Origin of the sequence: Staphylococcus sp. MZ3 (assembly GCF_018622755.1) — a bacterium.
In the GTDB taxonomy this organism is placed as follows: Bacteria; Bacillota; Bacilli; order Staphylococcales; family Staphylococcaceae; genus Staphylococcus; species Staphylococcus aureus.
This window is the reverse complement of record NZ_CP076026.1, coordinates 519,043-980,415: the sequence shown is the minus strand read 5'-3', so window position 1 is coordinate 980,415 and position 461,373 is coordinate 519,043. Positions and strand designations below refer to the sequence as shown.

Sequence of the window (461,373 nt, the reverse complement as noted above, 5' to 3'; positions counted from 1 at the left end):
AAATATATTTCCCCATCTAATCCCCTCCTCTAACAAATTCCGATTTCTAAATTTCCATTCCCTTCAAAATTTTCTGAAATCTTAACTAATATTATATATACAATATTTACTATATATCAATATTTTTTTGCTTTAAACTAATGAAGAATGATTGATTTTAGAATTTCAATAAAGCTGAAGAAATTAAAAAATCATTCCTCAATGTCTGATTTTAATGTAAACTATGCGTAAGAGTTTTCTATAAGTGGGAGTGATCAAATGTTGAAAAAATGGCTTGGAATGGCACTAATAACGCCAATATTAACGTTTATTATATGGCTTTTTAATAGCCATACTATCATTACATATTTAAATATATTGTTTTATGTTTCATTAATTATTTTTATTAGCATATTTTTGATTTTACTTGTACAAGAAGGCATTTTTGATGCGACAAGTTATGGTTTTAGAAGATTAAAGTATCAAATGTCATCTTCGAAAAAGAAGAAGTCTATCTCTGATGATCCATTTTTCAACCCACAAGAGGTAAAAAAAGAGCATTACTTTGTTTCTACATGGATAATCCCCTTATTATTAATAAATATTTTATATTTTATTATGACGATTGTGCTGTCGCTCATCTTAGTATAAAGAAACTGAAAAAATCTTCAGTAACTAAAACAACGTTACTGAAGATTTTTATAGTTATGCTTCAAATTTCTTGAATACTAATACTGCGTTATGTCCACCGAATCCTAAGCTATTACTCATTGCATAAGTAATATCAAGGTCTTGCGCTTCATTTGGAACAATATCCAAATCACATTCTGGATCTGGTGTTACCGCATGAATTGTCGGTGCGACTTTAGAGTCTTTAATTGAAAGCGCTGAGAAGATTGCTTCAATTCCACCTGTTGCACCAAGTAAGTGACCAGTCATTGATTTTGTTGAGCTAACTTTTAAGTGTTTAGCTGCTTCACCAAATGTATTTTTAATAGCTTTAACTTCATTTAAGTCACCAACAGGAGTACTTGTACCATGGGCATTTAAGTATTGTACATCTTTAGGTTCAATACCAGCATCATCCATAGCTGCTTGCATTGCTCTAGAACCGCCTTCACCTTCTGGAGCTGGCGCTGTAATATGATAAGCATCACCTGTAGTACCATAGCCAACTATCTCAGCATAAATATTGGCACCTCGAGCTTGTGCTGATTCTAAAGATTCGATTACTAAAATACCAGCACCTTCACCCATAACAAAACCGTCTCTACCTTCTTGGAATGGACGACATGCTGTTTCAATGTCATCATTTGTAGAAAGCGCTCGACTTGCACTGAAACCAGCAATTGCCATATGAGTAATTGGTGCTTCTGTACCACCAGTAATCATTGCATCTGCATCACCGCGTTGCACAATTTTAAATGCTTCTCCGATTGAATTTGTACCTGTTGCACATGCTGTAACTGTTGCACCATTTGGTCCTTTTGCACCTAAGTCAATTGATACTTGCCCAGTTGCCATATCAGGAATTAACATTGGTACGAAAAATGGACTCACACGTCTTGGGCCTTTATCCATTAATTGTTTATGTGCAATTTCAAATGTTTCCATACCACCGATACCAGAACCAATCCATACACCGATTCGATCTGCAGTATTTTCATTGATATCTAATTGCGCATCTTTAACAGCCTCTCTAGCTGCTACAATTGCATATTGAGTAAATCTATCCATACGACGCGCTTCTTTTTTGTCGATATGATCTTCAATATTAAAGTTTTTAAGTTCTCCTGCTAAGTGAACGCTATAAGGTTCAGTATCAATACGTGTAATTTTATCGATACCATTTACGCCTTTTAGAGCATTCTCCCATGTTGTTTTGACATCATTACCGATTGGAGAAAGGGCTCCCATACCTGTAATAACTACTCTTTTATTTTGACTCATTCGTTATCCTCCTATTTTCCCCATTTTATTGTCATTGCGCCCCAAGTTAGGCCGCCACCGAATCCGACAAGAACAATTGTATCATCATCTTTGAGTTTACCATTTTTTAATTCTTGATCGATACTTAAAGGTATTGACGCAGCTGAAGTATTTCCATATTTATTTACAGAAACACTCATTTTATCTTTTGAAATACCTAAGCGTTCTCTAGCTGATTCCATAATTCTAATATTAGCTTGATGAGGAATAAATAAATCTATATCATCTGATGTTAAATTCGCTTTTTCAACTACACGTGTTGATGCATCACCCATAATTCTAACAGCAAATTTAAATACTTCTCGACCATTCATTTTCAGTTTACCAGTATCTTTATCTAAATATAAATGTTTACCACCAGTGCCATCAGAACCCATTTCATAACTTATAATACCTCTGCCTTCTGAAACTTCACCGATGATAACCGCACCTGCACCATCTCCAAATAGAACTGCAGTAGAACGGTCAGTTAAATCTGTTATTTTAGATAATTTATCTGCACCGACAACTAAAATATTATGATAATCTCCAGATTGAACATATTGTTTAGCTGTAATCATTGAATACATAAATCCAGAACATGCTGCAAGTTGATCCATAGAGGCAACTTTGCCCGTCCCTAAACGTTCTTGCAACATATTTGCGACAGTTGGAAATGGCATATCTCCAGTTGCTGTGGCAACAATTATCATATCTATATCTTCAGGCTGAATACCAGCGTCAGCGATTGCTTTTACACTTGCTTCATATGCTAAATCTGAAGTATCTTGATCGTCATCTGCCCAATGTCTTTCTTTAATTCCAGTCATCTTAGAAATCCATTCATCAGATGTATCTAAAAATTGCTCAAAATAGGCATTGTCAATAATCTTTTCTGGTGCATATGCACCAAAACCTTTAATACCCACGTTCATAGTTGAACACCTTCTTAATAAAATTTTTAATACCAGGTATTAATTTAACATAGATTACTTTTTAAACTCAAGTCAGAGGTAGGAATATTGACTAGTTAATAAAATTTTAATGCTTTATTATCGTCAAATTTCAGTATGAAATTGGTTTTAATGCGCTTAAATTTGAATAGCCATTCAGATAAAATCATTTATTTAAACTGTATAATATGGTCAAAATATATGAGATGTTACTATACAAATTTCTAACTTTCACTTAAAATAAAATATATATAATTAAAGTGGAGGTAGAATGACATGAAACACCTCGTAACATTCTTTTGGGCATTATTATTAATGCAAATGGTTAACTTTGTACTTAATAGCCTAGTAGGTGGAGACAGCTTAAATGTAGTGAATCCAATTATCATGGCAGTATTGTTCACGATTTTCACAGCAATTTTTGCTGCAGTAATTAAACCGCCGAAAGATTCATCACAATAACTATTTAGTATAAAATGAAATATGTCTTTCTTATTATTGAAGCTGCCCAGATAAAGGCGGCTTTTATTTTTGGCCATTAATGTTTTGTATTTTGAATATTTTAAAGCTCAATAACCTCTAACCCATCACTTTTAAATTTAGAAAAAGCCTTAATACAAAGATGTCATTTACGAGTAATCTTTGTATCAAGGCAATTATATTATAATCATCACTGTAAAATTAAATGCTTCATGTTGAATTTGATAATTTTAAGTGTTTATTTAGTTTTTACATTAATATCAATTTGTTTAATTGAATTTGAATCAAACAAGTTTGCTGTGTAGCTATCTTTCTTAAGATCCACTTCTTTTTTACTACCATCTTTCCAAGTAATCGTGTAAACGGCAGATTTTGCATTTCGAATCTTCTCAGGTGTTACACCACGTTCATCATATAATAAAGCTTTAACTTTATTTCCTAAATCTAAATATGATAATTGGCTATCTTTTGGTAAATTTAAGTAAGATTGATTGAAAGCCATAATGCCATCTACTGCAATTGTATATGGAACATTTTGCATTTCTTTAGCTTTTTGAGTTGCCGGTAGTTTGTCCTTTTCTGCTGCAGATACCTCATTACTTGTCACAGTAGCGCCAGTCGTTGCGATCATGCCCAGTGCCAAAGTTACAGTTATAAATGATTTTAATTTCATATAATCTCTCTCCTTTGTGAGTTAAAGTATCTTACAAAATCAATATAACACAAATCTAAAAGTTTCAAAAATTATAAGTATGTAAATTGTTTACTTGTTTTTAAAAATAAATTTTAATTAATGTAAAAGCTATAATTGTTAATACTTTCTATTTTTTCAAATAAATTCACATTACAATAACTAAGTTTACATTTCTTAAATTTAATTACTTCTTTGCATTATAGCGAACGCCGTACCTAATATATAAATTAAATCTCTTGTTTCTTTGTACTTTTAATTGAACAATTTTATATTGATGAGATATTTAGCATTAAATTTTTCTTCCTATAAGGTTAATACTTGTTTGATCAATTTTATGTTGATTTACTTCTTTTAAAAATTCATTCAAGTAGAACCCATTCTTCAAATTTAAAGAATGATCTAACGCATAAACTGTTAATTCATATTGATGATCTTTATCAGGTGGTGTTGGTCCTACATAGTGATTTTCTATTTCTGAAAAATCTTCAGCCAACAACCCACTAGTAAAGCTATTTTTACCTTGTACATAGTCACCCTTTGTTCTTGATAAATCTGCTTTTATAGAAATTGAATCACCAGTGATACTTACATTAGCAACGCTCCAATGAATCCATGCAAAGCCACACACAGGAATTGCATCATAGTCAATTAAAGACCAAGCAAGATATTTAGTCCCTTCCGGTAATTCAATTACTTCAAATGGAAATGACTTAATTGGATTCCCGTTAATAGAATCACTGACATCTGCACCTGCTGCGTATTCATATGGTATATTGTTCCCTTTAAATTCAGTTTTTATTTTCATGTTGCTCTCTCCTTGTAAAATAAAATATTATTATTAAATATATAAAAATTAATAACGAAATAAATAATATTAAGTATTGAATAGTTCCTATTGTATATAAGTAACCACCCATAAGTAAAAATGCGATATTAAAAATAAAATATAACGTTTCTGCATAATTAAGCATCACTCTTAAGTTACTACTGCTAGAAAGTTTATTTATAGTTTGTGGACGAGTTAACCCTGAAGAAATACCTAAAAATATCATAGAAATAGTAACTGCTATGAAACTTTGATATGTATATATTATTAAAAATATTACTAAACAAATTTCTGACACAAACATATAATTCAAGTATTTAGTTAAATAACGTGAAGATACAAAACCCATAACTGTGTAACAAGTTAATACTGAAATAAATTGTAAATTATTCAGTTTTAAATCATTATATATATTAATTGGAATAAATCCTATAAAAAATCCTAATATTAACGCTCTTAAAAAAGAATAATGCAATATCCAAAACTTCTCTTCTGGTAGAAATTTCTTTATCTTTCCCTTTGTTTCTCCTATTAAATTTAATTCCCTATTTTCAACTAATGTGCATCGAATAATTATAATTGTTAGAATTGAAAATATACCAGTCATTATTATAGGCCATTTAATATTTATTCCATAAAGATAACTACCTATAATCCCTGAAATTAATAATGATAGGAACATATAGCTATTTGACTTATTTTGTACGTATTTCTCATTTGTTATATTTCTTTTAATTATTGCGGTATCAACACCCGCCATCATTGAGTAACTTAACCCTAATAATATTTGTGCCACTACTAAAATTAAATATTGATTTTGATATAATAACAACAATAAACCGATGATTTTGAATATTTCACTAACAACTAATTTATTAGAATCTTTTAAGTTACAAATTTTAAAACACTTCTCTTTGTATAGAGAGAATAAAAATGCTGCAATGCCATAAGACGCCATTAATATTTCTAATTGTATTATGGAATAACCTTGAATCAAAAAGTAAATTAATAAAAACGGTAAATAAAAGTATGCTCGTGAAAAAATTCGGTATAAATAAATCCCAAGTATTAACTTATTCATAAATAATACCTGTACCTAGTCTTTCTTTTATTTCTTCAAACTTTATATCTCCTTCTCTTAATAATTCAATTTTATTATCTGTCACTTTAATAATCGTACTAGATGTTTTATAGTTAGTTTTATTTTGACTTCTTAGCATATATCTTACATTTTCGCCCATGTGCTTAATTGCTTCATTTTCAGTTATTAAAATATCATCGGCAGTTCCAGATATATTTGCTGAAGTAATTGCTATAGGTGAATTAATATATGAAATAAATCTTCTCATCGTTTTATTTTGTACACATCCTATAGCTATACTATCTGAATTATTGAGCATATAATTATAGCTTGTTTTATTTTTTAAAATAATATTTAATGGTCCAGGCCAAAATATTTCAACTAGTTTATCAACTATTTCCGTATTTTGATTATCTCCATACAATTTCCAATCCTCTGGCTTATCAATAAATAATGATAATGGCTTATCTTTCGATCGCTTTTTATATTCAAATATTTTATCGATACAAAGATCGTTGTTAGGTAAACTACATAAATTATAATTAGTATCAGTAGGAACAATCACTGGAAAACCATCTTGTAATTGTAAATAAAGTTTTTCAAAACTTTTTACAGAATCATTTAAAATTTCCATCTTTACTCCTCCTTTTTATTATCTGAAGTAAATCCATTGTATCTTCAGGTGCTACTTCAGGTGAAAACTTGTTCACAAGTTTATAGAAAGAAATATTTTCATCAATTTCTTCAGTGTTAACTATTGATTTAAATTTATTGTGCAAGATTTTCTTACTAGAAATATTACTTATTGGAAACTGAACAACTTGTGAATTTTTCAATCCTAAATCACTAGGAACTAAATATTGATACATATTTATATTTTTTTTAGTACCATCTTGATGAATTCCTGATTCATGTTTAAATATATTTTCACCAATTATAGGTTTGTTTTCTGATATTTGAAAATCGAGAATTTTAGAAATATTAATACTAGTTTTATATACGTCGGGTAAAGTGAATTCCGTACTTTCTATTTGTTTTTTTGTCAAAATAGTAATTATTTCCTCAATAGGAGCATTACCCGCTCTCTCACCAATTCCCAAAAATGTAGTTTCTATTTGCTTTGCACCATTTAAAATTGCAGCTAATGTATTTGCAGTAGCCAACCCTAGATCGTTATGACAATGAGCAGAAAAAATTATGTTAGAATATTTTTTTACAAAGTAATTAAAAATATCTCCGTATTCTAATGGTGTCGAACATCCTACAGTGTCCGCAAATGTAACTGTTCTAACTTGATATTTTGAAATAATTTCCATGTATTCTTTCAATTTTTCTCTAGAAGTCCTTGTTGCATCTTCAAAACAAATATCTACTCCTTTTTTATCTTTCTTTAATATATCCAAGCAGTCTTTGATTTTCTGAATATAATATTTATTTGAAAAATTAAGCTTTTCTTTTATATGCAAGTCAGATATTGGCAATAGTATTTTTACCACTAAATTATGAATTTTCAATTTGACTATTTTTTTTATTTCTTTTTCATTAAGCCTAGTCAATACTACTAATTCTTTTTCAGGACTTAAAATGTCTCTGAATTGATGAATATTAAATTCATCCTCGATAGTTGTACACATGCCTACTTCAACAGAATTTATATTTAACTTGTTAATTTGTTTCAATACTTCTTTTTTTATAATTAGACTTTTTCGAACATTACTTTGTTGCATACCATCCCTTATTGTATTATCTTGAATTCGAATCATATTACTTCACCCCCTCGATAACCTCTGATATAATATTAATATTATTTTTATGCAATAAAAATTAAATATTATCTAATGAATTATTAACTTTTTTGAAAGAGGTAAGTTCATGAATTTAGATTGGTACTATACATTTGTCATTTTAGCGAAGACGTTAAACTATCGATTAGCTAGTGAAGAAATTAATCTCACTATACCTTCTATACATAAGCAAATTAAAAATTTAGAACAGCATCTCAATGTGAAACTATTTGAAACTTATAAAAATCAAATTATCTTGACTGAAGATGGTCATACATTTCTTCCAATTGCGCAAAGTTTTATTGAACAATATGAAAGTGGCATCAAACATATCCAACTTAAAAAAACGATGTTTCAATCGAAATTAAATGTTGTCGTGTCTTCATATATCGCGACATTCATTATGCCCAAATTTTTAAAATCTTTCTTTAACGAGCATCCTTTTATCGATGTTTCTCTTCATGTCAAAAATGAAAATATTGAAAAAGATATTAATAATCATACGTATGACATCGGGATTAGCAGAAATCAACCTAAACTAAGAAAAGTTCATTCTGAAAAAGTATGCGAAGGTAAAATTGTATTGATTGCTCCCAATAAAGAGAATAATCATCTTCTAACTGAGGCATCTTTATTTGAAAAATACAAAATAATAAGTGATAACCATCCAGAATATTGGTCATCACTTAAAAATAATATTTTAAATATTTATGAAAAAGCACAATTTCTATCTATCAATGATGTGCATACTTCAATTAAATTAATCGAAATGAATCAAGGTATATCATTCCTGCCTCTTTATATAACAACAAATAGTGATTACAATATTTCGGTTATTAACACGAAAATTTTACAAGCACCTATTTCATTTACATATATATACAGCAAAAAAGAAAGCCCAGAAATATTGGTGTTTATTAAATCATTTAAAAAGTATATTGCCAATGAACAATTATAATAAATTTCAAATCTAAAAAACCAAGAATGCGATTAATCATCACATTCTTGGTTCAATTTTATTCATGAATTTTTTCAACATTAAACGTTAAGTTATTGTCTGAATTTAAATTAACTTTAATCGTTGTACCTTCTGGGAATCCCTCTTTAATCATCATACGTGCTAATGGTGTTTCAATTTGGCGTTGTACAAAACGTTTTAATGGTCTTGCACCGTATTGAGGTTCATAAGCTTCTTGACCTAGCCAAGCTTTAGCATCATCAGAAACTTCAATTGAGATTCGTTGTTCTAATAATCTTATATTTAATTGCGTTAAGATTTTATCTACAATCATACTCATGTCATCAATAGATAATGGTTTAAATAATACGATATCATCCATACGATTCAAAATTTCTGGTTTGAAATATGCATTTAAACTTGTCATAACAGCTTTTTCTGTTGATTCTGTAATTTCACCAGTCTCTTTTACGTTTTCTAATAAAACTTGAGATCCAATATTACTTGTCATAATAATAATAGTATTTTTAAAATCAACGCTACGTCCTTTAGAATCAGTTAAACGGCCTTCATCTAAAATTTGCAATAATACATTAAAGACGTCAGTATGCGCTTTTTCAACCTCATCTAATAAAATAACTGAGTATGGATTACGACGAACCGCTTCAGTTAATTGACCCCCTTCATCATGTCCAATATATCCTGGAGGTGCCCCTATCAATCTTGATACTGCATGTTTTTCCATATATTCACTCATATCAATACGAATCATATGTTTTTCAGAATCAAATAATGATGCAGCTAATGATTTAGCTAATTCAGTTTTACCTACTCCAGTTGGACCTAGGAATAAGAAACTACCAATAGGTCTGTTTGGATCTTTAATACCTGCTCTTGCTCTAACTACTGCATCTGAAACCAGGTCAACCGCTTTATCTTGACCTACAACACGTTTATGCAAGATGTCACTTAAGTGAAGTAATTTTTCACGTTCTGTTTCAACTAATTTTGAAACTGGTATGCCTGTCCATTGGCTGACAATATCGCCAATTTCTTCGTCTGTTACAACTTCACGAATCATTCGATCTGTATCTTCACCTTGCTCATCTTGGAAATTATCCTCTAATTCTCTAAGTTCTTTTTCCAATTGAGGAATTGTTCCATATTGTAGTTCAGCAGCTTTTTCTAAATTGTTATTTGTTTGTGCATCTTCCAACGCTTGTCTACTTTCATCTAGTTGCGCACGTTTTTCTTGTAAATTTGCTATTTTTTCTTTTTCTGATTCTACACGAGATTGAAGTGCTGCTTGTTTCTCTTTTTCATTGGCAAGCTCTTCTTGTAGTTCTTGTAATCTCTGTTTGCTCGCATTGTCAGATTCATTTTTAAGTGCGCTTTCTTCAATTTCTAATTGCATGACACGTCTATTAACTTGATCCAATTCAGTTGGATTTGATCCCATTTCCGTACGAATTGTTGCACATGCTTGGTCAACTAAATCAATCGCTTTATCTGGTAAAAAACGATCAGTGATGTAACGATCAGACAATTCAGCGGCAGCAACTAAGGCTCTATCTTGAATACGCACACCATGATACACTTCATATCGTTCTTTTAAACCACGTAAAATTGAAATTGTATCTTCAACATCAGGCTCACTAACTGCTACTTTTTGGAAACGACGCTCTAATGCCGAATCTTTTTCAATATATTCTCGATATTCATTTAAAGTTGTTGCACCAATACAATGTAACTCTCCTCGTGCTAACATTGGTTTTAGCATGTTGCCTGCATCCATGGCACCATCTGTTTTACCAGCACCTACAAGCATATGGATTTCATCAATAAATAATATAATTCTACCATCAGACTCTTTAACTTCTTTTAGGACTGCTTTTAATCTCTCTTCAAATTCACCACGATATTTAGCGCCCGCTACTAATGCGCTTAAATCTAACTCAAAAACAGTTTTATCTAATAATGATTCTGGCACATCTTTCTTAACTATACGTTGCGCTAATCCTTCAACAATTGCAGTTTTACCAACACCTGGTTCACCAATGAGCACAGGGTTGTTTTTAGTTTTACGACTTAAAATACGAATCGTATTTCGAATTTCTTCATCTCTTCCTATAACAGGATCCATTTTACCTTGTCTAACTTCTTCTACTAAGTCGCGGCCATATTTAGCTAATGCTTCGTAATTAACTTCTGGATTTTGTGATGTCACGTGATTTCCCCCTCTTACTTTTTTAATAATTTCTTTGATAACTTCTACTTTATTATTTATATAATGTTTTGTTGTTTGATCAATGTCCATTGCCGAACGTAAAATATGCTCCATTGAAATATATTCATCTTCATATTCTTTCATGTATGATTCAGCCTTAGTTATCAATTGGTTTGCTTGTTGGCTAATATATTGACCATATTGTATATTGTCACCTTCTACAGATGCATACGTGTTTAGTTTGTCTTCATAAGCTTTGTTTAATTGATCTACCTCAATATTTGCTCGTTCTAAAATACTTTTATATAAGCTTTCACTTTCATTTAAGGCAGCGCTTAAAATTGCCTCAATTTCTATATTTTGTAATTTATGTTGCTGACTCAGTTCAACTGCTTGTTGTAAAGCACTTTGAACAGCATATGTCATTTTATTTATATCCATATAATTTCACCTCTAATTTGTAGAGTTGGTCAAGTTGCACTTTTGACTTTGACTTTCTTTAACCTTAATTATATTATAGTCCCAATATAATCATTTATCAACTCTTTTACACTTAAATTTCCTAATATTTGTAAATATTTTTTTGAATAAAAAAATCTAGCTAATGTTACGTTACACATTAACTAGACTTATTAAACATATGTTATTTCTTTTTAAGTGCTTTTAATATTTCATCTTTTAAAGCTAGGACTCCTTTGTACTCTAAATGTACACCGTCTGGTGCAAAATATTCACTATGTCCTTGTGATCGCTTATACCAATCAATTAATGTGACATTGGACTTTCGTTTCGCCGCGTCAGCTAATAATCGATTTACATTTGCCTCATAAATTCTTGGAACACGTGTATTAACTAAATAAATCTTGGCTTTTCCAAATTGATTAAGTAAATCGTCGAGCTGTTTGACAGTAAAGTCGCCATTTGTACCTAATTCTAATACGACTTGATCAGATGATTTTTTATATTGTGAATAATTCGCTTTAACTAAAGGTAAGGTTTGATACAATTGACGCCCTACTTTTCCATCAATTCTAGACTTAGGAACTGATGACTTAAATGACTCACCGATATCAACCATTACTGAATCACCGATTAAAAGAGGTTTAATATTATTATATACGTCGGAAGATTCCTTTTTCTTCTCACTTACTAAGCCATCAATGTGTATGTTATCAATTGGTGCTATCCGCATTAAATAATTATCTTCAATTGTGGTATCAAAGCTATTCGCTTTTTCTCCAATAATGTCTTTACCATATTTATTGAATGCACCTACTAAAATCAACATAAATGGAATTAACAAGGTTACTACAATTGCCATTCTTATAAATTGTGGTATATAAGAAGGTCGCCAATTTAAAGCTTTAATACCTTCTTTTCTAAATGGAGTTTCTATAAAGCGATATGATAGCTCTGCAAATATAATTGTTAAACTTATATCTATAAAGTACACATATACAGGTATCTGTCCGTCTACATAGTAACTATGTACGAAACTAATTACTGCAAAATGCCATAAATATAAACTATAAGACCTTTTCCCGATAAATACTAACACTGGATTTGAAAATATCTTCGCTATCCATGTAGATGGATGAACGACACTAGCAATAATAAATAACGTTAATATGGATATTAAATAGAAACCACCATCATATATCCAATTCGTCTCATCATTAATAATGAAAAATAATAATATAAGTACTATAAATGATAAACTACCTATGCTATCAATAACATATTTTACAACTTTAGGTGGATCATTTTTCAATTTAAACGGTGGCCATAAAAAAGCTAAAATAACACCCAGTAACAATGTCTGTAATCTAGTATCTGTACCAAAATACACTCGTGAATGATCCCCATTAATACTGTAGATAAACATCATTAACCCTAAAGAAATTATTGATACTCCCCAAAAAATAAATCCTATTTTGTATCGCTTTTTAATTGTTAACAATAATGTAACCAAAATAACTGGGAAAAATATGTAAAACTGTTCTTCAATTGCTAAAGACCATAAATGCTTTAATGGCATAAATGAAAATTGCTCAAAATAATTAACATCTTTTGCTATATACCACCAGTTTGATACATAAAATATCGCAGCAATAATATCATGTTTAACCCTAATGATATTATCTGATTTTAATAATAAGGTTGCTGTCCCTACAACCATTAATAAAACTATGACTGCTGGTAATAAACGTTTTAAACGACGTATCCAAAAGCTTTTCAATTTAATGATACCTGTGTCATCATACTCTTTGAGTAATAAGCTTGTAATTAAATAACCAGAGATCACAAAAAATGTATCCACACCTAAAAAGCCACCTGTCAACCATTGCTTGTTTAAGTGGTAAATAATAATTCCTAGAACAGCGATTGCCCTCAAACCATCGAGCCCTGGCATATATCTCATTTTCTTATACTTTGTAAAACCCTTTGTTTTGTTCATTTTTGCATTCTTCCCTTTTAAAACTGTTCTTCTTAGATGCTTAATTAAATTTAGTTATGCTGTTTAAAAGAATATTGAAATGCATATGTATATTATTGAATTACGACATCATCAAAATCATATTGACTAAAATACTGTTAAATTAAAAAAATTACCAATGATGATTCTTACTTCGAAATCCAATTTGTAATGCAACTCGGCAACTTAAAAACTATGAAGTATTATGTATTGTAATATAACTGTAATATAAATTCAATTTATTATAAAAATTTTCAAGAAAATATTCAACTAGAAAATGAATTGTACACTCTTGGAAGTGCAAGTCACTGTCTTAATTCATATTTTTTGAAACAAGTTAGATATAAATTTTCAAAATGAAATCAGAACCTAGAACATAAATAAGGCTCCCTTCAAAATTTTCATTTTTCAATGTCTACTTTGAAGGGAGCTTATTCACAATGAATTATACTCTACAATGTTATATTGACTGCGGGGACCCAACACAGAGAATTTCTAAAAGAAATTCTACAGGCAATGCACGTTTATGTTAGCTCACACCAAGTGCAATCTTAGCGTAACGTGACATCATATCTTTTGTCCAAGGTGGACTCCATACGATATTCACTTCAGTATCCTGAATTTCAGGAATCTCTGCTAATACTGTTTTAACTTGATCAATAATTTGAGGTCCCATTGGACATCCCATTGATGTTAAAGTCATATCAACTGTACATACGCCTTCATCATCAACATTCACTTTGTATACTAAACCTAAATTAACGATATCAATTCCTAATTCAGGGTCAATTACCATTTCTAATGCACCTAAGATACTATCTTTCAATGCCTCTTCCATCCATATCACCTCTTTAATGTCATATTATTCATAATATATCAAATATCCGACAAAACGCCAATAAAATGCTATGATGTATCTATATGAACTAAGCAACTTATGAGGAGAGAGATATGCAACCACATTTAATATGTCTAGACTTAGACGGAACATTATTAAACGATAACAAAGAAATTTCATCATATACTAAACAAGTATTAAATGAATTACAACAACGTGGACACCAAATTATGATTGCGACTGGCAGACCTTATCGTGCAAGTCAAATGTATTATCATGAATTAAATTTAACGACACCAATTGTTAATTTTAATGGCGCTTACGTACATCACCCTAAAGATAAAAACTTCAAAACTTGCCATGAAATTTTAGATTTAGGCATCGCACAAAACATTATTCAAGGATTACAACAATATCAAGTATCGAATATTATAGCAGAAGTGAAAGATTATGTTTTCATTAACAATCATGATCCAAGATTATTTGAAGGTTTTTCAATGGGTAATCCAAGAATTCAAACTGGTAATTTACTTGTCCACTTGAAAGAATCCCCTACCTCAATTTTAATTGAAGCCGAAGAAAGTAAAATACCTGAAATCAAAAATATGCTTACTCATTTTTATGCCGATCATATTGAGCATCGACGCTGGGGCGCACCATTCCCTGTCATTGAAATTGTAAAACTTGGTATTAATAAAGCAAGAGGCATTGAGCAAGTTAGACAATTTTTAAATATTGACCGAAATAATATTATTGCATTCGGTGATGAAGATAATGATATTGAAATGATTGAGTACGCGCGTCACGGTGTTGCTATGGAAAATGGTTTGCAAGAACTTAAAGATGTAGCGAACAATATTACATTCAACAATAATGAAGATGGCATTGGTCGATATTTGAATGATTTCTTTAATTTAAATATTAGATATTACTGTTAATTTATAACTAATCATTTTATAATATTTTAAAACAATAGGAGGTAAGTTACGATGCCCAAAATAGTCGTAGTCGGAGCAGTCGCTGGCGGTGCAACATGTGCCAGCCAAATTCGACGTTTAGATAAAGAAAGTGACATTATTATTTTTGAAAAAGATCGTGATATGAGCTTTGCTAATTGTGCATTGCCTTATGTCATTGGCGAAGTTGTTGAAGATAGAAAATATGCTTTAGCGTATACACCTGAAAAATTTTATGATAGAAAGCAAATCACAGTAAAAACTTATCATGAAGTTATTGCAATCAATGATGAAAGACAAACTGTAACTGTATTAAATAGAAAGACCAACGAACAATTTGAAGAATCTTACGATAAACTCATTTTAAGCCCTGGTGCAAGTGCAAATAGCCTTGGCTTTGAGAGTGATATTACATTTACACTTAGAAATTTAGAAGACACTGATGCTATCGATCAATTCATCAAAGCAAATCAAGTTGATAAAGTATTGGTTGTAGGTGCAGGGTATGTTTCATTAGAAGTTCTTGAAAATCTTTATGAACGTGGTTTACACCCTACTTTAATTCATCGATCTGATAAGATAAATAAATTAATGGATGCCGACATGAATCAACCTATACTTGATGAATTAGATAAGCGGGAGATTCCATACCGTTTAAATGAGGAAATTAATGCTATCAATGGAAATGAAATTACATTTAAATCAGGAAAAGTTGAACATTACGATATGATTATTGAAGGTGTCGGTACTCACCCCAATTCAAAATTTATCGAAAGTTCAAATATCAAACTTGATCGAAAAGGTTTCATACCGGTAAACGATAAATTTGAAACAAATGTTCCAAACATTTATGCAATAGGCGATATTGCAACATCACATTATCGACATGTCGATCTACCGGCTAGTGTTCCTTTAGCTTGGGGCGCTCACCGTGCAGCAAGTATTGTTGCCGAACAAATTGCTGGAAATGACACTATTGAATTCAAAGGCTTCTTAGGCAACAATATTGTGAAGTTCTTTGATTATACATTTGCGAGTGTCGGCGTTAAACCAAACGAACTAAAGCAATTTGACTATAAAATGGTAGAAGTCACTCAAGGTGCACACGCGAATTATTACCCAGGAAATTCCCCTTTACACTTAAGAGTATATTATGACACTTCAAACCGTCAGATTTTAAGAGCAGCTGCAGTAGGAAAAGAAGGTGCAGATAAACGTATTGATGTACTATCGATGGCAATGATGAACCAGCTAACTGTAGATGAGTTAACTGAGTTTGAAGTGGCTTATGCACCACCATATAGCCACCCTAAAGATTTAATCAATATGATTGGTTACAAAGCTAAATAAATGAATCATGCGATTCAATCTAATCTTAATTGTCTAGGTTAGAATTATGTTGGACTGGTACTACTATCCAGTCCATTTTTTATGTTTAACATTTTTAGAATCAAAAAAGACATAAGGTCTTGGACTAATAATTGTCCATGCCTTATGTCATATACTATATGTCTTATCAATTAGCCAATACCGAATAATTTTGATATAGGCCCTAACGGTAGAATGACACCTAATACCATTGTGATGATAATTAATGCAATTGTTATCCAAAACATTGTGTGACTTTGTTCATGTCTCTTTCTTTTAGCAATCGACACTTCCATCAATCCAACTACTGCAACACCACACAGCATTTTCAATGTAAGCAACATATGATTTGCCCCGCCATTCATAAATGACTGAATTAATATCCAAAATCCTGAAATTAACGTCAACAGCATAAATAAGCGTAAAATCATGTGCAACGGTTTGAAAAATGGTGATCCGCCTTGATTTTTTGAAATGTTTAAGTATGTAGCGATAAATAAAATAATCGCTAATACCCAACTTAATATATGTAAATGTAACATACTGATTCCCCCCACTTTAATAATTTATATTATTAAATTAAAGCTTCTTGGGATTAATACCCACTTGCTTGTAATTTAATCATGATTTGATTATACACGAATATATATTCTACCACACTTCTATATTTGAGAGGAAGAACATGACATTTTATTACTTATTAGAATATTGTGCATCTGCTGTAAAATAATCAACTACTTCTTAATATCAATATTTCACTTTCATCTCAAAATGGTAACATTATAAACAATTATCTTTAACACCTTTTTAGAAAAGCAAGAAAAAACTAACCAATCTATATAAAGACTGGTTAGCTTTTTAAATGATAATTATTTAGCGATATAAGTTGTCAGCGTTCCAATATTATCAATAGTCACTTTAACTTCATCACCTGGTTGTAAGAATTTAGGTGGTTGCATACCTGCACCAACGCCTGCTGGTGTACCAGTTGCAATAATATCTCCCGGATGTAGTGCAACATATTTTGAAATTTCTTCTATTAATTCATCAATTTTAAGAATCATTTCGCCAGTGTTACCATCTTGTCTAATTTCATTGTTAACTTTTGTAACAATATTTACATTTTCAGGTAATGGTAGTTCATCTTTAGTAACGATATAAGGACCCATTGGGCAACCGCCAGTTAAACTTTTTGATAAAAATGCTTGATCTTGTTCACTTTGTGCTTTGCGATCAGTGATATCGTTAATAATTGTATAGCCGTAAACATAATCTAAAGCTAATGCTTTTGGAATCTTTTCACCAGACTTACCAATAACAATACCTAATTCACCTTCATAATCTAATTGATCAGTAATATCTTTATGATTTGGAATTGTTGCATTATCTCCTGTTAAAGATGACGCTGCTTTTGTAAATACATATAATCTTTCTACTTCATGATTTAATTCGTTCGCATGATCTTTGTAATTTCTACCAAAAGCAATCACATTATTCGGAGGTGTTACTGGTGGTAAGAATTCAATGTCATTAAATGAAATTTTATAGTCTTCAGCTTTGCCGCTATCTTCTGCTGCTACAACTGCTTTACGTACTTGTTCTTGAAAATCTAAAGTATGATTTTGTTGTAAACCAGCTAACAATGTTTTAGGATGGAAATCTCCTTCTGCAAAGTCAGCAAATACTTGTGTTAAATCCCATACAGCATCTTCGCGTTTTACTTTAACGCCATATGAAGTTTTGTCATTATACTTGAATGATAAGAATTTCATTCATTCTCAACTCCTCATCTTTATCTTAATTCACATTATAACTTTTTTCGTTATCAAATAACAAATAAATAAGTAAGACAATTTTGAAAATGAGTTGTGTTCATTCTGCTACAAGGACTTTGCACTTAATCGAAATTATTTTTTATTCTTTTGAAAATCAAAATACTACAGTTGCAATGTACCAAATTTGAAGAAGTATAAATAACCTTTAACTTCTTTATTAAGTATCGTTTGAAGCGTATTTTGATAATATTTCATCTGTATCTTATATTTATTTTTTAATTGTGTACCAATTTCTTCATCTGTCATCCCACGGCGACGATTAAATGCATCGGTTTTATAGTCTACAAAATAATGCACACCATCTTTAACAAAGATTAAGTCAATCATACCTTGAATAATTGAGACGTCTTCGTCTCCTTGTGGCAATTGGTCAACTAATGCTTGGTTAACTACAAACGGTAATTCACGATAAACTTGCTCTGCTTCAGCAATAATCGAATATAACTCACTATTGATAAATGTCATTATTTCATCCATACGGATATCTTTTTTCGCATCTGCTTCGATAATATGTTTATCGATTAATCCATCGATATACTGATGTAACTCAACTTCAGATATGCGTTCTTTTTTGAATGGTAAATGTTGCATCACTGTATGCATTAACGTACCAATTTCATTCGCTTTTCGTTTACCTTGTTCACTTAGAAATTTAGGTCGTTCATACGTTGAAAAACCGATACGATATTGTCTTACTCGTTCGTAACTTGTGCCACTTTCTTCTGTTTCATATTGCCTTTTCAATTCAGAAACAGATTGTTTTGATGGCTTTTTAGTATCATTTACATATGGATATTGATAATCAAGTTGGTGTTTAATTTGTGCTTTAACATCCTCATTACCATTTTGCATAGTTTCTAATTGATTAACCGAACGATATTCATTATTATCTAAAATGGTTTCTGTAGACACATCTTCAAAGTATATAATTGAAATATTTACATTCGGACGACTACTATCTTCAACTTGTGCTATATCTTTTTCAAATTTTAAATCATCTGGAATTGACGCAGATTGATGTTTAGATAAAATACTATAAATAAGATGGAACGGATTTGGTGAAGTTAATCGTTCATTGACAGCAATGTGCTCACCAGAAATAGACAATTGCTCTAGTTCTAGTAACGATTTATCATTTTTCACTCTACCAATTAAATAAAGTTGTTCTTTCGCTCTTGTTAATGCTACATAGACTAATCGCATTTCTTCTGACACAAGTTCTTTTTCGGCAACAGCTTTATATGCAACCGAAGCTAAAGATGGAAATGCCATTTCTTTATCCACATCAAAATAATCCATTCCGAGACCAAATTGCTGATTTAAAATAACTGGTTGTTTCAAATCACGTTTATTAAAATCTTTTGACAATCCAGAATAAATGACAAATGGAAACTCTAGACCTTTACTACTATGAATTGTCATCATTCTAACAACATTATCGTTTGGACCAACTACATTTTCCTCACCAAAATCTTTGCCTCTTTCAATCAATTCATCGATAAAACGAATAAATTGATATAAACCTCTAAAACTTGAATTCTCAAACTCGATAGCTTTATTAAATAAACCATAAAGGTTTGCACGTCGTCCACGTCCACCAATAAGTCCACTAAAGTATTGAATAACATAATGATCATTATAAAATTTATCAATTAACTGATACACCGGATGATCTTTACTATATTGTTGGTAACTTTGAATATCTGATAAAAACATTTTTAATTTATCAACTAAAATAGCATCTGCTGCTTCGTCATTAATGTAATTTACAATCGATTGATAGAAGTAGTCATCATTTGGACTCAATATTCTAATTTGAGCTAATTCGTCTTCTTTGAACTGATATATAACGGAGCGCATTAACCCAACTAAATAAATATCTTGTAATGGATTATCTATCGCTCTTAAAAATGATAATACTAAGCGGACTTCTGTTTGTTCAAAGTAACCTTCACGACTATTCACATGGAATGGAATATCTTCATTTTTAAAGGCTTGTTGTAAATTGCGAGCTTGTCCAAAGCTGCGTTCTAGAATAACGATATCCTTGTATGTCGCACTTCTATAGCTTCCTGTTTTCATATCATAAACTTTTTGATGTTCTAAGATATCTTTAACTTGTTCTACTATAAAATGCGCTTCTTGTTCACTACCAGTTAAATCACTATGTTCTTGATCCGCTTCAACAAGCACTTTTAAGTTTACTGGATGGTCCGATTCATCATATGGTGCACCATAATACAACTGTGCCGCTTCATCATATTTTACTTCACCTACTTGTTCATCCATCATATGTTTGAATATATAGTTAGTCGTTGACAGTACTTCTTTTCGAGAACGGAAGTTTTGCGACAAATCAATTCGACGTCCAGTGCCATCTCCATCTATAGTAAAGCGTTGATACTTTTCAATAAATAAACTTGGATCAGCTTGTCTAAATTTATAAATGGATTGCTTAACATCTCCAACCATAAATAAATTACCATTATGTTCATCACCCGTTTTGATGCAAGATAGTATTTTCTCTTGAACCCGGTTCGTATCTTGATACTCATCGACCAATATTTCTTGAAAGTGTTGACGGTATGATTCGGCAATTTCTGATGGCGAACCATCCTCATTAGTTAAAATTTGTAGTGCAAAATGTTCATAATCAGAAAAATCCAAAATATTTTTGCTACGCTTTTTTCGATTGAATTCTGACATAACATCTTTCACAATACGCGCAAGGTACTTTACTCGTGGCGCCAATTGTTGCATATCAGCTTTCAAATCATCAGCTTCTCTTGAAAAGTAATCACTCTTCACTTTATCAATTAATGATTTATATTTTTTATACTGAAGTTTAGCATCTTCTAAGGCATCGATCATCATTTCATTTGCTTCTTTAATTTTCGCTGTTACATTAGGCAAACGCGCGCCAAATTCGTGACCAGTTAAATAAGGTATATCAATAAAGCCACCTTCTAAAACACGCCCCATTAAACGTCGTTCATCTTCTATAACAGCTAAATGTTTATCGACGCTATCCATCATACTAAACAAATCATACGCCTTATTTAAAGCATCATAGGCAGCTGTGATAAATACTTTAGATAAGTCTGTTAGTAGTTGAATAAGTTGCGCTTGTTGTGCTTCTTCTTCGTATGGTGTCACCAATTGATCCAACCAATTTGTAGGATTTGGATTTGCAACGCTAAAGAAATACAATTGTTTAATAATCATTCGAAACTGATCATCACTTCTATCTGAAGACAATTGCTCTGTTAATTCAATAAAAGCAGGATCAAGGATATCGTAATGTTGTTCTATGACCTCATCTATCGTTTGTTCTAATAATAAAATATTTTCAGCTTCACTGCTTGTTCTAAAGTTCGGGTCAATATTTAATACATCATAATGCTGTTGAATTAATTTCAAACAAAAACTATGAAGTGTAGATATTTGTGCTTGATGAATTTTGATGCGTTGGTTTTTCAAGTGTGCATTTGCAGGATCAGCAATCGATGCCTCTTGAATACGTTGGTCTACACGATGCTTCATTTCACGTGCGCTTAAGTTTGTAAACGTTACGACTAAAAGTCGATCGACATCAATGCCATCACGTAAAATCTTTTGGATAATACGCTCAACTAGTACAGCTGTTTTACCTGAACCTGCCGCGGCTGCAACAAGTACATCTTGTCCAGTTGCGTAAATACTTTGCCATTGCGCGTCAGTCCAAATCACGCCTTGTGGTTTCTCTGGAATTGTCATCTATTGCTCACCCCCAAATTCATCATCAATGTTAATATTTTGAATTGCTTCAATTGGATTTATTGTTTCATCTACAGTTCGATATCGCTTACTATCAATCATGCCATCTACATGACATACCGATTGATAACTACAAAAAGCACATGGCAATTTTTGTTTGTACTTTAATGGTGCAACTTCAGTATGTCCATCCATAATATTTGAAGCTGTTTCTATAAAATTCTCTTTGTTATGTTGTATGAATTTATAAATCGTTGCTTCATCTGCAACTTGGCTGCCTCGTTTACTCAAAGAACCATCTTTATTCAAACCAACTGGTACAATATCTGAAGTGAATTTAGGTTCTAAACGAATATCCAATGCATCAATAACAGTTTGGTCTGCATTCACTAAACCACTCAGCTTAAACTTTTTAATTAAATCTTGTTCTAGTTTATCTTCATCAATATCAGCCCATGATTTAAATTTGATTCTAGGTTCATGTACATGGAAGTATAATAATCCACCTGGTTTCACAATATCTGTTAATCCAAGACGTTGTTTATTTTGTAAAACGATATCCATGTATGTCATCATTTGCATTTGCATACCATAATATACTTTCGTTAAATCAAGTGTCGCACTACCTTCAGAGGATTTATAGTCAATGATATTAACAAAACTTGTATCATTCTTTGTATACGTATCGATACGGTCAATTTGCCCTCTAATATTAATTGGAATACCTTGAGTTGTCGTTAATGTTTGTGCAATTAATTCGTCATTTGTTCTTGGTTTCCTTCTAAAACTTGTCTCAAAATGTTTTGGCATAAACTTTGAATACGTGCCTTGATATTTTAATGCGCTTAGTGTTGTTTCTACAATAGCGCCAATGCGTCTTGATAAATAACGATAGTAAGCTGAAGAATTTAATAAATTAAACTGAACTTTAGGTAAAATTTCTTCCAATGCTTCATTCGTTAATTGTCTTATTTTTTTCAGGTCTAATTGTTTAAAATCGCCATTAATACGTTCAGATATATATTTTAAAACAGAATGGAAAATATCACCTAAATCAAAGTTTTGAAGTTCATACTTCGTTCGTTCATTTAGTTTCAGACCATGTGAGGCATAGTGTTTAAATGGGCATTGTTGATAACCTTCAAAACGAGATACACTGGCATTGATTTCCTTACCATATAAATCTTTAGACAACGTTTCACCTAATTTTACAGTTTCATTGTCAAACGTTAATGCTGACATTAAATAATCTAAACCTTGATTTAAATGATCGCTATCTCTAATTACTTGATAAGCATCTAACCAACTATCAGCCACAATTTCATCATCTAACCAAGCACGCAATGCTTCAAATAATGTAATTTTGGTTTGCTTAGCATGTTGCATTAGTGACAATGGGTTAACTTCATGGTATTGAGGAATGTTAGTAATTTCCAATTGGTTAAACAATGATTGAATTTGATTTAAAAATGGGCTGATCTCCTTATCATCACCACTTGATCCCATTAGACTGTAAGAAAATGTAACATCTTGTCGCGCTCTTGTCATAGCAATATAGCAAACAAATGCTTCATCCATCTGTAAAATATCTGATGTTGGACTTAACTCGACATTAGCCTGCTGTTCAAAGTATTTCTTTTCTTCATCTGTAATCAAGCTTGACGCAGTTACTGGTTGTGGCATCGTACCATCATTCATACCTACTAAGAAAACATGTTGCTTATTATCGACTTTAGCCAAATCCATCGTACCAATACTTACTTGGTCCAATGTTTGCGGAATCATAACAAATTCTAATTGTTCTAAACCAATATCAAATACTTCTAAGAAACGTTCCATCGACATTGGTTCATCTCCAAATACTAGAACTAAGTCATCAAGGATTTGAATTAAGCCATTCCATATTTGATCAATTTCCTCCGCCTTTTCATGATTACCATTTAAATCAAGTTCATCTCGCTCTGTCATCAATTGATTTGGCAGTTCGAAATATTCCATACTTTCATAAAAAGCAGTTGCAAAGTCTTTTACAGTTTCCGCTTGTGACATTTGCTTTTCAAAATGTAAAATTTTATCAATGACATCTTTCTTTAACTTAACGACTTGTTCAAATGTGTTACGTTCATCTTCGGTCAGTTTATGCGCTTTACGCCCCATTTTGCTAAAATGTTCGACATTAAATAGCTCATCATCTAACCAACGTTTACCGTATATACCACGTTCAAGTACAAAATTTTCAAGTAAATCAACTAAGTATGCACTTTTTAGATATGATGCCGTTAACACATCAGTCTTCAATAAGCGTAGCATTGGATTCACTTGCCAATTAGATTGAATAACTTCAATCAATGAACGAATCATTTCCATGACCGGATGATGTGTCATCGAACGCTTTGTATCAATATTATAAGGAATATTATAAAGCGGTAATATGGAATCAAATAAATAAGCATAAGATTCATCACGATATAAAATAGCAATATCTTGATATCGTAATTGCTTATCACGAATATCAACGATGATACGTCGCGCAATTTCATTTATTTCCTCTCTCATAGTCGCAGATTCTAAAATATTGATATGACCTTGACATGCCACTCGATTGATTTGAAGTACATCAAATTCTTGTTCAAGATGCTTTAAATCTTGATTATTGAAGCGATATAATTGGTTGAAATATTGACGTTCAATAGAAATATTGAGTTCATTTGCTATTTCTTCAATATGTCGTAACACTTCCGATGGTTTTCTAAATAAACTAAATTGATCGTGGTTACCATCTGTCGTCAATATAATTGTGACACTCTTCGCATATTTAATTAATCCTTTGATTATTAAATACTCAATCGTTGAAAAGTTGTGAAAACCATCAATATATATATCAGCACGTTTTAGCCACTCTGATTTCGGCATACAATCAATAAAATATTGTAATGAATCCTCACCAGTAATAAACTCGTTTTGAATGCGTTGTTCGAACTCACGGTATATTAAAGCAATATCCTCTAACTTATTTTTAGTTCGAGTTTGCATATTTTTATCAGCAATAAAGTGTTCTAAATGTTCAGGCGTTACTGCATATTTTTTAAAATCTTGAATTTGTTCTGTTAATTTTTCACTAAACCCATAATATTTTGCTTGTGATTGATAAAGTTTTAAATACTTTTGTTGTTCTTGAACAATGTTATAAATCATCATTTCCGTTGCAGCTTTAGATAACTTTTGTTCGCTATAACTACCAACTTCTTGGAAAATACGATGACTTAATCGTTCAAAATGCAACACTTCTGTTCTTAAACTACCATTTAATTCCGGATCATTGACAAAGGCTTGTTCTAATTGAAATGTACTTTGAGTTGGCGCAATTAAAATGATTGGATCTCCAAGCGGATCTGCTTTCATTTTTTGTTTTATTTCGGTCAACATTTTCGTAGACTTACCTGTTCCCGCTCTACCTAAATAAGCATGTAATGTCATGACAAACCCTCACTTCCTTTGACACATATTTTAACACAAAGTGATTGTGATTGATTTATTATAAGTTCATTTCGAACTTAGCTTTTATTGTGGTACTAACAAAATAAAACATCGTTTATCAGTATTAAAACCGACAAACGATGTTGTATTTGTTTCATATTAATTTTTAGTATTTTCAGGATTGAAATTATGTTTAAATTCACTAAATGGCCAGAATCTAAATGAAACTTTACCAACAATTTGGTCTTCATCAATGAGGCCAAACGCACGGCTATCTTTACTTACTTCACGATTATCTCCAAGAACTAAATATTTACCTTTTGGAATGACATTTGATTTAGGATTCGCATTCGGTAAATCTTTAACTTGGAAAGTCCCAGTAATGTAATCACCTTGTTTATGTTTTAAATTATAGTTTAAATATGGTTCATCTTGTTTTTTACCATTGACATATAATGTATCATTTTTATATTCTACTTTATCACCAGGAACACCGATGACACGTTTAACATAGTCATCATTTTTGTTTGCATGGAAGACAACTACATTACCTTTTTCCAAACCACCTGTTTTATATCCAATAATGTTTACAGCTACTCGCTCGCCATCTTTCAAAGTTGGATCCATTGATTCACCTTTAATTGTATATGGTGTAACAATAAATTTACCTACTATAAATAAAATGACAAAAGCGACTGCAATTGAAATAATCCATTCCAATAATTCTTTTTTCAATTTTGACACCTCTTTTTAAGATTTGAACTGAATCGTCCATTTTGAAAAAGGATAATATCTCAAACTTATATTACCAATAATATCCTTTTTATCAATTAAACCAAATTGTCTAGAATCATGCTGATTGTTATCATGATCATTTAGCACAACAAAATTGTTAGGCGGTATAATATCTCCATCTAATTCTTTAAAATTGCGCAAACTAAAATCTTTAATTTTTCTGTTCTTGGCATAAGATGCGTCAACCGGTCGGTCATCACGGTATAATTGTCCCTGACGAAACGCCATTGATTGACCAGGTTTGGCAATAATTCGACTAGTATATATCTCGTTACCACGCCTATATGTAATGATATCACCATTATTCAATTGATTAAATGTAACTTTAATTTTATTTACAATAACACGATCCCCTTTGTTCAGGGTTGGTGACATATCATTATTCGGAATGACATGACCAACTATTACAAAAGTTTGTACGAACAGTACAATGATAATAGCAAGTATCAATGAAATCAAATATTTTACAACTTTTTTCACGATGTCACTCCTTTTTCGACCCCATAAAATGCTGTTCTAACTTTTTTCCAACAATCCAAAATACAACCAACACAACTAACATTAATATCCCTCTTAAAGGATGCGTTAAAATTGTAGTAATTTCCTTTCCTAAATAACCTAAAATAATTGTTGAAACTAACTTTGATGATGCCAAAACAATGAAATAATATTTAGGTCTAATATGAGATAGACTCGCTACAAAATTTATTAATGTATTTGGCGTAAAAGGAAAACAAAGTAAAATAAACAATGGGATTAATCCTTGGCGATCAATAAAACTAATCAAGCGTTGAACAGCAGTACGTTGTTTAATTCGCTGCATCCTCTCAGTGTTCACCAATCGTTTACAGATCAAATAGACTGTAAATGTTCCAGAAATTAATCCAAGCCAACTAATCAATATACCTAAAATAGGTCCATAAGCTTGAATGTTAATTAAAATATAGAGTGCTAAAGGAAATACTGGAATTATCGCTCTAATATATAACAATATAAATCCAGGTAAATAACCAAACTGTCGAAATATCTCAAACCATTCTTCTACTTGATGAAACGACAAATCATCAATCCCTTTCTTTGGTTGAAGATAATTATTCTTACATTATAAAGTTAATTACTAAGTAAAGAAACATTAACATGTAATCATGCTAATAAATCAGTCTCTAGTAGTATAACAATATTATTGTATGACAGATGTTATTTTTTCTTTAATTTTCTCTTAACATCTTGTCACATTAGCTAGTAACCTAGTTCTTGCATATAAATAAAAACGAGGTTGTCATTACATTTTTACATTTGTAATGACAACCTCGAAAATATGCTTTAAATAGTTAACGTCTAGTTCTATCTTTTCAAACTTCACTAATCATTGAAGTAATGTATTTTATAAACGCTCTTCTAATTCTTTTTTCAAGTCTTCAAAACCAGGTTTACCTAATAATGCGAACATGTTTTGTTTATATGCTTCTACACCAGGTTGGTTAAATGGATTTACACCTAATTGGTATCCACTCATTGCACAAGCAAGTTCGAAGAAGTATACGACATAACCGAAAGTTTCTTCATCTAATTGTGGAATGTTCACTACCATGTTAGGAACACCACCATCAGTATGCGCTAATAATGTACCTTCGAATGCTTTTGTGTTAACTTCGTCGATTGTTTTACCAGCCAAATAATTTAATCCGTCTAGATCATCACTATCTTTTTCAATAGTAATATCATATTTAGGATGATTTACTTTTACCACTGTTTCGAATAAGAAACGACGGCCTTCTTGTACATATTGACCTAAAGAATGTAAATCAGTTGTGTAGTTGGCACTTGAAGGATAGATACCTTTGAAGTCTTTACCTTCTGATTCACCAAATAATTGTTTCCACCATTCATTAAAGTATTGCATAGATGGTTCATAGTTAATCAACATTTCTGTTGTATAACCTTTTGCATATAAAATGTTTCGAATTGTCGCATATTGGTATGCAATGTTGTCTTCTAATTTATCTGAAGATAATTCTTCACGTGCTTTTGCAGCACCAATCATCATAGCTTCGATGTTAATTCCAGCTGTTGCAATTGGTAATAATCCTACTGCTGTTAAAACAGAATATCTTCCACCTACATCATCAGGTACGATAAACGTTTCATATCCTTCGTTTGTAGCCAACTGTTTTAAAGCACCTTTTTCTTTATCCGTTGTTGCAAATATACGTTTTTGTGCTTCTTCTTTACCGTATCTTTCTTCAACTAATTGTTTGAACAATCTAAATGCAACTGCTGGTTCTGTAGTTGTACCAGATTTAGAAATAACGTTTACAGAGAAATCTTTGTCTGCTAAATAATCAACTAACTCTTTCGTATATGTTGATGATAAGTGATTACCAACAAATACAATTTCAGGGTATTCATTGCTGTTTCTAAATGATGACGTTAACATTTCGATTGCTGCACGTGCACCTAAGTAAGAACCACCAATACCGATGACTACTAAAACATCAGAATTTTCTTTAATGCGTTTTGATGCTTCAACAATTCTTGAAAATTCTTCTTTGTCGTAATCAACTGGTAAATCAACCCAGCCTAAGAAGTCACTACCTGCACCAGTACCTTCATGAATTGTTTTGTGAATTGATTTAACAATTTCTTGTTGTTGTTTTAATTCGTGTTCACCGAAAAATTCTAACGTTTTACTAAAATCTAATTGAATATGAGTCATCTATAAAAGCCTCCTGTTTCATTTAATATCTTAATTTTACTAAGTTTACGTTTGCGATTCAATTCACAAGTTTGTACTTAATCAATAAAATTGATATTTATGTGACGTTTCACACCTATTTTTCAACAAACATTTCAAACTGGCGTCAAACACTCAAACATTTTTTATACAATTTGCATGCTTTTTAAAATACTTTTAAACATTGATAAATAAGCATTTATACTTACAACTCTAACTATCTCTATCGCATTTTATGAATAAATATGTAAAATAATGGTTTTATTTTCATTAAAAGTTTGCTATCATGTGTTCATACGAAATATTCAGATAACTACAATGAGGTGAATTTTATGAAAGAGAAAATTGTTTTAGCATATTCAGGAGGACTAGATACAAGTGTGGCCGTTCAATGGCTTATCGACAAAGGATACGACGTTGTAGCTTGTTGCCTAGATGTTGGTGAAGGTAAAGATTTAGACATCGTTTATAAAAAAGCTTTAGATATGGGAGCAGTTGAATGTCATATTATTGATGCAACAAAAGAATTTAGTGATGAGTATGTAAGTTATGCAATCAAAGGAAATTTAATGTATGAAAATGCATATCCATTAGTTTCAGCTTTATCAAGACCATTAATCGCTAAAAAATTAGTAGAGATTGCTGAGAAAACAAATTCAGTAGGTATTGCACATGGTTGTACTGGTAAAGGGAATGACCAAGTACGTTTCGAAGTTGCCATTAAAGCATTAAACCCATCATTGAAAGCATTCGCACCTGTACGTGAGTGGGCATGGAGTCGTGAAGAAGAAATCGATTATGCAATTAAACATAATATCCCTGTATCAATCAACCTTGATTCACCTTATTCTATCGATCAAAATCTATGGGGCAGAGCGAATGAATGTGGTATTTTAGAAGATCCTTATGCTGCGCCACCAGAGGATGCGTTCGATCTAACAAATGCTTTAGAAGAAACACCAGATGCTGCTGATGAAATCATTTTAACGTTTGATAAAGGCATCCCAGTTCAAATTGATGGCAAAACATATGAATTAGACGATTTAATTTTAACGTTGAATGCATTAGCTGGTAAGCATGGTATCGGAAGAATTGACCATGTAGAAAATAGACTTGTAGGTATCAAATCAAGAGAAATTTATGAGGCACCTGCTGCAGAAGTTATTTTAAAAGCGCATAAAGCATTAGAAACGATTACGTTAACGAAAGATGTCGCACACTTTAAACCAATCATCGAGAAGCAATTTGCTGAACAACTATACAATGGACTTTGGTTCTCACCTTTAACTGATAGCTTAAAATTATTTATTGATAGTACTCAGCAATACGTAAGTGGTGATGTCAGAATTAAATTATTCAAAGGTAATGCCATCGTAAATGGTAGAAAATCACCTTACACATTATATGATGAAAAATTAGCAACTTATACAAAAGAAGATGCATTTAATCAAGACGCTGCTGTTGGCTTTATCGATATCTATGGTTTACCTACTCAAGTAAATTCGATGCTACATGGAGGCTATAGCAATGAGCAATAAAGCTTGGGGCGGTAGATTTGAAGTACAACCTGAAGAGTGGGTTGACGACTTTAACGCATCCATTACTTTTGATCAAACGCTCATAGATCAAGATATCGAAGGCAGCATTGCGCATGCAACTATGCTTGCGAATCAAGGCATTATTAGTCAACAAGACAGCGAACAAATTATACAAGGACTAAAATCTATTCAACATGATTATCATCAAGATCAAATTCAATTTAGTGCATCATTAGAAGATATTCATTTAAATATTGAACATGAATTAATTAAACGTATCGGTGATGCTGGTGGTAAGTTGCATACTGGACGCAGTAGAAACGATCAAGTTGCAACAGACATGCACTTGTACACTAAGAAACAAGTGCAAGATATCATCGCATTAATTAAGTCGTTACAAAGTGTAATTGTAGACATCGCTTCCAATAATGTTGATACAATTATGCCTGGTTATACTCATTTACAGCGTGCACAGCCAATTTCATTTGCACATCATATTATGACTTATTTTTGGATGTTACAACGAGACCAACAACGATTTGAAGATAGTTTAAAACGAATCGATATTAATCCTTTAGGTGCAGCAGCCTTAAGTGGTACCACATACCCTATCGATAGACACGAGACAACAGCATTGTTGAACTTTGGCAGTCTCTATGAGAATAGCCTAGATGCTGTTAGTGACAGAGACTATATTATTGAAACATTGCATAATATTTCTTTAACGATGGTTCACTTATCACGCTTTGCAGAGGAAATTATTTTCTGGTCCATAGACGAAGCTAAATTCATTACATTATCAGATGCATTTTCAACTGGCTCATCTATTATGCCACAAAAGAAAAATCCTGATATGGCAGAATTAATTAGAGGTAAAGTTGGTCGAACGACTGGTCATTTAATGAGCATGCTTATGACTTTAAAAGGATTACCTCTAGCATATAACAAAGATATGCAGGAAGATAAAGAAGGTTTATTCGATGCTGTCCATACAATTAAAGGTTCTTTACGTATTTTCGAAGGTATGATTCAAACGATGACAATTAATAAAGAACGACTCAATCAAACTGTTAAAGAAGATTTTTCAAATGCAACGGAACTAGCAGATTATTTAGTAACTAAAAATATTCCATTTAGAACTGCACATGAAATTGTAGGAAAAATCGTCTTAGAATGTATACAACAAGGTCATTATTTATTAGATGTTCCTTTAGCAACATATCAACAACATCATTCTAGTATCGATGCCGATATTTACGATTATTTGCAGCCTGAAAATTGCTTGAAACGACGTCAAAGTTACGGGTCAACGGGGCAATCATCGGTCAAACAACAACTTGATGTTGCTAAACAATTACTATCACAATAAATACGTTAATCTACCTACCCACAATGTCTATTAAAATTACATTGTGGGTATTTTAATGCTCTCTTCGTCTTGTTGAACATCACATTTTTAAGATTCCTAAAATGTTTGATAATTCTTTTAAATTTATATTACAAAAATGTTATAAATTGTAAAAGAAATGTGTAAAGCGTTTTCACAAGCAGGTTTTTGTAGTATTTTAAAATTGTTAGACTACAAATAAAGAGATGAAAGGATAAAGACTATGACTAACTCTTCGAAAAGCTTCACTAAATTTATGGCTGCTTCTGCTGTTTTTACTATGGGATTTTTATCAGTACCTACTGCTGGCGCTGAACAAACAAATCAAATTGCAAATAAACCTCAGGCTATTCAATGGCATACAAATTTAACGAATGAGCGATTCACTACTATCGCACATCGTGGCGCAAGTGGCTATGCACCCGAGCATACGTTTCAAGCATATGATAAGAGTCATAATGAGTTAAAAGCATCTTATATCGAAATTGATTTACAACGTACCAAAGATGGCCATTTAGTTGCTATGCATGATGAAACTGTTAACCGTACAACAAATGGACACGGTAAAGTTGAGGATTATACCCTTGATGAATTAAAACAGTTAGATGCAGGAAGTTGGTTTAATAAAAAATATCCAAAATACGCAAGAGCAAGTTATAAAAATGCTAAAGTACCCACTTTAGATGAAATTTTAGAACGTTATGGCCCGAATGCAAACTATTATATTGAAACAAAGTCACCTGATGTATACCCAGGAATGGAAGAACAATTATTAGCTTCATTGAAAAAGCATCACCTTTTAAATAACAATAAATTAAAAAATGGACATGTAATGATTCAATCATTTTCTGACGAAAGTTTAAAGAAAATTCATCGTCAAAATAAGCATGTGCCATTAGTAAAATTAGTTGATAAAGGTGAACTACAACAATTTAACGACCAACGCTTAAAAGAGATACGCTCTTATGCGATTGGATTAGGTCCTGATTATACAGATTTAACTGAACAAAATACCCATCATTTAAAAGACTTAGGATTTATAGTACATCCTTATACAGTGAATGAAAAAGCTGATATGTTACGATTAAATAAATATGGCGTTGATGGTGTCTTTACAAATTTCGCTGATAAATATAAAGAAGTCATTAAGTAGTATTGTTAAACTAGAAAACATAAATACAAAAATATAGCTATTACTATAAAAAACAGCAGTAAGATATTTCCAAATTGAAATTATCCTACTGCTGTCTTTTTGATCAACTATATATAGTTGAGCGTTTAATTAGAAATTCTCAGTGTTGGGGCCTCGCCAACTTACATTGTCTGTAGAAATTGAGGAGCTAATTTCTCTGTGTCGGGGCTCCACCCCAACTTGCACACTATTGTAAGCTGACTTTCCGCCAATTTCTCTGTGTTGGGGCCCCGACTATTTTTGAAATAAGCTTGTTACAAGTGTATTTTTATTCAGTCAACTACTGCTAAAATAAAATTAACGAGCTTAGGGCTTTGTTTTCTGTCCCAAGCTCGTTAAATCACATATGATAATTAATTATGCCCAACCACGATATCTAGCTGCTTCTGCTGTACGTTTAATACCTATGATATATGCTGCAAGTCTCATATCTATTTTTCGGTTTTGAGACAATTCGTAAATCGTATCAAATGCCGCTTCTAATTTTTCACGTAGCTTTTCATTAACTTCTTCTTCAGACCAATAATAACCTTGATTATTTTGTACCCATTCGAAGTAAGAAACCGTTACACCACCAGCACTTGCTAATACGTCTGGAACTAATAATATACCACGTTCAGTTAAAATACGTGTTGCTTCTGGTGTTGTAGGTCCATTAGCAGCTTCAACAACGATACTAGCTTTAATATCATGTGCATTGTCTTCTGTAATTTGGTTTGAAATTGCCGCTGGTACTAAAATGTCACAATCTAATTCAAACAATTCTTTATTTGAGATTGTTTCTTCAAATAAATTTGTTACCGTACCAAAACTATCACGACGGTCTAATAAATAATCTATATCTAAGCCATTTGGATCGTGCAATGCACCGTAAGCATCAGAGATACCTACAATTTTTGCACCTAAATCATATAAGAATTTAGCTAAGAAACTTCCGGCATTACCGAAACCTTGAATAACAACCTTGGCACCTTCAATTTGCATATTACGACGTTTTGCAGCTTGTTCAATTGCAATAACTACACCTAGTGCAGTAGATCTGTCGCGTCCATGAGAACCACCCAATACAATTGGTTTACCTGTGATGAAACCTGGTGAATTAAATTTATCCAATGCACTATATTCATCCATCATCCAAGCCATAATTTGTGAGTTTGTAAATACATCTGGTGCTGGAATATCTTTGTTCGGACCTACGAATTGTGAAATTGCTCTTACATATCCGCGTGATAAACGTTCAACTTCATGAATGCTCATTTGACGTGGATCACAAACGATACCACCCTTACCACCACCGTATGGTAAGTTTACAATGCCACATTTCAAAGTCATCCACATTGATAATGCTTTTACTTCTTCTTCATCAACATCTGGGTGGAAACGCACGCCCCCTTTTGTTGGTCCAACAGCATCATTATGTTGCGCACGGTAACCTGTGAATGTTTTAACAGTGCCATCATCCATTCGTACAGGGATACGCACTTGTAACATTCTTAAAGGTTCTTTAATTAAATCGTACATTCCTTCGTCAAATCCCAATTTATGCAATGCTTCTTTAATAATTCCTTGAGTAGAAGTTACTAAATTATTGTTCTCAGTCATGATCCTTTTCGCCTCTTCTTTACCTAATGATTTCGCTTTCAAACATATTGTAACATAACGTATTCCTTTTTAAAGCCCTTACAAACTGATTGTTACAACTTTTTGACATTATTGAAATACATGTCTTATTTTTTCAAGTGCAAGGTCCAATTCTTCTTTAGTAATAATTAATGGTGGTGCAAAACGAATGACAGTATCATGCGTTTCTTTACATAATAAACCTTCTTCTTTCAAAGCTTCACAATATGGTCTAGCACTTTCATTAAGTTCCACACCTATAAACAAACCACGTCCACGGACTTCTTTAATTGATGGATGATCAATTTGCTTTAATTGTTCTTTAAAATAATCTCCTAATTCTAAAGAGCGCCCTGGTAAATCCTCATCAACGATAACATCTAATGCAGCAATTGATGCAGCACAAGCAAGTGGATTACCACCAAATGTTGAACCATGTGAGCCAGGTGTAAAGACATCTAATACTTCTTTATCTGCTAATACAACAGAAATTGGGAAGACACCACCACCTAGTGCTTTACCTAAAATATAGACATCAGGTTTTACATTATCCCAATCCGTAGCAAATAATTTACCCGAACGACCTAATCCTGCTTGGATTTCGTCAGCAATAAATAAGACATTATGTTCATCACATAATTCTCTAATTGCTTTCAAATATCCTTCTGGCGGTATATTTATACCCGCTTCACCTTGAATTGGTTCTACTAAAACTGCTGCAGTATTTTCATTAATTGCAGCTTTCAATGCATCTACATCTCCAAAATCAACTTTTCTAAATCCATCTAATAACGGACCATAACCACGTTGGTATTCTGCTTCTGAAGATAATGAAACTGGCGCCATTGTTCGACCATGGAAGTTACCATTAAATGCAATGATTTCTGCTTTATTTGGCTCAATTCCTTTAACATCGTATGCCCAGCGTCTTGCTGCTTTCAAAGCTGTTTCTACTGCTTCAGCACCTGTATTCATTGGTAAAGCTTTATCTTTACCTGCCAGTTTACAAATTTTTTCGTACCATTCACCTAAGTTATCACTATGAAAAGCACGTGAAACTAGAGTCACTTTATCAGCTTGATCTTTTAATGCTTGAATAATTTTCGGATGTCTATGACCTTGGTTAACAGCGGAATATGCAGATAACATATCCATATATTTATTGCCTTCAGGATCTTTAACCCATACCCCTTCAGCTTCTGAAATGACAATTGGCAATGGTAAATAATTATGTGCTCCGTAATGATTTGTTAACTCAATAATTTTTTCAGATTTAGTCATCATATCTCCCCTTTTCATCATTTATAACTATTATACATGAAACATTATCCAAATAATTACATTAGTTTTCAAAGCAGATACTTTTCCACCAAAAAAGATGAAATAATCACTAAGTTTCATTAAATTTGTCTATTTTGAAAACCCTTACATTTATAATGACATAATTACTTAAATGATTACAAGCAAAAGAATTGATAATTTTACACTTAATCAAAAGTATATTTTACTAAGAATATTTTTATTTATAAATATTGAAAACCACTAACAAATTGCATACACAATATCATTAGTGGTAACAGTTAAACACTTATTTATCTTTACGTGGTAATGGATAGAATCCTTCATTAAATTGATGCCATAAATTAGGAGTTAAGTGATGATTATCTTCTCTCTCTGGATCAAAGTAATTAATAATTTCATCTTCCCGTCCATCTTTAATTTTTTCAACAAATTGATAATCCAGTAGTAGCTCTCTACCAATGGCTACTAAGTCAACACCAACATTTTCAACTGCATCTAAAGCTTCGTCAGCTGTGAAAATTGAACCAATACCGATAAGTGGCATACGACCATTTATCCATTTGTGAATTAAAGGCAGTCTTTCTTGTCCAGCGTATTTACCTTCACGTGTCGTTGCATGCGTATCCATCATTGAAACATGAATATAGTCGATTGGCATATGGCTAATTTTATTAACGAGTTCCTCTGTAATTTCCATTGTGATTCCTGGAGACTCCGCTTCCTCTGGAGATAATCTGTATCCAACTATAAAGTCTTTATTGCCATACGCTGCTTTCGCTTTAAGCACTTCTTCAATCACAGCGACCGGGAATTTATATTGATTTGCCCATACATCATTTCTTCTATTATAGTATGGTGATACAAATTGATGAATTAAGTAATGATTCGCGCCATGTATTTCAACACCATCAAACCCTGCTTCAATTGCACGTCGTGTTGCTTCACCAAAATCCTTGATTGCTTGTTCAATCTCTTCATTCGTCATTTCTCTAGCACTATGTTCTTGTTTCTGACCGAAACTTTTTAAAGAAATTGGACTTGGTGCTACGACGTCTCCATCAGGTATTAATTCAGGCAATGCTTGTGCACCACCATGATGTATTTGTACGAGTGCTTTGGCACCGTTTTTCTTCATTGCTGTAGCTAATCGTTTTAGTCCTTCAATATCACTGTCATGCGCGATTGACGGCTGTCCTGGAAATGCTTTTCCGACATCACTCACATTACTCGCAGCATTAATTGTAATACCAACATCTTGTGAACGCTTTTCAATATAAGGAAGTTCTACATCTGAAATAGTACCATCATCATTTGAAGAAATATGTGTTAAAGGGGCTAACACATATCGATTTCTCAACTCTACTCCATTTGGTAATTCTACTTTATCAAACAATGGTTCGTATTTACTTTTCATTACTTAATTCCTCCTTAAAATTATTGAGTTGACTATAACATGTAATTTTTTCATTCTCCAATTATCTGTTTATATAGTTGCAATTCGTTTAATACTTTAAGTTGTAGTTCTCATTTCTAAAATAAATAAAAAAACAAATCCACATACAATATTGCAAATCAATGATTCTATCTATCAAAGATAATGGATATGTCACCTTAAACCATTTGTACGTGTAAATAGAATCAATCATATTACGTTATCGTAGACAAAAAGAGATTAGTATCTAATAAAATTTAATAGATACTAATCTCTTTTATAGTCTAAGAAACTTTCATTTCAGACCCTTTGTATGATTTTCGGTACGATTTATCTGTTCCTTTAGTCGTTTCGAATTGCTCGCTTTGACTGTTTTATCCAGATTGGTAAGCGTTCTTTAAGTGTTTGAAACCCATATTTTTCTGTTTCTCTGATTTCATCTAATACTGATTGTTTTTCCTTCTTACGCTCATAATTTTTGAAGTAATCATTATCCTTTAATGATAGATTAAGCTTTCCTTCATCATCTATAGACAAAATTTTAGCTTTAACAATTTGGCCTTCTGATAGAAATTTCTTCAAATTATGAACGTAGTCATCCATAATTTCTGATATATGAATCAGTCCTTCAGTATGATTAGGGGTCTCAACAAACGCACCGTATGGTTGAATACCAGTTACACGCACCTTGATATGTTGGCCAATTTTGTAGTTATTCAACTTAATAACCCCTTATTTCGTTTACTTAACACTATTATCATAGCACAAATCGAAATGGTGGACTAATTAAAACATCAAATCATACGAATATTATTTTATAAATGAATAAGAATTCTACAAACTTGGATTTACAAATAAAATTAGCAACAAATTCCTATCTAAATCAATATGATATCCAGCTACTTTGTTTTCAATTTATTAACTATTTGAATACCAATTCTCTGTATAAACATAAAAAGCAACCTCAACTATTATCTTTAAAATACACATCTATTTAAAAACTGTGCTTTCTTGATAAATATATTGAGATTGCTCATCATGTTATTTTATTTGTTTTCGTTGGAATATATACTAATCCATTCATAAATTAGCTTTATCCGAGTTTAAAATGTTGGTAGTTAATTATGTTTAGATATTATTCTTCAACATCAATAGATTCAATTACAACATCATGAAGTGGTTTGTCTTGTGGTCCCACTTTTGTATTTGCAATATCTTCTAATGTAGTTTCACCATCAATGATTTGACCGAATACTGTATGTTTTTGATCTAACCATGGTGTACCACCCTTCTCGCCATATGCATCAACGATTGGTTGTGGCCAACCACCATCTGCAAGTTGACTTAACATATTTTGAGGTACTTCTTTCATTTGAACAATGAAAAATTGTGAACCATTAGTATTAGGTCCTGAGTTAGCCATTGATAATGCGCCATATAAGTTAAATGCATTTAATGAAAATTCATCTTCAAAAGCACCGCCATAAATACTTTCGCCACCCATACCAGTAGCTGTTGGATCGCCACCTTGAATCATGAAGTCATTAATGACACGGTGGAATGTTATTCCATCATAATAACCATTTTTTGCATGTGTCACAAAATTTTCAACTGTTTTTGGTGCAATATTTGGAAATAATTTGAATGTAATGTCACCTTTATTTGTGTGCATAACCACTTTAATTTCACCTTGTTGTACTTCTTTGTTTAACTGTGGATAGTTAGCCATTTATATTCTCCATTCATGTTATGATACATATATATTAACATACTTTTAAGGGAGGAAAATAGCATGAAGCTATATCGATTTTCACACAAAACAGGTAGCTATGGTGTCACGATTGTTGAAGAAAATGGAGACGATGTCCTTGTTAAAGTTGAACAAGTTATCAAACACCCGAAACAAGGTGATTTACATAACCCTACTGAAACTGAAGGTGTATTTTTCCATGAACGCAAAGCATTAAGCCATTTTGAAAAACGCTATACGAAACGTTCACAATTACGCGACTTCAATGTTGATGTATTGCGCTATGAAGATTCACTTCAACAAGCAATTACAGATTTAGAAACTAAACTTAAAGCTCAGCAAACAAAACATGCTGAAATGTCTTTAGCTAGTTTAGCACGCTTAAAAGAAGATTATTCACTTCAATACAAAGAAAATTTTAAATAAAAAATGACGTGTTTCTTCTTATTTAAATACTTCTGAAAATAAAGCACAACAAGGAGTGTGTACGTTTTTCAGAACTATATCATTCATGTATAATGAATAACATAAATATTTTTTAAAGGAGGACAACATAGTGAGTTTGTTACATATTGCGGTGATATTACCGTTAATATTCGCACTCATTATTCCTATCCTGTATAGATTTTTTAAACGTATACATTTAGGATGGTTCGTATTACCTGTCCCTATCGTCATATTTATTTATATGCTTACATTAATTAAAACGACGATGTCAGGTAATACTGTAATGAAAACCTTAAATTGGATGCCTCATTTTGGTATGAACTTTGATTTATATCTTGATGGCTTAGGTTTACTCTTTAGTTTGCTTATTTCAGGAATCGGCAGTTTAGTAGTATTATATTCAATCGGCTACTTAAGTAAGTCAGAACAACTAGGGAATTTTTATTGTTATTTATTACTATTTATGGGTGCAATGTTAGGTGTCGTACTTTCAGATAATGTTATTATTCTATATTTATTCTGGGAGCTAACGTCATTTTCTAGTTTTTTACTTATTTCATTCTGGCGCGAACGACAAGCATCTATATATGGTGCTCAAAAATCGCTCATAATCACAGTATTTGGTGGTCTATCATTATTAGGTGGTATCATCTTACTCGCTATACCAACACAATCATTTAGCATTCAGTACATGATTCAACATGCTTCTGAAATTCAAAATAGCCCATTCTTCATTTTTGCGATGATTTTAATCATGATTGGTGCTTTTACAAAATCTGCTCAGTTTCCATTTTATATTTGGCTACCAGATGCAATGGAAGCACCTACACCAGTCAGTGCTTATCTTCATTCAGCAACAATGGTTAAAGCAGGGTTATATTTAATCGCTCGAATGACACCAATCTTCGCAGCATCGCAAGGTTGGGTATGGACTGTCACACTCGTTGGTTTAATTACGTTATTCTGGGCTTCGCTAAACGCAACAAAACAACAAGACTTGAAAGGTATACTGGCATTTTCAACAGTATCCCAATTAGGTATGATTATGGCGATGCTTGGAATCGGTGCCATTAGTTATCACTATCAAGGCGATGATAGCAAAATATATGCTGCTGCATTTACGGCTGCAATATTCCATTTAATCAACCATGCAACATTTAAAGGTGCCCTATTTATGATTACAGGCGCAGTGGATCATTCTACTGGTACACGTGATGTTAAGAAATTAGGTGGCTTACTAACAATTATGCCTATTTCATTTACAATCACTGTTATTACAGCATTAAGTATGGCTGGTGTACCACCGTTCAATGGTTTCTTATCAAAAGAATCATTTTTAGAAACAACATTTACAGCAAGCCAAGCAAATTTATTCAGTGTTGATACATTAGGCTACCTATTCCCAATCATTGGTATAGTGGGCAGTGTCTTTACATTTGTATATTCAATTAAATTTATAATGCATATATTTTTCGGACAATATAAACCTGAACAATTACCTAAAAAAGCACACGAAGTATCAATATTAATGCTTTTATCACCAGCTATTTTAGCTACATTAGTAATTGTATTTGGTTTATTCCCTGGCATTTTAACTAATTCGATTATTGAACCAGCTACATCTTTGATTAATCATACGGTAATTGATGATGTTGAATTCCATATGTTCCATGGATTAACGCCTGCCTTTTTATCAACATTAGTGATTTATATTTTAGGTATCTTACTAATTGTGACATTTAGTTATTGGGTGAAATTGTTGCAACGACAACCTGGTAAACTAACATTCAATTATTGGTACAACAGAAGTGCAAATGTTATTCCAAACTACTCTGAAAAGATGACGAATAGCTATGTTACCGATTATTCACGTAATAATTTAGTTATCATTTTTGGTGCATTAATTTTATTAACATTTGTCACTTTATTCTCAGTACCTTTCAACATTAATTTTAAAGACGTTAGTCCGATTAGAATTTTCGAAGTTTGTATCGTAATTTTATTATTAAGTGCTGCCTTTTTAATTCTTTTCGCTAAATCAAGATTATTTAGCATCATTATGTTAAGTGCAGTTGGATATGCTGTGTCTGTATTGTTTATATTCTTTAAAGCACCCGACTTAGCATTGACACAGTTTGTCGTTGAATCTATTTCAACAGCATTGTTCTTATTATGCTTCTACCACTTACCAAATTTAAATCGTTATAATGAAAAGCGCTCATTCCAGCTTACTAATGCTTTAATTGCTGGTGGTGTTGGTTTGTCCGTCATTATTATCGGTTTAATTGCATACGGAAATAGACATTTTGAATCGATATCTAAGTTTTATCAAGAGCACGTTTATGATTTAGCTCACGGTAAAAACATGGTAAACGTCATACTTGTTGATTTCCGTGGTATGGATACTTTATTCGAGTCATCTGTGCTTGGTATCGCAGGATTAGCTGTATATACAATGATTAAATTACGTAAAAAGCGTCAAACGCAAGGTAACGAGGTGAAAAATCATGAATAGACAACAAAATGATCTAATTTTGCAATTTGCTGCAGTTATTATCTTTTTCATGGTAATGGTCTTTGGTTTTTCACTTTTCTTAGCAGGACATTATACACCTGGTGGCGGTTTCGTCGGCGGATTATTATTCGCAAGTTCACTTGTTATCATTACGATTGCATTTGATATAGAAACAATGCGTAAAATTTTCCCATTAGATTTTAAAATCTTGATAGGTATCGGATTAGTTTTTTGTATTGCGACGCCTATCGCAAGTTGGTTTTTAGGCAAAAATTTCTTTACGCATGTCACATTTGATATACCGTTATTTATATTAGAACCTGTTCATATGACAACAGCAGTATTCTTTGATTTCGGTGTTTTATGTGCAGTAGTTGGTACTGTCATGACAATTATTATTTCGATTGGAGAGAACGAATAGTGGAAATTATTATGATTTTTGTTAGTGGTATTCTCACAGCAATAAGTGTCTATCTCGTTTTGTCTAAAAGTCTGATACGAATTGTTATGGGAACTACACTATTAACACATGCAGCAAACTTATTTTTAATAACTATGGGCGGACTTAAACATGGTACTGTTCCAATTTATGAAGCGAACGTAAAAAGCTATGTTGATCCTATCCCGCAAGCACTTATTTTAACAGCAATCGTTATCGCCTTTGCGACAACAGCCTTTTTCTTAGTATTAGCATTTAGAACATATAAAGAATTAGGCACAGATAACGTTGAGTGTATGAAAGGAGTTCCAGAAGATGATTGAAAGTAATATGCTTGTGTTAACGCTAGTTATTCCAGTAATTACAGCCATATTACTTGTCTTTATTGGAAAGCGTCCTATTATAAAGCGTTATGTCGCACTAGGCGGTACATTATTAACCTTGGTCGCGGCAATTATCAATTTAGCAAATGTTGTTAAACATGGACCAATACGCGTAGAGCTAGGTTCATGGAAAGCACCATACAGTATTGTCTTTGTATTAGACATATTCAGTGCCCTACTAATAATTACTAGTATTATTATTACAGCTATTGTGATTTTATATTCATACCAAACAATTGGTATTGAACGTGAAAGATATTATTATTATTTTTCAGTACTATTTATGTTAATAGGTATCATTGGTGCATTCACAACTGGTGACATTTTCAACCTATTCGTATTTTTCGAAGTATTTTTAATGTCATCTTATTTCTTATTAGTAATTGGTTCTACAAAAATTCAACTACAAGAAACAATCAAATATGTTCTTGTTAACGTTGTATCGTCATCCTTCTTCGTAATGGGTGTAGCGATTTTATATTCAGTAGTAGGAACATTGAATCTAGCAGATATAAGCAATAAATTAGCTAACCTTTCAGCGCATGACAGTGGCTTAGTCAATATCGTTTTCATACTATTTATCTTTGTTTTTGCTACAAAAGCTGGCGTATTCCCAATGTTTGTTTGGTTACCTAGTGCATACTATGCACCACCAATTCCAATCATTGCATTCTTTGGTGCTTTGTTAACAAAAGTTGGTGTTTATGCAATCGCTAGAACATTAAGCCTATTCTTTAGTGATAATGTAAGCTTTTCACATTATGTCATTTTATTCTTAGCACTATTAACGATCATCTTTGGTTGTGTCGGTGCTGTTGCATATGCCAACATTAAAAAAATCATCCTATACAATGTCATGATTGCTGTAGGTGTGATCTTAGTCGGCGTTGCAATGATGACAGAGTCAGGTATGATTGGGGCTATTTACTATACATTGCACGACATGTTAGTAAAACTTGCATTATTCTTGCTTATCGGAATTATGATTAAAATTACAGGCACTGCTGATTTAAGACAATTTGGTGGCTTAATTAAACGATATCCTGTACTTGGTTGGTCATTCTTTATCGCAGCATTAAGTTTAGCTGGCATTCCCCCACTCAGTGGCTTTTATGGAAAATTTTTCATTGTCCAATCAACATTTGAAAGAGGATTTTATTTAAGTGGTGTCATCGTCTTATTATCAAGTTTAGTCGTATTATATTCTGTCATTCGCATATTCCTACAAGGCTTTTTCGGTCAACCAAAAGGATATGATCTTAATAACAAAGTCGACGTCAAATATTTAACTACGATTGCAATCGTTGCAGTTGTGATAACTGTTTTATATGGATTGTCAGCAGATTACTTATATCCAATGGTAAAAGCTGGTGCAGAAACATTCTACAATCCATCAACCTACGTTAAAGCTGTATTAGGAGGTAAATAACATGGCTGTACAATTAGTATTAAACTTTATTATCGCAGTGTTTTGGTTGTTTGTAACAAATAGTTACACAACAAATAACTTTGTGTTAGGTTTCATCTTTGGCCTAGTTCTTGTTTACCTCTTACACAGAGTGTTACCAGGTAGATTTTATGTCATCACGCTATATCGTATTATTAAATTAGTTATTATTTTCTTAATCGAACTGATTAAAGCTAATTTTGATGTTTTGAAAATTATTATTAAACCTTCGATTAAAAACGAACCAGGATTCTTTGTTTATCACACAGATTTAAAAAAAGATTGGCAAATTGTCTTGCTGTCTAATTTAATTACATTAACACCTGGTACTGTAGTGCTTGGTGTAAGTGACGATCGTACAAAAATTTATATTCATGCCATAGATTTTTCAACTAAAGAGCAAGAAGTAGAAAGTATTAAAACATCATTAGAGAAAATTGTAAGAGAGGTGGGCGAAATATAATGAATCATAATGTTATTATCGTTATTGCATTAATCATAGTTGTCATTTCTATGTTAGCTATGCTCATTCGCGTTGTGCTAGGCCCATCACTTGCCGATCGTGTTGTCGCATTAGATGCGATTGGTCTTCAATTAATGGCAGTTATAGCATTATTCAGTATTTTATTAAATATTAAATACATGATTGTCGTTATTATGATGATTGGTATATTAGCTTTTTTAGGTACTGCAGTATTCTCTAAATTTATGGACAAAGGTAAGGTGATTGAACATGATCAAAATCATACTGATTAGTCTTGCACTTATCTTTGTTATCATCGGTGCTTTAATTAGCGCCCTAGCAGCTATAGGATTATTGAGACTTGAAGATGTATATTCACGTGCACATGCTGCCGGAAAAGCATCAACATTAGGTGCAATGTCATTACTATTTGGTACGTTTTTATATTTTATTGCTACTCAAGGTTTTGTAAATATGCAATTAATCGTTGCGATTATCTTTGTATTAATTACAGGTCCTCTTTCAAGTCATATGATTATGAAAGCAGCATATAATATTAAAACGCCTTACACTAAAAAGACAAAAGTTGATGAAATTTCAGAAGACTTAAAAGACACAAAATTGTAGATTATATAACAAAATCATGAATATAAATCAACAACAAACAGCAGTAAGATGATTCCAAATTAGGAATGATTTTACTGCTGTTTTCTTTTGACATTGTTACCTCTTTTTCAATGATTTTTTTCTTTGACTACAGCTTCGCCCTATCTACGTATATCTCTTTAATTTAATTGCCTTTCATGTCGTTATGTATTATGATAATAATAATTATAAATCGTAACGATTACGCTTTAAAAAAAGAGAGGTTTTATTATGCATTGGACAATTATTGGCGGTGGCATACAGGGAACTGCAATCGCACAAAAACTATTATCAAGCGGATTAACAACAGACCGATTAACAATCATTGACCCACACGAAACTTTTTGCCAAAGGTTTAACTCATATACAAATCGAATAGAAATGCCTTATTTAAGATCACCGATTGTACATCACGTACATCCACAACCGTTCCATCTAAAACAATTCGCTAAACAGCACCAATATACAAATGCTTTTTATGGTCCTTATCAACGACCTGAATTGACAATGTTTATGGATCATATTGCACATGCTTCTAAACAATATCAATTAGAGGATTGCTTGGTTCAAGGTTTAGTTCAAACTTTAGATAAACAAGAAGACAAATGGCATATCAAGTTAGAAGATGGACAAATTATCACTACAGATTGCGTCGTTATTGCAATAGGCAGTACAAATATTCCGTTTATGCCTGACATTTTAAAAGACAAACAGAATGTAAATCATATCTTCGAGAAAGAACATGATCAAGTAGTATACGATAAGACCGATCATATCGTTGGTAGTGGCATTACTGCTGCACATCTTGCACTTAAATTGTTAAATCATGATAACGATAAAAAGATTCATTTATGGCTAAATAAAGATATTGAAATACATGACTTTGATGCTGATCCTGGTTGGTTAGGTCCGAAAAATATGTCTACATTTTTAAGTACTAAAAGCATGCCTGAAAGAAATGCCATTGTACAACGTGAACGTCATAAAGGATCAATGCCTCACGAACTGTACTTACGCCTTAAAAAACATATTAAAAATGGTCGTATAAATGTGCATAAAACACCTATCACTCAAATTAGTGATGGTTTAATTAACACTGAAAATAATTCTGTTCCATATCAACAGATTATGGTTGCAACTGGTTTTGAACAAGATTTTATGTCACAACCACTTATTAAGCAATTAATACAAAATTATGATGCACCTATCAACGAATGTAATTACCCTGTTATTTCCGAAAAATTAGAATGGATACCAAATCTATTTGTCGCAGGATGCTTTGCAGACTTAGAATTAGGACCATTTGGTAGAAATGTTATGGGTGGCCGTAAAGCTGCCGAACGCATTGAACAAGCATTTCTAAAACTACAACAATATAGCGCATAAAAAAACTGCTAGCCGTAGTTATGAATATCTCATAACATTTCAGCTAGCAGTTCTTTTATTCCCTTTTATTTTAAAGGTTTAATAGCAACTGTACCACGCATAACTGTAATTAATTGTTCTTTGTCATTCTTAATTTTTATATCCCATACATGTGTCGACTTACCTCGATGAATAATTTCAGCTGTCGCAGTAACACGACCATCTTTAGCAGAATGAATATGGTTAGCATTCATCTCTAAACCTAATGGAATAAATTTGGTTGTATCAATTAGATTAGCAGATCCTAATGAACATGCTGTTTCACCTAAAGCAATCGAAGCCCCACCATGTAAATATCCAAATGGTTGTTTTACTTTATCAGTAACAGGCATAGAAATAACAACTAAACCATCTTCCTGGTGATCTATTGACATCTCAAATGTCTCTAATAAATGAGTCATATTTTCACCTCTTTATGCTTATAGTACCATAGCAGCAATAGTACCGAAAATCATTAAAGGAATATTATAAAACAAGAAGTTTGGTACACATGTATCACGTATATGATCATGTTGGCCATCAACATTTAATCCCGCAGTTGGTCCTAATGTTGAATCACTTGCAGGTGAACCTGAGTCACCTAATGCACTCGCTGTTCCAATCAATGCGATTAATGCCATTGTATCTAGTCCAATTGACGCTCCAAAAGGAATGAATAATGATGCGATAATAGGAATTGTTGCAAATGATGATCCAATACCTAAAGTGACAATTAAACCTATCACATACATCATGATAATGCTAAATAATTTATTATCACCAGTAATACTTGTTAAAGTTTTAACTAATTCATCTATATCACCAGTAGCATTCATTACACCAGCAAATCCATTTGCTGTTAAAATAACTACACCAATATAAGCCATAATTTTAATACCTTCAACAAACTTAGCATCTAATTCATACCAATTATATGCACGTGAAATAAAGAATACGAGTACCCCTGCCAGTGCACCAAAAATCATTGAATCTGTAAATGTTTGTACTAAAAATGTAGCTAGTATTGCTACAATTGTTACTATTAAGATATATGGTTTTAACTCTGTAACATTGTCACTATCTGAAATTTTACGTGTTTCATATTCACGTGGTTTACGATATACATATAAACCGATAAGTAAGCCAACAATATACCCCATTGAAGGAATAAGCATTGCTTTCCAAATCATATTAAACTCAATTGGGTGATTCGCCTTTGCAAAGCCACTTTGAATAATTTGCTGGAAAATTTGACCGAATCCATATGGTAATAACACATACGGGAAACATAAACCAAAACCGATAATCAAACCGATTAAACGTCTATCTATTTTTAAGTCATTAAATAGACTTAACAATGGTGGGATGACAATTGGAATGAATGCAATATGTACAGGAATTAAGTTTTGACTCATGATACTCATAGCTAATAATGCAATGATTATTGTCACTTTTACTTTAACTCTTGACCATCGACTATTTTCAGCGTGAATTGCATTTATAATTTTTCCTACTAAATAGTCTGTGATACCACTGTATGAAATTAATGCTGCAAATCCACCTAATAAGGCATAGCTTAATGCTACCTCAGCACCATCGACTATATTTTTTCCGAATACATTAATTACTTTTTCAATGCTCATACCTGATACTACGCCACCAACTAGCGCGCTGATAAATAAGCTTATAACTACGTTTAATCGACATAAACATAGCACAATCATTAAAATTACTGCTATTACTACTGCATTTATCATATGACAACCATCCTTTATCACTCTATCGAACTAAAGCGTTTATAGACTACATAGTATCAGTAGCTTTAACACCTGTCAATAGCAAACTATACCAATAATCTTTATTTTTTAGTTAATTGTCTTTCTTAAAATAATTTTAGCTTTCATTAAATTAAACAATTTTACAAGCTTTGAACACCAATCAAAATCCTAAGTTCTAAAATGTAATATTAGTAGTCGTTGACTGAATGAACATATGCTTATAATATTTTTTTGCAATGCTAGTCAAGTTGATTTATGCTCACAAGGATATGCGATTTATATTTTCTTACAACAATGAAAATGCCTGATACAATGCGATCCTTTATACTTTCAAGAGTTAAATTAGAAATGTATATCAAGACACAAGTTGTATCAGGCAAATAATTAAATTATTGTTGTTTTAACCATTGTACTATCGTCGGAATCATAAATCCTGTTGGCCCTTTTGGACCATTATATGAAGCTTTATTAGTCGTTGCTGGACCTGCAATATCGAAATGAATGTGAGGTGTTTGACCACTAAAATGTGTTACAAAACTTGCCGCAAATAGCGCTTTACCTTGTCCATTCGTATGGTTAACTAAATCAGCGATATCACTGTGTTTAATACTTGCTCGTTCGGTTGCAGTAATCGGTAATTCAAATACCATTTCATCGACTTTAGCACTTATTTGTAATATGTCGTTTAATATCAATTTACTATTCGATTCAAATGCAGCAGCTTTATCATCGCCTAGTGCAACAATTGCTGCACCCGTTAATGTAGCAAAGTCCATAATCACACTAGGCTGATATTGATTTGCATAATACACAGCATCTGCAAGGACTAATCTACCTTCAGCGTCTGTATTCATTACTTCTACAGTTTCACCACTTAATGCTGTAAATACATCATCTGGCTTCATTGATGCTTCATTTATCATATTTTCAGCACACGCAAGCACTCCGACAATATTTACAGGCAGTTGTAAACGACTAGCCGCTTCAATGATACCAACGACATTCGCAGCGCCACACATGTCAAACTTCATTGTAGCCATGCCATTCTTCGTTTTAATACTATAACCACCAGAATCATACGTTATACCTTTACCAACTAAGGCAATTGGTGCTTCATCTTTGTCTTTGCCATTATATGTGATGGTTACTAATCTCGGTTTATGCTTACTACCTTTACCTACTGCTTGTAAAAGTCCGAATCCTTCAGAAACTAAAGTATCATAATCTTTAACATCTACTTTGACCTTTGTATTTTTAAAATGATTAACAATATCTTCTGCAAATGTTTGTGGTGTTAATACATTCGGTGGCATATTACTAAAGTCTCTTGCCAAATTAATGGATTGGCCAATACTGATACCCTCATGAATGAAATCTAATTCAATTAATGATTCACTAATAAGGTTTAAATTCGTCTTAAACGGTGCCTTCTTACTTGATTTATAATGATCGAATTCATATGTTGCACGCTCACTTTGAATACCGCATGCCATTAATACATCTGATAACTGATCATATTTTGAAATAAATGAATCCATAAGTAAATAAGTATCTTCAATGTGTTCTGACTTTATGTATTGGAAAAGATGTCCCCATATTTTCAACATATCTTGATAACTACGTGCTTTTAAGTTTCCTAAACCAACTGTAATTAAACGATATGTTTGATCTTGTACATCAAATGTAGTTGTATAAATCTTCCCAACTTTACTACCAATAATATGTTGATGTTTTAGTCTTTCAAGTGATTCTGTAATATCGATATGATTAAAACTAATGCGCTCTAACTGATTTAAATGTTCTGGTATACCAATAATCAATGTATTTATTTCGTTGCTTAGTGTGTTATTTAATTTAAAATTCATAATGTACCTCCTTAGATTTGATATGTTACTCACTTCAAATTGTACAACAATAAAGCCCTTCAGTGACACTGAAGGACTTTATAAATGAATAATTTAATTTTATGTGTTTAGCTGAAACTTTATTTAAAGCCTAGAATTTACCTTTTTTGAATGCTAAACCGATACCACCGATTTTGAATACCGCACGTGTATCAATCACTTTTTTCATGAATGCTGCTTTTTTACCAGCGATAGGTTTACCAAATACCATACCTACACCGTCATGTGAACCTAAAGAACAAACAGTTCCACGATCAACGTATTCGAATTCTTCAGTTGATTCACCGTTTAAGATGCGTTTAATGTTTTTAGCAACACTTTCACCTTGTTGCATTGCAATTTGTGCTGTAGTTGGTAATGGACGTTCTTCTCCAGCTGGGATAAACGCTGAACAGTCACCAATAACAAAAATGTTGTCGTAACCATTGATTGTTAAATCTTGCTTTGTAACGATACGTCCACGTTTAACGCCTTCAAATGATTCTTCCATTAATTTACTACCACGTACACCAGCTGCCCATACTGAAGTACCTGCATTTAATTGTTGTTTTTCACCATCTACTTCAACTACAAAACCTTTTTCGTTACAAGCAACGATTGGTGTAGCAATTTTAAATTCAACACCGCGGTCTTCTAAGTAGCTAACTGCGTGGTTAACTAATTCTTCTGAGAACATTGGTAACATTTTAGGTGCTGCTTCAACACAAGTGATTTTAACTTTATTTTGATCCACACCATATTTGCTACATAATTCAGGAATTCTGTCTGTTAATTCACCTAAGAATTCAACACCAGTGAATCCAGCACCACCAACTAAGATAGATAAATCGTTATCATCTTTTTCTTTTGATGCTGCATAGTTAGCAAATTTGTCTTCGATATGACGTGATAATTCACGTGCTGTGATAACATTTTCAATTTGGAAAGCATGATCTTTCATACCTTCGATGCCGAATGTTTCACTAACGAAACCTAATGCTACTACTAAAATATCAAAGTCATAAATACCTTGATTTGTTTCTACCTTTTTAGCATCACGGTCAATTTTTGTTACTTCTGCTTGAACAAAGTTCACTTTGTCTTTCTTCAAGACACTTTCCACAGGATATAATACATCTTCATAGTTTAGTGTACCTGCTGATGCTTCATGTAACCATGTTGCTTCATAGTGATATTCATTTTTATTAATAAGCGTAATTTCTGCTTCTTCTGTTGATATCGCTTTTTGCAATTTAGTTACAGTTTGTAAACCTGCATAACCAGCACCAAGTACAAGTACTTTTTTACGATCTTGAGCCATTTAATTTCACCTAAGCTTTCATATTTTTTTAACCAAATGCTGATAATTACTAGTAACAACTGGTCATTACTACTTTTACCACAATGTATACTAGTTTATCATCATTTTGTTATTTAAGTCTTTTAAATTATGTAAAAACCTGTGATGTTCACAAAAAAGACATTTTTAATCCAATACTAATTCTATAGCTTTTATGTTATATTTTCAAGCAAGATTCAGTCAGATTGTGAAAAAATTAATTAATTTTTTCGTAGCCTGATTTCGATTAAAAATGTATCCGTTATCACGATCATTTAAAATACTATTTATAGTGAGATTCTTAATTTTCAATAAGCTTTTTAATAAAACAAAATATCTTTACGTAAAAATAGGACATAATCAAATATGTCCCTAATCATAATTGATATCAATTTGTATCCCAAAAATTGGGTTAACCATTAAAAAGTTATTTTATTAGCAATTTTCAGGATTACCTGCAACTTTTGCAGTTCTAAATGAACTACCACAGCCACATGAAGCAATTGCATTAGGATTGTCGATTTGGAAACCGCCACCCATTAATGATTGCTTAAAATCAATAGTCGTACCATTTAATACGGGTGCATCTTCTTTGTCTACTAATACTTTTAATCCAAAGTATTCTAAGACTTCATCATTTTCACCAGGCGCTTCTTCTGCACCCATACCGTATGTTAAACCAGTGCACCCGCCACCATTCACTTTAATTTTTAAATAGCCATCTGGCATTTCATTTGCTTTAAGCATATCTTTTACTTCGTAGGCAGCTGCTTCTGTTAATATAACTGTTGGCATGATAACTCCTCCTTAAAAAATCCATGTTTCTTTTATATGTGCATATATATTTTGTAATAATTCTTCCGGCGAATCACCTTCAACAATATCACCATTTACTAAAGCATACAACCCGGCTGAACATATACCACAATGTGTCAGGCAACCATACTCTAACACATCGACATCTGGGTCATTTTCCAGTTGATTAAAAACATAATCTCCACCTTTTGCCATGTTAGAGAGACAAAATTCTACGATCGGATTCATACTTCACCTTCTTATTTCATTTGTTACAATATTATAGCATTTTAAAACTGGTATTTTAACATGATGTGCTCAATTACCAACAACTGATGTTTCTTATCCCAGTTATGTAATAGTGCCTTAGTTAGTACAAATATTTATTTGTAGTCATTTTCAAAAAAATATATAATAAGCATATAAATACATATTTACTTTTTTAGGGGTTATTGATGAATCAAAGACACTTGCATTTTATAACTGTTCATTAACAAATATATCTATGCACTTTGATCTTTTCAAAATTAAAGTAAATATTAACATATAAAAGGGGTACTTCATTATGAAAAACTTAGTTTTGTTAGGCGGCGGATATGGTAATATGCGTATCATGTCACGCATTTTAACTACTTCTTTACCACAAGATTATACAGTCACATTAGTTGATCGTATGCCATTTCATGGATTGAAACCAGAATTCTATGCTTTAGCTGCGGGCACGAAATCAGATAAAGATGTTCGCATGAAATTCCCTAATCATCCACAAGTGAATACAGTTTATGGTGAAATTAACGACATAGATTTAGATGCTCAAATTGTCTCAGTCGGTAATTCTAAAATTGATTATGATGAGCTAATCATTGGTTTAGGATGTGAAGATAAGTATCATAACGTTCCAGGAGCCGAAGAATATACACATAGTATTCAAACACTCTCAAAGGCTCGGGATACTTTCCATAGTATTAGTGAACTACCAGAAGGTGCTAAAGTTGGTATCGTTGGTGCTGGATTAAGTGGCATAGAACTTGCCAGCGAATTAAGAGAAAGTAGATCAGACTTGGAAATATATCTTTATGACCGTGGGCCGCGAATTTTAAGAAATTTTCCAGAAAAATTAAGTAAGTATGTTGCGAAATGGTTCGCCAAAAATAATGTTACCGTTGTTCCAAATTCAAATATTAATAAAGTTGAACCTGGTAAAATATATAACTGTGATGAACCTAAAGATATTGATTTAGTTGTATGGACAGCAGGAATTCAACCTGTTGAAGTTGTTCGTAACTTGCCGATTGATATAAATAGTAATGGACGCGTGATAGTTAACCAGTATCATCAAGTACCAACATATCGTAACGTCTATGTAGTTGGTGATTGTGCTGATTTACCACATGCGCCAAGTGCTCAGTTAGCCGAAGTTCAAGGTGATCAAATTGCCGATGTGCTTAAAAAGCAATGGCTAAATGAACCATTACCTGACAAAATGCCGGAACTAAAGGTACAAGGTATCGTTGGGTCATTAGGAGATAAACAAGGTTTTGCATATATCATGGACCGCACTGTAACAGGACGACTCGCTTCTATTTTAAAATCCGGCGTACTTTGGTTATATAAATATCATAATGGTTAAAATTAAAAAGCAATGTCAGTTCACACTATTACTGACATTGCTTTTTGTTATGTGTATATTATTCATTCACAAGCTTTTGGTCTATAAATCGAGTGATTTGCTTTGTTTGTATATAACCATCTGCTACATATTCATCGTTCATTGTAATTAATGGATAAAATAGTTCATCTTGTTCTATTCTTTCAATAAATTGTAAATCATGATCTGTTAAGTTGTCATTATCTTTTGTAATATCTATATACGTATATTTAAATGATATATTTGGGTATTTTCTTTTTAATAGCGGCTGTAGCCAGTCATAAATATCTTTCGATGTTGGCGCATTAACGCAACTTGCACATATAACATCTGCCCCATATACTACCACACTCACGTGCTCCATATATTTATCCCCCATTGGTTTGATAGATTTTTATTACACTATCTATTATAATATACTAATAAAGATTATCAAATTCATCTCTCGAAAGGAGACTTGCCTGATGCCTACTGAAGATACAACGATGTTTGATCAAGTAGCAGAAGTTATTGAACGTCTTCGTCCATTTTTATTACGTGATGGTGGCGACTGCTCATTGATTGACGTGGAAGACGGTATTGTTAAATTACAATTACATGGTGCATGTGGTACATGCCCAAGTTCTACAATCACTCTTAAAGCTGGTATTGAGCGTGCATTACACGAAGAAGTGCCTGGTGTAATAGAAGTAGAACAAGTATTCTAATATAAAGATATTAAGTTAACAGAACATATTATGAATAACAACAAAGACAGGAATACTGAATTATTTATAATCAGTTATTACCTGTCTTTTTTCGCTGTCAAATTGGACTGATGGGAAAGTTATTTTATACTATTTATCTGATTAATTATTTTATTATTGCCACATATCCAAGCGTATATTTCTATTCTATTCTATGAAATTTAAAATATAAAAATAGCACATACGCTCAATCAAAATCGTTGAGTTATGTGCTATTTGTATTTTAATTTTTAGGTTTATCTACTTCAGGTTGTGGTTCACCTTTCATATGTTTCGCAATTTGCTCATCCATATAAACCCAACCTTTCCAACCGATGTGTACGGCATCACTGATAACATATTTTTCATAATCTTTATCAGTCATATCGTAAATTTTACCACCATTATCTACAACAGTAGAATGGATTTTTTTATAAACTGCTTGACGACGTTCTTTATCGATACCAATGTGGTCATACCATACACCGTTTGATGGAATACTTACATATTGAACATCTGCACCAGCAGCACGCATTGTTTTTACAAGTAATTCTAAATCTTGGAATTCTGGAGAATTAACATTGAATTCGTAGTCACGTCTAACTTTACGCTTACTTTCTTGAATTAATTTCCAGTATTGATCTCTAATACCAAATTTATTCGATGTAGTATCAGCTTTACCAATTTCAACTGCTTTTTGTTTCATCTCATCCCAAGAAGCATCTGGTTTTGTAGCAGGTTTAACATGTTCTAATGGAGATTTATCCATTGCAAACAATGATTTAATCGCTTCTATTTTAATCAATTGATTCTCTTTAAAACCAGAAATATAACTATCTTTAGTTTCTTTAGGGTTTTTAGCATAAGATTTCAAGTATTCTTTATTGTGTACATGTGGAAACTGTAATAAACGTTGTGCATAACGACGTTTTAATTCAGTAGACATGTTTTTCTGCTGGAACATTTGATTAATTTGAGTTTGAGACATACGAGCATCAAAGTTTTGATTCGTTAAACCATGGTTTGTAAACCATTGTGGTGAAATAATAAATGTTAATTTCTTACCTTTTAATTTATCATACTGTGATGCAAGTTCAACTGCGTTAATTAAGTCTGTAGAACCACCAGCACCTAATAAGAATGCTTTTTTGTTGGCGTTATGCTTATTTAATGCAATTGCAGGATTAAATGGGTCATCTTTACCTAATTCACTAGAGCCGTATATAGGATAATACTTGTTTGATTCGTATAACTTATCTTGAATGAGTGTGCCTTTTAGTACTTGATCTGTCAATGAAGTTCTATTATCTTCTACAGTCTTTTCATTTACTAATCCTGTAAACCAACTAGCAGGTAATAATAGAAAGACAATGAATACCGCTCCACTAATTAAAATGGGTAAAAAAGGTTTTAATTTCATCGTAACTCTTCTAATGCTTCAACGATTTTATTTGGTGTTGCCCACTCATCTCTATCAAAGTCCATAATAGATACTTCGATATCAAGTTTATTTTGAATCTCTAATAATAATCCAACTGTTTGGAAAGAATCAATAATACCTTCTTCAAAAATTTCTACGTCTGGATTTTCTTTTACAATATCATTTTCTGCTACTTCTGCTAATAAATTTAATACTTGTTCTCTAAATTCCATAATTAAATTCTCCTTTATTATATAAGTTTACCTGAGAAGATTAAAAAGCCAAATGTTACAAAGTGGAATGTAATCACAATGCTAAGTGCTGTTGTGAAACCATTTTGCCAACGTGGCGGATGTTTCTTACGCCAACGTTCATAATAGCCATAACCTATAAACAATGCTGCATGGTATAAACCATAAACAATGTAATACACTTCGATACCATGCCAAATTCCCATTATGAAGAAGTTGATTAAGAATGCCACGTTAGACATTGCAAATTGACTCTTCAATAATTTTTTACGAGACATGTAGAATAAAGATCTCATGTAAATACAATCTCTGAACCAGAATGATAATGTCATATGCCATCTATTCCAGAAATCTTTAATATTTTTCGCTTTGAAAGGTTTATCGAAGTTTGGTGGTGTTTTAATACCGAATAAATAACTAAATGCTATCGCAAATAAACTATAACCTGCAAAGTCAAAGAATAAATATAAGCTGTATGCGTACATATATAACCACAAATTGACAAAGCCATGTAAGTCTAATTGTAACGGCATGATTGCATATGTGTTAATAAAGTAAGCAACAATATATTTATACAAGAAACCAAGCATAATCATGTGAATTGCTTTTAATACTAATTCACGATATTCATTGCCTGTTGGTACTTTTTTATCGTCTTTAACGAAACGTTTGTAACGATCGATTGGTCCAGATGAAATCGTTGGGAAGAATGAAATAAATTGAATTAATTTCCATACTTTAATTTCTTTGATAGAACCATCACGAATTTCCATAATTAACTGCACACTTTTGAATGTAACATAAGAAATTCCTAAGAAACCAACAAATTCAATTAATTTACTTTCATGGAAGTGAATCTGATGTCCACCTAACCATGTACTTTGTAACACTTTCACAAGTGCTAATGGCAATATTGATAAAACCATTACAGTTACAAATTTTGAAAATGAATTATTTTTTGGTTTTGAATGATAATAAAACATTATCAATAAAACTTGCCATACGACGTAAATAATAAAACTAATTAATTGAACACTTAAATACTTTTGGTCAAACAGATTATGTTTATCAGAAGAAAAGATTAACACAATCATAAATGCTGTAACTACGCCATTATAAATGTAACTTCGCTTACCTAAAAATCCAAGTATAATGACTGGTAATAATGCAATTAAAGCAATTAAGAAGAATGTAAAATCACCATATGGAATCATCCGTTAATTACCTCTGCAATTTTCTTTCTGTCAATTTTACCATTTGAAGTCAATGGCAATTGTTCCATCCATTCAAACTTTCTAGGAATCATATACTCTGGTAAGCGTGATTTCAAGTCATTTTTAATATTTTTAGTCATTTCTGCATTGTCCGTAACTTCAGTCGTTGGCACAATTGCACCAATTAAATGAATAACTTTATCATTTTTATATACAGGTACAACAATCGCTTCTTTTACGAACTCAGACTGGCGTAATTGTGTTTCAATTTCTTCTAATTCCATTCTGTAGCCATTCAATTTGATTTGGAAATCAATACGACCTTGAATGAACCATTGACCATTTTCAAACTTCGCTTTATCACCAGTGTGATAAGTACGAATACCGTCATCGAAATTAAATACTTCAGCAGTTTTTTGGTCATTTTTTAAGTATCCTAAACTTACACTTTGACCTTCGATAACAAGTTCACCTTCATCTGTAGTAGATAATCTTGCGCCTGGTCTTTCAACGCCAACAGGTAATGTCGGATATTGATCTAAGATTTCTTGTGTAATTTGAATACTTGTAACTGCTACCGTAGCTTCAGTTGGACCATATGTGTTGTAAATCGTCGCACTTGGGAAACGGCTTACTAACGCTTTTGCTGCTCTGTGAGGTAGGATTTCGCCACAGAAGAAGAATTCGTTAAGACTACCATACTGTTCTTCATTAAGCGTTGGTAATAATAAACACATTTCCATAAATGATGGTGTTGATACCCAAATGTTAATCGGTGTTGCTGTTAGCATTTCATTTAATAATTTAGGTTTATTAATCATGTTTTTATCTACAAGATTTAATGTACCGCCTGATGCTAAACATGGATAAATAGCCATTACAGATAAATCAAATGAAAATGGCGCTTGGTTAAGCCATTGTTGTTCATTTCCTGATTTATTAAGTTCTAACATCCACTCAGTAAATTGAACTAAACTTGCATATTCAATTTGAACTCCTTTAGGTTCCCCAGTAGAACCAGATGTAAAGATTGTGTATACTGTGTCGTTATCTTTAATCTGACTATCAAAAATTACTGGGTCTTGAGATGTTTTAATATCTTCTATTGTAAATACTTCGCCTTCTAAACTTTCAAATGATTCATCAGTCGTATTAAATACAAACTCTGGTTGAACCTTGTTAATAATCATTTTAATACGGTCTTCAGGAATTGAAGTGTCTACAGGTACATATCCACATCCTGCTTTGATGGCACCAATCATCCCAACAATCATATATGGTGACATGTGACCGAATAAAATCATCGGTTTCTTACTACCTTGTAATCGATGTGCTAATTTACTAGACTCATCCATTAACTGTTGATAAGTTAATTCATCAGTTGTGTGTCTAACAGCAATGCTTTGTGGATTTGCATCCGCAAACGCTTGCAGCTTGTTAATAATATCTGTCATATTAAGTCTCCCTCATTAGAACTCATTATAAATGAAGTTATTGTGTGTGTCGCCACTGCCATAAATTAAATATAAAGTAATAAATATTGCCAAATACAATAGTGTTAATAAATATGGTTTGAATGCTTCAACATATTTATTAGGTGGCTGTTTACTTTTAGATTTCATATTGCACCTCTTAAAGTTCTTAGTAAAAACGCCTTTATAAAGACCGTTCAATATAAAATACGTTTTAAAATTTGTTTTTTACAATTCATTATATCGATATTCATAATGAAATTCAATTTTAATTTTATAGATTCAACATAGTAATTGGTTGTCATCACTCAATTATTGTAAATGATACACTTTGTTGAGAACATCATTCATTTTAAAGGTTATTTAAACAATAAACAATTACAGTCTATATAACAATTTTGTTATATACGTCAAAATCAAATAAACTCATCACATTAATATGACGAGTTTATAATGTTATTGAATTATCATCAGCGCAAATATATACATTCGCAAGTCAAGCATAACATATTTAACAATTGCTTTGCTTGTTTTACCAATGATTAAAAACCATACTTATTTTCAATTTACTGGAGTATGTGGTACCTGATTTGTCATAACCGCTTCTATATTATTAATACATAATTGAATCATATTGTCCCGTGTTGTTACTGATGCGCTACCAATGTGTGGTGTAATCAGAACATTATCACGTCCCATTAATGGATGTGTATGATCAATCGGTTCATTTGCTAATACATCTAAACCACATGCTAAAATTTCTTTATTGTCTAGTGCATCGATTAATGCTGTTTCATCTACAATTTGTCCTCTACCGATATTAATAAAAATTGCATCATTTTTCATTTGTTCAAATGCTTCAGCATTAAATTTATGATGTGTTTCTTTTGTAAGTGGCGCTGTACAGATGATAAAATCACTTTCTGCTAACAACGTTTCAAAAGAAACATATGTTGCATTAAAGTCCGCCTCTGCATCTTTATGTCTTGATCGATTATGATAAAGAATATTAGTATTAAACCCTTGCAACCTTCTTGCAAAAGCTTTACCAATATCTCCCATACCATATATTCCAATAGTTGAATTGAAGACATCTTTACCTGACAATAAATAAGGACCCCAGCTTTGCCATGCATCTGCTTCTACATATTTTTCAGCTTCTACAATACGGCGTGCTATAGCAAGCATTAATGTAAATCCTAATTCTGCAGTTGTTTCAGTAAGTACATTTGGTGTATTCGTGACAACCACGTTATTCGCTGTTGCACTTTCAACATCGATGTTGTCATATCCTACAGCCATATTCGCAATTACTTTTAAATTTGGTGATTGTGCTAAAATTTCTGCATCGATCTGTTCACTTAATGTAATAAAACAAGCATCTGCGTCACGAAGTGCTGTCACAAATTGATCTTTAGGCATAGGCACTAATGATTTTTGCCACATAACAACGTCACCAAGTTTACTTAATTGTTGATAAAATTTATCTGGAATTTTCCTCGAAACAACTATTTTTACCAAATCAATTCACCTACTTTATAAAATGACTATATCTATTTTTCTAATTCAGCTATTGCTTCATTTAAATCTTTAAAAGAATACGTTGGTGGCACATTTTTATTTTGCACATCTTCTAACGTAGATACACCTGTTTGTACATGAATCGTATCCATACCTACGTTAATACCAGACATAATATCGGTATCGTACAAATCGCCTACCATAGCAACTTCGGATTTATCTAATCCTAAAATTTCTAATGCTTTAACCATAATAATCGGTTCTGGTTTACCAATAAATTGTGGCGATACACCTGTCGATACACTTACAACACTTGTAATAGCACCATTACCAGGTAATAAGCCACGCTCTTTAGGAATTGATACATCAGGATTTGTAGAAATAAATGTTGCACCATTTCTTACACCTAACGTTGCAATCGCTAGCTTTTCATATGTAACTTGTTCGTCAAGTCCAATAACTACATAATCAACATGCTCGTCATTTTTAATGACAAGTCCCGCTTCGGTTAACGCAGTATTTAAACCACTCCCACCTAACATATATACTGATGCTCCTGGTGATTGTTCTGAAATATAATCAGCAGTGGCTAACGCTGACGTTACAACCTCTTCTGGTTTCGCATCAATGTGCATTTCACGTAATTTTTCAATTACTTGCTCAGGTGTTTTTGTTGAATTATTAGTTACGTATAAATGAGGAATGCCTTTTACATTTAAATAATCGATGAATTGTTTTGCTCCATCAATCTCATCTGTTCCCATATACATTGTGCCATCTAAATCGATTAAATACGCTTTATACTTTTTCATTATTGATTTTCTCCTTTACCAAAAGCTGTTACTGGTACATTTTCTTGATGTAAAAATGTCGTTACTTCTGTAATAAATTGTTTGTAATAAGGTAATGCGTCATCAAACATTGGCATGATAACCTTAGTATCTAAGGCTGTGTAATCATATGTAAATTGTTTACGAATATCGACAGTTTTATTAATCTCCTGCTGTGTTTCTTTAGTAATAACATTTTCTAGTTCTAATATATCAATCACATCTTTATAATTACCAGGATCCCTTAAAATAAATGCATCGATAATCATATTCCCTATATCTACCGATGATTCTATCAACATTTGAGCAATGCGTTCAAATGCATAATGATTGTGCTTGCTCTCATGATAATCATCAGTTAATGCTTGTAAATAGTCTAATTTCTGAGTTAGTTTATCTTTGTCTACAAAATACATTCCTTGTCACCTCTCGCTTATATATTATCATAATTTTGCAGTATACTTCATTTGTCGTTATACTAACTTTACTACTTTTAAAAGGAGTCGCTACAAAATGATTGATATGTATTTATATGATGACAACGAAGAGAGTCAAGTTCAGTTTGTTGGTTTTGTTGGCGAGCATAGTCGATATGATTTGATGTTAGTCCATACAAATAGACATTATGGTAAGACACTCGTACTTAATATGCAAACAAATAAATTCGGTATTATCGGTACTGATGATTTAAAAGAAGAAGGCTATATCGCTCATATTTTAGGTGTAAATGCTGAAGAAGGCGATGAAATTACTGAGTATTTAAATGAAGTCATTCATTAAAGATAAAAACCCCTAACTAGATTACAGGTCCATGCTTGAATTGCATGATTCCCATTTTCAATCTAGCTAAGGGTTTTATTAATGTTCAGTATCTTGAATGGTTGGCTTAATCTTCACATCTTGAAGTTTATTGTCGTCATCTATCACATCAGACGGATGAACTTCTTCGATTAACTTTTTAACCTCTTGTTTAGACAAATGTCTTAATACAAAGTAAGGACAACCAAAGTTACAATATTCAAATATGTAATCTTGAATATTTGAAAAACGTTTACTCATCTCTGCTTTTTTATTAGAATCTTTGTAAAAACCTTTTAATCGTAATTGATCGTAACCATAGTCACCAACAATGTAATCATATTTATCTAAAATATCTGAATACCTAGCAATAAATTGTTCTTCATTAAAACATTCGCGATAATTTTCTATTAATTCAAAGTAATGTTGATCTACTTTTATCAAATTCTTCACCTATCTATGACAATGAAAGGCTCAGTTTATACTTTTAGTGTTTCATAAAAATAATGATTACTTCTATGACACGTTCGTTTTGTACAAACTAAGCCTTTATGCCTTATTAATTGTTAAATATTAACTATTTAACTGTGCCTCACCTTGGCGTTGCTTTTCTTTAGCAGCTTCATTTACTTGCTCATCCGCATGATAAGAACTACGTACTAAAGGTCCAGCTTGGCAATGTTTAAACCCTTTATCCATTGCCACTTTTCTTAATTTACCAAACTCTAAAGGCGTGTAATATTTTTGAACCTTTAAATGTTTACGTGAAGGTTGTAAATATTGACCAATCGTTAAAATATCTACATCATTCGCACGTAAATCATCCATCGTTTCATAAATTTCTTCTATAGTTTCACCTAATCCAACCATAATACTTGATTTAGTTGGGATATCCGGTTGTAATTCTTTTGAACGACGTAAAAACTCTAATGTTCTGTCGTAAGTCGCACGCGCACGAACTCTCGGTGTTAAGCGACGAACAGTTTCAATATTATGGTTTAAAATGTCAGGTCTTGACGCCATTAATGTTTCTAACGCATCATAGTCCCCGCCCATATCTGATGGTAAAATTTCAATCGTTGTAAATGGATTTCTTTCTCTAACTTTACGTACTGTCTCAGCATAAACATTTGAACCAGCATCTCTTAAATCATCACGCGCAACAGCAGTGATAACAACGTGTTTCAAATTCATTAATTCAACTGATTCAGCTACACGTTCAGGCTCATTTAAATCAAGTTCATTAGGTAAACCTGTCTTAACCGCACAAAAACGACAAGCTCTTGTACATACGGCACCTAAAATCATAAATGTCGCTGTACGACGTGCACCCCAACATTCATGTATATTAGGACATTTAGCTTCTTCACATACAGTATTAAGATTTTTTTCCCTCATCATCTTCTTAAGTCCTGTATAGTTTTCGTTGGTATTTAATTTTATTTTCAACCAATCCGGTTTACGTAATATTTCCTCGTTTTTTGTCGCCATAACAACACATACCCTCCTGTTAAGTGTATCTTTAAACATTATATCGAAATTCATGACAAATGAAAATCTAATAATCTTACTTTTTAATATTCCAATAATTTTTCTTTAAATATATCTCTTAAAAACTCTGGCATTAAATACTCTTTTGGTAATTCTTTCAATGTTGGGAAATAACGACCGAACGTATACATATCTATCGTACCTAGTACATATTCTTTGTCGTCTTCGATTTCTTCTCCATTCAGATAGTAACGCCCTGTAGAATGAATGTACCCTAAATTATAAAGAATATATCCTCCAAATATATTCCCTCTGAAACCCAAACCTTGTGCATGTTCATACATATATTCTTGTTTATTACTTTTAGCTATAATCTCTTTTAATTTCATACCAGAAAGTCTAACCCTTACCATATTAATCGGATGCGGTAACATTTGATGAATGTCATATTCTGTCACTTCATCTTTTACAATATCTTTAACGAGTAAGCCAGCATTGATGATGGCACATTGTGCATGTGTATACTCACAAACACTTTGAGCTAATAAGTATGCAGCTTCAGTTATGTGATTCATACTACGCTTAAGCACTACTGGATGTTGAATTACTGAATTGGACATTAACATTTTTCCTTCTTCTTCAAATGAAGTTTCAACTTCAGGTAATGTTTCTAAAGGAATAATCTTTGCAGTTTTATGTACTACTTTATGTGCCTCAAAAGTTAAATTAACCTCTCCAAGATAATTACCATACTTTCCAGCTGCCGCCATCAGTACACCATTATTGATTTCACCATGTTCAAAATAATGATGCGTATGACTACCAAAAATGACATCAATTTCAGGCAATTCTTGGCATAATGTTTCATCGAAGAAAATGCCACAATGACTTAGCACGATTAATACATCAAATTTACCTCGTTGAAGTTCAATTTCTTCTTTTATAGATTCAAGTGGATCGGTAACAATCCAATTTAGTGCACGATAAAATGGGGTAAAAGGTGCTGTCGCTGCAACGAATAGTATTTTCACACCGTCTATATCCTTAATATAAGAAGAAACGATATTATTTGGTAAATGACCTGATTCATCTATAACATTGCTACATGTCACAATAAATTTTGCTTCGTCGTAAAGGTGATTTAAAGCTTCGTGTGAAATGGTCATCCCTTCATTATTACCGATTGTTGCAACATCACATTTTGCTTCATTTAGTAATGCCACATTCTTTTTACCTAAAGTTGCTTCAGTTATAGGTGCGGATAAATCTACATGATCACCTAGATCAACATATAAAGAAGGATGATTAAGTCGTGGCCGTTGTTCTGCCATATATGCTTTAATGCGTTCGTATTCATGTAAATGACTATGAATATCGTTCGTATGATAAATTGTAAGCCTCAAATTGACGTCCTCCTTTTAAAGTTGTATTAAATCAACGCACGAATAATTAAATATATACCCATTAACAACATTACTGTTCTCAATAATGTCACTACCGTATCTGACTTAATTGATTGATTCACTTTGACACCGATTTTCGCACCAACATAACTAGATATAATTAAAATGATTGCATAACCCCAAGCTACGTGACCTTGAGCAATGTGCCCTATAGAACTCATGACACTTGAAAAGAAAATCATCATCATACTTGTTCCAACAGCTACATGAGGTGGAAATCTAAATACAATAAGCATTAGTGGCGTCATAAGTGCGCCACCTCCAATACCAAATAAACCTGTCAAAATACCAATTAAAAATGTAGTAACAAAAGCGAATAAAGGCGGTACACTATAATGATATGTTTTACCTTTAGCATCTACATAAGTCTTTTCATACTTGGGTTTATCGAAAATTTTAAACGGTTTAATCTTATTTCTTACCATTAATAAAATGGCTACGAAAATTAAAAAGATACCAAAATATAAATTAAATGACTCAAATGTTAAATATCTACTAATGAAGGACCCAAGCAATGAACCTGGTAATAGTCCAAATAAAAAGACGGAACCATTTTTAATATCAACTTGTTTTGTTTTTAGATATCCAAGTGATGAAGAAAGTCCTGTCACAATTAGAATGACTGAAGACGTCCCTATCGCTACTTGTGTTGTAATATTATGTAGTAATCCATGTTCAACACCGAGGTAAACCATTGTTGGAACGATAATAATACCGCCTCCAATGCCTACGATTGACCCTATAATCGCTGACAAACCTCCGATTAAAACTAATAATGTAATTGTTAATAACATAGTCGTCGCCTCTTAAAATAATTTTAATTGTTGTGGTGCTAACCCTTCATATTCTATATTCAATAATCGCTGATATGTTTTGGCATTATTTGCTGCATGACCACCAGAATTATTGTTAAATATGACGTAAACTTTCTTAGCTTTTTGTGCTAATATTTGTGCCTTTTGTGCCAAGTCTATTAATTCTTGTTCATTATAATCATATAAATAGCGCACATCTCGCCATTCTTGATCTGACATATCTTTCTTAGTCCAACCGTAATGATTACGTCCATGATAACGTACAAACGCAATTTCATTTGTGATTCGATTGACTAAAGGTACACTGCCATCTTTCACTTGTGGTTCATCAACTACTGCATGAATGATTTGATGTTCTGTTAAAAATGCCAATGTTTGTTCTTTAAATGCATCACTAAACCATGATTGATGCCTAAATTCTACACATATTGGAAATGCTTGTAATTGCTGTCTTACATACAAAATATATTTGATATTTTGTGCATTGCAGTCAAACCATGGCGGAAATTGAACCAATACCATTGCTAATTTTTTCTGTGTATGTAAGGGCTCTAACATATTCTTAAATTGATCAAATAGTTCTTGCCTTGTATCTGCAAATGTTTTGTAGTCTGCATGCAATGTGAGTGCTTGATGAATTTTGACCACAAATTCAAATGTATCAGGCGTTTCTTTTATCCATTTCAATATATTTCTTTCCGGTTGTATCGCATAGTATGTCGCATCTAATTCGACAACCGGAAAATGTCCAGCATATGTTTTAAGTTTATCGGTTTGGCGTTCTAAATCTTCATATAATGAATAGTGATCACCCCAACCTGTTAATCCGATGTTTATCATATATATCACCAATGTCATCATACCATATAACTTTTATCATAATCATTTCAGCGAACTTTAATTTGATGATTTCGCTTGATTATAATCATTTCAGCGAACCTTCGTTTGATTATAATCATTTCAGTGAACTTTCGTTTGATGATTTCGTTTAACTATAATCATTTCGGTGACCTTTAGGTTGATGATTTCGTTTGATTAGATTGGTAAAATAGAAACGCAATCCACAAAAATGGCAAGCACTAAAATAATGTTTGGGGGTGCTTGTGCTTTTGTGGATTGCGGTCGATTATTTATATTGCATGATTTGATTAATTTGATTGATTATATTGGACATGATGGTGTTGGCGGGATGCGTTGTTGCTAGTCGCGGGCTTTGTCCACTCCACATATGTGTTAACTCTTTGTCGCCGATGTTTGCTGCGGCTTTTCTTATGCTACTTGTTAGCTCATTTTGTATTGGATAATCTGGGATCTCGCCTTCGTATTGGGACATTTCTTCGATAAACCTATTGTTGATACCGCGTGCAAGCTTTCCACTAAACGCTTTTGTAATGACTGTATCTGTTTCTTTACTATTTATAATTGCATCTCGCAGTAGTTCTGATGCATTACTGTCTTGTGATGTTAAAAATGCGGTGCCCATTTGTACCCCTTCTGCACCTAAGACAATACTTGCCAAAACTCCTCTACCGTCCATAATTCCACCAGCGGCAATGACCGGAATTGAAACGACATCTACAATTTGTGGCACTAAAGATATTGTTCCAACCATAGGTAATTGATTTTTAGGTTTTAAAAATGAACCACGATGTCCACCTGCTTCACTACCTTGAGCAACGATAGCATCCATACCCGCTTTTTCATTCGCAATAGCTTCATCAACACTTGTTGCCGTACCTATTAGCTTAATGTTTGATTCTTTCAATCTTTTTATAATAGATTCATTTGGAATTCCAAAAGTAAAACAACATACAGGCACTTGCTTTTTAATTATCGTATCAATATGACATTTAAATTGTTGTTCTTCGGTAATTTTTACAACCGGCTCTTCTAAATGTAATGCGCGTCGATAAGGTTTTAACCATGCATTCATATTTTCAATTTGACTACTGGTATATGATTGTTGACTTGGTACAAAGACATTTACACCAAAAGAGTTTGACGTTAATTGGCGTACATAATCTATTTCGTCTTCTAATTGCTGCGTATTAAAGTAACCTGCGCCTATTGTGCCTAATCCACCACTGTTACTTACTGATGCAACTAATTTCGGTGTCGTACTTCCTGCCATACCTGCTTGTATAATTGGATATTCAATACTTAACATTTGAGTAAGTCGATTCTTATTCCACATAGCTGTTCGCTCCTTATATAGATACGTTGCGATTTTTCCGTTGTTGAAATTGAATTTGCTGTTGAGAAAGTTTTTCTTTTTCCTTTTTATCCATCTCATCTTCAATTTCCATACCTAATAATTCTTCAATTAAGTCTTCATGTGACACTATCGCTTCGGTACCACCAAATTCGTCCAACACAATTGCTAAATGTTTTCTAGAAATAGTCATCTTACGTAATACCCATTCAGCTTTATTGTGTTCATTCACAAATAATGGCTTAGCTGAATAGTTTGTAATTTGATCTTCTTTTTTATTACTCCAAGCCAACAGATATTTAGAATGAAACACCCCAATAATGTTATCAATATCTCCCTCGTACACTGGATATCTAGTGTATGGCTTATTCATAACCGTTTCATAAACTTCTTCGTATGTCGCATTTGAAGCAAATGCCGTCACATTAATTCTAGGTGTTGTATCTACATCTTTTACTTTTAAATTTTCAAAATTAATGACACCTTCCAACCTACTCGTCTCAATTTCATTTAAAGCACCTTCATGTCCAGCAATTGCTAACATTGTTTTAAATTCTTCTTTTGAAAATTGATGTTCTTGAGGTTGACCCTTAGATAAACTTCGATTAATACTGTCCGTCAACTTATTTAAAAGTAATGTGATAGGGCGAAACACAATGACACAAATATTAATAATTGGATATACAAACCTTGTTATTTTATCTGGAAATGTTGCAGCGACAGACTTGGGAATCACTTCGGAAATCAAAATGATAACAACTGTTAAAACAGCTGATGCAATACCAACGCTAATCCCCCAACGTAAAGCCATAATTGTAACAAGTGTTGGTAATAAAATATTCGCGACATTATTCCCAATTAGAATCGTTGTAATAAACTCACTTGGTTTTTCAAGTAACTTTACAATGCCTTTTGCTTTTTTATCACCTTTGTCAGCTTCAGTTTTAAATTTTGTTTTATTGGCAGCCGTTAATGCCGTCTCACTTCCTGAAAAGAAAAACGAAATAAATATCAATATAATTATGGCAATGATCACGCGTGTAGTCTCCTTATTGTCATATCTTATTTTTATTGTAGTTACTTAATTCCCGACGTTCTCGTTTAATAAACCAGTTAAAATTCATTATATATAATAGTCTTAATAATGATAATTAATATGCATTTTTAGTTATGGTTACTTTAATGCATTCATTAGTAAAATGATGCTATAGTTCGAGCTGTTTGTTATTAATAAATTTACATAATGAAAAATTTTAACAAATTCAGTTTATGACATAGTTATAATGATTTGAAACCATTATAATGATAACAATAAGTTTCTCATAAATTTATTCTAATTATCTTTTAAATAACTTTAGACAAGTACTTGTTTATATCCAAATATAGAAAGAAGGATTAACATGTATTTTGTTTTAGCAATATTTACAATAATCAGTGCCAGTGTAAGTTTAGGTTATTCAATTCAAGCATGTGCATCTAGCCATAATATAAATGCATATTATGCACTTAGTCGAAGCTTACCTTTATTTTTATTAGCTATTTTTTCTTTAGTCATTCATAGTGCTATATTTTTGATAACTATATTCATTGCAATGATCTAAGTTCAATTTTTAGATGTTATTGTTGGCTATAAAAGTGAAGATGTCTTTAAAACTTATGGTCCATTAGCAACATCTGTAGTGAACTTAATATTATTAATAGTTTTCTTATTTTAACTCACTTATACAACGAATCTTAATCGAACTAATATCGAATTATCTAAAGAATATTTGATGTAGCTTTCAATTAATTTAATAAAGACCAGCACTCTAATGCCACAATCATGTTGTATTTGTGTTGTCGCTTTATCCACCATCAATGATTATTTTTTACACCAATCAAAAAATCGGACTGATATAAATAAGTACAAAGCTTATCTATCAATCCGATTTAGTTATAAAACAAAAAAAGCCACAGTAATGTGGCTTTTTGTTATATTCAGTATCAAAATGGTATCAATAGCCATTTTCGGAAGTTAAGAATGGCTTAACAACGCGGTTTAAAGCTATCCAATACTACCTTCCATTTCGATTGAAAAAACTAATTTTTAAGGTCTTATTTTTATAGAAACGTTGATTTAATGCGATTTAAAATGAAGTTTTTTCTCTCGAAATTTTGAGGTTATTATTTTTTGGTATCAAAAATGGTATCATTTGTAGTTATTTTAGCTTCGCATATTAAAATAACCACACTCCTAAATTAATAGGTGGTGTAGTTTGATCATTTATAATATAACATAAAAAAACAACCACCCAGTAACTAGTATGGGTGGTTTAAATATGCAGTCAGCTTCTTACTGCTATAAAATATAAGTTTTGTATAAAACATCCACGGATTTTTATTTTATTTATTACTCATTTTTCTCGTTTATAATGCGCTTGACATAATTCCCAATACCAACACCATAATTTATTTGATGCTCTCTATCAAGATGAGACACTTTGCTAGAATGTATACCAACTAATTCTCCATTTGAATTAAATATACCTGATCCAGAATTTCCCGGAACTGTAAATCCATAGTATCTTAATCCTCTTGATAAAGTTGTTAACTCAATTTCACTTCTGTGCATTTGGTTAACTTTATGATCGAATGGATAGCCTATTAATTCGAGTTTGTCTCCATCTTTTAAATCATTAGATGTCCCTATTTTTGCTGGCGATATTTTATCGCCTAATGAAACACCGTTTTGATCTGGTTTTAATCTGATTAATGCTAAATCAACACCTGCACCAAATGGTTCTTGTAATATTTCTTTGACTTCATACTCTCCATATGGTGTTTCAGTATTACCGTTATCATCTGTATTTATAGAAGGTCTAAAAGATACTTTAGATGGATCTCCATTAGCAAATTTAGCGATATGTCTATTTGTTAGAACTGTATTTTTTCCAATTAACACACCAGTTGCACTTGTTTGTCCTTTTACAAAAACATTACCTATAGTATTATATGGATACTTTTGTCTATCTTTTTCATCAACTTTACTAAAAAGCTCTTTTGGTAAATTAAATGCATTGACACCATAGTACTTATTCCATTTCTCTTCATGTTTTTTTATTTCTTCTGCTGAAACTTCTGCTTTTGCATGGTTTTTTTGCATCAGTTCGTCTTGAATAACAAATGCACTAGCTCCTACAGTAAATAGAGATAAAGACAATAAAACTTTAGAAATAATTTTACTATTATTCATTATTAATCATCCTAACATTTGTGTTTTTTAATGTATTCGAATACATTAAAAATTATATAACGTTTCTATTGCAAAACAAATTATTTTTATTAACTTTTAATTAACTAAACATTAAATGCGTTTGTTAATTCCACTCAATAGTTCCCCAATATTTTTCATTTTTAATCTTTTGTTCCTTGTCAGTGATTCTACATACTGCACAAAAAAAATCGTTAGTACTAGAGCCCTCACGTTGATATTTGAATCTAATCCACCAGTAGCCATCTTTTTTAATTACTTGATCGAATTTTACCCAATCATCTTTTGTGTATAGCCATGAATCTTCTTCAACGACTGTGCCGGTTAATCCGGGTGTTTTTCTGACTCTTATAGCTTTTTCTGGATTAGGATAAAATACGCCTTTCCAATTCCATGTGATTTTGTCAGCGCTTGGCTTACTACTTGGCGCATCAATTTGTCTGCCGTTAATGGCTTCAGCAATCCGCTTCGTGAAGCTGTCTAAATTATTTTTAATGTAGTTTAAATCTTTCATTGATGTGATAAAACCTAATTCGATTAAACGATAATTAAGATTAAGTTCAGCGGACACGTTAGCGTTCAATAAATCCCCTCTAGGTGTCACACCTCTTATTTTTCCTACTGTTTTATCTAATGCGCTACTTAATGCCTTGTCAATGTCATCAGCTGGGAAACGGTCGCTAATGATTACATGCCCGCCACTTGCTTGTGGACTAGCAGAATCTAAATGAAACTCTATGATTGCATCCGGTTTGACTTCGTTTTTAATCCAGTACATGCCATAATCTTTATAGTTTCCAACACGTTGACCGTATAACGTATCTTGATATAAATCTTGATTCATTGAGTTGCCACCGTATAACAATACTGTGTTACCTACTGACTCAAGATGCTTTTTCACTCTAGGGATAATATTTTTACGGTTGAAATCTCTTTCGTTTTCTCCGTTCGCAACGGCACCTGGGTCGTTAGAGTATGCGCCAATACCATGACCAGCTACAAGCATGATTTTTTTACCTTTTGATAACTTATCTTGTTTAACTGGCGTTACTGCGCTTCTTATTTTATTAGCGGTCGTTTCTTTTGCGTAGAATGGACGAATGAACCACATAGGGAAGTCGTAGCCGTGTGTGCGTCTTGTAGTAACTTCTGGTGGACTCCAGTAAGCACCGCCTAGCCAGTTCTGCTCTAAAATAGTTATAGAATCTAACGTAGCGCTTATTACGATACCTACGTGACCATAACCACCGCCATAGTTACGGTTAAAAATAACGACGTCGCCAGGCAATGCTTGAAACGACACAGTATTTTCATAAACGGTTGCCTCGTTAGTGAAATCATTCCATGTAGGAATGTCAGCAGCGCCCACACCTTTCAACCTGTGATTAAATAAATATAGCCAATATTGGTTAGCAGTATCGAAGCATTGACATCCAAACGCATTGTCTGGATTCCACGCCTTACCTTCTAAACTTTTAAGATAACTAATAGCTTGACTGTATGTTCTAACCGACGGCATTATTATCATCTCCGTTCACTTTAGGTGCGCCACCAGTTGACTGAATGCCAGCTTTTACTTCATAGATTTTTTGTTGTCCCTTCTTAGATGCGTGAGTAAAGTTGTTGTTTTTCCACCACGTCCAAGTTGAAACAATCCCAGTAACGACTGTGCTTATAAACACTTCGTCAACTGGGATTGGAGAAATATGTTTGATTGCTAAAAACTGATTGATCCATGCGACTATTAATAAAATTGTTCTTACGATTGTACCGATATCCATTTGTTTGCTCCTTTTATCCAAAATAAAAAACGACTAAAAAATTAGTCGTTTAAAATTATTCAATGGTCAATGTCGGAGATCCTGAATAAACATCACTTATAGTGACATACAACGTCCCTGAAGGATTACTAAAGTTGATATTTTTACTTGCAACTCCGCTATTGACTCCTGATATTCCTAATTCACTTGACCCTAAATTAGTTTGCGAAATCCTCATTATACCGCTACGTACATTTTCTATTGTCACCTGATAACTTTTATTAGGTTCAACTCCATTTATTGTCCATTTTGCTGTTGAATCTTCTATGCTATCCGGATATTTATTTTTAGGTAAGGGTTTTATTACAAAAGATGAAGGCTTTTTCCATACTTGGATATTTCCAGCATATACTTTTGTATATTCTTCGCCTTCGTAAATAAGCTTCTTTACATTTTTAAAATTACCTTCCATAAAAATCACCCCTTAATTAAATAAAGTGTATTAGGGTCTTTTTGATACAAATAATTATATTCTGTTTCACTGCCTGTCCAAATATTCAGTGACGGCTGCGAAGAACCGATAGGTTGATAAAGTTTATCTGCTTCCTCTTTTGTAAAAGCATTTGATGATAAAAGATAACGTTCATCATGACTGTGATTTATGTCTGATTTTTTTGATAAAGCATTTTCTAATCCTTCAATCTGTTTGATTGTATGACTATGATTTTTATCTGCATACAAACTGTTTAATGATTGCTTGAATCTCTCAAAATCTTCTGTACTAACTTTTGAGCCAATCTGTTGCAATACACTTTCTGAAATAGAGTTGTTTTGTATTGCTTCTGCTAATTCTCTTAATGTATTCATAGATTCAGGTGCGCTATCAACTAGTTCAGCAATTTTTGAATCCGTATACGTTTTAGAGTCGTTGAGAGTTGTATCTTTGATTTTTTCAACTTCTTGCAATTTATTTTCTAACCCTTCAACATTTGCGATATTGATTTTGTCCAATAACTCAGGTTCTGCTTTGATATCTGTATCTTTACCATCAATTTGCCACATTTTAGTGTCAGGATTGATTGATACTACAGTACCGTTTTTACCGGGTGTGCCTTGTTCTCCCTTTTTACCTGTATCACCTTTCGCACCAGGTTGTCCCGGTTCGCCTTTATCACCTTTCGCACCTTTAAATCTACTTTCATTCTTTTCGATGTAAGAAATGACATCTTTATCTATTTTCTCTTTAAAGTCTTTGCTCAATAAATCTGTCGCGTTATCTTTTAAAATTCTCGTAATAGCATCATCTACCAATTTAACATCGATTTCTTTTGCTACAGCAGATTCAATGCCACTATCAACGATATTGAAAGAAAAGTTCGCGACATGTATTTTTTCTTCTTCTTTCTCTAAAAACAGCTTACAACGAACATAACCAGCGTGTTTGATAACCTTTTTAGGTATCTTGTAGGTAATGAACCCTTTTACAACATCGTCGATAATAAGGGGCTCATTTTTGAATATAGAGCCATCTTCCATAAACAAATGCAATCTAGGTGTTAAGCCATGTGATTTTAGATCGATACGACCTTGTTTGTCATTGATACCTATTCTTATAGATGCTGTATTTTCATCTTCAGTGTAAAATCGACAGCCAATGTCACCTAAGTCAACACCATCATTTTTTATTCTCGTTTCAACATCTTTTATTTTGTACATTTATACACCTCTTTATTTATATTTATCTCTTATAAAGTAGATACCTTTTAAGCCGATTTGTTTATATAGCTTAGCGATTGTACTAGCTTGATGTTTGCACCACTCTATAGCAGTAGCGTATTGGTGCGTAGCTGGATTCTTAGGATTCCATCTGATTCTGTACAGTGTATTCTGCCCTTTGTTGATGTAATCCTTTCTTACGAAGCTAGCACCGCCCATGATTGCTTTTGCTGGAGTTGTCCAACCTTTATTCTTAGCAAATTTCATTGCATAATCAGGGTCGTTGTCGAATGCACCAATACCGAAGTAATTATATGCACCGTATCTACCACTAGCGAAGTTACTTGTTCCATATCCACTTTCTAAGAAAGCATGCGCGATTAAATAAATTTCATTAATATTGTGTTTTTTACAAGCTTCTGCGAACGCTTTACCTTGATTATTCAATGTTCCCTTACCTTTAAGTATCTTATTAAGTGCGCTAACTGAAACACCTTGATACTTGCCTAAATTAAGCATTTGGTAGCATTGTGTGTTACTTTCCCATATTCGTTTAACATTCATTGCCGAGCTCGTTTGAGCTCGTGTAGCGTTAGCCCAACCCCAAGCATTAGATTTTTTCGGGTTACCTCTTGCCATTTGTTTATCCAGTGCTTGTTTGAATGTATAAGGACTCGTTTCTGTTATGATCTGCGGTTGTTTAGATGCCGAACCATTGTTGGCTGTTGGTGACGAGTCTCTTACATTAGCTATATCAGCGTTTTTATTATCTACCATAACTTTTATTCTAGATTTTGTTACTGTTGGCTTAGTTATAGAATTTAATAATTTTTCTCTGTTTTTAAATATATTAAGTAATACCTTTTCTAATGCTTCATATTTATCTTTAGGAGGAACACCGTTGTCAATCATATTCCAATTAACATGTTCCAACATTGAACGCCAAATGCTGTCGTCTACTTTTAAATTTTCAATACTTAGAGGTATCTCATATTTGGCCATCATATCTACAGCTACAACCATTGCGTGAATCTCATTAAATATAAATTCATTTTTACTCGCACTATAATCTTCACATACGTCTATAACTATATAATCAGGTTCATTAGGAACTTCAAATACAGCTCTTCTAGGTGCCCAAATATTATGTCTGTCAACATAAAAGTGGGGATATTCTACATCCTGTTTGTATTTCTTCCTACTGTTATATAAACTTTCTACCGAGCTCATCGTTTGTGCGTTTCTAATCATTATTCCTTTAGGTTTTTCGAGTCGTCGATTACCTTCTACTATAAAGTGATAAATATATTCTGGATAATTAACCTCTTGGCTAGAAATAGTGTACTTTATAGTTGTTACATCTTTCCAAATTGGAACTTTTTTATTATTTTTTTCGTTATCATCACTATCATCTTCTGGTTTAGGTGCCGGTGTAGTTTTGTCTGGATGATATGGTGGTCTAACAAAATATTTAACCCCTCCACCTGGTCCATCATGATAAGAGTGTTTAATTTTATAAGGTGGACTTCCTGTTGCGTTATTTGTATACCAGTTTTGATCTACGCCATACCAATAGTCTTTTGTGCATGGTCCCACTACAATGTTTACATGTCCTGCCCAACCACCAGTCCAAACACCCCAGTCGCCTGGTTGTGGTACAAAGTCTTTTGTATTTCTAATTATCTTGAAATCTCTACCTCTATAATTAGATTTCTGAGCCATAGCATCAGCATTTCCCCATGTTCTAAATCCCCAATATTTATCGAGTAAATAATTAGGTAAATCCCAGCATTGTGCTCCCATTCCAGAACCAGGTACATCAATAGCTATTTTGTTTTTAGCGATATATAACGCCCATTCAACTACTTCACTAGCTGTGGGCTTTCTATTTTTCGGATTAGGTAATCCCATGTATGCACCTCATTTCAATCAAAATAAAAAGCCAGTGCCGAAGCACTGACTCTTAACTGTTATTTACATTTACCAAACCAGAAGCACGCCCAGAAGCTATATCCTAAAATCCCTTTAAGCATGGTAATCACCTCCTTTAAATACCAAAAATAGTTCTTAGTAAAGCTATGACAATCGTACTGAAGATAGTCCCTATCAAACCTAGAATCCACATTTTTATGTCTCTAATATTCTTGGCATTCTTTTCTTTATTCTTTTCATCTTCTACCTTGTCGCGCTTTAATTCTTCAAAATTTCTATCTAATTTGTCATAAATCTTTTCTTGCGCTCTAAGACTATCTTCTATTCTGTCGAATTTTTCAAACATAGTCTTATCATTTTCTTCTAATCGCGTTAAACGCCAATCTTGTTCATGTCGTTTGGTAAATCCAAACATTATGCCACCCACTTTATTCAAATTAAAAAGCCTCAAGCATTACACCTGTGACTTTTCATCTTTTGCCTCTGGATATTTTTCACCAGTGATCAATGCATATTCTTCTTTGTCGATTACACCCATGTCTACGTACCACTTAATTTGCTCATTTTTATAGCAACCCCACACATAAAAAGTTTTAATGTCCTTGAAAGTTGGATAAATCATCTTAATTTTCTCCATTTAAACGTCCTCCTCTGTATTTGTTTTACCAGCTTTTAGTTCAGTCAACTGTTGTGTTAACATAGCGTTTTGTTGCTTTAATTCCATCGCCAAAATGTTTACTTGCGTCACCTGCATTTGCATACTTGCAACCATTCCGCGAAGTTCTTCATCACTCAAATCTGATTCACTTTGTTGGTTTGATGCATTCGGTACGTCTTCTTTTTCGAAATTGCTATTGTATTTAATTTCGCCGTTAGTGAAAACGAACTTTCTAGGTTCGAACTCTTCTTTGAATTTGATAGGCACATTGTTATCGTCTACATCTAAACTATTGCGTAAACCGCCAGTATTAACGTATCCGATAACTTCGTTTTTATCATTTACTGTGATTTTCATTATTTCCACCCCATAATTTTAGTTATAGTAACTTTGTTGGCATTCGCTCCAGAACCTGATGTTTTACCTAAATCAAAGTAGACATCGTTATCTATTCTTAAAGTAGTGCTACTTGTTTTGGATAGTAAGCACTCATAAATACCGCCACCGTTGCCGTCTGAGTCAACTACATTGGCTTTACTCAATTGAATCGCGTTAGGTAATGCGGTTAGTCCGAATCCCTCAATAACGCCACCTGGATAAGTTCCACTTACCAACAAAATAGAATAGTTTGTGTACGGTTCGGTTAGATTGATTGTTGTACCTACACCATTTGCTCCACCGTCGAACAATACCGTTGACTTATGTTCATTAGGAACTGTCCACTGTTGCTCAAGTCTGCCGTTTGTGATTGATCGTGTGTAAATCTTTTTAGAGTTATAAGGCGTGAAGTTAAATAGCTTGTTTGTATCGTCTTTAACGAATACAGATAAATAACCCTCATAACTTTCAACGCCACTTGGTAAATCCGGCACTCTTGTTGCATAGTAATTACCTGCAGTTAGATAACCCAAATCGCCTTGTGCATTATTCAAGTTAACTTGTATTGATTGACCATTCGCCTCTGTCATCTTATGTTGTTGCCAGCTCGTTGTTCCGAATTTATCATCTACATACTGCTTAGCTTGATTTAAAGCGTTGTTAGACGTTTCTTCAACAAATTGCTTAGTTAAGTTTCCATCATTCTTTTTATAAAACGGGTACCATGTGCCGTAGATTTTGTATTTTGTGTACTCATCGTTTGAATCGTCTGGGTACCATGTTGCACGAGCAGTATTATTATCAACAACATAAACAACTAACACACCAGATTTGCTTGATGTATAAGTTGATTCATCGAACGAAGAACCGTCATCAACACCATCTTGTCCAGACTTCTCTAACGTGCCTATATCCGTCTTTTCTGGCGCATCTGTTGCATTAGTAATATGAATAATCCTAGATGTGTTAACTGCGCTTAAAACGCTATCTATGGACTGCTCATACGATTCAATTGCTTTACCGTAATCATCTGTAAGTTTAGACTTTTGCCAATTTGTTGTTGAATTACCTTTAACAAGGTCAGCGCCATTGATTTGTTGTTCAACTTCGTTAACACGTTCAAAAATCGCTTGCTCTTTTTCAACTATTTTATCGAATTCAGCTGTAACAGCTTGTGTTGCACTAGTTTGCGTCGCAGTAATAGCTTGTATAGCTTCGTTTTGCTTGATTTCGATTTGTTGAATGCCTTTTGTCGCACTATCATTCACTTTTGCTATTAACGTTTGTGTATCAGCCATATTTTGCTTTAATTGGTTAAAGTCTTTACCGACAGCTTCGATAGTATCTTGAATAGATTTGATATAAACAAGCTTTGTTATACCATCAAACCCACTAACTAAATCATTTTCAATATTGAAGCTAAATTGACGTTCAACAACAACATTATTACTCCCGTTTTGTGTAAAGAATGCCTGAGCATGCACCTTGCCTGAATGTTTTAAAAATTCATTCGGTATCACATACTGCAAACGCCCATTAATTGCGTCTACTATCGTTAATTCGTCTGAAATATAAGCGCCTCTATCTACGTTATAATCATCGGTTTTTAACACGATAGATGTTTTAACATGTTCAGAACTTATAGATAACGGTCTGTTATTCTTAGTTACTGCAAAATTTAAAACACCAGTTCCTCTATCTGATTCATAGAAACTGATGTTTGTGTCAATAACCGGATTATATTGTGATGTTGTTTGTAACTCGATTAAGTTATCATCTTTCGAAAAATTATCTACTACCATTATTCAACCACCTTTCCTTCGAATAAACTCCATTTACCAACGCCACCAGTACCAAAGTTTCTAACTAAAAATTGATGTGCAGACGGGAAGTTATTACGTCTTAATACTTGTGTTGTGTTACCTGGTGTATTCGATTTTACTTCTAATATCCAACCTGCAATACCTTTAAAGTCTTTAGGAAAATCAGTAAATCGTTTTGATTCTTCAGTAGTGATATAGAAATCTAAACCAACGATTTTTAAATCTGATAATTTTGTAATACTCTTAGGGATATGTTCCCAATAACCGGCGTTTTGCGGACAGAAATTCCATGCTCCGTTGTTTTTCTTATTGAAAATGTCAATGACACGTTCGAATTTAAGCATATTTCTACCTGTACTGTTTCTGGTAAGTACTTGTCTTAGAGCACCATTATAGTGTCCAGGCAGTACATCAAAGAACCAACCTGCATCTCTAAACGCTCTCGGTAACGGGAAATCTAACGCATTTTGTGTGTCTTGCGTATAGATATAGTAATGACCAACTTCCGTAATATCACTTAGATATGCTGGGTTCTGTATTGGTAACGGTTTAACACGTCCGCCTGAATCAGTCATTGATACTTGAGGTGCGATGTTTTTCAAGAATTGGTTTACACCTCTTTGACCGATAGAATAAATTGAATGATGTCTGTTGTTACCAGGTCCAATAGTTACCCCGATTAAAAGTGCTTTACGTCCTGTTTCTAGATCGTAATACATATCTAGACCCTCAGCCTCTTGGAAATCTCCTTTAAAGTTGTTATTCACACCGCCTATATCGATACGACGTTTAAATAACAATTCTTTCGTTTTGATATCGAAGCCTTGTAAGTAATTAGGGTTAGCTGGATTTGAATCGCCAGTGTACCAATATAAGATACCTGCATCATAAGCAATACCTTGCATAGGTTGCGTACCTGATGTGTATTGCATAGGGATATCCATTTGGTACAGTACTTTGTCTATACCTTTATCAATATCGTCAGCACTTCTTACTTCAACAAAATTTAATGCGTTCTTAGCTTGTTGTTCAGAAGTTTTATATTCACGTCTAAAAACCATTAAGTTTTCTATAGGATTATAAATTGCTGACGTATATCTATCGTTAAATACATTTGGCATAACGTCTTGCATTTCGTTGCCATACGTCATTTCTCCGCTTCTGTATTTAAAGCGTACAAACTTGTTATTGTTGTTAGCGTCTAACACTGCTGAATAAATCCACAACTCATTGCCGATATATCTATAGGCGTTGTGTGTGCCGTGTCCGCCATTTTTAACTAGCAGTCTATCAATAAATTGTCCGTTAGGCTTCAATCTAGATAACATGTAATGATTGCCTGGACGCGCTTGTGTCATGTAAATAATTTTTGTTCTAGGGTCTACCCAAAATGATTGCATTACTGCGTTAGTATATGGCGATAAATCTGTGATGAATTCCGGTTCTTGCTCTTTTGGTTCAAATCGGTATTCTGTCGCTTGATATTCTTTATAGTGTTCATCTACAGCTTTCTCAACCTTTTTAGTGAAAGCATCTAGTGTTGAATAATCATGATACAAACGATCTTGCAATGTCTTATGATCATAACCAGTATTATCAACACGCGCGTCTTTTACTTCGTTGATACCGTCGCCGTTATGACCTAGTACCATGTTGCTAAATCGACCGTTTAAATATGTTAAAAAGTCAGAGACGCTACTTGTAACATTTAAATGTTCATACTTTATTTGCTCTCCATTATGTGCAAATACCTCTTTATTTCTATGATATTCAAGAGAGAAATTAAAATCAGTCAGCATGTCTGAAATAAGCTTGAAATTATACTCATTTTCATCTACATATCTGTAATCGAAAACTCTACTTAAGTCTGTAATTAATTTGTTATCCATGTCTTCCTCCTTTTCTATCCGTAAAACTGGTAATAATTTTTAATAAGTTCGTACATAATAACTTCATGACCCCTCTCGTTCGGATGCAATCCGTCTGGCATACTTGATTTTCTGAACGCTGGATTATATGGCTTAAAATAATCTGTATGATAGGCATCATATACTGGTACATCCAATTCACTACAAGCCAATATCTGAGCGTTGACATAATCCTCTAACGTTAACCCTAATTTGTTTTTATCAGTATCTTTACGACGTATCGTTGTGCCACTCATAGGACATTGTCTAGTAGCTGTCATTACAAGTATTTTTGAAGTTGGATTATTTTTCCGAATAACTTCAATTGCAGAACAAAAGGCACCGTAAAACGTTTTTGTATCCGTTTTATCAGTGCCTATCGGTACACCTGCCCAATAACCATGTAACCAGTCATCATCTGTACCTTGTAATATGATTAGGTCGCCTCTAATTTGTTCTGCTTGTCTATAAATACTATTTTCAACGTTGTTTGTATCTGTAACAGTTGCCATAGTTGCGCCACCTTTTGCAAGGTTGGTCGTTTTCGCTTTTAATTTCTTGCCTAACATTTCTGTGAAATTAGTTTTTGCATGCGACCCTCTAGCTACAGAATCGCCAATCGTTCCAATTGTTTTTACATCTTTAATGTTTGATTTATCTATAAAATCATGAACGATAGTGCCGTCAGATGTAGTCACAGTTTTAGAGCTTACCTTCTGTTGTTTATCTTCAATCAAATCAGTTCTACTCATCAAATCGAGTGTTGATTTAGCTATTGACGCTACTTTAGACTTCAAGTTTTCTGCCGCTTTACTAGGATTAGAAAGGTTAACATCATTTAATCCAGAAACATAGTTAGCTGCAGTATTAACTTTTTTCATATATCGTTGTTCTCGATTAAACTCACCAAGCGTTACATCTTGCTTAACAATTACATTGTTTATACCCCTAATCGTTTTAACTTGTACTATACGGACTAAATCATTCAAACCTAGTTTGGTAGATTTTATTTGTACTATGTCTCCGGGTTGTGGGTCTGCTTCTGGATATGATTCTCTTAACACCAAAAAGTCCAAAGACAAAGATTGTTTTAACGACTTTTTCAATCTCGATTGTAATTCTTTATCCATAGTTTCTTGGTCAGTCACTTTACCATCTTTAAATGGTTCTGCGTGGATGTCGCCGTATATTTCAGCTAATGCACTTCTAGCTTCCATTACGAGCCCAGCGTGTTCGAATGTTTCTTCTCCTGAATAATTACCATATCCTCTAATGAAGGTGGCGAAATCACTTGCATCTTCCTCGAGTTTTATAGCGTTGGCGTTGACTTCGTCAGAAATAAAATAAGACGCTTTTTGATTTGCAAAAGGCGTCAATACAAACTTATATCTGTCTTTCTTTTTGTCATATGTGATCTTATATTCTAATCCAAAATGTTCCAAACCTTTTTTTAACATTTCTAACCTTGTGTCGCCTTCACCGCCGTTTTCAAACTTTGAAGATTTAACTTTGCCCTCGACTTCAAAAAGCATTCCAGTACCTTGAAACACAATGTTAAAATATCTTTCTACTGTAAAAGATCCTGTTACATTAACATAAATTCTATCAATCATTAACTTGTCTATGGGAATCTCTCTAGCAGTACATTCAACCAGTTGTCTGTCGCCTTCTGATTTCCTATCAATGACAGTTATTACATATTCTTTCTTGTCGTTTTCACCTTCGACATGACTAACAATCCATCTTTTCCCTATAGCGTTAATAACTTCATAAGTATATTTATTTTCTAGAATATCAAAAGTTAATACACCATCAGCATTAACTTTTTTCACTAAAGTTGTTTCTACTGGTACAGGTGCGCCATTACCTTTAGGTGGTCTTACAATTATTGTCATTCTGACACCTACTTATAATAAAATTTCAAATCAAACTGAACTTTTTGAACTGTTTGATTAAACTCAAATTTATTAGCTCCGTATTTAAATTTTGGTTGGGCTATGTTCGTTTCAGTGCTTATTTCGACACCGTTTTTATAAACTCGAAAGCTATCATAAACAATTTTGTCTCCAGCTTTTAGTTTAATCCCCTCAATTTTCATTATTTCAGCATGCGTTAAATTCCATACAAACGATTCTGTATCTTCGCCTAAAATAATTGTTATCTTTTTATACATGTTGAATTGGTCGTTAGGAGCACTACCATGATAGTAAACTGTACCTTTGCTCAAATTTTCAAATGTATACTTTCTTTTGTCTCCGCCTGCATGCCAATCAATATTAAAATCAAACGACCACAATCCAACCTTTTTGTTTTCTTCTAACTCTAGGCTTGTTCCAATACTTTCGCCGTATGGTAATTCTGTAGTTTCGAATTTTAGTTCAAAAGAAACTTTATTATCTTTTTGTTTAGGGTTTATAACTCCGTTAAAAATAACTTTATACTGTTTACCATTTACATAAATTTGTTGATCGTGTCTTGAATATTCATAATCCGGGAAGTTGTTTTTATCTAATTTCACGTAATCATCAGAAGTTGGTTGAGTAAACCTGTAATTCAACTCTTCTTTTCTTCTTATTTCTCGTAAATACATAGGTTCTATGTCTGTCGTTAACCTATACAACATATCTCGCATATAAGCAATGTCTGAACGATTTTTAACTTTACAAAAACAAGGAACAACTATATCTCTACTGATATAATTGCTCCCCATTAATATACGACCGTTCATATTTTCTTTGTCTTGATACTTTGTGTTGATTTGCATGCTATCAATTACTATATCGTTAACGATAAACCCGTATTCACTTAATTTGATTACAGTACCATCTTTTTTTGTTAATTCTATGTCCATTTGTAACCTCCTTTATAAGTAATACTCAGAATTGCGTTTAGCATTTCTGCCGTTAACAATACTAGTAAGCGCATCGTTATTGACATCGAATTCAACTTTAACAGTTTTCATGTTCGGTGATGTTTCAATAGAATGTGTGTGTTGTACTTGCGCATTTATATTTCCACCTAAATTACTTAAGTTTCCTGTAATACTAGAAATGTCAGGTGCGTTTAATGTAGGTTGAAATGCATCAACTACTTTATCTGCAACATTAGAAACATTACGGATAACTTTACTTGAATGATTATCTATACCTTTAACGAAACCTAGCATTGAATACACACCAACATCCATGAATTCACGTGAAGGTGAGTGAATACCCAAAGCACTTTTAGCTGCATCTAAAGCTTTCTTAGCAACATTTTTAGCCGCATCTACTAATTGGCCAGCCATTTGTCCAATACCTCTAATTAAACCACGGATCATATCAGCACCTGCAGACACAAAATCTCCTATAAAGCTTTTTATTTTATTTACTGCATTTGTCATACCTTGACTAACTTTGTTTACAACATTAACGAATCCTTGAATAACTCTATTAACAAAGTTAATTAGCGTACTTGTTATAGTAGATACCCATTGCATACCTTTAGTCACGATGAAGTTCCAAGCTTGAGACATTTTGTCTGATATAGTTGATACAACTTGTGTGAATATGCTTACAACTTTATTCCAAATTGTCGTTAATATACCAGATAAGAAACTCCAAATCGTATTCCATATATTAGAAATAAAACTCCATGCCGCTTGTAACGCAGTAGATATAGTTGTAGTGATAGCGTTCCAAACCTTAGTTGCCACAGTAACTATAGTGTTCCACAACGTTTGTAAGAACGTCCAAATAGCGTTCCAAATTGTCATTGCGATAGTCATAATTGTGGTAAATACTGTAGTTATTACAGTGACTAACAAATTCCAAATCGTAGTAGCGATTGTAATTATCGTGTTCCAGATTGTACTTAAGAATGTCCAAATAGCTGTCCATATCGTCATAACTATTGTCATTATCGTCGTGAAAACAGTTGTGATGATTGTAACTAAAAGGTTCCATACCGTTGTTGCAATAGCGATAATTCCATTCCATAACCCTTGTAAATAAGCGGCTATTTGATTCCAAACAATCATTATAAAATTGTATACATTAGTTACTGCTGTAGTGATAGCTTTTAAAATAGCATTCCATACAACCGAAGCTACAGTTTTCAACACATTCCAAACTGTAACCATAAACGTTTTTATCGCATTCCAAGCATTTATAATAAAGTTTCTGAATCCTTCATTTTTATTCCACAATAAAACGAATATAGCTATTAATGCAGCGATTACACCGATAACTATTGTTATTGGACCACCTAAAATACCAAACACAGTTACTAGTCCTGTGATAGCATTTCTAATTAATCCAATCTTACCGAATAACAATTGGAATATAACTGATATAATTTTTAATGGTCCTTTTAATAACATGAACGCACCTTTTAAAATTGTTAATCCCGCTCTTAATAAACCGAACTTACTTACTAACGCAATGATTCTACCTATTAATCCGCCACCCATAAAGTTAGATACAGCAAGAATAATCGGTATTAAAAATCTAAATGCACCAACTAAAGTTATAATGACACCAACTAATTGTGCTGTAGCTGGATGCGCCTCAAACAAGTTAGCTATCCAACCAGTTATTGCTACTGCAACGCGTAATACTGCACTAGCTATAGGAGCCATCGCTGTTGCGAATGCAACTAATCCTCTTGCAATGTTCCCAATTAATTGCATTATTAGTGGTCCATTAGTTTGTATATAACTGACAAAGTCTTTAAACCCTTGAGATTGTCCTACTTGTTCAGACCATTCCCTAAACTTAGCTGTCATTTGTTCAAGAGATTGGAAAATGACAGTTGATGATCCACTGAATGCATTCATCAAATTGTTAATTCCAACGAAAACATTTTTAAAAATATTACCAATGATAGGTAAGTTTGTTTTTGTGTATTCAATAAAACGAGTTATCGAATTTTCTCCAGCTGCACTATTAGCCCAGTTAGAGAAAGATTGACCTAATCTATCCAACCAATCAGCCGACCATTGAAACAGTGGTGCTAATTGTGTGAATACATTGACTAATCCATCACCGAAACCGCCTGCAGCACTTAATAGCTTGTTAAATACCGAAACACCAGTTGTATTCATCATGTTGAAGAACCTTGATGCTACACCGCTATTTTGAGCCCATTTAAACACACTTTGAGACGCCTCTTCCATTCCTCTTGAAATACCACTAAAAAAAGGTTGTAAGCTCTGCATTGCTGTTTTAACAGTATTTAAACCGTTTGCAAGAGTTGTGAATATAGCGGATTGATTTTGCTTTATAATATCAGTCCATGCTGACTTTACGCCATCTAAAGCTTTTTTGTATTCGTTTGTTGCTGAGCTAGCTTGTAAAGTGCCGTCACTAAGCATCTTTATAGCGCTGATAGCCATTGCGCCAAATGCTACAAAGCCAGCGCCGGCTATTGCTACCGCACCACCTAAAGCAAGTACACCGCCAGTTAACACTTTGATAGCGTTTAATAGCGCAAATACTACAGGTACTACGCTCGCTATTACAGGTATTAAGATACTAAAAGATGAAGTTAGTAATCCACCAACCATATTAGAACCTACAGTACCGAACACACGGAACATATTAGCTAAATTCCCCATCTGTCTTTGGAAATTGTCGTTTGCTTTTATTATGTAGGCATAAGCTTTCTTTAAACCATTAGTATCGACATCTACCTTTGTTGTTTTTTTGTTCGGCAATGCGTCTAATGATTTTTTAAACGCATAAATAGTTGGTATAGAAAGCCCTGTATCTACATCTAGTCGAGATCTAGTTTTGTTTGGAATACTTTTAAGCTCTTCTTTAGTGCGTTTTATTTTAGAGTTAGCAACACCATTGTCCACGTCTATAATAGCTTTGGCTTTAGACCTATTTAATGCTTCAAGACTAGCTTTAGATACTTTTAACACTCGATTGAATTTACTGTTATCTGCATTGACGTCAATACTGATACGCTTCTTTTCTAGTTCGGATAACTTAACTTCTGCTTCAGCGATATCTTTAGTTAACTTTTGTTTTTGTAGTTTAACCTCAGGGCTAGCTTCTTTGGAGTTAAGTTTGTCTAGTTCAAAATTTGATTCTAATATCTTTTGTTGTAAGTCTTGTATACTAGCATCTAATTTAGCTTTTACATTTTTGTTGCTAAAGGCATCTAAAGACTTTTTAGCAACCTTGATAGTTTTTTGTAATTTTTTATCGTTAGCGTTTAATTCAACATCTTTAGTTTGATCTGCTACTTGTTTAAATCTTTGCACAGACTTAACCGCACTATCAATTTGCCTTTTGAATTTGGCTACACTAGCTTCAATAGTCGCTTTAATTTTATATTCCGTCACATTAACACCTCTCTTTCTATTGCTTATTAAATTCTGCTATAACTTTAAAGAATTCATTATTTTGTGGTTCGTATTCATCACGTTCGCTGCTAAATCTTATATCTTTACCTTCGTTAAGCCGTTGGATATTTTCTTCATAAGGCAATACGTCGTTTGCATTGTTAAAAACATATTCCTCTTTAGGTTTATTTTCTGTCCCAACATTTTTAGTAGCTGCAGCATCACGAATAGCAAACGCAAGTTTGTAACGTTCGAATTCTTGGGTTAGCATTTCATACTCTTTCGCATACATTCGATAGTTATATTCTGTTAATGTCATTTGCTCAATAACGTTCAAATCTGTAATACCAAGTGTTGACATACAAGTTATAACGATTCTGTCGTAAGTTATTACGCTTCCGCTGGTTTCTCTTCCGCTTCCACTACTTCGACTAGGTTTCGGGTCATAGGTCGCTTTCCCAACTCCGTTAAAATATCCGAACCGAATTCTTCTAGTCCGATATTTTCTGCGATTTCATCTAATGCTTCATCAATGTTATTAATAGTAATTGCTTGTTTTTTTAAGTGAGATGTAGCTGCGATTAAAACTTCGCCAATCACAACCGGATTTCCACTTTCTAAACCTACAGGCAACATTGATACACCTTGACCGATAGAAGCTTGTTCAACTTTTAAACCTAATCGGTTATCGATTTCTCTTAAAAATTTAAAACCAAAACTTAATTCTAATGACTTTCCGTTAATTTCTACATTCATAACTTAAAATCTCCATTCATGATTAATTTAAACAAAATAAATAGGGCTTAACGCCCTATTTTTATACCTCTCCTGGTGTAACCGTTGATGAATCTACCTTAGGTTGTGGAATTGCTGTTAAATCTTCGCCAGTTAACGCATCTGCTTTTGTAGTGTCATGGAATCTGTATCCAGTCGCCTTAAGTTTCTTTGTTACAGCCTCAGGTAGTGTTGCAAATCCACGTTGGAAACGACCATTCACTCCATATTCATATTCATATTCATCAATACCGTTAGCTTCTGCTTTTAATTCAAATTTATTGTGGAAACCTTGGAAATATTTCGCTTTAAATTTAGTAGCATCTCCATTTTTGCCTGGTATTCTACTTTCAACTTCCCAAGCCTCATACAATACGCGATCTACAACTGCATCTTCAATTTCATCTGCAAAATCGTCACCATAAAACATTTTAGCAGTACCAGACATTGTTGATTCAACTGAACCACCAGTGTTATAAGACCCATCCATCGTATCCTCTGTATCTGTATCAGCTTCATGTGATAAGCCGTATTCAGTTAAAAAAAGCATTTTAGTAGCATCTACTTTTTCGCCAGCTTTTCTAAACAAAATAATACGGTCATTACTATTTTTCATATTCGCCATTCAATATTCCTCCGTTTTTTAAAATGTTTTGTAAGATATCGTTATTGATGTGTGTAGCAATTCTTGATTAGTAGTATCATCGACTAACTGTGCGATGTTAGTATCATCTTCTTCAAAGTCATAATCGTTTGTTTTAACGCTAGGTGTTAAATCATCGATACACCTTTTAACAAGTCCGTCATGATGTCCTAAATCATCGCTTACACTCCAAATATCAATAACTAAATTCGTATCGCCAGAATAACTATCAAACGTGTACTTACTTCTATTTGACTCCGGCATTTTTATTACAAAAAAAGGATACGGAATCTCTTGTTGCATCTCTTTACGAGAAATAACAGGGAATCCATATCCTTGTAGCATTTCATACGCTTTATTATAAAGTTGTAAGTTCGGTGTCATGCTTTTATCTCCTATTCAAACAACGCTTTCAATTCTTCTACAGTTGATTTTCTTATTACCTCATATACTGGCCACATAAAAGGTTCTGCCTCCATGTATCGAGTACCAAACTCTAAGAAACCACTATAAGCTGCATGCGATGTGATAGTGTATTGCAAATCGCCAGTTTTTTTATATCTGATATTGCGTGATAAATTACCAGTCCAATAACCCTTATTCATTACTTCTCTAGCTTTCAATTTAGCTCGTACTACATATTCTTTGGCGTTTTCCTGTAAAATATCATCAACATCATCATCAATGTTGGTTTTCATATCGTGAAATTGGTTTAACAGTGCGTCTAATCCATCTATATTCATCAATTGACCTCTTCGATATAATATGACGTTTCGTGTCTGTATATCCTTGTATCAACTATCTTGTAGCGAATGCCATTAACCAACACGTGGCTAACAGGGTAAGATATTGATTCTTTTATCCTCAGAACACTTACATCGTTTTTTACATCACCAAATTCAAGTTGCTTTCTTGCTCTAGAAATGGGGTTAATATTGCATGGTATCGCATCATAAGTGATTAGTGTGTTTTCTTTTTTGCTAGTTTTAGGATTGTAAGTTGCTACTTGTTCTAATTGAAAAATAACTCTATCTTCATATCTCAAAAGAACACAGCCCTTCCTTTTTTAGTTCTCGTTCTAGCATTAAAGTAATTATCAATAATAGCTTCATACTCCTTGAAATCGTTCAATTCATACGCATTGCTACGTCCGTCAATCGCTTCTGATGTCATACCTTCAGCACCAATCCTGTTGTAGCGTTTAACTGCAACTTCTTTAATCATGTAACTAAACCTTTCCGGTATTTGTTCAACTTCAATAGGTAACATTGATAACAACTGGCTTTCACAACTTTTTATAATTTCCTCTAATTGTTCATCTTGCTTTTCATCTTTAAGGCCAATACGTTTTTTTACATCAGCTAGCGTAGTCATATAACCACCTACTCTAGCGACTCAAAAGTGTTGATAATTTCAGCTTTTGTTTGTTTTTCATCAACTTGTAAGCCAGCAACACTTGCTATTTCGACAAGTTCTTTTTTGGTTAATTTGTCATTTACAATGTAAATCATTTGTTCGTTGCGTTTATTTTCAACACTAGCTAAAGCTTTGATACGTTCATCTGTAGGATCATAACCTTTGCGAGGGTAGACATGCCCTTTCATATAGACATGTCTGTTATCTTCTAAATCTGTAAAATCTACTTTAACAATTCTAATGATTTCGGGCATGTTACCACTCCTAATTATTTATTAAACTTCTCCTGGATTTGAAGATGGTTTTGCATCAGCAGGAACTAACTTAGCAAACGCTTTATCATCAGCGATATGCAATGCTACATGCATAGTTGCACGTAATGCCACCATGTCTTGTTCAAACAAGTTTACAGGTGTTCCATCTTCATTTTTGACTGTAGATAATTGTGCAGTTTCATCGATTTTGTATTCAATTAATTGAGGGATACCGTAAATCAACTTATCGAAATCACCAGTGATTAACTCACCACGTTTTAAGTTGCTTGATTTAAGGTTAACCACAGGTAGACCATCTAACGTATCACTGTTACGGTCATAAATACGTTCTTTCGTTTCAGGATCTACAATTTTACGTAACAAGCTTCTGTTTTGTGTTTTTGAGATAAACGCATTTGCTTCTAATTCGTCATCTTCAAGTAATGCCTCTAAATCAATAATGTTATCTTGTGTGAAGTCACCTTTAATAACCTTATTAGTTTTTTCAATTGATTGTGCAATTGATTTACCGAATGGATTGTTACCTTGATTCAAAATACCCGCTTCATCAAACTTTTTATAGAATGCTTCAGCAATCATAGGCTTCATTTCTTCAAAGAATTGTGAATAAGTGTAATTCAAAAACTCTTTTGTTACAGGTAAGATAACCCCTAATTTAAACGCTCTCATAGTAGCATTAACCCATGTAGCTTTAGATGTTTCGATTTTTTGACCTTCACCTACCCAGTAAGCACCTGGTTTATCAGCCCAAAAAGTAAACTTCTTCTCAGTACCTTCCATTGGTTCGTACTTACCTAATTGCATAATTTTAGAGTTTTCCATAACCTCTTGTAAGATGGGCGTTGTGAATTCATTCATCAACGTGCCATCTTTCTTTTCGTGCATCATTACATTATCAGGGTTAAATACTTGCGGTTTAACATTGTTACTCGCAAAATGTTGCAAATTTAATTTTAATTTTTGTGTTTGTTCCATTTAAATGCCTCCGTTAATTTTTAATAATTCTTTTTTGTCTAGCTATTTCAGCTAAGTTTTGCGGTTTATTTTTAGTCGAGTGATTAAATGAATCTCCACCAGTCAATGGCGATTGTCTAGCGTTAATCTTAACCGCTTCATTAACCGCTTTTTTTACTGCATTAGAAAAAGCTTCAACATTCAATTTAGTTTGTTCAGCAGTATCTGTTACAACTAAATTAACAACCTCATCTGATGAATCAACTTCCGCTTCGCTTAACATTTTCCTTGCTTCTGAACGCATTTCATTTAATTGTTTTTCTGAGCGTAATTGCTCCAGCTCTTTTTCCATTTGCTCGCGTTCATATTCAGCGATTTGATCTTTGTTCATTTTTGCTAATCGTTTAGCTTCATCAACAGCTTCTTGTTTCTCTTTTTCTTTCTGCTTCATACGACGACTTAATTCTTCTTTAAGACGCTTGTTATATTCTTCTTGTAGTCTTTTTTCGATTTCTTCTTCTGAATTAGTCTTTTTGTCTTGTTTGTCTTTGCCTTCATCATCGTTGTTATCTTTTGATTTTCCATTATCTCCATCTGATTCTTCAGCAAAAAACTGTAATTTGAGTTTTAACTTCTCTTGGATATCCATAGTTTTTACACCTCATTTATTTACTCTTGATTAGTTTTAAGCCATACATGGTTCGGGCTGTTACACTTGCATCTTTTATTGTCATAAGCATGGTTTGGACATAAAAAATAGCCAACACAATTAAGTGCTAGCTATTAAAAGAGAGGTTCATTATATTTCGATTTTTCTTTATCGGCTAATACTGCCGACCTTACACTGTCTAAGTTTGCATCAATAATAACTGTTTCGTTTCCCTTTTGTAACTCTTTACGTATACCTTTTAATTCTCTTGCTATGTCTCTAAGGTATTTGTCAGTATTACTCATATTAGTATCCTCCAAACATTTAATTTACTGTCATACAAAACTAACTTGCCTTTAAAAAACTTTACTTTTAAATCAATCACCGCTTTTCACTTTCCCTCCGAAGTATTTTGTTTTTCGTTTCTTGCTTGGTTTTTTCGGCCACATAGATTTAGGTAGTAAAGCGCAATCTGAACGACAATTGATATGCATAGGATAGAAATTAACACCAATTTTAGCGTCTTTAACTTTGAATATTTCTCCATTAAGCCCTTTGCATACTTTAGTTGTTCTATTATCGATTTTTGCAATATACATATAATATCCTTCCGGTGAAATTTCTTTCATGCTGTCAATGCTTGATTGTGCGTGAACACGTGCCGATTCCGTATAAAGCAATGATTTAATTGCTGCGGTCTTTTGTCGTGCTGTTCCTTCGAATTTATTTAAGTGCTTGCGCATATCTTTAACGTATTCATTTGGATGTCGACCTCTAATAACTACATTAGCAATTATTTCTTCTACTTCTTGTTTCATTGCTTCGGTATTAGTCCATAATCGCTCTGACCAAACGACACCATGAAATTGTGTATCAACGATTGTATCTATAACTTCTTTAGCTACTTGTACACCTTCACCTAAAATACCCGCTTGATCACTGAACACACGATAAGCTGTTGATTCGAAATATTCCCTCATCGATAATTCTGTTTGAGCTGTTGCATAAGCAATTAAGAATTCTATTTGAATCTTTAATATCTGTTCTCTAGATACATACATCTTAGTGTTATACTTCTTTAATTCTTCATTTGCTCTATCGCTAAAGTCCTTGTTTTCGACCAATCTTTTTGCTTCTTCTTGAAACGCTTTTACATCGAACTCATCAATAATCTTTTGTGCTTCTTGTAATGTAACGCCTGCAAAATCTCCGTACTTAACAATAAACGCATTGATCTCTTTTTCAATGCGCTTAATCATCATATTCAATATACGTTCTATTTCTTCAGCTTTAGTTTTATCACGCTTCAACTCATTCTCGATTGCTTTGCGTCCGCGTTCTTCCCAATATTCTTGAGTGTTTTTGTTAGGCAATTACAATCATTCCTTTTTATCAACAGTATCTTTTGTATCATCATCTTGTTCGTCATCATTGATGTCTCTAGGGTCTTTATAAATACCTTTTTGAGCTTTTTTAATAGATTCTTTCTCATCTTCTTCTATTTTCTTGACTTCCAATTCAGGGTCTTGGAAGAACGAGAATAGAGACATTAAAGTTGTTTGACTAATCTTCCCGCCAGAATCAATATAAGCTTTTAATTCTTCGATTAATGATTTAGGTAAGTTTCTGTTGTATACGTATCTAACAGTATTGAAATCTTTGTTAGCGTCAATCGACCGTGTATTTTTAAGTATTGTCTCTAACAACTTAGCACGACGTCTTAACCCTTTAGTGAACAATCCTTCTTTAGTTTTAGTACGTTGTTCTAATCCGAATAATTTGTATTTCATTGCCTCGCCCGATTGAGTGCCACTAAAGTTATCATCTTTCATGTTAGGCGTGTTGGTAAACATGTGTATATCACTGTTCAAACGGTCTTTATAAGCTTCGGTACCTTGTACATCGTATTGTTTATAAATATAACCGCCGTCAACTGAACCTTCTGTTTCGATACCTGTATCCCTATTCTCATAAACGGTTGGCTCTAAAAATAACACGTTAGCTTCCTTTTGTTTTCTAACTTCTACAGGATCTAAATTTAAATTACCTTTAATAAGTAACATAGCGTCATTTAAATCACTCATATAGTTAGCAGTATCTGATTCAGCATTATCATACAAATCAATTAAAGTGATTACTTTCTCATAATCCCCTTTTCTTCTTTCGTTGTTGCTAAATTCTGTAATAGGCATACGTTCGAAAGAGTGTGATTCAAAACCGTTTTCACGTGGTGTGAGCTTCAATCCATTTGTTCTACTGGTAAGATATCTATAAACACCGTGAGAAGTAAATAAATCAACTGTAAACACTTCATCTTCGTCAGTCTTGTCTATTGGTTTAGTTCTTAAATATTTAACTCCTGCGATACTATTACGTTCAATTGTATTGTCGTATATGACAAAAGTACTCATTGCATCACTCTTGTATAAACGCGTTTCATCATCTTGGTTTCTAATCATTAACTCATAAGCTTTGCCATAAATTGACAAATCTAATCCTAAAGATCTATTGTGTGACTCAACATCATTTAAATCATTGAACGCCTCAATAGCTTCTAATACATCTTTATCATCATCTTGACATTGAATCGGATTACCTAAGAAATAACCGTTAATAAAATCGCTAATATAAGATGCGTAATCATGCGCTACACGGTTATCTGCCATGTACTCTTCTTTGCGTCGTGTTAACTCAACCAGATTCTTAGTTTTACCTTCGTAATAATCACTTAACACTTTTAATCTAGGTCGTTGGTAATCCATGTGATGTTCAATGTATTTACTTACTTCATTAATGTTTTGTAATAAATCAGACTCTGTCCCGTCATATGTGTAAACAACATTAGCTTCATCGTTAAACAAGTAATTTCTGTTTTCTCGTAAATCAGTATCCGTTTCAAATTCGTTTGCCTTTAACATTTGTTCCCTCCTATAATCCTAGAGATTTAATTACTTTTGTTTTGCTTTCTATATTCTTTTTACGTTTTTTACGTACGATATGATATTTCTCAAGACTATAACGCAATGCATCGATAATATGGTTATTAGCATCTATAGGCTTGTTCAACCACTTACCATCATTATCTTGGTCAAATGTATAAGTGTTGAACTCTTCAATAGCGTGTTCACATGATGGGTGTATAATAACTTCAAAGCCTTGAATGAATTGAATGCCTGGTAAAATAGTATTAGCGCCTTTCAACGCTTTTCTTATACCTTTAATCCCTTTAGATTTCAATTCACTGATCACTCTATCTCCACCAGCCCCATAATCAGCTGCAATATCTACATCACCTAATCCTTTTTTAATAAGCATTTGTTTTATATCATCAGTTAACATCGCTTTTTTATAGTGTTCATCATAGATGAATAACTTTTTGTTTTTTAAATCTACAACCGTACTAACAACTGTTGTAGGGTCTTGACTAAATCCAAAATCCATTCCGTGAGTTATTTCTTGCGTTCTTTTAAACTCCTCAAACCAATCAAAGTCTTCCACTTTAAAATTATCGAATACAAGCCCCTCTGCAACACCCCAATCTCCATCACAAACGATTCTTGCACGTCTAGGATTCTTTATATACAAATCTTCATATCGTTCAATATCGACTTTATCTAGCCATTCATTAACTCTATAAGTTGTTGTATCTGAAAAAGTATTGTTTAATTTTGTTTCTTCATCAAAAAATGTAGGCTTCAACCAATGTCTTTCCGACCACGGGTTAAAAGTGACTGTGATTTGCTTGAAAAATTCCGGACTATCGTAGCTACCACGTATTGACTCAACAACAGTGCTAAACTTAGCGAATGTTTCTATTTGATAAGCCTCTTCAAACCAAGCCCAACACAAAATGCCTGTATCAACAGTAATCGATGTTATTTTCAATGGGTCGTCTAAACCTCTAAACAGTATTTTTTGTCCAGTAGGTTTATACGTTATTTCCGGCAAACTTTCGTTGAATTTAAATAAGTGAGCAACGCCTAATTGGTTAGTTGCCCACTTTAAATCTGTATACGTTGATTGTTTGTTAGTGTTGCTAAATCTTCTGACTACAAGTATATTTGCCCAATCATATTTCATTATTCGATAAATGAGATTAATAGCGGTAGTTTTACTTTTCTTGCTACCCCTTGAACCTTTAATAACACGGTAAAAGTTTTTGTTGTGCCAAAACTTATTGTAGCCACCACCGATTTTATTTTTTAGATCAAGTATTTCATACATGACTAATCATCTTCCGGAATATTATCAACAAACATCGGTATTTTGTGGTCGACTTCTTGTTTGTCTGTAAATAATTTGTGATGTCTACCTAACATCTCTAAGGCTTTGTTTTGGTCACTTATTTTAGGTGACTTAGTAACAAGTTGTATGTGTTCATCGTATACTAATTGCATTTTGCCAGTATCCGGATTCTCTTTATAGTCTCCAGTTTTTGTTACGACAGCTTCAACTTCCGTGTGTTCTCCTCTAGCTGTTCTAGTTAGCCTATACAACACTTCTTTACCTGACATAATATTCTCGTCAAAGAGTTTTGTTTCAACCTCCTTGATATAATTCTGAATTTCAACATTCTTCAACATACGCTGTCCTTGTGAGTACGCCGTCTTTTCGCTATATCCGGCATGCACAGCTGACTTAGTAGCATTGCCATAACATTCAGTACCAGGTATTGTATATACTTCTGCAAACAAACGTTGCTTTTTAGTTAATTTGTTCATTTCATTTACCACCAACTCTCGCGCTATACGCTTTTTAAAATTAAAAAAGGGATTGGCTATAATCAGCCAACCCACATAGATCCTTTATTCCTAATTGCGATAAGGGAAACGCAGTAAGATAGTCAATATCCTACACTATCATAATATCTCGTTATAGGTGTCAAAAACTGTCATTTTACTGTCAAATTTAGTATTCTCCTAATTCTTCGGCTAGTTTAGACACTATTTTCTTCTTGATTCTATGCGCTGTACTTTCAGAGATGTGTATGTCATAACAAACCGCAATCAAAGTCTTTTTATTAAAATAATACTCTTGAATGAATTCGCGTTCTTTCCTACTTGATGTGTTGATTATACGTTCAATCGCACTCTTAAACTCAAGAATTTTACCTCTTCGTATACTACAAAGATAATTAGTTACTGCCATTTCTGTTTTTGATGTATTAGATGGTACAAACTCCCCGCCTATATTTGTATCTGTTGGAATCCACGGTGTCATTATTTCACTTCTTAAATCTTCAAGTTGTTTATGATAATTAGGATAATCGCACAACTCGTCTTCTAATTTCCGAACTGTTGATAATTTTAATCCGTATTTCTTTTTAGTCATGAATACCCTCCGTACAAATATGTTTAATCTTCAAAATGTCTCAATCTACTTCTTAATATCTCTATCTCCCGCTCTTTAACTTTCACATCGCCTTTTAACTGTTCAGCTTGCAACATCACACCAAACAATAAGATGACTAGTAATATAATTGCTATGACTAACCACATCATCTACTCTGACACCTCCGCCCTCATCAAATCTGACTGATCACTCAACTTTGCGAAGTCACTCGGCGCCTCTACATCATCATTAGCCGTCATCATAATATATACTTGCTCCGTTACATACTTACCTAACTCATACATTGCTAGTAAGAATAATAGTCTTAGTATTTGTTTAATCATCATTGTCATCTCCAGTATCAATTAAACTAGGCATCATTCTTAACATAGCCCTTAATTCATGTTCATTCATATTAGCCATCATAGGACTGTAAAATTCACTGTCTTTATCATTAATTTCTTTAATGAAATCATCTTCAATCTTAGCTTTTTCTTCAGGTGTTTTATTTTTATATTTTTTGATTATTTCAGTGTACTTTTTCGGGAATTTCATTTTAGGAATATTAATCATCGTCTGCCTCCTCAACATTGATCCCAACTATATAACCTTTGTTCAATACAAGTTCTCTGCCATAATCTTTTTCTATCGTTAAATAGTCATCATCATTTCTAAAATTGTCCAAAACAAATACTATTTCGTTAAATAATTCATCTTCATGTAATATCAAACTACTACCGTCATGTAATAAAATTCTCAGCTGATTCATTTCCCACGCTCCTCAATAAGTGTGATTGATTCAATCGTATCTGTTTTAATATACGTTGGCTATTTGATTATATTACTTACGTAAATAAAACCATTAAAATTTACCGTTCTTTCAACATATTTTTCAAAAGGTTCAGCTGTTTTTACAAAATAAACTCCACCTGAAATAGTTTTAATTTTAACATCCGTCATTTCCCACACTCCCTTATATTTTCAAACAACTGACCCACTTTAATAACTGCATCTCTTTTAACTTGTGCCTCGTACTTCTCTTTCGCTTCTTCTTTACTCTCTGCTTCAACAACTGTAAACCTTTGATTGCTCTTAGCTCGAGTTATGTGCGTATGCTTACGTCCTGTTGAATCTTTAAATGTTGTGACTAAGTATTGCGTCACTTCCCCAAAACTTCCTTGACTCTATCTAAGATGTCTTTACACGTATCCTTTTCCTGCGTCTGCTGTTCCATCTTGTCTTTCGTGGTTCCTTTTCATTTTCTTTTTGTATGCGTCAATGAGTTGGTCGATAGAATATAAGTTGTAAGCTATGTCTATCACTATTACAATTGCCAATTGGTCGGGATAAAATTCTTTGAATATTATCTGTGGTGTACTAACAACTGCGTCTTGAGCAAATTCTTTATCTTTAAAATTAAACATTTTGTGAAATTCTGTATTTTTAAAACTTGATTCAATCGCTTCTTTTATCTCTTCTGATGACACTCCTACTTGATTCGCAATACTCAATCCAAACGCCAACATGTCAGCTAATTCATCAAGTTGTACGTCTAACGGCTTACCTGGTTTCTTCTTCCAGTTCTTAAACGTTTCCAATGTATTAAACCATTCAAAGAATTCAACTACATATGCTATTTTGCTATCTCGTAAGTTCAGCGTCGGTATTCTATCGTCGAACTCCTTTTGTATTTGTAAAAGTTCTTTTAATTGATCTACTGTTAAATTATTCATTTATTCGTTATCTCCTATCGTTTTAATTCCTCAATAAATTTAAGCACTCTATCAATATCAATCTGTTCACTTTCTGACTTGCGTTTATTCAACCAATAATCTAACTCGTACCACCAGTCGTCGTTTAAATACTTTTCTTCTAGCAATGCATCACGTTGGTCGATGATTTCAAGCATTTACTCGTCCTCCAAAAATTCAAAATATCTTTCAATCTCATGCTCGTTAGCAAAGTAATATCTAGGCGTCTTATGAGATTTAGGATTAATCCAAATAATGTAAATAGGTATCCTTTGAAATGATAAAAATCCAGTTAATAACACTTCTTCATTAAAAATTTCAAAGAAACCTAATTCTTTTTGAACCTCTTTCACATTATCTTTTGTTACGTATACCGACTTTAAGTTTTTATTTTTGATAACTGGGTGCGGCACCACATTTTTTAATCGTTTCCATTCCACTCACTCGTCCCCCTTAATTAGATAAATTGGTTTAGTAATAAAATCTATAATGCTAATAACTGAATCATCGGACAGTTTATAATGTGTATCTCTAATATCTCCGACCAATTGCACAATCTCTAGACTTTCGTTTGTTTCATGGTTATACACTTTATCTCCTACACTAATACTCATTTTCCTGTTCCTCCTCATATTTATAGACAACTTGACCTGCCATAATCCCTACTGCTTCATCAAGTTCAACACCTTCTTTAACTGAATGTTGAATAGCATTTGTCATTCCATCAAGTATTTCATCAAACGCTTGCGCTTTCTTATACACGTCTTCAACCTCTTTTAGTAATCCCTCTGTGTCATTACCGTTATAGGCACTAGCACTGATAATTGATTGTTCAATTTGTTCGCGGTTATTCATCATTTCCATCTCCTCTAAAATAAAGTTAGTTGCTTCTGCTCCTCGTATTCCAAACCATGTTGCTTTATATATGTTTCGAGCTCTTCTGCTGTATCAAATGTCTTTTTCACGCCTTGCCAACCTGGTACGATATGCCCATGAAAGTAATAAGTGCCGTTTACTACATGAATATGTGCCACTCGTTCGTTATCTTGATACAGATATCTCTTAGATCCAAAGAATTGATTTAGGTATTCTTTGCGTGCGTTATCTGTCATGATCTACTTCTTAACTTTCACGAATATGTCGTTTTCCATCAGGTAGCACGCATAACGTCCTCTTGGATGTTTCTGAGGCACATTAAACAAATGTGGCTTCTTTCTTCTTAGCTCAGCCTCTTTACGTCGTTGCCTAGCTATTTCACGTTCTCTAGCCTCTCGTTGCATAATTCTGGCTAACACGATTTCTTTATACTCAGCTAAGCGCATACCATAAGGTGCATGTAAGGCTTCTAACAACGCCCAGCCACCACGTACTCTTTTTGCAACCATTCCAGGAGTTAAACCGTTCTTTTTTATCAATTCATTTTCATGTTCGGTAAATTTATATGGTTTACCGTTAATCTTTACGATACTCATTTATTCCACCTCTATATATGCATGTCTTATTGTTATGTTGTCATACTTTAGTAATTCATCCGGATTGTCATCTAAGCGCTTTGCTAGCATATCTTTTTCATCATCCATATCATCAAAATGCTGATAATCAACTTCTGTAGGTATTCTTATATCAATCGTTGCGTTTATATATGCTTGTTGTTGCATTAAATCACTTCATTTCTCTTTTTCTTTTACGTCTGACTTTCACTAAGTCCTCATATACCATCCATTCTTGACCTGTGTATTTAGGCGCTTTACATATCCACGTTAAATTCACATCTCTATACTGATATCTGAATATCTTCGCTTTGATGTTGGCAACTTCAGTCGCCTTACCTTTAACGTCTATAACTTCAACCAGTTTCCCTTCCTTCCACAAAGAGAAATCGGCTATATACGTAATCGGTCTTTGCTTCCCAAATTTAGGTTGTAGTTCGAATTTAGGTTGTAGTTCGATACGATCATAGTTAGTGCCATTCATATTACTTTCTAAATATTGGTAATATTCGCACTCTACTTTGCTATCAAATACAATTCCTTTGTACTCAACTTTCTTAGCGTTGTATTTACTCATTGTGCCACCTCTAAATATCAAATATCGTTGCTTGTAATCCTAGCTCTTGCTCATATAGAAGCCCGTGAGCGCCTTTGAATCGTTTTAGGTCTCTATCAGTCATGATTTTCTTTTCGTCGCTGAAATGGGCTCCTGTGAGAGAATAAACTTCATTTACGTTGTCTTTATACTTGATGACCTTAATATCTTCCGTGCCATCTTCTCGGTATAAGTAATATTTTTCTTTCGGCATTTTTAACACTCCTTAATATTCGACGACAGCGGGGCGTGTGTGACGTTCTGCAAGTTTTTGGATAAATAGGTCATATAACTTATTTTCATCGCCCTGTGCCTCGTCTATGAGTTTCTGAGCGTACATATCTGAACACTCAAGTTTAATTTTCAAAAATTCTTTGGTTACCATGCGTCTCGCTCCCTGAAATCGTCTCCGATTACTCTTACTTTTCTTGCATTGTGTTTCATTCTTGAATTGATACGTTGCCAGTTCATATTTTGATTTAGTTCTTTATCACTAAAGTTAGTTGTAAAGATGTTGTTTTTACCTACTCTGTTATCAACAATGCTGAAAAGTTTGTTTAAAGTATGTTCTGTGTTCTCTACACCCATATCATCTAGTACAAGTAAATCAATATCGCTTAACAATCTGACTAACTCGTCTGTAGTCTCTACTGCATTTTTGTTGTATGTCGCTTTGATACGATCCATCAACATTGGTATGTGCATAAAAGCAACCGTATGCCCTTTAGCTTTGACTGCTTTTGCGATAGCGTATGCTAGGTGGCTTTTACCAGTTCCGTATGAACCTTGCAATATTAATGATTTTGGTTCTTTTGTAGAGAAGCCTTGTACGTACTCTATTGCTGTTTGTTTAGCGTGTACTTGTTTTTCATTTTGTGGCTTGTAGTTTTTGACTGTTGCATCTCTTAAAGACGGATTAACGTTTGATTGATTGAATATGTTGTTTATCTTCCGTTGCTTGTTTCGCTTATATTCCTCATAGATTTCACATTTGCAACCGTCTTTATACTCGTAACCATTCGGGTGTTTTTTAGTAGGAGCAAACTTATATAAGTCGTATTCACTTCCACATCTCTCACATTTCAATCCTTTTTCGACATGAGTAGGTTGATATTTTTTCAAGCTTTCGTTTATCTTTTCGCTGAATAGTGGTTTCATAATATCCCCCTAATCCCAATAACTTTCGTCGTACTTCATGCGTTCCAATTGATCCGTGCCAGTTGGTTGTATTTTTTGATTGAGGTACCCCTCAAATTTACTGCCAAAAAGTGTTTCTGGTCTAAGGTATTTATCGCTATCCGTGTTTAACCATTCAGCTGTTTTGATATCAATCACCTTTTTAAAATCCTCCAACCTAAAATCTTGATTCCATCTTGCTTTAATAAAATCTTTTGTTTTAGCTGTATTATGTTTAAAATGCTTTCCTGCTTTTTTATTTAAGTATTCGATAATTTCTTTATAGGGAATGGAAGACACCGTCGGGTTGCCCGACAATATACTTCCTTCATTATTAGTATTGTTATTATTAGTTAAATCATTATTAGTACTATTATTATTAGTAGTATGCGATTTACCATTAACGGTTTTTCCATTGTTGGTTTTACCGTTAACGGTTTTTCCAACGTTGGAAAATCGAATGTGGTGCGGTTGCTCATATACTAAGTACTCATAACCATTTAACCTACCACTTTTATCACGTTTTCTACTACGTTGAATGTATCCAATTTCTTCCAGTTCCTTGATTCCACTCTTTAAACCGCTAAGTCCATCAGTTGAATGTTGCTCTAGTTCTGTTTCGTAAATTTGCCAGTTATCAGGTCGACTTAACAAATAAAGTAGAATACCTTTAGCCTTCCAACTTATATTAGAATCATGTATAAAATCTTTGTGTACTGTGACAAAGTTACCTGATTCTTTGTAAACTCTAAATGTTGCCATTTCGTTATCTCCTTTCTGGTATAATTTTGTTATCGCTACTGCGTTAGATTGGGGGTGAATAAAATATGGAAAAACCTTATATGTTAACATATGATTTAAACTCACCCGGACAAAAATATGAGGAATTGAGAAATGTTATAAAAAAGGAAATTTCTAATGGTCATTGCAATTATTGGAAATCTTCATTTTTATTCCGTTCTTCTTTATCAACTTCAGAAATGATAGAAAAGTTGAAACCTTATCTCGATTCTGGAGATAAGCTGTTTGTTACAGAAATAGTCAATAACAAACAAGGGTGGTTAACAAAAGAACAATGGGATTTTATCAACCATAATATTTTTATTTAGGTTCTTTTATTGAATCTTTTGTTATATCAGGAAAACCTTTAGAATCCTCAGGGGTAAATTTTTTAATTTTTTTAGCGCTTCTAATCTCTTCCGCCAAGATGACGATTAGGAGTGCTATTTTTATTATTCTTAGTCTATTCATTCCTTTTTCTCTCCTTTCAGCATTTTATTGAGCCTCTCATCAACTTTTATCCACGAGTCATGCAAGTGGTATTTATCATTAAACGACTTAACGCCAATCGCATGTTGCTGGTTATGATGTTCGCGACATAACGCTAATACATGTTTGTCGTAGTGATTCATCTTGTTTCTGTTCATGCCTCTACCTACTGCTTCGTAATGCGCTAGGTCAGCGTGAGGCTTTCCGCATATTACACAGTTGCGGTTAACAGTTGACCAGTATAAGAATGATTTATCTTGTTTCAGTAGATTACTCGTTTTGTAGCTAAGTGGTATGTCATTGTAGAACGTCCAGTCAAGCGTTGCTTCAATGATTTGACTTGCTTGTGTTCTCGTACAATTACTTAGCGAAATACGTTCATCATAGCCGTAGTACGTTCTTACAAACTCGATGAACATATGTCTCATATAGTCCATTGGTTGACCTGTATGTTCTTCTATGTCTTTGACAAGCGCGAATATTTTTCGACGTTGCTTGCCGGTAATTTGAAACGGATCTATAACGTTTACATCTACTTCTACATCAAACCCGTTATCAAGTAGTAATGTTTCTTTATTGCCTAATTCAACATCCGAGATGACAACTGTTGTTGTGCCGTCGTCTTGAGTGATATAACTAGTAATTTTCGGCATTTAATCATTCCAATCAGAACGGTAAGTCATCATCAGTAATCGCAGTGGTATTATCAAAAGGATTATTACCAGTTTGAGTTTGTCTTTGTTGATGATAATTGTTGTTTGGTTGTTGGTTGTTATTCTTCGGTTCTAAGAATTGAACACTGTCCGCTACTACTTCTGTCACAAATACACGTTGCCCGACTTTATTTTCGTAGCTACGTGTTTGTAGTCGCCCGTCTACACCTGCCAGCGACCCTTTAGAAAGGTAGTTTTTAACATTTTCAGCTTGTTTCTTGAACACTACTACGTTTATAAAATCTGCTTCACGCTCGCCTTGAGCATTCGTGAATGTTCTGTTTACTGCCAATGTGAATGTACCTACATTTACGCCATTTGGCGCGCTTCTTAATTCTGGGTCTTTTGTTAAGCGTCCTACTAATACTGCTCTGTTTAACATTATTGTTTCTCCTCACTATCCAATTGTTTTAATCCCGCATCTAATTTTTGGTGTGCTTCTGCGATTTGTTTTTGACTTAATTTATTAATGTTAGATATTTTTAGCCATCTCATCGTTTTATCGATAGTTGCATCTCGCCCTTTTTCTTGAGATAAGTTCACGAACTGATTGATACGCTCTTCTAATTCTGTAATATCGTTGTCACTTGCACTTGGTAGTTCCTCGCCGTTGTAGATATATAAGCCTAAACCGTGTAAAGCCGAAGCTTTAACAAAACATCGTTTTTGCGCTTTGTTAATATCGAAAGTTGTTGCACTACCTTTAGCAAGCGATTTATTTCTAAAGTCCAATACTGGAAGCCACTCAGTCTCTGTACTATCTTTCACAGTCACAGATACCTGTACAAAATAGCCTTCTGGTGTAGCCAAATAAGGTACAAAATAATTTTCTGTGTTAATATCTGGATGTGGAAACTCGTGTACTTTTACTGTGTAGTTTGGGTCAATCTTTTTCAGCTCTTGGTGTGCATATGACCATGCTAGATAAGTTAATCCATTTTTTTGTTCTGTATGATCATTCACGTTTTTACTGTTCAACTGTTCAAATAATGTTTGTTCAGTCATGTTCTACCTCCTCGTACTCAATAGTTTCTGTCACTGTTTTCTTGATTGCTTTGTGATAATCCATATTGATACTCGCTTCTTCCATACCGTTAAACTCCCTAGCTCTATTTCTATTTGTGGAGTAACTAATATCTGAATTGTTATCGGTTGGTTTGTTAGTTATATAAATTGGCATATCCCTATGACGAATGATATAAGTTACAGTCTGCTTCATAGCGACCTCCTACCATCTCATGACTAAGTTAATTAGTCTGTCCTGTTCGTCTGTGTTCTCTTCAATCCATTCATCTATTGCTTGGTTGAATAAGTCTGATGCCATATCTAAGTCATTCTCATCTACGACATAAGCATGTTTAATTGGTACGTTGTTCATATCTTTAACTTGTATTGATATGCCCATATGACCTTTTAAAATGAATAGCTTAAAATCGAATCCGTTAACATGAATATTTTTGCGTATGATTTCGCCTATTTCGTAATACATCTTGACTTCCTCCGTTTTTCATTTTATATTTAACTTGAAATTTTTCTTAAGTGCTTGATACTGTTACTTGTTGGCGCAAGTAGCAGTTTTTTTATTCTTCATAAAAGTATTCTTTATAAAATATGAATGTTGCGATACTTGCGAATCCCGCAATTGACCATGCTGTAGTGAAGTACAACAATGGCATAAGCACAATCGCTAAGACTGTGAAGCATAATACTGCTAATAGATAGCTTTTATAAATGTTACTCATTTTCTTTTTTCAACTCCTCCATTATTCTCTCGTCTGATAAGTCGTGATAAGGGAATTTTTTCCTAGCTAATTGGACTGGTATTCTGCCTCGTATCGCAATGTACCCTTCGTCTTCAAGCTCTTTATTCAGTTCTCTTATTATTTGTCCTGCTTTGGATTTAGAAACAGATAAAATTACCGCAAGCTCTTTAGCTTGCAAACTATTTTTCATCATATCTATTCCTCCTTTTTATTTTTGTGTTGTGTATAATTTAGTTATCTCCTAGTGAAAGGAGGTGGATAATATGTCATATAGTGAATATGAACAGCTTTACTATAAAATTGTTAATGAAGCTGATGAACTATACGGTGGTCAAAGTGAACACTTCAAAAAGAACCTTCAAAAACTTACAGAGAATGCTGATGAAGGTGTTTCCAGTGAAAAGATTTACTCTACCGCTTTACATGAGTCACTTGAGTACCAACGAAACTTCATCTTCTTAGAATTAGGAAAAGTTCTCTTTAGTAAAGTCGGAAAACGCCTTAAGTAGTTTTATTCCTGAATCAGGATCACTGTGTCGCTCAATCGTTTCTGCTGTAGACTCTTTACTAAAATCATTTCGATTGATTACAGGCTTTCTCGTATTTCGTTCAATCTTCCAAACCTTCCACGTCACAACTGTCATTGTGATGAGGAGGGTTGTTTTATATAGTGTGTTCATTGATAATTCCTCCTATTAAGTTGTTTGTTCAATTGTGTGTTATTCTTCTTCGTCTAAATCAAAGTGCTGTTCGATTTGGTCAATTGCCCACTCAATCATTGATTCAAGGTGTTTCTCTCTGTCGACTTCGTAAGTGTGCTCAATCTCGCCTGCATATGTCACAGTAAGAGTATCTTTGTGTGTGTATGTTTGACTTTTGTTTTCTTTAACTGCATAAAGTGTTAATACTATATTGTTTAGCTTTTCTTTTTGTTCTGGTGTCATTTACGCTCCCCCTAAATTAGCTTCATAACCGAATTCAGTCATGATTTCATGTATTTTCAATCTGCCTTTTTGTGTCCATCTAGTTTGTAAAACTGTGTCTTCTCTGCCATCAGAACGCACAATTGTTATAGTGTCTGAATCTGTGTAACTCTTGCCCATGTGTTCTGAGTAAAGCACCCACTGTTTATTTACTTTTCGTTGTAGTCTAGCTTCGTGTAGTAGTTTGTTTAACTTTTGTGCTGATATACCGTAGTCTGCCGCGATTTGAGTTGTGGCTAATGTGCCAGTTGACTTTAAGATTTCATCTACATAGTCTGCTTTGGGTTTTAGTTCTCCGATTTCTTGTTGTAAAAGTAAGTTTTGCTCTTTTTCTTTCTTATACTCAGTCAACACTGTAATGATGTAGTCTGGATCTTTTAATGTTTGTTCAATTACATTGTCTGTTGCGTAGATACCGTGTTTGCGAATAGCTGGTAGGACTTCCATCGCCAACCAATCTTGAAATTTTTCTGCTACAGCATTACCTGCTTTGAAAGCCAACTTATATACCATTGGTTCTGGTATGAAATCGCCTTTCCCAACTTCTTGGGAAAGATATTTACCTAAATATTTATTGATAGTTTCCCAACGAATATATTGTTTGCCGTTTTTAAACTGAGTGAACCCCAAACTTTTTGCGACAGTTTCTAAATCGAATAAATTATTTTCATTATCTTGTTTGATTAAGATTGAAAACATGTCGTTACTGAAAGTTTTAATTTCATTCATTAACTCTTCACCTCTTCTTTAATTTCTAAAATTTTCGCAATACGTTTCTTTTGTTCAAAAGCATCTCTACGTCCACGTAAAATATCCGATAAGTAAGCACTTGAAATTTCTAGCATTTCCGCAAGTTGCTTGTTTGTCATGTTGCGTTTTAATAATTCCGTTCTCACTTTCAAGCCGAAATCTGTTGTCGACATATTAGCACCTCCTATAACATTTTTTCTAAGCAAATAAATTATCTGTTGAACATCAATAACTTTTATGCTAATATTTAAGCATAGTTTAATAAACCTATAACAATTCGTAATGCCTGTCATAAAGGTATTGAATACTCGTTCCCCAACGAATAATTGTTATGTGTTTAGTAAGCTAAATTTAAAGCTTAAATACAGTATATTAACTTTTATGCTAATTGTCAACAAAAATAGCGAAAAAGTTAATCTGTGATAGGAGAAATTTATGAATCTAGTACAAAGAATCCGTAATTTGTGCAATTCAAAAGGTATGACTTTTGCTGAATTAGAGAGAACTTTAGGGTTTTCAAACGGACAAATCAGAAGATGGGAGAAAACCAAACCAGGCATTGATAAGGTGCAAAAAATTGCCGATCACTTCGATGTATCAGTTGATTACTTATTAGGTAGAGAAAAAGATGAGTACTCCGGAGAAGATAAAAGTGAAGATATTCTTATTATGCATCGAGCTACAGAAAATATGACGGAGGCACAAAGGCAAAAAGCTTTGACTATATTAGAAGCAATGTTTGATGATTGGGATGATTTAACTAAGTAACAAAGGGGCTTTTTAATTGAAATTAAATTATGAAAAATCTTTTTTTAAATCTGCGAAAGCAGTTTACGAGATCACAAATGGTCTATATAACTTATCTTTCCCTTTAGATATATTTGAAATTATCTCAAAAGATAAACGTATTAAATTAGTGACTTTCTCTGAATTTTCTCAGAATACTGGCACTTTATATTTTAAAATACCTTCTATTTTCGGTTCAGAAGAAGCGTTTCATATTAGAAAAGGAGACAAAGCGATTATAGTTTATAACGATTTACTGCCTATGAATCGTCTAAGATTTACTTTAGCTCATGAATATGGTCATTTTATAATGGGACATACTGGAGTTAATTTAAATAAAACATTCACATATAAAGATTATTATAGAAGGATTGCTGAAGAATATGAAGCAAACTCATTTGCTTCATGTTTATTGTTTCCTTTACATATAAGATACAAATATATAAACAACTTTAATATTGAGCAAATTTCGTACAAGTATCAAATGAGTTTTCAAGCGATCCATATAGCGGTAAAAGTAATCAGAAGACATATACACAATGGGTTAAACGACTATATGTCAAATAACGAAAATTACCACGCAGAAAACTACTTAAGTTTTTTAGAAGAGAAAATGGAAAGCAAATCTGATTTTATAAATGAATTTAAATATGCTTATGATCTAACGATTTAACAATCAAAAAATAAAGGAGAAATGAACATGAAAGAATTACCTAAGAGCAGATTAACGTTCAAAGAAAGTATGATTGAGAGTCAATATTTAGCAACTAAAACAAAAGAAGAAAAGAAACAATACAAGCAACTATCTGTTGAAGACAAAAGAGAAATTTTAAAAGAATACCAAAGTAAACCTAGAAAAGAAGTGAAATTTGAAAGTGAAATCAATAAATCTGACGAAAACTTATCTAAAATCTACCAAAGATTTAGCGAAATAGGTGTAGAGGATTTGTTTGGTACAAAAAAAGAAGTGAAAGAACTACCTATGATTTTAAAAGATAATGAAAACATAATGTATGTAACTTCGGGATTGTACAATAATAATACCTACTTAATAGTATGTACTGATCTAAGATTGTTATTCTTAGATAAAGGTATGATATATGGTTTGAAATTTCATGAATTTCCATTCGAGAAAATCAATTCTGTTTCGTATAAAAAAGGACTTCTTTTTGGCGAAATAATTATACATCACGGTTCATCAAGTATCGCTATAGGAAGCATATCAAAAAACACTGTATCTAGAATGGCGGAAACAATACAAGAACAAATCTCTATTCGAGAAAGTTCTATGAAACCATCCAATTCTGAAAAAATGAGTTTTTCTGTTGCTGATGAATTAATAAAATATAAAGAATTATTAGATGTCGGAGTAATTTCTCAGGAAGAGTTCGATAAGAAAAAACAACAATTATTGGATATTGATTAATAGCGCTTGTGTGGCGTGAGGAGGATGAGGGATGGAAAGAAATTCCACCAAAAAAAGTAGCAAAGATAAAATATTAAAAGCTGTAAATAACTTTGAAGAGGTTTGCAATAGCGGAAAATTCAAATTTAAATATTTGGATGACTGGCTTTTTACAAAATCAATAATTTTTAAAAATGAAACAACCTTAACTAACCAAAAAAACTTTAAAGTGTATCCAAGAGGTACTATTGTATACGCTAAACTTGGTGTTAACATTGGTTCTGAATTCTCAGGGAATCATTTTTGCGTCGTTTTAAATAAAAATGACAACAAACGCAATGAGCTAATTACTATAGTTCCACTTACTTCAAAAGACACCAAATTTTCTTTAAAATTACAAGAGAATTTAATACTAAAAGCTTTAGAAAAAATGAAAACTGACCACAAAACTTTACGATTCGATTTGGATAGAATAAAAGAAATGCACGCAAGATCCACAAAAGTAAAAAACTTAAATTCAGCAATCGAAAAAGAACTTGATGAGATTGAAAATAATTATATGCAACTCGCAAAAATAATTGAGCGTTACGAAAGGTTTGTAGGCAAACAAACTTATGCAATTCCATCTCAAGTTATCACTATCAGTAAAAAAAGAATAAGCACACTTAATGATTACGATCCAACTGGCCATATATCTTTCAATGAAGAAACTTTAAAAATTATAGAAGATTTTATGAAAGCTAACATTTTATCATAATTATCTTTACTTTTTATCGTTAATCTATTATAATCAAGATATAAATTTCCGGTAACCAATCCGGCTTAAAATCATATTTCCGGTAACCAATCCGGCTGGCCAGATGTTAATTCATCTGGTCTTTTTTTATACATTTTTATCGGGTAGCCCGCCTACCCTTATTATTTTTTGCCAATTTTGAGGAGGGAGAAGTAAAATGCCAGTATATAAGGATGATAATACAGGTAAATGGTATTTTTCCATTAGATATAAAGATGTATACGGTAATAACAAACGTAAGATGCAACGCGGTTTTTCAACTAAGCGTGAAGCTAAGAGTGCAGAGGCTATTTTTTTGAATGATGTAAACGAAGGATATAGCGATTCAAAAACATTTGATTATGTTTTTCATCACTATTTAGAAAATAGCGATTTGAGACCTAAAACAAAACGACGCAAACAAAATGAATATCATAAACACTTTAAAGCTAAGTTCGGGCATATAAAAATGAATAAGATAACACAAAATCAATGCCAAGAGTTTCGTAAATATCTAATAGAGAATGTAGCATCAACAAATTCTGCTCGTACAATTTGGTCAGGTTTTAAAGTTGTAATTAATTATGCTAAAAAATACTTTGGATTACGTACAGATCCAACAATATCAATTAAACCTATTCCGCGTGTAAAGCCAAAACCTAAGTTTATGATGCGTGAAGAATTTGAAGAAAGAATCAAAGACATTGAAGAGCAAGATTACAGAGAGTTATTTACATTAATGTTTTATACAGGTTTGAGGATTGGCGAAGCTATGGCGCTTGTTTGGACAGACTACAATAAATACAAAAAAGAGATATCCATAAATAAAACAATGGACATCTCTAATAGAACTATATATCCGAGACCAAAAACAGATAGTTCAGAGGATATTGTTCCTTTACCTAAATTCATCAATACAATGTTAACTGAACGACATCAACGTGAAAAAGAGTTAAACAAATATTTTGATGAACGTAGTTATTTTATTTTCGGAGGAATGGCTCCCAAACATTACAGTCATGTTCAAAAGAAATTTCAAAAAGCTTTCCCTCATTATAACATTCACGCGTTAAGACATTCTTATGCATCTTATCTTGCAAATAATGGTGTAGATATTTTCGTTTTACAGTCACTCATGAGACATGCTCAAATCACTGAAACGATGGGCACTTACAGCCATTTATATACTCAGAAAAAACACGATGCAATAGCCATTTTTGACAAGTAAATGGTATCAAAATGGTATCAATAACCGTTTTCGACAGTTAAGAATAGCTTAACAACGCGGTTTAAAGCTATCCAATACTACCTTCCATTTCGAACTTGATTAAACGGTTCATTTCGACCGCGTATTCCATTGGAAGTTCTTTTGTAAATGGTTCGATGAATCCCATAACAATCATTTCTGTCGCTTCTTCTTCAGAAATACCACGACTCATTAGATAGAATAATTGTTCTTCAGAAACTTTTGAAACCTTGGCTTCATGTTCTAATGATATTTGATCGTTGAATACTTCGTTATATGGAATTGTATCTGATGTTGATTCGTTATCTAAGATTAATGTATCACATTCAATATTTGAACGAGCACCTTTTGCTTTACGTCCAAAATGTACAATACCACGATAAATAACTTTACCACCATTTTTAGAAATAGATTTAGAAACAATCGTTGAAGATGTATTTGGCGCTTTATGAATCATTTTAGCACCGGCATCTTGAACTTGTCCTTTACCAGCAAATGCAATAGATAATGTACTACCTTTTGCACCTTCACCTAAAAGAACACAGTTTGGATATTTCATCGTTAACTTAGAACCTAAGTTACCATCTACCCATTCCATATTTCCGTTTTCATAAACAAAAGTACGTTTTGTAACTAAATTGTATACATTGTTCGCCCAGTTTTGAATCGTAGTATAACGAACGTGCGCATCTTTATGCACAATGATTTCCACAACAGCAGAGTGTAAAGAACTAGTTGTATAAACTGGTGCAGTACAACCTTCTACGTAATGTACAGAAGCACCTTCATCAGCAATGATTAATGTACGTTCAAATTGACCCATGTTCTCAGAGTTAATACGGAAATAAGCTTGTAGTGGCGTATCTAGTTTGATATTTTTAGGTACATAAATGAACGAACCACCTGACCATACTGCTGAATTTAACGCCGCAAATTTGTTATCTGCTGCAGGTACTACAGAAGCAAAGTATTTTTTGAATAATTCTTCATTTTCTTGTAAAGCACTATCTGTATCTTTAAAGATAATACCTTTTTCTTCAAGTTCTTTTTCCATATTATGGTAAACAACTTCAGATTCATATTGAGCAGAAACACCAGCTAAATATTTTTGTTCAGCTTCAGGAATTCCTAATTTATCGAAAGTTCTTTTAATTTCTTCTGGCACTTCATCCCATGAACGTTCAGCTTGTTCTGAAGGCTTTACATAGTAAGTAATGTCATCGAAATTCAATTCTGATAAGTCGCCACCCCATTGAGGCATTGGCATTTTATAAAACAATTTTAATGATTTAAGACGGAAATCTAACATCCATTCCGGCTCATTTTTCATGTTAGAAATTTCTCTAACGATATTCTCAGTTAAACCACGTTCTGATCTGAAAATGGACACATCATCGTCGTGGAATCCATATTTATAATCCCCAACATCAGGTGCTTTTTTAGCCATTTCAATCACTCCTTAAAAATATATTTACAACGGCGTGCGTAAGTTTTTAATTCATGATGTAAACCATATTATAACAATGACATGACATCTTATAAAAATTTTTATACTTTTATATGTCTAATATCAAAATCATCTATGATTAACAGCATTCTATTCTTCTTCAGTCGTACCTTCTGCTTTACCTTCTTTAGCAACAGTACCTTTTTCCAATGCTTTCCAAGCTAATGTGGCACATTTAATACGAGCTGGGAATTGAGATACACCTTGCAATGCTTCAATATCTCCCATTTCTTCTGTAATCACATAGTCTTCACCAAGCATCATTTTCGTAAATTCTTGGCTCATTTGCATTGCTTCTCCAAGTGAATGACCTTTAACAGCTTGTGTCATCATCGATGCACTTGCCATTGAAATCGAACAACCTTCACCTTCAAACTTAGCATCTTTTATAATGCCTTCTTCTATATCAAATGTTAGTCGTATACGGTCACCGCATGTCGGGTTATTCATATCTACTGTCATAGACCCGTTATCTAATACACCTTTATTTCTAGGATTTTTATAATGATCCATAATGACAGATCTATATAATTGATCTAGATTATTAAAATTCATAAGAGAAAAACTCCTTCGTTTGTTTCAAGGCATTTATTAACTGATCAATGTCTTCTTTCGTGTTGTATATATAAAAACTCGCTCTAGCTGTTGAAGACACATTTAACCATTTCATTAACGGTTGCGCACAATGATGCCCAGCTCTAACCGCTACACCTTCTGTATCTACGGCTGTAGCAACATCGTGTGGATGTACATCTTGTAAATTAAACGTTATTACACCTGCACGACGATCCTTAGGCGGGCCATAAATTTCAATTCCTTCAATTGCAGACATTTGCTCATAAGCATATATCGTTAATTCTTGTTCATATTTATGAATTGCATCAAAACCTATGCGTTCTAAATAGCGAATAGCTTCTGCAAGCCCAATTGCTTGAGCAATTAATGGAGTACCCGCCTCAAATTTAGTAGGTAAATCAGCCCATGTTGCATCATACTTACTTACAAAATCAATCATGTCACCACCGAACTCAATCGGTTCCATTTTTTGTAGTAACTCACGTTTACCAAATAATACGCCAATACCTGTTGGTCCAAGCATTTTATGACCACTAAAACTATAAAAATCAGCATTCATTTCTTGCATATCAAGTTTCATATGTGGTGCTGCTTGCGCCCCATCAACACTGATAATTGCACCATGTTGATGAGCTATTTCTGCAATGGTTTTAACATCATTAATTGTACCGAGTACATTAGAAATATGTGCAATAGCAACGATCTTTGTTTTATCATTAATCGTTTGCTTAATATCTTCGATGTTTAATTCACCGTCAGCTGTCATTGGTATAAATTTCAATGTCGCATTTTTACGCTTTGCTAACTGTTGCCAAGGAACAATATTGGCATGATGTTCCATTTCAGTGACAACAATTTCATCGCCCTCTTCAACATTTGCATCACCATAGCTATGTGCTACAAGGTTAATCGACGCAGTTGTTCCGCGTGTGAAAATGATTTCTTCAAAATACTTCGCATTAATAAAACGACGAACAGTTTCACGGGCATTTTCATAACCATCAGTTGCCAATGATCCTAATGTATGAACACCACGATGAACGTTTGAATTATAACGCTTGTAGTAATCCTCTAAAACATTTAACACTTGCACAGGCGTTTGACTTGTCGCTGTTGAATCAAGATATGCTAAACGTTTGCCATTGACTTTTTGATCTAATATCGGAAAATCCTTGATTACTTCATTAACGTCAAATGAGTGTTCGGCCACTTCATTCACGACCTTTCTTAAATAAAAATCCTAATCATTTAAATACTGACGTTGTATTAGTCTTATACCAATATCGACAGTCTATATCTATTACAAACTTTTATTTTCAAAATATTATTTAGAAACTTTGCGTTCAATTACTTCTCTCAATTGACGTTTAACGTCTTCGATAGGTAATTCACGTACTACTGGATCTAAGAAACCATGTATAACAAGACGTTCCGCTTCTCTTTGAGAAATACCACGACTCATTAAATAGTAAAGTTGATCTGGATCAACACGACCTACTGATGCAGCATGACCAGCTTGTACATCATCTTCATCAATTAATAAAATAGGATTCGCGTCACCACGAGCATGTTCAGATAACATTAATACACGTGATTCCTGATTAGCAATTGATTTAGTTCCACCATGCTTAATGTAGCCGATACCATTAAATACAGACGATGCATGTTCTTTCATAACACCATGTTTAAGGATATAACCATCTGTTTCTTTACCATATTGTACGATTTTAGATGTTAGATTAATTTTTTGTTCGCCTGTACCTACAACTACTGATTTAAGTGAACTTGTTGAACGATCACCAAATAAATTTGTTGTATTATCAATAATTTGGCTACCCTCATTCATTAAACCTAGTGCCCAATTAATTGAGGCATCCGCTTCAGTAATACCACGTCGAATGATATGACCTGTAAAGCCTTTATCCATATAGTCCACTGAGCCATATGTGATATTTGAATTTGCACCAGCAATCACTTCAGAAATAATATTTAATTGATTTCCTTCACCAGATGCATTTGATAAGTAATTTTCAACATATGTGACTTCGGCGCTTTCTTCAGTAACGATGATAACATGGTTATAAAAGCTTGCATTTTTGTCGTCGTGCAACACAACGTATTGTACTGGATGTTCTACAACTACATTTTTAGGAACATAAACAAATACGCCACCATTAACTAATGCCGTGTGTAGCGCTGTGATACGATGTTCATCTACTGTTACTGCATCTTTCATAAAGTACTTTTGTACTAAATCACTATGGTTCATAAGAGCGTCTGCTAAACCTTCAACGATAACGCCATCTTTCGATGCATTATCATCAACTTGTGTGTACGCAATCGTATTATTATGTTGAATTACTAAGTTTTTAGAATGATCTACGTCAATAATTTCTCTTACTGACTCAGGTAATTGTGATAAAGATTGATAAACATCACCTTTTACATCGTGTTGTTTAAAAGATTCAAAATCCCATTTTCTTAATTTTGTTTTATCAGGTTTTGGCATTTCTAAAGTTTCTGTTAATTTCAAAGCTTTTTTACGTAATTCTGTCATCCAAGAAGGTTCATTGTGGGCTTTAGAATAATCAACAAGTTGTTCTTCAGAAATGTTCAAAATATCAGTTGTCATAACTTTTTCCTCCTACTTGATGAAATTTACTATTTCGTATAAATGTTCATTTTCATCATATATAGATGAACATCTCATGGATACTGTATTAATAAGATTATTCAGCTGAACCGAACTCTTCTTTAACCCATTCATATCCTTCTTCTTCAAGACGTTTTGCTAATTCTGGACCACCAGATTTAACGACTTTACCAGCATACATTACATGTACTTTATCAGGAGTAATGTAATTTAATAATCGTTGATAGTGTGTAATCATTAATGCACCAAAGTTTTCCCCACGCATTTGGTTAATACCTTTAGATACAACTTTTAATGCATCGATGTCTAACCCTGAATCGATTTCATCTAAGATTGCAAACTTAGGTTCTAACATCATTAATTGTAAGATTTCGTTACGTTTCTTCTCTCCACCTGAGAAACCTTCATTTAAATAACGTTGTGCCATGTCTTTATCTATGTCTAGAAAATCCATGTTTTTATCTAATTTCTTAATAAATTGCATTAAGTTGATTTCTTGTCCTTCTTCACGTTTCGCATTGATTGCTGAACGCATGAAATCAGCATTTGTAACACCTGTAATTTCTGATGGATATTGCATTGCCAAGAATAATCCTGCTTTTGCTCTCTCATCAACTTCTAATTCTAAAATATTTACACCGTCTAAAAGTACTTCTCCTTTAGTTACTTCATAGCTTGGGTGTCCCATAATTGCAGATGATAAAGTTGATTTACCTGTCCCGTTTGGTCCCATAATCGCATGTATTTCATCAGTGTTAATTGTCAAGTTAACACCTTTTAAGATTTCTTTATCCTCAATAGACACATGTAGGTCTTTGATTTCTAATGTTGATGCCATTTTATATTCCCTCCGTAAAATATAAAGTTTTCTTAACTAGTTTATAATAATTTTAATTTGTAGTCAAAAAGACTTTGTAATAATGCGTTCAGTTAATTATAACTTACTTATACCTTAATATAAACAACTTAAACCCTTTTTATTATTTTTAATAACTCTAAAGTACAACTCTAACCCTCTCTCTTTAAAAATATAAATGATAATAAGTGCACATAATTTCTCAATGGATTTTATGAATTTAAAATATGTTATCATTTCACTAGGACATTTGTAATATGGTATGATGCTATTTATGATTTTATTCCAATCGTTTGAAAGGAGTTATTCATGCAACAATTTAAATGGATTAATATTCTAAAAGGTTTTGCTATGGGAACGAGTGACTTGGTACCTGGTGTTAGCGGTGGGACTATCGCATTATTGTTAGGTATATACAATCAATTTATCTCTTCAATTAGCGGCATATTCTCACGACGTTTTTGGCCAAGTTTTACATTTTTAATCCCCATTATAATTGGAATGTTACTGGCAATGGGATCACTAAGTAATCTTTTTAATTATTTATTAAGCCAACACCATATTCCAACTATGTTTTTCTTTGGTGGATTAATCATTGGTATCGTTCCATATTTATTGAAAATTTCTAACTATAAAACGTCATTTACAACTAAACATTACATGATGGTTATAGCTGGTATCGCTATCTTAATTGTTATTACATTAATGAATAATGGCGATAAACATGCTGGAGAAACACTTACTCTATCAACTAGTCTTATTATTAAATATTTTATTGCAGGTATGTGTGCATCTAGTGCTATGTTACTCCCAGGTATTTCAGGGTCATTTATGTTATTAGTATTTGGCGTCTATGGCACAGTCATGCTAGCAATATCTGAAGTTGTTAAACTTAACTTTGCCGGTCTTCCTATATTACTTGCAGTCGGATTTGGCGTGCTTGCTGGATTCATTATTTCAAGCAAAATTATCCAGTATTTCCTAACACATCATAAACTAATGACTTTTGCATTAATCATTGGTTTTGTTGTTGGCTCCCTCTTTGCAGTATTTCCAGGTTTACCAACTAATATCGTGATGTGGTTCGTTTCATTAGTAGTATTTATCATCGGTTTTATTGTAAGTTTGACTTTAGGTCGAATTACCGCTGAAAATGAATAATCATTTTAGGGGTGATAAAATATATTCAGTATCTCGTTAATCATATGCAATATATGTCTCGTTTTGTATACATATTATTGGATATCATTAGCGAGTTTTTATTTAGTTTTTTTCTAACATTAAAATAATTATTAATAAATTTTGGTATCCACTTTTTTAATACAAAAACCACCTAGCCGATGGTTATACCGACTAAGTGGCATGTGCAGTGTATTAGGAATAAAAAAGTAAAATTACTCGCCTTTGTTACCTTTTACTTTATCAATAAAATCAGTTGCTTTTTCTTTTGCATTTTCAACGAATTCTTTCGCTTTACCAGAAGCTTTATCTTCTTTACCTTCGTTTTCTAAATTTTTATTATCAGTAACATTACCTACTGTTTCTTTAACATTACCTTTTGCTTGTTCAAATTTACTTTCGTCTGCCATAATAAATGCCTCCTCGGAATAATTAAATGTTATATATAATACTTACCCACTGAAAAATTATCTAAACATTTTACTTAAATAATTTTTGATATTGATTTGACGTCATTTTATAACTAGCGAAATAGATTCATCATTAACTTGAGGGAGTGGGACTGAAATAATAAAGAATCACTAATGATTTATGATGTAGTAGTCACTAGCCATGTGAAATTAAAAATAAGAATAAATGAGTAGCACGCATGCATATAGGATTTTACTTTATCCGTAATAGCATCTCATTCCTAAATATCATATAAATACCTGTTTAAATTAAAAAGCCCAGCAACATCACGTTACTGAGCCATTAATATGATTTATTTAGCAGGAATAACTGCACCGTTGTATTTTTCATTAATGAAGTCTTGAATATCTTTAGATTGTAATACTTCAATTAATGCTTTGATTTTCTTATCATCTTGATGTCCTTCTTTAACAGCAATTAAGTTTGCATAAGGATTATCTTTCGCACTTTCTACAGCAATAGAATCTTTTTTAGGATTTAGTTTTTGTTCGATTGCAAAGTTTGAATTAATTATAACAGCATCAGCGTCTTCATTTTGATAAATTTTAGGTAAGAATTCTGCTGATTGTTTATTATTAAACTTAATATCTTTTTTATTCTCTGTAATATCACTAAACTTAGCATCTTCAATTTTTACGCCTTTTTTAATCTTAATTAAACCTGCATCAACGAAGAATTTTAAGAAACGTCCTTGTTCAGCTGGATTATTAGACACATAAACTGTTGCACCTTTTGGTAATTCTTTTAAACTTTTATACTTTTTAGAGTATACAGCCATAGGTTCTAAGTGAACATCACCGGCACTTACGATTTTGTAACCTTTATCCTTTTTCTCTGTGTTTAAATATGGTGTATGTTGGAAATAGTTTGCGTCAATTTCACCTTTGTCTAGTAATTTATTAGGCGTAGTGTAATCGTTAATTGTTTTAATATCTAGTTCATAACCTTTTTTCTCTAATAATGGTTTTGCTTTTTCTAAAATTTCAGCATGTGGTGCTGGTGAAGCACCTACTGTTATTTTCTTGTCGTCACTGCCACTTTTGCTTCCATTACCGCAAGCTGCTAATACAACTGCAAATGTTAATACTAAAATAAGACCAAATAATTTTTTCATAAAATGAAACCCCCAATTTATCGTTTATCAAGTTTATTTGTAAGCCAATCCCCAATGAATTGGATTATAAATACAATAATTAAAATAAAAACTGTTGATACTAAAATGACATCATTTTGATTTCGAGTGAAACCTGTTAAGTATGCTAAATTTCCTAAACCACCGGCACCAATTACACCTGCAACTGCTGTTGAACCAACTAAAGCGATTGCTGTAACTGTAATGCCAGACACTAGCGCTGGCATGGCTTCAGGTAAGAGGACTTTACGAATTACTGTCCAAGTATTGGCGCCCATTGACCAGGCCGCTTCGATGACACCTTTATCAATTTCTTTAAAAGCAATTTCTACGAGCCTTGCATAAAACGGCGCTGCGCCAATGATCAAGGCTGGTAACGCACCTGTCGGACCACTTATCGTTCCAAGTATCAAACTTGTAAATGGAATTAATAATAAAATTAAAATAATAAATGGTATCGCTCTAAATAAGTTAACAATGAAAGAAACGATAGAATAAAATAACCTTGCACCGATAGACTTACCTTTAGCAGACAAGAATAATAACACACCTAAAATAAGACCAAGTATAAATGCAAATATAGTTGAGACGACTGTCATGTATAGTGTTTCGACTATTGCAGTCCAAACTTCTGGCCACTGAATATTAGGCATTGTAATCATTTCATTTATAATTTCACTAAATGATTTACCCATGTCTTAACACCTCCATTTTAACTTGTCGCTCAATTAACTCTTTTTCGAATTTTCCGAAATCTACACTTGAAATATATGGAATATGCAGAACTAAAAAGCCGACTGTTCCATTTTTTGTATTTTTAATATTTGCTTCTAAAATATTAATTTTAATATCATAGGCAGTAGATAGACTCGATACAATAGGCTCGGTTGTTGTTGAACCAGCGAAAACTAATCTAACGATATAAGCATCTTTTTCTAATGGCTCTAATTCTGTTAAAGATGTTTCGAAATCATCATTTAAATCTTCTTTCACAAATCGTTTTGTCACAGTGTGTTGCGGATTTTCAAAAAACTGTGTCACCGGTCCACGTTCTATCACTTTACCACTTTCCATAACTGCAACTTCATCACAAATACGACGAATGACATGCATTTCATGCGTAATTAGTACAATTGTTAAATTTTGTTGTTCTCTAATTTTTAGTAGTAGATCTAAAATTTCATCTGTTGTTTGCGGATCAAGTGCACTTGTTGCCTCATCACAAAGCAAGACCGTTGGATCATTAGCTAACGCTCGTGCAATCCCAACACGTTGCTTTTGTCCACCTGATAACTCTGATGGATAAGCCTTTTCTCTACCTTTTAAACCGACGAGTTCGACAAGTTCTAATGCTTTTTGCTTAGCTCTCCTTCTAGGGACACCTGCAATTTCAAGCGGAAACATAATATTTTTTAACACAGTCCTTGACCATAACAAATTAAAATGTTGGAAGATCATACTTACTTTTTGTCTTTTTGCTCTTAATCCATTTTTGGACAATTGACCTATATGGTCCCCATCTATAATAACTTCGCCTGATGTAGGCGCTTCTAAATGATTAAACATTCGAATCAAAGTACTTTTTCCTGCTCCAGAAAAACCAATGACGCCATAAATCGATCCTGCTCGAATCGATAAATTAACGTGATCTACAGCAAGGACTTCTTTATTTTTAGTCCGATATTCTTTAACAACTTCTTTTAATTCAATCACGTTGATTCCTCCCTGTGTTGCTTAATAAAATAAAAAATGCTTTCTCAATATCGATAGAAAAATTGAGAAAGCAATAGTAGTATTGTTTCTCTCATCTTCAAAAGTTAAAACTTTATGTGAATTGGCACCATTTCTATATAAGACGGTTGCCGGGCTTCGTAGGGCACATCCCTCCACCACTCTCGATAAGAGTTTACGCATCATTTAATTTGTATTAATCCTAACACCTTAGTAAAATTTCGTCAATAACTATTTTAAATTTTCTAACAAATCAGTCACCGATTTAAATGCATAAATTCGTTTTACTTCTTTATCTTTATTCATCAACAATAAAATCGGCGTAGACATGATTTGCATATCTTTACAAAACTGAGGATAAAAGTTTAAATCTATTTTCAATAATGGTAACTGCAATATTTCATTAGCAATGTCTAACATTCTTTCTGAAACCTTACAAGTACCACACGTTGGTGTATAACCAAAGATTAAATGTTTGTCTTCCTCATAAAATGTAGTTACATCTTTGATGTCTAATGAATTATTCATTTACTAAAACTAACCTTTCATTATTTATATTCGGTAAAAGAGGTGTTTCTTTCTTACAAGTAAAGCCATGTTTTGAAAGTACATGCGCCAAATATTGTTTGGGGCAATTCGCAACTTGACAGTAAGTTTTATCAATAAATATATGTTCACTTTCACTCAAATAACGTTTAAACCAATTTCTAATTCGATCTCCTTCGTCATCAGAATCGGCTAATACAAAAACTTGTTTATCATACAGTGATTCTATCATATCATCAAGCTTATCTATACTCATTGTTCCATGAGTACAAATAATATTGACTGGTTCTGCAATAACCTGTTGCACCCTTTTTTTATCAGATTTTCCTTCAACAATTATCACTTTATTTACAATAGCCATCATCATCACCCTTTAAAATCAATAAACATCTGTCACTGTATCATTTCACAAAATTGGTATGAATAAAACATAAATCACAAAAAATTTAAACTAGCTTAATATAATAATTACAAACTCAATGTTTGACTAGCTGTAACATTTAACATAAGCAGACAAAGGCTAAGTCAAAAATCAACATCCTAAAATCTACAATGTTATATTACCAATAGTTAACCAAAAGAAAATACACCTATAACAAACTTTTCAATCATAGCGGGGCCCCAACACAGAGAAATTGGACTTCCAATTTCTACAGACAATGCAAGTTGGGGTGGGACGACGAAATAAATTTTGCGAAAATATCATTTCTGTCCCACTCCCTAGATTGATCTATAGATACTACACTTGTTAAAGTAATATATTTTTATGATTCTCTTAGCTGCAATCCCATGAATACATGTAATCATCAAACTTCATAGCCTCAAGGTCAGTAGATTTTACTAAGATATTGGCAATACCTAAATCACCCCATATAATCGAAGAATTACCATCTCTTGTAGAATCAATTTGCAGTAAGACTCTATCATACATTTTCAGTTCTTGATCGTTCGTTCTTGGATCTATTTGGTCAAAATATGGATAACCACCAAGTTGATTAAATGGTTCCTTAGCAGTAAATGTGTTACACACAGGTTCCATCAATTCATCATAACCACCAAACATTGATTTTAGCGCGAAGGATGGATTGACTTTATTCCACAATGCAAGCACGTCCTCATCGTACTTATAATCAGTACATGTAATAGTTTGTTTCGACAATCTAAATTCTATAGAAAATGCTCCACTGAACGGGATATCCTCATTATCAGCATCTAATGACTTCAAATGCGCTTGAATATTTTCGAGTGATAAATCTGTAATTGGCTCTTTTATATAAACAAGCCTTGAGTTTATATTGTTTCCCTTTAAATTTTCAGACATACCATACATTTGATCTTCTGAACTAATCCAAAACTGCAATATCCCTTCTTTTACAGGAAATAATTCTTGTTGTTCTGGAAGATTATCCAAATTAATCTGTGCTAACAATACCATTGGTACATTATTTTCATCTAATGGTATATCTTTAAAAGATTTTAAAAATGGCATTCCACCAATCTTACTCTGGTTTAATGTTTCTTCTTTCATCTCTTTTAGATCCATTTCAATACATGGTAGTACTGGTAAATTACCGTTTTCTACAGATTCTACGAAACGGTTATATGCTTTTTGCTCCTTTTTAGAAAGATGACTAACGTCTTGAATGTTTAGCATATTAACTTCCCCCAATTTTTATTTTTAAAATAGCTAAATTCATTATTTTCATCATTCTTGAATAATAAAATGTAGCAATACTCCAAATAATAGTACCTAATAAATTTTCTTTCATATTATTTACTTACTCAGACTAAAAATAAACTCCTCAATCTTAGATTAAGGAGTTACACGGTGATTATTCACCAATCATTTCTGAATATTTTTCAGCTGTTAATAAAGCTTCAATCTGACTTTCATCACTAATTTCTACTTTTACCATCCATGCTTTTTCGTATGGAGATTCATTTACAAATTCGGGACTATCTTCTAGTTCTTCGTTGACTTCAACTACTTTACCAGAGATTGGTGCATATAATTCTGATACAGTTTTAACTGATTCTACGCTACCAAACGTATCCCCTTCATTAATTTCATCATCTGTTTCTGGTAATTCAACGAAAACAATATCACCTAACTCGCTTTGTGCGTATTCTGTGATTCCAATTGTTGCTACATTACCTTCAACTTTAACCCATTCATGCTCTTTTGAATATTTCAATTCATTTGGTACTGCCAAGAGAATCCCCTCCTAATTAATCTTTACATCATTAATGATGCCATAAGGCTAGATGCTATTCAACTATATTTATAAAAATTAACAATTGTATAGCTTATTTCATTTTACATGTAATGAATCTAAATATCGAGATATTTAGTAAACGTTTACATTTCACTTACGCTAACCAAGTCTCTTTATATTGATCTTCTTTAAATCCTAATGTTATCTTATCGCCCATTACTGCTAGAGGACGCTTTACTAACATACCATCAGATGATAACAACTCTAACTTTTCATCATCTGATAAAGTTTGTAATTTATTTTTCAAATCAAGCTCACGATATTTCGCGCCGTGTGTATTAAACAATTTATTAATTTCTACGCCTGTATTTGCAATTATTGTTTTAAATTCATTTATTGTAGGTGTATGTTGAACGATATCAATTGGTTCATAACTTACGCCATATTCATCTAAAAACTTTGCTGCCTTTTTACAAGTTGTACAATTCTTATATTGGTAAAATTTAATCATACGACTGCAACCTCCTTTATGTATTTAAAATAAATATATCATTTTCCATAGCAAAAGGCTTTCATTTTGAAGCTAAAATTTTTTATTATGATATAAATTTAGCTATAATAAAAATTATTAAACTATCTAGAGGAGTTGTTACAATGCAAGCAATCAAAAGTAATGAATCATTTAAATCTGTAATTAATAGCGATACACCTGTAATTGTTAAATTTGAGGCAGGATGGTGCCCAGACTGTCGTGCTATGGATTTATGGATTGACCCAATCGTAGAACAATATAATGATTACCCATGGTATACTGTTAATCGTGATGAATTAGAAGATGTAGTTGTTGAAAATGAAGTTATGGGTATCCCTAGCTTGCTAGTATTTAAAAACGGCGACAAAATTGCACACCTTCATTCAGCAAATGCTAAGTCACCTGAACAAGTTGAATCATTTTTAGCAGAAACTTTTAAATAAATACTAAAATAAAAATGTGTATATACTGCACAATAAAAAGCTGAGACTGTGATTGTACCGACTCTAGTAAGTTAGATTAAATCTCTAACTCGATAGATGTCCATCAATTCATGACTCAGCTTTTATTAATGTTTCTATAATTATACATATTAATATAATGTAATTAAGTTTCTATTTTTACGTGGTGCTTTAGGCATATCTTCTTCTAAATCCGTTAAATATAAGAATCCAGCAAGAACTTCATCTTTCTTTATACCAAGTGTTTTTCTTACTTTAGGATCATAGATATATAATGGCGATTTCCAACATGTACCTATTCCCGCTTCATAAAGTAACAACATAAGATTTTGTGCATATGCACCAAATGCAAAGTAGTTTTCATCATTTTGACGTTGTCTTGGATCTGTTTTTAAAATAAGCAATAACATGCCACCTAGTTTCGTAACTGCATCATAATGACATTGTTGCTTATCTAATTCATTAGGAAATGCAAATTTAGAAATATCCTTACTCATATCTCCTAATCTGTCTTTCGGAACATGCACAACTCTCCATGGTTCCCTCATTCCGTGATTTGGAGCATCAGCAGCTTTCTCAATTGCTTGATATAGCAATGCGTCATCTATGTGCATATCTCTTTTAAATTTTTTCACACTTCTTCTATTAGCTATTGCTTGTTGTAATTCCATCTAAAATCGCTCCTCCACGAACAATGATAATAATTCTCAATTATAAGACAGCACTTACACAAAAGCAACCTAATTCATTTTATTAGTATAAAGTCACTTGTGCTTTTAAATCAGTAACATCAATCTGTCCTGGAGCTTGTGGTACTCCGATACAACCATAAGTCAACGCACCACCAAAAACGCCTTGAGCCGTTCTACTTATTAGTCCAAGTTTAGACATTGAAATACCAACAACTTTGCAGTCCATAGTATCTGAAAATGTAGACATTGCCTGCAATAAATTTAACACATCATTTTTATTATGTGGCATTACTGCTAATTTAACGTATTCTGGGTTGAATTTTTGCATTTTAAAAAATATAAATTGCAATTCATCTAATGGAGGCGTACTTTCGAAATTATGATGTGATATAACCACCTCTTTATTATACTGTTGCAAATGTGTAATGATTCGTTGATGTTTTTCAATGTCAATATCTGCTTGCCATTCTATATCAATCATATCTATGCCATTGATATTTGCTAAGTCTGATATTAAATTAAGATACGAGTCATTTGTAAATTGCCCATAGCCACCTTGTAACTTTGTACGATACGTAACTAATAATTTGAATGAATCTTGCATAACCTTCAGCTTTGTAATCATTTCTGCCACTTGATCAACTGTGACATTTTCAATTTGATCAATTCGTAATTCTAATACGTCTATTGCATCAATACGATGATTAATTTTTTGAATTAAAGTTTCTTCGATAGATAATTGTGGCGCGATAGTCGCTACTACTTCCACATGTGTCATAGTGAATCCCTCATTTCAGATACTCATTATTTTTATTGTAAACAACAACTTTTTATCCTTCAATCAAACAATGCTATAAATGAAAATGATTAAGGTATTTTCGAATGGGTAAAGCATAAATGTATTTTAAATTAGGAGGTTATAAGTATGGCAATACATTATGAAACTAAAGCGACGAATGTTGGCGGACGTAAAGGACATGTTTATACTGATGATCGAGCATTAGATATTGATATCGTTCCGCCTGCTCAAGCAGATGGTAAAGCTACTAACCCCGAACAATTATTTGCAGCAGGTTATGCATCTTGCTTCAACGGTGCTTTCGACCTAATTTTAAAGCAAAACAAAGTGCGTGATGCTCATCCAGAAGTAACACTAACAGTGAGACTAGAAGATGATTCAGACTCAGAAAGTCCTAAATTAAGTGTTTCAATTGATGCGACAATTAAAAATGTTATATCTCAAGAAGAAGCTGAAAAATATTTACAAATGGCTCATGAATTTTGTCCATATTCAAAAGCGACTCAAGGAAATATTAATGTCGATTTAAATGTAAATGTTGTAGATTAGCATTAACTTAAAGAGATTATTCAACGTTATTAATAAAATTCACATAAAATTCAAATTTGCCAACCAAAAATTTTTGGTTGGTTATTTTTTCTATTCGTGATTGAAATTTCTGGCAATATTTAACTGAAAAAGATTGTACCTTAGTCATCATAAATGTGACCGGTTCCAATACTGGCTTGACTTCTTCGCATACCGTCTACAAATAAAAGTCCAGTGTCGACCAATAACCAATTCCATAATTTCCTGAACTTAAAAATAAATATAATTAAATTGATAATCCATTTACAAGAATGTGCATATAAATCAGTGATTGCAAAATTTTAATAAACATTTTAATATGTAATTAAGAAATTTTTTTAGTACAAAATCTTTCTTAATAATGATTAAGGAGGTCAGTAATGATTGAAATTAAAACATTAACGAATAATGATTTTAATGAGTATAAGAGACTTGTTTCGACAGTCAATGAAGAATTCACTCAAGATTCACATTATAGTCAAACAATGACTGACACCTTAATACATGACATTTTAAATCAAGGTTCACCGAAATGTATTGTATTTGGCTGTTATGAAAACGAAACACTTATCGCAACAGCTGCCTTAGAACAAATTCGATACGTTGGAAAAGAACATAAATCATTAATTAAATACAACTTTGTTACTAATAACGATAAATCGATTAATAGCGAGCTCATTAATTTCATTATTAATTATGCACGGCAGAACAATTACGAATCTTTACTTACATCAATTGTGTCAAACAACATAGGTGCTAAAGTTTTCTATAGTGCACTAGGATTCGACATTCTTGGTTTTGAGAAAAATGCAATTAAAATCGGAAATACCTATTTCGATGAACATTGGCTTTTTTATGATTTGATTAATAAGTAATACAGTTTTATATATTCTACATTTCTCATAAATTCAAATCATATAGGTTCTATTTTTCATACAACTACTCTACTATTGAGTAGTTGTTTTTTATTTGATATGATAACAATAAGTTTTTTCAGAATATTCTATTTTTTAGGGGTGTCAAAACTTAATGGTAACCGCAATTATTCATGGATTTATCTTAGCGATTGGTCTAATTTTACCTTTAGGTGCACAAAATGTATTTATTTTTAACCAAGGAGCTAATCAACCAAAATATAGATATGTATTGCCTGCAATAATTACAGCCGGGTTGTCAGACAGCTTACTTATTATTATTGCAGTGGTAGGAGTATCTATCATTATTATGTCTTTACCTGTACTTCAAGCAATTATTTATATAGTTGGTTTAATTTTCTTGATGTATATGGCTTGGACCATTTGGCATGATAAACCCTCAACAGATGGAGAAGCTCAAATTATGTCTCCAATGAAACAAGTAAGTTTTGCTTTATCAGTTTCATTACTCAATCCACATGCTATTTTAGATACAATTGGTGTAATTGGTAGTAGTGCTGCATTATATAGTGGTAGCAATAAAATTGCGTTTACAATCGCTTGTATTAGCGTTTCATGGTTATGGTTCTTTTTACTCGCAATTTTAGGAAAAATGGTTGGATCAATTGATAAAACCGGAAAATTATTAACAATAATCAATAAAATATCAAGCATAATAATTATTATTGTTGCTCTAATGATATTACAAAAACTTATTCAATTAATATTCTAAAGCGTTTTATAGTTGTATTTTAAAAGCGTTATACAAAAAACATACTTGTGTCTATGTATAACGCTTTATTTATTATAAATTTGGATCAATTAACTCAACAAATTTAAATGTTCCATTGTCATATTCAAATTTCAGGATATTACAATTACCGATATTATGCTTTAATGCTTCATCTAGTTTAAGGCAATATCTTAAAAATACTCCCATTATTGTCCCATGACTCACGACTAATGCATTATTCTTTGTTTGAGACATAATGTCATGTAAAGTTTTCACAATGCGTTCTTCAACTTGTTGCCTTGCCTCTCCTTTGAAAGGAACAATTCGATCTCCGAATAAGTCTTCAGGCTTGTATAGATTATCAAATAGATAGACTGACTCACCTTCAAATAATCCAAAATGCCATTCCTTCAGTCCCTTAAAACGTTGATACGATTGGTTAGGTGCAACATTTTCAAGTGTGTCACTTGCGCGTTCTTGCGTTGATGATGCATATAAATCGAAGTTTATCCCCTTAGTTTCATAATAACTACGTGCCTTTTGAGCTTGAGCAATTCCAAGTTCTGTTAGCGGCGAATCTCCAAATCCCTGAATTAGTCCCTTAAAATTAAACAAAGTTTGTCCGTGGCGCATTAAATATAACGTTTTAGCCAACAATAACACCTCTTCAATAAAAAGTATTGATAGCTCAAAATGTATTCTCTTTTTATTAAAATGAGTACCAAATATATTAAACCATTATTTAAACTTTTTCGGTAGCGAAAACCTTTGCTTTTGATGTACATTTTTTTCATAAGTAATGATGATTTTAGTTTAAAAGATAATGTGACGGGGTAAAACGCAATGAAGAGTACAGAATTTTAAAGGAGTGAGTGTTTATGGATAATCATAATCAATGTAATTATGTGAATCCACAAAATGTTTCACTTGACTGGGAATGTTTTATAATTAGTAAAAGTGAAATGTTGTTAGATGGTGTACCAAATGAACTTATCAACACTTGGTTAGATAAAGACATTATTACACCATTTTCGATAAGAAATGATGAAATAAACTTTAAAACAAAAGATATTTGGGATGCACTAATACATCATAATTGGTACTACTCAAATTAATTTGCCATATATAAGCTAATAGCTCTATTTGTAGTTTCAATTAATTGATGATCTGTGTAATTAGACATCACATATGCTCTAATTACTTGGTGTCTTTCTTCTAATCGAGGGAATGCTTTATCTTCACTAACGTGTTCGGCCAATATACCAAATGGTGTGTTATCATTTTGAAAACCCATGATGAAATTGTAAAACGTCATAAGACTTGCCCCCTTCATTTATTAAGCGCTATTTAAAGTGTTATTATTAATCTTATCAGAAAACTAGTATTTGTAAATGTGCAAAAGTGATTTTGCACATTTTTTTGATATCTGATTCTAAAAATATTAACGAATTATACAACTTTAAGAGTTTTTAGTATGTAAATATTCTTTTCATATTAATACTATACATCCCTATATATGCTCACTTGTTTGAATTAATAAACTTTAGCATTCTACAAATAATATTTTAAAAATAACTATACTTTTTATTTACCTATTGGAAAATAGTGTTATCATATTTATTAAGAAACTATTTTTATACTAGTAGGTGTCAGTCATGAATAACATTTTGTTAAATGCTATCAATATAGTTATTACTACCACTTTTGTTATCTTTAATATTTTAATCACATATAATAAAGATTTAGATGATTTATGTTGGCTCCTGCCTGGTATTATCATTTGTGGTGTGATACTCATCGTATCCTTTACCATTGCAATGATAACTAAAAACTGGTTAAGTGAAATATTATTTTTTATAAATATCGTACTCGTTCTCTATTACATTTATCCTATTTTTTATAGTTTTATAGGTTAATAATTACGGTATATAAGGAGGGTTTCACATGTCTTTACATTTTGCAATTCTGTTTTGGCTAGCATTAATTTTCTTAGTTGCCGCTACGTTTATACTCGTATTAATGAAAAAAACTGGCAAAGAATCTAAAAAAGAGTCCTATTTAAGTTTCACTGTCATTCTCTATATTTTTGGATTCGCTATATTAATATACACATTTATATTTGGTGTGCTATAAATGAAATTCATTTTATATCCAGTCTGAAACGTCTCAATGATGTTTCAGACTGTTTTTTATTCTTAATAGACATTTCACACTCTCATACTTTAATATTTAAGATATGTTTTAGTCTTACAAGCTTATTAAAGATTACAATTCTAATTTAAGACTATTTACATATATTTCTTCAACAAGGAGCTTTTAAGTGAACTATATTAAACGAACGATAATTTTACTTATATTATTCGTTGTCGTATCCCCAATAAACTCACCAAAAACAATTGCAGATAATAAGTATTCAGAAATTCAAGATGACAAATTCCAATTACAACCTGGTGATATTATTGTTACAAAAGGCCCTGTCATGTGCGGATTTTTTGGTCATTGTAGTATCGCGATTGATGATAAAACGATTTTACAAATTGAGGGGCCTGGCGACAAACCAACTACACAATCCTTCGAATCTTTTAAATATAATTATGCAAGTGGCAAAAATGATTGGATGAAAGTTTATCGTTGCAGCTATCCTGGTGCAGGTAAAAAAGCGGCTGAATGGGTTAAGAAAAACTATGAGAATACAAATCATCGTTATCTAGTTACATTAAATTTGAACAGCAAAAAATTTACGTATTGTACTAAAATTATCTACCAAGCTTATAAATTTGGTGTAAGTGAAAAATCAGTTAAAAGTTATGGACTACATATTATTTCACCCTATGCAATTAAAGATAATTTTATAGATCCATACAAACTAAGGCTTGTTAAAGCTTATTAACACAGTTTCATCAAATAGTTAAATTAGTTTGTGTTTTGCAATAAATTGGGTATAGATTACAAATGATATTTCAGGAGGCCCAATATTTTGAATGAACTAACTAAAGAACAAAAGTATACAATAGCTAAATTTTACAAATTATATATTGAACGTTCGAATAATGGAGAAACAGAAACAGTCGCTAACTTTTTTGGCGATGCTAAAGATGCACGTGAAAACTATTTTTGTGATCGTGATTATCAAGACTTCTTAACTAACTGCCAAATTTTAATTCAAAACAAATACTTAACTGGTGAAGTTTTGGACGATAACATTTACAATATTTCTATTTTAAACAAGACATTTATTGAATTCGAACAAAATTTTGGTTGAACATGAATGTCTCAACTATAAACTTTCTAACCCTATTTTAAAGCAGGAGTGAAAAACATACATGAGTGAATGGCATATTAATAATCAATCTACAAAACCTTTTTTAATACAACAAGCGGAAAAGCAATTGTCTATTGTTAAACCGTTGCCTAATGGTAGCTTCCAAATACTCACAGAAATAAATTTGGAGAATGGCAATATTAGTAACATCGATCATTCTTTACTTGTTTCAGTAGACCCCAAAGCATTAGAAATAAGTATATTTGACGCTGTAAATTAAACGCAATATTTTTATTTAATTATTTTAATGTTTCGCCTTTTAAATGAAAACAAGATTACTGAATTATTATGAGATTTTAAAAACAATAAATATTCTCAATAATTAATCAGTCTTAATAAAAAATTAACAAAAAGTTGATTAGTTAAATTATTAATTAAGTAGTAAGATATTATGCGATGTGGTATCCTATTATTGTTAAACATTTTGAGTGTTTAACATTACTTCTTGTTATCGCCATATACAGACTTTAATTCTCGTCATTATTAAAGTTCTGTATTGGCGCTTTTTTATATTCAAAATCAAAAGTCGGACAGATGAAAAGTAAAAAACTTTTCCATCAGTTCGATTTATTTTAGAACCATTATATATTGTTAAATCTCCACCTAAATTTATTGGACAAAAAAATAACGGCTAGTGCTTTTACCACACCAACTGTTATCGATTTAAAGCATAAAAAAACAGCCCTATAATAAGGACTGTTTGAATAAGTTAAAATTACATTTTAACTACGTTTGCAGCTTGCTCGCCACGGTCGCCTTCAACGATGTCGAATTCAACTTTTTGGCCTTCTTCTAATGATTTGTATCCATCTTCAGCGATTGCTGAGAAGTGTACGAATACGTCGCTACCATCTTCTCTTTCGATGAAACCAAAACCTTTTTCTGCATTAAACCATTTAACTGTACCGTTATTCATATTGAATACCTCCGTCGTGCTTTTGCACTAAATATTTTGTAACAAATTCATAAATGAAAAGGAGAATATTCTATATAAATAACTCACATTTTTCTTCACGCTCTTTATTACTTAACTTTCATTATACACTTTTAAATATAGAAGTAAAGCATTATTTTATTTTCTGTGATAATACACATTGAACTATATAGTAATATTCCATTTTAATACTAAATTTAAAATTTTTATTTTCTAATATTAAATACACTTGCTTTTGATACTATTTACTTTTTTAATTCTGAATTGATAATAAATCATATCGTGATCCAAAAATTATAAAAGTGCCACTAGCAGCAGTGACACTTTTACAATGAGCATTATTGACCTGAATCAGCGTTGTCTTCGCTCCAAATATTTAATTTCTCTTTTTTCGCTTGTGCTTCACTTTTTCTTAAAAGTTGTTCATGTGTATTGTTAGGTTTATAAACATAAGCAACTTTAGCCAAGCCTTGACGAACTAAAGCTTCGTTTACCATTTTTCCATCAGCATAAATATACGCTAAGCCACGTCCATATTTATCAGTTCTTTGACCTTTGTCAAACTCGACTTCAATTTTCTTTGCATTTTCTACCATTTTTTTCGTAAATGCACTTGCTCAGGGCCATATTTCTCTACACCTTTTTTAGGATGCTTTGTTTCAGGTGTATCAACCAATAATAGTCTGAATGTCATTGGTTGACCTTTGTACATTAATTTAACCGTATCACCATCAATCGCTTTAATTAATGTCGCAGGTTCTTTATGTAATTTTTTAGTTGAAGTTGCACTATATACTGTTGGGTCTTCAGAACCACTTCTATTTACGCCATTATCTGTTTGTGATGCATTTGCTGAGCTACTTAGACTTGAAACTACAACTAAAGTTAACACTAAGCAACTAGTAGTGAAATAGAAAAACCTCTTTGCGTATTGCCCTTTCGAAACATTACTGATAGCCATCCCTATAAGTAATATTGAAACGATTGCCATACATATGCCAGCACTTAATAAGTATTCTGTCATAACTAACACCTCTTTCTTTTTAGTTAATTTTAATATTAAACGTTAATTAATTATAATTCTACATTTTTACAATTAATTAATAAAAATTTAATAATTATAATAAAATAACTATACTTACTTTTATGTATTTTCTATATTTTAGGTGCCAGAACTTATATATTTAGCCTTATTTGTAAAATTAAAAAGCCTACAACATGAATCGTTGCAGACTATCATATCGAGACAAAGAGGTTTATTAGTGTCTCTATATCTATGTGGAATTTGAAAAGATTATTTATAATATTTACGGGGATAAATTGTCATTTAAAAACGAGATGTATAACTTATAATTTACTTTGGATTAGCGTTGTAATCCATTATAAACCTTATCAATTTGTTTATTGAAATAGTTTTGATGCGGTTTGCTTAATGTGTTAACTTTTTGTTTGGCTTTCATCCTAGCATCAGCACTTTGTGTATCTTTATAGTTCTCTACTAAGCTTTGTGCTTCTTTAACATGATCACGTCTAATAACGCGTTTGTCACGGTCTGTGAAATGTGATGAGTCAATTTCACTATAACCAACCATAGCTCCTGATTTACCGCCCATTGTTAATATGTTGAACTCCATCAAGTTTGAATTGCTATTAGATTGAAAAATATTAATTTGAGCATGTTCAACTGTTATAACTTTCTCTTCCGATACAATTTCAGTAAATTGCTTAGTATCATTTGCGCCACTCTCTGTTACTAATGCGTTTGCGTGATTAGAATGCCATAATTGAGTTGCACAAATTACACCCATTGTTAGTACTAATACTTTCCTTTTCATTTGTTTATGCTCCCTTATTTGCTTTGATATAAAAACCGACTTTTTCACCCTGTTTTCTTCGCCATTGAAAATTATATACCAATATTTTAGAAACAATAATTAACTTGCGATGAACAAACTATTAACAATAATCTTGAGTATTATATTTATCTTAATTAATAATATATTTATTTAAGATTATGTTACTTCCAACTTTCAAAGTAGAAAAACGGTATAATTTGTTGATGGGTGTTTATTGATAAACTGCAAAAAATACAGCCTACAACCACATAGATTGTAGACTATATTTAAAATAATAGGTATTTATCATATCTCGTAAACTTAGTGCCAATTTTTATACTCGTGGTGCTGGTAAGCTACCCTTAAATTCAGGAACGTAGTGTGTAGGGCTATAACTTGGAACAGCATATTGATAATTTACATTTTTGATATTTAATGATGGTTTCCCAATTTTATAACCATTTGATTGTGAAAATGAGAAATATTTCTTCACACCTTTAACTACTTTATAAGAATAGAAGTATTTATAGTCATATGCTTTATTTACTTTAGCATTTTGATGTGTTGCTGTTGTGTTATTTTGGAAACTTGGTACATGCATACGATGTGAATTGTGACCATATGGTGGAATTACCTTGAAACTATTTATTTGTGGCACAACACAAAAGTGATTAATTTTAATGCTAGCATGCCCTGGTGTAACAAATTTATGCGCGTGATATCCAGGAACTGCAAAATGATGCTTGATAATTAAAGATTGAGATGGATGTGTATATCTAGGCGATTCTGATGGTTTAACAATAAAGTGTTTATTAATAGAATCCTTTGCATGATTTACATGTTTATGTACATGTGTTGATTTGTATGAAGTAATAACTTTCTTGTAGTGGGTTTGCGTAGTAATGAAGTGGTGGTTTACTTTGTTTTGCGTAATAAATCTATTTACTTCTGGGCCTTTAGCAACAAAATGCTTATCAACTTGTTGTGAAGCTGGATTGTTTGTTGTTACATTCACGCGATTATTGATTTCTTTGTACTCTGGTACAATGTTTCCTAACTTTGATTCTGGTACGGCAAAGTTTTTATCTACAATTTTACTTGCTGCTGAAGGATCCGAAATCTTATTCAATTTGTCTTCAGAAACTACAAAGTTTTTATTGTCAGTTAAATTACTAACATTTACTTTTGGTGCTTTTTTAAATTCATTGTAAGATGGAATAATTTTATTAATTCCTGATTCTGGAACTACAAATTTTTTGTCAACACTCTCTGTCACTGATGCTTTAGCGTGATTTGAATTGATAAGTTGTGTAGCAAATAGCGTGCTCATAGTTAAAACTAATAATTTCTTTTTCATCTGTTATTTCTCCTTTATATAGACTCAATATTATAACCAATTTAATTTTCCTGTTATATTCACTAACAGCATTATATACCAGAATTTTCAGTATAATAATTAACTTGAAGTAAACGTTGTCTTAACATTTTTATTGTTTTTCAGCTTAAAATTAATTATTGATATTGATAGTTAAGCATAATAATTTTTTCGTAATATAAAGTGAAAAAAGTAATAGTCCACACCTGTTTAGAATGTGGACTATACTAGATTGCATCATTGAAATGATAACTTAGATATTATTTATTGCTAGTTTAAAATGTTATTATTTTTTCGACAAACTCATTATTTGCTTTGCAGCCATGCATTAATTATTTGCCATTGTATACTTTATTGATTTGTTTATTAAAACGTTTTTGATGACCTTCACTTAATGTATTTACTTTTTGTTGTGCATTTAATCGGTCTCTATAACTATGTGTATCTTTATAATTATCAACTAACTTTTGAGCTTCTCTAACGTGTTCACGCTTAATTACACGCTTCTCACGTTCAGTTAGATGAGAAGAATCAATTTGACTTATACCAACCAGTGATCCTGATTTTCTACCAGGTAAAGCAGACGTTTCTTCAAATTCAACAACATTATTATGCGTGTGATTTGAAGTTGTTGGTGATTGATGCGTTGTTGTGAAATCATGACTTTCACCATTTAATCCAACTAATGGTTTTGGTGTTTTGTAAACGATTTGTTGCTGAGTTTGACGCTCAACTGTAGGCATTGGTACCTGAGTCGTTGTTTCAGTATATGTAGTCGGTGTTGTTGGTTTCTTTGTTGGTGCAGAAACAACAAGTTGTTTGTCATTTGCGTTATTAAAACGTTGCTTGTGTTCAAAATCGTATTCTAATGATACAACCGGTTCTTTTTTACTTTTTTGTCTATCTAGAAATCTTGCTTTTCTTTCTTCAGCTCTTTTTTCATATTCAGCTTTTTGCTCTGCAGTTACTTCTTTTGAAACAGATTTATAATTTTGAGAATCTAAACTTCTTTTACTTCGATTACTTCTTTTTGATTCGTCAGTTTTTGCTGCTTCAGTGTCATACTTTAATTTATTAGCATTATTAGTATTTGTTTCTTTCTCTTCTTTAGGCGCTAATGTTGGTATAGATGTTGGCCTTTGTTGTCCAATTTCTCCAAAGAATTCATCAATAATAGTTTCTAAATCCTCTTTTTTATTATTGAACATTCTTTGATTGGTAGCCCTCTTCTTTTTTCTCTCTTCATCTTTATAACCAAGAATCATATCTAATTTGTTATATAAATCTTCTACTTCATTTTTATTCGAGTGATAAAATGTATAACCTATCATTAGTACTTGATTTTCAAGAGTGTTTAATTCCGTATCAGCTTTAGTTTGTTCCTCATTGTTATATTCTTTTAACTCTGGATTTTTATTATTAATTTCTTCGATTTCTTTTGAAAATTCTTCACGATGTTTTTTTAATGAATTATAAATTGACTCATATCTTTCGTGTGTTAACCCCAGATAATTTGATGTATTAGTATTAGTATTAGTATTTCTATTTTTTATTTTTTTCTCTTCACTAAAAAATTTTTTTAATGCATCATCTTCAGCCATAAATTTTTGTTGATACTTTTTAACTGCTTCTTTGTATTCTGGTTCCTCATATTTTTCATAATCTGCAAATGATAATGACGATATTAACATATCTAAATTTTCTTCATATTTATCACTAGTTATTGTAGTGCTTCTTTTCCCATTTAATTTCAATGACTCAGATTTATATGGATTCTCTTCCCCAGAAACCACTGCACTTGCACGATTGCTTTCCCAAATTTGTGATACACATAATGCTCCCAATGATAAAACTAGCAATTTATTTTTCAACTGTATTTTCTCCTTAATTTTCCCTAATTAACAACCTACCTTACACCCTATTTTTTCGCCAAGCCAAATTATATAACATCTACCTTTTTAAAATAATTAACTGTTGATGAATTAATTATTAATTATATTCAAACAATATATTTGGAAAATCCAAGTAAAAAAGCCACCTTTTAAGGTGGCTTCTTCATGAATCATATGATTAATTTAATATCATTATTACTTATTTCTTATCTTTATTTTCTTTTTTTCTTCTGAAAAGTAGTAATGAACCTAATGATGCTAATAATCCCCAAATTAGTGACGTATTCGCTTCATCTTCAGAACCTGTATCTGGTAATGGCTCTTTACTATCTTTAGCCTCATTTTTATTAGAAGCATTAGTACCATTTTTAGGTGAATTAGGCGGCACTACATTATTGTTAGAACCTGAGTCGGAGTCACTATCTGATTCTGAATCGCTATCCGAATCTGAGTCACTGTCGGAATCTGAATCGCTATCTGAATCTGAGTCGCTGTCTAAGTCGGAGTCACTATCTGAGTCAGAATCGCTATCTGAATCCGAGTCACTGTCTGAGTCTGAATCGCTGTCTGAGTCACTGTCGGAATCTGAATCGCTATCGGAATCTGAATCGCTGTCTGAGTCTGAGTCACTGTCTGAGTCTGAATCGCTATCTGAGTCAGAATCGCTATCTGAATCCGAGTCACTGTCTGAGTCGGAATCGCTATCTGAATCCGAGTCACTGTCTGAGTCTGAATCGCTATCTGAATCCGAATCACTGTCTGAGTCTGAGTCACTGTCGGAATCTGAATCGCTGTCGGAATCTGAGTCACTGTCTGAGTCTGAATCGCTATCTGAATCCGAGTCACTGTCTGAGTCTGAATCGCTATCTGAATCCGAATCACTGTCTGAGTCTGAGTCACTGTCGGAATCTGAATCGCTGTCGGAATCTGAGTCACTGTCGGAATCTGAATCGCTATCTGAATCTGAGTCGCTATCTGAATCTGAGTCACTATCTGAATCCGAATCGCTATCTGAATCTGAATCACTATCTGAATCTGAATCGCTGTCTGAGTCTGAGTCACTATCGGAATCTGAGTCGCTATCTGAGTCTGAGTCACTATCGGAATCTGAGTCACTGTCTGAGTCTGAATCGCTGTCTGAATCTGAATCACTCGCTGAATCTGAATCACTCGCTGAATCTGAATCGCTCGCTGAATCTGAATCACTTGCTGAGTCTGAATCACTTGCTGAATCTGAATCACTTGCTGAGTCTGAATCACTTGCTGAATCTGAATCACTCGCTGAATCTGAATCACTCGCTGAATCTGAATCACTTGCTGAATCTGAATCGCTTGCTGAATCTGAACCACTATCTGATGTAGAGTCACTACCCGAATCTGAACCGCTATCTGAATTAGAATCGCTGCCAGAATCTGAACCTGGGTCAGAATCTGAATCCTCTGGAATTGGTTCAATTTCACCAGGCTCATCAGGTTGTTCAGGAACAACTGGTTTATCGATACCGTCACCAGAACCTGATCCGTTATTAAATGCTACTTCGTTGTCCCATGACATAGATCTCCATATAAAATTAGAATCATAACCATAAAATGTCGAACGTAGTGCTAAATCACCTGTACTAGCAGGATCAATATGGCCATTAACAACTACAATATACGGTGTTGTAATTTGGTCATCGTCCGTAGGAAATTCTACTTTGTATTGATTAGCATTTGGAAATGAAATTCTAACTTGATTAGTTACATCTTCAAAATCGCTAGGATTCACATAATAACTTTCAGATAAATCATTAGCATTATCCACTTTATAAACTTTAATATTAGTATTGTTGGCATCTATTAAAGCATTACTATTACTCTTAGGAATTAGATTACCAGTTAACACTGGTAATACAACATTGTCTCCACTTGGATTGACATAAATCGTTTGACGATACGTATTGTTTGTTTTGTCGATTTGATCAATTGTACCTTTAATTGATAAATTATGGAATTGTCCATATTTCTCATAGTCGATTAAAACTGTCTTACTAGCAGTATTGGTTCCTATGCCAGTTGTCAATGTTACATTACCTGTTTTCGTTACATTTTCTGGATCAATGTATGCAGGAACAGTTAGTGTTGCTTTAACATCGTTTTTATTATCAACATAGTCTGTAAATGTATAAATAACATTACCATCACTATCGATTACACCATTTGCCAATACTTGATCTCCGGCCATAATTGGAGGCACTTTAGCAGTTGAAGTTACACCATTTAAGTTTAATTCTTTAGGTACAGTTATTTTGAATGTGTCACCTTTAACAGCAGAATTAGGCACTGAAAAACCATAATTCAGTTTGACATAACCTGCTTGGTGCGGATACACAGTCGTACCAGAGTCAATAGTAACTTTCACATCTGTCAACTGATTCGTAATATCTGTGCCAGCTGCCGGTGCATCTGCAGCTACTGCCGCTAAACTAAATGCTCTCATTCTAGGCGCACTTGTATTAACCGCTTGATTAACTACATCTTTATTACTTGCATCTGTACTCTGTGGAGCTGATTCATTGTTTGAAGGTGTTGCTTCAGTTGAAGTATCTTGCGTTGTTGAAACATTTTCCGCATTTGTAGAATTTTGAGGTGAATTTACAGATGATACTGTATTAGTATCATTAGAAGTCGTTTCATTACTTGTTTGATTCACTAATTCCTCCGCATTTGTATTGCTTGATTGAGTTGTTGCCGGTGTATTAGCTTGATTCGTTGCCGTAGTAGCTTCACCAGTTAACGGAGTTTCTTCCGTAGTTGCATTTGTTAATGCTGATTGTGTCGTTTCCTGTTGTGCTGGATTTTGCGCCACACTCGTTTCGCCATTATTAGTGTTTGACGATGTTTTAGTATCACTCACGTTTGTGTCGTCTGTTTTAGGTGCAGCACTAACGCTACTTGAATCATTACTTTTGCTTTCGTTACTTGCGCTATCAGATTGCGTAACACTATTTTCACTTGCATCTGCTTCTTTACTGCTGAGTAGTCCAAAACCGATTAACGTACCTACAAGCACTGAAGCCACGCCAATCGATTTTTTCCGAATTGCGTGTTTTTCTTTTTTCTTCATATTCATTTTATTCCCTCTTTTTAAAAAGTCATTTTATATTAACTGTATACCCTTTAAAGATATATTTAATCTCCATTAATGCAATTATACACTAAAATTGCATTATAGCAATTAATTTGTATCGATTTTTTATTATCCACAATAATACTTTCCTAACAAACATTTTATTTATTGCTATTTTATAAATTGCAAACGACAACGTACGATTTCATTGCAAACAATTTATATTATTAATATGAACTCTGCCTAATGTAATCCTAGCTTGAAATCATATTTTTTCAAAAGCAGATGTGTAATTTATGGTACCTGTTTTTCCCGCTAAACTGTTCACTTTTAATTCTTTAATTAAAAACGCTTCGTCTGGTATACCATCATATGGTGGATAAATGTCGTACATACTTGCGCGTTGATATCCTAGATTGGCATAATACGTCGGCCATCCTAATACACTGATAAAATTATATCCTTTTAATATTGCTTCTCGTTCTAATGCTTGAATCAATCGCTTCCCAATACCTTTATTTTGATGATGAATATCAACAGATACAGGTGCTAACACTAATCCAATTTCCCGTTGTGCTCCGTTATCAAGATAAACTTCACTTAGTAAACCGTGCCCTACAACTTCGTTTTGAAGAACAGCTACTATTTCTAAGTTATTGTCATACGTATCACTTAGACGAATTTGGTCTACTAGCTCTGATTCATTACCATAACCATGTTCACTATTTTCAAATGCCGTTCTAATTAACTGGTCAACTTGAGCAAAGTCATGTTGATGTATTTGTCTAATTTGCATCTTTGCCCCTCCTTTTAGTTCTATCTTATAGAAAAATGCATTACAACATAAAGTAATATTTTATAGTAATGACGCCATTATTTCATTAAAATTGAATGATATTTTTCGCAATAAACAACTAGCCTCTTAAATCAATTTTTAGATAAACTGCAAATCATAAATTTCTTTATTATTATAAGTATTAAAACGGTCGATTTGACCTTTTAATATAACTTCCTGTTGTTTGCGACTTACATTATGATAATAAGTCATACGTACATTCAAATCAGCTTCATAACCATTGTTCTCAATCGTTCTTTCTAATTCTTCGTACACATTTTTATTAATTGGTAACATGTACCCTTCTTTACTAGGTAAAATATTCACGTATTTTTTCTGAATGACTTTATCATTACCCAATAAAACCTCTATTGCAATTTTTTTAGCAGCACCGCCACCTAAATTATATAGTTTAATATAATCTTTATGATGATGCTCTTCTGTTGCCGAATTCATTATATTAAGTTGATCCTCCTCCCTTTCTAATAAAATTTGGTTAAAACCTAAAGCTGGCAGAAAGCTAATTTTCATTTGATAAAGTTGAACTGGAACTGATACAAAATAAAATAAAGCCATAATAAATGTTCCAATAGATCCTATAGCTGAAATAATATTAATCATTAAGATATCAACCTTCCCATAAGAAATTTATATGATTAATTTCAAACTGAAAAAGCATTTTACTTAATCGTTTATATCCAAAAACAATCATTTTAAACGTTATATTCGACTGCTCATATAAAAAGTTTTGCTTTATAGCCTTAAGTAACTTTTTAACCATCAAGTACGATTATTATTACGGCAATCTATTTGTATTGACTAAAAAATACAATAACGCTTTTAAGAGCTCCCATCTTTGACCAGTATTTTCCAAATTAATAACACTTCTTCTTCAATACATATTTATCTCATACAAATAAGTTGATTTTTTTATTTTTACAAACGTAATTTCTTAACAAATCAAAATTTTACATTTAAATCTTTCGATATATTACAAGTTTTTTAAAAAAGTAATATATTTCTATCAATAAAAGTAATATAATATTAGTAATTATAGTTTCATTAATTTATTGCAACAATACATAGAATCATTATTACAAGAATTATTTAATATCATCTTAGAATCTCACAAAATATCAACTTTGTTTAATTACTCAAAATGATAAGTCATTTAGAGTTTTTAAAATAAATTTTTGCGAAATAAAGGAGACATGTTAAATGAAAAAAGTAATGGGGATATTATTAGCAAGTACACTTATCTTAGGTGCTTGTGGACATCATCAAGATAGTGCAAAAAAAGAGAGCACTAGTCACAAAAAGAAAGAAAATGACAATGAAGAATTAAATGAAGAACTTAAAGAATTTAAAAGCAAAAAAAATATGGATATAAAAATTAAAGGCGATACTATTGTTAGTGACAAATTTGAAGCTAAAATAAAAGAACCGTTTATCATCAATGAAAAAGATGAGAAAAAGAAATATATCGCTTTTAAAATGGAAATTACTGCTAAAAAAGACGATAAAGATTTAAATCCATCTTCTATTTCTCATGACTATATTAATATCACTCAAGATGATAAAAATACAGTAAATAAATTAAGAGATGGTTATCTTTTAAGTGATAAAAAATATAAAGATTGGACAGAACATAACCAAGATCAAATTAAAAAAGGCAAAACTGCACAAGCCATGTTTATCTATGAGTTAAGAGGTGATGGAAATATTAATTTAAATGTCCATAAATACTCAGAAGATAAAACAGTTGATTCTAAATCATTCAAATTTAGTAAACTTAAAACCGAAGATTTTTCTCATAGAGCGGAAACAAGAGAAGAAGTAGAAAAGAAAGAAAAAGAATTTGAAGAAGAGTACAAAAAAGAACAAGAACGAGAGAAAGAAAAAGAAAAGCAAAAAGATGACGACCACAGTGGTTTAGATGAAGTATAAATTTGGTTTGTTGATTGTCTTACATTCAGTTATTTAATTTTTAGAGAAACTGACTTATTTATAGCTTAGCCAACATGATACTATAAAGCTATGATTAAAAATAAAAAATCTGTGTTTAATGGTGTTAAAGAAATCAGTCCCCGTGCCGGAAAATCATAAAAAAAAGATGGGATAAATTTGTAAATCCCGCATTGAATAATGCATTAAAACAAGAAGAGGCTACATGGGGAAATGTACAAGGTCAAGTTTCACAAGCATTGATGGGAACTGGTATTAAAGATTCTACTGCAAGAAGCATAGGGTTTTGGGTTTCCCAAGTTGGTCAAGCATTAATATAAAAAGAGTGTGATAAAATGAATAATGAAGAATTAGAAATGAGATTGTTATTAATGAAACAATCAATAGAACAATTACAAGAAGAACTAGCGCCTAACTTAAAAACTAGAGATTTAGTGTTATTAAGATATATGTATTCATATAAAGAAATTAATATGCTAGATTCTTACTTGTTCCAATTGGCTACAAATAAAGAGCAAATAACAAAAAAACAATTTAAAACAAAATTGGAAGACATTAGAGAAGTACCAGAAATACCTATTAGACAAGTTAATGATATATTAGAAGGTTATAAAAATAGTGAGTTATATGTTGAGTTGATAAATAGCATCCTAAAATAAAAATAAACATACTAAGATTAGCTATGAAGGAATCTATGACGATAGATTTTTTCATAGCTATTTTTTATAGTTATAAAGAGGAGTAGTCTGTTCTGACTCTTGGATTTTAAATATGTATAATAAACAAGTAAGCTTTACTCTCGCCTTTTAAAATTCGTTTGTAGTATGTTGGGTTCTTAAAATCGTGAATAGGAAAATGCAATGAGAAAGGTTAAGTAAAGTTTTTAACTTCTCATTTATTCAATGGAAAATTTTTTATCGATTACTTAGACATTAATATTAGTAAAAGAAGTAGTGTAGTTGCAAATTATAAAAACTAAAAATTCCAAAAAGAGTTTATCATCCAAAACAATAAAAATGGCTACAATGGTATGTTGTGAAATGCATTTCTTAACTACGACTTCTTTTATTTCCGTCTCGTCAACTATTGCTGATTGTGTTAATAGGCATATTGATTCTAATGAAAATATCAAAACTCGGCTCATCTCTTTATAACTACACCCACTTAGTGACGTAACAAAAATGAAAAGTTCTTTTTCAGTAGCCATTTATCCAATTAAGTGTAGACGATTCACATTTTTATATTGACATATATAACATGGAGAATTTTTTGCGTATAAAGAAGTTTCTTCATGAACAATGTTGAATGTAAAACTCAGAATCCAACTTTTTTGACACTTATTTGACACACATCCCTTTCTTCTTATATCTCAAAAACTAATTCATAATCACTTATTACTCTTTCCTCCATCAAATAAACACCTATACAAACACTGCTATTTCAATACTCACAACTATTTCTACAATGCATTATCCCCTGAAAAACACATAATAAAAAAGCCCACATCCACAAAGGTTGTAGGCTACAAATATGGAGACGGCGGGATTTGAACCCGCGTCCAGAGGTCCTGATACACATCTTTCTACGTGTGTAGTTTATCGATAGGTTTCGCATCATGAAAAGTGATAAACAACCAACATGATGCTAGTTTGATTAAGTTTCTTCTAAACAGACTTCAAACGGCAGTGTTTAGCATATCCTATTAAGGTTGAATCGCGTTAACAGCACATAGGAAATGCTGTTAGGCGATGCAGAGTGCGATTAGGCAGCTACTGCGAAATTATTGTTTGATTTGCCAGTTATTATAAACTGTGTGTGTTGATGACGAAGCCAACCCTCCGACACGCTTAATGAGCTCGGGGGACCCCTGTCGAATCCATGAACGTCCCCGAAATAATAAATCAAACAAATCATACTTTTGTAATTTACAAAAGCACATATAACTATATCAAATATAGCCCGATTAAGCAACTAAATCGCTTAATAACGGGCTTTCATATCGCGCGCAACATCTCGTTTGACTGCTTTTTCTTTCAAAGCTTGACGTTTATCATATTTTTTCTTACCTCGTGCGACACCAAGTAATACTTTACAATGTCCATGCTTCAAATAAAGCTTTAACGGCACAATCGAATAACCAATTTCACGTGTTTGATCACCCAATTTAATGATTTCACGTTTATGCAATAATAATTTTCGAGAACGAAGAGGATCGTGATTAAAACGATTCCCTTCTTCGTATGGTGCTATATGCATATTAATCAAATACATTTCACCGTTTTTAACTTGCGCGTAACTATCTTTAAGGTTAGCACTACCTCGGCGAATCGATTTTATTTCTGTACCTTGTAATACGATTCCCGCTTCAATCGTGTCTTCAATATTATAATCATGTCTAGCTTTACGATTTTCCGCTAATGTACCTGGTGATTTCTTCTTAGCCATTCATACTCACCTCATTGCTGCTTATTTTTTCTTACGACGTGCTTTCTTTTTCACACTTTTATCTTTATAAAATGGCTTATGTTTACTGTTTCCTGATTTGTCATTTTTACGTTCATTTTTACCTTTACGTTGCTTACCTTTTTTCTTATGACCTTTATCATCAGATTTCGATTTATCTAATGATTTACCACGCGTTTTAGCTTGAATTGTCTTACCTCGCGCTGGGCGCTGTGATCGATTATTTTTCGGTAAAGGCATACCTACAATTTGAAAATCAATTAATCGTTCATCTACATCAACATGCGTCACTTTAACCTTAACTGTGTCACCAATTCTAAATACTTTAGCTTGACGCTCACCAATTAATGCCATTTGACGCTCTTCAAAACGGTAATAATCATCAGTCATATTCGCAATATGAACCATACCTTCTATCGTATTTGGCAATTCAATGAACATACCGAAGTTAGCTACTGAGCTGACAATACCTTCAAATTCATCACCAATATGTTGAATCATATATTCTGCTTTTTTCAATTCATCAGTATCACGTTCTGCCTCAATAGCACGACGTTCACGTTTAGAAGTATGTTCAGCTAACTCAGGCAATTTGTCTTCCCAACGCTTCACTTCTTTGTTATCCATTGATTTCTCAATTAAATACTTACGGATTAAACGATGAACTGTTAAATCAGGATAACGTCTAATTGGTGATGTAAAATGCGTATAATATTCAGCTGATAAGCCAAAATGTCCCAAGTTCACATCATCATAATGCGCTTGTTGCATTGAACGCAACATCATTGTTGAAATGACCATTTGTTCAGGTCGACCTTCTACTTCTTCTTGAACCATTTGAAGTGTTGTTGGATGAATATCTTCGCCAGTACCCTTAATCATGATGCCAAAGTTTGTAATAAAATCAAAGAATTGTCTTAAGCGATCTGATTTAGGTTGCTCATGCACTCGGTAAATAAAAGGTACATCTAACTTACTAAAATGTTCAGCAACTGTTTCATTTGCAATTAACATAAATGATTCAATTAGACGTTCACCCTCGCCACGTTGTCTTAATTGAACATCTGTTGGTATACCGTCTTCGTTAACTAATACTTTTGCTTCACTAATATCAAAATCGATTTCACCACGTCGTTTTCTCATTTGAATCAAACGATTAGATAAATCTTGTGCTAAATCTAACATAGGCGTAATTTCTTTATATTGTTCGCGAATGTTAGGATCCTTTTCAGTAATAATCTGATTTACCGCATCATACGTCATTCGATAATCAGAATGTATAACACTATCAAAAATTTCATGTTTAACAACGCGACCACTAGCATCAATTTCCATGCGACAGCTTAACGTTAAACGATCAACGTGAGGATTTAATGAACAAATACCATTGCTTAATCGATGTGGAATCATCGGAATCACACGGTCAACAAGATATACACTTGTCGCTCTATCATAAGCTTCTTTATCTAAAGCTGAATCTTCAGTTACATAATAACTGACATCAGCAATACTTACAGTCAACTGCGTATTACCGTTCGCTAACTTTTTAACACTAATTGCGTCATCTAAGTCTTTAGCATCAGCACCATCAATTGTGATTGTCAATTCATCACGTAAATCATGACGGCCTTTAATTTCAGTATTTTCAATATGATCAGGTACTGCTTCAGCTTCTTGTAACACTTCATCAGGAAATTCAATTTCTATGCCATGTTGATAGATAATAGATAAAATATCTACGCCAGGATCATTTTTATGTCCTAAAATAGCAGAAATATGTCCTTCTGGATTATCTGAACCATCAGCATATTTAGTAATTTGAACAAGTACCTTATGCCCATCTACTGCACCTAAACTTTGTCCTTTAGGAATGAAAATATCTTGCATAATACGTTTATCATCTGGAATAACAAATCCGAAATGTCTAGCTTCACTATACGTACCAACAACTTGAGTTACTGAATGCTTCTCAATCGACTTAACTTCCCCTTCAATTTTACCTTTATGTTCACCTTTAGATTGATGTGTTTCTACAATAACAGTATCTCCATCCAAGGCACGATTAATTTTCGTCGGGGGAATAAATATATCTTCCATATCCTCATCTTCAGGTCTTAAGAATGCAAAGCCTTTTTTATTTTGACTTAACGTTCCTTTTATCAATTTTGATTGACCTCTAGAACTATGCTTTTTTTGGTATCTGTCTGTTTTTGTACGTTCGATTAATCCTGATTGTTCTAACTCCACAAGCACCTTAATTAAATCTCTAAACGAGTCGGCACTGCTTAAACCTAATGCATCTTGAAAATCTGACACTGACATAGGTTCATATTCAGGTTGATTAATAATCTCTTCTATAGATTGCTTTAAATTCATTATGCCCCTCCTTTCTAATGTTAAAATCTCTTTTTATTCTGACCAGTCTAATGACTCTAAAAATTGATAAATATCTTCAAATACTTGTTCTTTCTCTTTATCAATCGTAATAACATGTCCAGATTCACTGTACCACTTGATATTTTTGTCATCAGAATCTACATGGTCATATATATAATTTGCGGATTGTGGATCAATCATATTGTCGTTTTCTGCTTGAATCACTAAAATAGGATCCAACACTTCATCAACTTGCTCTTTAATCGTATCTAATGATTCACTTAGTTCTTTTAAAGTTTCAGTTGGTTTAAAATGATCCATTTCATTATCAATAGTCTCTTGATCTTTACCTTCATACTTTTTAAAGTTACGTGCATACTCTAAAAAGCCTTCGTAAATGGTACCTTCAGTTTTGCCACCCATTGGTGCACACATCGTTACAATACCCTTTACATCTCTATTTAAGCTTAATTTTAAAGCAAAATCCCCACCTAATGATAGACCAGCAACAACAATTTCATCATAACCTTGTTCAACAAGATAATCATAACCATCTAACGCATCTTTAAACCAAACGAAAGGACTAGATTTCAGTATTTCCTCTGGTGGTGCCGCGTGACCTTCATATTGTGGTGCATACGAAGTATATCCCTTTTTTTGTAAAAATCGACCTAATTGACGTACATCAGACGAATTGCCTGTAAATCCATGTAATAATAACACGGCACGTTTGCCTTCTTCAAAAAAGAAAGGTTTTGGTAATTTTATCTGCATAAATCTAACGCTCCCTTTGCATACTTAACTAGGCTATATATTTTACATAGCTTATTGTTAAACTATTACATTCTTAATTATAAATAAAAAAGCCCGACATTTACATCGCCGGACCTTACATACCAAGATAACTTATGCAAATCATAAGTACAAAAAATAATATTGATAAAATAATTGTTAATCTATTTAAGAATAAATCGACGCCACGTTGTTTTTGTTTACCGAATAACTGCTCAGCACCACCACTGATGGCACCTGAAAGTCCACTGCTTTTACCTTCTTGGAGTAGTACAACAGTTATTAATGCAATACAATCAATGATTAATAATACGATTAAAAATGTATGCATAAATTGTCCTCCGTTCCTTATATACGACAAGTAGTATATCATATTTTTATTGTTAAAATCAATTTTCTAGCGATTAAATGTACTTTTACGTTTGATAGAAACAACAAGCATATAAATCGCTAATGCAACCGAACCTATAATAACGATTAAAATTGGCAATGTTAAGTACGCACCGTGTGCAGCTTTTATTGCTTGAATTGTGATTGATAAATTAATCAATGTAAACAAACTATTTGATACATAAACTGCAAACATAAACCACCACACATAAGTATGTCGATTCCAAAAAGTGATGAAGCCTGCTAGATAAGCCAAAATATACATAATACCAGTGAATCTAAAGCTGTTTAAAATGTAATCAATCGCTTTATCTGAAGTGTTTTGATTCGTTAAATTAAGTAATGCTTTGGCAGTCGCATTATCCAACGAAACAAAGTAATGAATAATCAATAATATTGAGAATACGATTGATGCAGTTGCAATAAAGCGTCCTGTTTTAATTTCTTTATTCGTTCTATCAGCCATTTGTTTACTCCTCATATATTTAAATACGTTCTATAAAACCTTTATTTAATTTTACCTTTTAATAAAAGTGAATACCCTGTCATACAATATTCATTTCAACATAAATTTATTATACCAGTTTAAGAATACAAGTTAAATATGTGTTATTAGTTACCTCATGATTATTAGTCTGTTATGAATAATACTTCAAAATAAAAAACCTACCACAGTCTCAACTCTGTGGCAGGTTATAAATACAAGCGTGAACTTTTTAAGCGTGAACTCAAAAACTTTATTCAATTTATACCGACATAATAATCCTCAACTAAAATTATGGCAGTACTTAATGTTTAAAATGATTATTTATCTAAGTTATAGAATGATTTGATACCGTCATATTTAGCAGTTTCAAATAATTCATCTTCGATACGTAATAATTGATTGTATTTAGCAATACGGTCAGTACGTGATAATGAACCAGTTTTAATTTGACCAGCGTTTGTAGCAACAGCAATATCAGCAATTGTTGTATCTTCTGTTTCACCTGAACGGTGAGAAACTACTGCTGTGTAACCAGCTTTTTGAGCCATTTCGATTGCATCAAATGTTTCAGTTAATGTACCGATTTGGTTAACTTTAATTAAGATTGAGTTACCAATTCCGTTTTCAATACCTTTTGCTAAAATTTCAGTGTTTGTTACGAATAAATCGTCACCTACTAATTGTACACGGTCACCGATACGTTCTGTAAGTTGTTTCCAACCATCCCAGTCGTTTTCGTCCATACCGTCTTCAATTGTAATGATAGGATATTTGTCTACTAATTGTTCTAAGTAGTCAACTTGTTCTGCAGCTGTACGTTTTGCACCGTGTTCGCCTTCGAACTTACTGTAGTCATATACACCATTTTCATAGAATTCTGATGATGCACAGTCAAATCCTAAGAATACTTCTTCACCTGGTTTGTAACCAGCTGCTTCGATTGCTTGGATAATTGTTTCAACAGCATCTTCAGTACCTTCAAATTTAGGAGCGAAACCACCTTCGTCACCTACTGCAGTTTCTAAACCACGTTTGCTTAAAATTGATTTTAAGTTGTGGAAAATTTCAGTACCCCAACGTAATGATTCTTTGAACGTTGTAGCACCTACAGGTAAAATCATGAATTCTTGGAATGCAATTGGAGCATCTGAGTGAGAACCACCATTAACGATGTTCATCATTGGTACTGGTAACTGCTTACCATTAAATCCACCTAAATATTTGTAAAGTGGTTGACCTAATAAGTCAGCTGCTGCACGTGCTACTGCGATAGATACACCTAAAATAGCATTTGCACCTAATTTACCTTTGTTTGGAGTACCGTCTAATGCGATCATCATTTTATCAATAGATACTTGATCTAATACTGAAAATTCACCTTCAATAATTTCTGGTGCGATGATTTCATTAACGTTTTCAACTGCTTTAGTAACACCTTTACCTAAATAACGTGATTTGTCTCCATCACGTAATTCAACAGCTTCGTGTTCACCAGTTGAAGCACCTGATGGTACTAATGCACGACCAAATGCGCCACTTTCAGTTAATACTTCTACTTCAACAGTTGGGTTACCACGAGAGTCTAAGACTTCGCGAGCGTAAACATCTGTAATAATTGGCATGTTTATAATCTCCTTTAAATAGTTATTCTATAATTATTATAGCTTTATTCTTTCATTTAACAAAATGATATTACTATTATTTTCAAAAAATAAGTGTCATTAAGCGTTTACTTAACATCTTTTACAATATTAGTGTTTAATTAAAGATTCACCTGTCATGTCTTCAGGTTGTTCTACATTTAATAAATCTAATAATGTAGGTGCTAAGTCACCTAAGCGACCAGTTTCTCGAAGTGTAACGCCTTCTTTTGTTACAATCACTGGTACTGGGTTCGTTGTATGCGTAGTCATTGGTTGATCATCATCCGTCAATACTTGATCAGAGTTACCATGGTCAGCAGTAATAATTGCATAACCGTCCATGTCTAAAATCTTATCAACGACTTCACCTAAACATTCATCAACCGCTTCGATTGCTTTGATTGTCGGCTCAAGCATACCACTATGTCCAACCATATCAGGGTTAGCAAAGTTTAAAATAATTAAGTCCAAGTCACCTTTATTTAACTCTTCTAATAATGCATCTTTAACTTCATAAGCACTCATTTCTGGTTTCAAGTCATACGTTGCAACTTTAGGTGAATCAATTAAACGACGGCGTTCACCTTTAAATTCCTCGTTACGTCCACCACTCATAAAGTAAGTAACGTGAGGATATTTTTCAGTTTCTGCAATACGTAATTGTGTTAAATTGTTATTTTGTGCAATTTCACCAATTGTATTATTTAAATCAACTTTTTCGAAAACGATAGCCGCATCGATATTGTCGTTATACTTAGTGAATGTTGCATAGAATAAGTCTTTAACTTGTTCAACTTTAAAGCCTTCGAATGCTCTGTTCGCAAAAATTTCCGATAATTGTGCTGCTCTATCAGGTCGGAAATTATAGAAGATCACTGCATCTCCATCATTAACACCGTCATTTTGATTCTCAACGATGAATGGTACTACGAATTCGTCAGTTAAGCCCTCATTATAGCTTGCTTCTACACCTTCTTTGGCAGTTGCATAAGTTGGGGCATCAAAATTACGAATAGCATTGTAAGCTTTTTCTTCACGTTCCCAACGTTTGTCACGGTCCATTGCATAATAACGACCAGACACAGATGCAAATTGACCAATGCCTAATTCATTGAATTTAGCTTCAGTCTCTTCGATGTATTTCAAAGCGGATTTTTGATCTACGTCACGACCATCTAAAAATGCGTGTACGTAAACTTTTTCAACACCTTGTTTTTTAGCAAGTTCTAACAAAGCAAATAAATGTTTGTAATGACTGTGCACACCACCGTCAGACAATAAACCAAAGATGTGTAACGCTGAATCATGTGAATTCACGTGTGCAATTGCATTATTTAAAACATCATTTTCAAAGAAATCACCGTCTTCAATTGATTTATTGATTCGAGTTAAACTTTGATAAACGATACGTCCTGCACCGATATTCATATGACCAACTTCTGAGTTACCCATTTGTCCTTCAGGTAGTCCAACATCTAAGCCACTCGCTTCGATTTGAGTCGTTGGATATTTGTTGTAATAACGATCAAAATTAGGCTTGTTTGCTAATTTTACCGCATTACCATGTTCGCTTTCGCGGTTCGCAAAACCATCTAAAATAATTAACGCAGTTGGTTTCTTAGCCATGATTATTTTGCACCTTCTAACAATTGTACGAAATCTTCAACTTTAAGTGATGCGCCACCTACTAATGCCCCATCAATATCAGTTTGTGCCATGTATTCTTTAATGTTGTTAGGTTTAACACTACCACCATATTGAATACGAGTTGCTTCTGATACTTCTTTGCTTGATAAGTCAGCAATAGTTTGACGTACAAATGCACACATTTCATTTGCATCTTCAGATGTTGATGATTTACCAGTTCCGATTGCCCAGATTGGCTCATAAGCAATTACAACTGATTTAAGTTGATCTTCAGATAAACCTGCAACAGCTTTCTTAACTTGCTCACCTACAACATCGTTAGCTTTACCACTTTCACGCTCTTCGTCTGTTTCACCAACACAAATAATTGGAGTCATTCCATGTTTGAAAATAGCGTGCGCTTTTTTGTTAATTTCTTCATCTGTTTCGTGGAATAATTCACGACGTTCAGAATGACCGATAACAACGTATTTAACGCCTAAATCTGCTAATGCAACTGGAGACGTTTCACCTGTGAACGCACCATTATCTTCGAAATACGTATTTTGAGCACCGATTTCTAAACCTTGTGCTTTTCCTTCTTTAACTGCAGTAGTTAATGCATCTAATTGAATTGCTGGTGCACAAATTACTGATTCTACTTCTTTTGAATCTGGTAATGTTGGCAATGCATTGACGAAGTCTTTTGCTTCTTGTACTGTTTTGTTCATTTTCCAGTTACCAGCTATAATTGGTGTTCTCATTAAAGACACTCCTTGTTTTGTAAATATTTTTGAAAAGTGATGAAACACGATGTCATCTTGTGACTGTTTTCCCGTAACAATGTTAAACAAACATGCCACATCACTTTAAACTATCACTTTATTATTTATTATTGATTGCTTTGATACCAGGCAATTCTTTACCTTCTAGGTACTCTAATGACGCACCGCCACCAGTTGAAATATGAGTGAAGTCATTTTCAAAACCTAAAGAGATTGCTGCTGCAGCTGAATCACCGCCACCGATAATCGTAATTGCATCTTTAAGGTTTGCAATTGCTTTACATACACCAATTGTACCTTGTGCAAAGTTACCGAACTCGAATACACCCATAGGTCCATTCCATACAACAGTGTGCGCACCTTCTAATTCATCTGCAAATAATTTTACAGTGTTTGGTCCAATATCCATACCTTCTTGGTCTGCTGGAATTGAATCAGATGGTACTACAGTAATTTTGGCATCATTAGAAAATTCTTTAGCAACTTTAGTGTCTACTGGTAATACAATTTTATCACCATGTTTTTCTAATAAATCTTTTGCGAAGTCGATTTTATCTTCTTCTAATAATGAAATACCAATTTCTTTACCTTGCGCTTTTAAGAAAGTATAAGCCATACCTCCGCCGATGATAATTTTATCAGCTATGTTAACTAAGTTTTTGATGACATTAATTTTGTCAGATACTTTTGCTCCACCTAAAATAGCAACAACTGGTTTATGTGGATCGTTAACTACGCCACCAATAAACTTAATTTCTTTATCCATTAAGAATCCAGCTGCAGTTTCTAAATGTGTAGAAATACCAACATTAGATGCATGCTCACGATGCGCAGTACCAAAAGCATCATTTACAAACACATCACCTAAAGATGCCCAGTATTTACCTAATTCTGGATCATTTTTAGATTCTTTTTTACCGTCTAAATCTTCATAACGTGTATTTTCAACTAATAATACGTCGCCTTCTTTAAGGTCTTTAATAGCAGCCTCAAGTTTTTCGCCGCGTGTTTCTGGTACGAAAACAACTTCTTTATCTAATTTCTTAGATAAGTCTTCAGCAACTGGACGTAAAGTTAATTTTGCTTTATCACTCTCTTCTTTCACTTTACCTAAATGTGAAAATAGTACGATTTTACCACCTTGTTCGATGATGTATTGAATTGTAGGTAAAGCTTGAACGATACGGTTGTCATTAGTAATTTCACCGTCTTTTAAAGGCACGTTAAAATCAGCACGTACTAGGACTGTTTTACCTTTAAGATCTAAATCAGAAACAATTTTTTTAGCCATGGTGTTTCCTCCTTGTAATTAGGAAATTTTATATAAAAATAAGCGGAGAAGCGTTTGTGCTCCCCGCTTACTCATAAGCTTTAATTAATGCTAAATAGTTCTGAGCACTAGCGTATTTGAAAAAAACTATACTAAAATTATTTAGAAAGTTCAGCTAAGTATGCTAATGTACGAACTAATTGTGCAGTATATGACATTTCGTTATCATACCAAGCTGCAACTTTAACTAATTGACGGTCGCCAACTGACATTACACGAGTTTGTGTAGCGTCGAATAATGAACCGTAAGTCATACCTACAACGTCTGAAGAAACGATTTCGTCTTCAGTGTAACCGAATGATTCGTTTGAAGCATTTTTCATAGCTTCGTTAACTTGTTCAACTGTTACGTCTTGTTTTTCTAATACTACTGTTAATTCAGTTAATGAACCTGTAGCTACAGGAACACGTTGTGCACCACCATCTAATTTACCATCGATTTCAGGAATAACTTTACCGATAGCTTTAGCAGCACCTGTTGAGTTAGGGATGATGTTTTCTGCCGCTGCACGAGCACGACGTTTGTCACCTTTTCTGTGAGGTGCGTCTTGTGTATTTTGATCACCTGTGTAAGCGTGAATTGTAGTCATTAAACCTTCAACTAAACCAAAGTCATCGTTTAAAACTTTAGCAACTGGTGCTAATGAGTTTGTAGTACATGAAGCACCTGAAACAACTGTTTCAGAACCGTCTAACTCTTGGTGGTTTGTGTTGAATACGATTGTTTTTAAGTCACCAGTAGCTGGTGCTGAGATTAATACTTTTTTAGCGCCTGCTTCAATATGAGCTTGTGCTTTATCTTTATCAGTGTAGAAACCAGTACATTCTAATACTACATCGATATTTAAGTCTTTCCAAGGTAATTTGCTTGCATCTGGTTCACTGAATGATTTAACTTCTTTACCATTTACGCGGAAACCACCATCAACTACCTCTACTTCACCTGTGAAACGACCTTGCATAGTGTCATATTTTAATAAATGCGCTAACATGTCGTCATCTGTTAAGTCGTTTACTGCTACAACTTCAAGACCTTCTACTTCTTGAATTCTTCTGAATGCTAAACGACCAATTCTACCAAAACCATTAATTGCTACTTTTACTGCCATTATAATGGCCTCCTTTAAAATGATATTTAAAAAGTATTAAACTTTTTATCTCTTATTCAAGTATTATCTTTGCTGCGGCTTCATCAGTGATTAACACTGTATTCTTGGGTGCAATCGTCAAGTATGCTTTAATTGCTTCACCTTTCGATTTGCCTCCTGCAACTGCAAAAATAAAGTCTTTTGATTCAAGGTCTTCTAATTGAAGTCCAATTGTTTTAACCTTATGGACAATTTGACCTTGTGTATCAAAATAATAACCAAATGCCTCTCCGACAGCTTGATGATGTTGAAGTTGTTCAATGACCTTTTCAGGTGATTGACGTCGATGCGCCATCTTCAGCGCATCACCAATACCGTGTAATATAACGTTTGCTTGTTTAATTTTGTCTAAAGTGTTTATGACTGATGGCTCTAACAACAATGTGTTATATGTTGTTTCACTGACATTATCAGGTACATACATCGTCGTATAATAACCGCCAGCTTGTTGTGCCATACTGGCTGCAATTGTGTTTGCCTGAAAGACAACATTTTCGCCTAGTCCACCTCTGGCTGGTACGAAGAATACATTATATGGTAATAAATGAATTGCTTCACTAACACATGCCATCGTGGATCCGCCAGTTACAGCAACTATCGCGTCTTCTTGTAATATGCCTTCAAGTAATTGACCTGCTTGTCTACCTAATTCTGTTTTAACAGATTGACTATTATCAGCATCACCAGGAACAACATGAACTTCCTTAATTTGAAATTTATTCTTAATACCTTCTGACAGACGATTATCATCTGCATAGATATCAAAGTAACCTTTCAATTGCGAAATCAGTTGCTCACCTTCAGCTGTAATTTCCATTCCGGTAGGCTTAACTTTTATCAAATCTTGTTTCTTAAGCATATCTGTTTCAGAACGCAGTACACGTTCAGTCATATCCATATGTTCGCTTAAACTTCGACGTCCGACAGGCTGATTTTTTGAGATAGTAGTAAGAATAGAAAAACGTTTATACATTTTATCTATGAGATCCGGTATAAGCTTTTGCTGTGCTTGCAATAAGTCTTTCACTACTACCTCCTCCTTATATTTATAAATGTAAATAAGGATATGTCACAACCAGTGGTTGCCTTTTTAAGTCCCGCGTGGGACAAAAATTAACCTCTTTACACTTGCAATAGTACTATTCTATTTCAAAAATTGCAAGCATAAAACTTAAATTTTCTAAATAATTTGATAAAGCGCTTGCAATATATTTTCGATTTGTTATGCAACAAAACGTTTTATTTTATTCGCTGTAGTCAAATGTATACCCTTATACTGACTCGCTAATCATTTGCTTATTATTTGAGACTAAGACATAAAACAATGCTCTAGAATCCGAAAAGTCACATTAGTAGTAGTTGACCGAACGAAAATGCACTTGTAACAAGCATTTTTCAATTAAAGTCAGGGGCCCCAACATAGAAGCTGGCGGAAAGTCAGCTTACAATAATGTGCAAGTTGGGGTGGGCCCCAACATAGAGAATTTCGAAATGAAATTCTACAGGCAATGCGAGTTGGGGTGTGGGCCCCAACATAGTGAAATTGGCTCCTCCCAATTTCTACAGGCAATGCAAGTTGGGGTGGGGCCCCAACACAGAGAATTTCGAAATGAAATTCTACAGGCAATGGAAGTTGGGGTCAGACGACGAAATAAATTTTGCGAAAATATCATTTCTGTCCCACCTCACTCAAAATAAATTTCACTATCCGTAAAATAAACAACTAACTATTTAAGTATCATCTCTCCCCTAATTAACAATTATAAAAATAAGAACCAATATTCGAGACAACCTAATTAATTGTGTTGTCTGTCATACTGGTTCATTTTTGTTTGACTAAATACTACTTATCATTAGCATTATTTTGTTTATTTGTTGTTGATTGGCTATTTTGTTGTGGTGCTTGTGGTTTTGCTTGCTGATTTGATTGATTATTTTGTTGATTATTATTTGGCTTTGGTGTTGGTTGTTGCGGCTGTGGTTTAGGCTGAGCTGGTTGTTTATTATCATCAGTTTTCTTCTGATTATCATCTGATTTATCTTGAGATGCATTGTCATCCTTATCTTTCGACTCATCCTTTGATGCTTTATCATCATTCTCTTCTTTAGCAGGACGTTGCTTTGTAGGTGCTTGTTGCTGAGGTGGCACATATTGATATTGATTCTGCTGTGGCAATTGCTGATATTGGTTTGCTTGTGAATCTAGCTCATTCTGCTCTTTTTCCTCTTGTTGCTTTTTCTTTCTCTCTTTTTCTGCATTTTCTTTTTGACGCTTTTCTTTTTGTTCCTGCTTTTGTTCGTTCAACATACGTTCTTTAGCTTTATTCGAATGATCTACATATGCAAAAATTGCAAATACTAATCCTCCGAGTAATAGCAATACCGTCGCAATGCTAACTACTTTCGCTGTTGTACTCATTTTCTTCTTACTTCCATCTTCATTTTTATTGTAGTCGTAATTTTGATTCGACATACTCTCCCTCACTTCAAACTAATTTAAATATAGAAATTATCACGCAACCATTAACATTTTCACAACTAATTTGCTTACCTAGTTTCTACAAATATTAATAAACATTTACTCTTTTTGCCTTCTTCAACTTAAAACTGCCTTCACTATTACTCACTCGTAAATCGGATTCATTTTTACAAAGAAATAGTAGTCTTATATATCTTAACATTTAATAACTAAATCAAACATATTTTGAGCCTTTTTTTGAAAATTAACATTTTAACCTTTTTGATTTTACAACAAATTATAGCTACGTATTGAAAATTAAAGCATTGGTTTAAGTGTTGTGTTAAAAGTTTTTATGTTTAGATTGTTATATTACTATGTATTCTTAAATTTGTTTAAAAAATTAATGCTTTAAATTGATGTATAATGGGAATAAGAAATAAATAAAAACGACCCGCACGATTAACGTACGGGTCCACTACTAAAGGGAGTCAAATTTTTACCTTCGTTTGTATCATGCAGCGTTTTACACATACTTTTAAGAGATGTTTATTCGTTATCGAAGGTACACCTTTATTATAACTTATATCATTTTTATTAAAATACAATTCAAAAAAAGTTATTGACATATTATTGTCTAAATAATGTATAACCTTTGAACAACAATAATGATTATTAAATAGTAACTAAATACAAAATTACATGGGGTGAATGATAATGAAACAATACTTAATTACTGGTGGGACTGGTATGGTTGGATCTCAATTAGTTAATGAAATTAAAAAATCAGATTCACATATCACGATATTAACGCGACACGACCAAATTTCAAATGATAAGAAAATTTCATATGTCAACTGGGCTAAATCTGGGTGGGAACACAAAGTTCCTCAAAATATCGATGTGGTCATCAACTTAGCAGGTGCTACACTGAATAAACGATGGACACCGGAATATAAACAAACGCTAATGCTAAGTAGAATTCAATCTACGCAAGCTTTATATGAATTGTTTAAATCACGTAATAAAGCACCTAAAGTTTTATTTAATGCTAGTGCCACTGGTTACTATCCTCCTGATTTATTTATGAGTTACACAGAAGTTTATAAAACTTTACCATTTGATTTCTTATCAGATATTGTGTATCAATGGGAACGTTTCGCACAACAATTTGAACAATTAGGTACGCGAGTTGTCATCGGTCGTTTCGGTATGATTTTATCGAATGAAGGCGGTGCGTTACAAACAATGAAACTACCATACAAATATTACATTGGTGGTAAATTAGGTTCTGGTCAACAATGGTATTCATGGATTCATATCAATGATTTAATTCAAGCTATTTTATTTTTAATAAATAACGAGTCAGCTAGTGGTCCGTTTAATTTAACTGCACCTATACCTGAGCGTCAAAATTTATTTGGCTACACTTTAGCAAGAGCTATGCATAAGCCCCATGAAACTTGGGCACCAAGTCTTGCAATGCGTCTCATACTTGGTCAAATGTCAACAGTAGTATTGGATACTCAAAAAGTATTACCTAATAAAATTCAAGCATTGGGATTCCAATTTAAATATAGTAATTTAAAAATGGCACTTGAAGATTTAATCAAAGAATAATCAATACCATTAATGAGCATTAGAAACAACATATGTACTAAATGTAATGTCTAGAGCGACTTACAAACAAAGGATTGAAATGTTCCTTTCAATGTCTACTTTGAAGGGAACATTTCATATAGTTACGGTTCAACTAGCTTCATTCAATCATATTTCCGCTCAAAGTATAGTAAACAATTTATTGACACCTCGGTTTACTCATACAAAAAGAGCAGACTGCTTAGTCTACTCTTTACTTTGAATTATTTTGTTTCAGGTACCATCACTTCATCAATTAAGCCATATTCTTTAGCTTCTTCTGCAGTTAAGAAGTTATCACGATCTGTGTCTTTTTGTATTTTTTCAATACTTTGACCAGTACGCTCTGATAAAATGCGGTTTAATTTTTCACGTGTTTTTAAAATGTGATTTGCAGCAATTTCGATTTCAGTTGCTTGTCCTTGAGCACCACCTAATGGTTGGTGAATCATTACTTCTGCATTTGGTAACGCGAAACGTTTACCTTTTGCACCAGCTGCTAATAAGAATGATCCCATTGATGCAGCCATACCGATACAAATTGTTTGAACATCAGGTTTAATGTGTTGAATTGTATCATAAATCGCAAAACCAGCTGTTACACTTCCACCTGGTGAATTAATGTATAAATAAATATCTTTCTCTGAGTCTTGCGCTTGTAAGAATAATAACTGTGATACGATTGAATTTGCTACGTTGTCATCAATTTGTGAACCTAACATAATAATACGGTCTTTTAATAAACGTGAGTATATATCATATGCACGTTCACCGCGGTTTGTTGTTTCAATAACTGTAGGAATTAAATTCATCTATATTTCCTCCTTGTAATAACTGTTACTCATTATTTTACATATTAAGTCAAATTTGGTCAAACACTTTGACTTTAAATAGTTACATTGTTTGACGCTTTTCTCTTTCCTTTGTAAACTGATAATATCTATTTTAGATTGTACTTATTTTACTTCTCATAGTACAGAGATATGATTACATATTTGCTCCTTGTGGTGTAATGGATAACACGTAAGATTCCGGTTCTTAAGATAGGGGTTCAATTCCCTTCAAGGAGGCTGTTTTAATAAAATACAATACTTTTCAATACTGAGAATCCCGCAATGTCGGGATTCTTATTTATGCTGATTTTGTTTTTGTCTATGATCAGGGACTTTCAGGGACTCAATTAATTATCACATTCATATTTTCTTATGACCAAATTGATACATATGATGCTATTTAATGAGAAAATTAGGCATCACTTGGTTATTGAATTTCCTTCATTAAACTTTCCAGCTCAATTTAATAGTTAGTCGACTATTATTCATTAAACACTTTTTAATCATAAAAAAGTGTTTTTGATAATTCACTACCAAAAACACCTTCTTACTTATAATTCTATTTGTTCACCATTTCTAATCTTATCGGCTAAATCATTCAGTTTTCTTAATCGGTGATTTACACCTGATTTTGAAATTGGACCAGTTGATACCATTTCTCCAAGCTCTTTCAACGAAATTTCTTGATGTTCTACTCGAATTCTAGCAATCTCTCTCAACCTGTCTGGTAAATTTTCAATACCAATTTCTTTATCAATCAATTTAATGCTCTCAACTTGTTTCATCGCAGCACTAACTGTTTTATTTAGATTGGCCGTTTCACAATTAACGAGTCGGTTAACAGAATTACGCATATCTCTTACAATACGTACGTCTTCAAATTTTAATAACGCTTGATAGCCACCTATCAAACTAAGAAAATCCGAAATCTTTTCCGCTTCTTTTAAATACGTAATACTTCCTTTTTTTCGCTCTAAATGTTTGGCATTCAACTCATAACTATTCATTAGTTTCGTTAAGCCTTCTGCATGACTCTCATTTTGAGAAAAAATTTCCAAATGGTACGAAGATGTTTCAGGGTTATTCACTGAGCCACCTGCCAGAAAAGCTCCTCTCAAGTAACTGCGTCTCATTTCGTCATCTTGAATCATTGAATGATCAATTTCATGCGTAAAAATGCCGTCTTTTAAAATTCCTAATTCATCAAGAATTTCTTTCGCTTTCATCTTTGTACGACAAATATAAATATTATTTTTTTTAAGTTTCATTTTTTTACGGACTAATATTTCAACTTCCACATTAAAGACACGTTTAATCAACGAATAAATACGTCTTGCCGTTGTTGCATTTTCCGTTTGAACATTTATAACAAATTGTTGATTTGAAAGACTAAGTGCACCATTCATTCGAATCAGTGCACTGAGCTCTGCTTTTGCATTCATTTCATCGACGTCTATTCTAGTTAATTCATTTTTCATTTCTGATGCAAAGCTCATCGTACAGTCATTCCTTTCTTATTTAAAACATGATTCACCTTAGAACCACTGTCTATTTTCATTTTTTTACACAGCTCTATTATCATATCATAATATGATTACGTTCTATATTATTTACGTTTATCACTTGGTACGAAAGGAATAGTACTAATTAATTCTAAAGCTATGTCATAAATCATTGTCGATAACACTTTAGTATTATGTCTTACTAAATGATTTTCAGAAATTTCAACTAAATTTGAAGATGTTTTTACATTTATGCTTTCTTTTTCAAGTTCAGCCTTATTAACTTCAACTGGTTTAGAATGTTTTTCTTCATATTTTTTCAAAACTTGAGCATTGAAAGTTTGTGTACTACAAATGACATAATCAATAAACGGTTGTCCAGCTTGTCTATGAATCGCGTCGATATGATCTTTCACGCTATAACCATCTGTTTCCCCAGGTTGCGTCATCACATTAGAAACATATAGCTTAGGCGCATCAGAATGAATTAATGCATCTGAAATACCATTGACACATAAGTTAGAAATAACGCTCGTATATAATGACCCTGGTCCAAGAACGATTAAATCTGCTTCCCTTAAAGCATCGATTGCTTCTTCCATTGGTTGCACATCGTTAGGTTCTAAAAACACACGATCAATTTTTTTATGTTTTTTAGGAATATTTGTTTCTCCAAAAACAATTTCTCCATCTTCCATAACAGCATTTAATTGCACACTTGTATTTGTAGATGGAATGACTCTACCTTTAATATTTAAAATTTTACTTAATGCTTTAATGGCATGTCCGAAATCATTCGTAATATTAGTCATACCTGCGATTAATAAATTACCTAATGAGTGACCGCTAATTTGATTTTCTTCAAAGCGATACTGAAAAAGTTGGCTTAAAACTGACTCAGAATCACTTAAAGCTGCAATCACATTTCTGATGTCTCCTGGTGCTGGTATATCCATTTCATCTCTGATTTTCCCTGTACTCCCACCATTATCAGCAACTGTTACAATCGCCGTAATATCAATTGGGAATTCTCTTAATCCCCTAGCCATAACTGATAAGCCAGTGCCACCACCGATAAGTACAACTTTTATTTGTCTCATTTTTTCTCGCCACTTTCAATATGTGCGTCCCTATGATGCACATAAACATTATATTCAAATACTTCATTTAGATAATTACCTAGTCGTTCTGCTAATGCTACAGATCGATGTTGTCCACCCGTACAACCGATGGCAATTACTAATTGAGATTTCCCTTCTTTTTTATACCCGGGTATCATAAAATCTAACAAATCAGTTAATTTTTCAAAGAAAATCTCCGTCTCTTTCCATTTCATAACATAATTATAAACGTCTTTATCTAATCCTGTTAAAGGTCTTAAATCTACTACATAATATGGATTTGGTAAAAATCGTACATCAAATACTAAATCTGCATCCATCTGAATCCCATGTTTAAAACCGAAACTTGTGACATTAATTGTAAAAGTTTCAAACTCTTCATCTTCATAGTATCGACGAATGCGTTCTTTTAATTCTTTAGGTGATAACTTTGTAGTATCTATAACAAAATTAGCTATACTTCTAATTTGAGACAAATGCTCTCGCTCATCATTAATTGCATTGATTAACGATCTTTTACCTTGTTCCATCAAAGGATGTGCACGACGCGTTTCCTTATATCTTGAAATTAATTTTTCAGTACTTGCTTCTAAAAACATAACATCAATGATGACGTCACTTTCACTTTTGACTTTATCCACTACTGCAACTAATGAATTAAATAGTTCCTTACCTCTTAAATCAATTGCAATTGCCACTTTTCTTAAGGATGGATTTCCTTGTTCCATCAACTCTACAAATTTAGGCAATAACACTGGTGGTAGATTATCTACACAAAAATATCCCATGTCTTCTAAACATTGAATAACCAAAGATTTACCTGCGCCAGATAAACCTGTTACAACTAATAGTTCACTTTTACTTTTTTCTTTTTCATTATTATCCATTATTTTTTCACCGCCAAAACGAATTTCATGATGTTAATTTAAATGTTCTATGACAAAATTAAGCAACGATGTTTTATATTTATTTCCAACTATGTCTAGATTAAATTTCTAAAAATATACATCATTTAAAAGGAGCTTGGGACATAAATCAATGTCCTAGGGTCTATAATATTATATTGCTAGTAGTTGACTGAATGAAAACGCGCTTACAACAAGCTTTTTTCAACTCTAGTCAGGGGCCCCAACACAGAGAATTTCGAAAAGAAATTCTACAGGCAATGTGAGTTGGGGTGTGGGCCCCAACACAGAAGCTTACGAAAAGTCAGCTTACGATAATGTGCAAGTTGGGGTGGTACAACGATAAAGTAATACTTTTTCTATAGAAATTAGTATTTCTTATGCATGAGTTTTACTCATGTATTCCTATTTTTAAGTACACATTAGCTGTGGCTAATGTTTAAGAACCACTACATAATAAATCATTAGTGGCTCTTTATCATTTCTGTCCCACTCCCATAAAGTTATAAGTTTAATATAACATATAAAAAAACTAGAACTCATTGAAACGCACAAATGATACGTACTAAGTTCTAGTTTTCTATATAATTTGCTTTAATTTAAAAGTAAGACATTACTTTAACGCTGTGATGACACTATTAAAATAAATATCCAAATAATTTACAGCTCAACATCTTAATTCGACTTCGAATTAAGCTTGATCGTTTAAATGTTCAATATATTCCGCTGCACTTTGCGCTGCAATACTACCATCGCCAGTAGCAGTGACAATTTGGCGTAAACCTTTGTCGCGAACATCTCCTGCTGCAAAAATACCTGGTACTGATGTTGTCATATCATCTTTTGTTACAATATAACCAACATCATTTGTAATACCTAAGTCTTTAAATGGCGCTGTTAATGGTTTCATACCAATATAGATGAATACACCATCAGCCTCGTGTGTTTCTTCTGAACCATCTTTTGTAGACGTTAATGTCACAGAACCCACTTTGCCGTCTTTTTCATTAATTGATTTCAAAGTATGACTCCAAATAAAGTCGATTTTATCATTTTTGAATGCTCTATCTTGTAAAATACGCTGTGCACGTAACTCATCACGACGGTGAACGATTGTTACTTTGTCAGCAAATTTAGTTAAGAATGTTCCCTCTTCTACTGCTGAATCACCACCACCGATAACGAATAGGCGTTTATTTTTAAAGAATGCACCATCACATACTGCACAATAACTTACACCGCGTCCACCAAGTTCTTGTTCACCCGGAACACCAATTTTCTTGTATTCTGCACCTGTAGCAATAATAACCGCTTTCGCTGTTAATTCTTTATTACCAAAGTTAATCACGTTATATTCGCCTTTATCTTCTACAGATTTAATATCTCCATATTGATAAACTGCACCAAACTTTTTAGCGTGTTCAAACATTTTTGTAGATAAATCTGGACCTGTAATCATTTCGAAACCAGGGAAGTTCTCTACTTCTTCTGTATTAGCCATTTGACCGCCTGGAATACCTCTTTCAATCATAACTGTTTTTAAATTAGCACGTGATGCGTATACTGCAGCAGTCATACCAGCTGGACCTGCACCGATAATTGCTATATCAAAATCTATTTCAGTCATTTTATTAACGCCTCCTCATTATTAATCATTATGCGCATTATATAATAAATCTAACTTTTCATAAATCTATATGCTCAAGAGAAATTCAATCATTTTGTTCAGTTTATATTGTGTTATGCCTAACCATGTTGTAATTTGCTTCTTTGTAACGTTTCGAGGTTGATTTTTAAAATACAAATAAATAAACGCACCGATATATGGCTCAACATCAGTTAAATCTACTTTTTCAGCAATTATGAGTTCACCTTGATTAATCCATGCAACCATTACATCATTTTCACTTACAAATAATTCATTATGGTAAAGCGTTAATAAGCCGCGATGAATGAAGTCTAATTTATTGAGCGTTAAACCTTGAACTAAATACGTTAAATACAATTTCTCATAATTATTTAGATTTTCCAGAACCTGCCAAATACTTTCCGTCATCACAATTTCTTTACCATTTAATTGATCCAATAAAAAAATACCATATAAACGATAATGACTGTCATCACTTTGAAGTAATGGCAAAATATGTTGGTCAAAAACTTCTTTGCTATTTTCAATTACCCAAGGCGCATGTCCAATTTCCACTTTAGAAATTTGCTTCAATTTATCCCAGTAGTAATGACTTTCGTCTTCTTCACCTAAATAATAATAATTATATGCTAAAGCATTGTACATTTGAATTGATAAAAATTTCCCTTTTTTATATAAAGGGTACAACAATTGTTGTGATGCACGATACTGCTTTAAATAACTTAATACAATACCTAATTTAAAACTTTCATCGTCATTCATAGGTACAACTTTGTTTAATATTTTTAAATATTTTTGATATTGTTCATTTTCCTTAGTGTTATAAAGTAGCAAAGTATAATGGCATAATGCATATATATCTGTACTATCCTCTTGTAATAGTGCTTCGTACAATGCTTTAGCCGTATCATATTCACCGAGATATAAATAACACATTGCCAATAAATTACGTACTACACGATGATCTTGAACTTCTTGTGGTTGATGTAAGACATAATTCTTTGCATCTTTTAATCGACCTTGAGAAAAAAGATATTGGAATAGTATTTGAACTACAAACAATTGAGCTTCAAGTTCAATTTGTTCTTCGCTTTGATATTTCACATCAAACATTTGATCTAATTCATCTCTATAATCTTGGTCGTCGCTAACAATAACATAATTAATACCAAACAAGAATGCCTTGTTTGGTTCGTTAACTTCAATGTTGAGCTGACTCAATTCATAAAAGCTATCTTCTAGATGCCTATTATAAATAATATTGTCATAAAATAAATGTTCTGCTTTTTTAGCAATACCAAGTTGCACTAGACATTGTGCATAATCAATTTGAATTTCCAGATCATCAGGTGACAATTCTAACACTTTTTCAAAGTATTCAGCAGCTCGTTTATATTCTCTTTGTTTAAACTTCTGTTTAGCCATTTTACGATAAAATGCATCATCAAAAGTCATTGGAATTACATTATTATTCTTTTGCGCCATAAAATTGTCACCTCCTAATCATTTTTATATACATAGGGTTGCCATATGCAAATCCATTATCCGGTATATCTTTTGAAACAACCGTACCAGCTGCAACTTTTACATTGTCACCAATCGTTATACCGGGTAAAATGGTAGCATTTGCACCAATCAAAGTGTTAGATCCTATCGTCACTGGTCCATAACGAAATTCATCAACTAATGCTTCATGCGTCAAAATTGTTACATTGTAACCAATAACACTGTTACTACCAATCGTAATCAGTTCTGGGTAAAAAATATCTAACATTACTTTATAAGCTATCGACGATTGATTACCGATATTAATATTTAAAAGTTGTTTATATATATGTCTTTTCAGTACCATACTTGGAATAAATTTCGAAAATTCAATGATAATTACATTCTTAAAAACTTTCGAAAATTTAACAAGACGGTATACACGCCATAAAGGGTTTGTATGATGATGTGTTTTTGATAAAAATTTCCTCAAACTATCACTACTTCACTTTTTTTGTTGGCCATGGAAGCGCCCCAACTTTGCTATACAACGGTGGATTATACTTAATCCTTCTATATACAATTAAACTTATACTTATTAAAATTAAAAGAATTGATACTAATTGTGCAACTCTAATATTACTTGTGAGCATTAAGCTATCTGTACGTAATCCTTCTATAAAGAATCGACCAATTGAATACCAAGTTAAATATAAAAAGAATGTTTCTCCTAATTTTAAATGTTTACGAATATTAACTAAGATAATAAATCCAGCGACATCCCAAATGGATTCATATAAGAATGTTGGATGATAATATTGGCCGTTAATATACATATTTTCTATTATAAAATTTGGCAAATGTAATTGTTCTAAAAAAGCGCGTGACACAGGTCCACCATGTGCCTCGTGATTCATAAAGTTACCCCATCGTCCAATTCCTTGCGCTAAAATTATACTTGGCGCAACGATATCACCAATTTGAAATGGGTTTAAATTTTTCACTTTACATACAATAACACCAGCAATAAAGCCACCTATTAAACCACCATGTATTGCTATTCCACCATGCCATATTTTAATAATTTCACTTGGATTTTCCGCGTAATATGGCCATTGGAAAATCACAAAATAGATTCGTGCCGCGATAAATCCAAATAGTGCACTATAAAAAATAATATCTACTAAAGTATCTTTATGTAATCCTGCTTTAACTAGTGCACGTTGTGCAACAAAGTAACCAAGTAATATTCCGACAGCAATGATAATTCCATACCATCGTACACTCAGTGGTCCTAAGTTAAATGCCACAGGATCTATATAGTTAAATACAATACCCATTCAACCTACTCCTCACTCTTATGACTGTTCTTGATAATTTCTTCATTTAATCTTTCACTAAATTCTTCGGCAGTGTTAATGCCCATGATATTTAATCGATAGTTCATTGCAGCGACCTCAATAATTACCGCAACATTTCTACCAGGTCTTACAGGTATTGTTTTTTTAGTGATTTCAGTATCTAAAATACTTAGCGTCTCTTCATTAAGACCTACGCGGTCATATAACTTTTGCTTGTTCCAGTTTTCCAAATTAATATTTAATCTAATTCGTTTTTCAGTTAATATTGAACCCGCGCCAAATAAAGTCATAACATTGATAATACCTAGTCCACGTATTTCTAATAGATGTTCTATTAACTTTGGTGGTTTCCCTATTAGTTCATCTTTATTAATTTGACGTATTTCTACATTATCATCTGCTACTAATCTATGCCCACGTTTAACTAATTCCAACGCAGTCTCACTTTTACCTATTCCTGAATCACCGGTAATTAGTACACCAACACCGTAAACATCTACTAAAACACCATGTAAAGATGTCGTCTTTGCAAGTGCATGCTCTAAAAACGTTGTTAAGCGACTCATTAAACTTGTAGTCGCATCTTTAGCAACTATAAGTGGCGTATTTAATTCTTTTGCAGCTTCAACTAATTCTTCTGGTGGCTGCAATCCACGTGTCACAATAATTGCAGGTGTTTCTGGTCTGCATAGTTTACGCATACGACCTGCGCGATCCTTATCTGGTAATAAATTGTAAAACGATAGTTCCGTTGTTCCTAATAGTTGTATTCTATCTGACGCATAATGTGAAAAATAACCTGCCATCTCTAAGCCCGGTCTTGATATATCAGCATTTTTAATTGGCTTCGATAGTCCTTCTTCACCAGCGATTAAATCTAACTTTAATGTTTCAACTAGTTTTTCTGTCGTTAACATGGGTTCACCTCAATTATATTTATCCCTACTCTTACATCTCTTCTTATCATATCAAAAATATAACACCAATCTACATTGAAAAGCTAAAATAAATATTAATTGTTCATTATTGTTATTATTTTACAAGTCAATATCAATCATTAATTTATTGCTTGCTTAATTTACATGGTTCATATCGCCATAAAAGTCCGAGCCATAAATCAATGACCTAAGCTCTACAATGATATATTGGAATTAGGTGGCGGGGCCCCAACACAGAGAATTTCGAAAAGAAATTCTACAAACAATGCAAGTTGGGGTGGGCCCCAACATAAAGAAATACTTTTTCTTTAGAAATTAGTATTTCTTATGCATGAATTGCACTCCCATTCCTATTTTTAAGTACATAATAGCTGTGGCTAATGACAAAGAACCACTACATAATAAATCGTTAGTGATTCTTTATCATTTCTGTCCCACTCCCATTCCTACGATTAGTCAAGTCTTTATGTTTAGCAACTCTAGATTGACCCTATCTTAACATAATTCTTTTTACGCATCTTTTCTTTCTACTATTCATTACTAAATTAATAAAAAGAAGCGAAGGATAAATTTATAACATCCTTCACTTCTTTTAATCTTATTTATCTTCAGTATTTTGTTTATCTCGTTCAAGTACTTCTTTTAAATACTTTCCTGTATATGATGACTTTGTCTGAGCAATATCTTCGGGTGTGCCAGTCGCAACAATAGTACCACCGCCACTACCACCTTCAGGACCTAAGTCTATAATATAGTCTGCTGTTTTGATAACATCTAGGTTATGTTCAATAATTACAACAGTATCACCATTTTCAACTAATCGGTTTAATACTTTTAATAATCTACTAATATCGTCAACATGTAACCCTGTTGTCGGTTCATCTAGGATATAAATAGATTTACCAGTTGAACGTTTATGAAGTTCAGATGCAAGTTTCACACGTTGAGCCTCACCACCTGATAACGTTGTAGCTTGTTGACCTAATGTGACGTATCCAAGACCAACATCAACTAGTGTTTGTAACTTGCGCTTAATCTTAGGAATATTTTCAAAAAATTGTGTTGCTTCTTCAACAGTCATTTCTAAAATGTCAGCAATATTTTTACCTTTGTAAGTAACCTCTAGTGTCTCACGATTATATCGTTTACCATCACACACTTCACAAGGAACATAAACATCAGGTAAAAAATGCATTTCAATTTTAATAATACCGTCACCTTTACAAGCTTCACAGCGTCCACCTTTTACATTAAAACTAAAACGACCTTTTTGATATCCTCGAATTTTAGCTTCATTTGTTTGCGCAAACACATCACGTATATCATCAAACACACCAGTATATGTTGCTGGATTAGAGCGTGGCGTTCTACCTATCGGTGATTGATCAATATCAATAATTTTATCAAGTTGATCAATACCTTCAATCTTATCGTACAATCCTGGCTTTACTTTAGATTTATTAATTTTTTGAGCTAATGATTTGTATAATACTTCATTTACTAATGAGCTTTTACCAGAACCTGATACACCTGTAACAACCGTCATGATTGATAGTGGTATGTCCACATCAACCCCTTTAAGATTGTTGCTTCTAGCTCCACGTATAGAAATTTTACGATCTGAAGCCGGTCTGCGATATTCAGGTACTTCAATACGTTTCTTACCACTCAAGTATTGTCCTGTTAATGATTTTTTATCTTTCATTACCTTTTGAGGAGTACCACTAGACACAATCTGCCCTCCATGTTCACCAGCACCAGGACCTATATCCACTAAGTAATCAGCCGCACGCATTGTATCATCATCGTGTTCAACTACAATTAAAGTATTTCCTAAATCTCTCATTTCTTTAAGTGTATTAATTAATCGATCATTATCTCTTTGATGCAGTCCAATTGATGGCTCATCTAATACATATAAGACACCAGTCAAACGCGACCCAATTTGCGTTGCTAATCGAATACGTTGTGCTTCACCACCTGAAAGTGTACCTGAAGCTCTGTTTAACGTTAAATATTCAAGTCCCACATTATTTAAAAAAGTGAGTCGGGAAATAATTTCTTTCAATATTTGATTTGCAATCGCTTGATCTTGTTCTGACAAATCAATGTTTTTATAATAGTTCAGCGCTTGACTGATTGAATATTCGACTACTTCACCAATATTTAAACCACCTACATAAACAGATAACGCTTCACGACTCAATCGCTTTCCATGACAAGTTTCGCAAGGTAGTTCAGTCATATATTTACTCATCATTTCACGTGTATATTCTGAAGGAGATTCATGGAATCGTCTACTTATATTAGGAACTACACCCTCGAAAACCATTGTTCGTTTTCTAGTACCACCTTGACGTTGTGTAAATGTAAATTCAATTTCTTTGTCACCAGAACCATACAATAAAATATCACGTTGACGTTCTGTTAACTTTTTAAAAGGTTTATCCATATTGATTTTATAAACTTCACAAACACGTTTTAACAATGTTGGATAAAAATCAGAACTCGTCGGTATCCAAGGTTCTATTGCACCTTCGTTTAGCGTCTTATCTTTGTCGGGAACAACCAAGTCTACATCGACTGTTAACTTTTGGCCTAAGCCATCACATGTCGGACAAGCACCAAAAGGACTGTTAAAGCTAAACATTCTTGGTTCTAACTCTCCGATTGAAAATCCACATATAGGACAAGCATGGCTTTCTGAAAACTTAAGGTCTTCCCCGTCAATGACATCGACTGTTAATTGTCCTTCTGAAAGCTCTAAGGCAGTTTCTATAGAGTCAGCTAGTCGTGTTTCAATTCCATCTTTAACAACTAATCGGTCTACAACAACTTCTATTGTATGATTCTTGTTCTTATCTAAAGTAGGTACATCATTTACATCAACAATTTCGCCATCGATTCTTAAACGTACATAACCTTTTTTACCAATATCTTCGATTAGCTTTTCATGACTACCTTTACGATGAGCGATGACAGGTGCTAATAATTGAATCTTTGTACGTGCCTCTAATTCCATAATGCGGTCAACCATTTGTTGTACTGTTTGCGATTCAATTTCTATATTGTGATTTGGACAGTAAGGTTTACCAACACGTGCATATAACAAACGTATATAATCATATATTTCTGTTACTGTTGCTACAGTTGATCTTGGATTTTTACTTGTTGTTTTTTGATCTATTGAAATTGCTGGCGATAATCCTTCAATTGTATCAACATCTGGTTTGTCCATTTGGCCTAAAAATTGACGCGCATAGGCACTTAATGATTCAACATAACGTCGTTGTCCTTCAGCATATATAGTATCGAATGCTAATGACGATTTACCTGACCCAGATAAACCTGTCATAACAATTAATTTATTTTTAGGTAGTTCGATATCAATATCTTTCAAGTTATGCGCACGAGCACCTTTTACTACTATGGATGGTTCTTTCATTTACTTGTCACCCTTCTGCTTTTAATTCAAATAACATATCTCTTAATTCTGTAGCTTTCTCGAAATCTAAATCTTTCGCTGCTTGTTTCATTTCTTTTTCTATATTGTCGATTGTCTTTTGACGTTCTTTTTTCGTCATCTTCTTAGGTATCACAGTTTGTGCTTTGTCATTATTTTCGTCATTTTCAACAGTAGCACTAATTAAATCATGTATTTTTTTATTAATTGTTTTAGGTGTAATACCATGTTTTTCATTATGTTTCATCTGTATTTCTCGACGACGTTGTGTCTCATCAATTGCATACTTCATCGAATCAGTCATTTTATCGGCATACATAATGACTTCACCTTTATCGTTACGCGCAGCTCTACCTATTGTTTGAATTAATGAGCGGTTAGAACGTAAAAATCCTTCTTTATCTGCATCTAATATGACAACTAGAGAAACTTCTGGTATATCAATACCCTCTCTTAATAAATTAATACCTACGATAACATCATATGTACCCATTCGTAAGTCTCTAATTATTTCGATTCGTTCTAATGTCTTGATTTCTGAATGCAGATAATTAACTTTAATACCCGCTTCTTTCATGTATGTGGTTAAATCTTCACTCATCTTTTTAGTGAGCGTTGTAACAAGTACGCGTTCATTACGCTCAACCCTTGTTTGAATTTCACTTAATAAATCGTCAATTTGATTTTCAGTAGGTCTAACCTCAATCTTAGGATCCAGTAAACCAGTAGGACGAATAATTTGTTCAACCATCTTATCCGTATGTTCAATTTCGTATGGTCCAGGCGTTGCAGATACATACACAAGTTGTTTTGTCTTTTCTTCAAATTCTTCAAATTTAAGTGGACGGTTATCTAATGCACTCGGTAATCTAAATCCATGATCCACCAAAACTTGTTTACGCGCTCTGTCTCCGTTATACATGCCTCGAACTTGTGGTAATGTCACATGTGATTCATCAATCATTACTAACCAATCATCGCCAAAGTAATCCAATAAAGTATACGGTGTCGAACCCAGTGGTCGCAAAGTTAAATGTACGGAATAGTTTTCAATTCCTGAACAGAATCCCATCTCTCGCATCATTTCTAAATCATAGTTGGTACGCTGTTCTAACCTTTGCGCTTCTAGTAATTTATTCTCATCTCGTAATTCTTTCAATCGTTCTTCCAATTCTTTTTCAATACGTTCAATCGCAACTTTCAACTTTTCTTCACGTGTTACGAAGTGAGAAGCTGGGAATATCGCAAAATGTTCTCTTTCTTTCAACACTTCACCTGTTAGGTAGTTAACTTCTCGGATACGGTCAATCTCATCGCCGAAAAACTCAACCCTTATACAAAGTTCTTCTTTAGAGGCTGGGAATATTTCAACTACATCACCACGCACTCGAAACGTTCCTCGTTGGAAATCGATGTCATTTCGTGTATATTGCACATCTACAAGTTTTCTAAGTAATTCACTTCTATCCATTTCCATACCAACTCGAACACTTACTACTAAATCTTTATATTCTTCAGGATTACCTAAACCATATATACAACTTACACTAGCAATAATAATTACATCATCGCGTTCAAATAATGCACTTGTAGCAGAATGTCGTAGTTGATCAATTTCATCATTGATTGAGGCATCTTTTTCAATAAAAGTGTCAGTAGACGGTACGTATGCCTCTGGTTGATAATAATCATAGTAACTTACAAAGTATTCCACCCTGTTTTCAGGAAAAAATTCTTTAAACTCACTATATAATTGTCCTGCTAATGTTTTGTTATGCGCGATAATTAACGTTGGTTTCCCAACTTCTTTAATAACATTACTCATCGTAAATGTTTTCCCTGTGCCAGTAGCACCTAATAAAGTTTGATGTCTTTTCCCCGCTTTAATACCTTCCACGATTTCTTTAATTGCTTGCGGTTGGTCACCTTGAGGCTCAAAATCAGAATGTATTTTAAAAGGATAATGTTCAACCATTGTCACATATGCCTCCTCTTTCAACGTATTATTTATATTTCCGCTCAACTCTTTGCTTTCTCATTACATATTTTAGCAAAGTAGTCACACAAAAAGCAAACGTTTGTTCGTAAAAATGTCGAACAAAGAAAAACAAACATAGTTGTGCTAACTATGCTTGCCTTAAATCAAATCGTTTATCTTGTTATTTTTAGTATGTAAATACACATTATATTAATCATCATTTTGTTTCAACAAATTTGTTTGAAACATTATTTTAAAGTTAATCTTAGCGATCTTCATCTTGATGTTTATGAAATTCGAGTTGATCTATAATTAAATAACCAGCTAATAATGACACTACATCAATAAAAATAATCCACTCGTTATGGAAATACTCTTTATAGATTGAGGCACCAATTAAAATTAATGTCAGAATAGTACCGACCCATTTACTTCTTGTTATTACACTAAATATTACTACCAAGACACATGGAAAGAATGCTGCGCTAAAATACCATATCATTCATTTTCCTCTTTTCTTTTATTTAAAATGTTCATGGTTGTTTCTCTTAATTCTGTTCTAGGTATAAAGTTTTCAGTCAACATTTCTGGAATGATATTATTAATAAAATCTTGTACAGATGCTAAATGGTCAAATTGAATAATTGTTTCTAGACTCATTTCATAAATTTCGAAAAATAATTCTTCGGGATTACGTTTTTGTATTTCTCCAAATGTTTCATAAAGCAAATCAATTTTATCAGCAACTGAAAGTATTTGGCCTTCTAATGAATCATCTTTACCTTCTTGCAGTCGTTGCTTATAAACATCTCTATATTGTAATGGAATTTCTTCTTCAATAAAGGTCTCTACCATTTCTTCTTCAACTTGCGAAAATAATTTTTTTAATTCACTACTCGCATATTTAACAGGTGTTTTTATATCACCAGTAAACACTTCGGCGAAATCATGATTTAATGCTTTTTCATATAAGCTTTTCCAATTAATCTTTCGTCCATGATATTCTTCAACTGTTGCTAGATATTGAGCAATTTTAGTTACTTTAAAGGAGTGTGCTGCAACATTGTGTTCAAAATATTTAAATTTTCCAGGTAATCTTATAAGTCTTTCCATATCTGATAATCTTTTAAAATATTGATGTACACCCATTTCAATTACCTCCTCCATTAATTAATCATAAATTATACTTTCTTTTTACATATCAATCAATTAAATATCATTTAAATATCTTCTTTATATAACTCTGATTAAATGATACCAAAAAATCCTCTCAACCTGTTACTTAAACAGGCTAAGAGGATAGTCTTGTCTTGATATATTACTTAGTGGATGTAATTATATTTTCCTGGATTTAAAATTGTTCTTGAAGATTTAACATTAAATCCAGCATAGTTCATTTCCGAAACAGTAATTGTTCCATTAGGGTTTACAGATTCAACAACACCAACATGTCCATATGGGCCAGCAGCTGTTTGGAAAATAGCGCCAACTTCTGGTGTTTTATCTACTTTAAATCCTGCAACTTTTGCTGCGTAATTCCAGTTATTTGCATTGCCCCATAAACTTCCTATACTTCTACCTAATTGTGCACGACGATCGAAAGCATAATATGTGCAGTTTCCATAAGCATATAAGTTTCCTCTGTTAGCAACTGATTTATTGTAGTTATGTGCAACAGGTACAGTTGGTACTGATTTTTGTACTTGAGCAGGTTTATATGCTACATTAACTGTCTTAGCTACTGCTTGCTTAGGTGCTTGCTTAACTACTACTTTTTTAGACGCTTGTTGTACAGGTTGTTTTACTACCTTTTTAGCTTGGCTTGCTTTTCTTACTGGTGTTTTAACCGCTTTAGTTTGTTTCACTTTATTTTGAGGCACAAGTGAAATCACGTCACCAGGAAAAATTAAAGGTGTTACACCAGGATTGTATGAATATAATTGATTCAACGTTAAGTGATGCTCTAAAGCAATCTTATATAATGAATCGCCAGCAACTACTGTATAAGTTGTCGGTGATTGCGTTTGTGCTTGAACATTTGATACATAATTATGTTGAACAGGTGTTTTTACTTGTGTGCCATGTTGTTGTGCATGTGCTGCATTATTTAAAGCTAAAAAAGCTAACACTGACGAAACCGTCACTGTAAGAGATTTTTTCATCTTGCTGTCATTCCTTTGCTGTTAGTATTTTAAGTATGCAAATACTATAGCACAATACATTTTGTCAAAAGCTATTGTTATAACGATGTAATCAAATGGTTAACAATATAAAAAGAATACAACCTTTTATCATGGTGTAAAATGTATTCATACCATGTAATTGAGAACGTTTTCAATAATTAATTCAATACCTTGAAAATCGTCATAGGTAATATTACTAAATGCACACTGCATATGTTGTTTTAACAAACACAACTTTTAAAAAATATATTCTAACCCTATCTACCGAATTGTACTTAAATATTCATAAACAAATCATATTCCAAAATCTAATTTACAATTTATTTCGCTACCTTTAAAAAAATCAAAGAGCCTGAGACATAAATCAATGTTCAATGCTCTACAAAGTTATATTGGCAGTAGTTGACTGAACGAAAATACGCTTGTAACAAGCTTTTTTCAATTCTAGTCAACCTTGCCGGGGTGGGACGACGAAATAAATTTTTCGAAAATATCATTTCTGTCCCACTCCCTTAAAAAATATATTAATCGTGCGACATTGTCTGTCTTAAATATGATTCGATAAATGGTCCAATGTCTCCATCCATCACTGCATCAACCTTACCTGTTTCTTCGTTCGTACGATGATCTTTCACCATTGAGTATGGATGGAAAACATATGATCTAATTTGGCTTCCCCAGCCGATTTCTTTTTGTTCGCCACGAATTTCAGCCATTTCACGTGCCTGCTCTTCCAATTTTAATTGATATAATTTAGACTTTAACATTTTCATAGCTGCTTCACGGTTTTTAATTTGAGAACGTTCATTTTGGTTATTAACAACTATACCTGAGGGGTGGTGGGTAATTCGTATTGCCGATTCAGTTTTGTTAATATGCTGACCACCTGCACCAGAAGCTCTGAATGTATCAACTGTAATATCATCCGGATTGATTTCAATCTCTATTTCATCATTATTAAAATCTGGAATCACGTCGCATGATGCAAATGATGTATGACGACGTCCTGATGAATCAAATGGAGAAATTCGTACTAGTCGGTGTACACCTTTTTCAGCTTTTAAATAACCATAAGCATTATGCCCTTTGATGAGCAATGTTACACTTTTAATCCCCGCTTCATCCCCAGGTAGATAATCAACAGTTTCAACTTTAAAGCCTTTCTTCTCACAATAACGTTGATACATTCTAAATAGCATATTAGCCCAATCTTGAGACTCCGTGCCACCTGCACCAGGATGTAACTCTAGAATTGCGTTATTGGCATCGTGAGGCCCATCTAATAATAATTGCAATTCGTATTCATCCACTTTAGCCTTAAAATTAATGACCTCTTGCTCTAAGTCTTCTTTCATTTCTTCATCAAATTCTTCTTGTAATAAATCCCAAGTAGCATCCATGTCATCTACTTCTGCTTGTAGTGTTTTATAACCATTAACTATTGCTTTTAACGCATTATTTTTATCTATAATATCTTGCGCTTTCGTTTGGTTATCCCAAAAATTAGGTTCTGCCATCATTTCTTCATATTCTTGGATATTAGTTTCTTTGTTCTCTAAGTCAAAGAGACCCCCTAATTTGTGTTAAATCTTGATTATACTTATCTATATTTCGTTTGATTTCTGATAAGTCCATAGCATTCGCTCCTATTTATATTTCAATTCAAGTCATTGATTTGCATCTTTTATAATGCTAAATTTTAACATAATTTTGTTAAATAACAATGTTAAGAAATATAAGCACACTGACAATTAGTTTATGCATTTATTGTTAAAAATCAGTACATTTATCATCGACATATGCCTAAACCGATTTTTTAAAACTAAGTACATAACAACGTTTAACAACTTCTTCACATTTTTTAAAGTATTTAACGCTTGTAAAATAAAAAGACTCCTCCCATAACACAAACTATAGGTGTTTAATTGGAAGGAGTTATTTTATATCATTTATTTTCCATGGCAATTTTTGAATTTTTTACCACTACCACATGGACAATCATCGTTACGACCAACTTGATCGCCTTTAACGATTGGTTTCGGTTTCACTTTTTCTTTACCATCTTCAGCTGAAACGTGCTTCGCTTCACCAAACTCTGTTGTTTTTTCACGTTCAATATTATCTTCAACTTGTACTACAGATTTTAAAATGAATTTACAAGTATCTTCTTCAATATTTTGCATCATGATATCAAATAATTCATGACCTTCATTTTGATAGTCACGTAATGGATTTTGCTGTGCATAAGAACGTAAGTGAATACCTTGACGTAATTGATCCATTGTGTCGATATGATCAGTCCAATGGCTATCAATAGAACGAAGTAAAATCATACGCTCAAACTCATTCATTTGTTCTTCTAAGATATCTTTTTGACTTTGATATGCTGCTTCAATCTTAGCCCAAACGACTTCGAAAATATCTTCAGCATCTTTACCTTTGATATCATCCTCTGTAATGTCACCTTCTTGTAAGAAGATGTCATTAATGTAGTCGATGAATGGTTGATATTCAGGCTCGTCATCTGCTGTATTAATATAGTAATTGATACTACGTTGTAACGTTGAACGTAGCATTGCATCTACAACTTGAGAGCTGTCTTCTTCATCAATAATACTATTTCTTTCGTTATAGATAATTTCACGTTGTTTACGTAATACTTCATCGTATTCTAAGATACGTTTACGCGCGTCGAAGTTATTACCTTCTACACGTTTTTGTGCTGATTCTACAGCTCTTGATACCATTTTTGATTCAATTGGTGTAGAGTCATCTAAACCTAGTCGGCTCATCATTTTCTGTAAACGTTCAGAACCAAAACGAATCATTAATTCATCTTGTAATGATAAATAGAAGCGACTATCCCCTTTATCACCTTGACGTCCAGAACGACCACGTAACTGGTCATCAATACGACGAGATTCATGTCGCTCTGTACCTATTACTGCTAAACCGCCTAATTCCTCTACGCCTTCACCTAATTTGATATCTGTACCACGACCAGCCATGTTAGTGGCAATAGTAACGGCACCTTTTTGTCCAGCGCCTGCAACAATTTCAGCTTCACGTTCATGATTTTTCGCATTTAACACATCATGACGGATACCACGTTTTTTAAGTAAATTTGAAATATATTCAGAAGTCTCAACTGCAACAGTACCTAATAGCACTGGTTGCCCTGCCTTGTGTTTTTCAACAACATCTTCTACTACTGCATCAAATTTACCTTTTTGGCTAATGTAAATTAAATCAGACTTATCGTTACGTTGCACAGGTTTATTTGTCGGAATTTGAGTTACTGTCATGTTATAAATATTTCTAAATTCTTCTTCTTCAGTTTTAGCTGTACCTGTCATACCCGCAAGTTTATTGTACATTCTGAAATAGTTTTGGAATGTAATAGACGCCATAGTTTTAGATTCATTTTGAATTTGAACGCCTTCCTTCGCTTCAATAGCTTGGTGTAAACCTTCCGAGAAACGACGGCCTGGCATTGTACGTCCTGTAAATTGATCGACAATTAATACTTCGCCATCAACAACCATATAGTCTACGTCACGTTGTAATGTAACGTGCGCACGTAAAGCTGTGTTGATATGACTAATAACATCAACATTTTGTACATCATATAAGTTTTCAACTTTGAACATACGTTCAGCTTTATCCGCACCTTGTTCTGTTAAATGTACAGCTTTCGTTTTTTCATCGTATTTATAATCTTCGTCCTGTTTTAACATTTTCGCAAATACATTTGCTTGTGTATAAAGTGACGTTGACTTTTCAGCTTCACCAGAAATAATTAATGGCGTACGTGCCTCGTCGATTAAAATTGAGTCAACCTCATCAATGATTGCAAAATGTAATGGACGCATTACTCTATCTTCAGAATAATTCACCATGTTATCTCGTAAGTAATCAAAACCTAGCTCATTATTAGTACTGTAAGTAATGTCTTGTGCGTATGCTTCACGTTTTTCTTCTGTCGTCTTACTGTTTAAGTTTAATCCGACAGTCAAACCTAAGAAGTTATATAACTCAGCCATTTCTTCACTTTGAACACTTGATAAGTATTCATTGACTGTAATAACGTGAACACCTCTACCAGCTAATGCATTTAAGTATGTTGGCATTGTCGCTGTTAATGTTTTACCTTCACCTGTTCTCATCTCAGCGATATCACCTTTATGAATTGCAATACCACCCATAATTTGAACTTTATATGGTGTCATATTGAATACACGTTTAGAGCCTTCTCTAACAAGTGCATATGCTTCTGGTAAAATTTTATCTAAATAATCATTTTGCTTTTTGACATTATCAATGTCAGCTAATTCTGTTTGGAATTGTTTCGTTTTATTACGAATTTCTTCATCAGTTAAAATTGCCGTTTTTTCTTCTAAAGCGATTACTTTATCAGCAAGTTTACCTAACTGTTTAATTTCTTTATTATTGCCATCAAGAATTTTTGATAAAAATCCCATTTCGTTCGCTCCTTTAGCTAAAAAACTGTTTGGCCTACAACAATATATCTTATCATTTATAGTTAGAAAATTATACTTATTTACTCATTTGTAGAATCAATATAAATATATTTATGACATACTTCATTCACATTCTGTTGTCAACAAGTTTATCACTAATAAATATATTCTCAATACGCAATTATACTTCCTAATAAATTATATTATAAATATTTTACGATTTTCGACTCGGACTATACAATAGACTGACATACTATTATTAACTTAACATTCAAATATATACATCCATTAACATTAGCATAGTCACTATGTTTCATTCAACAAATTACATTATCGAACTATGAAATAGTCATAATTTGCTTTTGGAGTATAAAAAAGCACTTGTGCAAAAACACAAGTGCTTTAAACTTAATTTATTGTTCACTAGTTTGAATCAAGCCATATTTACCGTCTTTACGGCGGTAAACGATACTTGTTCCATCAGTTTCTCTGTCTGTGAATACAAAGAAGTCATGACCTAATAGATTCATTTGTAATACCGCTTCTTCTGAATCCATTGGTTTTAAGCTGAATTCTTTTGAACGAATAATTTCTATCTCGTTATCATCGTAAGCGTCATTATCAACTTGTGTTTCTTGCATTTCTTGTAATTCGGCAACAAACACTTCTTGATCTCCTCGATCACGGCTCTTACGATTAATACGTGTTTTATATTTTCGAACTTGTCTTTCAAGTTTATTATTAATTAAATCAATACCTGCGTATAAATCATCGTTTCGCTCTTCAGCTCTTAACGTAACATTTTTCAATGGAATTGTTACTTCAATTTTAGTAGCTGAATTTGAATAAGTTTTAACTTTAACATGCGCCACTGCATTTGGTACGTCATTAAAATAACGTTCCAACTTACCAATTTTTTCCTCAATATAGTTGCGAATAGCATCTGTGATAGTGAGGTTATCTCCATGAATTTCAAATCTAATCATAGTAATCTCTCCTTAAACCTCTTTATTGGTAACTCTTTATTATATTTTAACATTTTTACGCTATCGTGCAAACGCAAACACTTTGAATTTTCTGATATTTTTAGCATATAATTTACACCCTGCACGATGAATTGTTAATCCAGTTGTATAAATATCGTCAACGAGTAATATTTCCTTGCCATTTAAATCTAATTCCGTATCAATAATAAATGGATTTTCATCTGCCAGACGCTCTTTCTTAGTTAAATGAGACTGTTTTGGTCTATTTGACATCTTTAAAATCTTATCAAAGCGAATCCCTTTAGCTTTTAGTACTGCTTCTACCGGGTTAAATGTTCTAGATAAATCATGTGCCGGCGAAGAAGGAATTGGCACAATATAGTCATAAGATGTTTGTGGTATTTCAATCAAATGTGCCAATAATTCACATAAATAATAGTCTTTCAAAAATTTATACTGATGTATCATCTCTTTCATTAAACCGTCATATTGAAATTGACAATATAATTGTTCCATTAAATTAAAGTGTGCCGATAGAAACTTGCAGTCTAAACAATACGCTTCATCTTGATTTAAGTGTTTTAAGCACCTTGAACATCGCCTTGCTTTAATATCAAGTTTAATATTGTCCCAATTCTCTTTGCATCTGTCACATAATCTATTAGGTTTCTTGAACAAATTATAAATGGTTATATTTTCATATAACTTAGCACCACAACTCAAACAATTATTCATCAATCCAACCTCTTTTTAATGCTAATTTGTTCATCCTTTGAATCTCTTTTTTAGCTTGAATCATATTCATACTTACTCCTTCATGGAAAAACAATACTTTTCCAGTAGGACATTCTAATTTTCGTCCAACACGTCCAGCAATTTGTATTAAAGCCTCTTGAGTATATTGATGTGCATCGATAACAACAACATCCAAATTTGCCATTGTAAATCCACGTTCTAATATTGTCGTAGTAAAAATGACATCGAAATGTCCATTCCTTAATTGTTCAACTTTTTCAAAGCGAAAAACATCCTCGCTATGGACGTATGTTAATTTAGTAATTTTCTGCTTATAAACCGAAAATGTTTTAATCATTGTTTCTATATTGTTAAAAAACACCAGTGTATAACGTTGATTATTAATTTGATCTTGTAAAATTCGGTATAACATTTTCTGAATCTTATTATTATTAAGTTTGAAATAACGATATTTAGGAACTGGAAGTGATTTTTTATGAAAGCGAGCTGGCAATTTAATTATATTTTCGTGGGGAATCTCTGACAGAAGTTGTTTCGGTGGTGTTGCTGTCATATAAATTGTTGCATGTTCAACTTTAGAAGATGACTTCAATGCTTGTTGTAGATTTTTATCCATTGATAAAGGAAAGGCATCGACTTCATCAATAAAAATAGTATCAAAGTGCTGTTTGAATCGGTAAAGTTGATGCACTGTGCATACAACAAAATGCCCTTCAAATTGTTGTCTTGATTGCTGGTGTAGTATGTCTATATCTTCATTAAGAAATGCGTCTTTAATACGTTTACTAATTTCTACAACAACATCTACACGTGGTGACACAATAGCTATATTATCTCCCTGTATTCTTGCATATTGAATGCCTTGAAACATCATTTCTGTCTTACCTGCACCTGTTACGGCATATAACAAAATCGTTTGTCTCTTTCTAATGGCTCGAACAATATGTTCTGAGGCATAAGACTGCTGTTCCGACAATTCAAATGAGAGATGATAATATGCTTGTGATGAACTTTGCGAACTCTCTGTTATTTTATATCTTGTTACATTATCCATTCGACCCAGTGATATACAATTTCTGCAATATACAATTTTCTTGGAATGTACTGAGGAAGCATACTGATAAAAATGCTTTGGATTTGTACTTTCACATTGAACACAATAATAGTTTGAATTTTGTTTGATGACACCTGTTACTTCTTTTTTAATTTTTTCATTAGTAAGTGAAGTTTGAGGATGAATTAATTTCCCGTAATGTTTAATGCTTAAAACCTCATTTCAACGTAAAAAAGAGCCTAATATTATAATGATTTTCTTATATCTTTAGCATTTTGGCTTTCAAATGATGAACATTTAAAGCCATGTATACGAGAGATAATTTCCAATTACAATATAGACTCTTTTATTAAAATTTTATAATTATGTTAATCTTATTTTTCTGCCAACATAGCCTAAACCTAATCCACCAGAACCTAAATGTGCTGCAACAACTGGACCAAACTCAGAGTATGCTACTTGATAAGCTGAAGGACAATCATCTTGTAACTTTTTGTATAACGCTTGACCATCTTCGAAATGATCTCCATTTATGACAAATAAAGTTACTTCTTCAAAGTCTTTTACAATATCTAATACTTTCTTTTCTAATGTTTGAATGGCACGCTTTTTAGTACGAACTTTTTCTTCTGGTATAATCTTGCCATCTTCAAACTTAAGAACTGGCTTCATTTTCAATAATGTTCCAACCCATGCTTGAGCACCAGTAATTCGACCACTTTTTTGTAAATTCTTTAAGTCATCAACAATTAAATATGCACCTGTGTGTTCACGCATATTAGTTAAATCATCAATAATTTGCTGTGGTTCGTATCCTTCTTCAACCATTTCAATAGCACGTAATACATAACATCCTTCAATCATTGCTGCAAGCTTACTATCAAATGCATGTACATTAACACCTTCAACCATTTCCCCTGCTTGATAACTAGATTGATAACTTCCACTAATCCCACTGGATAAGCAAATGACAATGATATCTGTGTAACCCTGATCTCTTAGCATTTCATATTTAGTAATCCATTCGCCAATTGCTGGTTGGCTTGTTGTTGGAATCGTTTGAGACGATGCCATTTTATTATAAAATTCTTCAATTGCTATTTCATTACTTTCTGTAAAGTTCTTCCCATCATCAAAAGTCACACTTAATGGCGCTATTTGAATATTATATTTATCGATTAAGTCCTGCGACAGATAACTTGTAGAATCGGTCATCACAGCAATTTTCATAGTCGTCCTCCTAAAATATACTCATAGCAATGATACAATATTTCAGTTAAAAAGAAAATGGCAATCAAACGATTTATAGTCATGTCATTTTCAGTGTATAATGAAGATTAAATAATCTTAAGCTTATGAATTAAGGAGTTATTATGACACAAAATATCATTACTGTTAAAAAAGAACACATTATTGAAAATGTGATTAGTAAATCAAGATTCATTGCTCATATCAAACCTGTTCAAAATGAAGATGAAGCTAAAGCATTTATTGCTGCAATAAAAAAAGAACATAAAGATGCCACTCATAATTGTTCTGCATATACTATTGGACCTGAAATGAATATTCAAAAAGCGAATGATGACGGTGAACCGACAGGAACTGCCGGTGTCCCAATGTTAGACATATTAAAAAAGCTCGATGTTCATAATGCGTGTGTCGTAGTAACAAGATATTTTGGTGGTATTAAATTAGGTGGTGGCGGTTTAATTCGCGCCTATAGCGGTGCTGTTAGAGACGTCATTTATGATGTCGGACGTGTCGAACTACGAGAAGCAGTACCATGTATAGTAACACTGAATTATGATCAAACTGGTAAATTTGAATATGAATTAGCTTCAACTCATTTTATGTTAAGAAACCAAACTTACACTGATAAGGTAAGCTACTATATCGATGTCGTTAAAAGTGACTATGAAGCGTTTATTAACTTTTTAAATCAAATGACTGCAGGAAATTTCGATTTGACTGAAGAAACTCCAAAGCAGTTACCTTTCGATATACCAACTGAATAAAAATAAAAAGCACTATCATAAGACGGTAAATATCAATTGCGTATTATTAAACGACAATTGAAGTACACGTTTATGGCAGTGCTTTTTTATATTTGAAATTTAATACATAAAAAATTGCAAAGAGTAAAGCCATATAATACAAATTATCCCATACAGCTATGCTTTCATTCCCTATTCCTCTTTGTGTGACGATTTCCGACTAATTAAATTTAATATTGGTCGGTAGTTGTTATCTATTAATCCTGTAAATTCAACAATTAATTCAATACTAAATATGATTAATACAAACATTAATACAACACCTAATGGTGGCGATACATACAAAATAATGCTCGAAAGACTAAATAAAATAGAGATTGAATAGATTAATAATACTGTTTGTCTATGTGTGTAGCCTAAAGCTAATAGTTTATGATGCAAATGCGATTTATCAGCTTGCATTATATGCTGCCCTTTTTTCACACGTCGAATCATTGCGAACAAAGTATCAATGAATGGAACTGCTAAGATAACAATTGGGAAGAACAATGCAATAATTGTAATATTTTTGAATCCGAGTAAAGAAAGGAATCCGATGATAAATCCAATCATTAAAGCCCCACTATCACCTAAAAATATTTTGGCAGGATGGAAATTGTAAAATAAAAACCCAATTAAAGAGCCTAATAAAACACAACAAATCATCGTTATGAAAATATTAGCTTGTAAAATTGCAATGAATCCTATTGTAATGAGTCCGATTGCAGAAACACCCGACGCCAAACCATCGAGTCCATCAATTAAGTTAATTGCATTTGTAATAGCAACAATCCAAATCACAGTAATTGGAATACTAAGAAATCCAAAATGAATCGTTGTACCCATTGGCAACGAAATAAAATCAATAGTCACACCATAAAAAGCAACTACTAAGGCAGCGGCAATTTGACCAGCCAATTTTATATACGGTTTCAAATCGTAGATATCATCTACAAGCCCAAGTACGTACATAATAATCGCACCAATAATAAGTGGTTTGATTTCTGTTTCAATAGGATGACCAATCCAAATACCTATTAAAAATGAAAAGAGAATCACTGTACCACCCATAACTGAAATAGGTTTAGTGTGTACTTTTCTAAAATTTGGTTTATCAACTAAATTTAATCTTTTCGATATTGCAATAACAATTGGTGTTATCGTCAAACTGACAATCATTGTTACTGCAACTAGTAATAATGTAACCATTTATTCACCTTCATCGATATTAATTGTTTTTAACGTTATATTTATTTAATATTGTCTTTATAGAATGATATATCTATTTTCTACGTATATCTTATAGCTTTATTATAAATTAATTCGCTCAATCAATGATATCATATTTACAACTATACGATTCATTTCTTATATATCGCCTATTATTCATTTTTTCATCATATCATTTAAGGCAACATTTTAACATCAAAGTCTATATCATACATTAATTTTATATGTAAACTAATGACAAATTGTAAGTTTTCACTTACAATAGCTAGTGGTCAATTAAAGGAGTCGATTCAGACATGTTCGAAGCATTTATATACAATATATCTGTTATAGTCGCTGGAATCTATTTATTCCATCGCTTACAGTATTCAGAAAACAAACGTATGGTTTTTTCTAAGGCTTATGTCACTGTTTTAATGACAATCGTATCATTATTATTATCTGTCTACCCTATCCCTTATCGTGAAGATTATTTAATTCACTTAACATTCGTTCCTTTATTGTTTTTAGGTAGATTTACAAATATGGTCTATACATTATCTGCCACAGTAATTGTAGCAATTGTTGAAATTGTAGTATTTAACAACTCGATTATGTACGGTGTTACGTTGATTGTTATTGCTGCAGTAACAAGTGCTATTGGACCATTTTTAAAACAAAATGATGTGCTATCATTATTAATACTTAATGTTGTTACAATAATCATTTTATTTGGTGTCGCGTTAGTGAGTCCTATTTACACACTATCGGAAGTTATCATTTTAATACCAATTTCATTAATTATCACTTTAGCTTCAGCGATAACATTTGTCGATATTTGGCATTTCTTCTCACTCGTAAATCGTTATGAAAACGAAGATAAATATGATTACTTAACAGGCTTAGGTAATGTAAAAGAATTTGATAGACATTTAAATGAAATTTCACGAAAAGCTGAAAAAGAACATCAAAGTATCGCATTATTATTAATCGATATCGATGGATTTAAAGATGTCAATGATACCTACTCACACAAATCAGGTGATGCTGTATTAAAACAAATGTCTCAATTACTTAAAAACTATGTGCCGAATCAATTTAAAATTTTTAGAAATGGTGGCGAAGAGTTCTCAGTTGTCATTCACAATTATTCACTTGATCAAAGTGTTAAATTAGCTGAAAATATTCGTTCGGGTGTTGAAAAATCATCATTCCATTTACCAAACAAAGAAGTTATTAAATTGTCAGTGTCTATCGGTGTTGGTTATTTAACAGATGACGATCCAAAATCACAGCGTAAAGTGTTTAAAGATGCAGACGATATGGTGCATGTAGCCAAAAATCAAGGGCGAAACAAAGTAATGTTTAACCCTATTATCAATTTATAACAACGACAAAACTGTTAATCCTTTGCTATTATTAAATCATAGTATAATAGCAAAGATTAACAGTTTTTCTTATTTAAATTTGAACCATACAAGTTCATCATACTAACACAAAGTCTCACTATTGAAAGTTGCAACAACAAGTTGTAAACTTCAATTGTTCAAATAAATAACACATATCATTGGAGGTGAATTGATATGCCAGATTCAATCACAATTATAGATGAAAACAAAGTGATTGATGTTGTATTAATTGCAGGTAGAATTTTACTTGAATCAGGTGCTGAAACATATCGAGTTGAAGATACAATGAACCGTATCGCACATAGTTATGGTCTTCATAATACATATAGTTTTGTCAGTTCAACTGCAATTATTTTTTCATTAAACGATCGAACAAGTACAAGATTAATTCGTGTACAAGAGCGTACAACAGATTTAGAGAAAATCGCTTTAACGAATAGTCTTTCACGTAAAATATCAAATAAAGAACTCACAATTGATGAAGCTAAATCTGAATTTATTCATTTACAGCATGCATCATTACAATATTCTTTTTTAACGAATTTCTTTGCAGCTGCCATTGCATGTGGCTTCTTCCTATTTATGTTTGGTGGTGTCGCATCAGATTGTTGGATTGCAGTCATTGCTGGCGGATCCGCATTTTTAACATTCAGCTTTGTGCAACGCTATATACAAATTAAATTTTTCTCAGAGTTTGTTGCAGCCGCTGTGGTCATATCCATTGCAGCCACATTTACTAAATTAGGCATTGCAACCAATCAAGATATCATTACTATAGCCAGTGTCATGCCACTTGTCCCTGGTATATTAATTACCAATGCCATTCGAGATTTATTAGCGGGTGAATTACTTGCAGGTATGTCTCGTGGTGTTGAAGCTGCATTAACAGCATTCGCAATCGGTGCTGGTGTCGCAATCGTTTTATTAATCATTTAAGGAAGGACTGTTAAAGCATGCTATTTTATTTATTTCATTTTACAATCAGCTTTATATCAACAGTACTTTTCTCTATCATTTTCAATGCACCCAAACGCCTCTTAGTAGCATGTGGATTTGTAGGTGCCATTGCATGGACGATTTACCAATTAACGGTAGATTTAGAGTTTGGAAAAGTTGGCGCTTCATTTTTGGGAAGCTTAATTTTAGGCTTAATGAGTCATACTATGAGTCGCAGATATAAACGACCGGTAATTATATTCATAGTACCAGGCATTATACCATTAGTACCTGGTGGTGCAGCTTATCAAGCGACTCGTTTTTTAGTATCGAATGATTATACAAGTGCTGTAAATACATTTTTAGAAGTTACACTGATTTCAGGTGCGATTGCTTTCGGTATATTAGTTTCTGAAATTCTATATTACCTATACACACGTATCAAACAACTGTATGGTAAAATCAAAGGTAAGACATATAAAAAATCTTACAACATGAATAATAGAGTTTAAGGGGTCGAATATAATGAAGAACCAATTGATAGATAGATTAACAAGATATACGACAATTGATACGCAATCTGATCCAAAATCTACAACAACACCTTCAACTGAAAAGCAATGGGATTTGTTACATTTATTAGAAAAAGAATTACAGCAATTAGGATTGCCAACTGATTTAGATGAAAATGGCTACTTATTTGCTACATTAGAAAGTAACATCGATGCCGACATCCCAACAGTTGGATTTTTGGCGCATGTTGATACATCACCTGATTTCAATGCTTCAAATGTTAAACCGCAAATTATTGAAAACTATGATGGTAAGCCATACAAACTAGGCAATACTAAACGTGTCTTAGATCCTAAAGTATTTCCAGAACTTAACAGTTTAGTTGGTCATACATTAATGGTAACTGATGGTACATCGTTACTAGGTGCAGACGATAAAGCGGGTATTGTGGAAATTATGGAAGCTATTTGTTATTTACAAGAACATCCAGAAATTAAACATGGTACCATTCGCATTGGATTTACACCAGACGAAGAAATCGGTCGTGGTCCACATAAATTTGATGTTGACCGCTTCAATGCTGATTTTGCTTATACTATGGATGGTAGTCAATATGGAGAATTACAATATGAAAGCTTTAACGCTGCTGAAGCGGTTATTACATGCCACGGTGTAAATGTTCATCCTGGTTCAGCTAAAAATGCAATGGTAAACGCAATACGTTTAGGTGAACAATTCGATAGTTTGCTACCTGATAGTGAAGTTCCGGAGCGAACAGAAGGATACGAAGGCTTTTATCACTTAATGAACTTTGAAGGAACTGTTGAAAAAGCAACTTTGCAATACATTATTCGTGATCATGATAAAAAACAATTCGAATTGCGTAAGAAACGTATTTTAGAAATACGTGACGATATCAATGCCCATTTTGAAAATTATCCAGTTAAAGTTGATATATCGGATCAATATTTCAATATGGCAGAAAAAATATTACCATTGCCTCATATTATTGATATACCTAAACGTGTCTTTGCCAAATTAGATATTCCAGCAAACACTGAACCTATTCGCGGTGGTACAGATGGTTCACAATTGTCATTTATGGGGTTACCAACTCCAAACATCTTTACAGGTTGCGGTAACTTCCACGGCCCATATGAATATGCATCCATTGATGTTATGGAAAAAGCAGTACAAGTAATCATTGGAATTGTAGAAGATATCGCTGAAAATCACTAAAAACCAACGATTATATACCAACTCAGGCTTAATTAATAAAAAAATCACGCTAACATTCAGTGCAATGATAGCGTGATTTTTCATATTTTTTACGTATACTTTCGATCTTCTAATTCGTTTTGCTAACCATCATAAATGTTATTAACCAACATGACAGCATCACCAATTTAGTCCTTCTTTACTAAACCTCAACATTAAAATGTGTTTTCAACAGTTTTAAAGACTGAACCGTATAATGCCTAATTTGTAATCCCATTTTAAAGTCAGTATAAGTTTCTGGCATATCGATAAATGTATTAAACATTGCTGTAACCCCTTGTGATTCAAATAAAGCAAACTTTTCAGCAGTTGCACAAATTGCAATGGCAACCTTTTGATGTTTATGACAAAGTTCTGCAATACGCAATGTTGTCGTTTCTAGCAACTGATCATTTTCATTTAATCCTTCTCCAAAAATAATTAAATCCGCTTGTTCAACTAAATTTTCTAAATGTGTTAGTTGGTCTACTAATGCATGACTGGTTAATATTTCAGCTTTATACAGTCCATTCAAGACTGCTGCAATTCCACCACCAGCACCACCACGTTCAACTGGACCAATTGCAATTTTCAATTCACTTTTAAATAACTCACTAAAATACCAAATTAAATTATCGATTTCTGCTGCTTGATTATGATTCAACTGATGCGCATCATAAGTTTGCATGATTTCACTTTGCTTACCATATAATCGACTTGAAAAATCCGACATTACTTGAATTCTTGCTGTTTCCATTTTAGGGTGTAAGTTCGACATATCCATACGACGAATATATTTAATTACACCAGCACCTTGTCTCATATCTACGACACGCCCTTCGTCATCATAGAATTGAGCACCTAATGCTTGTAACATACCTGCACCAGCATCAAAACTATCAATCCCACCTAGTGAAATTACAACATGTTTTGCGTCATTATCTAATGCATGTTTAATCATTTCTCCTAAACCATAACTTGTTCGTTCAACAATTGGTTTTTTACCTTTTAAAAATAAATTCCCCTCGATAACGGTCATCCCTGTATCAGTTTGTCCGTAAACACCTTCAACTTCATTCATATCTGCATCATGTACTGGTATACGATACTTTTGCCCAGATTGCCATAAAAATACAGAATCTAATAATTCATGTCTTCCATTAAACAATGGTACTTGAACTACATCTGCAGTTTCAATTTGGCTTGCAACTGCCTCTTCAACATATCTATTAGCTTGATAACTCGAAATAATTCCATGAAACTCATCCATGGCTACTAATACTTTCATAACCTTGACCACCTTACTTTATTATTTGTTGTGATACGTTTTTTATTCATAAAAGATTAATCTTAAATTTTAGATTTTATCTCGTGATTATATGCGAACATTTAACATGACATGATTATTAATTATTCCAGTAAATAACAGTATGCTTCTTTTGGTTTAGCATATATTTCCTATTAAACTAACTTACAAATCATGTTTAAATTTTCTTATTGGATTCGTCGTTTTCCAAAATATTTTCAATAAAAATACTCGAATACATTATACATATGTTTGTAAAAAAGTACTAACTTAACTGCTTCTAAAGGTGACATAAAATAAAAGGTCAGAACATCATTATAGCCAAACTACTCTGATTCACACGAATTTAAGTTGTGCTATTCACGTCTAGTAGTGTAAGGCAAAATGTTCCAACCCTATAGTTTCATTATTCTTCTGCTTGTGCTAATGACGACACATTGATATCACCGTGGTCTCGATTCCAAACCATTTCACCATTTACAAAATAAAATGCTTGAGGTGATTCATGTTTAACGTTCGTTTTTTTAGCAATATAATCTGACAAATCGCGTTCTTGTTGGACAATCAAATAATAACCGTCCATATCGCGTTCATATAAAAATTTATTAAATTGATCGTACGCATTTGCCGATATTGGACAAGTTTCACTATGTTTTAATACAAAAACATATTTATTTTCCTCAATAACCTGTTCAAATTGGTCAATTGAACTTAGCTTTATAGCCACTCTATTCACCTCTAAAAATATTTATCACATTTAAATAGCATCTGCGTGACATTTTTATACATATAGTTAATATCAATGTTTACCATTATACACATAGTAAGTTGACATGTTAACCATAAATTCAAAATTTTTAACTTTGAAAAATGATTATAGTTATTTTTCTTCTAATTTTTCAAGCTTTTTTTCAAAGGCTTTATCGCCGTGAGTTATATCTATACCCTTTTTCGGCAACTTATCTACATCGACTTTTGATAACTTCTCACTAACCTTTATTGTTTCAATACGTGTATTATAATAGTTCTGCAGACTGTAATACATTTCTATTGCGTTTTTCCTTGCATTATTAACATGCTTATCACTAATATTAGTTTGGTTAATATCGGTAATTTGTTTTTCAATCATTGGCATAATGTGATTTTTAATCGCGCCTTTTACTTCATTTTCTTTACTATCATCTAGGTTCTTCTTCGCAGTATCTCTTAACGCTTTATTATTATGTTCTAATTTTGTCGTAAGATTAGTTGCTTCACTTTTATTATCAGCTAATTTAATTTCTGATTCAACTTTGTATCTATTTTTTTCAAATTGTTTCGTATAATCTAAAATGTCTTCGTTATACTTGATAGATTGATTACATAAACCTATGAATTTTTTTAATTGATATATCGCATCCTTCTTCTCATTTGCAAGCGTCATATATTCTTTTTTTAATTTCTTAACTTTCATTGTATCATCAGGCAAATTTTTTGCTGACTTATAATATGCTTCAAATTTAGGTATGAGATGGTTTTTAACATCTTCTTGTAGTGCCTTAAATTCTTTACTATTTTTATCAGTTGTATCAGTTTTACTTAGATGATCAATTTCTTTCAAATGTATATTATCCATGACATGTTGTAATTCTTTTTGTTTTTGCTCAACATCTTTAAATTGCTTAGTAAATTGATGTTGTGCCTCTTTTTCTTTATTACCACAAGCACTTATTACTACAAATAAAATCGCTAAAACAGCGATAATAACAATTTTTTTCATGATTGCACTCCTTAACAGATTCATTATACAAAAACATGTTTATTATGAAAATGAATTATGTTATAGTATTCCAGACTTTATCGTGATTAAATTAAATTTCAATATCAAAGGAGTTTATCATGTATTCAAATGTTCAACCATTCATTAATAGTGATTTAACTAATTGTTTTCAATCACAATACACTGAAATTGAATCATTATTATTCAACCTCTTAGACAGCCCAGTAAAATATACAAAACATATTGGCGGTACGCATCATTTTAAATATTCAACAGAGCCGATTTTAGATATTTTAGTAGGTGTAGAAAATTTGCATGATATTACTTCCTTAGATGAAAAACGTTTAAATTATGTTGGGTTTTATCGCTTGCATCATAAATATAATAAGAAAGTTATGATGGCGAAGTTTAACAATTTTCATGAACTAAAACAACAGGTGCGTCTACATATCATTCAAATGAATACCCAAACATTTGAATCTTATCTTGCACTTGATTACCTCTTATCAACTAATGATGATATTGCTTTGCAATTCCATACAAAAAAGCACCAAATATTGCAACATAGCTTAACAATTAGACAATATGAGATGCAAAAGCAACAATACTTTGAAAAACTATGTAAAAAATACTTATAACGACAATAATTCCGTATTTTATAATTATACTAATTCTAATACTTTCTTTTCAATTTTCGCAAATGAATTTTAAAATTGGTATAATACTATATGATATTAAAGACATGAGAAAGGATGTACTGAGAAGTGATAAATAAAGACATCTATCAAGCTTTACAACAACTTATCCCAAATGAAAAAATTAAAGTTGATGAACCTTTAAAACGATACACTTATACTAAAACAGGTGGTAATGCCGACTTTTATATTACCCCTACTAAAAATGAAGAAGTACAAGCAGTTGTTAAATATGCCTATCAAAATGAGATTCCTGTTACATATTTAGGAAATGGCTCAAATATTATTATCCGTGAAGGTGGTATTCGTGGCATTGTAATTAGTTTATTATCACTAGATCATATCGAAGTATCTGATGATGCGATAATAGCCGGTAGCGGCGCTGCAATTATTGATGTCTCACGTGTTGCTCGTGATTACGCACTTACTGGCCTTGAATTTGCATGTGGTATTCCAGGTTCAATCGGTGGTGCAGTGTATATGAATGCTGGCGCTTATGGTGGCGAAGTTAAAGATTGTATAGACTATGCGCTTTGCGTAAACGAACAAGGCTCGTTAATTAAACTTACAACAAAAGAATTAGAGTTAGATTATCGTAATAGCATTATTCAAAAAGAACACTTAGTTGTATTAGAAGCTGCATTTACTTTAGCTCCTGGTAAAATGACTGAAATACAAGCTAAAATGGATGATTTAACAGAACGTAGAGAATCTAAACAACCTTTAGAGTATCCTTCATGTGGTAGTGTATTCCAAAGACCGCCTGGTCATTTTGCAGGTAAATTGATACAAGATTCTAATTTGCAAGGTCACCGTATTGGCGGCGTTGAAGTTTCAACTAAACACGCTGGTTTTATGGTAAATGTAGACAATGGAACTGCTACAGATTATGAAAACCTTATTCATTATGTACAAAAGACCGTCAAAGAAAAATTTGGCATTGAATTAAATCGTGAAGTTCGCATTATTGGTGAACATCCAAAGGAATCGTAAGTTAAGGAGCTTTGTCTATGCCTAAAGTTTATGGTTCATTAATCGATACTGAAACACGCTGTCGCCATTATTTTACCGAAGAAGATATTATTGCTATTAAATTTAAATGTTGTAATAAATACTATCCATGCTATAAGTGCCATAATGAGTTTGAAAAGCACGCCATTAAGCGTTGGTCTGAGCCTTCATTTAACGAAAAAGCAATCTTATGCGGTGTATGCAAACACGAATTAACAATCAATGAATATATGATGGTAGAGCGTTGTCCAAATTGCCAATCTCGGTTTAACAATCGCTGTAAATATCACTATCATATTTATTTTGAAATTTAAACAACATAGTCAAAACATTATAGGGAGTGGATCAGACATGATAAAGCACCACTTCTGTAGAATTCCTTTTTGAAATTCTCTATGTTTGGGCCCCGCCAACTTGCATTGTCAGTAGAAATTGAAAATCAAATTTCTCTATGTTTGGAGCCCACTGGTATTGAAATGAACTTGTTACAAGTACATGTTCATTCAACCAACGACTGACAACAGAACATTTTAGAGTCTAGGACATTGATTGACGTCCCAGATTTCCTTTTTTAAAGAAAAGAGGGGAGCAATGATTAAGACCTTTAACCATTGTTCCCCTCTTTTAAAATTATTTTACAACTTTATCAAGTTCCTCAATTTGTTTAATTGTAGTTGTAGTTGATCCAGCTGCAAAGTACCATAATTTAGGATTTAAATTATATACTTTGTCTTCTTTAATTGCTTTAACATTTTTTAATACAGGATTATTTAATGCTTGTTTCGCAGTTGATTTACCACTTATCGCTTGACCTCTATCCATCGCTAAAATAACATCTGGATTTTCTTTATTAACATATTCGTTAGAAACATTTTGTCCATGATTGCTATTACTTACTTTTTTATCAACTGCATTGAATCCTAATGTATCGTAAACTAATCCACCAAAACGACCTTTAGGTCCAAATGTTGATAATTCACCTTCGTTAACTAGTAAATACATAACAGTTTTATTGAAGTTTTTCGTTTTATCTTTCATTGAAGCAATTTTGTTATCTAAATCTTTATTTAATTCTTTAGCTTTATCTTCTTTATCGTAAATTTTACCGATATTTTCAGTGTTTTGTTTCATTGAACCAATTAAGTTCTTTTCATCTGCACCAACATAAACAATTTTCGCTTTAGGTGCAGCTTTTTTGAATTCATCTAAATTCTTTTGATTAGCTGTACGTCCAGAGATAAAGATTACTTCGGGTTTCGTCGCAGCAATTTTATCAAAATTCATTTCTTTTAAATTACCAACGTTTGTATATTTATCATCTTTAAATGATTCTAAGAAATTCGGTAATGACTTACCGCCTTCCCCTTTAGGTAATGCTTTTACTTTATCTGATAAGCCCATTTCTTTCATTACATCTAATGCGCCATAGTCTAACACAACTGCATTTTTAGGATTTTTTGGTACTTCAACAGTTTCTTTAACTTTTTTAGCGTCACTACCATCTTTTTTCTCGCCACGCATTTTATAGTTATTTTCAATTTTTACTGTATCTTTAGAACCTTTAGTTTCTGATTTTGATTGTTCTTTATCAGAATTGTTACCGCATGCCGCTAATAAAAACATTACTGCTAATACTAAATATAAGACTGTTTTCTTCATAATATAATATTCTCCTCTTTTGGCTTAATCTGTGTGCTTGATGTGAAATATAAATAAATGCTTTACGTTTAACCCTTCTTTAATTGGCGCATCACCCCTTTAAAGTGTCTCCAAATTATCAATCCTTAAAATATAAACAAATCCTTTGATTTCTTATATGTTCAATTTGAATATCCATGTCATATAAATCACTTAAAACACTACTTTGAATGACATTATCTTTCAAATCTGACTTAACTAGTTGTCCGTTTTTCAATGCTACAATCTGATCTGAATAACAGGACGCAAAGTTAATATCATGTAACACAATGACAATCGCTTTATTCATTTTATGCGCTAACATTTTTAACGTTTGCATAATTTGAACAGCATGCTTCATATCTAAATTATTTAATGGTTCATCTAGCAAAATATATTCAGTATCTTGTGCTATTGTCATTGCAATGTATGCACGCTGACGTTGTCCACCAGATAATGACTTAATATTACGATTTCTGATATCTTGTAGTTGCAACAAATCTAGCGCATCATTGACAATATCATGATCCTCTTTCGTCAAACGACCTTTAGAATAAGGGAATCGTCCAAAGTTTACCAACTGCTCTACCGTAATATTCATTTCAGTATGGTTTGTTTGTTTTAATATAGATATTTTTTTCGACAAGTCATTATTTTTATAATCAGACATGAGCTGTCCATCTATTTTCACTTCACCGTTATCAAAACGAATTAACCTACATATCGCTGAAAGTAAAGTACTCTTACCCGCACCATTAGGTCCAATTAAAGAAGTCAATTTACCTTTTTCGATATCTATGCTAATATCTTCCAATATCATTTGATTATTTATAGTTTTAGTTAAATTTTCAACTTGAATCATTGCGCATTTCTCCTTCTAACTAATAGATAAATGAAATAACTTCCACCAATCAAATCAATAAGTATACTCATTTCTGTCGTAGCTTCAAACACATTTTCAACTACCCATTGCGCACTAAATAAACTAATCCAACTCAAGCAAATTGTCGCAATTAAAATATACTTATGTTCATACGTCTTCATTAGTTCATGCGCTAGATTTACAGTTAATAAACCTAAAAATGTAATTGGTCCTACTAATGCAGTTGACACAGAAACTAAAACTGAGACTATTACAAGTAGAATTCGCGTTAATTTTTCATACGATATCCCAAGATTAATTGCTTCAGCACGACCTAAAAGCAATACATCTAAATAAGGCAATAGTAAAATTGTAATGACTAATAAGATTACTAATAGCACTGCTGAGAAAGTAACTAAATTCGAATTAGAAGCATTAAAATTAGCAAACATACTACTTTGTATTGCTAAAAATGACTCAGGATCCATAATCAGTTGAATAAAACCTGTTATGCTTCTAAAAAATGTTCCTAAAAGGACACCAATAAGTAAGATAAAATAAATTGAAAAATGTCCAATTTTAAAGATACCTTGGAATAGGATTAGTGCGAATAACACCATCGTTATAAGTGTTAATATAAAGTTCAAATATACATTAGTAACCCATACCGATTGAATTCCAAATAAAAAGACTGGCAATACTTTGATAAATAAATAAACTGCATCTAACCCCATTATTGATGGTGTCAATAGACGGTTATTTGTAATCGCTTGAAAAATCACCACTGAAGTTGCAATGGCAGCACCTACTAAAATAATTAATATGAACTTTCTTAAACGACTTGAAAATTGATATTCAAATATTTCAAAATCAATACCTACAAATAAGTACAGCATACTAATTAATAACGTTACTGCAATTAAAAGCATTATTTTTTTATTATTGTTGCGCATAATTTTTCCTACCTTTCATAAGCAAGATAAGGAAAATGATTGTTCCAAATACACCTATTGTTAAACCAATATTTATTTCATATGGATAAACAACAATTCTGCCAACTATATCAGAAAATAATACAAAGATGGCACCTAACATCATCGTATGAGGGATAGCATTTTTCAAATGATCACCTCGATAAATTGAAATAATATTTGGTATTACTAGTCCTAAGAACGGTAATGTTCCAACAGTCACCACTACCAATGCTGTAATAGTTGCAGTAATAAACAATGCGATGTTAATTAATTTTTCGTAACTCAAACCTAAATTATTAGTAAAGTCTTTACCCATTCCTACAATCGTGAAATGATTAGCAAAAAGATATGTCAATGCTAAAAGAGGAATACTTAAATATAAAATTTCATAGCGTCCACTTGTGATAATGGCAAAGTTCCCGTTAAGCCAGTTACCAATGCTTTGAACAGCATTCGTGCGCAATGAGATGAAGGTTGTGAAACTTGCAACAATCCCACCCATCATAATTCCTAGAAGCGGTACAAAAATGACATCTTTCACTTTTATAAAATCAATGATTTTAACAAATAAAAACGTACCGCAAATACTGCAAATAACAGCAAATACTAGTTTTAATAAAATATGACCGGTTGGAAAGAACAATAAAGCAATTAAAATACCTAGTTTAGCCCATTCCATCGTTCCAGCTGTAGTCGGACTAACAAACTTATTTTGCATCATTTGTTGCATTATCAAGCCTGCTAAAGCCAACGAACTTCCAGCAATTAAAATACTCATCGTCCTTGGTATTCGGCTTGAGAATAAAATATTCCGCTGTGACTCAGTTAAATGTAGTAAATCTTTAATTGATAGTTCACTCACACCTATGAACAACGAAATAATTGTCAACAATATTAGTAATAGAAGCAAAATATTTCCCTTTAATAAATACTTCATTACAAATTTTTCTCCCTTTAAATTAATGATAATCATTATCATTGATAATATTTCTCATTAATAGTAGCGTTTTTTGACCATAATTTCAATAGCCTTTCAAATAATTTAGTGTCAATTTTATTGATATTTGCAATTAAACTGAAATTTAATTTTTCGGAATGTGTATTTTGTTTGCTTAAAGTAAAATAGAACACTTAAGATTTTGATGTCTGGGAATAGTGGAAATGATAAAAACTACTAATGATTGATTATGTAGTGGTTCTTAACATTAGCCTCAGCTAATGTGTACTTAAAAATAGGAATACATGAGTAAAACTCATGTGGAAGTGATAATTTCTAAAGGAAAAAGTTTTTCTTTATGTTGGGGCCCCGCCCGAACTTGCACAATATTGTTAGCTGACTTTCCGCCTGCTTTTATGTTGGGGCCCCGCCAACTTGCACATTATTGTTAGCTGACTTTCCGTCTGCTTCTATGTTGGGGCCCCGCCAACTTGCACAATATTGTTAGCTGACTTTCCGCCTGCTTCTGTGTTGGGGCCCCGCCAACTACTGCCAATATAAATAACATTGTACATCTTAGAGCATTGATTTCTTACTCAGACTCATAATGAGTTAGATACACATAAAAAAAGACCTTCAACATGTAGGAGACAAGACGAAACGAATCGCTATTTCCCTTTACATGTGAAGGTCTTTTAATTTAATTGTTATTTGTTGTCAAATACAAAGTCATCATCTTGTAATGCTTCTACGTTTAATGCTAATACATAACCATCACCTTTTACTGAGAAGAAGTCATGGTTTTTAGTTGTTGTATCTAAGGCATTCTCAATGATTGGGTTAAATTCACGTTCCTCAAAATAAGGTTCAAAGCCTAAGTTTGAAAGTGCTTTGTTTCCATTATATTTAACATAGTTTAGCACATCTTCAGTGATTCCAAGATCATCGTATAACATTTTTGTGTATGACTCTTCATTTAAATACAAGTCATTTAGCAATTTATACATTTCTTGATCTGCTTTTTGTTTCTCACTTTCAGATAGTTCATTTCGTAAATGCTGTGCATCTAAACCGGTAAATACACCATGAATAGATTCATCTAAAAGAATTTTACGAATGATTTCACCTGATGTCGTCATTTTCCCTTGACCAGCAAGATATAGTGGATAATAGAAACCTGAGAAGAATAAGAATGTTTCTAAAAATACACTCGTAACTCTGGCCATATATTGGTCGTATATCGAAGCTTCTTTACCCCAAAGTTTGTGATAATTAGCAACAATTTTATCAGATTTATATTTTAAATGGGGTTCCTCTAAAACCCATTCATCTAATAGGTAGTTTGTTTCACTAGATGGTAATAGTGTTGTGAAAATATGTGAATAGCTTTTCGCGTGTATTTGCTCCATCATCGCCATAAATGAATAAACTGCTTTTTTCCTTAAGTCAGTCGTATGTAGCATAACTAAAGGCATGCCATCATCTGCTTGATGTGTATCTAAGCCTGTTAAACCAGCTAATGCTTTTTTAAATGTGTCTTGTTCAGCTTCAGATAAAGTCTTCCAACTTGCAATGTCTTTTGATACTTTAAATTCTGTTTCAACCCACATTTGAGATATATTTTGTCTCCAAAACATATTCGTCATATCTTCTTGTGTGTTCCAATTAACAGCTATCATGAATATAATTTCCTCCTGTAATGTTACTCAATAATTGACAAATACAGACATAGCAGTCTAATCATCTGCTAATTCAGACCAGATGATTAGCTGTTTGTCATTTTCAACATTTAATTGTTAGATAGAACAACTTGTACATTCTTCTACACTTAATAATTTATTTCTAGTATAGTAAAGTGATTTTAATCCTTTATAGTGCGCATATACATATAATCTTGCTAACTCACGTGTAGAAATTTCAGAATTAACATAAAGGATCGTTGAGATACCTTGGTCAATATGCGTTTGAATTGTCGCAATTAAATCGATTAATTTCATCTGATCAGTATTGAATGCTGATTTGTAGTACCACATTGTTTGTGGTGATAAGAATGGCATAGGGTAAAATGTTTCCGCATTACCATAAGTACGACGTTCAATTTGGTCAACGATTGGCATTACAGAACTTGTTGCATTTTGAACATAAGAAATACTTTGTGTTGGAGCAATTGCTAATCTATATGCATGATATAAACCATATTGTTCAACATCTTGTTGTAGTTTCTTCCAATCCTCAGAAGTAGGAATAGCCATACCATCGAATAATTCACGTACTTTTTCGAATTGAGGTTCAAATTCTTGAGTTGTATAGAACTCGAAATATTTGCCATTAGCATAATCAGACTTTTCAAAGTCTTGATATTTGATACCACGCTCTTTAGCGATTTCCATTGAACGTTCGATTGAGTAGAAATTCATCATCATAAAGAAGATATTTGCAAAATCTTTTGCTTCTTCTGACTCATAACCAATTTTATTTTTTGCTAGGTAACCGTGTAAATTCATGACACCAAGACCAACTGAATGTAATTCACTGTTAGCTTTTCTAACTCCTGGTGCATTTTGAATATTTGCTACATCACTCACAACAGTTAATGCGTCCATACCAGAGTGAACTGAATCTCTGAATTTTCCGCTTTCCATTACATTAACAATATTTAATGAGCCCAAGTTACAAGAAATATCACGTTTAATTTCGTCTTCAATACCATAGTCATTAATAATTGAAGTTTCTTGTAATTGGAAAATTTCAGTACATAAGTTACTCATTTTAATTTGTCCAATGTTTGAATTCGGATGCACTCTGTTAGCATTATCTTTAAACATTAAATATGGATAACCTGATTGTAATTGTGTTTGCGCAATTAAATTCAACATTTCACGCGCATTCTTTTTCTTTTTCTCAACATTTGGGTTTGCAACCATGTCATCATAATATTTTTCTAAATCGATATCGTCTAATGTCACACCATATTCTTCTTTAACTGTATGAGGTGCAAACATATAAAAGTCCTTACCTTCTTTAGCTAAATCGAAGAATTTAGATGGAACAATTAAACCAGTTGATATTGTAGATAAACGTAAATCTTCATCCGCATTTACTTTTTTAGTATCTAAAAATTCTTCTACATCATAATGGAAGATATTTAAGTACACAGCACCAGCACCAGGGCGTTGACCAAGTTGATCTGCATAGCTAAAGCCACCTTCAAGTGACTTAGCAATAGGTAAAACGCCTTTCGCTACGCCTTTAATTCCTTTAATTGCTTCACCACGTGCACGCAATTTAGATAAGTTAATTGCAACGCCGCCCCCAATTTTACTTAATTGTTTTGCAGTTGAATCAATAAAGTTAATTGAATTTAAGCTGTCATCCACTTCTAATAAGAAACATGACACTAGCTCACCACGACGCGCACGGCCTGCGTTTAAAAATGTTGGTGTCGCTGGTTGATATCTTTGTTCAACCATAGCAGAAATAAATTGTTTAGCTTGTGCTTTATTACCATTTGCTAGGTATAAAGCAACAATGGCAACGTGTTGATTATAGTCTTCTAAGTATTGACTTTTATCATTTGTTTTCAAAGCGTAATCTTTGAAAAATTTACTAGCTGACATATAACTTGCAAAATTAAACGGGATTGATTTTGCATAATCAGTGATTTCAATTAGATCCGCTTCACTATAAATATCAAACACATTGAAATAAAAATCGTTGTCTACTAAATAACGTAAACGCTCGATTTCAGTGTCGAAGAAGATTGTTTTGTCTTTTACTTCTTCTAAATAAGCTACTAAAGCTTCTTGGTCTTTTTCTAAACTAAAGAATCCATCTTCTCTTCGTTTAGTGACCTCATTATTTAATTCAATATGATTGTACTTTTTCTCTTCCATGGTTTTCATTAAAATTACCCACCTTGTTCTTAAATTCAATAACGTCTTTGTTTTTTCCATGTAACTCAAACTTCATTAATAAAGGGACATTATACTCTTCTGATATCGTGCGACCCGCTTTTGCGAAATTTAGTCCCCAATTTCGATTACCGCTAGCTGCCACACCTCTGATGTATTGATGATTAACTTCTAAAAAAGATTGAACGGGTTCTGGTACTTCTCCAAATCCAATAGTGCCAGTAACGATAATAAACGGTTCATGAACTGGTTCCATACAATTTTCTGCTGTAATCTCAAGCGTATTTTCAAGTTCTGTTCTCTTAATAAAACGACGGACATTTCCAGTAAATGAAAAATATATTATTTTCATTGGATCACCTTCTTTCTTCAACCCTTTTAAATAAAGTAGTCATTACAATTAAAAAATGCTTTAACAACATGGTTACTATGGTTATCTCAGCATTGTATTAACTATAATGAAGCTACTTATTTTCTCAAATGTAAACCAATTGCATAGATTTATATTTGAGAAAATAGTAGCTTATATGGGTTGAATGTATAAAAATCACTATATGTAGTGTTTACGTCATTGGATATCTTCCATTTGTTCAGTACATTTTCTAAAAATATGACTATTAATTGATAATAACTATTAAATTTCTGTGTTAAATTACTTTTAAATGTAATTTCTTCATAAATAAAGCATTTGCATACAAAACACAAGATATTGTGTCTTTTTCGTTTCACCAACACTATATTATGTGTTTCATTATACATAAGACACACTATGATTTAAAGTGCCATTTTCTAATCGAATGTTCGTAAAACGTTCCAACTAGGCACCAATACTAAATTAGAAAAACTTGAACAAATTTAAAAAAATTTTTTAGTAGATATCACTTGATTTTTTTAAATCTGTGTCAATCTCAATTGTATCAACAGAAATCAAGAAAAAGCTTATTAGCTTGATACTGAATTGATATTTGTTTTATGTAATAACACAAACATTCATAAAAGTGTAATGCCCTATTATTCCGACAAATAAACACAGAACGTTTGTTCGGTACAATCTATTATAGTCTTTTTATAGTAAATTTCAACTATTTATGCACAACATGTTGTTTTATGCTAATATAAATACGTTAATTTTATATAAAAGAGGCGATAAAATTGAATCCTAAAGTAAAAGGTATCATTGCCATTTTAATTTCGGCTATTGGTTTCAGTTTTATGTCAGTGTTTTTCAGACTTGCAGGTGACCTTCCTGTTTTTCAAAAATCATTAGCACGAAACTTAGTAGCAATGTTTATTCCATTATTTTATATATATAAATACCATCAGCCAATGTTTGGCAGACTTTCAAGTCAACCCTTATTAATAACACGATCAACACTTGGACTTATTGGTGTATTGTTAAATATTTATGCCATTGATCATATGGTACTTAGTGATGCCGATTCATTAATGAAACTCAATCCTTTCTGGACGATTTTATTAAGCATTGTTTTCTTACATGAAAAGGTAAGGAAGTATCAAATAACAGCAATGATAATTGCTATTTTAGGTATGCTTTTAATAGTGAAACCTGAATTTTCATCATCTATGATTCCATCATTAGCTGGCTTATTCTCAGGTATTTTTGCAGCAGCAGCATATACATGTGTTCGAGCACTTAGTACAAGAGAAGCACCATATACTATAGTATTTTACTTCTCCTTATTTTCTGTCATCGTTTTAATACCTTTCACTGCATATACTTATGAACCAATGAGTCAGATGCAAATACTTTATCTATTAGGGGCTGGCTTAGCTGCCGCTGTGGGTCAAATTGGTGTTACATTAGCATATAGTTTTGCAGCCGCAAAAGATATTTCTATTTTCGCGTATGCATCTATAATTTTCACAGCAATACTTGGATTTATTCTATTCGGAGAATCTCCAGATTTCTATGCAACATTAGGTTACGTCGTTATTATCGGTGCAAGTTATTACATGTTTGAAAAAGCACGCCGAGACGCCAAAATAATAAAAAAATAAATTTAAAGGAGCGCTTTATATGGCACATGGCCGTCAACAAGATGAATTACAAGATATAACTTTATTAGGAAATCAAGACAATACTTACAATTTTGACTATCGTCCTGATGTATTAGAATCGTTTGATAATAAGCATCAAGGTCGTGACTATTTCGTAAAATTCAACTGTCCAGAATTTACATCATTATGTCCGATTACTGGGCAACCAGATTTTGCAACTATCTATATTTCATATATTCCAAATGTTAAAATGGTTGAATCAAAATCTTTGAAATTATACTTATTTAGTTTCAGAAATCACGGTGATTTCCACGAAGATTGTATGAATATTATTATGAATGATTTGATAGAGCTTATGGACCCACATTATATTGAAGTCTGGGGCAAGTTCACACCACGTGGTGGAATTTCTATTGATCCTTATACAAACTATGGACGTCCAAATTCTAAATATGAAAAAATGGCTGAGCATCGTTTGATGAATCATGATTTATATCCCGAAAAAATAGATAATCGTTAAATGTATCATTTAATAAACACACCAATAAGTTGATTTTCCTAACTTATTGGTGTGTTTTTCATTTAGCATACATAATAGGTTACATTAAAATAACATTTTATACCAAAGTACACCAAAAGAATATTAGTACACGAATTAAACAACATTTTTATAGAAACCTATTGCACTTTAACGTCAATAAGTATATTTTTATATTATCTCTAATTAATTGTGCGCGCTTAATAACAGAATATTCTCAATATTTTTATTTTTTTGTGATTTGTTGGAATATTTAGTTGATAAGGCACAATCAAATTTACTTAAACTATTGTATTAGGGGAAGAAAGGATGGGATGTATACATGACACAACAAAACTCCCATGGAAATCAAATTCAAGACATACCTCAAACAGGATTTTTCGGGCATCCTCGAGGACTAGGCGTACTCTTCTTTGTAGAGTTCTGGGAAAGGTTTAGTTATTATGGCATGCGTGCCCTACTCATTTTCTACATGTACTTTGCCGTAACAGATAATGGCCTTGGAATTGATAAAACAACAGCTATGTCAATTATGTCAGTTTATGGTTCATTAATCTATATGACATCAATACCAGGCGGATGGATTGCTGACAGAATTACAGGCACTAGAGGCGCTACTTTATTAGGTGCAGTCTTTATTATTATCGGACATATTTGTTTAAGCTTACCATTTGCATTAATCGGCTTATTCACATCAATGTTCTTCATCATTATTGGTTCAGGTTTAATGAAGCCAAACATTTCAAATATCGTTGGCCGTTTATATCCTGAAAATGATAGACGTATGGATGCAGGTTTTGTTATTTTCTATATGTCAGTTAATATGGGTGCATTATTATCACCTATTATTTTGCAACACTTTGTTAATGTTAAAAACTTCCACGGCGGATTCTTGATTGCAGCAGTTGGTATGGCATTAGGTTTAGTATGGTATGTACTTTTCAACCGCAAAAACTTAGGTAGCGTTGGTATGAAACCTACTAACCCATTGACACCAGCTGAAAAGAAAAAGTATGGTCTTATTATCGGAAGTGTTGTTTTAGCAATTGTATTAATTATCGTTATTGGTGCATTAACTAACTCATTATCATTTAACTTAGTTAGTAATACTGTTTTAGTATTAGGTATTGCATTACCAATCATTTACTTCACTTTAATTATTAGAAGTAAAGATGTCACTGATACTGAACGTTCTCGTGTTAAAGCATTTATTCCATTATTTATTCTTGGAATGGTGTTCTGGGCTATTCAAGAACAAGGGTCTAATGTATTAAACATATATGGAATTGAACATTCAGATATGAAATTAAACTTATTTGGTTGGAAAACAAACTTTGGTGAAGCGATCTTCCAATCAATTAACCCATTATTTATTTTATTACTAGCTCCAATTATTTCACTTTTATGGCAAAAGCTTGGAACTAAACAACCTAGCCTGCCAGTAAAATTTGCAATTGGTACGTTCTTAGCAGGTGCGTCATACATACTAATTGGTATTGTAGGTTATGCATCAGGTTCATCAAACTTTTCAGTTAACTGGGTTATTTTATCGTACATTATTTGTGTTATCGGTGAGCTATGCTTATCACCAACGGGTAATAGTGCTGCTGTTAAGTTAGCACCTAAAGCATTTAATGCCCAAATGATGAGTATTTGGTACTTAACTAACGCTTCTGCACAAGCAATCAATGGTACTTTAGTTAAGTTAATAGAACCACTAGGTCAAACAAATTACTTTATTTTCCTAGGTGTTGTTGCAATTATTGTTACAACAATTGTATTAGCATTCTCACCTTTAATCATCAAAGCGATGAAAGGTATACGTTAATATTGTTGGCCTAATTCAAAAAACAGTAAGTCATTTAAATGGCTTACTGTTTTTTTATAGGTTTCTATTAATTAAATTCAAGATATCAGTATAAATAAAAGCTTAATATGCTCGTTATAGACAGCTATAACTATTTTTTCTCGTCCCACTCTATAGACATCAATGTCAGTTATTACCATTTTCTCTATTTAAAAACATATTTTTGGTATTAACAATTAAAAGTGGGTATATATATTTAATGAACCAATTTTTAGAAAGTAGGCTAAACTATGGAAAATAAATATACACATGGTGTCCTCTTTTACCATGAACATAGTGGATTAAAAAATATTAATCAAGGTATTGGGGAAGTTACAACAGCATTAAGTTCAATTTGTAAGCATCTTTCTATTCAATTGAGTGAAAACGAAGGTGACATTATTAAATATTGCCAAGAAATCAAAACTAAAAACTATGCAAAAGATGTAGATATATTATTTATTCTTGGCGGTGATGGCACGGTTAACGAACTTATAAACGGTGTTATGGCACATAATCTTCAACTCCCTATTGGCATTTTACCAGGCGGTACTTTTAATGATTTTACAAAAACGCTAAATATAGCACCTAATCATAAACAAGCTAGTGAACAAATGATTTCTGCACAAGTTGGTACATACGATGTAATTAAAATAAATAATCAATATGCACTCAACTTTGTTGGCTTAGGTCTCATTGTTCAAAACGCTGAAAACGTACAAGATGGTTCAAAAGATATATTTGGTAAATTGAGTTATATTGGATCAACTGTCAAAACACTGCTAAATCCAACACAATTTAATTATCAATTATCAATAGATGATAAGACATATTCTGGCGAAACGACCATGATACTAACAGCAAATGGTCCATTCATTGGTGGTAGTCGTATACCATTGACTGATTTGTCTCCTCAAGATGGTGAACTGAACACTTTCATTTTTAATGAACAAAGTTTCAGTATTTTAAATGATATTTTTAAAAAGCGTGATAGCATGAATTGGAATGAAATTACTCAAGGTATTGAGCATATACCTGGTAAAAAGATTTCACTTACAACAGATCCAGCAATGAAAGTTGATATTGATGGCGAAATTTCATTAGAAACACCTATTGATATTGAGGTTATACCAAATGCCATTCAGTTACTTACTGTCAATGATTTGTAAGCATCCGGAATGATCTTGACCCGATATTATATTAGGTTTGGAGTGTAATCATAAGATTCAACGCACCTTATATTCGTTTTTATTAGCTTTAAGCTATTACCCTGTTTCAAAAACAGACATATAATTTTGGCGCATGCCACTAAAATGATTGATGTTGTATTTTAAATCATAGTGGTTTATGCGTCTTTTTCAAATTCTATAAAAAATCGGATGACGTGTAATCTGCCATAGATTAACACATTCATCCGATTTATAATAATGAGATAGACTAACATTTATTGAGAGCGGGACGGAAATGATAAAGAACGACTAATGATTGATTATGTAGCGATTCTTTATCATTAGTCACAGCTAATGTGTACTTAAAAATATGAATGCATGAGTTACACTCATGCATAAGAAATACTAATTTCTAAAGAAAAAGTATTTCTTTATGTTGGGGCCCACCCCAACTTGCATTGTCTGTAGAAATTGGCGTTCCAATTTCTCTATGTTGGGGCCCCGCCAACTTGCATTGTCTGTAGAAATTGGCGTTCCAATTTCTCTATGTTGGGGCCCCGCAGTCAACTACTGCCAATATAGTGTTGTAGTGTCTAAGACATAAAAGTTCATCTCAGTCACAATTACTTTATAGCCTATCCATCATCTTTTCTACATGAAATTTTTCAAGTGATATATTTTATTTCTCAATATTATCTAAAAAATACTGTTCTACATCTTTCCAGCTATTTACGCGTTCAAATCGATCATCATTAATATTATGCACTGCTGTAAACATAATCGGTGTACCAGTAAAAATTTCAAGCTGTCTAGGATTGTCATCTATTAAATAATCAGCTTTAACGATGTTTTTTCTACCACAAAAAACAAAATGCTGAGGATCTAAAAATGGAAAGAACTCTAGTAACCATTCATATTTATCACTAAATGATGTTGGTACATCCATTGCTGCTGTAGCAATATATACATCATAATGTTCAGTTAATTTTTTCACAACTTCTTGTGCATACGGCATCACTTTAAGATGTCTGAAGAAGCCTGGTTCTCTCAATACTTCTGTAATTAATCCATCATGTTCAGGAATAACATGTTTAAGTTTTTGACCATTCAAAGCTTCCATTTTAATACCTAAATCCGCTCTAAAATTGACAGCATCAATGATTTCTCCTAATGTATCTGCCAATACTTCATCCATATCAATCGCGATTGATTTACGGGTCATTTTAATCTTCTCCTCAAAATATCAGTATTGATTCAGTATAGCAAAAAAGCAATTGATACAAAACAATATCATCTATTGTTGCTTTTTACACTGAATACTCTCACCTCATCATTCACACTGCATTGAGCTTGAGACATAAATCAATGTTCAATGCTCTACAAAGTTATATTGGCAGTAGTTGACTGAACGAAAATGCGCTTGTAACAAGCTTTTTTCAATTCTAGTCAACCTTGCCGGCGGGGCCCCAACAAAGAGAAATTGGATTCCCAATTTCTACAGACAATGCAAGTTGGGGTGGGACGACGAAATAAATTTTGCGAAAATATCATTTCTGTCCCACTCCCCACTTACTATTCGTATTTAAAGTTTGATAAAACTTCTAACATTTTATCATTTTGTTCTTTAAAACCAATTGTAATTCTAACACCAGTTGGAAATGGTCGCGTAATACACCCTACATTTAAAAGTGCTTCATAAAGTTCATTTACCCGCTTTGTTTTTACAAATATAAAATTCGTTTGACTTGGCAAGAAATACTCACTTTGAGGTAATTGATAAAATCTTTCGCGTTCAACACTATTTTTATGTGTTACCTCTTTTAAATATTGTTGATCTTCAAGTGCTGCAACTGCTGCGTATTCAGATATACGTGTCACATTAAATGGTGGTCTAATGATGTTCCATTTTTCAATCGCATGTTCACTTGCTACCACATATCCTACACGTAAACCCGCTAATCCATACGCCTTTGAAAATGTACGTAATAAGAAAGCATTGTCATATTTTTGTTGCAAAGCAAGTGTATCCGGGTAGTCCTCTGCTGTCACAAATTCAAAATAAGCTTCATCTATAATTACTGGTACATGTGGAGGTACTTGAGATAAAAACGAATCTAAGCTCTCATGATTAAAATATGTACCTGTAGGATTATTTGGATTACATAACCATACCAATGACGTATCTTCATTAACTTCTTTTAAAATACCTTCTAAATCGAAGCCACCATCTTTTAAAGGTACTTGTATCACATTAGCTGATTCAACAATCGCATTGTGATAATATTGACCGAATGTCGCTTCACTTGTAACAATAGTATCCCCTGGCGTTAATACAGCTCTAGAAATCATTAATATAACTTCATCTAATCCCGCACCAAATAAAATGCGTGATTGATCTACATTTAAATGTTTACTAATCGCCGCTTTTAATGTCGGTGATCCTGTTTCAGGATAATAATATAACTCATCTAAGTGTGCTGATATCGCTTCTTTAACTTTAGGCGATGGTCCATACAAATTTTCATTTGATGCAAGTTTATATAAATCTCCTTCAATGCCATACTTTTCTTTCAATGCCCTTGGAGATAAACCAGGCTGATATGCTGATAGTTGATTAAGTTGTTCTTTCATAATAAAAACAACCTCCTTAGAATTAACTGAAATTTTAAAAAACTTATATTCATTATATCGCTCTATGTTTCTAAAATGCAATGCTACTATTTTCACATCATAATAGCTTACATTGTGTTTAACATGTCATATTTTTTAATCATTATTGCATGTTTAAATTGAACATAATTATAGATTTAAATATAACAACGCCACATAAGATATAATTTGGTGTTACGCATCTTATGTGGCGTTGGTCGTTATTTGATTAACCCTTTTGCTTTTAAATAATCTTTCGCAACTGTATATGGGTCTTCATTTTTAACTGTTACTTTATAGTTCATCATTTGCATATCTTCATCAGATATTTTGTTTTCTAGTTTGTTTAACGGTTTCTTAATTTCTGGATGTTTCTTTAAAAAGCTTTCTTTAAATAATGGTGCTCCTTGATATGGTGGAAATACGTGCTTATCATCTTTTAACACAACCATATCATATTGTTTTAATTCAGCGTCAGTTGAATATGCATCTATTAAATTAATATTACCTTTATTGATCGCTTGATATCTCAACTTAGGTTCCATTGTACGTATGTTATCTAAATTTAAATTATAAGCCTTTTGAACAGCTTTGTAACCATCTGGACGATCATTAAATTCCAATGTAAATCCTGGTTTAAGTTGATCTTTAACCTTATTTAAATCACCAATTGTACGTATATTATGTTGTTTAGCAAAATCACGTTTTACAGCTAAAGCATACGTATTGTTATACTTCATTGGTTTTAACATAGTCATTTGATATTTCTTTTCAAGACTTTGCTTAGCTTGTTCATAAACTTTTTTCTCTTCTTTTGACTTCAATGGTTCTTTTGTTAATTCACCTAAAACTGTTCCAGTAAATTCTAAATACCCATCTATATCGTCAGATTTTAAAGCATTAAATAAAAATGCTGTTTTGCCCATACCATCTTTCACTTCTACAGTATTTTTGGTCTCTTCTTCTATTAAAATTTTATACATATTTGTAATAATCGATGGCTCGGAGCCAAGCTTTCCAGCTAACGTAATTTTATCACCTTTTTGTGCAAACATAGGAATAGCGATAGCCAGTATAATAATCATCACTATAACACCTAACGTCATCAATAACTTTTTATAAGATAATTTAGCCATAAATCTTAAAATTAAATCAAATATAATTGCCAATAAGGCTGCTGGAATTGCACCTAATAATATCAACGATGCATTGTTACGGTCTATACCTAATAAAATTAAATCTCCTAGTCCGCCTGCACCAATTAATGCTGCTAGTGTTGCTGTACCTATAATTAATACCATAGCCGTTCTTACACCAGCCATTATAACAGGCATTGCTATCGGAAGTTCGACTTTAGTTAAACGTCTAAATGGTTTCATACCTATACCTTTAGCCGCTTCAATGAGTGATGGATCAACTTCTTTAATTCCAGTATACGTATTCCTTAAAATTGGTAACAACGCATACACTACAAGTGCAATAATTGCTGGCACACGACCGATACCAAATAAAGGAATCATTAAACCTAATAATGCCAACGATGGTATGGTTTGAAGAATTGCCGCAATATTCATTACGATTTCAGATATCGTTTTAGTCTTCGTTAATAAAATACCTAATGGTACCGCAATAGCAGTTGCAATCAATAATGCGATAAATGATATTTGAATATGTTCTATCATTGTCGAAAAGAGTTGCCCCTTACGTTCACTCAATATGTCGAAAAAGTTAGTCATGTTGAGCTACCTCCTTTTTCTGGGACAAATATTTGAAGATATCTTTCCTATCAATAACATATTGACCTACGCTATCTTCTTGCATGACAATGACACGCTCTCTCTCTGATAAAAGTTGATACAATACTTCAATTGGTTGATTGTCATAAACAATTGGATAAGCGCTCATAGATGTAACCTCATCGATTGGTTTCATAATATCCAAGTCACGGATAATTGCGTTCTCTTCAACACATGGCGCATCATCTTCTAAATGACTACCCATAAATTGTTTAACAAATTCACTTTGAGGATTATTTTTAAATCCTTCTGGTGTGTCAATTTGTTCAATATGCCCTTCATTCAAAAGACAAATCTTATCACCAAGTTTCATCGCCTCTTGAATATCATGTGTAACAAATATGATTGTCTTCTTAATTTTAGTTTGTAATTCAATTAAATCATCTTGAAGTTTTTCTCGGCTGATTGGGTCTAATGCACTAAACGGTTCATCCATTAAAATAACTGGTGGATCAGCTGCTAACGCACGTATAACTCCTACACGTTGTCGTTGCCCCCCTGACAATTCATCAGGTTTTCTGTTTTTATATTTTTCAGGTTCTAATCCAACCATTTCAAGTAATTCATCTACTCTTTTATCTATATCTTTTTCTTTCCACTTTTTCATTTGTGGCACTTGTGCAATATTTTCTTTGATTGTCATATGTGGGAATAATGCAATCTGCTGCAATACGTATCCAATATCCCAACGCATTTCGTATACTGGATAATCACTTATTGGTTTATCTTTAAAATAAATATAACCTTCACTTAAGTGAATGAGTCGATTAATCATTTTTAATGTCGTAGTTTTTCCACAACCTGAAGGTCCAATTAGTACAAAAAATTCACCCTCATTAATATTGAAACTAATGTTATCGACAGCAACATGTTTGCCATAACGCTTAGTTACATTTTTAAACTTAATCACTTTGCCACCTCTTTTTTTCTCATAGCATAAAACCGAGATTATATGTATGTATTCCCTATTTAACCACGTTTATTACAATTTTCAAATTTAAATGATTTATCCTTGAACTTTTTTAATAAAATAATGAATAATAGGTAATCTCCAGTTAAGAAATAGTGTTATTTTACCTTGAATTCAAAAAAACACCCAGTAAAACAAGGAATGCTTACTAGGTGCCTTCACTATACTTTGGCTTTATAATTTTGAATCGTTTCTAAAAATGCTGGACAATAATGTTTTAATTTGTAACTACCTACGCCATCAATATTAATCATATCTTGTTTCGAAGCAGGCTTACGTTTAGCAAATTCCTCCAACGTGTAATCAGAAAATATACTTACAGGTGCTATCGTTAATTTGTCACTTAACTTTTTACGAACTTCTACCAACTGACTGAATAATACTCGGTCAACCCCTTCAACCGTATTTATAAATACTTTTTCAGTCGCTTTTTGCTTAAATGGTGTTGTGAATACTTCTACTTCATTACTGAGTAATTTTTTAATTGAAGTATCACACATTAATATTTCATCATTTTCATTTAAGAACCCTTTGAATCTTAATTCATCTATTAAGTGACTTAATTCTGATGTTGTGTAACCTTTCATTAAACCATGGGTTGAAATTTGGTCATAACCTTTATACTTAATATAATCTGTTGACTCTCCTCTTAACACTTGAATGATAACACTATAACTCTCTTGTTGTTTCATACGAGCGATGCAACTAATAATCATCTTAGCTTCTTGTGTCATATTATATGATTTATCTTGTTGAACACAATTACTACATTGTTCACATTCTTCTAATTTTTCATTCGGTTCAAAATAATGGACAATTGTTGCTTCTAGACATTTTTTTGTTTTTGTATATTGAATCATTTTAGTTAACTTTTCGCCCATTTTATCTTTATAGTCATCATCAGCTTGAGAGACTGTTATAAAATACTCGTGTAAATTGATATCGCGTTCGCTAAATAACAAAATACATTCACTTTTCAATCCGTCACGACCTGCACGACCCGCTTCTTGATAATAAGATTCTAAATCTCCAGGCATATTATAATGAATAACAAAGCGTACATTGGATTTATCAATACCCATACCAAAAGCATTTGTAGCAACGACTACTTTAACACGATCAAATAAGAAATCATTCTGCGCTTCTTCTCTTTCTTTATTGCTCAAACCTGCATGATATATAACACTTTCAATTTTCTGACTTTCTAAGGCTTCTTGAAGCTCTTCAACTTGCTTACGTGTAGAACAATAAATAATACCTGCATCTTCATCGTGTGTTTTAATATAATCCAATATAAATTTTTGACGTTGATAAGTAGGATTTACTTTAAAAATTAAGTTTCTACGCTTAGTACTCGTTTTAATTTGATCAGTTTGAGCGATATTTAACTTTTCTCTAATATCTTGCTGTACTTCAACCGTGGCAGTTGCTGTCAACGCTATTATTGTAAAATCTTGAGGTAACGTAAATACTTTAGAAATGACGTTTTGATAACTCGGTCTGAAATCATGTCCCCATTTAGATATACAATGCGCTTCATCAAACGCGACTAAGTGAATCTTTATGCGCTGAAGCATATTTAAAAAATATCGGTTTTCAAATCGTTCTGGTGCAACATACAAAAATTGAATTTCTCCATTTGATAATGCTTTTTCAATACGTTGTTGCTCTTTTTGAGTCAAACTACTATTTAAAAAAGCAGCTTGAATTCCCATCGCTTTTAATTGATCCACTTGATCTTTCATTAATGATATTAGTGGACTTATTACAATTGTTGTACCACCTAACAATAAACCTGGTACTTGATAGCATATAGACTTACCTCCACCAGTTGGTAAGACACCAAGCACATTACGATGGTCTAATACTTTGCTAATAATTTCTTCTTGTCCTGGTCGAAACGTTTCATACCCAAAGTAATGCGATAATGTTTGTTGCATCATAAATTGACCCCTTATTGTTGTTCTTTAATTTCTTCTAACTCACTCCATCTTGTGATGTCTAAATCATATTGAATTTCAAGTTGTTCTTTTTCTTCGTTTAGTTCTTTAATTTTCCCATAATCTGCACTTGCCTCAATCATGAGCACATCAATTTCTTCCATTCTTACTTCCGCTTGTTCTATGCGTTTCATCAATTGTTCATATTCTAATTTTTCTTTATATGATAAACCATTTTTCTTACGTACAGTTGTAGAAGATTTAGAGTGTTGCTTCAATGTGGATTTATTTTTATCTAATGATTTTTTATAACTTTCATAATCTTCAAAAGTTCCGATAATCTTTTCCATCTGACCATCATGAATAAACCAATATGACTGTGCAACTTTATTTAAGAAGTAGCGATCATGGCTTACGGTAATCACTGTACCACCGAAAGTATGAATATAATCTTCAAGTATTGTTAAGGTCTCAGTATCTAAATCATTTGTCGGTTCATCTAACAACAGAACATTTGGCTGGTGTACGAGTAGACGTAATAAATACAAACGCTTTTGCTCTCCACCAGATAATTTATAAACTTTTTTACCATGAGTTGCACTTGGAAATAAAAATCGTTCAAGAAGTTGTGTAATAGATACCGAGGTTCCATCTTTTTCTTTTGCGATCTCACTTTCTTCTCTTAAATAATCAATCATACGAATATCTCTATCCAGGGTCTCATCTGTTTGCTTAAAATAAGCTACTTTAACCGTCTGCCCAGTCTTCAATTTACCTTCGAATTGTTGGTCTTCTCCACTCAAAATATTTAAGAGTGTTGTTTTACCAGCTCCATTTGGCCCAACAACACCAATACGCTCACCTTTTTGAATAATTTCCGTCAGATGTTCAAATAATACTTTATCATTAATAGCCTTTGATAAGTCTTCTAATTCGAACACTTGCTTACCTAATCTTGAATAAGCAAGATTCAATTCACCTTTATCGTCTTTATATTGCTGGTTAACTTCATTTTCTAGGTCATTAAATCGATTAATTCTAGCTTGTTGCTTTGTAGTACGAGCCTTAGCTCCAGCCCTCATCCAAGCAAGTTCTTCCTTATATAAAGCTCGTTGCTTTTGTTGTTGCTTTTGAAGTGTTACTTCTCTTTCAGCGCGCATTTCAATATAAGATTCATAGTTACCAGGATATGACGCTAACTTACCTCTGTTTAGTTCAATAATTCTAGTGGAAACTTCATTTAAAAAATATCGATCATGGGTTACGAATAAAACTGTATGAGGATATTGCTTCACATAATTGATCAACCAGCTGATTGATTCGAAGTCTAAATGGTTCGTAGGTTCATCTAATAACAATAAATCTGGTTGTTCTATTAATGTTTTAGCAAGTACAACACGTTTTTGTTGTCCGCCGGATAATTCTTTAATGTATTTAGTAGTATCATGTATACCTAGTTTTGAGAGGATTGTTTTAATTTCAGCGTTATAGTCCCAAGCATCATGTTGATCCATAGCATCTTGCGCATCCATCATTCGCTTGAACAATTTATCACTTTGGTCATCCGCATAAGCTTGTACTGCCTGCTCATATTGCTTGATGATACGTAAAGTTGTTGTATCAGAACTTAATACTGCATCAAAAACTGTCATATCTTCATTAAGGTCCTGTTTCTAAGACGAATATCGAATTCGATATTGATTTGGATGCATAACATTGGCTGTAAAATCATCATCAATACCACCAATTACTTTTAACAACGTACTTTTCCCTGTACCATTTATGCCTACCAAACCTATTTTTTCACCTTCTGAAATTGATAAATCTAGGTTATCGAATATAGTCTTATCGGCATAAGATTTATTTAAATGTTCAATTTTATATGCTTCCATACCCATCTTCCTTCTTCTGTTGAAATCTCTACGTACTTAAATCAGTTCTATACATTATACACCTTTTTGAAATCAAAAGAAATCGATACCGTTAAGTGTCATAATTTAATATATTGTTGCTTCAACTATAAATAAAAATTGATAAGGCTTTGATGACTATGCTAATGATCTTTATAATATACCTTTTTATCAACACATATAATGTAAAACATAATATAAAAGAACATAATAAAAACCCGGATTGATATTTTATCAATCCGAGTTCGTGTTTAGATATTATTTTTTAGAGTTTGCTTTAGGTCCTGTTTCATATTTATACTTCGAAGGATTTACCTTTTTGAAGTCTGGATTTTTGTAGAATCTAAACAAATCACCATTAAGCACGTTGTCACTCATTTCGAGATCTTTTTCAACTTGCTTTTTATTCTTTTCGAAATCAGCTGGTTGAGTAGTTATGAGTTCATTATTTTTATTAGAATAAATCTTACCATTAACATATTTATAATCTTTTGTTATAAAGTCACCATTTCTGAATGGAACTACTTGATTATGACCTTTAGAGAATAAATCAGTACCGAACATTAAATAATTCTTCGTATCTATACCAGCCAAATGTAAAATTGTTGGCATTACATCGACTTGACCAGCATATTCATTATTGATACCACCAGATTTACCAGGGATTTTAATCCAGAAACCAGTTCTGTTTAAATCTGTAAATTTAGCTGGTGTGATTTTTTCACCTAATAGTTTTTCCATGGCATTGTTATGGTTTTCAGAGATACCATAGTGGTCACCATAAATCATAATCACTGAATTGTCATATAATCCTTTTTTCTTCAAGTCATTAATATATTCTTCTAATGCTTCGTCTAAATAACGCGCTGTTTGAATATAACCATCAACTGTTGCATCACCTGTGTTTGACTTCTCAATAGTCGCATCCTTTTCATCTAATGTGAATGGATAGTGGTTAGTCAAAGTAATTAAATGAGAATAGAATGGTGATTTCATCTTAGCTTGATAATTAGCAGAATCTTTAAAGAAAATTTTGTCTTTCAAGCCTAAGTTTACAACGTTTTTATCAGACATGTCATAGTATGTTGCATCATAGAATTTATCGATACCAAAGTGTTTATATACTTGGTCTCTGTTCCAGAATGTTTTATAGTCACCGTGCATGACATCAGATTTGTAGCCTTGCTTTTGATCTAAAATTGCTGGTAGTGACTGATACGTATTATCTCCTTTTAATGAAAAGGCAGAACCTTGCGGTAAACCGTATAAACTGTTATCCATTGTAAATTCAGAGTCAGATGTTTTACCTTGACCTGTTTGATGGAAAAAGTTAGGGAAGTATGTGAATTGCTCTTTCCCACTTGATAATTTGTTTAAAAACGGTGTTACTTCTTTACCATTAACCTTTTTATTAATTAAGAAGGTTTGGAAACTTTCTAAATGAATCTTAATAATATTTTTCTTCTTTGCCACCCCATAATATTCTGGGTTAGGCTCTGTTTGACGTTGTTTCGTATAATTTAATACTTTTGTTAAGTCATCTTCAGATGCTAACGCTTTTTGTTGATTATTTTCGATAGTTTTAACACCATCGTATACTGTAAAGTTATACGGTCCTAAATATTTCACTAAATATTTATGGTCAAATGTACGTGTTAATAATTCTGGTCTGTCAGTTTCAGCAAAAGCTAAGTTTAAGAAGAATAATGCTACTGAAGCCGCCATTACGACAGGAACAAATTTCTTACTAAATGCTTTTGTGTCTAACCATTTTGTTTTAAATATTAAAATGAATAAGTAAACTAACGTATCAATGAAATAAACAAAGTCATACCATTTGAATGATGCACTAACCGCACCACCCATAGATTCTACGTTACCTACTTGGTTTAAAGTACTAAACGTTAAAAAATCCGAGAAGAATCTAAAGTACACAACATTGGCATATAATAGGAACGTCAATAAGAAGCCGCCTATGAACATGAACCAAAATGCTTTTTTGCCTTTAAAGAATAGGAACACACTTAAAACCAGTGCTACTAAACTATAAGGATTCATCAATAATATTAAGTTTTGTACTAAACCTTTAACACCTAAAGAAAAATCAACATAATAAGAAAAATACGTCTTCAAGGTAATCGTTATTACGGTTAATAAGAAGAACGCAAAAAGACTAATTTTCTTTTTTTGTGAACTCATGATTCTTTCCCCCGTTATTTAGATAATAAATCTTGCGAAAGTACTTGAATAAATTAGATATTAACATTATGTAGTTAATTAATAAGTGCGTTTAAAAGTTAACATTGTCATAATTATAGTAATTACTTTCAGATTCAAGTTTATAATTTTCATTATTTGTAGCTTTCAACTTTGATTTAACAAGTATTTTGGGCTACAACTCATATTTGCTTGTGTAAGTTTCTTTATTTAATATTATCATTCAATTAACAAATTTAAAATTTGTAATCAAATTGTAATAATAAGCATAGCTCAATTAATAAATATAGAGTAATTTTAGTCAAAATTCAAGTAAAAACACACTTCATCTTTTCATTTTACTGTGAAACGAATTAGAATATGATACATTTCACAGATAAAACACAGTATTATTTCATTATACATTAGGAGGAAATTATTTGCATCGGACTCGAGTATGAGCTACGTACCAAATATTATTTCATCATTTCTAATTGCATTCTATATTCTATTCCATGGAATAATTGGTTTAACCAGTTACTATACTTAACAAGGTTCTTTTCAGCCGTTAAAATATCTATAAATTGAAATTTCAAACGTGATCCTTGCGGTTTTTGTGCTAATTTCGTTAAATGATAACTTGCGATTGTACCGATTTGCGGGTAGCTACCTAACGTATAATGATCATTTAATAAGATAATAGGTGTGCCATCACGCTTAATTTGTATCGTTCCTTTTTTGACAGTCTGATACGGCGGCATATCTTCATAAAAAGCTTTGATTTTTTCACCTTCAAGCATCATTCCCATGCGATTTGCTTTGCTCGTTACTTTATAATCATGTTTCACAAATCTTTGAATGGCATCTTCTTTAAAATCTTCCGTACCTTTATTTTTAACGACATGAAATACATCAGACATATAATTAAATGACAAGGCGTATCCATCAATACCCCAATCTGTTTGTTTCGTGTGAGCAAGGTTTTCAAATAACTTATGATGACGAGCTGTATAATCTCTCTTAAGCTTTATTTCATCGCCATCTTGTAATGTTCTACCTTTAAAACCACCAATTTTTACATTAAAGTCGGTTGAGTTAGATCCTAACCATGCATCTAATTCAAATCCGCCTCCCACAGCTAAATACACTCGCGATGTATAACTTGTTTCTCTAAACTTTAAAACATCGCCTTTATCTAACAAATACAATTTATATGGAGATATAGTCATATGCTCAGTGTAAGCTTTGACATTACCCCCTGCTAATGCAATCAGCGTAGGTTCTGTAAAACGAATCGTTGCCATTTTATTAGTCATTTCCAAAGTTGCTTCATTCTTGTCATTAGCAACTAATCGATTAGCAATTTCATGTGCTAAAGTATCAAGTGCACCACATGGAATTACACCATCATGTTCATATCCCCTTCTACCAAAGTCCTGAAAGCTACTGAATAAGCCACTTTTTTCAATTATGATTGACATCTTTAAACGCTCCTACTTCTAATTCATTTTCATTGATAGGTCTAAATTTAATATTATCGCCTAACTTTAAGCGTGCGAAATCTGATTCTTTCGGATTAAAAAGTGATAATGGTGTATAACCAATAACTAACCAATCATTAATTGTATCCGTTGTTACAATACCGCATTTTTTCCCTTCAAGTACTACAGAACCAGCTGGAATGAATTTTTTCTGTTTACTCGTGTGATTAATATACAATTTCTTATTTAATCCAGTTAAATAAGGAAACCCAGGTGAATATCCCATCATCGAAACAAAATATTGCGCCTTAGAATGTAATTCAATAAAAGTTTCTAGCTTGATTTTGTAATGTTTTAAAAGTGATTCTAAATCCGGACCATATTTCGAACCATACACAATTGGTATTTCAATCAAATCTTGCTGGTTAAAATCATGTTTTATGTTTAAATGAATCGATTCTATTAGTGCTTTCATGTATAAAAAAGGTGATTGTATATTATGGTGTTTAATCATATCCCTTGCGTCATAGACAATCATCATGTCTGATTCTGATGGCACAATTTCTATAATAAATGGATAATTTTGTTCAATTAAATATGAGCGAAGTGTTAATAAATCTTCGGTTAAACTTTTAGATACTTCTTTTTCAATTGCGACTACAATGGCTTGGTCACCTTGACTATATATTTTCATTTGTACACCTCTTCAATATTTGGTTACTTTACTTTGATTTTTAATTATAGAATCGATTGAATAGTTCATTTTACCTACTCACTAAATTTACTGGTGATACATTAAATCCATTGCCCGCACAACAAAAGGCATGAGTTCGTGAATTAATGCGTATACAAGGATAAAGCTTATAACAGTAGTAATTGTTGCTATCAAACGAACAACATATATTCTATTTTCAGATAGCAATCGATTCACTAATCGATAATTTACGTATACAAGAATTAACAACAGCACAATATAAACAATAATCATATTTGGCCCCATTTAATTTTTAAATTTGTTTTCACATCATTTTCTACATTATTATCATACTAATTTTAAAGGCAAAGGTGGACATCGGCAACCTCTCGTAAACTATTTATCAAAAATAAACGTATCTCATTGTTATGATATTTATAAATCAATTCGTTTTTATTAAAGTCTTTTTCAACAAGTTTGTCACTATCTATTAAATAATCACGCATGCATCCTTTTAAGAAATCATCTTTATAACTTGGTGTGTACCATTTTCCATCCTCTTCAATGACAATGTTGCCAATATCAAATTCAAGGACCTTGCCGTCCTCTGAAGTTAGCAATATTAAATCTGTTTCATGATTGTGAGCTAAATGCTTTCGTTCTGTCGTTTTATTTTTTATAAAAGTTGGATTAACTACTTTGGGCAACACTTGAAATTTTGCTGTAAAACTACTTTTCTCAGGTAAAGGTGACACTATCGTTTCAAATTTACTTTCAGCATTTAATACGATTTTAAGTCTATATTGACCACTGTGATACTTTGTTGTTACATCGTTTAATTCATTTCGCCATGCATGTTCATCAAATTTAAAGTTTAATCGCTCAGAAGAACATTTTATGCGATTAGTATGATAAGTAAGTCTAGGGATATGTCCATTATCAATTTTCATTGTTTCAAATAATTGCATTATAACATCTCCAAAATCTTGGTTTTTGCGTAAAATTCATTCACTTCATCTTTTGGCTTAGAATCAATTGTAATACCTGCTCCGACTCCATAAATCGCTTGTCCATATTTATACTCAATAGTACGAATCGGAATATTAAAAATCATTTTATCATCTTCAGTTGGAAGTAATAGTCCAATTGCTCCGCAGTATATACCACGAGGTGAACTTTCTAATTGTTTAATATATTTCATTGTATTCAGTTTCGGTGCACCTGTAATCGAACCACAAGGAAATAACGATGTTAAAATTTGAGTTAAGTCTGTATTATTTTTTAAAGTTCCACTTACCATCGAAGTCATTTGAAATACAGTTTTATATGCCTCAATAAAAAATAGTTTATACACCTTAATTGAGCCACTCTGTGATATTCTCCCTATATCGTTTCTTAGTAAATCAACAATCATGACATTTTCTGCACGATCTTTCGAAGAAGTTTGCAATGTTTTATAATACTGTTGATCTTCAGCTTCCATTTTACCTCTAGGCATTGTCCCTTTCATCGGTTTGCTTATGATAACGTTATCGACATTGTTAAATTGTCCTTTTTGAAAAAATAATTCTGGTGAGATAGACGCTACTTGGATTTCATCTGTTTGTAATAACGCAGTATAATTACCATTACTAAATTGAGTTAATCGTTCATATAAAGTACTAATAGGATAATAAATGTTATCTGTTAAGCGCGCCGTATAGTTCACTTGATACGTTTCGCCTTCAACAATTGCTTGTTGGACACGTTTAATATTAGTCATCATAACCTCAGAAGATTCAACAAATGAAAAATGATGCTTTGATACATAAGAAGTTTGATGTTCATATGTTGAATTTATGCTTTCCGCTTTTTCAAAACTATAAGCTACTGCATAAATATCATCTTTAGCTAATGAATGTGTACACATAACATGATTAAAATACTTTGCCGCTTCGTAACTTAAATATAACGAGACATATCTACCTTGTCGTTGCTGCGCTTGTGCAAAGTGTATCACTTCTCCCACATCAGCCAACTTAGTAGCAACATACTTCTTTATAAATCCCTTTAATTGAATATGGTATTGCTTATATTCATTTTCAGTTAAATAGTAGCGATAATTATATTCTATTCTCACAGTAATCACCTACCTTCGATAAAAATAATTCAACTTGTCGATAACCGTATTCACTCAAAATAGATTCAGGATGATATTGCACACCAAAAACCGGAAATCTAATATGCTCAAATGCCATAATAATCGCTTCATCGTTTTTTGCTGTAATCTTTAAGCAATTTGGAAAAGTCGCTCCGTCAGCAATTAATGAATGATAACGCATTACATTGAAATTTTGAGGCAGTCCTTGAAAAATACCTTCATTGGTATGGCGTAACTGTGTAGTATGTCCGTGTACAGGATGATAGCCGTGAATGATATTTCCACCAAAATAAGACACGATACATTGAAATCCTAAACATACACCTAGTATAGGTACACGCTGATAAAATTGTTCTAACACTTCATTCAAGATAGGATAATCATCCGGATTACCCGGCCCAGGCGAAATAACAATTGCTTTTGGCTTCATATTAATGACGTCTTCTATCAGCAGATTATCAATACCAACAACTTGAACTGTTAGTTTCGTTTGAGTCTTAATATAGTCTATTAAATTATATGTAAATGAATCATTATTATCTATGACTAGAATCATTGTATACTCCGTTCTAAATGTGTTTTATTTTTATAATATGTATTGGATGTAGCTAAAACTTTAAAAGCATTGTCATTATCCTGACCTTGATTTTAACTAATATATGGTATATTCTATTCATCGTACATAAATGAATATCAGAGGTTCCTAGCTGAAACCCTCTATAAAAAACTAGACATTGAAATTTCAAACATTCGTTGGTAAACCTTTAATATATATTATAGGAGCAACCCATTTCTTTCGTCTATCTTTTATGGAGATAGGCTTTTTTTATTTTATAAATTAAAAACGGGCTTATCAATGCCATTAACCTCTTTATTAATATTATTAATGATAGGAGCAATTACAAAATGGAAAGTGTATTAAATAATGAAAAAGCCATCGTTGTCTTTAGTGGTGGTCAAGACAGTACAACATGTCTCTTTTATGCAAAAAAACATTTCAAAGAAGTTGAACTCGTAACGTTTAATTATGGCCAAAGACATGATACTGAAATTGAAGTCGCAAAACAAATTGCACAAGATCAAGGAATGAAACATCACGTTTTAGATATGTCATTATTATCACAACTTACTCCAAACGCATTAACACAACATGATATGGAAATTACTAATAATGAAGATGGTATACCTAATACATTTGTTCCAGCTAGAAATTTACTTTTCTTGTCGTTTGCAGGCGCTCTAGCTTATCAAATTGGGGCTAAGCATATTATTACAGGCGTATGTGAAACAGACTTTTCAGGCTACCCAGACTGTCGCGATAGTTTTATAAAATCAATGAACGTAACATTAAGCCTAGCTATGGACAAAGATTTTGTCATTCATACTCCTTTAATGTGGTTAAACAAAGCAGAAACGTGGAAATTAAGTGATGAACTCGAAGTTTTAGATTATATTCGTACAAAAACATTAACATGCTATAACGGTATCATTGGGGATGGCTGTGGTGAATGTCCAGCTTGTCATTTACGTCAACGTGGACTAAATCAATATCTTGAAAGTAAAGGAGCGCTTTAAAATGTTACAACAAATCTATCCTAGTACAACGCATCCATATCAATTCGAATTAAATAAAGATTTTAATTTTTCGGCTGCACATCACATTCCTTGTCAAGAAGCAGGTATTTGTCAAAATGTCCATGGTCATACTTACTTTGTTAATTTAACAATTGTCGGTGATAAACTAGATGACACTGGCTTCTTAGTGAACTTTAGCCATTTGAAAAAGATGATACACGGTAAATTTGACCATCAACTGTTAAATAACTTACCTGCTTTTAAAAATAAAATCCCTTCAACTGAAATCGTAGCGGAAACAATTTATCAAATTGTTAAAGAAAATTTGGCATCGCTCGAACACCAACCAAAATGTATTCAAGTATTTGTAAGAGAAACACCAACAAGTTATGTTGTATTTAGACCAAAGGAACAGGTGTAACTAATGGCTAAAATTCCTGTACTCGAAATATTCGGTCCAACCATTCAGGGTGAAGGTCGAGTAATCGGTAGAAAAACGATGTTTGTGAGAACAGCTGGATGTGATTATCGCTGTAGCTGGTGTGATTCTGCATTTACTTGGGATGGTAGTGCTAAAGGCGATATAAAACTCATGACCGCTGAAGAAATTTATGATGAATTAAAACGAATTGGTGGCGATTTATTTAATCACGTTACAATTTCTGGTGGTAACCCAGCATTAATTAAAGGTATCCAAGAGTTAGTTGACTTATTTCAAGATAAAGGTATTTTCAGCGCACTGGAGACACAAGGCAGTAAATTCCAACCTTGGATGACACAAATTGATGATTTAACGATTAGTCCAAAACCACCAAGTTCAACTATGACACCTGATTTAAAAAAGTTAGATGAAGTGATTACACAATGCGTACCTTCCTCATTAAACTTAAAAGTAGTTGTATTCGACGATAAAGATTATGATTTTGCCAAAATGATACACCACCGTTATCCAGATATTCCCTTCTATTTACAAGTTGGTAACCCATATTTATCAGACAGCGTAGATAATCATACCGAAAAGTTGTTAGAACGCTACGAGCAGTTGGTGGATTTAGTTATGCAAAGTAATGATATGAATCACGTTTATGTGTTACCACAACTTCATACATTACTTTGGAGTAATAAAAAAGGTGTATAAAGGATAACTTATTTTACTTTTTACAAGTCATATCTAATGAATAACAATATATTAATTGATATAATAGTTGATTGAAGTATAACGAACAGGAGTCCATCATGATTGTATATATATTAATTAATATTGCTATCGTCGTACTTATAACTGGATTCAATTTATATAGGCATCAAATGCAACATTTATCATTAAGTGCAATGTTGTTATCTATTACGATAAACGCCTTTATAAATACATTCATAATTGATAAATATAACTTTATTACTCTGTGTACTATAACGATGTTTATCATTTGGACGATACTACAGTTTCACATTGATAAAAAATTAAAACCTGTATACATTACAGACCAAAAATTTATTGCTATCATATTAACGATTGTTGTCAGTTTAACGCAACGTGTTACCGACTTTTCAAGTACACAATCAATATATATGTCTATTCCATTTTTAGCCCCTGCCATTTTCATCATTGGTGGTATTATGTTGTTTATTTCAACATTTAATAGCTTAGATGAAATTGCTGAAAATAATAACAAAATAAAGAAACTAATGATTAAAGGACTTATCATTATTAACATTTCATTTATCGTTATGATGGTTTTAACACCATATTGGTACTTGTATTTAATCGTCTATCTTATTTTCTTGTTGTTTTTATTGTGGCAAAAGGTTTATAAATTTTAATACCAAAACTATAAAACACTTCTGATATTCTTAGTTCAAAATATCAGAAGTGTTTTATAGTGTTATCTAGTTCAGATAAATATTTTCTCACCTAAAAAAATGCCCTCCTCTTATTTTGACTCCTATTTATTTAAATCAGACAATTATTTTCATTTTCAAATTATTCTTTCTTCAATATTAGTTAAGCGATATTTAAACGAAGTTAAGAATTAGTTAATGGCATATTATTTGCCTTCATTTTAAACTTAACTTATCAAATTGAAGAAATGAGGAGTTAGCATGAATACAAAATATTTTTTAGCAGCTGGTGCTGTTATCACAACATTAGCTTTAGGTGCTTGTGGTAATTCTAATTCACAAGATCAAGGTAACAAAACTGAACAAAAAACAAAGTCAGAAGATAGCAATGTTAAAACTGATAAAACAAAACACCTAACAGGTACATTCAGTTCTAAAAACGGTGAAACTGTTGAAGGTAAAGCTGAGATTAAAAATGGTAAATTAATGCTTACTAACTACAAATCATCAAAAGGTCCAGATTTATACGTCTACCTAACAAAAAATGGCGACATTAAAAACGGTAAAGAAATCGCAATGGTTGACTACGATAAAGAAAAACAAACATTTGATCTTAAAAATGTAGATTTAAGCAAATATGATGAAGTAACAATCTATTGTAAAAAAGCTCACGTCATCTTCGGCGGCGCTAAATTAAAATAATCAATTTCTGAGTTAAACTTTTATTTACAACATACTATTACTATACATTACAAATTTTAAAAATATACATTACACTCATTACTCAATGGAAAGCGTATGATTTCACAGCCCCCCTAGCTTGTAGAAATCATACTTTCCTTTTTTCAATATATATACAACTATTAAATCCCATAAGATTGTAGAGCACATAAGTAAATTTTTTTAGAGCTTGAGGTTTGTTTAGCTTAAGCAGCCCATGAGCTCAAACACTTCCTGTTCACATAACACTACAAATCGCATTATGTTGCTTAATCTTATGTTTATATAAATTACACACAATAAATAGAAAGAATGTGAACATCATGAATAAATTATTGCTACTCGTTACATTTATCATTCGTGTGGGTTCAGGTATTGTTATGTTAATGCAAGGCTACGAAAAATTAACGGGCGGATTTACGCTGAAAGGTTTAGTACCAGTCATCGCTAACAATACTGATTCACCAGATTGGTATAAGTGGTTTTTCGCAAATATAGTTGCACATACGACGTCATTATTTGATATTGTTGTCCCACTCGGAGAGATTGCAATTGGATTAGGTTTAATTTTTGGAGTTTTTGCATATGCTGCTAGTTTCTTTGGAGCCTTTGTTATGATAAATTATATCTTAGCAGATATGATATTTACGTATCCTCTTCAATTAACTTTCTTTATCCTTTTACTAATGAGTCACTCATTGTTAAAACAGATTTCACTTAAAGAAATCATTAATTACTTTAGAGGTCGTAAGAACAGAGGTGAAAAAATAGATGACCCACTTACTGATCGTGGATGATGAACAAGACATTGTAGACATTTGTCAAACCTATTTTGAATATGAAGGTTACAAAGTAACAACGACAACTAGCGGTAAAGAAGCAATTTCTTTACTATCAAATGATATTGATATCATGGTACTTGATATCATGATGCCAGAAGTTAATGGTTACGACATTGTCAAAGAAATGAAAAGGCAAAAATTAGATATCCCCTTTATCTATTTAACTGCCAAAACACAAGAACATGATACCATTTACGCCTTAACTTTAGGTGCAGATGACTATGTCAAAAAACCATTTAGTCCAAGGGAACTCGTTTTACGTATTAATAATTTACTTACAAGAATGAAGAAATACCATCATCAACCAGTTGAACAACTGTCGTTTGATGAATTAACACTTATTAACTTAAGTAAAGTTGTGACTGTAAATGGTCACGAAGTCCCTATGCGTATTAAGGAATTTGAGTTATTGTGGTATTTAGCTTCTAGAGAAAATGAAGTTATTTCTAAATCAGAATTACTTGAAAAAGTTTGGGGATATGACTATTACGAAGATGCTAATACCGTGAATGTCCATATACACCGTATTAGAGAAAAATTAGAAAAAGAGAGCTTTACAACATATACCATCACAACTGTATGGGGATTAGGATATAAATTTGAAAGGAGCCGATAATGGTGTTATCAATTAGAAGTCAAATCATTATTGGCGTCGTATCGAGTATACTATTAACTTCAACTATTTTAGCAATTGCATATATTTTAATGTGGTTTAACGGCCATATGACACTAACTTTGACCTTAACGACAATAATTACAAGCTGTTTAACCTTATTAATATGTAGTATTTTTATTAATCCACTTATACAAAAAATTAAGCAGTTTAATATAAAAACTAAGCAATTTGCTAACGGAAATTACGCAAGCAATGATAAAACGTTTAATTCACCAAAAGAAATTTATGAATTAAATCAATCTTTTAATAAAATGGCTTCTGAAATTACGCAACAAATGAATCAAATTAAATCCGAACAACAAGAAAAAACAGAACTGATTCAAAACTTAGCCCATGATTTAAAAACACCTTTAGCAAGCATTATTTCATATTCTGAAGGACTACGTGATGGTATAATCACAAAGGATCATGAGATTAAAGAGTCATACGACATATTAATTAAACAAGCAAACAGATTATCAACATTATTTGATGATATGACTCATATTATCACTTTAAATACAGGTAAAACATATCCCCCAGAATTAATACAACTAGACCAATTACTTGTATCAATATTGCAACCATATGAGCAACGTATCAAACATGAAAACCGCACATTAGAAGTGAATTTCTGTAGCGAAATTGATGCATTTTATCAATATCGAACGCCACTTGAGCGTATTTTAACAAACTTACTTGATAATGCGCTAAAATTTTCAAATGTTGGTAGTCGCATTGATATTAATATTAGTGAAAACAAAGATCAAGATACAATCGACATTGCTATTAGCGATGAAGGTATTGGCATTATACCAGAACTACAAGAACGTATATTCGAACGTACATTCAGAGTAGAAAACTCTCGTAATACAAAAACGGGTGGTTCTGGATTAGGCTTATATATAGCTAATGAACTCGCGCAACAAAATAACGCAAAAATCAGTGTAAGCAGTGATATAGATGTAGGAACTACGATGACTGTAACATTACACAAATTAGACATTACGTCATAATCCGATTTATTTATAAAATAAAATGCAAAGACTAAAAAGAAGCTCCCATTAATGAGGGCTTCTTTTTTTGTTTATTTAGAATAAACTTTATGGGTATCCTTCTCATCATTTTCAATACTTGAAAGATTTGTAGCTTGAATAATATATTTAGGACGTGCCTTAACTTCATAATATATCCTGCCAATATATTCACCTACAACACCAATTGAAATTAACTGTATGCCGCCTAATAATAAAATAGCTGCAATCGTTGAAAAATATCCTGGAATATTAACACCAGATATCATAATATTGATGAATAAATAGATAATATATAGCACGCTTATTGAAAAGATAAACAAGCCAAGATAAATCATCATTCTCAAAGGTTTACTATTAAAGGAAATCAATCCATCAATACCATAATTAAATAACTTTTTAAAGGACCACTTAGATTCCCCTTTTTGTCTCTCAACATTTTGATACGTAAACACTTTAGTATTATAGCCTATCCATTCAAATAACCCTTTTGAAAATCGATTATATTCTTCAAGTGATGCAATGGATTTAACAGCTCTTTGGCTTAAAAGTCTAAAATCACCAACACCATCATCAAATTGTACTTCTTCTACAAAGCAATTAACTAACTTATAATACAAATGGCTTAATGTTTTGCGACTAAAATTTTCACCACTTCTATCACGCTTTGCAATCACTTGATCATAGCCTTCCATAAAACCTTCAACCATTTTCGGAATATATTCAGGTGGATGTTGCAAATCACAATCTATCATGATGACTGCATCAAATTCAGTACTATGCTGGTAACCTGCAATCATAGCTGCTTCTTTTCCAAAATTTCTACTAAAAGAAATAAAGCTGACATGCCTATCTATTGTGGCAAGATGTTGCATTTCATCTATAGTGGTATCCGTACTACCATCATCTATGAAAAGCATATTATAATCATAGCCTTTCACACTACTATCTTGTGAAAGTATTTCAGTTAATTGTTGATGTGTTTGTGTAATGACTTCCCCTTCATTAAAACAAGGAATGACGACTCTAATTTTCATCTATGTCCATCCTTTTTATTTAAAAGATTTTGAATGTACCTGAGTATTGTTTTATCAAATAGTAAAAACCAACTCATTTATTTTAATGTACACATTAAAAGGCATTCATAAACGTAAAATTTAACATCCAGTTATTTTAAATCCCCGATTTTCACATCATCTGGATTTTTACCTTGTCTTGCGTTTCTATTTAAAGCATCAATTTCAGCTACTTCTGTTAATTCTAAATTAAAATCTAAAATATCTATATTTTCTTGAATGCGTTTAGGTGTCTGAGATTTTGGAATAATAATTCTATTGTGTGCTAAATGCCAACGTAATACAACTTGTGCTGGTGTTTTATGATATTTTTCAGCAATTTTAACAATGACAGGGTTGTCTAGTAGTCCTCTATTTCTCATCAAAGGCATCCATGCAGTCACTTTAATATCGTGACGATCACAAAATTCTTGTAATTCTTGTTGGTTAAAATATGGATGTACCTCAATTTGATTCACCATTGGTTTGATACTTGATTGAGCCATTAATTTTTCTAGATGATGAACATTAAAATTACATACACCTATTGCTTTTACCTTACCTTGCTCGTAAAGTTCTTCCATAGCTTTATATGTTTCTAAAAATAGACCATCTGCTTCACAAGGCCAATGTATTAGAAATAAATCAAGATAATCAGTTTGTAAATTTTCAATCGATTTATTGAAATATTCGAATGTATTCTCATAACCTTGATAGTCATTCCATAACTTCGTTGTTATAAACAAATCTTCTCTATCGACGCCATTATCCTTTAATGCTCGTCCTAGTGAAGCCTCATTATCATAAAAGTATGCTGTATCAAACGCTCTATAGCCTGCGTCAATTGCAGCATTTACAACTTTAGTCATATCTTCGTCAGAGATTTTATAAACACCTAATCCAACTGAAGGCATCGGGTATCCATTATTTAATATTTGTATCTCATTCAACATCTTTATATCTCTCCAATCTATGTATCTTTTATATCTTTACATTACCCTAAATTTTTCAACAAACTCAATTAATACGAATTATCGCTTTCAATAAAAAATATTCATTAAATCATTAAAGATATTGAGTTCCAATACTATTTTCACTTTTCATTAATTTTAGTCAAAAAAATAACCAACCAAAAATGAATTAAATCATTCTTAGTTGGTTTATATATTAATATCTATTCTGATTTTTCATCTTCATCAGACTGTCCGATAGTAGGTCTCGCTTCATTAAATTCATAGTTTAATATCACCCAAATAATTTGGTGGTTATCGATTTCTGAAACAACCCAGCGATCATAAGTTGTATCCACGTAATCATCTTTTTGTAAATTGGTATTACGAGATTGTAACCATCCACCTATCGTATCAATATCCTCAGAGTCATCAAATTCTATACCGAACTCTTCAGTTAAATCATCCAATAGTACTCTGCCATTTACTTGGAATGTCTTATTATCAATTTTAACGATATCATTCACTTCATCATCATCAAATTCATCACGAATTTCTCCAACGATTTCTTCTAAAATATCTTCCATCGTTAAAATACCTGCCGTTCCACCATATTCATCTATAATAAGACTCATATGTACATGTTCACGTTGCATTCTAATTAATGCATCACTGATACGTGTTGTCTCTGAAATCATTGGCAACTCATGTATATAGTTTGCTATTTTAATCGTTTTTCCAGAAGCGTATTCAGTTAAAAATTCTTTGACGTTAATAAATCCTTTAATGTGGTCTTTATCACCATCATCAGTAATTGGATAACGCGTAAATTGATGTTCTTTTATTGTTTCTAGTAATTCGTCTACATTAAAAGGTTCATTTAGTGTAATCATTTGAGTTCTAGGTACCATTATATCTTTTGCATGTCTTTCATCGAATGAAAAGATATTTTGCATATATGCCAATTCAGTTTGGTTGATTTCTCCACCATTATAACTATTGTTAATAATAATTTTGATTTCTTCTTCTGACATTGCATCAGTTTGGGCATCAGGATTTACACCAAACATTCTAATAATAACACGTGCAGAACCATTCATCAGCCAAATCAATGGTTTCATAATGTTACCGAAATAGAACAATGGTCTTGCATATACTAAAGCAAGCTTTTCAGTATGTTGAATCGCTATAGATTTAGGCGCTAATTCACCAAGTACTACATGCAAATACGTAACGATTATAAATGACACTGCAAACGAAATCGTCGTCGTTAATGCAGTTGGTAAATTGATTGCTTCAAATATCGGGTGTAATAGCTTTTCAAACGTTGGTTCACCAAGCCAACCTAACCCTAAAGATGTTACTGTTATACCTAACTGACAAGCAGAAAGATAATAATCTAGATTAGCAATCATCTTTTTTACTATTTTAGCAGGTTTATTTCCTTCATCTGCTAGCTGTTCAATTCTTGTTGCTCTAATTTTTACTAATGCAAATTCTGAACCAACAAATACAGTGGTTAATGCAATTAATAGAATAAATATAATCAAACTAATTATGGTCGAAGTTTCCAATTAATTCCCTATTTCTAGGGATTCACCTCCATGTTATATGTGTCACTCATGGGTAACACGCATTCAAATTTATCACTATGACTTAAATTACAACTACATGTTATCGCCTTCCCATTTAGACACCCCCAGAAAAAAATGTTATTGCTTCTATTTTATCATAATATAAAGTGCTTATGTTAACAGATTAAATCTATTGCATACATTTAATTATGATTATTTATTAGCTAAATGTGTGAACCTTACCTTGTTTTATTGTAGATTTTACATTCATATCATCATCTAGAATAACAAGATCTGCATCCTTATTTACTTTAATACTACCTTTTCTATCATCGATACCTAATGCAATGGCTTGATTTAAACTTGTTACTCGCCATAAATGATCTAATGTATCACCTGTAAATGATATTAAGTTACGTAACCCATGATTCATTTTTAAAATACTACCAGCAAGCGCACCATTTGCAAGACGTGCTTGTTGCGATTGAACAGTTACTTTTTGTCCACCCAAATCATATTCTCCTTCAGGCATACCTTTTGCACGCATTGCATCGGTAATTAAATAAAAACGTTCATTACCTTTCATACGGTAAGCAATAGCAACCGATGCCGGATGAGAATGTGTGCCATCAACAATCATTTCGGTATGTAGAGCATCATTCAACCATGCTGCTCCAAAAACACCTGGTTCTCTATGCTGGAATGGCGTCGCTGCATTATATAAATGCGTGACATGTTTAGCTCCTCGCTCAACAGCTTCGACTGCTTCTTCGTATGTTGCCACTGTATGACCAATTGAAAAAATAATGTCATCTTTATACGTTTCAAGCGCTTCTTTTGCACCTTCAACTTCAGGTGCAAACGTCATAATCTTTATTAATCTGTTAGCAGTCTCTTGAAAATGTTTAATTTTATCGATAAATGGGCGTACAACGTATTGCGGATGTTGAGCACCAACTTTATTTTCAGATATAAATGGTCCTTCTAAATGTATACCTACAATTTCCGCTGCATTGTGAACATCTTGCTCCGCTTCATATTTAGCAATATTTGTAAGTGCTTTATCTATTTTATCAGTAGATTGCGTCATTGTAGTGGCCAAGTATGATGTCGTCCCTTCAGATAACAAATTTTCGGATAGATATTTTAAGCCATCGTATGACCCATCCATTGCATCTTGACCATAACCACCATGAATATGTATATCAATAAAACCTGGTAATACATGATGACCTTTAGCATCAATCACTTGAATTTTATTTGTCGTATCATTATCAATTGCTGCTTTATCATCCCCTTCTCCAATTGCAACAATCTGTCCATCTTTCACATGAATGTAACCATTATCGATTTTGCCATCTTCAGTATAAACTTTGCCGTTATATATAATTAATTCTGACACGTATAAACCCTTCTTTATTTATAAATTTTCACTTTAAGACACTCATATTTTACTATATCTGCTTCGTTTGGCATAACTTTTTGCAAAATATTAAAAAAGTCTATACATTTGTTGTGTCTATTTCTTCATTCATTTATCTAAAAATAAAAACACCTTCATATCAATTCATAAAAACTGAATTAATAGAAAGTGTTTTTACAGCTTTGTATAAGCTACCGTTAACACGATGTATAAAACTAACATATATTCATTGAACTTACAACTTAATATGAAGCTCTTTGCTAACAATCATTTTACATCATTAAAACTACTCGTCCATTGATTTTGAAGCTTCGATTTCTGTTTCAGTTAACTTGGGTTTGATTAAACCGTAAATTAATGCTGAAACTAATGTACCAACTAGAAGTGCAATAAGAGTTTGAAGTAAGTGTGCACCATCCGTACCAACAATTACAATAATACCACCATGTGGCGCAGTAATTCGTGAACCTAAGCCTAAAGCAATTGCGCCACCTATACCTGAACCAATCATCATTGAAGGAATAACACGTAATGGATCGGCAGCTGCAAATGGAATCGCACCTTCTGTAATAAAGGACATACCCATCACATAGTTAGGGATAATTGAACCACGTTGTTCTTTTGTAAATTTACGTCTGAAAATTAACATCGCTGTCGCAATTGCTAACGGTGGAATCATACCACCAATCATTGCAGCTGTAATTGGTGCTGCATTACCTTCAATCAACGCACCTGTTGCAAAAACATATGCCGCTTTGTTGAATGGACCGCCCATATCAATCGCCATCATAGCGCCAATAACTAAACCTAATAATACAATATTAGAACCTGATAAATTGTTTAATCCATCTAATAACAAATGATTTAACCAAGATGCTGGTGGATTAAAGGCATAAATCATCAATAAGCCTGTAGCTGTTACTGTCAATAGTGGGTAAATTAATGTTGGTTTTAATCCCTCTAATGCTTGTGGTAACTTACGTGTCATCGCTTTAACACCTTGTGTTAAGTAACCTGCTAAGAAACCTGCAATAATACCACCAATAAATCCTGAACCACCTGAAATTGCTAACATACCACCTACAAGACCTGAAGCGAAACCAGGTTTATCCGCAATACTACGTGCAATGAATCCAGATAAAATTGGAATGATTAACGCGAATGCACTTTTACTACCTATGTTCCAAAGCTGCTCTGCAAACGCATTGTACTCTGAGCTTTTTGGATTAAATGAATTTGCTCCAAATAAAAATACAATTGCCATTAAAATACCACCAGATATTACAAGTGGCAACATGTTAGAAACACCGTTCATTAAGTGTTTATAGAAAGCTTTACCTGGGCTTAATTTTTCTTGACTGTCATTTGAGTTACCTTTTCTTTGACCATCACGGGCAACAAAAGGTTTACGACTTGTATCTAATGCTTTATTAATTAATTCTTCTGGGCGTTTAATACCATCTGCTACTGGTACTTCTACGACATTTTTACCATCGAAGCGATCCGTCTCAACATGAACATCAGCAGCAACAATGATACCTGTTGCATTTTCAATATCTTGTTCAGTTAAATGGTTTTTAATGCCGCTTGAACCGTTCGTTTCAACTTTAATTTTAATACCCATTTTATCCGCTTGCTTTTTCAATGCATCACGTGCCATATATGTGTGTGCAATACCTGTTGGACAAGCAGTTACTGCTAACACATATGGCTCATTAGATTGTTTAGATGATTGTTCTGCAGTTGCAACTTGTTGTGCTTCAGCTTCTGCCTCTTCTTCTTTTGTCACTTCATCATCAGCCTCATCTATGATCGCTAGTACTTCTTCAGGTGATGAAGCATGTAATAATTTCTCACGTACATTTTCATCCATTAAAATACCAGACAACTTAGCTAAAGCATCTAGATGTGTTTGGGCGCCACCTTCTGGCGCTGCAATCATAAAGAATAAGTGTGCTGGTTGCATATCCAAACTTTGATAATCTACGCCTGCTTTAGATTTACCAAACGCAATAGCTGGTGACTTAACTGCGGCCACTTTGGCATGTGGAATGGCAATACCTTCGCCGATACCAGTTGTACTTTGTGATTCTCGATTGTGAATCGCTTCCTTAAATGACGCGACATCACTTAATTTACCTGCTTTGTCTAATTGATTTACTAACTCATCAATAACACCATTTTTGTCATTTGCCATTAAATCCATTGCTATCGTATCTTTTGTTAATAACTCTGTTACTCTCATTATTTTCACTCCCCATCAAGTACGCTAATCGTAACTTGTGATTTTATTTTTTCTATAGCGTCCCGTGTTGCTAAGTCCTCATCAAATGCCGTGGCAGTACCGCATGCGACTGCTTGTTGGAATGCTTTTTCAATCGTTAAACCTGAAGCAATTCCAGCCACCATGCCTGCAACTGTACTATCACCAGAGCCAACTGTATTAACCACTTTCCCTTGTGGATTAACTGCTTTAATACTGATTTCTTTATCAATATAAATAGCACCATCACCGCCAAGCGAGACAATAACAGATTGCGCACCTTTATCAACTAACAAACGACCATATTTAATAACATCTGTGTCTGAGTTCACTGTTGTATTAAACATCACTTCTAATTCATCTTTATTAGGTTTAATAAATAGTGGATGATATGGTAAAACGCTTTCAGCCAATTCTTTTTCAGCGTCGACTACTAATTTAGCACCTGTCTGTGCTGTAATTTGTGCAATTTGCGCATACGCATCGCTTGGAATACTACTTGGTACACTTCCAGCAACAATAACTATATCTTCGCTTGTTGTATTTTTAATTTGTTGTAACAGTTGTTCAAATTGTGTTGACGTTATATGAGGACCCGGTGCATTGATTTCTGTTTCTTGTCCTGTTTTTAATTTCACATTAATACGTGTATCTTCATCAACTTCAATAAAATTCGATTGAATTGCACTGTTATTTAATGTATCTATAATGAATTTCCCAGGAAATCCACCTGCAAATCCCAAGGCAGTTGACTCAACATCCAATGTCTTTAAGACGCGCGAGACATTAATACCTTTCCCCCCAGCGAATTTATATGTTGCTGTTGCTCTGTTCAAACCATCAATTTTAAAATCATTCGTAAAAATGACATAGTCAATTGAAGGATTGAAAGTCACTGTATAAATCATAAAGTCCCTCCTATAAAGTGATACTTTTGTTGGTATTCTTTTAACGATTCTTGATTTAATGCTTTTTCAGATGTGATGATTGTCGTACTTTCTAGCAAAGGTACACGAGCAAAATATACTTTATTAAACTTAGAATGATCTATAAGTACAAATGATTGATTGGCTAATGACATTGCTGTTTGTTTAACTAATGCCTCTTGCTCATCGGGAGTAGTTAATCCAAGTACAATATCTAATCCATTCATCCCGATAAAAGCTTTATCGAAACAATATCGTCTTAATATCTCCATAGCACTAGAACCAATCGTAGCAAGTGTATTTTCTTTAACTTGACCACCTAGCATAATTGTTTTAATACCTTTTTTAAGTAAAGCTTCTACATGTGTTAAACCATTGGTTACCACAATGATATCTTTCGCTTGAATATATTTAATTAGCTCCAATGTAGATGAACCAGCATCGATAAATAAGCATTCATTATCGTTGATTTGATTAGCTGCTATTTTAGCAATCATTTTCTTTTCATCAAGATTCGTTGCTAATTTTTCAGTTAAATTCGCCTCAACCATACGATTTTCTTTTAACATTGCACCACCATGCACACGTTGCAATTTCCCTAATTGTTGTAGTTTAGATAAATCTCTTCGTATTGTTGAAGCACTGCAACCAGTTCGATCTATTAATTCTTGTAAAGTCAAAAAATCTTTGTGCGAAAGTTCTTCTAATATTAACTCGTGTCTTTTTTCAGTAATTATCATCATCACCCCATCTCACTTTGTATTATAATGAGTACGCTTTCACTTTTCAATCATAAATTACCAAAAACAATCACAAACACTCAAATTGTGACGATAAAATTACATTTTTATGTTCAAATACTCATTTGTAATGACTGTTTATGATCGTAAAATGCTAATTCAATCAAAAAAAGTGTGGCAGAAATGAATTTTATAAAAATTTCATCTCTGTCACACTCCTAATCTTGCCCCATACTTTTTGTTGTTATTAATCATTCATGGATAACTGCTCCAATTTTGCCTTTAGTTATTGTAATCAAATCCTCAACAGCTATTGTGATTTGCATTGTTCGAAGCCCACCACTCACACTGATATGACTATAATTTTCACACGATTTGTCAACGACTGTTGGAAACAATGTTTTCATACCAACAGGCGAACACCCACCACGAATGTATCCCGTTACATTTTTCAAATTATCTAAAGGCATAAGCTGCAATTTCTTCTCTCCAACCAAAGCAGCTGCCTTTTTCATATCTAAAGTTTCACTTACTGGGATAACAAATACAAAATGTTCATGTTTTGTATTTTCTAGAACAAGCGTTTTAAATACTGTTTTAACATTTGCTTGTATGAGTTCTGCGACTTCTTGACCAGATAAATGTTCTTCTGGTACCTCAAAGCTATGAACTTCGTATTTAATTTTTGCACGATCAAGCATACGCATCGCGTTCGTTTTCTTATTTTTAGCCATTTCAACACCTCATTTATACTTCTTCAGAACTATATTAACATTTTAAAATACATTACGGATTGGTTGATTTTGACATAACATTTACATCATTTTATAAGTTGAATTCACCTTTTTAAATTAAATTATTGCAAAATAAAAACAGTATATCCAATTAGAATACACTGTTCCATCTATTATTTCGTTATTATGCCTTGATATGAAATACTTACATGTTGCTTACTAGTTGAATTATCATTGGAATACACATAATTATATCCATGATTTGTCTTAGAAATTCTTTCTAAACCATAATTATCATTGATATGCTTATCTGCATAACGATCAGCAATAACTTGGCACTCTTGTTCGTTAAAAGAATTTGATTTATTTGCATTCACACGATGTTTAAAATGATTTTGCTTTTTCACATTTTCATTCACTTCAGATGCTTTAGCAGTATGAATATTGAGAATATCCATTTTCTTTTTATAAGTATCTTCAGTTGATACATTTATCGCGTTAAGCGTATTAATTGTTTTATGTACCTTAGCAAGCGCATCTTCATTTGTTGCTAATATTAATAAACCAATTAAACAAACGGTTAATATTACAGCAACAAAGCCTAAAAATAAATTTTTTACTGTCATCCCCTTACCCACATTTCCTTACTCATTTTTTATCATCTTAACACATTAACGTTAATGAATTAGGTATGTGGATTGCAATTTAAAAAGAATGTAATATTTGTAACATGTTTATTACTCAAAATCATTTTTTGTTACATATAACATTTAAATATAAAGAGTAAAACATTTAGTCAATCGAATCTTTTTAAATGTAAAGCATCGAATTTTCTTAATAAAATTCATAAGAAAAACGATGCTAATCATTCATAATATTACGCTTTACTTTATATCAATATACACCAAAATACTTATGCTACATATTTTGTTCTTTCAATTTTGCTCTATGTTGCTTTTCAATTAAAACAATAACAACACCTGCTAATGAAACACCTATAGCCATATAAATTGGTGCTTCAATGTGTACATCAAATAACGCACCTGCGATTAAAGGACCTATGAAATTACCCATACTAGTGAATGTCGAGTTCAATCCGCCTGCAAAGCCTTGCCTTTCTCCAGCAATATTAGAAAAATAATTTGTAATGGCTGGTCGTATCATATCAAAACCTATGAAGACAACAAAACTGATTAACATTATTGACCAATAGCCATTAGCAAAAACTAATAATATTAAGACAACAACTGAATATAATAATGACCAAGCTATAAATGTTAACTCTGAGAAATACTTCATAAATTTATCGAAGAAATAGATTTGGAAAAGTGCCCCAAATATACCGCCACCCGTAATAGCAATCGAAATATCTTTAGGTGAATAATTTACCTTGTCAGCTGTGTATAGTGAATACAATGTTTCAAATGCAGATAAACCAAACGATAATACAAGTGTTAAAATAACTGGTGTAATAAACACTTTCCAGTTAATTTTCGTTAGCAATTGTGGCTCTAACTTTTGGAAACCACTTGTCGTAGACTTTTTCGGATCGTGAATCAATACAATTGACATTATAAATGCTAGAATACCTAATGCTCCTGCAAAGTAAAATGGCATACGATGTGAAACTTCTGCCATAAATCCACCAATCCCTGGTCCTAAAATGAATCCAGAATTGATAATCGCTGACATGTAGCCAAAGTTTTTTGCTTTTTGATGGCTTGGTGAAATGTCAGCTATTAAACCTGTCACACCAGGCATTACCATACCAGCACTCATACCACCAATCACTCTCGATAACATCAATACCGAAAAATTGTGGCCAACTGCAAACATAAATTCTGACACTGAAAACAAAATTAATCCTATACATATAATTAATTTCTTCCCTAATTTGTCAGCTAGCGTACCACCAAACGGCGATATAATCATTTGAGATAACGCAAAAGCAGCAACTAGTAATCCTAAATCACTACCAGTTAATCCCAAATCTTTTAAATAAACAGGCAAGACTGGTATTACTAAACCGATACCTAAAAAAATCAAGAAAATATTAAAATGTAAGACAAAAATCTGTTTATTCATATGCTCACCTCTTTTTTCTCCATGTCATGCTTAAAGCTGTTATTCTTCTTTTCCACGACAGATTGCAATTCATGCTAAATATTCGTAAAAAGTTTCTATATTGTATTACAACATTGCTACATTTGACAATATTTTTTCTTTGTAATTATCACTATTTTCCATTTAATTGTATAATTAATGACATATTAAAATAAAGGGGATTGATCATATGAAATTGCAAAAAAGTAATCATACTATACTACTAGTGTTGGAAAAAGGAGAAGATATCGTTGAATGTATAACAACCTTTGCAGATGACCAAGACTTAACATTTACATCTGTCAGCGGCATTGGTGCATGTGATGACGTTGTATTAAAATTTTTCAATTTAACAACGAAACAATACGAAGAAAAACATATTACTGAGCTACTGGAATTGACGAGCTTATTAGGTAATATTTCTCGTCTAGACAATGGTCATTTTGCACATTTGCATGCTACTTTCGGTACTCAATCATATGAAACTTTTAGCGGACATCTCGCTAAAGCAATTGTTTCTGCAACTGCTGAAATCATTCTTACTGTAACTGATTTGGACATTCAACGTTCATTCAAAGATGCAGTCGGTTTAAATTTACTTGATCCTCAATAGCACTTTACTTTTTAGTTGAATCAAATTTTATTACAAGTTATCATAAGTGCTTAATCATAAATGCATTCTCGTTTATTAATATACTTCAACGAGTTAAATTAAATTTTTAATTAGGAATTGAATGCGTTTATAACTATCACATTTGAATGAATAACTTTTTCATTAGAAAGTAGTGTTTATTATTGATGCAATCTCGATATATCGCTAGAATTTACTTTTTAATTTTATTTATCGTCTCCCTTTTTGAGACTAAAATTTTTCAATTTATGACTTTAAATTTGTTTTTAGCATATATACCTTTTGAGCTTAGTCTATTATTACGATTATTCAAACCGAATAAAAAGTATGAATGGCCACTCTTTATCATATATAGTTTTATATTTGTGTTACTTTTACCAAATACATTTTATATGGTAACTGATTTAATCCATTTGAACCAATTTCAATTCAACTTTTACGCAGGACTAAATTTAAGTGAGTGGAAATACTTTACCTATTTACTGCTTGGTGTCTTCTTAGCGGTTTATGTGATGATTTTAATCTATTTTGAAATACTAACATTGACTTCTCACCGTTGGCTTAATAGATTAATTGTTGTCGTGCTAATGTTTTTAAATGGATTCGGAATTTATATTGGTCGTTTCTTACGCTTACATTCCGTTTATTTCTTTAATGAGCCCTTACATGTTTTAAATCACATTCTAGAAAGTCTAACGCTTAAAACTGCTATGTTTGTATGTTTTATGGTTGTCATGCAAGCAGCAATTCTATTATTTGGAAAAGGAGTGCGTTTGAACAAGTGACAATAAATATAATCGTTTTAATAGTATCTATCATTGTCTTTCAATTGATTATTGGACACATATGGCATGATATTGGTTTAAGTTATTTAAGAAGTATCTTACTCATGATGCTGCCATTTGGACTAGGTGTATTTATACAACAAGTGTCGTATTACGAACGACAATATCCTAAATGGCAAGTGCCTCAAAACATAAAAGTTAGATTGAAATATATTTATCTCGCTACGTTTTTAGAGTATGTCGTACTATACCTCACTTTATTTACGGACATACTAAGATAACATCAAATTAATAAGAAAACTAAATACAACTTATATATTTGAGGAAAGCCAATTTCTATCACATCAATAATAGAAATTGGCTTATTTATATTGCTTAAGAACTTTATATTCTGCTCCAGATTTTACTCATGCCAGATCTATCAATTGAGCCGAATTAGTCTAGCGCTTTAAATGTAGCTAAAACTTGTGTACGTTTTTCTTGATGATCTACCATTTGTCTTGGATAATGACTACCTAATTCAATCCCCTGTTCAAAAAGGTTGGACTCATTGCGTTGTGTATCATGCAAATATTTTGCATCAATTTGATTAAAAATCGGAAGATATGTTTTGATATACAAAGCTTTAGCATCAAAGCGTTCACTCTGTCTTATTGGATTAAACATTCTAAAATACGGCACTGCATCCGTACCTGTAGAAGCAGACCATTGCCATCCATGAATATTTGATGCTGCATCATAGTCAATAAGGTGCTTTCTAAAGAATTTTTCTCCCCATGTCCAATCTATAAATAAATCTTTGGTTAAAAATTGCGACACAACCATTCTCATTCGATTATGCATAAAACCAGTTTGTGTCAATTCCATTATTGCTGCATCAATGATTGGAAATCCTGTTTGCCCTTCGCACCATGCATTAAAATTCGCTTCATTTTGCGACCATTTTATCTGTCGATATTTAGGTTTGAAAGCTTGGTATGAGGTTTCAGGATACTGTGTCATTAACACATAATAAAATTCTCTAAAAATGAGTTCACGTATAAATGCTTCATAGTTTGCCTCATCTTCATCATAACGTGCCAATAAATCATTAAAAATTTCAATAATATCTAATAATCCATATGCTAAAGCAACACTTAGCTGACTTGTTAATACTTCAGGTAAATAGTCTCTTCCGCTTTCGTAATTCTGTATATCTTGATCTAAAAAATGTTGCCATTTATTCTGTTCAATTATTTGTGAGGATCCAAATGCTATGTCATCAAACACTAAATCATCAGGTGATGCAATGACAAAGTCTTCGAATGATTTTAAATCATAGTGATATACGTCTCTATGCCTCAAGTAAGGTCGCCATTTTTTATAGAAACTAGTAAAAACTTTGTATGGCTCCCCTTGTTGATTCATTGTTTTACTCGCTTTAAAGTAATGATTCCCACGTATCAAAGTAACGGCAATGCGTGCTTCATTGAATAAAGAACGTTGATGTAAAATATCATATTCTTCAAGATGATAACTCATAATATCACCCGCAGTCACTACTTCAGAGATATTGTTTTCTTTACAAAATGAAATGATATCGTCATAAGACATGACATAAGGTGTGAGCTTTTCTGCGTGCAACGATTGGTAAAAGCGCTGCAAAGTACCGCGATAAAACTGTGCTTTCAAATCAGAAGCTGAAGACATGTCCTCTTCCGGAATGATAAAATAACATGCATCAATGTCTTCTTTTTGTTGATAAATATATTCAAATAATGGATTGTGTTCCATTCGAAACATTCGATTTAATAACACAGCAATTGCCATAAACAAAACACCCTTCAATTATCTTTTTATTTTATTAAGCTTTTTGTCACTTTAAAATAACCTAGATTCTTATTTATATTTTTAATTAAAGCAAACCTAACCATTTCCAATAAGTCATGCTAAAAACTATCACTAGAATATACCCTACAATTGTCAATGGTATACCTGCCTTCAAGAAATCTTTAACCGTAAAAGTACCAGTGCCATAAGCCAACATATTTTGAGGTGCACTAACAGGTAATAAGAAACCAAAACTAATAACAAATTGTTGAATTAAAACAAATCCTATAGACTGGTCTCCTAAGTGTAACGTAGAGGTTAGCGAAATAAAAACAGGTATTAACGCTGATGATAAACTTGTTGCACTCGCAAAGCCCAAATGAATCAATATATTAAAAAGCGTGATAAGTGCAATTGTCGCGATAATAGGTAAATGTTTTAAACCTAAAACACCAAAAGTTTGATCACTTAACCATTGAGCTGCACCTGTTTTCAAAAGAACGTTCCCTAGTGAAATACCTACACCAAACACGATAATTGTTCCCCATGGTATTTTATTTTCAACATGTTTCCATGTCATGACACCAATTTTCGGCATTAACATAACACCTAAAGCAATAATAGTAATGGATGCAGAGTCAATCGGATGTAATACTTTTTCAGTTGACCAAAACAGTAATAATAACATCGATATAACAATTAAACGCCATTCACGTGGGCTAACGGGGCCAAGTTTATGCAATTCATCTTTTATTAAATCTTTACCACCTTCTATTGTATTAATTTCTGGAGGCATCACTTTAATCATGATGAAATATAAAGCTATGGACATAACTATGGACCAAGGCGCTGCATATAAGAACCACTCGCCCCATGAAACATCAAATCCTAATTGATGGTTTATAAAATTAATCGCTACGATATTTTGTGCTGCCGCCGTTTTGATACCAATATTCCAAATTGACACAGCTTGTACTGAAGTAATTATTAATAAAGACGCTAACTTGCTATCTTTGGAAACTTTAAATGCCGCAATCATACCCAGCAAGATTGGTACAACTGCCCCTGCTCTAGCTGTTGCAGAAGGAACGAAAAATGCAAGTACAATTGAAACGATAATTGCTCCAATAACTATATTTCTAGTTTTATTACCAACAATTGATAACACTAAAAGAGCTAGTCTTTTATGCAAATTCGTTTCTTGCATAGCAGCAGCCAAAAATAATGCAGCTGCAACGAGAGCTACAGCTGAAGTTGCAAATCCACTAAACGCTAATGATAATGCATGATTAGTTCCTAGAAGGTCACTTCCAGCTAAAACAGCACTGCCACTTTTCGGATTACCTAGCTTCTCCCCTAAATTTTGAACCGGGCTAAATCCTAAAAGTAATATCATTAAGCCAATAATTAAAGTTGCTGACACCGGATATGATACAGCTTCCGTTACCCACATAATAACTGCAAAAGCTAAAATAGCTAGTACTGCCTTAGCCATTATTGGCAGACTTGAAGGTGCCGGGAGTAATAGTACAACTATAAGTATTATAAAACTCATGACAATCCAAAATGGCTTGTATTGCTTTTTTGTCTTTTCTTTCTTTTGTTGTTCATGTTCCACTACATGTTTTTCTTCTGACATAACAGTCACCCCTTTGTTTAATCTTAATTTAATTATAACAATTTTTTAAAACATACATTTTTAATTTATGCAAAATACACAATTTTATCGAAATATTTTGTAAATAATATTGCTAGGTGATGAGTTATCTCGGTTAATTACAAAACGATATCTAAGTTTAAATATTAGATCATAAAAAAACTATCTACTGAATATCCTCATAGCATCATTTTTCTAAGCAAAAGTTAAACTTAGTTAGATAAAATGCAAATGAGATTATTGTAGATAGTCTCTTTTTAATATTTAAAAATGATTAATGCCATAAACATAAATAATTCCAAAGAATGCCGCGCCACTAAGCACTGTTAATATAAGACTTAGTAACAATGTGCGTTTATAATGTTTAATAAATGCTATGAACAAAATGACTACATTATACGCAAAGAAAAGTCCGAATAATGTCATTGTTATTTTCAAATCAGAATAGAAAATATTTAATAGTAATACAATGACTGCATAAATTAAATATGGAATAACTATAAATTTGCGTTCAAATCTTAATTGTTCGAAACGTTTATCTTCGTTTGTCATGATATGCTCCTTTATGATTTAAAAGTAAATAAGTTTACGGAATATCTTGTCCGATAATAGCGGTGTAAATGTCAAACCACGACTGATCATCTAAATTAAGTTGTAGCCCTTCGATTGCTTGATCAATACGCTTTAACTGACTTGTTCCAAGTATCGGCATGATACTATGCGGTATTTTTACTAACCATGCTATCATCACAGCTGTGTCACTCACACCATATTTGTCAGCTATTGATTGAACAACTTTCATAATACGTTGCGCTTTAATATCTTCCTTGTCGAAAATTTTACCGCCTGCAAAAGGACTCCAAGCCATGATTTGAACATGGTTTTGATACATTGAATCCATTGTTCCATCTTGTAAACTATCAACGTGATATGGCGATAATTCTAATTGATTGATGCTAATATGTAGTCTTTCTTTCATAATATATTGATTTAACAATTGGTATTGTGAATGATTAAAATTCGACACCCCGAATGACTTCAACTTACCTTGTTTAACAAGTTTAGTTAATGCATCAGCAACTTGTTCTGGATCCATCAATGGTGAAGGACGATGAATGAGTAGACTATCTAAATAATCTACATTCAAATTGATTAATGACTGTTCAACAGATTTCACGATGTGCTTACTACTCAAATCATAACGATGTCCATTTGTAAAATCAAATTGCTTAGAAGGCAAAATGATACCACATTTCGTAACAATTTGAATTTTATTTCTTAATTCGGGTGATAAATCCAAAGCATTACCAAACAGTGATTCACATTGATAATCCCCATAAATATCAGCATGATCCATCGTTGTAATTCCACGTTCAACTAATTCATTTATAAAATAATTTAACTCTTTCGCAGTCATCTTCCATTCATTTGCACGCCAAAAACCTTGTACAAGCCTAGAAAAATGAACATAGTGATTAATCATTATTTGTTCCATATCTCATCCACTCCATCCCTCAATGTCACAAAATATTCACAATAAAAGTATTAAGAAATTAATGTGCTATTTCCGTTAAATTGAAACAACACATTTTCTGATTTACGTAAATTGTAGCATATCCAATTGATTACGTATGTGATTTGTATCTAAAGTTTCACCAATAATAACAATCGTTAATGGTAATTGCATGCCAATTATTCCATAGTCTGGTAAACCATATGCATATTGAAATTCATAAATTGCATTTGGTTGATCTCTAAATGACACATAACCTTTCAAACGTAGAACAGATTCCGGTAATTTCATTATAAATTGATAAAACAATTGACGATCAATCGGACCTGTAAACGTGTAAGTCATACTTTTAATCCCATGATGATGGTGATGATGAGACGATATCTCTCTGTCTTTAACAGTTAAGTCCAATTCTTCCAACGAAACTTTTCCATAGGTTGTTTTATAAGTTGGAATACTTGCACAAATCATACCTAATTGCTTATCAATTTTCTCAAGACTGTCATCAGTTATAAGATCAATTTTATTAATAATAATCATGTCACTTAGTTTCAACTGATCTTCCATCAGCGAAACTGTATTTTCGGTATATTGATGACGTTCTAAAAATCGAGTCGCATCTAATACACCATAAATAATCGGCTTTTCAAAGAAATTAACGATTTGCGGATCTTGACATGCAACTAGTAATTCCAAAGGATGCGCAATGCCTGTCGCTTCTATGATGACATGATTAACGTCCCCTTTTAAAGCAATGGCTTTTAGTTCATAGACAAGTTCTTGTTTAAGATCGCAACAAACACAACCATTAATCAATGAATGGACTTCAATTTCATTTGAAATACTATTGCTATCAATATCAAAAGTACCGAATTCATTCATGATGATTTTAATTTTCTCATCATTTTTTAATAATTCACTAATATAATGTGTCAGTAACGTGGTTTTACCACTACCCAAAAATCCGTTAATTATGGATATTCTTATTTTTTCATCTTTATTATTTTTCATTTTATATTCTCTTTTCTATTACAGTTATTTTTAAAAATGATAACATATATATTAAATTATCTTTTTGCTTGATTTAATCAAAAATATCTTCTAAACTTTAAACATACTTTAATTTTAGCATGGCATTGAATCAAAGAAAGTTGTGAATTAATAAACAATCAACTTTTTAATGATTACCAATCCGAAAAGAGAAAAAAACGGATAGTATGTCTGGAGGAGAACTTTAATGTCTGATCAACATAATTTAAAAGAACAGCTATGCTTTAGTTTGTACAATGCTCAAAGACAAGTTAATCGCTACTACTCTAACAAAGTTTTTAAGAAGTACAATCTAACATACCCACAATTTCTTGTCTTAACAATTTTATGGGATGAATCTCCTGTAAACGTCAAGAAAGTCGTAACTGAATTAGCACTCGATACTGGTACAGTATCACCATTATTAAAACGAATGGAACAAGTAGACTTAATTAAGCGTGAACGTTCCGAAGTCGATCAACGTGAAGTATTTATTCACTTGACTGACAAAAGTGAAACTATTAGACCAGAATTAAGTAATGCATCTGACAAAGTCGCTTCAGCTTCTTCTTTATCTCAAGATGAAGTTAAAGAACTTAATCGCTTATTAGGTAAAGTCATTCATGCATTTGATGAAACAAAGGAAAAATAATTAACTTTTGTCATGACAATTAAAGTAATGTTTAGAATTTATTAAGAATAGAAAAACAATTAGCACGCGTAAGCTTGTTAGTTAAAAAACTGCTTGAAAGGTTTCTTAGCCTATCAAGCAGTTTTTTTATGCATTATATTGAATCATATTCCATAAAGCACCTTGATTAGCGAGTAATTGTTGATAGTTTCCCTTTTCAACTATTTTACCATTTATCATCACAATGATGGTCTCAAAACGTGACAATAAAGTTAAATCGTGTGTAGCAACAATTAATGTTTCTGCATGTGCTTCAATTAAATCCATAACTTTTAAACTATTTTGTTTATCTAATGCAGTTGTTGGTTCATCTAAAATCCATGTTGATGCAGTATCTTTTAATAACATCCTCGCAATCGCTAAACGCTGAATTTCTCCGCCAGATAATGTATGACCATCTAAGTCAATTTGACGTTCTAGTGCCAAATGTTCTAAATCTAATTGCTTAAATATTGCTTGCACTGCTTCATCTCTTTCATCGGTAAATAAATTTTGACGTATTGTACCATCAAATAATTGTTGAGATTGTAGCAAGACATTTAACGATTCAAACTTATCTTTGTCATCTATTTCAAACATATCCATATTTTCGAAACGAATAGAGCCACTATCTAATTGATATAACCCAGCCATAATTTGTAGTAATGTACTTTTTCCTGAACCAGAAGGCCCCACAATCGCAATCTTTTCGCCTCTATTAACATTAAAATTAATATCCGACAACACATACGTTTGCTGGTTCCAATACTTAAAACTAGCGTCCTTAACTTCATAAATGTTCGTTGCATCATACTTATCATTAAGACGGTTTTTTCCATTAGTAGAAGGTACAGATATCACTTCATTAATATCATGCAATGCTTGGTCAGTATCCGCTTTATAATACGCGACATTTGTCATTGGTACAGCTTGTTCAAATAAAGTTAAGACCATTAAAACTATACTCGTCATATAAATAATATTTAGTTGGCCTGCATTAATTTGAATTAATCCTAGAACTAAACTACCAAAAATCGAAAGCATAGCAATAATATTTAATATAAAATCATAAATCGTTAAAAAGCGTTGCTCTTTAAGTTGTAATTTATCAAAATGATTTAATTTAGCCATCAAATTATCTCGATAATGATTAATTTGATTAAATCGACGTAGTTCATCCATACCAGCTTTATAATCATAAAAATGATTTAAAAATCGGGCCTGTTCATTAGCTGCATGTTTCTTTAAAGTACGTGCTTTTTTTGAGCTTAACCAAGGAACAACGAGTAAAGTAAACAACATGCTAACCATAATCAATAGCGCATGGCTGATTGAAATGAACGCCAAAACTATTACTGTAACTAGCGCTGTCAAACCGATAACGACTGGTGGATAATAAACACGTAAATATATATTTTGTAATGCCTCAACACGACTAATCATACGTGAAATTAAATCACTAGAACTCAGTTTACGGTAAACATTAGGAATGACATTTACTAATTTACCGAAAAACTGTACCCGAATATCACGTAGCATTGTAAATGTAGCTTTATGAGAAATAAGGCGCTCTATGTATCGAGTAATAGCTCTTAAAAACCCAAACAATTTTACTGTAACGACTAAAATCATCAGAGCGTATAGTGGCGCACCAAGTGCACTTTGTGTCACCATATAACCACTTAAGAAAAACATGGCGAGCGCAACTAAACTTCCACAAACACCAACAACTATAGCTAACAATAAATCCTTATCTACTTGAAATTTTAGTCGTGTTTTCATAAGTCATCACCATTTTCTGTTATATTTACTGAAATATTGCGATCATCAGCAATCAGTCTTCCATTTTCTATATACAAGCGTCGTTGTAAATGGCGAATTGTATTATCTCTATGTGCAATGACAATCATCGTTGTATCTTTAAAATGTTGAAACAGAACGTTCTGAATCATGTGTTCTGTTTGAATATCTAAACCAGTTGCAGGCTCATCAAATATAACGAGATCTGGCTTCATAACTAAAAGACGGCAAAGTTCTATGCGTCTCATCTGTCCACCAGATAACATTTCGCCTCCTTCACCTATTATTGTGTTAATGCCTTTTGTGAAAGATTGCACTTTGTCTAATAAACCTACTTCGTCTAGCACTTCTTCAATAGTATTATTTTCTATATACTTAAACATCGTAATATTCTCTTTTATAGAAGCACTGAAAATATATGGCTGTTGACTAAGTATTCCTATATTTAAATCACGCTGGTTTGTACTTATAGTACCTATTGTTGGCTGATAAACACCTGCAATAAGATGTGTCAAAGTGGATTTACCTGCCCCGCTTGGACCTACAAGTGCAATTTGATCACCTTTAAATATTTCCAAATTTAAATCATTTAATACCAATCTATCAGAATCATCATATCGAAATGATATGTCTGTTAACTGAATAAATGGCTTTTGGTTTTCCTCATACTTTAATAGAAATTCATTATTATAGTTCGGTTGTTCTAAAAACTCAAACACAACGTCACTGGCACCTTCACTTTGTTTTCCAGTATGGAACGCTTGCCCTAAGTCCTTAATTGCATTATAAAATTCAGGCGCTAAAATAATCGCAATTGCCGCAGTTTTAAAATCAATATTATGAAATACTACTAAGCTTAGCGTTGCTTCCAATGCAACCAATCCAATACCTAACATACTTATAAATTCGAGCATTAATCCCGATAAAAAAGCACTGCGTAAAATGCGCATTGTTAAAGTTCTAAACTGAGTACTATCGTCGTAAATATGCTTCTCTGTTTGCTCTGTACGATTAAATAGCTTTAACGTCACTAAACCTTTAGCAATATTTAAAAACCGTTGACTAAATTGATTCAAATAAGTCATTTGATCTTTTGACTCATCTCGCGTTTTCAAACCGAAAATAATATAAAACAAAGGAATAAATGGTGCAGTTATTAACATAATTAATGCGGTATTGAAATGGATGAAAAACATTGCAATGATTATGATGAGCGGAACCATGATTGATTTGAACACTTGAGGCAAATAACTCTTATAAAAAGGTGCTAGACCATCAATGTTTTCTGTGAGTATAGTCATTTGTTCACCGATTGGATGACCATTATTTTTATAAATAACCCGCTGTCTAAGCATATGCTTAACTTTAAATGCTAATGTATCACCTAACCATTGATTTAGAAATTGCACAGTTGCTCTTAAAAGTAAAACACCTAATAAAATAAATAATACAATCCATAATCCTTGAAATTGATGTCTTATAATTTTAGCTAAAAAATCTGCTATTAAAATATTTTGCGTTATAACGAGTATGCCGAGACCAGTACTGACCAAGAACATGAGTACCGGAAAAATTTTATATTGAAACAGTATTGTTGTTAATTTTTTCACAATTATATCACCTAAACCTATTATAAAAGGTTTTCCTTAAAATCAAATTAAATAGCTCAATAAAATATTGTAGTTTTACATGTAAAAGAAAATGAATATATACATCTTTAGTCTAGTATTATAACTATAACTAGCATGTCTTTAAATGAATATGCTATCATGATATGGTAATTTTGATATTTAAATAAATTAAATTGAGTAATGAAAGTGGGTACATTATGTTTATCATTGAATTAATAAAAGGTATTATCTTAGGGGTCGTCGAAGGATTAACAGAATTTGCACCTGTTTCCTCTACTGGACATATGATTCTAGTTGATGATATGTGGTTAAAATCATCTGAATTTTTAGGTTCTCAATCAGCATTTACATTTAAAATCGTCATCCAATTAGGATCCGTCTTTGCAGCAGCATGGGTATTCCGCGAACGCTTCTTAGAGATTTTACATATTGGTAAACACAAACATGTTGAAGGAGAAAACGATCAACAAAGACGTTCAAAGCCAAGACGTTTAAATTTATTACATGTATTAGTGGGTATGGTGCCAGCAGGTATTTTAGGCTTACTATTTGATGATTTCATCGAAGAACATTTATTTAGTGTGCCAACTGTTATGATTGGCTTATTCGTAGGTGCTATCTATATGATTATTGCTGATAAGTATTCAGTTAAAGTTAAAAACCCACAAACAGTGGATCAAATCAATTATTTCCAAGCGTTTGTAATTGGTATCTCTCAAGCAGTAGCTATGTGGCCTGGTTTCAGCCGTTCAGGCTCAACAATTTCAACTGGGGTATTAATGAAATTAAATCATAAAGCAGCATCGGACTTCACATTTATTATGGCTGTTCCAATTATGTTAGCAGCTAGTGGTTTATCTTTATTAAAACATTATCAAGATATTCAGATTGCTGATATACCTTTTTATATTTTAGGCTTTTTAGCTGCATTTACTGTTGGACTAATTGCAATCAAAACATTCTTGCATCTAATTAACAAAATCAAACTAATTCCATTTGCCATTTACAGAATTGTATTAGTAATCTTTATTGCTATACTTTACTTCGGATTTGGCATTGGTAAAGGTATTTAATTTCCTTTTAAAATATAGACTGTCAATTAAGGAACCACTTGATTGGCAGTTTTTATTGTCTTCTTTTAAAAAACATCTGAAATACTTAATAGTGATTCACTACTATCATCGTTTATATTGATGTATCATAGGGTATGTAAAATTAATAAAGTAATTATGGAGGCAAGATCTATGGATAAGAAAAAAGTCATCAAATTTATGATTAATGTATTACCAATTGTATTGGTACCGTTAATTGTTGAACGTAAACGTATCAAACAACATCCGGACGTACAAAAAGTTACAGATGCTACAAGTAAAGTTGCTTCAAAAACATCTGCAGCAATCAGTAACACAGCGAGTGATGTTAAAGAATATGTCGGCGATAAAAAACAAGATTTTGAAAATAAACGTGAACTTAAAAAGTTTGCTAGAGAACATGATCCTGCCTATATTGAGAAAAAAGGCGAAAAATTAGCTAAACAAAATCGTAAAGACGCTGATAAAATGAATAAAATACTTCAAAAAAATATCGAAAAGCGTCATAAAGAAGAGCAAAAAGCCCGCGAAAAGAATGAAATACAACGTATTAAAGATATGAAAAAATCACAAAAATACGAAGAAAAAGCAGGCTTAACACCTAATAAATTAGATGAGAAAACTGAGAAAAAAGGCGATAAACTAGCTGAAAAAAATCGCAAAGAAATCGCTAAAATGAATAAAAAGTTACAAAAAAATATTGAAAAACGACACAAAGAAGAACAAAAACGCCAACAAGAAGCTGATAAAGCACGCATCAAGTCATTTAAAAAATATAAAGATTATGTTGCCAAAAGCGCCTCTCAACAAAATAAAGAAAACAATACAGAGGCATAATTGTGACACATATTATTATTGATGGAGATGCTTGTCCTGTTGTTGATTCTATTATAGATTTAACAACTGAGACAGGCATTTTTGTGACAATTATTCGGAGCTTCAGCCATTTTTCGAACCAATTATATCCCCCACATGTATCAACATTATATGTTGATGATGGACCAGATGCAGTTGATTACAAAATTGTTCAATTATCAACGAAGGATGATATCGTAGTCACTCAAGATTATGGACTCGCAAGTTTATTAGTCGACAAAGTCTTAATTGTCATGCATCATAATGGGAAGATATACAATTCCAACAATATTCAACAACTATTAGATAAACGATATATGAATGCACAAATTAGAAAACAAGGTGGTCGCCACAAAGGTCCCCCACCTTTTACAAAGCAAGATCAAAAAGTGTTTGAACAATCACTATTAAAAGTCATTCATCGAATTAAGGAGCTGGATTAACATGAAACGAATCGCAGTTTATTGTGGTGCAAGCAAAGGTCATGACCCTTCATATGTACAAAAAGCATACGATTTAGGTAAATATTTTGCTGAACAAGGTTATGAATTAGTATTTGGTGCAGGGTCAATTGGTATTATGGGTGCCATTCAAGATGGTGTATTAGATCATGGCGGCAAAGCTATTGGCGTCATGCCTAAAATGTTAGATGAACAAGAAATCACAAGCCAACGTTTAACTGAATTAATTTTAGTTGATTCTATGCATGAACGTAAAAATAAAATGGCAGAACTTGCAGATGCATTTGTCATGGCTCCTGGTGGCGCAGGTTCACTAGAAGAATTTTTCGAAATGTATAGTTGGGCTCAAATAGGTATCCATGAAAAGCCTATTGCCATTTATAATATTAATGGCTTTTTCAATCCACTACAAACAATGATTGACCATATGATTGAGGAAGGTTTTATTGATCCTAAGTATCGTGCTCTTGCACCGTTATGCGACACTAATGAATCATTAATAGAATCAATATTAAATTTCAAACCTCTAGGTACTCGTTCATACGATTAATCATTCTAAGGTTAAAGAATAAACAAACACCCCTAATATTGTTATCATCAGCTAAACAATATTAGGGGTGTTTGTTACGCTTATGTATAAATTTTTCACTTTCGAAGATTAATGTAATAGCGCACTTGCCTTTTTAATAAATGATACTTACTTAGATTGGGTAATTCGAAATAATCATACACTGTCATGCCAATTTTTTCCATTACACGTTGTGAAGCTTTATTTGCTTCTGCTGTAAAACTATAGACATCGTATATTTGATGTTCTTCTGCTAACTTCAAAGTTGCCTTTGCGCCTTCAGTTGCTAATCCTTTTCCCCAAAATTCTGGCAACAAGCGCCAACCTATTTCATAAAGCGGTAATTCTTTAAATGGATAATCGCTTGTTTCTGGAATATAATTCAAACCTATAAAGCCTATCCATTGATGTGTCTCTTTATCTTCTACAGCAAATAATCCAATGCCATAATCTTTAATAACCGCATCCATAGTTCTCATATCTAATTCTGAACGACGATAACTCAATAAACTTGGAAAATATTTACGTACGTCATAATTCGCATTCATTTTTTGAAAAGGTAACAGATCATCTTCATGCCAGTCTCTTAATATTAAACGCTCTGTTTCACAATAAATCATCGATTGACACTCCTATATAATTTCTCAATAAAAAACACAAAATCGATATTTTGATCAACTTTGCGTTTTAGATAGCAGTTTATTTTGATTTAGAAATATAACTTATAAGTTCAACATGAACTGGCACTTCTTTTAAACGTGCTCTATCTGATTTCAGCGCAGTAAAAGTTGCATCTATAAAATCTTGTTGATGGTTTAAACGATATGTAGCAACAAAAGTATCTGTATCGGACTCAAAGTTTGGTAAATGTGCAATTACACGCTTAATTTCGCCAGTAGAATCAGCAATCGTATGTCCTGTAATGTTTTCTAATTCTCTACCTAATTCTGGCAAAGTAATATCTTGACCCTCTAAAATTCTAAAATCTTGTTCATGCATGCCGTTTCTCTCCTTTATTAATTACGTTGTCTATTTTTACGTTCTGTTTCAATCATGACCACATTTTAATTAATACATACCCTTAAAATAAGGTTTAAAACGCTGTACCTTTCATCTATAACAAGTAAGCAATTCGATTATGATTGGTGTTTGTCATTAGCTTTTTGATCTTTATCTGCTGATGTAGGCTTTTTGTGATTATCTTTATCCGATGACTTAGTTTGATCTTTTGATTGCTTATCTTGTGATGCCTCTTTATCTTTATCTTTATCTTTGTCTTTATTTTTGTCTTCGTCTTTTTTATCATCCTTGTTATCTTCTTTTGAAGGTTTTAAATCTTTCACTTCTTTTTCAAGGTCTTTTTGCTTATCTGCTAATTTTTCTTTTTCTTGTTGAAGCTTTTCTTTTTTATCTTTTAATTCTTTATTTTCTTTTTGTAAATTATCGATATCCTTTTCCAGAGTGGCTTTCTCTTGACTTTTACCACAACCTGTTAAAAATAGCATGACCGCCATAATACTGATGATTAATTTCTTCATATAAAACTCCTTAACGTCATTAAATCTTTTTTAATTTTAACATGAATTAGCAACATAATCCTAATTCTAATCAATATCTTTATACATTTTCACATGACTCACTTGATAACCTAAATCTTTATTCAAAGATATCATTGGCAAATTATTTTTATGAATTGTACTGCTTATTCGCTTTGCATTCATAGTTTTTGTCCATTTTTCAAGCGCAATCTTCAGTTGCGTAGCTATTCCCAGTTTGCGAAATTGTGGTTCAACATATAGCAGTTCAATGTTAACCATACTTTTTTCATTACTAAAATGTCCCCAAATAAACGCTATTAATTGACCTTCATTTTCATATATATAAATTTTATCATTTGTATGTTCTAATCTTGAACATATCATCTCGTACCTAAGAGCAATACTCAGTTTAGTACATTTATAGTTGGATTCTACTTGCGACAATAATGTCTCATGTATATTAGCTATTTGCTTGATATAATTATGTTCATCTTTATTAAGTGTCCTCATTTTCCTCTCCAATATTAATCGTTATATTTATGCGTTTAATATGATATGATTGACCTTATTAATACTATAAAATCATTTCCATTTTAATTTGGAATTAAACATTTTTAAAGGAGCGCTTAAGTAACAATGAAAAGTACTGCGCAATTAACAAAAGAAAATAATGTTAAATCATTAAGATTAAGCAATACTGATAGAGAAATCTTCGAGAATTATATGACTTATATGCGCTCTGACTTTCGCGTCAATCCTCATGATACAGAGTTAATTATTAACCGTATACTTAAACAATTATTAAGCGCAGAACAACATGGTTTATTAGCCTTAGATTTTTTCAATCACGACCCAAAAGCACATGCAATAAAAGAACTAAAAGCGATGCCTAATGAAACATTTAAAAATATTTTTAAATATATCTATCAACACATCGTTCTATTAATTGGGATTGTTAGTTTTCTCAAAGGATTTTTAGGATTTTTCATGAAAAAAAATGGAAGTAATTTATATTTTGTTTCATTCCCGTTTTCAGTAGTCGTTGGATTCTTTATTGTCTTTTTATTTATATGGTTTAGTTTTAAAACAATACAACTGCAGTGTTTTAACAATTCAAATTGGATATGGATATTCACCTATTTAGCAATCATTCTACTAATTGTAGGATTTTTCTATGTATTCTTTATTCCACAATCATTACTTGCCTTTGGACCATATATTCAGGTAAGCAATTGGGTATTTATTATATTTTCATTTATAGTTATGCCTATTGGATTACGCATTGAAAGAAATATTTCGAAAAAACATTCTCATACATTTTTATAAACAAAAAGCTTATTACATCATATGCGAATTTGGTACTGTTAATGATAAAATCACTAAATTACAGTTACCGAAAAACATATTTTGCAATAAGCTTTTTATTAATTAATCAATAAAGCATCTATAAAGAACCATACAATCATTATAAACATAATGATTGCTTGAGCTATACTACTTGTTAAAAATGCTACGATTGAACCTATACTTACTTTAACTGCTCTTTCAAATGAATAGCCTTGTATTAATTCAACTATGAATACCAAAATAAAAGGTATAATAATAATTCCAAATGGCGGTAAAACAAAACATCCAATAACCACACCAATTAAAGCTGCATACTCTCCAAACTTAGAACCACCGAAGCGATTCACAAAATATTTATTAGCTAAAAAGTCCGCACATAAAATTAATATTGTTAGCAATGTCATAGATACATAAAACACCCATGATAAATGCTGATTATGAAAGCCAAATTGATAGATTAGAAAGCCAACCCATAATACTAAAACAGAAGGAATAATCGGCTTAATCAACCCAACAAATGCTAACATGAAGGCAGCGATGATAAGTAGCCATAAAATAATTGTCATGTTGATATCACATCCTCTTTTGTAATTTTTTGATTTTTAGTAAAGAATATAAGTATCATACCTAACATGATTGATGCTGCTGATACAAAAAATACATTTTCCAAACCTACCCAGTGACTCATAGCACCACCTAATAGGTTACCGCCTAACTGTCCAATAACCATTGCATTAGAAAATAATGTTGAGGCGTATCCTGGAAAATCTGGTAAGATATCTTGGAAATAACTAATACCAATTCCTAAAAGAACCGCTAAGAAAATAGCTAAAAACACCTGTCCTGCTAACATCATATAGAAGTTTTTAAATACCCCAATGCTGAAGTAGAATAAACCACCAAAAATCGCTCCATAAATCAACAATGTTCGAGTCTGTAATCTAGATGATAAAACGCCAAGAATGATCATAAATGGCACTTCTAAACCAGCACATAAACTAGCTAAATAACCGACATGTTGCTCATTTTCTTTTAAATAATCAGTAACAAATAAAGGCATATTCATCGTATACATCCATTGTCCAATGTGTAATAAAATAAATGCAATAAATGGTAATAAAAGTGTTTTGTCTTTAAACATATTAGGAGCAATTTTTTCAACATGTTGTTGCGTACTAATAGGGTGTTTAATGTTTAAATCCTTATAGAAAAACACTTGAAGTACTAAAGTAAATAAAATGATACTTATTGTTCCACCAAACAATCCAGCATAGCCTTTTAATCCGATTAATTGGGCACCAATAAATGGACCAAATAAAAAGCCCAATGAGAACATTGAACGTAATACTGTGTTGGCAAATTGAGCTCTATCTTTAGAGCTTGAAACATTGATAGATTCTCTAGCAGATGCGTAAAGTTGGGGCATTGCTGGTGCAAATAATCCTTGAAAAATCGCATATAGTAATATGAATAACCAGATTGTATCTACAAAAAAGTATATTGAAAAACCAAGCGCACCCATTAATAATGCGAGAATAATAATAATTTTTCTATTAAAGTGATGCGTATCCGAAAATCTAGCAATAATTGAATTTACTGTAAACTGGCTAATCGCTGCAGATGCTAGAAGTAATCCATACTGATTTGTTGTCATACCTAAATCTTTAGTTGCAAAAAGAACAAGATATGGGACCGTAACCGCAATACCCATACCTAGTAGAAACATATTAGCAACAAAGAGTTTATAATTCTTTATTTGTAATAACGCTGCAAACATATCCATAACCCCGCTTCTTAGAGCCCCTTTTAATTTATTAATTAGGGGCTCTTATGCAGTTGGTGCATTAGCAACCAACTGTATTCCTTTGTCCCCTTTTAATTTATTAATTAGGGGCTCTTTTGCTGTTGGTGCATTAGCAACCAACTACGTTCAATTTAACCGAATAGTTTAAAATTAAATACAAACCTTAAATTAGTCTAAAACTACGCCTTTGGTTGTTCAACAAAGCTCGCCATGAGATTTACAAAAGAATCAACTTGTGGCAATTGCAACATGCTCGGATCATAACTCATAAATGTCGAACGAATCAGCGGTTCATTATCAATTTCTACTTTTTCAAACTCAAATTGTTCTTTGCTGATATTTTTCATCATAATTTCCGGCAAAATTGTAACACCTACACCACTAATCAACATTTCTTTGCAAGTTGCTACTTGATCCACTGTAATAGTTGCATGGTAATCTTGTTCTAAATTATCGTTATACCATTGTTTTATTTGATTTATATAAATCGGATCAGCTTGAAACTCTATAAATGGTAACTTTGTAACATCATCTCGTCTATTTTTTGGAAAAATAAAATAATGATCATCATTAGATAAATGTGTGTTAGCTAAATTCATTACTTTATTTCCACGAGTTATCATAACATGATAATCTCTATGATTTGCTTTAATTTGTTCAGTTGAACCAACTTGCACTTGTATTTCAACATTAGGAAATTGGGCATTATATAGGCTCAAAACTTCAGGAAGTAAGGTTTGTCCAATCAAAGAAGAACACCCGATTGATATTGTTCCATTCACTTCACCAATATGTGCCTGCATTTTGTCAAAAAATAATCGCTCTCTTTTCAACATGTCACGGGCATGCTCAATAATCATTGTTCCTTCAGTTGTTGTAATCAATTGTTTTTTTGTTCTGATAAAAATATCTACTCCAAAAGCATTTTCAATAGCTTTTAGTCTTTGTGTAACAGCAGGTTGAGATATATATAAAATTTCAGCCGCTTTACGTAACGTTTTCGTTTCGTCTAATGTTATTAGTAAACGATAGTCTTCAATCTTCATAATTTCCCCCCATAAATTATTCAATTATTGAACTTTCATGACTACGAGCATTCAAGAGTTCATTACTAACGAATAATTTCACCAATTTTATTGGCATGGCTGCAGCTTGAATTACTTAGTTTTTCTTTTGTTGTTGGTGATTTTTAGTTTGATTATATTGCTTAGGCTTTATTTGTTTGCTTTTTTCAATATTAGTTTTATTTTGTGGCTTTTGATGATTTTTTTGAGCCTTTGCATTAATTTTATTAAAGCAGTACATGATTTTCTTTTGGAATCCTTTAAAATCATTTTCTAACTCTGCCATAATTTGATGTGCAATCATATATGCTTCATGAAATTGCTTTTTTGTAATTTGCTCACTTTCTAATGCAAACATTAAGTCATCTTCATCTACCAACTCATATTCACCACTTGGTAACGCTAAAACATCTAAACATAAATCTACTGTACGCGCATTACCTTTTTGCGTTATATTTTTGATATTTATATCAAAATAATATTCTAATGGATTGCCTTTATTATCAAACATTACAGTTATACTATAACGTTTCTTTTCAGGTAGTATTTGCAACCATTTATAATTGTCATCTGCGACAATGATATTTTGTCCAACTACCGTCACCTCTAAAGGATCACGAACCTTTTTCATCGTGACTAAGCCTATAATACCCTTAAACCTATTATTATTAACTTTTACCTCTGTGTATTCCCTATCAATTAGGCGACGCCAGTGACGTTTATCTATATACTTTACTTTCACAGTCACCAACTCCTTGTCATTATTATATAAAACTACATAAATGATGTCATGTCATGATACAGTTTTATAGTTTTTGTTAATCATATGAAAATATTTATTATTATTTTACTACAACTCGCTTCAATTTACTTAAAATAGACAATATTAATTAGATAGTACACACATTTCTTCATAAAAGTGATTTTTCAAAAATATAAATAACACACTCTTATCGTTTTCAAAATCATTTAATGCTATTTTCATTAAAAACAGCTGTAGCATCAATTCTATTCTGATTCAATCAAGAATACATACAAAAATGAAGTGACTCAAAGGTTTATTAACAACCTTCAAACCACTTCATTGATCATTTTTATTTTAAAGCATATTTTTCAATCACTGATTTAAGATGCGGATATTGTGTAATTAATTCAGATTGCTTAAACAATTCAAACTGCTTAAACTCAAATGCCGGTTGACACATACAACCTACTAAACTATAAGTATTTGAAAATTCGATTGAAGAAGCAAAAATTGTTCCTTTAGGCACTACATATTGCAATACATCTCCATTTTGGATATCAGTACCCAATGTTGCAGTCGTATATTCCCCATCCGGATTTATCATATGAATTGTTAGAGAATCGCCAGCATGATAGTACCATACTTCATCAGCATCAATTCGATGAAAATGCGAAATATTGTCATCTGTAAGTAAAAAATAAATACTACTAAACGGCGCTCTGCGTCCATCTTTCAATACTTCTCGAATTGTCTCTCTATAGAAACCACCTTCAGGATGTGATTCAAGTTGCAATTCATCAATCCATTGTTCTGCTGATTTCATTATTTCAAATCCACATTATGGAATACGTTTTGTACATCTTCTAAATCTTCTAATGCATCGATTAATTTTTCAAATGTTACTTGGTCCGCTTCAGAAAGTTCAATATCTGTTTGAGGTAACATTTCAAATTCAGCAACTTTAAATTCTTCAACACCTGCTGCACGAAGCGCATCTTGAACGACTGCAAATTGATCTGGTTCAGCATAGACTATTGTCAATCCATTATCGTCAATCACATCATTTACATCTACATCTTGTTCCATTAATGTTTCAAGTATTTCGTCAACAGACTTTCCTTCAATACCAAATGTTGCCACATGATCAAACATATAAGCAACTGATCCAGATACACCCATATTACCGCCATTTTTACCAAAAGCAGCTCGCACATCAGAGGCAGTACGATTTACATTATTTGTTAACGCATCAACAATTAGCATTGATCCGCTTGGGCCAAATCCTTCATATCTTAGGTGATCAAAGTTTTCGTCTCCAGCACCCTTAGCTTTATCTATTGCTTTTTCAATAATATGATTCGGCACTGAATATGTCTTAGCGCGTTCAAGCACCAACCTTAAAGCTTGGTTAGATTCTGGATTGGGTTCACCAGATTTTGCTGCAACATAAATCTCCTTACCAAATTTCGCATATATTCTACTTGTGTTTTTATCTTTTTGGGCCTTTTTTTCTTTAATGTTATTCCATTTACGTCCCATAATGTCATCTCGCTTTCGAACTGTTTAATTAACAACATATATTATACATGATTTTTTTATGTTTATATACATTTTCACAATTAACATTATTGAACTACGATTCCTTCAAACTGTTACTTAGTTTTAAAATATGTATAAATTAAAAATGTGCCGATAAGCAAATTCTATGCTTTCGACACTCAATTTCAATTAAATATTTAAAAATTGTTCTACATCTTCAAATAAAGCATTAAATTTAGATATATCATCATTATTTAAATAAATATAAATTTTACGCTCATCTTTAGATGATCTAACTTTACTAAGTCTTTCTTTTTCAATTAGTCTTCTTATAGAAACTAATAATTTTGTCCTACTTAAATCTAGCTCATCCATTGCAGTTTTTAAAAATGATTGCATAAGTACTTTTTCATCTTTGCAATGCTTCATCGTTAAATCTAAGACTGCTAAATCATTTAGCGACAACTTATATTTTTTATCAATATATTCAGATAATGCTTTATATTGTTTATAGAAGCCAAGCAATGTTTCTAATTTCTCAGTATTCAAAATGTTGCACCCCCAAATATATAAAGACAATGCTTCTGTCATTATTATCTTAAATTTTTTTGCCATTGTCTTTCTCATTTGTTTTTAATACGTTGTCAAAATTACCAACAAATGCAAATTAAATTTTGCAATACATATCAAGGTGTTATTTTTTTCCTATTTTAATTATGTATAACGCATTAAAAGTAACGTTAATATTCAAGGAATTATCACTAAAATTATGCTCTTTAATCTCGATTGCTGGTTTAAGGTAGTTGTCAATTTTAGATAGTAAACTAGGGTTCCATTCATATTTATCTCTTAATTCTTTAGAAATCAAATGATTAATGTTGCCACTATTTTCGTCCAATGTTTCTATTACAATTAGATATTTATCGTTTAAAACATTATTTTTGAAATTTATATAAACTTGACTATCCTCAAAATTGCTCATAATTGTCTCGCTCTCAATCACTCGCCAATCATAAATAACCAGGCAATAATAATTCTCTATATCAAAAATAGAATAATAACTGTTTTCGTATTTTGGTTTCGAGACATATTCGATAAATTTTTCCAATATAAGACCTAGTGTTGTTTTAAATCCATTTTTATCATATAGATGCATCGCATTAAATGTATGATGATTATCAAAAATGTTTAATCCAAAGCCATCAAAGTTGTGATACAGCGCACTTAATGTCTTATAAATTAATGGAGCACTATTACTTAAATCTCGTTCTTTATTATTAAGCAGTTTATGATTTTCAACATTTAGAAAAATAAGCTTTTCTTGTTCAATATCCAATTCATTAATTACTTGTTTTAAATTTTTAAAATGCAAAATATTTTTCAATAGTAACTCATCACTTTCCCCCATCAAATAAGGGCTACTTAAATTTGCATTATCTATTATTAACGAATCGAATTTAAGTCGCTTTATTTGTGATACTAGTGATTTAAAAACTGAAGGTTTTTCAAATATACAGGTAATGTTCAATCCTAATTTCACATTCAACATGATGTTATGTAATTTTAATATCATTCGATAAATTGTTCTAATTTCCATCAATGATAAATCAAAAACAAAATGCACTTCGTAATTATTATGATTACTTAATTCGTTTGGAGATATTTGTCTGAAAACACTCATAAAAGCTTCTTCAACAAAATAAGTTGTTTCAATATCATTTATATTAAATGCTATCTTTAGATCACTTTCAATTATTGTTTTAATGATTGTGAATTTTTCTTCTTCGGACATGGTATTTTTACTTTTTAGAATCGATGGCATGATGAAAAAGACAACTTGACTGTTCTTATTCAATAAGGTTTTAAAGATTCCTTCTAAGAAAACTAATTTCATTTCTGTATAAGTATTTATTTGAATAACCGTTTGAAACAATTTAGGTGTTTCAAATTTGTCTTCATCAATATGTATAACATCAGTTAGGTGGTTTTTATAATGTTCAATATAATTCAATATGATTTCTTTTACTTCTTGCACCATTTTGCCTACTAGTGGTTCTGGCTTTAGCATTAAACATTTATTATATTTTGATAAATTACGATATTCATTCGGTGTTATATCCATATAACTTTTAAACATTTTAGAGTAAGTGGAGCTACTACTAAAACCTAAATGTTCACTTATGTTGCTAATAGTACTATCAGTAGTAAGTAGAATTTCAATCGATTTACCAATTTTCAAAGTATCAATATATTTTTTAAAACCCATGCCCATAAGTAAGTGGAATTGTGATGACAAATTTGACTTTGAGACAAATAATTTATCAGCGACACTTTTTAATGTCAATCGTTGATTTACATTTTGATAAATATATTCGAGCTCATCACGCAAATCACCATAATAAGCATATCGATATTGATTTTGTGCAATCTTTTTATCCATACTTGCTTCTTTTGCAATGATTTTAATAATATCCTGTAATTTTCTAATATCAGCGTCATTAAGAGGCTGATTATCAAGGTATCGATATGTCAATTTTAATAGTAGACATTTCAAATTATAGGATGATTTAATCAACTTTGCTGTATAGTGGTAATTAAAGAAAGTAAAGCCTAATTCCGCAAACCAATCGCTACTCAAATACAACATGATCGTTTTTTTATTATTCTTAATACTAAATACATCCAGATGATTAATAATATATATATCATCTTCAATTATTTTACTTTTACGAAATTTTTGTAGTTCGATTTCCCCGTCAATTGGCCAAAATAAGACTATGCCATCTTGGCAACGCGTTGTCGCATATTCATTATTAGTAAGTATATGCAAGCATGATTTTGCCATAACTTTACCTCTTTCTATATTTAAGTACCACTTTTATCATTCCCTATAATATTTAACTTATTTAATTAAACGTAAATTTAACACAATACGAATACCAAATCAAAAATAAATAAAACTATATAATGGTTAATTTTTAAACTTATATATCAATCATTTAAATATTACAAAAATAGATGTAGTCAGTTTAATTAAACTATCCAATTGAAAACACACTACTTTTTAGTATTTTCAAAATAATTTTAAATGACCACATCTACAACGTATTACTATTATCTTTTGTTAGTTATATATTCATTTTCAATTTAAAAATAAACACTTATTTAAATCACATTCTACTTTTGAGATGAGCTCAAACTAACATTAAATTGTTTATATTATCTATACTTCTTCCTATTAATATTTCGATTTTAAAATTAATACGTAGCTATACTTTACTTTTCTAATAAAAGTGTAATTAGAAAGGCAAGTACACCTGTTTAAAGTTTATCTTCTAAGATTTGTTTACTTTAGAACTATAGCAGTTAATCATTTTAATGATTAATAATATCTTTACAATTAAGGTAATAAATTTTTATTGCTTTATCAGTAAAATCTCTATCTAAATTTCTAATTTATGACAATCGCTCCAATTTAAGGTTGATATTCATTATTGATTATTCCAAAACTTTATACAAATTTCTTTATTAATTTAACTGTTTATCTTCTGAACATATTAGCAAGATAAAGTATATCCTTAATAATATTCAACAAATTAATAAATAGATTAAATCCCATTTCTCTTGGTGAATAGTCACCTCTTTTTAAACGATTAAAATCATACAAAGTATAAAGTAGAAATAACAACAAACTAACGACGGTAATAATAGTGTAAAAAATAGGATTTTGAAGAAAAATACCAATTAGACTCGCAATAATTAATGTTATTAATGTAACGAATAAATATTTGCCTATACTCGATGCATCTCCAACGAAGAAATAACCAATAATACCAAATGCTATAAATGCAAAAATTGCTAATGCGATATTTTTATAGAAAATATCTGGTCCTAAATTTTGTAAATACGTGGTAAACGTTGCGTATGACAATAAGCCAATCACTACAGCGTAAATATGTGAAATAATTAAACCGAACCGTCTCGCTCTTTCAAAAACAAGTGTTGCTAAAATAATAATCAGTAATCCAAATGACAAGGGTTGTCGCCAACTTAATGGTAAAAACTGACCTAGATAGCATCCTATGCCAAATATAATCCAATAATACATAAAATAAAGCCACACTTTACTTATTGATTGAGCATGCTGGTTTTGATGATAATATGAATGATTTGTATTTTGCGACAAAATAATTCCTCCTTCTACCGTCGTTTTATGCGTCAAATTTTACAGTAAATTTTGCTTCATCAAAAGAAATAACCTTTAACAAGTATAGTAATTTTACATTTTACAATGTTACAAAATATAATTTTTTATAATTAGTTAAAATCACTAAAACGCTTTTATACACTATCAAATCAGCATTTATAAAAATATGAACCGCTATCCTAAAATGTTAATAATATTACAAGATAATAACAAACCACACAAAGCTACTTATTTTTGATAATATGGAAATCGTAATATAAAACGAAAACTTAATTTACTATATAAATTGTCTTAATAATTTTTAAAAGTAGTAAAACTTAATTTTAAGGAGGAGTCCCTTTGAAAAAATTAGCATTTGCAATAACAGCAACATCTGGTGCAGCTGCATTTTTAACGCATCATGATGCACAAGCTTCTACACAACATACAGTACAATCTGGTGAATCATTATGGAGTATTGCTCAAAAATACAACACTTCAGTAGAGAGTATTAAACAAAATAACCAATTAGATAACAACTTGGTATTCCCTGGTCAAGTTATCTCAGTAGGTGGAAGTGATGCACAAAATACGTCAAACACTTCTCCACAAGCTGGTTCAGCATCATCTCATACTGTACAAGCTGGTGAATCATTAAATATCATTGCTAGCAGATATGGTGTTTCAGTTAATCAATTAATGGCAGCCAATAACTTACGTGGTTATTTAATTATGCCTAACCAAACATTACAAATTCCTAATGGTGGATCAGGTGGTACAACACCAACAGCTACAACAGGTAGCAATGGCAATGCATCATCTTTTAATCACCAAAATTTATACACTGCTGGTCAATGTACATGGTACGTATTTGACCGTCGTGCTCAAGCTGGTAGTCCAATTAGCACATATTGGTCAGACGCTAAGTATTGGGCTGGTAACGCAGCTAATGATGGTTACCAAGTAAACAACACACCATCAGTTGGTTCAATTATGCAAAGCACACCTGGTCCATATGGTCATGTTGCTTATGTTGAACGTGTCAATGGTGATGGTAGTATCTTGATTTCTGAAATGAATTACACATATGGTCCATACAATATGAACTACCGTACAATTCCAGCTTCAGAAGTTTCTAGCTATGCATTCATCCATTAATTAAATAAATTGTACTGATATATACTAGCAATTCACATCATGTGAGATTGCTAGTTTTTTATTTTTGAAAAAAATTTTCATTTTGGTACAAAAAATTATCTCACCCTTCCCTATCATACATATTTATATTTTGTATGAATGGTAGTTAGGTAAAAATTAACAACCTACCTATTTGATTAAATTAAATGCATAATATATTAAAAATCAAAATAATGCAACTAAGTTGACTATATAATGATTTAATTTGTTATACCAGTATTTTACGCTTTTTCGTCTACATATACAAATTTATATTAAATAAAGTCCAATACAATTTAGGTTAATTAAACAAGTTGATAACTATTTAATTATTCCTTCATTGAAGAATATAAACTATTAAATCATTATTTTACGCTTACTTATATTTTAATGACCTAACTGTTTATGTTCCATGGAATAAATTTATAACTTAGCCCCCTAATTAAAATGCTTTGTCTTGGTCATTCTACGTAAACTCTATAAAATATGTTATCTACTTACATAAAAAAATGAACTTCAATACCACCATATGTTTGTGATACTGAAGTTCAGTTTAGTTTTATTTTCAATTAGAAAAATAAGTTAAGTATATAGAATAGTAAACCTGCTAACAATGCTGAAATAGGTAATGTAATCACCCATGTAATGATCATTCGTTGCGCAGTGCTCCATTTTACACCTTTAGCTCGGTTAGAAGCACCAACACCTAAGATTGATGATGACACAACGTGAGTTGTTGATAATGGGAAATGTAGCGATGATGCAACAAAAATTGTTAATGCAGATGATAAATCGGCCGCAGCACCATTTGCTGGACGTATTTTCATAATATTACCACCTACAGTTTTGATAATTTTCCAGCCACCAATTGCAGTACCAAGCCCCATTGCTGTCGCACAGGCAAATTTTACCCATAACTGTGGTTCAACACTGCCATCATTCTGTACATTAGCGACAATCAATGCCAACGTAATAATACCCATTGATTTTTGCGCATCATTCGTACCGTGAGAGAATGATTGTAACGCTGCCGTGAAAATTTGGAAAAATCTAAAGTTACGATTCGCTCTTGTTAAATTTGCATTTTTAAAGATAACTTTAAAAATTGAATACATCAAGAAACCAACACAAAATGCGATTATCGGTGAAACGATTAATACAATAATAATTTTTGTGAAACCTTGGTAATGTAACACTCCAAATGAGCCTTCAGATGCGATTGCTGCACCCGCAATTGAACCTATAAGTGCATGTGAAGACGAACTTGGAATTCCGTAAAACCAAGTAGCTAAATTCCAAATAATAGCCGCAAGTATTGCAGCTAACACAACAACTAATCCATTTTCCAATTTAAATGGATCGACAATGTCTTTAGTAATGGTGCCTGCAACGCCCGTAAATGTTAAAGCACCTATAAAGTTCATCACTGCTGCCATTAAAATTGCCGTTTTAGGCGTTAACGCTCTAGTAGATACAGCAGTAGCTACTGCATTGGCTGTATCATGGAATCCATTGATAAAGTCAAATATCAGCGAGAAAATAACTACAGCTATAGTGACGATGATTATATATGACATAAATATATACTCCCCTTAGCTATTTTTCATAATAATAGTTTCAAAATTATTTGCTACGATTTGACATTTATCAGCGATTTCTTCCATGCTTTCATAAATATCTTTTATTTTAATTAAAGTGATTGGATCTGTTTCGCTATTGAAAATATGTTTAATTGACTGTCTTAAAATACCATCACAGTTTGTTTCAAATTCTTTAATATTAATTGAATGAATACGCATATGTGATAATTTTTTATCGACTAATAAGCCGACAGCAAGTTTCATTTCTGCAACTGCTTTTTGAATGTTATCAACAAACTCAGCCATATATTCATCTGTGTATTCGATTGAATACATTTCAAACATAGCTGCCGTTTCTTCAATTGCATCTAAAACATCATCAATTGCATCACATAATGATAAAATATCTTCACGTTCAATTGGTGTGATAAATGTTTGATTTAAATCAGTAATTACTTGATGTACTAATTCGTCACCATGTGACTCATAAGTTTTAATGTTGTCTGAGTATGCTTTTAAATCTAAATGTGTATTGAAATCCATTTTACCGAATTCAATAGCAGCACGATCCAGATTGAAAACCATCTCTTCTAATTGAACCATAAACTTATCTTTTTTCTTACTAAACATTTAAAATCCTCCATTTAAGCGATTGTCACCAATCACATTCAGTTATAATTTGTTTCAAATTAAGACAAGTGAATTTACAAACTAATGATACAAATTTGTTATTATCAATCGTCAGTATAATTTTAGTGTACTGATATTAATTTCAAAAATGCCTCACAGTAAACAATTTACTGTATTTGCCCTTATATGAAAATAGCACAAAATTTACAATCCCACAATTCAATTTACAAATTTTTAACAATTCCGAAACTTAACTTTTACATAAAATTTAAATAGTAGTAGGCATTTGTTTTGAAAAAGTTATTTTATAGGCAATTTTTTATCTATACAACTCTAAAAATTGTAAATGGATATAGTTGGGAAATTTGCAACGATACAATATTTATTACATAACTTTTACATATTAAAATACACTTATCTTGTTTAAAACGATCATTGACTCATATATCTCTCAATGAATATACTTTTATTTTCTCACATTTAATACAATTTACAAAGTTGAATCCTGTTAATCTTTTCAATTAAAAGCATCACCAATTAAATATATTTCATTCAAAACACTTTCATAATCACTCATACCTTTACTTCATTATTAATATGGTATTTTAACCCAGTATTCAACTATACATGCTAAAAATATAACTTCTCTTCATTTATAATAAAAAGCTTCCAGTATAGTTCGTGAATCCGAATCCACTATTCTACTGAAAGCCATCTGTATATTTTATATGGAATGTCTAATTGTTCGCTTGGAATGATTATAAGCCGTCACTGCAAAAACAGCATACATACAAATGTATAATCCCATTACTATGAAAACCGGTATTTGATTCGTTGTACCCATTAATTTCATATATGCTAATGATGTAAAATATGCATGTGATAGCGCAATAACTAAAGGTAACCCAAAATTAAACATAATTTTAAACTTTAGTCCCCTTGCCATATCTTTTTGTGTAAATCCAAGCTTTCTCAAAATACTATAATTCTCTAACTCATCTTCGGTTTCATCTATTTGCTTTATGTATATAATGCAACATACAGCAATCAAGAATGTAATACCTAAAAATGATGTTACAAATAATAATATTCCGGTTAAACTTGATATTGAGCTTATCGCTTCACTTCTTGTTTCAATAGATTTATCAACTTTATTTTTCGCTTTTTCTAATGCTAAAGCATCTTTTTTATGTTTCAAATCGAATCCAAATTGAGAGACGATATGCTTTGCCTTTGTATACTTTCTTATTTCTTGATAGTCTTTGTCATTTAAGACAAACGTTGGTCCACCTAAATCAACATCTGTCATAAAATAGATTTTATTAATATCTTTACGTAACTTAATATTAACATGATGTTTTTTCGTTCCTATAATTGCCTTACCATGCTTCTTATGTTTCACTAAATCTTTGATAGAACCTTCCGCTACAAATAAATCAGCTTGCCCACGTTTCAAATCAGTATTAGGGATGTATTTATCACTAGTAATTGTTACATTGTATGGTTCTTTCGCTTTTACATCAAATAAATTATCTTTATACAATTTCGTATGAATTACTTCTTTATAATTATAAAAATGAGGAATTTTTTGATTGTTTAATTCACTTGCTAACTGATTAGCTTTTTGTTGGTCTTTAATTGTAACGTCGTGTGGTGCAGTATATTTTATTTCACTTGATAAGGACGCTCTACTTATAGCAGCAAAGCAAAGAACTGAAACAGTAATCGCTGAAATGATTGCCATGACCGTAAGTGAAAAAGCATTTTTCTTAATACGATACATAATAGATGATGAGAACATGACATCATTTACACTTATAACACCTTTTCTAAACTTCTTTACCATTTTAAAAACTAGAGAAACAGAGCTTTTAAAAAATAAGTATGCCCCAATCACAGTTGACAATAAAATAAACATAAGTGTACCGATAGAATCATAATATTGAACAATGTTCAAAGATAGATAGTATCCTGTGGTAATCAATACTATACCTAAGATGCCTAAAACAACCTCTTCAAATGTAATTTTATTATGATTTGTTTCTTTAACCTGGTTATTCTTTGACATCTGTGAAATAGATTGTTTGAACACTAATATAAAATTTTGAGCAGATGTTAAAAAATAAGCGACACCGATTAACATTAATGTTTCAAATACCGCCCTCAAACTAAAAATAATTGGAACCTTTTCTTTAATTCCTAATAATGTAAAGACAATCATTAATAACAGTTTCGAACCAAAAATACCAATAATAATACCTAATATTGCCGTAATTATAAATATTAGTAATTGTTCGAGCATTAGTATATAAATAATGTTGAATTTAGATAAACCTAATGTTTGATATAATGCAAGCTCATAACTTCGTCGTTTAATAAATAACACATTGGCATATAACAAAAATGCAATTATGATGAAAAATAGAAAGTAGCTTCCGACTTGTGAGCCTTCCTTTATAATTGGATATGACTCTGTCATGTTTAGTTTATGCGCGTATTTTAATGCTACAAAGCTAAAATACAATACTACACTCGTAATTAATGAAAAAAGATAGATGGCATAATGTGATAAATTTTGATGGAAATTTTTAAATATTATCTCGTTAAAGGTCATAATTAACGCCACCTAAAACACTTTGTACACGTATTATTTCTTTGAAAAAGGTATGTTTATCGTCATCCCCTTGGTATAATTCAGTGAAAATTTGACCATCTTTTAGCATCACTACTCTATTGGCATAACTTGCTGCAACAGGATCATGCGTTACCATAATAATTGTAGACTTAAATGCTTCATTCATTCTTGTTAATCGTTTTAATAAATCTTGAGTACTTTTAGAATCCAGTGCACCTGTTGGTTCGTCAGCAAATATAATAGAAGGTAATGTAATAAACGCTCTTGCAGCAGATGTTCGTTGTCTTTGTCCACCAGACAATTCAGAAGGGTATTTATCACTAATATCCAATATATTTAATGCTTCTGCTACTTTTTCATAACGATTTAACATATGTTCTTTATCTAACTTCTGAACCGTTAGTGGTAACATTATGTTTTCTTTAACAGTCAATGTATGCAGTAAATTATACTCTTGAAAAATAAAACCAATATCATGCTTGCGTATATCAGATAATTCCTTGTTTGAAAGCTTTTCTAATTTTTTTCCTTTTAATGTAATAGAACCTTGTGAAATATAATCAATTGAACTTAAAACATTTAATAATGTCGTTTTCCCAGATCCAGAGGGACCCATAATAGCAATAAACTCGCCTTCTTCAATAGACATATTGATATCTCGCAACACTTCTTGTGCCATTTTTTTAGTTCCATATATTTTTGTTAATTGTTTTACTTCTAAAATTGCCACTTTAACACTCCTATAATTTATCTTAACTTCATTTCCTTTAGGCTTTGGCACTTGTATCTTCAATTTAACATATGACTAACATCTATCTTATTATAACGTTGAAGCTGCATTGATGTATCAATTCTAAGTAACAAAACGCATGTTTAAAATGACAAATTTGTCACTTCCGACATGCGTTCAACAATTTCATTTTGTAATGGGAAAATCAATCTGACAGTTGTCCCCTTACCAACAGTCGACGTGACTTGCAGGTGAATACCTAATTGATCCTTTACACTATTTACTAAATATAGACCCATACCTGAAGACGTCGTTTCATTTCTGTTAGCCGTTGACGTAAATCCTCGTTCAAATATTCGCGGCATATCTTTTTTACTAATACCTCTGCCATAGTCTTTAATATATAACGAAACATGTTGATCATTTAATTCTGTCCCAATTTCAATATTAAAATTCTCACTATATTTCAATGCGTTTGACAAAATCTGTCTAATAATCATACGGCACCATTTTATATCTGTATAAACATAATCATCCACTTTAAAGTCAACATCAAAACCAATACCTTTAACCTGACTAATATGTCTTGTTAATTGTATTTCGTCAATGACCATGCGTTTAAGTGACACGTAATCAAAATACATATCTTTGCGTTGAGATTCTAATCTAGTAATATACAGCTGTGTATCCAGCATCGAGTTTATACGAGACCATTCATATAGTAATGCCTGTTTTCTTTCTTGATTTTTTTCTTGATCAATTAATAATTTCATGGCTGTCACAGGTGTTTTTATGTCGTGCACAAATTCTGTAATGGTTTGTTCATGCATGTTCAATTGTAACTGTTGCTCAACAACCTTTTCTTTGTGCGCTGAGATTTGACGATATAAATAATCAACTGTATGACGTTGAAATGGCGTTTCCGCTAAATCTTTATGTTTAATTTCTTCTATTTCTTTATCTTTGTCAAAATGCTTATATAATTTTACTTCTTTAAAATATGTCAATATAAGAAAAATCATTGTTAAACTTAAATTCAAAGAAACAATATAAAATAAACTGTCTATTGGAAAATCATAATCGATTAGACTAATGCCTAACATAAGGAAGTTTAAAAACAATATCCAAAATATCCAGTTCATGCGAGATTTCAAAAAATAAGCTACCCATTTCAAATTATTCATGAGCCATATATCCTTTTCCTACTTTTGTTTCGATTGCACTATCCATACTTATTTCAGATAATTTTTTTCGTAAACGATTCACATTTACTGTTAACGTATTATCACTAACAAATGCTTCATCATCCCATAATGCAGTGATAATTGTATCTCTCGAAACGATTTGATTTTTTTTGGTAATAAGAATTTCTAATATAATCATTTCTGTTTTGGATAGAAAAATCGTATCGTCACCTTTTTGTATACTATCTTTTGATAGATCAACGACAGCATCTTGCCAAGTCAATGTACGTTTTTCTTCAGCTGTAAACTCATAGACACGACGATAAATCGCTTGTAATTTAGCAATTAATACATTGGTATAGAACGGTTTTTGCATATAATCATCTGCGCCAAGTTCCATACTCATCACTTGATCCATTGGATTATCACGAGATGATAAAAATAATATTGGTACGTTGGAAACTTCTCTCATTTTTCTGCACCAATAAAACCCATCATATTTAGGTAATTGAACATCCAATATAACAATTTCAGGATTAAAACTTTCAAATGTATCCATTACTTTGCCGAAATCTTCAATACCAGCAACATTAAAATCCCATTGTTCTAATTCTTTTTTCAATTCTTGAAACAAAGTATTGTCATCTTCTACTAGTAGTATTTGCATCCATATCACCCAATATCATTTAGTATATTTCATATTTTCTCCTGATTTTAATCGACTTTGAAAATCTTTAATCCGGCAGTCAACTTCAAAGCCATGAATCATCATTTTTTGCATTGGTGCTTGTATAAAGTAATAAATCGGCCAAAATAATCGAGGGATATAATCGTATAGATGTATATAAACGACTGCCGACTCTTTGATTAATCTAAATTCTAACTTCCCTTGATTAACTGTATATTTTTTCACTAAACTTCCACTCAATAAAATTAAAGTTATTATTCCGTCAGCTGTTTCCTCTATTTTAAATACTGCGAGCGGTCGCACCTTATTCTTAATATATATCTTAAATTGATCATGTGATTTTTCTGTTTTCACAAAAGTTCCTTTAGTGTAACCCATCCATGCAATAAAATGGTTTACAACGTTCTTTAATGTCCATCCCTTTGGTAAAACTACCTTCATCGTTGATCTAACATCATCATACTTTGAAACTTGTAATTCTACATTAACTAAAGAACGTTTAAAAACTAAATTTGTTGTTTCTACAGGTGTACCATATGCACCTAGGCGTTCAATTGTTTCATTATCATAACGACTCCCAGGTATGTAGATTACTTTTTTTACTTGATTGATAGCCGCTGCTCGACCAAAATTATCTGCTGCGATTAATGTTAAATCTCTTGCTGATGATTGTGTTATTTTGGCAGAATTCTTTGTTGGGTCGATAAAGAATACAGCAATATCTATTTGATTCATTGCTGCAACAACCTGTTCGTAATGAAATATATCACACTGAATCCAAGTCATTTCAACATCATCTGTTTTTTTATTGTCTGGATATTTTGATATAGTAAAAAGTTCAGCATCATTTTCAATCACTTCACTTAAATACTTACCAATATATCCTGTTCCACCTGCTAATAAAACTTTAGGTTTCATCTAAAATACTCCTTTAAACTGTAACCAAAAAACATATTACTCCACCTTTTAGTTACATATATATTATAATAGTAGCAAATGTTTTAAAATTTCAAAATACTGGAGGCTTTTTATGGCCCATATTATACGTAGAGTTAGTATCAAAGATGTAGAAAATTTCATTTCAATGTTAGCGAAAATATACGACGAATCTCCGTATATGTTCTACACACCAGGAGAATATGATCCTAGCGTCACATCGGCTAGTAAACAATTAGAAGAATATATCACTTCTCCACATAAAGTCATCTTTGTTGCTGAAAGTGATGAACAACTCGTTGGCTTTGCCTTTGTTAATACGACACCATTTCAACGCATTAAACATGTTGCTAAAATTGATTTAGGTGTAAAGAAATTATATCAACATCGTGGAATTGGCCAAGCACTTCTTGATGCCATTATGGCTTGGTGTTTAAACAATCAAATACACCGAATTGAAGCAAATGTACCACTCAATAACCAACCTGCCCTCGAGCTTTTTAAAAGTGCCGATTTTCAAATCGAAGGCGTTTTAAAAGATAAGTTATTTATCGATGGTAAATATTACGATGACTATATGATGGCTAAAATTCTTAATTAAAGCTATTTTATCATAATCTTGTATCAGAATCGCATAACAACGAATTTAATGGTTACCTAATACATTACTCATACTTATCAATGTCATCTAATCTTAAATGAATGCGTATACTCTTATTCATTTATCAAATTTAAATTCAAAATAAAGCACCACTAATGTGTAATTGATCAACTATCAACTACGATTAGTGGTGCTTTATATATGTTGTTTAGTTTTCCTTACTATAAAAATCTTCGAGTCTAAAATCTATATCCGGTAATTTTTCATATATCTTATCCTGATACTGATTGTTTTGATTGTAAGCTTCTTCAGTAATTAACCTACCTTTACGCTTAATTCCATAATCTTGTACGAATAAATTATTATTTCTATTTATTTTGTAATATGGTACAACATTCGCACTAAATTTTACTCGTTGATGAATAAGTTCCATTGCCAATGCATAGTATTTATTTGTCTCATATAACCATAAATGATCTATTGATACACCTGAAACAAATACATCTTTTAATAATATCCTTACATTCGGCTTAAATGTGCTATGTCTATCTAAATAATTTTTAAACAAAACACGTTGTATACGTCCAGTAACCATAACGCGTTTATTTTTAAATGGTTTTAATGCTGACCTTGTCATTCCCTTTCACAACCTTATTTCAAATCACTTCGTGCTCAATCTATATTTTATTTTTTCTTTTGAATTCTTTTCAATTTATAAATTTATTATATCATGTACACACTGTTTTTCGACAATTTAGTTGTAAAAAGTTATTTTCAGGTTCAAAACAAATTAGTTTGTAAAATAAATGTCACATCATAATAGGGTGAGATAGAAATGATAAAGAACCGCTAACAATTTATTATATCTCAGACTCTTACACATTAGCCCCACATGTTTTAAATTCTTCGTTTTCAATTTGAAGATCTTAAATGTTGCTTAAGTAATAAATTACTACTGTTTATCATTAGTTTAAAGGATTTAACGGTAATTCATTACTCGGATTTTCTATTTGTGGTTTCTCTTCAGTTTGAATACCACTAGAAGATGTATTACGACTTAAGAAAAGTAACACTTTTTTGATATTATCTATCGATTCAGGTTTATTAAGGTGAAATTGATACTGATGATGTAAATGATGCGTACCATCATAAAACAAAGTATCTACTGGTACATTCAATTCTTGTAATTTCTTACTGAATTCTATATTTTGACTTTCGAATGGATCGCTATCTCCAACAGATAAAAATGTTGGTGGATAATTTTTTGTCGATTGTTTTACTGTAGACATTTGTGAAATATTTTTAAAGCTCTTTTCCCAATCTTCTTCGCCAGTATAACTTTTCATAAATAACTGTATTCTTGGAAACTCAGTTTCTCTAACTGTTTGCATATTATAAAAACCACCAAATAGTATAGCGCCTTTAATTTGTGATGGTTTGAATGACTGATCAAATTTCATGGCTTCTCTTAAGCGATCATTCGTCTGTATTGCCGTAAATTGGCTAGCTAATTGAGCACCTGCAGAATCACCGCCAATAATTACTTGATTAAAATCAATAGGTAAATTCATTTTATTTTCTTTAATGAATTGAGTTGCTTGATTCATTTGAATTAATGGTGTGGGATATTTATATTGTGGCGCCAATGCATAATTTACATTCACAACAATGTACCCTTGTTCAGCAATTTTCGCTAATAATGGGTTTTTATACTGCTTATCACCCGCAATATAACCACCACCGTGCATCCAAAAAATAACTGGCAGTTTGGCATTAGAAGACATATCAACAGGTGTAATAATATCTAATTTACTGTTAGGGAAAACTCTATTGTATGTAAGGTTTTGATAAATGCGCACATTTTTATTTTTAATATTAATTTTGTCTTTATTAGCATGGTTCTCATTTGTAATTTGGTCATAATGTTGTTTCAGATGAAATGCTAACAATACACTGATTACAGTTATAAAAAGTGCAGTTATCATCGTCCATTTATTATCTTTATTCATTACATCGTACCTCTCTATTTGTTAGACGCTCATATTAATAGACTGAATAAATATAAAAAGCAATTCGCCCGATAAGAGTAGAGACGAATTGCTTTTAAGGTTAAAACAAAGTGATTCAATTGTAAAGTTTCGGATATCCATCATATGATATTAAGCAATATGTTTTTTATCCGCATTTTTACGTTTGAAATATTTAATAATTACAGCTACTACAATAAATAAGCCTACATATCCCATAATTGTATATAACTTATTAATTAATTCAGCAAATCCTACGAAACTTAATAAATAACCTGCTACCATCATTATAATAATAAAGATATGATAATTTTTACTGTATGGTTCTGTAAAACGTGCTGCAAATGAATACATTAGTCCTAGAATAGTATTATACATAACCGCCAGCATAATAACAGATAACACTGTTGCTATTAAAGGATGGATATTATTTGCTAACGTCAATGTTGGAATTGAGGCATTTTTAATAGTTGGATATTCACTTTGCAATGCAAAGTTGATCAATGCTAGTAATACAGTATAGATAATACCACCATACATCGCGCCTGCACCTGACACTGTACGCTTTTCTGTATCCCCACCGATTGCTACGATGGTACTAAAACCTACAGAAAAAGCTAATCCACCATATATTGTACCAAACCAGATTCCCTTCCAAATACTTGCCTCAGGCACTACTTGGTTAACTTCTGCTAATGAAACATGACCTTTAAATAAATAAACGTCAGCGATTAATACAACTAAAACAATTAAAAATGGTGTAACGATACCTAGTGCACGTACTATTTTATTAAAGTCTAATAGCAACGTAATATAAATCGCTAATGTCATAATTAAAGCACCTAGCCATGTAGGTATGTTATAACTTTCTTCAAATGTTGCGCCTGCACCAGCTATCATGGTTACAGCTATACCAAATAAGAAGAAGATTAAAATATAATCAAAGACTTTACTAAACTTTTCACCGAATACGTATTGTAATGTTGATTCATGATTTGTCGCTTCAAAGGCAGTACCAATTTTTGCTACTTGGCGCCCAATAAAAGCTAAAATAAAACCAGATATAATAACGCCTAAATAAGCCCACAAGCCATATTTAGTGAAAAATTGCATAACTTCTTGTCCAGTTGAAAATCCTGCGCCCACTACAATGCCGACGTAGGCAAATCCAATTTTTGTTGCTTCTTTATTCATCATCATGTGAATAATAGACCTCCTTAATTTTGCACAGTGTGCATTATAACGTACTGAAAATTAATTGCAAGTCGCATAGGTTATTTTTCACTTTTTCAAAATTGCTCAATCCATTCACATTATCACGTTCAATGACATTTAAAAAAATTATAAATTTATGCTTTTATAATGCAGTCATACGAACTTTTGTATAGGAAAAATGATTAATTATTGTGCTTCTTGAATTTCGTATATTTAGTTAAATTTCGAAGAATACATATCAAAATTTCTCAGTTAACAAGGTTTAAACCATCTATCGTATGTTCTTTATTAAAATGTATAAATTTATAAAATGTTGTATAAAAACCATTTGTGCACACAAGTATACTTCGTTAGTTTTTAAGTATTAAAAAAGGCTGGAACATATGTCCCAACCCAACCAAATGTTAAAACTATTATTAAGCTAATATAATTGAAATGTAATTAACGTGCATTACGTTGGTGTAATTCATTTATATCAACAACAACGTTGTCCATACGTTTGGCAGTGTCTTTTAAGACGTTACGAGCAACATTATTATTAGGATCTAATTTTAAAATTTGCTTGGCGATATCAAAAGCCTTCTTATCTGAAATAACAGGTGTTGGTATCGCATGCAATAATAACATTTGTAACAAACTTTTAACTTCTTTGCCGTCAGTAAGTTTTATGGAAGCGTCTGCATGATAATAAGCAGAATCCAAAGCACCTTCATATTCACTTAGTGGATACACAAGCAATAAAAATGCTAAGTCATGCATTTCAGATGATTCTTCGTACTTAATCATATCTAAAATACATGTATAAAACATCATACTTTCTACTTCATGCGCACTTGAAATATATGCTTCTTCAAATTCCATAAAATCTGTTTCGGACATCAATTGTCGTACTAAATCAAACTCGCCATTCAATACATGTTTTTTTATAAGGTGTTGCATGGCAATGTCCTCCTATTTCTCCAGATTTTATTAAACATTTACATATATACTATCATATTTTTTATAAAGTTTCATTTGAAAAAGGTTTACATTTTTCATTATTAGTAAATTTTAACTAAAATGATTGTTTGATTTCTGCTAATGCATCATCAATTGAACCGCCGATTGATAGCTTTACTGCTGCGATAAAACTGCCTTCAACAATTGGTGCATCAACTTTTAACACACGATGATTACCATCATACATTTCAATTGCCATATCTACATTCATTTCTGAAGATCCAATATCGTAAAAACACAATGCATCATCCTCTAATTTAGTCAAAACTTCTTGGATGATATCAAATGAAGTTCCAATTGAACCATCTGGTAATCCCCCGATTGGTATAATATCAACGTCACCTGCCATTTGCTTTAACAAAGATTTTGTACCACTTGCAATTTCTTTACTGTGGCTAACAAGTATAATTTTAGGCATTATCTTCATCTCCAATCAAAGCGTTTAAAATATAAACCATACTTTGAGCACCTGGATCAATATAACCTTTTGATTCTTCTCCAAAATATGCAGCTCTACCTTTCGTTGCTACCATATCTTTTGTATTATCTGCTAATTGCTGTAAATCATTGAATGTTAAAGTTTCACCATTTTCAAGCTTCTCTGCTGCTCGCGCTACTACATCATACATTGTCTTTTCATTTAAAGTAACTTTACCACGTGATTCAACCGCTTCGGCAAATGCCTGAATTAGTGTAATGAAATCTTGATTATCCATATCATCTTTGGTGACTGCAGACATTTTAACAAAGCTAAAGCCATACAGTGGTCCTGATGCACCCCCAACATTTGACATCAATGCCATACCAGTCGATTTGAACAATGATTGCATTGAGCTATCATCAAGTTTGTCTTTAAGACTACTAAACCCACGAACCATGTTAACCCCGTGGTCACCATCACCAATTGCTCGATCTAATTCAGTTAATTCAGATTCATGTTTTTTAAACGTTTCTTCTAAATTTAATAAACGTGCTTTCATATCATTCACTTTCATTTGTGCCACCTCATAAATGTATATTTATTCATATTCACTTCTTATTTAAAGTATTGACTTGTTGTTGGTGCTAAAAATGCTTTCAAATATTCTGGTTTATTAGGCACGATAGTTATAGAAAAACCTTGCATGTCTAAAGATGTCATATAATCACCAACAAACCATTTAGCAACATTGACCGTTCTTGCAGCTAAATTTTGTTGAATATATTTAGTTACGATATTTAATTCAGATAACGGCGTACCACCCATACCATTTACCATTAATATGACATCATTGGCAGTAACTTCTTTATACAATTCGTCTAACAATGTTCCAACAATATGATCAATATCCTTTATTTCTTCCCTATGAATACCTTTTTCACCATGTATACCAATACCGATTTCCATTTTGTCGTCTTCAATATCAAAGCCATATTTTCCAGTAGTTGGAACAAGCGGTGGCTCAATTGCCATACCAATACTTTTAATTTCAGGTAACAACGCTTCTACACGCGATTTTATCTCTGTTAATGAATAACCTTTTTCAGCAAGATAACCAGCAAGCTTATGAACAAACACTGTTCCTGCAACACCACGACGTTGTGCTTCGTTTGTCACAGCAATGTCGTCACGAACAATAACAGTTTGAACATTTATACCTTCCATTTCTGCAAGCTCTTGTGCCATTTCGAAATTCATCACGTCACCTGCATAGTTTTTTACAACTAGTAATACACCATGACCAGTATCTACTGCTTTAATAGCTTCTAATATTTTATCTGGTGTAGGTGATGTAAATACTTCGCCACAAACCGCTGCATCTAGCATACCTTCTGCAACAAAACCGGCATGCGCAGGTTCATGACCGCTTCCACCTCCAGAGACTATTGCTACACCATGTTCTTTCTTAGCTTTTTTTACAATAACTGTATTAGCAATCAGATCTAACTCTGGGTGCGCAATTAACAATCCTTCAAGCATATCAGTTAAAAATGTTTCTTTTTTATTGATTAACTTTTTCATCATGTTGTACCTCCTTGGTATTATCAGTCATAGTATAAAACAGAATAAATGAATGCGCTATCATAAAGGATTAACCTGATACCGTTATCAAATATATTTTTGATAAGATCCTCTTGATAACTTAATGGTTCATTATTGAAAAAATAAATAGTCTTGAGTGGCTCATTAAATAAAAAATGCTATGAAAAGCCTTATAATAAAGTGCCTTTCATAGCAATAAGTTGTGTCCTTTGACACTATACATTTTTCGTTTTGTACATTAAATATAAGAAATACGGTGCACCAATAATTGCTACGACAATACCTGCTGGAACCCCACCTGGTTGTAATACAATTTTGCCAATTGTATCAGCTATAACAAGTAAACATGCCCCTACTAAAATGGCAATTGGTAAAAACAACTGGTGACGTGGTCCAACGATACGTTTGGCAATATGCGGACCCATTAATCCGATAAACGAAATTGAACCTGCTACTGCTACAGCAGCAGATGATAACATCACTGCGATAAAGAATAATATTAAACGTTCTCTGCTTAACCTTACACCTAGACCTCGTGCAATATTATCACCCGTATGAATAATATTTAGTGTATTCGATTTAAATAGTAAGTAAGGAATAATAATCAACACCCACGGTAAAAATGCAATGACAAATGGCCATTCGTCACCCCAAATATTACCTGCAAACCAAGCAGCGATGAAATCAGATTGCTTATCATCAAATTTTGACATAATTGTAATTGAGCCACCATATAATGCTGTTTGTAAACCTACACCTATTAATACCATACTCGCAGGTGTAACACCTTCATTTTTATTAAAACTGAAAATAAAAATAATCAATGCAGTGGTGATACCACCTAGTATACTTATTAACGGCAGTACATAAACAAAGTTGTCAGCATTAATTTTACCAATTGCAATAAATAATGCGATTGCAAATCCGCCACCTGCGTTAATACCTAATATACCTGGTTCAGCTATTGGATTTTTTGTGACACTTTGCACTATTGCACCACTAATACTAAGCGCTGCGCCAGCCAAAATAGTAATCATCATCCGAGGTAACCTGAAATCTAATAAGATTAACTCATCAATGGCATCACCTTGTCCAATTAAAGTTTTGAAAAATCTTTCAACAGGTATGTTGTATTCACCTGAGGTAATACTCCAAGTACAACCTAGAAATAGTAGAATGCTAAAAACAGCCAGTGCTATCCATTGTCTGCGTTTATTATTTGAACTAATCATATTGTGCGTCCTCCTTTTTTAACTAAATATAAAAAGTAAGGAACACCGATAAATGAAATGATTGCACCAACAGGCGCTTCTCCTAAATATCGTGCTATCATATCGGCAACAAGCACGAGTATCCCACCTAACAAGGCTGTTAATGGTAGAATTTTAGCATAATCAGTTCCAATTAAAAATCTTGCTATATGAGGCACCATCAAACCTACAAATGCAACTTGTCCAGCGATAGCAACTGCAATACCTGCTAGAATCATAGCAATAATTAAACATATGCCTCTGATCATTGTTACATTTTGACCTAAACCTTTAGCTAATGATTCACCAAGATTTAAAATGGTAAGTTGTTTACTAATTGTTAATATAATGAATAACGCAATACCAATTAATGGAATTGCCCACTTAAGGTGTGACCATGTTGTGCCTGAAACGCCTCCAGCAGTCCAAAATGTTACTGTTTGATTTAGTCTAAAAGCTAATGCAATACCTTGACTTAGCGCTGTTAACATAGCACTTACTGCTGCACCCGCTAAAATAATACGCATCGGATTAAATCCATCACGTCTAGATCGGCCTATCATTAATACAATAGCACCTCCTAGAATAGCACCTAAAAATCCAGCAAACATCAATATTAAAAATGAAGTGTTTGGTAAAACTGCATATGTTAATGCTAAAGCAAATGAAGCACCTGAATTTAAACCTATGAGCGCCGGATCAGCAAGACCATTACGAGTAACACCTTGTATAATCGCACCAGAAACTGCAAGCGCCATACCTACAATTACTGCTGCTATATTTCTGGGAATCCTAATCTCATTGATGATGTTTTGCTGTTGATTGCTAGGATTATAATTAAAAATAGCCTCTATAATTGTAGAGGCTTGAATTTTGGCGTCACCTATTAATGTAGAAATAAATAGTGTGATTAGTAGTATCATACTTAAACCTATAATATAGGATAAAAACTTCAATGGCGTTGGGTTCTCTCTATTTGTCATGTTAATTGTCCTTTTTATCATATTAACTTACTTAATTAAGAATAAGCTCTGCGACATAAGTCATAAGTTACCAGTAAAGGTTTTCCAGTTTTAGGATCTTTACTTAAAACAACATCAATATTAAAAACTTTTTCTAATATTTCCTGTGTTAATACGTCTTCTGTTGAACCTGTAGCGATGATATCCCCTTCTTTCATCGCAATAAGATGATCTGAGAAACGAATCGCTTGGTTGATATCATGAAGAACCATGACAATTGTACAACCTTGTTCCTGATTTAGCTTCTGAACTAATTCTAGTATTTCTAATTGATGACAGATATCTAAATATGTTGTTGGTTCGTCTAAAAAGATAATATCAGTTCTTTGTGCTAATGCCATTGCAATCCAAACACGTTGTCTTTGACCATCACTTAAATCATTGATTGAACGGTGTCGGAATGTATCAGTTCCTGTAACTTCCATTGCCCAATCAATTTCTTTCTTATCCTCAGCAGTTAATCTACCAAATCCTTTTTGATGTGGAAAACGACCATATGAAACTAATTCCCCAACAGTTAAGCCATCTGCTACTTCAGGTGATTGAGGTAAAATGGCTATTTTTTTTGCAATCTCTTTCGTAGATTGTGTATGAATATTTTCACCATCTAAAAATACTTCGCCTTCTTTAACTGCCAATAAACGTGACAATGCCTTTAGCAAAGTAGATTTCCCGCAGCCGTTAGGACCAATGATTGACGTCACTTTGCCATCTGGTATTTCAACATCTAATTTATTTATAATCGTGTTATCCCCGTAACCAATTTTAACTTGTTGTCCATGCAAACGATTCATAATTTCCCTACTTTCAATAAAATTCTTTCTGTTTATAAAAAATAATTTCTATTTTTAAATTATCAATTTTCAAAGGCATCCCAATTGATAATGATTATCATGAACATCATTATAACATTTTTCAATCTTATTGACTAACATTACTTTTTAAATTGGATAACTCGATTTGTCATGTCTTGTATATTACTTTTATAAAATAAAAAACGCCCACAGATAAGTCTTCATAGTTCAAAAACTTGTCCGTGGACTTCTATTTAAGTATGTGTGCTCATACCATTTATTTATTCATCTGCAAGAAAGCCATTACCATAGACATCTCTTACATCATGAATTACGAGGAATGCATCTTTATCGATTTGTTTAATTAATCGCTTTGCTTTTGAAACTTGTGTTTTAGAAATAACAACGTATAAGACATCTTTTTCTTCACGCGTATAATAGCCATGTCCGTTTAAAATGGTTAAACCTCTTCCAATTTGCTCGTCTATTGCTTTGGCAAGTTTGTCGGGATTAGTTGAAATAATCGTCATAGCTTTTTTAGTGTTTAAACCTTCTATGACATATTCCATCACTTTTGTTCCTATATAAAGTGATATTACTGTTACTAATACTTTATCAAGTGGAATAACTGTAAGTGAAATTGCAACAACGATCATATCGAAGAAAAGCAAAGCATATGGCGTGCTTACATCGAGGTATTTCGTTGCAATTCTCGCCAAAATTGTTGTACCTGCTGTTGTACCGCCTGCAAGGATAATTACTCCGATTCCTAGTCCAACGCTTACACCACCAAAAATGGCATTCACAATGCTGTTTCCAGTTTCTACTTGCCATGATTCTGTTAAACTCAAAAATATTGAAATAAGAATTGTTACAAGAATAGTTAAGTACATACTTCTCTTACTCAAAAATTTATAACCTATGGCAATCAATACTGCGTTGACCAAGAAGTTAGTGATGGCTGGTGAAATATGAAACGCATAATATAAAATAATTGCTAAACCTGTAACCCCGCCTTCACCTAAGTTACCAGAAATAATAAATGCATTTACACCTGCAGCAAAGATAAATGAACCTAAGACAACTAGTATTAAATCTTTAACCGTTTTATTCACGAAACCATCCCCTTTATATATTTATTAGACTATAAAAATAGTAGCACAACAAAAATGCTGTCACAACTCTATGGAAAGAGTTCTAACAAAGATTTACTATTTAACTAATTTATATGAAGAATAGCTTTCCCTATTAAATATCACTCACAATATAATAATTAAAAATATTCTGAATTTTTAATTTACTTTCATTTCATTGTCTGCTATAATGTTTTTAACTTCTTCAATAGAGAAGTTATCTCCTTTGTGTTGTTTATAATAACAAAACAAATTTTGCTCGAAGTACTATGACTGTACCTAGTCCTTACTGTCATATGTACAATAATATTCATTTCCCATAAAAGCCAAGTGTATTACCATGTGCACTTGGTTTTTATAATGCTTCAATTTCGGTAACTTTAAAAATATTTAAATACCTTTATATCAATAATAAAAAAGTCCAAGCATCTCACCTATATCAATAGACGACATACCTGGACATATTTATTAGTTAAAATGTATTATCATAGTCACTCTTCGACATATTACCATGCAAATAAACCAACGAAAGCTGCAGTTAATAATGAAACTAGGATACCTGATAATAGCATCATAGGTACATATTTAGATACAAAGTCTGATGTCTTTTTATCAACAATGCCTTTCAATGTACCGATAATCATACCAATCGTTGAGAAGTTTGCAAATGAAATTAAGAATGTTGTAATAACCGCACGATGGTGTGGTGTATAAGATGCAATATCTTTAGAAATTTCACCCATAACAACAAATTCATTTGTAACAATTTTCTTAGCCATTTGTTGTGCTACCAACCACGCTTCATCATAAGGTAAACCGAGTAATAGCGCAAATGGATACATAAACACACCTAAAATTTGGTTTAAACCGAAACTACCTTTTATGCCTATCCATCCTGCTATCAATCCTGTAATCAAATTGATAAAACGATCAAATAGATCAGCTAACGCTACAAAACTAATAACAAATGCGATGATGATTAATACTAATTTACCTGCTGCTAATACAGAATCTCCAAGGAATGAGAAGAATGGTTGACGTTCAACTTCATTGTTTTTAAGACTGTAAATAATATCTTCTTTCTCTTCAACACTTACTGGATTCAACAAGCATGACACAATAATCGCGTTAACGATATTTAGTGGAATTGCCGTTAGTACCAGTTCTCCTGGTACCATTTGTACATACGCACCTACAATAGCTCCCGATACAGAGCTCATTGACATCATTGCGATTGTTAATACACGCATTTCATTCATACGTTTTAGTTGCTCACTTGATACGGCTAATGCTTCAGTATTTCCTAAGAACATCATTTCTATCCCAAAGAATGACTCGAATTTAGGTTGTCTTGTTACTTTGGCTAGTAACCAACCAATACCTCCAATAATTTTCGGTAAAATATTAAAGTACATTAAGATATCAAATAATGGCACTATTAATAATATTGGGAATAAGGCTGCAACAGCCATATCCATCATTTTAACATTTGTCAAACTTGCAAATGCAAAACCTGTACCAGCATGCGCTGACTGAACTACCCAAGCGATACCATTGGCTGCTCCTCTTACTGCTTTTTGACCCCAATCAAAATAAATAAAGAACCATGCTAAAAACAGGTTTAAAACAACTAAGATCCCAATTGATTGCCATTGGATATTTTTGCGATCTCTTGAAAATAATACCGCAATACCAAGAAATACAATTAGACCAATAATGTTGATTAATAAAAACATTTGGCACCCACCTATGATTTAATTTTTTAAAAATTTAGAAACATTGAAATATCAAACTTCTGTACCGTGGACTCTAAAATCAGTTAAATTGCTATGTAAAATATGAAGAATTATGACTCGTGGCTACAGTATTTAATATATGTATGTTTGCTTATAACTTGTATTATACCATGAGCATTTTTTTCTTAAAATATCGATTTCATTAATTTAAGAATTATTATGTCGTAACTTCTCAAATGATTAAAAATAGACAAAAGCTTGAAGCAATTTATTAACATCTATATCCATCAATGTGCCACACTTTAATTTCCTCGATGGTATATGTGTATTTGCTCCAAGCTTACTTATATATAAAATTAATCTGTTAATTTTTGAGACACTACAAAGTTTTTATACTTCGCATGTGATGCCATCAGTTCTGAATGCGTACCTTTACCTGTTACCTGTCCTTTGTCTAAGAATATAATTTGACCGGCTTTTTTAATTGTAGACAAACGATGCGCAATGACAATCGTTGTTCTACCTTCCATCAATGTTTCTAAAGCTTCTTGAATTTTCAATTCACTTTCACTATCGAGATTAGCTGTTGCTTCATCAAGTAACAAAATATCAGGATTTTTAACAAAACTTCTAGCAATATCAATACGTTGACGTTGTCCGCCAGACAGTTTCAATCCTCGTTCACCTACAAGCGTGTCATATCCTTCATCAAATTGCATGATAAAATCATGACAGTTCGCTAATTTAGCATAATTAATAAGTTCTTCATCTGAAACATGACGATTAATTCCGTATAAAATATTGTCTCTAATTGTACCACTCATCATCGAATTTGATTGCATAACATATCCAATTTTGCGTCGCCACTTAGATAACGGGATATTATAGACACTTTCAAGGCCATATTTAATATCACCTGACTCAATTTCATACATACGTTCTATCAGATTAAATATCGTACTTTTACCAGACCCAGAAGGACCTACAAAAGCACTCACTTGACCTTGTGGGATTTGGAACGACACATCATCTAATATTTTCTTCACATCATATTTAAAGTCTACATGTTCAAATGACAATACACCGTCATCAATTAATACATTTTCAGAATCTTCAAGAGCTTCTGTCGGTTCAATAGGTTCTTGCATGATTTCGTATATTCTACTACTTGCACCGACTGCCTTTTTATAATCTGTAACTAACGTTGAAAGATTGATTAAAGGCATAGATAACTGAATAACATAAAATATCATTGCAATTAATGTACCTGCAGTGATTGCACCAGTCGCAATTTCTAATGCACCAAAACCTAAAATAATTGCAATTGTTAGCAACATAACTATACCTGAAATTGGTTGTACAACTGCCGCAATTTTAGCCTGTTTTAAACCTAATTTATATATTTCATTCAAATTTTTATGTGCATTATCTAATTCAAGACGCTCTGTATTTGATATTTTAACAAGACGCATTTCAGTTAGGACACGCCCTAACAAACCACTGAAGTTTGCAATTTCAGATTGTGTACTTGTCGATATCTTTTGCATAATACGACCTAGAGGAATCATAATTAAAACGAATATCGGTATCGTTATAAATGTTAATAATGTCATTTTCCAATCTAAAATAAATAACATGATTAGTGACCCAACTAATGTAACGATTGATGGTAATAAGTTAGGTAGCTTTTGTGAAATAAATTCATTTATCACTTTCGTATCGTCAGTTAATCGACTCATTAATTGACCACTTTCATTTTTGTCAAAGAATGGCATTTTTAATTGTATGATATGCTCCCATAAAACTGAGCGTATCGCATAAATAATCTTTTCACCAATTTTACTTAATAAATATAAACCTAATCCGCTTAATAAAGCATTGATGACAAAGATACCACCAAATAATGCGATTAGATTCCAATTGATATGGCTCACGGAAAATTTATCTACAATTCGTCCAGTAAACAGTGGCACTAATAGTCCACTTAAGCTCCCTAGTGATGAAATAGTGATAGCTGCAACGATAAGACCCACTGGCCATGATAGTTTTTTAAATAAGAAAAACAATGGATTTTCTCGTTTCATAGTTTTACCTCTTCTGTTTGAAATTTATAGTTAATTCATTTAGATAGATACATGCATTTCTATCATATACTTTCTCCCAACAAAACTTTAAAAATCAAATAAAGTGTTGCCCCAAAATACCGCTCATAACATTTATATGATAGAATATTTCTATTGCATTTTTTGTAATAACTTCTCAAAGTCTTTATATTAAAACATGAAAATTAATCGCTTTTGAGTAAGTTTGCTCTTCGTACAAACATTATAACACCTTTAGCTACACACGTAATATATTTGCATTATTTTTCAAATTAACTGCAGAAAACTTTATTTTCAACAATTTAATTAAGGTGAAGTGAATTAGCAATGATTTCCGTAAGTAGGAATAACCATTGCTTTTAGGGAATATTTAAGAATTGGAAAAGGGAAGATTAACGCTTTATGAAAAATTTAATATCTATTATCATCATTTTATGTTTAACAGTAAGTATTATGACACCATATGCACAAGCTGCTAACAGTGACGTAACCCCTGTACAAGCAGCAAATCAATATGGTTATGCAGGTTTGTCAGCTGCATACGAACCGACGAGTGCTGTTAATGTAAGTCAAACTGGACAATTACTGTATCAATACAATATCGATACTAAGTGGAATCCAGCGTCTATGACTAAATTAATGACAATGTACTTAACATTGGAAGCTGTAAATAAGGGGCAGCTTTCACTTGATGACACTGTCACAATGACGAACAAAGAATATATTATGTCTACACTACCTGAGTTGAGTAATACGAAACTATATCCTGGACAAGTATGGACAATCGCAGACCTATTACAAATTACAGTATCTAATTCTAGTAATGCCGCGGCATTAATTTTAGCTAAGAAGGTATCAAAAAACACGAGCGATTTCGTTGATTTAATGAATAACAAAGCTAAAGCTATCGGAATGAAAAATACACATTTCGTCAATCCAACGGGTGCTGAAAATTCAAGATTACGTACATTTGCACCAACAAAGTATAAAGACCAAGAACGTACTGTAACGACTGCTAGAGACTATGCCATTTTAGATTTACACGTGATTAAAGAGACACCTAAAATATTAGACTTTACAAAGCAGTTAGCACCAACAACGCATGCAGTTACGTATTACACATTCAACTTTTCATTGGAAGGTGCAAAAATGAGTTTGCCGGGTACAGATGGTTTAAAAACTGGATCAAGTGATACAGCAAATTACAACCATACGATTACTACCAAACGAGGTAAATTTAGAATTAATCAAGTTATCATGGGTGCAGGAGACTATAAAAACCTTGGTGGCGAGAAGCAACGTAATATGATGGGGAATGCATTAATGGAACGTTCATTTGATCAGTATAAATATGTAAAAATATTGTCTAAAGGTGAGCAAAGGATAAATGGTAAGAAATATTATGTTGAAAATGATCTTTACGATGTTTTACCAAGTGATTTTAGTAAAAAAGATTATAAACTTGTAGTCGAAGATGGTAAAGTACACGCGGACTATCCAAGAGAATTTATTAATAAAGATTATGGACCTCCAACTGTAGAAGTTCATCAGCCAATTATTCAAAAGGCAAATACTGTTGCTAAAAGTATGTGGGCAGAACATCCATTATTCACTATCATTGGTGGTGCATGCCTTGTCGCTGGATTAGCACTTATTGTTCATATGATAATCAATCGTTTATTTAGAAAAAGAAAATAAAACATACTAAAAACGGACAAGTTGCACATTATAAAGCTGCGAAACTTGTCCGTTTTATATTTATTTTATAATAACCTACATTAATTTATCGTTTAGTATCGATAGTTCTATATAATTTATTTAGCATCTTTACCATATAATTCTTGTTTGATTTTAGTCGTCGAAATGCCTTCTGTACGTTTTAAATAAATGACTTCACATTTATCCTTTAAGAAGTCGAATTCACCTTCCCAGTCATGTCCCATAACAAAAACATCTACATCAAATTTTTCGACATCGTCTTCTTTTTGTCCCCAGCCCTTTTCTGGAATGACTAAATCGACATAGCGTATTGATTCAAGCATCATTTTTCGTTGTTCATAATCATAATAAGATTTTTTATGTTTAATTTGATTAAATTCATCTGTTGATAATGCTACTATTAAATAATCGCCCATCTCTCTTGCACGACGAAGCAATTCGATATGACCATAGTGAAGTAAGTCATATGTGCCATATGTTATTACACGTTTCATTAAGTTATCCTCCTCATATTGTCACATCATAGGATTGCAGTTTATGGTCATCAATGTACACGTTATCGTTTTAACATTGATTTTGTTCGATGTGCAAACTTTCTCCCTTTAAGTTGTATCAAGAATTTTTTATAAGTCGGCCTATTAATGCCCACTTGAATTAATGTTTGTCGCCACAATTCGTATATTTCTCTATCCCAATTCTCACCAATAAATTCAACTGTATTTATAATGTCAAACATGTTTTGCGATACATAATCAGAATGCTGCATAGACATAATATAGTCTTTTACGAGTTGAATTGTCGTGTGCGTTACTGCTGGGTGTTCGTTCATATAATATTTTAATGAATTATTGAATAAAATACGATCAACCATATCACTATATAATAGCCTTTGTTCAGGTAATAGTAACATTTCCATGACTCGTTGTCTTATTTTCATAATTTCTGTGATATATCTATTAAAATCTTCATCGTTACTTGTAGCATGTGTATCTATATCGTTATCTCCGACAATCATCTGTGAAACTAAATGTATATCCGTAGCTTTTTGCATCGCCTTGACAAGTATTGCGTGATTGTATGTGTTAGCTAAAGTTTCGTCACACTGTAATTCAGCAAATTTAGCACTGAATAACTTTCCGTCAAAAGACATCATTGATAACAAATCTGGTTGTTCCGTTAATGTAACGATTCGATTATCTTTAATAAACTCATCAGCACTTTTCAATTTCCATTCACCATGGTAATTGTAAGCTCGCTGCCCTATTACCATATCAATATTATCATTATTTTTGAAAGCTGCAGTTAACCTATCTAATTTACCTGGCAATACGATTGATGTTGGATTTATGACCATAAATGCGTCACTATCATGTGGATCTGTCATTTTGATATCCATCAAACCTTTATTAATACACGTAGCTATCGAAGCATTTTGTAATTGTATTAATGAAATATGCTTGAGTTCTCTTTGTAACCGTTCAATCATAGGAATTGTTTGATCAGTAGAACCACCATCAATACAAAGGATTCTATAGTGTTCTTTACTCTCAATAGATATTAACAATTGTCGAATTGTTGCCTCATTATTACATGTAGGTATGATTATCGTAAGCCTCATTTTGTCACCATCTTATCTATATATTCTGTGAGCTGATGTAAACTTTTATCAGTATTATACTTATGCCAATCTTTAAATAACGGATTTAATAGATGTTCTTTTTCTTGTATCGTCATTATTAAATCTTCTTCAGTATACACTTTGTAGCTATCCGGTATTGCTTTGTAAAATTGATTCAGGCCTCTCACTTTATCATATGTTCCTTCATCATACACATAAAATATAGTTGGAATATCTAACAAGCTAGCTTCTATTGGCAGCGAACTATAGTCGCTAATAATTATATCTGACATTAGCATTAATGTAGACGTGTCGATTGAAGATACGTCATCAATGTCTGAATCTTCAATTGATGGATGTAATTTATTAATCAGTGTATATCCTGGTAAACATTTTTCAAAATAAGCTTTATCAATAGCCCTATTATCTGCTTTATCTTCTCTATATGTTGGTACATATAATACCAACTTATTTGTAATTCCATATTTATCCTTTAACTCTGCCTTAACCGTTGCTCTATCAGCTGTGTAATATTTATTAATTCTCGGAAGCCCAAAATACAGCATTTGCTCTTCTGTTGCACCTAAAGACTGTTTAAAACATTGTGACATTTGTTCACAACCCACTAAGTAAAAATCCGTCGCTTGATAAACTTTACGGTACTGATGAACCATTGCCTTGTCAGACACATCGACTTGATGATCTGTTAAGCCAAAGTTTTTTAATGCACCACTTGCATGCCACGTTTGAACAATGTGTTGATTAGAAGTCTTATTATATCCACCTAGTAATAGGTAATAATTATCGATAATAATCATCTGCGCGCTTTTCAAAGCCTTAATTTGTTTTACCAATGTTCGATTAGTCATTTCTATCACATCAACATCGTCGCTAAGATCAGATAAATAAGGCGCTTGTTTTGGTGTTGTTAAAACAGTTTTCTGATACGACGAATTATTTAATGCTTTGATGATAGGCTTAATATCTTCTGGAAAAGTCATCATAAATACGATATGCGGTTTATCAATCACTTGAGGCGTAATCATTTTAGAAAGTATTCGAACTACCAAATGATAAAATTTCTTTATTAAAACGTTCATAATACACCAACTTAATATGTTATTTACTTAAATTATAAACAAAAATGAACCCCACTTCCATTTATTAATGGTTAGCGGGGTTTCGTCATATAAATATATTACAAGAAGTCTGCAAATTGATCTCTATATTTCATGTGTAGGTACGCACCAATTGCAAAGAAAATGGCAACAATACCGAAATTGTATAACATTAATTTCCAATGATCCATGAAATACCATTCGTGATATAAAATTGCTGCACGGTATGATTCAGCAATAAAGTAAACTGGATTATATTTCATCATTTCATGAATTAAACCACTGATACCATGGTTCTTTGGTAGCCACAAAATTGGTGAAAAGTAAAATAATATTCTTAATATTGCTTGCATTAACATTTGTGTATCTCTAACTAACACACCGAGTGTTGATGTTAATAACGTCACCGAGGCAGTTAAGAAAAAACAAAACGGTACATATATCAATAATTGAATGATATGTATTGATGGATAAATACCAGTAAACATACATGCAATTATCACAAGTAAAAGTAAGCCTAAATGTCCATAAAATCTACTTGTCACAATATATGTCGGTATTATCGATAACGGGAAGTTCATTTTCGATACTTGATTAAACTTTTGTGTAATTGCTTTAGTACCTTCTAAAATACCTTGGTTGATGAAGAACCACATACTGATACCAACCAATAACCAATAAACAAAAGGTACACCATGAATTGGTGCATTACTTCTTATTCCTAATCCAAAAACCATCCAGTAAACCATAATTTGCATAACAGGATTAATTAATTCCCAAGCAACACCTAAATAGTTACTATGATTGATAATTTTAACTTGAAACTGAGCCAGTCTTTGAATTAAATAAAAGTTCTTTACATGTTCTTTAAAAACTGTTCCTATTGCTGACATTCCATTAAACCACACTTTCAAATGTTTAACTATTTCTCTACTTAACTAAATAGTATTATAATAATTGTTGTAAATACTATCACTATACATGGATGCTATCAAAATTATTGTCTAGTTCTTTAAAATATTAGTTTATTACAAATACATTATAGTATACAATCATGTAAGTTGAAATAAGTTTAGTTTTTAAATATCATTGTTATCATTGATGATTAACATTTTGTGTCAAAACACCAACTCTGATAATAACAAAATCTTCTATACACTTTACAACAGGTTTTAAAATTTAACAACTGTTGAGTAGTATATTATAATCTAGATAAATGTGAATAAGGAAGGTCTACAAATGAACGTTTCGGTAAACATTAAAAATGTAACAAAAGAATATCGTATTTATCGTACAAATAAAGAACGTATGAAAGATGCGCTCATTCCCAAACATAAAAACAAAACATTTTTCGCTTTAGATGACATTAGTTTAAAAGCATATGAAGGCGACGTCATAGGGCTTGTTGGCATCAATGGTTCCGGCAAATCAACGTTGAGCAATATCATTGGCGGTTCTTTGTCGCCTACTGTTGGCAAAGTGGATCGTAATGGTGAAGTCAGCGTTATCGCAATTAGTGCTGGCTTGAGTGGACAACTTACAGGGATTGAAAATATCGAATTTAAAATGTTATGTATGGGCTTTAAGCGAAAAGAAATTAAAGCGATGACACCTAAGATTATTGAATTTAGTGAACTTGGTGAGTTTATTTATCAACCAGTTAAAAAGTATTCAAGTGGTATGCGTGCAAAACTTGGTTTTTCAATTAATATCACAGTTAATCCAGATATCTTAGTCATTGACGAAGCTTTATCTGTAGGTGACCAAACTTTTGCACAAAAATGTTTAGATAAAATTTACGAGTTTAAAGAGCAAAACAAAACCATCTTTTTCGTTAGTCATAACTTAGGCCAAGTGAGACAATTTTGTACTAAGATTGCTTGGATTGAAGGCGGAAAGTTAAAAGATTACGGTGAACTTGATGATGTATTACCTAAATATGAGGCTTTCCTTAACGATTTTAAAAAGAAATCCAAAGCCGAACAAAAAGAATTTAGAAACAAACTCGATGAGGCCCGCTTCGTTATTAAATAAACCGAAAAAACCGAGAATCTCCATTTAAGGATTTCCTCGGTTTTATTTTTATCATCATGACTATTTCGCTTTTTTCATTTTTCTTTTTGCTTTGGCTATTTTATACATAAATATTGGAATACTCTTCAATCTACCAATACGTTTCCAATCTATTAATGCTCTATATATCCATTCAATGTTTAATTTTCTAAAGATATAAGGCGCTCTCTTTTTAGCCCCAGCAAATACTTCAAGAGAACCACCTACGCCCATCATCACTGTAGATTCAAATTGGTTTTCATGTGTCATAATCCATTCTTCTTGTTTAGGGAATCCCATACCTACAAATATGTAATCAGGTTTAAACAGTTTAATTCGTTTCACTACTGTCTCATCTTCTAAATCAATATAACCGTGATGATGTGCAAACGATATGTTTGGATATCTTTGTTGCAATGCATATTGTGCCGCTTCTACAACTTCATTAGTTGCCCCTAGCAAAAATACTTTTTGATGATTTACATGAGCAATTTTCAAACATTCATCCATCAACTCAATACCAGGTATACGATGCGCTAGAGGTTGCTTTAAACGATGCGAAGCTTTGACTACTCCTGTCCCATCAGCAACAATATAGCTCGCTTGATTTATTAACTCTAAATACGCTTGATGCGTCGTCGCGTAATTCACTATTTCAGGGTTGGCTGTTACTATAAAAAGATTATTCGTTGATTGATTTGCAAAAAAGGTTTTAATATTTTCAACCATTTGCAACATTGTTGTATTATCAAAATCGACCCCTAAAATGTCAACTTTGGCTGTATTGGATCTTTCTTCAACAGTCATAACAGGAATCTCCTATCTTATTTCATTATTATGTTAGTGTAATCAATATTAACAGTATTTATATTCATCCTATTTATATCGAAATGATTTTGCTTTATTTTAACACATATTCACCTTTTCAAAAATTAAAATTAGTTTAACTAAGGTAAGTCTAAAGTCTAACGCTATTGATGCCAATATCATTTATAATAAGTGCTAAGCAAACTTTAAATTAATATCTTATATGAGGTTAACAATGAATTATTTATCAAACTTTTTTAATACGACAATTCAACTTAATATATACATTATCGTTATTGTTGCAGCTTGTTATATTGCTATTCATCAATATAGACATAAGCCTATTTTGAACTATTTAGATGTCATTTTAAACTATATCCCTGTTTTAACACATGAATTTGGTCATGTACTGTTTAATAAACTCGCTGGTGGCCGTGCAAAAGATTTAGTCATTGTAACAAGTCCACGAGAGCGACAACAGACATTACAACAAGGATTCGCAATTACACAATCTAGACATCTAGCAGGCCAATGGCTTACAACGATTGGTGGTTATTTTATGCCTCCTATTATGTTATTGATAGGTTTAGCGTCGAGCCATTATCAGATACCTAGTTTCTTTATATTTACCTATTTATTGATATTTATTTATTTTTTAATTTTAACATCTAGAAAAGGCTCACCCATTGTTGTTATAACTTTAATTTCTATCATGTTGTATTTTATATTAAAAGATGAAAATATAGTAGAAATTCAACTACTTGTCACAATGAGTTATCAATATATTTTAGGTGTATTATTAGGCGAAGTTCTACAATCTAGTTGGACGATTGCTAAATTGACTTTCCAGCGTCCGAGTCCACAGTGGGATGGTAGTGCACTTAAAGAACTCAGTCATGTACCTATCTTCATTTATAGTACAATCTGGATTATCTTCAATCTTTATGCAGTGAATATTTTACTCAAATATACTCACTTGATAAATTAACTAATAAAAAAGAAGCCTAAAGCAATTATCCATATGTCTTTATCAGTTCAATCATGGATATCTTTATGGCTTCTTTATTTTATTTTTCAGCAAACATGTTCATTGCATTTTCGTAACTGACAATAATTACATTATCATTACGTTTAATGATAATTACTTTATTCATTTCATCTTTCGATACAATTTCCACTTCATTACCAATAGAAATATCTTTACTAGACAAATATATTAGCAAATCGGTCTTATCTCTCACACGTTTGATTGTAACGATATCACCAGGTTCATAATTCAAAATCGTTGTTATATATTTCTCTTTATATTCATTATTTCTAGGAATCACACCGCCGTGCGGGCAAGTTTCTGGGAAATTTAACAGGCTATCCAGCCTTTCAACAAATAAATCTGAAATTCGATGTTCTAAAATTTCTGCTTCTTGATGTACTTCTTCCCAATTATATTTCAATATTTCTATTAAAAATAATTCTAATAGTCGATGTCTCTTAATGATATCAAGCGTATGCGTTAAACCATCCTCTGTTAATCTAACACCTTTGTATGGTTTTGTTTCAACATAGCCTGCTTTTTCAAGACGTCCTACCATTTCACTTACAGATGGAGGCTTAATATTTAAAAATTGAGATAAGATTTTATTTGTCACAAAGTTTTTATCGCCATTATTCGTAAGGATTGCCTTTAAATAGTCCTCTTTTTCTTCAGTTAACATACTTTCACCTCACATACATTGTCTATATTATATCACGAATTTACTTGACATGATAAATATTCTCAGTTTATTATACAATTAATTAGGTTAGCCTAAACTTTTAATTAGGAGGTATAAACGTTTGTTAGAAACAAAAGATTTAAATCTGTTTTTAGGTAATAAGCATGTACTTAAAAACATTTCCTTATCGATACCAGTACGCGGCGAAATAATTGGTATCATGGGCCCGAATGGTGCTGGTAAATCTTCCCTTATCAAGTCTTTAATTGGTGAATTTAATGCTACCGGCACTAAATTGTTATATAACAAACCTATACAACAACAACTGCAACATATTACATATATTCCACAAAAAGCACATATTGATTTAGATTTTCCTATAAGTGTGGAACAAGTGATTTTATCAGGTTGCTACAAAGAAATTGGATGGTTTAGACGACCTAATAAATCAGCAAGGGATAAACTCAAACAGTTATTAAGCGATTTAGAATTAGAATCTTTACGTCATCGACAAATTTCAGAATTAAGTGGTGGACAATTACAACGTGTGCTAGTAGCAAGAGCATTGATGTCCGAAAGTGAAGTTTATTTTCTAGATGAGCCGTTTGTCGGAATTGATTTTAGTAGCGAAAAATTAATCATGACAAAAATCGAGAACTTAAAACAACAAGGAAAACTTATTCTTATCATCCACCATGATCTATCAAAAGCAAAGCAATACTTTGATCGCATTATTCTATTAAATCAAACATTACGATACTTTGGTGATAGTGAAGAGGCTATGAGTGTCACTCGCTTAAACGAAACATTTATGAGTAGCACTGACTGTAGTGACCCTAGTCAAAGGAGCAATATAACATGTTAGAGTTTGTCGAACATTTATTTACATATCAATTCTTGAATCGAGCATTGATAACTTCAATTATTGTAGGGATAGTTTGTGGTACAGTTGGTAGTTTAATTGTATTACGTGGTCTTTCATTAATGGGAGATGCAATGAGTCACGCAGTATTACCTGGTGTTGCCCTATCATTCTTATTTGGTATTCCAATGTTTGTAGGCGCACTTATAACTGGTATGATCGCAAGTATTTTTATCGGTTATATCACATCTAGTAGTAAAACGAAACCTGACGCCGCTATTGGAATTAGTTTTACCGTTTTCTTAGCTTCGGGGATTATTATTATTAGCTTAATAAACACTACGACAGATTTGTACCATATTCTGTTTGGTAATTTACTGGCAATCACAAATAGTGCATTTTTAACAACTATTGTGATTGGTTCAATCGTCCTTATTCTAATCATTATTTTCTATCGTCCATTAATGATTTCTACATTCGATCCAACGTTTAGTAGAATGAGTGGTCTAAATACGACGTTATTACATTACTTTGTGATGTTGTTACTCTCATTAGTAACAGTAGCAAGTATTCAAACGGTAGGTATTATTCTTGTAGTTGCATTATTAATTACACCTGCATCTACAGCATTTTTAATTAGTAAAAAACTATACTCAATGATGATTATAGCAAGTTTAATAAGTGTCATAAGTTCAATTGTCGGACTTTATTACAGCTATATTTACAACATTCCTAGTGGTGCGACAATCGTACTTTGTACGTTTGTAATTTATATCATCACATTATTTTTCACAAAATTTACGAATAGAAAGAAACGAGGAAGTTTAACATGAAAAAATTAGTACCTTTATTATTAGTCTTATTACTTCTAGTTGCTGCATGTGGTACTGGTGGTAAACAAAGCAGTGATAAGTCAAATGGCAAATTAAAAGTAGTAACGACGAATTCAATTTTATATGATATGGCTAAAAATGTTGGTGGAGACAACGTCGATATTCATAGTATTGTACCTGTTGGTCAAGATCCTCATGAATATGAAGTTAAACCTAAAGATATTAAAAAGTTAACTGACGCTGACGTTATTTTATACAACGGATTAAATTTAGAGACTGGTAACGGTTGGTTTGAAAAAGCCTTAGAACAGGCTGGTAAATCATTAAAAGATAAAAAAGTTATCGCAGTATCAAAAGATGTTAAACCTATCTATTTAAACGGTGAAGAAGGCAACAAAGATAAACAAGATCCACACGCATGGTTAAGTTTAGATAACGGTATTAAATACGTAAAAACAATTCAACAAACATTTATCGATAACGACAAAAAACATAAAGCAGATTATGAAAAGCAAGGTAACAAATACATTGCTCAATTGGAAAAATTAAATAATGACAGTAAAGACAAATTTAATGACATTCCAAAAGAACAACGTGCCATGATTACAAGTGAAGGTGCCTTCAAGTACTTCTCAAAACAATACGGTATTACACCAGGTTATATTTGGGAAATTAACACTGAAAAACAAGGTACACCTGAACAAATGAGACAAGCTATTGAGTTTGTTAAAAAGCACAAATTAAAACACTTATTAGTAGAAACAAGTGTTGATAAGAAAGCAATGGAAAGTTTATCTGAAGAAACGAAGAAAGATATCTTTGGTGAAGTGTACACAGATTCAATCGGTAAAGAAGGCACTAAAGGTGACTCTTACTACAAAATGATGAAATCAAATATTGAAACTGTACACGGAAGCATGAAATAACACGCTGTGTTTTAATGAAGTAAGATGAATTGATGTTGATGCAACCTAAAATATTGGTATCTCCAATATTTTAGGCCACACATCAACATAACAAAGTCGAAGGCTAATAGTCCCATATCGTGCGTTAAATATATATTACCCTCCTATTAATATATATACCGTTCCCGATCGCACGATATGGTGGTATTAGAACTTCTCTTTGAACGAAAGAGAAAAGCTAGAAGTTCTTATGCAGTTTTAATTAAACTGTAAACATTTATCACTCTTTAAATCAAAGAGTAAAGTTAAAAGCTTTATGTGGTTTTGATTAAACTGCGAACAGCTGCTTCTCTTTGAACGAAAGAGAAAAGTTAGAAGTTCTTATGCAGTTTTAATTAAACTGTAAACATTTGTCACTCTTTAAATCAAAGAGTAAAGTTAAAAGCTTTATGTGGTTTTGATTAAACTGCGAACAGCTGCTTCTCTTTGAACGAAAGAGAAAAGCTAGAAGTTCTTATGCAGTTTTAATTAAACTGTCGTTCCCTTCATCTCTTTTAACCACAGAGATGCGTTAGAAGTTCTTCTAATACAATTTATACAACGCCATTCCCTACACACTCTTATAAAAGAGATTCACGCGCGTCAATAAATTGTATTACATACTAACTAAAAAGCTTTTCTTAATCGTACTAACGAAGTTAGAGGTTCTTATGTGATTGGACAACTGTTCTCCCTACTAGACTTTTAGCATAGCTGGTTAAAAGTACTATTACAGATTGTTCAATTGTATGCCCCTTTCCTTTGAACGGAATATTAAAAGCTATGTGCAGTAACTTTTAATAGGCATACCACTTTTGCATCAAGCTATAAATAATCGCATACTTTGATATTTAATCTGGCCTATCAAAGTAAACATCTATGGTTTCCTCCCCCCATAGATCCTTAAGCCACACTCATCCGATGTCATATGAGTGTGGCTATTTTTTGTGAATACACTTAACTTCACCTTTAAATGACTTCGTTTAATCTATCTCCTCCAATTTTTAAAACTTATTTCAATTAAATCTCAAATATTAATAATTCGTATAGTTTAAAACTATCTATTCAATTCCCATAAAATAAAAGGGATTGATGAAAAGCCCTTCAGTTTTTCATCAATCCCTTTTAGCATAATTAGGAACTACGTCATACTATCTACAATAACCATTTCATCGTAATTGATTGCCTCTCTTAATTTCAAAGCAGTACCTTCAGATACTTCGTCTGTATCTATCAATTCACGTAAAATGCGACGTTGTTCTCTCAATGCATTTAATTTAATTTTAGTAATCGTATCTTCACTTGCTGAGTTGAAGAAATTTGATGGTGTTAAGTTTTCAATTCGCATTAAATAACCGTCACAAACCATTCCAACTTCAAGTGTATTATCTTTTGTTGTTTCCTTAGACAAACGACTAACCACATTATAATGGACTAATTTATTAATTTTATTTAATTCCATTAAGTTATCCGTAACACTAAGTGAAGATGCGGAGTTCACTCTCGTTTGTACTCTTCGTTTTAATAAAGCACCTCGTAATAATACAATCATTCTTCTTATTAATGATGCTTGTCTATATACCTGTGTTCTTTCAGCATAACGCATATAGTTTTCAAGTACACTATTCGTTATTTGTCCTTCATCTACTAAAGACTCTAATGTTTTTGTTTCTACATTAAAAGCAATTTTTTGTAGACGTTCTAATTCTTTAGAGTTTTCATCATCTTTCTCTACAGTTTTTAAAAATGCTAATTTATCATGATATTCTTTAATCACGTTACCATATTTAAAACTTGTTTCGAAAGTAGATTTTTGATTTAGATAATCAATAACTTGTTCTAATATATAAATTCTAGCAACTTTAAACGACATATTGCCAATTACTGTTTTAGGTGCAGGTTTCGTTAATAATGGCAATAATACTTGCGCAACTACCAAACTAATAATAACCATACCAGATGCAATAAATAATAAGTCGTTTCTATACGTAAAAGCATGATGCCCTGCTAAAAAATACGGTAACGTTAATGCGATTGCTAAAGAAATTGTTCCATGCACACCACATAACGTCATAATTAAAGCGTATAAACTTCGCTTTGGTGGTTTCTCAGTCGTTGGATTATCATCATCATTTTTAGTCATCATTTTTTGGAATGGACTGATGGCTAAATAAAAATAAGGATATAAGACATAAACCCAAACAAATCTAAATAGATAGACAGCTAAAGCAACAACAATAGTGATGCCTATTAAAAAGATTAAATTGTGCGGTTCTGTTTTGATAATTTTAATAATAACTTCAGGTACTAAAAATCCTAATATTGAAAAAACAAAGCCATTTAAAACATAACCTAGTATATTCCATGTATGATTGTAACTCATTTGCAGTTGTGTACGTACTTGCATAATTCTGTCACGTTCGAAACCATGTACAAGTCCTGCAACTACTGCTGCAATGATTCCTGATGCGTGAAACAATTCAGCAATTAAATACGTAACAAATGGTGTTAACAATTGAATAATTGTAAACATATTAATGTTTTCATATCCTCGACGCATCAATGTTAATCGGAACCTTACTAATGCCATACCTATAAGTAAACCAACCACTGCGCCACCAATTGATGCAATTAAAAACAACTGAACAGCATCAACAAGTGAAAAAGCACCTGTAACTAATACTCCAACAGCTATTTTAAATGAAATAATACCAGCAGCATCATTCAATAATGACTCACCTTCAAGAATTGTCATTGCTCCTTTTGGCAAGACCTTTCCTTTAGTGATTGCTTGCACTGCTACTGCATCAGTAGGACAAAGAATGGCAGCAATTGCAAATGCTGCTCCAATAGGTAAATCTGGCCAAATCCAATGAATAAATAAACCTACACCTATCACAGTAGTAATGACTAATCCTAATGCCATCATCATCACTGGCTTAATATATTTCCTTAAATGGACTCTAGAAACATTAACACCTTCTACAAATAACAAAGGCGCAATCATTGTTACCATAAACAATTCAGAATCAAAATTAAATTGAACAGGGATTGGGGTAATAAATAGTAACATGCCCAAGAAAATTTGTATAAATGCTAGGGGTACTTTAGGTATGAAAGTATGGACAAACGAACTTAGTATCACAACAGCTATAAATATAAGAATTGTTTCAAATATTTCCAAACTTTCACCTCTCTAAAAAGTATTGTTTAATTGAAAATTAAGTATCACATCTCGTTGTAATTATACTTTAGAGGATAAATTGAGTTAGCGACCACAAAAGCACTTTAATATAGATATATGTCTACGATTGCAGTACTTAAATTTGCAATTATTTAATTTTATTTTATCACTAATTGTTTGTATAAATAAACAACTTGCTTTCACATAACAACATTAACTTATAATACAAAAAATGAGCACCTTAAAATCGACTAACCAATTTCAAAGTACTCTTTTAATGATTAATTTTGAAAACAAATCTTCAAAAGCATTGTTATGCTTAACAATTTAGCCAATACTTCAATCGTTTTGATACCATTTCTTACGATGCTCTTCTCGTTTTTTAGCACGTAATTGTAATGCTTCTGTAGAGTTTTGTTCATTTGAACTTAATAATATTGATGCATGTGTGTGAACATCATTTTTTCGATACATATAAGCGCCGTTGCGATAAGCAGCGCGAGCGACTAAGTGCATGCCGACTGGTGAAGTTAAATTAATAAAAACAAGTGACAGTAATAAACGCACACTGAAAAATCCTGTATTCACAATAAAATAAATTAATACACCGATTAAAGTTAATAACACGGATAAAGTTGAACTTTTTGTCGCAGCGTGACTTCTTAAGAAAACATCTTGGAATTTCACGATACCTATTGCACTAATAAGAGCAATAAAACTACCTAACAACAACATCACAGCAGCAATAAGACTAAAGATTTCTTTTGTTATTTCCATTAAACACATGCCCCCCACCAATAAAGCGTGATATTGAAACAGAACTTACAAAAGATATAATGGCAATGAGCATGATTGAATCTAAGAAAGAAACGGTGCCCATAAGTACACTTAACACACCCACAATTGACATTACGACAGCACTTGTTGTATCAAATGTAACGACACGATCTGCTGTTGTAGGTCCCTTGATTAATCTAAATAAACAGATGATTAATGCAATTCCAAAAATAATGAGTGAACTAATAATCATAATATGTGTTATTGTTTGTATCATCGCGACACCTCCAATATTAAGTCTTCATAATGCTTAATACTTCTTAACAAACTATCTTTTTCTTTTTCTGACACGTCGATACTATGAATAAAAAACTTTTTAGAGTCTTGAGAAATTCGTATTACTGTAGACCCTGGAGTTATAATAATTAAAATTGTTAAAAATGTTATTGCCCAATCACTTGTTAGTCTTGTTTCATATGAAAGTAATCCAGGGTTCATATCTTTTGTTTTAAAAAGAATATAATTAATAGTGCTAATGCTAGATGTTATTAATTGATATAAATAAACACCTAAAAATTTAATAGCTACCCAAATTTTTCTAACATAAAAATCATCGCTGAAAAACCTGTGTAATATATAAATGACAATTAAACCAATTAGATATCCAGAAAAGAAAGTCGAGAATTTAAAATGATCTTCATCTTGAAATAATACCCATAAGAATGCAATGATAATATTTAAAACTATTTGATTCATTTAGTCCTCTCCTTTCAAATGCGGATTTACAAGTTTTTGATATAATTGATCACTCGTGTTCAACTCAGTTGCATCACTTGTAACATTTAACACAACAGGTGCAGCAATTCCGATTGCGATAACCACAACTACTAAAATACTTAAAATTCTTTTTCGATATAGCGGGATTTTCTTAAAATTAACTTCCTCCCCATCTTTATCTCCAAAATACATATAAAAAAGTATCCTAAATAAACTGTACATTGCAATTAGACTAGTAATAATCATTAACGCTAGTCCAATATAATTGCCATTTTGCAATGCACCTTGGAAAATAAGTACTTTCCCCGGAAAGCCACTAAATGGAGGCACGCCGCCAATAGCAAAAATCATTATAATAAACGCAACTCCAAATAAAGGTTCTTTTTTAGCTAAGCCATTCAAATATTGATATTGTCGATAGCCTGTAATGTAAACTAAACTACCAATAATAAAAAATAGCAATGTTTTTACAACAATGTCATTTACCAAATAAAATATTGCACCATTAATACCTGCAAACGTGTTTGTTCCTAAACCTAAAATGATAAATCCTATTGAGATTATGACTTGGTAAGCTGCAATCTTTTTAATATCTTTATAAGCAATGACACCTATAGCGCCGATGACCATAGTTATAGCAGCCATAGTTGCTAGCAATGGATGTATGAGATCATTATGTTGATCAAATAGTAAAGTGAAGAATCGAATTAATGCATAGGCCCCTACTTTGGTCATTAACGCTGCAAATAATGCTGCAAGCTCAGTATTTAACACAGCGTAGGCTTTGGGTAGCCACATAAAAAGGACCAGCGCTGCTTTCGCACTAAATGCGACTAAGAAGATTAATGAAATCATTGTAACAGTGCGATTATCTCCCATGTCATTCAAACGCATTGCAATATGTGAAAAGTTTAATGTACCTACTGTTTTATAAAGTAAACCTATACCTAATAAGAATAGCCATGAACCAATAATATTCAAGACAACATAAATAATTGCAGCACGTAATTGTTCTACAGATTGTCCAAGTGTAATGAGTACAAATGACGCTAGTAACATAATTTCAAACATGACGTATAAATTAAATAAATCTGATGTTAGAAAAGAGCCTATCACGCCAACACTTAAAAATAATATGAACGATGGCAAGTGATAACGATTTGCTTTATGTTCGCCACGCCCAAATCCGTATGCCATAATTAAAGTAATCACAAATGAAGCGGTTGTAACCATAATTAAACTTAAAGAATCTCCTAAAAACTGTATACCAAAGGGCGCTGACCATCCTCCAAAGTCTAGCGTAATTGGACGGTGACGCTGAACATAAATTAATAGCATTAATGAAATAATTGTGGTGATAGTCATTGTACCTAAGTATAAATATTTAGAAATACGATCATTATTTTTTAAAAATACAAGGATTAAGGCACAAAGGAATGGTAATAACATTGGTAAAATCAATAAGTTACTTAGCATCATCTTCCCCCCTTAGGCCTTCAATTTCATCTTCTTTTGTTACTTTATAAGTTCTATAAACAAGTACAAGTAAAAACGCAGTCATCCCAAACCCTATAACTATTGCAGTTAGTACAATAGCTTGTAACAAGGGATCAACAAACAATTGGTTTCCACCAGTTATTAGTGGTTCTGATCTACTAGAACCATACGTTCCCATACTCATAATAATGAGATTACCAGCATGAGTATATATTGAAATTCCGATTACAATACGAATTAAATTGATTGATAAAATCATATATGTTCCTATAAACACTAAAAATCCTATAACTAGTAATAATATTAAATTCATGATCGACCTCCGCTAAGCGACAACATCACTGTGACAATAACACCAACAACTGAGAATAAAATACCTAATTCAAAAAGTGTTATTGTACTTACATGAATTTGTCCTAAAATTGGAAGTATCCAAGTTGTTTCATATTGAGACAAAAATGGTTTTCCAAAAAACATAGGTATTATCGCAGTAATAGATGATACCAATGCTCCAATAATCATTAAAATTCTAAAATCAATCGGTAAACTTTCTAAAACCTCTTCAACATTAAAAGCCAGAAACATTAAAATAAACGCTGAACTAAATATTAAACCACCAATAAACCCACCACCAGGATTATTATGACCTGCGAAGAAGACATAGAATCCGAAAGTCAATAAAATAAATACAACAAGTTTCGTGACCGTTCTTAACACGACATCATTCTCTTTCATCTTGTCCCCTCCGATCTTGATAATTTAATAATGTGTAAATACCTAGCCCAGTAATAATTAACACTAATCCTTCAAATAATGTATCTAATGCTCTAAAGTCACCAAGTATCGCATTTACAATATTTTTACCACCTGTTAGTTTGTCAGCTTTTAAATAAAAGTCTGATATTGATGATAAACCATCTGTTTGTTGTGTAATAAAAATTAATGATACAACAATAAGTGCCATCAAGAGTGATACAGAAATTTTAATTATTTCTCTTTTTTTGTTAGCGTTAGATCTTGGCACGTTTGGTAATCTTGAAAAACTGACAATAAATAGTATCGTCGTTATTGTTTCAACTACTAGCTGAGTCAATGCTAAATCAGGGGCTTTCATTGCTATAAAGAATAAGGTCACAACAAATCCGATGACTCCATTTAAAATGACCATTGTCAGTCGTTGACGTATAAAAATTAATGAAATACCAATTGTGACAGTTACGATTGCTAATATAATTTCTAATGCCCCAAATTCAGAAACATGTAACTGATGTACTTTAGGAAGCCCAATTCGAATATAACCATATCCAATAATAATCATAAATATGCCTAAGGTCATAATAATGTATTGGTTTAAACGATCTTGCATAACACGTTTAAATCGCTTCGTAGCAAACTTTTCAAAATGTCGATATACCATCTCATAGCTTTTTGAAACTGAAATCTGTCTAATTTTACCTGTGAACACTTTTTTCCAATCTACTTTGATTGCTAGTACACTACCCAATAAAATAATGATGATGGTTAAAAGAAGCGGTATGTTAAATCCATGCCATTGCGAAACATGTGGTGCCAATTGATCAATTTGATGATTACCACCTGATACAGCTCTTAATGCTGGAACGATAATCCCCTTCCCAAATATATTTGGTACAAAAAAGATTACAGGTACTAGCACCATTAATATAAGAGATGGTAAACTAAACAACCATGGTTCGTGGATATTTTTTTTAGTAAAAACCTTAGAATCATATTTTGTCCAAAATACTTCTTTTACCATGTATAGTGCATATGTGAATGTAAAAACACTCGCAATAACACCAACAAACACGATAGCTATCATTGAAATCAAACTAAATTGGGATAATTGTCCAGTTTGTGTTAATGCATCTAAAAACATTTCTTTACTTAAAAATCCATTTAAAAATGGTACTCCAGCCATAGATAGAGCCGCTATCGTCATGACTAGATTCATTTTAGGAAATAGTTGACGCATTCCACTTAAAATTCGTATATCCCTTGAACCTGCTTCATGATCTAAAATACCTACTCCCATGAAAAGCGCACATTTAAAGATGGCATGATTCATTAGATGAAATAGCGCACCAAATAATACAAATACATAAACAGATGCTATTGCGTCTTGTTGGTGTTGAGCATATCCACCACCGATACCGACTATTGCCATAATCATTCCTAGTTGACTGATTGTTGAATATGCTAGGATTCCTTTTAAATCCCATTGTTTTAAAGCTGTGATTGAACCAAATAACATTGTTATTAAACCAACAAACGTGACGATATATATGTACATATTGCTAAGACCTAATAATGGTGTAAATCGAAGTAATAAAAAGATACCAGCTTTTACCATCGTGGCTGAATGTAAATAAGCACTTACAGGTGTAGGTGCAGCCATTGCTCTAGGTAGCCAAATATGAAATGGAAATTGTGCTGATTTTGTAAATGCACCTAATAAAAACATAAAAATCATAGGGATAAACAATCCATGATTCTTAATATGATCTGCTTGTCCTAATATGTCAGTGATATTATTCGTTCCTGTCATGATATACAGCATAATAAAACCAACTAATAACGCCAATCCACCAAATACTGTAATCATAAATGATTGAATCGCACCAAATTGACTGTCACCATTGTTATACCAATATGAAATCAATAAAAATGATGATACACTCGTTAATTCCCAAAAAATGTACATCAATATCGTATTGTCTGATAATACAATACCAATCATACTGAACATAAATAACGTTAAATAAAAATAAAACCTTGGTAAATTGTCTTTTCGAGAGGATAAATATTGAGTTGCATAGAAGAATACTGCAATTCCAATAAGTGAAATAATAAGAGAAAACATTAAACTTAAACCATCTAAACGTAAATCTAAATTAATATCTAATGTCTTAATCCATGGAATAGAGGTAGAAAGATATTGCAGTTTAGCTACTGATGGTATTTGAATCAAAAAATAGATAGATGAAATTACAGGTGCAACCAACGCTATGTACCCGGCATATTTAGCCAATGCTCTACGTTTAGACATTAGAAGTATCATTGCCATAATCACAAGTATAGCAATTAATAAATAAACCAAACTCATTATTAGCCTCCTTTGTTTCTATAATTGTAATGAAATATAAATACTATGTTCACACTCATTTTCTAAACCGATAAAATTTAGTGTTTCAATAGCAGATTGATGCCCTAAATACTTTTGAATGACTGGTATAGGTATACCTTTTTGATAAGCATGATATGCAAATGTCTTACGCAATGTCGTTAGTCCTACATTATCTATACCAGCTTCAATTGATGCTTGGTGAATTATTCGATATGCTTGCTGTCTAGATAATACTTGATTTGTTCGTAGTGATTGAAAAAGAACGTCTTCATTCGAAAGACTCCTGTCCTCTATATATTGAAGTAGTTCTTTCGATAATGTTTCTGGTAACCTAATTTTAATCAACGAATGAAAATGTGCTTTACACATTTCTGATAACGTACACTTTTCAATTAGTCTCTTAACTTGAGAGACTGTAATTGTTAATAATTCTGATACTTTCAATCCACTATGTATAGCTAACTTAAAGAATAAATAGTCACGTTCAGATTTTATCTTGAGCGCTTCATACATTTTAACAATATCATCATTAAATTTAATCGCTTCTACTTTATTCATTACTCAACCTCCCCTTGCTTTAAGTGTCTTAATCATAGCTATATTATATTTTAGTTACATATATCTATTGCCTTTTTTATAGATTTTAAACATAGAAAATAAAATTAGCCATTTTATTATTTTGTTTCGATATATAGTGTGAAAGGAGGTTTTAAAATATGAGTAAAATAAACCACATCACTATTGTATTATCATTTACTAAAGTAGACGCTAACGGCAAACAAACAGAATTTAAGCGTCGATTCGCTAACATTAACCCTGATGCATCAAACGACCAAATTAAAACATTCAGCAAACTTATTGAGCGACTTACTGGAGAAACATATAGCAATATCGAACTCATCAAATCTTTATCAATTTAATCAGGAGGACATATTCATGACTAAAACACTTGAATTAAGTTTTAAATCTTCACTAGACAAGCCTGTAAAACTGCAATTACCACAATTAAACAACGTAGTGACCGAGCAAGTTGCACGTGATAGTATGAATGCATTAGTAGATTTAAATATTATAAAGTCAAATAGTGGTACTATCACCAAAGTACATTCTGCTCAAATTATTGATAAAACAACAACTGTTTTATTTGAAGATAAGAAATAGATATAAAGAAAGCGCAATTAATTTAGTATAAATACTAACACCCTAGACTTTCATCATGATTGTCTAGGGTGATTTTGTTGTAATAATGTCCTGTTTTTTTCAACATTATTGTAAATGAGTTGTATATTTTCTCTATAATGATAATGTAAATATATGATTTTATTATTAACTTTGGAAAGTGAGACTTTATTCATATGCTTCTTTTCTATATCATTGGTGTCCTAGTTGGAATGCTTATTCCTATCCAAACATCTGTCAATTCAAGACTATCACTGTATACTAAATCGCCTTTCTATACTTCATTCATTTCATTTTCAGTTGGAACAATTTGTTTAATTATTTTAAATATCATTATCAATCCAGAAGTATTTACTATTCACTTTTACAATAATCAATCATTTAACTACACATGGGTAGTCGGTGGTTTGCTTGGGGTTAGCTTTTTAACTGGCAATTTATTGTTATTGCCAAAATTAGGTGCAACATTAACTGTAATTGCAACAGTTGCGGGTCAAATTATTATGGGTGTCATTATTGATACATTTGGATTATTTGGCGCTACAATTCATGATTTTAATTTAATTAAAGCAATTGGAGTATTGTTACTCATTGTCGGCATCGTCATAATGAATCAATTTAACAAGAATAATTTATTACTAACTGATCAAAAGTATTTACTGTTTTGGCTTCTATTAGGATTTATTTTTGGTTTCTTTCCACCTATTCAAACGACAATTAATAGTGCTTTAGCTAGTCATACTCATTCACCAGCCTTTGCATCATTAGTATCATTTACAATTGGGTCAATAGCGCTATTGATTTTAACCGCTATTTTTAATCGTTCTTTAAAACTAAAAACAAGTCATTTAAAATTCGGTAAATTAAAGCCTATCTATTTTACTGGCGGTATACTTGGCATGGCTTTTGTAACAGCTAACATTATCTTAATGCCTCATATGGGTGCAGCATTAACAACACTTATTGGGATGTTTGGCCAGATTCTAATGGGCATATTGATAGATCACTTTGGATTATTTGGTTCACCTAAAATAGCAATGACATCCAGAAAAACTATTGGTCTATTATGTATTTTGACAGGCATTATACTTTTAAGATTATTTTAAATTAACTTTTAGCTTATCATTTTAACTTGTAATTATTTTTAAAAGTGATAAGCTATTTTTTTGTGGTCTAAAAATCTTTAGAAAAGCGTTGATTTGGGTAGTATGCTTTGACACAACAAATTTTAATTTAGCAAATTCGATAGTCAACTCATTCTTAAGACCTAAATTAATGTTATTTTTTAATAATTTACACCAAATTAATAGCAAAAATTATGTTATTCGTGCTAATATTTCATAGTTGGTTATTCAATTAATTAAAAATAAGTCAAAATGCACAACTTTTTATAATTCATTGAGTCGAGTTTGAAAAATAAAAGTGCTTTAATGCATGATCAATTATCGTACTTTCTATTATTTGTTACCCGTTATCAATCGGAATAACGTATAGACACTTTAACGTGCTATAGATTGGTTTTAATCACTAAATTAATGTGTTTTTCTTATCATTAAAACTGCACTGAGAATTACTAAATTAAAAAAATTATAAAAATTTTTCATTTTTAGTGATAAAATTCTGAAAAATGGGTATAAATAGTAGAAGAAGTTAACTTGGAAGAGTTAAGCTATAACAAAGAATCTCTTTAGACACACATTGAATATCGAAACATTTAATTGCGCTAAATCGTTTCATTAAATAAATTACCTTGTATTGTCGATTAAATTAAGGTAAATTATAAAAAATGCTGATATTTTTGACTAAACCAAATGCTAACCCAGAAATACAATCACTGTGTCTAATGAATAATTTGTTTTATAAACACTTTTTTGTTTACTTCTCATTTTTAATTAGTTATAATTAACTAAATAATAGAGCATTAAATATATTTAATAAAACTTATTTAATGCAAAATTATGACTAACATATCTATAATAAATAAAGATTAGATATCAATATATTATCGGGCAAATGTATCGAGCAAGATGCATCAAATAGGGAGGTTTTAAACATGGCAATTACAAAAATCAATGATTGCTTTGAGTTGTTATCAATGGTCACTTATGCTGACAAATTAAAAAGTTTAATTAAAAAGGAATTTTCAATTAGCTTTGAAGAATTCGCTGTATTGACATACATCAGCGAAAACAAAGAGAAAGAATACTATCTTAAAGATATTATTAATCATTTAAACTACAAACAACCACAAGTTGTTAAAGCAGTTAAAATTTTATCTCAAGAAGATTACTTCGATAAAAAACGTAATGAGCATGATGAAAGAACTGTATTAATTCTTGTTAATGCACAACAACGTAAAAAAATCGAATCATTATTGAGTCGAGTAAATAAACGAATCACTGAAGCAAACAACGAAATTGAACTATAATTTTGTTTAGCGCAATTTGGTGAAGTTTGATAGATGATACATTCTATTAAACTTCCTTTTTTTTATGCTCTTTTTACCTAATTGTTAAGAGGTTTTGCACTAATGGCACTTAATATAAGGAAGATAGCCGCATAACGAGCAGTATATATCAAATACATTTCAAAAAAAGCTGATTTCTATCAAATAATGAATAGTAATCAGCTTTTTCACATTGCCTAAGGACTTTATGCCCTAGGTTTATATATCACATATTATGATACGCTTTTTAAAAATTTTAAATAATAATTCATAAATGCTTCTGGTTCTTCAATATGCGGTGCATGTCCTGAATGTTCGAAGATTTTTTTCGTAACATTTAAAAAATGCGCTTCCAATTTAAAATGATTCTTATCTTTAATCAAAGGATCATGTTCCCCATTAATTAACAAAGTAGGTACACATGTACGTTTTTTTAAATACATAGGTTCATCTTTATGCAAAATTAATGAACGAATTGCCACCGCACTATCATCCTCAGACTTAATGCTATATATTCTTTGTTTTTGATACCATTTCATCGTCTTCTCTTGATTTCTAAACAATTTAGAAAATAAAAGAATATACGCTTCAGACTTATTAAAACCCGCTATATCATCTTGATATTGTATTAACAATTGAGTAAAGCTGTGTATTAAGTCATCTTTCTTCGATGCAATGGTAGTTAATGATTTTACACGATAAGCATATTTATCTGTAAATAACTTAGCAACTACCCCACCTAAATCATGTCCTAGAATATGTGCCTCATGAATATTTAACTTCTCCATTAGAATTTTTAAATCCTCAACGTGATCGTTTAAATCGTATGATTCACTTTTAGAAGACTTGCCATGACCTCTTAAATCGTAAGTAAGTACTTTATATGATGATGCTAGTTGATGTTGCAAATCTTCAAATCCAGCTAAATTACCATCCAATCCATGAAGTAATATTATAGGATCCCCTTTACCTTCAATTTGATAAGTTAATTGGATTTGAGGATTAATTGTGACTTTATTCATTGTGACACCTCCCTCAATAAACTATATACCCAACCTTCATTCTATATACGCTTCCATTTTATAAACAATTTTTTTAAATTATTTATAAATTACCAAAAGTTATTCCAACAATAAAAAAACTATTCATCTCAATTAATACAATTAATCAAGTGAATAGTTTTATCATATTTATAATCTTGTACGTGAAGATAATCTAATTGTGAAATATATAACTAGAACTACTAATAATATCCATATAATTAATGAAAAAATCTGGGCTGATTGTGGATTATGAATCATTGCATCGACGGTTTTTTGACAAAATAATAACCCGATTCCCGAAAACTCAAGTCGCTTATAAAATATGCCGGCAATTACTAAAATAATACCAATGAAAAAGAAAAATTGATGTCCAAAATTTGTAATTGGTATAACGCCCCAAGTAATATTAAATGCTTGTAATATAATTAATAACAAGGATATGATAGCGATAATTGTACCCATAATCATTTCTATTTTATTACTACGCAAGTAATTCTTTTGAGACACCCTTAGGTATACAACAATAGTCATTGGAAAAATCACTAAACAATAAAATAGACTCATTCCAGTAATAGCTTGAAACTGAACATACTGTTTATCATATAAATAGGATATGAGAATGAAGTTTATAATAAAGAAAATAACTGGATTCATTTGTAAAGCAAACAAATTCCTTTGAATCATTAATATGATTTGTGCTGGAGATTTTCTTTTATATTCAATATAATCTTGATCTTTCTTTTCAGAATTTTTTATATCAGTAATTACTTTCTCTTTAATATCATCAATCAAATGCGGTGATAAACCTTTATGATTAAAGTAATCTTCTATATTTTCTAGTAAAATTTTATCGTTAATACGCATTGGTAGTACTCCTTTAAAATGAAACATCTTTATTTATTGTATTGGTTTAATTTCCCCTTCGCAAATCATAAAAATTAATATTCACTGTATTATGCCATGTAATAAAATAACCGACAAGTATTGCGATTTAACTTGTCGGTTAAGCACGATTAATTTAATTATTATTTTTCCAAATCAATACGATATAATTTTATGTTTTTATCTTTTGGTGCTGAGGCAAATTGATAAGTCGTTTTGCCTTTTTCAATATATCCAAAATTACCAGCAACTTTGCTATATTCCGTATGTGTTACTGCTTTGCCAACATAATTTTTAACAGCTTGATATGTTGGACCATTAGCATCATTATACATCATTGAAATATGAGTTACTTTACCATTGTTTTTCTTACCATCAGTAGTTACTAATAACATACCTTTTTTAGTATGGAATTCGTAATAATGTTCAGTTCCATCTTCATTGTAAGAATACATCGGATTTTTGTACTTAGTTAAAACATCTTTAATAGATTCGCCAATTTTCACATTTTCTAATGACTGATCACCCTTAATTAATTGTTTAACAGTATCAATAGAGTTGCCACTTGCTGCTTCGGCACTAGTATTCACTAAGCCTACTCCCATTACAACAGAACATGCAATTATACTTGCCGTTAGTAGCTTTTTCATAAGCACTCTCTCCTTTTATTTATATCGTCTTGTGCTCACAACCATTATACAACAATCATTTCTAAAACAACAGTCATATTACAATTATATTACAAATAATAATTACTACTTTTATATTTCACTTATCACTAAAAATTAAACATGCTTTTCATCGTGATGTTTGTTGATAAATGCAGCTGTATCTTCGACGAATCTTTCTTGCTCTTCAACAAATGGGAATGCACTTGATTCTTGATATACTTCAAAGTCCGCATTTTGGATTAAATCAGCTACTTCTTTAGCTTCTAATCTTGTTGTTCTTTCACCGAATTCTCCTGCAATAATTTTTGTCGGTACTACGACATTTCTATAAGTTTGAGAAATATCAGCGTTTTTGAATACCTCTTTAACTGCTTGAATTTCTTCTTTAGTTGATATTTCATTTGTATCTACGACATGTTTGAGGAATCGATTCATTTTTCTCGGACGATAATACTTACGCTTATTTAAAAATTTATCTTGTTTTTCAGGATCCCAGTTTCGAATAATATGGGCATATTTTCTAAATAAACGTTCTTCCGGTAATTCACCTTCAATAGATGTTGGATTTACCAACGTAAGTGATGATGTAAATTCAGGATAACGTACTGAAATATCCGCACCAATGATTCCACCCATTTCATGGCATACAAATGCAACTTCTTCAATATATAAATATTTAAGTAATTCAACAATGTCATCAGAAAAATCTTTTATTTCAATGTGACGAGGTTTATCAGAATAGCCATGTCCACGTAAATCAATTAACACAACTTGAAATGATTTTGCTAATTCTGCTGCTAATTTATTAAACACAGAATAATTATCAAGTACAGTATGAATCAATACGATAGGATAGCCTTCACCTAATGTACTGTAATGTATCGATGTTCCATCTTTTCTAGTAAATAGATCCATAATTTTCTCCTTTATTATCATTTTTTATTGGTAAAATGGTTAATAATTCTTCCACTGTTGTAATTGTAAAATCAACTTCTTCTTCGAGTGGTTCAATTTCAGCATCTTCTTGTTTATACCATACACTAACCATGCCCATAGCTCGTGCTGGAGCTACATCATTTAACGCATCATCGCCAACATACATAATTTGCTCAGGTAATACCCCTAGTTGATCAATCATATCTTCAAAAATTTTAGGATGTGGTTTACGAAAACCAACTGTTTCTGATGTTGATAAATAATTAATAACATGCATCAAACCAAGTGAATGTAATCGAAATTGTTTAATCTTAGATTTACCATTTGCGATAACACCAATTTGAAAGCCTTTTTGCGATAGCTTTTCTAGTGTATACAAAGTATCGTAATAAGGAAATACATAACGATAAAAATGCATTTCAAAATCATTAAATAAGTCTTTCCAAGTTAACCTATCTACATGGAAACGTTTAATGATTTCTTTATATAAATCAGGTTTATCATTATCTTCATCGTCATCTAGCTCAATAAATGCTTTTTTAAAATCTGCCAGTTGAACATGAATTAAGTAGTCATGAAATCGTTCATATTGCTCTTCGATAAATTTCTCTCGAGATTTAACTCTGTCCAACAACGTACCTTCTAAATCAAATACAACTGCTTTAATTTGATTCAAATCCATCGCTTATGCCCTCTTTATGTTTATAGTTATTTTTATTTTAGCAAATGTCATGTGCTAGTGTAACCGTTTCGACTGAGATATTAGCATGTAAAATAACACTGGTATACCAATTAATGCAATAATAATGCTTGCCGGTATTTGTACTGGTGACAGTATATGGCTACCAATAAAATCTGCCATAACCATTATTTGTCCTCCAATTACAATATTCAAAGCCAATTGTCTTCCTAATGATTGTTTCCACTGCCATTTTCTAATGAGTTGTGGTATCACCATACCAATGAATCCAATGATGCCAACATATGCGACATTTATCGCCGTTATCATAGAAGCTATACATAACGCGATATATGTAATCAATTGAACATTTAAGCCTAGTGACTGACTTTTTAGTTCTCCTAATTGCAATAACTTTAGTTGATTAAGAATGATAAATATACCAAACAGTGCAATGATAAATGTGATTGCTATTATGGATACATTTGAGTATTCTGCATCACCAAAGCCACCAAACAAATAATTGGCAATTGTATTTAATTTGCGAGGTTTTAATAAAATCAAAAAATATAGAAGTGAATTGAATAATGCACCAATCATTAAACCACTTAATATTAAGATTCTAACTGGATAGCCTTGGCTCAATACCGACGTAATGACTAATACAGTTATTAATGTTATCAAACTAAATGTTATTGAAAATACAGGAATCCATAACGTTGTTAAACCTAAAAATAATGCTAATCCTGAACCAAATGTAGCACCGCTTGCCAATCCTAATGTAAAGCTATCTGCCAATGCATTATTTAAAACTGTTTGAAATATAAGACCTGCAACTGTTAATATCATACCTGTCAACAATGCTTCTAATAATCTCGGTAATCTAACATTGATTAAAATAGACTGGTTAAATACATCATTGATATCCCCCAACTGCCAAAATAGATATATGCTAGTTGTTATAATCAATATGACTATCCAGCTCAATAATACTTTATTAAATGTCATAGCATTCTCTTTTCTTTCATCGATAATTACATTCATTATAGCAATCACATACTCGCGTTGCTATCATTCACTAAATATATTTTAAAAACCCCTTATCTCAAACATGTATTTTTTTACATGTAGCAATAAGGGGCATAATTAGAATGGTTTATTTTCTATAAATTGCATCTCTTAATTCTTTTAATCCTTCATCAATACGTGGACCTGGTCTTGATACTTCATCACCATTTACAACTTCAATACGTGTATTCTTGACAGCATTAATTTTATTGAATCCACCCCTTTTTTTGATGATATCCATATAATCTGATCTTGTCTTAGCTTCCGTCGAAATTAATATATCTGGGTTCTTTTTAATAATACTTTCCTTCGTTACAGGGTTCCAACCATTAATGTCACTATAAACATTTTGGGCTTCTAATTTTTCTAACATATCATTAAAAAATGTATGCTTCCCTGCTGTATATATTTCAGGCTTTGATGAAACCTCAATAAATACTTTTGATTTTTTATGATGAGCAGGAATTGAATCTATGACTTTATCGATATTATCTTTAGTTTCCTCAACAAGTTGTTCAGCCTGCTTATCATGATGCGTTAATTTCCCAATTTGCTTAAATGTGTTGTATGTTTCATCAATTGATTGTGCATCTTTAACATACACTACTTTGATGCCTTGTTTCTCTAATGATGACAATACTTTATTAGCAGTTGCCTTTTGCGACTCATGCGCAAGAATTAGATCTGGCTTTGCCTTTAAAAGTTCCTCTTTATTTAGATTCAAAGCATCAAATTGTTTCTTACCCTCTTTCACATCTTTTGGATAATCATCAACCGTTGAAACACCAACTATGTATTTACCTAATCCTAATTCATATAAAATTTCAGTATTACTAGGCATTAACGAAACAATTCTATGGTACGGCGATTTAGACGAGCCATTATCATCGCTACCTTGTTTATCATTATCTTTCATACCACAGCCACTCAGGACAAGCATAAAAATCAAAATAAAAGCAATTAACGATTTCTTCACACTATCACATCTCCTTTTTAATCCCACTTTTCGCTTTAGCGATTAGAGGGATTTATGCAGTTGTGCGGTAGCATCCAACTGCGTTCCTCTTCATCTTTAGCGATTAGAGGCTTTTATGCAGTTGTGCCTTAGCATCCAACTGCGTTCCTCTTCACCTTTAGTGATTAGAGGCTTTTATGCAGTTGTGCCTTAGCATCCAACTGCGTTCCTCTTCACCTTTAGTGATTAGAGGCTTTTATGCAGTTGCTGCACAAACAAACAACTGTTTTTTTCTTTATATGCTTCTATTTATTATATAAGTCCACATACTAAAAGAAAATAGTAAATTATTTTTTATATTTCATATAAACTCATCTATCTAACTTCACAGCGTTTACTTTTTAAAGTAAGGTTCTAAAAAATCATAATTCTTTATATCTTTGTCTCTAAAGTAATGTTTACCAAATACATCTAACAGAGCATGAAATTCATTAGCATCTTGATTTGTAAAATGATTTGGTAATGTGACTACTTTTTTTAATTGATCATAATTTTTAGTGTTTTCATATCCTAATTTATCATATATTTTTCTTGTATAGCTATCTGGAATAAATTCAATACGTCCGAATATATAAACAAGTAAGACATCTGCTGTTTCACTTCCAATACCTTTCAAAGATAATAATTCTTTTCTTAATCCACCTTTATATCGCTCATTAATCTCTTGATAATTGAAATGATGTCGTGCTAACCATGTTAATAATGTTTTAATCGTCAGTGATTTACTTTTATAAAAGCCACTTGAATGTATCAATGATTGTAACGTTTCAATAGGTAGTTCTAATATATGATTGGGATTAAAATGCGTATGTTCTTTAATCTGATTCAATGCAATTTCTGCATTTCGCCATCTAGTATTTTGAACTAAAATTGCACCTAACATCAGTTCAATGTCATTATCAGCAGGCCACCAATTTTGCGGTCCCATATGCCTATATAACAATTTATACAATTCATCAGTTCCTAACATTTACACCCTCCTTTTAGAGCCCCTAATTAATAAATTAATTAGGGGCTCTTATGCAGTTGCTGCGCAAGCAAGCCAACTGTATTCCTTTACTCCCCTTGAGCTTTAGCGATTTAGGCTCTCTTATGCAGTTGTGCAGTAGCATCCAACTGCGTCCCTCTTAACCTTATTCACATACTAAGCATTCCCCAATATGTCACATACCTAATTAAAAACACTCCAACACAAAGTATCTTTCGAGAAACTCTACGTTGGAGTGTATATAAATGTTCTTACATTGATTCAGGTGCGCTTACACCGACCATTGCCAATGCATTTTTCAATGTAATTCTGACCGCTTCAATCATAGCAACATGTGCTTTTGTTTTTTCAATATCATCTGTTAACACTTTTTCAGCATTATAGAATTTATGGAAATGAGCAGCCAAGTCTTGAATATAGTTAGTAATTCTATGTGCTGATCTATGCTCAGCAGCACTTTCAATTGTAGGTTCGAAATCAGCTACTTTTTTCAACAATTCAATCGCTTTTTCATTTGTAATCGTTGTAAAATCATTCGCAGCAGTCACTTCAATACCTTGCTCTTTCGCTTGTTTTAAAATTGAACAAATACGCGCATGTGCATATTGAGCATAGTAAACTGGATTGTCTTGAGATTGCTCTTTCGCTAATTCCATATCAAAATCAAAGTGACTATCAGGACTACGCATAGTTAAGAAATAACGTGCAGCGTCAACGCCAACTTCGTCCATAATTTCTCTTAATGTAATCGCATTACCAGTACGTTTACTCATCTTCACTTCTTTACCATTTTCCATTAAACGAACCATTTGCATGATTTGAATTTCTAAACGATTACTATCTACACCAAACGTTTCAAGAGATGCTTTCAAACGATTAATATAACCATGATGATCAGCACCAAATAAATCGATTAAAATGTCATTACCACGTTTAACTTTATCGAAGTGGTACGCAATATCTGGTAAGAAATACGTATATGTACCGTCATTTTTAATTAATACTCTGTCTTTGTCATCTTTAAAATCAGTTGTACGTAACCATGTAGCGCCATCAGCTTCATACGTATAACCTAATTCTTTCATTTTTGCTAAAACTTCAAGAATTTCGCCTTTTTCATATAAAGATGTTTCACTAAACCAATTATCAAAATGCGTATTGAACTCTGCTAAATCATTTTTCAGTTTAGCCATTTCGTATTCTACGCCTAATTTTCTAAATTCTTTCAAACGTGCTTCTTCAGAATAATCTTTAATTTCAGGATGTTTCTCTGCTAAATCTTTACCTATTTCAATAATATCTTTACCATTATAGCCATCTTCTGGCATTGAATAACTATTGTCACCTAAAGCTTCAAAGAAACGTGTTTCAATCGAACGCGCTAAGTTAGTAATTTGATTACCAGCATCATTAATATAATATTCACGTGTTACATTATAGCCAGCTGCAGTTAAAATATTAGCTAAAGCATCACCAACTGCTGCATTTCTAGCATGACCAATATGTAAATCTCCTGTAGGGTTAGCTGAAACATACTCAAGCAATACATTTTGCCCTTTTGATTCATTTACATGTCCAAATTGATCACCTTTTTCAATTGCTTCAGGAATAATTGCTGTTAAATACTGATTATCTAAGTAAAAATTAATGAATCCTGGACCAGCAATGTCAATTTGTTTTACATGTGCTTTTTCAGTATCTAAGTTATCAACAATCGCTTGAGCAATTTCACGAGGATTACGCTTTGCAATCTTAGTCAGTACCATCGCAATATTAGTAGCATAATCTCCATTTTTTGTATCTTTAGGAACTTCAATTTTAATATCAGGAATCTCATCTGCTAATCCTGCTTTGTTAATACTTGCTGCAATTTCTTCTACTAATGTTTGTTTCACTTGATCAATAATATTCATTCGCCTATCTCCTTATAGTTAATTTCATATTGATAAGAACCCATTTTTTCATTATCTTGATATAATTCATAATGAATCTTTAGCTTGCCACCGTCTCCACTTACGAAATGTAAAATGCGTAATGTTTTAACTTCTAGTGGAATTCGTCCAGCCGATATATCGTAAAAAGTTGTTGTCGTTTGTCCTTCAACAAAATGCAAATTCATATTAATGTCGCCTTTACGAATCAACTTAACGCTATCATCATCCACTTTTATTGTAACATTAACTGTTGCATCCTCAATTTGTTCTACATACCGAATAAAGTTAGATTGCCTTTGTTGCCAAGTTCCTTCAGTAGTAAATTCAAATTTTTCTTTTTCGTTGTGCTGTTTCAACACTTGCTTTGTTTGAATACTTACTTTTTTATCCAATTTACTACTCACCTTAATCTTCGCATAATAGAAATATTATAGCATAAAATAAGGTCATCTTGTTATGCCTTCTTAAAGCTAAATAGGTTCAATTAATTAACAATTCCATACTTAATCAACGCTTCATATATGTAAGCCATTTTATAAAATACAAACAACACCTCAAAACCAAAAAAACACGAGATTTTCACTATCTTTCATGAAAACCTCGTGTTTGATTATAATGATAGTGTTCAGAGCACTATCTTCTTTATCTATATAGTCAGTTGATATTTTTAAAATTTAATAACCATTCTACCAGTTATAGTACCATTTTCCATTTCTTCAAAAATATCATTGATTTCTTCTAATTTTCTTAATTGAACTTTAGGTGTTACTTTATTTTCAGCAGCAAATTCAAACGCTTCACGTAAGTCTTGTCTTGTACCAACAAGTGAACCTACTACTTCAATACCGTCAAGCACTAATCTTGGGATATCTAAGTTCATTTTATCAACAAGTAAACCAACAGCAACAACTCTTGCACCAGCTTTTACAACATCAACCGCTTGGTTAAATGGCGTCTTAGCAACTGAAGTTACCACTGTTGCATCTAATCCTTTGTTATCAGTTAATTTCATAACTTCTGCAACTGGATCAACATCTTTAGAATTAATAATAGCATCTGCACCTAATTCTTTCGCGAATGCTAATTTATCATCATTGATGTCGAAGGCAACAATTTTAGCCCCCATAACGTTTTTAGCATATTGTAAAGCTAGGTTACCTAAACCACCTATACCAAAAACACCTAACCATTGTCCAGGTTTTACATTACTTACTTTTACAGCTTTATAAGTTGTCACACCTGCGCATGTAATAGAAGACGCTGCTGCTGGATCTAATTTTTCAGGTACTTTCACAGCATAGTCTGCAGTAACAATAACTTGTTCAGCCATTGCACCATCTACTGTATAACCAGCATTTTTCACACTACGGCAAAGTGTTTCACGACCTGTTGTACAATATTCACATCTTCCACAGCTTTCGAACATCCAAGCGATAGACACACGGTCTCCAATTTTTAATGATTCTACATCTTCCGCAACTTCGATGACTTTACCAATACCTTCATGACCTAAAGTAACGCCTGTAACATCACCAAAATCAGCATTCTTAACATGTAAATCGGTATGACAAACGCCACAATATTCCGTTTGTACCAACGCTTCACCAGGTTTTAAAGCTCTTAACTTTTTGTCCTCAATACTTACTTTGTGATCTTTCGTTACAACTGCTGCTCTCATAATAATGTCCTCCTTATAGTCACTCCAGTATGTATGATATTAATTGGCTATTACTTTCAAAAAAGAAAACGAATAATTATAGATGTAATTTTTATTTGTAATAGACGCCAGATTAAAACATACTACTGTGACCTTGTTTTTAGTTAGATATCAACCGTTAACTTTTAACGTTTCCCTAGTTAATATGTTAAAAGAAATGACATAATCGATATGCTAACGTGTAATTTTTACTTCACATATATTTATTTAAAGATAATTTATAATACTCTTATCTTCACTCTTATTATAATGTGAATTAATTCACAAAGTATATAGCTATGATCAAAAAAATGTGTCAGTTATTCAAATTTTTTATTAACTACAGATTAATTTAATTTCAAAAAAATAAAAAAAACTCCCAATCAATCTAAGACTTTATTTTCACCTCAAGATTTACGTCGTCATTGAGAAATGAATCATATCTTTATAGATTAATTGGGAAATTTTAGTTTCTAATATTTAATTAAATGCTTGATGTAAAGCATCAGAAGAATGCTTCCACATACCTTCATCATGGTTCATTAAAAAGTCTTTTAAAATAGCTTTATTCTCGTCACCAATTTGATCAATGATAATATGATGTTTCATTGATTTATCCATCATATTAACATGTTCAGGCATACTTTTATAACCACGACGAATTGCTTTATTCACTAATAAATAGCACGCTGTTAAACCAGCATAATATGGTCCTTGTTCATTACGTTCTGTTGTTACCCAACACAACCAATATTCTTTAGCTTCATCGCCTTCAACAGCAGCTTTATCAGTAATCCATTTCACGCCTTTTTCAACTTTGGCGCGAGCATGCATGCCTCCAATATCAATAAATGCTTCTTTGTTAGCAACATCGATAAAAACTGGTGCAATATTGTCTAAGCTAATTGAACCAATATTTGTACCTTTATGACCATCTAGAGGGTCATTTTTTATGATATTAAAATTAAAGCCTTTTTTCTCAGACAATGATATAACCTCCATATTTAACGATAACAATTTTAGCCCTTTTTAATTAAGCTCATTAATCAAATTTTCAATAGCTTCTCTAATTGTCTTATCTTTAATCTTTGCAACCATTTCTCTAGGATAATATAATTTATAGTCTTGGCGATTAATGCCTGTAATACTATGAATGACTAAAGATTGATTGCTTATTTCTCTAATCGTACCATCTTGTCTTAATAAATGAATCGGTTTGCGATTTGACCCAGGTCGATCATAGTCATATGGCAAATCCGAAAATGCTTCACTCACAAAATAATAATCTGGATTAATACCACCTGCTTCAAACAGTTCTTGCAGTTCTGATATTGTAATAATTGAGCCATCAAATGGAATATATTTAAATAAGTCTCTATTAATAAATCGACTTGCTAAATCACTTAAAATAGCATCATCTTCTTTTGTCCATTTTTCCAAATAATACGTAACTACCGCTTCATCGAGTTCAACATATTGTTCAATCGTAACTGTCTCTTCAAAAAATGGAATAAAATCATGTGGATGCAACTTAAATTCATAGCCTTCATTATAAAGCTGTTTTGCGCGTTTCAAACAATTATTAAGCAGCACTTCTCCACCACGACTAACTGGGTGGAAATAAATTTGCCAATACATTTGATAACGACTCATAATAAAGTTTTCAACTGCATGCATACCACTTTCTTTAATTAGTACTTCATCTTTAGAAGGTCGCATTAATCTTAAAATACGTTCCATATCAAAAGCACCATATGATACACCTGTGAAATACGCATCACGTTGTAAATAATCCATTCTATCCGCATCGATTTGTGACGAAATCATCGAAATGACCAATTTATTATGATGCGTTTTATTAATTACTTCCGCAACTTCTCTTGGAAACTCAGGCGCCACTTTACGTAATACAGCATTCACCTCAGTATCTCCAGTAATAATCGCTTGTGTGTATGCTTCATGGTCTGTATTAAATATTTTTTCAAAACTATGTGAAAATGGACCATGTCCTAAATCATGTAATAATGCAGCACATAATGCCAACGGTCTATCTTTATTGTCCCATGCATCATGACCAATAAATGACTCATCAATTAATCGTCTAACTATTTCATACACACCTAAAGAATGTCCAAAGCGACTATGTTCTGCTGTGTGAAAAGATAGGTACAGTGTTCCTAGTTGTCTAATTCGACGTAACCTTTGGAATTCCTTAGTTTTAATTAAATCCCATATCAATTGATCTTCAACATGAATATATCGATGTATCGGGTCTTTAAAAACTTTTTCTTCTACTAATTTTAAATCTACAAATGCGTTAGTCATTATTCCCCTCCTTTTCGTTTAATATAATATTTAATTTACTTAAAATGCTTTGTACATAAGTGCTAAGTCTAACTTTTCGCCATACATTTCTGGCTGATAAGAGCGTAAGATTGTAAAACCTTGCTCTTTATAGTAAGCTACTGCTTCTTCATTTTTATTATCTACTTCTAAGTAAACACCTTCAAATTTATCTTCAAAACGTGATAATCCTTCATTTAACAATGCTGTACCATAACCTGTATGTTGCGATTCTGGTTTAACATAATGAGCTGATAAATATAATTCTTCACCGTAAATAAAGTTAGCAAAGCCAACGATGTCATTACCTTCTTCAACGACTAAGAATAATTGTTCTTGAAGTCTTTTCTTTAAATGATGTTCATTATATGAAGCTTCTAACAAGTGATTAACTGTTGTCGCAGCGTATATATTTAAGTATGTATTAAACCAAGCTTTAGTTGCGACATCTCTAATTTGAACAACATCTTTTTCAGTTGCTTGTCTTACCTTGAACATGACTTTCTCCCCTTATTAACAAGTTTTAATAACGGCATTATACCACAACTTGCTCAATACTTAATAAACAATGATTGTCTATTCAATTTATATATTTATATTTTCCGTTAAAATTAAAAATAAAAATAACGAAGCAAAAAATCACTTCGTTTAGTATGAGGTATGTCTTATTGCAATATACTATTCCACTCAGTTGCACGTGCTAAGGCATAGTTGTCTTTCATGATGTCACCAGGCTTTTCAGCAGTTCCAATAATATAACCATTTAAAGTGGCACCTAAAAAGTCTAAACTATATTTCATTTGCGTAATTGCTGGCTTCGCTTTTATTTTTGGACAATCTCCACCAACTAAAATAACTCTAAAATCCTTTTCGGCCATTTGTGCCTTAAAATTAGGATATCGTTTATCTTGTAATGTTTCTGACCAATGTTCGATAAATGCTTTCAATGGTGCTGAAATGCTATACCAATACACTGGTGATGCAAAAATAATTGTATCACTAGCCAATATTTTATCTAGAATCGGCAAATAGTCATCGTCATATGAAGTAATAGTCTCTGCTGTATGTCTCACGTCACGTATCGGTTTAAACTGATGTTGTGTCACGTCAATCCATTGATACTCTAAATCTTGCAAAGCGAATTTTGTTAATTGTGCAGTATTACCGTTTGGTCTACTCCCACCAAACAAAACAGTAATCATTTTAGCCTAACCTCACTTTTGATTAATAAATATCTGTGTTTTTCGTTACCTAATTATACTATCATAAGCTTTGCCTACCGAATAGTAAAACGCTTACAACTTTTATATAAATTTGACGAAATTTCGTCATCCTTATATAACGTCGTTTGTGATACGGGGCTAATTCATGATGAATTAGATACATATGTCACCATTAAATACAATTCATTTAGTCTTCAATCGGAAACAGTTCATCGATATATTGAATCTCATCATCTGATAAAACGATATCTGCAGCTTTAATATTTTCAACGACTTGTTCTGCACGTTTTGCACCAGGAATAATCACATCGATAGCTGGTCTCGTTAAATAAAATGCTAATACAATGTTCGCAATTGAAGTTTGATGTGCTGCAGCTAGGCTTTCCAAAGCTTTTACGCGACGCACATTCTCTTCAAAAACACCAGGTATAAAATCACGACGTGTAGTACGATGGTCACTAAATTTAGTGTTCTCATCATATTTTCCAGCTAAAATACCGGATGCTAATGGGAAATAAGGAATAAATGTGATTTGGTGATCAACACAATATTGCAATACTGCCTCATTTTCGCGGTGCAATAAATTATATTCTAACTGTACAACATCAACGTAACCATCTTTATTTGCTTCTTTAAGTTGATCTAATGTGAAATTTGATACACCAATGGCTTTAATCTTCCCTTGTTCCTTAAGCTCTTGTAATGCTGCAACTGCTTGATCTTTCGGAGTGTTGTCATCCGGAAAATGAATATAATATAAATCGATATAATCAGTTTGTAGACGTTTCAAACTATTCTCAACTTGTTGTTTTAAATATTCAGGTTGATTGTTCTGATGTACTTCTTGATTTTCATCAAATTCATGAGACCCTTTTGTAGCAATTTTAATTTGCTCTCGCGGATATTCTTTAACAACTTCTCCAACCAATTCTTCTGATCGTTCTGGCCCATAAATATATGCCGTATCTAATAAATTAATACCATGATTAATGGCTTGACGAACAACATCTTTTCCTTGTTCTTCATCTAAGTTCGGATATAAATTATGCCCACCTACTGCGTTCGTCCCAAGTGCGATTGGAAACACTTCAACATCAGATTTACCTAAGTTTACAAATTGCTTCATTAGACCCAGCTCCTTATCTTTATAACTTTTCCACTATCACACTACCATGATTTAATACAACTTCCAAATGTTAGAATTAGGGTTTGAATTTAGGCGGTGTTTTAGAAAAACGTTATGTAGAACTCAGTTAAAATAAGTATTGTTTAAGTTGATATTCACATAGCGCGATTGCTCGTTGACCTTTAAATTACATGTACTTTTGAATCAGAAATTGAAAAACATTTAAGAACGACAACATTAAAGCCATTACAAATTCAATTAGAAATACTATAATGTTTTGATTTGCATAACAAAGAAATTAAAACTGTTAATATTAACATGGGATATCCATTATAAAATATTCATCTTTGTAGTTGATAATTCTATATTTCGGATTTTTATTCATTCTATCTATGAGTCAAATTTTTATATTAAATTTAATAATTTTAGATTTAAAAAACTCATTTATTATTCAGCTTTTTTAAGAAGTATTACATGAGCTTTTTTAATGCCAATGGGAACAATGTTTATAAAAAAGAAAAACATAGTTACTGCACCCCAACAGATAAATATAATTATATTTTGAACATCTATAGTTATCAGGGCATATAAAGTGAAAAATGAAAAACCACCGAAATATAAATATGCAAATATTATAAAGAAAAAATGTTTTAAATTAGGTAGCAATATCATTTTCTGACTTTTTTCTTTATTCATAGTAAAAACACTTAATGCTAGCCTACGATTTAAATTTAGGTAGAAAAATAAAATACCAAGAAATACAACAAAAAATATGGCTATTACTATTGTTTTTTCCAATCTAACATTAAATAAAGGCATATACTTTCTAAAAGTCACACTAAATAAAACTGAACTACCTAATGCTGGCCAAAATGCATTGTTTTTAGCAGGTTTGAAAGTATTTAAACTTTCTAATTCTTCTTGACTGATCTTGATGTATCTTTTTGGTGTCAACCAATTAAGCAATGGAATGAATAAAACTAACCAATTATTTATTATATTCACCATCAAATATTCATCATTATATTTAATAATTCTATATTTGGGATTTTTGTATATAGCTATTACCTCGCAAACCAATGTCTCCACATCCCTTTAATTTTATGTGTAATACATTTTTCGATACTTCAAAAGACATTAAAATATTATCAACTTACTATCATTAAAAATTTTATTCATTGTTATTTGCATATCTTTAATCTGAATTTATTACCACCATTTAATTTTTAAGTATGACATGAATGTTTTTATCTATAATTAAAGCTATATTCACTAGAAAAAAACCCATTATTGCTGTAATCCAAGCAAAATATACTATTATGTTTTGATAACTCATTGATAATAGAGCATATGAGAAAACCACTGTCCAAAAAATTAAAAAAACATATCCGAACAATGTGAAACAAAAATTTTTTAGTGTTGGTATTAAGATGATTTTCGACCTTTTATTTTTAGTATTATAAATATTTAAAGATGATTTTTTAATTAGGCGTACATAAAATATTAAAATCCCTATAAATGTGATACAACATATGGCAATAACTAATTTTTTATCAAGTTGAGTGTCAAGTAAATGCGTATACTTTCTTAATGTAACTGCGAATAAAGTAGAGATACCTGCAACTGGCCAAAAAACATTCTTTTTAGCAGGTTTAACAATATTTAAATTTTCAAACTCTTCTCTACTAATTTTGACGTATCTTTTGGTGATGAACCAATTAATAAAAGGAAAAAACAAACTAATCCAAGTGCTTATTATATCGATCATTAAGTACTCATCATTATATTTAATAATTCTATATTTTGGATTTTTATTGATGATTTTAGATTCGCATAGCATTGATTATCAATTCCACCTTATTCTAATTATTTTTATTTGAAGAGTGGCTAACATAATATAATTAGTTATTAATTCGCTTTTTATAACTTTAGCTGTTTTATTTCCCTGTTCTAAGATAGCTCCTCGATTTAAAATCATTGCTTTTTATGAACCAACATTTAAGTATCCGATACTACCTAAGTTAATCAATTTTACTACTTATTTGTTTTTAAAATAACATGAATATTTTTATCTAAAACCGATGACATATTCAGTAGAAAGAAGCATGCAGTCATGCCAATTAAAGCAAGAAATTCTATTATATTTTGAGGGGATGAAGTTACTAACATACTCAGAGCCATTGTTGACAATCCACCAAATAATATATAAGCAAATAAAGATAAACAAATATTTTTAAATGTAGGTATTAATATGATCTTTTCGTTATTACTTTTATTTTTATCAAAAATATGTAACTTCAATTTTGTATTTATATATATAAACAATGCGAAAACACCTAGAAGTATCATGCAGCATGTTAATATAACTAATTCTTTTTCTAAATGGATATTAAGCAAATAAATATATTTTCTTGTTAAGGTTGTTAATAACACTGCAAATCCTGCAACAGGCCAGAAAGTATTATTTTTAGCGGGTTTGACAATATTTAAACTTTCAAATTCTTCTCTACTAATTTTCACGTACTTTTTGGGAATAAACCAATTAATCATGGGCAAAAAATAAGCAATCCAAGTACTTACTAAATCAACCATGAAATACTCCTCATTATATTTAATGATCCTGTATTTTGGGTTTTTATTAATGACTCGAGATTCACAAAGCACTGTTTATCACTTCCTACTTTTACTTAGTAATCTTTATTTGAAGAACGGTTAACATAATATTGTTAGTCATTTTTCTACCTTTTTATAACATATACTTTTTTATTGACTACCAAAGCTACATTACTAAGTAAGAACATTATTACAAGCATAATCCAAGTAATAAATAAAATGATGTTTTGAATACCTTCTGTGATAAACATATAAAAAGCAAGTATGCTTAAACCACCAAAAATAATATACGAAAGGAGCATTAAGCATAAATTTTTAAAAGTTGGTATTAAAATTATCTTTTCATCACAGTTATTTCTATCATAAACATTTAATTTAGATTTCGAATTAATATATAAAGCTGAAAGGAAAACCCCCAAAAGTACGAGACAACATAAAATATTTACAGCAATTTGATTAACTTGTATATTTAACAACTGTATATATTTTCTCGTCAATACTGCCAATAAAACTGATCCCCCACCTGCTATCCATCCAGCTGAGCTACTATTTTTCGGTGTAAATGTATTTAATTCTTCAAACTCACTTTGACTAATCTTCGCATATTTCTTAGGTACACCCCAATTAAGCATTGGAATGAAGAAGAAAATCCAAGAACTAGTTACATCAACCATTAAAAACTCGTTCTTATATTTTATAATTTTATATCTCGGGTTCTTATTTATATTTTTTGATTCACAAATCAACACTTACCACTCCCATTTCATAGGGTTTATATGATTGCTAATACTTTTTGTAGCTTCACCAACGACATTTCCAATGCTATCTACTGTATTTACCGTTGACTTTTTGAAATTATCAATACCTTCATCTATCTTATGTCCAACCCAATCAGTTTTATCTTTTAACCCCAAAATATTTGCTTGGTAAGCCCAATCAGCAAGGTGGGTAGCTCCAATACCTACTGCCAAACCTCCTAAAGCAGCCCAACCAACTGGGTTACTAGCAAGTGCGACTATTGTTGCTGAAGTAGCAATTCCAGCACCAGTACCTATTCCTGTAGTTAAAGCATTATGCGACAACGCCTCCCCAAATGTTTTATCATCATTTGCAAGGTCATCATACATACCTATACCAAATCCTACACCTGCAACACCTTTACCTAGATATTTTCCACCTTTAGCAAATTTACTACCATTTTCTATAAACACATTACCTGATGTACGTTTGACTTCCACAAATGAATTTGGACCGGCTGGGCCTTTCACTCCACCTGCTGTATTGATAAATACACCGAATTTACTTGCATTTATACCGCCTTGCTCTAAAAGTGTTGAAGTGATATCTAATCCTATATCTCTTTTAATACTGTCTTTATTGTCATTTATATATTTCATTATACTTTTCGGGATATCGTCTTCTGGATGCTCTTTGGCATATGCCTTTATAACAGCAAAGTCTGCTTTATTTAAAGTTTCTTTCTCTGCTTTATGTTCAATTTTCCCCATAGCAACTTTCAAATATTTTTCATGACTTGCTTTAGCCCAATCAAGTTCTTTACCTGAAGGTATATTAAATTGATTTGTTGAAAAGTTCCAAAAATTCTGCGCTTGGGTAAGTCCTTGTTGGACAATTTTTTGAAATTCTTCAACTTCTTTAAATATTTCTGGTGATTTTTGATTAAACTCACGCAATTTGCGTAGCTTCTCTTCTAATTCATGTTTTTGTTGACCTAATGTTCGTATTATTTGTTGGTTCGATGAAATGGCTTGCTGATTATCGGAAGCATGCTTTTTCAAATTGTTATTCAAATTTTCATATCGCGTAATTTGTTGACTTAATGATCTGATATCTTCTTCAAGCTCTGATTCTTTTAAAGATATGCTATCAACCTCACTCGTATAACGTGACACAAAATTATCGCAAGCTTGCTTCGTTAAATCACTCAATGTTTTCATACTTGTTGATAATGGAATTAACACCGTACTAAAAAATTGCTTAGCTGACGTATACGCTTTCCCTTTAAGCGCATCATCATTAATAAATTGAGTAATTGCTTTTTCCAACGCATCATAATTTGAATTCATTGTTTGACTCAAATTCCCCACACTTGAAGCTTGGTTTCGAGATCTGTCTAAATACATGTCAATACTCATCGGCATGCTCCTTTTTCAAAAATATATGATTTTCAAACTATTTAAAATCAAATGCTTTTTACATCTACAAAGTTGTAAAATTTTAAAACTCGGCGATGATTATTTCTTATGTAAAGGAGTCTAGATGCAGGTAAATTGAGATAACATGTCGCCTTTTTTCTTATTTTAGCATATGGATATAATGGTGTCTTTGTATATTCGCAATTAATCAATAAAAATTATCTTTCAATATTTTAATTTTATTGCGACAACATCCTTAACATTAAATATATTAATATCTCAAAATATATTCACTATTAAAATATGTCATCAGTTGTTAAAAGTATTTCCTCATCATGCGAAATATCAAAACGTATCTAAAATACGAATAAGTTTATACAATCACACAACATCATCATTCAAAATTTTATTGCTCTCATTTTCAATATTCATTTCATATCTATCAGTTCATACATAATTAAAATTTCAATTGTGCAATCTCACCGTTAATGCATCAACTTTCAAACAATAAATCATCACAATAACCACACCTAATTCAACACTTTTCAAACATAAGTATTGACACATTGAGCAAAATGATTTTTAATTGCAACTAATACAGTTACAATTATGAGGTGAGAAACATTGAATTTAGAATTTAACATTGCCGTGCATGTATTAGCTTTTTTAACTAAGCATCATTCAGAAAAATTCAATAGTAGTTCATTAGCAGAATTAACTTGTTTAAATCCTGTTCAATTACGACGCGTGACGACTCAACTTGTCGATTTAAAAATGATTGACACAATACGAGGTAAAGATGGCGGTTATTTAGCAAATGATCAAAGTGCTGATGTCTCTCTAGCAACATTATATAAACATTTTGTCTTAGAGAAAGAACACCACACACGTCTATTTACTGGCGACGAAGGCAGTCACTGTCAAATTGCTCGTAATATTGCAACTACCATGTCACATTATCAGCAAGACGAACAGAATATCATTATTAATTTTTATAATGGAAAAACAATCAAAGATGTCATTGAAGACATTCAAAAGGAGGATTTATGTCATGAAAACATATGATTTAATTGTAATAGGATTTGGGAAAGCTGGTAAAACTTTAGCGAAATACGCTGCATCAACAGGTCAACACGTCGCAGTTATCGAACAATCTTCGAAAATGTATGGAGGCACTTGTATAAATATAGGATGTATACCTTCGAAGACACTTGTACATGATGGATTAGAAGGCAAATCTTTTGAAGCAAGTTATAACCGTAAAAACGATGTTGTCAATGCGCTAAACAATAAAAATTACCACTTATTAGCAGACGATAACAACATTGATGTACTGGATTTTAAAGCGCAGTTTAAATCTAATACTGAAGTGAATTTATTAGATCAGCATGGCGATATCGCCGATAGTATTACTGCACCTCATATCATTATTAATATCGGTGCTACCTCTGTCATTCCTAACATAAAAGACCTTGATCAAGCTAAACATGTCTTCGATTCAACAGGTTTATTAAACATTAACTATCAACCTAAGCACCTCGTTATTGTAGGTGGCGGTTATATCGCCTTAGAATTTGCTTCAATGTTTGCGAATTTAGGTAGTAAGGTTACAGTATTAGAACGTGGTGAATCATTTATGCCACGCGAAGATCAAGATGTCGTTGCACATGCTATTACTGACTTAGAAAATAAAGGCATTGCATTGCATACAAATGTTGAAACGACTGAATTGTCATCTGACGATCATCATACAACAGTCCGTACTAACGTTGGCAACTTTGAGGCTGATGCAGTACTTTTGGCTATCGGACGCAAACCGAATACAGATTTAGCTTTAGAAAATACTGATATCGAATTAGGCGACAGAGGCGAAATTAAAGTCAATGCTCATCTTCAAACAACTGTGCCGCATATTTATGCTGCAGGTGATGTTAAAGGCGGACTTCAATTTACGTATATATCTTTAGATGATTATCGAATTATCAAATCAGCGTTATATGGTAATCAGTCACGTACGACTGACAATAGAGGCAGCGTGCCTTATACAGTATTTATAGATCCACCATTATCACGTGTTGGATTAACTAGTAAAGAAGCAGCCGCTCAACATTATGATTACACTGAACACCAACTTTTAGTAAGTGCAATACCTCGTCACAAAATTAACAATGATCCAAGGGGTTTATTTAAAGTAGTCATTAATAATGAAAATAATATGATTTTAGGTGCTACATTATATGGTAAGCAATCTGAAGAATTAATTAATATAATTAAACTTGCGATTGATCAAAACATTCCATATACCGTATTACGAGATAATATTTATACACATCCTACGATGGCCGAATCATTTAATGATTTATTTAATTTCTAGACAAAACATAAAAACCTGGTGGCACGCATTGAATGATGCTGCCATCAGGTTTTATTGTTGTGCTTTTCGCTTTTCTAATTTTTCTTTAAGCTTTCTATCTTGTTCTTCTTTACGACGTTTACGTTCTTCATGTCGTTTTCTTAAACGCTCTTCTTCTTCAGGATCACGTGGTTTCTTTAATTGTTGAGAAACTTTTTCGATTAATTCTTCTTCAGTAAGCGCAGCCAGTGGGCGGTTATTAACAAAAGTGAATGTTTTTCGGCGTCCAGGTCCACAATAAGATTGACAACCTATCACGATTTCAGCATCGGGATCTAATTTTTCCAACTTCTTTTGTAACGTTCTAATATTGACTGCCTGACATTCATCACAAATAAGGAATGTATTTTTCATATTGCTACCCACCTTTCTTTATCATATCTATATCGTCGATTTCATTAATTTTTTCGTTAACTCTATCTATTTTACTCTTTTTAATATTTTTTTCAAGATACGTAACACGGCTGGCAATAAAAAATGGAGCATTTATCTTCTAATTAAATTAGATGATTGCTCCCCTATCAAATCATTTATTGCCCATGATAAATATTAAATTTTAATGGTTTAATACCATGTTTTGTCCATTCATCATAAATTTTTTCTTTATCTACATCTTTATTGATAATTGTAATACCACAGTCTCCACCACCAGCGCCTGATGTTTTAGATGCGCCGTGATACTTTTCAGCAATATCACACAAATATTTTAGCTTTTCAGTTTCTATATCAACTGTAGCTTCTTTATCCATACGTTGAATAATTGTACGATTCTGACGCACCATCTTTTGCACACCTTTAATGTTATTTGTTTTAAAAGCATGAATAAGTTTTTCAACACAACGATGTGAATCTTCTAAGAAGTCACCGTAAAATGAAGGATCTGATTTCAAACGTTTCACTTCGCTAACAAAGTGTGGTGATGACGCCGGTGAGCCAGTCCAACCGATAAGTACTTCCATATTTTCAGGTGCTTGTAATGGTTCGATGTGCAATCCAGGCCAGTTTTTGATTAAAACTTCTTCAACCGTAGTATCTTCAATTTGATGCTTAACCCATTCATGATCAAAAGTACTATACGCTAGCCATCCACTATATACACTCACAGCAATATCTCCGCATGAACTTAAACTTTGTAACTTCATATTTGCAATCACTGCTAGTTTATAAATGTATAAATTAGATAACTTCATATCATAAAATTCATTTAATACTTTTATAACTGACACAAGTACTGCTGCACTTGAACCTAATCCATATTTATGACCATTTGAATCATCTAAATTACTATCAATAGTCAGATGAAAATGCTTCATCGCTATATCGCAACTTTTCGCGTATTGTTCAAATATTTCAATAGCTGTGACCACATAATTTAATTGTTTTGCTGCATGTGGATCTGAAATGACAATACTATCTTCATCTCTACTAAATGTAACTGGGTTATGATGTAATGCTTTTGAATGAATGGTACCTTTATATTGGTCTGCTTCTTCAATAGTAGCAGTTACAAAACGATCTAACGCAATAAGTACAGATTTATATCCTGGTTCTGTTACAGCATATTCTCCAGCAATATAAAGTTTTCCGGGTGCTTTGACCTGAATCATTTTATCTCTTCCTTACTCAATTATTTCAATTCCTGTGGCAATAATGTCACTATCAATAATTTGGTTATTATCAAACTGTGTTAATAATTTATCTATAATCTGTTGCTTGTTTTTCTTTTCTACAAGTATTTTCACATTAGGACCCGCATCCATCGTAAAATAACACGGATATCCCGCTTCTCGGCATTCGTGAACGAGCGCCATGACATCATAACTTTCTTGCACAAGATATGTGAACGGCGGTGTTGATCCTAGATTCGTGGCATGCATACGCAAACCATTTTCTTCAATTACTTCACCAAGGCGTTTAAAATCTTTGTCTTGAATCGCTGCTTTTGCTTCAGTTAAATCTTCATCAATATGATCTAACCAATATTGATAAAACCTTGATGTGTTTCGTGTCAACGACATACCATATCGACTAGGTACCTTTTTAGAATGTTGATTAATCACAACAAATATCATGGCAAGGTCATCTTCAAAATGATTCGATTCAAGTGGAACGGCATATGACGTCTCATCATTATACCCTTTTTCCCATTCTGCAAATCCACCATAAATACTACGCGATGCAGAACCCGAACCAATTCGCGCCAATCTCGATAAATCCTTATCTGACAGCTGCAAGTCTAGTGCTTGATTACAAGCTGCTGCTAAAGCTGCATATGCGCTTGCTGATGAAGCCAACCCTGCTGCTGTTGGTACAAAATTGTCGCTTTCAATTTCTGCATACCAATCGATGCCAGCTCTATTTCTGACAATATCCATATATTTTGAAATTTTCTCTAATTCTTTGCCACTAACCTTTTCACCATTCAACCAAAATTGATCCTGTGTTAACTGGTCGTTAAAAGTGACTTTCGTTTCAGTGTAAAATTTTTCTAATGTAACAGATATGCTATTATTCATTGGAATGATTAGTGCTTCATCTTTTTTACCCCAATATTTTATAAGTGCAATATTCGTATGTGCACGTGCTTTGCCACTTTTAATCAACGCATTAACCTCCTAAATTCTCAATCCAAGTATGTGCTGCACCAGCTTTTTCTACAGCTTTTACAATATTTTTCGCTGTTGGTAAATCTTTGGCAAGCAATAACATACTTCCGCCACGACCAGCACCAGTAAGTTTTCCAGCAATCGCACCATTTTCTTTACCAATTTTCATTAATTGTTCTATTTTATCATGACTAACTGTCAACGCCTTTAAATCCGCATGACATTCATTAAAAATATCCGCTAAGGCTTCAAAGTTATGATGTTCAATCACATCACTCGCACGTAAAACTAACTTACCGATATGTTTTACATGTGACATGTACTGAGGGTCCTCACAAAGTTTATGAACATCTTCTACTGCTTGTCTTGTTGAACCTTTCACACCAGTATCTATAACAACCATATAGCCGTCTAAACTTAACGTTTTCAACGTTTCAGCATGACCTTTTTGGAACCAAACTGGTTTGCCTGATACAATCGTTTGCGTATCAATACCACTTGGTTTACCATGTGCAATTTGCTCTGCCCAATTAGCCTTTTCAATGAGTTCTTCTTTCGTTAATGATTTCCCTAAAAAATCATAACTTGCACGAACAAAAGCAACCGCGACAGCTGCACTCGATCCTAATCCACGTGATGGTGGTAAATTCGTTTGGATCGTTACTGCTAGCGGCTCTGTAATATTATTTAATTCTACAAAACGGTTCACCAAAGACTTAAGATGGTCAGGCGCATCATATAACATACCATCGTAAACATCGCTTTTAATAGACGAATAGTTCCCGCTCTCTAAGGCTTCTATTAAAACTTTGATTTTACCTGCGTTAAACGGTACTGCAATAGCAGGCTCTCCAAATGTAACAGCATGTTCTCCTATTAAAATAATCTTACCTGTCGATTCCCCATATCCTTTTCTTGTCATGTCAATATCACCTTTTATATTTATCCTATACTTGATTCATTATTTTTATTTATTAGTAAAAGACATCATATTCTAAGTTGCATACGCATTCGCGTTAAATTTCATTGCAGTCTTTATCTCACATTATTCATATTATGTATAATCTTTATTTTGAATTTATATTTGACTTAACTTGATTAGTATAAAACTAACTTTCGTTTACTTCAAAGTTTAAATCTTATCGAGTGATATTTCAGATTCTTTATCTTTTTATAAAATAGCCCTACAATTTATAATTTTCCACCCTAACTATAATACTACAAATAATAATTGGAATATATAGATTTACTACTAAAGTATTAGAACATTTCAATAGAAGGTCGTTTCTTTCATAGTCATACGCATTATATATACCCTATTCTCAATCTATTTAATACGTAAAACATGAAATTTTCTTATTAAATTTATTATTTCCATCATATCATTACTTTTAATTTAATGATGTTCAATTTAAATATTAGGTCAATAACATATTTATGCTTTTTATGGATACTTTCAAAAATAACAGCCCCAAACGATAACTTGAAAGGGGCTGTTAAATATTTAACTATTGCATTTGATCTATCATTTTCTTGTTTCTTTCAATCATTTTATCAAAATACGTATCGTATCTTTGCCATTCTTCTTGAGTAATTGGCGTCATATTTAATACACCGCCAAGATCTTTGATTGCATATAATAGTAAAAACATTACATCTTGAACAGTAATCGTTTTGTTAAGCAATGTCTCTAATGAGGCCATACAAGATGGTTCAATTTCAGGATATTTAAATTTAGTCACTTCACCTTTTAAAGCATGTTCATAAAATGTTTGCATCATCAATGCACGTTCTGAACCAGAGCCTTCAACACAAAGATAAATTTGTACAGCAATACCGCCTCTAACTCTTCGTTGCGATATGCCTGCAAATTTCTTACCATCGATACTTAAGTCAAATTTTCCTGGGCAATAAGAATGTTCAATTTCCATCGTATCAATATCAACATTCTCATCTTCGAACATTTTGCTAATTAAGAGATACATCACAGTAAACGCTTCATCAATCGTTGTTTCTGTTTGTCCTTTGAACATCAGCGATATATTTAATACACCTTGATCTAGAACGACACCTAAGCCACCAGAATTTCTAACAATGGCATTATAACCAATCTCATTCGTTAAATAATCAATGCCATCTTTTAAAAACGGCAATCTTGAATCATGAATACCAAGAATAACAGTATGTTGATGAATCCAAGTACGCACAACATTATCTGATATATCTTTGCCCACACTTTCGCAAAATGTATCATCGAATGCGAAAGATTGCATAGGTTCTAATCCAGAAGAATGATCGATATATCGCCAGTTGACGCCATTAAAATATTTACTCGCTAAATCCATCGTTATTGTAAGGCTTGCGCTGCTGTAATAATTGAAAGATTGTATACATCTTCAATTGAGCAGCCACGTGATAAGTCATTTACTGGAGAATTTAAACCTTGTAATACTGGACCAACTGCATCATATCCACCTAAACGTTGTGCAATTTTGTAACCAATATTACCAGCTTCTAAACTTGGGAATACAAAGACATTTGCATCACCTTGTAATTTAGCACCTGGCGCTTTTTTCTCAGCAACACCTGGTACAATCGCAGCATCAAATTGGAATTCGCCATCAATGATTGCTTCTAATTTTTCTTCTTCAGCTTTTTGTTGTGCTAATTTGACAGCTTCTTGAACTTTTGTCACGTCGTCTGATTTAGCAGACCCTTTTGTTGAAAAGCTTAACATTGCAACTTTTGGATCCATGCCAAAGCTTAATGCTGATTTTGCACTTTCTACTGCAATTTCTGCAAGTCCTTGTGAATCAAGTTCTGGATTGATTGCACAATCACCAAAGATGTATTGTTCATCACCTTTAATCATAAAGAAGATACCTGATGTTCTTGATACACCTGGTTTCGTTTTGATGATTTGTAAAGCTGGACGCACAGTGTCTCCTGTTGAATGTGCTGCACCACTAACTAAACCATCTGCTTTACCAGCATAAACAAGCATTGTACCGAAGTAGTTCACATTGTTTAATAATTCTTGTGCTTGTTCTTCAGTCGCTTTACCTTTACGTCGTTCAACAAATGATTGAACTAATTCAGCTTTCAATTCACTTGTCGCAGGATTAATTAATTCAATATTAGAAATATCAAGATCAAGTTTTTGCGCTAAAGATTGAACCTTAGTCTCATCACCTAACACGATTGGTGTAACATAATCTGTTGCTTGTAATTGTGTTGCAGCTGTTAGAACACGTTCGTCCTCTCCTTCAGGTAATACGATTTTAACGTTTTTACCAGAAAGTTTGTCTTTTAATACATTTAATAAATCAGCCATAATGTCCTCCTGTAATATAAATCTTATTAATCATTCACGGTATAATTATACGCCATTTTATTTCATAATGCCACGTCACCAATTTGTAATCATAATTTTATCGTTACCCCTTTGCTTTATGATAAAATTTATAAAGAACTGATGATTTTTGAAAAGGAGCGATAAACATGAGTCAAGCAGCCGAAACATTAGATGGTTGGTATAGTCTACATTTATTTTATGCAGTTGATTGGGCATCATTACGTCTAGTTCCAAAGGACGAACGCGATGCACTTGTCACTGAATTTCAATCATTTTTAGAAAATACAGCAACTGTAAGATCATCAAAATCTGGTGATCAAGCTATTTATAATATAACTGGTCAAAAAGCAGATTTGTTATTATGGTTCTTACGTCCTGAAATGAAGTCTTTAAATCATATTGAAAATGAATTTAACAAATTGCGCATTGCTGACTTCTTAATCCCTACATATTCATATGTATCAGTCATTGAATTGAGCAATTATTTAGCTGGTAAATCTGATGAAGATCCTTATGAGAACCCTCATATCAAAGCAAGATTATACCCAGAATTACCACATTCTGATTATATTTGTTTCTATCCAATGAACAAACGTCGTAATGAAACTTATAACTGGTACATGTTAACTATGGAAGAACGCCAAAAATTAATGTATGACCATGGTATGATTGGTAGAAAATATGCTGGCAAAATCAAACAATTTATTACTGGTTCTGTAGGGTTTGATGATTTCGAATGGGGCGTAACATTGTTCTCAGATGACGTATTACAATTCAAAAAAATTGTATACGAAATGCGCTTTGATGAAACAACAGCACGATACGGTGAATTCGGTAGTTTCTTTGTAGGACATCTTATTAACACAAACGAATTCGATCAATTCTTTGCGATTTCTTAATACATTGGTACGTTTATAAATTAATAAAAAAATTCCAAGCTTATCGGTTTAAGCTTGGAATTTTTCGTTTATCTTCAGTATATTCCCGTATACATAAGACGTGATTTGGTAAATAGTTGAAATCTGTATGTTTAAACTTATATATATGTGCTAATGTATTATCAATAACAAAGTACACTTTGCTCATAGCAAAGTGTACCCGAGTAGTCTTCCTTGGGAGAACTTTAACTACTATCACTACATATAAACGTTAACCTCAATAGAAATTATACAGTCGCTACTCTATACAATTTTTGTAATGGTTAACTAATATTATTTTAACCTATTTGAAATATTTGAAACATATTTTTGTCGAATTTTTTCAATAATTTTTCCTTTTTATACTTCAAGAGAATTTTAACTACTAAAAATTCCGATGATTATTATTACAATAGTATCAAATATTAGTTTTTTAAAATCAATAACAACTTATCAAAAAGCTCATGTGGTTATTTTATAGTGTATAAACTATAATGAGTATTAAATTCTTATAAACAATGGTGATGAAATGGACATAAATTCAGAAGAATACAAACAAGAGGTACTTATCAAAGACGTTGTCATGCTTGCTGCTCGCATACTATTAGAATCTGGTGCAGAAGGTACGCGTGTAGAAGATACCATGACACGTATTGCAAAAAAACTTGGTTACAGTGAAAGTAACAGCTTTGTTACAAACACTGTCATCCAGTTTACGTTACATTCGGAATCGTTTCCTAGAATATTTAGAATTACCTCTCGAGATACAAACTTAATAAAAATTTCTCAAGCTAATAAAATTTCGCGTCAAATTACAAACAATGAAATTTCTTTAGCCGAAGCAAAAACGCAACTTGAAAAAATATATGTTGCTAAGCGTGACAGCAGTCTTCCCTTTAAAGGTTTTGCTGCAGCAATGATTGCAATGAGTTTCTTATATTTACAAGGTGGTAGATTGATTGATGTTTTAACTGCGATATTAGCAGGTAGTCTAGGATACCTAGTCACTGAGATTTTAGATCGCAAGTTACATGCACAGTTTATCCCAGAATTCATTGGTTCATTAGTTATTGGGATTATCGCCGTTATTGGACATACACTTATCCCAACAGGTGACTTGGCAACTATTATCATTGCGGCAGTCATGCCTATTGTTCCTGGTGTATTAATAACAAACGCAATACAAGATTTATTTGGTGGACACATGTTGATGTTCACAACGAAATCATTAGAAGCATTGGTTACTGCGTTTGGCATCGGTGCTGGCGTTGGTAGCGTATTAATTTTAGTATAGGAGTATCAGACTATGTTTTGGATCTTAAACTTTATCTTTAGCTTTTTAGCTTCAATGTTCTTCTGCGTCATTTTTGATGCACCTAGAAAATTATATCTATCATGTGGTTTCGTTGGTACATGTGGATGGATGGTTTACACCTTATTCTTCAACGGCTTTAATGTGCACACTATATACTCTAGTTTCTTTGGTAGTTTAGCATTAGGCTTGTTAAGTCATTATATGGCTCGTAAACAAAAAGAACCTGCCATCATTTTTATGGTAACGGGTATCATTCCATTAGTACCTGGTGGCTTAGCATACGATGCTACAAAAAATTTAGTCTTATTAAATTTCAGCACAGCAATAAATACAATGTTAGAAGTAACACTTATTGCAGGAGCCATCGCATTAGGTTTATTATTCGCCGACCAAATTTCTAAATTAATTGTTTCTGGGTTCGTGAAATCTTTTAAACGATTATAAATATTGTTAGAATTGGCTCAGCCCAAACTATTAGCAATTATATATAAGGTTCAGCTGCCTCGTCTTAAATGTCAATTTATAATACAAAAAATCGCACGATACGCCTCCGAATGAAGAAGGTATATTGTGCGATTCTTTTATTATTTAGTTTTTTCTTTTTCAGGTTCTTCAATCATATCATCAACTTCATTTTCACTTCTATTTAAAATCAAGCGACTTAATTCATCATTATCCATATTTTTCAATTTAGGATATCGAATCACAAAGAATATTAAACCGATGATTAACCATCCAAGTAATGCAATATAAGACGGTGCAGTCAGTGCTGCAGGAGAACCTGGCACTAATAACAACGCTAAGAAAATGAATGATACAAATGAGCCGATAATAGCAAACGTTTTGTAAACCGGTGCATACGTATTACTTTGTTTGTTATAACTGAATAATTTCGCTGCAGACAAACATGTAATAAAGTAGGCAATGGATACACCTGTAGATGACATATCTACAATCCAAGTCAATGCAGTTCTTCCTAGCCAAGGTGCAATTAACGACACACCTACTAGGAATATGATTGCGACATATGGTGTTTTGTATTTACTATGTAATTTACTAAACATTGTTGGCATAATACCTGAACGTCCCATAGAAAATAACAAGCGACTTGAACTCATCAAGAATCCATTTAAACCAGTAAATATACCCATCATAATTGCAATTGCTAATACACCTAATCCAATATAACCAAATGCTGTTTGTGTAACAGCACCTGTTAACCACAACTGCCCATTTAAACTTTGATGACTTGTTGATAACCAACCAGTGTATAAAATCATGACAACATAAGTTAATGATGCTGCTAATAAACTGTACACGATAAGCTTAAATGTCTTGTTTGGTGCAAAGTTAAACTCTTCTGCTGTTTGTGGAATATTATCAAATCCAACATATGCCCATGGTGCCACGGATACAATAACCACAATAGACACTAACCATCCTTTGCTAGGTTCAGCTAACGGTTGTAAATTTTCAAGTGCAAAATTATTACCAAAGAATGAACCAAAGAACATCAATAATACGACGATTACCATCGCCACACAGAAATAATATTGTAATGATCCAGATACACTTGCGCCACGAATCGTTACTAGCATGAATACAAGTAGTAATACGGTCGCAATAATGATTTCCGTAATATAAACGTCCCAGCCCGCAATGGTGTATAGTTTCCCATTATTTAAGACATCTGGCAATAAGAATTTAACTAGTAAACTGAATGCGGTCGCATTTAAAGCAACGACACAGACATAACCAAAAGTTAAAAACCATGATGAGAAGAAACTCACATATCTGCCGAAACTTAAGAAACTAAAGGCAAACGCGCCCCCTGATACTGGAAATCTCTCTACTAATGCGCCATAACTAACCGCAATTAATATCATTAATAATGCACCAATAACTATACCAATTGATGCTGCAATCGGACCTGACTGCTTAATCCAGTCTCCTGGTAAGATGAATGCGCCCCATCCGATACATGAACCATATGCAATCGCCCATACAAACTTTTCAGATAGGTTTTGTTTTAAATCGCCTCTATCTATTTGCTTATTCTTTTTTTCCATAAATAAAAACTCACCTCGAAGGTATTCTATACCCAAAAGATGAGTTTGTAACTCTTTTTCTTGATTATTTTTATTAAAAATTTAATGTTTAGTTACATAGGTAATCTAAAGTTTTAAAATTTAACCAGCAAATTTGAATGTCGCAATGATTAACATTATCCATCCAATGATGAACAATACGCCACCAATTGGCGTAATCGCACCTAAAACTTTAATTTGAGTTAATACTAAAATATATAATGATCCACTAAAGAAAATAATACCAGCAAATATTAACCAGCCAGCCCAGTTAACATTGATTGAAGTTGTACCACTAATTACACCTATAATTAATAATGCTAAGCCATGGTACATTTGATACGTCGTTGCTTTTTCCCATACTGATAAATAGTGATCACTTATTTTTCCTTGTAAACCATGCGCACCAAATGCACCTGTACCGACAGCCATCATCGCGTTTAATGCACCTAAAATAATAAATAATTTCATTGCTACCTCTCCTTATATAATTCAGTATTAATAAATGTTTAAATCCGAACACTCGAATAAAAGTATATGCGTCTTGATTATTAACCTACATACTTAACAAGCTATTAAGTAATTATGTTTCATTGTTGCTTTTTAAAAATCAAATATGGATTCACCATTGCCAATGTCATCATCTGTCGCTAATCTTTGTTGTTGGTTTGAAGGTTGTGAATATGACTTATGATGATGTGCTGAATGCGTATTTACTTTACCACCCATCGCTTCAATTTCAGCAGCTGTCACTTGATGAGTTGGCTGCGTTATTTGTGATTGTGGCATTTGATTATGGTTAGCAATACGACGATTCATTTGTTGTTCACCAATATGTGGTGTATTTGATGTTGAAGCATATAAAGATGTTAATATATGTATGGCATACATATGTTTTTCAAAGTCATGGTCATGCTGTGCCTGCTCTGCTTGTACTAATTCTTGCTCAATTCGTGCTATTAAAGTTTCTCTATTCAACATCTACGCCTCACTTTCACACCAATTAATTGGTGATTTTCCTACTGACTCTAAATAGGCATTCGCTTTGGAATACGGTTTTGATCCAAAGAATCCTCTATATGCAGACAGTGGACTAGGATGCACTGATTTTATAATACAATGTTTAGATGTATCGATAAGCTTTATTTTTTGCTGTGCAGGTTTCCCCCACAAAATAAAGACAACATGTTCTTTATAATCAGACACTGCTTTAATAATTTCATCAGTAAATGTTTCCCAACCAATATCACGATGAGAATTTGCTTCACCCTGTCTTACGGTTAAAACTGTATTCAATAACAAGACGCCTTCTCTTGCCCAATCTTGTAAATGCGGTGTTTGTCTAACACATCCAATATCATCTGCTAATTCTTTATACATATTACGTAAAGATGGAGGGAATTTTGCGTTAGGTTGCACTGAAAATGCTAATCCATGTGCTTGGTTTGGACCATGATACGGGTCTTGTCCTAATATAACAACTTTGATATTTTCAAACGGTGTTAAATCAAACGCTTGATATATATTTTCCCTATCAGGGTATACGATTGCAGTCGAATATTCTTTTTCTAAAAAATCATGCATAGCTTTAAAGTCATGTTTCGTTGTTATGTCATGAAAAATTTGCGACCATTCCATTCAATCTCACCTCAGGACATATTTTAACATATCACACTTATCTAAAGTGAATGACATTTTCAAAAGTTACAATAGTATGAATGATTCATTTCAACAATTATCAAATATTGAATGCTTAATATTTTTCAATTAGGTTAAAAATGATATGATGAATACAATATTATTATGTAGGAGTGAAGCTCAATGGCTTTAAAGAAAGTTTTAACAATTGCCGGTTCTGACACAAGTGCTGGCGCAGGTATGCAGGCAGATTTAAAAACATTTCAAGAATTGGATACGTATGGCATGGTCGCTTTAACTGCCATCGTTACTATGGATAAAGATACATGGTCACACGATGTCACACCATTACCTATGGACGTATTTGAAAAGCAACTTGAAACGGCTTTATCAATCGGACCTGATGCTATTAAAACAGGTATGTTAGGTACTGAGGAGATAATCAAACGTGCTGGAGAAGTATATGAGGCATCTAATGCACAATATTTTGTAGTAGATCCTGTCATGGTTTGTAAAGGCGAAGATGAAGTGCTTAACCCTGGAAATACTGAGGCGATGATTAAATATTTACTACCTAAAGCAACGGTAGTGACGCCAAACTTATTTGAAGCGGGTCAATTATCAGGATTAGGTAAATTAAATTCAATTGAAGATATGAAAAAGGCTGCAACAATTATCTTTGATAAAGGCGCACAGCATGTCATCATTAAAGGTGGCAAAGCTTTAGATCAAGATAAATCGTATGACTTATACTATGATGGTCAAACATTTTATCAACTAACTACAGACATGTTCCAACAAAGTTATAACCATGGTGCTGGTTGTACATTTGCTGCGGCAACAACTGCATATTTAGCTAACGGTAAGTCACCGAAAGAAGCTGTGATTAGCGCGAAAGCTTTCGTCGCTTCTGCTATTAAAAACGGTTGGAAAATGAATGATTTTGTTGGTCCTGTGGATCACGGTGCATACAACCGTATTGAACATATCGATGTTGAAGTAACAGAGGTTTAACGATTAGGCGGTTCATCTATAAATCAACATTATTAGCCACACCACTTAAATTGGGTATGAACTCAATTTATGTGATGTGGTTATTTTTTTATAATCATCATGCTCTGTATATAATTTAAATTTGAAAGTTACATATAAGCGTTATTAGCTTTTATTGAAAATTTCATACATATCGAACAATACATACAAATATTTCCTATACATCTACTTCTATGACTAAATAACCCTTTATTTTCAAGATGAACTTAAACTCATCTATATGCTCAATACCTCTATCATTATCATTCTTTTGCGATAGATGCCTCTCTAATCATATATGTTATATTTCCCAAATGACTGCCAGGCGACTCTATAAATATATATTTATTTAGAACTTTTATACATACATAGTCTTAGTAAATCATACGTTCTATGTCTGATAAAAAGTTGATACTTAAGGTTGATGTCACACAAAAAAATGTTATTTATAATATAACCATAGAGTAGCAAAGGAGGTAATATAGGTTATGATTATTTATCGACAGTATCACCATGAAGGCGCACCAGTTTATGAAATTATAACCAAAACGTTTCAGCATGTTTCAATTAAATGTGACGATTCATTTAGTGATACTGAAATATTCAAATTGCTCTCTTTATTACAAGACGATATAGATCATATGAAAGTTAGTTAAATTGACTAATCGTTCCAATAATCCAGAATTTATTAAACATTGATATAGTTGTTATTATTATTTTAGATTAATGCATCCCCGTGCAAAGAAAGAATCGTAACCTATATTCATCTCTGTTCCCAATAATAATAACAATACATAACTGATATTAGCTGTCCTTTCATCTCCTAATTAATATGCGTTCATGCAGCTAATATCGGTTATTTTTTTGTGCTCAAAGAAATTTTTATTTTAATCTCTCCATCGTCATTAATTGCTATAATTTCTTGCTCGTGTTGTTCAATGAATTCGATATTTTCATTTATTAAAATAGGTTTAACGTAGTTAATTTGACACTGGTTTGTCTCTAATGACATAGCCATCAGCATCATTTGACTCACTAATTGTCCTGGCACAATCTCATTATGTATTGGATTATCATCATTTACGAGCGCCAAATATTCATTTATCCATATCTCATTAAACTTCATCTCTACTTCATCGCCTTAATAAAAGTTTGTGTAACCGTTATGACATGTTGATCATTTTTAGTTAATGTTAAAGCCATTGTATAACGTGTGATATTGCGAATCTGTCGGCATTCAATATCTTCTAAACGTCCTACATATATTGTGTCTACTTCTATCTTTTGAGTTTGATTAATTGCTGATTTTGTTAAAATCAGTTCGCTATTTGCATATTTTTTAAATAAATCAAATTTTGACCATAATGACGCACACATTAATGGTGGTACTTCTTTTCTATAAGGTTGGTTAAAACACTGATAATATGCAGCCACACTATCCTTAGAAAATGACACATTTAATCGCTGGTTAGAATCGAGTGAATAATGCTGCATTTCCTAGACCTCCCCCTATCCCCATAGATGCAATCATAGTCTCTTTGTCAAACATATAAAATAATCGAGTCACTAATTGGGCACCACTTGCACCGTATGGATGACCTGATGCTAATGCACCACCCCATATATTTAATTGCGTATTTGAAATATTTAAAGCTTGTTGGCAGGAAACCACCTGTGCACTGAACGCTTCGTTAATTTCAATGACTTCAATATTTTCTATCGTTAATTGATTTCTTTTTAGTAAGTTGGAAATGGCTGGTACTGGACCAATGCCAGGAAAATTAGAATCAACACCTACCGTAACACCATCTTTAAATAATAAACCATGCTCGAAACCTAATTCGTATGCCATATCTTTTTCCATAATAAGCAATAAAACTGCACCATCATTTTTCATACAACTATTCGCAGCGGTAACGGTCCCACCTTTGATCACGGGCTTAAATCGGCCAAAGTTATCTTTCGGAATATGTGATTTTAGACTTTCATCAGTGTTGAATATTTCTCCTTTAACGGTTATAGGTAATATTTCCTGAGAAATATTTCCATTCTTTACATTTTCCGCTGTCAATTGATGACTTCGATAAGCAAATTCATCTTGTAATTCTCTTGAAACATCATACATCTTGGCCACATTTTCAGCACCTTGAATCATTGATGGGTCGCTCATTTCAGGTGCAAATGATGCACGCTCATAAAACTCAGGTAATGCTGTTTCGTACACAGAATGCGGTCGTTTGATTTTCCAAGGTGCTCGACTTGTACTTTCAACACCACCTGCAATATATACCTTGCCAGCTCCGGCTTGGATCATGCGACATGCATATTGAACACTTTCAAGTCCAGACCCACATTGCCGATCGATTGTGACGCCAGGTATTGAATCTTTAAGCCCCGCTTCAAGCAATGCTTTTCTTGCAATATTGCCACCATTCCCAACAACATTACCTAAAACTACATCATCTATTTTAGATATTACCTCTGGATACTTCTCTCTAAAATGTTGGAATAAAGGTTTAAGCAATTGTTCTGGCTCTAAATGTTTTAAAGTGCCACCATATTTCCCAAATGCAGTTCGTTTAGCTGCAACTATGACTGCTTGATTCATATTATAATTCACCTCTCAAATACATCGACATCATTTTTTCTCTAGCAATTTTACCACTTGCAGTGTAATACATCTTTTCTACATGATGAATCATCGATGGAATTTCATAGCGTTTCACTTTCTTTTTTAAAAATTGTTTTACATTTTTATGTGTAAGTGTCACATCACCAGAATAAAGCAATACGCCTATTTGACCAAAACGCTCATTTGGAATACCGATGATAATTGCTTCATCAATGCTCAACGATTGCGTTAAAAGGCGTTCAACATGTGCTGGATATATATTTTGACCACCAATAATTAACATATCATGTTGACGTCCCGTTAAATATAAATACTGCTCTTTTACATAGCCATTATCATTAGTAACAAACCATTCATCATTATTTATACATTGTTCACTTACATAGCCACTAAACATCATATTACTTTTTACATAAATAGTTCCTATACCATTGTGATCGTGATTCGTTGTTTTCAATTCCACATTTGGAAATAGCACACCTACTGATTCAACTGGTGCTTGCTGATTCAAATTATAGCTGATAAAACTGGTTTCCGATGTACCAAAAAATTCAATCAAATTTATGTCATTTGCTTGATTTTTTATCTTTTTAAAAATAGAAGAATGCAGCTTATCTCCACTGCTAAAAAATGATTGGATTGTATGTTCATTGTTGTAAACTAACAATAATGATTTAATCATCGTTGGAACAAGAAACATAGCAACTTTGTATGATGATATTTTACGACATTGATTAAGTAACTTTTCAGGATGAAAAGTGGTCTGTCCTATAAAAGTACGACCGGAACTTAAAGCAAACAATAACGCATATAATGTTAACGAGTGCGATAGTGGTCCAGGGGCTGCTATTGCATTTTCATTTTTTAACATCAACATTTCATTAACTTCAAAAGAAGCCAACCATGAATCTTCATCACGATAATATGCTTTTGGCAGTCCAGTTGTCCCTGAAGTAAAACCAATATGTAATAAATTGGGGTAGTGCTGTAATTGCGTTGAATCAATAAACATCGGTGAGTCTATATTCTGCATGAGACCTGTATCTCCAATTACATCTTTAATACCATATTTTTCAATCAATTGACGATGTATAGTACTTTGCCATTTACCTTCCATCATCATAGGCACTTTATGTAAACGATGCAAAGCTAAATAACAAATAATACTTTGCACCGGTGATTTCATATTAATAGCAACGACAGGGTTAAGTGAATATTTCTGCAAAGATTCCACTGCGCTAGTGATGCGGGCATTTAGTTGACTATATGTAATTGTTTCATCATCGATATGTAATGCTATGTCATTAGGTTTATTTTGAGTATGTGTTTTCAACTGTTCTAATATTACGTTCATCAATATCCCTCACTCAATGTAAACTTTAAAATACATCTTGTTAACATTATATAATGAATAAGTATTTTTATCAGGTAAACCTGCCTATTATAAAAATCAAACTTAAGCCCTAGATAAATTTGATACTGTAGTACCATGTTTTTTATTAGATAAGACGTTACTATATGTATATAGAGAAAAGAAGTTATCGCAATCGCAATAACTGACACAAATAAGTCACCCAATCTATTTAAGTTTGTGTTCTCTATAATAATATTGAAGGTTAGAGTCTCAATATTAATTGCGTTGGACAAAATACTCTAAGACATATTTACATCCTAACATTTCAATAGCAAGAGAATTTTAAGTATTCAAAGCTAAACATATGCTTTAAGTCCCCTCTTTCCCCCATTGCGATAATCATTGCAGTGGGGGTTTATGTATATACAAAAACTTTATTACGGCTAATTACAGTTCTCAATTTAAAAAGCACTTTAAAGTTAGCAGAACCTACTAGCTTTAAAGTGCTTATATACGATTGATTTATACTTTTTATTAAAATCTCTAATTCTTACGTTCTTTAACCCACCATAATGCTTCTTTTGGATGTTCTGCATAATAAGCTCTATCTTGCTCGTTATCTACATTTGGATACGAACCTTTTAGAGATTTTCCTGCTGTACTTAAATGTAAGAATGTAATAACTAAAAAGCCAATAACACTGATTGCTGTTAAATAATACGCAGGTGCTAATGGATCTCCAGTTTTCGTAACTAACCATGTTGCAACTAATGGCGTCGTACCACCAAATATCGAAACAGAGATATTAAATGTTACTGATAAAGTTCGATATCTTATATGACTGTAAAACATCGTTGGTAACGACCCTGGCATTGTCGCTTCGTAAGTTGATAAGAAAAATCCTAATATAAATATACCGATTACTATTACAACAAATGATTGTGAATGTAATAACATAAATGCGATGATACTGAATAATGTTAGCCCACCAGTACCAATTAGAAATACTTTCTTTTCACCTATTTTATCCGCTAACTTACCAAACATTAATGCTAATGGAATCATTATTGCCATGACACAAGTAATTAATACACTTGTTGTCGTTGCATCTAATTTAATAACTTGTTCTAAATAGGTTGGTAAATATGCAGTTACCATATAGTTCGTAACATTGAAGAATACAACAGCTACAAAACATACAAATATATCTTTGTAATAAAATCTGATGATTTGTAAAAAGTTAATGTTATCTCTTTCTGGTTGTGTTGCAACATCATTTTCGAAAACTGGTGATTCTTCCAGCTTACGACGTAAATATAAGCCAAATAATCCTAGGAATAAACCGAGTAAGAATGGGATTCTCCAACCAAATGATGCCATTTGTTCATCTGTTAAAAAGAATGTTAATACAGCAATCATAATTGAAGCAGCTATGTAACCTGATAATGTCCCAATTTCTAGTCCACTACCTAATGAGTTACGACGCTTATCTGGAGATGATTCGGCAACATATGTCATTGCCCCCGCATACTCTCCACCTGTTGAAAATCCTTGCAGTACTCTTGCAAGCAATAATAGTATTGGTGCCCAAAGTCCAATTTGATCATAGCTTGGCAATAATCCAATGGTTAATGTTGAAAATGCCATTAAAATAATTGTAGATGTTAATACAACTTTACGTCCATATTTGTCACCAATAATACCAAATACGACACCACCAATTGGTCTTAATAAAAACGCAATGGCTAATGCTGCGAAAGTCAACATTTGTCGAATGTCTGCATTCTCTACTGGAGAGAAGAAGTTCGCTCCAATGTACGCAGTTGTATATGCATAGACACCAAAATCGAACCATTCCATTGCATTACCGATACCGGTTGCAACAACGGTTTTTTTAGCTTTCTTTGCATCCACCATGTTAATATTCTCTTTATTAAAATCCATGAATTCATACACTCCCTCTTGTATGTTTCATAATTATACGGAGTTAATTAGTTTTGTCAAATTTATAAGAATTTAAACTTTTATATAAATACAAAAGTATGTTTACTCAAAAATTTCACTTTATCGAATTAAATTCAATGATTTTATACCCTCATACATTTGAATTAAACAATAATAATTCTTAAATCATCGAACGATTAACTTTTTGGAATTATAACTAAAAATAGCGATAGCACACAACTTCATGTAAGTCATATGCTATCGCCATTTTCGACATCGTATTTAAATGTTTATACTCAATTTACTTCAATAACTTTGTCATTACTTTAATTTATTTTTACAAAAATAAATGATCAACGAGTCAGACATTACTCTTTAAAAATTCATAATGTTTAATAAATATTTATTTTACATTCCTAATCTAAAGCGAAATATTTCTATGTATAATCTAATATTTATGAATATACATTTTAACCATGGTATTCTCTGTTTTAACAAATTTTATAATACTGTATTAATTTCTGATGGATCATTGATTATAAAATCTGGATTTGAATGAAGTAATGACCTTGCATCATGTGCTCCCCATGTTACTGCTGCAGATGGTACACCAGCATGTTGCGCCATCTCAACATCAAATGTTGAATCACCAATATAAACCGTTTGTTGGCTATTTAAATTGTAGCGTTGCACAATTGTGTGTATGCCTTCAGGATTTGGTTTATATGCACTTACTTGATCGGATCCAACAGCTTCGGTAATCAAGTGATTTAATCCAATAGCCGATAAATTTCTTTCTAATACATCACTCTTCTTACTAGACACCACGAAAAGTTTTTTCCCTTGGTTATACAAACTTGTAATGGCTTCAGTTATACCCGCAAATTCATAAATATAGTCCTTTTCAATAGATTGATATGTATGTCTAAATGTATCGATTAACTTTGCTAATGCTGCTTCATCTAATGGTCGGTCTGCTAATTTTAAAAATGATTCTTCAATAGGTATTCCCATATAATGCGTTATTTCTTTAGATGATGGTTCCGTTAAGCCACATGCTTTAAATGCACTTTGTGTTGCTACTTCACCACATTTTTTCGTGTCTGCCAACGTACCATCAAAATCAAAAATATAATTGTCAAACTTCAATATTAACACCCCTATTCGTTTATTATTGATATTATACTATAATTTATTATTTAAATAAAAAAATAATCGATAATATTTCTGCCTAGGCATTATATTATCGACTATCTTTATTTTATTCTAAATTAGCATGATTTTGTTGCATCGTTTGTTCCGTAACATTCATTTCAGTCATCAATCCCATTACAACACTATCTAAAAATAATTGAGATGCTTGTTCAAACAAACTTCCTAATGGTTGTGCCGAGCCTTGTTCATCATATTTTGTACCTGCAGGCAAAACGATGTTCGTCCCAGCTAGATTGCCTATTGCAGAATCTTTATTTGTAGTAATTAATACGATGTCAGCACCTACTGATTTTGCTTTGTCTGCTAATAATCTTAAATGTTCCGTGGAACCTGAACCAGAGATAATTACAAATACATCATTCGACTTAATCGCAGGTGTCGTTGATTCTCCAACAACATGTGCCTGTTTGCCGAGCTGATTTAAGCGCATTGCAAAACTATTCGCCACGAATCCTGAACGTCCTTTGCCAGCTACAAATATATGTTCAGCATGTAGTATTTTGGATGCAAAAGTTGAAAACTCATCCGCTTCAACATGTGACAAAGTCATCTTTAATTCATCTAGAATTAATTGATAGTCACTAAATTTAGCCATATTACTTACCTTCGATTGCAGCGCGACATTGTTTTGCAGCTTCTACTGGATCATCTGCATTTGCGATTCCGCCACCAACAATAACAAGATCAGGACTTTCAGCGACAATATCTTTAATTGTATCTGGTTTAATTCCACCTGCTACTGCAACTTTAGAATTTTTAATAACAGATTTAACGGTTCTTAAACTTTCTAATGGTGATTGCCCTTCTGCTTGTAAATCATAACCAGTGTGTACTGCAATATAATCAGCACCCATTTCATCTAGTTCTTTTGCACGTTTTTCTAAATCTTGAACAGCAATCATATCAACTAGTAATTGTTTATTATTTTTATGAGCTTCTTCAATAGCTGCTTTAATTGATGCATCTTCTGCAACACCTAGTATTGTAATTACATCCGCGCCAAATTTAATTGCTTGGCTAACTTCATAATCAGCTGCATCCATAATTTTCATGTCTGCTAATACTTTTACATTACTAATGTTGTCTGCCATATGTTTAACTGCTGGTAAACCTTCGTTGTAAATGATTGGCGTACCGATTTCTACGATATCTACATAATCTTTTACTTTATTTGCTAACTCAGCCGCGTCTTCTTTGTTTAATAAATCAATTGCTAATTGTAATTCCACTAAAAATCATCCTTCCAATGCTTTTTATCTTTCTATTGGAACCTTTCCCGAGGCATTTCTTAATTAAACATTGCAATCAATCCATTTCATCGACATGAATTTTCGCAACATTTTTCGGGCAAGCTTCGTCGTCTAAATATATCTCAACATTCGGGTGTTTGTGAAGTAATGTGGCTGGAACATCAACAGAAATTTCCTGATTTAATAAATGTGTAATAGCAGCACGTTTCTTTTCACCAAATGCGAGTAAAATGATACGTTTGGCTTGAAGAATATTAGCAAGTCCCATCGAAATGGCTTGCTTTGGAACATCATCTTCGTTTTCAAAATATCGACTATTAGCCTTAATAGTACTTTCAGTCAAATCAACGATATGAGTAACACTATCAAACGGCGTACCAGGTTCATTAAATCCAATATGACCATTTTCTCCAATACCTAAAATTTGAATATCACGTTGACTTTGTTGTTCTAAAACGTCATTATATTTTGACGCTTCCGCATTCATATCATCGGCATCTCCATTTGGAATATGAATGTTCTTTCTATTAAAATAAGGATATTGTTTGAAAAGCATGTCATCCATATAATAGTGATAACTTTGCGGATGTGATGCGGTTAAACCTACATATTCGTCTAAATTAAACGTGGATACATTGTCTACGTTTAACTGATTTTTATTTAATAACTTAACAAGTTGCTCATACAAATCTGTCATTGTACCACCAGTTGCTAAACCAAGTTTACAGTGCTGATTAAATGCCATCTCTTTATATAACTCACATGCAACATAGAATGATGCTTGTTTTTTCGATCCTAAGTTTAATACTTTCATTGTTTACATGCCTCCACAAATTTAATACATTTTAAAAACTTATGAATTCATTCATACACCATTAATATAGCATCATTTTTAATGTTTAACACTTTTCAAATTCCAACAAATTTTTGATTTTTAAAAGTAAAAAACTAATGCTGTATGATTGCGTAATCCTGAGTAATTACCCTTCATGAAAATTAATTTATAAATAATTGAGCAATCGTATACAATTATTGAATAGTTTTTAGTAAAATAGAAAGATAAACACATTGATAGTGTAAGGAGTGAACGTGTTGGAACCAATTAAAGAACAAGAAGTTATAGATTTACTTGCTTCTTTTGAACATAAACCTGTGTATCTGCATGTTGAAACGACAAATGGGGCCTATGCGAACCATTTCGATCAACGTGTTTTTAATGCTGGTACATTTTTAAGAAACATACAAGTAACATATACGCATGCACAACTAAAAGGTGGTAATAAAGAACCTTATCGCATTGGTCTTAAACTATCAAATGGTGGTTGGGTTTATGTACAAGGTCTAACGCATTTTGAGGTCAATGAACATGATGAATTTTTAATTGCAGGTTTTAATTACGAAGGTCAACTCGCTGCAGCACTTCAAATTAGTGAGCGACCATTTAATTTATAGAGGAGGCATCAACATGACTGACGAAAGACATGTATTAGTAATATTTCCACATCCTGATGATGAAACCTTCTCATCTGCAGGCACATTAGCAAGTTATATCCAAAAAGGCATACCTGTAACATATGCATGTTTAACCCTAGGACAAATGGGCAGAAATTTAGGTAATCCCCCATTTGCAACACGCGAATCATTACCAAGTATTCGTGAGCGTGAACTAGAAGAAGCTTGTAAAGTTATTGGTATTACTGATTTAAGAAAAATGGGTTTACGTGACAAAACTGTCGAATTTGAACCCTACGAACATATAGATGGTATGATTAAATCTTTAATCGATGATACAAATCCATCATTGATTATTTCATTTTATCCTGGATATGCAGTACATCCTGATCACGAAGCAACAGCAGATGCTGTAATTCGAACGGTTGAACGCATGCCTAAAGAAGAACGCCCTCGTTTAACTTTAGTTGCGTTCAGTAATGATGCAACCGAAGCTCTTGGAGAACCTGATATTCAAAATGATATTACAGATTTTAAAGAACTTAAAATTAAGGCATTTGAAGCACATGCTTCTCAAACAGGTCCATTTTTAAAACAATTAGCAAGTCCTGAAATCGATGGTAAACAACACAGCTTTTTAACAGTCGAACCATATTGGACATATCACTTTAAATCTTAACGGAGGAAAAAAATGACTGAATTTGATTTATCGACACGAGAAGGTCGTTGGAAACACTTTGGTTCCGTAGATCCTATTGAAGGCACGAAACCTACTACTAAGAACGAAATGACAGACTTACAAAGTACACATAAAGATTTTTTATTTGAAATAGAAGAAGTTGGTATTAAAAACTTAGTGTACCCTGTACTTGTTGACCAGTATCAAACAGCTGGCACATTTAGTTTTTCAACAAGTTTAACAAAAGACGAAAAAGGTATTAATATGAGCCGTATAATTGAAAGTGTTGAAAAGCACTATGATAATGGTATTGAACTTGAATTTAATACACTTTATCAGGTGTTACGCACTTTACAAACGAATATGAAACAAAATGCGGCAGGCGTTGATGTTTCTGGGAAATGGTTCTTTGATCGCTATAGTCCAACCACAAATATTAAAGCAGTTGGTAATGCCGATGTCACTTATGGATTAGCAATTGACGGTGATAAAGTTACACGTAAAGAACTTACTATTGAAGCAACTGTCACAACGCTATGCCCTTGTTCAAAAGAAATAAGTGAGTATTCAGCGCACAACCAACGTGGTGTTGTCACTGTTAAAACATATATTAATAAAGATCAAGACATAGTTGATGACTATAAAAATAAAATTTTAGATGCAATGGAAGCTAATGCAAGTTCAATTCTATACCCTATTTTAAAACGTCCTGATGAAAAACGTGTGACAGAGCGTGCATATGAAAATCCACGTTTTGTCGAAGACTTAATTCGTTTAATTGCCGCGGACTTAGTTGAATTTGATTGGTTAGACGGTTTCGATATCGAATGTCGTAATGAAGAGTCTATCCATCAACATGATGCTTTCGCTAAATTAAAGTATCGCAAATAATATCATATGATTAATTCAAACGCGTAACAGTAGTTGCGCGTTTTTATTATACCTTCTAGAGTTGTATATCTCTTTTATAAATCTTCTCATTTGATGTGCCTGAGTCATAAATCAATTTCCTAAACTCTACAATGATATATTGGTCGTAGTTGACTGAATAACTACTACCATTATAAATATCAAAACTTGTTGTTTTATAAATAAACACATCTTCCAGTTAAAAGAAGTAATTAAATATTATGTGATATAATTATAAAAAATAGATATAAGTGGTGTTGTAAATGAATTATTTTGTAGGTAATAGTTTAGGTGTTAATTTAACTGGGATAGAGAAAGCAATTATTAATCGTTTAAATTTATTTAAAGAAATGGGAAGACCAGCGCAATGTGTATTTCTGTCATGGAATAGATATTTATATAGAAATGCCCAAAATTATATTACTAGTTCTGACTATATTAATATGTATGATTTCTTCCAAGAAGCAACATATTTAGAACGCAATGAACCATTTGACTGGTTGTCGTATTGGACTGATGAATGTTATTATACTTTAAAACATGTTGAAAATAGTCATGACTTTAGAATATATGATCAAGAGCGTTTCTTAATGTATGCCCATTTTCAAGATCCTAAATATCGTATATTAGATTATGTGAATCATTTTGATAGTCAAAGACGAAAAGTAAAACGTGATTTTTATGATGTGCGTGGCTTTTTAAGTTGTAGTAGGATTCTTGTTGATAAACAACAAACATTATGTGAATTTTTCTATAATCCAGAAGGTGACACAAAATTAGAAAAGTATTTTTCTTACAAGGATGGCAAACCAGAAGTACAAAAAATTATTGTTTACTATGCTAACAAACAATATTTCTTTAATAATGAAACGGAATTAGGCGCATTTTTCATTAAACAACTATATCAACATGGGGATTTATTTTTCAGTGACCGTAATGTGTATACAGCACCTATTTTCAACTTAACACCTGAGTCAATCCCAGTAGTAGCTGTGCTTCACAGTACACACATTAAAAATATTGATGCATTAGATTCATCGCCATTTAAAAATGTATATAAAGCGATGTTTGAAAATTTATCTCGATATCGTGCAATTATCGTTTCTACTGAGCAGCAAAAATTAGATGTTGAAAAACGTATTAACCATACTATTCCAGTTGTTAATATTCCTGTCGGCTATAGTGAAACAATTGATACACCAGTCCAAACATTAGATCAGCGCAGTGTTAAATTAATTTCCGTTGCTCGTTATTCACCTGAAAAACAATTACATCAACAAATTGAATTAATTAAACGCTTAGTATCGTATGTCCCAAAAATAGAGCTTCATATGTATGGTTTTGGTTCTGAAAGTAAAAAATTAAATGAATTGATACAAAAATATGGATTGGAAAATCATGTTTACTTACGCGGCTTTTTAAGCAATCTAGACCAAGAATATAGCGATGCCTATTTGAGTTTAATAACAAGTAACATGGAAGGTTTCTCTTTAGCGCTACTTGAATCTTTAGCACATGGTGTTCCAGTTATTAGTTATGATATTAAATATGGACCTAACGAATTAATTACGCCTGATTTCAATGGTTATTTAATTACTAAAAATGATGAAGATGCCCTATTTGATAAAGTAAAATATGTGATTGATCATCCTGAAGTACAGCAACGACTGTCAAAAGGTAGTTTGGCAAAAGCACAACAATATAGTAAAGCGTCGTTAATTAAACAATGGGACCAATTTGTTCGTCTTATATAAATGTACTTTACCTTTATTTTTACAAAAATAGCATTTTCCTATGTCATTTAACTAAACATGTAAGTTTGTATGAACGAGGTTTGTTAAATAGATGATTCTAGGAAAATGCTTTTTTCTTTTGACTTAGTTTAAAATATTTTGCCACTTTGTACTGATAGTAGTTGCATTGTACTGTTGTGCAGATTCTATGCTATTAATCGAAAACTGTTGCAATTTTTGAGTATTATTTAGTAATTGGTCGACCTTTTCAACCATTTGATTGATGTCACCTTGAGGTACTAAATAGCCATTAAATCCATCTTGAATCAGTTCTGATGGACCATAATCTACATCATAACTGATCACTGGTGTACCTACTGAAAGCGACTCTAAAATTGCTAAGCCAAAACCTTCCATTTTACTTGTCGATAACATCAGTTCTGCTTTAGCAATCTCTTCATTAATATGCGTCTTAAAACCATGAAATTTTACATGTTCCGATAAATGATAATCTTCTACAAGTTGTCGATATTCTGACAAACCATTTCCATGTCCATAAATATTCAATTGAATATTGGGATGTTTTGTTACTAATTGCTTGATTACTTCAATTTGATGTTTAATTTGTTTATTTTCAACGAGGCGAGCAATTGATATGATATGATTTTTCTCCTTTTGATTGATGTCAAATTGATACTTTAAATTTGCCACGTAGCCAACCGGAATATTGATAACTGGTATTTTATTTTCAATATATTGTGAAATATCTTGGCATTGCTTTTCTGTTGATACAACAATCGCTTTATAACGTGTTAAATTATTAAACACTGTTTTATAAAAACTTTTTATACCATTACCGGCACCGGATAAATGTGTACTATGGAGCACAACAATAACTGGAATACTTTGATTTAATCCCGCTATAACATTTCCTAATTCATGAGGACGATCTAATATGATTTGATCATTATTTTTACATAATTGATGGAGAAAATATTGAACTAATTCATCTTCTGTATCAAAAAATTGTTGATGCTGGTCTTCATTTAAGATAACCTTTGTGAGCGTGTTTTTCCCTTTTATATCGTCAAAATATTTTTGGATGACGATTTCCCCATTAGGTGTATAGTAATTTTCGAGTACAATCCGTTGTCCTTCACCTAAAATTCGAGAACAACTTAAAAAGCCTCTTCCATCATACAATTCGCGTTTTACTTTTCTTCTTTTATGATCAAAATAATTCACATAATTTAATTGATGATACTGTTTATCTAAAAAATGAGCATACATTACAAATTGCTCTTCATCATATATTCTGACATCATTTGAATTTTCCACAAATTTCAATGTGTACCTACATGACTTTTCCCAATACTGTATCCAGTTAACTTGCTTTGTCTTTTTATAATTGATTGCTTTTTGAAAATAGTCATACATTGTAAATACATCATTTTCAATCTGATGTTGCTTCGCATATGTGTATGAATAAGGATTCCATTTAACATATACACATTTTGAAGATATGCCGTGTTGTTTGAACAACTTCAATCTATTTATTTGCGCTTTTTCTACACCTGTAATTTTACTTTCTAAAATTGTTCCTAAAATGTAATTCATATTATCGCCTCATATAAGTTTTATTCCGTATCTTTATTGTTTATTTTATATGAAAAATACATCTATTGCATGTGTAATTATAAAAAAACCAGGCCACAAGGACCTGGGTCATATTGTATTATTTGTTTTGTTTTTTGCGACGACCGAATAACAATAATGAACCTAATGCTGCAAATAATCCACCAAATAACGTTGCGTTATTTGAGCCGTTATTTTCACTACCTGTTTCTGGTAATGCTTTTGCTTTATTGTGATGGTCTTTAGTAGTACTCATTGGTTTAACAGGTGTATGTTTTCCTGCATCCGAGTCCGAATCGCTATCTGAGTCTGAATCACTGTCTGAGTCTGAGTCGCTATCAGAGTCTGAGTCGCTGTCCGAATCTGAGTCGCTATCTGAGTCTGAGTCGCTGTCTGAATCTGAATCACTGTTTGAGTCTGAGTCGCTATCTGAGTCTGAATCGCTGTCTGAATCTGAGTCGCTATCTGAGTCTGAATCGCTGTCCGAATCTGAGTCGCTATCTGAGTCCGAATCGCTATCTGAATCTGAGTCGCTGTCTGAGTCTGAGTCGCTATCTGAGTCTGAATCGCTGTCTGAGTCCGAATCGCTATCTGAATCTGAGTCGCTGTCTGAGTCTGAATCGCTATCTGAATCTGAGTCGCTATCTGAGTCTGAATCGCTGTCCGAATCTGAGTCGCTATCTGAATCTGAGTCGCTGTCTGAATCTGAATCACTGTCTGAGTCTGAGTCGCTGTCTGAGTCTGAGTCGCTGTCTGAGTCACTATCTGAGTCTGAATCGCTGTCTGATGTATCTTCTTCGAAGTATCCGTTATCAAGTGTGAAATCATCATGATCCGTAATTGTTACGTCAACTTCGCCACCATCTGCATCTTTATCATCTTCAGTTGTATTTGTAACTGTTTGTGTTAAGCCAGCAGGCTTTTCAAAAATAACTTTGTATTTACCGCTATCTAAATTATCGAAACGATATTTACCATTTTCATCTGTTTTAGTTGTTCCAATTACTTCGCCTTTTTCGTTTTGCAATGTAACTGTCACATCTTTAATACCTTTTTCAGTTGAGTCTTGTTTGCCATCTTTATTACTGTCGTACCAAACATAATCACCTAAACTGTATTTTGGTGTTTTATAGAAACCACTGTCTAATGTCATATTATCTGCATCTTTAATGACACCTGTTGTTGTTAAACCATTAGAATCTTTATCTTCAGCTGTAGTGTTTTTAACCGTTGGCGTGTAACCTGCTGGTGTTTCAAATTCTACTGTATAGTTACCATTATCTAAATCTGTAAATTTATATTTACCCGAGGCATCAGTAGTAGTTGTACCAATCACTTTTCCAGTACTATCTTTTAATGTAACCTTAACATCTTTGATTCCTGGCTCATTTGCATCTTGGATACCATCTTTATTAGTATCTTCCCATACATAGTCACCAAGATTATATTTTGGTTCTTTATAAAAACCAGTGTCTAAAGACATATCATCTTTACCATTAATTTTAACAGTTACAGAACTACCATTTGAGTCTTTTTCACCATCAGTTGTTCCATTTACTTTTGTTGGAAGATATCCAGCTGGCGTTTCGAATTTAACTGTATAAGTTTCTCCGTCTTTCAAACCACCGAATTCATAATGACCATTAGCATCTGTTCTTACTGATTTTGTAGTACCGTCCGGGTAAGTTAATGTAACTAAAACGTTTGCCATTGGTTTTTCTTTTGAATCTGTACCTTGAACACCGTCTTTATCAACGTCTTCCCATACATAGTCACCAATTTTGTATAACTTTTCTTCAGGTTTAACAGTACCGTCGCCACCGCCAGTGTCATTAGAAGTTACGATGAAGTTTGAATATCCTGCATAATTATAATAACCATATTTATCAGTTGTTCTCATACTAGTACCTTGGGCAATATCTAGTTCGCCATCTGATGTAGGTGTATATTTACTAACAACTTTGATAATATAGGCTGAATTAATATCACCAAAATCCAATGTTGCTACATTATTACTAAATGATTTTTTATTATCAAATTGACTTGTTACATCTTCGTATTGACTAAAATCATAGATTCTATTACTTTGAGGCAATTGTTGATCAGAGTTAACTTTATAAACCTTTATTTCTGTATTTTGGTCAATAATGGTGCTACCATTTCCTAGTTTAATATTTCCATAATCATCTACTTGACTACCAGCTATATCAACTTTAGTGTTGGTTGCTGATTTTTTCAATGGGTTAACATAAATTTGTTGTTCAATAGTTTGCTTATCTTCATCTAATTTTGTAAAGATAGATTGAATGTTTGAATCACCATGGACCATTGGATCTTGATAATCAACAGTGACATTTTGGCTTGTTTCTTTACCTGCTGTAGCAAATGTTAAATTCAAACTTGTCTCATTTGGAACTGTTTTTTTATCAATATACGAATATAGAGTTAAGCGTGATTTTATATCTTCATATTTATCTACATAGTCTGTAAATGTATATGTGATTTGCTTAGTTGCTTTATCAAATGTTCCTTTAGCAATGACCTCTCCTGATGGATCAGTAATATCGATAGGATCATTTTTATCTGTTAAATCCGAAGGGATTACATTCTTATCATAATTAATCGTCATTGTATCGCCTTTTTTGACTTTATTGTCAATTGTAAACTCTGTATCATATTCAATATCTTTACCGTCATGCGCTGCTGCCACATTATCTTTACCATCGCCAACTTTGATTGTTTGCTTCGTCACTTTAATTAAATCATTTACATTGTTTGAAGCAACTGCTGCTGGTTGTGCAACTGCAAAGCGCATTTTTGCGTTTACACGTTTTGGTGCAACACTTGGTGGAGCTGTAGCAACTGGTTTAGTTGAATGATCTGTATTGCTATCATTTCTAACCAATTCTTTTAATTTCTCAGGATTATTTTTAAGTTCTTCTTTTGACACATTTACTGGTTCTTTTGGATTAGTTGCATCTGTAACTTGATTGTCTACTTTTGAAGGCGTTGGTTGCGGTTGTGAATTTTCAATATTTGTAGATTCTTGAGGTGTAGTTGGTTTTGTTTGAATTTCACTTGTAGATGGTTCACTTGTAGATGGTTTTGTAGTTACATCGTTATTTGTATTATTTGGTGCTTTCTTCTCTTCTAAAATAACAGATGTATCTTCTGTCGCAGTTTTATCAGTTGAAGGTTTAACATTTTCTTTTTCAATGTTTTGAGGCTTAGTTTCAGTTGTAGCTGTAACGTTATTTTGCTGTTTTTGAGTACTTGATGAAGTTGATTCTTTTTTAGCTTCTGGTTGTGAATCAGTATTTGTTTCTTTCTTAATTGGATTTGTTGAAATATTTTCTGTTGTCGAATTATTTTCAGTTTCCGACACTACTTCTTTATTATCACTAGTCGTTGCATCATCTTGTTTTGCATTTTCTGTACTAGTGTTTTCAGCAGCTTTAGCTTCTTGGTTCCCTAGACCAAAAATCAATGTCGTACCTACTAAAATCGATGCAGTTCCTACAGTATACTTTCTAATCGAAAATTTGTTTAAGCGATTTGAAATCATACCCTTTTTTGTTATTGCCTTTTTATTATCCCTGTTAATCATATAAATCTCCTTTAAAATATCAATATTTGCAAAAAATTAATATTTTTACATATAAAAATTTGTATTCCCATCGTAATACATTTTTAGATAAAGCACAATACTTTAAATAAATTTATTTATCTAAGACTGTTATTTTACACTTTGGTTTGAATAAATTAATTCTAGTAATTTTTAATTATTCGTTTGTTTTTTATATCAATTGTTTTAAATGGTTTGATACTGTGTTTAATTGCTTTTCTTATTCGTTTGTACTTTTAATGTAAAGATGAATTAAATTTATGTTGATTTATGTTATATTTTTTAAAAATTGCACTATTTAATCTCAAACATAAGATACATTTCATAAATTTTGAAATAAAAACCAGGCCTCACGGACCTGGTATAAGCTGTATTATTTATTTTGTTTTTTACGACGACCGAATAACAATAATGATCCTAATGCTGCGAATAATCCGCCAAATAACGTTGCGTTATTTGAGCCGCTATTTTCATTACCTGTTTCTGGTAATGCTTTCGCTTTATTGTCATGGTCTTTAGTAGCACTCATTGGTTTAACAGGTGTATGTTTTCCTGCATCTGAATCTGAGTCGCTATCTGAATCTGAATCGCTGTCTGAGTCTGAGTCGCTATCTGAGTCTGAATCACTGTCTGAGTCTGAGTCACTATCTGAATCTGAGTCGCTATCTGAGTCTGAGTCGCTATCCGAGTCTGAGTCGCTGTCTGAATCCGAATCGCTGTCTGAATCTGAATCACTGTCTGAATCTGAATCGCTATCCGAGTCTGAGTCGCTGTCTGAATCTGAATCACTGTCTGAATCTGAATCGCTATCCGAGTCTGAGTCGCTGTCTGAATCTGAGTCGCTGTCTGAGTCTGAGTCGCTATCTGAGTCGCTATCTGAATCTGAGTCGCTATCTGAGTCTGAATCACTATCTGAGTCTGAATCACTATCTGAGTCTGAGTCTCTGTCTGAATCTGAGTCTCTGTCTGAATCTGAGTCGCTGTCCGAATCTGAGTCGCTGTCCGAATCTGAGTCGCTATCTGATGTTTCTTCTTCGTAGTAGCCATTATCAAGTGTGAAATCATCATGATCCGTAATTGTTACGTCAACTTCGCCACCATCTGCATCTTTATCATCTTCAGTTGTATTTGTACCTGTTTGTGTTAAGCCAGCAGGCTTTTCAAAAATAACTTTGTATTTACCGCTATCTAAATTATCAAAGCGGTATTTACCATTTTCATCTGTTTTAGTTGTTCCAATTACTTCGCCTTTTTCATTTAATAAAGTAACTTTAACATCTTTGATACCTTTTTCAGTTGAATCTTGTTTGCCGTCTTTATTACTGTCGTACCAAACATAATCACCTAAACTATATTTTGGTGTTTTATAGAAACCACTGTCTAATGTCATGTTATCTGCATCTTTAATGACACCTGTTGTTGTTAAACCATTAGAATCTTTTTCAGTATCATTTCCAGAAGTTACTGAAGTTGGTGTATAACCTGATGGTGTCTCGAATTCAACTTTATAAGTTCCATTGTTTAAATCAGTGAATTGATATTTACCATTTTCATCTGTTGTAACTGTTTTTAAAACTTTGTCGTTTTCATCTTTTAACGTAACTGTTACACCTGAAATGCCCTTTTCATCTTTATCTTGAACACCGTTTTTATTTGTATCTTCCCATACATAGTCACCTAAGTTGTAAGTCGGTTTGTAGAAACCAGAGTCAATAGTATCGTTATCTTTATCTTTAATGACACCTGTTGTTGATGTACCATTTGAATCTATACCTTCATCAGTTCCTGAACCTACTTGTGTTGGTGTGTAACCTGATGGTGTTTCGAATTCAACTTTATAAGTTCCATTTTCTAATCCAGTAAATTGATATTTACCATCTTTATCTGTTTTAGTTGTTTGTAAAACTTCACCGTTTTCATTTTTCAATGTAACTGTTACGCCTGAAATACCTTTTTCAGTTGAATCCTGCTTACCATCTTTATTTGTATCTTCCCATACATAATTACCTAAATTATATTTTGGTGTTTTGTAGAATCCACTATCTAATGTCATGTTATCAGCACCATTAATAACACCTGTTGTTGTTAAACCATTAGAGTCTTTTTCAATGTCGCTACCAGATGTTACTGTAGTCGGTGTATAGCCTTCTGGTGTAGTAAATTCAACTTTATAATTACCATTATCTAAATCAGTAAATTTATATTTGCCATCTGCGTCTGTTGTAACTGTTTTTAACACGTTACCGTTTTCATCTTTTAATGTTACCGTTACGCCAGATATACCTTTTTCATCTTGGTCTTGGATACCATTTTTATTTGTATCTTCCCAGACATAGTCACCTAAGTTGTATTTAGGTTTGTAAATACCTAAGTCTGCAGATAAGTTATCTTTGCCATTAACTGTAATAACTGAAGATAAGCCGTTTGAATCTAATTCTTCGTTATTACCTTGTTTTGAAGGGGTTACTTCATAACCTTTTGGTAAGTTTGAAAATTCTACACGGTAATCTCCATTAGGTAAGTTTGGAATCAAGTATGACCCATCTTCTTTAGTAACTGCTTCTCCTACTTTTGTATTTGTATTATTATCAAATACAGTTACAGTTACATTGCCAACGCCTTTTTCTCCTAATTCTTGAACACCGTTTTTATTAGTATCTTCCCATACGTAGTTACCAATTTTATATACTTCTTGACCAGCTCCGCCACTTTGGTTATTAGTAAATCCTAAAGCATTGCCAGTAGAAACGGATTTATTACCTGTTGAAGATAAAGTAGCCATTTGAACAAGTGTTGGGCTTTCGCTATTTGTATATTGGAATTTTGTATTAACCATTACAACATATGCTGATGTAATATCACCAAAATCAAGATTAACACTTTGATTTGATCCATACGTCATTTTATTTTTAAATTCATCAGTTACGTCTACCAAATCATTAGTATTAACGTCATATCCTTTATTCAATGTATATCCTTCAGGAACACGATATATTTTTATATTTGTAACATTTTGATTAATTTGACCAATATTAGTTGGATATTTCGGATGGTACGCTTCAACTTTTAACTTAGCACCTTTTAAATCCTTATCCATAGGATTAACATATACTACCTGGTTATAGTAACCAGGGTCTTCAACATTTCCTACATGAGAAACTGTCTCTGTAAAAGCTGATCCTATTGAATTATTGTCAGCTTCTTTATAAGCCGGATAAGTGATATCTGCTGTTGTAGTTGTAATTTGATTTCCAATAGTTACACTAAAAGGAACATCTTTCTTGTCAACAGGAATTGTATCTGCATCCATATAAATTGAGTAATTAATACCCATTTTTACTGAATTAAATCGATCAACATAATCTGTAAATGTATATGTAATTAAATTATTTGCAGTATCATGTTTTGCAGTCGCAATTGTTTCACCATTATTTGGATCTTTAATATCACCAATATTTTTAATATCTTCCGGATTCAATCCATATACTTGTACTGTATCTGAGTATTTAATTGTGAAATAATCACCTGATTTAACTTTGTCATCAACTGTAATTTGTGATTTTAATGATAAATAATCTTGGGCTGGTACAATCGTTTTGCTATTATCTGCATCAACGACAGTTAATGTTGTATTTGATGTGATTAAATCATTAACATTTTTAGAATCTGTTGAGTTTGGTTGTATTGCTGCCATACGCATTCTTGTATTCAAACGTTTAGGTGCTGTACTTTTTGGCAAAATGATATCTGCATTATTTTCATTATTTGAGTTACTATTGTTATCAACAAGAGTTTCAGCATTACTCTTGATAGCATCACTTTTAACATTTAATGTAGTTGATTCAGTTTTCGCATCTACCTTTTTGTTTTCCTCATTAGTTGGTTGAACATTTACCACTGATTTATTCTCTTGCAAATCAGGTTGTAACGCTTCTTGATTACTTATAGTTTGTTTAGTGTTTAAATCTTCATTCGTAGATTTTGGTGGAGCTTGCTCATCTGATTTGGCAGTTGAAACTTCAACTTTATTTCCAGTAGTAGATTGTACACTTCCATTTTCTAATGATAGAGCTTTATTGTCATTCGAAGTCGTTTCAGTACCTTGAGATGATTCCATTTCTTTTTGATTATCATTTTTAGTATTGTCTTCTTGATTTAGTTGCTGGTTATCAACTTTACTATTCGATTGATTATCACTTGCTGAAGTTGTTGTTTCATTCAATTCTTTATTGGTACTTTCTGCAGCCTTTGCTTCTTGGTTCCCCAGACCAAAAATTAATGTTGTACCTACTAAAATTGATGCTGTTCCCACTGTGTACTTTCTAATCGAAAATTTATTTAATCGATTGGATACCATGCCTTTTCTTGTCATTGCCGTTTTATTTTCTCTGTTTAGCATTAGATTACTCCTAATTCATCAAATTTTTAAATAATACAATTGTTTTAAATACAAAAATGTATATCAATATAGTATTACATTTTTAGATAAAGCGCAATACTTTAATTATTTTTCTTTATCGTAAAACGTTATTTAATATTTGTGTTTAAATAAAAATTTTTATGAGTTTTGTAATCTTTATTTAATTATCATAAAAAATAGCATTATCTACCCTTGAAATTAATATTTTGGCTTTTCTAATTCATAAACAATTACACTGCTATAACGAATTAAATTGTATCTAATTTTTTAAATCTTTTTGATTTATATCTGGTAATTTCTAAACAGAAAAACCAGGTCACAAGGACCTGGTTAAGTTAATCATATTATTTATTTTGTTTTTTACGACGACCGAATAGTAATAATGAACCTAATGCCGCAAATAATCCACCGAATAATGTGCCATTATTTGAATTATTATTTTCACTACCTGTTTCTGGTAATGCTTTAGCTTTGTTGTGATGATCTTTAACCGTACTCATTGGTTTAGCCGGTATATGTTTACCTGCATCTGAGTCGCTATCTGAGTCACTGTCTGAATCGCTGTCTGAATCTGAGTCGCTATCTGAGTCTGAATCGCTATCTGAATCTGAGTCGCTATCTGAGTCGGAATCACTATCTGAGTCTGAGTCACTGTCTGAGTCTGAGTCACTATCTGAATCTGAATCGCTGTCTGAGTCTGAGTCGCTATCTGAGTCTGAATCGCTATCTGAGTCCGAATCGCTATCTGAATCTGAATCACTATCTGAGTCTGAGTCGCTATCTGAGTCTGAGTCGCTATCTGAGTCTGAATCGCTATCTGAATCTGAATCGCTATCTGAATCTGAATCACTATCTGAATCTGAATCGCTGTCTGAGTCTGAATCGCTATCTGAGTCCGAATCGCTATCTGAGTCTGAGTCGCTGTCTGAATCTGAATCGCTGTCTGAATCTGAATCGCTGTCTGAATCTGAGTCGCTATCTGATGTTTCTTCTTCGTAGTAGCCATTATCTAGTGTGAAATCATCATGATCCGTAATTGTTACGTCAACTTCGCCACCATCAGCATCTTTATCATCTTCAGTTGTATTTGTACCTGTTTGAGTTAAGCCAGCAGGCTTTTCAAAGATAACTTTGTATTTACCACTATCTAAATTATCAAAACGATATTTACCATTTGAATCTGTTTCAGTTGTACCAATTACTTCGCCTTTTTCATTTTGCAATGTAACTTTAACACCTTTAATTCCTTTTTCAGTCGAATCTTGTTTACCATCTTTATTACTGTCATACCAAACATAATCACCTAAACTGTATTTTGGTGTTTTATAGAATCCACTGTCTAATGTCATGTTGTCAGCATCTTTAATGACACCTGTTGTAGTTAGTCCATCAGAATCTATTGCGTCATCTGTACCTGCATTTGCAGTTGTTGGTGTATAACCGGCTGGTGTTGAAAATTCTACACTATATGTTCCATTGCTTAAACCTGTGAACTGATATTTACCATTTTCATCTGTTGTCGTACGATCTAATTCTTTACCATTGCTATCTTTAAGAATGACATACACGCCTTTAATACCCTTTTCGTTAGCATCTTGTTTACCATCTTTATTTGTATCTTCCCAAACATAATCACCAAGATTGTATTTTTTTTGATCGCCATTTGCAGTTGATGAGCCATTCACATTTGAATAACTATTTGACCAACTATATTTAGTTTTGTCAGTGTCTAAAGTATAATCAATTTTCCCATTATCTGTTGAACTATTATCTGGATAAGCAACTTGTTGAATGATGTATTGTTTATTACTACTTTTTTGGCCTTTCATTAAATCGACTGTAGCTGTTTTATTATCATTACTATAATTAATATCGAATTGATCAGTAACATCTGTAAGTTTTGAAGTATCTGGTGTGAAACTATCCACAAACTGATTTTGGTTAGTCACTTCGTATATTTTGAAGTTTTTTGCATTTGGATTAAATTTATATCCAGTTAAATTAGTAACAAACGTTTGTTTAGTATATGTATTTTTAGGTTGATTTACATATGCAGTCATATTTCGTGACAAATCTTCATTGTTGATATAATTTGTACTTGAAATAAGCGGTTGTGCTTTTTTATTACCATAATCGACAATAACTTCTTTACTATAAGAGTCGTTTCCTAATGTAACTTCCATTTTATAAGCAGTTTTATCAGTTGTTGCATTTTCACGTTTGGCAAATGAAACTTGTTCAATACTACCACTAATATTTGTATATTGATCAACATAGTTTGTAAATGTATATGTTGTTGAATTTGTTGCACTATCATAAATACCTTTAGCAATAATGTTACCTTGAGCATTATATAAATTTTGTGTTTTCGATGGTAATCTTACTGATCCTGGACGGAAATATTGACCATATTTAAAAGTAAATGTATCGCCCTCTTTAACAGAATCATCGATTGTATAATTTGCTTTTAATTTTAAAACATCACTTGAAGTTGCCCAAAATTCAGTTTTACCAGTATCTTTATTAACATGTCCTTTATCAATCGCAATATCAATATTCTTAAAATGTACTTTATCATTAACATTTGTACCTTGTTGTGGTGCTGCAACAGTATTCACTGCCATACGGTTTAATGTTCTTGGTTTAATAGTTGTTGTTTTAGGCTTAGTTGAAACGTCTTTTGCCTGCGTTAAATTGCTTTTACTAGTCTCGTTACTATATGTAGTTGCTGATTTATCATTTGTTGTTACATTGCTAGTTTGTGTAGTAGATTGATTAGCTGTAGTGTTTTGTGGTGATTGCATGTTACTACTAGTTTCTTTAACTGTTGCACTATCACTCATTGTCACTTTAGGCTGATCTGCAGTTGCAGTTTGCGTATTATCTTTTAGTTGACGACTATCAACTTTTTCAGTTGTTTTATTCTCACTTGGAGCTGTCGTTTCATTTTTTGATTGATTTAATTCTCCATTCGTATGTTCTGCCGCTTTAGCTTCATGACCACTTAACCCAAAAATCAATGTTGTCCCTACTAAAATTGAAGCAGTACCTACAGAATACTTTCTTATCGAAAATTTGTTTAATCGATTTGATATCATGCCTTTTCTATTTGTTGCTGTCTTTTTATTATTCATTTAATAATACTCCTTTAAAATATCAAAATTTGATAAATATAATATTTTGCATATATAAATTTCTGCATTACTATCGTAATATAAATTTCAATAAAGTGCAATACTTTAATTATTTTTCTTTATTTTACAATGTTATTTGCCACAAATATTAATATGAATCACAGTTTAAGAATTGCAATTTTTAATACTTTTTTTCTTTAATTGTTTTAAATTATTTATCTATATTTTTAAAACTCACTTTTAATCTAAGCTTGTTTTCAATTCGCTATTACATCTTATTTTAATTAATAACATTGCTCGCAACAGTAATCTCAAAGGCTTACTATTGGTGCATTAGAACAAAAAATAGGCATGTGACTTAAAAGCATTCTCAATGAAATACCTTAAGCTACATACCTATTTTTAATGTATATTTACATTTTTTTAATATTATTTTAAATGTTCATATGGACTATTATTCACAAAAGATACAATTTGATCGACAAATAATCTTGCTCGTAATTGGAATTCACTATCATTTAAGTAATATGAACCATCTTCATTTTTAGCAAAATCAGAATCATGTGTTGCAATTTGAGTTGGTACAGCAATGCCTAGTAAACTTCTGACGATTACTCTTAAATGTGACAATGGCTCTGAACTAACAATACCACCACTATTTCCTATTAAGCCTACAGGTTTCATTTTAAAATAATCCATATTTAGATGATCTAATGCATTTTTCAATATTCCAGAATATGAACCATGATAGTTTGGCGTTCCTAATATTAAAAAGTCCGCCGCCATTGCTTTCTCTTTTAAATCTTTCATATTTTGTTTGATTTCATCAATAGACGGTGTTGTTCCTGAAAAATCTAATTGATTTAACGGCTTTTCTGCTAAATCGAATATTTCCGCTTCAATATCATGTGTTTTAAAATGCTCAGTTAAGTATCTTGCTAGTGCACTTGTATGTGAATTCACTTGTGCACTGCCAATAATAATTAATCCTTTCATATTTGACCCCTCTTTTTTATTAAACTTGTTGTTCACGTAATAATTTCATAATAGCTTTTCCAACACCACTATTTTCATTCGTATCTGTGACATATTTCGCTATTTTTTTAACTTCTTCTGCACCATTTTCCATCGCAACTGGATAACCAACTTTCTCTAACATTGATAAGTCATTTAAATTGTCACCTATTGCCATGACATCTTTCATTTCAATCCCTAATCTTTCGGCAATTGTTTCTAGCGCAATACCTTTTTGTGCATCTGAATGCGTTATTTCTATATTTCCTCTCGAAGATGATGATATAGCTAAATTCGGAGATTCAGCTAAAATTTTACTAGCTTTGTCAATTTTTTCTAAATTTCCATCAAATGCTAATATTTTCATAATTAATTCACCAGGTATGTTTTCAATAGCATCATAATTATCAACAACTTTCAACGTACCATTATCTATGCGTCTTTGAATACCATTTTTAATACGCTCAACGTTTGCATGTTGACCTGCACGCTCAGCAATATCTATGTAAATGTCTAAATCTCTTTGTGGATTTTCAGTATAAATCGCACGACTCGTGTATACTTGATAATAAATACCTGCATCTTTTAAAACATTTGTAATTTTGTGTACTAACGATTTATTAAGGTGTGAAGTGCTCATTACATTGAAAGTTTCATCACGTACTTCAGCACCATTCAAACAAATATATGGTACTGTTAAATCTGTGTCAGCAACTGGTGCTTGTGCTTCATAAAATGCTCGACCTGTCGCGATAACAACCGTTATCCCTTGTTCTTGAGCGTATTTAATCGCATCAATATTAGGTTGAGAAATTTCATGTGCTGCATTAAGTAGCGTGCCATCCATATCAGTGGCTATTAGTTTTATCATTATGTTACCTCGTTTCGTAAATTTAAAATCTTGTTCTTACATAAGAATATATACTCAGCGCACATACTTTTCTATTAACATTTATATTGTCATTAATTTATCATATAATGTAATTCTAACAAATTTTAATTAGTATGTACTATCGTCTAATTGGTGGATTTCTTATTGGCTCTTAAGTTTTTAAAAAATGTTGTTAATAATGTGCTACATGCTTCTTTAAGTACACCTTTATCAACAATTGCACGATGATTAAAATTAGATTGTTGCAATAAATTCATTAAACTGCCACTACAACCACCTTTAGGATCATCTGCGCCATAGACGACTCTTGGAATGCGACTCATTACAATTGTTCCTGCGCACATGACACATGGTTCTAAGGTTACATATAATGTGCAACGTTCTAAACGCCAACTACCTAACACTTTGGCTGCACGTTCAATTGCAATATGTTCAGCATGCGCCGTTGGTTGTTGTAGTGTTTCTCTTAAATTATGTGCTCTAGCGATAACTTCATCATCTTTAGTGATGATAGCACCTATAGGTACTTCGCCTAGTTGAGCTGCTTTTTTAGCTTCTTCAATCGCTAATGTCATAAAATATATATCATTTGTCATTTATGTCCAGATACCTCACTTATGGTACAATACTCAATGTCTATTTTAACATTTGGAGATGTGAATATGAACAAACCTTTTATAGCAATTGAAGGTCCTATTGGCGTAGGTAAATCTTCACTTGCACACAAATTAAGTCAAACTTTAGATTTTTATGAAGAAAAAGAAATAATCACAGAAAATCCATTTTTATCAGACTTTTATGAAGATATCTCTAAATGGAGTTTTCAAACTGAAATGTTCTTTTTATGCAATAGATATAAGCAATTTCAAGATGTAACACAACTAAATCAAGGTGTAGTTAGTGATTATCATATACATAAAAATAAGATATTTGCTAAAAATACTTTGAGTTCTGTTGAATTTCAGAAATTCAGTAAAATTTATGATATTTTAACTGAAGATATGATTATGCCGAATATGATTATCTTTTTAGATGCAGACCTTGATGTGTTAAAATCTAGAATTGCTAAACGTAACCGTAGTTTTGAGCATCAAATAGAAGATGAATATCTGTTAAAGTTAAAAAAAGATTATCGTGAGTATTATGAGTCCTTACAAAGTAATGGTTCAAATGTAGTTTTAATCGATACAACTTCTATTGATTTTCTTAAAAATGAACAAGATTACGAAGATATATTACATATTATATTACCTATGATAGGAGATATTACCAATGAATAATTACGGTATTCCACAAAATGCCATTATAACCATTGCAGGTACAGTTGGTGTTGGAAAATCAACACTAACGCAAGCACTTGCAGATAAATTAAACTTTAAAACGTCTTTTGAAAATGTCGAACATAATCCATATTTAGATAAATTTTACAGCGATTTTGAACGATGGAGTTTCCATTTGCAAATTTACTTCTTAGCTGAACGTTTTAAAGAACAAAAGCGTATGTTTGAATATGGTGGTGGCTTTGTCCAAGATCGATCAATTTATGAAGATGTTGATATTTTTGCAAAAATGCATGAAGAAGAAGGCACAATGAGTAAAGAAGATTTCAAAACATATTCAGACTTATTTAATGCCATGGTCATGACACCTTATTTTCCTAAACCTGATGTAATGATTTATTTAGAATGTAACTATGATGAGGTCATTGATCGTATTATTGAACGTGGTCGCGAAATGGAAATTAATACAGACCCTGAATACTGGAAAAAGCTATTTAAACGCTATGACGATTGGATTAATAGCTTTAATGCATGTCCAGTTGTACGTATCAATATTAATGAATATGATATCCATAAGGACCCCGAATCTTTAAATCCTATGATAAACAAAATTGCTCGAATTATTCAAACATATCGACAAGTAGATACACGATAAAAGACTAAAGACATAGCGTATATGTTTATATTCAATGTATATTCCATAGATATTATCGATTATTTTATCAATTCTATCGAATACATTAATTCACATATACACTATGTCTTTCTTTTTAATTTAAAGCTTCTAAAATATCTGCCGCACTATTTAAAATAATATCAGCTTCATGTAATTCTTCTTTTGTTGCAATACCTGTTAATACACCTATTGCCATACCTAAATTTGCATTACTTGCTGTCTTCATATCATTAGCAGTGTCTCCTACTATAGCTACTTTCTGAGGATCTACATTATATTGCTCAAATAAAGGCGATAATACTTTAGGATTTGGCTTCTCATAGGCATCCGCTTCGGTAGAAATGATCAAATCGAACAACGAGGTAGCATTGGTATGTGCTAAAAATTGTTCTACACCTTTTTTAGTATCACTCGTAACAATACCAAGTTGATAGCCTTTTGCTTTCAAATCGATAAGTGCTTCTTTAACACCTTCTACCCAATTAATTTCAGGAATACGTTCATCTACCAGCTTTTGACTTGTTGACTTGGACCAGTCGGTTGTATCTTGTCCCGTCACATCATTAAATGCCTGGATAATTTGTTGTAAAGATCCTGAACCCATCACTGATTTTGGATCAATAGATTCTTTAATGACACCGAGTTGTCTTAAAGCAGCTTCTTTATTATGTACTGGGAAAGTCTCAAGCAATGATTGTACAAATCGTACCCCTATTTTTTCCCAACTTCTATCAAATTCAATTAACGTACCATCTTTATCAAATAATATCCATTCCATTAATATCAATACTCCTATTTATTTATTTCGTATTATGCTGATTCTATGATATTCGTTATCCCCTGAAAATGAACTCGTAGTATTGTTCTATTTAAATATTGAATTAAATATAATAATAAGTGAAATCCCCTTCAATACTTAACAATAAACATTGTAAACTTAATTTATTACCATGCTTCGCTTCATTGAAAGGGATTTTAGTCATGATTAACTTTTGCATATTGTTTTCATGATTATATTCAATTTTTATTAATATTTTGTACAACGACTCTCCAACCATTTTTATCTTCTAAAGTACCATTTTGAATACCAGTATAGACGTCGTATAATTTTTGAGTAATTTCACCAGTCTCATTATTATTAATAACGATTTCACGATCTTCGTATCTCAATGTACCCACAGGTGAAATAACTGCTGCAGTACCACTACCAAATACTTCTGTTAACTCACCTTTATCATATGATTCGAATAATTCATCGATTGAAACGCGGCGCTCTTCGACTTCATATCCTAAGTTTTTAGCTAATTCGATAATAGATTTACGTGTAATACCAGGTAAAATACTGCCATTCAACTCTGGTGTAATTACTTTGCCATTTTCAACGAAGAAAATGTTCATGCTACCAACTTCTTCGATATATTTCTGTTCAACACCATCAAGCCATAATACTTGGTCATAACCTAATTTATTTGCATTAGTTTGTGCTAATAAACTTGCCGCATAGTTACCTGCAACTTTTGCAAAGCCTACACCGCCACGAACAGCACGCACATATTCATCTTCTACATAGATTTTAGTTGGTTTTAAAGTTTCACCACCATAATATGCACCTGAAGGAGATAAAATAATTAATAATTTATACTGATGTGATGCACCAACGCCAAGTGCCCCTTCTGTTGCAAAAACAAATGGACGAATATATAATGATTGACCTTCCCCTTCAGGAATCCAATCTCTTTCAATATCAACTAATTGTTTTAGCCCCTCTAACAATTCTGCTTCGTCTACTTGAGGCATTTCTAATCGTGCTAACGAGTTATTAAGACGCTTAAAATTTTCTTCAGGACGGAAAAGTGCAACTTCCCCATCTCTTTTATATGCTTTTAATCCTTCGAATACCGATTGACCATAATGAACACCTTGTGCAGCAGGTGAAATTTCAATAGGACCATAAGGTACTATCTTCAAATCATGCCATCCTTTATCTGCATCATAATCATAACTCAACATATAATCAGTAAAATATTTACCAAAACCTAGTTGAGATGTATTTGGTTTTTGTTTTAATGTTTCTCGTCGTTCAACTTTAACTGCTTGTGACATGGTGATTGCCTCCTAATAATATTGTATAAGAATTTGTTTAACTTAAATTATAACAATCCATATTTTGCTGTTCAATAAATTTTCTAAAAATTCAAAATTAATTAACAGATTTTCTAGAAAGACTATATCTTTTAGTATAAACGTATTAATTTCACAGAGACAAGTAATCTGTGTTTTACTAATATACTTTACATACAAAAAACTCTTTACTTTAAAATGAACTAAGCTCGCGAATTCAATAAGTATAATGAATAATATTAGAATTCATGCACTAGTTTATTAAAATAAAGAGTAATTTAAAATATCATTCCGTGTATTAAAGTGAATGGAAATGATTAGTTATTATTTTTAACAGTATCTTTTTGTTCAATAGCTTCTAACATTAATTTAGTCATGCTCGCTAAATCATATTTAGGATCAAATCCCCATTCGCCACGTGAACAGCTTGTATCAATAGAATCCGGCCAACTATTAGCGATACCTTGTCTAATAGGATCAACATCGTAATCTAATGTAAAATTGGGATAGTATTCTTGAATTGCTTCTTTTACCATCTCTGGATCAAAACTCATTGCGCTCAAATTATAACCATTTCTAGTTTCTAATTTAGCGTCGTCTGCTTCCATAAGTTTAATAATTGCTTCAATTGCATCATCCATATACATCATATCCATATACGTGCCTTTATCTATGAAGCTTGTATAATGACCCTCTCTTACTGCTTTGAAGTATATTTCAACAGCATAGTCTGTAGTACCGCCACCTGGCTCTTTAACATGCGAGATTAAACCTGGGAATCTAACACTTCTTGTATCTACACCAAAACGTTTGAAATAGTATTGACACAATAATTCTCCAGCTACTTTATTTACACCATACATTGTCGTAGGTTGCTGAATCGTTACTTGTGGCGTATTAACTTTAGGAGTTGAGTCTCCAAATGCACCAATTGAACTTGGTGTGAAAAAGTGCAAATTATAAGTTCTTGCAGCTTCTAATGCATTCATTAATCCACCCATATTTAAATCCCAAGCTAGAATTGGATTTTTCTCAGCAGTTGCTGATAATAATGCTGCCATATGCATTAGACTATCCGCTTCAAAGTCCCTAACTAACTCAAACATGCGGTCACGATCTGTTACGTCTAAAATTTCAAATGGTCCATTTTGTACAGGTGAGTCTGCTTCAGGTTCCCTAATATCTGTAGCAAGAACATTATCTGTCCCATAAATTTCTCTGCACTTAACAACTAATTCTGTACCAATTTGTCCTAATGCACCAGTAATCATAATTTTTTTCATAGAAATATCTCCTTTGTCTCTTCTATATAGCTATAGTCCGTCACAAGCGGACATAATATTCATTTTCATAATAATTATAATATAAAAGCGCTTTCTTGTATATATGACATGTACATGTTGCTGATGTTTCTGTAAATGGAAATTCTAGTTGTATTAATTGATTTTAGTAATTTATAGCGTTTATTATTGCTAATTACTGTCAAATTAAATTTTTTATCCCTCAACTCTTAAACTCTGGATATCTTTCATTATATTAGCTTTTTTATAACCATGGATATCATGTAAAGCCTTATAAGCTTTAAATAATGTTTCATACCTTTGTACTTTTTCCGCTTCTGGATTAATTTCGTATAAAATTGGCTCTTTCATAGCATCAACTGCATCATTAATTGAATTATGTGCGCCACCACTGACTGCACCTAATATTGCTGCGCCTATTGCTGGTGCATACTCACTATCCATAACAATTAGTTTTTTATTCAGTACATTCGCATAGATATCCATCATAACAGCATTCTTTTTAGGTATACCGCCACATGCAAATACCTTTTCTACTTCCATATGCCAATCTTGATACTGTTGCATAATCATCTTAGTACCAAATGCTGTAGCTTCTAAATATGCTCTATAAATATCCTCATGCTTAGTTTGTAAAGTTAATCCAAAGATACAACCTGTTAAATTGCTATCACTTAATACACTTCGATTTCCATTATGCCAATCAAGAGCAATGAGCCCACTTTCACCTGGCATTTGATGTTTTATCTTTTCATTCATTAATTCAAATACAGTCATATTTCTATTTGCTGCTTCATCTACATATGACTTTGGTGCTTGCTTAGCGACATACTCAAACAAATCACCTACTGCTGATTGCCCCGCTTCATAAGCAAATAATTCTGGAATAATTGCTCCTTTTACAGAACCTGATATACCTGGCACTTGATGTTGCTTTTCATTTAACATAAGATGGCATGTGCTTGTTCCCATCACCATAGTCATTTCTTTATCTTTTTCAGACCCAATACCTAATAAACTAGCATGGGCATCAATAATAAAAGGACTTACCATAGTCTCTTTTGATAATCCTAATTTCTGTGCCATTTTATCGTCCAGTTTCCCTACTACTTCACCAATATTAACAACCGGTGCAGATACTTTATCTTGAATTACTTTTGATAATTTGGGGTCTATTTTATCAAATAAATCATAATGAAACCCTGTTTCTTCTTCCCAAAATGCTTTGAAACCTAATCCACAATTCGAGCGTACATTTTTATTAGTTAATTTATTTACAATCCAATCGCCCGCTTCCATAATATAAGCCGTTTTTTCCATAATTTCTGGTGCTCGATTCATGACTTCCATTATTTTGGGAATCATCCATTCACTACTAACATTATATCCATAATGGCCTAACCACTTATTATTATTTTCAATAGCAGTTTGATATAATTTCTCTGCTTCTTTATATGCACCATGATGTTTCCAAAGTTTCACATACGCATGTGGATTGTTTTTAAATTGTTTTAAATTATGTACCGGGTTAAGGTTTTCGTCAGTAAAAATAATAGTAGATGAAGTAAAGTCTATACCAATACCTACTATATTGACTGGATCTATTTTTGATTCACGTACTATATATGATATTCCTTCTTCCATAATTTCTAAATAATCATTACTATTTTGAAGTGCATATGTATGTGGTATTTTCAAACCATTTAATTCACTTTCAATGACACCATGTGTATATGGTTTCACAAATTTTGATACTACTTGACCGTTAGTTGTATTAATTAAAAACACACGGCCTGAAGCAGTTCCATAATCAATTCCAATGCTATAAGACATCATGTTTCCTCCATATCGCTAGTTGCGGTTATTAGTTTTGCAAGCGTTTTCTTAAATCATACTCATAATAGGTTCTATTTTACAAGTATCACTTAAATTTTGCCAAAAAAAAGAGTCCTCATACATTTACATATGAGGCTCCTCTAATTAATATTTAATTATTTATTTTGTATTGCATTTAACATTTCATTAACTGCTAATTTTCCTAACTCATTTGAAGCTAAAGGACTGTCACCTGTTAATAATTTACGATCTTTTAACGTTCTTCCTGTCATATCGTCGTTAACTACTTTTAATCCTTGTTTAGTTAATAAATCAGCAACTAACCATTTCAAGCGTCCAGGTAAATAACCTATTTCAATATTTGCACCTTCATCTAATGAGTCAGGAAAGACACAAACAGAGTATCCTTCTAATGGAGATTTTTCTCTGTTAAGCCCTGCTGAAAGTAGTGCTGCTGGTCCATGACATAATGTAACTATAAAGCGGTCATTGTCTAATGCCCAATCTAATGTTTGTTGAACGTCCTCACTTTCAGAAATACCAACAACTGCAGCATGTCCGCCTGGGATAAAGACAGATAAATAGTCTGAATCAGGTCCTAATTCATTTTTAATCACATCTGCTAATTTTTTTGGCTGTTTTAATTTTTCTTTCAATTTATTATAAGTACTTATAACTGCCTCGTCTTCAGTTGGCATAGCCCATAATTCTAATTTAACTGGATAACCAGATAATGTCGCAACATCAACGTCAAAACCTGCTTCCATTAAATGATGTAAAGGTAATAACATTTCAACAGGATGATTACCCGTAGAGAACATTTTTCCATTTTCCAATAATACATATCTCTCTTCAGCAGCAATCATCAATACTTTCCATTTACCATCTTTATAGGCACCTTTGTGTTCAACACCATCAAAATCTGTTTTAGGTGCTGTATATTGACTAAGGGAATATGGTGATGGGAAAAATGCGTTATCTTCTGCTTTATCTGGCGTTGGTTGCTTACTTAATTCATTTACATCTTGTGACATAGTTTATTCCTACTTTCTCTATATAGTTACTACTAGTATAGACATATACTACACACTATAAACATGTATTACTATTAAAATGCTCATTATCAAAAATAATCAAAATGAATTTCTTTGTAAAAAATACAACTAAATTCTACAAGATGCTTTTAAAATTCAAACTTCAATTTTGGGGAGCACTAAACATTGTTATAAGAACTTACTGTTAATAAACTAAACATTAAAAAAAGCCCACGACAATATTTGCCGTGGGAATAAATAAATATTAAATCAACTTCATTTCTTTTCCTACTTTTTCATAAGCCGCAATTGCTTCATCTAACATGTCTTTTGTATGTGCAGCTGTAGGCATATTTCTTACACGTCCTGTACCTCTTGGTACTGTTGGGAAAACGATAGATTTCACATAGACACCTTCGTCTTTTAAACGCTTACTAAATTCTTGAGTTGTTTTTTCATCACCAATAATTACTGGTGTAATTGGAGTTTCTGACTCACCTGTATCATATCCTAATTTTGACAATCCATTTTTTAAATATTGTGCATTGTTCCATAATTTATCATGTAATTCAGTTGAATCCATTAACTTTTTAACTGCTTCAGTTATTGCTTTGGTATCCCCAGGTGCTAATGATGTAGAGAATAAGAATGGTCGTGATTGTGCTTTTAACCAATCTATTAACTCTTTTGTACCTGCTACATAACCGCCAACGACACCAATTGCTTTAGAAAGCGTACCTATTTGGAAATCGATTTTATCTTGTAAACCAAAATGTTTAACCGTACCAGCGCCTTTACCCATAACACCTGAACCATGAGCGTCGTCAACATAAGTTAATAAACCAAATTCTTCTGCAATTTCTACAATTTCAGGTAATTTAGCCACATCACCATCCATACTAAAAACGCCATCAGTGATATACATCACTTTATTGTATTGACCTGATTCAACTGCTTCTTTTGCTTTCGCACGTAAATCATCCATGTCTGAATGGTTAACTCGAATAATTTTAGCTTTAGATAAGCGACATCCATCAATAATTGATGCATGATTAAGCTCATCTGATAAAATAGCATCATTTTTATTCATGACAGCTGAAATAGCAGCCATATTACAATTAAATCCTGATTGATAAGCTATTGCAGCTTCTGTTCCTTTAAATTTTGCTAGTGTTTCTTCTAATTCGTCGTGTAAATCTAATGTACCATTGATTGTACGAACAGCGCCTGCACCTACACCATGTGTATCAATAGCTGCTTTTGCAGCTGATTTCAAATCTTCATTTGTTGCTAGTCCTAAATAATTATTTGAAGATAAGTTAATGTATGATTTCCCATTGATTTTGATTTCTGGTCCGTTTGCACCTTCAATTGTATCTATTTCATTATACAAACCATTTTCTTTTAGATAATTTATATTTTCCTCTAAAAACTCATGTAATGATTGAACCACAGTATATAATCCCCCTTAAGTATTGTTTGGTAATACCTTTATCATACAGTAATTCTACATAACTTGAAAGCCTTATCATTCATAGATAAAATATCTCAAAGCAATCATTTAGTACGATAATTTCATAAAATGTTATACTATAAACATTATTTTAGAAAGTAGTGATAAGGGTGTTAGATTGGTTCCAACTAGCAAATAATAAAGAAAATAAAACAATTCAACTCAGACGTTATTTACACCAATATCCTGAGTTATCTTTTGAAGAATTTCAAACACATGATTATATTGTTAACCAATTAAGCCAGTTATCTTGTGATATTGAAACTCCTATCGGCCGCAATGGTATCAAAGCCACATTTAAAGGCTTGGGCACAGGACCTACCATTGCATTAAGAGCTGACTTTGATGCGTTACCTGTCGAGGAATTAAACGATGTGCCTTATAAGTCTAAAAATCCAGGATGTATGCATGCGTGTGGGCATGATGGTCATACAGCAATTTTACTTACTGTAGCAGAGATTTTAGATGAACATAAACATTTATTAGAAGGTAATGTTGTATTAATATTCCAGTACGGTGAAGAAATCATGCCAGGTGGTTCTCAAGAAATGATAGATGCTGGATGTCTGGAAAATGTAGATAGAATTTACGGTACACATTTATGGAGTGGTTATCCTACTGGAACTATTCATTCACGTGCGGGGGCAATCATGGCCTCTCCAGATGAATTTAGCGTCACAATTAAAGGTCGTGGTGGTCATGGTGCCAAACCTCATGAAACCATTGACCCAATAGTAATCATGGCAGAGTTCATTTTAAGTGCACAAAAAATAATTTCACGTACGATCGATCCAGTTAAACAAGCTGTACTTTCATTTGGAATGATTCAAGCAGGCACCACAGATAGCGTTATTCCTGATCAAGCATTTTGTAAAGGTACAGTTAGAACTTTCGATTCAGATATACAGAATCATGTAATGGACAAAATGGATAAGCTTCTACAAGGTTTAGCAATAGCAAATGATATTAACTATGATTTGAATTATATTAAAGGGTATTTGCCTGTCCATAATAACGAGAAAGCATATCAAGTTATTAAAGAAGCAACAAATGACTTACATGTACGCTTTAATGAATCAGATTTAATGATGATTGGAGAAGATTTTTCACATTATTTGAAAGTACGACCAGGTGCATTCTTTCTGACTGGTTGTGGTAATGAAAGTAAAGGTATTACAGCGCCACACCATAATCCCAAATTTGATATTGATGAAAAATCATTAAAATACGCTGTAGCTGTATTTTTAAAAATCATTGAATTAGAGCAAGTATTTAAAACAAATTAAGCATTTAAATTAATTGAAAGATATGAATCTGAGACATAAACTAATGAAATGCTCCCTTCAAAGTAGACATTGAAAAAATGAAAACTTTGAAGGGAGCATTTTACAATGTCCAAGACTCAACAATTTTATTTAAACAGTATTATCAGTTATAAGTTTTATTAGTCAATCTTTCATCAATTATTGTTCTTCTAAATCGAATAGCCATTACAAAATTTACACATTAAAAAAAGACCCCTCGATTGAGGGATCTTCTTTTTATATAAAATCTAAGAAATTAGAAATTATTTAATGATTTCAGTAACAACGCCTGATCCTACAGTACGTCCACCTTCACGGATTGAGAAACGAGTACCGTCTTCAATCGCGATTGGAGCGATTAATTCTACTGTCATTTCAACGTTATCACCAGGCATTACCATTTCAGTACCTTCTGGTAAGTGAACAACACCAGTTACGTCAGTAGTACGGAAATAGAATTGTGGACGATAGTTTGAGAAGAATGGAGTGTGACGTCCACCTTCGTCTTTTGATAATACGTATACTTCTGCTTTGAATTCAGTATGTGGTGTAATTGAACCAGGAGCAGCTAATACTTGACCACGTTGTACGTCTTCACGAGCAACACCACGTAATAATGCACCAATGTTGTCACCAGCTTCAGCGTAGTCTAATAATTTACGGAACATTTCAACACCTGTAACAGTTGTTTTAGATGTGTCATGTAAACCGATGATTTCAACTTCTTCACCAACTTTGATTTGACCACGTTCAACACGGCCTGTAGCAACAGTACCACGACCAGTGATTGAGAATACGTCCTCAACTGGCATCATGAATGGTTTGTCAGAATCACGTTCTGGAGTTGGAATGTAAGTATCTACAGCTTCCATTAATTCTAAGATTTTTTCTTCGTATTGAGCATCGCCTTCTAAAGCTTTTAATGCTGAACCAGCGATTACAGGTACATCGTCACCTGGGAAGTCATATTCGCTTAATAAGTCACGAACTTCCATTTCTACTAATTCTAATAATTCTTCATCGTCAACCATGTCAACTTTGTTTAAGAATACTACTAATGCTGGTACACCAACGTTACGTGATAAAAGAATGTGTTCACGAGTTTGTGGCATTGGACCGTCAGCAGCAGATACTACTAAGATACCGCCGTCCATTTGAGCAGCACCAGTGATCATGTTTTTAACGTAGTCAGCGTGTCCTGGGCAGTCAACGTGAGCGTAGTGACGTTTGTCAGTTTGGTACTCAATGTGAGAAGTATTGATTGTGATACCACGTTCTTTTTCTTCTGGAGCGTTGTCAATCATGTCATATGATTGTGCAACTGAGTCACCATTTTTTGCTAATACAGTAGCGATTGCTGCTGTTAATGTTGTTTTACCATGGTCAACGTGACCGATAGTACCGATATTGGCATGTTCTTTAGAACGATCGAATTTTTCTTTTGCCATTATAAAATCTCTCCTATTCTAATTAAAAATAATATTTAAATTTATCTCTCATGATAGTTTCTCACCATCATGAGAAATTATTTATAGCGATGCAAAAAGAATTTTACAATTCTTTTATAATGCATTCACCCCAAAAAATCAAACTATAAAGATGATAGCTTACATTTAAGCTCACCTTGTATTTTAAGCTAGGCTAGCTAGTCAAAACAAGTTATATTATTCACCTTTATTTTTCTTGATAATATCTTCAGCGATTGATTTTGGAACTTCAGCATAGTGATCGAAGTACATAGTGTAAGTACCGCGACCTTGAGTGTTTGAACGTAATGATGTTGCATAACCGAACATTTCTGAAAGTGGTACATAAGCATTAACAACTTGTGCATTACCACGAGGTTCCATACCATCAACACGTCCACGACGAGATGTTACGTCACCCATGATATCACCCATGTACTCTTCAGGCATTTCAATAGTTACTTTCATCATTGGTTCTAAGATTACAGGATCACATTTTTTAGCAGCTTCTTTAAGTGCTAATGATGCAGCAATTTTGAAGGCCATTTCAGATGAATCGACATCATGGTATGAACCATCATATAATTTAGCTTTAACATCAATTAAAGGATAACCTGCTAAGACACCATTTTCCATAGCATCTTTAAGACCAGCTTCTACTGATGGAATGTATTCACGAGGAACTACACCACCAACGATAGCGTTTTCGAATTCGAAACCTGCGCCTGTTTCGTTTGGTGTGAATTCAATGTGAACATCACCGTATTGACCACGACCACCAGATTGACGAGAGAATTTACCTTGAACTTGTGCAGATGATTTGAATGTTTCACGATATGAAACCATTGGAGCACCTACGTTACATTCAACGTTGAATTCTTTCTTCATACGGTCTACTAAGATGTCTAAGTGAAGCTCACCCATACCACCGATGATAACTTGTCCAGTTTCTTCGTCAGTGTGTGCATGGAATGTTGGGTCTTCTTCTTGTAATTTAACTAAAGCTTGAGTCATTTTATCTTGGTCAGCTTTAGATTTTGGCTCTACTGATAAGTGAATAACTGGCTCTGGGAATTCCATTGATTCCAAGATAATGTCATTTTTCTCACCACATAAAGTATCACCAGTACCTGTATCTTTAAGACCTACCGCAGCCGCGATATCTCCAGAGTATACAGTATCGATTTCTTGACGTGAGTTAGCGTGCATTTGTAATAAACGACCTACACGTTCACGTTTACCTTTAGTAGAGTTCTTAACGTATGAACCAGATGTCATTGTACCTGAATACACACGGAAGAATGTTAATTTACCAACATAAGGGTCAGTCATAACTTTGAACGCTAATGCAGCGAATTCAGCTGAATCGTCTGCTTTCGCGATTACTTCTTCTTCAGGGTTGCTAGCACGGTGACCAATAATTGGTTTAACGTCTAGTGGTGAAGGTAAGTAATCAATTACAGCGTCAAGCATTAATTGAACACCTTTGTTTTTGAAAGCTGTACCACAAAGTACTGGGTAGAATTCTACGTTAGTAGTAGCTTGGCGGATAGCTTCTTTTAATTCAGAAACTGAAATTTCTTCGTCACCAAGATATTTTTCCATTAATTCGTCGCTAGTTTCTGCAACTGCTTCGATTAAGCTAGCACGAGCTTCTTCAGCTCTATCTAAGTGGTCTTCAGGAATTTCAATTTCTTCAATTTCAGTACCTAAATCATTTGTATATTTGAAACATTTCATTTCAACTAAGTCAATGATTGCTTCGAATTCGTCTTCCGCACCAATTGGTAATTGGATTGGAGCAGCGTTAGCTTGTAAACGATCATGTAATGTACTTACAGAGTATTCGAAGTTAGCACCTAATTTGTCCATTTTGTTTACAAATACGATACGTGGAACACCATAAGTTGTAGCCTGACGCCAAACTGTTTCAGTTTGTGGTTCAACACCTGATTGTGCATCAAGTACTGTAACTGCTCCGTCAAGTACACGTAATGAACGTTCAACTTCTACAGTGAAGTCTACGTGTCCAGGTGTATCGATAATGTTTACACGGTGACCTTCCCAAGCTGCTGTTGTTGCAGCAGATGTGATAGTAATACCACGGTCTTGTTCTTGCTCCATCCAGTCCATTTGTGAAGCACCTTCGTGTGTTTCACCAATTTTGTGGATACGGCCAGTGTAATAAAGAATACGTTCAGTCGTAGTCGTTTTACCAGCATCAATGTGAGCCATGATACCGATATTACGAGTTTTTTCTAATGAAAATTCTCTAGCCATGTATTTTTTCTCCTTCCAGTTTATATTACTGAATAAATACGATAGATATGGCGATGCCCTAAGCATGAACGCTTAATGAAAATTCATTAATATAGAACACACTCAGGGTAAAAGCTTTTATCTTACCAACGGTAGTGAGCAAATGCTTTGTTTGCTTCAGCCATTTTGTGAGTGTCCTCACGTTTCTTAACGGCACCACCTGTATTATTTGCTGCATCTAAAATTTCGTTAGCTAAACGATCTTCCATCGTTTTTTCACCACGAAGACGTGCATAGTTAACTAACCAACGTAAACCTAAAGTAGTACGACGCTCTGGACGAACTTCTACTGGTACTTGATAGTTAGAACCACCTACACGACGAGCTTTAACTTCTAATACTGGCATAATGTTGTTGATTGCTTCTTCGAATACTTCTAATGCATCACGACCACTGCGTTGTTCAACTAGGTCGAATGCTGAATAAAGAATTCTTTGTGCTGTTCCACGTTTACCATCTAACATAATTTTGTTAATTAATTTAGTTACTAACTTAGAGTTATGAATTGGATCTGGTAATACGTCTCTTTTAGGTACTGATCCTTTACGAGGCATAATGTAAATCCTCCCTTCCTTATATTAAATATTTTAAGTTTAAGATTTAATTAAAAACTAAATTCTTAGTTTTTAGGTTTCTTAGTTCCGTATAATGAACGACCTTGTCTACGTCCGTCAACACCTGAAGTATCAAGTGCTCCACGTACAATATGGTAACGCACACCTGGTAAGTCTTTTACACGTCCACCACGTACAAGTACAACACTGTGTTCTTGTAAGTTATGTCCGATACCAGGGATGTATGCGTTAATTTCGATGTTGTTTGATAAACGCACACGTGCATATTTACGTAACGCTGAGTTAGGTTTTTTAGGTGTCATTGTACCTACACGAGTACATACACCACGTTTTTGTGGTGAGTTTAAGTCAGTAAATTTTTTCTTTTTACTGTTGAAACCTTTATTTAAAGCTGGAGAATCTGATTTTTTGATTTTGCTTTGTCTTGGTTTACGTACTAATTGGTTAATAGTTGGCATGTGATATGTCCTCCTCTCTTCACTTTTTAATCCCACACATCCAGGTGGTTCATTTTTAGGTTAAATAAAATTTAGTAAGTAAAACACTTACTAATTCTCATTTAATCAATGCTACTATTGTCGCATTGACGTTAATACCTACATGTTTACCCAAAGCATGTTTGCTTTTGAAAAAAGATACAGGTATATTTTTCTGATTGATTTGGCTTAACACGCGAGTCATTAAATATACTTCAACGTCTTCAGCAATAATCAAAGATGTAACTTGATCTTTCTTTAACGCTTTAAGCGTTTCTTTAAGACCAACTACAAAATGTTGTTTGTTAAAGCGTGCAACTTTTTCCTTAGACAATAATTTATCCTCCAAAGTTCTGCTTGCATCAACCTTTAATATATTAACATTGAACAAGAGAATTCGTCAACATTAAATCAAATAATTTACATAAAAATAACAAGAGGCTAAAGCATTAGCCTCTGTTATATACTTGTTATTCCGTTACTTCAGTTTGAGATTCAACTTCTGCAACTGGTTTAGCTGTTTTTTCGTATTTTACGTCGCTATAACGTCTCATACCAGTACCAGCTGGAATTAACTTACCAATAATTACGTTTTCTTTAAGACCTAATAAGTCATCACGCTTACCTTTAATTGCTGCATCTGTAAGAACTCTTGTTGTTTCTTGGAATGATGCTGCAGATAAGAAACTTTCTGTTTCAAGTGATGCTTTAGTAATACCAAGTAATACTGGTTTAGCTGTTGCAGGACGCTTACGGTGTTTAAATGCTTCTCTATTTGCATCTGTAAAGTTATGAATATCAACTAATGAACCTGGTAATAACTTCGTATCACCTGCTTCGATAATTCTAACTTTACGTAACATTTGTCGAACCATAACCTCAACGTGTTTATCGTCGATTTCTACACCTTGCATACGGTAAACTTTTTGTACTTCTTTTAATAAGTAGCTTTCAGTCGCGTTTAATCCAGCAACAGATAAGTAATTCTTAGGTTCAATAGAACCTTCAGTTAATACTTCACCACGTTGAACTGGTTGACCGATTTCTACAATAATTCTTGAAGTACCTGAAGCAAGGTATGATCTTGTTTCATTAGCACCTTTAACAACAATTTCTTGTTGTCTATCTTTTGCTAATTTAATATCTTCTACGACACCTTCGATTTCCGTAATTACCGCTTGACCTTTAGGGTTACGTGCTTCGAAAATCTCTTGAATACGAGGAAGACCTTGTGTGATATCGCTACCTGCTACCCCACCTGTATGGAATGTACGCATTGTAAGCTGTGTACCTGGTTCACCGATAGATTGGGCTGCAATTGTACCAACTGCTTCACCAACTTCAACTTTTTCACCAGTAGCAAGGTTTTTACCGTAACATTTTTCACAAACACCATGTCGTGCGTTACAAGTAAATGCTGAGCGAATATACATTTGTTCAATACCAGCATCTGTAATTTTCTTAGCAATTTCAGGTGTAATTAATTCATCAGGACGAATGATTATTTCATCAGTTTCAGGATGACGAATTGTTTCTTTAGAATAACGACCTTCAATACGTTCGATAAATGGTTCAATCATTTCTGTACCTTCTTTAATATCAGAAACTAATAAACCTCTATCAGTACCACAGTCTTCTTCACGAACAATAACATCTTGTGCCACGTCAACAAGACGACGAGTAAGATATCCTGAGTCAGCTGTTTTAAGTGCTGTATCGGCAAGACCTTTACGTGCACCGTGAGTTGAGATGAAGTATTCAAGTACTGTTAAACCTTCACGGAATGAAGATGTGATTGGTAATTCGATAATCTTACCAGATGGTGCGGCCATCAATCCACGCATACCTGCTAACTGTGTAAAGTTAGATGCGTTACCACGGGCACCTGAATCACTCATCATGAAGATTGGGTTAGTTTTATCAAGTGATTGCATCAATTCACCTTGAATTTGATCTTTTGCATCTGTCCAAATTTCAACAACTGCATTATATCTTTCTTCTTCAGTGATTAAACCACGGTTGAATTGTTTTGTAATTCTGTCGACTAATTTTTCATGCTCATCAAGTATTTGTTGCTTATCAGGTAATACTACGATATCAGCAACACCTACTGTAATACCAGCTTTAGATGAGAATTTGAATCCTAAGTCTTTCATACGGTCTAACATCATTGATGTATCAGTGATGCTAAATCTGTTGAATACTTCTGCAATAATATTACCTAAGAATTTTTTGTTGAAAGGTTCAATTAATTCTTCATTTTCAAAGTATTCTTTTAATCCACCTTCACCTAAAGTTGTAGGATCGATGAAATATCTGTTTGGTGTCTTTCTTTCTAAGTTTTCTTGCGTAGGTTCATTAATATAAGCAAATGAATCTGGAATGATTTCATTGAATATAATTTTACCTACTGACGTAGCAAGAATCTTTTTGTTTTGTTCTTCAGTAAATGTTGGATTATTGAACGAACTTGCATGTACACCAATTCTAGTGTGTAAATGTACAAAGCCATTTGCATATGCTTTTAATACTTCATTTGTATTATTAAAGATTGCGCCTGTATTTACTGCATCTTTTCTTTCTAAAGTAAGGTAATAGTTACCAAGTACCATATCTTGTGATGGTGTAACTACAGGTTTACCATCTTTAGGGTTCAAGATGTTTTGTGCTGCTAACATCAACATTCTTGCTTCAGCTTGTGCCTCTTTTGATAAAGGAACGTGAACCGCCATTTGGTCACCGTCAAAGTCAGCATTATAAGCTGTTGTTACAAGTGGATGTAGACGAATCGCACGACCTTCAACTAAAGTTGGTTCAAATGCTTGAATACCAAGTCTATGAAGTGTTGGTGCACGGTTAAGTAATACAGGATGTTCTCTAATTACTTCTTCCAATACGTCCCAAACTTCATCATCCATACGTTCGATTTTACTCTTCGCATTTTTAATGTTAGTTGCAATTTCACGTTGAACTAATTCTTTCATTACGAATGGTTTAAATAGTTCAAGTGCCATTTCTTTTGGTAAACCACATTGGTACATTTTCAAGCTTGGACCTACTGCAATAACTGAACGTCCTGAATAGTCAACACGTTTACCAAGTAAGTTTTGACGGAAACGACCTTGTTTACCTTTTAACATATGAGATAAAGATTTTAATGGACGGTTACCTGGGCCAGTAACTGGACGACCACGACGACCATTATCAATTAAAGCGTCAACGGCTTCTTGTAACATACGTTTTTCGTTTTGAACGATGATACCAGGTGCACCTAAATCTAATAAACGTTTCAAACGATTATTTCGATTAATTACACGACGGTATAAATCGTTTAAGTCACTTGTTGCAAATCGTCCACCATCTAATTGAACCATTGGACGAATTTCTGGTGGGATGATTGGAAGTACATCTAAAATCATCCATGAAGGTTTGTTACCTGAATTACGGAATGATTCAACAACTTCTAAACGTTTAATTGCACGAGTAAGTCTTTGACCAGTAGCTGATTCCAACTCATCGCGTAACAATTTAAGTTCTTCGTCAAGATCAATCTCTTCAAGTAAATCTTTAATACCTTCTGCACCCATTTTTGCAACGAATTGACCTGGGTATTTATCATAATAATCTCTGAATTCAGCTTCAGATAATAAAGTTTTCTTTTCTAAACCAGTTGGACCTGGATCTACAACAACATAAGAAGCAAAGTAAATAACTTCTTCTAATGCTCTTGGTGACATGTCAAGTAATAATCCCATACGGCTTGGTATACCTTTGAAATACCAAATGTGAGAAACTGGAGCAGCAAGTTCAATGTGACCCATTCTTTCACGACGTACTTTAGATTTAGTTACTTCAACTCCACATCTGTCACAGACCATGCCTTTGTAGCGAACACGTTTGTATTTACCACAACTACATTCCCAGTCTTTTGTAGGTCCGAAAATCCTTTCACAGAATAGACCATCTTTTTCAGGTTTTAATGTACGGTAGTTGATTGTTTCAGGTTTTTTAACTTCACCAAAAGACCAAGAACGGATTTTTTCAGGTGAAGCCAATCCTATTTTCATATAATGGAAATTATTTACATCAATCAAGGAGCCTACCTCCTTCAATTTAGATTAGCTGTGCTATTTGATTGATTTGCATTTATTTAAAATGGCTTAAAGTACTAAACTGAATCATCAATAAAATTCAGCTTAGTATCTTTTTGCCTGTTTTGTAAATTGCGTATTAATCAGTAACTTCTTTTTGTGTTTCAGGAGCATCATTTTGTTGTAAATCTACTTTACGTTCTACAACATCATCGTCATCAACGTCTGTCATTTCGATTTCATTATCTTGCTCATCCATAACTTTTACATCTAAACCTAAACTTTGTAATTCTTTCATCAATACTCGGAATGATTCTGGAACACTTGGTCTAGAGATGTTTTCACCTTTAACAATAGCCTCGTATGTTTTCACACGTCCTACTGTATCATCGGATTTGTAAGTTAAGATTTCTTGTAATGTGTATGCAGCACCATATGCTTCAAGTGCCCATACCTCCATCTCACCGAAACGTTGTCCACCGAATTGCGCTTTACCTCCAAGTGGTTGTTGTGTAACAAGTGAATATGGTCCTGTTGAACGCGCATGTAATTTATCATCAACCATGTGCGCAAGTTTCAACATGTACATTACACCTACTGAAATACGGTTATCGAATGGTTCACCTGTACGTCCATCATAAAGTACAGTTTTACCATCACGAGCCATACCAGCTTCTTCAATTGTTGACCATACATCGTCATCGTTTGCACCGTCAAATACAGGTGATGCAACGTGAATACCAAGATTTTTAGCAGCCATACCTAAGTGTAGCTCTAATACTTGTCCGATGTTCATACGAGATGGTACACCAAGAGGGTTTAACATGATATCGATCGGACGTCCGTCTGGTAAGTAAGGCATATCTTCTTCAGGAACAATCTTAGAAATGACACCTTTGTTACCATGTCGACCACACATCTTATCACCAACATGAATTTTACGTTTTTGAACGATGTATACACGTACTAATTGGTTTACACCAGGTGATAATGTATCGTCGCCTTCTTCGCGATTGAATACTTTTACATCAAGAACGATACCGCCAGCGCCGTGAGGTACACGTAATGAAGTATCTCTAACTTCACGTGCTTTTTCACCAAAGATTGCATGTAACAATCTTTCTTCGGCAGTTAACTCAGTTACACCTTTAGGCGTTACTTTACCAACTAAAATATCTCCATCTTTTACTTCTGCACCAATATAAACGATACCACGATCGTCTAAGTTCTTAAGTGCACTTTCAGAAACATTAGGAATATCTCTTGTGATTTCTTCAGGTCCTAACTTAGTATCACGTGCTTCTGATTCATACTCTTCAATATGAATAGAAGTATACACGTCATCTTTCACAAGTCTTTCACTCATGATAACGGCATCCTCATAGTTGTAACCGTCCCAAGTCATGAAACCAACTACTACGTTTCTACCTAATGCCATTTCTCCTAATTCCATAGATGGTCCATCTGCTAAAATCTCGTTATACTCAACAACATCTCCAACTGCAACGATTGGACGTTGGTTGTAACATGTACCTGAGTTTGAACGTTTAAATTTAGCTAATGGATAGCGATCTAATTCACCTTCATGCTCAACGCCGTTCTCTTCAACTAGACGACGTACAAGAATTTCATTAGATTCAACATGTTCAACACGACCTCTGTGCTTAGCTGTAATAGCTGCACCAGAATCACGTGCTGCAACGTGTTCCATACCTGTACCAACAAATGGTGCTTCTGGATTCATCAAAGGCACTGCTTGACGTTGCATGTTCGCACCCATCAATGCACGGTTTGAGTCATCATTTTCTAAGAATGGAATACATGCTGTCGCTGCTGAAACAACTTGCTTCGGCGATACATCCATATAATCCATTTTTTCTTTAGCCATAACTGTGTTGTTACCACGGAAACGACATACAACTTCATCATCCATGAAACGACCATTTTCATCTAATTTAGAGTTTGCTTGTGCTACAACATAGCTATCTTCTTCGTCAGCTGTTAAATAGTCAATTTGATCAGTGATAGCATGTGTATCTAAATCAACTTTACGATATGGTGTTTCAATAAAGCCGAATTCATTTACACGTGCATAACTTGATAATGAGTTAATCAATCCAATGTTTGGTCCCTCAGGTGTTTCAATTGGACACATACGGCCATAGTGAGAGTAGTGAACGTCACGTACTTCCATTTGAGCACGTTCACGTGTTAAACCACCAGGTCCTAATGCTGATAGACGACGTTTATGCGTTAACTCAGCTAATGGATTTGCTTGGTCCATGAATTGTGATAATTGAGAGCTACCAAAGAATTCTTTAATAGATGCAATAACAGGTCGAATATTAATTAATTGTTGAGGTGTGATAGACTCAGTATCTTGAATTGACATTCTTTCACGTACAACTCTTTCCATTCTTGATAAACCGATACGGAATTGGTTTTGTAGTAATTCACCTACAGAACGTAAACGACGGTTACCTAAATGGTCAATATCATCTGTATATCCAATACCGCTTAATAAGTTAAAGAAGTAACTCATTGAAGCAATGATATCTGCTGGTGTAATGCATTTAACTTCTGAGTCAGGGAAAGCATTACCAATTACAGTTGTCGTACGACCTTCATCATCGTTAGGAACATATACTTTAATTGATTGAATTTCTACTGGCTCGTCTATAACGCTACCATGCAATTCAAACACTTCGCTGTTTGCATTTGATTCAAGTACATCCATGATTTCGTCGATTTTACGACGATCAAGCACTGTACCTTCTTCAACTACAATTTCACCAGTTTCAGTATTTACAATTGGCTCAGCTAATTTTTGATTAAATAAACGATGTTTTAAATGTAATTTTTTGTTTGTTTTATAACGACCCACGCTTGCTAAGTCATAGCGTTTTGGATCAAAGAAACGTGAATACAATAGACTTTTAGCATTTTCAACAGTTGGTGGTTCACCTGGACGTAAACGTTCATAGATTTCTAATAACGCTTGTTCAGTGTTTTCAGTGCCGTCTTTCTCTAAAGTATTACGTAAATATTCATTGTCACCTAAAAGGTCAACAATTTCTTGGTCGCTTGAGAAACCTAATGCACGTAACAATACTGTTAATGGTAGTTTACGTGTTCTATCAATACGTACGTATACAACATCTTTAGCATCTGTTTCATATTCTAACCATGCACCACGGTTTGGAATAATTGTTGCATCATAGTTTTCACGACCATTTTTGTCGATTTTTTCATTGAAATAAACGGATGGTGAACGAACTAATTGAGATACGATTACACGTTCTGCACCATTGATAACGAACGTACCTGTATCAGTCATTAATGGGAAATCACCCATAAAGACTTCTTGTTCTTTAACTTCTCCTGTTTCTTTAATGATTAGACGCACTTTTACACGAAGAGGTGCAGCATAAGTAGCGTCACGGTTTTTAGATTCTTCTAAATCATATTTTGGTTCTCCTAAACGGTAATCCACAAACTCTAATGACAAATTACCAGTAAAATCTTCAATTGGAGAAATGTCTCTAAACATTTCGATTAAACCTTCTCTTAGGAACCACTCGTAAGATTTAGTTTGAATTTCTATTAAGTTTGGTAATTCTAATACTTCTGAAATTCTCGCGTAGTTTCTACGTTTACGATGTCTTCCATATTGGACAACTTGACCTGCCAAACAGATTCACCCCTCAAAAATTATGTGATCCGCTTTTAGCTAAATATCATAAGCATATTAATAAAAAGACAAAAAGAAAACGGCAACACTAATGATGACACCATTTTCGATTCTATATTTATTCTTAATTAACTTATCTATTTAACGTAAAAGTACACACTTATTGAACATAAATTTTTATATTATATAACTATAACAGAATATCCATTTCATTTCAAGCTTTTATACTTCTCAGAATATAATATCCTTTATCTTTATTTACCACTTCTACATTTCCAAAAAGTTCATTCATTCTTTTCTTTGCAGATGGCATACCTTGCTTCTTCTGAATTACAACGAATAGTTCACCGTTCGAGTCTAATCTATGTAATGCTTGCTCGAATATACGATGCACGGTTTCTTTCCCTGCTCTTATTGGTGGATTGGTTAAAATAAAATCAAAACTTTTGTCTTCCACAGCAGACAAAGCATCACTTTCCTTTACGATCACATTATCAATACCGTTTAATTTTTGGTTTTTTTCAACTAAGGCTAGCGCTCTGTGATTAACATCTAGCATCGTAATTGAATGATGTGGTGATACTTTAGCAATCATCAAACCAATTGGTCCGTAACCACAACCAACATCGGCAATTCGCTTACTTGGACCAGGTGGATGCGCTTTTAAAAAAGTTTGAACAAGAACATCTGAACCATAATCTACTTTATCTTTCGAAAACACTCCATTATCAGTTATTAAATCAATTTTATGATGGTTTAATTGATATTGAATACGTTGTTCATTGCTAATTACACTTGGATCTTCATCGTAATAATGACTCATTATTCCACCTCATCTTCACTTTGTAACTCGTCATTATAATTATAACATTTCACTCAGTCTTTAAATGAATAAAACCCCGTTATCAAAATAACGGGGTTTTAACTTCTCAAAGAATCATTATATTATAGCAATACTTGCTATAAAACTTTGATTATTAAGTTTAAGATACTTGAATTATTTTAATTCTACAGTAGCTCCAACTTCTTCTAATTGTTCTTTAAGTTTTTCAGCTTCTTCTTTAGGTAAAGCTTCTTTGATTACTTTAGGAGCTCCGTCTACTAATTCTTTAGCATCTTTTAATCCTAAACCAGTTGCTTCTTTAACAGCTTTAACAACTTTGATTTTAGATGAACCAGCTGAAGTTAACTCAACGTCAAATTCAGTTTTTTCTGCTGCAGCGTCAGCGCCACCAGCTGCACCTGCTACTGCTACTGGAGCAGCTGCAGTTACACCAAATTCTTCTTCAATTGCTTTTACTAAGTCGTTTAATTCTAATACTGACATTTCTTTAATCGCTTCAATGATTTGTTCATGATTAGCCATTTTATAATTCCTCCATTATTTTTAATTTTTTTACGCTAAAAATTATTCAGCGTTTTCTTCTTTTTGTTCTCCAATAGCTTTAACCGCATAAGCGAAGTTGCGTACAGGAGCTTGTAATACTGATAAAAGCATAGATACAAGACCATCGTGTGAAGGTAATGAACCAACAGTTTTAACTTCTTCTGCTGTAATAACATTGCCTTCCATAACGCCTGATTTAATTTCTAATGCTTCATGATCTTTAGCAAATCCAGAAATTACTTTCGCTGCAGCTACAGCATCTTCACTTGAAGTTGCAATAGCAGTAGGACCTGTTAAGAATTCATCTAAGCCTTCGATACCAGCTTTTTCAGCTGCACGACGTACCATAGTGTTTTTGTATACTTTATACTCAACACCAGCTTCACGTAATTGTGAACGTAAGTCAGTAACTTCAGCTACTGTTAATCCACGGTAGTCAACGATTACTGTTGAAACTGAATTTGATAGTACCTCAGCAATTTCATCAACTAGTTGTTTTTTAGCTTCAATGATAGCAGACATTCAGACACCTCCATTTAAATTTTTGGTGCTTTTTTTAAAATTAATAAAAAAAGCACTTTCTACCCACGGCAAAAAGTGCTTGAAAGATCATAGATCATCACGTTCAAGTCAATTTTAGCCTCGGCAGGATAAATTTTAAGTTATAAATAACTCCTACTGTCTTAGGTAAAATAATCACAATAAGTAATATAACTTGGAAATTACTTATTGTCAATATATTTTTACAGACTGAAAGATATTTCTTTCAGCCTGTAATTGTTTATATCATTTATTATTTGAAACTTGCAGTATCAATTTTAACTCCAGGACCCATTGTTGTAGTTACAGCAACAGATTTGAAGTATGTACCTTTAGCAGATGATGGTTTAGCTTTAGCTAATACATCTTGTAAAGTATTGAAGTTTTCAATTAATTGTTCATCAGTAAATGAAACTTTACCAATTGATGCATGTACGATACCAGCTTTTTCAGCACGGTATTCTACTTTACCAGCTTTGATTTCTTCAACAGCTTTTTTAACATCCATTGTTACAGTTCCAGTTTTAGGGTTTGGCATTAAACCTTTTGGTCCTAATACACGACCTAATTTACCAACTTCACCCATCATGTCTGGTGTAGCAACTACTACATCGAAGTCGAACCAACCTTGTTGGATTTTTTGAACGTATTCTGCTTCACCTACATAGTCAGCACCTGCTGCTTCAGCTTCAGCAATTTTGTCACCTTTAGCGAATACTAATACACTTTGTGATTTACCAGTTCCGTTTGGTAATACAACTGCACCACGGATTTGTTGGTCATTTTTACGTGTATCAATTCCTAAACGGAATGCAACTTCAACAGAAGCGTCAAAGTTAGCAATGCTTGTTTCTTTAGCTAATTTAATTGCTTCTTCAACACTGTAGTGCTGAGTACGGTCAACTTTACTAGCTGCTTCTTGATACTTTTTACCTTTTTTAGCCATTTATAGTTCCTCCTTTAGTGGTTTTAGCGGAATTTCCTCCCACATTACTTGCTATATGCAAGTTAAGAGCAGACAACAGAAGAATTAATCTTATGAATAAATCAATCATTAATCTAGTCATTCAGATTATATTTATAATTCATCATTATTATCTCTGTTATCTGCTTCATCGTTTAAATCATGTAATCAAATTTAATATTCGTAAAATTATTCTACAACGATACCCATACTACGTGCAGTACCTTCGATAATACGCATAGCTGCTTCTTCGTCAGCAGCGTTTAAGTCTTGCATTTTGCTGTTAGCAATTTCGCGTACTTGATCTTTAGTTACTGTAGCAACTTTAGTTTTGTTTGGTTCGCCTGAACCTTTTTCAATACCAGCTGCTTTTTTAAGTAATACTGGAGCCGGTGGAGTTTTTGTAATAAATGTAAATGAACGATCTTCATAAACACTGATTTCTACCGGAATAATTAAACCTGCTTGATCTTGAGTACGTGCATTGAACTCTTTACAGAATCCCATGATGTTCACACCTGCTTGACCTAATGCTGGACCAACTGGTGGTGCTGGATTCGCTTTACCTGCAGGAATTTGTAATTTAACAACTTTATCTACTTTTTTAGCCACGATGTGCACCTCCTTGATATCGTGATGTGGTCACAGGGCTCAGTTTTGCCCTCCCACTCTTAACATTTCGTGACGAAATGGGCGCTCTAAAAGCGCGACCACATAATTTTAACACTTTTCTAATTAAAAAATCAATACTCTTTTTTATCTTTTGGTTAGTTTAATAACTTTAATTGTTAATTAAAGCTTTTCTATTTGATCGAATTCAACTTCTACTGGTGTTTCTCGGCCAAACATATCTACTAATACTGTTAGCTTAAACTTATCTGTTTCAATTTCTTGAACTTCACCAACTTGATTCGCAAATGGACCTGATTTAATACGAACTTGCTCGCCAACTTCGAGTTCAACATCGATAGTCTTTTCTTTAAGACCCATTTGTTTTAAGATGAAGCGAACTTCTTCTGGTAACAATGGATTTGGCTTAGACCCTGCACCTGCAGAACCTACAAAACCAGTAACGCCTGGTGTATTTCTTACCACATACCATGATTCATCTGTCATGATTAATTCCACTAAAACATATCCAGGGAATGTTTTTTTAACAGTCGTTTTAGCTTTGCCATCTTTTACTTGAGTTTCTTCTTCTTCCGGTATGACTACTCTAAAGATTTGTTCAGTCATATTCATAGATTCTACTCTTTTTTCTAAATTCTTTTTAACTTTATTTTCATATCCAGAATATGTATGCACTGCATACCAACGCTTTGCGCCAACTTCTTCAGACATGTCTTCACTCCTCTAACCAAATAATAAATTTTTCAATGCTGTAATTCCTAAATCTAAGGCATAGAAAAAGACTAAGAAGAATATAACAGTAGAAACTACAATTACAGTATATTTAAATAGCTCTTCTTTCGTCGGCCAACTTGTTTTTTCCATTTCAGACTTAACGCCTTTAAAGAAACTTTCTTTTTTAGCCATCTGCTCAACCTCCAAATCCTTTGAACATATTATCAAAGTATTATTTCGAATGTATTTATTTCGATTCTTTATGAATTGTGTGCGCGTTACATTTTGGACAATATTTCTTTAAGGTTAATCTTGTTGCCGAGCCTTCTTGCTTAGGAACATTATAATTTCTATTGCCACAAGCTTCACAATTTAAAGGTATTTTTCTCACAATAATTCACCTTTATTCATTATAATACCAGTATACTATACATAAAATTTATAACAAATGTCAAACCATCAGTAAGTAACACGTTATAATTCAATTCACGTCCTAAGGCGCTTTTCAAATCATTTTGAAATAACGTTTTATTTTATTTTTACATCGTTGTATGGCATTATAAATCACTTTCTCTTTTACATGCATCAATTGAGCAATTTCTCTCGGCTTATATTGTTCACACATTAAATACATGACATCTTTTTCAAATGCACTCAAATACTTATACTGACGAATCAACTCTTTAATTGCTAATTTATTCAAATAATTGTTTTCAACATCATAACGCTTTATTGCACATGGATACGTAACTCTATATTCATTAATCAAATTATCCATTCTTTTATTTGTAGCTAAATATTTTCTCAAATAATCATACTTTACAGACGTAATTAAACATTGAACATAATTTGTGAAAGGCTGCTCTCCACTAAAATCAAATGTTTGGACCGACCTATACATCCGTATAAGTATTTCTTGATATAAGTCTTCTAAATCATAATGATTAAATCCAAATGTTTTGATGCGTCGAATAATTAATGGTTGTAGATCCATTACTAACTTTTCGAAGTCTTTATCATTTATTGCATTGTTACGTTTGATTGTACTGTCTTGAGTTGTCAAATCGTATTTCAAATATTAAACTAACCCCTTCTATCTAAAATTTAAGGTTAGTTTAATATTGTTACATTCAAAATTTCAAGATGACGGAAATGTCATTTCTTATGATGTCCTCTTCGTATTTTTTCAAATTCTGCAAGGATTTCAGAAGATAACGGAATTCGAGTTCTTGGCTTGTTTTCACTTATATCATCTAATGATTTACTCACATCAATTTCATTTTCTTTTAAATCTCTCCACATTTCGCGAGATGATATTCTATATGCACCTGATCCAAAGATAGCATGTTGCTCACTCATATCACTTGTTACAACTGTAATATGCTTAGTATGCTTGTCATAAAGTTCATAAACATAACGTTCTATGAAACTATCAGCTGTTTCTTTTTCCTTGGTAAAAATCGTTTTAACGCCATGATACATGTATTCTCTTTCAACACCCGATTGGTCATAAGCATCGAAAACACAAATAATTTCATCTGAAATAACTGCATTATAATTTGCAATTGCATCTATTAATTGCATTCTAGCTTCTTCTAAATTCTCTTTTGCAATGGCGCTTAGCGTTGGTGATTGTCCTATCATATTGTATCCATCAATGATTAAGTAACGTTCTTTCATTATATTTCTCCAACATCATGTCTTTTTCGAAATACTTCGTACATCATTAAACTTGCTGCAACCGAAGCATTCAAACTGTTTACATGTCCAACCATTGGAATCTTAATATAAAAATCGCATTTATCACTTACTAGGCGACTCATACCCTGTCCTTCGCTACCAATTACAATAGCCAATGACATGTCCGCTTCTAGATTTCTATAATCTGTTGCATTATTAGCTTCAGTGCCAGCTACCCAAAAGCCATTATCTTTTAGTTCATCGATAGTTTTAGCTAAATTTGTCACTCGAATAACTGGTACATGTTCAATTGCACCTGTTGAGGCTTTTGCAACTGTTTGCGTTAGTGTAACTGAACGACGTTTAGGAATAATAACACCATCAACTCCCGTTGCATCGGCTGTTCTTAAAATTGATCCCAAGTTATGCGGGTCTTCTAAGCCGTCTAATATAAGTACTGTCGATAAACCTTCTTTTTCTTTTTGCTGTTTTAAAAATTGATCGAAGTCAGCATATTCATATGGTGCAATAAGCGCTGCAACACCCTGATGTGGTGCATTTGCTAAAAAATCTAATTTAGATTTTGGTACAGTTTGAACAATGATTTTTTGATCTTTTGCATTTTTTAAAATTTCATTAATTTGTTGCTTTTTAATACCTTCTTGAATCAATATCTTATTTATCGGATGCCCAGTAATAATCGCTTCTCTAACAGCATGCCTACCAACAATAACCGTATCTTCCACATCGTCACTACCTTTCGTTTACTATTGTTATTATTTTATTTAATAATGCCTCTAATCGTTCTTCTCTTTTTTCTAAATAAAGAAAACCTATCACTGCTTCTATCGCTGAACTTTTACGATATGTTTGAACATCAGTGTTTTTAGCTTTAGTATGACTTTTCGCGTTACGCCCTCGCTTCAAAATATCCATTTCTTCGTCTGTAAACCATTCTTGCTCCATTAAATATTCTAACGTTTGCGCCTGACTTTTGGCAGATACATATTTTTTAGACATTTGATGTAGTTTATTAGGCTTACTTTTAAGCTTTAAAACGATATAGGTACGTACATATTGATCTAAGACTGCGTCTCCCATATATGCTAAGGTCAATGGATTCAATAATTTAATGTGATTATCTTGTTGATTATCCACGTTTAAATCTAACCCCTTGAGGTGTGTCTTCTAATATAATGTTTTGTGATTTCAGCATGTCTCGAATTTCATCTGCTCGTGCAAAATCTTTGTTTTTCCTTGCTTCATTACGCTCTTCGATTAATTTTTCAACATCTTCATCCAATAATTCATCTGCATTTTTAGATTTTAACGGTACACCTAAAACATCGCTGAAAATTTGATAAACTGCTTTAAATTTATCAATTACTTCTGTTGATGTTGTGTTCTCTAGTACATATTTATTCGCAAGTTTTGCTAAATCATACCAAGCTGTAATTGCATTAGCTGTATTAAAATCATCATTCATAACTGTTTCAAAACGATTTAAAATCGCATCAATTTGATCAATATATGTCTGTTGATTTTCAATATTAGTAGCAATTTGTGCGCGCTCTTCAATTAATTGATAACTATTGCGAATACGCTCTAGTCCACTACGTGCTGATTCTACCAATTCTAGATTATAGTTAATTGGGCTTCTATAATGTACGCTAATCATAAAGAATCTTAGTACATCTGGATCAACTTCTTTAATAATATCGTGAACTAAAATAAAGTTGCCTAGTGATTTACTCATTTTTTCATTATCAATATTAATGAAACCATTATGCATCCAATAATTAGCAAATGGCGCATGATTATGTGCTTCTGATTGTGCTATTTCATTTTCATGATGTGGAAATTGTAAATCTGAACCACCCGCATGTATATCAATTGTAGGTCCTAGCTCATGAAATGCCATTACAGAACATTCTATATGCCATCCTGGTCTACCTTCACCAAATGGGCTATCCCAACTAATCTCGCCAGGCTTCGCTTTTTTCCACAATGTAAAATCAAGTGCATCTTCCTTATGCTCTCCTGCATCTATACGAGCACCCACTTTTAAGTCATCTATGGATTGATGACTTAATTTACCATAACCTTCAAATTTACGTGTTCTAAAGTAAACATCGCCACCACTTTCATATGCATAACCTTGATCCACCAAATCTTTAATAAATTGAATAATGTCATCCATATGGTCCATTACCCTTGGATTTGAAGTCGCTTTTCTAACATTTAACGCACCAACATCTTCATGAAAAGCAGCGATATATTTTTCTGCAATTTCGGGAACAGACTGATTTAATTCTTGAGAACGTTTAATTAATTTATCATCTACGTCTGTAAAATTTGATACATATTCTACATTATATCCTTGGTATTCAAAGTAACGTCTCACTACGTCATAATTAATTGCTGGTCTTGCGTTACCAATATGAATGTAGTTATATACAGTAGGACCACATACATACATTTTTACTTTCCCTGGTTCTATAGGCTTGAACACTTCTTTTTGACGTGTAAGCGTATTATATAATGTAATCATCTTGAATCTCTCCATTCCTAGTCTTTTCAAGTTGTCGTTCTAAATGCTTAATTTGTTCATAAATTGGATCAGGTAGATGGCGATGATCAAATGTTTTTCCAACTCGAACACCATCTTGCTTAACAATATGTCCTGGTATACCAACAACCGTTGAATAGCTTGGAACTGATTGTAAAACAACTGAATTTGCACCAATATTTACATTTGAATTTATTTTAATATTTCCTAAAACTTTCGCACCCGCTGCTATTAAAACATTGTCTCCTATATCTGGGTGTCTTTTCCCTCTTTCTTTCCCTGTCCCACCAAGTGTCACGCCTTGATAGATTGTCACATTATCACCAATTGTACATGTTTCTCCTATTACAACGCCCATACCATGATCTATAAATAGACGCTTTCCAATTTTAGCACCTGGATGGATTTCTATACCTGTGAAAAATCTTGAAATTTGAGATATCGCGCGTGCTGCAACATATTTTTTTTGGTTGTATAACTTATGTGCAATCAAATGACTCCAAACTGCATGTAAACCTGCATACGTTGTAATGACTTCTAATGTTGAACGTGCCGCTGGATCCTGCTCAAATACCATTTTTATATCGTCTCTCATTCTTTTTAACAAGATCATTTCCTCCTCAATGATTGAACTACGTAAATACATAATTGAAGTACCTGCGAAATTAAATATCAAAAAAGCACCACTAACATACAAATTGTATTGTTAGAGGCGCTTCCGCACGGTTCCACTCTGAATTTAGCGAATAACATTAATAATATTGCGGGCGCTTCCAAATTATCAAGGAAACTAAGTCAACTTAATGCTCATCACTCTCATTATATATTTAATTCATTTTACGAAGGTGCATTCATTAATTTCTACGTTGTACTCACAGCAACCGTACACTCTCTGCATCGTATAAATTTAATTACTAATCCTTCGTTTTATATAAAATACTTTATTCATATTGTTGTAATTTGTTAATACAACTTTATCATATGTGGTTACGTTATAAAATTCAAGTATATACTACCTTGATCTTGTCTATTTCATTACTTATATTGTTTTAAACGGTTTAGCACTTTTTCTTTACCAAGTACTTCAATTGTATTTGGTAATTCAGGACCATGCATTTGGCCTGTTACAGCAACACGAATAGGCATAAATAATTGCTTGCCTTTTATTCCTGTTTCTTTTTGAACTTCTTTAATTGTCTTTTTAATTTCAGCCGCTTCAAATGGTTCAAGTGCTTCTAATTTACTGAATAAGTGCGTCATTAACTCTGGTACTTGCTCTCCATTAATCACTTGTTGTTCTTCTTCACCAAGAGCTGGCATTTCTTTAAAGAACATTTCTGATAAAGGTACAATTTCACCGGCATAACTCATTTCTTTTTGATAAAGCGCAATTAATTTGCGTCCCCAAGATAAATCCTCTTCTGACGGCACCTCAGGAATCAAATTCGCTTTAATTAAATGAGGTAATGCTAATTGGAATACTGTTTCAGTATCTTTTTGTTTCATATATTGGTTATTAACCCATGCTAATTTTTGCTTATCGAAAAATGCTGGTGATTTTGACAAACGCTTTTCATCAAAGATTTTGATAAATTCTTCTTTAGAAAAGATTTCTTCTTCACCTTCAGGAGACCAACCTAATAACGCAATAAAATTAAATAACGCTTCAGGTAAATAACCTAAGTCACGATATTGCTCAATAAATTGTAAAATTTGCCCATCACGTTTACTTAACTTTTTACGTTCTTCATTAACAATTAATGACATATGACCAAAACGAGGTGGCTCCCAGCCAAATGCTTCATAAATCATAATTTGTTTAGGCGTGTTTGAAATATGATCATCACCACGAATTACATCTGAAATTTGCATGTAATGATCATCTATAGCTACTGCAAAATTGTACGTTGGAATGCCATCTTTTTTTACGATAACCCAGTCACCAATACCATTTGAATCAAATGAAATATTTCCTTTTACCATATCATCAAATGAATACGTTTGGTTTTGAGGTACTCGGAAACGAATTGATGGTTGGCGTCCTTCTGCTTCAAATTGTTGACGTTGTTCTTCAGTCAAATGCGCATGTTGACCACCATAGCGAGGCATTTCACCACGAGCGATTTGCGCTTCACGTTCAGCTTCTAATTCTTCTTCTGTCATATAGCATTTATATGCTTTATCTTCTGCTAGTAACTGATCTATTAATGGTTGGTAGATATGTTGACGTTCAGATTGACGATATGGTCCGTAGCCATTGTCTTTATCTACAGACTCATCCCAATCTAATCCTAACCATTTAAGATTATCAAATTGTGATGTTTCTCCATCTTCTAAATTACGTTTTTTATCAGTATCTTCAATTCGAATCACAAAATCTCCGTTGTAATGTTTAGCATACAAGTAATTGAATAATGCTGTTCTTGCATTACCAATATGGAGATAACCAGTTGGACTTGGTGCATATCTTACTCTTATACGATCGCTCATTTTTTTCACTCCTAAATTAAATATCAGATTTTCAAGTTAGTTCATATAAATTGTTCATTTGCTATCTTCGACCGTCATAACAAATGTCTAACTCGTCTTATTGTTAAAACGAAACAATGCTTTTTAACATGACCTTAAAATAATTTCATTGTTTAATCATAACATAATTCCCTGGGTAATATGCTTAAATTTTAAATAGAAAGCTGTTGTTTTTTCAACACTTTAAAAAAGCTATCCCTAAGAATCAAGACTGCACTACATAAACATTTCAACGACTTAAAAATGAATATTATGTACTGTGAAATTAAACTTCAAATTAACTATTCAAATACGTTAAAATTGATTCTAATTTTGTATGTCTTGATTGCTATAAGAATAACTTTATTAATATCTAAAATTTAACACTTAATGAACTTGTTTCAATGATATATTAGCACTATTTGTATTTTTTGATAACTAATATGTTTTGCATTTATTTATAGTTATACTTCAAATTACAAACTTCGCCATTTCATATACCTTTTAATATCTATTTTGTTTTCGTCAACTACAGTTTTTATAATGATACTGTATCTTCGATTTTTTTAGCAAAAACAATTCTTCCTGAAGATGTTTGCAATAAGCTGACTACTTCTAAATTGACATGACTGCCAATAAGATTTTTAGCATTATCAACAACTACCATCGTACCATCATCTAGATATCCTACTGCCTGACCAGGCTCCTTACCCATTTTTGTCAGTAAAATATGCAGTTGATCACCTTGATGTACATTAGGTTTGATTGCTTCTGATAAATCATTAACATTTAATGCTTTGATACCATGTACATGACAAACTTTATTTAGGTTGAAATCTGTCGTTATAATACTTGCATGATATTGTTTTGCTAGCTTTAATAGCATTGTATCAATATCACTATGTGTTTTAGTTGGATGTATGACCTTTGTAGGATAATCTAAATCATACAATTCATTTAAAATATCTAAGCCTCTTTTACCCTTTTCACGTTTAACACTGTCATTTGAATCTGCAACAATTTGTAATTCATTAATAACACCTTGTGGAATTAAAATATTGCCATCGATAAAACCGCAACGAATGACTTCTAAAATACGACCATCAATAATTGCGCTTGTGTCGATAATTTTTGGCGTAGCACTTTTAGTATGTTGTGACATGGAACGCGCTATATTCTCAGGTAAAAACATTAACATTTCATCTCGTTTTTTAAGGCCAAATTGGAAACCGAAATAACATAGTAATATCGTAATTATGACAGGAATGAAATGATTAAAAATAGAGTTACCAATTGATTCTAATATAAACGACACCATAACAGAAATAAGTAATCCGATTATTAAACCTATTGTTGCGAATAGTATTTCAACAGCACTTCTACGCATAATAAAATGTTCTAAACCTTTTATAGCGTTAGTAACTCGTCTAATAAATACACCAAAAATTAAGAACATAAAAATACTACCGATAATGCCATCTACATAGTGATTTTTTAAAAAGCTGGAGTTTTGTAATCCAAGATCATTTGCAATTTCAGGAATAATAATTATTCCTAATGCGCTCCCAATAATTAAGTAAATAATAATAACCATTAGTTTAACGATATTCACACAATGTCCTCCTTTCTTGATGTTTTATGAATGAAGAGCAAATGACAATGCTTCATGTACAGTAGTTACACCTATTACTTGTATACCTTCAGGATATGTCCATCCGCCTATATTATTTTTAGGAATAATTACACGTTTGAAACCTAGTTTTGCAGCCTCTTGCACGCGTTGTTCTATCCGAGATACACGACGTACCTCACCCGTTAAACCAACTTCTCCAATATAGCAATCTAATCCGTCGACAGCTTTATCTTTAAAGCTAGATGCAGTTGCTACAATTACACTTAAATCAACTGCTGGCTCCGTTAACTTTACACCGCCAGCTACTTTGATATAAGCATCTTGTTGTTGTAATAGATAATTTTCTTTCTTTTCCAAAACAGCCATCAACAAACTTAATCGATTATGATCAATCCCTGTTGCCATTCGTCTCGGATTGTTAAAAGTCGTTGGAGTTACCAGCGCTTGAACTTCTATTAAAAGTGGTCTGGTTCCCTCCATGGTTGCAACAATTGTTGAACCTGGAACATTTGTTGAACGTTCTTCTAAAAACATTTCAGATGGATTATTTACACCTTTTAATCCACTTTGCTTCATTTCGAAGATTCCCATTTCATTCGTTGAACCAAAACGGTTTTTAACAGCTCGCAAAATTCGATATGCGTGGTGTTCATCGCCTTCAAAATAAAGCACAGTATCAACCATGTGTTCTAGCAATCTTGGGCCAGCAATTTGACCTTCTTTCGTTACATGACCCACTATAAAAGTTGCAATGTTCATTTGTTTAGCAATATTCATTAAACTTTGTGTACTTTCACGAACTTGTGAAACAGAACCTGGCGCAGAGCTGATTTCAGGATGATATATTGTTTGAATCGAATCCACTACTAATAAATCAGGTTGTTCTTCTTTTACTGTTTGATAAATAACTTCAAGATCTGTTTCAGCTAATACTTGCAATTCACTTGAATCTTCATCTAATCGCTCTGCACGTAATTTAGTCTGACTAAGCGATTCTTCTCCAGTAATATATAGTACTTTTTTCTTTTGAGATAACGATGCACAAATTTGTAAAAGTAACGTTGACTTACCAATACCTGGATCCCCACCAATAAGTACTAACGATCCGCTCACAATACCTCCACCTAATACACGGTTGAATTCTGCTGAATCTGTTAACACTCTCGGCGTTGTTTCATGTTTAATACTATTTAATTTTTGTACTTTACCTGCTAATTCCTTGGTTTTAACTCCATGTTTAGGATTGGCTGCTTTTTCAACAATTTCCTCCATTTGATTCCAAGCGCCACAATTAGGACATTTCCCCATCCATTTAGGAGATTGATAACCACAAGCCATACATTCAAAAATCACTTTTTTCTTGGCCAAAATTGCACCTCCACTTTCCTTTGAACAAATCTATTTTAAACGCACATTCCCATTATGACAAATTAAATGTGAGTTACATTTGTTTGTATTTTAACATGACTACTAACGCAAACTGTTTTACCAGATTTATTTTTTATGAATATTATAAAATAAACTTACATCATGTTGATAGTCGGTATCTTTCAAAGATAAAATCTTAATAATTTCTTAGTAAACTCTTTTCTCTAGATTTATCACAATATTATATAGACCTATTTTATTTTGACGTAAGTTGCTAGTATCTTCAAACAAAAAACCTTTATAAAAATTCATACCTTTATGCTATCGCTGTATGCTCATTAACTTGTTACATATAATTCTTAACTATCCTTTGATGATTATTTTATTAGATTGTTTCGTTGATGGATACTTTCACGAATTTCTATAGTTCAATGCTACTAAAAAAACAGCCCAAAACTTTAATTTGTTTTGGACTGTTTTATAATTATGCTTGCGATGGTGTTTTAGTTTCTGAAGTTTGTTCAGCAATGTCATATTTAAACTCTTTACCATCATGATCTACTGTAACTTTCTTACCTTCAATTTGATTACCATCTAATATTAATTCACTTAAATTATCTTCGATAGTTTTTTGTATCGCTCTAATTAATGGTCTTGCACCATATTCTGGATCATATCCTTCTTCTGCGATTTTGTCTTTCGCTTTATCAGTAACAATAATATTTATGTTTTGTTCAGATAATCGATTTGTTAATTTATTAACCATCATTGTTACAATTTCTTTTAATTCTTCTTTTGTTAGTTTATGGAATACAATGATATCATCTACACGGTTTAAAAATTCTGGACGGAATGAATTTTTTAATTCTTTTAACATCGTTTTTCGAATTGTTTCATAATCTTGTCCATCACTTGAACCACCGAATCCAGCAAATCGTTGATCTTGTAATTCTTGTGCCCCAACGTTTGATGTCATTATGATAATTGTATTTCTGAAATCAACTGTACGTCCTTTTGTATCTGTCAAATGTCCATCATCTAAAACTTGTAATAGAATATTAAATACATCTGGATGAGCTTTTTCAATTTCATCAAATAAAATTACAGAATATGGTTTACGTCTAACTTTTTCAGTTAATTGTCCACCATCATCATGACCAACATATCCTGGAGGAGCACCAACTAATCGGCTCACTGCGTGTTTTTCCATAAATTCACTCATGTCTACACGGATCATCGCATCATCATCGCCAAACATTGATTCAGCTAAAGCTCTAGCTAATTCAGTTTTACCAACACCAGTTGGTCCAAGGAAGATAAAGCTACCAATTGGTCGTTTAGGATCTTTTAACCCTGCACGGGCACGTCTAACCGCTTTACTGATTGAATTAACAGCATCTTTTTGCCCAATAACTCTCTCATGTAATGTATCTTCTAGACTAAGAAGTTTTTCAGATTCTGTTTCATTGATTTTAGTTAATGGGATACCTGTCCATCCTGCAATAACTTCAGCAATATCTTCTTCTGACAATGAAGTTGACATGCCATTTTGTGCATTCTTCCATTCATTTTTAGCTTCTTCATATTGCTTTTCAAGTTTTGTTTGTTTATCACGCAGGTTAGCAGCATTTTCAAACTCTTGAGCATGTACTGCGGCATCTTTTTCATTTTTAACTTTTTCAATTTCTTGTTCAATTTCTTTTAAATTATTAGGTGTCGTATGACTCTTAAGTCTTACTTTAGAACTTGCTTCATCAATTAAATCAATTGCTTTATCTGGTAAGAAACGATCTGAAACGTATCTGTTACTTAATTTAACAGCTGCTTCAATAGCTTCGTCTGAAATATTAATACGATGGTGTGCTTCGTAACGATCTCTTAATCCTTTTAAAATAGCAACTGTATCTACTACTGAAGGTTCATCAACTTGTACAGGTTGGAAACGACGTTCTAAAGCCGCGTCTTTTTCAATATTTTTGCGATATTCATCTAATGTAGTAGCACCAATACATTGTAATTCACCACGTGCTAATGCCGGTTTCAAAATATTCGAAGCATCGATAGCACCTTCAGCACCACCAGCACCAACTAAAGTATGCAACTCATCAATAAATAGGATGACATTACCTGCTTGTTGGATTTCTTCCATAACCTTTTTCAGACGCTCTTCAAATTCACCACGATATTTAGTACCTGCAACTACTGTTCCCATATCTAAAGACATAACACGCTTATCTTTTAATGTCTCTGGTACCTCATTATTCACTATGGCTTGCGCTAAACCTTCAGCAATAGCAGTTTTACCAACACCTGGCTCTCCAATAAGCACAGGATTGTTTTTCGTACGTCTACTTAATACTTCAATTACACGTGTAATTTCTTTATCACGTCCTATAACAGGATCTAATGTACCGTCTTTGGCAATGACTGTTAAGTCACGAGCTAAACTATCTAAAGTTGGAGTATTATTTGACTTACTAGCTTGTGCATTTTTATTACTCATTTCAGGGTTTCCTAAAGCTTTCACAACTTGTGCACGTGCTTTAGTAATATTTAAATCTAGATTTGCAAAAACTCTTGCTGCAACACCTTCATTTTCACGAATCAAGCCTAATAAAATATGTTCCGTTCCAACAAAATTGTGATGTAATTTTCTAGCTTCATCCATCGATAATTCAATGACTTTTTTAGCTCTAGGTGTATAATGCAATGTACCAACATGATCTTGACCATGTCCGATTAATTTTTCAACTTCTTCAATTACTTTATCTTCAGTGATATTAAAACTTTCTAATACTTTTGCAGCAATTCCTTCAGGTTCTTTCATTAACCCCAATAATAGGTGTTCTGTTCCTATATTTGAATGATTTAAACGAATTGCTTCTTCTTGGGCATGTGCTAATACGCGCTGTGCACGCTCAGTTAATCTACCAAATAACATAAATAATGACCTCCTACTTTATATGTTCTCTTAGTATATCTGCTCGTTTTTCTTTTACAGATTTGTCATCTTCTTCATCTAATAAAAATGGTGACTGTATAGCTACCATCAATTCATTAAATTTAAAGTTTTGTAATTCAATGTAATTTAAATCTATACCAAGTTTAACTTCGCTTAATCTATAAGAAGCCTCTTCCATAGTTATCATTCTACAGTTTTGTAAAATACCTAGCGAGCGAAAAACACGGTCTTGTGTTTCTAATTGATTATAAGTGTCTAACTTTTGTCGTATTTGTTTTTCTTCATGAATGATTTGATTAACAACTTCTGTTAATGTTTCTATGATTTCTAACTCAGATTTACCAAGTGTAAGTTGGTTGGATAGTTGATAAGTATGTCCATAAACTTGCGAACCTTCACCGTAAATACCTCTGATTGTATATCCAAAACGATTAATGGTTTGAGCAATCCGTGTCATTCTTTTCATAATAGATAGACCTGGCAAATGTAGCATCACGCTTGCTCTCATACCAGTACCTATATTGGTAGGACATGTAGTTAAATAACCAAGTTGTTCATCATAACTTATATCAAGGCTTCGATCTAATTCATCATCAATTGATGAAGCTTGATTATATAAAGCCTGTAATGTCGTGTCAGTTCCCATAGCTTGAATACGAATATGGTCCTCTTCATTTATCATGACACTTAAAGATTCATCGTCATTCACTAATACTGCGGCTGCTGGTTGTTTTATTAGTTCAGGACTAATCAAATGCTTTGCAACCATTTTCATTTTACTTTGTTGATCCATTTGATCAAGACGCATTAATTCAAAGTTTGGCAAGGCATCTTGTACCTCATTTATAACTCTAAATCCATCATTTTCAGTAGCATACATTAGTGGATGCACATGATTTTCTAAATTACGCGCTAACCGAATTCTAGAAGACATAACAATTGGTGTTTCTTCATTACTTTTCATCCATTGGCTGATATTATCATGAATATTATGCGTCATCATGTTGCACCTCACTCTCAGCTTTTAGTGCTTTAATTTCATCTCTAACAATGGCTGCTTCCTCAAAATCTTGGATTTCAATAAGTTTTTTCAAATATTCATTCTTTTCTTCGATTTTTCGCTTTAAAGCTATCTTTTTATGTGAAGAATGTGGTGTCTTTCCAACGTGCTCAAATTGTCCACCTTGAACTCTGCGGACGATATCAATGATGTCATCTTTAAATGTTGCATAACAATTAGCACACCCAAATTTACCAACATGTGCAATATCTTTCAAAGTCATATGACATGATGGGCAACGTTTTTCTTCTTTAAACGCTACTTCTTGAAAATTAATGCCATGTTTCGTAGCTAAATGTTGTAAAATTTGCTTAACAACAAATGCTTCTTCGAAATTATCTTGATGTTCTTGATATTCAGGCTGTTCATTAGCTTGATTCCACGGATGGTGCCCCTCAGCACAAGTTTGACACACCATTTTTTCTTCTGTTTTATTTTTACTTGTAACTTTAACTTTTAATTCCGCTTCATTAAGTTGACAATTTTCACAAAGCACTTCAACACCTCATTTCATTTAGTAATAATTTATAACTGGTAACAAACGTTTTAAAATATTTGCTCTAATAATATCTCTAGAAACCATATCCATTGATAGCGTTTCTCTATCAATAACTGCTTGAATCATTTTAGCTTCACGTTCATTTATTAACATTTTATCTAAAAGCCCATCAATAATATAATAAGCTTGTTGTTGAGAAATAGAAGGTCCAATCAGCTGAAGCAAATGATTAATATAACCTGTTGCATCTTTATTTTCAATTTTAGTGATTCGGATGTAACCACCACCACCACGTTTACTTTCGATTTCATAACCATGTTCATTAGTGAATCGTGTTTTGATTACATAATTTAATTGTGATGGTACACAATCAAAACGCTGTGCGATATTCGCTCTCTGAATTTCAACGACATCTTCATTCGACTCTTCAAATAAACGTTTGATGTATTGTTCTATGATGTCAGACATATTGTGCATGTATATCACCCCTTTTTGACCTTCTTTGACTATATTATATGACCTATTTTGACCTTTTTCAATTAATTTGTTTTTATATTTTCAAAAATTTATGATGTTAGCCCTTCCATTTTATTGTATGATAGATTGTAGAAAAAACTAAAGGAATGAGAAATATATGCATATTCTAATTGGGATTATCGGAATTATCTTCTTTTTAGCACTTGCGTTTCTATTTAGCTCAGACAGGAAAAATATTCGCTGGAAATATGTAGGAATTTTACTTGCAATTCAGCTTATCTTTGCATTTATCTTGCTTAAAACTACAATGGGAATCAAGGTTATTGGTGGTATTTCAAACGGTTTTAACTACTTATTATTAAAAGCAGCAGATGGTGTTAACTTTGTATTCGGTGGTATTCAATATATCGATCCTAAGCAACCACCATTCTTCTTCAGTGTATTATTACCTATCGTATTTATTTCAGCGATTATCGGTATCCTTCAATACACAAAGATTTTACCTTTAATCATTAATGTTTTAGGATTCTTAATTTCTAAAATTAATGGTATGGGACGTTTAGAATCATACAATGCAGTTGCTGCAGCAATTTTAGGACAATCTGAAGTATTTATTTCAATTAAAAAACAATTACCATACATACCTAAGCAACGTTTATACACATTAACAGCTTCAGCAATGTCGACTGTTTCTGCTTCAATTATCGGTGCATACTTTACCTTAATTGAACCTAAATATGTTGTAACGGCTGTTGTCTTAAACTTATTTGGTGGTTTCATCATCGCTTCAATTATTAACCCTTATAAAGTTAATGAAGAAGATGACAAATTATTAGTTGAAGAAACTGAAGAAAGACAACAATCATTCTTCGAAATGCTAGGAGAATATATTTTAGATGGATTTAAAGTAGCTGTCATTGTAGGCGCAATGTTAATCGGATACATTGCTATTATCGCTCTATTAAATGGAATTGTAAGCAATATCTTTAGTACAGTTTCAGGTGGCGCTATTTCTTGGGATTTCCAAACATTAATTGGTTTTGTCTTTGCACCATTTGCATTCTTAGTCGGTGTGCCATGGCAAGATGCAGTTCAAGCCGGTTCAGTTATGGCGACAAAACTATTATCTAACGAATTTGTAGCAATGCAAGCACTTGGTAAACTTAGTGATTTATCTGAACACGCAAAAGGTGTTACATCTGTATTCTTAGTATCATTTGCTAACTTTAGCTCTATTGGTATTATTTCAGGTGCGATTAAATCTCTTAATGACAAAAAAGGAGATACAGTTGCCCGCTTTGGTTTGAAACTATTATTCGGTGCAACACTAGTATCTTTCATTTCAGCTGCAATCGCTGGATTCTTTATTTAACAAATACATCAACATCGAATTAACCCCTTCAAAATTTTGACTATTCTCAGTGTCTTTGAAGGGGTTTTTTCTTATGTATATCTTTATTTTTTATCATTTTTAATTTTGACATAAAAAACAACTCCTCCAAAGCTAAGTTTGAAGGAGATATTGTCTTCTCAACAAATCTATAAATGTCAATAATTCGTTGATTTAGCATACATTAAGCTATGCTTTTTTTACAATATGATTAATAAAGTAATCAGTTACTCTATAGTCATCTGTTAATTCAGGATGGAATGATACGCCTAAATATTTACCTTGCTGGACAGCTACAATTTTCTCATTAACCTTACATAGGATATCTACGCCTTGACCTACTTTTTCAATATGTGGCGCTCTTATAAAGACACCTTCAATATCTGTAGCGATACCTTTAATATCTAATTCTGTTTCAAAGCTGTCAACTTGTCTACCGAATGAGTTTCGTTGTACAGTAATATTCAACTTGTTAAGGTATCCTTCTTCACCAACTATATCTTGCGCTAGAACTATTAATCCTGCGCATGTACCAAACATAGGTAAAGTTGAATTTTGTAAAGCCTCTTTAAATCCATATAAATTCATTAATCGACGTAACGTTGTAGACTCGCCACCAGGTAATATTAAGCCCTCGATTTCTTCTAATTGTTCAACTTTTTTAACTGCAATACCTTCATGACCACTTAATTCAATATGTCTAATATGTTCACGTACTGCACCTTGTAATGCTAATACACCTATTTTCATATCTTACCAACCACGCTCTTGCATACGTTCTTCTAATGATAATTGATTGATATCTAAACCTTTCATAGCAGTGCCAAGTTCACTTGCTAATCTTCCAATTAGCTCATAGTCTTGGTAATGTGTTGTTGCTTGAACAATTGCTTTAGCAAATTTTTCTGGATCTTCTGATTTAAAAATACCTGATCCAACGAATACACCGTCGGCACCTAATTCCATCATTAAAGCAGCATCTTGAGGAGTCGCAACGCCACCAGCTGCAAAGTTAACTACCGGTAAACGACCATTGTCTTTAATTTGTTTTAAAATTTCATAAGGCGCACCGATATCTTTCGCAAAAGTCATAATCTCATCATCATTCATTACAGTCAAACGACTAACTTCTGAATTAACTTGTCTCATATGTCTTACAGCTTCAACAATATTACCTGTACCTGGTTCACCTTTAGTACGTAACATAGCAGCACCTTCACCAATTCTACGCGCAGCTTCACCTAAATTACGACATCCACATACAAATGGTACTGTAAATTGATCTTTTCTTAAGTGATATTCCTCATCTGCTGGTGTTAACACTTCTGATTCATCAATATAGTCAACACCCATCGCCTCTAATACTCTTGCTTCAGTGATATGACCAATACGTGCTTTAGCCATGACTGGAATAGAAACAGCATTCATTACTTCTTCTACAATTTTAGGGTTTGCCATACGTGCAACGCCACCAGCAGCTCTAATATCAGAAGGTACTCGTTCTAATGCCATAACTGCTACCGCGCCTGCTTCTTCTGCAATTCTTGCTTGCTCAGCATTAACGACATCCATAATAACGCCGCCTTTTTGCATTTCAGCCATACCTCTTTTGACTCTGTCTGATCCAATAATTTTACTCATTATACATAAAACCCCTTTTCAAGTTGATTAAATACATTGTAATGTATAAACTGATATTTAAAAAGGTACAAAATAAGATAAATTTAGGAGGTCAGTTATAAAATTGAAAAACACTTTATACCATCAACTTTATGAAAAATTAAAAAAACAAATAATTGAAGGTCAATTTAAAGAAGGCGATAAATTTTATTCTAAAAGACAATTAAGCAAACATTTATCTATCAGCCAAACAACCGTAGAGCATGCATATCAACTTCTATTAGACGAAGGTTACATTTATTCAAGACCTCGCTCTGGATATTTTGTGTCCGAAATTGAATCTTTAACAATTTTAAACAATCAACCTATCCCCTCTCTTTTTGATGATGATTCATATAAACCAAAAGCGAGTGATGAAGCTTATGATTATGCTTTTAATTTGGATGAAATAGATACGAAACATTTCCCTATAGAACTTTTCAGAAAGTATTCCAAAGATCTTTATGATACAAATCATTTAAATCAATTACGTAGAGGACATTTTCAAGGAGAATTACATTTAAGATTTCAACTGGCATTTTATTTATTTACTAATCGTGGTGTAATTTGTGATCCTAATCAAATTATAATTGGCTCATCTACCGAACAATTAGTAAATCAATTAGTCGATTTACTTTATACTTCAACATTTATTATCGAAAAACCTAGTTATCCACCAATCAAAAATATTTTAGATAAAAAACAAGTTGAATATGAACAAATTGAAGTTGAAGATAATGGAATAAACGTAGATGAAGTTATTAAATCACAAAAAAATATAGTATATATAACGCCTTCCCATCAATTTCCAACTGGATATGTGATGGACTTAAAAAAGCGAACTCAATTAATACAATGGGCTCAAGAAAAAGAAGAACGATTTATTATAGAAGATGATTATGATTCCGAGTTTAGATATTTCGGCAAACCCATTCCAGCAATTCAAGGTCTATATTCAAGAGGAGAAAAAGTGATTTATATCAGTACATTTTCAAAGTCTATTTTTCCTAGCTGTCGAGTTGCATATATGGTGTTACCCTATTCTATAATGAAAAAATATCATTCTCAAAATCACATTGAAGGCAACACTGTACCTGTTCATATGCAAAACCTTATTGCAACGTTTATATCTTCCGGTGGTTTTGAAAGGCATTTAAATAAAATGAGACGAATTTATCGTAGAAAACTAACCTATATTTTAAAAAGATTGAAACCTTACAAAGAGCAGCTTGATATTCAAGGTGCTGAAACGGGTATGCATTTTACAATTACAGTAAAAAATGGATTAACATTACAAGAGTGTCTTGATAGAGCAAACAAAGTAAAGTTAAAATTACAAGTTTATAATTTTGATGATGATCAAGACTATAAGAAAACCCCTAAATTTATATTAGGCTTTGGCGGTATAGACGATGATGCTTTAAAACCGCATGTAGACGCTCTAATAAAATCATTAATTATAAAGTAACACTTCTTTGATAAAAGTTAGTGTTACTTATGCAATAGCTTGTCTATTGTATAATAATTAATTTCCTTTTTGTATTTCAATAAAGTATATAAAAGAGCAGTAAGATCATTTTCAATTAGATACCGTCTTACTGCTCTTCTCTATTTATACAATATTTTATTTTCGATGATATCATTTTAAATTTATATAAACACAAAATTAAAGTTGTACATACTTAGACAATCAAAAGTGCACATTATTAAATTATTATTTCTAAAATTCAATGCGGCTCATCGCATCCATTTTTTGCCTGGCAACGTTCTACTCTAGCGGAACGTAAGTTGGCTACCATCCTCGCTAAGAACCTTTCTTGACTTGTGACAATCGCTTGCTTCTTTCCTCTCCTTCGGCTCTCGCTTACTCATTTAGCTCTACTAAACTCGTTGCGCTCTTTTCTCGTTTCGTCAGATTCAAACGTTTTCACTTCGTCAAGCCATTTTCTTTGTGTTAACTTTTATTTTGACGTTTTAGACATAAAAAAAGAGACCTCACGGTCTCAATGCGGCTCATCGCATCCATTTTTGCCTGGCAACGTTCTACTCTAGCGGAACGTAAGTTGGCTACCATCCTCGCTAAGAACCTTTCTTGACTTGTGACAATCGCTTGCTTCTTTCCTCTCCTTCGGCTCTCACTTACTCATTTAGCTCTACTAAAATCGTTGCGTTCTTTTCTCGTTTCGTCAGATTCAAACGTTTTCACTTCGCCAAGCCATTTTTCTTTGTGTTTGCTTTTTATTTTGACGTTTTAGACATAAAAAAAAGAGACCTTGCGGTCGCAATGCGGCTCATCGCATCCATTTTTTGCCTGGCAACGTTCTACTCTAGCGGAACGTAAGTTCGACTACCATCGACGCTAAGGAGCTTAACTTCTGTGTTCGGCATGGGAACAGGTGTGACCTCCTTGCTATAGTCACCAGACATATGAATGTAATTTATACATTCAAAACTAGATAGTAAGTAAAAGTGATTTTGCTTCGCAAAACATTTATTTTGATTAAGTCTTCGATCGATTAGTATTCGTCAGCTCCACATGTCACCATGCTTCCACCTCGAACCTATTAACCTCATCATCTTTGAGGGATCTTATAACCGAAGTTGGGAAATCTCATCTTGAGGGGGGCTTCATGCTTAGATGCTTTCAGCACTTATCCCGTCCACACATAGCTACCCAGCTATGCCGTTGGCACGACAACTGGTACACCAGAGGTATGTCCATCCCGGTCCTCTCGTACTAAGGACAGCTCCTCTCAAATTTCCTACGCCCACGACGGATAGGGACCGAACTGTCTCACGACGTTCTGAACCCAGCTCGCGTACCGCTTTAATGGGCGAACAGCCCAACCCTTGGGACCGACTACAGCCCCAGGATGCGATGAGCCGACATCGAGGTGCCAAACCTCCCCGTCGATGTGAACTCTTGGGGGAGATAAGCCTGTTATCCCCGGGGTAGCTTTTATCCGTTGAGCGATGGCCCTTCCATGCGGAACCACCGGATCACTAAGTCCGTCTTTCGACCCTGCTCGACTTGTAGGTCTCGCAGTCAAGCTCCCTTATGCCTTTACACTCTATGAATGATTTCCAACCATTCTGAGGGAACCTTTGAGCGCCTCCGTTACCTTTTAGGAGGCGACCGCCCCAGTCAAACTGCCCGCCTGACACTGTCTCCCACCACGATAAGTGGTGCGGGTTAGAAAGCCAACACAGCTAGGGTAGTATCCCACCAGCGCCTCCACGTAAGCTAGCGCTCACGTTTCAAAGGCTCCTACCTATCCTGTACAAGCTGTGCCGAATTTCAATATCAGGCTACAGTAAAGCTCCACGGGGTCTTTCCGTCCTGTCGCGGGTAACCTGCATCTTCACAGGTACTATGATTTCACCGAGTCTCTCGTTGAGACAGTGCCCAAATCGTTACGCCTTTCGTGCGGGTCGGAACTTACCCGACAAGGAATTTCGCTACCTTAGGACCGTTATAGTTACGGCCGCCGTTTACTGGGGCTTCGATTCGTAGCTTCGCAGAAGCTAACCACTCCTCTTAACCTTCCAGCACCGGGCAGGCGTCAGCCCCTATACATCACCTTACGGTTTAGCAGAGACCTGTGTTTTTGATAAACAGTCGCTTGGGCCTATTCACTGCGGCTCTTCTGGGCGTTAACCCTAAAGAGCACCCCTTCTCCCGAAGTTACGGGGTCATTTTGCCGAGTTCCTTAACGAGAGTTCGCTCGCTCACCTTAGAATTCTCATCTTGACTACCTGTGTCGGTTTGCGGTACGGGCACCTATTTTCTATCTAGAGGCTTTTCTCGGCAGTGTGAAATCAACGACTCGAAGACACAATGTCTTCTCCCCATCACAGCTCAGCCTTAACGAGTACCGGATTTGCCTAATACTCAGCCTTACTGCTTAGACGTGCAATCCAATCGCACGCTTCGCCTATCCTACTGCGTCCCCCCATCGATTAAAACGATTATAGGTGGTACAGGAATATCAACCTGTTATCCATCGCCTACGCCTGTCGGCCTCAGCTTAGGACCCGACTAACCCAGAGCGGACGAGCCTTCCTCTGGAAACCTTAGTCAATCGGTGGACGGGATTCTCACCCGTCTTTCGCTACTCACACCGGCATTCTCACTTCTAAGCGCTCCACATGTTCTTACGATCATGCTTCAACGCCCTTAGAACGCTCTCCTACCATTGTCCAAAGGACAATCCACAGCTTCGGTAATATGTTTAGCCCCGGTACATTTTCGGCGCAGTGTCACTCGACTAGTGAGCTATTACGCACTCTTTAAATGATGGCTGCTTCTAAGCCAACATCCTAGTTGTCTGGGCAACGCCACATCCTTTTCCACTTAACATATATTTTGGGACCTTAGCTGGTGGTCTGGGCTGTTTCCCTTTCGAACACGGACCTTATCACCCATGTTCTGACTCCCAAGTTAAATTAATTGGCATTCGGAGTTTGTCTGAATTCGGTAACCCGAGAGGGGCCCCTCGTCCAAACAGTGCTCTACCTCCAATAATCATCACTTGAGGCTAGCCCTAAAGCTATTTCGGAGAGAACCAGCTATCTCCAGGTTCGATTGGAATTTCTCCGCTACCCTCAGTTCATCCGCTCACTTTTCAACGTAAGTCGGTTCGGTCCTCCATTCAGTGTTACCTGAACTTCAACCTGACCAAGGGTAGATCACCTGGTTTCGGGTCTACGACCAAATACTAAACGCCCTATTCAGACTCGCTTTCGCTACGGCTCCACATTTACTGCTTAACCTTGCATCAAATCGTAACTCGCCGGTTCATTCTACAAAAGGCACGCCATCACCCATTAACGGGCTCTGACTACTTGTAAGCACACGGTTTCAGGTTCTATTTCACTCCCCTTCCGGGGTGCTTTTCACCTTTCCCTCACGGTACTGGTTCACTATCGGTCACTAGAGAGTATTTAGCCTTAGGAGATGGTCCTCCCAGATTCCGACGGAATTTCACGTGCTCCGTCGTACTCAGGATCCACTCAAGAGAGACAACATTTTCGACTACAGGATTATTACCTTCTTTGATTCATCTTTCCAGATGATTCGTCTAATGTCGTCCTTTGTAACTCCGTATAGAGTGTCCTACAACCCCAACAAGCAAGCTTGTTGGTTTGGGCTCTTCCCGTTTCGCTCGCCGCTACTAAGGGAATCGAATTTTCTTTCTCTTCCTCCGGGTACTAAGATGTTTCAGTTCTCCGGGTGTGCCTTCTGATATGCTATGTATTCACATATCGATAACATGACATAACTCATGCTGGGTTTCCCCATTCGGAAATCTCTGGATCAAAGCTTACTTACAGCTCCCCAAAGCATATCGTCGTTAGTAACGTCCTTCATCGGCTTCTAGTGCCAAGGCATCCACCGTGCGCCCTTAATAACTTAATCTATGTTTCCACCATTTTTATAAGTCAAACGCTCACATACGGCTTCGTTTTCATTATTTTAAATGCTCATTTACATAAGTAAACTCTGCTTTAAAATAATTTAACTCATTGTCTGCTAAACGTTTTCTTTTATAAAAAGATTTAAACGCGTTATTAATCTTGTGAGTGTTCTTTCGAACACTAGCGATTATTTCTTATGAATTCAAGCTTATTTAAAACTCTTTATTCACTCGGTTTTGCTTGGTAAAATCTATATTTTACTTACTTATCTAGTTTTCAATGTACAATTTCTTTTTAGTCAAGCGCTCGCATACTGCTTTATTTTCAAAAAATCAAATGCTCATTTACAAAAGTAAACTCCGCTTTAATTTTTCTTAATGCATTGTCTGACAACCGCTTTCTTTAAAAAGAATAGATTGTCAAGCGCTCGCATAAGCAATATCACTTTAACCAAAAAATATTTGAATGTTAAATAAACATTCAAAACTGAATACAATATGTCACGTTATTCCGCATCTTCTGAAGAAGATGTTCCGAATATATCCTTAGAAAGGAGGTGATCCAGCCGCACCTTCCGATACGGCTACCTTGTTACGACTTCACCCCAATCATTTGTCCCACCTTCGACGGCTAGCTCCTAAAAGGTTACTCCACCGGCTTCGGGTGTTACAAACTCTCGTGGTGTGACGGGCGGTGTGTACAAGACCCGGGAACGTATTCACCGTAGCATGCTGATCTACGATTACTAGCGATTCCAGCTTCATGTAGTCGAGTTGCAGACTACAATCCGAACTGAGAACAACTTTATGGGATTTGCTTGACCTCGCGGTTTCGCTGCCCTTTGTATTGTCCATTGTAGCACGTGTGTAGCCCAAATCATAAGGGGCATGATGATTTGACGTCATCCCCACCTTCCTCCGGTTTGTCACCGGCAGTCAACTTAGAGTGCCCAACTTAATGATGGCAACTAAGCTTAAGGGTTGCGCTCGTTGCGGGACTTAACCCAACATCTCACGACACGAGCTGACGACAACCATGCACCACCTGTCACTTTGTCCCCCGAAGGGGAAAGCTCTATCTCTAGAGTTGTCAAAGGATGTCAAGATTTGGTAAGGTTCTTCGCGTTGCTTCGAATTAAACCACATGCTCCACCGCTTGTGCGGGTCCCCGTCAATTCCTTTGAGTTTCAACCTTGCGGTCGTACTCCCCAGGCGGAGTGCTTAATGCGTTAGCTGCAGCACTAAGGGGCGGAAACCCCCTAACACTTAGCACTCATCGTTTACGGCGTGGACTACCAGGGTATCTAATCCTGTTTGATCCCCACGCTTTCGCACATCAGCGTCAGTTACAGACCAGAAAGTCGCCTTCGCCACTGGTGTTCCTCCATATCTCTGCGCATTTCACCGCTACACATGGAATTCCACTTTCCTCTTCTGCACTCAAGTTTTCCAGTTTCCAATGACCCTCCACGGTTGAGCCGTGGGCTTTCACATCAGACTTAAAAAACCGCCTACGCGCGCTTTACGCCCAATAATTCCGGATAACGCTTGCCACCTACGTATTACCGCGGCTGCTGGCACGTAGTTAGCCGTGGCTTTCTGATTAGGTACCGTCAAGATGTGCACAGTTACTTACACATATGTTCTTCCCTAATAACAGAGTTTTACGATCCGAAGACCTTCATCACTCACGCGGCGTTGCTCCGTCAGGCTTTCGCCCATTGCGGAAGATTCCCTACTGCTGCCTCCCGTAGGAGTCTGGACCGTGTCTCAGTTCCAGTGTGGCCGATCACCCTCTCAGGTCGGCTATGCATCGTTGCCTTGGTAAGCCGTTACCTTACCAACTAGCTAATGCAGCGCGGATCCATCTATAAGTGACAGCAAGACCGTCTTTCACTTTTGAACCATGCGGTTCAAAATATTATCCGGTATTAGCTCCGGTTTCCCGAAGTTATCCCAGTCTTATAGGTAGGTTATCCACGTGTTACTCACCCGTCCGCCGCTAACATCAGAGAAGCAAGCTTCTCGTCCGTTCGCTCGACTTGCATGTATTAGGCACGCCGCCAGCGTTCATCCTGAGCCAGGATCAAACTCTCCATAAAAATTATGATGTTTGATTAGCTCATAAATACTAAATAATGTTTGTAACTTATAGTTACGTTTTTTGGAATTAACGTTGACATATTGTCATTCAGTTTTCAATGTTCATTTTTCTTACCGACAAGAATTAATTATACATTTTATTAACATTTAAGTCAATAACTTTTTTTATCTTGTCCATTTTATTTTTTAACCAAAATTTGATTAAAAAACTGCCTGGCAACGTTCTACTCTAGCGGAACGTAAGTTCGACTACCATCGACGCTAAGGAGCTTAACTTCTGTGTTCGGCATGGGAACAGGTGTGACCTCCTTGCTATAGTCACCAGACATATGAATGTAATTTATACATTCAAAACTAGATAGTAAGTAAAAGTGATTTTGCTTCGCAAAACATTTATTTTGATTAAGTCTTCGATCGATTAGTATTCGTCAGCTCCACATGTCACCATGCTTCCACCTCGAACCTATTAACCTCATCATCTTTGAGGGATCTTATAACCGAAGTTGGGAAATCTCATCTTGAGGGGGGCTTCATGCTTAGATGCTTTCAGCACTTATCCCGTCCACACATAGCTACCCAGCTATGCCGTTGGCACGACAACTGGTACACCAGAGGTATGTCCATCCCGGTCCTCTCGTACTAAGGACAGCTCCTCTCAAATTTCCTACGCCCACGACGGATAGGGACCGAACTGTCTCACGACGTTCTGAACCCAGCTCGCGTACCGCTTTAATGGGCGAACAGCCCAACCCTTGGGACCGACTACAGCCCCAGGATGCGATGAGCCGACATCGAGGTGCCAAACCTCCCCGTCGATGTGAACTCTTGGGGGAGATAAGCCTGTTATCCCCGGGGTAGCTTTTATCCGTTGAGCGATGGCCCTTCCATGCGGAACCACCGGATCACTAAGTCCGTCTTTCGACCCTGCTCGACTTGTAGGTCTCGCAGTCAAGCTCCCTTATGCCTTTACACTCTATGAATGATTTCCAACCATTCTGAGGGAACCTTTGAGCGCCTCCGTTACCTTTTAGGAGGCGACCGCCCCAGTCAAACTGCCCGCCTGACACTGTCTCCCACCACGATAAGTGGTGCGGGTTAGAAAGCCAACACAGCTAGGGTAGTATCCCACCAGCGCCTCCACGTAAGCTAGCGCTCACGTTTCAAAGGCTCCTACCTATCCTGTACAAGCTGTGCCGAATTTCAATATCAGGCTACAGTAAAGCTCCACGGGGTCTTTCCGTCCTGTCGCGGGTAACCTGCATCTTCACAGGTACTATGATTTCACCGAGTCTCTCGTTGAGACAGTGCCCAAATCGTTACGCCTTTCGTGCGGGTCGGAACTTACCCGACAAGGAATTTCGCTACCTTAGGACCGTTATAGTTACGGCCGCCGTTTACTGGGGCTTCGATTCGTAGCTTCGCAGAAGCTAACCACTCCTCTTAACCTTCCAGCACCGGGCAGGCGTCAGCCCCTATACATCACCTTACGGTTTAGCAGAGACCTGTGTTTTTGATAAACAGTCGCTTGGGCCTATTCACTGCGGCTCTTCTGGGCGTTAACCCTAAAGAGCACCCCTTCTCCCGAAGTTACGGGGTCATTTTGCCGAGTTCCTTAACGAGAGTTCGCTCGCTCACCTTAGAATTCTCATCTTGACTACCTGTGTCGGTTTGCGGTACGGGCACCTATTTTCTATCTAGAGGCTTTTCTCGGCAGTGTGAAATCAACGACTCGAAGACACAATGTCTTCTCCCCATCACAGCTCAGCCTTAACGAGTACCGGATTTGCCTAATACTCAGCCTTACTGCTTAGACGTGCAATCCAATCGCACGCTTCGCCTATCCTACTGCGTCCCCCCATCGATTAAAACGATTATAGGTGGTACAGGAATATCAACCTGTTATCCATCGCCTACGCCTGTCGGCCTCAGCTTAGGACCCGACTAACCCAGAGCGGACGAGCCTTCCTCTGGAAACCTTAGTCAATCGGTGGACGGGATTCTCACCCGTCTTTCGCTACTCACACCGGCATTCTCACTTCTAAGCGCTCCACATGTCCTTACGATCATGCTTCAACGCCCTTAGAACGCTCTCCTACCATTGTCCAAAGGACAATCCACAGCTTCGGTAATATGTTTAGCCCCGGTACATTTTCGGCGCAGTGTCACTCGACTAGTGAGCTATTACGCACTCTTTAAATGATGGCTGCTTCTAAGCCAACATCCTAGTTGTCTGGGCAACGCCACATCCTTTTCCACTTAACATATATTTTGGGACCTTAGCTGGTGGTCTGGGCTGTTTCCCTTTCGAACATGGACCTTATCACCCATGTTCTGACTCCCAAGTTAAATTAATTGGCATTCGGAGTTTGTCTGAATTCGGTAACCCGAGAGGGGCCCCTCGTCCAAACAGTGCTCTACCTCCAATAATCATCACTTGAGGCTAGCCCTAAAGCTATTTCGGAGAGAACCAGCTATCTCCAGGTTCGATTGGAATTTCTCCGCTACCCTCAGTTCATCCGCTCACTTTTCAACGTAAGTCGGTTCGGTCCTCCATTCAGTGTTACCTGAACTTCAACCTGACCAAGGGTAGATCACCTGGTTTCGGGTCTACGACCAAATACTAAACGCCCTATTCAGACTCGCTTTCGCTACGGCTCCACATTTACTGCTTAACCTTGCATCAAATCGTAACTCGCCGGTTCATTCTACAAAAGGCACGCCATCACCCATTAACGGGCTCTGACTACTTGTAAGCACACGGTTTCAGGTTCTATTTCACTCCCCTTCCGGGGTGCTTTTCACCTTTCCCTCACGGTACTGGTTCACTATCGGTCACTAGAGAGTATTTAGCCTTAGGAGATGGTCCTCCCAGATTCCGACGGAATTTCACGTGCTCCGTCATACTCAGGATCCACTCAAGAGAGACAACATTTTCGACTACAGGATTATTACCTTCTTTGATTCATCTTTCCAGATGATTCGTCTAATGTCGTCCTTTGTAACTCCGTATAGAGTGTCCTACAACCCCAACAAGCAAGCTTGTTGGTTTGGGCTCTTCCCGTTTCGCTCGCCGCTACTAAGGGAATCGAATTTTCTTTCTCTTCCTCCGGGTACTAAGATGTTTCAGTTCTCCGGGTGTGCCTTCTGATATGCTATGTATTCACATATCGATAACATGACATAACTCATGCTGGGTTTCCCCATTCGGAAATCTCTGGATCAAAGCTTACTTACAGCTCCCCAAAGCATATCGTCGTTAGTAACGTCCTTCATCGGCTTCTAGTGCCAAGGCATCCACCGTGCGCCCTTAATAACTTAATCTATGTTTCCACCATTTTTATAAGTCAAACGTTAACATGAAGTTACGTTCTTTTATAAAAAGATTTAAACGCGTTATTAATCTTGTGAGTGTTCTTTCGAACACTAGCGATTATTTCTTATGAATTCAAGCTTATTTAAAACTCTTTATTCACTCGGTTTTGCTTGGTAAAATCTATATTTTACTTACTTATCTAGTTTTCAATGTACAAATAATGGTGGGCCTAAGTGGACTCGAACCACCGACCTCACGCTTATCAGGCGTGCGCTCTAACCAGCTGAGCTATAGGCCCATTTTTTTGAATGTTAAATAAACATTCAAAACTGAATACAATATGTCACGTTATTCCGCATCTTCTGAAGAAGATGTTCCGAATATATCCTTAGAAAGGAGGTGATCCAGCCGCACCTTCCGATACGGCTACCTTGTTACGACTTCACCCCAATCATTTGTCCCACCTTCGACGGCTAGCTCCTAAAAGGTTACTCCACCGGCTTCGGGTGTTACAAACTCTCGTGGTGTGACGGGCGGTGTGTACAAGACCCGGGAACGTATTCACCGTAGCATGCTGATCTACGATTACTAGCGATTCCAGCTTCATGTAGTCGAGTTGCAGACTACAATCCGAACTGAGAACAACTTTATGGGATTTGCTTGACCTCGCGGTTTCGCTGCCCTTTGTATTGTCCATTGTAGCACGTGTGTAGCCCAAATCATAAGGGGCATGATGATTTGACGTCATCCCCACCTTCCTCCGGTTTGTCACCGGCAGTCAACTTAGAGTGCCCAACTTAATGATGGCAACTAAGCATAAGGGTTGCGCTCGTTGCGGGACTTAACCCAACATCTCACGACACGAGCTGACGACAACCATGCACCACCTGTCACTTTGTCCCCCGAAGGGGAAAGCTCTATCTCTAGAGTTGTCAAAGGATGTCAAGATTTGGTAAGGTTCTTCGCGTTGCTTCGAATTAAACCACATGCTCCACCGCTTGTGCGGGTCCCCGTCAATTCCTTTGAGTTTCAACCTTGCGGTCGTACTCCCCAGGCGGAGTGCTTAATGCGTTAGCTGCAGCACTAAGGGGCGGAAACCCCTAACACTTAGCACTCATCGTTTACGGCGTGGACTACCAGGGTATCTAATCCTGTTTGATCCCCACGCTTTCGCACATCAGCGTCAGTTACAGACCAGAAAGTCGCCTTCGCCACTGGTGTTCCTCCATATCTCTGCGCATTTCACCGCTACACATGGAATTCCACTTTCCTCTTCTGCACTCAAGTTTTCCAGTTTCCAATGACCCTCCACGGTTGAGCCGTGGGCTTTCACATCAGACTTAAAAAACCGCCTACGCGCGCTTTACGCCCAATAATTCCGGATAACGCTTGCCACCTACGTATTACCGCGGCTGCTGGCACGTAGTTAGCCGTGGCTTTCTGATTAGGTACCGTCAAGATGTGCACAGTTACTTACACATATGTTCTTCCCTAATAACAGAGTTTTACGATCCGAAGACCTTCATCACTCACGCGGCGTTGCTCCGTCAGGCTTTCGCCCATTGCGGAAGATTCCCTACTGCTGCCTCCCGTAGGAGTCTGGACCGTGTCTCAGTTCCAGTGTGGCCGATCACCCTCTCAGGTCGGCTATGCATCGTTGCCTTGGTAAGCCGTTACCTTACCAACTAGCTAATGCAGCGCGGATCCATCTATAAGTGACAGCAAGACCGTCTTTCACTTTTGAACCATGCGGTTCAAAATATTATCCGGTATTAGCTCCGGTTTCCCGAAGTTATCCCAGTCTTATAGGTAGGTTATCCACGTGTTACTCACCCGTCCGCCGCTAACATCAGAGAAGCAAGCTTCTCGTCCGTTCGCTCGACTTGCATGTATTAGGCACGCCGCCAGCGTTCATCCTGAGCCAGGATCAAACTCTCCATAAAAATTATGATGTTTGATTAGCTCGTAAATACTAAATAATGTTTGTAACTTATAGTTACGTTTTTTGGAATTAACGTTGACATATTGTCATTCAGTTTTCAATGTTCATCGTGTAAAAAATAAATGGTGGAGACTAGCGGGATCGAACCGCTGACCTCCTGCGTGCAAAGCAGGCGCTCTCCCAGCTGAGCTAAGCCCCCATAAAATGGAATTTAAGAAGTAATCGGGAAGACAGGATTCGAACCTGCGACCCCTTGGTCCCAAACCAAGTGCTCTACCAAGCTGAGCTACTTCCCGTTATTCAATTAATTTAAAAATGGCGCGCCCGATAGGAGTCGAACCCATAACCTCTTGATCCGTAGTCAAACGCTCTATCCAATTGAGCTACGGGCGCTAAAATGGTGCCGAGGACCGGAATCGAACCGGTACGGTGATCTCTCACCGCAGGATTTTAAGTCCTGTGCGTCTGCCAGTTCCGCCACCCCGGCAAAATAATGGAGCAGAAGACGGGATTCGAACCCGCGACCCCAACCTTGGCAAGGTTGTATTCTACCGCTGAACTACTTCTGCATTATTTTGCTAAATATAAAAATTAAATCGTAATGAGCCATAGAGGATTCGAACCTCTGACCCTCTGATTAAAAGTCAGATGCTCTACCAGCTGAGCTAATGGCTCAAAAGATGGTGCCGGCCAGAGGACTTGAACCCCCAACCTACTGATTACAAGTCAGTTGCTCTACCAATTGAGCTAGGCCGGCTATATCTAAGAATAAATGGTGGAGAATGACGGGTTCGAACCGCCGACCCTCTGCTTGTAAGGCAGATGCTCTCCCAGCTGAGCTAATTCTCCGATTTGTCATTTGCCTGGCAACGTTCTACTCTAGCGGAACGTAAGTTCGACTACCATCGACGCTAAGGAGCTTAACTTCTGTGTTCGGCATGGGAACAGGTGTGACCTCCTTGCTATAGTCACCAGACAAAATAACTTACTTATTTATGATACACGCTTAATTAATAAGGTGCAATAGTTAATTTTACACTTTGATGTAAACTTTGTCACATCAGCTTTTAGTGTGTTTCGTCTGTTTTTGACGACTTTTATATATTACTTCATTCAATTGATAAAGTCAACACTTTTAATCAACTTTTTTATTCTTCAAAACTGACATTTCTCGTGCCCTCTAATTCATAACACTTTTAGTATTCTATCATACACATATGTACAAAACCATACACATTCTATACAATTTTAAAGTACTTTTATAGCTGATTAAGATAAATTATACTAATATAGCAATTTTTGTTATAAGATATCTCAATGTCTATCGTTAACATTTCTCATCCGAACTACTCTATATACGTATCGTCATTTTCATCTATCAGCCAACTACCTTGTTTAACAGTCAAAAATAGCACCACTATCGTTAACTATTACTATCAAAAACATTCAAACACGAACTAATTACCATAATTAAGAAAACCCTCGCATACACATGTTGTATACACGAGAGCTCTTACTAACAATCAACGTCATTTATTTTTGTCTCATATAAGGGAATAATAACACGTCTCTGATTGATGGAGAATCAGTTAATAACATAACCAATCTGTCAATACCGATACCAAGACCACCTGTCGGAGGCATACCATATTCTAACGCTTCAATGTAATCTTCATCCATTTCATGCGCTTCATCATTACCTTGCGCTTTTTCAACAAGTTGCGCTTCAAAACGACCTTTTTGATCAATAGGATCATTTAATTCAGTAAATGCATTTGCATGCTCTCTACCTACAATGAACAATTCGAAACGATCAGTAAATCTAGGATCTTCAGGATTTTTCTTCGCTAAAGGTGAAATTTCAGTCGGATGACCATAGATAAACGTTGGCTGAATAAGTGTTTCTTCAACTTTTTGCTCAAAGAATTCATTTAAAATATGACCATATTTCATTGTATCTTTAATTTCAATACCATGTTCTTTAGCTAAAGCTTTAGCTTCTTCATCACTTTTAACTTCATAAAAATCCACACCAGTAGCTTCTTTTACAGCATCAACAATATGCAAACGAGTCCAAGCAGATTCTAAATCAATCGTTTCCCCATTGTATTGTACTTTTGCAGAACCTAATACTTCATTGGCAATATGTCTCACCATAGATTCTGTTAAATCCATAATGTCATGATAATCTGCATATGCTTCATATAATTCAATCATTGTGAATTCAGGGTTATGTCTAGTTGATACACCTTCATTACGGAATACTCTACCAATTTCATATACTTTTTCAAGTCCACCGACAATTAAACGTTTTAAATGCAACTCAATAGCAATACGCATGTATAACGTTGCATCTAATGCATTATGATGTGTTACAAATGGTCTAGCAGCTGCTCCACCAGCAATTTGGTGCATCATAGGTGTTTCTACTTCCAAGAAACCTTTATTATTTAAATAATTACGCATTTCTTGAATGATTTTACTACGATTAATAAATGTACGAGTGCTATCTTCGTTCGTAATTAAATCTAAATATCTTTGACGATATCTCTGTTCAATATCCTGTAAACCGTGGAATTTATCCGGTAATGGTCGCAATGATTTAGTTAGTAGCGTGAATTTCTTCGCTTTAACCGATAATTCGCCAGTATTTGTTTTGAACATTACACCTTCAACACCAACGATATCGCCTAAATCAGCATTTTTCCATAAATCAAATTCGTCATCGCCAACTTGATCTTTACGAACGTAAATTTGAATTTGTCCAGCTAAGTCCTGAACGTGTGCAAATCCTGCTTTACCTTTACCACGCTTAGTCATTAATCGTCCAGCTATAGCGACATGACTATCCGCTTCTTTTTCTACCAATTCTTCTTTAGAATACTGGTCCCACTCTTCTTTCAAATCACTAGATAAACCTGAACGGTCAAATTTAGAACCAAACGGGTCTATACCAAGATCATATAATTCTTGTAATTTTTGACGTCGAACCAACATTTGGTCATTCATTTCTTCTGACATAACTTTCTCTCCTTTAACTTGTTGTAATCCTTTAGTATTCCAACTGGTACACTCAAACATTTTCCTTTAAAGTTTTATAAAATATCAGACATTTTTGCTCAACATACATCTCTTTCGATGTTTCTAATACTTTATCATTAACCATTACACCTTAAAGTTATGATGTGGCATGTTTTCTTATATTCATAACATCAATTTTATCACTTTTTTAATTTTACAAGAGCTTGTAAATGTAATAAAGCAATTTCTGTTTTCGTTTATGAATTACTTATTCATTTAAAATATGATTATCATTAATACAACCCTAAGTAAATGTATAAAAATTATCTTCCACAAACTTCAACAAAAGCCCAAATAAATTACAGCAATTTATCAAATATTGCTTACTTTGATTTTATGAAATAACTTAATTCTAACACATACTAAATCATCATATACTAATTCGAAATCAAATGCATTTAGAGATAATCAAAATGCGGAAACATCTCCAATAATCAATCATCTATTCCCAATAAATATGAATGTTCTCAACAATGCATTATTTATATCTCTTTACACTGTCATCGACAAAAACTAAATCTTTCACTTTCAATTTCGAACGTGGTTCTACGACATTTGCTGCTATATCATTTAATGGGATTAAAACAAATGCACGTTCATTCATTCTCGGATGTGGCACCGACAGTTTTGGTAAATCTATCATTTCTTCTCCATACAACAAAATATCCACATCTAAAGTTCTAGGACCCCATCGTTCCTTTCTAATACGGTGTAAACATTCTTCTGTCTTCAAACAACATTCCAACAGTTGTAATACTGTGAGTGTTGTTTGAATTTCAACACACAAATTTAAAAAGTTAGGTTGCTCAGTATACCCAACTGGTGCTGTTTCATAAATCGGAGAAATATTAGATACGTTAATACCATCATATTCATTCAAAATCTTTATAGCATCGTTTAACTGGCTTTCTCTATCACCAATATTACTACCTAATCCTAAGTATGCTTGAATCATTTATTCTCCCTCACTATTTCGATACCTACTCCATCATAATGACCCGGAATCGGTGGGTTTTCTTTAGTGATTCTCACTTTCGTTTCCATTACACGATTATATTGTGAATTTATACGATTTGCAATACGTTCAGCTAGATGCTCAAGTAAATTAACGGCCTTACCTTCCATAATTGATTTAACCTCTTCGAACACTTCACCATAATGAACTGTATCAATAACATTATCAGTACGCCCAGCTTCAGCTAAGTCTACTTTCAAAGTTACATCCACTTTGAAAATTTGCCCTATTTCATTTTCAGCTGATAAAGCACCATGATATCCATAAAAGCGCATACCTTTAAGAAAGATTGTGTCTTGCATTTTCATTCTCCTTTAAAAAATCTATACCTTTAGCTAATTTAGCATTCAACTCGACATTATGAACGCGTACTGCTCTAACGCCTTTCATAATACCATATGCAGTCGTAGCTGCAGTTACTTCATCTCTTTCAACCGGTGTTGTATCATAACCCATCATCTCTTTAGTGAAACGTTTCCGGCTTATCGCTAATAAAACTGGATATTCTGTTGCAACAAGTTCATCCAGTCTTGCCATAACTTCGGCTTCTTCATTTCTAGTTTTAGCGAAACCTATACCTGGATCTAGCCAAATTTTATTTGAAGGTATACCAGCTATTTTAGCTTGATGTGCTTGTGCTAACAAAGATGTTAACATTTCTTCGACAACCGGTTCATCACGATTACCATTTCCATTATGCATTAAAATAATTTCCGCGTCATATTTAGCTACAATTTGGAACATATGATGATCATACAGCCCAGCCCATTGATCATTAATGATATCAACGCCTAATTTTAAACATGCTTCAGCAACCTCACTTCGAAATGTATCGACTGAAATTTTTACATCAAAACCGACAATAGCTTCAACAACAGGTAATACTCTGTTCATCTCTTCTTCTAATGAAACCATTTCATGACCTGGTCTCGTTGAAACACCTCCAACATCTATAATGTCAGCACCTTCATCTATCATGGCTTTCACTCTATTTATAGCTGATTCAACATTATTAAATTTTCCACCATCTGAGAATGAATCAGGTGTGACGTTTAATATGCCCATAATTTTTGTTTTAGTCATGTTAACCACCCTTTAATTATGTATTGTTTAACTCTAATAAAATTTACTCCTGCTATTTACTAGTTATTAGTATGTACGTTTATTATCTTATCATTCACTGGATATTTTTATCAGAAAAATGTTTAATTTAACGCTCATATTTTTAAAAATATACATGGTAGAAAAAAAGAGCAAGTTATCTCAAAAAGATAACTCACTCTTTTAAATGACATTAATTAGTCATCGAATGAATATAAAGGTGTTGATAAGTAGCGTTCACCATTACTCGGCAATACTGTTACTACTGTTTTACCTTTTCCTAATTCTTTTGCTTTTTGAATGGCAGCATAAATCGCAGCACCTGATGAAATACCTGCTAAAATACCTTCCTCTTTAGCAACTCGACGAGACATTTCCATCGCTGTATCATTTCCTACTTTAATAATACTGTCATAGATTTCTGTATTCAAAGTGCCTGGAATAAATCCAGCACCTAAACCTTGTAATTTATGTGGACCTGGCTCACCACCGCTCAATACTGGAGAAGCCTCAGGCTCTATAGCAACAATTTCGATGTTAGGATATTCTTTTTTCAGAACTTTACCTACACCAGATAACGTACCACCAGTACCAACACCAGCTAGGAACGCATCGATAGTTTTCCCTTCAAATTGTTGTAATAACTCAGGACCTGTAGTTAACTCATGAACTTCAGGGTTCGCAGGGTTTTCAAATTGTTGTGGCTCGAAGTAACCATGTTCTTCTTTCAATTCTTTAGCTTTTTTAATTGCACCTTTCATCGCTTCTGATCCAGGCGTTAAAACTAATTCCGCACCGTATGCTTTTAATAAATTACGACGCTCTTGGCTCATTGTTTCGGGCATAGTAAATACTGCTTTATATCCTTTAGCAGCACATACAAATGCTAAACCGATACCTGTATTACCACTTGTTGGTTCTACAATTGTATCGCCAGGTTTAATTTTGCCTTCTCGCTCTGCTTTTTCAATCATTGCTAAAGCAATTCTATCCTTTACAGAACCACCTGGATTTTGATATTCCAATTTTACATAAACATCTGCTGCATTGTCATCTACTACATTTCTCAATTTGACTACCGGTGTACCGCCAATAATTTGAGTAATATTATCTACTGGTTTTTGTGCCATTAAGAACACTCCTTTTTAGTTAGTTGTTGAAATCTTAGTTTATTTATCGGATATAGAATTATTTTATCAAATAAATTCTAGAAAGCAAACAAAATCACTAAGGATTATACAACTATTTAGTTCTACATTTCACTAAACCGCTAAAAATAAACATTTTAGCGTATTGATTTAAATTAAATTACGCTAAACTTTCTAGCAACACGTTTAATTCTTCTTCAGTATATTTATATTTATTTCCACAGAAATGACATACTGCTTCAGCACCATGATCTTCTTTAATCATATTTTGAATCTCAGCCTCGCCCAATCCTTTAATAGCATTTAAAAATTTCTCATGACTACAATTACATTCAAATTGAACAGGCATTTTCTCTAAAATTTGCACATGGTCTTCACCTAAGATTTCGTTTAGTAATCCTTCTGGCGTTAATCCTTGTTCAATTAATTTAGAAACTGGTGTCATTTCACTAATTGCTTTTTCTAATTTTGAAATTGTTTCATCTTTGGCACCTGGCATAACTTGAATGATAAATCCTCCTGCTGCTTTAATCGTATTATCAGGATTTACCAATACACCAAGACCTACCGATGAAGGTGTTTGTTCACTTGTAGCATAATAATAAGTAAAATCTTCACCAAGTTCTCCTGAAACAATTGGACTTGCTCCAGAGAAATAGTCTTTCATTCCAACGTCTTTAACAACCATAATAGATCCCTTTGTCCCTACTGCTCGTCTTACATCAAGTTTACCTTGCTCATTTAATGGAAAATGAGTTTGTGGATGGTCTACATAAGCACGCACCTCGCCTTTAGCATTTGCATCGGCAATAATTCGTCCAATAGGTCCTTGGCCATCTACAGTGACAGTTAATTTTTGATCACCTTTCAACATTGCGCCCATCATAGCTGTTGCTGTCATTGTTCTTCCCATTGCAGCAGATGCTGTCGGCCATGTATAATGTCTCGTTTGTGCTTCTTGAGCAGTTTCAGTTGTCAAAGCAGCATAAGCCCTAATCTCCCCATCAAATGCTAATGCTTTAACAATATAATCGTGTGTCATTATTTCAATCTCCTCTATTACTCTATATTTAAAAAATTACTTTACTTCATAAAATGCAACAATTGTACTTATTCTACACCCATCATTCTAAATAATGAAGTAACTTGTTTTACAATTATTTTCTGCTATAACAATTCAACGACTTAAAATCTAATACGTATTTTCAAAAACGATAAAAGTACCTCTTTCTATAACTTTATCATAGAAAGAGGTACTGAATATAATCGATTATTTATTGTCTGGGTGATTTGGATCGTAAGGTTTTTCGATATTTGGGGCTTGTCGATGTGCTGGTTCATCTTTTTCATCAGATTTATCAGCTTCTTTTTTATCCTCAGCAACATCTTTTTCTTCTTTACGATCTTCACTTTCGTCACGTTGTCCATCTTCTAATTGCTCTTTACGAATCTCTTCATAAGATTTACCGAATTTACCATCATTAAATTCAGAATCTTCATCTTTAACAACTTTAGCTGCATCATAATCAATTTCAGGTAATTTACCTTCGTAGAATAATGATTGAATTTGTTCAGCAACTAATGTTTCTTCTGTTAATAATGTTTCAGCAATTAAAATTAATTGTTCTTTGTGCTCTAATAAAATTTGTTTACAACGTTCGTATTGTTCTTTAACGATTCGTTGAACTTCTTTATCAATTTCATATGCGATTTGGCTTGAATAATTAGGCTCACCTTGCATATCTTTACCTAAGAATACTTGACCATTGCTATGACCGAACTGTAATGGTCCTAATTTTTTACTCATACCATATTGCGTAACCATTGAGCGTGCGATTTGTGTTGCACGTTCGAAGTCATTTGAAGCACCTGTTGATACTTCGTTAAAGTTAATATCTTCTGATACACGTCCACCAAGTAAACCACAGATTTTATCTAATAACTCTTGTTCAGTCATTAAGAAACGATCTTGTTTAGGTAGCATCATTGCATAACCACCTGCTTGTCCACGTGGAACAATAGTAACTTTATGCACTACTTCTGCCTCATCAAGTACCATACCGATAATTGTATGACCAGCTTCGTGATGAGCAACAATATTACGTTCTTTCTTAGAAATAACTCGAGATTTCTTAGCAGGTCCGGCTATAACTCTATCCGTTGCCTCTTCGATATCTCTCATGTCAATTTTCTTTTTACCTTCACGTACAGCAATTAAAGATGCTTCATTTAATAAGTTCTCTAAATCAGCACCTGAGAAACCAGGTGTACGTTGTGAAATTGCTTTTAAATCAACCGTTTCATCAAGTGGTTTGTTTTTAGCATGAACATGAAGAATTGCTTCACGGCCTTTCACATCTGGACGACCAACTTGAATTTGTCTATCAAAACGACCTGGACGTAATAAGGCTGGGTCAAGGATATCAGGACGGTTTGTAGCAGCTATCATAATGATACCTTCATTTTCACCGAAACCATCCATTTCAACTAATAATTGGTTTAGGGTTTGTTCACGTTCATCATGACCGCCACCAACACCTGCACCACGTTGACGACCAACAGCATCAATCTCATCGATAAAGATGATACAAGGCGCGTTTTTCTTAGCATTATCGAATAAGTCACGAACACGGCTCGCACCAACACCAACAAACATCTCTACAAAGTCTGAACCACTAATAGAGAAGAATGGTGCGCCAGCTTCACCTGCAACCGCTCTAGCAAGTAATGTTTTACCAGTACCTGGAGGTCCAACAAGTAAGACACCTTTAGGAATCCTAGATCCCATTTCTTTGAATTTTTTATTATCTTTCAAGAAATCAACAATTTCAATTAATTCTTGTTTTTCTTCATCTGCCCCTGCTACATCAGAGAAACGAACACGACGTTTATTATTATCGTACATTTTTGCTTTAGATTTACCAAAGTTCATCATACGACCGCCACTACCGCCACCTTGTGCTTGGCTTAGGAAGAAAATAAATAATAACGCTATGACTACAACTGGAATTAATGTTGAAAGTATACTCACAAAGACACTTTGTTTTTCTTCTTCTTTAATCGTTAATTTTACACCGTTTTGCTTTTTAGCAGCATCAGTAATTTTTTGTAATTCTTTTTCGTTGTTATATAAAATAGTTGATGAATAGTCTTCATCATTTTTCGTTTTACCACTTACCATATAGACATTTTGTTGTGGTTGGATTTCTAAAGTTTTAAGGTCACCTTTTTCCAACTTCTCAGTAAATTGATTATATGTAAGCTGTTTCGGCATATTTCCATTACCGTTTAAATATGAAAATAGACCAAAAATAATAACGCCTATTATTACGATAACTAGCACATTGCGAAAAGCTTTCTGCATGCGTCATTTCCTCCTACTTCCCATAATAAAACTAACAAAAATTGTAACATATGACATGTTTTATAAGCTAGTAATTGAGCTTAACATCAATGTCATTCACATCCGTATTAGTTTTATCAATCTCTATATTTTTCAACTTTTCAAGACATATGTCTTGTCTAAAATTAAATATATATGAAATACATTTTTCATATTTTTGAGTCTACACTATTATTTCTCAAACGCATAGTAATAATAACTGAAATTGATTAAAAAATTAATTTGAATACACTTCAGGTTTTAACGTACCGATATATGGTAAGTTTCGGTATAATTCACGATAATCTAAACCGTAACCAACAACAAATTCATCTGGTATTTTTTTACCTACATACTTAGCTTCAATGTCCGCTTTACGACGGTTTGGTTTATCTAATAAAGTAACTATTTCTAATGAATTAACTTTTCTAGATTGTAATAATTCAGTAATTGACTTAAGTGTAGTACCAGTCTCTAAGATATCTTCAATAATTAATACGTCTTTATTTTCAATAGAAGAACCTAAATCTTTAATGATTTGAACTTCACCAGTTGACTCAGTGCCTCCGTGATAACTAGAAACATCCATGAAATCAATTGATAAATGGGTATCAATTCGTTTAATTAAATCTGACATAAACATTGCTGAGCCTTTTAAGATACCCACGCATACTAATGGTTTACCTTGATAATCCTTTGTTAATTGTGCTCCCAATTCCTTACAGATATTTTGAATATCTTCTTCAGTTAACAATACTTCTTTCAAATCATTATGCATAACGCTATTCATCTCCATTTTTACTAATTATAATCCATTGTTTTATTGTTTGTTGTTGATATAAATCTCCTACCGCAATAATGCGCTGTTGTTTATCCAATACGATTGGCATTTGATCCCGAACCCACTGTTGCACTTTACAATCTATAAACAGGCGATTCACTTTCTTATAACCATCGCGCCCATTCAGTTTAAATGTATCGCCACTTTGTCGTGTTCTCACTGTAAGCGGAAATAAACATTTTGGTAAATTAGAATGTATCTCTAATCGATATTTGTTAAAAATATAATTACCTGGCTTTTCAATAGTTTGAACTCTAAAATATGTATCGCCATTATTTTTAGCCATTATTATTAATTTACCATATGCAATTTGAATTATCCATTTATCCGTGAGATTAATACTGAATTGTGCTTTCTTACTACTAAATTGTTTAAACCACTCTTCGTATGTTTTAGCACTAATATTAAACAACTCATAATACTTTGATAATAGGCAATCCAACACAACCATCTTTAATGAGTTTGGTAAGTTATTAAAAGCTTGTCTAGAAACCTCTAAATATTTTGACTGTTCATCAAACTTCACAAATTCTTGAATAAATTGTTTAGCTGAATATTGCAAAATATCATATTGTTCATCATGCCATTGTTTTAATTTTAATAAATGCGATACTTTAAGTTGATTATTTTCATCAATAGCTGGAATAATTCTATTACGAATATCATTTCTAACATATTTGTTATCTTTATTAGATTCATCTTCAAAATATGGAATATGATATCTCTCTTGGAATTGTTTTATTTCTTTTTTAGAGACAGCTAAAAGTGGTCGATAAATCTGATAACCTTTTCGCTTCGATAACTCATCAAATCCTAGTTTATTACGCGTCGATTTCCCATTAAAAATACGATACATAATAGTTTCTAATTGATCGTCCAAATGATGCGCCGTTAGCAATACATCCGCTTCTAATACATTCATCATTTCATCAAACCATTCGTAACGTTTAATTCGAGCTTCATTCTGAATGCTGTTATTTCGGTCGAGACTATGCGACAAATCTAACTTTTTGATATGTAAATCGATGTGATGACGTTCGCAGTATACTTCTAAAAATCTGGCTTCCTCGATTGAAGCTGACCTAACGCCATGATTGACATGTAAGCATGTTAGTTTTCTATAACTATCTTTATAATCATTTAGTAGTTGATACAATAAACACATACTATCAATACCTGTAGAAACAGCGACAACAATATGGTCATCAACATGCCAACCATTACTATTTAACTGCATAACATCACCTCACTTTTACAATTTTCAAAAATGGTATAAGTCTTAGTTATATCATTACAAATAAAAGAGACTGCTCCTTATTTAAGAAACAGTCTTAGATTGTCTAACGCTGCAATCGATTATTCGATACGCATCATTCTAAATATATTCCTTATCGAAACAGTCTTTATTTATTTTAATTAACGTCTTGAACCTTTGCCACCGCGTCTAGATTCTGTTTGACGTTTGATTGAAGTTAATTTATCTTCACTATCTTTTAAGAAATTGCTTAATTTCTTTTCAAAATCTTCGGCTTTTTGCACTGGTTTTTGATGACTTGGTTTACTCGTATGTTGTCTACGTGGACGGTCTTTAGCTTTCTTAATTGAAAGACTAATTTTTCCATCATCAGCAATAGATAATACTTTTACGTCTACTTCATCACCAACAGAAAGGTGCTCTTCTACGTTTTCAACATAATTATCTGCGACTTCACTAATGTGAACTAAACCACTTTTTCCTTCAGGTAATTCTACGAATGCACCAAACTTTTTAATACCAGTGACTTTACCTTTAAGCTTATTTCCAACTTCGATTGACATATGTTAAATAAATCCTCCCGATTTGATTCGATTTTCCCTTATTATATCCTTGTTTGGATTTTTTCACAATGTCTATACTCGGATAATTTTGAATCAATTTGGATTTATTTTTTCGAAGATTTTGAGCTAGACGAATCTTTGTCTTCTGGCAACCTAAAAATCACTTCACCTTTGTTGCTTAAGTAATAATCATCACGCGCAATTTTTTCAATATAATCTTTGTCATTCAGATTATTCAACTTTTCTTTTAACGCAATTTCTTCATTTTGTTGCTTTTGAAACTGTGCTTCTTTCGCTTTTCGCTCCTGTGCATCGATATCATTGCGATGTTTTTGGACAACAAGCAAGATTGATAAAACAACAATTATCGCAAGTAATACGCCCGCAAATACTGTAATACGCCTACGAACAACACGCATTTTCATTTTTTGACGTTGTTTTTTCTTGTTCTCTTGCGACGTGTACTGATTTTCTATATGTTCTACTTTATTTTTCATTGCTTGTCACCTCCAATTTACGCTTCTTCAAGTCGACGCTCTTCAACGATTTCATACATGCCCTTCGCGTTATCTTTAGATGCATGTTCATTTAATGCAGTTACTTTAACTGTTACTAATTTTTGACCAAAGCGAATCGTCAGCACATCTTCAACTTTAACATCCGATCCAGCTTTAGCAACATTACCATTTATTGTAATTCTACCTTGATCACTTACTTCTTTTGCTAGCGTACGTCGCTTTATTAACCGTGATACTTTTAAATATTTATCTAATCTCATGTATTACTCTCCCCTTTTTCTAGCCACTGCTTTAACGAGGCCTCATCAAATGACTTATCCTTCGTCTTCTCATATAAATTTAAAAAATGCTCTGCAAATACTTTTTCAAATTTAACTCTTGGCTGTTTACCTTCAGCATCTTTCGCCTTAGACCAAATTTCTTTTAAGTCATCGATAGTTTCAGCATTGGCATCACCAAATATGTGTGGGTGTCTACGAATCATTTTAGCATTAAGACTTGTAATCACTTCTTTAATGTCGATATACCCTTCTTTTTTACCAATACTAGTATGCAATAACACTTGTAATAAAATATCTCCTAGTTCTTCAATCATATGCCAATCATCTTCATTGTCAATAGCTTCGAACAATTCAAATGTTTCTTCAAGTAAATAACGCTTAAGCGTTTCATGCGTTTGCACTTTATCCCATGGACAACCTTTATCTTCATCAACTAAAGTATCAATCACTTCCGTTGCAAAATCAAAGTCATGATACAAATATGTCGATGTTATGATTTTTGGTACGAATACACTCGTCAAATTATTGAATGCATTTTCATCATGATCCAATTCATATAATGGGCATGTCACAACGTTATCCGCACCATCGCTTCGTGCACCAGTGACAATTTGAACAGGGTAATCATCAGGATATCGTTCCATTAAAGTGATTTTCAAATTAGCAGCAACCATTGCACTATAAACTTGCGTAATCAATGTATGCGTTCTAACATTAAGTGTTACTTCTTGTAATGATGTCGCATCTAACAGTGTGAAGCCATCATTTGGATCTACATTAACTGCTTCAAACACATCATCAATAAAGCTTTTCCCACCTAAAACTTTCACATCTATATCAGTATTGTCCTTTGCTAAAGCCAGTAATTTCACTGTAGTTGTCTCAGCAACTCTAGGATGACCCGGAACCGCATAGACAATATCTTTTTCATTAGCAGCTTCAACCAATTGCGCCACAATATCATTATAGACATCTTCAAATTGGTTATGTGCTTCATAAACATGGTCAAAACTCTGAAATGTTAATTCATCTTGCAATGATTCTATAACTGGATGATCTAACGTTCTTGCATAAACTTTATCTTGTGTCTTTAAAAATTTATATATCCCTAGCGGCAAATCATCAATGCCATAGTTTCCTAAGCCAACAATCGTAATGGTATGTGCCATCAACGTCTTCCTTTCTTAATTTGATACAACTTTGAACCAAATGGTAAATAAGTTAACTCTTTATATGTCAAAACATTAAATCTAAAAATATAGAAAAACAATGCAATGATACCTAATACTGCTGCACATAATAATTCAATGAGTCCAGTGATTCTACCGTGTGTTGTCACTATGTTTAACACGCATTGAACAACAATCGACATAAATACCATACCTAAAACAACATTGATAAAAAATCGTCTCATCGCATGTAAGTGGTATTTTCTCGTGACAGCAATATGGATAATCGTACCGAATATAATTAATGATACAACAGTACTAATGCTCGCACCAATAATGCCACTTAAACGAATCAAAATGATATTAAGTATAAATTTAATAACCAATCCTGCCGTCATACCAACAAAAATAGGTCTCACAGCATGTTGAGCTTGTAATAATGCTATATCCATCATAATTAACGATACACAAATGACCGTAATCATATAAACACTTAACGTTAAGGTTAAATCATTCGTCTTAAAAAACACACCGTTCATTAAAGGCAATAAATTAATTAATCCTATTCCCGCTGCTGTACTTATTAAAATCGTAATCTTTAATGACGCATTTGCATAACGATTCATAAGTACCTGATTATTCATTTTGATTGCGTCACTTAACAGAGGAATGAGCGCAAAACTAAATGTTGTAGTTACAATCAATCCCATCTGAATAAATGATGCACCACGGTCATAGACTCCTTTTTCAGTTATGGCAACATCGAATGGCACGCGTATCGCTTGAAGTGACTTAATAATAGTAACAC

General features: G+C 32.9%; 458 protein-coding genes, 9 tRNA genes, 7 rRNA genes, 1 other RNA gene, 7 pseudogenes, 1 riboswitch and 1 other annotated feature (2 of these 484 cut by a window edge). Of the genes and pseudogenes, 101 read left to right on the top strand and 381 right to left on the bottom strand.

What is annotated here, in order from left to right; all coding sequences use genetic code 11:
• Positions 1 to 16 carry the start of an oligopeptide ABC transporter permease gene (opp3b, locus tag KI230_RS04780; RefSeq protein WP_000521533.1) on the bottom strand. It extends 911 nt beyond the left edge of the window, so 16 of the gene's 927 nt are visible here — the first part of the coding sequence; its start codon is at positions 14 to 16; its stop codon lies off the left edge, out of view.
• Between the two features lie 242 nt (positions 17 to 258).
• Between opp3b and KI230_RS04775 the strand changes: the two genes are divergently transcribed.
• Complete coding sequence (locus KI230_RS04775; RefSeq protein ID WP_000915155.1) at positions 259 to 630, top strand: DUF3899 domain-containing protein; 372 nt, start codon at positions 259 to 261, stop codon at positions 628 to 630.
• Positions 631 to 684: 54 nt separating this feature from the next.
• Here KI230_RS04775 and fabF read toward each other — a convergent pair whose 3' ends face one another.
• Complete coding sequence (gene fabF / locus KI230_RS04770; protein ID WP_000081240.1) at positions 685 to 1,929, bottom strand: beta-ketoacyl-ACP synthase II; 1,245 nt, start codon at positions 1,927 to 1,929, stop codon at positions 685 to 687.
• Between the two features lie 11 nt (positions 1,930 to 1,940).
• Complete coding sequence (locus tag KI230_RS04765; RefSeq protein WP_001100526.1) at positions 1,941 to 2,882, bottom strand: beta-ketoacyl-ACP synthase III; 942 nt, start codon at positions 2,880 to 2,882, stop codon at positions 1,941 to 1,943.
• Positions 2,883 to 3,176: 294 nt separating this feature from the next.
• Here KI230_RS04765 and KI230_RS04760 point away from each other — a divergent pair, with 294 nt between their 5' ends.
• Positions 3,177 to 3,362 (top strand): YjzD family protein, encoded by a 186-nt coding sequence (locus KI230_RS04760; RefSeq protein WP_000682089.1) that lies wholly within the window; start codon positions 3,177 to 3,179, stop codon positions 3,360 to 3,362.
• 256 nt (positions 3,363 to 3,618) lie between these two features.
• Here the strand turns inward: KI230_RS04760 and KI230_RS04755 are convergent, their stop codons facing one another.
• From KI230_RS04755 to KI230_RS04735, 5 genes are all read right to left on the bottom strand, one after another.
• On the bottom strand, positions 3,619 to 4,053 hold the full coding sequence (locus tag KI230_RS04755; RefSeq protein WP_000769694.1) for an MAP domain-containing protein: 435 nt from the start codon (positions 4,051 to 4,053) through the stop codon (positions 3,619 to 3,621).
• Positions 4,054 to 4,363: 310 nt separating this feature from the next.
• On the bottom strand, positions 4,364 to 4,879 hold the full coding sequence (locus KI230_RS04750) for a YbhB/YbcL family Raf kinase inhibitor-like protein (protein ID WP_045176943.1): 516 nt from the start codon (positions 4,877 to 4,879) through the stop codon (positions 4,364 to 4,366).
• Positions 4,863 to 5,981, bottom strand: a complete 1,119-nt coding sequence (locus KI230_RS04745; RefSeq protein WP_001037438.1) for an MFS transporter — start codon at positions 5,979 to 5,981, stop codon at positions 4,863 to 4,865. The genes KI230_RS04750 and KI230_RS04745 overlap by 17 nt, the downstream gene beginning before the upstream one ends.
• On the bottom strand, positions 5,974 to 6,615 hold the full coding sequence (locus KI230_RS04740; protein WP_000404422.1) for an L-threonylcarbamoyladenylate synthase: 642 nt from the start codon (positions 6,613 to 6,615) through the stop codon (positions 5,974 to 5,976). Before KI230_RS04740 ends, KI230_RS04745 begins: the two co-directional genes overlap by 8 nt.
• Positions 6,599 to 7,744: a LeuA family protein gene (locus KI230_RS04735; protein ID WP_045176453.1), complete on the bottom strand. Its 1,146-nt coding sequence runs from the start codon at positions 7,742 to 7,744 to the stop codon at positions 6,599 to 6,601. The genes KI230_RS04740 and KI230_RS04735 overlap by 17 nt, the downstream gene beginning before the upstream one ends.
• Before the next feature lie 109 nt (positions 7,745 to 7,853).
• Between KI230_RS04735 and KI230_RS04730 the strand changes: the two genes are divergently transcribed.
• The gene (locus KI230_RS04730) at positions 7,854 to 8,723 is read left to right on the top strand and encodes a LysR family transcriptional regulator (protein ID WP_214958336.1); all 870 of its coding nucleotides are present in this window, start codon (positions 7,854 to 7,856) and stop codon (positions 8,721 to 8,723) included.
• Positions 8,724 to 8,781: 58 nt separating this feature from the next.
• On the opposite strand, the gene clpB is transcribed toward KI230_RS04730, so the two are convergent.
• The 3 genes from clpB to KI230_RS04715 all read right to left on the bottom strand — a co-directional run bounded on the left by clpB (position 8,782) and on the right by KI230_RS04715 (position 14,264).
• Positions 8,782 to 11,391 carry an ATP-dependent chaperone ClpB gene (gene clpB, locus KI230_RS04725; protein WP_000353955.1) on the bottom strand — a complete coding sequence of 870 codons (2,610 nt, stop codon included), beginning with the start codon at positions 11,389 to 11,391 and terminating at the stop codon, positions 8,782 to 8,784.
• Between the two features lie 202 nt (positions 11,392 to 11,593).
• Positions 11,594 to 13,408, bottom strand: coding sequence for an acyltransferase family protein (locus KI230_RS04720; protein ID WP_001044231.1), 1,815 nt, complete (start codon positions 13,406 to 13,408; stop codon positions 11,594 to 11,596).
• Between the two features lie 547 nt (positions 13,409 to 13,955).
• Positions 13,956 to 14,264 carry a metal-sulfur cluster assembly factor gene (locus tag KI230_RS04715; RefSeq protein ID WP_000390575.1) on the bottom strand — a complete coding sequence of 103 codons (309 nt, stop codon included), beginning with the start codon at positions 14,262 to 14,264 and terminating at the stop codon, positions 13,956 to 13,958.
• Positions 14,265 to 14,377: 113 nt separating this feature from the next.
• On the opposite strand from KI230_RS04715, the gene KI230_RS04710 reads away from it, so the two are divergent.
• Positions 14,378 to 15,202, top strand: coding sequence for a Cof-type HAD-IIB family hydrolase (locus KI230_RS04710; RefSeq protein WP_001182436.1), 825 nt, complete (start codon positions 14,378 to 14,380; stop codon positions 15,200 to 15,202).
• 51 nt (positions 15,203 to 15,253) lie between these two features.
• Positions 15,254 to 16,570: a CoA-disulfide reductase gene (locus tag KI230_RS04705; RefSeq protein WP_001124513.1), complete on the top strand. Its 1,317-nt coding sequence runs from the start codon at positions 15,254 to 15,256 to the stop codon at positions 16,568 to 16,570.
• 170 nt (positions 16,571 to 16,740) lie between these two features.
• Here the strand turns inward: KI230_RS04705 and KI230_RS04700 are convergent, their stop codons facing one another.
• The 8 genes from KI230_RS04700 to KI230_RS04665 all read right to left on the bottom strand — a co-directional run bounded on the left by KI230_RS04700 (position 16,741) and on the right by KI230_RS04665 (position 29,167).
• The gene (locus tag KI230_RS04700) at positions 16,741 to 17,130 is read right to left on the bottom strand and encodes a YisL family protein (RefSeq protein ID WP_000902807.1); all 390 of its coding nucleotides are present in this window, start codon (positions 17,128 to 17,130) and stop codon (positions 16,741 to 16,743) included.
• Positions 17,131 to 17,457: 327 nt separating this feature from the next.
• Positions 17,458 to 18,360, bottom strand: a complete 903-nt coding sequence (locus KI230_RS04695; RefSeq protein ID WP_000670755.1) for a fumarylacetoacetate hydrolase family protein — start codon at positions 18,358 to 18,360, stop codon at positions 17,458 to 17,460.
• 165 nt (positions 18,361 to 18,525) lie between these two features.
• Positions 18,526 to 22,179 (bottom strand): helicase-exonuclease AddAB subunit AddA, encoded by a 3,654-nt coding sequence (addA, locus tag KI230_RS04690; RefSeq protein WP_045178074.1) that lies wholly within the window; start codon positions 22,177 to 22,179, stop codon positions 18,526 to 18,528.
• On the bottom strand, positions 22,180 to 25,656 hold the full coding sequence (gene addB / locus KI230_RS04685) for a helicase-exonuclease AddAB subunit AddB (RefSeq protein ID WP_017804811.1): 3,477 nt from the start codon (positions 25,654 to 25,656) through the stop codon (positions 22,180 to 22,182).
• A gap of 159 nt (positions 25,657 to 25,815) precedes the next feature.
• Entirely contained in the window at positions 25,816 to 26,391 is a 576-nt protein-coding gene (lepB, locus tag KI230_RS04680; RefSeq protein ID WP_000711896.1) for a signal peptidase I, read from the bottom strand.
• A gap of 15 nt (positions 26,392 to 26,406) precedes the next feature.
• A complete protein-coding gene (lepB, locus tag KI230_RS04675) occupies positions 26,407 to 26,931 on the bottom strand; it encodes a signal peptidase I (protein WP_000758209.1) in 525 nt (174 codons plus the stop codon).
• 4 nt (positions 26,932 to 26,935) lie between these two features.
• Positions 26,936 to 27,511: a TVP38/TMEM64 family protein gene (locus KI230_RS04670; protein ID WP_000007967.1), complete on the bottom strand. Its 576-nt coding sequence runs from the start codon at positions 27,509 to 27,511 to the stop codon at positions 26,936 to 26,938.
• A gap of 324 nt (positions 27,512 to 27,835) precedes the next feature.
• On the bottom strand, positions 27,836 to 29,167 hold the full coding sequence (locus tag KI230_RS04665) for a glucose-6-phosphate isomerase (RefSeq protein WP_000148852.1): 1,332 nt from the start codon (positions 29,165 to 29,167) through the stop codon (positions 27,836 to 27,838).
• 350 nt (positions 29,168 to 29,517) lie between these two features.
• Here KI230_RS04665 and KI230_RS04660 point away from each other — a divergent pair, with 350 nt between their 5' ends.
• The 3 genes from KI230_RS04660 (at position 29,518) to KI230_RS04650 (ending at position 33,263) form a co-directional block, all read left to right on the top strand.
• Positions 29,518 to 30,723, top strand: a complete 1,206-nt coding sequence (locus tag KI230_RS04660) for an argininosuccinate synthase (protein ID WP_045178080.1) — start codon at positions 29,518 to 29,520, stop codon at positions 30,721 to 30,723.
• A complete protein-coding gene (argH, locus tag KI230_RS04655) occupies positions 30,713 to 32,092 on the top strand; it encodes an argininosuccinate lyase (RefSeq protein ID WP_214958335.1) in 1,380 nt (459 codons plus the stop codon). Before KI230_RS04660 ends, argH begins: the two co-directional genes overlap by 11 nt.
• Positions 32,093 to 32,333: 241 nt before the next feature.
• Positions 32,334 to 33,263, top strand: coding sequence for a glycerophosphodiester phosphodiesterase (locus KI230_RS04650; RefSeq protein ID WP_000185319.1), 930 nt, complete (start codon positions 32,334 to 32,336; stop codon positions 33,261 to 33,263).
• 396 nt (positions 33,264 to 33,659) lie between these two features.
• Here KI230_RS04650 and KI230_RS04645 read toward each other — a convergent pair whose 3' ends face one another.
• The 5 genes from KI230_RS04645 to KI230_RS04625 form a co-directional block, all read right to left on the bottom strand.
• Entirely contained in the window at positions 33,660 to 34,904 is a 1,245-nt protein-coding gene (locus KI230_RS04645) for a Glu/Leu/Phe/Val family dehydrogenase (RefSeq protein ID WP_000138487.1), read from the bottom strand.
• Between the two features lie 108 nt (positions 34,905 to 35,012).
• Entirely contained in the window at positions 35,013 to 36,203 is a 1,191-nt protein-coding gene (locus KI230_RS04640; RefSeq protein ID WP_000167314.1) for an ornithine--oxo-acid transaminase, read from the bottom strand.
• A 307-nt stretch (positions 36,204 to 36,510) separates the two neighbouring features.
• Positions 36,511 to 37,638: an NADH-dependent flavin oxidoreductase gene (locus KI230_RS04635; protein ID WP_214958334.1), complete on the bottom strand. Its 1,128-nt coding sequence runs from the start codon at positions 37,636 to 37,638 to the stop codon at positions 36,511 to 36,513.
• Between the two features lie 360 nt (positions 37,639 to 37,998).
• Entirely contained in the window at positions 37,999 to 38,376 is a 378-nt protein-coding gene (ygs, locus tag KI230_RS04630; RefSeq protein ID WP_001067294.1) for a S1 domain-containing post-transcriptional regulator Ygs, read from the bottom strand.
• A gap of 415 nt (positions 38,377 to 38,791) precedes the next feature.
• On the bottom strand, positions 38,792 to 39,385 hold the full coding sequence (locus KI230_RS04625) for a peptidylprolyl isomerase (protein ID WP_214958333.1): 594 nt from the start codon (positions 39,383 to 39,385) through the stop codon (positions 38,792 to 38,794).
• Positions 39,386 to 39,448: 63 nt separating this feature from the next.
• On the opposite strand from KI230_RS04625, the gene KI230_RS04620 reads away from it, so the two are divergent.
• The 9 genes from KI230_RS04620 (at position 39,449) to KI230_RS04580 (ending at position 47,131) form a co-directional block, all read left to right on the top strand.
• Positions 39,449 to 39,832, top strand: coding sequence for a kinase-associated lipoprotein B (locus tag KI230_RS04620; RefSeq protein WP_000781162.1), 384 nt, complete (start codon positions 39,449 to 39,451; stop codon positions 39,830 to 39,832).
• Positions 39,833 to 39,962: 130 nt separating this feature from the next.
• Positions 39,963 to 42,368 carry a Na+/H+ antiporter Mnh1 subunit A gene (gene mnhA1, locus KI230_RS04615; RefSeq protein ID WP_045178084.1) on the top strand — a complete coding sequence of 802 codons (2,406 nt, stop codon included), beginning with the start codon at positions 39,963 to 39,965 and terminating at the stop codon, positions 42,366 to 42,368.
• A complete protein-coding gene (gene mnhB1, locus KI230_RS04610) occupies positions 42,361 to 42,789 on the top strand; it encodes a Na+/H+ antiporter Mnh1 subunit B (protein WP_001081626.1) in 429 nt (142 codons plus the stop codon). The genes mnhA1 and mnhB1 overlap by 8 nt, the downstream gene beginning before the upstream one ends.
• Positions 42,789 to 43,130: a Na+/H+ antiporter Mnh1 subunit C gene (gene mnhC1 / locus KI230_RS04605; protein ID WP_000402802.1), complete on the top strand. Its 342-nt coding sequence runs from the start codon at positions 42,789 to 42,791 to the stop codon at positions 43,128 to 43,130. Before mnhB1 ends, mnhC1 begins: the two co-directional genes overlap by 1 nt.
• Positions 43,123 to 44,619 carry a Na+/H+ antiporter Mnh1 subunit D gene (mnhD1, locus tag KI230_RS04600; protein ID WP_000573077.1) on the top strand — a complete coding sequence of 499 codons (1,497 nt, stop codon included), beginning with the start codon at positions 43,123 to 43,125 and terminating at the stop codon, positions 44,617 to 44,619. Before mnhC1 ends, mnhD1 begins: the two co-directional genes overlap by 8 nt.
• Position 44,620: 1 nt before the next feature.
• Positions 44,621 to 45,100, top strand: coding sequence for a Na+/H+ antiporter Mnh1 subunit E (gene mnhE1, locus KI230_RS04595; RefSeq protein ID WP_000290674.1), 480 nt, complete (start codon positions 44,621 to 44,623; stop codon positions 45,098 to 45,100).
• Entirely contained in the window at positions 45,100 to 45,393 is a 294-nt protein-coding gene (mnhF1, locus tag KI230_RS04590) for a Na+/H+ antiporter Mnh1 subunit F (protein ID WP_001016306.1), read from the top strand. Before mnhE1 ends, mnhF1 begins: the two co-directional genes overlap by 1 nt.
• Positions 45,371 to 45,727 carry a Na+/H+ antiporter Mnh1 subunit G gene (gene mnhG1 / locus KI230_RS04585; protein WP_000590451.1) on the top strand — a complete coding sequence of 119 codons (357 nt, stop codon included), beginning with the start codon at positions 45,371 to 45,373 and terminating at the stop codon, positions 45,725 to 45,727. The genes mnhF1 and mnhG1 overlap by 23 nt, the downstream gene beginning before the upstream one ends.
• A gap of 249 nt (positions 45,728 to 45,976) precedes the next feature.
• The gene (locus KI230_RS04580; protein ID WP_044288776.1) at positions 45,977 to 47,131 is read left to right on the top strand and encodes an FAD/NAD(P)-binding protein; all 1,155 of its coding nucleotides are present in this window, start codon (positions 45,977 to 45,979) and stop codon (positions 47,129 to 47,131) included.
• 65 nt (positions 47,132 to 47,196) lie between these two features.
• Here the strand turns inward: KI230_RS04580 and KI230_RS04575 are convergent, their stop codons facing one another.
• The 6 genes from KI230_RS04575 to KI230_RS04550 form a co-directional block, all read right to left on the bottom strand.
• The gene (locus KI230_RS04575; RefSeq protein WP_000149295.1) at positions 47,197 to 47,571 is read right to left on the bottom strand and encodes a PaaI family thioesterase; all 375 of its coding nucleotides are present in this window, start codon (positions 47,569 to 47,571) and stop codon (positions 47,197 to 47,199) included.
• Positions 47,572 to 47,589: 18 nt separating this feature from the next.
• A complete protein-coding gene (locus KI230_RS04570; protein WP_000606334.1) occupies positions 47,590 to 48,906 on the bottom strand; it encodes a Na+/H+ antiporter family protein in 1,317 nt (438 codons plus the stop codon).
• Positions 48,907 to 49,316: 410 nt separating this feature from the next.
• A complete protein-coding gene (locus KI230_RS04565; protein ID WP_045178090.1) occupies positions 49,317 to 50,792 on the bottom strand; it encodes a M17 family metallopeptidase in 1,476 nt (491 codons plus the stop codon).
• 130 nt (positions 50,793 to 50,922) lie between these two features.
• Positions 50,923 to 52,131, bottom strand: coding sequence for an NAD(P)/FAD-dependent oxidoreductase (locus KI230_RS04560; RefSeq protein ID WP_000046076.1), 1,209 nt, complete (start codon positions 52,129 to 52,131; stop codon positions 50,923 to 50,925).
• A 453-nt stretch (positions 52,132 to 52,584) separates the two neighbouring features.
• Positions 52,585 to 52,944, bottom strand: coding sequence for a HesB/IscA family protein (locus KI230_RS04555; RefSeq protein ID WP_001143495.1), 360 nt, complete (start codon positions 52,942 to 52,944; stop codon positions 52,585 to 52,587).
• A gap of 12 nt (positions 52,945 to 52,956) precedes the next feature.
• Positions 52,957 to 53,193, bottom strand: coding sequence for a YuzB family protein (locus KI230_RS04550; RefSeq protein WP_001068337.1), 237 nt, complete (start codon positions 53,191 to 53,193; stop codon positions 52,957 to 52,959).
• 316 nt (positions 53,194 to 53,509) lie between these two features.
• Between KI230_RS04550 and KI230_RS04545 the strand changes: the two genes are divergently transcribed.
• Positions 53,510 to 54,574 (top strand): NAD(P)/FAD-dependent oxidoreductase, encoded by a 1,065-nt coding sequence (locus KI230_RS04545; protein ID WP_000794020.1) that lies wholly within the window; start codon positions 53,510 to 53,512, stop codon positions 54,572 to 54,574.
• Between the two features lie 58 nt (positions 54,575 to 54,632).
• On the opposite strand, the gene KI230_RS04540 is transcribed toward KI230_RS04545, so the two are convergent.
• Complete coding sequence (locus tag KI230_RS04540) at positions 54,633 to 54,956, bottom strand: YuzD family protein (protein WP_000401414.1); 324 nt, start codon at positions 54,954 to 54,956, stop codon at positions 54,633 to 54,635.
• Between the two features lie 100 nt (positions 54,957 to 55,056).
• Here KI230_RS04540 and KI230_RS04535 point away from each other — a divergent pair, with 100 nt between their 5' ends.
• The gene (locus KI230_RS04535; RefSeq protein WP_001141883.1) at positions 55,057 to 55,299 is read left to right on the top strand and encodes a NifU family protein; all 243 of its coding nucleotides are present in this window, start codon (positions 55,057 to 55,059) and stop codon (positions 55,297 to 55,299) included.
• Positions 55,300 to 55,561: 262 nt separating this feature from the next.
• On the opposite strand, the gene dltD is transcribed toward KI230_RS04535, so the two are convergent.
• The 9 genes from dltD to KI230_RS04490 all read right to left on the bottom strand — a co-directional run bounded on the left by dltD (position 55,562) and on the right by KI230_RS04490 (position 62,441).
• Positions 55,562 to 56,737, bottom strand: a complete 1,176-nt coding sequence (gene dltD, locus KI230_RS04530; protein ID WP_000769416.1) for a D-alanyl-lipoteichoic acid biosynthesis protein DltD — start codon at positions 56,735 to 56,737, stop codon at positions 55,562 to 55,564.
• Positions 56,734 to 56,970 (bottom strand): D-alanine--poly(phosphoribitol) ligase subunit 2, encoded by a 237-nt coding sequence (dltC, locus tag KI230_RS04525; protein ID WP_000395692.1) that lies wholly within the window; start codon positions 56,968 to 56,970, stop codon positions 56,734 to 56,736. Before dltC ends, dltD begins: the two co-directional genes overlap by 4 nt.
• A gap of 17 nt (positions 56,971 to 56,987) precedes the next feature.
• A complete protein-coding gene (gene dltB, locus KI230_RS04520) occupies positions 56,988 to 58,202 on the bottom strand; it encodes a PG:teichoic acid D-alanyltransferase DltB (protein ID WP_000613541.1) in 1,215 nt (404 codons plus the stop codon).
• Positions 58,199 to 59,656 carry a D-alanine--poly(phosphoribitol) ligase subunit DltA gene (gene dltA, locus KI230_RS04515; protein ID WP_000129656.1) on the bottom strand — a complete coding sequence of 486 codons (1,458 nt, stop codon included), beginning with the start codon at positions 59,654 to 59,656 and terminating at the stop codon, positions 58,199 to 58,201. The genes dltB and dltA overlap by 4 nt, the downstream gene beginning before the upstream one ends.
• Before the next feature lie 15 nt (positions 59,657 to 59,671).
• Positions 59,672 to 59,824, bottom strand: coding sequence for a teichoic acid D-Ala incorporation-associated protein DltX (locus KI230_RS04510; RefSeq protein WP_000837752.1), 153 nt, complete (start codon positions 59,822 to 59,824; stop codon positions 59,672 to 59,674).
• 47 nt (positions 59,825 to 59,871) lie between these two features.
• A complete protein-coding gene (locus KI230_RS04505; RefSeq protein ID WP_001790652.1) occupies positions 59,872 to 59,982 on the bottom strand; it encodes a hypothetical protein in 111 nt (36 codons plus the stop codon).
• Between the two features lie 253 nt (positions 59,983 to 60,235).
• Positions 60,236 to 61,195, bottom strand: coding sequence for a 2-hydroxyacid dehydrogenase (locus KI230_RS04500; RefSeq protein ID WP_000239131.1), 960 nt, complete (start codon positions 61,193 to 61,195; stop codon positions 60,236 to 60,238).
• A gap of 32 nt (positions 61,196 to 61,227) precedes the next feature.
• Positions 61,228 to 62,007 (bottom strand): 5' nucleotidase NucF, encoded by a 780-nt coding sequence (nucF, locus tag KI230_RS04495; protein ID WP_045178097.1) that lies wholly within the window; start codon positions 62,005 to 62,007, stop codon positions 61,228 to 61,230.
• Complete coding sequence (locus KI230_RS04490) at positions 62,007 to 62,441, bottom strand: DUF86 domain-containing protein (RefSeq protein WP_214958332.1); 435 nt, start codon at positions 62,439 to 62,441, stop codon at positions 62,007 to 62,009. The genes nucF and KI230_RS04490 overlap by 1 nt, the downstream gene beginning before the upstream one ends.
• A gap of 97 nt (positions 62,442 to 62,538) precedes the next feature.
• Between KI230_RS04490 and KI230_RS04485 the strand changes: the two genes are divergently transcribed.
• Entirely contained in the window at positions 62,539 to 62,805 is a 267-nt protein-coding gene (locus KI230_RS04485) for a DUF3055 domain-containing protein (protein ID WP_000566649.1), read from the top strand.
• 78 nt (positions 62,806 to 62,883) lie between these two features.
• Here the strand turns inward: KI230_RS04485 and KI230_RS04480 are convergent, their stop codons facing one another.
• The 7 genes from KI230_RS04480 to KI230_RS04450 all read right to left on the bottom strand — a co-directional run bounded on the left by KI230_RS04480 (position 62,884) and on the right by KI230_RS04450 (position 69,840).
• Positions 62,884 to 63,267, bottom strand: a complete 384-nt coding sequence (locus KI230_RS04480) for a YutD family protein (protein WP_000598444.1) — start codon at positions 63,265 to 63,267, stop codon at positions 62,884 to 62,886.
• 129 nt (positions 63,268 to 63,396) lie between these two features.
• Positions 63,397 to 64,314 carry a lipoyl synthase gene (gene lipA, locus KI230_RS04475; protein WP_000201875.1) on the bottom strand — a complete coding sequence of 306 codons (918 nt, stop codon included), beginning with the start codon at positions 64,312 to 64,314 and terminating at the stop codon, positions 63,397 to 63,399.
• Between the two features lie 83 nt (positions 64,315 to 64,397).
• Positions 64,398 to 65,717 (bottom strand): bifunctional metallophosphatase/5'-nucleotidase, encoded by a 1,320-nt coding sequence (locus KI230_RS04470; protein ID WP_214958331.1) that lies wholly within the window; start codon positions 65,715 to 65,717, stop codon positions 64,398 to 64,400.
• A gap of 26 nt (positions 65,718 to 65,743) precedes the next feature.
• Complete coding sequence (locus tag KI230_RS04465) at positions 65,744 to 66,571, bottom strand: sulfite exporter TauE/SafE family protein (protein WP_045178103.1); 828 nt, start codon at positions 66,569 to 66,571, stop codon at positions 65,744 to 65,746.
• 12 nt (positions 66,572 to 66,583) lie between these two features.
• Positions 66,584 to 67,432, bottom strand: a complete 849-nt coding sequence (locus tag KI230_RS04460; RefSeq protein WP_000608127.1) for a DUF72 domain-containing protein — start codon at positions 67,430 to 67,432, stop codon at positions 66,584 to 66,586.
• 286 nt (positions 67,433 to 67,718) lie between these two features.
• Positions 67,719 to 68,786 carry an NAD(P)H-dependent flavin oxidoreductase gene (locus KI230_RS04455; RefSeq protein WP_045178104.1) on the bottom strand — a complete coding sequence of 356 codons (1,068 nt, stop codon included), beginning with the start codon at positions 68,784 to 68,786 and terminating at the stop codon, positions 67,719 to 67,721.
• A 13-nt stretch (positions 68,787 to 68,799) separates the two neighbouring features.
• Positions 68,800 to 69,840: a hemolysin family protein gene (locus KI230_RS04450; RefSeq protein WP_045178105.1), complete on the bottom strand. Its 1,041-nt coding sequence runs from the start codon at positions 69,838 to 69,840 to the stop codon at positions 68,800 to 68,802.
• 364 nt (positions 69,841 to 70,204) lie between these two features.
• Between KI230_RS04450 and KI230_RS04445 the strand changes: the two are divergent.
• Positions 70,205 to 70,519: pseudogene (locus tag KI230_RS04445) on the top strand (hypothetical protein).
• A gap of 5 nt (positions 70,520 to 70,524) precedes the next feature.
• Here KI230_RS04445 and KI230_RS04440 read toward each other — a convergent pair.
• From KI230_RS04440 to KI230_RS04195, 50 genes and pseudogenes are all read right to left on the bottom strand, one after another.
• Positions 70,525 to 70,662 carry a chorismate mutase gene (locus KI230_RS04440; RefSeq protein WP_001790198.1) on the bottom strand — a complete coding sequence of 46 codons (138 nt, stop codon included), beginning with the start codon at positions 70,660 to 70,662 and terminating at the stop codon, positions 70,525 to 70,527.
• Between the two features lie 531 nt (positions 70,663 to 71,193).
• Positions 71,194 to 72,036, bottom strand: a complete 843-nt coding sequence (gene eta, locus KI230_RS04435; RefSeq protein ID WP_001065781.1) for an exfoliative toxin A — start codon at positions 72,034 to 72,036, stop codon at positions 71,194 to 71,196.
• Positions 72,037 to 72,160: 124 nt separating this feature from the next.
• Complete coding sequence (locus KI230_RS04430) at positions 72,161 to 73,573, bottom strand: N-acetylmuramoyl-L-alanine amidase (RefSeq protein ID WP_001141515.1); 1,413 nt, start codon at positions 73,571 to 73,573, stop codon at positions 72,161 to 72,163.
• Positions 73,560 to 73,835 (bottom strand): phage holin, encoded by a 276-nt coding sequence (locus tag KI230_RS04425; protein ID WP_000351121.1) that lies wholly within the window; start codon positions 73,833 to 73,835, stop codon positions 73,560 to 73,562. Before KI230_RS04425 ends, KI230_RS04430 begins: the two co-directional genes overlap by 14 nt.
• A 55-nt stretch (positions 73,836 to 73,890) precedes the next feature.
• On the bottom strand, positions 73,891 to 74,286 hold the full coding sequence (locus tag KI230_RS04420; RefSeq protein ID WP_000398874.1) for a hypothetical protein: 396 nt from the start codon (positions 74,284 to 74,286) through the stop codon (positions 73,891 to 73,893).
• 5 nt (positions 74,287 to 74,291) lie between these two features.
• Entirely contained in the window at positions 74,292 to 75,530 is a 1,239-nt protein-coding gene (locus tag KI230_RS04415) for a BppU family phage baseplate upper protein (protein ID WP_069990338.1), read from the bottom strand.
• A gap of 12 nt (positions 75,531 to 75,542) precedes the next feature.
• On the bottom strand, positions 75,543 to 77,441 hold the full coding sequence (locus KI230_RS04410; RefSeq protein WP_214958330.1) for a glucosaminidase domain-containing protein: 1,899 nt from the start codon (positions 77,439 to 77,441) through the stop codon (positions 75,543 to 75,545).
• Positions 77,442 to 77,577: 136 nt separating this feature from the next.
• On the bottom strand, positions 77,578 to 77,877 hold the full coding sequence (locus tag KI230_RS04405) for a DUF2951 domain-containing protein (RefSeq protein WP_000466777.1): 300 nt from the start codon (positions 77,875 to 77,877) through the stop codon (positions 77,578 to 77,580).
• A gap of 39 nt (positions 77,878 to 77,916) precedes the next feature.
• On the bottom strand, positions 77,917 to 78,090 hold the full coding sequence (locus tag KI230_RS04400) for an XkdX family protein (RefSeq protein ID WP_001790193.1): 174 nt from the start codon (positions 78,088 to 78,090) through the stop codon (positions 77,917 to 77,919).
• Between the two features lie 9 nt (positions 78,091 to 78,099).
• A complete protein-coding gene (locus tag KI230_RS04395; RefSeq protein WP_000705914.1) occupies positions 78,100 to 78,477 on the bottom strand; it encodes a DUF2977 domain-containing protein in 378 nt (125 codons plus the stop codon).
• Positions 78,477 to 80,300, bottom strand: coding sequence for a phage baseplate upper protein (locus tag KI230_RS04390; RefSeq protein WP_072472460.1), 1,824 nt, complete (start codon positions 80,298 to 80,300; stop codon positions 78,477 to 78,479). The genes KI230_RS04395 and KI230_RS04390 overlap by 1 nt, the downstream gene beginning before the upstream one ends.
• Positions 80,300 to 82,210, bottom strand: a complete 1,911-nt coding sequence (locus KI230_RS04385) for a phage baseplate protein (RefSeq protein WP_031928995.1) — start codon at positions 82,208 to 82,210, stop codon at positions 80,300 to 80,302. The genes KI230_RS04390 and KI230_RS04385 overlap by 1 nt, the downstream gene beginning before the upstream one ends.
• A 14-nt stretch (positions 82,211 to 82,224) precedes the next feature.
• Complete coding sequence (locus KI230_RS04380; RefSeq protein WP_000152718.1) at positions 82,225 to 84,123, bottom strand: SGNH/GDSL hydrolase family protein; 1,899 nt, start codon at positions 84,121 to 84,123, stop codon at positions 82,225 to 82,227.
• Between the two features lie 8 nt (positions 84,124 to 84,131).
• Complete coding sequence (locus tag KI230_RS04375) at positions 84,132 to 85,079, bottom strand: phage tail family protein (protein ID WP_000350675.1); 948 nt, start codon at positions 85,077 to 85,079, stop codon at positions 84,132 to 84,134.
• A 12-nt stretch (positions 85,080 to 85,091) separates the two neighbouring features.
• On the bottom strand, positions 85,092 to 88,559 hold the full coding sequence (locus KI230_RS04370) for a hypothetical protein (RefSeq protein WP_072472461.1): 3,468 nt from the start codon (positions 88,557 to 88,559) through the stop codon (positions 85,092 to 85,094).
• A gap of 16 nt (positions 88,560 to 88,575) precedes the next feature.
• Complete coding sequence (locus KI230_RS04365; RefSeq protein ID WP_000105584.1) at positions 88,576 to 88,920, bottom strand: hypothetical protein; 345 nt, start codon at positions 88,918 to 88,920, stop codon at positions 88,576 to 88,578.
• A 29-nt stretch (positions 88,921 to 88,949) separates the two neighbouring features.
• A complete protein-coding gene (locus tag KI230_RS04360; RefSeq protein WP_001100161.1) occupies positions 88,950 to 89,315 on the bottom strand; it encodes a tail assembly chaperone in 366 nt (121 codons plus the stop codon).
• Between the two features lie 61 nt (positions 89,316 to 89,376).
• Complete coding sequence (locus KI230_RS04355) at positions 89,377 to 89,958, bottom strand: phage major tail protein, TP901-1 family (RefSeq protein ID WP_000002577.1); 582 nt, start codon at positions 89,956 to 89,958, stop codon at positions 89,377 to 89,379.
• Between the two features lie 18 nt (positions 89,959 to 89,976).
• Positions 89,977 to 90,360, bottom strand: coding sequence for a hypothetical protein (locus KI230_RS04350; RefSeq protein ID WP_000188642.1), 384 nt, complete (start codon positions 90,358 to 90,360; stop codon positions 89,977 to 89,979).
• Between the two features lie 11 nt (positions 90,361 to 90,371).
• Complete coding sequence (locus tag KI230_RS04345; RefSeq protein WP_001017815.1) at positions 90,372 to 90,719, bottom strand: HK97-gp10 family putative phage morphogenesis protein; 348 nt, start codon at positions 90,717 to 90,719, stop codon at positions 90,372 to 90,374.
• Entirely contained in the window at positions 90,719 to 91,021 is a 303-nt protein-coding gene (locus KI230_RS04340; RefSeq protein WP_001268312.1) for a hypothetical protein, read from the bottom strand. Before KI230_RS04340 ends, KI230_RS04345 begins: the two co-directional genes overlap by 1 nt.
• The gene (locus tag KI230_RS04335; protein ID WP_214958329.1) at positions 91,018 to 91,350 is read right to left on the bottom strand and encodes a phage head-tail connector protein; all 333 of its coding nucleotides are present in this window, start codon (positions 91,348 to 91,350) and stop codon (positions 91,018 to 91,020) included. Before KI230_RS04335 ends, KI230_RS04340 begins: the two co-directional genes overlap by 4 nt.
• An 8-nt stretch (positions 91,351 to 91,358) precedes the next feature.
• A complete protein-coding gene (locus tag KI230_RS04330) occupies positions 91,359 to 91,646 on the bottom strand; it encodes a hypothetical protein (RefSeq protein WP_214958328.1) in 288 nt (95 codons plus the stop codon).
• Positions 91,647 to 91,667: 21 nt separating this feature from the next.
• Positions 91,668 to 92,642, bottom strand: coding sequence for a phage major capsid protein (locus tag KI230_RS04325; protein ID WP_000438511.1), 975 nt, complete (start codon positions 92,640 to 92,642; stop codon positions 91,668 to 91,670).
• A 13-nt stretch (positions 92,643 to 92,655) separates the two neighbouring features.
• Positions 92,656 to 93,270, bottom strand: a complete 615-nt coding sequence (locus KI230_RS04320) for a DUF4355 domain-containing protein (protein WP_000354305.1) — start codon at positions 93,268 to 93,270, stop codon at positions 92,656 to 92,658.
• 134 nt (positions 93,271 to 93,404) lie between these two features.
• Positions 93,405 to 93,575 carry a hypothetical protein gene (locus KI230_RS04315; protein WP_061732709.1) on the bottom strand — a complete coding sequence of 57 codons (171 nt, stop codon included), beginning with the start codon at positions 93,573 to 93,575 and terminating at the stop codon, positions 93,405 to 93,407.
• Positions 93,576 to 93,647: 72 nt separating this feature from the next.
• Positions 93,648 to 94,643, bottom strand: a complete 996-nt coding sequence (locus KI230_RS04310; RefSeq protein WP_001133041.1) for a minor capsid protein — start codon at positions 94,641 to 94,643, stop codon at positions 93,648 to 93,650.
• Between the two features lie 6 nt (positions 94,644 to 94,649).
• Positions 94,650 to 96,188: a phage portal protein gene (locus KI230_RS04305; protein ID WP_214958327.1), complete on the bottom strand. Its 1,539-nt coding sequence runs from the start codon at positions 96,186 to 96,188 to the stop codon at positions 94,650 to 94,652.
• A gap of 10 nt (positions 96,189 to 96,198) precedes the next feature.
• Positions 96,199 to 97,494 (bottom strand): PBSX family phage terminase large subunit, encoded by a 1,296-nt coding sequence (locus tag KI230_RS04300; protein ID WP_117172029.1) that lies wholly within the window; start codon positions 97,492 to 97,494, stop codon positions 96,199 to 96,201.
• Positions 97,495 to 97,496: 2 nt separating this feature from the next.
• Positions 97,497 to 97,991: a terminase small subunit gene (locus KI230_RS04295; RefSeq protein WP_001038244.1), complete on the bottom strand. Its 495-nt coding sequence runs from the start codon at positions 97,989 to 97,991 to the stop codon at positions 97,497 to 97,499.
• 187 nt (positions 97,992 to 98,178) lie between these two features.
• Positions 98,179 to 98,601: a RinA family phage transcriptional activator gene (locus tag KI230_RS04290; RefSeq protein ID WP_000162701.1), complete on the bottom strand. Its 423-nt coding sequence runs from the start codon at positions 98,599 to 98,601 to the stop codon at positions 98,179 to 98,181.
• A gap of 23 nt (positions 98,602 to 98,624) precedes the next feature.
• On the bottom strand, positions 98,625 to 98,771 hold the full coding sequence (locus KI230_RS04285; RefSeq protein ID WP_000990005.1) for a hypothetical protein: 147 nt from the start codon (positions 98,769 to 98,771) through the stop codon (positions 98,625 to 98,627).
• Positions 98,772 to 98,945: a transcriptional activator RinB gene (gene rinB, locus KI230_RS04280; protein ID WP_000595257.1), complete on the bottom strand. Its 174-nt coding sequence runs from the start codon at positions 98,943 to 98,945 to the stop codon at positions 98,772 to 98,774.
• On the bottom strand, positions 98,938 to 99,174 hold the full coding sequence (locus tag KI230_RS04275) for a DUF7366 family protein (RefSeq protein ID WP_000608278.1): 237 nt from the start codon (positions 99,172 to 99,174) through the stop codon (positions 98,938 to 98,940). Before KI230_RS04275 ends, rinB begins: the two co-directional genes overlap by 8 nt.
• Positions 99,167 to 99,370, bottom strand: coding sequence for a hypothetical protein (locus KI230_RS04270; protein ID WP_001072795.1), 204 nt, complete (start codon positions 99,368 to 99,370; stop codon positions 99,167 to 99,169). The genes KI230_RS04275 and KI230_RS04270 overlap by 8 nt, the downstream gene beginning before the upstream one ends.
• A pseudogene (locus KI230_RS04265) lies at positions 99,367 to 99,561 on the bottom strand (hypothetical protein). The gene KI230_RS04270 and the pseudogene KI230_RS04265 overlap by 4 nt, the downstream one beginning before the upstream one ends.
• A complete protein-coding gene (locus KI230_RS04260; protein WP_000195827.1) occupies positions 99,558 to 99,764 on the bottom strand; it encodes a DUF1381 domain-containing protein in 207 nt (68 codons plus the stop codon). Before KI230_RS04260 ends, KI230_RS04265 begins: the two are co-directional and overlap by 4 nt.
• 36 nt (positions 99,765 to 99,800) lie before the next feature.
• Positions 99,801 to 100,334, bottom strand: a complete 534-nt coding sequence (locus KI230_RS04255; protein ID WP_025920701.1) for a dUTP diphosphatase — start codon at positions 100,332 to 100,334, stop codon at positions 99,801 to 99,803.
• Positions 100,335 to 100,348: 14 nt separating this feature from the next.
• The gene (locus KI230_RS04250) at positions 100,349 to 100,510 is read right to left on the bottom strand and encodes a hypothetical protein (protein ID WP_000889683.1); all 162 of its coding nucleotides are present in this window, start codon (positions 100,508 to 100,510) and stop codon (positions 100,349 to 100,351) included.
• Positions 100,511 to 100,792, bottom strand: a complete 282-nt coding sequence (locus KI230_RS04245) for a hypothetical protein (protein ID WP_000454994.1) — start codon at positions 100,790 to 100,792, stop codon at positions 100,511 to 100,513.
• Positions 100,793 to 100,966 (bottom strand): type II toxin-antitoxin system antitoxin HigA, encoded by a 174-nt coding sequence (gene higA, locus KI230_RS04240; RefSeq protein ID WP_000028424.1) that lies wholly within the window; start codon positions 100,964 to 100,966, stop codon positions 100,793 to 100,795.
• Positions 100,956 to 101,207 carry a type II toxin-antitoxin system toxin HigB gene (gene higB, locus KI230_RS04235; protein ID WP_025174939.1) on the bottom strand — a complete coding sequence of 84 codons (252 nt, stop codon included), beginning with the start codon at positions 101,205 to 101,207 and terminating at the stop codon, positions 100,956 to 100,958. Before higB ends, higA begins: the two co-directional genes overlap by 11 nt.
• A 14-nt stretch (positions 101,208 to 101,221) precedes the next feature.
• Complete coding sequence (locus tag KI230_RS04230) at positions 101,222 to 101,464, bottom strand: phi PVL orf 51-like protein (RefSeq protein ID WP_000131381.1); 243 nt, start codon at positions 101,462 to 101,464, stop codon at positions 101,222 to 101,224.
• 3 nt (positions 101,465 to 101,467) lie between these two features.
• A complete protein-coding gene (locus KI230_RS04225; RefSeq protein WP_000029369.1) occupies positions 101,468 to 101,824 on the bottom strand; it encodes an SA1788 family PVL leukocidin-associated protein in 357 nt (118 codons plus the stop codon).
• Positions 101,825 to 102,010 carry a DUF3113 family protein gene (locus tag KI230_RS04220; RefSeq protein ID WP_049317452.1) on the bottom strand — a complete coding sequence of 62 codons (186 nt, stop codon included), beginning with the start codon at positions 102,008 to 102,010 and terminating at the stop codon, positions 101,825 to 101,827.
• Positions 102,011 to 102,014: 4 nt separating this feature from the next.
• Complete coding sequence (locus KI230_RS04215) at positions 102,015 to 102,419, bottom strand: DUF1064 domain-containing protein (protein ID WP_000049810.1); 405 nt, start codon at positions 102,417 to 102,419, stop codon at positions 102,015 to 102,017.
• A 10-nt stretch (positions 102,420 to 102,429) separates the two neighbouring features.
• Positions 102,430 to 102,651 carry a DUF3269 family protein gene (locus KI230_RS04210; RefSeq protein WP_001123685.1) on the bottom strand — a complete coding sequence of 74 codons (222 nt, stop codon included), beginning with the start codon at positions 102,649 to 102,651 and terminating at the stop codon, positions 102,430 to 102,432.
• Positions 102,652 to 102,663: 12 nt separating this feature from the next.
• Positions 102,664 to 102,822, bottom strand: a complete 159-nt coding sequence (locus KI230_RS04205; RefSeq protein WP_000256590.1) for a hypothetical protein — start codon at positions 102,820 to 102,822, stop codon at positions 102,664 to 102,666.
• Entirely contained in the window at positions 102,816 to 103,595 is a 780-nt protein-coding gene (locus KI230_RS04200) for an ATP-binding protein (protein WP_000803062.1), read from the bottom strand. The genes KI230_RS04205 and KI230_RS04200 overlap by 7 nt, the downstream gene beginning before the upstream one ends.
• A gap of 9 nt (positions 103,596 to 103,604) precedes the next feature.
• Positions 103,605 to 104,375: a conserved phage C-terminal domain-containing protein gene (locus KI230_RS04195; RefSeq protein ID WP_000190253.1), complete on the bottom strand. Its 771-nt coding sequence runs from the start codon at positions 104,373 to 104,375 to the stop codon at positions 103,605 to 103,607.
• 65 nt (positions 104,376 to 104,440) lie between these two features.
• Here KI230_RS04195 and KI230_RS04190 point away from each other — a divergent pair, with 65 nt between their 5' ends.
• Positions 104,441 to 104,722, top strand: a complete 282-nt coding sequence (locus tag KI230_RS04190) for a hypothetical protein (RefSeq protein WP_000414755.1) — start codon at positions 104,441 to 104,443, stop codon at positions 104,720 to 104,722.
• Here the strand turns inward: KI230_RS04190 and KI230_RS04185 are convergent.
• The 8 genes from KI230_RS04185 to KI230_RS04150 form a co-directional block, all read right to left on the bottom strand.
• Complete coding sequence (locus tag KI230_RS04185) at positions 104,715 to 104,864, bottom strand: hypothetical protein (RefSeq protein ID WP_001081076.1); 150 nt, start codon at positions 104,862 to 104,864, stop codon at positions 104,715 to 104,717. The two genes, KI230_RS04190 and KI230_RS04185, sit on opposite strands and share 8 nt — an antisense overlap.
• Positions 104,861 to 105,535 carry a putative HNHc nuclease gene (locus KI230_RS04180; RefSeq protein ID WP_001124439.1) on the bottom strand — a complete coding sequence of 225 codons (675 nt, stop codon included), beginning with the start codon at positions 105,533 to 105,535 and terminating at the stop codon, positions 104,861 to 104,863. Before KI230_RS04180 ends, KI230_RS04185 begins: the two co-directional genes overlap by 4 nt.
• 13 nt (positions 105,536 to 105,548) lie before the next feature.
• Entirely contained in the window at positions 105,549 to 105,977 is a 429-nt protein-coding gene (ssb, locus tag KI230_RS04175; protein WP_000934385.1) for a single-stranded DNA-binding protein, read from the bottom strand.
• Positions 105,977 to 106,600 carry a Sak single strand annealing protein gene (locus tag KI230_RS04170; RefSeq protein WP_000139720.1) on the bottom strand — a complete coding sequence of 208 codons (624 nt, stop codon included), beginning with the start codon at positions 106,598 to 106,600 and terminating at the stop codon, positions 105,977 to 105,979. Before KI230_RS04170 ends, ssb begins: the two co-directional genes overlap by 1 nt.
• The gene (locus tag KI230_RS04165; protein ID WP_000815401.1) at positions 106,593 to 106,814 is read right to left on the bottom strand and encodes a DUF2483 family protein; all 222 of its coding nucleotides are present in this window, start codon (positions 106,812 to 106,814) and stop codon (positions 106,593 to 106,595) included. The genes KI230_RS04170 and KI230_RS04165 overlap by 8 nt, the downstream gene beginning before the upstream one ends.
• 9 nt (positions 106,815 to 106,823) lie before the next feature.
• Positions 106,824 to 107,084: a DUF1108 family protein gene (locus KI230_RS04160; protein ID WP_000291090.1), complete on the bottom strand. Its 261-nt coding sequence runs from the start codon at positions 107,082 to 107,084 to the stop codon at positions 106,824 to 106,826.
• A gap of 91 nt (positions 107,085 to 107,175) precedes the next feature.
• A complete protein-coding gene (locus tag KI230_RS04155; RefSeq protein WP_000066017.1) occupies positions 107,176 to 107,337 on the bottom strand; it encodes a DUF1270 domain-containing protein in 162 nt (53 codons plus the stop codon).
• Complete coding sequence (locus KI230_RS04150; protein ID WP_000977378.1) at positions 107,330 to 107,551, bottom strand: hypothetical protein; 222 nt, start codon at positions 107,549 to 107,551, stop codon at positions 107,330 to 107,332. Before KI230_RS04150 ends, KI230_RS04155 begins: the two co-directional genes overlap by 8 nt.
• A 70-nt stretch (positions 107,552 to 107,621) precedes the next feature.
• Here KI230_RS04150 and KI230_RS04145 point away from each other — a divergent pair, with 70 nt between their 5' ends.
• Positions 107,622 to 107,867, top strand: a complete 246-nt coding sequence (locus tag KI230_RS04145) for a hypothetical protein (RefSeq protein WP_000122246.1) — start codon at positions 107,622 to 107,624, stop codon at positions 107,865 to 107,867.
• Here the strand turns inward: KI230_RS04145 and KI230_RS04140 are convergent.
• From KI230_RS04140 to KI230_RS04125, 4 genes and pseudogenes are all read right to left on the bottom strand, one after another.
• Positions 107,835 to 108,038: pseudogene (locus tag KI230_RS04140) on the bottom strand (hypothetical protein); the annotation flags it as partial. The gene KI230_RS04145 and the pseudogene KI230_RS04140 overlap by 33 nt on opposite strands.
• A gap of 39 nt (positions 108,039 to 108,077) precedes the next feature.
• Complete coding sequence (gene tscA, locus KI230_RS04135) at positions 108,078 to 108,302, bottom strand: type II toxin-antitoxin system antitoxin TscA (RefSeq protein WP_000187184.1); 225 nt, start codon at positions 108,300 to 108,302, stop codon at positions 108,078 to 108,080.
• A complete protein-coding gene (locus KI230_RS04130) occupies positions 108,303 to 109,070 on the bottom strand; it encodes a phage antirepressor Ant (RefSeq protein WP_001002757.1) in 768 nt (255 codons plus the stop codon). It abuts the gene before it with no gap.
• Complete coding sequence (locus KI230_RS04125; RefSeq protein WP_000108122.1) at positions 109,070 to 109,264, bottom strand: helix-turn-helix domain-containing protein; 195 nt, start codon at positions 109,262 to 109,264, stop codon at positions 109,070 to 109,072. The genes KI230_RS04130 and KI230_RS04125 overlap by 1 nt, the downstream gene beginning before the upstream one ends.
• A gap of 262 nt (positions 109,265 to 109,526) precedes the next feature.
• On the opposite strand from KI230_RS04125, the gene KI230_RS04120 reads away from it, so the two are divergent.
• The 5 genes from KI230_RS04120 to KI230_RS04100 all read left to right on the top strand — a co-directional run bounded on the left by KI230_RS04120 (position 109,527) and on the right by KI230_RS04100 (position 113,285).
• On the top strand, positions 109,527 to 109,859 hold the full coding sequence (locus tag KI230_RS04120) for a helix-turn-helix domain-containing protein (RefSeq protein ID WP_001055143.1): 333 nt from the start codon (positions 109,527 to 109,529) through the stop codon (positions 109,857 to 109,859).
• Between the two features lie 16 nt (positions 109,860 to 109,875).
• Positions 109,876 to 110,550: an ImmA/IrrE family metallo-endopeptidase gene (locus KI230_RS04115; protein WP_000775187.1), complete on the top strand. Its 675-nt coding sequence runs from the start codon at positions 109,876 to 109,878 to the stop codon at positions 110,548 to 110,550.
• Between the two features lie 27 nt (positions 110,551 to 110,577).
• A complete protein-coding gene (locus tag KI230_RS04110) occupies positions 110,578 to 111,303 on the top strand; it encodes a PH domain-containing protein (protein ID WP_000661437.1) in 726 nt (241 codons plus the stop codon).
• 31 nt (positions 111,304 to 111,334) lie between these two features.
• Positions 111,335 to 112,039: a type II toxin-antitoxin system PemK/MazF family toxin gene (locus KI230_RS04105; RefSeq protein WP_017804779.1), complete on the top strand. Its 705-nt coding sequence runs from the start codon at positions 111,335 to 111,337 to the stop codon at positions 112,037 to 112,039.
• 196 nt (positions 112,040 to 112,235) lie between these two features.
• Positions 112,236 to 113,285, top strand: a complete 1,050-nt coding sequence (locus KI230_RS04100) for a site-specific integrase (protein ID WP_001145730.1) — start codon at positions 112,236 to 112,238, stop codon at positions 113,283 to 113,285.
• Between the two features lie 67 nt (positions 113,286 to 113,352).
• On the opposite strand, the gene sufB is transcribed toward KI230_RS04100, so the two are convergent.
• The 5 genes from sufB to sufC form a co-directional block, all read right to left on the bottom strand.
• The gene (gene sufB / locus KI230_RS04095; protein WP_001074405.1) at positions 113,353 to 114,750 is read right to left on the bottom strand and encodes a Fe-S cluster assembly protein SufB; all 1,398 of its coding nucleotides are present in this window, start codon (positions 114,748 to 114,750) and stop codon (positions 113,353 to 113,355) included.
• 150 nt (positions 114,751 to 114,900) lie between these two features.
• A complete protein-coding gene (gene sufU / locus KI230_RS04090) occupies positions 114,901 to 115,365 on the bottom strand; it encodes a Fe-S cluster assembly sulfur transfer protein SufU (protein ID WP_001010512.1) in 465 nt (154 codons plus the stop codon).
• On the bottom strand, positions 115,355 to 116,605 hold the full coding sequence (locus KI230_RS04085) for a cysteine desulfurase (protein ID WP_001006453.1): 1,251 nt from the start codon (positions 116,603 to 116,605) through the stop codon (positions 115,355 to 115,357). Before KI230_RS04085 ends, sufU begins: the two co-directional genes overlap by 11 nt.
• Before the next feature lie 105 nt (positions 116,606 to 116,710).
• A complete protein-coding gene (gene sufD / locus KI230_RS04080; RefSeq protein ID WP_045178108.1) occupies positions 116,711 to 118,018 on the bottom strand; it encodes a Fe-S cluster assembly protein SufD in 1,308 nt (435 codons plus the stop codon).
• Between the two features lie 97 nt (positions 118,019 to 118,115).
• Positions 118,116 to 118,877: a Fe-S cluster assembly ATPase SufC gene (gene sufC / locus KI230_RS04075; RefSeq protein ID WP_000168845.1), complete on the bottom strand. Its 762-nt coding sequence runs from the start codon at positions 118,875 to 118,877 to the stop codon at positions 118,116 to 118,118.
• Positions 118,878 to 119,204: 327 nt separating this feature from the next.
• Here sufC and popT point away from each other — a divergent pair, with 327 nt between their 5' ends.
• Positions 119,205 to 120,056, top strand: coding sequence for a polyprenyl-phosphate transporter PopT (popT, locus tag KI230_RS04070; RefSeq protein ID WP_045178112.1), 852 nt, complete (start codon positions 119,205 to 119,207; stop codon positions 120,054 to 120,056).
• A 233-nt stretch (positions 120,057 to 120,289) separates the two neighbouring features.
• Here the strand turns inward: popT and KI230_RS04065 are convergent, their stop codons facing one another.
• The 9 genes from KI230_RS04065 to KI230_RS04025 all read right to left on the bottom strand — a co-directional run bounded on the left by KI230_RS04065 (position 120,290) and on the right by KI230_RS04025 (position 126,681).
• Positions 120,290 to 120,484, bottom strand: coding sequence for a CsbD family protein (locus KI230_RS04065; protein WP_000752917.1), 195 nt, complete (start codon positions 120,482 to 120,484; stop codon positions 120,290 to 120,292).
• Between the two features lie 353 nt (positions 120,485 to 120,837).
• The gene (locus KI230_RS04060) at positions 120,838 to 121,659 is read right to left on the bottom strand and encodes a MetQ/NlpA family ABC transporter substrate-binding protein (protein ID WP_000732334.1); all 822 of its coding nucleotides are present in this window, start codon (positions 121,657 to 121,659) and stop codon (positions 120,838 to 120,840) included.
• 17 nt (positions 121,660 to 121,676) lie between these two features.
• Positions 121,677 to 122,372, bottom strand: a complete 696-nt coding sequence (locus tag KI230_RS04055; RefSeq protein ID WP_000520233.1) for a methionine ABC transporter permease — start codon at positions 122,370 to 122,372, stop codon at positions 121,677 to 121,679.
• The gene (locus KI230_RS04050; RefSeq protein WP_214958326.1) at positions 122,365 to 123,390 is read right to left on the bottom strand and encodes a methionine ABC transporter ATP-binding protein; all 1,026 of its coding nucleotides are present in this window, start codon (positions 123,388 to 123,390) and stop codon (positions 122,365 to 122,367) included. Before KI230_RS04050 ends, KI230_RS04055 begins: the two co-directional genes overlap by 8 nt.
• Before the next feature lie 88 nt (positions 123,391 to 123,478).
• Positions 123,479 to 123,582, bottom strand: a riboswitch (SAM riboswitch).
• Between the two features lie 57 nt (positions 123,583 to 123,639).
• Positions 123,640 to 123,936 carry a thioredoxin family protein gene (locus tag KI230_RS04045; protein ID WP_001065801.1) on the bottom strand — a complete coding sequence of 99 codons (297 nt, stop codon included), beginning with the start codon at positions 123,934 to 123,936 and terminating at the stop codon, positions 123,640 to 123,642.
• Positions 123,929 to 124,315 (bottom strand): toprim domain-containing protein, encoded by a 387-nt coding sequence (locus KI230_RS04040; protein ID WP_001018962.1) that lies wholly within the window; start codon positions 124,313 to 124,315, stop codon positions 123,929 to 123,931. Before KI230_RS04040 ends, KI230_RS04045 begins: the two co-directional genes overlap by 8 nt.
• Before the next feature lie 414 nt (positions 124,316 to 124,729).
• Positions 124,730 to 125,608 (bottom strand): YwqG family protein, encoded by an 879-nt coding sequence (locus tag KI230_RS04035; protein WP_000932211.1) that lies wholly within the window; start codon positions 125,606 to 125,608, stop codon positions 124,730 to 124,732.
• A 178-nt stretch (positions 125,609 to 125,786) separates the two neighbouring features.
• Positions 125,787 to 126,167, bottom strand: a complete 381-nt coding sequence (gene gcvH / locus KI230_RS04030; RefSeq protein ID WP_000290489.1) for a glycine cleavage system protein GcvH — start codon at positions 126,165 to 126,167, stop codon at positions 125,787 to 125,789.
• 157 nt (positions 126,168 to 126,324) lie between these two features.
• Positions 126,325 to 126,681, bottom strand: a complete 357-nt coding sequence (locus KI230_RS04025) for an arsenate reductase family protein (protein WP_000589549.1) — start codon at positions 126,679 to 126,681, stop codon at positions 126,325 to 126,327.
• Positions 126,682 to 126,824: 143 nt separating this feature from the next.
• Here KI230_RS04025 and KI230_RS04020 point away from each other — a divergent pair, with 143 nt between their 5' ends.
• Entirely contained in the window at positions 126,825 to 127,145 is a 321-nt protein-coding gene (locus KI230_RS04020; RefSeq protein ID WP_043044652.1) for a thioredoxin family protein, read from the top strand.
• Between the two features lie 149 nt (positions 127,146 to 127,294).
• On the opposite strand, the gene KI230_RS04015 is transcribed toward KI230_RS04020, so the two are convergent.
• Entirely contained in the window at positions 127,295 to 127,834 is a 540-nt protein-coding gene (locus KI230_RS04015; protein WP_000422908.1) for a nitroreductase family protein, read from the bottom strand.
• Between the two features lie 82 nt (positions 127,835 to 127,916).
• A complete protein-coding gene (gene aroD / locus KI230_RS04010; RefSeq protein ID WP_000150017.1) occupies positions 127,917 to 128,633 on the bottom strand; it encodes a type I 3-dehydroquinate dehydratase in 717 nt (238 codons plus the stop codon).
• Between the two features lie 147 nt (positions 128,634 to 128,780).
• Here aroD and KI230_RS04005 point away from each other — a divergent pair, with 147 nt between their 5' ends.
• The 3 genes from KI230_RS04005 to KI230_RS03995 all read left to right on the top strand — a co-directional run bounded on the left by KI230_RS04005 (position 128,781) and on the right by KI230_RS03995 (position 130,868).
• Complete coding sequence (locus tag KI230_RS04005; RefSeq protein ID WP_000974460.1) at positions 128,781 to 129,203, top strand: organic hydroperoxide resistance protein; 423 nt, start codon at positions 128,781 to 128,783, stop codon at positions 129,201 to 129,203.
• 398 nt (positions 129,204 to 129,601) lie between these two features.
• Complete coding sequence (locus KI230_RS04000; protein WP_000569884.1) at positions 129,602 to 130,096, top strand: GNAT family N-acetyltransferase; 495 nt, start codon at positions 129,602 to 129,604, stop codon at positions 130,094 to 130,096.
• A gap of 154 nt (positions 130,097 to 130,250) precedes the next feature.
• Complete coding sequence (locus KI230_RS03995; RefSeq protein ID WP_000255553.1) at positions 130,251 to 130,868, top strand: LysE/ArgO family amino acid transporter; 618 nt, start codon at positions 130,251 to 130,253, stop codon at positions 130,866 to 130,868.
• A gap of 72 nt (positions 130,869 to 130,940) precedes the next feature.
• Here KI230_RS03995 and KI230_RS03990 read toward each other — a convergent pair whose 3' ends face one another.
• A complete protein-coding gene (locus KI230_RS03990; RefSeq protein WP_001140697.1) occupies positions 130,941 to 131,522 on the bottom strand; it encodes a histidine phosphatase family protein in 582 nt (193 codons plus the stop codon).
• A gap of 224 nt (positions 131,523 to 131,746) precedes the next feature.
• Between KI230_RS03990 and KI230_RS03985 the strand changes: the two genes are divergently transcribed.
• The gene (locus KI230_RS03985) at positions 131,747 to 131,983 is read left to right on the top strand and encodes a hypothetical protein (RefSeq protein ID WP_000368687.1); all 237 of its coding nucleotides are present in this window, start codon (positions 131,747 to 131,749) and stop codon (positions 131,981 to 131,983) included.
• Here KI230_RS03985 and KI230_RS03980 read toward each other — a convergent pair.
• A complete protein-coding gene (locus tag KI230_RS03980; RefSeq protein ID WP_000145163.1) occupies positions 131,980 to 132,183 on the bottom strand; it encodes a sterile alpha motif-like domain-containing protein in 204 nt (67 codons plus the stop codon). The two genes, KI230_RS03985 and KI230_RS03980, sit on opposite strands and share 4 nt — an antisense overlap.
• A gap of 340 nt (positions 132,184 to 132,523) precedes the next feature.
• Here KI230_RS03980 and tsaA point away from each other — a divergent pair, with 340 nt between their 5' ends.
• From tsaA to KI230_RS03955, 5 genes are all read left to right on the top strand, one after another.
• Complete coding sequence (gene tsaA / locus KI230_RS03975) at positions 132,524 to 132,784, top strand: type II toxin-antitoxin system antitoxin TsaA (RefSeq protein ID WP_001059690.1); 261 nt, start codon at positions 132,524 to 132,526, stop codon at positions 132,782 to 132,784.
• 28 nt (positions 132,785 to 132,812) lie between these two features.
• Positions 132,813 to 133,001: a type II toxin-antitoxin system toxin TsaT gene (tsaT, locus tag KI230_RS03970; RefSeq protein WP_000052076.1), complete on the top strand. Its 189-nt coding sequence runs from the start codon at positions 132,813 to 132,815 to the stop codon at positions 132,999 to 133,001.
• Positions 133,002 to 133,188: 187 nt separating this feature from the next.
• Entirely contained in the window at positions 133,189 to 133,758 is a 570-nt protein-coding gene (lnsA, locus tag KI230_RS03965) for a lipoprotein N-acylation protein LnsA (RefSeq protein ID WP_045178121.1), read from the top strand.
• Between the two features lie 87 nt (positions 133,759 to 133,845).
• Positions 133,846 to 134,130: a hypothetical protein gene (locus KI230_RS03960; RefSeq protein WP_001004401.1), complete on the top strand. Its 285-nt coding sequence runs from the start codon at positions 133,846 to 133,848 to the stop codon at positions 134,128 to 134,130.
• A 61-nt stretch (positions 134,131 to 134,191) separates the two neighbouring features.
• A complete protein-coding gene (locus tag KI230_RS03955) occupies positions 134,192 to 134,410 on the top strand; it encodes a hypothetical protein (protein WP_000005886.1) in 219 nt (72 codons plus the stop codon).
• A gap of 495 nt (positions 134,411 to 134,905) precedes the next feature.
• On the opposite strand, the gene KI230_RS03950 is transcribed toward KI230_RS03955, so the two are convergent.
• From KI230_RS03950 to KI230_RS03910, 9 genes and pseudogenes are all read right to left on the bottom strand, one after another.
• Positions 134,906 to 135,106 carry a cold-shock protein gene (locus KI230_RS03950; RefSeq protein WP_001059082.1) on the bottom strand — a complete coding sequence of 67 codons (201 nt, stop codon included), beginning with the start codon at positions 135,104 to 135,106 and terminating at the stop codon, positions 134,906 to 134,908.
• 356 nt (positions 135,107 to 135,462) lie between these two features.
• Positions 135,463 to 136,148: pseudogene (locus tag KI230_RS03945) on the bottom strand (thermonuclease family protein).
• A 340-nt stretch (positions 136,149 to 136,488) separates the two neighbouring features.
• Entirely contained in the window at positions 136,489 to 136,959 is a 471-nt protein-coding gene (locus tag KI230_RS03940; RefSeq protein WP_000824472.1) for a hypothetical protein, read from the bottom strand.
• Between the two features lie 334 nt (positions 136,960 to 137,293).
• Positions 137,294 to 138,316, bottom strand: a complete 1,023-nt coding sequence (gene emp / locus KI230_RS03935) for an extracellular matrix protein-binding adhesin Emp (protein ID WP_000728071.1) — start codon at positions 138,314 to 138,316, stop codon at positions 137,294 to 137,296.
• Between the two features lie 350 nt (positions 138,317 to 138,666).
• Positions 138,667 to 140,205 (bottom strand): von Willebrand factor binding protein Vwb, encoded by a 1,539-nt coding sequence (gene vwb / locus KI230_RS03930; protein ID WP_000791707.1) that lies wholly within the window; start codon positions 140,203 to 140,205, stop codon positions 138,667 to 138,669.
• 220 nt (positions 140,206 to 140,425) lie between these two features.
• Complete coding sequence (gene clfA / locus KI230_RS03925; RefSeq protein ID WP_001056168.1) at positions 140,426 to 143,338, bottom strand: MSCRAMM family adhesin clumping factor ClfA; 2,913 nt, start codon at positions 143,336 to 143,338, stop codon at positions 140,426 to 140,428.
• A gap of 262 nt (positions 143,339 to 143,600) precedes the next feature.
• Entirely contained in the window at positions 143,601 to 144,131 is a 531-nt protein-coding gene (locus KI230_RS03920; protein ID WP_001167158.1) for a GNAT family N-acetyltransferase, read from the bottom strand.
• 138 nt (positions 144,132 to 144,269) lie between these two features.
• Positions 144,270 to 144,791 (bottom strand): hypothetical protein, encoded by a 522-nt coding sequence (locus KI230_RS03915; protein ID WP_214958325.1) that lies wholly within the window; start codon positions 144,789 to 144,791, stop codon positions 144,270 to 144,272.
• Positions 144,792 to 144,798: 7 nt separating this feature from the next.
• A complete protein-coding gene (locus KI230_RS03910) occupies positions 144,799 to 144,954 on the bottom strand; it encodes a hypothetical protein (RefSeq protein WP_001790158.1) in 156 nt (51 codons plus the stop codon).
• Positions 144,955 to 145,388: 434 nt separating this feature from the next.
• Here KI230_RS03910 and KI230_RS03905 point away from each other — a divergent pair, with 434 nt between their 5' ends.
• The 3 genes from KI230_RS03905 (at position 145,389) to KI230_RS03895 (ending at position 146,794) form a co-directional block, all read left to right on the top strand.
• Positions 145,389 to 146,117: a DUF5067 domain-containing protein gene (locus KI230_RS03905; protein ID WP_000757406.1), complete on the top strand. Its 729-nt coding sequence runs from the start codon at positions 145,389 to 145,391 to the stop codon at positions 146,115 to 146,117.
• A 191-nt stretch (positions 146,118 to 146,308) separates the two neighbouring features.
• On the top strand, positions 146,309 to 146,455 hold the full coding sequence (locus tag KI230_RS13745; protein ID WP_001057759.1) for a hypothetical protein: 147 nt from the start codon (positions 146,309 to 146,311) through the stop codon (positions 146,453 to 146,455).
• Positions 146,456 to 146,470: 15 nt separating this feature from the next.
• Positions 146,471 to 146,794: a hypothetical protein gene (locus KI230_RS03895; protein ID WP_138277904.1), complete on the top strand. Its 324-nt coding sequence runs from the start codon at positions 146,471 to 146,473 to the stop codon at positions 146,792 to 146,794.
• An 869-nt stretch (positions 146,795 to 147,663) separates the two neighbouring features.
• Here the strand turns inward: KI230_RS03895 and ssrA are convergent.
• The 13 genes from ssrA to KI230_RS03830 all read right to left on the bottom strand — a co-directional run bounded on the left by ssrA (position 147,664) and on the right by KI230_RS03830 (position 161,648).
• Positions 147,664 to 148,025, bottom strand: a transfer-messenger RNA (tmRNA) gene (gene ssrA, locus KI230_RS03890).
• Positions 148,026 to 148,115: 90 nt separating this feature from the next.
• Positions 148,116 to 148,580, bottom strand: a complete 465-nt coding sequence (gene smpB / locus KI230_RS03885) for an SsrA-binding protein SmpB (protein WP_045178126.1) — start codon at positions 148,578 to 148,580, stop codon at positions 148,116 to 148,118.
• Positions 148,581 to 148,601: 21 nt separating this feature from the next.
• Positions 148,602 to 150,974 carry a ribonuclease R gene (gene rnr, locus KI230_RS03880; protein WP_045178128.1) on the bottom strand — a complete coding sequence of 791 codons (2,373 nt, stop codon included), beginning with the start codon at positions 150,972 to 150,974 and terminating at the stop codon, positions 148,602 to 148,604.
• A gap of 33 nt (positions 150,975 to 151,007) precedes the next feature.
• Entirely contained in the window at positions 151,008 to 151,748 is a 741-nt protein-coding gene (locus tag KI230_RS03875; RefSeq protein WP_001165962.1) for an alpha/beta hydrolase, read from the bottom strand.
• 115 nt (positions 151,749 to 151,863) lie between these two features.
• Entirely contained in the window at positions 151,864 to 152,097 is a 234-nt protein-coding gene (secG, locus tag KI230_RS03870) for a preprotein translocase subunit SecG (protein ID WP_000556760.1), read from the bottom strand.
• Positions 152,098 to 152,163: 66 nt separating this feature from the next.
• Entirely contained in the window at positions 152,164 to 152,622 is a 459-nt protein-coding gene (locus KI230_RS03865; protein WP_000785252.1) for a hypothetical protein, read from the bottom strand.
• 338 nt (positions 152,623 to 152,960) lie between these two features.
• Positions 152,961 to 154,265 (bottom strand): surface-displayed alpha-enolase, encoded by a 1,305-nt coding sequence (gene eno / locus KI230_RS03860; RefSeq protein ID WP_001121760.1) that lies wholly within the window; start codon positions 154,263 to 154,265, stop codon positions 152,961 to 152,963.
• A 129-nt stretch (positions 154,266 to 154,394) separates the two neighbouring features.
• Positions 154,395 to 155,912, bottom strand: coding sequence for a 2,3-bisphosphoglycerate-independent phosphoglycerate mutase (gpmI, locus tag KI230_RS03855; RefSeq protein ID WP_001085505.1), 1,518 nt, complete (start codon positions 155,910 to 155,912; stop codon positions 154,395 to 154,397).
• A 2-nt stretch (positions 155,913 to 155,914) separates the two neighbouring features.
• Positions 155,915 to 156,676 (bottom strand): triose-phosphate isomerase, encoded by a 762-nt coding sequence (gene tpiA / locus KI230_RS03850; protein WP_001260089.1) that lies wholly within the window; start codon positions 156,674 to 156,676, stop codon positions 155,915 to 155,917.
• 121 nt (positions 156,677 to 156,797) lie between these two features.
• Positions 156,798 to 157,988 carry a phosphoglycerate kinase gene (locus tag KI230_RS03845; protein WP_045178133.1) on the bottom strand — a complete coding sequence of 397 codons (1,191 nt, stop codon included), beginning with the start codon at positions 157,986 to 157,988 and terminating at the stop codon, positions 156,798 to 156,800.
• 137 nt (positions 157,989 to 158,125) lie between these two features.
• Positions 158,126 to 159,136: a type I glyceraldehyde-3-phosphate dehydrogenase gene (gene gap / locus KI230_RS03840; protein ID WP_000279414.1), complete on the bottom strand. Its 1,011-nt coding sequence runs from the start codon at positions 159,134 to 159,136 to the stop codon at positions 158,126 to 158,128.
• 52 nt (positions 159,137 to 159,188) lie between these two features.
• On the bottom strand, positions 159,189 to 160,202 hold the full coding sequence (locus tag KI230_RS03835) for a sugar-binding transcriptional regulator (protein WP_000654030.1): 1,014 nt from the start codon (positions 160,200 to 160,202) through the stop codon (positions 159,189 to 159,191).
• Between the two features lie 816 nt (positions 160,203 to 161,018).
• Positions 161,019 to 161,648 (bottom strand): DUF4887 domain-containing protein, encoded by a 630-nt coding sequence (locus KI230_RS03830; protein ID WP_000070831.1) that lies wholly within the window; start codon positions 161,646 to 161,648, stop codon positions 161,019 to 161,021.
• 702 nt (positions 161,649 to 162,350) lie between these two features.
• Between KI230_RS03830 and KI230_RS03825 the strand changes: the two genes are divergently transcribed.
• Positions 162,351 to 163,253 carry a TIGR01777 family oxidoreductase gene (locus KI230_RS03825; RefSeq protein ID WP_000816304.1) on the top strand — a complete coding sequence of 301 codons (903 nt, stop codon included), beginning with the start codon at positions 162,351 to 162,353 and terminating at the stop codon, positions 163,251 to 163,253.
• A gap of 242 nt (positions 163,254 to 163,495) precedes the next feature.
• Here KI230_RS03825 and clpP read toward each other — a convergent pair whose 3' ends face one another.
• The 22 genes from clpP to fakB1 all read right to left on the bottom strand — a co-directional run bounded on the left by clpP (position 163,496) and on the right by fakB1 (position 189,195).
• Positions 163,496 to 164,083: an ATP-dependent Clp endopeptidase proteolytic subunit ClpP gene (clpP, locus tag KI230_RS03820; protein ID WP_001049165.1), complete on the bottom strand. Its 588-nt coding sequence runs from the start codon at positions 164,081 to 164,083 to the stop codon at positions 163,496 to 163,498.
• Between the two features lie 572 nt (positions 164,084 to 164,655).
• On the bottom strand, positions 164,656 to 165,600 hold the full coding sequence (whiA, locus tag KI230_RS03815; protein ID WP_000006551.1) for a DNA-binding protein WhiA: 945 nt from the start codon (positions 165,598 to 165,600) through the stop codon (positions 164,656 to 164,658).
• Positions 165,601 to 165,710: 110 nt separating this feature from the next.
• Positions 165,711 to 166,706 (bottom strand): YvcK family protein, encoded by a 996-nt coding sequence (locus KI230_RS03810; RefSeq protein ID WP_001248939.1) that lies wholly within the window; start codon positions 166,704 to 166,706, stop codon positions 165,711 to 165,713.
• The gene (gene rapZ / locus KI230_RS03805) at positions 166,703 to 167,614 is read right to left on the bottom strand and encodes an RNase adapter RapZ (protein ID WP_000369722.1); all 912 of its coding nucleotides are present in this window, start codon (positions 167,612 to 167,614) and stop codon (positions 166,703 to 166,705) included. The genes KI230_RS03810 and rapZ overlap by 4 nt, the downstream gene beginning before the upstream one ends.
• A 709-nt stretch (positions 167,615 to 168,323) precedes the next feature.
• The gene (gene trxB, locus KI230_RS03800) at positions 168,324 to 169,259 is read right to left on the bottom strand and encodes a thioredoxin-disulfide reductase (RefSeq protein ID WP_214958324.1); all 936 of its coding nucleotides are present in this window, start codon (positions 169,257 to 169,259) and stop codon (positions 168,324 to 168,326) included.
• Positions 169,260 to 169,325: 66 nt separating this feature from the next.
• The gene (locus tag KI230_RS03795; protein WP_000057542.1) at positions 169,326 to 170,765 is read right to left on the bottom strand and encodes a tetratricopeptide repeat protein; all 1,440 of its coding nucleotides are present in this window, start codon (positions 170,763 to 170,765) and stop codon (positions 169,326 to 169,328) included.
• A 7-nt stretch (positions 170,766 to 170,772) separates the two neighbouring features.
• On the bottom strand, positions 170,773 to 171,258 hold the full coding sequence (locus KI230_RS03790) for an acyltransferase (protein ID WP_001224793.1): 486 nt from the start codon (positions 171,256 to 171,258) through the stop codon (positions 170,773 to 170,775).
• Positions 171,259 to 171,265: 7 nt separating this feature from the next.
• Positions 171,266 to 172,105 carry a prolipoprotein diacylglyceryl transferase gene (lgt, locus tag KI230_RS03785; protein ID WP_000513305.1) on the bottom strand — a complete coding sequence of 280 codons (840 nt, stop codon included), beginning with the start codon at positions 172,103 to 172,105 and terminating at the stop codon, positions 171,266 to 171,268.
• Between the two features lie 5 nt (positions 172,106 to 172,110).
• Entirely contained in the window at positions 172,111 to 173,043 is a 933-nt protein-coding gene (gene hprK / locus KI230_RS03780) for an HPr(Ser) kinase/phosphatase (protein WP_000958224.1), read from the bottom strand.
• Between the two features lie 619 nt (positions 173,044 to 173,662).
• Positions 173,663 to 176,509 (bottom strand): excinuclease ABC subunit UvrA, encoded by a 2,847-nt coding sequence (gene uvrA, locus KI230_RS03775; RefSeq protein ID WP_000662681.1) that lies wholly within the window; start codon positions 176,507 to 176,509, stop codon positions 173,663 to 173,665.
• Positions 176,510 to 176,516: 7 nt separating this feature from the next.
• Positions 176,517 to 178,502, bottom strand: a complete 1,986-nt coding sequence (gene uvrB, locus KI230_RS03770) for an excinuclease ABC subunit UvrB (protein ID WP_000229253.1) — start codon at positions 178,500 to 178,502, stop codon at positions 176,517 to 176,519.
• Positions 178,503 to 178,770: 268 nt separating this feature from the next.
• Complete coding sequence (locus tag KI230_RS03765; RefSeq protein WP_000638417.1) at positions 178,771 to 179,007, bottom strand: CsbA family protein; 237 nt, start codon at positions 179,005 to 179,007, stop codon at positions 178,771 to 178,773.
• Positions 179,004 to 179,654, bottom strand: a complete 651-nt coding sequence (locus KI230_RS03760; RefSeq protein WP_000538141.1) for a YfbR-like 5'-deoxynucleotidase — start codon at positions 179,652 to 179,654, stop codon at positions 179,004 to 179,006. The genes KI230_RS03765 and KI230_RS03760 overlap by 4 nt, the downstream gene beginning before the upstream one ends.
• A 173-nt stretch (positions 179,655 to 179,827) precedes the next feature.
• The gene (locus KI230_RS03755; protein ID WP_000749383.1) at positions 179,828 to 180,667 is read right to left on the bottom strand and encodes a CHAP domain-containing protein; all 840 of its coding nucleotides are present in this window, start codon (positions 180,665 to 180,667) and stop codon (positions 179,828 to 179,830) included.
• A 147-nt stretch (positions 180,668 to 180,814) separates the two neighbouring features.
• Entirely contained in the window at positions 180,815 to 180,922 is a 108-nt protein-coding gene (locus tag KI230_RS03750) for a hypothetical protein (protein WP_072384807.1), read from the bottom strand.
• A 290-nt stretch (positions 180,923 to 181,212) separates the two neighbouring features.
• Positions 181,213 to 182,323, bottom strand: a protein-coding gene (prfB, locus tag KI230_RS03745; protein WP_214958323.1) for a peptide chain release factor 2 whose coding sequence is annotated in 2 segments (ribosomal slippage) — positions 181,213 to 182,250 and positions 182,252 to 182,323 — 1,110 coding nt in all. Because the reading frame shifts where the segments join, the coding sequence is not laid out codon by codon here.
• Between the two features lie 168 nt (positions 182,324 to 182,491).
• Positions 182,492 to 182,596, bottom strand: coding sequence for a hypothetical protein (locus KI230_RS03740; RefSeq protein WP_001790092.1), 105 nt, complete (start codon positions 182,594 to 182,596; stop codon positions 182,492 to 182,494).
• A gap of 41 nt (positions 182,597 to 182,637) precedes the next feature.
• Positions 182,638 to 185,169 (bottom strand): preprotein translocase subunit SecA, encoded by a 2,532-nt coding sequence (secA, locus tag KI230_RS03735; protein WP_000506531.1) that lies wholly within the window; start codon positions 185,167 to 185,169, stop codon positions 182,638 to 182,640.
• 413 nt (positions 185,170 to 185,582) lie between these two features.
• Positions 185,583 to 186,155, bottom strand: coding sequence for a ribosome hibernation-promoting factor, HPF/YfiA family (hpf, locus tag KI230_RS03730; protein ID WP_000617735.1), 573 nt, complete (start codon positions 186,153 to 186,155; stop codon positions 185,583 to 185,585).
• Between the two features lie 60 nt (positions 186,156 to 186,215).
• On the bottom strand, positions 186,216 to 186,890 hold the full coding sequence (locus KI230_RS03725) for a ComF family protein (protein WP_001057965.1): 675 nt from the start codon (positions 186,888 to 186,890) through the stop codon (positions 186,216 to 186,218).
• Positions 186,883 to 188,172: a DEAD/DEAH box helicase family protein gene (locus tag KI230_RS03720; protein WP_487795071.1), complete on the bottom strand. Its 1,290-nt coding sequence runs from the start codon at positions 188,170 to 188,172 to the stop codon at positions 186,883 to 186,885. The genes KI230_RS03725 and KI230_RS03720 overlap by 8 nt, the downstream gene beginning before the upstream one ends.
• A gap of 156 nt (positions 188,173 to 188,328) precedes the next feature.
• Entirely contained in the window at positions 188,329 to 189,195 is an 867-nt protein-coding gene (fakB1, locus tag KI230_RS03715) for a fatty acid kinase binding subunit FakB1 (RefSeq protein ID WP_000686342.1), read from the bottom strand.
• A 143-nt stretch (positions 189,196 to 189,338) separates the two neighbouring features.
• Between fakB1 and KI230_RS03710 the strand changes: the two genes are divergently transcribed.
• Positions 189,339 to 189,980 carry a YigZ family protein gene (locus tag KI230_RS03710; protein WP_000192949.1) on the top strand — a complete coding sequence of 214 codons (642 nt, stop codon included), beginning with the start codon at positions 189,339 to 189,341 and terminating at the stop codon, positions 189,978 to 189,980.
• Positions 189,981 to 190,151: 171 nt separating this feature from the next.
• On the opposite strand, the gene KI230_RS03705 is transcribed toward KI230_RS03710, so the two are convergent.
• Positions 190,152 to 191,207 (bottom strand): glycosyltransferase family 4 protein, encoded by a 1,056-nt coding sequence (locus tag KI230_RS03705; protein WP_000258151.1) that lies wholly within the window; start codon positions 191,205 to 191,207, stop codon positions 190,152 to 190,154.
• A gap of 317 nt (positions 191,208 to 191,524) precedes the next feature.
• On the opposite strand from KI230_RS03705, the gene gdpS reads away from it, so the two are divergent.
• From gdpS to pepT, 4 genes are all read left to right on the top strand, one after another.
• Positions 191,525 to 192,595 carry a GGDEF domain-containing protein GdpS gene (gene gdpS, locus KI230_RS03700; RefSeq protein ID WP_000460983.1) on the top strand — a complete coding sequence of 357 codons (1,071 nt, stop codon included), beginning with the start codon at positions 191,525 to 191,527 and terminating at the stop codon, positions 192,593 to 192,595.
• A gap of 195 nt (positions 192,596 to 192,790) precedes the next feature.
• Complete coding sequence (locus tag KI230_RS03695) at positions 192,791 to 193,552, top strand: threonine/serine exporter family protein (RefSeq protein ID WP_001113406.1); 762 nt, start codon at positions 192,791 to 192,793, stop codon at positions 193,550 to 193,552.
• 17 nt (positions 193,553 to 193,569) lie between these two features.
• Entirely contained in the window at positions 193,570 to 194,064 is a 495-nt protein-coding gene (locus tag KI230_RS03690; protein WP_000899890.1) for a threonine/serine exporter family protein, read from the top strand.
• Between the two features lie 13 nt (positions 194,065 to 194,077).
• The gene (pepT, locus tag KI230_RS03685; protein ID WP_000795807.1) at positions 194,078 to 195,304 is read left to right on the top strand and encodes a peptidase T; all 1,227 of its coding nucleotides are present in this window, start codon (positions 194,078 to 194,080) and stop codon (positions 195,302 to 195,304) included.
• A gap of 181 nt (positions 195,305 to 195,485) precedes the next feature.
• Here pepT and KI230_RS03680 read toward each other — a convergent pair whose 3' ends face one another.
• The 3 genes from KI230_RS03680 to KI230_RS03670 all read right to left on the bottom strand — a co-directional run bounded on the left by KI230_RS03680 (position 195,486) and on the right by KI230_RS03670 (position 198,387).
• Positions 195,486 to 196,610 carry a glycerate kinase gene (locus tag KI230_RS03680; RefSeq protein WP_045178149.1) on the bottom strand — a complete coding sequence of 375 codons (1,125 nt, stop codon included), beginning with the start codon at positions 196,608 to 196,610 and terminating at the stop codon, positions 195,486 to 195,488.
• 424 nt (positions 196,611 to 197,034) lie between these two features.
• Positions 197,035 to 197,355 carry a bacillithiol system redox-active protein YtxJ gene (gene ytxJ / locus KI230_RS03675; RefSeq protein WP_000985617.1) on the bottom strand — a complete coding sequence of 107 codons (321 nt, stop codon included), beginning with the start codon at positions 197,353 to 197,355 and terminating at the stop codon, positions 197,035 to 197,037.
• A 153-nt stretch (positions 197,356 to 197,508) separates the two neighbouring features.
• Complete coding sequence (locus KI230_RS03670) at positions 197,509 to 198,387, bottom strand: EMYY motif lipoprotein (protein WP_000724887.1); 879 nt, start codon at positions 198,385 to 198,387, stop codon at positions 197,509 to 197,511.
• A gap of 119 nt (positions 198,388 to 198,506) precedes the next feature.
• On the opposite strand from KI230_RS03670, the gene KI230_RS03665 reads away from it, so the two are divergent.
• The 3 genes from KI230_RS03665 (at position 198,507) to KI230_RS03655 (ending at position 200,407) form a co-directional block, all read left to right on the top strand.
• The gene (locus tag KI230_RS03665) at positions 198,507 to 199,025 is read left to right on the top strand and encodes a GrpB family protein (RefSeq protein WP_000287200.1); all 519 of its coding nucleotides are present in this window, start codon (positions 198,507 to 198,509) and stop codon (positions 199,023 to 199,025) included.
• Between the two features lie 126 nt (positions 199,026 to 199,151).
• A complete protein-coding gene (gene murB / locus KI230_RS03660) occupies positions 199,152 to 200,075 on the top strand; it encodes a UDP-N-acetylmuramate dehydrogenase (RefSeq protein WP_000608440.1) in 924 nt (307 codons plus the stop codon).
• Between the two features lie 17 nt (positions 200,076 to 200,092).
• Positions 200,093 to 200,407: a CHY zinc finger protein gene (locus KI230_RS03655; RefSeq protein WP_001127269.1), complete on the top strand. Its 315-nt coding sequence runs from the start codon at positions 200,093 to 200,095 to the stop codon at positions 200,405 to 200,407.
• A 316-nt stretch (positions 200,408 to 200,723) separates the two neighbouring features.
• On the opposite strand, the gene KI230_RS03650 is transcribed toward KI230_RS03655, so the two are convergent.
• The 8 genes from KI230_RS03650 to nrdI form a co-directional block, all read right to left on the bottom strand.
• Positions 200,724 to 201,752, bottom strand: coding sequence for a ferrated catecholamine ABC transporter substrate-binding lipoprotein SstD (locus KI230_RS03650; RefSeq protein WP_214958322.1), 1,029 nt, complete (start codon positions 201,750 to 201,752; stop codon positions 200,724 to 200,726).
• Positions 201,753 to 201,870: 118 nt separating this feature from the next.
• Complete coding sequence (locus KI230_RS03645; RefSeq protein WP_000616839.1) at positions 201,871 to 202,632, bottom strand: iron ABC transporter ATP-binding protein; 762 nt, start codon at positions 202,630 to 202,632, stop codon at positions 201,871 to 201,873.
• A complete protein-coding gene (locus tag KI230_RS03640; protein ID WP_001245577.1) occupies positions 202,629 to 203,585 on the bottom strand; it encodes an iron chelate uptake ABC transporter family permease subunit in 957 nt (318 codons plus the stop codon). The genes KI230_RS03645 and KI230_RS03640 overlap by 4 nt, the downstream gene beginning before the upstream one ends.
• Positions 203,572 to 204,543 (bottom strand): ABC transporter permease, encoded by a 972-nt coding sequence (locus KI230_RS03635; RefSeq protein WP_000876318.1) that lies wholly within the window; start codon positions 204,541 to 204,543, stop codon positions 203,572 to 203,574. The genes KI230_RS03640 and KI230_RS03635 overlap by 14 nt, the downstream gene beginning before the upstream one ends.
• A 38-nt stretch (positions 204,544 to 204,581) precedes the next feature.
• The gene (locus KI230_RS03630; protein ID WP_000499195.1) at positions 204,582 to 204,737 is read right to left on the bottom strand and encodes a hypothetical protein; all 156 of its coding nucleotides are present in this window, start codon (positions 204,735 to 204,737) and stop codon (positions 204,582 to 204,584) included.
• 513 nt (positions 204,738 to 205,250) lie between these two features.
• Entirely contained in the window at positions 205,251 to 206,222 is a 972-nt protein-coding gene (nrdF, locus tag KI230_RS03625; protein ID WP_000562498.1) for a class 1b ribonucleoside-diphosphate reductase subunit beta, read from the bottom strand.
• 117 nt (positions 206,223 to 206,339) lie between these two features.
• Positions 206,340 to 208,445 (bottom strand): class 1b ribonucleoside-diphosphate reductase subunit alpha, encoded by a 2,106-nt coding sequence (nrdE, locus tag KI230_RS03620; RefSeq protein ID WP_000855505.1) that lies wholly within the window; start codon positions 208,443 to 208,445, stop codon positions 206,340 to 206,342.
• Positions 208,408 to 208,806 (bottom strand): class Ib ribonucleoside-diphosphate reductase assembly flavoprotein NrdI, encoded by a 399-nt coding sequence (nrdI, locus tag KI230_RS03615; protein WP_000692521.1) that lies wholly within the window; start codon positions 208,804 to 208,806, stop codon positions 208,408 to 208,410. The genes nrdE and nrdI overlap by 38 nt, the downstream gene beginning before the upstream one ends.
• A gap of 800 nt (positions 208,807 to 209,606) precedes the next feature.
• Between nrdI and KI230_RS03610 the strand changes: the two genes are divergently transcribed.
• From KI230_RS03610 to KI230_RS03600, 4 genes are all read left to right on the top strand, one after another.
• Complete coding sequence (locus KI230_RS03610; RefSeq protein WP_045177931.1) at positions 209,607 to 210,473, top strand: DMT family transporter; 867 nt, start codon at positions 209,607 to 209,609, stop codon at positions 210,471 to 210,473.
• 19 nt (positions 210,474 to 210,492) lie between these two features.
• Positions 210,493 to 210,993, top strand: a complete 501-nt coding sequence (queF, locus tag KI230_RS03605; protein ID WP_000930014.1) for a preQ(1) synthase — start codon at positions 210,493 to 210,495, stop codon at positions 210,991 to 210,993.
• Positions 210,994 to 211,022: 29 nt separating this feature from the next.
• The gene (locus KI230_RS13740) at positions 211,023 to 211,268 is read left to right on the top strand and encodes a hypothetical protein (RefSeq protein WP_001788366.1); all 246 of its coding nucleotides are present in this window, start codon (positions 211,023 to 211,025) and stop codon (positions 211,266 to 211,268) included.
• Between the two features lie 65 nt (positions 211,269 to 211,333).
• On the top strand, positions 211,334 to 212,839 hold the full coding sequence (locus KI230_RS03600; protein ID WP_000193751.1) for a peptide MFS transporter: 1,506 nt from the start codon (positions 211,334 to 211,336) through the stop codon (positions 212,837 to 212,839).
• Positions 212,840 to 212,916: 77 nt separating this feature from the next.
• Here the strand turns inward: KI230_RS03600 and KI230_RS03595 are convergent, their stop codons facing one another.
• Positions 212,917 to 213,018 carry a hypothetical protein gene (locus KI230_RS03595; protein WP_031835073.1) on the bottom strand — a complete coding sequence of 34 codons (102 nt, stop codon included), beginning with the start codon at positions 213,016 to 213,018 and terminating at the stop codon, positions 212,917 to 212,919.
• Between the two features lie 90 nt (positions 213,019 to 213,108).
• Here KI230_RS03595 and KI230_RS03590 point away from each other — a divergent pair, with 90 nt between their 5' ends.
• Positions 213,109 to 214,026 (top strand): diacylglycerol/lipid kinase family protein, encoded by a 918-nt coding sequence (locus tag KI230_RS03590; protein WP_045177934.1) that lies wholly within the window; start codon positions 213,109 to 213,111, stop codon positions 214,024 to 214,026.
• Between the two features lie 679 nt (positions 214,027 to 214,705).
• Here the strand turns inward: KI230_RS03590 and KI230_RS03585 are convergent.
• The 13 genes and pseudogenes from KI230_RS03585 to KI230_RS03525 all read right to left on the bottom strand — a co-directional run bounded on the left by KI230_RS03585 (position 214,706) and on the right by KI230_RS03525 (position 230,358).
• On the bottom strand, positions 214,706 to 215,248 hold the full coding sequence (locus KI230_RS03585) for a 5' nucleotidase, NT5C type (RefSeq protein ID WP_000197271.1): 543 nt from the start codon (positions 215,246 to 215,248) through the stop codon (positions 214,706 to 214,708).
• Between the two features lie 350 nt (positions 215,249 to 215,598).
• A complete protein-coding gene (gene hisC / locus KI230_RS03580; protein ID WP_000663030.1) occupies positions 215,599 to 216,657 on the bottom strand; it encodes a histidinol-phosphate transaminase in 1,059 nt (352 codons plus the stop codon).
• A 239-nt stretch (positions 216,658 to 216,896) separates the two neighbouring features.
• The gene (locus KI230_RS03575) at positions 216,897 to 218,411 is read right to left on the bottom strand and encodes an ABC transporter permease/substrate-binding protein (RefSeq protein ID WP_000180991.1); all 1,515 of its coding nucleotides are present in this window, start codon (positions 218,409 to 218,411) and stop codon (positions 216,897 to 216,899) included.
• Complete coding sequence (locus KI230_RS03570) at positions 218,404 to 219,381, bottom strand: ABC transporter ATP-binding protein (RefSeq protein ID WP_000589259.1); 978 nt, start codon at positions 219,379 to 219,381, stop codon at positions 218,404 to 218,406. Before KI230_RS03570 ends, KI230_RS03575 begins: the two co-directional genes overlap by 8 nt.
• A 221-nt stretch (positions 219,382 to 219,602) precedes the next feature.
• Positions 219,603 to 221,384, bottom strand: coding sequence for a DNA helicase RecQ (gene recQ / locus KI230_RS03565; RefSeq protein ID WP_000983677.1), 1,782 nt, complete (start codon positions 221,382 to 221,384; stop codon positions 219,603 to 219,605).
• Positions 221,385 to 221,395: 11 nt separating this feature from the next.
• Positions 221,396 to 223,279, bottom strand: a pseudogene (locus KI230_RS03560) (ABC-F family ATP-binding cassette domain-containing protein).
• A 270-nt stretch (positions 223,280 to 223,549) separates the two neighbouring features.
• The gene (gene ltaS / locus KI230_RS03555; RefSeq protein ID WP_000098285.1) at positions 223,550 to 225,490 is read right to left on the bottom strand and encodes a polyglycerol-phosphate lipoteichoic acid synthase LtaS; all 1,941 of its coding nucleotides are present in this window, start codon (positions 225,488 to 225,490) and stop codon (positions 223,550 to 223,552) included.
• Between the two features lie 473 nt (positions 225,491 to 225,963).
• On the bottom strand, positions 225,964 to 226,968 hold the full coding sequence (locus KI230_RS03550) for a 5-oxoprolinase subunit C family protein (protein ID WP_000022323.1): 1,005 nt from the start codon (positions 226,966 to 226,968) through the stop codon (positions 225,964 to 225,966).
• Positions 226,952 to 227,662: a 5-oxoprolinase subunit B family protein gene (locus KI230_RS03545; RefSeq protein ID WP_000708692.1), complete on the bottom strand. Its 711-nt coding sequence runs from the start codon at positions 227,660 to 227,662 to the stop codon at positions 226,952 to 226,954. The genes KI230_RS03550 and KI230_RS03545 overlap by 17 nt, the downstream gene beginning before the upstream one ends.
• Positions 227,663 to 227,749: 87 nt before the next feature.
• A complete protein-coding gene (locus KI230_RS03540) occupies positions 227,750 to 227,956 on the bottom strand; it encodes a hypothetical protein (protein ID WP_001790169.1) in 207 nt (68 codons plus the stop codon).
• A 65-nt stretch (positions 227,957 to 228,021) separates the two neighbouring features.
• Positions 228,022 to 228,630, bottom strand: a complete 609-nt coding sequence (locus KI230_RS03535) for an aminotransferase class IV (protein ID WP_001175781.1) — start codon at positions 228,628 to 228,630, stop codon at positions 228,022 to 228,024.
• Positions 228,630 to 229,781: a chorismate-binding protein gene (locus tag KI230_RS03530; RefSeq protein ID WP_001217790.1), complete on the bottom strand. Its 1,152-nt coding sequence runs from the start codon at positions 229,779 to 229,781 to the stop codon at positions 228,630 to 228,632. The genes KI230_RS03535 and KI230_RS03530 overlap by 1 nt, the downstream gene beginning before the upstream one ends.
• Positions 229,765 to 230,358, bottom strand: a complete 594-nt coding sequence (locus KI230_RS03525; RefSeq protein WP_000604514.1) for an anthranilate synthase component II — start codon at positions 230,356 to 230,358, stop codon at positions 229,765 to 229,767. The genes KI230_RS03530 and KI230_RS03525 overlap by 17 nt, the downstream gene beginning before the upstream one ends.
• Before the next feature lie 350 nt (positions 230,359 to 230,708).
• On the opposite strand from KI230_RS03525, the gene queC reads away from it, so the two are divergent.
• From queC to saeS, 8 genes are all read left to right on the top strand, one after another.
• On the top strand, positions 230,709 to 231,377 hold the full coding sequence (gene queC, locus KI230_RS03520; RefSeq protein ID WP_000446724.1) for a 7-cyano-7-deazaguanine synthase QueC: 669 nt from the start codon (positions 230,709 to 230,711) through the stop codon (positions 231,375 to 231,377).
• Position 231,378: 1 nt separating this feature from the next.
• On the top strand, positions 231,379 to 231,798 hold the full coding sequence (queD, locus tag KI230_RS03515; RefSeq protein WP_045177940.1) for a 6-carboxytetrahydropterin synthase QueD: 420 nt from the start codon (positions 231,379 to 231,381) through the stop codon (positions 231,796 to 231,798).
• Between the two features lie 3 nt (positions 231,799 to 231,801).
• Positions 231,802 to 232,515, top strand: coding sequence for a 7-carboxy-7-deazaguanine synthase QueE (gene queE / locus KI230_RS03510; protein WP_001062972.1), 714 nt, complete (start codon positions 231,802 to 231,804; stop codon positions 232,513 to 232,515).
• Positions 232,516 to 232,613: 98 nt separating this feature from the next.
• Entirely contained in the window at positions 232,614 to 233,198 is a 585-nt protein-coding gene (locus tag KI230_RS03505; protein WP_045177943.1) for a hypothetical protein, read from the top strand.
• Positions 233,199 to 233,477: 279 nt separating this feature from the next.
• Positions 233,478 to 233,918 carry a DM13 domain-containing protein gene (locus tag KI230_RS03500; RefSeq protein WP_001093553.1) on the top strand — a complete coding sequence of 147 codons (441 nt, stop codon included), beginning with the start codon at positions 233,478 to 233,480 and terminating at the stop codon, positions 233,916 to 233,918.
• 341 nt (positions 233,919 to 234,259) lie between these two features.
• Positions 234,260 to 234,733: a DoxX family membrane protein gene (locus KI230_RS03495; RefSeq protein WP_214958321.1), complete on the top strand. Its 474-nt coding sequence runs from the start codon at positions 234,260 to 234,262 to the stop codon at positions 234,731 to 234,733.
• A complete protein-coding gene (gene saeR / locus KI230_RS03490) occupies positions 234,708 to 235,394 on the top strand; it encodes a response regulator transcription factor SaeR (RefSeq protein ID WP_000149344.1) in 687 nt (228 codons plus the stop codon). The genes KI230_RS03495 and saeR overlap by 26 nt, the downstream gene beginning before the upstream one ends.
• A complete protein-coding gene (gene saeS / locus KI230_RS03485; RefSeq protein WP_000244415.1) occupies positions 235,394 to 236,449 on the top strand; it encodes a two-component system sensor histidine kinase SaeS in 1,056 nt (351 codons plus the stop codon). Before saeR ends, saeS begins: the two co-directional genes overlap by 1 nt.
• Before the next feature lie 71 nt (positions 236,450 to 236,520).
• Here the strand turns inward: saeS and csbB are convergent, their stop codons facing one another.
• The 10 genes from csbB to norA form a co-directional block, all read right to left on the bottom strand.
• Positions 236,521 to 237,504, bottom strand: a complete 984-nt coding sequence (gene csbB, locus KI230_RS03480) for a lipoteichoic acid-specific glycosylation protein CsbB (RefSeq protein WP_000702781.1) — start codon at positions 237,502 to 237,504, stop codon at positions 236,521 to 236,523.
• A 131-nt stretch (positions 237,505 to 237,635) separates the two neighbouring features.
• Positions 237,636 to 238,475 carry an aldo/keto reductase gene (locus tag KI230_RS03475; RefSeq protein ID WP_045177947.1) on the bottom strand — a complete coding sequence of 280 codons (840 nt, stop codon included), beginning with the start codon at positions 238,473 to 238,475 and terminating at the stop codon, positions 237,636 to 237,638.
• 221 nt (positions 238,476 to 238,696) lie between these two features.
• Complete coding sequence (locus KI230_RS03470; protein ID WP_000450257.1) at positions 238,697 to 240,046, bottom strand: hemolysin family protein; 1,350 nt, start codon at positions 240,044 to 240,046, stop codon at positions 238,697 to 238,699.
• Between the two features lie 220 nt (positions 240,047 to 240,266).
• Complete coding sequence (gene nagA, locus KI230_RS03465; RefSeq protein WP_001292242.1) at positions 240,267 to 241,448, bottom strand: N-acetylglucosamine-6-phosphate deacetylase; 1,182 nt, start codon at positions 241,446 to 241,448, stop codon at positions 240,267 to 240,269.
• Positions 241,449 to 241,755: 307 nt separating this feature from the next.
• On the bottom strand, positions 241,756 to 243,714 hold the full coding sequence (locus KI230_RS03460) for a PTS fructose transporter subunit IIABC (protein ID WP_001266541.1): 1,959 nt from the start codon (positions 243,712 to 243,714) through the stop codon (positions 241,756 to 241,758).
• Positions 243,715 to 243,719: 5 nt separating this feature from the next.
• Entirely contained in the window at positions 243,720 to 244,640 is a 921-nt protein-coding gene (gene pfkB, locus KI230_RS03455; protein ID WP_000640743.1) for a 1-phosphofructokinase, read from the bottom strand.
• Positions 244,637 to 245,401 carry a DeoR/GlpR family DNA-binding transcription regulator gene (locus tag KI230_RS03450; RefSeq protein WP_072384810.1) on the bottom strand — a complete coding sequence of 255 codons (765 nt, stop codon included), beginning with the start codon at positions 245,399 to 245,401 and terminating at the stop codon, positions 244,637 to 244,639. Before KI230_RS03450 ends, pfkB begins: the two co-directional genes overlap by 4 nt.
• A 248-nt stretch (positions 245,402 to 245,649) precedes the next feature.
• On the bottom strand, positions 245,650 to 246,132 hold the full coding sequence (gene ybaK / locus KI230_RS03445) for a Cys-tRNA(Pro) deacylase (protein ID WP_001107241.1): 483 nt from the start codon (positions 246,130 to 246,132) through the stop codon (positions 245,650 to 245,652).
• A 173-nt stretch (positions 246,133 to 246,305) separates the two neighbouring features.
• A complete protein-coding gene (locus tag KI230_RS03440; protein ID WP_045177951.1) occupies positions 246,306 to 246,758 on the bottom strand; it encodes a hypothetical protein in 453 nt (150 codons plus the stop codon).
• Between the two features lie 292 nt (positions 246,759 to 247,050).
• A complete protein-coding gene (gene norA, locus KI230_RS03435) occupies positions 247,051 to 248,217 on the bottom strand; it encodes a multidrug efflux MFS transporter NorA (protein ID WP_138277905.1) in 1,167 nt (388 codons plus the stop codon).
• A 208-nt stretch (positions 248,218 to 248,425) separates the two neighbouring features.
• Here norA and KI230_RS03430 point away from each other — a divergent pair, with 208 nt between their 5' ends.
• The 3 genes from KI230_RS03430 to KI230_RS03420 all read left to right on the top strand — a co-directional run bounded on the left by KI230_RS03430 (position 248,426) and on the right by KI230_RS03420 (position 249,932).
• On the top strand, positions 248,426 to 248,848 hold the full coding sequence (locus KI230_RS03430) for a PPC domain-containing DNA-binding protein (protein ID WP_000776014.1): 423 nt from the start codon (positions 248,426 to 248,428) through the stop codon (positions 248,846 to 248,848).
• Positions 248,849 to 249,033: 185 nt separating this feature from the next.
• Positions 249,034 to 249,651 (top strand): DUF1361 domain-containing protein, encoded by a 618-nt coding sequence (locus KI230_RS03425; RefSeq protein ID WP_001191874.1) that lies wholly within the window; start codon positions 249,034 to 249,036, stop codon positions 249,649 to 249,651.
• Positions 249,648 to 249,932: a hypothetical protein gene (locus KI230_RS03420; RefSeq protein WP_000154465.1), complete on the top strand. Its 285-nt coding sequence runs from the start codon at positions 249,648 to 249,650 to the stop codon at positions 249,930 to 249,932. The genes KI230_RS03425 and KI230_RS03420 overlap by 4 nt, the downstream gene beginning before the upstream one ends.
• A 154-nt stretch (positions 249,933 to 250,086) precedes the next feature.
• Here the strand turns inward: KI230_RS03420 and KI230_RS03415 are convergent, their stop codons facing one another.
• The 5 genes from KI230_RS03415 to KI230_RS03395 all read right to left on the bottom strand — a co-directional run bounded on the left by KI230_RS03415 (position 250,087) and on the right by KI230_RS03395 (position 255,641).
• Positions 250,087 to 251,460, bottom strand: coding sequence for a cryptochrome/photolyase family protein (locus tag KI230_RS03415; RefSeq protein ID WP_045177954.1), 1,374 nt, complete (start codon positions 251,458 to 251,460; stop codon positions 250,087 to 250,089).
• A gap of 85 nt (positions 251,461 to 251,545) precedes the next feature.
• Positions 251,546 to 253,099, bottom strand: coding sequence for an SLC13 family permease (locus KI230_RS03410; RefSeq protein ID WP_045177955.1), 1,554 nt, complete (start codon positions 253,097 to 253,099; stop codon positions 251,546 to 251,548).
• Between the two features lie 282 nt (positions 253,100 to 253,381).
• Positions 253,382 to 253,669 carry a hypothetical protein gene (locus KI230_RS03405; protein WP_000180416.1) on the bottom strand — a complete coding sequence of 96 codons (288 nt, stop codon included), beginning with the start codon at positions 253,667 to 253,669 and terminating at the stop codon, positions 253,382 to 253,384.
• A 34-nt stretch (positions 253,670 to 253,703) separates the two neighbouring features.
• Positions 253,704 to 254,612: an aldo/keto reductase gene (locus tag KI230_RS03400; protein WP_000435109.1), complete on the bottom strand. Its 909-nt coding sequence runs from the start codon at positions 254,610 to 254,612 to the stop codon at positions 253,704 to 253,706.
• A gap of 102 nt (positions 254,613 to 254,714) precedes the next feature.
• The gene (locus KI230_RS03395) at positions 254,715 to 255,641 is read right to left on the bottom strand and encodes a CobW family GTP-binding protein (RefSeq protein ID WP_000794408.1); all 927 of its coding nucleotides are present in this window, start codon (positions 255,639 to 255,641) and stop codon (positions 254,715 to 254,717) included.
• A gap of 226 nt (positions 255,642 to 255,867) precedes the next feature.
• Here KI230_RS03395 and mgrA point away from each other — a divergent pair, with 226 nt between their 5' ends.
• Positions 255,868 to 256,311, top strand: a complete 444-nt coding sequence (gene mgrA / locus KI230_RS03390; RefSeq protein WP_001283444.1) for a global transcriptional regulator MgrA — start codon at positions 255,868 to 255,870, stop codon at positions 256,309 to 256,311.
• Between the two features lie 126 nt (positions 256,312 to 256,437).
• Here mgrA and KI230_RS03385 read toward each other — a convergent pair whose 3' ends face one another.
• Positions 256,438 to 258,111: an amino acid ABC transporter ATP-binding/permease protein gene (locus tag KI230_RS03385; protein WP_049296554.1), complete on the bottom strand. Its 1,674-nt coding sequence runs from the start codon at positions 258,109 to 258,111 to the stop codon at positions 256,438 to 256,440.
• A complete protein-coding gene (locus tag KI230_RS03380) occupies positions 258,108 to 259,739 on the bottom strand; it encodes an ABC transporter ATP-binding protein/permease (protein WP_214958320.1) in 1,632 nt (543 codons plus the stop codon). The genes KI230_RS03385 and KI230_RS03380 overlap by 4 nt, the downstream gene beginning before the upstream one ends.
• Before the next feature lie 218 nt (positions 259,740 to 259,957).
• Between KI230_RS03380 and KI230_RS03375 the strand changes: the two genes are divergently transcribed.
• The 4 genes from KI230_RS03375 to KI230_RS03360 all read left to right on the top strand — a co-directional run bounded on the left by KI230_RS03375 (position 259,958) and on the right by KI230_RS03360 (position 262,717).
• Complete coding sequence (locus tag KI230_RS03375; protein WP_000469894.1) at positions 259,958 to 260,833, top strand: undecaprenyl-diphosphate phosphatase; 876 nt, start codon at positions 259,958 to 259,960, stop codon at positions 260,831 to 260,833.
• A gap of 171 nt (positions 260,834 to 261,004) precedes the next feature.
• Positions 261,005 to 261,688 carry a hypothetical protein gene (locus KI230_RS03370; RefSeq protein ID WP_000358498.1) on the top strand — a complete coding sequence of 228 codons (684 nt, stop codon included), beginning with the start codon at positions 261,005 to 261,007 and terminating at the stop codon, positions 261,686 to 261,688.
• Between the two features lie 2 nt (positions 261,689 to 261,690).
• On the top strand, positions 261,691 to 262,149 hold the full coding sequence (locus KI230_RS03365) for a YaiI/YqxD family protein (protein ID WP_023913465.1): 459 nt from the start codon (positions 261,691 to 261,693) through the stop codon (positions 262,147 to 262,149).
• A 1-nt stretch (position 262,150) separates the two neighbouring features.
• Positions 262,151 to 262,717 carry an LOG family protein gene (locus KI230_RS03360; protein WP_023913464.1) on the top strand — a complete coding sequence of 189 codons (567 nt, stop codon included), beginning with the start codon at positions 262,151 to 262,153 and terminating at the stop codon, positions 262,715 to 262,717.
• 95 nt (positions 262,718 to 262,812) lie between these two features.
• Here KI230_RS03360 and KI230_RS03355 read toward each other — a convergent pair whose 3' ends face one another.
• The 4 genes from KI230_RS03355 to KI230_RS03340 form a co-directional block, all read right to left on the bottom strand.
• A complete protein-coding gene (locus KI230_RS03355; RefSeq protein ID WP_045177965.1) occupies positions 262,813 to 263,355 on the bottom strand; it encodes a GNAT family N-acetyltransferase in 543 nt (180 codons plus the stop codon).
• Between the two features lie 79 nt (positions 263,356 to 263,434).
• Complete coding sequence (locus KI230_RS03350) at positions 263,435 to 263,734, bottom strand: hypothetical protein (RefSeq protein ID WP_000545115.1); 300 nt, start codon at positions 263,732 to 263,734, stop codon at positions 263,435 to 263,437.
• Positions 263,735 to 263,871: 137 nt separating this feature from the next.
• On the bottom strand, positions 263,872 to 264,273 hold the full coding sequence (locus KI230_RS03345; RefSeq protein ID WP_031774786.1) for an SA0632 family lipoprotein: 402 nt from the start codon (positions 264,271 to 264,273) through the stop codon (positions 263,872 to 263,874).
• Positions 264,274 to 264,339: 66 nt separating this feature from the next.
• A complete protein-coding gene (locus tag KI230_RS03340; RefSeq protein ID WP_045177967.1) occupies positions 264,340 to 264,783 on the bottom strand; it encodes a GNAT family N-acetyltransferase in 444 nt (147 codons plus the stop codon).
• A 126-nt stretch (positions 264,784 to 264,909) separates the two neighbouring features.
• On the opposite strand from KI230_RS03340, the gene KI230_RS03335 reads away from it, so the two are divergent.
• Positions 264,910 to 265,599 carry a DUF1129 domain-containing protein gene (locus KI230_RS03335; protein ID WP_029271602.1) on the top strand — a complete coding sequence of 230 codons (690 nt, stop codon included), beginning with the start codon at positions 264,910 to 264,912 and terminating at the stop codon, positions 265,597 to 265,599.
• A gap of 98 nt (positions 265,600 to 265,697) precedes the next feature.
• Here the strand turns inward: KI230_RS03335 and KI230_RS03330 are convergent, their stop codons facing one another.
• The 10 genes from KI230_RS03330 to KI230_RS03285 all read right to left on the bottom strand — a co-directional run bounded on the left by KI230_RS03330 (position 265,698) and on the right by KI230_RS03285 (position 274,958).
• On the bottom strand, positions 265,698 to 266,186 hold the full coding sequence (locus KI230_RS03330) for a DUF456 domain-containing protein (RefSeq protein ID WP_000152583.1): 489 nt from the start codon (positions 266,184 to 266,186) through the stop codon (positions 265,698 to 265,700).
• Entirely contained in the window at positions 266,183 to 267,403 is a 1,221-nt protein-coding gene (locus tag KI230_RS03325; RefSeq protein WP_000367064.1) for a sugar efflux transporter, read from the bottom strand. Before KI230_RS03325 ends, KI230_RS03330 begins: the two co-directional genes overlap by 4 nt.
• 200 nt (positions 267,404 to 267,603) lie before the next feature.
• Positions 267,604 to 268,470, bottom strand: coding sequence for a LysR family transcriptional regulator (locus KI230_RS03320; protein ID WP_214958319.1), 867 nt, complete (start codon positions 268,468 to 268,470; stop codon positions 267,604 to 267,606).
• A 115-nt stretch (positions 268,471 to 268,585) separates the two neighbouring features.
• Entirely contained in the window at positions 268,586 to 269,230 is a 645-nt protein-coding gene (locus KI230_RS03315; RefSeq protein WP_000865624.1) for a ribonuclease FAU-1 family protein, read from the bottom strand.
• Between the two features lie 144 nt (positions 269,231 to 269,374).
• Positions 269,375 to 269,491 carry a hypothetical protein gene (locus tag KI230_RS03310; RefSeq protein ID WP_001789973.1) on the bottom strand — a complete coding sequence of 39 codons (117 nt, stop codon included), beginning with the start codon at positions 269,489 to 269,491 and terminating at the stop codon, positions 269,375 to 269,377.
• A 91-nt stretch (positions 269,492 to 269,582) separates the two neighbouring features.
• Entirely contained in the window at positions 269,583 to 270,056 is a 474-nt protein-coding gene (locus tag KI230_RS03305; protein WP_000833481.1) for a cupin domain-containing protein, read from the bottom strand.
• Positions 270,056 to 270,772 carry a YebC/PmpR family DNA-binding transcriptional regulator gene (locus KI230_RS03300; protein ID WP_000532966.1) on the bottom strand — a complete coding sequence of 239 codons (717 nt, stop codon included), beginning with the start codon at positions 270,770 to 270,772 and terminating at the stop codon, positions 270,056 to 270,058. Before KI230_RS03300 ends, KI230_RS03305 begins: the two co-directional genes overlap by 1 nt.
• 189 nt (positions 270,773 to 270,961) lie before the next feature.
• On the bottom strand, positions 270,962 to 271,321 hold the full coding sequence (sarX, locus tag KI230_RS03295; RefSeq protein ID WP_001090985.1) for an HTH-type transcriptional regulator SarX: 360 nt from the start codon (positions 271,319 to 271,321) through the stop codon (positions 270,962 to 270,964).
• Positions 271,322 to 271,466: 145 nt separating this feature from the next.
• The gene (locus KI230_RS03290) at positions 271,467 to 273,617 is read right to left on the bottom strand and encodes a helix-turn-helix transcriptional regulator (protein WP_214958318.1); all 2,151 of its coding nucleotides are present in this window, start codon (positions 273,615 to 273,617) and stop codon (positions 271,467 to 271,469) included.
• Positions 273,618 to 274,313: 696 nt separating this feature from the next.
• Entirely contained in the window at positions 274,314 to 274,958 is a 645-nt protein-coding gene (locus tag KI230_RS03285) for a Bax inhibitor-1/YccA family protein (RefSeq protein WP_000081602.1), read from the bottom strand.
• A 360-nt stretch (positions 274,959 to 275,318) separates the two neighbouring features.
• Between KI230_RS03285 and KI230_RS03280 the strand changes: the two genes are divergently transcribed.
• Positions 275,319 to 276,116, top strand: a complete 798-nt coding sequence (locus KI230_RS03280; protein ID WP_000731647.1) for a LysM peptidoglycan-binding domain-containing protein — start codon at positions 275,319 to 275,321, stop codon at positions 276,114 to 276,116.
• 587 nt (positions 276,117 to 276,703) lie between these two features.
• Here the strand turns inward: KI230_RS03280 and KI230_RS03275 are convergent.
• The 7 genes from KI230_RS03275 to graX form a co-directional block, all read right to left on the bottom strand.
• The gene (locus KI230_RS03275) at positions 276,704 to 277,711 is read right to left on the bottom strand and encodes an inorganic phosphate transporter (RefSeq protein WP_000120368.1); all 1,008 of its coding nucleotides are present in this window, start codon (positions 277,709 to 277,711) and stop codon (positions 276,704 to 276,706) included.
• Positions 277,712 to 277,726: 15 nt separating this feature from the next.
• A complete protein-coding gene (locus KI230_RS03270; RefSeq protein WP_000491755.1) occupies positions 277,727 to 278,344 on the bottom strand; it encodes a DUF47 domain-containing protein in 618 nt (205 codons plus the stop codon).
• Between the two features lie 724 nt (positions 278,345 to 279,068).
• Positions 279,069 to 280,958: an ABC transporter permease VraG gene (gene vraG, locus KI230_RS03265; RefSeq protein ID WP_045177974.1), complete on the bottom strand. Its 1,890-nt coding sequence runs from the start codon at positions 280,956 to 280,958 to the stop codon at positions 279,069 to 279,071.
• Positions 280,948 to 281,709 (bottom strand): ABC transporter ATP-binding protein VraF, encoded by a 762-nt coding sequence (gene vraF, locus KI230_RS03260; protein WP_000985996.1) that lies wholly within the window; start codon positions 281,707 to 281,709, stop codon positions 280,948 to 280,950. The genes vraG and vraF overlap by 11 nt, the downstream gene beginning before the upstream one ends.
• Before the next feature lie 143 nt (positions 281,710 to 281,852).
• The gene (gene graS / locus KI230_RS03255) at positions 281,853 to 282,893 is read right to left on the bottom strand and encodes a histidine kinase GraS/ApsS (RefSeq protein WP_001061247.1); all 1,041 of its coding nucleotides are present in this window, start codon (positions 282,891 to 282,893) and stop codon (positions 281,853 to 281,855) included.
• The gene (gene graR, locus KI230_RS03250; protein ID WP_001166500.1) at positions 282,886 to 283,560 is read right to left on the bottom strand and encodes a response regulator transcription factor GraR/ApsR; all 675 of its coding nucleotides are present in this window, start codon (positions 283,558 to 283,560) and stop codon (positions 282,886 to 282,888) included. Before graR ends, graS begins: the two co-directional genes overlap by 8 nt.
• Before the next feature lie 15 nt (positions 283,561 to 283,575).
• Entirely contained in the window at positions 283,576 to 284,499 is a 924-nt protein-coding gene (graX, locus tag KI230_RS03245) for an auxiliary protein GraX/ApsX (protein WP_000802955.1), read from the bottom strand.
• A 112-nt stretch (positions 284,500 to 284,611) separates the two neighbouring features.
• Between graX and KI230_RS03240 the strand changes: the two genes are divergently transcribed.
• Positions 284,612 to 285,118 (top strand): GNAT family N-acetyltransferase, encoded by a 507-nt coding sequence (locus KI230_RS03240; RefSeq protein ID WP_000940129.1) that lies wholly within the window; start codon positions 284,612 to 284,614, stop codon positions 285,116 to 285,118.
• 208 nt (positions 285,119 to 285,326) lie between these two features.
• Here KI230_RS03240 and KI230_RS03235 read toward each other — a convergent pair whose 3' ends face one another.
• From KI230_RS03235 to KI230_RS03170, 14 genes are all read right to left on the bottom strand, one after another.
• On the bottom strand, positions 285,327 to 285,755 hold the full coding sequence (locus tag KI230_RS03235; RefSeq protein WP_000198504.1) for a hypothetical protein: 429 nt from the start codon (positions 285,753 to 285,755) through the stop codon (positions 285,327 to 285,329).
• A gap of 328 nt (positions 285,756 to 286,083) precedes the next feature.
• On the bottom strand, positions 286,084 to 287,127 hold the full coding sequence (locus KI230_RS03230; protein ID WP_001030771.1) for an alpha/beta hydrolase: 1,044 nt from the start codon (positions 287,125 to 287,127) through the stop codon (positions 286,084 to 286,086).
• Between the two features lie 150 nt (positions 287,128 to 287,277).
• Positions 287,278 to 288,345, bottom strand: a complete 1,068-nt coding sequence (locus tag KI230_RS03225) for a YkvI family membrane protein (protein ID WP_214958317.1) — start codon at positions 288,343 to 288,345, stop codon at positions 287,278 to 287,280.
• 456 nt (positions 288,346 to 288,801) lie between these two features.
• A complete protein-coding gene (locus KI230_RS03220) occupies positions 288,802 to 289,299 on the bottom strand; it encodes a hypothetical protein (protein ID WP_001164085.1) in 498 nt (165 codons plus the stop codon).
• A 115-nt stretch (positions 289,300 to 289,414) separates the two neighbouring features.
• Entirely contained in the window at positions 289,415 to 289,777 is a 363-nt protein-coding gene (gene dhaM, locus KI230_RS03215) for a dihydroxyacetone kinase phosphoryl donor subunit DhaM (RefSeq protein ID WP_001124167.1), read from the bottom strand.
• Positions 289,770 to 290,354, bottom strand: coding sequence for a dihydroxyacetone kinase subunit DhaL (dhaL, locus tag KI230_RS03210; protein ID WP_000867201.1), 585 nt, complete (start codon positions 290,352 to 290,354; stop codon positions 289,770 to 289,772). The genes dhaM and dhaL overlap by 8 nt, the downstream gene beginning before the upstream one ends.
• A 41-nt stretch (positions 290,355 to 290,395) precedes the next feature.
• Complete coding sequence (gene dhaK, locus KI230_RS03205; RefSeq protein WP_214958316.1) at positions 290,396 to 291,364, bottom strand: dihydroxyacetone kinase subunit DhaK; 969 nt, start codon at positions 291,362 to 291,364, stop codon at positions 290,396 to 290,398.
• A gap of 233 nt (positions 291,365 to 291,597) precedes the next feature.
• Entirely contained in the window at positions 291,598 to 292,614 is a 1,017-nt protein-coding gene (locus KI230_RS03200; protein WP_000625893.1) for a FecCD family ABC transporter permease, read from the bottom strand.
• The gene (locus KI230_RS03195) at positions 292,611 to 293,615 is read right to left on the bottom strand and encodes a FecCD family ABC transporter permease (RefSeq protein WP_000184739.1); all 1,005 of its coding nucleotides are present in this window, start codon (positions 293,613 to 293,615) and stop codon (positions 292,611 to 292,613) included. The genes KI230_RS03200 and KI230_RS03195 overlap by 4 nt, the downstream gene beginning before the upstream one ends.
• Positions 293,616 to 293,650: 35 nt before the next feature.
• On the bottom strand, positions 293,651 to 294,448 hold the full coding sequence (locus tag KI230_RS03190; protein ID WP_214958315.1) for an ABC transporter ATP-binding protein: 798 nt from the start codon (positions 294,446 to 294,448) through the stop codon (positions 293,651 to 293,653).
• A 281-nt stretch (positions 294,449 to 294,729) separates the two neighbouring features.
• Complete coding sequence (locus KI230_RS03185) at positions 294,730 to 295,563, bottom strand: YitT family protein (RefSeq protein ID WP_001044662.1); 834 nt, start codon at positions 295,561 to 295,563, stop codon at positions 294,730 to 294,732.
• Positions 295,564 to 295,740: 177 nt separating this feature from the next.
• Positions 295,741 to 295,833 carry a hypothetical protein gene (locus KI230_RS03180; RefSeq protein ID WP_001788321.1) on the bottom strand — a complete coding sequence of 31 codons (93 nt, stop codon included), beginning with the start codon at positions 295,831 to 295,833 and terminating at the stop codon, positions 295,741 to 295,743.
• Positions 295,834 to 296,087: 254 nt separating this feature from the next.
• Positions 296,088 to 297,317 (bottom strand): NupC/NupG family nucleoside CNT transporter, encoded by a 1,230-nt coding sequence (locus KI230_RS03175; protein WP_000479279.1) that lies wholly within the window; start codon positions 297,315 to 297,317, stop codon positions 296,088 to 296,090.
• Positions 297,318 to 297,673: 356 nt separating this feature from the next.
• The gene (locus KI230_RS03170) at positions 297,674 to 299,401 is read right to left on the bottom strand and encodes an ABC transporter ATP-binding protein (RefSeq protein WP_000817956.1); all 1,728 of its coding nucleotides are present in this window, start codon (positions 299,399 to 299,401) and stop codon (positions 297,674 to 297,676) included.
• 420 nt (positions 299,402 to 299,821) lie between these two features.
• Here KI230_RS03170 and pbp4 point away from each other — a divergent pair, with 420 nt between their 5' ends.
• Entirely contained in the window at positions 299,822 to 301,117 is a 1,296-nt protein-coding gene (gene pbp4, locus KI230_RS03165; RefSeq protein ID WP_000793072.1) for a penicillin-binding protein PBP4, read from the top strand.
• 116 nt (positions 301,118 to 301,233) lie between these two features.
• On the opposite strand, the gene tagD is transcribed toward pbp4, so the two are convergent.
• From tagD to tagG, 4 genes are all read right to left on the bottom strand, one after another.
• Positions 301,234 to 301,632: a glycerol-3-phosphate cytidylyltransferase gene (gene tagD, locus KI230_RS03160; protein WP_000832260.1), complete on the bottom strand. Its 399-nt coding sequence runs from the start codon at positions 301,630 to 301,632 to the stop codon at positions 301,234 to 301,236.
• A 62-nt stretch (positions 301,633 to 301,694) separates the two neighbouring features.
• On the bottom strand, positions 301,695 to 302,756 hold the full coding sequence (locus tag KI230_RS03155) for a glycosyltransferase family 2 protein (protein ID WP_001241185.1): 1,062 nt from the start codon (positions 302,754 to 302,756) through the stop codon (positions 301,695 to 301,697).
• A complete protein-coding gene (gene tarB / locus KI230_RS03150; protein ID WP_045177982.1) occupies positions 302,753 to 303,856 on the bottom strand; it encodes a teichoic acid glycerol-phosphate primase TarB in 1,104 nt (367 codons plus the stop codon). Before tarB ends, KI230_RS03155 begins: the two co-directional genes overlap by 4 nt.
• Before the next feature lie 98 nt (positions 303,857 to 303,954).
• Positions 303,955 to 304,767 (bottom strand): teichoic acids export ABC transporter permease subunit TagG, encoded by an 813-nt coding sequence (gene tagG / locus KI230_RS03145; protein ID WP_001273058.1) that lies wholly within the window; start codon positions 304,765 to 304,767, stop codon positions 303,955 to 303,957.
• A gap of 346 nt (positions 304,768 to 305,113) precedes the next feature.
• On the opposite strand from tagG, the gene tagH reads away from it, so the two are divergent.
• A complete protein-coding gene (gene tagH / locus KI230_RS03140) occupies positions 305,114 to 305,908 on the top strand; it encodes a teichoic acids export ABC transporter ATP-binding subunit TagH (protein WP_001103231.1) in 795 nt (264 codons plus the stop codon).
• A 60-nt stretch (positions 305,909 to 305,968) separates the two neighbouring features.
• On the opposite strand, the gene tarA is transcribed toward tagH, so the two are convergent.
• Positions 305,969 to 306,733: an N-acetylglucosaminyldiphosphoundecaprenol N-acetyl-beta-D-mannosaminyltransferase TarA gene (tarA, locus tag KI230_RS03135; RefSeq protein ID WP_000215389.1), complete on the bottom strand. Its 765-nt coding sequence runs from the start codon at positions 306,731 to 306,733 to the stop codon at positions 305,969 to 305,971.
• A gap of 235 nt (positions 306,734 to 306,968) precedes the next feature.
• Here tarA and KI230_RS03130 point away from each other — a divergent pair, with 235 nt between their 5' ends.
• Complete coding sequence (locus tag KI230_RS03130) at positions 306,969 to 307,721, top strand: M50 family metallopeptidase (RefSeq protein ID WP_001108539.1); 753 nt, start codon at positions 306,969 to 306,971, stop codon at positions 307,719 to 307,721.
• Positions 307,722 to 307,800: 79 nt separating this feature from the next.
• Here the strand turns inward: KI230_RS03130 and KI230_RS03125 are convergent, their stop codons facing one another.
• A complete protein-coding gene (locus KI230_RS03125; RefSeq protein WP_000954654.1) occupies positions 307,801 to 308,445 on the bottom strand; it encodes a metal-dependent transcriptional regulator in 645 nt (214 codons plus the stop codon).
• A 121-nt stretch (positions 308,446 to 308,566) separates the two neighbouring features.
• On the opposite strand from KI230_RS03125, the gene KI230_RS03120 reads away from it, so the two are divergent.
• Genes KI230_RS03120 through mntC form a run of 3 tightly spaced genes read left to right on the top strand, consistent with a single transcriptional unit; the run spans position 308,567 to position 311,066 of the window.
• Positions 308,567 to 309,310, top strand: a complete 744-nt coding sequence (locus KI230_RS03120; RefSeq protein ID WP_000894464.1) for a metal ABC transporter ATP-binding protein — start codon at positions 308,567 to 308,569, stop codon at positions 309,308 to 309,310.
• Positions 309,304 to 310,140, top strand: coding sequence for a metal ABC transporter permease (locus KI230_RS03115; protein ID WP_045177985.1), 837 nt, complete (start codon positions 309,304 to 309,306; stop codon positions 310,138 to 310,140). Before KI230_RS03120 ends, KI230_RS03115 begins: the two co-directional genes overlap by 7 nt.
• Positions 310,137 to 311,066 carry a manganese ABC transporter substrate-binding lipoprotein MntC gene (gene mntC / locus KI230_RS03110; RefSeq protein WP_070703048.1) on the top strand — a complete coding sequence of 310 codons (930 nt, stop codon included), beginning with the start codon at positions 310,137 to 310,139 and terminating at the stop codon, positions 311,064 to 311,066. Before KI230_RS03115 ends, mntC begins: the two co-directional genes overlap by 4 nt.
• Before the next feature lie 1,159 nt (positions 311,067 to 312,225).
• Here mntC and KI230_RS03105 read toward each other — a convergent pair.
• From KI230_RS03105 to KI230_RS03065, 9 genes are all read right to left on the bottom strand, one after another.
• Positions 312,226 to 314,268, bottom strand: a complete 2,043-nt coding sequence (locus KI230_RS03105) for a cation:proton antiporter (RefSeq protein WP_000402172.1) — start codon at positions 314,266 to 314,268, stop codon at positions 312,226 to 312,228.
• A 339-nt stretch (positions 314,269 to 314,607) separates the two neighbouring features.
• Positions 314,608 to 315,045: a Na+/H+ antiporter Mnh2 subunit G gene (gene mnhG2, locus KI230_RS03100; RefSeq protein WP_000406617.1), complete on the bottom strand. Its 438-nt coding sequence runs from the start codon at positions 315,043 to 315,045 to the stop codon at positions 314,608 to 314,610.
• A complete protein-coding gene (gene mnhF2 / locus KI230_RS03095) occupies positions 315,020 to 315,322 on the bottom strand; it encodes a Na+/H+ antiporter Mnh2 subunit F (RefSeq protein WP_000616642.1) in 303 nt (100 codons plus the stop codon). Before mnhF2 ends, mnhG2 begins: the two co-directional genes overlap by 26 nt.
• Positions 315,319 to 315,801, bottom strand: a complete 483-nt coding sequence (gene mnhE2 / locus KI230_RS03090; RefSeq protein WP_001071971.1) for a Na+/H+ antiporter Mnh2 subunit E — start codon at positions 315,799 to 315,801, stop codon at positions 315,319 to 315,321. Before mnhE2 ends, mnhF2 begins: the two co-directional genes overlap by 4 nt.
• Positions 315,802 to 317,298 (bottom strand): Na+/H+ antiporter Mnh2 subunit D, encoded by a 1,497-nt coding sequence (mnhD2, locus tag KI230_RS03085; protein ID WP_000950548.1) that lies wholly within the window; start codon positions 317,296 to 317,298, stop codon positions 315,802 to 315,804.
• Positions 317,288 to 317,632: a Na+/H+ antiporter Mnh2 subunit C gene (mnhC2, locus tag KI230_RS03080; protein WP_001048985.1), complete on the bottom strand. Its 345-nt coding sequence runs from the start codon at positions 317,630 to 317,632 to the stop codon at positions 317,288 to 317,290. Before mnhC2 ends, mnhD2 begins: the two co-directional genes overlap by 11 nt.
• The gene (mnhB2, locus tag KI230_RS03075) at positions 317,629 to 318,054 is read right to left on the bottom strand and encodes a Na+/H+ antiporter Mnh2 subunit B (RefSeq protein WP_000661906.1); all 426 of its coding nucleotides are present in this window, start codon (positions 318,052 to 318,054) and stop codon (positions 317,629 to 317,631) included. The genes mnhC2 and mnhB2 overlap by 4 nt, the downstream gene beginning before the upstream one ends.
• A complete protein-coding gene (mnhA2, locus tag KI230_RS03070; protein ID WP_045177991.1) occupies positions 318,041 to 320,443 on the bottom strand; it encodes a Na+/H+ antiporter Mnh2 subunit A in 2,403 nt (800 codons plus the stop codon). Before mnhA2 ends, mnhB2 begins: the two co-directional genes overlap by 14 nt.
• A gap of 18 nt (positions 320,444 to 320,461) precedes the next feature.
• A complete protein-coding gene (locus KI230_RS03065; protein ID WP_001044915.1) occupies positions 320,462 to 321,022 on the bottom strand; it encodes a tyrosine-type recombinase/integrase in 561 nt (186 codons plus the stop codon).
• A 158-nt stretch (positions 321,023 to 321,180) separates the two neighbouring features.
• On the opposite strand from KI230_RS03065, the gene sroA reads away from it, so the two are divergent.
• The 4 genes from sroA (at position 321,181) to sarA (ending at position 324,071) form a co-directional block, all read left to right on the top strand.
• Complete coding sequence (sroA, locus tag KI230_RS03060; RefSeq protein ID WP_000036088.1) at positions 321,181 to 321,384, top strand: sigS mRNA-stabilizing protein SroA; 204 nt, start codon at positions 321,181 to 321,183, stop codon at positions 321,382 to 321,384.
• Positions 321,385 to 321,400: 16 nt separating this feature from the next.
• Entirely contained in the window at positions 321,401 to 321,625 is a 225-nt protein-coding gene (locus tag KI230_RS03055; protein ID WP_000169042.1) for a DUF2922 domain-containing protein, read from the top strand.
• 194 nt (positions 321,626 to 321,819) lie between these two features.
• A complete protein-coding gene (locus tag KI230_RS03050; protein ID WP_001553862.1) occupies positions 321,820 to 322,749 on the top strand; it encodes a DMT family transporter in 930 nt (309 codons plus the stop codon).
• A gap of 947 nt (positions 322,750 to 323,696) precedes the next feature.
• Positions 323,697 to 324,071 carry a global transcriptional regulator SarA gene (sarA, locus tag KI230_RS03045; RefSeq protein WP_001018677.1) on the top strand — a complete coding sequence of 125 codons (375 nt, stop codon included), beginning with the start codon at positions 323,697 to 323,699 and terminating at the stop codon, positions 324,069 to 324,071.
• Between the two features lie 251 nt (positions 324,072 to 324,322).
• Here sarA and KI230_RS03040 read toward each other — a convergent pair whose 3' ends face one another.
• The 24 genes and pseudogenes from KI230_RS03040 to KI230_RS02925 all read right to left on the bottom strand — a co-directional run bounded on the left by KI230_RS03040 (position 324,323) and on the right by KI230_RS02925 (position 345,029).
• A complete protein-coding gene (locus KI230_RS03040) occupies positions 324,323 to 325,111 on the bottom strand; it encodes an alpha/beta fold hydrolase (RefSeq protein WP_001045421.1) in 789 nt (262 codons plus the stop codon).
• Positions 325,112 to 325,279: 168 nt separating this feature from the next.
• Positions 325,280 to 325,996 (bottom strand): hypothetical protein, encoded by a 717-nt coding sequence (locus KI230_RS03035; RefSeq protein ID WP_001222133.1) that lies wholly within the window; start codon positions 325,994 to 325,996, stop codon positions 325,280 to 325,282.
• Positions 325,997 to 326,157: 161 nt separating this feature from the next.
• Complete coding sequence (locus KI230_RS03030; RefSeq protein ID WP_000735558.1) at positions 326,158 to 326,664, bottom strand: SA0570 family protein; 507 nt, start codon at positions 326,662 to 326,664, stop codon at positions 326,158 to 326,160.
• 135 nt (positions 326,665 to 326,799) lie between these two features.
• Positions 326,800 to 327,600: an alpha/beta fold hydrolase gene (locus KI230_RS03025; RefSeq protein ID WP_000362967.1), complete on the bottom strand. Its 801-nt coding sequence runs from the start codon at positions 327,598 to 327,600 to the stop codon at positions 326,800 to 326,802.
• Positions 327,584 to 328,303 (bottom strand): HAD family hydrolase, encoded by a 720-nt coding sequence (locus KI230_RS03020; RefSeq protein WP_000365354.1) that lies wholly within the window; start codon positions 328,301 to 328,303, stop codon positions 327,584 to 327,586. The genes KI230_RS03025 and KI230_RS03020 overlap by 17 nt, the downstream gene beginning before the upstream one ends.
• Before the next feature lie 54 nt (positions 328,304 to 328,357).
• The gene (locus tag KI230_RS03015; protein ID WP_010922824.1) at positions 328,358 to 329,308 is read right to left on the bottom strand and encodes a FecCD family ABC transporter permease; all 951 of its coding nucleotides are present in this window, start codon (positions 329,306 to 329,308) and stop codon (positions 328,358 to 328,360) included.
• 148 nt (positions 329,309 to 329,456) lie between these two features.
• Positions 329,457 to 330,236: pseudogene (locus KI230_RS03010) on the bottom strand (ABC transporter substrate-binding protein); the annotation flags it as partial.
• A gap of 481 nt (positions 330,237 to 330,717) precedes the next feature.
• Positions 330,718 to 331,353 carry an endonuclease III domain-containing protein gene (locus KI230_RS03005; protein WP_000901749.1) on the bottom strand — a complete coding sequence of 212 codons (636 nt, stop codon included), beginning with the start codon at positions 331,351 to 331,353 and terminating at the stop codon, positions 330,718 to 330,720.
• Between the two features lie 269 nt (positions 331,354 to 331,622).
• Complete coding sequence (argS, locus tag KI230_RS03000) at positions 331,623 to 333,284, bottom strand: arginine--tRNA ligase (RefSeq protein WP_001021144.1); 1,662 nt, start codon at positions 333,282 to 333,284, stop codon at positions 331,623 to 331,625.
• Positions 333,281 to 333,697: a YwiB family protein gene (locus KI230_RS02995; protein ID WP_000359086.1), complete on the bottom strand. Its 417-nt coding sequence runs from the start codon at positions 333,695 to 333,697 to the stop codon at positions 333,281 to 333,283. The genes argS and KI230_RS02995 overlap by 4 nt, the downstream gene beginning before the upstream one ends.
• 92 nt (positions 333,698 to 333,789) lie before the next feature.
• Positions 333,790 to 333,898 (bottom strand): annotated as a pseudogene (locus KI230_RS02990) (hypothetical protein).
• A gap of 74 nt (positions 333,899 to 333,972) precedes the next feature.
• A complete protein-coding gene (gene adhP, locus KI230_RS02985; protein WP_214958314.1) occupies positions 333,973 to 334,983 on the bottom strand; it encodes an alcohol dehydrogenase AdhP in 1,011 nt (336 codons plus the stop codon).
• A 498-nt stretch (positions 334,984 to 335,481) separates the two neighbouring features.
• Positions 335,482 to 336,003, bottom strand: a complete 522-nt coding sequence (locus tag KI230_RS02980) for a YwhD family protein (protein WP_001788287.1) — start codon at positions 336,001 to 336,003, stop codon at positions 335,482 to 335,484.
• 27 nt (positions 336,004 to 336,030) lie between these two features.
• Positions 336,031 to 337,326, bottom strand: coding sequence for an HD domain-containing protein (locus tag KI230_RS02975; protein ID WP_000180145.1), 1,296 nt, complete (start codon positions 337,324 to 337,326; stop codon positions 336,031 to 336,033).
• Between the two features lie 39 nt (positions 337,327 to 337,365).
• Entirely contained in the window at positions 337,366 to 337,842 is a 477-nt protein-coding gene (locus tag KI230_RS02970; protein ID WP_000477505.1) for a GNAT family N-acetyltransferase, read from the bottom strand.
• A gap of 167 nt (positions 337,843 to 338,009) precedes the next feature.
• The gene (locus KI230_RS02965; RefSeq protein WP_000633782.1) at positions 338,010 to 338,546 is read right to left on the bottom strand and encodes a flavodoxin family protein; all 537 of its coding nucleotides are present in this window, start codon (positions 338,544 to 338,546) and stop codon (positions 338,010 to 338,012) included.
• A gap of 208 nt (positions 338,547 to 338,754) precedes the next feature.
• On the bottom strand, positions 338,755 to 339,693 hold the full coding sequence (locus KI230_RS02960; RefSeq protein ID WP_000808892.1) for an aldo/keto reductase: 939 nt from the start codon (positions 339,691 to 339,693) through the stop codon (positions 338,755 to 338,757).
• 447 nt (positions 339,694 to 340,140) lie between these two features.
• Positions 340,141 to 340,773 (bottom strand): DUF443 family protein, encoded by a 633-nt coding sequence (locus KI230_RS02955; protein WP_000226989.1) that lies wholly within the window; start codon positions 340,771 to 340,773, stop codon positions 340,141 to 340,143.
• A gap of 139 nt (positions 340,774 to 340,912) precedes the next feature.
• Positions 340,913 to 341,533, bottom strand: coding sequence for a DUF443 family protein (locus KI230_RS02950; RefSeq protein WP_000882092.1), 621 nt, complete (start codon positions 341,531 to 341,533; stop codon positions 340,913 to 340,915).
• Between the two features lie 6 nt (positions 341,534 to 341,539).
• A complete protein-coding gene (locus KI230_RS02945) occupies positions 341,540 to 341,671 on the bottom strand; it encodes a hypothetical protein (RefSeq protein ID WP_138277909.1) in 132 nt (43 codons plus the stop codon).
• Between the two features lie 56 nt (positions 341,672 to 341,727).
• Complete coding sequence (locus tag KI230_RS02940; RefSeq protein ID WP_001834198.1) at positions 341,728 to 342,357, bottom strand: DUF443 domain-containing protein; 630 nt, start codon at positions 342,355 to 342,357, stop codon at positions 341,728 to 341,730.
• A 74-nt stretch (positions 342,358 to 342,431) separates the two neighbouring features.
• Positions 342,432 to 343,052 (bottom strand): DUF443 domain-containing protein, encoded by a 621-nt coding sequence (locus tag KI230_RS02935; RefSeq protein ID WP_014533155.1) that lies wholly within the window; start codon positions 343,050 to 343,052, stop codon positions 342,432 to 342,434.
• 3 nt (positions 343,053 to 343,055) lie between these two features.
• Positions 343,056 to 344,462, bottom strand: a complete 1,407-nt coding sequence (locus tag KI230_RS02930; protein WP_000020803.1) for a T7SS effector LXG polymorphic toxin — start codon at positions 344,460 to 344,462, stop codon at positions 343,056 to 343,058.
• 465 nt (positions 344,463 to 344,927) lie between these two features.
• On the bottom strand, positions 344,928 to 345,029 hold the full coding sequence (locus KI230_RS02925; RefSeq protein ID WP_001788276.1) for a hypothetical protein: 102 nt from the start codon (positions 345,027 to 345,029) through the stop codon (positions 344,928 to 344,930).
• A 57-nt stretch (positions 345,030 to 345,086) separates the two neighbouring features.
• On the opposite strand from KI230_RS02925, the gene hypR reads away from it, so the two are divergent.
• Together hypR and merA are read left to right on the top strand one after the other, a co-directional pair.
• Complete coding sequence (gene hypR, locus KI230_RS02920) at positions 345,087 to 345,527, top strand: redox-sensitive transcriptional regulator HypR (RefSeq protein ID WP_001047239.1); 441 nt, start codon at positions 345,087 to 345,089, stop codon at positions 345,525 to 345,527.
• Positions 345,514 to 346,836, top strand: coding sequence for a hypothiocyanous acid reductase MerA (gene merA, locus KI230_RS02915; protein WP_138271823.1), 1,323 nt, complete (start codon positions 345,514 to 345,516; stop codon positions 346,834 to 346,836). The genes hypR and merA overlap by 14 nt, the downstream gene beginning before the upstream one ends.
• Positions 346,837 to 346,887: 51 nt before the next feature.
• Here merA and KI230_RS02910 read toward each other — a convergent pair whose 3' ends face one another.
• The 6 genes from KI230_RS02910 to pta form a co-directional block, all read right to left on the bottom strand.
• On the bottom strand, positions 346,888 to 347,229 hold the full coding sequence (locus tag KI230_RS02910) for a YuzB family protein (RefSeq protein ID WP_000798967.1): 342 nt from the start codon (positions 347,227 to 347,229) through the stop codon (positions 346,888 to 346,890).
• 176 nt (positions 347,230 to 347,405) lie between these two features.
• Positions 347,406 to 348,482: a phosphomevalonate kinase gene (locus tag KI230_RS02905; RefSeq protein WP_000616885.1), complete on the bottom strand. Its 1,077-nt coding sequence runs from the start codon at positions 348,480 to 348,482 to the stop codon at positions 347,406 to 347,408.
• Between the two features lie 12 nt (positions 348,483 to 348,494).
• The gene (gene mvaD, locus KI230_RS02900; RefSeq protein ID WP_000597330.1) at positions 348,495 to 349,478 is read right to left on the bottom strand and encodes a diphosphomevalonate decarboxylase; all 984 of its coding nucleotides are present in this window, start codon (positions 349,476 to 349,478) and stop codon (positions 348,495 to 348,497) included.
• 4 nt (positions 349,479 to 349,482) lie between these two features.
• Positions 349,483 to 350,403: a mevalonate kinase gene (mvk, locus tag KI230_RS02895; protein ID WP_000197034.1), complete on the bottom strand. Its 921-nt coding sequence runs from the start codon at positions 350,401 to 350,403 to the stop codon at positions 349,483 to 349,485.
• A 586-nt stretch (positions 350,404 to 350,989) separates the two neighbouring features.
• The gene (locus tag KI230_RS02890) at positions 350,990 to 351,826 is read right to left on the bottom strand and encodes a lipoate--protein ligase family protein (RefSeq protein ID WP_000362356.1); all 837 of its coding nucleotides are present in this window, start codon (positions 351,824 to 351,826) and stop codon (positions 350,990 to 350,992) included.
• 2 nt (positions 351,827 to 351,828) lie between these two features.
• The gene (pta, locus tag KI230_RS02885) at positions 351,829 to 352,815 is read right to left on the bottom strand and encodes a phosphate acetyltransferase (protein WP_000774281.1); all 987 of its coding nucleotides are present in this window, start codon (positions 352,813 to 352,815) and stop codon (positions 351,829 to 351,831) included.
• A gap of 167 nt (positions 352,816 to 352,982) precedes the next feature.
• Here pta and hemQ point away from each other — a divergent pair, with 167 nt between their 5' ends.
• The 3 genes from hemQ to KI230_RS02870 all read left to right on the top strand — a co-directional run bounded on the left by hemQ (position 352,983) and on the right by KI230_RS02870 (position 355,512).
• A complete protein-coding gene (hemQ, locus tag KI230_RS02880; protein ID WP_000075714.1) occupies positions 352,983 to 353,735 on the top strand; it encodes a hydrogen peroxide-dependent heme synthase in 753 nt (250 codons plus the stop codon).
• 547 nt (positions 353,736 to 354,282) lie between these two features.
• Positions 354,283 to 355,047, top strand: a complete 765-nt coding sequence (locus KI230_RS02875; RefSeq protein WP_000354088.1) for a threonine/serine exporter family protein — start codon at positions 354,283 to 354,285, stop codon at positions 355,045 to 355,047.
• A 12-nt stretch (positions 355,048 to 355,059) separates the two neighbouring features.
• On the top strand, positions 355,060 to 355,512 hold the full coding sequence (locus tag KI230_RS02870; RefSeq protein WP_000498572.1) for a threonine/serine exporter family protein: 453 nt from the start codon (positions 355,060 to 355,062) through the stop codon (positions 355,510 to 355,512).
• A gap of 140 nt (positions 355,513 to 355,652) precedes the next feature.
• Here the strand turns inward: KI230_RS02870 and KI230_RS02865 are convergent, their stop codons facing one another.
• The 4 genes from KI230_RS02865 to KI230_RS02850 all read right to left on the bottom strand — a co-directional run bounded on the left by KI230_RS02865 (position 355,653) and on the right by KI230_RS02850 (position 358,793).
• On the bottom strand, positions 355,653 to 357,137 hold the full coding sequence (locus KI230_RS02865) for an APC family permease (protein WP_000412514.1): 1,485 nt from the start codon (positions 357,135 to 357,137) through the stop codon (positions 355,653 to 355,655).
• A 120-nt stretch (positions 357,138 to 357,257) separates the two neighbouring features.
• Entirely contained in the window at positions 357,258 to 357,626 is a 369-nt protein-coding gene (locus KI230_RS02860; protein ID WP_000765183.1) for a DUF423 domain-containing protein, read from the bottom strand.
• 132 nt (positions 357,627 to 357,758) lie between these two features.
• A complete protein-coding gene (locus tag KI230_RS02855) occupies positions 357,759 to 358,136 on the bottom strand; it encodes a DUF5327 family protein (RefSeq protein WP_000934515.1) in 378 nt (125 codons plus the stop codon).
• Positions 358,137 to 358,793 (bottom strand): uracil-DNA glycosylase, encoded by a 657-nt coding sequence (locus tag KI230_RS02850; protein WP_000455256.1) that lies wholly within the window; start codon positions 358,791 to 358,793, stop codon positions 358,137 to 358,139.
• A gap of 183 nt (positions 358,794 to 358,976) precedes the next feature.
• On the opposite strand from KI230_RS02850, the gene thiD reads away from it, so the two are divergent.
• Both thiD and vraX read left to right on the top strand, forming a co-directional pair.
• Positions 358,977 to 359,807, top strand: coding sequence for a bifunctional hydroxymethylpyrimidine kinase/phosphomethylpyrimidine kinase (gene thiD / locus KI230_RS02845; protein ID WP_001185462.1), 831 nt, complete (start codon positions 358,977 to 358,979; stop codon positions 359,805 to 359,807).
• A gap of 506 nt (positions 359,808 to 360,313) precedes the next feature.
• Positions 360,314 to 360,481 carry a C1q-binding complement inhibitor VraX gene (vraX, locus tag KI230_RS02840; protein WP_000587958.1) on the top strand — a complete coding sequence of 56 codons (168 nt, stop codon included), beginning with the start codon at positions 360,314 to 360,316 and terminating at the stop codon, positions 360,479 to 360,481.
• Between the two features lie 200 nt (positions 360,482 to 360,681).
• On the opposite strand, the gene KI230_RS02835 is transcribed toward vraX, so the two are convergent.
• The 9 genes from KI230_RS02835 to nagB form a co-directional block, all read right to left on the bottom strand.
• Complete coding sequence (locus KI230_RS02835) at positions 360,682 to 360,951, bottom strand: hypothetical protein (RefSeq protein WP_000671101.1); 270 nt, start codon at positions 360,949 to 360,951, stop codon at positions 360,682 to 360,684.
• Positions 360,952 to 360,953: 2 nt separating this feature from the next.
• The gene (locus tag KI230_RS02830; protein WP_001165072.1) at positions 360,954 to 361,319 is read right to left on the bottom strand and encodes a VraC family protein; all 366 of its coding nucleotides are present in this window, start codon (positions 361,317 to 361,319) and stop codon (positions 360,954 to 360,956) included.
• Positions 361,294 to 362,433, bottom strand: a complete 1,140-nt coding sequence (locus KI230_RS02825) for a thiolase family protein (RefSeq protein WP_138277910.1) — start codon at positions 362,431 to 362,433, stop codon at positions 361,294 to 361,296. The genes KI230_RS02830 and KI230_RS02825 overlap by 26 nt, the downstream gene beginning before the upstream one ends.
• Position 362,434: 1 nt before the next feature.
• Entirely contained in the window at positions 362,435 to 363,811 is a 1,377-nt protein-coding gene (locus KI230_RS02820; protein WP_001100838.1) for a long-chain fatty acid--CoA ligase, read from the bottom strand.
• A gap of 543 nt (positions 363,812 to 364,354) precedes the next feature.
• Complete coding sequence (locus KI230_RS02815) at positions 364,355 to 365,755, bottom strand: MFS transporter (protein WP_000347061.1); 1,401 nt, start codon at positions 365,753 to 365,755, stop codon at positions 364,355 to 364,357.
• Positions 365,756 to 366,256: 501 nt separating this feature from the next.
• Positions 366,257 to 366,904, bottom strand: coding sequence for an HAD family hydrolase (locus tag KI230_RS02810; RefSeq protein WP_000667095.1), 648 nt, complete (start codon positions 366,902 to 366,904; stop codon positions 366,257 to 366,259).
• Between the two features lie 112 nt (positions 366,905 to 367,016).
• A complete protein-coding gene (gene hxlB / locus KI230_RS02805) occupies positions 367,017 to 367,565 on the bottom strand; it encodes a 6-phospho-3-hexuloisomerase (protein WP_001051594.1) in 549 nt (182 codons plus the stop codon).
• Between the two features lies 1 nt (position 367,566).
• Positions 367,567 to 368,199, bottom strand: a complete 633-nt coding sequence (gene hxlA / locus KI230_RS02800; protein ID WP_000422861.1) for a 3-hexulose-6-phosphate synthase — start codon at positions 368,197 to 368,199, stop codon at positions 367,567 to 367,569.
• Positions 368,200 to 368,275: 76 nt separating this feature from the next.
• Complete coding sequence (gene nagB / locus KI230_RS02795) at positions 368,276 to 369,034, bottom strand: glucosamine-6-phosphate deaminase (protein WP_000866419.1); 759 nt, start codon at positions 369,032 to 369,034, stop codon at positions 368,276 to 368,278.
• Positions 369,035 to 369,309: 275 nt separating this feature from the next.
• Here nagB and KI230_RS02790 point away from each other — a divergent pair, with 275 nt between their 5' ends.
• From KI230_RS02790 to sdgB, 4 genes are all read left to right on the top strand, one after another.
• Positions 369,310 to 369,672 carry a YojF family protein gene (locus KI230_RS02790; RefSeq protein ID WP_001557152.1) on the top strand — a complete coding sequence of 121 codons (363 nt, stop codon included), beginning with the start codon at positions 369,310 to 369,312 and terminating at the stop codon, positions 369,670 to 369,672.
• Positions 369,673 to 369,685: 13 nt separating this feature from the next.
• Positions 369,686 to 370,351 (top strand): bacillithiol biosynthesis deacetylase BshB2, encoded by a 666-nt coding sequence (bshB2, locus tag KI230_RS02785; protein ID WP_000129068.1) that lies wholly within the window; start codon positions 369,686 to 369,688, stop codon positions 370,349 to 370,351.
• 12 nt (positions 370,352 to 370,363) lie between these two features.
• Positions 370,364 to 371,242, top strand: a complete 879-nt coding sequence (gene folE2 / locus KI230_RS02780; RefSeq protein WP_000134232.1) for a GTP cyclohydrolase FolE2 — start codon at positions 370,364 to 370,366, stop codon at positions 371,240 to 371,242.
• Between the two features lie 281 nt (positions 371,243 to 371,523).
• Positions 371,524 to 373,014 carry a serine-aspartate repeat adhesin O-glycosyltransferase SdgB gene (sdgB, locus tag KI230_RS02775; RefSeq protein WP_045177056.1) on the top strand — a complete coding sequence of 497 codons (1,491 nt, stop codon included), beginning with the start codon at positions 371,524 to 371,526 and terminating at the stop codon, positions 373,012 to 373,014.
• 123 nt (positions 373,015 to 373,137) lie between these two features.
• Here sdgB and sdgA read toward each other — a convergent pair whose 3' ends face one another.
• The 7 genes from sdgA to tadA form a co-directional block, all read right to left on the bottom strand.
• A complete protein-coding gene (gene sdgA, locus KI230_RS02770) occupies positions 373,138 to 374,610 on the bottom strand; it encodes a serine-aspartate repeat adhesin O-glycosyltransferase SdgA (protein WP_001106738.1) in 1,473 nt (490 codons plus the stop codon).
• A 118-nt stretch (positions 374,611 to 374,728) separates the two neighbouring features.
• Positions 374,729 to 378,235, bottom strand: a complete 3,507-nt coding sequence (gene sdrE / locus KI230_RS02765; protein WP_064128576.1) for an MSCRAMM family adhesin SdrE — start codon at positions 378,233 to 378,235, stop codon at positions 374,729 to 374,731.
• A 391-nt stretch (positions 378,236 to 378,626) separates the two neighbouring features.
• Positions 378,627 to 382,652 (bottom strand): MSCRAMM family adhesin SdrD, encoded by a 4,026-nt coding sequence (gene sdrD, locus KI230_RS02760; RefSeq protein WP_214958313.1) that lies wholly within the window; start codon positions 382,650 to 382,652, stop codon positions 378,627 to 378,629.
• Positions 382,653 to 383,017: 365 nt separating this feature from the next.
• Positions 383,018 to 385,807: an SdrD B-like domain-containing protein gene (locus tag KI230_RS02755; protein ID WP_053520981.1), complete on the bottom strand. Its 2,790-nt coding sequence runs from the start codon at positions 385,805 to 385,807 to the stop codon at positions 383,018 to 383,020.
• 429 nt (positions 385,808 to 386,236) lie between these two features.
• Positions 386,237 to 386,803, bottom strand: a complete 567-nt coding sequence (locus KI230_RS02750; RefSeq protein WP_000677261.1) for an NADPH-dependent FMN reductase — start codon at positions 386,801 to 386,803, stop codon at positions 386,237 to 386,239.
• Between the two features lie 19 nt (positions 386,804 to 386,822).
• Positions 386,823 to 387,692 (bottom strand): Cof-type HAD-IIB family hydrolase, encoded by an 870-nt coding sequence (locus KI230_RS02745; protein ID WP_000593372.1) that lies wholly within the window; start codon positions 387,690 to 387,692, stop codon positions 386,823 to 386,825.
• 146 nt (positions 387,693 to 387,838) lie between these two features.
• On the bottom strand, positions 387,839 to 388,309 hold the full coding sequence (gene tadA, locus KI230_RS02740; RefSeq protein ID WP_045176464.1) for a tRNA adenosine(34) deaminase TadA: 471 nt from the start codon (positions 388,307 to 388,309) through the stop codon (positions 387,839 to 387,841).
• 66 nt (positions 388,310 to 388,375) lie between these two features.
• On the opposite strand from tadA, the gene KI230_RS02735 reads away from it, so the two are divergent.
• Both KI230_RS02735 and KI230_RS02730 read left to right on the top strand, forming a co-directional pair.
• A complete protein-coding gene (locus KI230_RS02735) occupies positions 388,376 to 388,993 on the top strand; it encodes a deoxynucleoside kinase (protein ID WP_001039519.1) in 618 nt (205 codons plus the stop codon).
• On the top strand, positions 388,986 to 389,648 hold the full coding sequence (locus KI230_RS02730; RefSeq protein ID WP_001067262.1) for a deoxynucleoside kinase: 663 nt from the start codon (positions 388,986 to 388,988) through the stop codon (positions 389,646 to 389,648). Before KI230_RS02735 ends, KI230_RS02730 begins: the two co-directional genes overlap by 8 nt.
• A gap of 115 nt (positions 389,649 to 389,763) precedes the next feature.
• On the opposite strand, the gene KI230_RS02725 is transcribed toward KI230_RS02730, so the two are convergent.
• The 6 genes from KI230_RS02725 to KI230_RS02700 form a co-directional block, all read right to left on the bottom strand.
• Positions 389,764 to 390,447: an HAD family hydrolase gene (locus KI230_RS02725; protein WP_000454784.1), complete on the bottom strand. Its 684-nt coding sequence runs from the start codon at positions 390,445 to 390,447 to the stop codon at positions 389,764 to 389,766.
• A 239-nt stretch (positions 390,448 to 390,686) separates the two neighbouring features.
• Positions 390,687 to 391,772, bottom strand: coding sequence for a branched-chain amino acid aminotransferase (locus tag KI230_RS02720; RefSeq protein ID WP_000076037.1), 1,086 nt, complete (start codon positions 391,770 to 391,772; stop codon positions 390,687 to 390,689).
• Between the two features lie 335 nt (positions 391,773 to 392,107).
• Positions 392,108 to 393,073, bottom strand: coding sequence for an NAD-dependent epimerase/dehydratase family protein (locus tag KI230_RS02715; protein WP_000723301.1), 966 nt, complete (start codon positions 393,071 to 393,073; stop codon positions 392,108 to 392,110).
• A gap of 213 nt (positions 393,074 to 393,286) precedes the next feature.
• Positions 393,287 to 394,924 (bottom strand): ribulokinase, encoded by a 1,638-nt coding sequence (locus KI230_RS02710; protein WP_000122354.1) that lies wholly within the window; start codon positions 394,922 to 394,924, stop codon positions 393,287 to 393,289.
• A 158-nt stretch (positions 394,925 to 395,082) separates the two neighbouring features.
• Entirely contained in the window at positions 395,083 to 395,961 is an 879-nt protein-coding gene (hchA, locus tag KI230_RS02705; protein ID WP_000076404.1) for a glyoxalase III HchA, read from the bottom strand.
• Between the two features lie 265 nt (positions 395,962 to 396,226).
• Positions 396,227 to 397,414, bottom strand: a complete 1,188-nt coding sequence (locus KI230_RS02700) for a glycine C-acetyltransferase (RefSeq protein WP_000250824.1) — start codon at positions 397,412 to 397,414, stop codon at positions 396,227 to 396,229.
• A 170-nt stretch (positions 397,415 to 397,584) separates the two neighbouring features.
• Here KI230_RS02700 and KI230_RS02695 point away from each other — a divergent pair, with 170 nt between their 5' ends.
• Complete coding sequence (locus KI230_RS02695; protein ID WP_000887920.1) at positions 397,585 to 398,760, top strand: M20 family metallopeptidase; 1,176 nt, start codon at positions 397,585 to 397,587, stop codon at positions 398,758 to 398,760.
• A gap of 281 nt (positions 398,761 to 399,041) precedes the next feature.
• On the opposite strand, the gene tuf is transcribed toward KI230_RS02695, so the two are convergent.
• The 28 genes from tuf to KI230_RS02555 form a co-directional block, all read right to left on the bottom strand.
• A complete protein-coding gene (gene tuf / locus KI230_RS02690) occupies positions 399,042 to 400,226 on the bottom strand; it encodes an elongation factor Tu (protein ID WP_001040568.1) in 1,185 nt (394 codons plus the stop codon).
• 216 nt (positions 400,227 to 400,442) lie between these two features.
• Positions 400,443 to 402,524 carry an elongation factor G gene (gene fusA, locus KI230_RS02685; protein WP_000090315.1) on the bottom strand — a complete coding sequence of 694 codons (2,082 nt, stop codon included), beginning with the start codon at positions 402,522 to 402,524 and terminating at the stop codon, positions 400,443 to 400,445.
• Between the two features lie 122 nt (positions 402,525 to 402,646).
• Entirely contained in the window at positions 402,647 to 403,117 is a 471-nt protein-coding gene (gene rpsG, locus KI230_RS02680; protein ID WP_001137495.1) for a 30S ribosomal protein S7, read from the bottom strand.
• 65 nt (positions 403,118 to 403,182) lie between these two features.
• Positions 403,183 to 403,596, bottom strand: a complete 414-nt coding sequence (rpsL, locus tag KI230_RS02675) for a 30S ribosomal protein S12 (RefSeq protein ID WP_001142337.1) — start codon at positions 403,594 to 403,596, stop codon at positions 403,183 to 403,185.
• A 97-nt stretch (positions 403,597 to 403,693) separates the two neighbouring features.
• Positions 403,694 to 403,948 carry a ribosomal L7Ae/L30e/S12e/Gadd45 family protein gene (locus KI230_RS02670; RefSeq protein ID WP_000031892.1) on the bottom strand — a complete coding sequence of 85 codons (255 nt, stop codon included), beginning with the start codon at positions 403,946 to 403,948 and terminating at the stop codon, positions 403,694 to 403,696.
• Positions 403,949 to 404,084: 136 nt separating this feature from the next.
• The gene (rpoC, locus tag KI230_RS02665; RefSeq protein ID WP_001788197.1) at positions 404,085 to 407,681 is read right to left on the bottom strand and encodes a DNA-directed RNA polymerase subunit beta'; all 3,597 of its coding nucleotides are present in this window, start codon (positions 407,679 to 407,681) and stop codon (positions 404,085 to 404,087) included.
• 163 nt (positions 407,682 to 407,844) lie between these two features.
• Positions 407,845 to 411,396, bottom strand: a complete 3,552-nt coding sequence (gene rpoB / locus KI230_RS02660; RefSeq protein ID WP_000918667.1) for a DNA-directed RNA polymerase subunit beta — start codon at positions 411,394 to 411,396, stop codon at positions 407,845 to 407,847.
• 214 nt (positions 411,397 to 411,610) lie between these two features.
• Positions 411,611 to 412,219 carry a class I SAM-dependent methyltransferase gene (locus KI230_RS02655; RefSeq protein WP_023913388.1) on the bottom strand — a complete coding sequence of 203 codons (609 nt, stop codon included), beginning with the start codon at positions 412,217 to 412,219 and terminating at the stop codon, positions 411,611 to 411,613.
• A 174-nt stretch (positions 412,220 to 412,393) separates the two neighbouring features.
• Positions 412,394 to 412,762, bottom strand: coding sequence for a 50S ribosomal protein L7/L12 (gene rplL, locus KI230_RS02650; protein WP_001273586.1), 369 nt, complete (start codon positions 412,760 to 412,762; stop codon positions 412,394 to 412,396).
• A 42-nt stretch (positions 412,763 to 412,804) separates the two neighbouring features.
• Positions 412,805 to 413,305 (bottom strand): 50S ribosomal protein L10, encoded by a 501-nt coding sequence (gene rplJ, locus KI230_RS02645; protein ID WP_001273085.1) that lies wholly within the window; start codon positions 413,303 to 413,305, stop codon positions 412,805 to 412,807.
• A gap of 37 nt (positions 413,306 to 413,342) precedes the next feature.
• Positions 413,343 to 413,489, bottom strand: a sequence feature (ribosomal protein L10 leader region).
• An 87-nt stretch (positions 413,490 to 413,576) separates the two neighbouring features.
• Positions 413,577 to 414,269: a 50S ribosomal protein L1 gene (rplA, locus tag KI230_RS02640; RefSeq protein WP_001074619.1), complete on the bottom strand. Its 693-nt coding sequence runs from the start codon at positions 414,267 to 414,269 to the stop codon at positions 413,577 to 413,579.
• Between the two features lie 207 nt (positions 414,270 to 414,476).
• Positions 414,477 to 414,899, bottom strand: coding sequence for a 50S ribosomal protein L11 (rplK, locus tag KI230_RS02635; RefSeq protein ID WP_001085792.1), 423 nt, complete (start codon positions 414,897 to 414,899; stop codon positions 414,477 to 414,479).
• A gap of 180 nt (positions 414,900 to 415,079) precedes the next feature.
• Positions 415,080 to 415,628, bottom strand: a complete 549-nt coding sequence (gene nusG / locus KI230_RS02630) for a transcription termination/antitermination protein NusG (RefSeq protein WP_001288302.1) — start codon at positions 415,626 to 415,628, stop codon at positions 415,080 to 415,082.
• 12 nt (positions 415,629 to 415,640) lie between these two features.
• The gene (gene secE / locus KI230_RS02625) at positions 415,641 to 415,823 is read right to left on the bottom strand and encodes a preprotein translocase subunit SecE (protein ID WP_001074473.1); all 183 of its coding nucleotides are present in this window, start codon (positions 415,821 to 415,823) and stop codon (positions 415,641 to 415,643) included.
• A 55-nt stretch (positions 415,824 to 415,878) separates the two neighbouring features.
• Positions 415,879 to 416,022, bottom strand: a complete 144-nt coding sequence (gene rpmG, locus KI230_RS02620) for a 50S ribosomal protein L33 (protein ID WP_001788193.1) — start codon at positions 416,020 to 416,022, stop codon at positions 415,879 to 415,881.
• A gap of 114 nt (positions 416,023 to 416,136) precedes the next feature.
• Positions 416,137 to 416,706 carry a sigma-70 family RNA polymerase sigma factor gene (locus KI230_RS02615; RefSeq protein WP_045176736.1) on the bottom strand — a complete coding sequence of 190 codons (570 nt, stop codon included), beginning with the start codon at positions 416,704 to 416,706 and terminating at the stop codon, positions 416,137 to 416,139.
• 80 nt (positions 416,707 to 416,786) lie between these two features.
• Positions 416,787 to 417,311 (bottom strand): NYN domain-containing protein, encoded by a 525-nt coding sequence (locus KI230_RS02610; RefSeq protein WP_000664738.1) that lies wholly within the window; start codon positions 417,309 to 417,311, stop codon positions 416,787 to 416,789.
• Positions 417,311 to 418,057 (bottom strand): 23S rRNA (guanosine(2251)-2'-O)-methyltransferase RlmB, encoded by a 747-nt coding sequence (gene rlmB, locus KI230_RS02605; RefSeq protein ID WP_000390332.1) that lies wholly within the window; start codon positions 418,055 to 418,057, stop codon positions 417,311 to 417,313. Before rlmB ends, KI230_RS02610 begins: the two co-directional genes overlap by 1 nt.
• Positions 418,058 to 418,064: 7 nt before the next feature.
• A complete protein-coding gene (locus tag KI230_RS02600) occupies positions 418,065 to 418,469 on the bottom strand; it encodes a Mini-ribonuclease 3 (RefSeq protein ID WP_000370182.1) in 405 nt (134 codons plus the stop codon).
• Positions 418,462 to 419,862: a cysteine--tRNA ligase gene (cysS, locus tag KI230_RS02595; RefSeq protein ID WP_000631963.1), complete on the bottom strand. Its 1,401-nt coding sequence runs from the start codon at positions 419,860 to 419,862 to the stop codon at positions 418,462 to 418,464. The genes KI230_RS02600 and cysS overlap by 8 nt, the downstream gene beginning before the upstream one ends.
• On the bottom strand, positions 419,846 to 420,493 hold the full coding sequence (gene cysE / locus KI230_RS02590; protein WP_001805237.1) for a serine O-acetyltransferase: 648 nt from the start codon (positions 420,491 to 420,493) through the stop codon (positions 419,846 to 419,848). The genes cysS and cysE overlap by 17 nt, the downstream gene beginning before the upstream one ends.
• A 422-nt stretch (positions 420,494 to 420,915) precedes the next feature.
• Entirely contained in the window at positions 420,916 to 422,370 is a 1,455-nt protein-coding gene (gene gltX / locus KI230_RS02585; RefSeq protein WP_001283792.1) for a glutamate--tRNA ligase, read from the bottom strand.
• A gap of 556 nt (positions 422,371 to 422,926) precedes the next feature.
• A complete protein-coding gene (locus tag KI230_RS02580) occupies positions 422,927 to 424,000 on the bottom strand; it encodes a PIN/TRAM domain-containing protein (protein WP_001028376.1) in 1,074 nt (357 codons plus the stop codon).
• 24 nt (positions 424,001 to 424,024) lie between these two features.
• Positions 424,025 to 425,389, bottom strand: a complete 1,365-nt coding sequence (gene radA / locus KI230_RS02575; RefSeq protein WP_001085219.1) for a DNA repair protein RadA — start codon at positions 425,387 to 425,389, stop codon at positions 424,025 to 424,027.
• Positions 425,390 to 425,873: 484 nt separating this feature from the next.
• Positions 425,874 to 428,330, bottom strand: coding sequence for an ATP-dependent Clp protease ATP-binding subunit (locus tag KI230_RS02570; protein WP_000897132.1), 2,457 nt, complete (start codon positions 428,328 to 428,330; stop codon positions 425,874 to 425,876).
• A 13-nt stretch (positions 428,331 to 428,343) separates the two neighbouring features.
• Complete coding sequence (locus KI230_RS02565; protein ID WP_214958312.1) at positions 428,344 to 429,351, bottom strand: protein arginine kinase; 1,008 nt, start codon at positions 429,349 to 429,351, stop codon at positions 428,344 to 428,346.
• Positions 429,341 to 429,907, bottom strand: coding sequence for a UvrB/UvrC motif-containing protein (locus KI230_RS02560; RefSeq protein ID WP_000882069.1), 567 nt, complete (start codon positions 429,905 to 429,907; stop codon positions 429,341 to 429,343). Before KI230_RS02560 ends, KI230_RS02565 begins: the two co-directional genes overlap by 11 nt.
• 18 nt (positions 429,908 to 429,925) lie before the next feature.
• Positions 429,926 to 430,387 (bottom strand): CtsR family transcriptional regulator, encoded by a 462-nt coding sequence (locus tag KI230_RS02555; RefSeq protein ID WP_000551762.1) that lies wholly within the window; start codon positions 430,385 to 430,387, stop codon positions 429,926 to 429,928.
• A gap of 157 nt (positions 430,388 to 430,544) precedes the next feature.
• Between KI230_RS02555 and KI230_RS02550 the strand changes: the two genes are divergently transcribed.
• Entirely contained in the window at positions 430,545 to 431,759 is a 1,215-nt protein-coding gene (locus KI230_RS02550) for a NupC/NupG family nucleoside CNT transporter (protein WP_000547794.1), read from the top strand.
• Positions 431,760 to 431,966: 207 nt separating this feature from the next.
• Here KI230_RS02550 and pdxT read toward each other — a convergent pair whose 3' ends face one another.
• On the bottom strand, positions 431,967 to 432,527 hold the full coding sequence (gene pdxT, locus KI230_RS02545) for a pyridoxal 5'-phosphate synthase glutaminase subunit PdxT (protein WP_000690439.1): 561 nt from the start codon (positions 432,525 to 432,527) through the stop codon (positions 431,967 to 431,969).
• A gap of 3 nt (positions 432,528 to 432,530) precedes the next feature.
• A complete protein-coding gene (gene pdxS / locus KI230_RS02540; protein WP_000034728.1) occupies positions 432,531 to 433,418 on the bottom strand; it encodes a pyridoxal 5'-phosphate synthase lyase subunit PdxS in 888 nt (295 codons plus the stop codon).
• Positions 433,419 to 433,521: 103 nt separating this feature from the next.
• Here pdxS and pdxR point away from each other — a divergent pair, with 103 nt between their 5' ends.
• Positions 433,522 to 434,904 (top strand): MocR-like pyridoxine biosynthesis transcription factor PdxR, encoded by a 1,383-nt coding sequence (gene pdxR, locus KI230_RS02535; RefSeq protein WP_000799248.1) that lies wholly within the window; start codon positions 433,522 to 433,524, stop codon positions 434,902 to 434,904.
• An 841-nt stretch (positions 434,905 to 435,745) separates the two neighbouring features.
• On the opposite strand, the gene rrf (KI230_RS02530) is transcribed toward pdxR, so the two are convergent.
• The 31 genes from rrf (KI230_RS02530) to KI230_RS02380 all read right to left on the bottom strand — a co-directional run.
• Positions 435,746 to 435,860: ribosomal RNA gene (rrf, locus tag KI230_RS02530) — 5S ribosomal RNA — on the bottom strand.
• 72 nt (positions 435,861 to 435,932) lie between these two features.
• Positions 435,933 to 438,855: ribosomal RNA gene (locus KI230_RS02525) — 23S ribosomal RNA — on the bottom strand.
• Positions 438,856 to 439,403: 548 nt separating this feature from the next.
• Positions 439,404 to 440,955: ribosomal RNA gene (locus KI230_RS02520) — 16S ribosomal RNA — on the bottom strand.
• Positions 440,956 to 441,167: 212 nt separating this feature from the next.
• Positions 441,168 to 441,282 (bottom strand): 5S ribosomal RNA (rrf, locus tag KI230_RS02515).
• Positions 441,283 to 441,354: 72 nt separating this feature from the next.
• Positions 441,355 to 444,277: ribosomal RNA gene (locus KI230_RS02510) — 23S ribosomal RNA — on the bottom strand.
• Between the two features lie 213 nt (positions 444,278 to 444,490).
• Positions 444,491 to 444,567 (bottom strand) — tRNA-Ile (locus KI230_RS02505).
• 94 nt (positions 444,568 to 444,661) lie between these two features.
• Positions 444,662 to 446,212 (bottom strand): 16S ribosomal RNA (locus KI230_RS02500).
• Between the two features lie 122 nt (positions 446,213 to 446,334).
• Positions 446,335 to 446,410, bottom strand: a tRNA-Ala gene (locus tag KI230_RS02495).
• Between the two features lie 23 nt (positions 446,411 to 446,433).
• Positions 446,434 to 446,507: transfer RNA gene (locus tag KI230_RS02490), tRNA-Pro, on the bottom strand.
• 20 nt (positions 446,508 to 446,527) lie between these two features.
• Positions 446,528 to 446,604 (bottom strand) — tRNA-Arg (locus KI230_RS02485).
• 5 nt (positions 446,605 to 446,609) lie between these two features.
• Positions 446,610 to 446,698 (bottom strand) — tRNA-Leu (locus KI230_RS02480).
• Positions 446,699 to 446,705: 7 nt separating this feature from the next.
• Positions 446,706 to 446,780 (bottom strand) — tRNA-Gly (locus KI230_RS02475).
• A 33-nt stretch (positions 446,781 to 446,813) separates the two neighbouring features.
• A tRNA-Lys gene (locus KI230_RS02470) sits at positions 446,814 to 446,886 on the bottom strand.
• A gap of 6 nt (positions 446,887 to 446,892) precedes the next feature.
• Positions 446,893 to 446,968: transfer RNA gene (locus KI230_RS02465), tRNA-Thr, on the bottom strand.
• 16 nt (positions 446,969 to 446,984) lie between these two features.
• Positions 446,985 to 447,060, bottom strand: a tRNA-Val gene (locus KI230_RS02460).
• Between the two features lie 12 nt (positions 447,061 to 447,072).
• A 5S ribosomal RNA gene (gene rrf, locus KI230_RS02455) occupies positions 447,073 to 447,187 on the bottom strand.
• Together the 16S, 23S and 5S rRNA genes with 9 tRNA genes alongside form the textbook arrangement of a ribosomal RNA operon.
• 557 nt (positions 447,188 to 447,744) lie before the next feature.
• Positions 447,745 to 449,232 (bottom strand): lysine--tRNA ligase, encoded by a 1,488-nt coding sequence (gene lysS, locus KI230_RS02450; RefSeq protein ID WP_001288202.1) that lies wholly within the window; start codon positions 449,230 to 449,232, stop codon positions 447,745 to 447,747.
• Between the two features lie 52 nt (positions 449,233 to 449,284).
• The gene (locus KI230_RS02445) at positions 449,285 to 449,377 is read right to left on the bottom strand and encodes a hypothetical protein (protein ID WP_001790128.1); all 93 of its coding nucleotides are present in this window, start codon (positions 449,375 to 449,377) and stop codon (positions 449,285 to 449,287) included.
• A gap of 393 nt (positions 449,378 to 449,770) precedes the next feature.
• Positions 449,771 to 450,247, bottom strand: a complete 477-nt coding sequence (folK, locus tag KI230_RS02440; RefSeq protein ID WP_000613716.1) for a 2-amino-4-hydroxy-6-hydroxymethyldihydropteridine diphosphokinase — start codon at positions 450,245 to 450,247, stop codon at positions 449,771 to 449,773.
• On the bottom strand, positions 450,244 to 450,609 hold the full coding sequence (gene folB, locus KI230_RS02435; protein ID WP_001154302.1) for a dihydroneopterin aldolase: 366 nt from the start codon (positions 450,607 to 450,609) through the stop codon (positions 450,244 to 450,246). Before folB ends, folK begins: the two co-directional genes overlap by 4 nt.
• Positions 450,587 to 451,390 carry a dihydropteroate synthase gene (folP, locus tag KI230_RS02430; RefSeq protein ID WP_214958311.1) on the bottom strand — a complete coding sequence of 268 codons (804 nt, stop codon included), beginning with the start codon at positions 451,388 to 451,390 and terminating at the stop codon, positions 450,587 to 450,589. Before folP ends, folB begins: the two co-directional genes overlap by 23 nt.
• Before the next feature lie 215 nt (positions 451,391 to 451,605).
• On the bottom strand, positions 451,606 to 452,538 hold the full coding sequence (cysK, locus tag KI230_RS02425; protein ID WP_000057594.1) for a cysteine synthase A: 933 nt from the start codon (positions 452,536 to 452,538) through the stop codon (positions 451,606 to 451,608).
• Positions 452,539 to 452,716: 178 nt separating this feature from the next.
• Positions 452,717 to 453,598 carry an Hsp33 family molecular chaperone HslO gene (gene hslO, locus KI230_RS02420; RefSeq protein WP_045176654.1) on the bottom strand — a complete coding sequence of 294 codons (882 nt, stop codon included), beginning with the start codon at positions 453,596 to 453,598 and terminating at the stop codon, positions 452,717 to 452,719.
• A gap of 228 nt (positions 453,599 to 453,826) precedes the next feature.
• Positions 453,827 to 455,920, bottom strand: a complete 2,094-nt coding sequence (ftsH, locus tag KI230_RS02415) for an ATP-dependent zinc metalloprotease FtsH (RefSeq protein WP_045176653.1) — start codon at positions 455,918 to 455,920, stop codon at positions 453,827 to 453,829.
• A 256-nt stretch (positions 455,921 to 456,176) separates the two neighbouring features.
• On the bottom strand, positions 456,177 to 456,716 hold the full coding sequence (hpt, locus tag KI230_RS02410; protein WP_000551283.1) for a hypoxanthine phosphoribosyltransferase: 540 nt from the start codon (positions 456,714 to 456,716) through the stop codon (positions 456,177 to 456,179).
• 4 nt (positions 456,717 to 456,720) lie between these two features.
• Positions 456,721 to 458,016 (bottom strand): tRNA lysidine(34) synthetase TilS, encoded by a 1,296-nt coding sequence (gene tilS, locus KI230_RS02405; protein ID WP_001176726.1) that lies wholly within the window; start codon positions 458,014 to 458,016, stop codon positions 456,721 to 456,723.
• A 179-nt stretch (positions 458,017 to 458,195) separates the two neighbouring features.
• Positions 458,196 to 458,597, bottom strand: coding sequence for a S1 domain-containing RNA-binding protein (locus KI230_RS02400; protein WP_000021445.1), 402 nt, complete (start codon positions 458,595 to 458,597; stop codon positions 458,196 to 458,198).
• Positions 458,598 to 458,701: 104 nt separating this feature from the next.
• Positions 458,702 to 459,094, bottom strand: coding sequence for a cell division protein DivIC (divIC, locus tag KI230_RS02395; protein ID WP_000792417.1), 393 nt, complete (start codon positions 459,092 to 459,094; stop codon positions 458,702 to 458,704).
• A 17-nt stretch (positions 459,095 to 459,111) separates the two neighbouring features.
• A complete protein-coding gene (locus KI230_RS02390) occupies positions 459,112 to 459,375 on the bottom strand; it encodes an RNA-binding S4 domain-containing protein (RefSeq protein WP_001234989.1) in 264 nt (87 codons plus the stop codon).
• Positions 459,372 to 460,565, bottom strand: a complete 1,194-nt coding sequence (locus tag KI230_RS02385) for a MazG nucleotide pyrophosphohydrolase domain-containing protein (protein WP_045176648.1) — start codon at positions 460,563 to 460,565, stop codon at positions 459,372 to 459,374. The genes KI230_RS02390 and KI230_RS02385 overlap by 4 nt, the downstream gene beginning before the upstream one ends.
• Positions 460,565 to 461,373, bottom strand: partial view of a polysaccharide biosynthesis protein gene (locus tag KI230_RS02380; RefSeq protein ID WP_045176646.1) — the 3' portion only. The gene runs 718 nt beyond the window's last position; only the last 809 of its 1,527 coding nucleotides appear in the window; the start codon falls outside the window, past its right edge — the gene reads right to left on this strand; it ends in the stop codon at positions 460,565 to 460,567. Before KI230_RS02380 ends, KI230_RS02385 begins: the two co-directional genes overlap by 1 nt.

Excerpts from the sequence above, each read along its gene's own strand:
- KI230_RS04775 (WP_000915155.1), top strand. The coding sequence starts at position 259 with ATGTTGAAAAAATGGCTTGGAATGGCACTAATAACGCCAATATTAACG.
- fabF (WP_000081240.1), bottom strand. The coding sequence starts at position 1,929 with ATGAGTCAAAATAAAAGAGTAGTTATTACAGGTATGGGAGCCCTTTCT.
- KI230_RS04765 (WP_001100526.1), bottom strand. The coding sequence starts at position 2,882 with ATGAACGTGGGTATTAAAGGTTTTGGTGCATATGCACCAGAAAAGATT.
- KI230_RS04760 (WP_000682089.1), top strand. The coding sequence starts at position 3,177 with ATGAAACACCTCGTAACATTCTTTTGGGCATTATTATTAATGCAAATG.
- KI230_RS04755 (WP_000769694.1), bottom strand. The coding sequence starts at position 4,053 with ATGAAATTAAAATCATTTATAACTGTAACTTTGGCACTGGGCATGATC.
- KI230_RS04750 (WP_045176943.1), bottom strand. The coding sequence starts at position 4,879 with ATGAAAATAAAAACTGAATTTAAAGGGAACAATATACCATATGAATAC.
- KI230_RS04745 (WP_001037438.1), bottom strand. The coding sequence starts at position 5,981 with ATGAATAAGTTAATACTTGGGATTTATTTATACCGAATTTTTTCACGA.
- KI230_RS04740 (WP_000404422.1), bottom strand. The coding sequence starts at position 6,615 with ATGGAAATTTTAAATGATTCTGTAAAAAGTTTTGAAAAACTTTATTTA.
- KI230_RS04735 (WP_045176453.1), bottom strand. The coding sequence starts at position 7,744 with ATGATTCGAATTCAAGATAATACAATAAGGGATGGTATGCAACAAAGT.
- KI230_RS04730 (WP_214958336.1), top strand. The coding sequence starts at position 7,854 with ATGAATTTAGATTGGTACTATACATTTGTCATTTTAGCGAAGACGTTA.
- clpB (WP_000353955.1), bottom strand. The coding sequence starts at position 11,391 with ATGGATATAAATAAAATGACATATGCTGTTCAAAGTGCTTTACAACAA.
- KI230_RS04720 (WP_001044231.1), bottom strand. The coding sequence starts at position 13,408 with ATGAACAAAACAAAGGGTTTTACAAAGTATAAGAAAATGAGATATATG.
- KI230_RS04715 (WP_000390575.1), bottom strand. The coding sequence starts at position 14,264 with ATGGAAGAGGCATTGAAAGATAGTATCTTAGGTGCATTAGAAATGGTA.
- KI230_RS04710 (WP_001182436.1), top strand. The coding sequence starts at position 14,378 with ATGCAACCACATTTAATATGTCTAGACTTAGACGGAACATTATTAAAC.
- KI230_RS04705 (WP_001124513.1), top strand. The coding sequence starts at position 15,254 with ATGCCCAAAATAGTCGTAGTCGGAGCAGTCGCTGGCGGTGCAACATGT.
- KI230_RS04700 (WP_000902807.1), bottom strand. The coding sequence starts at position 17,130 with ATGTTACATTTACATATATTAAGTTGGGTATTAGCGATTATTTTATTT.
- KI230_RS04695 (WP_000670755.1), bottom strand. The coding sequence starts at position 18,360 with ATGAAATTCTTATCATTCAAGTATAATGACAAAACTTCATATGGCGTT.
- addA (WP_045178074.1), bottom strand. The coding sequence starts at position 22,179 with ATGACAATTCCAGAGAAACCACAAGGCGTGATTTGGACTGACGCGCAA.
- addB (WP_017804811.1), bottom strand. The coding sequence starts at position 25,656 with ATGACATTACATGCTTATTTAGGTAGAGCGGGAACAGGTAAGTCTACG.
- KI230_RS04665 (WP_000148852.1), bottom strand. The coding sequence starts at position 29,167 with ATGACTCATATTCAATTAGATTTTAGTAAAACGTTAGAATTTTTCGGT.
- KI230_RS04660 (WP_045178080.1), top strand. The coding sequence starts at position 29,518 with ATGAAAGAGAAAATTGTTTTAGCATATTCAGGAGGACTAGATACAAGT.
- argH (WP_214958335.1), top strand. The coding sequence starts at position 30,713 with ATGAGCAATAAAGCTTGGGGCGGTAGATTTGAAGTACAACCTGAAGAG.
- KI230_RS04650 (WP_000185319.1), top strand. The coding sequence starts at position 32,334 with ATGACTAACTCTTCGAAAAGCTTCACTAAATTTATGGCTGCTTCTGCT.
- KI230_RS04645 (WP_000138487.1), bottom strand. The coding sequence starts at position 34,904 with ATGACTGAGAACAATAATTTAGTAACTTCTACTCAAGGAATTATTAAA.
- KI230_RS04640 (WP_000167314.1), bottom strand. The coding sequence starts at position 36,203 with ATGACTAAATCTGAAAAAATTATTGAGTTAACAAATCATTACGGAGCA.
- KI230_RS04635 (WP_214958334.1), bottom strand. The coding sequence starts at position 37,638 with ATGAAAAGTAAATACGAACCATTGTTTGATAAAGTAGAATTACCAAAT.
- KI230_RS04625 (WP_214958333.1), bottom strand. The coding sequence starts at position 39,385 with ATGGCTAACTATCCACAGTTAAACAAAGAAGTACAACAAGGTGAAATT.
- KI230_RS04620 (WP_000781162.1), top strand. The coding sequence starts at position 39,449 with ATGAAGCTATATCGATTTTCACACAAAACAGGTAGCTATGGTGTCACG.
- mnhB1 (WP_001081626.1), top strand. The coding sequence starts at position 42,361 with ATGAATAGACAACAAAATGATCTAATTTTGCAATTTGCTGCAGTTATT.
- mnhD1 (WP_000573077.1), top strand. The coding sequence starts at position 43,123 with ATGATTGAAAGTAATATGCTTGTGTTAACGCTAGTTATTCCAGTAATT.
- mnhE1 (WP_000290674.1), top strand. The coding sequence starts at position 44,621 with ATGGCTGTACAATTAGTATTAAACTTTATTATCGCAGTGTTTTGGTTG.
- mnhF1 (WP_001016306.1), top strand. The coding sequence starts at position 45,100 with ATGAATCATAATGTTATTATCGTTATTGCATTAATCATAGTTGTCATT.
- mnhG1 (WP_000590451.1), top strand. The coding sequence starts at position 45,371 with ATGATCAAAATCATACTGATTAGTCTTGCACTTATCTTTGTTATCATC.
- KI230_RS04580 (WP_044288776.1), top strand. The coding sequence starts at position 45,977 with ATGCATTGGACAATTATTGGCGGTGGCATACAGGGAACTGCAATCGCA.
- KI230_RS04575 (WP_000149295.1), bottom strand. The coding sequence starts at position 47,571 with ATGACTCATTTATTAGAGACATTTGAGATGTCAATAGATCACCAGGAA.
- KI230_RS04570 (WP_000606334.1), bottom strand. The coding sequence starts at position 48,906 with ATGATAAATGCAGTAGTAATAGCAGTAATTTTAATGATTGTGCTATGT.
- KI230_RS04565 (WP_045178090.1), bottom strand. The coding sequence starts at position 50,792 with ATGAATTTTAAATTAAATAACACACTAAGCAACGAAATAAATACATTG.
- KI230_RS04560 (WP_000046076.1), bottom strand. The coding sequence starts at position 52,131 with ATGGCTCAAGATCGTAAAAAAGTACTTGTACTTGGTGCTGGTTATGCA.
- KI230_RS04555 (WP_001143495.1), bottom strand. The coding sequence starts at position 52,944 with ATGCCAACAGTTATATTAACAGAAGCAGCTGCCTACGAAGTAAAAGAT.
- KI230_RS04550 (WP_001068337.1), bottom strand. The coding sequence starts at position 53,193 with ATGAATCCGATCGTAGAATTTTGTCTCTCTAACATGGCAAAAGGTGGA.
- KI230_RS04545 (WP_000794020.1), top strand. The coding sequence starts at position 53,510 with ATGAAAAACTTAGTTTTGTTAGGCGGCGGATATGGTAATATGCGTATC.
- KI230_RS04540 (WP_000401414.1), bottom strand. The coding sequence starts at position 54,956 with ATGGAGCACGTGAGTGTGGTAGTATATGGGGCAGATGTTATATGTGCA.
- KI230_RS04535 (WP_001141883.1), top strand. The coding sequence starts at position 55,057 with ATGCCTACTGAAGATACAACGATGTTTGATCAAGTAGCAGAAGTTATT.
- dltD (WP_000769416.1), bottom strand. The coding sequence starts at position 56,737 with ATGAAATTAAAACCTTTTTTACCCATTTTAATTAGTGGAGCGGTATTC.
- dltC (WP_000395692.1), bottom strand. The coding sequence starts at position 56,970 with ATGGAATTTAGAGAACAAGTATTAAATTTATTAGCAGAAGTAGCAGAA.
- dltB (WP_000613541.1), bottom strand. The coding sequence starts at position 58,202 with ATGATTCCATATGGTGATTTTACATTCTTCTTAATTGCTTTAATTGCA.
- dltA (WP_000129656.1), bottom strand. The coding sequence starts at position 59,656 with ATGACAGATATTATTAACAAGCTGCAAGCGTTTGCGGATGCAAATCCA.
- KI230_RS04510 (WP_000837752.1), bottom strand. The coding sequence starts at position 59,824 with ATGAAATCTAAAAGTAAACAGCCACCTAATAAATATGTTGAAGCATTC.
- nucF (WP_045178097.1), bottom strand. The coding sequence starts at position 62,007 with ATGAAAAAGTATAAAGCGTATTTAATCGATTTAGATGGCACAATGTAT.
- KI230_RS04490 (WP_214958332.1), bottom strand. The coding sequence starts at position 62,441 with ATGTATTTTGTAGACAAAGATAAACTAACTCAGAAATTAGACTATTTA.
- KI230_RS04485 (WP_000566649.1), top strand. The coding sequence starts at position 62,539 with ATGATTGATATGTATTTATATGATGACAACGAAGAGAGTCAAGTTCAG.
- lipA (WP_000201875.1), bottom strand. The coding sequence starts at position 64,314 with ATGGCGACAAAAAACGAGGAAATATTACGTAAACCGGATTGGTTGAAA.
- KI230_RS04465 (WP_045178103.1), bottom strand. The coding sequence starts at position 66,571 with ATGTTATTAACAATTACATTATTAGTTTTAATCGGAGGTTTGTCAGCG.
- KI230_RS04460 (WP_000608127.1), bottom strand. The coding sequence starts at position 67,432 with ATGATAAACATCGGATTAACAGGTTGGGGTGATCACTATTCATTATAT.
- KI230_RS04455 (WP_045178104.1), bottom strand. The coding sequence starts at position 68,786 with ATGTGGAATAAGAATCGACTTACTCAAATGTTAAGTATTGAATATCCA.
- eta (WP_001065781.1), bottom strand. The coding sequence starts at position 72,036 with ATGAATAATAGTAAAATTATTTCTAAAGTTTTATTGTCTTTATCTCTA.
- KI230_RS04430 (WP_001141515.1), bottom strand. The coding sequence starts at position 73,573 with ATGCCGTCGGTTAGAACATACAGTCAAGCTATTAGTTATCTTAAAAGT.
- KI230_RS04425 (WP_000351121.1), bottom strand. The coding sequence starts at position 73,835 with ATGGATATCGGTACAATCGTAAGAACAATTTTATTAATAGTCGCATGG.
- KI230_RS04420 (WP_000398874.1), bottom strand. The coding sequence starts at position 74,286 with ATGGAAGGTAATTTTAAAAATGTAAAGAAGCTTATTTACGAAGGCGAA.
- KI230_RS04415 (WP_069990338.1), bottom strand. The coding sequence starts at position 75,530 with ATGTACAAAATAAAAGATGTTGAAACGAGAATAAAAAATGATGGTGTT.
- KI230_RS04410 (WP_214958330.1), bottom strand. The coding sequence starts at position 77,441 with ATGGGATTACCTAATCCGAAAAATAGAAAGCCCACAGCTAGTGAAGTA.
- KI230_RS04405 (WP_000466777.1), bottom strand. The coding sequence starts at position 77,877 with ATGTTTGGATTTACCAAACGACATGAACAAGATTGGCGTTTAACGCGA.
- KI230_RS04395 (WP_000705914.1), bottom strand. The coding sequence starts at position 78,477 with ATGAAAATCACAGTAAATGATAAAAACGAAGTTATCGGATACGTTAAT.
- KI230_RS04390 (WP_072472460.1), bottom strand. The coding sequence starts at position 80,300 with ATGGTAGTAGATAATTTTTCGAAAGATGATAACTTAATCGAGTTACAA.
- KI230_RS04385 (WP_031928995.1), bottom strand. The coding sequence starts at position 82,210 with ATGGATAACAAATTAATTACAGACTTAAGTAGAGTTTTCGATTACAGA.
- KI230_RS04380 (WP_000152718.1), bottom strand. The coding sequence starts at position 84,123 with ATGACAATAATTGTAAGACCACCTAAAGGTAATGGCGCACCTGTACCA.
- KI230_RS04375 (WP_000350675.1), bottom strand. The coding sequence starts at position 85,079 with ATGGACATAGAATTAACAAAAAAAGATGGTACTGTAATCAAATTAAGT.
- KI230_RS04365 (WP_000105584.1), bottom strand. The coding sequence starts at position 88,920 with ATGTCAACACTTGGTATTACAGATTTGAACGTTATTGAGCAAATGACA.
- KI230_RS04360 (WP_001100161.1), bottom strand. The coding sequence starts at position 89,315 with ATGAATGTAGAAATTAACGGAAAGTCATTAGAATTAAGTTTTGGTTTT.
- KI230_RS04355 (WP_000002577.1), bottom strand. The coding sequence starts at position 89,958 with ATGGCGAATATGAAAAATAGTAATGACCGTATTATTTTGTTTAGAAAA.
- KI230_RS04350 (WP_000188642.1), bottom strand. The coding sequence starts at position 90,360 with ATGACACCGAACTTACAACTTTATAATAAAGCGTATGAAATGCTACAA.
- KI230_RS04345 (WP_001017815.1), bottom strand. The coding sequence starts at position 90,719 with ATGAATATAGATGGATTAGACGCACTGTTAAACCAATTTCACGATATG.
- KI230_RS04335 (WP_214958329.1), bottom strand. The coding sequence starts at position 91,350 with ATGACTACGCTAGCTGATGTAAAAAAACGTATTGGCCTTAAAGATGAA.
- KI230_RS04330 (WP_214958328.1), bottom strand. The coding sequence starts at position 91,646 with ATGCCCGAAATCATTAGAATTGTTAAAGTAGATTTTACAGATTTAGAA.
- KI230_RS04325 (WP_000438511.1), bottom strand. The coding sequence starts at position 92,642 with ATGGAACAAACACAAAAATTAAAATTAAATTTGCAACATTTTGCGAGT.
- KI230_RS04320 (WP_000354305.1), bottom strand. The coding sequence starts at position 93,270 with ATGGATATCCAAGAGAAGTTAAAACTCAAATTACAGTTTTTTGCTGAA.
- KI230_RS04315 (WP_061732709.1), bottom strand. The coding sequence starts at position 93,575 with ATGAGTAATACTGACAAATACCTTAGAGACATAGCAAGAGAATTAAAA.
- KI230_RS04305 (WP_214958327.1), bottom strand. The coding sequence starts at position 96,188 with ATGTTAAAGGCAAACGAATTTGAAACGGATACTGATTTACGAGAAAAC.
- KI230_RS04300 (WP_117172029.1), bottom strand. The coding sequence starts at position 97,494 with ATGTATGAAATACTTGATCTAAAAAATAAAATCGGTGGTGGCTACAAT.
- KI230_RS04295 (WP_001038244.1), bottom strand. The coding sequence starts at position 97,991 with ATGAACAAATTAACTAAAAAGCAACGTTTGTTTGCAGAAGTATATACA.
- KI230_RS04290 (WP_000162701.1), bottom strand. The coding sequence starts at position 98,601 with ATGACTAAAAAGAAATACGGATTAAAATTATCAACAGTTCGGAAATTA.
- KI230_RS04285 (WP_000990005.1), bottom strand. The coding sequence starts at position 98,771 with ATGATGTGGTTAGTCATAGCAATTATATTACTAGTCATCTTATTGTTT.
- rinB (WP_000595257.1), bottom strand. The coding sequence starts at position 98,945 with ATGATTAAACAAATACTAAGACTATTATTCTTACTAGCAATGTATGAG.
- KI230_RS04275 (WP_000608278.1), bottom strand. The coding sequence starts at position 99,174 with ATGATTAATATTCCTAAAATGAAATTCCCGAAAAAGTACACTGAAATA.
- KI230_RS04270 (WP_001072795.1), bottom strand. The coding sequence starts at position 99,370 with ATGAATCAGCTGAGAATTTTATTACATGACGGTAGTAGTTTGATATTA.
- KI230_RS04255 (WP_025920701.1), bottom strand. The coding sequence starts at position 100,334 with ATGAATAATTTAACAGTAGATCAATTAAAAGAACTTTTACAAATACAA.
- KI230_RS04250 (WP_000889683.1), bottom strand. The coding sequence starts at position 100,510 with ATGCTTGAAATCATCGACCAACGTGATGCATTGCTAGAAGAAAAGTAT.
- higA (WP_000028424.1), bottom strand. The coding sequence starts at position 100,966 with ATGAGTATTAGTGTAGGAGATAAAGTGTATAACCATGAAACAAACGAA.
- higB (WP_025174939.1), bottom strand. The coding sequence starts at position 101,207 with ATGAATAACCGCGAACAAATTGAACAATCAATTATCAGTGCTAGTGCC.
- KI230_RS04230 (WP_000131381.1), bottom strand. The coding sequence starts at position 101,464 with ATGACAGATAACGCACGCAAAGAATACCTAAATCAATTCTTTGGATCT.
- KI230_RS04225 (WP_000029369.1), bottom strand. The coding sequence starts at position 101,824 with ATGAGTATCGTAAAGATTAACGGTAAACCATATAAATTTACCGAACAT.
- KI230_RS04220 (WP_049317452.1), bottom strand. The coding sequence starts at position 102,010 with ATGCAACAACAAGCATATATAAACGCAACGATTGATATAAGAATACCT.
- KI230_RS04215 (WP_000049810.1), bottom strand. The coding sequence starts at position 102,419 with ATGAGTAAATACAACGCTAAGAAAGTTGAGTACAAAGGAATTGTATTT.
- KI230_RS04210 (WP_001123685.1), bottom strand. The coding sequence starts at position 102,651 with ATGCCGAAAGAAAAATATTACTTATACCGAGAAGATGGCACGGAAGAT.
- KI230_RS04205 (WP_000256590.1), bottom strand. The coding sequence starts at position 102,822 with ATGGTAACCAAAGAATTTTTGAAAATTAAACTTGAGTGTTCAGATATG.
- KI230_RS04200 (WP_000803062.1), bottom strand. The coding sequence starts at position 103,595 with ATGAAACCACTATTCAGCGAAAAGATAAACGAAAGCTTGAAAAAATAT.
- KI230_RS04195 (WP_000190253.1), bottom strand. The coding sequence starts at position 104,375 with ATGGCAACATTTAGAGTTTACAAAGAATCAGGTAACTTTGTCACAGTA.
- KI230_RS04190 (WP_000414755.1), top strand. The coding sequence starts at position 104,441 with ATGGAAAAACCTTATATGTTAACATATGATTTAAACTCACCCGGACAA.
- KI230_RS04185 (WP_001081076.1), bottom strand. The coding sequence starts at position 104,864 with ATGAATAGACTAAGAATAATAAAAATAGCACTCCTAATCGTCATCTTG.
- KI230_RS04180 (WP_001124439.1), bottom strand. The coding sequence starts at position 105,535 with ATGCCGAAAATTACTAGTTATATCACTCAAGACGACGGCACAACAACA.
- ssb (WP_000934385.1), bottom strand. The coding sequence starts at position 105,977 with ATGTTAAACAGAGCAGTATTAGTAGGACGCTTAACAAAAGACCCAGAA.
- KI230_RS04170 (WP_000139720.1), bottom strand. The coding sequence starts at position 106,600 with ATGACTGAACAAACATTATTTGAACAGTTGAACAGTAAAAACGTGAAT.
- KI230_RS04165 (WP_000815401.1), bottom strand. The coding sequence starts at position 106,814 with ATGAAGCAGACTGTAACTTATATCATTCGTCATAGGGATATGCCAATT.
- KI230_RS04160 (WP_000291090.1), bottom strand. The coding sequence starts at position 107,084 with ATGTATTACGAAATAGGCGAAATCATACGCAAAAATATTCATGTTAAC.
- KI230_RS04155 (WP_000066017.1), bottom strand. The coding sequence starts at position 107,337 with ATGAGTAACATTTATAAAAGCTATCTATTAGCAGTATTATGCTTCACA.
- KI230_RS04150 (WP_000977378.1), bottom strand. The coding sequence starts at position 107,551 with ATGATGAAAAATAGTTTGCAAGCTAAAGAGCTTGCGGTAATTTTATCT.
- KI230_RS04145 (WP_000122246.1), top strand. The coding sequence starts at position 107,622 with ATGTCATATAGTGAATATGAACAGCTTTACTATAAAATTGTTAATGAA.
- tscA (WP_000187184.1), bottom strand. The coding sequence starts at position 108,302 with ATGACACCAGAACAAAAAGAAAAGCTAAACAATATAGTATTAACACTT.
- KI230_RS04130 (WP_001002757.1), bottom strand. The coding sequence starts at position 109,070 with ATGAATGAAATTAAAACTTTCAGTAACGACATGTTTTCAATCTTAATC.
- KI230_RS04125 (WP_000108122.1), bottom strand. The coding sequence starts at position 109,264 with ATGTCGACAACAGATTTCGGCTTGAAAGTGAGAACGGAATTATTAAAA.
- KI230_RS04120 (WP_001055143.1), top strand. The coding sequence starts at position 109,527 with ATGAATCTAGTACAAAGAATCCGTAATTTGTGCAATTCAAAAGGTATG.
- KI230_RS04110 (WP_000661437.1), top strand. The coding sequence starts at position 110,578 with ATGAAAGAATTACCTAAGAGCAGATTAACGTTCAAAGAAAGTATGATT.
- KI230_RS04105 (WP_017804779.1), top strand. The coding sequence starts at position 111,335 with ATGGAAAGAAATTCCACCAAAAAAAGTAGCAAAGATAAAATATTAAAA.
- KI230_RS04100 (WP_001145730.1), top strand. The coding sequence starts at position 112,236 with ATGCCAGTATATAAGGATGATAATACAGGTAAATGGTATTTTTCCATT.
- sufB (WP_001074405.1), bottom strand. The coding sequence starts at position 114,750 with ATGGCTAAAAAAGCACCTGATGTTGGGGATTATAAATATGGATTCCAC.
- sufU (WP_001010512.1), bottom strand. The coding sequence starts at position 115,365 with ATGAATTTTAATAATCTAGATCAATTATATAGATCTGTCATTATGGAT.
- sufD (WP_045178108.1), bottom strand. The coding sequence starts at position 118,018 with ATGACAACTGATATTTTGAACATTTCTGAAGAACAACTTGTTGATTAT.
- sufC (WP_000168845.1), bottom strand. The coding sequence starts at position 118,877 with ATGGCATCAACATTAGAAATCAAAGACCTACATGTGTCTATTGAGGAT.
- popT (WP_045178112.1), top strand. The coding sequence starts at position 119,205 with ATGCAACAATTTAAATGGATTAATATTCTAAAAGGTTTTGCTATGGGA.
- KI230_RS04065 (WP_000752917.1), bottom strand. The coding sequence starts at position 120,484 with ATGGCAGACGAAAGTAAATTTGAACAAGCAAAAGGTAATGTTAAAGAA.
- KI230_RS04060 (WP_000732334.1), bottom strand. The coding sequence starts at position 121,659 with ATGAAAAAATTATTTGGTCTTATTTTAGTATTAACATTTGCAGTTGTA.
- KI230_RS04055 (WP_000520233.1), bottom strand. The coding sequence starts at position 122,372 with ATGGGTAAATCATTTAGTGAAATTATAAATGAAATGATTACAATGCCT.
- KI230_RS04045 (WP_001065801.1), bottom strand. The coding sequence starts at position 123,936 with ATGAATAATTCATTAGACATCAAAGATGTAACTACATTTTATGAGGAA.
- KI230_RS04040 (WP_001018962.1), bottom strand. The coding sequence starts at position 124,315 with ATGGCTATTGTAAATAAAGTGATAATTGTTGAAGGAAAATCTGATAAA.
- KI230_RS04035 (WP_000932211.1), bottom strand. The coding sequence starts at position 125,608 with ATGCTAAACATTCAAGACGTTAGTCATCTTTCTAAAAAGGAGCAAAAA.
- KI230_RS04025 (WP_000589549.1), bottom strand. The coding sequence starts at position 126,681 with ATGATTAAATTTTACCAATATAAGAATTGTACAACTTGTAAAAAGGCA.
- KI230_RS04020 (WP_043044652.1), top strand. The coding sequence starts at position 126,825 with ATGCAAGCAATCAAAAGTAATGAATCATTTAAATCTGTAATTAATAGC.
- KI230_RS04015 (WP_000422908.1), bottom strand. The coding sequence starts at position 127,834 with ATGGAATTACAACAAGCAATAGCTAATAGAAGAAGTGTGAAAAAATTT.
- aroD (WP_000150017.1), bottom strand. The coding sequence starts at position 128,633 with ATGACACATGTGGAAGTAGTAGCGACTATCGCGCCACAATTATCTATC.
- KI230_RS04005 (WP_000974460.1), top strand. The coding sequence starts at position 128,781 with ATGGCAATACATTATGAAACTAAAGCGACGAATGTTGGCGGACGTAAA.
- KI230_RS04000 (WP_000569884.1), top strand. The coding sequence starts at position 129,602 with ATGATTGAAATTAAAACATTAACGAATAATGATTTTAATGAGTATAAG.
- KI230_RS03995 (WP_000255553.1), top strand. The coding sequence starts at position 130,251 with ATGGTAACCGCAATTATTCATGGATTTATCTTAGCGATTGGTCTAATT.
- KI230_RS03985 (WP_000368687.1), top strand. The coding sequence starts at position 131,747 with ATGGATAATCATAATCAATGTAATTATGTGAATCCACAAAATGTTTCA.
- KI230_RS03980 (WP_000145163.1), bottom strand. The coding sequence starts at position 132,183 with ATGACGTTTTACAATTTCATCATGGGTTTTCAAAATGATAACACACCA.
- tsaA (WP_001059690.1), top strand. The coding sequence starts at position 132,524 with ATGAATAACATTTTGTTAAATGCTATCAATATAGTTATTACTACCACT.
- tsaT (WP_000052076.1), top strand. The coding sequence starts at position 132,813 with ATGTCTTTACATTTTGCAATTCTGTTTTGGCTAGCATTAATTTTCTTA.
- KI230_RS03955 (WP_000005886.1), top strand. The coding sequence starts at position 134,192 with ATGAGTGAATGGCATATTAATAATCAATCTACAAAACCTTTTTTAATA.
- KI230_RS03950 (WP_001059082.1), bottom strand. The coding sequence starts at position 135,106 with ATGAATAACGGTACAGTTAAATGGTTTAATGCAGAAAAAGGTTTTGGT.
- KI230_RS03940 (WP_000824472.1), bottom strand. The coding sequence starts at position 136,959 with ATGAAAAGGAAAGTATTAGTACTAACAATGGGTGTAATTTGTGCAACT.
- emp (WP_000728071.1), bottom strand. The coding sequence starts at position 138,316 with ATGAAAAAGAAATTATTAGTTTTAACTATGAGCACGCTATTTGCTACA.
- clfA (WP_001056168.1), bottom strand. The coding sequence starts at position 143,338 with ATGAATATGAAGAAAAAAGAAAAACACGCAATTCGGAAAAAATCGATT.
- KI230_RS03920 (WP_001167158.1), bottom strand. The coding sequence starts at position 144,131 with ATGCAAATTAGACAAATACATCAACATGACTTTGCTCAAGTTGACCAG.
- KI230_RS03915 (WP_214958325.1), bottom strand. The coding sequence starts at position 144,791 with ATGATTAATATTATTTCAGCTATAGGATCTATTGGAACATTTATTATG.
- KI230_RS03905 (WP_000757406.1), top strand. The coding sequence starts at position 145,389 with ATGAAAAAAGTAATGGGGATATTATTAGCAAGTACACTTATCTTAGGT.
- KI230_RS03895 (WP_138277904.1), top strand. The coding sequence starts at position 146,471 with ATGAATAATGAAGAATTAGAAATGAGATTGTTATTAATGAAACAATCA.
- smpB (WP_045178126.1), bottom strand. The coding sequence starts at position 148,580 with ATGGCTAAGAAGAAATCACCAGGTACATTAGCGGAAAATCGTAAAGCT.
- rnr (WP_045178128.1), bottom strand. The coding sequence starts at position 150,974 with ATGAATTTAAAGCAATCTATAGAAGAGATTATTAATCAACCTGAATAT.
- KI230_RS03875 (WP_001165962.1), bottom strand. The coding sequence starts at position 151,748 with ATGCAGATAAAATTACCAAAACCTTTCTTTTTTGAAGAAGGCAAACGT.
- secG (WP_000556760.1), bottom strand. The coding sequence starts at position 152,097 with ATGCATACATTTTTAATCGTATTATTAATCATTGATTGTATTGCATTA.
- KI230_RS03865 (WP_000785252.1), bottom strand. The coding sequence starts at position 152,622 with ATGGCTGATAGAACGAATAAAGAAATTAAAACAGGACGCTTTATTGCA.
- eno (WP_001121760.1), bottom strand. The coding sequence starts at position 154,265 with ATGCCAATTATTACAGATGTTTACGCTCGCGAAGTCTTAGACTCTCGT.
- gpmI (WP_001085505.1), bottom strand. The coding sequence starts at position 155,912 with ATGGCTAAGAAACCAACTGCGTTAATTATTTTAGATGGTTTTGCGAAC.
- tpiA (WP_001260089.1), bottom strand. The coding sequence starts at position 156,676 with ATGAGAACACCAATTATAGCTGGTAACTGGAAAATGAACAAAACAGTA.
- KI230_RS03845 (WP_045178133.1), bottom strand. The coding sequence starts at position 157,988 with ATGGCTAAAAAAATTGTTTCTGATTTAGATCTTAAAGGTAAAACAGTC.
- gap (WP_000279414.1), bottom strand. The coding sequence starts at position 159,136 with ATGGCAGTAAAAGTAGCAATTAATGGTTTTGGTAGAATTGGTCGTTTA.
- KI230_RS03830 (WP_000070831.1), bottom strand. The coding sequence starts at position 161,648 with ATGTCGAATCAAAATTACGACTACAATAAAAATGAAGATGGAAGTAAG.
- KI230_RS03825 (WP_000816304.1), top strand. The coding sequence starts at position 162,351 with ATGAAACAATACTTAATTACTGGTGGGACTGGTATGGTTGGATCTCAA.
- clpP (WP_001049165.1), bottom strand. The coding sequence starts at position 164,083 with ATGAATTTAATTCCTACAGTTATTGAAACAACAAACCGCGGTGAACGT.
- whiA (WP_000006551.1), bottom strand. The coding sequence starts at position 165,600 with ATGAGCTTTGCATCAGAAATGAAAAATGAATTAACTAGAATAGACGTC.
- KI230_RS03810 (WP_001248939.1), bottom strand. The coding sequence starts at position 166,706 with ATGAGACAAATAAAAGTTGTACTTATCGGTGGTGGCACTGGCTTATCA.
- rapZ (WP_000369722.1), bottom strand. The coding sequence starts at position 167,614 with ATGGATAATAATGAAAAAGAAAAAAGTAAAAGTGAACTATTAGTTGTA.
- trxB (WP_214958324.1), bottom strand. The coding sequence starts at position 169,259 with ATGACTGAAATAGATTTTGATATAGCAATTATCGGTGCAGGTCCAGCT.
- KI230_RS03795 (WP_000057542.1), bottom strand. The coding sequence starts at position 170,765 with ATGGCGCAAAAGAATAATAATGTAATTCCAATGACTTTTGATGATGCA.
- lgt (WP_000513305.1), bottom strand. The coding sequence starts at position 172,105 with ATGGGTATTGTATTTAACTATATAGATCCTGTGGCATTTAACTTAGGA.
- hprK (WP_000958224.1), bottom strand. The coding sequence starts at position 173,043 with ATGTTAACGACAGAAAAACTAGTTGAAACATTAAAGTTAGATTTAATC.
- uvrA (WP_000662681.1), bottom strand. The coding sequence starts at position 176,509 with ATGAAAGAACCATCCATAGTAGTAAAAGGTGCTCGTGCGCATAACTTG.
- uvrB (WP_000229253.1), bottom strand. The coding sequence starts at position 178,502 with ATGGTTGAACATTATCCTTTTAAAATACATTCTGATTTTGAGCCTCAA.
- KI230_RS03765 (WP_000638417.1), bottom strand. The coding sequence starts at position 179,007 with ATGATATGGTATTTTAGCGCAGCATTCTTTCCATGTGTCTTGGTAGTA.
- KI230_RS03760 (WP_000538141.1), bottom strand. The coding sequence starts at position 179,654 with ATGGGTGTACATCAATATTTTAAAAGATTATCAGATATGGAAAGACTT.
- KI230_RS03755 (WP_000749383.1), bottom strand. The coding sequence starts at position 180,667 with ATGAAAAAATCTCTTACAGTGACGGTTTCGTCAGTGTTAGCTTTTTTA.
- secA (WP_000506531.1), bottom strand. The coding sequence starts at position 185,169 with ATGGGATTTTTATCAAAAATTCTTGATGGCAATAATAAAGAAATTAAA.
- hpf (WP_000617735.1), bottom strand. The coding sequence starts at position 186,155 with ATGATTAGATTTGAAATTCATGGAGATAACCTCACTATCACAGATGCT.
- KI230_RS03725 (WP_001057965.1), bottom strand. The coding sequence starts at position 186,890 with ATGAATAATTGTTTGAGTTGTGGTGCTAAGTTATATGAAAATATAACC.
- fakB1 (WP_000686342.1), bottom strand. The coding sequence starts at position 189,195 with ATGAAAATTGCTGTGATGACCGATTCTACAAGTTATCTGTCGCAGGAC.
- KI230_RS03710 (WP_000192949.1), top strand. The coding sequence starts at position 189,339 with ATGACACAAAATATCATTACTGTTAAAAAAGAACACATTATTGAAAAT.
- KI230_RS03705 (WP_000258151.1), bottom strand. The coding sequence starts at position 191,207 with ATGGTTACATTATTACTAGTTGCAGTAACAATGATTGTCAGTTTGACG.
- gdpS (WP_000460983.1), top strand. The coding sequence starts at position 191,525 with ATGTTCGAAGCATTTATATACAATATATCTGTTATAGTCGCTGGAATC.
- KI230_RS03695 (WP_001113406.1), top strand. The coding sequence starts at position 192,791 with ATGCCAGATTCAATCACAATTATAGATGAAAACAAAGTGATTGATGTT.
- KI230_RS03690 (WP_000899890.1), top strand. The coding sequence starts at position 193,570 with ATGCTATTTTATTTATTTCATTTTACAATCAGCTTTATATCAACAGTA.
- pepT (WP_000795807.1), top strand. The coding sequence starts at position 194,078 with ATGAAGAACCAATTGATAGATAGATTAACAAGATATACGACAATTGAT.
- KI230_RS03680 (WP_045178149.1), bottom strand. The coding sequence starts at position 196,610 with ATGAAAGTATTAGTAGCCATGGATGAGTTTCATGGAATTATTTCGAGT.
- KI230_RS03670 (WP_000724887.1), bottom strand. The coding sequence starts at position 198,387 with ATGAAAAAAATTGTTATTATCGCTGTTTTAGCGATTTTATTTGTAGTA.
- KI230_RS03665 (WP_000287200.1), top strand. The coding sequence starts at position 198,507 with ATGTATTCAAATGTTCAACCATTCATTAATAGTGATTTAACTAATTGT.
- KI230_RS03655 (WP_001127269.1), top strand. The coding sequence starts at position 200,093 with ATGCCTAAAGTTTATGGTTCATTAATCGATACTGAAACACGCTGTCGC.
- KI230_RS03650 (WP_214958322.1), bottom strand. The coding sequence starts at position 201,752 with ATGAAGAAAACAGTCTTATATTTAGTATTAGCAGTAATGTTTTTATTA.
- KI230_RS03645 (WP_000616839.1), bottom strand. The coding sequence starts at position 202,632 with ATGATTCAAGTTGAAAATTTAACTAAAACTATAAATAATCAAATGATA.
- KI230_RS03640 (WP_001245577.1), bottom strand. The coding sequence starts at position 203,585 with ATGCGCAACAATAATAAAAAAATAATGCTTTTAATTGCAGTAACGTTA.
- KI230_RS03635 (WP_000876318.1), bottom strand. The coding sequence starts at position 204,543 with ATGAAGTATTTATTAAAGGGAAATATTTTGCTTCTATTACTAATATTG.
- nrdF (WP_000562498.1), bottom strand. The coding sequence starts at position 206,222 with ATGATAGCTGTTAATTGGAACACACAAGAAGATATGACGAATATGTTT.
- nrdE (WP_000855505.1), bottom strand. The coding sequence starts at position 208,445 with ATGAAAACCATGGAAGAGAAAAAGTACAATCATATTGAATTAAATAAT.
- nrdI (WP_000692521.1), bottom strand. The coding sequence starts at position 208,806 with ATGAAAATAATATATTTTTCATTTACTGGAAATGTCCGTCGTTTTATT.
- queF (WP_000930014.1), top strand. The coding sequence starts at position 210,493 with ATGGCACATGGCCGTCAACAAGATGAATTACAAGATATAACTTTATTA.
- KI230_RS03600 (WP_000193751.1), top strand. The coding sequence starts at position 211,334 with ATGACACAACAAAACTCCCATGGAAATCAAATTCAAGACATACCTCAA.
- KI230_RS03595 (WP_031835073.1), bottom strand. The coding sequence starts at position 213,018 with ATGGTAATAACTGACATTGATGTCTATAGAGTGGGACGAGAAAAAATA.
- KI230_RS03590 (WP_045177934.1), top strand. The coding sequence starts at position 213,109 with ATGGAAAATAAATATACACATGGTGTCCTCTTTTACCATGAACATAGT.
- KI230_RS03585 (WP_000197271.1), bottom strand. The coding sequence starts at position 215,248 with ATGACCCGTAAATCAATCGCGATTGATATGGATGAAGTATTGGCAGAT.
- hisC (WP_000663030.1), bottom strand. The coding sequence starts at position 216,657 with ATGAAAGAACAACTTAATCAACTATCAGCATATCAGCCTGGTTTATCT.
- KI230_RS03575 (WP_000180991.1), bottom strand. The coding sequence starts at position 218,411 with ATGACTAACTTTTTCGACATATTGAGTGAACGTAAGGGGCAACTCTTT.
- recQ (WP_000983677.1), bottom strand. The coding sequence starts at position 221,384 with ATGATGCAACAAACATTATCGCATTACTTTGGGTATGAAACGTTTCGA.
- ltaS (WP_000098285.1), bottom strand. The coding sequence starts at position 225,490 with ATGAGTTCACAAAAAAAGAAAATTAGTCTTTTTGCGTTCTTCTTATTA.
- KI230_RS03550 (WP_000022323.1), bottom strand. The coding sequence starts at position 226,968 with ATGTCAATCATAATTGAAAAAAGTGGCTTATTCAGTAGCTTTCAGGAC.
- KI230_RS03545 (WP_000708692.1), bottom strand. The coding sequence starts at position 227,662 with ATGAAAATATATAGTCAAGGTGACCAAGCCATTGTAGTCGCAATTGAA.
- KI230_RS03540 (WP_001790169.1), bottom strand. The coding sequence starts at position 227,956 with ATGATTATTGTTTATATTGTGCTGTTGTTAATTCTTGTATACGTAAAT.
- KI230_RS03535 (WP_001175781.1), bottom strand. The coding sequence starts at position 228,630 with ATGCAATTATTTGAAACAATGAAAATTGATAATGGACATATCCCTAGA.
- KI230_RS03525 (WP_000604514.1), bottom strand. The coding sequence starts at position 230,358 with ATGATTCTAGTCATAGATAATAATGATTCATTTACATATAATTTAATA.
- queC (WP_000446724.1), top strand. The coding sequence starts at position 230,709 with ATGGAAAGTGTATTAAATAATGAAAAAGCCATCGTTGTCTTTAGTGGT.
- queD (WP_045177940.1), top strand. The coding sequence starts at position 231,379 with ATGTTACAACAAATCTATCCTAGTACAACGCATCCATATCAATTCGAA.
- queE (WP_001062972.1), top strand. The coding sequence starts at position 231,802 with ATGGCTAAAATTCCTGTACTCGAAATATTCGGTCCAACCATTCAGGGT.
- KI230_RS03505 (WP_045177943.1), top strand. The coding sequence starts at position 232,614 with ATGATTGTATATATATTAATTAATATTGCTATCGTCGTACTTATAACT.
- KI230_RS03500 (WP_001093553.1), top strand. The coding sequence starts at position 233,478 with ATGAATACAAAATATTTTTTAGCAGCTGGTGCTGTTATCACAACATTA.
- KI230_RS03495 (WP_214958321.1), top strand. The coding sequence starts at position 234,260 with ATGAATAAATTATTGCTACTCGTTACATTTATCATTCGTGTGGGTTCA.
- saeR (WP_000149344.1), top strand. The coding sequence starts at position 234,708 with ATGACCCACTTACTGATCGTGGATGATGAACAAGACATTGTAGACATT.
- saeS (WP_000244415.1), top strand. The coding sequence starts at position 235,394 with ATGGTGTTATCAATTAGAAGTCAAATCATTATTGGCGTCGTATCGAGT.
- csbB (WP_000702781.1), bottom strand. The coding sequence starts at position 237,504 with ATGAAAATTAGAGTCGTCATTCCTTGTTTTAATGAAGGGGAAGTCATT.
- KI230_RS03475 (WP_045177947.1), bottom strand. The coding sequence starts at position 238,475 with ATGTTGAATGAGATACAAATATTAAATAATGGATACCCGATGCCTTCA.
- KI230_RS03460 (WP_001266541.1), bottom strand. The coding sequence starts at position 243,714 with ATGAGAGTAACAGAGTTATTAACAAAAGATACGATAGCAATGGATTTA.
- pfkB (WP_000640743.1), bottom strand. The coding sequence starts at position 244,640 with ATGATTTATACAGTGACTTTCAATCCTTCAATTGACTATGTCATTTTT.
- KI230_RS03450 (WP_072384810.1), bottom strand. The coding sequence starts at position 245,401 with ATGATGATAATTACTGAAAAAAGACACGAGTTAATATTAGAAGAACTT.
- ybaK (WP_001107241.1), bottom strand. The coding sequence starts at position 246,132 with ATGGCTAAAAATAAGAAAACGAACGCGATGCGTATGCTTGATCGTGCA.
- KI230_RS03440 (WP_045177951.1), bottom strand. The coding sequence starts at position 246,758 with ATGACAGTAAAAAATTTATTTTTAGGCTTTGTTGCTGTAATATTAACC.
- norA (WP_138277905.1), bottom strand. The coding sequence starts at position 248,217 with ATGAATAAACAGATTTTTGTCTTACATTTTAATATTTTCTTGATTTTT.
- KI230_RS03430 (WP_000776014.1), top strand. The coding sequence starts at position 248,426 with ATGAAATTGCAAAAAAGTAATCATACTATACTACTAGTGTTGGAAAAA.
- KI230_RS03425 (WP_001191874.1), top strand. The coding sequence starts at position 249,034 with ATGCAATCTCGATATATCGCTAGAATTTACTTTTTAATTTTATTTATC.
- KI230_RS03415 (WP_045177954.1), bottom strand. The coding sequence starts at position 251,460 with ATGGCAATTGCTGTGTTATTAAATCGAATGTTTCGAATGGAACACAAT.
- KI230_RS03410 (WP_045177955.1), bottom strand. The coding sequence starts at position 253,099 with ATGTCAGAAGAAAAACATGTAGTGGAACATGAACAACAAAAGAAAGAA.
- KI230_RS03405 (WP_000180416.1), bottom strand. The coding sequence starts at position 253,669 with ATGACAAACGAAGATAAACGTTTCGAACAATTAAGATTTGAACGCAAA.
- KI230_RS03400 (WP_000435109.1), bottom strand. The coding sequence starts at position 254,612 with ATGGAACAAATAATGATTAATCACTATGTTCATTTTTCTAGGCTTGTA.
- KI230_RS03395 (WP_000794408.1), bottom strand. The coding sequence starts at position 255,641 with ATGAAAAATAATAAAGATGAAAAAATAAGAATATCCATAATTAACGGA.
- mgrA (WP_001283444.1), top strand. The coding sequence starts at position 255,868 with ATGTCTGATCAACATAATTTAAAAGAACAGCTATGCTTTAGTTTGTAC.
- KI230_RS03385 (WP_049296554.1), bottom strand. The coding sequence starts at position 258,111 with ATGAAAACACGACTAAAATTTCAAGTAGATAAGGATTTATTGTTAGCT.
- KI230_RS03375 (WP_000469894.1), top strand. The coding sequence starts at position 259,958 with ATGTTTATCATTGAATTAATAAAAGGTATTATCTTAGGGGTCGTCGAA.
- KI230_RS03370 (WP_000358498.1), top strand. The coding sequence starts at position 261,005 with ATGGATAAGAAAAAAGTCATCAAATTTATGATTAATGTATTACCAATT.
- KI230_RS03360 (WP_023913464.1), top strand. The coding sequence starts at position 262,151 with ATGAAACGAATCGCAGTTTATTGTGGTGCAAGCAAAGGTCATGACCCT.
- KI230_RS03355 (WP_045177965.1), bottom strand. The coding sequence starts at position 263,355 with ATGATTTATTGTGAAACAGAGCGTTTAATATTAAGAGACTGGCATGAA.
- KI230_RS03350 (WP_000545115.1), bottom strand. The coding sequence starts at position 263,734 with ATGCATGAACAAGATTTTAGAATTTTAGAGGGTCAAGATATTACTTTG.
- KI230_RS03345 (WP_031774786.1), bottom strand. The coding sequence starts at position 264,273 with ATGAAGAAATTAATCATCAGTATTATGGCGGTCATGCTATTTTTAACA.
- KI230_RS03340 (WP_045177967.1), bottom strand. The coding sequence starts at position 264,783 with ATGAGGACACTTAATAAAGATGAACATAATTATATCAAGCAAATAGCT.
- KI230_RS03335 (WP_029271602.1), top strand. The coding sequence starts at position 264,910 with ATGAAAAGTACTGCGCAATTAACAAAAGAAAATAATGTTAAATCATTA.
- KI230_RS03330 (WP_000152583.1), bottom strand. The coding sequence starts at position 266,186 with ATGACAATTATTTTATGGCTACTTATCATCGCTGCCTTCATGTTAGCA.
- KI230_RS03325 (WP_000367064.1), bottom strand. The coding sequence starts at position 267,403 with ATGGATATGTTTGCAGCGTTATTACAAATAAAGAATTATAAACTCTTT.
- KI230_RS03320 (WP_214958319.1), bottom strand. The coding sequence starts at position 268,470 with ATGAAGATTGAAGACTATCGTTTACTAATAACATTAGACGAAACGAAA.
- KI230_RS03310 (WP_001789973.1), bottom strand. The coding sequence starts at position 269,491 with ATGCTACAGCTGTTTTTAATGAAAATAGCATTAAATGATTTTGAAAAC.
- KI230_RS03305 (WP_000833481.1), bottom strand. The coding sequence starts at position 270,056 with ATGAAATCAGCAGAACAATGGATTGATGAATTGCAACTTGAATCACAT.
- KI230_RS03300 (WP_000532966.1), bottom strand. The coding sequence starts at position 270,772 with ATGGGACGTAAATGGAATAACATTAAAGAAAAAAAGGCCCAAAAAGAT.
- KI230_RS03290 (WP_214958318.1), bottom strand. The coding sequence starts at position 273,617 with ATGGCAAAATCATGCTTGCATATACTTACTAATAATGAATATGCGACA.
- KI230_RS03275 (WP_000120368.1), bottom strand. The coding sequence starts at position 277,711 with ATGTCATATATAATCATCGTCACTATAGCTGTAGTTATTTTCTCGCTG.
- KI230_RS03270 (WP_000491755.1), bottom strand. The coding sequence starts at position 278,344 with ATGTTTAGTAAGAAAAAAGATAAGTTTATGGTTCAATTAGAAGAGATG.
- vraG (WP_045177974.1), bottom strand. The coding sequence starts at position 280,958 with ATGACCTTTAACGAGATAATATTTAAAAATTTCCATCAAAATTTATCA.
- graS (WP_001061247.1), bottom strand. The coding sequence starts at position 282,893 with ATGAATAATTTGAAATGGGTAGCTTATTTTTTGAAATCTCGCATGAAC.
- graR (WP_001166500.1), bottom strand. The coding sequence starts at position 283,560 with ATGCAAATACTACTAGTAGAAGATGACAATACTTTGTTTCAAGAATTG.
- graX (WP_000802955.1), bottom strand. The coding sequence starts at position 284,499 with ATGAAACCTAAAGTTTTATTAGCAGGTGGAACAGGATATATTGGTAAG.
- KI230_RS03240 (WP_000940129.1), top strand. The coding sequence starts at position 284,612 with ATGGCCCATATTATACGTAGAGTTAGTATCAAAGATGTAGAAAATTTC.
- KI230_RS03235 (WP_000198504.1), bottom strand. The coding sequence starts at position 285,755 with ATGACAAGGTCAGCATTAAAACCATTTAAAAATAAACGCGTTATGGTT.
- KI230_RS03230 (WP_001030771.1), bottom strand. The coding sequence starts at position 287,127 with ATGAATAAAGATAATAAATGGACGATGATAACTGCACTTTTTATAACT.
- KI230_RS03225 (WP_214958317.1), bottom strand. The coding sequence starts at position 288,345 with ATGATGATGAATAAAGAAGCAACAAAAATTGGATTTGCCTACGTCGGC.
- KI230_RS03220 (WP_001164085.1), bottom strand. The coding sequence starts at position 289,299 with ATGCAACACCTTATAAAAAAACATGTATTGAATGGCGAGTTTGATTTA.
- dhaM (WP_001124167.1), bottom strand. The coding sequence starts at position 289,777 with ATGCCTAAAATTATACTTGTTAGCCACAGTAAAGAAATTGCAAGTGGT.
- dhaL (WP_000867201.1), bottom strand. The coding sequence starts at position 290,354 with ATGAAAGTGAATGATATGAAAGCACGTTTATTAAATTTAGAAGAAACG.
- dhaK (WP_214958316.1), bottom strand. The coding sequence starts at position 291,364 with ATGATGAAAAAGTTAATCAATAAAAAAGAAACATTTTTAACTGATATG.
- KI230_RS03200 (WP_000625893.1), bottom strand. The coding sequence starts at position 292,614 with ATGATTAGTTCAAATAATAAACGCAGACAATGGATAGCACTGGCTGTT.
- KI230_RS03195 (WP_000184739.1), bottom strand. The coding sequence starts at position 293,615 with ATGACAAATAGAGAGAACCCAACGCCATTGAAGTTTTTATCCTATATT.
- KI230_RS03190 (WP_214958315.1), bottom strand. The coding sequence starts at position 294,448 with ATGAATCGTTTGCATGGACAACAAGTTAAAATTGGTTACGGGGATAAC.
- KI230_RS03175 (WP_000479279.1), bottom strand. The coding sequence starts at position 297,317 with ATGTTTTTATTAATCAACATTATTGGTCTAATTGTATTTCTTGGTATT.
- KI230_RS03170 (WP_000817956.1), bottom strand. The coding sequence starts at position 299,401 with ATGAAACGAGAAAATCCATTGTTTTTCTTATTTAAAAAACTATCATGG.
- pbp4 (WP_000793072.1), top strand. The coding sequence starts at position 299,822 with ATGAAAAATTTAATATCTATTATCATCATTTTATGTTTAACAGTAAGT.
- tagD (WP_000832260.1), bottom strand. The coding sequence starts at position 301,632 with ATGAAACGTGTAATAACATATGGCACATATGACTTACTTCACTATGGT.
- KI230_RS03155 (WP_001241185.1), bottom strand. The coding sequence starts at position 302,756 with ATGAGGCTTACGATAATCATACCTACATGTAATAATGAGGCAACAATT.
- tarB (WP_045177982.1), bottom strand. The coding sequence starts at position 303,856 with ATGAACGTTTTAATAAAGAAATTTTATCATTTGGTAGTTCGAATACTT.
- tagG (WP_001273058.1), bottom strand. The coding sequence starts at position 304,767 with ATGTCAGCAATAGGAACAGTTTTTAAAGAACATGTAAAGAACTTTTAT.
- tagH (WP_001103231.1), top strand. The coding sequence starts at position 305,114 with ATGAACGTTTCGGTAAACATTAAAAATGTAACAAAAGAATATCGTATT.
- tarA (WP_000215389.1), bottom strand. The coding sequence starts at position 306,733 with ATGACTGTTGAAGAAAGATCCAATACAGCCAAAGTTGACATTTTAGGG.
- KI230_RS03130 (WP_001108539.1), top strand. The coding sequence starts at position 306,969 with ATGAATTATTTATCAAACTTTTTTAATACGACAATTCAACTTAATATA.
- KI230_RS03125 (WP_000954654.1), bottom strand. The coding sequence starts at position 308,445 with ATGTTAACTGAAGAAAAAGAGGACTATTTAAAGGCAATCCTTACGAAT.
- KI230_RS03115 (WP_045177985.1), top strand. The coding sequence starts at position 309,304 with ATGTTAGAGTTTGTCGAACATTTATTTACATATCAATTCTTGAATCGA.
- mntC (WP_070703048.1), top strand. The coding sequence starts at position 310,137 with ATGAAAAAATTAGTACCTTTATTATTAGTCTTATTACTTCTAGTTGCT.
- mnhG2 (WP_000406617.1), bottom strand. The coding sequence starts at position 315,045 with ATGGAAATAACAAAAGAAATCTTTAGTCTTATTGCTGCTGTGATGTTG.
- mnhF2 (WP_000616642.1), bottom strand. The coding sequence starts at position 315,322 with ATGATACAAACAATAACACATATTATGATTATTAGTTCACTCATTATT.
- mnhE2 (WP_001071971.1), bottom strand. The coding sequence starts at position 315,801 with ATGAATCAAATAGTTTTAAATATTATCATTGCATTCTTATGGGTATTA.
- mnhD2 (WP_000950548.1), bottom strand. The coding sequence starts at position 317,298 with ATGCTAAGTAACTTATTGATTTTACCAATGTTATTACCATTCCTTTGT.
- mnhC2 (WP_001048985.1), bottom strand. The coding sequence starts at position 317,632 with ATGAATTTAATATTATTACTAGTTATAGGATTTTTAGTGTTTATAGGA.
- mnhB2 (WP_000661906.1), bottom strand. The coding sequence starts at position 318,054 with ATGAAAGAGAATGATGTCGTGTTAAGAACGGTCACGAAACTTGTTGTA.
- mnhA2 (WP_045177991.1), bottom strand. The coding sequence starts at position 320,443 with ATGAGTTTGGTTTATTTATTAATTGCTATACTTGTGATTATGGCAATG.
- KI230_RS03065 (WP_001044915.1), bottom strand. The coding sequence starts at position 321,022 with ATGAATAAAGTAGAAGCGATTAAATTTAATGATGATATTGTTAAAATG.
- sroA (WP_000036088.1), top strand. The coding sequence starts at position 321,181 with ATGAGTAAAATAAACCACATCACTATTGTATTATCATTTACTAAAGTA.
- KI230_RS03055 (WP_000169042.1), top strand. The coding sequence starts at position 321,401 with ATGACTAAAACACTTGAATTAAGTTTTAAATCTTCACTAGACAAGCCT.
- KI230_RS03050 (WP_001553862.1), top strand. The coding sequence starts at position 321,820 with ATGCTTCTTTTCTATATCATTGGTGTCCTAGTTGGAATGCTTATTCCT.
- sarA (WP_001018677.1), top strand. The coding sequence starts at position 323,697 with ATGGCAATTACAAAAATCAATGATTGCTTTGAGTTGTTATCAATGGTC.
- KI230_RS03040 (WP_001045421.1), bottom strand. The coding sequence starts at position 325,111 with ATGAATAAAGTCACAATTAATCCTCAAATCCAATTAACTTATCAAATT.
- KI230_RS03035 (WP_001222133.1), bottom strand. The coding sequence starts at position 325,996 with ATGCGTATTAACGATAAAATTTTACTAGAAAATATAGAAGATTACTTT.
- KI230_RS03030 (WP_000735558.1), bottom strand. The coding sequence starts at position 326,664 with ATGAAAAAGCTACTAACGGCAAGTATAATTGCATGTTCTGTTGTAATG.
- KI230_RS03025 (WP_000362967.1), bottom strand. The coding sequence starts at position 327,600 with ATGGATCTATTTACTAGAAAAGATGGAACATCGATACATTACAGTACA.
- KI230_RS03020 (WP_000365354.1), bottom strand. The coding sequence starts at position 328,303 with ATGGATTTGAATCAAATTAAAGCAGTTGTATTTGATTTAGAAGGTACG.
- KI230_RS03015 (WP_010922824.1), bottom strand. The coding sequence starts at position 329,308 with ATGACATTTAATAAAGTATTATTGAGCTGGATAGTCATATTGATTATA.
- KI230_RS03005 (WP_000901749.1), bottom strand. The coding sequence starts at position 331,353 with ATGTTAGGAACTGATGAATTGTATAAATTGTTATATAGGCATATGGGA.
- argS (WP_001021144.1), bottom strand. The coding sequence starts at position 333,284 with ATGAATATTATTGATCAAGTGAAACAAACATTAGTAGAAGAAATTGCA.
- adhP (WP_214958314.1), bottom strand. The coding sequence starts at position 334,983 with ATGAGAGCAGCAGTTGTAACGAAAGATCACAAAGTAAGTATTGAGGAC.
- KI230_RS02980 (WP_001788287.1), bottom strand. The coding sequence starts at position 336,003 with ATGGAGGTTATATCATTGTCTGAGAAAAAAGGCTTTAATTTTAATATC.
- KI230_RS02975 (WP_000180145.1), bottom strand. The coding sequence starts at position 337,326 with ATGACTAACGCATTTGTAGATTTAAAATTAGTAGAAGAAAAAGTTTTT.
- KI230_RS02970 (WP_000477505.1), bottom strand. The coding sequence starts at position 337,842 with ATGTTCAAGGTAAGACAAGCAACTGAAAAAGATGTTGTTCAAATTAGA.
- KI230_RS02965 (WP_000633782.1), bottom strand. The coding sequence starts at position 338,546 with ATGATTACTGTTTTGTTTGGTGGGAGTAGACCAAACGGTAATACTGCA.
- KI230_RS02960 (WP_000808892.1), bottom strand. The coding sequence starts at position 339,693 with ATGAAGCAATTTGTAAACTTAGGTAAATCTGATGTTGAAGTGTTTCCA.
- KI230_RS02950 (WP_000882092.1), bottom strand. The coding sequence starts at position 341,533 with ATGCTATGCGAATCTAAAATCATCAATAAAAATCCAAAATATAGAATT.
- KI230_RS02945 (WP_138277909.1), bottom strand. The coding sequence starts at position 341,671 with ATGATTTTAAATCGAGGAGCTATCTTAGAACAGGGAAATAAAACAGCT.
- KI230_RS02930 (WP_000020803.1), bottom strand. The coding sequence starts at position 344,462 with ATGAGTATTGACATGTATTTAGACAGATCTCGAAACCAAGCTTCAAGT.
- KI230_RS02925 (WP_001788276.1), bottom strand. The coding sequence starts at position 345,029 with ATGTGTCAATACTTATGTTTGAAAAGTGTTGAATTAGGTGTGGTTATT.
- merA (WP_138271823.1), top strand. The coding sequence starts at position 345,514 with ATGAAAACATATGATTTAATTGTAATAGGATTTGGGAAAGCTGGTAAA.
- KI230_RS02910 (WP_000798967.1), bottom strand. The coding sequence starts at position 347,229 with ATGAAAAATACATTCCTTATTTGTGATGAATGTCAGGCAGTCAATATT.
- KI230_RS02905 (WP_000616885.1), bottom strand. The coding sequence starts at position 348,482 with ATGATTCAGGTCAAAGCACCCGGAAAACTTTATATTGCTGGAGAATAT.
- mvk (WP_000197034.1), bottom strand. The coding sequence starts at position 350,403 with ATGACAAGAAAAGGATATGGGGAATCGACAGGTAAGATTATTTTAATA.
- KI230_RS02890 (WP_000362356.1), bottom strand. The coding sequence starts at position 351,826 with ATGGATTTAGCGAGTAAATATTTTAATGGCGTCAACTGGCGATATATC.
- pta (WP_000774281.1), bottom strand. The coding sequence starts at position 352,815 with ATGGCTGATTTATTAAATGTATTAAAAGACAAACTTTCTGGTAAAAAC.
- hemQ (WP_000075714.1), top strand. The coding sequence starts at position 352,983 with ATGAGTCAAGCAGCCGAAACATTAGATGGTTGGTATAGTCTACATTTA.
- KI230_RS02875 (WP_000354088.1), top strand. The coding sequence starts at position 354,283 with ATGGACATAAATTCAGAAGAATACAAACAAGAGGTACTTATCAAAGAC.
- KI230_RS02870 (WP_000498572.1), top strand. The coding sequence starts at position 355,060 with ATGTTTTGGATCTTAAACTTTATCTTTAGCTTTTTAGCTTCAATGTTC.
- KI230_RS02865 (WP_000412514.1), bottom strand. The coding sequence starts at position 357,137 with ATGGAAAAAAAGAATAAGCAAATAGATAGAGGCGATTTAAAACAAAAC.
- KI230_RS02860 (WP_000765183.1), bottom strand. The coding sequence starts at position 357,626 with ATGAAATTATTTATTATTTTAGGTGCATTAAACGCGATGATGGCTGTC.
- KI230_RS02855 (WP_000934515.1), bottom strand. The coding sequence starts at position 358,136 with ATGTTGAATAGAGAAACTTTAATAGCACGAATTGAGCAAGAATTAGTA.
- KI230_RS02850 (WP_000455256.1), bottom strand. The coding sequence starts at position 358,793 with ATGGAATGGTCGCAAATTTTTCATGACATAACAACGAAACATGACTTT.
- thiD (WP_001185462.1), top strand. The coding sequence starts at position 358,977 with ATGGCTTTAAAGAAAGTTTTAACAATTGCCGGTTCTGACACAAGTGCT.
- vraX (WP_000587958.1), top strand. The coding sequence starts at position 360,314 with ATGATTATTTATCGACAGTATCACCATGAAGGCGCACCAGTTTATGAA.
- KI230_RS02835 (WP_000671101.1), bottom strand. The coding sequence starts at position 360,951 with ATGAAGTTTAATGAGATATGGATAAATGAATATTTGGCGCTCGTAAAT.
- KI230_RS02830 (WP_001165072.1), bottom strand. The coding sequence starts at position 361,319 with ATGCAGCATTATTCACTCGATTCTAACCAGCGATTAAATGTGTCATTT.
- KI230_RS02825 (WP_138277910.1), bottom strand. The coding sequence starts at position 362,433 with ATGAATCAAGCAGTCATAGTTGCAGCTAAACGAACTGCATTTGGGAAA.
- KI230_RS02820 (WP_001100838.1), bottom strand. The coding sequence starts at position 363,811 with ATGAACGTAATATTAGAACAGTTGAAAACACATACTCAAAATAAACCT.
- KI230_RS02815 (WP_000347061.1), bottom strand. The coding sequence starts at position 365,755 with ATGGATTTTAATAAAGAGAATATTAACATGGTGGATGCAAAGAAAGCT.
- hxlB (WP_001051594.1), bottom strand. The coding sequence starts at position 367,565 with ATGGCTAAATTTAGTGACTATCAATTAATTCTAGATGAATTAAAGATG.
- nagB (WP_000866419.1), bottom strand. The coding sequence starts at position 369,034 with ATGAAAGTATTAAACTTAGGATCGAAAAAACAAGCATCATTCTATGTT.
- bshB2 (WP_000129068.1), top strand. The coding sequence starts at position 369,686 with ATGACTGACGAAAGACATGTATTAGTAATATTTCCACATCCTGATGAT.
- folE2 (WP_000134232.1), top strand. The coding sequence starts at position 370,364 with ATGACTGAATTTGATTTATCGACACGAGAAGGTCGTTGGAAACACTTT.
- sdgB (WP_045177056.1), top strand. The coding sequence starts at position 371,524 with ATGAATTATTTTGTAGGTAATAGTTTAGGTGTTAATTTAACTGGGATA.
- sdgA (WP_001106738.1), bottom strand. The coding sequence starts at position 374,610 with ATGAATTACATTTTAGGAACAATTTTAGAAAGTAAAATTACAGGTGTA.
- sdrE (WP_064128576.1), bottom strand. The coding sequence starts at position 378,235 with ATGATTAACAGGGATAATAAAAAGGCAATAACAAAAAAGGGTATGATT.
- sdrD (WP_214958313.1), bottom strand. The coding sequence starts at position 382,652 with ATGCTAAACAGAGAAAATAAAACGGCAATGACAAGAAAAGGCATGGTA.
- KI230_RS02755 (WP_053520981.1), bottom strand. The coding sequence starts at position 385,807 with ATGAATAATAAAAAGACAGCAACAAATAGAAAAGGCATGATATCAAAT.
- KI230_RS02750 (WP_000677261.1), bottom strand. The coding sequence starts at position 386,803 with ATGAAAGGATTAATTATTATTGGCAGTGCACAAGTGAATTCACATACA.
- KI230_RS02745 (WP_000593372.1), bottom strand. The coding sequence starts at position 387,692 with ATGATAAAACTAATAGCCACTGATATGGATGGCACGCTACTTAATGCA.
- tadA (WP_045176464.1), bottom strand. The coding sequence starts at position 388,309 with ATGACAAATGATATATATTTTATGACATTAGCGATTGAAGAAGCTAAA.
- KI230_RS02735 (WP_001039519.1), top strand. The coding sequence starts at position 388,376 with ATGAACAAACCTTTTATAGCAATTGAAGGTCCTATTGGCGTAGGTAAA.
- KI230_RS02730 (WP_001067262.1), top strand. The coding sequence starts at position 388,986 with ATGAATAATTACGGTATTCCACAAAATGCCATTATAACCATTGCAGGT.
- KI230_RS02725 (WP_000454784.1), bottom strand. The coding sequence starts at position 390,447 with ATGGAATGGATATTATTTGATAAAGATGGTACGTTAATTGAATTTGAT.
- KI230_RS02720 (WP_000076037.1), bottom strand. The coding sequence starts at position 391,772 with ATGTCACAAGCAGTTAAAGTTGAACGACGAGAAACATTAAAACAAAAA.
- KI230_RS02715 (WP_000723301.1), bottom strand. The coding sequence starts at position 393,073 with ATGAAAAAAATTATGATTACTGGTGCATTAGGACAAATTGGTACAGAA.
- KI230_RS02710 (WP_000122354.1), bottom strand. The coding sequence starts at position 394,924 with ATGTCTTATAGCATTGGAATTGATTATGGAACTGCTTCAGGCCGTGTG.
- hchA (WP_000076404.1), bottom strand. The coding sequence starts at position 395,961 with ATGTCACAAGATGTAAATGAATTAAGTAAGCAACCAACGCCAGATAAA.
- tuf (WP_001040568.1), bottom strand. The coding sequence starts at position 400,226 with ATGGCAAAAGAAAAATTCGATCGTTCTAAAGAACATGCCAATATCGGT.
- fusA (WP_000090315.1), bottom strand. The coding sequence starts at position 402,524 with ATGGCTAGAGAATTTTCATTAGAAAAAACTCGTAATATCGGTATCATG.
- rpsG (WP_001137495.1), bottom strand. The coding sequence starts at position 403,117 with ATGCCTCGTAAAGGATCAGTACCTAAAAGAGACGTATTACCAGATCCA.
- rpsL (WP_001142337.1), bottom strand. The coding sequence starts at position 403,596 with ATGCCAACTATTAACCAATTAGTACGTAAACCAAGACAAAGCAAAATC.
- rpoC (WP_001788197.1), bottom strand. The coding sequence starts at position 407,681 with ATGAAAATAGGATTGGCTTCACCTGAAAAAATCCGTTCTTGGTCTTTT.
- KI230_RS02655 (WP_023913388.1), bottom strand. The coding sequence starts at position 412,219 with ATGAGTCATTATTACGATGAAGATCCAAGTGTAATTAGCAATGAACAA.
- rplL (WP_001273586.1), bottom strand. The coding sequence starts at position 412,762 with ATGGCTAATCATGAACAAATCATTGAAGCGATTAAAGAAATGTCAGTA.
- rplJ (WP_001273085.1), bottom strand. The coding sequence starts at position 413,305 with ATGTCTGCTATCATTGAAGCTAAAAAACAACTAGTTGATGAAATTGCT.
- rplA (WP_001074619.1), bottom strand. The coding sequence starts at position 414,269 with ATGGCTAAAAAAGGTAAAAAGTATCAAGAAGCAGCTAGTAAAGTTGAC.
- nusG (WP_001288302.1), bottom strand. The coding sequence starts at position 415,628 with ATGTCTGAAGAAGTTGGCGCAAAGCGTTGGTATGCAGTGCATACATAT.
- secE (WP_001074473.1), bottom strand. The coding sequence starts at position 415,823 with ATGGCTAAAAAAGAAAGTTTCTTTAAAGGCGTTAAGTCTGAAATGGAA.
- KI230_RS02610 (WP_000664738.1), bottom strand. The coding sequence starts at position 417,311 with ATGAAAGAACGTTACTTAATCATTGATGGATACAATATGATAGGACAA.
- cysS (WP_000631963.1), bottom strand. The coding sequence starts at position 419,862 with ATGATTACATTATATAATACGCTTACACGTCAAAAAGAAGTGTTCAAG.
- cysE (WP_001805237.1), bottom strand. The coding sequence starts at position 420,493 with ATGATCTTGTTAAAAAGAATGAGAGACGATATAAAAATGGTATTTGAG.
- gltX (WP_001283792.1), bottom strand. The coding sequence starts at position 422,370 with ATGAGCGATCGTATAAGAGTAAGATATGCACCAAGTCCAACTGGTTAT.
- KI230_RS02570 (WP_000897132.1), bottom strand. The coding sequence starts at position 428,330 with ATGTTATTTGGTAGATTAACTGAGCGTGCACAGCGCGTATTAGCACAT.
- KI230_RS02565 (WP_214958312.1), bottom strand. The coding sequence starts at position 429,351 with ATGACGCATAATATTCATGATAATATCAGCCAATGGATGAAAAGTAAT.
- KI230_RS02555 (WP_000551762.1), bottom strand. The coding sequence starts at position 430,387 with ATGCACAATATGTCTGACATCATAGAACAATACATCAAACGTTTATTT.
- KI230_RS02550 (WP_000547794.1), top strand. The coding sequence starts at position 430,545 with ATGCATATTCTAATTGGGATTATCGGAATTATCTTCTTTTTAGCACTT.
- pdxT (WP_000690439.1), bottom strand. The coding sequence starts at position 432,527 with ATGAAAATAGGTGTATTAGCATTACAAGGTGCAGTACGTGAACATATT.
- pdxS (WP_000034728.1), bottom strand. The coding sequence starts at position 433,418 with ATGAGTAAAATTATTGGATCAGACAGAGTCAAAAGAGGTATGGCTGAA.
- lysS (WP_001288202.1), bottom strand. The coding sequence starts at position 449,232 with ATGTCAGAAGAAATGAATGACCAAATGTTGGTTCGACGTCAAAAATTA.
- KI230_RS02445 (WP_001790128.1), bottom strand. The coding sequence starts at position 449,377 with ATGGTTAATGATAAAGTATTAGAAACATCGAAAGAGATGTATGTTGAG.
- folK (WP_000613716.1), bottom strand. The coding sequence starts at position 450,247 with ATGATTCAAGCATACTTAGGATTAGGTAGTAATATTGGTGATAGAGAA.
- folB (WP_001154302.1), bottom strand. The coding sequence starts at position 450,609 with ATGCAAGACACAATCTTTCTTAAAGGTATGCGCTTTTATGGATATCAT.
- folP (WP_214958311.1), bottom strand. The coding sequence starts at position 451,390 with ATGACTAAAACAAAAATTATGGGCATATTAAACGTCACACCTGATTCA.
- cysK (WP_000057594.1), bottom strand. The coding sequence starts at position 452,538 with ATGGCACAAAAACCAGTAGATAATATTACTCAAATTATTGGCGGTACA.
- hslO (WP_045176654.1), bottom strand. The coding sequence starts at position 453,598 with ATGACACACGATTATATTGTTAAAGCATTAGCATTTGATGGGGAGATT.
- ftsH (WP_045176653.1), bottom strand. The coding sequence starts at position 455,920 with ATGCAGAAAGCTTTTCGCAATGTGCTAGTTATCGTAATAATAGGCGTT.
- hpt (WP_000551283.1), bottom strand. The coding sequence starts at position 456,716 with ATGCATAATGATTTGAAAGAAGTATTGTTAACTGAAGAAGATATTCAA.
- tilS (WP_001176726.1), bottom strand. The coding sequence starts at position 458,016 with ATGCAGTTAAATAGTAATGGTTGGCATGTTGATGACCATATTGTTGTC.
- KI230_RS02400 (WP_000021445.1), bottom strand. The coding sequence starts at position 458,597 with ATGTCAATCGAAGTTGGAAATAAGCTTAAAGGTAAAGTCACTGGTATT.
- divIC (WP_000792417.1), bottom strand. The coding sequence starts at position 459,094 with ATGAAAAATAAAGTAGAACATATAGAAAATCAGTACACGTCGCAAGAG.
- KI230_RS02390 (WP_001234989.1), bottom strand. The coding sequence starts at position 459,375 with ATGAGATTAGATAAATATTTAAAAGTATCACGGTTAATAAAGCGACGT.
- KI230_RS02385 (WP_045176648.1), bottom strand. The coding sequence starts at position 460,565 with ATGGCACATACCATTACGATTGTTGGCTTAGGAAACTATGGCATTGAT.